At 33.9% G+C, this 461,373-nt stretch carries 402 protein-coding genes, 4 tRNA genes, 3 rRNA genes, 1 pseudogene and 1 riboswitch; of the genes and pseudogenes, 217 read left to right on the forward strand and 193 right to left on the reverse strand.

The window, feature by feature from the left end:
* Position 1: 1 nt before the first annotated feature.
* Entirely contained in the window at positions 2 to 385 is a 384-nt protein-coding gene (locus CELAL_RS05200; protein ID WP_013549864.1) for a DUF3127 domain-containing protein, read from the reverse strand.
* 6 nt (positions 386 to 391) lie between these two features.
* Positions 392 to 1,264, reverse strand: a complete 873-nt coding sequence (locus tag CELAL_RS05205) for a flavin reductase family protein (RefSeq protein ID WP_041557538.1) — start codon at positions 1,262 to 1,264, stop codon at positions 392 to 394.
* 124 nt (positions 1,265 to 1,388) lie between these two features.
* Here CELAL_RS05205 and CELAL_RS05210 point away from each other — a divergent pair, with 124 nt between their 5' ends.
* Together CELAL_RS05210 and CELAL_RS05215 are read left to right on the forward strand one after the other, a co-directional pair.
* On the forward strand, positions 1,389 to 2,537 hold the full coding sequence (locus CELAL_RS05210; RefSeq protein ID WP_013549866.1) for a sensor histidine kinase: 1,149 nt from the start codon (positions 1,389 to 1,391) through the stop codon (positions 2,535 to 2,537).
* Positions 2,538 to 2,540: 3 nt separating this feature from the next.
* Positions 2,541 to 2,897, forward strand: a complete 357-nt coding sequence (locus CELAL_RS05215; RefSeq protein ID WP_013549867.1) for a hypothetical protein — start codon at positions 2,541 to 2,543, stop codon at positions 2,895 to 2,897.
* A 38-nt stretch (positions 2,898 to 2,935) separates the two neighbouring features.
* Here CELAL_RS05215 and CELAL_RS05220 read toward each other — a convergent pair whose 3' ends face one another.
* From CELAL_RS05220 to greA, 3 genes are all read right to left on the reverse strand, one after another.
* A complete protein-coding gene (locus CELAL_RS05220) occupies positions 2,936 to 3,328 on the reverse strand; it encodes an HIT family protein (protein ID WP_013549868.1) in 393 nt (130 codons plus the stop codon).
* A gap of 13 nt (positions 3,329 to 3,341) precedes the next feature.
* Complete coding sequence (locus tag CELAL_RS05225) at positions 3,342 to 3,776, reverse strand: BLUF domain-containing protein (RefSeq protein ID WP_013549869.1); 435 nt, start codon at positions 3,774 to 3,776, stop codon at positions 3,342 to 3,344.
* 74 nt (positions 3,777 to 3,850) lie between these two features.
* Entirely contained in the window at positions 3,851 to 4,327 is a 477-nt protein-coding gene (greA, locus tag CELAL_RS05230) for a transcription elongation factor GreA (RefSeq protein ID WP_013549870.1), read from the reverse strand.
* 111 nt (positions 4,328 to 4,438) lie between these two features.
* Between greA and CELAL_RS05235 the strand changes: the two genes are divergently transcribed.
* Complete coding sequence (locus CELAL_RS05235) at positions 4,439 to 4,888, forward strand: hypothetical protein (protein ID WP_013549871.1); 450 nt, start codon at positions 4,439 to 4,441, stop codon at positions 4,886 to 4,888.
* A 12-nt stretch (positions 4,889 to 4,900) separates the two neighbouring features.
* Here CELAL_RS05235 and CELAL_RS05240 read toward each other — a convergent pair whose 3' ends face one another.
* Together CELAL_RS05240 and CELAL_RS05245 are read right to left on the reverse strand one after the other, a co-directional pair.
* On the reverse strand, positions 4,901 to 5,875 hold the full coding sequence (locus CELAL_RS05240; protein WP_013549872.1) for a Gfo/Idh/MocA family protein: 975 nt from the start codon (positions 5,873 to 5,875) through the stop codon (positions 4,901 to 4,903).
* A 101-nt stretch (positions 5,876 to 5,976) separates the two neighbouring features.
* On the reverse strand, positions 5,977 to 8,190 hold the full coding sequence (locus CELAL_RS05245) for a TonB-dependent receptor (protein ID WP_013549873.1): 2,214 nt from the start codon (positions 8,188 to 8,190) through the stop codon (positions 5,977 to 5,979).
* A gap of 371 nt (positions 8,191 to 8,561) precedes the next feature.
* On the opposite strand from CELAL_RS05245, the gene CELAL_RS05250 reads away from it, so the two are divergent.
* The 4 genes from CELAL_RS05250 (at position 8,562) to CELAL_RS05265 (ending at position 14,860) form a co-directional block, all read left to right on the forward strand.
* Positions 8,562 to 8,816, forward strand: a complete 255-nt coding sequence (locus CELAL_RS05250; RefSeq protein WP_013549874.1) for a hypothetical protein — start codon at positions 8,562 to 8,564, stop codon at positions 8,814 to 8,816.
* Positions 8,817 to 8,885: 69 nt separating this feature from the next.
* Positions 8,886 to 9,629 carry a GLPGLI family protein gene (locus CELAL_RS05255; protein WP_013549875.1) on the forward strand — a complete coding sequence of 248 codons (744 nt, stop codon included), beginning with the start codon at positions 8,886 to 8,888 and terminating at the stop codon, positions 9,627 to 9,629.
* Between the two features lie 19 nt (positions 9,630 to 9,648).
* Entirely contained in the window at positions 9,649 to 12,276 is a 2,628-nt protein-coding gene (locus tag CELAL_RS05260; protein ID WP_013549876.1) for an RNA polymerase beta'' subunit family protein, read from the forward strand.
* Positions 12,277 to 12,391: 115 nt separating this feature from the next.
* Positions 12,392 to 14,860 (forward strand): hybrid sensor histidine kinase/response regulator, encoded by a 2,469-nt coding sequence (locus tag CELAL_RS05265; protein WP_013549877.1) that lies wholly within the window; start codon positions 12,392 to 12,394, stop codon positions 14,858 to 14,860.
* Here the strand turns inward: CELAL_RS05265 and CELAL_RS05270 are convergent.
* The 12 genes from CELAL_RS05270 to CELAL_RS05325 form a co-directional block, all read right to left on the reverse strand.
* Complete coding sequence (locus CELAL_RS05270; protein ID WP_013549878.1) at positions 14,835 to 16,187, reverse strand: sigma-54-dependent transcriptional regulator; 1,353 nt, start codon at positions 16,185 to 16,187, stop codon at positions 14,835 to 14,837. The two genes, CELAL_RS05265 and CELAL_RS05270, sit on opposite strands and share 26 nt — an antisense overlap.
* A 153-nt stretch (positions 16,188 to 16,340) precedes the next feature.
* The gene (locus CELAL_RS05275; protein WP_013549879.1) at positions 16,341 to 16,643 is read right to left on the reverse strand and encodes a hypothetical protein; all 303 of its coding nucleotides are present in this window, start codon (positions 16,641 to 16,643) and stop codon (positions 16,341 to 16,343) included.
* 353 nt (positions 16,644 to 16,996) lie between these two features.
* Entirely contained in the window at positions 16,997 to 17,299 is a 303-nt protein-coding gene (locus tag CELAL_RS05280; protein ID WP_013549880.1) for a hypothetical protein, read from the reverse strand.
* Between the two features lie 329 nt (positions 17,300 to 17,628).
* Positions 17,629 to 17,931, reverse strand: coding sequence for a hypothetical protein (locus CELAL_RS05285; protein ID WP_013549881.1), 303 nt, complete (start codon positions 17,929 to 17,931; stop codon positions 17,629 to 17,631).
* Positions 17,932 to 18,255: 324 nt separating this feature from the next.
* On the reverse strand, positions 18,256 to 18,558 hold the full coding sequence (locus tag CELAL_RS05290) for a hypothetical protein (protein ID WP_013549882.1): 303 nt from the start codon (positions 18,556 to 18,558) through the stop codon (positions 18,256 to 18,258).
* A 368-nt stretch (positions 18,559 to 18,926) separates the two neighbouring features.
* Positions 18,927 to 19,232, reverse strand: a complete 306-nt coding sequence (locus CELAL_RS05295; protein ID WP_013549883.1) for a hypothetical protein — start codon at positions 19,230 to 19,232, stop codon at positions 18,927 to 18,929.
* Between the two features lie 202 nt (positions 19,233 to 19,434).
* The gene (locus CELAL_RS05300) at positions 19,435 to 20,982 is read right to left on the reverse strand and encodes a DUF4301 family protein (protein ID WP_013549884.1); all 1,548 of its coding nucleotides are present in this window, start codon (positions 20,980 to 20,982) and stop codon (positions 19,435 to 19,437) included.
* Positions 20,979 to 21,542 (reverse strand): AAA family ATPase, encoded by a 564-nt coding sequence (locus CELAL_RS05305; protein WP_013549885.1) that lies wholly within the window; start codon positions 21,540 to 21,542, stop codon positions 20,979 to 20,981. Before CELAL_RS05305 ends, CELAL_RS05300 begins: the two co-directional genes overlap by 4 nt.
* Positions 21,506 to 22,135 (reverse strand): nicotinamide riboside transporter PnuC, encoded by a 630-nt coding sequence (gene pnuC / locus CELAL_RS05310; RefSeq protein WP_013549886.1) that lies wholly within the window; start codon positions 22,133 to 22,135, stop codon positions 21,506 to 21,508. The genes CELAL_RS05305 and pnuC overlap by 37 nt, the downstream gene beginning before the upstream one ends.
* On the reverse strand, positions 22,119 to 22,379 hold the full coding sequence (locus CELAL_RS05315; RefSeq protein ID WP_013549887.1) for a thiamine-binding protein: 261 nt from the start codon (positions 22,377 to 22,379) through the stop codon (positions 22,119 to 22,121). Before CELAL_RS05315 ends, pnuC begins: the two co-directional genes overlap by 17 nt.
* An 11-nt stretch (positions 22,380 to 22,390) precedes the next feature.
* Positions 22,391 to 22,984, reverse strand: a complete 594-nt coding sequence (locus CELAL_RS05320) for a hypothetical protein (protein WP_013549888.1) — start codon at positions 22,982 to 22,984, stop codon at positions 22,391 to 22,393.
* Positions 22,985 to 22,990: 6 nt separating this feature from the next.
* Positions 22,991 to 23,623, reverse strand: coding sequence for a 4'-phosphopantetheinyl transferase family protein (locus CELAL_RS05325; protein WP_041557543.1), 633 nt, complete (start codon positions 23,621 to 23,623; stop codon positions 22,991 to 22,993).
* Between the two features lie 77 nt (positions 23,624 to 23,700).
* Between CELAL_RS05325 and ahcY the strand changes: the two genes are divergently transcribed.
* Both ahcY and CELAL_RS05335 read left to right on the forward strand, forming a co-directional pair.
* On the forward strand, positions 23,701 to 25,017 hold the full coding sequence (gene ahcY / locus CELAL_RS05330; protein WP_013549890.1) for an adenosylhomocysteinase: 1,317 nt from the start codon (positions 23,701 to 23,703) through the stop codon (positions 25,015 to 25,017).
* Between the two features lie 80 nt (positions 25,018 to 25,097).
* Positions 25,098 to 26,204, forward strand: coding sequence for an SDR family oxidoreductase (locus CELAL_RS05335; RefSeq protein WP_013549891.1), 1,107 nt, complete (start codon positions 25,098 to 25,100; stop codon positions 26,202 to 26,204).
* A gap of 53 nt (positions 26,205 to 26,257) precedes the next feature.
* On the opposite strand, the gene CELAL_RS05340 is transcribed toward CELAL_RS05335, so the two are convergent.
* The 3 genes from CELAL_RS05340 to CELAL_RS05350 all read right to left on the reverse strand — a co-directional run bounded on the left by CELAL_RS05340 (position 26,258) and on the right by CELAL_RS05350 (position 31,720).
* Positions 26,258 to 27,280 (reverse strand): phytase, encoded by a 1,023-nt coding sequence (locus tag CELAL_RS05340; protein ID WP_013549892.1) that lies wholly within the window; start codon positions 27,278 to 27,280, stop codon positions 26,258 to 26,260.
* 70 nt (positions 27,281 to 27,350) lie between these two features.
* Positions 27,351 to 30,215: a TonB-dependent receptor gene (locus tag CELAL_RS05345; protein ID WP_013549893.1), complete on the reverse strand. Its 2,865-nt coding sequence runs from the start codon at positions 30,213 to 30,215 to the stop codon at positions 27,351 to 27,353.
* 167 nt (positions 30,216 to 30,382) lie between these two features.
* Positions 30,383 to 31,720: a tetratricopeptide repeat protein gene (locus CELAL_RS05350; protein ID WP_083807781.1), complete on the reverse strand. Its 1,338-nt coding sequence runs from the start codon at positions 31,718 to 31,720 to the stop codon at positions 30,383 to 30,385.
* Between the two features lie 114 nt (positions 31,721 to 31,834).
* On the opposite strand from CELAL_RS05350, the gene CELAL_RS05355 reads away from it, so the two are divergent.
* Complete coding sequence (locus CELAL_RS05355) at positions 31,835 to 32,176, forward strand: ISAon1 family transposase N-terminal region protein (protein ID WP_013548878.1); 342 nt, start codon at positions 31,835 to 31,837, stop codon at positions 32,174 to 32,176.
* A gap of 43 nt (positions 32,177 to 32,219) precedes the next feature.
* Complete coding sequence (locus CELAL_RS05360) at positions 32,220 to 33,155, forward strand: ISAon1 family transposase (RefSeq protein ID WP_041557501.1); 936 nt, start codon at positions 32,220 to 32,222, stop codon at positions 33,153 to 33,155.
* On the opposite strand, the gene CELAL_RS05365 is transcribed toward CELAL_RS05360, so the two are convergent.
* The 4 genes from CELAL_RS05365 to CELAL_RS05380 all read right to left on the reverse strand — a co-directional run bounded on the left by CELAL_RS05365 (position 33,152) and on the right by CELAL_RS05380 (position 35,039).
* Complete coding sequence (locus CELAL_RS05365; protein ID WP_041557547.1) at positions 33,152 to 33,391, reverse strand: hypothetical protein; 240 nt, start codon at positions 33,389 to 33,391, stop codon at positions 33,152 to 33,154. The genes CELAL_RS05360 and CELAL_RS05365 overlap by 4 nt on opposite strands.
* Positions 33,392 to 33,549: 158 nt before the next feature.
* Positions 33,550 to 33,810: a 50S ribosomal protein L27 gene (gene rpmA, locus CELAL_RS05370; RefSeq protein WP_013549894.1), complete on the reverse strand. Its 261-nt coding sequence runs from the start codon at positions 33,808 to 33,810 to the stop codon at positions 33,550 to 33,552.
* Between the two features lie 26 nt (positions 33,811 to 33,836).
* A complete protein-coding gene (gene rplU, locus CELAL_RS05375; RefSeq protein WP_013549895.1) occupies positions 33,837 to 34,484 on the reverse strand; it encodes a 50S ribosomal protein L21 in 648 nt (215 codons plus the stop codon).
* Positions 34,485 to 34,595: 111 nt separating this feature from the next.
* Positions 34,596 to 35,039, reverse strand: a complete 444-nt coding sequence (locus CELAL_RS05380) for a membrane protein (RefSeq protein WP_013549896.1) — start codon at positions 35,037 to 35,039, stop codon at positions 34,596 to 34,598.
* 205 nt (positions 35,040 to 35,244) lie between these two features.
* Between CELAL_RS05380 and CELAL_RS05385 the strand changes: the two genes are divergently transcribed.
* From CELAL_RS05385 to CELAL_RS05395, 3 genes are all read left to right on the forward strand, one after another.
* The gene (locus tag CELAL_RS05385) at positions 35,245 to 36,567 is read left to right on the forward strand and encodes a M16 family metallopeptidase (RefSeq protein WP_013549897.1); all 1,323 of its coding nucleotides are present in this window, start codon (positions 35,245 to 35,247) and stop codon (positions 36,565 to 36,567) included.
* A 28-nt stretch (positions 36,568 to 36,595) separates the two neighbouring features.
* Positions 36,596 to 38,674: a M16 family metallopeptidase gene (locus tag CELAL_RS05390; RefSeq protein ID WP_013549898.1), complete on the forward strand. Its 2,079-nt coding sequence runs from the start codon at positions 36,596 to 36,598 to the stop codon at positions 38,672 to 38,674.
* Positions 38,675 to 38,824: 150 nt separating this feature from the next.
* A complete protein-coding gene (locus tag CELAL_RS05395) occupies positions 38,825 to 39,241 on the forward strand; it encodes a hypothetical protein (RefSeq protein WP_013549899.1) in 417 nt (138 codons plus the stop codon).
* Between the two features lie 10 nt (positions 39,242 to 39,251).
* On the opposite strand, the gene gldD is transcribed toward CELAL_RS05395, so the two are convergent.
* The 4 genes from gldD to mutY are packed head-to-tail and all read right to left on the reverse strand — an operon-like array spanning position 39,252 to position 42,685.
* Positions 39,252 to 39,812 carry a gliding motility lipoprotein GldD gene (gene gldD / locus CELAL_RS05400; RefSeq protein ID WP_013549900.1) on the reverse strand — a complete coding sequence of 187 codons (561 nt, stop codon included), beginning with the start codon at positions 39,810 to 39,812 and terminating at the stop codon, positions 39,252 to 39,254.
* Complete coding sequence (gene gldE, locus CELAL_RS05405) at positions 39,802 to 41,130, reverse strand: gliding motility-associated protein GldE (protein WP_013549901.1); 1,329 nt, start codon at positions 41,128 to 41,130, stop codon at positions 39,802 to 39,804. Before gldE ends, gldD begins: the two co-directional genes overlap by 11 nt.
* Before the next feature lie 22 nt (positions 41,131 to 41,152).
* Entirely contained in the window at positions 41,153 to 41,623 is a 471-nt protein-coding gene (locus CELAL_RS05410; RefSeq protein WP_013549902.1) for a single-stranded DNA-binding protein, read from the reverse strand.
* A gap of 24 nt (positions 41,624 to 41,647) precedes the next feature.
* On the reverse strand, positions 41,648 to 42,685 hold the full coding sequence (gene mutY / locus CELAL_RS05415) for an A/G-specific adenine glycosylase (RefSeq protein WP_013549903.1): 1,038 nt from the start codon (positions 42,683 to 42,685) through the stop codon (positions 41,648 to 41,650).
* Between the two features lie 126 nt (positions 42,686 to 42,811).
* Between mutY and CELAL_RS05420 the strand changes: the two genes are divergently transcribed.
* The 3 genes from CELAL_RS05420 to CELAL_RS05430 all read left to right on the forward strand — a co-directional run bounded on the left by CELAL_RS05420 (position 42,812) and on the right by CELAL_RS05430 (position 45,490).
* The gene (locus tag CELAL_RS05420) at positions 42,812 to 43,102 is read left to right on the forward strand and encodes an HU family DNA-binding protein (RefSeq protein WP_013549904.1); all 291 of its coding nucleotides are present in this window, start codon (positions 42,812 to 42,814) and stop codon (positions 43,100 to 43,102) included.
* Positions 43,103 to 43,379: 277 nt separating this feature from the next.
* Positions 43,380 to 44,930 (forward strand): Rne/Rng family ribonuclease, encoded by a 1,551-nt coding sequence (locus tag CELAL_RS05425; protein ID WP_013549905.1) that lies wholly within the window; start codon positions 43,380 to 43,382, stop codon positions 44,928 to 44,930.
* 83 nt (positions 44,931 to 45,013) lie between these two features.
* A complete protein-coding gene (locus CELAL_RS05430; RefSeq protein ID WP_013549906.1) occupies positions 45,014 to 45,490 on the forward strand; it encodes a regulatory protein RecX in 477 nt (158 codons plus the stop codon).
* A gap of 49 nt (positions 45,491 to 45,539) precedes the next feature.
* On the opposite strand, the gene CELAL_RS05435 is transcribed toward CELAL_RS05430, so the two are convergent.
* The 7 genes from CELAL_RS05435 to bioA form a co-directional block, all read right to left on the reverse strand.
* Positions 45,540 to 46,034, reverse strand: coding sequence for a DUF6646 family protein (locus CELAL_RS05435; protein ID WP_013549907.1), 495 nt, complete (start codon positions 46,032 to 46,034; stop codon positions 45,540 to 45,542).
* 50 nt (positions 46,035 to 46,084) lie between these two features.
* Positions 46,085 to 46,960, reverse strand: coding sequence for a cupin-like domain-containing protein (locus tag CELAL_RS05440; RefSeq protein WP_013549908.1), 876 nt, complete (start codon positions 46,958 to 46,960; stop codon positions 46,085 to 46,087).
* Between the two features lie 112 nt (positions 46,961 to 47,072).
* On the reverse strand, positions 47,073 to 48,164 hold the full coding sequence (gene bioB, locus CELAL_RS05445) for a biotin synthase BioB (protein ID WP_013549909.1): 1,092 nt from the start codon (positions 48,162 to 48,164) through the stop codon (positions 47,073 to 47,075).
* Positions 48,165 to 48,297: 133 nt separating this feature from the next.
* On the reverse strand, positions 48,298 to 49,740 hold the full coding sequence (locus CELAL_RS05450) for a flotillin family protein (RefSeq protein ID WP_013549910.1): 1,443 nt from the start codon (positions 49,738 to 49,740) through the stop codon (positions 48,298 to 48,300).
* A gap of 4 nt (positions 49,741 to 49,744) precedes the next feature.
* A complete protein-coding gene (locus CELAL_RS05455; RefSeq protein WP_013549911.1) occupies positions 49,745 to 50,323 on the reverse strand; it encodes a hypothetical protein in 579 nt (192 codons plus the stop codon).
* Between the two features lie 18 nt (positions 50,324 to 50,341).
* On the reverse strand, positions 50,342 to 51,544 hold the full coding sequence (locus CELAL_RS05460; RefSeq protein WP_013549912.1) for a beta-ketoacyl synthase N-terminal-like domain-containing protein: 1,203 nt from the start codon (positions 51,542 to 51,544) through the stop codon (positions 50,342 to 50,344).
* A 12-nt stretch (positions 51,545 to 51,556) separates the two neighbouring features.
* Positions 51,557 to 52,825, reverse strand: a complete 1,269-nt coding sequence (bioA, locus tag CELAL_RS05465) for an adenosylmethionine--8-amino-7-oxononanoate transaminase (RefSeq protein ID WP_013549913.1) — start codon at positions 52,823 to 52,825, stop codon at positions 51,557 to 51,559.
* Positions 52,826 to 53,150: 325 nt separating this feature from the next.
* On the opposite strand from bioA, the gene CELAL_RS22840 reads away from it, so the two are divergent.
* Complete coding sequence (locus tag CELAL_RS22840) at positions 53,151 to 53,435, forward strand: hypothetical protein (RefSeq protein WP_407636751.1); 285 nt, start codon at positions 53,151 to 53,153, stop codon at positions 53,433 to 53,435.
* Positions 53,436 to 53,512: 77 nt separating this feature from the next.
* Positions 53,513 to 54,310, forward strand: a complete 798-nt coding sequence (locus CELAL_RS05475) for a hypothetical protein (protein WP_041557552.1) — start codon at positions 53,513 to 53,515, stop codon at positions 54,308 to 54,310.
* Here CELAL_RS05475 and bioD read toward each other — a convergent pair.
* Genes bioD through CELAL_RS05490 form a run of 3 tightly spaced genes read right to left on the reverse strand, consistent with a single transcriptional unit; the run spans position 54,302 to position 56,469 of the window.
* Positions 54,302 to 54,922, reverse strand: a complete 621-nt coding sequence (gene bioD / locus CELAL_RS05480; RefSeq protein ID WP_041557554.1) for a dethiobiotin synthase — start codon at positions 54,920 to 54,922, stop codon at positions 54,302 to 54,304. The genes CELAL_RS05475 and bioD overlap by 9 nt on opposite strands.
* Before the next feature lie 2 nt (positions 54,923 to 54,924).
* Complete coding sequence (locus CELAL_RS05485; RefSeq protein WP_013549915.1) at positions 54,925 to 55,305, reverse strand: putative signal transducing protein; 381 nt, start codon at positions 55,303 to 55,305, stop codon at positions 54,925 to 54,927.
* Positions 55,306 to 55,308: 3 nt separating this feature from the next.
* Complete coding sequence (locus CELAL_RS05490) at positions 55,309 to 56,469, reverse strand: aminotransferase class I/II-fold pyridoxal phosphate-dependent enzyme (RefSeq protein ID WP_013549916.1); 1,161 nt, start codon at positions 56,467 to 56,469, stop codon at positions 55,309 to 55,311.
* A 204-nt stretch (positions 56,470 to 56,673) separates the two neighbouring features.
* Here CELAL_RS05490 and CELAL_RS05495 point away from each other — a divergent pair, with 204 nt between their 5' ends.
* From CELAL_RS05495 to CELAL_RS05560, 14 genes are all read left to right on the forward strand, one after another.
* Positions 56,674 to 59,127, forward strand: coding sequence for a TonB-dependent receptor (locus tag CELAL_RS05495; protein ID WP_148229656.1), 2,454 nt, complete (start codon positions 56,674 to 56,676; stop codon positions 59,125 to 59,127).
* A gap of 132 nt (positions 59,128 to 59,259) precedes the next feature.
* Positions 59,260 to 64,434 carry a fibronectin type III domain-containing protein gene (locus CELAL_RS05500; RefSeq protein ID WP_013549918.1) on the forward strand — a complete coding sequence of 1,725 codons (5,175 nt, stop codon included), beginning with the start codon at positions 59,260 to 59,262 and terminating at the stop codon, positions 64,432 to 64,434.
* 2 nt (positions 64,435 to 64,436) lie between these two features.
* Complete coding sequence (locus CELAL_RS05505; RefSeq protein WP_041557556.1) at positions 64,437 to 64,943, forward strand: hypothetical protein; 507 nt, start codon at positions 64,437 to 64,439, stop codon at positions 64,941 to 64,943.
* Between the two features lie 502 nt (positions 64,944 to 65,445).
* Positions 65,446 to 65,805, forward strand: a complete 360-nt coding sequence (locus CELAL_RS05510; protein ID WP_013549921.1) for a hypothetical protein — start codon at positions 65,446 to 65,448, stop codon at positions 65,803 to 65,805.
* Between the two features lie 129 nt (positions 65,806 to 65,934).
* Positions 65,935 to 66,111, forward strand: a complete 177-nt coding sequence (locus tag CELAL_RS22120; protein ID WP_407636736.1) for a hypothetical protein — start codon at positions 65,935 to 65,937, stop codon at positions 66,109 to 66,111.
* 197 nt (positions 66,112 to 66,308) lie between these two features.
* Positions 66,309 to 66,665 carry a hypothetical protein gene (locus CELAL_RS05515; RefSeq protein WP_013549922.1) on the forward strand — a complete coding sequence of 119 codons (357 nt, stop codon included), beginning with the start codon at positions 66,309 to 66,311 and terminating at the stop codon, positions 66,663 to 66,665.
* 54 nt (positions 66,666 to 66,719) lie between these two features.
* The gene (locus CELAL_RS22455; RefSeq protein WP_174260385.1) at positions 66,720 to 66,896 is read left to right on the forward strand and encodes a hypothetical protein; all 177 of its coding nucleotides are present in this window, start codon (positions 66,720 to 66,722) and stop codon (positions 66,894 to 66,896) included.
* A gap of 111 nt (positions 66,897 to 67,007) precedes the next feature.
* Positions 67,008 to 67,253 (forward strand): hypothetical protein, encoded by a 246-nt coding sequence (locus CELAL_RS05525; RefSeq protein ID WP_013549924.1) that lies wholly within the window; start codon positions 67,008 to 67,010, stop codon positions 67,251 to 67,253.
* Between the two features lie 447 nt (positions 67,254 to 67,700).
* Positions 67,701 to 68,120, forward strand: a complete 420-nt coding sequence (locus tag CELAL_RS05530; RefSeq protein ID WP_013549925.1) for a hypothetical protein — start codon at positions 67,701 to 67,703, stop codon at positions 68,118 to 68,120.
* 339 nt (positions 68,121 to 68,459) lie between these two features.
* On the forward strand, positions 68,460 to 68,840 hold the full coding sequence (locus tag CELAL_RS05535) for an endonuclease domain-containing protein (RefSeq protein WP_013549926.1): 381 nt from the start codon (positions 68,460 to 68,462) through the stop codon (positions 68,838 to 68,840).
* Positions 68,841 to 68,849: 9 nt separating this feature from the next.
* The gene (locus tag CELAL_RS05540; protein WP_013549927.1) at positions 68,850 to 73,898 is read left to right on the forward strand and encodes a hypothetical protein; all 5,049 of its coding nucleotides are present in this window, start codon (positions 68,850 to 68,852) and stop codon (positions 73,896 to 73,898) included.
* Positions 73,899 to 73,962: 64 nt separating this feature from the next.
* Complete coding sequence (locus CELAL_RS05545) at positions 73,963 to 76,023, forward strand: fibronectin type III domain-containing protein (RefSeq protein WP_013549928.1); 2,061 nt, start codon at positions 73,963 to 73,965, stop codon at positions 76,021 to 76,023.
* Positions 76,024 to 76,027: 4 nt separating this feature from the next.
* A complete protein-coding gene (locus CELAL_RS05550; RefSeq protein WP_013549929.1) occupies positions 76,028 to 80,902 on the forward strand; it encodes a T9SS type A sorting domain-containing protein in 4,875 nt (1,624 codons plus the stop codon).
* A gap of 388 nt (positions 80,903 to 81,290) precedes the next feature.
* Positions 81,291 to 83,099: a M61 family metallopeptidase gene (locus tag CELAL_RS05560; RefSeq protein ID WP_013549930.1), complete on the forward strand. Its 1,809-nt coding sequence runs from the start codon at positions 81,291 to 81,293 to the stop codon at positions 83,097 to 83,099.
* Between the two features lie 80 nt (positions 83,100 to 83,179).
* Here the strand turns inward: CELAL_RS05560 and CELAL_RS05565 are convergent, their stop codons facing one another.
* On the reverse strand, positions 83,180 to 83,485 hold the full coding sequence (locus tag CELAL_RS05565) for a hypothetical protein (RefSeq protein ID WP_013549931.1): 306 nt from the start codon (positions 83,483 to 83,485) through the stop codon (positions 83,180 to 83,182).
* A 288-nt stretch (positions 83,486 to 83,773) separates the two neighbouring features.
* On the opposite strand from CELAL_RS05565, the gene CELAL_RS05570 reads away from it, so the two are divergent.
* The 19 genes from CELAL_RS05570 to CELAL_RS05660 all read left to right on the forward strand — a co-directional run bounded on the left by CELAL_RS05570 (position 83,774) and on the right by CELAL_RS05660 (position 105,747).
* Positions 83,774 to 84,247 carry a UpxY family transcription antiterminator gene (locus CELAL_RS05570; RefSeq protein ID WP_013549932.1) on the forward strand — a complete coding sequence of 158 codons (474 nt, stop codon included), beginning with the start codon at positions 83,774 to 83,776 and terminating at the stop codon, positions 84,245 to 84,247.
* Positions 84,248 to 84,819: 572 nt separating this feature from the next.
* Positions 84,820 to 85,932: a GDP-mannose 4,6-dehydratase gene (gene gmd / locus CELAL_RS05575; protein ID WP_013549933.1), complete on the forward strand. Its 1,113-nt coding sequence runs from the start codon at positions 84,820 to 84,822 to the stop codon at positions 85,930 to 85,932.
* Between the two features lie 97 nt (positions 85,933 to 86,029).
* Positions 86,030 to 87,112 (forward strand): GDP-L-fucose synthase family protein, encoded by a 1,083-nt coding sequence (locus tag CELAL_RS05580; RefSeq protein WP_013549934.1) that lies wholly within the window; start codon positions 86,030 to 86,032, stop codon positions 87,110 to 87,112.
* 221 nt (positions 87,113 to 87,333) lie between these two features.
* Positions 87,334 to 88,683: an exopolysaccharide biosynthesis polyprenyl glycosylphosphotransferase gene (locus tag CELAL_RS05585; protein WP_013549935.1), complete on the forward strand. Its 1,350-nt coding sequence runs from the start codon at positions 87,334 to 87,336 to the stop codon at positions 88,681 to 88,683.
* Between the two features lie 56 nt (positions 88,684 to 88,739).
* Entirely contained in the window at positions 88,740 to 91,040 is a 2,301-nt protein-coding gene (locus tag CELAL_RS05590; RefSeq protein ID WP_013549936.1) for a GumC family protein, read from the forward strand.
* Positions 91,041 to 91,071: 31 nt separating this feature from the next.
* Positions 91,072 to 92,445: a lipopolysaccharide biosynthesis protein gene (locus CELAL_RS05595; RefSeq protein WP_013549937.1), complete on the forward strand. Its 1,374-nt coding sequence runs from the start codon at positions 91,072 to 91,074 to the stop codon at positions 92,443 to 92,445.
* Positions 92,446 to 92,455: 10 nt separating this feature from the next.
* On the forward strand, positions 92,456 to 93,283 hold the full coding sequence (locus CELAL_RS05600) for an LbetaH domain-containing protein (protein ID WP_013549938.1): 828 nt from the start codon (positions 92,456 to 92,458) through the stop codon (positions 93,281 to 93,283).
* Positions 93,284 to 94,309 carry a CgeB family protein gene (locus CELAL_RS05605; protein WP_013549939.1) on the forward strand — a complete coding sequence of 342 codons (1,026 nt, stop codon included), beginning with the start codon at positions 93,284 to 93,286 and terminating at the stop codon, positions 94,307 to 94,309. It begins immediately after the preceding gene.
* A 9-nt stretch (positions 94,310 to 94,318) separates the two neighbouring features.
* A complete protein-coding gene (locus CELAL_RS05610; RefSeq protein WP_013549940.1) occupies positions 94,319 to 95,683 on the forward strand; it encodes a hypothetical protein in 1,365 nt (454 codons plus the stop codon).
* Positions 95,684 to 95,695: 12 nt separating this feature from the next.
* On the forward strand, positions 95,696 to 96,805 hold the full coding sequence (locus tag CELAL_RS05615) for an acyltransferase family protein (RefSeq protein WP_013549941.1): 1,110 nt from the start codon (positions 95,696 to 95,698) through the stop codon (positions 96,803 to 96,805).
* Between the two features lie 294 nt (positions 96,806 to 97,099).
* Positions 97,100 to 98,002, forward strand: a complete 903-nt coding sequence (locus CELAL_RS05620) for a glycosyltransferase (RefSeq protein ID WP_052303977.1) — start codon at positions 97,100 to 97,102, stop codon at positions 98,000 to 98,002.
* The gene (locus tag CELAL_RS05625; protein ID WP_013549942.1) at positions 98,002 to 98,433 is read left to right on the forward strand and encodes a VanZ family protein; all 432 of its coding nucleotides are present in this window, start codon (positions 98,002 to 98,004) and stop codon (positions 98,431 to 98,433) included. The genes CELAL_RS05620 and CELAL_RS05625 overlap by 1 nt, the downstream gene beginning before the upstream one ends.
* Positions 98,434 to 98,437: 4 nt before the next feature.
* Positions 98,438 to 99,688 (forward strand): WcaI family glycosyltransferase, encoded by a 1,251-nt coding sequence (locus tag CELAL_RS05630; RefSeq protein WP_013549943.1) that lies wholly within the window; start codon positions 98,438 to 98,440, stop codon positions 99,686 to 99,688.
* A 186-nt stretch (positions 99,689 to 99,874) separates the two neighbouring features.
* Positions 99,875 to 101,203: a phenylacetate--CoA ligase family protein gene (locus CELAL_RS05635; protein WP_013549944.1), complete on the forward strand. Its 1,329-nt coding sequence runs from the start codon at positions 99,875 to 99,877 to the stop codon at positions 101,201 to 101,203.
* A 20-nt stretch (positions 101,204 to 101,223) separates the two neighbouring features.
* Positions 101,224 to 102,273, forward strand: coding sequence for a sugar-transfer associated ATP-grasp domain-containing protein (locus tag CELAL_RS05640; RefSeq protein ID WP_013549945.1), 1,050 nt, complete (start codon positions 101,224 to 101,226; stop codon positions 102,271 to 102,273).
* Between the two features lie 60 nt (positions 102,274 to 102,333).
* The gene (locus CELAL_RS05645; RefSeq protein WP_013549946.1) at positions 102,334 to 103,320 is read left to right on the forward strand and encodes a glycosyltransferase family 4 protein; all 987 of its coding nucleotides are present in this window, start codon (positions 102,334 to 102,336) and stop codon (positions 103,318 to 103,320) included.
* Complete coding sequence (locus CELAL_RS05650) at positions 103,317 to 103,985, forward strand: acyltransferase (RefSeq protein ID WP_013549947.1); 669 nt, start codon at positions 103,317 to 103,319, stop codon at positions 103,983 to 103,985. Before CELAL_RS05645 ends, CELAL_RS05650 begins: the two co-directional genes overlap by 4 nt.
* A gap of 21 nt (positions 103,986 to 104,006) precedes the next feature.
* Positions 104,007 to 105,179 carry a glycosyltransferase gene (locus tag CELAL_RS05655; RefSeq protein ID WP_013549948.1) on the forward strand — a complete coding sequence of 391 codons (1,173 nt, stop codon included), beginning with the start codon at positions 104,007 to 104,009 and terminating at the stop codon, positions 105,177 to 105,179.
* 1 nt (position 105,180) lies between these two features.
* The gene (locus tag CELAL_RS05660; RefSeq protein WP_013549949.1) at positions 105,181 to 105,747 is read left to right on the forward strand and encodes a WcaF family extracellular polysaccharide biosynthesis acetyltransferase; all 567 of its coding nucleotides are present in this window, start codon (positions 105,181 to 105,183) and stop codon (positions 105,745 to 105,747) included.
* A 21-nt stretch (positions 105,748 to 105,768) separates the two neighbouring features.
* On the opposite strand, the gene CELAL_RS05665 is transcribed toward CELAL_RS05660, so the two are convergent.
* Complete coding sequence (locus tag CELAL_RS05665; RefSeq protein ID WP_148229657.1) at positions 105,769 to 108,033, reverse strand: hypothetical protein; 2,265 nt, start codon at positions 108,031 to 108,033, stop codon at positions 105,769 to 105,771.
* Positions 108,034 to 108,306: 273 nt separating this feature from the next.
* On the opposite strand from CELAL_RS05665, the gene CELAL_RS05670 reads away from it, so the two are divergent.
* The 5 genes from CELAL_RS05670 to CELAL_RS05690 all read left to right on the forward strand — a co-directional run bounded on the left by CELAL_RS05670 (position 108,307) and on the right by CELAL_RS05690 (position 111,610).
* Complete coding sequence (locus tag CELAL_RS05670; RefSeq protein WP_013549951.1) at positions 108,307 to 108,852, forward strand: GNAT family N-acetyltransferase; 546 nt, start codon at positions 108,307 to 108,309, stop codon at positions 108,850 to 108,852.
* An 18-nt stretch (positions 108,853 to 108,870) separates the two neighbouring features.
* The gene (locus tag CELAL_RS05675) at positions 108,871 to 109,212 is read left to right on the forward strand and encodes an ISAon1 family transposase N-terminal region protein (protein ID WP_013548878.1); all 342 of its coding nucleotides are present in this window, start codon (positions 108,871 to 108,873) and stop codon (positions 109,210 to 109,212) included.
* Positions 109,213 to 109,429: 217 nt separating this feature from the next.
* A complete protein-coding gene (locus CELAL_RS05680) occupies positions 109,430 to 109,771 on the forward strand; it encodes an ISAon1 family transposase N-terminal region protein (RefSeq protein WP_013548880.1) in 342 nt (113 codons plus the stop codon).
* 43 nt (positions 109,772 to 109,814) lie between these two features.
* Positions 109,815 to 110,750, forward strand: a complete 936-nt coding sequence (locus CELAL_RS05685; RefSeq protein ID WP_041557566.1) for an ISAon1 family transposase — start codon at positions 109,815 to 109,817, stop codon at positions 110,748 to 110,750.
* A 26-nt stretch (positions 110,751 to 110,776) separates the two neighbouring features.
* Positions 110,777 to 111,610, forward strand: a complete 834-nt coding sequence (locus tag CELAL_RS05690) for an ISAon1 family transposase (RefSeq protein WP_245529679.1) — start codon at positions 110,777 to 110,779, stop codon at positions 111,608 to 111,610.
* A gap of 358 nt (positions 111,611 to 111,968) precedes the next feature.
* On the opposite strand, the gene rrf is transcribed toward CELAL_RS05690, so the two are convergent.
* The 12 genes from rrf to CELAL_RS05750 all read right to left on the reverse strand — a co-directional run bounded on the left by rrf (position 111,969) and on the right by CELAL_RS05750 (position 129,657).
* Positions 111,969 to 112,080: ribosomal RNA gene (rrf, locus tag CELAL_RS05695) — 5S ribosomal RNA — on the reverse strand.
* Between the two features lie 170 nt (positions 112,081 to 112,250).
* Positions 112,251 to 115,085 (reverse strand): 23S ribosomal RNA (locus CELAL_RS05700).
* A gap of 235 nt (positions 115,086 to 115,320) precedes the next feature.
* Positions 115,321 to 115,394, reverse strand: a tRNA-Ala gene (locus CELAL_RS05705).
* A 152-nt stretch (positions 115,395 to 115,546) separates the two neighbouring features.
* Positions 115,547 to 115,620: transfer RNA gene (locus tag CELAL_RS05710), tRNA-Ile, on the reverse strand.
* A gap of 138 nt (positions 115,621 to 115,758) precedes the next feature.
* Positions 115,759 to 117,277 (reverse strand): 16S ribosomal RNA (locus CELAL_RS05715).
* Together the 16S, 23S and 5S rRNA genes with 2 tRNA genes alongside form the textbook arrangement of a ribosomal RNA operon.
* Before the next feature lie 1,028 nt (positions 117,278 to 118,305).
* Positions 118,306 to 118,587 (reverse strand): F0F1 ATP synthase subunit epsilon, encoded by a 282-nt coding sequence (locus tag CELAL_RS05720; protein WP_013549952.1) that lies wholly within the window; start codon positions 118,585 to 118,587, stop codon positions 118,306 to 118,308.
* A gap of 63 nt (positions 118,588 to 118,650) precedes the next feature.
* A complete protein-coding gene (gene atpD, locus CELAL_RS05725) occupies positions 118,651 to 120,159 on the reverse strand; it encodes a F0F1 ATP synthase subunit beta (protein WP_013549953.1) in 1,509 nt (502 codons plus the stop codon).
* A 189-nt stretch (positions 120,160 to 120,348) separates the two neighbouring features.
* The gene (locus CELAL_RS05730; RefSeq protein WP_013549954.1) at positions 120,349 to 122,010 is read right to left on the reverse strand and encodes an SGNH/GDSL hydrolase family protein; all 1,662 of its coding nucleotides are present in this window, start codon (positions 122,008 to 122,010) and stop codon (positions 120,349 to 120,351) included.
* A gap of 17 nt (positions 122,011 to 122,027) precedes the next feature.
* Complete coding sequence (locus tag CELAL_RS05735; RefSeq protein ID WP_041557567.1) at positions 122,028 to 124,787, reverse strand: TonB-dependent receptor; 2,760 nt, start codon at positions 124,785 to 124,787, stop codon at positions 122,028 to 122,030.
* Positions 124,788 to 125,010: 223 nt separating this feature from the next.
* Entirely contained in the window at positions 125,011 to 126,858 is a 1,848-nt protein-coding gene (gene glmS, locus CELAL_RS05740) for a glutamine--fructose-6-phosphate transaminase (isomerizing) (RefSeq protein ID WP_013549956.1), read from the reverse strand.
* A gap of 121 nt (positions 126,859 to 126,979) precedes the next feature.
* Complete coding sequence (locus CELAL_RS05745) at positions 126,980 to 128,842, reverse strand: DUF4270 domain-containing protein (protein WP_013549957.1); 1,863 nt, start codon at positions 128,840 to 128,842, stop codon at positions 126,980 to 126,982.
* 5 nt (positions 128,843 to 128,847) lie between these two features.
* Positions 128,848 to 129,657 carry a glycogen/starch synthase gene (locus CELAL_RS05750; RefSeq protein WP_013549958.1) on the reverse strand — a complete coding sequence of 270 codons (810 nt, stop codon included), beginning with the start codon at positions 129,655 to 129,657 and terminating at the stop codon, positions 128,848 to 128,850.
* A 102-nt stretch (positions 129,658 to 129,759) separates the two neighbouring features.
* Between CELAL_RS05750 and panC the strand changes: the two genes are divergently transcribed.
* The 6 genes from panC to radA all read left to right on the forward strand — a co-directional run bounded on the left by panC (position 129,760) and on the right by radA (position 135,544).
* Positions 129,760 to 130,605, forward strand: coding sequence for a pantoate--beta-alanine ligase (gene panC, locus CELAL_RS05755; protein ID WP_041557968.1), 846 nt, complete (start codon positions 129,760 to 129,762; stop codon positions 130,603 to 130,605).
* A gap of 17 nt (positions 130,606 to 130,622) precedes the next feature.
* On the forward strand, positions 130,623 to 130,973 hold the full coding sequence (panD, locus tag CELAL_RS05760; protein WP_013549960.1) for an aspartate 1-decarboxylase: 351 nt from the start codon (positions 130,623 to 130,625) through the stop codon (positions 130,971 to 130,973).
* A gap of 4 nt (positions 130,974 to 130,977) precedes the next feature.
* The gene (locus tag CELAL_RS05765) at positions 130,978 to 131,943 is read left to right on the forward strand and encodes a lysylphosphatidylglycerol synthase transmembrane domain-containing protein (RefSeq protein WP_013549961.1); all 966 of its coding nucleotides are present in this window, start codon (positions 130,978 to 130,980) and stop codon (positions 131,941 to 131,943) included.
* Between the two features lie 25 nt (positions 131,944 to 131,968).
* On the forward strand, positions 131,969 to 133,111 hold the full coding sequence (locus CELAL_RS05770) for an alpha/beta hydrolase (protein ID WP_013549962.1): 1,143 nt from the start codon (positions 131,969 to 131,971) through the stop codon (positions 133,109 to 133,111).
* A gap of 65 nt (positions 133,112 to 133,176) precedes the next feature.
* Positions 133,177 to 133,671: a hypothetical protein gene (locus CELAL_RS22325; RefSeq protein WP_013549963.1), complete on the forward strand. Its 495-nt coding sequence runs from the start codon at positions 133,177 to 133,179 to the stop codon at positions 133,669 to 133,671.
* Between the two features lie 511 nt (positions 133,672 to 134,182).
* Positions 134,183 to 135,544, forward strand: a complete 1,362-nt coding sequence (gene radA / locus CELAL_RS05785) for a DNA repair protein RadA (RefSeq protein WP_013549965.1) — start codon at positions 134,183 to 134,185, stop codon at positions 135,542 to 135,544.
* Positions 135,545 to 135,547: 3 nt separating this feature from the next.
* Here radA and CELAL_RS05790 read toward each other — a convergent pair whose 3' ends face one another.
* Positions 135,548 to 136,588, reverse strand: coding sequence for an aldo/keto reductase (locus tag CELAL_RS05790; RefSeq protein ID WP_041557969.1), 1,041 nt, complete (start codon positions 136,586 to 136,588; stop codon positions 135,548 to 135,550).
* 74 nt (positions 136,589 to 136,662) lie between these two features.
* A complete protein-coding gene (locus CELAL_RS05795; RefSeq protein ID WP_013549967.1) occupies positions 136,663 to 137,424 on the reverse strand; it encodes an exodeoxyribonuclease III in 762 nt (253 codons plus the stop codon).
* Between the two features lie 360 nt (positions 137,425 to 137,784).
* Here CELAL_RS05795 and CELAL_RS05800 point away from each other — a divergent pair, with 360 nt between their 5' ends.
* From CELAL_RS05800 to CELAL_RS05815, 4 genes are all read left to right on the forward strand, one after another.
* Positions 137,785 to 138,240, forward strand: a complete 456-nt coding sequence (locus tag CELAL_RS05800) for a hypothetical protein (protein WP_052303978.1) — start codon at positions 137,785 to 137,787, stop codon at positions 138,238 to 138,240.
* Between the two features lie 41 nt (positions 138,241 to 138,281).
* Complete coding sequence (locus CELAL_RS05805) at positions 138,282 to 139,322, forward strand: OmpA family protein (protein WP_041557573.1); 1,041 nt, start codon at positions 138,282 to 138,284, stop codon at positions 139,320 to 139,322.
* A 148-nt stretch (positions 139,323 to 139,470) separates the two neighbouring features.
* Positions 139,471 to 140,394, forward strand: coding sequence for a toxin-antitoxin system YwqK family antitoxin (locus CELAL_RS21380; protein WP_013549970.1), 924 nt, complete (start codon positions 139,471 to 139,473; stop codon positions 140,392 to 140,394).
* A 176-nt stretch (positions 140,395 to 140,570) separates the two neighbouring features.
* Positions 140,571 to 142,781, forward strand: coding sequence for a toxin-antitoxin system YwqK family antitoxin (locus CELAL_RS05815; protein WP_013549971.1), 2,211 nt, complete (start codon positions 140,571 to 140,573; stop codon positions 142,779 to 142,781).
* Between the two features lie 505 nt (positions 142,782 to 143,286).
* On the opposite strand, the gene katG is transcribed toward CELAL_RS05815, so the two are convergent.
* The 3 genes from katG to CELAL_RS05835 all read right to left on the reverse strand — a co-directional run bounded on the left by katG (position 143,287) and on the right by CELAL_RS05835 (position 148,229).
* A complete protein-coding gene (gene katG, locus CELAL_RS05825) occupies positions 143,287 to 145,521 on the reverse strand; it encodes a catalase/peroxidase HPI (RefSeq protein ID WP_013549972.1) in 2,235 nt (744 codons plus the stop codon).
* A gap of 232 nt (positions 145,522 to 145,753) precedes the next feature.
* Positions 145,754 to 147,295 carry a glycine--tRNA ligase gene (locus CELAL_RS05830; RefSeq protein WP_013549973.1) on the reverse strand — a complete coding sequence of 514 codons (1,542 nt, stop codon included), beginning with the start codon at positions 147,293 to 147,295 and terminating at the stop codon, positions 145,754 to 145,756.
* A gap of 37 nt (positions 147,296 to 147,332) precedes the next feature.
* Positions 147,333 to 148,229: a hypothetical protein gene (locus CELAL_RS05835; protein ID WP_013549974.1), complete on the reverse strand. Its 897-nt coding sequence runs from the start codon at positions 148,227 to 148,229 to the stop codon at positions 147,333 to 147,335.
* A gap of 47 nt (positions 148,230 to 148,276) precedes the next feature.
* On the opposite strand from CELAL_RS05835, the gene CELAL_RS05840 reads away from it, so the two are divergent.
* A complete protein-coding gene (locus tag CELAL_RS05840) occupies positions 148,277 to 148,975 on the forward strand; it encodes a ComF family protein (RefSeq protein WP_013549975.1) in 699 nt (232 codons plus the stop codon).
* Between the two features lie 91 nt (positions 148,976 to 149,066).
* The gene (locus CELAL_RS05845; RefSeq protein ID WP_013549976.1) at positions 149,067 to 150,680 is read left to right on the forward strand and encodes an Ig-like domain-containing protein; all 1,614 of its coding nucleotides are present in this window, start codon (positions 149,067 to 149,069) and stop codon (positions 150,678 to 150,680) included.
* On the opposite strand, the gene CELAL_RS05850 is transcribed toward CELAL_RS05845, so the two are convergent.
* Complete coding sequence (locus CELAL_RS05850; protein ID WP_013549977.1) at positions 150,664 to 151,437, reverse strand: nitrilase family protein; 774 nt, start codon at positions 151,435 to 151,437, stop codon at positions 150,664 to 150,666. The genes CELAL_RS05845 and CELAL_RS05850 overlap by 17 nt on opposite strands.
* 9 nt (positions 151,438 to 151,446) lie before the next feature.
* Positions 151,447 to 151,917, reverse strand: coding sequence for an ankyrin repeat domain-containing protein (locus tag CELAL_RS05855; RefSeq protein ID WP_013549978.1), 471 nt, complete (start codon positions 151,915 to 151,917; stop codon positions 151,447 to 151,449).
* A 346-nt stretch (positions 151,918 to 152,263) separates the two neighbouring features.
* Here CELAL_RS05855 and CELAL_RS21385 point away from each other — a divergent pair, with 346 nt between their 5' ends.
* From CELAL_RS21385 to CELAL_RS05875, 4 genes are all read left to right on the forward strand, one after another.
* Positions 152,264 to 154,447 carry a PAS domain-containing sensor histidine kinase gene (locus tag CELAL_RS21385; RefSeq protein WP_013549979.1) on the forward strand — a complete coding sequence of 728 codons (2,184 nt, stop codon included), beginning with the start codon at positions 152,264 to 152,266 and terminating at the stop codon, positions 154,445 to 154,447.
* Positions 154,448 to 154,451: 4 nt separating this feature from the next.
* Complete coding sequence (locus CELAL_RS05865; RefSeq protein WP_013549980.1) at positions 154,452 to 154,859, forward strand: response regulator; 408 nt, start codon at positions 154,452 to 154,454, stop codon at positions 154,857 to 154,859.
* Positions 154,860 to 154,950: 91 nt separating this feature from the next.
* Positions 154,951 to 156,789, forward strand: a complete 1,839-nt coding sequence (locus CELAL_RS05870; protein WP_013549981.1) for a PAS domain-containing sensor histidine kinase — start codon at positions 154,951 to 154,953, stop codon at positions 156,787 to 156,789.
* Between the two features lie 2 nt (positions 156,790 to 156,791).
* On the forward strand, positions 156,792 to 157,211 hold the full coding sequence (locus CELAL_RS05875) for a response regulator (protein WP_013549982.1): 420 nt from the start codon (positions 156,792 to 156,794) through the stop codon (positions 157,209 to 157,211).
* On the opposite strand, the gene CELAL_RS05880 is transcribed toward CELAL_RS05875, so the two are convergent.
* A complete protein-coding gene (locus CELAL_RS05880) occupies positions 157,192 to 158,508 on the reverse strand; it encodes a DUF5689 domain-containing protein (protein ID WP_245529680.1) in 1,317 nt (438 codons plus the stop codon). The genes CELAL_RS05875 and CELAL_RS05880 overlap by 20 nt on opposite strands.
* Before the next feature lie 61 nt (positions 158,509 to 158,569).
* On the reverse strand, positions 158,570 to 161,299 hold the full coding sequence (locus CELAL_RS05885) for a peptidase associated domain and porin domain-containing protein (RefSeq protein WP_013549984.1): 2,730 nt from the start codon (positions 161,297 to 161,299) through the stop codon (positions 158,570 to 158,572).
* A gap of 118 nt (positions 161,300 to 161,417) precedes the next feature.
* On the opposite strand from CELAL_RS05885, the gene CELAL_RS05890 reads away from it, so the two are divergent.
* Entirely contained in the window at positions 161,418 to 162,461 is a 1,044-nt protein-coding gene (locus CELAL_RS05890) for an endonuclease/exonuclease/phosphatase family protein (protein WP_013549985.1), read from the forward strand.
* 81 nt (positions 162,462 to 162,542) lie between these two features.
* Here CELAL_RS05890 and CELAL_RS05895 read toward each other — a convergent pair whose 3' ends face one another.
* The 9 genes from CELAL_RS05895 to uvrC form a co-directional block, all read right to left on the reverse strand.
* The gene (locus tag CELAL_RS05895) at positions 162,543 to 162,983 is read right to left on the reverse strand and encodes a hypothetical protein (RefSeq protein ID WP_013549986.1); all 441 of its coding nucleotides are present in this window, start codon (positions 162,981 to 162,983) and stop codon (positions 162,543 to 162,545) included.
* A gap of 97 nt (positions 162,984 to 163,080) precedes the next feature.
* Positions 163,081 to 166,293, reverse strand: a complete 3,213-nt coding sequence (locus CELAL_RS05900) for a TonB-dependent receptor (RefSeq protein ID WP_013549987.1) — start codon at positions 166,291 to 166,293, stop codon at positions 163,081 to 163,083.
* 172 nt (positions 166,294 to 166,465) lie between these two features.
* Complete coding sequence (pgi, locus tag CELAL_RS05905; RefSeq protein ID WP_013549988.1) at positions 166,466 to 168,103, reverse strand: glucose-6-phosphate isomerase; 1,638 nt, start codon at positions 168,101 to 168,103, stop codon at positions 166,466 to 166,468.
* Between the two features lie 2 nt (positions 168,104 to 168,105).
* A complete protein-coding gene (locus CELAL_RS05910) occupies positions 168,106 to 169,392 on the reverse strand; it encodes a M23 family metallopeptidase (RefSeq protein ID WP_013549989.1) in 1,287 nt (428 codons plus the stop codon).
* A gap of 2 nt (positions 169,393 to 169,394) precedes the next feature.
* A complete protein-coding gene (locus CELAL_RS05915) occupies positions 169,395 to 170,363 on the reverse strand; it encodes a tryptophan 2,3-dioxygenase family protein (RefSeq protein ID WP_041557577.1) in 969 nt (322 codons plus the stop codon).
* A 150-nt stretch (positions 170,364 to 170,513) separates the two neighbouring features.
* The gene (locus CELAL_RS05920; RefSeq protein WP_013549991.1) at positions 170,514 to 171,293 is read right to left on the reverse strand and encodes a DUF3108 domain-containing protein; all 780 of its coding nucleotides are present in this window, start codon (positions 171,291 to 171,293) and stop codon (positions 170,514 to 170,516) included.
* Between the two features lie 382 nt (positions 171,294 to 171,675).
* A complete protein-coding gene (gene hppD, locus CELAL_RS05925; RefSeq protein ID WP_013549992.1) occupies positions 171,676 to 172,839 on the reverse strand; it encodes a 4-hydroxyphenylpyruvate dioxygenase in 1,164 nt (387 codons plus the stop codon).
* A 199-nt stretch (positions 172,840 to 173,038) separates the two neighbouring features.
* A complete protein-coding gene (locus CELAL_RS05930) occupies positions 173,039 to 175,291 on the reverse strand; it encodes a patatin-like phospholipase family protein (protein WP_013549993.1) in 2,253 nt (750 codons plus the stop codon).
* 16 nt (positions 175,292 to 175,307) lie between these two features.
* Positions 175,308 to 177,095, reverse strand: a complete 1,788-nt coding sequence (uvrC, locus tag CELAL_RS05935; RefSeq protein WP_013549994.1) for an excinuclease ABC subunit UvrC — start codon at positions 177,093 to 177,095, stop codon at positions 175,308 to 175,310.
* A gap of 517 nt (positions 177,096 to 177,612) precedes the next feature.
* Here uvrC and CELAL_RS05940 point away from each other — a divergent pair.
* Positions 177,613 to 178,173 carry a 5-formyltetrahydrofolate cyclo-ligase gene (locus CELAL_RS05940; protein ID WP_013549995.1) on the forward strand — a complete coding sequence of 187 codons (561 nt, stop codon included), beginning with the start codon at positions 177,613 to 177,615 and terminating at the stop codon, positions 178,171 to 178,173.
* A gap of 11 nt (positions 178,174 to 178,184) precedes the next feature.
* On the opposite strand, the gene CELAL_RS05945 is transcribed toward CELAL_RS05940, so the two are convergent.
* The 4 genes from CELAL_RS05945 to ileS all read right to left on the reverse strand — a co-directional run bounded on the left by CELAL_RS05945 (position 178,185) and on the right by ileS (position 183,378).
* Positions 178,185 to 178,841, reverse strand: a complete 657-nt coding sequence (locus CELAL_RS05945; RefSeq protein ID WP_013549996.1) for a lipoprotein signal peptidase — start codon at positions 178,839 to 178,841, stop codon at positions 178,185 to 178,187.
* Between the two features lie 35 nt (positions 178,842 to 178,876).
* Positions 178,877 to 179,497 carry a hypothetical protein gene (locus CELAL_RS05950; protein ID WP_013549997.1) on the reverse strand — a complete coding sequence of 207 codons (621 nt, stop codon included), beginning with the start codon at positions 179,495 to 179,497 and terminating at the stop codon, positions 178,877 to 178,879.
* Between the two features lie 90 nt (positions 179,498 to 179,587).
* Positions 179,588 to 179,968: a TraR/DksA family transcriptional regulator gene (locus CELAL_RS05955; RefSeq protein WP_013549998.1), complete on the reverse strand. Its 381-nt coding sequence runs from the start codon at positions 179,966 to 179,968 to the stop codon at positions 179,588 to 179,590.
* A 5-nt stretch (positions 179,969 to 179,973) separates the two neighbouring features.
* Positions 179,974 to 183,378, reverse strand: coding sequence for an isoleucine--tRNA ligase (ileS, locus tag CELAL_RS05960; protein ID WP_013549999.1), 3,405 nt, complete (start codon positions 183,376 to 183,378; stop codon positions 179,974 to 179,976).
* A gap of 194 nt (positions 183,379 to 183,572) precedes the next feature.
* On the opposite strand from ileS, the gene CELAL_RS05965 reads away from it, so the two are divergent.
* Positions 183,573 to 184,013: a hypothetical protein gene (locus CELAL_RS05965; RefSeq protein WP_013550000.1), complete on the forward strand. Its 441-nt coding sequence runs from the start codon at positions 183,573 to 183,575 to the stop codon at positions 184,011 to 184,013.
* A gap of 59 nt (positions 184,014 to 184,072) precedes the next feature.
* Here CELAL_RS05965 and CELAL_RS05970 read toward each other — a convergent pair whose 3' ends face one another.
* Positions 184,073 to 186,502, reverse strand: a complete 2,430-nt coding sequence (locus tag CELAL_RS05970; protein ID WP_013550001.1) for a TonB-dependent receptor — start codon at positions 186,500 to 186,502, stop codon at positions 184,073 to 184,075.
* Positions 186,486 to 187,205 carry a DNA repair protein RecO gene (recO, locus tag CELAL_RS05975; RefSeq protein WP_013550002.1) on the reverse strand — a complete coding sequence of 240 codons (720 nt, stop codon included), beginning with the start codon at positions 187,203 to 187,205 and terminating at the stop codon, positions 186,486 to 186,488. Before recO ends, CELAL_RS05970 begins: the two co-directional genes overlap by 17 nt.
* A 148-nt stretch (positions 187,206 to 187,353) precedes the next feature.
* On the opposite strand from recO, the gene CELAL_RS05980 reads away from it, so the two are divergent.
* From CELAL_RS05980 to CELAL_RS05990, 3 genes are all read left to right on the forward strand, one after another.
* Entirely contained in the window at positions 187,354 to 189,747 is a 2,394-nt protein-coding gene (locus CELAL_RS05980; RefSeq protein WP_013550003.1) for a hypothetical protein, read from the forward strand.
* A gap of 6 nt (positions 189,748 to 189,753) precedes the next feature.
* Positions 189,754 to 190,116, forward strand: coding sequence for a hypothetical protein (locus CELAL_RS05985; protein ID WP_013550004.1), 363 nt, complete (start codon positions 189,754 to 189,756; stop codon positions 190,114 to 190,116).
* A gap of 96 nt (positions 190,117 to 190,212) precedes the next feature.
* Complete coding sequence (locus CELAL_RS05990) at positions 190,213 to 191,052, forward strand: hypothetical protein (protein WP_041557578.1); 840 nt, start codon at positions 190,213 to 190,215, stop codon at positions 191,050 to 191,052.
* A gap of 80 nt (positions 191,053 to 191,132) precedes the next feature.
* Here CELAL_RS05990 and gdhA read toward each other — a convergent pair whose 3' ends face one another.
* Positions 191,133 to 192,476, reverse strand: a complete 1,344-nt coding sequence (gene gdhA / locus CELAL_RS05995; RefSeq protein WP_013550006.1) for an NADP-specific glutamate dehydrogenase — start codon at positions 192,474 to 192,476, stop codon at positions 191,133 to 191,135.
* Between the two features lie 128 nt (positions 192,477 to 192,604).
* Positions 192,605 to 193,759 (reverse strand): cystathionine gamma-synthase, encoded by a 1,155-nt coding sequence (locus tag CELAL_RS06000; protein ID WP_013550007.1) that lies wholly within the window; start codon positions 193,757 to 193,759, stop codon positions 192,605 to 192,607.
* Positions 193,760 to 193,840: 81 nt separating this feature from the next.
* Between CELAL_RS06000 and CELAL_RS06005 the strand changes: the two genes are divergently transcribed.
* Positions 193,841 to 194,587 carry a DUF3298 and DUF4163 domain-containing protein gene (locus CELAL_RS06005; protein WP_013550008.1) on the forward strand — a complete coding sequence of 249 codons (747 nt, stop codon included), beginning with the start codon at positions 193,841 to 193,843 and terminating at the stop codon, positions 194,585 to 194,587.
* Positions 194,588 to 194,589: 2 nt separating this feature from the next.
* Here CELAL_RS06005 and CELAL_RS06010 read toward each other — a convergent pair whose 3' ends face one another.
* Entirely contained in the window at positions 194,590 to 195,048 is a 459-nt protein-coding gene (locus CELAL_RS06010) for a DinB family protein (RefSeq protein WP_013550009.1), read from the reverse strand.
* A 96-nt stretch (positions 195,049 to 195,144) separates the two neighbouring features.
* Here CELAL_RS06010 and CELAL_RS06015 point away from each other — a divergent pair, with 96 nt between their 5' ends.
* Both CELAL_RS06015 and CELAL_RS06020 read left to right on the forward strand, forming a co-directional pair.
* Complete coding sequence (locus CELAL_RS06015) at positions 195,145 to 195,498, forward strand: arsenate reductase family protein (protein ID WP_013550010.1); 354 nt, start codon at positions 195,145 to 195,147, stop codon at positions 195,496 to 195,498.
* Complete coding sequence (locus CELAL_RS06020; RefSeq protein ID WP_013550011.1) at positions 195,495 to 196,388, forward strand: DMT family transporter; 894 nt, start codon at positions 195,495 to 195,497, stop codon at positions 196,386 to 196,388. The genes CELAL_RS06015 and CELAL_RS06020 overlap by 4 nt, the downstream gene beginning before the upstream one ends.
* Here CELAL_RS06020 and CELAL_RS06025 read toward each other — a convergent pair.
* Positions 196,372 to 196,848 (reverse strand): acyl-CoA thioesterase, encoded by a 477-nt coding sequence (locus tag CELAL_RS06025; protein WP_013550012.1) that lies wholly within the window; start codon positions 196,846 to 196,848, stop codon positions 196,372 to 196,374. The genes CELAL_RS06020 and CELAL_RS06025 overlap by 17 nt on opposite strands.
* A gap of 119 nt (positions 196,849 to 196,967) precedes the next feature.
* On the opposite strand from CELAL_RS06025, the gene CELAL_RS06030 reads away from it, so the two are divergent.
* The 4 genes from CELAL_RS06030 (at position 196,968) to thiD (ending at position 200,417) form a co-directional block, all read left to right on the forward strand.
* Positions 196,968 to 197,942, forward strand: a complete 975-nt coding sequence (locus CELAL_RS06030; protein WP_013550013.1) for an NAD(P)H-dependent flavin oxidoreductase — start codon at positions 196,968 to 196,970, stop codon at positions 197,940 to 197,942.
* Between the two features lie 6 nt (positions 197,943 to 197,948).
* Positions 197,949 to 198,908, forward strand: coding sequence for a YheT family hydrolase (locus CELAL_RS06035; protein ID WP_013550014.1), 960 nt, complete (start codon positions 197,949 to 197,951; stop codon positions 198,906 to 198,908).
* A 49-nt stretch (positions 198,909 to 198,957) separates the two neighbouring features.
* Complete coding sequence (locus CELAL_RS06040; protein WP_013550015.1) at positions 198,958 to 199,437, forward strand: c-type cytochrome; 480 nt, start codon at positions 198,958 to 198,960, stop codon at positions 199,435 to 199,437.
* Between the two features lie 17 nt (positions 199,438 to 199,454).
* Positions 199,455 to 199,547, forward strand: a riboswitch (TPP riboswitch).
* Between the two features lie 57 nt (positions 199,548 to 199,604).
* On the forward strand, positions 199,605 to 200,417 hold the full coding sequence (gene thiD, locus CELAL_RS06045) for a bifunctional hydroxymethylpyrimidine kinase/phosphomethylpyrimidine kinase (protein ID WP_013550016.1): 813 nt from the start codon (positions 199,605 to 199,607) through the stop codon (positions 200,415 to 200,417).
* 6 nt (positions 200,418 to 200,423) lie between these two features.
* Here the strand turns inward: thiD and CELAL_RS06050 are convergent, their stop codons facing one another.
* Positions 200,424 to 202,055, reverse strand: coding sequence for a SulP family inorganic anion transporter (locus CELAL_RS06050; protein WP_041557976.1), 1,632 nt, complete (start codon positions 202,053 to 202,055; stop codon positions 200,424 to 200,426).
* Between the two features lie 202 nt (positions 202,056 to 202,257).
* Entirely contained in the window at positions 202,258 to 203,178 is a 921-nt protein-coding gene (locus CELAL_RS06055; RefSeq protein WP_013550018.1) for a hypothetical protein, read from the reverse strand.
* 170 nt (positions 203,179 to 203,348) lie between these two features.
* Between CELAL_RS06055 and CELAL_RS06060 the strand changes: the two genes are divergently transcribed.
* Entirely contained in the window at positions 203,349 to 204,350 is a 1,002-nt protein-coding gene (locus tag CELAL_RS06060) for an NAD(P)H-dependent glycerol-3-phosphate dehydrogenase (RefSeq protein ID WP_013550019.1), read from the forward strand.
* Positions 204,351 to 204,358: 8 nt separating this feature from the next.
* On the opposite strand, the gene pbpC is transcribed toward CELAL_RS06060, so the two are convergent.
* Genes pbpC through CELAL_RS06075 form a run of 3 tightly spaced genes read right to left on the reverse strand, consistent with a single transcriptional unit; the run spans position 204,359 to position 207,377 of the window.
* On the reverse strand, positions 204,359 to 206,707 hold the full coding sequence (gene pbpC / locus CELAL_RS06065) for a penicillin-binding protein 1C (RefSeq protein WP_013550020.1): 2,349 nt from the start codon (positions 206,705 to 206,707) through the stop codon (positions 204,359 to 204,361).
* On the reverse strand, positions 206,704 to 207,015 hold the full coding sequence (locus CELAL_RS06070; protein ID WP_013550021.1) for an antibiotic biosynthesis monooxygenase family protein: 312 nt from the start codon (positions 207,013 to 207,015) through the stop codon (positions 206,704 to 206,706). Before CELAL_RS06070 ends, pbpC begins: the two co-directional genes overlap by 4 nt.
* A 5-nt stretch (positions 207,016 to 207,020) precedes the next feature.
* The gene (locus CELAL_RS06075; protein ID WP_013550022.1) at positions 207,021 to 207,377 is read right to left on the reverse strand and encodes a hypothetical protein; all 357 of its coding nucleotides are present in this window, start codon (positions 207,375 to 207,377) and stop codon (positions 207,021 to 207,023) included.
* Positions 207,378 to 207,519: 142 nt separating this feature from the next.
* Here CELAL_RS06075 and CELAL_RS06080 point away from each other — a divergent pair, with 142 nt between their 5' ends.
* Positions 207,520 to 208,017: a CvpA family protein gene (locus tag CELAL_RS06080; protein WP_013550023.1), complete on the forward strand. Its 498-nt coding sequence runs from the start codon at positions 207,520 to 207,522 to the stop codon at positions 208,015 to 208,017.
* Between the two features lie 164 nt (positions 208,018 to 208,181).
* A complete protein-coding gene (locus tag CELAL_RS06085; RefSeq protein WP_013550024.1) occupies positions 208,182 to 208,613 on the forward strand; it encodes a hypothetical protein in 432 nt (143 codons plus the stop codon).
* Positions 208,614 to 208,821: 208 nt separating this feature from the next.
* On the opposite strand, the gene CELAL_RS06090 is transcribed toward CELAL_RS06085, so the two are convergent.
* The gene (locus tag CELAL_RS06090; protein WP_013550025.1) at positions 208,822 to 214,341 is read right to left on the reverse strand and encodes an alpha-2-macroglobulin family protein; all 5,520 of its coding nucleotides are present in this window, start codon (positions 214,339 to 214,341) and stop codon (positions 208,822 to 208,824) included.
* Positions 214,342 to 214,655: 314 nt separating this feature from the next.
* On the opposite strand from CELAL_RS06090, the gene CELAL_RS06095 reads away from it, so the two are divergent.
* The 6 genes from CELAL_RS06095 to CELAL_RS06120 all read left to right on the forward strand — a co-directional run bounded on the left by CELAL_RS06095 (position 214,656) and on the right by CELAL_RS06120 (position 219,725).
* On the forward strand, positions 214,656 to 215,132 hold the full coding sequence (locus tag CELAL_RS06095; RefSeq protein ID WP_013550026.1) for a CAP domain-containing protein: 477 nt from the start codon (positions 214,656 to 214,658) through the stop codon (positions 215,130 to 215,132).
* Between the two features lie 142 nt (positions 215,133 to 215,274).
* Complete coding sequence (locus CELAL_RS06100) at positions 215,275 to 215,814, forward strand: 3-hydroxyanthranilate 3,4-dioxygenase (RefSeq protein WP_013550027.1); 540 nt, start codon at positions 215,275 to 215,277, stop codon at positions 215,812 to 215,814.
* 3 nt (positions 215,815 to 215,817) lie between these two features.
* Entirely contained in the window at positions 215,818 to 216,177 is a 360-nt protein-coding gene (locus CELAL_RS06105; protein ID WP_013550028.1) for a DUF1304 domain-containing protein, read from the forward strand.
* A gap of 86 nt (positions 216,178 to 216,263) precedes the next feature.
* Positions 216,264 to 217,817 carry an L-piperidine-6-carboxylate dehydrogenase gene (amaB, locus tag CELAL_RS06110; protein WP_013550029.1) on the forward strand — a complete coding sequence of 518 codons (1,554 nt, stop codon included), beginning with the start codon at positions 216,264 to 216,266 and terminating at the stop codon, positions 217,815 to 217,817.
* A 377-nt stretch (positions 217,818 to 218,194) separates the two neighbouring features.
* A complete protein-coding gene (locus CELAL_RS06115) occupies positions 218,195 to 219,100 on the forward strand; it encodes an OmpA family protein (RefSeq protein WP_013550030.1) in 906 nt (301 codons plus the stop codon).
* A 31-nt stretch (positions 219,101 to 219,131) separates the two neighbouring features.
* Entirely contained in the window at positions 219,132 to 219,725 is a 594-nt protein-coding gene (locus CELAL_RS06120) for a hypothetical protein (protein WP_013550031.1), read from the forward strand.
* Between the two features lie 60 nt (positions 219,726 to 219,785).
* On the opposite strand, the gene CELAL_RS06125 is transcribed toward CELAL_RS06120, so the two are convergent.
* The 7 genes from CELAL_RS06125 to CELAL_RS06155 all read right to left on the reverse strand — a co-directional run bounded on the left by CELAL_RS06125 (position 219,786) and on the right by CELAL_RS06155 (position 226,706).
* Positions 219,786 to 220,781, reverse strand: a complete 996-nt coding sequence (locus CELAL_RS06125; protein ID WP_013550032.1) for an acyl-ACP desaturase — start codon at positions 220,779 to 220,781, stop codon at positions 219,786 to 219,788.
* A gap of 68 nt (positions 220,782 to 220,849) precedes the next feature.
* Positions 220,850 to 221,575, reverse strand: coding sequence for a metallophosphoesterase family protein (locus tag CELAL_RS06130; protein WP_013550033.1), 726 nt, complete (start codon positions 221,573 to 221,575; stop codon positions 220,850 to 220,852).
* Positions 221,572 to 222,657, reverse strand: coding sequence for a hypothetical protein (locus CELAL_RS06135; protein WP_013550034.1), 1,086 nt, complete (start codon positions 222,655 to 222,657; stop codon positions 221,572 to 221,574). The genes CELAL_RS06130 and CELAL_RS06135 overlap by 4 nt, the downstream gene beginning before the upstream one ends.
* Before the next feature lie 66 nt (positions 222,658 to 222,723).
* The gene (locus CELAL_RS06140; RefSeq protein ID WP_013550035.1) at positions 222,724 to 223,854 is read right to left on the reverse strand and encodes an SPFH domain-containing protein; all 1,131 of its coding nucleotides are present in this window, start codon (positions 223,852 to 223,854) and stop codon (positions 222,724 to 222,726) included.
* 69 nt (positions 223,855 to 223,923) lie between these two features.
* Complete coding sequence (locus CELAL_RS06145) at positions 223,924 to 225,060, reverse strand: ATP-binding protein (protein ID WP_013550036.1); 1,137 nt, start codon at positions 225,058 to 225,060, stop codon at positions 223,924 to 223,926.
* Positions 225,057 to 225,812 (reverse strand): SDR family NAD(P)-dependent oxidoreductase, encoded by a 756-nt coding sequence (locus CELAL_RS06150; RefSeq protein ID WP_013550037.1) that lies wholly within the window; start codon positions 225,810 to 225,812, stop codon positions 225,057 to 225,059. Before CELAL_RS06150 ends, CELAL_RS06145 begins: the two co-directional genes overlap by 4 nt.
* 21 nt (positions 225,813 to 225,833) lie before the next feature.
* The gene (locus CELAL_RS06155) at positions 225,834 to 226,706 is read right to left on the reverse strand and encodes an aldo/keto reductase (RefSeq protein ID WP_013550038.1); all 873 of its coding nucleotides are present in this window, start codon (positions 226,704 to 226,706) and stop codon (positions 225,834 to 225,836) included.
* Positions 226,707 to 226,854: 148 nt separating this feature from the next.
* On the opposite strand from CELAL_RS06155, the gene CELAL_RS06160 reads away from it, so the two are divergent.
* The 21 genes from CELAL_RS06160 (at position 226,855) to CELAL_RS06260 (ending at position 250,814) form a co-directional block, all read left to right on the forward strand.
* Complete coding sequence (locus CELAL_RS06160; protein WP_013550039.1) at positions 226,855 to 227,856, forward strand: AAA family ATPase; 1,002 nt, start codon at positions 226,855 to 226,857, stop codon at positions 227,854 to 227,856.
* A gap of 110 nt (positions 227,857 to 227,966) precedes the next feature.
* Complete coding sequence (locus CELAL_RS06165; protein WP_013550040.1) at positions 227,967 to 228,833, forward strand: DUF58 domain-containing protein; 867 nt, start codon at positions 227,967 to 227,969, stop codon at positions 228,831 to 228,833.
* 1 nt (position 228,834) lies between these two features.
* Positions 228,835 to 230,487, forward strand: a complete 1,653-nt coding sequence (locus CELAL_RS06170) for a hypothetical protein (RefSeq protein ID WP_013550041.1) — start codon at positions 228,835 to 228,837, stop codon at positions 230,485 to 230,487.
* Between the two features lie 3 nt (positions 230,488 to 230,490).
* On the forward strand, positions 230,491 to 231,489 hold the full coding sequence (locus CELAL_RS06175) for a vWA domain-containing protein (RefSeq protein ID WP_013550042.1): 999 nt from the start codon (positions 230,491 to 230,493) through the stop codon (positions 231,487 to 231,489).
* Positions 231,490 to 231,520: 31 nt separating this feature from the next.
* Positions 231,521 to 232,567, forward strand: a complete 1,047-nt coding sequence (locus tag CELAL_RS06180; RefSeq protein ID WP_013550043.1) for a vWA domain-containing protein — start codon at positions 231,521 to 231,523, stop codon at positions 232,565 to 232,567.
* A gap of 1 nt (position 232,568) precedes the next feature.
* Entirely contained in the window at positions 232,569 to 233,423 is an 855-nt protein-coding gene (locus CELAL_RS06185) for a tetratricopeptide repeat protein (RefSeq protein WP_013550044.1), read from the forward strand.
* Positions 233,423 to 235,201 carry a BatD family protein gene (locus CELAL_RS06190; RefSeq protein ID WP_013550045.1) on the forward strand — a complete coding sequence of 593 codons (1,779 nt, stop codon included), beginning with the start codon at positions 233,423 to 233,425 and terminating at the stop codon, positions 235,199 to 235,201. Before CELAL_RS06185 ends, CELAL_RS06190 begins: the two co-directional genes overlap by 1 nt.
* 11 nt (positions 235,202 to 235,212) lie before the next feature.
* Positions 235,213 to 235,971, forward strand: a complete 759-nt coding sequence (locus tag CELAL_RS06195) for a tetratricopeptide repeat protein (RefSeq protein ID WP_013550046.1) — start codon at positions 235,213 to 235,215, stop codon at positions 235,969 to 235,971.
* 49 nt (positions 235,972 to 236,020) lie between these two features.
* Positions 236,021 to 236,338, forward strand: coding sequence for a hypothetical protein (locus CELAL_RS06200; RefSeq protein ID WP_013550047.1), 318 nt, complete (start codon positions 236,021 to 236,023; stop codon positions 236,336 to 236,338).
* 71 nt (positions 236,339 to 236,409) lie between these two features.
* Positions 236,410 to 238,002 carry a SulP family inorganic anion transporter gene (locus CELAL_RS06205; RefSeq protein ID WP_013550048.1) on the forward strand — a complete coding sequence of 531 codons (1,593 nt, stop codon included), beginning with the start codon at positions 236,410 to 236,412 and terminating at the stop codon, positions 238,000 to 238,002.
* A 6-nt stretch (positions 238,003 to 238,008) separates the two neighbouring features.
* Entirely contained in the window at positions 238,009 to 238,827 is an 819-nt protein-coding gene (locus CELAL_RS06210; protein WP_013550049.1) for a universal stress protein, read from the forward strand.
* A 37-nt stretch (positions 238,828 to 238,864) separates the two neighbouring features.
* Complete coding sequence (locus CELAL_RS06215) at positions 238,865 to 239,491, forward strand: carbonic anhydrase family protein (protein ID WP_013550050.1); 627 nt, start codon at positions 238,865 to 238,867, stop codon at positions 239,489 to 239,491.
* A 95-nt stretch (positions 239,492 to 239,586) separates the two neighbouring features.
* The gene (locus CELAL_RS06220) at positions 239,587 to 240,213 is read left to right on the forward strand and encodes a carbonic anhydrase (RefSeq protein WP_013550051.1); all 627 of its coding nucleotides are present in this window, start codon (positions 239,587 to 239,589) and stop codon (positions 240,211 to 240,213) included.
* A gap of 96 nt (positions 240,214 to 240,309) precedes the next feature.
* A complete protein-coding gene (locus CELAL_RS06225; protein WP_013550052.1) occupies positions 240,310 to 242,184 on the forward strand; it encodes a SulP family inorganic anion transporter in 1,875 nt (624 codons plus the stop codon).
* Between the two features lie 167 nt (positions 242,185 to 242,351).
* Positions 242,352 to 243,371, forward strand: coding sequence for a phenylalanine--tRNA ligase subunit alpha (gene pheS, locus CELAL_RS06230; RefSeq protein ID WP_013550053.1), 1,020 nt, complete (start codon positions 242,352 to 242,354; stop codon positions 243,369 to 243,371).
* A gap of 51 nt (positions 243,372 to 243,422) precedes the next feature.
* A complete protein-coding gene (locus CELAL_RS06235; RefSeq protein ID WP_013550054.1) occupies positions 243,423 to 243,818 on the forward strand; it encodes a hypothetical protein in 396 nt (131 codons plus the stop codon).
* Between the two features lie 135 nt (positions 243,819 to 243,953).
* Positions 243,954 to 244,469 (forward strand): GbsR/MarR family transcriptional regulator, encoded by a 516-nt coding sequence (locus CELAL_RS06240; protein WP_013550055.1) that lies wholly within the window; start codon positions 243,954 to 243,956, stop codon positions 244,467 to 244,469.
* 12 nt (positions 244,470 to 244,481) lie between these two features.
* Positions 244,482 to 245,615: an efflux RND transporter periplasmic adaptor subunit gene (locus CELAL_RS06245; RefSeq protein WP_013550056.1), complete on the forward strand. Its 1,134-nt coding sequence runs from the start codon at positions 244,482 to 244,484 to the stop codon at positions 245,613 to 245,615.
* Positions 245,616 to 245,637: 22 nt separating this feature from the next.
* Complete coding sequence (locus CELAL_RS06250) at positions 245,638 to 248,775, forward strand: efflux RND transporter permease subunit (RefSeq protein WP_013550057.1); 3,138 nt, start codon at positions 245,638 to 245,640, stop codon at positions 248,773 to 248,775.
* A gap of 5 nt (positions 248,776 to 248,780) precedes the next feature.
* Positions 248,781 to 250,196, forward strand: a complete 1,416-nt coding sequence (locus tag CELAL_RS06255) for an efflux transporter outer membrane subunit (RefSeq protein ID WP_013550058.1) — start codon at positions 248,781 to 248,783, stop codon at positions 250,194 to 250,196.
* 15 nt (positions 250,197 to 250,211) lie between these two features.
* Positions 250,212 to 250,814, forward strand: a complete 603-nt coding sequence (locus tag CELAL_RS06260) for a TetR/AcrR family transcriptional regulator (protein WP_013550059.1) — start codon at positions 250,212 to 250,214, stop codon at positions 250,812 to 250,814.
* 41 nt (positions 250,815 to 250,855) lie between these two features.
* Here CELAL_RS06260 and CELAL_RS22330 read toward each other — a convergent pair whose 3' ends face one another.
* The 10 genes from CELAL_RS22330 to CELAL_RS06300 all read right to left on the reverse strand — a co-directional run bounded on the left by CELAL_RS22330 (position 250,856) and on the right by CELAL_RS06300 (position 258,939).
* The gene (locus tag CELAL_RS22330) at positions 250,856 to 250,993 is read right to left on the reverse strand and encodes a hypothetical protein (protein ID WP_013550060.1); all 138 of its coding nucleotides are present in this window, start codon (positions 250,991 to 250,993) and stop codon (positions 250,856 to 250,858) included.
* A gap of 108 nt (positions 250,994 to 251,101) precedes the next feature.
* Positions 251,102 to 251,347, reverse strand: coding sequence for a DUF6090 family protein (locus CELAL_RS22845; protein WP_407636752.1), 246 nt, complete (start codon positions 251,345 to 251,347; stop codon positions 251,102 to 251,104).
* 109 nt (positions 251,348 to 251,456) lie between these two features.
* Positions 251,457 to 252,731 (reverse strand): hypothetical protein, encoded by a 1,275-nt coding sequence (locus CELAL_RS06265; protein ID WP_013550062.1) that lies wholly within the window; start codon positions 252,729 to 252,731, stop codon positions 251,457 to 251,459.
* 11 nt (positions 252,732 to 252,742) lie between these two features.
* Positions 252,743 to 253,189 (reverse strand): hypothetical protein, encoded by a 447-nt coding sequence (locus tag CELAL_RS06270; RefSeq protein ID WP_013550063.1) that lies wholly within the window; start codon positions 253,187 to 253,189, stop codon positions 252,743 to 252,745.
* A gap of 526 nt (positions 253,190 to 253,715) precedes the next feature.
* Positions 253,716 to 254,252, reverse strand: a complete 537-nt coding sequence (locus CELAL_RS06275) for a hypothetical protein (RefSeq protein ID WP_013550064.1) — start codon at positions 254,250 to 254,252, stop codon at positions 253,716 to 253,718.
* 139 nt (positions 254,253 to 254,391) lie between these two features.
* Positions 254,392 to 255,159 carry a hypothetical protein gene (locus tag CELAL_RS06280; protein WP_013550065.1) on the reverse strand — a complete coding sequence of 256 codons (768 nt, stop codon included), beginning with the start codon at positions 255,157 to 255,159 and terminating at the stop codon, positions 254,392 to 254,394.
* A gap of 508 nt (positions 255,160 to 255,667) precedes the next feature.
* Positions 255,668 to 256,372 carry a hypothetical protein gene (locus CELAL_RS06285; protein WP_041557977.1) on the reverse strand — a complete coding sequence of 235 codons (705 nt, stop codon included), beginning with the start codon at positions 256,370 to 256,372 and terminating at the stop codon, positions 255,668 to 255,670.
* A 416-nt stretch (positions 256,373 to 256,788) separates the two neighbouring features.
* A complete protein-coding gene (locus tag CELAL_RS06290; RefSeq protein ID WP_013550067.1) occupies positions 256,789 to 257,661 on the reverse strand; it encodes an Abi family protein in 873 nt (290 codons plus the stop codon).
* A 143-nt stretch (positions 257,662 to 257,804) separates the two neighbouring features.
* On the reverse strand, positions 257,805 to 258,272 hold the full coding sequence (locus tag CELAL_RS06295) for a CYTH domain-containing protein (protein ID WP_013550068.1): 468 nt from the start codon (positions 258,270 to 258,272) through the stop codon (positions 257,805 to 257,807).
* 1 nt (position 258,273) lies between these two features.
* Entirely contained in the window at positions 258,274 to 258,939 is a 666-nt protein-coding gene (locus CELAL_RS06300; RefSeq protein WP_013550069.1) for an NAD(P)H-binding protein, read from the reverse strand.
* A 28-nt stretch (positions 258,940 to 258,967) separates the two neighbouring features.
* Between CELAL_RS06300 and dinB the strand changes: the two genes are divergently transcribed.
* On the forward strand, positions 258,968 to 260,068 hold the full coding sequence (dinB, locus tag CELAL_RS06305) for a DNA polymerase IV (RefSeq protein WP_013550070.1): 1,101 nt from the start codon (positions 258,968 to 258,970) through the stop codon (positions 260,066 to 260,068).
* A gap of 53 nt (positions 260,069 to 260,121) precedes the next feature.
* Here the strand turns inward: dinB and CELAL_RS06310 are convergent, their stop codons facing one another.
* From CELAL_RS06310 to CELAL_RS06345, 8 genes are all read right to left on the reverse strand, one after another.
* Complete coding sequence (locus CELAL_RS06310) at positions 260,122 to 260,502, reverse strand: plastocyanin/azurin family copper-binding protein (RefSeq protein WP_013550071.1); 381 nt, start codon at positions 260,500 to 260,502, stop codon at positions 260,122 to 260,124.
* Between the two features lie 51 nt (positions 260,503 to 260,553).
* A complete protein-coding gene (locus CELAL_RS06315) occupies positions 260,554 to 261,090 on the reverse strand; it encodes a carboxymuconolactone decarboxylase family protein (RefSeq protein ID WP_013550072.1) in 537 nt (178 codons plus the stop codon).
* Positions 261,091 to 261,364: 274 nt separating this feature from the next.
* On the reverse strand, positions 261,365 to 262,213 hold the full coding sequence (locus tag CELAL_RS06320; RefSeq protein ID WP_013550074.1) for a helix-turn-helix domain-containing protein: 849 nt from the start codon (positions 262,211 to 262,213) through the stop codon (positions 261,365 to 261,367).
* Positions 262,214 to 262,372: 159 nt separating this feature from the next.
* Positions 262,373 to 263,815 carry a pyruvate kinase gene (gene pyk / locus CELAL_RS06325; protein WP_013550075.1) on the reverse strand — a complete coding sequence of 481 codons (1,443 nt, stop codon included), beginning with the start codon at positions 263,813 to 263,815 and terminating at the stop codon, positions 262,373 to 262,375.
* Between the two features lie 4 nt (positions 263,816 to 263,819).
* Entirely contained in the window at positions 263,820 to 264,266 is a 447-nt protein-coding gene (locus CELAL_RS06330) for an IPExxxVDY family protein (protein WP_245529681.1), read from the reverse strand.
* Positions 264,267 to 264,402: 136 nt separating this feature from the next.
* Complete coding sequence (gene rnc, locus CELAL_RS06335) at positions 264,403 to 265,140, reverse strand: ribonuclease III (protein WP_013550077.1); 738 nt, start codon at positions 265,138 to 265,140, stop codon at positions 264,403 to 264,405.
* A 7-nt stretch (positions 265,141 to 265,147) separates the two neighbouring features.
* A complete protein-coding gene (gene fabF, locus CELAL_RS06340) occupies positions 265,148 to 266,398 on the reverse strand; it encodes a beta-ketoacyl-ACP synthase II (RefSeq protein WP_013550078.1) in 1,251 nt (416 codons plus the stop codon).
* Between the two features lie 118 nt (positions 266,399 to 266,516).
* Complete coding sequence (locus CELAL_RS06345) at positions 266,517 to 266,750, reverse strand: acyl carrier protein (protein WP_008269813.1); 234 nt, start codon at positions 266,748 to 266,750, stop codon at positions 266,517 to 266,519.
* A gap of 159 nt (positions 266,751 to 266,909) precedes the next feature.
* On the opposite strand from CELAL_RS06345, the gene purN reads away from it, so the two are divergent.
* A complete protein-coding gene (gene purN, locus CELAL_RS06350; RefSeq protein ID WP_013550079.1) occupies positions 266,910 to 267,476 on the forward strand; it encodes a phosphoribosylglycinamide formyltransferase in 567 nt (188 codons plus the stop codon).
* Positions 267,469 to 267,936 carry a ribonuclease HI gene (gene rnhA / locus CELAL_RS06355; protein ID WP_013550080.1) on the forward strand — a complete coding sequence of 156 codons (468 nt, stop codon included), beginning with the start codon at positions 267,469 to 267,471 and terminating at the stop codon, positions 267,934 to 267,936. Before purN ends, rnhA begins: the two co-directional genes overlap by 8 nt.
* Here rnhA and CELAL_RS06360 read toward each other — a convergent pair.
* Positions 267,933 to 269,423 carry a S10 family peptidase gene (locus CELAL_RS06360; protein ID WP_013550081.1) on the reverse strand — a complete coding sequence of 497 codons (1,491 nt, stop codon included), beginning with the start codon at positions 269,421 to 269,423 and terminating at the stop codon, positions 267,933 to 267,935. The two genes, rnhA and CELAL_RS06360, sit on opposite strands and share 4 nt — an antisense overlap.
* A 217-nt stretch (positions 269,424 to 269,640) precedes the next feature.
* On the opposite strand from CELAL_RS06360, the gene CELAL_RS06365 reads away from it, so the two are divergent.
* Together CELAL_RS06365 and CELAL_RS06370 are read left to right on the forward strand one after the other, a co-directional pair.
* Positions 269,641 to 270,567, forward strand: coding sequence for a PfkB family carbohydrate kinase (locus tag CELAL_RS06365; protein WP_013550082.1), 927 nt, complete (start codon positions 269,641 to 269,643; stop codon positions 270,565 to 270,567).
* A gap of 53 nt (positions 270,568 to 270,620) precedes the next feature.
* Positions 270,621 to 272,519, forward strand: coding sequence for an amidophosphoribosyltransferase (locus CELAL_RS06370; protein WP_013550083.1), 1,899 nt, complete (start codon positions 270,621 to 270,623; stop codon positions 272,517 to 272,519).
* Between the two features lie 875 nt (positions 272,520 to 273,394).
* On the opposite strand, the gene CELAL_RS06375 is transcribed toward CELAL_RS06370, so the two are convergent.
* On the reverse strand, positions 273,395 to 274,003 hold the full coding sequence (locus CELAL_RS06375; RefSeq protein WP_013550084.1) for a superoxide dismutase: 609 nt from the start codon (positions 274,001 to 274,003) through the stop codon (positions 273,395 to 273,397).
* Positions 274,004 to 274,124: 121 nt separating this feature from the next.
* Here CELAL_RS06375 and CELAL_RS06380 point away from each other — a divergent pair, with 121 nt between their 5' ends.
* From CELAL_RS06380 to CELAL_RS06395, 4 genes are all read left to right on the forward strand, one after another.
* Positions 274,125 to 277,250 carry a UvrD-helicase domain-containing protein gene (locus CELAL_RS06380; RefSeq protein ID WP_013550085.1) on the forward strand — a complete coding sequence of 1,042 codons (3,126 nt, stop codon included), beginning with the start codon at positions 274,125 to 274,127 and terminating at the stop codon, positions 277,248 to 277,250.
* 9 nt (positions 277,251 to 277,259) lie between these two features.
* Entirely contained in the window at positions 277,260 to 278,453 is a 1,194-nt protein-coding gene (gene kbl / locus CELAL_RS06385) for a glycine C-acetyltransferase (protein ID WP_013550086.1), read from the forward strand.
* A 113-nt stretch (positions 278,454 to 278,566) separates the two neighbouring features.
* Entirely contained in the window at positions 278,567 to 279,913 is a 1,347-nt protein-coding gene (locus tag CELAL_RS06390) for an OmpA family protein (RefSeq protein WP_013550087.1), read from the forward strand.
* A 67-nt stretch (positions 279,914 to 279,980) separates the two neighbouring features.
* Positions 279,981 to 282,713 carry a PD-(D/E)XK nuclease family protein gene (locus tag CELAL_RS06395; RefSeq protein WP_245529682.1) on the forward strand — a complete coding sequence of 911 codons (2,733 nt, stop codon included), beginning with the start codon at positions 279,981 to 279,983 and terminating at the stop codon, positions 282,711 to 282,713.
* A gap of 1 nt (position 282,714) precedes the next feature.
* Here the strand turns inward: CELAL_RS06395 and CELAL_RS06400 are convergent, their stop codons facing one another.
* Both CELAL_RS06400 and CELAL_RS06405 read right to left on the reverse strand, forming a co-directional pair.
* Entirely contained in the window at positions 282,715 to 283,425 is a 711-nt protein-coding gene (locus tag CELAL_RS06400) for an SDR family oxidoreductase (protein WP_013550089.1), read from the reverse strand.
* A gap of 105 nt (positions 283,426 to 283,530) precedes the next feature.
* A complete protein-coding gene (locus CELAL_RS06405; protein ID WP_013550090.1) occupies positions 283,531 to 284,595 on the reverse strand; it encodes a phosphatidylinositol-specific phospholipase C1-like protein in 1,065 nt (354 codons plus the stop codon).
* Positions 284,596 to 284,849: 254 nt separating this feature from the next.
* Between CELAL_RS06405 and CELAL_RS06410 the strand changes: the two genes are divergently transcribed.
* Together CELAL_RS06410 and CELAL_RS06415 are read left to right on the forward strand one after the other, a co-directional pair.
* Positions 284,850 to 285,398 (forward strand): sigma-70 family RNA polymerase sigma factor, encoded by a 549-nt coding sequence (locus tag CELAL_RS06410; RefSeq protein ID WP_013550091.1) that lies wholly within the window; start codon positions 284,850 to 284,852, stop codon positions 285,396 to 285,398.
* 56 nt (positions 285,399 to 285,454) lie between these two features.
* Positions 285,455 to 286,375 carry a FecR family protein gene (locus CELAL_RS06415; protein ID WP_013550092.1) on the forward strand — a complete coding sequence of 307 codons (921 nt, stop codon included), beginning with the start codon at positions 285,455 to 285,457 and terminating at the stop codon, positions 286,373 to 286,375.
* A gap of 85 nt (positions 286,376 to 286,460) precedes the next feature.
* Here CELAL_RS06415 and CELAL_RS06420 read toward each other — a convergent pair.
* Positions 286,461 to 287,353, reverse strand: a pseudogene (locus CELAL_RS06420) (IS1595-like element ISCal1 family transposase).
* A 55-nt stretch (positions 287,354 to 287,408) separates the two neighbouring features.
* On the opposite strand from CELAL_RS06420, the gene CELAL_RS06425 reads away from it, so the two are divergent.
* Positions 287,409 to 290,684 (forward strand): TonB-dependent receptor, encoded by a 3,276-nt coding sequence (locus tag CELAL_RS06425; protein WP_013550093.1) that lies wholly within the window; start codon positions 287,409 to 287,411, stop codon positions 290,682 to 290,684.
* A gap of 6 nt (positions 290,685 to 290,690) precedes the next feature.
* Positions 290,691 to 292,460, forward strand: a complete 1,770-nt coding sequence (locus CELAL_RS06430) for a RagB/SusD family nutrient uptake outer membrane protein (protein WP_013550094.1) — start codon at positions 290,691 to 290,693, stop codon at positions 292,458 to 292,460.
* 110 nt (positions 292,461 to 292,570) lie between these two features.
* Here CELAL_RS06430 and CELAL_RS06435 read toward each other — a convergent pair whose 3' ends face one another.
* From CELAL_RS06435 to CELAL_RS06445, 3 genes are read right to left on the reverse strand one after another with little or no spacing between them, the layout of a single operon-like run.
* Positions 292,571 to 294,505: an OmpA family protein gene (locus CELAL_RS06435; RefSeq protein WP_013550095.1), complete on the reverse strand. Its 1,935-nt coding sequence runs from the start codon at positions 294,503 to 294,505 to the stop codon at positions 292,571 to 292,573.
* Positions 294,506 to 294,515: 10 nt separating this feature from the next.
* Entirely contained in the window at positions 294,516 to 295,448 is a 933-nt protein-coding gene (locus CELAL_RS06440) for a PorP/SprF family type IX secretion system membrane protein (RefSeq protein ID WP_013550096.1), read from the reverse strand.
* A gap of 36 nt (positions 295,449 to 295,484) precedes the next feature.
* Positions 295,485 to 304,358 carry a T9SS type B sorting domain-containing protein gene (locus tag CELAL_RS06445; protein ID WP_013550097.1) on the reverse strand — a complete coding sequence of 2,958 codons (8,874 nt, stop codon included), beginning with the start codon at positions 304,356 to 304,358 and terminating at the stop codon, positions 295,485 to 295,487.
* A 475-nt stretch (positions 304,359 to 304,833) separates the two neighbouring features.
* On the opposite strand from CELAL_RS06445, the gene CELAL_RS06450 reads away from it, so the two are divergent.
* Positions 304,834 to 305,178, forward strand: coding sequence for a hypothetical protein (locus CELAL_RS06450; protein WP_041557582.1), 345 nt, complete (start codon positions 304,834 to 304,836; stop codon positions 305,176 to 305,178).
* A gap of 257 nt (positions 305,179 to 305,435) precedes the next feature.
* On the opposite strand, the gene CELAL_RS06455 is transcribed toward CELAL_RS06450, so the two are convergent.
* From CELAL_RS06455 to CELAL_RS06470, 4 genes are all read right to left on the reverse strand, one after another.
* Positions 305,436 to 306,683 (reverse strand): hypothetical protein, encoded by a 1,248-nt coding sequence (locus CELAL_RS06455; RefSeq protein WP_013550099.1) that lies wholly within the window; start codon positions 306,681 to 306,683, stop codon positions 305,436 to 305,438.
* Between the two features lie 367 nt (positions 306,684 to 307,050).
* Entirely contained in the window at positions 307,051 to 308,748 is a 1,698-nt protein-coding gene (locus CELAL_RS06460) for a hypothetical protein (protein ID WP_013550100.1), read from the reverse strand.
* Between the two features lie 240 nt (positions 308,749 to 308,988).
* Positions 308,989 to 309,065 (reverse strand) — tRNA-Ala (locus CELAL_RS06465).
* 51 nt (positions 309,066 to 309,116) lie between these two features.
* On the reverse strand, positions 309,117 to 309,914 hold the full coding sequence (locus CELAL_RS06470; protein ID WP_013550101.1) for a universal stress protein: 798 nt from the start codon (positions 309,912 to 309,914) through the stop codon (positions 309,117 to 309,119).
* Between the two features lie 139 nt (positions 309,915 to 310,053).
* Between CELAL_RS06470 and CELAL_RS06475 the strand changes: the two genes are divergently transcribed.
* The 5 genes from CELAL_RS06475 (at position 310,054) to CELAL_RS06495 (ending at position 314,343) form a co-directional block, all read left to right on the forward strand.
* Positions 310,054 to 310,551 (forward strand): GNAT family N-acetyltransferase, encoded by a 498-nt coding sequence (locus tag CELAL_RS06475; protein ID WP_013550102.1) that lies wholly within the window; start codon positions 310,054 to 310,056, stop codon positions 310,549 to 310,551.
* A gap of 12 nt (positions 310,552 to 310,563) precedes the next feature.
* On the forward strand, positions 310,564 to 311,895 hold the full coding sequence (locus CELAL_RS06480; protein WP_013550103.1) for an MATE family efflux transporter: 1,332 nt from the start codon (positions 310,564 to 310,566) through the stop codon (positions 311,893 to 311,895).
* Positions 311,896 to 311,947: 52 nt separating this feature from the next.
* Positions 311,948 to 312,715, forward strand: coding sequence for an enoyl-CoA hydratase/isomerase family protein (locus tag CELAL_RS06485; RefSeq protein ID WP_013550104.1), 768 nt, complete (start codon positions 311,948 to 311,950; stop codon positions 312,713 to 312,715).
* Positions 312,716 to 313,075: 360 nt separating this feature from the next.
* Positions 313,076 to 313,531, forward strand: coding sequence for a 6-pyruvoyl trahydropterin synthase family protein (locus tag CELAL_RS06490; protein WP_013550105.1), 456 nt, complete (start codon positions 313,076 to 313,078; stop codon positions 313,529 to 313,531).
* Positions 313,532 to 313,578: 47 nt separating this feature from the next.
* Positions 313,579 to 314,343, forward strand: coding sequence for a UDP-2,3-diacylglucosamine diphosphatase (locus tag CELAL_RS06495; protein ID WP_041557981.1), 765 nt, complete (start codon positions 313,579 to 313,581; stop codon positions 314,341 to 314,343).
* Between the two features lie 242 nt (positions 314,344 to 314,585).
* Here CELAL_RS06495 and CELAL_RS06500 read toward each other — a convergent pair whose 3' ends face one another.
* From CELAL_RS06500 to CELAL_RS06520, 5 genes are all read right to left on the reverse strand, one after another.
* Entirely contained in the window at positions 314,586 to 315,845 is a 1,260-nt protein-coding gene (locus CELAL_RS06500) for an MFS transporter (protein ID WP_013550107.1), read from the reverse strand.
* An 84-nt stretch (positions 315,846 to 315,929) separates the two neighbouring features.
* A complete protein-coding gene (locus tag CELAL_RS06505; RefSeq protein ID WP_041557583.1) occupies positions 315,930 to 316,820 on the reverse strand; it encodes an immunity 49 family protein in 891 nt (296 codons plus the stop codon).
* A 41-nt stretch (positions 316,821 to 316,861) separates the two neighbouring features.
* Entirely contained in the window at positions 316,862 to 318,550 is a 1,689-nt protein-coding gene (gene recJ / locus CELAL_RS06510; protein ID WP_013550109.1) for a single-stranded-DNA-specific exonuclease RecJ, read from the reverse strand.
* Positions 318,551 to 318,593: 43 nt separating this feature from the next.
* On the reverse strand, positions 318,594 to 318,950 hold the full coding sequence (locus CELAL_RS06515) for a four helix bundle protein (protein WP_013550110.1): 357 nt from the start codon (positions 318,948 to 318,950) through the stop codon (positions 318,594 to 318,596).
* A 67-nt stretch (positions 318,951 to 319,017) separates the two neighbouring features.
* Entirely contained in the window at positions 319,018 to 319,446 is a 429-nt protein-coding gene (locus CELAL_RS06520) for an OsmC family protein (RefSeq protein ID WP_013550111.1), read from the reverse strand.
* A 69-nt stretch (positions 319,447 to 319,515) separates the two neighbouring features.
* On the opposite strand from CELAL_RS06520, the gene CELAL_RS06525 reads away from it, so the two are divergent.
* Positions 319,516 to 320,118, forward strand: coding sequence for a carboxymuconolactone decarboxylase family protein (locus CELAL_RS06525; protein WP_013550112.1), 603 nt, complete (start codon positions 319,516 to 319,518; stop codon positions 320,116 to 320,118).
* Positions 320,119 to 320,328: 210 nt separating this feature from the next.
* Here CELAL_RS06525 and CELAL_RS06530 read toward each other — a convergent pair whose 3' ends face one another.
* The 5 genes from CELAL_RS06530 to CELAL_RS06550 form a co-directional block, all read right to left on the reverse strand.
* Positions 320,329 to 320,883, reverse strand: coding sequence for a hypothetical protein (locus CELAL_RS06530; protein WP_013550113.1), 555 nt, complete (start codon positions 320,881 to 320,883; stop codon positions 320,329 to 320,331).
* Positions 320,883 to 321,227 carry a HopJ type III effector protein gene (locus tag CELAL_RS06535; protein ID WP_013550114.1) on the reverse strand — a complete coding sequence of 115 codons (345 nt, stop codon included), beginning with the start codon at positions 321,225 to 321,227 and terminating at the stop codon, positions 320,883 to 320,885. Before CELAL_RS06535 ends, CELAL_RS06530 begins: the two co-directional genes overlap by 1 nt.
* A complete protein-coding gene (rsmI, locus tag CELAL_RS06540; protein WP_013550115.1) occupies positions 321,224 to 321,904 on the reverse strand; it encodes a 16S rRNA (cytidine(1402)-2'-O)-methyltransferase in 681 nt (226 codons plus the stop codon). Before rsmI ends, CELAL_RS06535 begins: the two co-directional genes overlap by 4 nt.
* 9 nt (positions 321,905 to 321,913) lie before the next feature.
* Positions 321,914 to 322,270: a DoxX family protein gene (locus tag CELAL_RS06545; protein WP_013550116.1), complete on the reverse strand. Its 357-nt coding sequence runs from the start codon at positions 322,268 to 322,270 to the stop codon at positions 321,914 to 321,916.
* A gap of 66 nt (positions 322,271 to 322,336) precedes the next feature.
* Positions 322,337 to 323,023 carry a hypothetical protein gene (locus CELAL_RS06550; RefSeq protein WP_013550117.1) on the reverse strand — a complete coding sequence of 229 codons (687 nt, stop codon included), beginning with the start codon at positions 323,021 to 323,023 and terminating at the stop codon, positions 322,337 to 322,339.
* Between the two features lie 111 nt (positions 323,024 to 323,134).
* On the opposite strand from CELAL_RS06550, the gene CELAL_RS06555 reads away from it, so the two are divergent.
* The 3 genes from CELAL_RS06555 to mscL all read left to right on the forward strand — a co-directional run bounded on the left by CELAL_RS06555 (position 323,135) and on the right by mscL (position 325,369).
* On the forward strand, positions 323,135 to 323,776 hold the full coding sequence (locus CELAL_RS06555; RefSeq protein WP_013550118.1) for a thymidine kinase: 642 nt from the start codon (positions 323,135 to 323,137) through the stop codon (positions 323,774 to 323,776).
* Positions 323,769 to 324,896, forward strand: coding sequence for an alanine racemase (gene alr / locus CELAL_RS06560; RefSeq protein ID WP_013550119.1), 1,128 nt, complete (start codon positions 323,769 to 323,771; stop codon positions 324,894 to 324,896). The genes CELAL_RS06555 and alr overlap by 8 nt, the downstream gene beginning before the upstream one ends.
* A 68-nt stretch (positions 324,897 to 324,964) precedes the next feature.
* The gene (mscL, locus tag CELAL_RS06565) at positions 324,965 to 325,369 is read left to right on the forward strand and encodes a large conductance mechanosensitive channel protein MscL (RefSeq protein WP_013550120.1); all 405 of its coding nucleotides are present in this window, start codon (positions 324,965 to 324,967) and stop codon (positions 325,367 to 325,369) included.
* A gap of 147 nt (positions 325,370 to 325,516) precedes the next feature.
* Here the strand turns inward: mscL and CELAL_RS06570 are convergent, their stop codons facing one another.
* Positions 325,517 to 325,903: a response regulator gene (locus CELAL_RS06570; protein WP_013550121.1), complete on the reverse strand. Its 387-nt coding sequence runs from the start codon at positions 325,901 to 325,903 to the stop codon at positions 325,517 to 325,519.
* A 183-nt stretch (positions 325,904 to 326,086) separates the two neighbouring features.
* On the opposite strand from CELAL_RS06570, the gene CELAL_RS06575 reads away from it, so the two are divergent.
* The 6 genes from CELAL_RS06575 (at position 326,087) to CELAL_RS06600 (ending at position 331,863) form a co-directional block, all read left to right on the forward strand.
* Positions 326,087 to 327,076, forward strand: coding sequence for an aspartate-semialdehyde dehydrogenase (locus CELAL_RS06575; RefSeq protein ID WP_013550122.1), 990 nt, complete (start codon positions 326,087 to 326,089; stop codon positions 327,074 to 327,076).
* Between the two features lie 91 nt (positions 327,077 to 327,167).
* Positions 327,168 to 329,327 carry a prolyl oligopeptidase family serine peptidase gene (locus tag CELAL_RS06580; protein WP_013550123.1) on the forward strand — a complete coding sequence of 720 codons (2,160 nt, stop codon included), beginning with the start codon at positions 327,168 to 327,170 and terminating at the stop codon, positions 329,325 to 329,327.
* 82 nt (positions 329,328 to 329,409) lie between these two features.
* Positions 329,410 to 330,387, forward strand: coding sequence for an ABC transporter ATP-binding protein (locus CELAL_RS06585; RefSeq protein WP_013550124.1), 978 nt, complete (start codon positions 329,410 to 329,412; stop codon positions 330,385 to 330,387).
* Positions 330,388 to 330,389: 2 nt separating this feature from the next.
* Positions 330,390 to 330,791, forward strand: a complete 402-nt coding sequence (arfB, locus tag CELAL_RS06590) for an alternative ribosome rescue aminoacyl-tRNA hydrolase ArfB (RefSeq protein WP_013550125.1) — start codon at positions 330,390 to 330,392, stop codon at positions 330,789 to 330,791.
* A gap of 69 nt (positions 330,792 to 330,860) precedes the next feature.
* Positions 330,861 to 331,370, forward strand: a complete 510-nt coding sequence (locus CELAL_RS06595; protein ID WP_013550126.1) for a DUF3124 domain-containing protein — start codon at positions 330,861 to 330,863, stop codon at positions 331,368 to 331,370.
* A 37-nt stretch (positions 331,371 to 331,407) separates the two neighbouring features.
* The gene (locus CELAL_RS06600) at positions 331,408 to 331,863 is read left to right on the forward strand and encodes an FKBP-type peptidyl-prolyl cis-trans isomerase (RefSeq protein ID WP_013550127.1); all 456 of its coding nucleotides are present in this window, start codon (positions 331,408 to 331,410) and stop codon (positions 331,861 to 331,863) included.
* A 29-nt stretch (positions 331,864 to 331,892) separates the two neighbouring features.
* Here CELAL_RS06600 and CELAL_RS06605 read toward each other — a convergent pair whose 3' ends face one another.
* The 5 genes from CELAL_RS06605 to CELAL_RS06625 are packed head-to-tail and all read right to left on the reverse strand — an operon-like array spanning position 331,893 to position 337,897.
* Positions 331,893 to 332,348: a 3-oxoacyl-ACP synthase gene (locus CELAL_RS06605; RefSeq protein ID WP_013550128.1), complete on the reverse strand. Its 456-nt coding sequence runs from the start codon at positions 332,346 to 332,348 to the stop codon at positions 331,893 to 331,895.
* Between the two features lie 57 nt (positions 332,349 to 332,405).
* Positions 332,406 to 333,518 (reverse strand): NAD(P)/FAD-dependent oxidoreductase, encoded by a 1,113-nt coding sequence (locus CELAL_RS06610; RefSeq protein ID WP_013550129.1) that lies wholly within the window; start codon positions 333,516 to 333,518, stop codon positions 332,406 to 332,408.
* Between the two features lie 12 nt (positions 333,519 to 333,530).
* Positions 333,531 to 334,928, reverse strand: coding sequence for a hypothetical protein (locus CELAL_RS06615; protein ID WP_013550130.1), 1,398 nt, complete (start codon positions 334,926 to 334,928; stop codon positions 333,531 to 333,533).
* 15 nt (positions 334,929 to 334,943) lie between these two features.
* Entirely contained in the window at positions 334,944 to 337,178 is a 2,235-nt protein-coding gene (locus tag CELAL_RS21390; RefSeq protein WP_013550131.1) for a DUF1573 domain-containing protein, read from the reverse strand.
* A gap of 26 nt (positions 337,179 to 337,204) precedes the next feature.
* Complete coding sequence (locus tag CELAL_RS06625) at positions 337,205 to 337,897, reverse strand: hypothetical protein (protein WP_013550132.1); 693 nt, start codon at positions 337,895 to 337,897, stop codon at positions 337,205 to 337,207.
* Positions 337,898 to 338,360: 463 nt separating this feature from the next.
* Here CELAL_RS06625 and CELAL_RS21395 point away from each other — a divergent pair, with 463 nt between their 5' ends.
* Entirely contained in the window at positions 338,361 to 339,143 is a 783-nt protein-coding gene (locus CELAL_RS21395) for a glycoside hydrolase family 11 protein (RefSeq protein ID WP_052303981.1), read from the forward strand.
* Positions 339,144 to 339,326: 183 nt separating this feature from the next.
* Positions 339,327 to 340,031: a formylglycine-generating enzyme family protein gene (locus tag CELAL_RS06635; protein ID WP_218916573.1), complete on the forward strand. Its 705-nt coding sequence runs from the start codon at positions 339,327 to 339,329 to the stop codon at positions 340,029 to 340,031.
* A gap of 72 nt (positions 340,032 to 340,103) precedes the next feature.
* On the opposite strand, the gene accC is transcribed toward CELAL_RS06635, so the two are convergent.
* From accC to pdxA, 6 genes are all read right to left on the reverse strand, one after another.
* Positions 340,104 to 341,453, reverse strand: a complete 1,350-nt coding sequence (gene accC, locus CELAL_RS06640) for an acetyl-CoA carboxylase biotin carboxylase subunit (RefSeq protein ID WP_013550135.1) — start codon at positions 341,451 to 341,453, stop codon at positions 340,104 to 340,106.
* Positions 341,454 to 341,543: 90 nt separating this feature from the next.
* Positions 341,544 to 342,026 carry an acetyl-CoA carboxylase biotin carboxyl carrier protein gene (gene accB / locus CELAL_RS06645; protein WP_013550136.1) on the reverse strand — a complete coding sequence of 161 codons (483 nt, stop codon included), beginning with the start codon at positions 342,024 to 342,026 and terminating at the stop codon, positions 341,544 to 341,546.
* A 32-nt stretch (positions 342,027 to 342,058) separates the two neighbouring features.
* A complete protein-coding gene (locus tag CELAL_RS06650; protein ID WP_013550137.1) occupies positions 342,059 to 343,057 on the reverse strand; it encodes a beta-ketoacyl-ACP synthase III in 999 nt (332 codons plus the stop codon).
* Between the two features lie 172 nt (positions 343,058 to 343,229).
* On the reverse strand, positions 343,230 to 343,427 hold the full coding sequence (rpmF, locus tag CELAL_RS06655) for a 50S ribosomal protein L32 (RefSeq protein WP_013550138.1): 198 nt from the start codon (positions 343,425 to 343,427) through the stop codon (positions 343,230 to 343,232).
* Positions 343,428 to 343,436: 9 nt separating this feature from the next.
* A complete protein-coding gene (locus CELAL_RS06660) occupies positions 343,437 to 343,973 on the reverse strand; it encodes a YceD family protein (protein WP_013550139.1) in 537 nt (178 codons plus the stop codon).
* 158 nt (positions 343,974 to 344,131) lie between these two features.
* Entirely contained in the window at positions 344,132 to 345,187 is a 1,056-nt protein-coding gene (pdxA, locus tag CELAL_RS06665; RefSeq protein ID WP_013550140.1) for a 4-hydroxythreonine-4-phosphate dehydrogenase PdxA, read from the reverse strand.
* 58 nt (positions 345,188 to 345,245) lie between these two features.
* On the opposite strand from pdxA, the gene CELAL_RS06670 reads away from it, so the two are divergent.
* Positions 345,246 to 345,836 carry a riboflavin synthase gene (locus tag CELAL_RS06670; RefSeq protein WP_013550141.1) on the forward strand — a complete coding sequence of 197 codons (591 nt, stop codon included), beginning with the start codon at positions 345,246 to 345,248 and terminating at the stop codon, positions 345,834 to 345,836.
* On the opposite strand, the gene CELAL_RS06675 is transcribed toward CELAL_RS06670, so the two are convergent.
* Both CELAL_RS06675 and CELAL_RS06680 read right to left on the reverse strand, forming a co-directional pair.
* Positions 345,833 to 346,075 (reverse strand): putative signal transducing protein, encoded by a 243-nt coding sequence (locus CELAL_RS06675; protein WP_013550142.1) that lies wholly within the window; start codon positions 346,073 to 346,075, stop codon positions 345,833 to 345,835. The two genes, CELAL_RS06670 and CELAL_RS06675, sit on opposite strands and share 4 nt — an antisense overlap.
* A 47-nt stretch (positions 346,076 to 346,122) precedes the next feature.
* Positions 346,123 to 347,214, reverse strand: coding sequence for an acyltransferase family protein (locus CELAL_RS06680; protein WP_013550143.1), 1,092 nt, complete (start codon positions 347,212 to 347,214; stop codon positions 346,123 to 346,125).
* 78 nt (positions 347,215 to 347,292) lie between these two features.
* On the opposite strand from CELAL_RS06680, the gene CELAL_RS06685 reads away from it, so the two are divergent.
* Entirely contained in the window at positions 347,293 to 348,048 is a 756-nt protein-coding gene (locus tag CELAL_RS06685; protein ID WP_013550144.1) for a sulfite exporter TauE/SafE family protein, read from the forward strand.
* A gap of 212 nt (positions 348,049 to 348,260) precedes the next feature.
* Here CELAL_RS06685 and CELAL_RS22335 read toward each other — a convergent pair whose 3' ends face one another.
* From CELAL_RS22335 to CELAL_RS06735, 11 genes are all read right to left on the reverse strand, one after another.
* A complete protein-coding gene (locus tag CELAL_RS22335; RefSeq protein WP_169311399.1) occupies positions 348,261 to 348,425 on the reverse strand; it encodes a hypothetical protein in 165 nt (54 codons plus the stop codon).
* 416 nt (positions 348,426 to 348,841) lie between these two features.
* Entirely contained in the window at positions 348,842 to 350,380 is a 1,539-nt protein-coding gene (locus CELAL_RS06690) for a hybrid sensor histidine kinase/response regulator (RefSeq protein WP_013550146.1), read from the reverse strand.
* A gap of 1 nt (position 350,381) precedes the next feature.
* A complete protein-coding gene (locus CELAL_RS06695) occupies positions 350,382 to 350,870 on the reverse strand; it encodes a Rab family GTPase (RefSeq protein WP_013550147.1) in 489 nt (162 codons plus the stop codon).
* Positions 350,857 to 351,702 (reverse strand): hypothetical protein, encoded by an 846-nt coding sequence (locus tag CELAL_RS06700; RefSeq protein ID WP_013550148.1) that lies wholly within the window; start codon positions 351,700 to 351,702, stop codon positions 350,857 to 350,859. The genes CELAL_RS06695 and CELAL_RS06700 overlap by 14 nt, the downstream gene beginning before the upstream one ends.
* A 19-nt stretch (positions 351,703 to 351,721) precedes the next feature.
* Positions 351,722 to 352,081 (reverse strand): fructose 1,6-bisphosphatase, encoded by a 360-nt coding sequence (locus CELAL_RS06705; RefSeq protein ID WP_013550149.1) that lies wholly within the window; start codon positions 352,079 to 352,081, stop codon positions 351,722 to 351,724.
* Between the two features lie 191 nt (positions 352,082 to 352,272).
* Positions 352,273 to 353,712, reverse strand: coding sequence for a rubredoxin (locus tag CELAL_RS06710; protein ID WP_013550150.1), 1,440 nt, complete (start codon positions 353,710 to 353,712; stop codon positions 352,273 to 352,275).
* 11 nt (positions 353,713 to 353,723) lie between these two features.
* The gene (locus tag CELAL_RS06715; protein WP_041557989.1) at positions 353,724 to 357,254 is read right to left on the reverse strand and encodes a nitrate reductase; all 3,531 of its coding nucleotides are present in this window, start codon (positions 357,252 to 357,254) and stop codon (positions 353,724 to 353,726) included.
* 168 nt (positions 357,255 to 357,422) lie between these two features.
* Positions 357,423 to 358,298, reverse strand: coding sequence for a helix-turn-helix domain-containing protein (locus CELAL_RS06720; protein WP_013550152.1), 876 nt, complete (start codon positions 358,296 to 358,298; stop codon positions 357,423 to 357,425).
* Positions 358,295 to 359,341 (reverse strand): flavin monoamine oxidase family protein, encoded by a 1,047-nt coding sequence (locus CELAL_RS06725; RefSeq protein ID WP_013550153.1) that lies wholly within the window; start codon positions 359,339 to 359,341, stop codon positions 358,295 to 358,297. The genes CELAL_RS06720 and CELAL_RS06725 overlap by 4 nt, the downstream gene beginning before the upstream one ends.
* A complete protein-coding gene (locus CELAL_RS06730) occupies positions 359,341 to 359,637 on the reverse strand; it encodes a carboxymuconolactone decarboxylase family protein (RefSeq protein WP_207175809.1) in 297 nt (98 codons plus the stop codon). The genes CELAL_RS06725 and CELAL_RS06730 overlap by 1 nt, the downstream gene beginning before the upstream one ends.
* A gap of 83 nt (positions 359,638 to 359,720) precedes the next feature.
* Positions 359,721 to 360,470 carry an SDR family NAD(P)-dependent oxidoreductase gene (locus CELAL_RS06735; protein ID WP_013550155.1) on the reverse strand — a complete coding sequence of 250 codons (750 nt, stop codon included), beginning with the start codon at positions 360,468 to 360,470 and terminating at the stop codon, positions 359,721 to 359,723.
* 120 nt (positions 360,471 to 360,590) lie between these two features.
* On the opposite strand from CELAL_RS06735, the gene CELAL_RS06740 reads away from it, so the two are divergent.
* The gene (locus CELAL_RS06740) at positions 360,591 to 361,346 is read left to right on the forward strand and encodes a DUF5995 family protein (RefSeq protein ID WP_013550156.1); all 756 of its coding nucleotides are present in this window, start codon (positions 360,591 to 360,593) and stop codon (positions 361,344 to 361,346) included.
* Between the two features lie 3 nt (positions 361,347 to 361,349).
* Here the strand turns inward: CELAL_RS06740 and CELAL_RS06745 are convergent, their stop codons facing one another.
* From CELAL_RS06745 to cobA, 4 genes are all read right to left on the reverse strand, one after another.
* Entirely contained in the window at positions 361,350 to 362,021 is a 672-nt protein-coding gene (locus CELAL_RS06745) for a response regulator transcription factor (RefSeq protein WP_013550157.1), read from the reverse strand.
* Between the two features lie 156 nt (positions 362,022 to 362,177).
* Positions 362,178 to 363,461, reverse strand: a complete 1,284-nt coding sequence (locus tag CELAL_RS06750; protein ID WP_013550158.1) for an alginate export family protein — start codon at positions 363,459 to 363,461, stop codon at positions 362,178 to 362,180.
* Between the two features lie 50 nt (positions 363,462 to 363,511).
* Positions 363,512 to 364,918: an MFS transporter gene (locus CELAL_RS06755; RefSeq protein WP_013550159.1), complete on the reverse strand. Its 1,407-nt coding sequence runs from the start codon at positions 364,916 to 364,918 to the stop codon at positions 363,512 to 363,514.
* A 309-nt stretch (positions 364,919 to 365,227) separates the two neighbouring features.
* On the reverse strand, positions 365,228 to 366,001 hold the full coding sequence (cobA, locus tag CELAL_RS06760; RefSeq protein WP_013550160.1) for a uroporphyrinogen-III C-methyltransferase: 774 nt from the start codon (positions 365,999 to 366,001) through the stop codon (positions 365,228 to 365,230).
* Positions 366,002 to 366,128: 127 nt separating this feature from the next.
* On the opposite strand from cobA, the gene nirB reads away from it, so the two are divergent.
* The 7 genes from nirB to CELAL_RS06795 all read left to right on the forward strand — a co-directional run bounded on the left by nirB (position 366,129) and on the right by CELAL_RS06795 (position 375,493).
* Positions 366,129 to 368,642, forward strand: a complete 2,514-nt coding sequence (gene nirB / locus CELAL_RS06765; protein WP_013550161.1) for a nitrite reductase large subunit NirB — start codon at positions 366,129 to 366,131, stop codon at positions 368,640 to 368,642.
* Between the two features lie 43 nt (positions 368,643 to 368,685).
* Positions 368,686 to 369,066, forward strand: coding sequence for a nitrite reductase small subunit NirD (gene nirD, locus CELAL_RS06770; RefSeq protein WP_013550162.1), 381 nt, complete (start codon positions 368,686 to 368,688; stop codon positions 369,064 to 369,066).
* A gap of 24 nt (positions 369,067 to 369,090) precedes the next feature.
* The gene (locus CELAL_RS06775; RefSeq protein ID WP_013550163.1) at positions 369,091 to 369,681 is read left to right on the forward strand and encodes a DUF4202 domain-containing protein; all 591 of its coding nucleotides are present in this window, start codon (positions 369,091 to 369,093) and stop codon (positions 369,679 to 369,681) included.
* Positions 369,682 to 369,717: 36 nt separating this feature from the next.
* The gene (locus CELAL_RS06780; RefSeq protein ID WP_013550164.1) at positions 369,718 to 371,568 is read left to right on the forward strand and encodes a sensor histidine kinase; all 1,851 of its coding nucleotides are present in this window, start codon (positions 369,718 to 369,720) and stop codon (positions 371,566 to 371,568) included.
* A 10-nt stretch (positions 371,569 to 371,578) separates the two neighbouring features.
* Positions 371,579 to 371,941, forward strand: a complete 363-nt coding sequence (locus CELAL_RS06785) for a DUF7009 family protein (RefSeq protein WP_013550165.1) — start codon at positions 371,579 to 371,581, stop codon at positions 371,939 to 371,941.
* Between the two features lie 257 nt (positions 371,942 to 372,198).
* A complete protein-coding gene (locus CELAL_RS06790) occupies positions 372,199 to 374,619 on the forward strand; it encodes a TonB-dependent receptor (protein ID WP_013550166.1) in 2,421 nt (806 codons plus the stop codon).
* Positions 374,620 to 374,623: 4 nt separating this feature from the next.
* Complete coding sequence (locus tag CELAL_RS06795; RefSeq protein ID WP_013550167.1) at positions 374,624 to 375,493, forward strand: DUF4249 domain-containing protein; 870 nt, start codon at positions 374,624 to 374,626, stop codon at positions 375,491 to 375,493.
* A gap of 29 nt (positions 375,494 to 375,522) precedes the next feature.
* Here the strand turns inward: CELAL_RS06795 and CELAL_RS06800 are convergent, their stop codons facing one another.
* Both CELAL_RS06800 and CELAL_RS06805 read right to left on the reverse strand, forming a co-directional pair.
* A complete protein-coding gene (locus CELAL_RS06800; RefSeq protein WP_013550168.1) occupies positions 375,523 to 376,296 on the reverse strand; it encodes a patatin-like phospholipase family protein in 774 nt (257 codons plus the stop codon).
* Positions 376,293 to 376,997, reverse strand: coding sequence for a DUF1003 domain-containing protein (locus CELAL_RS06805; RefSeq protein WP_013550169.1), 705 nt, complete (start codon positions 376,995 to 376,997; stop codon positions 376,293 to 376,295). The genes CELAL_RS06800 and CELAL_RS06805 overlap by 4 nt, the downstream gene beginning before the upstream one ends.
* A gap of 94 nt (positions 376,998 to 377,091) precedes the next feature.
* Here CELAL_RS06805 and CELAL_RS06810 point away from each other — a divergent pair, with 94 nt between their 5' ends.
* On the forward strand, positions 377,092 to 378,006 hold the full coding sequence (locus CELAL_RS06810) for an alpha/beta hydrolase (protein WP_041557992.1): 915 nt from the start codon (positions 377,092 to 377,094) through the stop codon (positions 378,004 to 378,006).
* Between the two features lie 2 nt (positions 378,007 to 378,008).
* Here CELAL_RS06810 and CELAL_RS06815 read toward each other — a convergent pair whose 3' ends face one another.
* The 13 genes from CELAL_RS06815 to CELAL_RS06875 all read right to left on the reverse strand — a co-directional run bounded on the left by CELAL_RS06815 (position 378,009) and on the right by CELAL_RS06875 (position 390,663).
* Entirely contained in the window at positions 378,009 to 378,785 is a 777-nt protein-coding gene (locus CELAL_RS06815) for a M90 family metallopeptidase (protein ID WP_013550171.1), read from the reverse strand.
* 8 nt (positions 378,786 to 378,793) lie between these two features.
* Complete coding sequence (locus CELAL_RS06820; RefSeq protein ID WP_041557993.1) at positions 378,794 to 381,427, reverse strand: MGH1-like glycoside hydrolase domain-containing protein; 2,634 nt, start codon at positions 381,425 to 381,427, stop codon at positions 378,794 to 378,796.
* A 120-nt stretch (positions 381,428 to 381,547) separates the two neighbouring features.
* Positions 381,548 to 382,708, reverse strand: a complete 1,161-nt coding sequence (locus CELAL_RS06825; RefSeq protein WP_013550173.1) for a sodium:calcium antiporter — start codon at positions 382,706 to 382,708, stop codon at positions 381,548 to 381,550.
* Between the two features lie 10 nt (positions 382,709 to 382,718).
* Complete coding sequence (locus CELAL_RS06830; protein WP_013550174.1) at positions 382,719 to 384,239, reverse strand: helix-hairpin-helix domain-containing protein; 1,521 nt, start codon at positions 384,237 to 384,239, stop codon at positions 382,719 to 382,721.
* An 11-nt stretch (positions 384,240 to 384,250) separates the two neighbouring features.
* On the reverse strand, positions 384,251 to 385,225 hold the full coding sequence (locus CELAL_RS21400; RefSeq protein WP_083807784.1) for a PP2C family serine/threonine-protein phosphatase: 975 nt from the start codon (positions 385,223 to 385,225) through the stop codon (positions 384,251 to 384,253).
* Entirely contained in the window at positions 385,144 to 385,701 is a 558-nt protein-coding gene (locus tag CELAL_RS21405; protein WP_052303983.1) for a hypothetical protein, read from the reverse strand. Before CELAL_RS21405 ends, CELAL_RS21400 begins: the two co-directional genes overlap by 82 nt.
* A 1-nt stretch (position 385,702) precedes the next feature.
* Positions 385,703 to 386,755, reverse strand: coding sequence for a TerY-C metal binding domain-containing protein (locus CELAL_RS06840; protein ID WP_013550175.1), 1,053 nt, complete (start codon positions 386,753 to 386,755; stop codon positions 385,703 to 385,705).
* Positions 386,756 to 387,001: 246 nt separating this feature from the next.
* Complete coding sequence (locus tag CELAL_RS06850) at positions 387,002 to 387,637, reverse strand: vWA domain-containing protein (RefSeq protein ID WP_013550177.1); 636 nt, start codon at positions 387,635 to 387,637, stop codon at positions 387,002 to 387,004.
* 5 nt (positions 387,638 to 387,642) lie between these two features.
* On the reverse strand, positions 387,643 to 388,026 hold the full coding sequence (locus CELAL_RS06855) for a hypothetical protein (protein WP_013550178.1): 384 nt from the start codon (positions 388,024 to 388,026) through the stop codon (positions 387,643 to 387,645).
* A gap of 17 nt (positions 388,027 to 388,043) precedes the next feature.
* Entirely contained in the window at positions 388,044 to 388,682 is a 639-nt protein-coding gene (locus tag CELAL_RS06860) for a vWA domain-containing protein (protein ID WP_013550179.1), read from the reverse strand.
* On the reverse strand, positions 388,679 to 389,371 hold the full coding sequence (locus CELAL_RS06865) for a TerD family protein (RefSeq protein ID WP_013550180.1): 693 nt from the start codon (positions 389,369 to 389,371) through the stop codon (positions 388,679 to 388,681). The genes CELAL_RS06860 and CELAL_RS06865 overlap by 4 nt, the downstream gene beginning before the upstream one ends.
* 57 nt (positions 389,372 to 389,428) lie before the next feature.
* Positions 389,429 to 390,103, reverse strand: a complete 675-nt coding sequence (locus tag CELAL_RS06870) for a TerD family protein (protein ID WP_013550181.1) — start codon at positions 390,101 to 390,103, stop codon at positions 389,429 to 389,431.
* Positions 390,104 to 390,108: 5 nt separating this feature from the next.
* The gene (locus tag CELAL_RS06875) at positions 390,109 to 390,663 is read right to left on the reverse strand and encodes a TerD family protein (RefSeq protein WP_013550182.1); all 555 of its coding nucleotides are present in this window, start codon (positions 390,661 to 390,663) and stop codon (positions 390,109 to 390,111) included.
* A 74-nt stretch (positions 390,664 to 390,737) separates the two neighbouring features.
* Here CELAL_RS06875 and CELAL_RS06880 point away from each other — a divergent pair, with 74 nt between their 5' ends.
* A complete protein-coding gene (locus tag CELAL_RS06880; protein ID WP_013548995.1) occupies positions 390,738 to 391,631 on the forward strand; it encodes an IS1595-like element ISCal1 family transposase in 894 nt (297 codons plus the stop codon).
* A gap of 18 nt (positions 391,632 to 391,649) precedes the next feature.
* On the opposite strand, the gene CELAL_RS06885 is transcribed toward CELAL_RS06880, so the two are convergent.
* From CELAL_RS06885 to CELAL_RS06895, 3 genes are all read right to left on the reverse strand, one after another.
* Complete coding sequence (locus CELAL_RS06885) at positions 391,650 to 392,273, reverse strand: TerD family protein (protein ID WP_013550183.1); 624 nt, start codon at positions 392,271 to 392,273, stop codon at positions 391,650 to 391,652.
* Positions 392,274 to 392,694: 421 nt separating this feature from the next.
* Positions 392,695 to 394,137 carry an SLC13 family permease gene (locus CELAL_RS06890; protein ID WP_013550184.1) on the reverse strand — a complete coding sequence of 481 codons (1,443 nt, stop codon included), beginning with the start codon at positions 394,135 to 394,137 and terminating at the stop codon, positions 392,695 to 392,697.
* 2 nt (positions 394,138 to 394,139) lie between these two features.
* On the reverse strand, positions 394,140 to 394,595 hold the full coding sequence (locus CELAL_RS06895; protein ID WP_013550185.1) for a hypothetical protein: 456 nt from the start codon (positions 394,593 to 394,595) through the stop codon (positions 394,140 to 394,142).
* A gap of 234 nt (positions 394,596 to 394,829) precedes the next feature.
* On the opposite strand from CELAL_RS06895, the gene CELAL_RS06900 reads away from it, so the two are divergent.
* A complete protein-coding gene (locus CELAL_RS06900; protein WP_041557585.1) occupies positions 394,830 to 395,069 on the forward strand; it encodes a hypothetical protein in 240 nt (79 codons plus the stop codon).
* Here CELAL_RS06900 and CELAL_RS06905 read toward each other — a convergent pair.
* The 3 genes from CELAL_RS06905 to CELAL_RS06915 are packed head-to-tail and all read right to left on the reverse strand — an operon-like array spanning position 395,066 to position 396,766.
* Positions 395,066 to 395,563: a DUF7689 domain-containing protein gene (locus CELAL_RS06905; RefSeq protein WP_013550186.1), complete on the reverse strand. Its 498-nt coding sequence runs from the start codon at positions 395,561 to 395,563 to the stop codon at positions 395,066 to 395,068. The genes CELAL_RS06900 and CELAL_RS06905 overlap by 4 nt on opposite strands.
* Positions 395,564 to 395,582: 19 nt before the next feature.
* Entirely contained in the window at positions 395,583 to 396,020 is a 438-nt protein-coding gene (locus tag CELAL_RS06910; RefSeq protein ID WP_013550187.1) for a hypothetical protein, read from the reverse strand.
* Between the two features lie 2 nt (positions 396,021 to 396,022).
* Positions 396,023 to 396,766 (reverse strand): TIGR04255 family protein, encoded by a 744-nt coding sequence (locus tag CELAL_RS06915; protein WP_013550188.1) that lies wholly within the window; start codon positions 396,764 to 396,766, stop codon positions 396,023 to 396,025.
* An 84-nt stretch (positions 396,767 to 396,850) separates the two neighbouring features.
* On the opposite strand from CELAL_RS06915, the gene CELAL_RS06920 reads away from it, so the two are divergent.
* Positions 396,851 to 397,366, forward strand: coding sequence for a MerR family transcriptional regulator (locus tag CELAL_RS06920; RefSeq protein ID WP_013550189.1), 516 nt, complete (start codon positions 396,851 to 396,853; stop codon positions 397,364 to 397,366).
* Between the two features lie 82 nt (positions 397,367 to 397,448).
* Here CELAL_RS06920 and CELAL_RS06925 read toward each other — a convergent pair.
* A tRNA-Ile gene (locus CELAL_RS06925) sits at positions 397,449 to 397,522 on the reverse strand.
* Between the two features lie 112 nt (positions 397,523 to 397,634).
* Positions 397,635 to 398,045: a methylmalonyl-CoA epimerase gene (gene mce / locus CELAL_RS06930; RefSeq protein WP_013550190.1), complete on the reverse strand. Its 411-nt coding sequence runs from the start codon at positions 398,043 to 398,045 to the stop codon at positions 397,635 to 397,637.
* 60 nt (positions 398,046 to 398,105) lie between these two features.
* Between mce and rbfA the strand changes: the two genes are divergently transcribed.
* On the forward strand, positions 398,106 to 398,498 hold the full coding sequence (gene rbfA, locus CELAL_RS06935; RefSeq protein ID WP_013550191.1) for a 30S ribosome-binding factor RbfA: 393 nt from the start codon (positions 398,106 to 398,108) through the stop codon (positions 398,496 to 398,498).
* Between the two features lie 3 nt (positions 398,499 to 398,501).
* Positions 398,502 to 399,704 (forward strand): ABC transporter permease, encoded by a 1,203-nt coding sequence (locus tag CELAL_RS06940; RefSeq protein ID WP_013550192.1) that lies wholly within the window; start codon positions 398,502 to 398,504, stop codon positions 399,702 to 399,704.
* A gap of 7 nt (positions 399,705 to 399,711) precedes the next feature.
* Here CELAL_RS06940 and CELAL_RS06945 read toward each other — a convergent pair whose 3' ends face one another.
* The 3 genes from CELAL_RS06945 to CELAL_RS06955 form a co-directional block, all read right to left on the reverse strand.
* Entirely contained in the window at positions 399,712 to 400,386 is a 675-nt protein-coding gene (locus CELAL_RS06945) for a hypothetical protein (protein ID WP_013550193.1), read from the reverse strand.
* A gap of 10 nt (positions 400,387 to 400,396) precedes the next feature.
* On the reverse strand, positions 400,397 to 401,395 hold the full coding sequence (gene dusB / locus CELAL_RS06950; protein ID WP_013550194.1) for a tRNA dihydrouridine synthase DusB: 999 nt from the start codon (positions 401,393 to 401,395) through the stop codon (positions 400,397 to 400,399).
* Between the two features lie 178 nt (positions 401,396 to 401,573).
* Positions 401,574 to 404,003 (reverse strand): outer membrane beta-barrel family protein, encoded by a 2,430-nt coding sequence (locus CELAL_RS06955; protein WP_013550195.1) that lies wholly within the window; start codon positions 404,001 to 404,003, stop codon positions 401,574 to 401,576.
* A gap of 225 nt (positions 404,004 to 404,228) precedes the next feature.
* Between CELAL_RS06955 and lepA the strand changes: the two genes are divergently transcribed.
* Entirely contained in the window at positions 404,229 to 406,025 is a 1,797-nt protein-coding gene (gene lepA, locus CELAL_RS06960; RefSeq protein ID WP_013550196.1) for a translation elongation factor 4, read from the forward strand.
* A gap of 60 nt (positions 406,026 to 406,085) precedes the next feature.
* Here lepA and CELAL_RS06965 read toward each other — a convergent pair whose 3' ends face one another.
* Positions 406,086 to 406,355, reverse strand: a complete 270-nt coding sequence (locus CELAL_RS06965; protein ID WP_013550197.1) for a hypothetical protein — start codon at positions 406,353 to 406,355, stop codon at positions 406,086 to 406,088.
* A 217-nt stretch (positions 406,356 to 406,572) separates the two neighbouring features.
* On the opposite strand from CELAL_RS06965, the gene CELAL_RS06970 reads away from it, so the two are divergent.
* Complete coding sequence (locus tag CELAL_RS06970; protein ID WP_041557588.1) at positions 406,573 to 407,367, forward strand: hypothetical protein; 795 nt, start codon at positions 406,573 to 406,575, stop codon at positions 407,365 to 407,367.
* A gap of 74 nt (positions 407,368 to 407,441) precedes the next feature.
* Here CELAL_RS06970 and CELAL_RS06975 read toward each other — a convergent pair whose 3' ends face one another.
* Positions 407,442 to 409,277 carry a cation:proton antiporter gene (locus tag CELAL_RS06975; RefSeq protein ID WP_013550199.1) on the reverse strand — a complete coding sequence of 612 codons (1,836 nt, stop codon included), beginning with the start codon at positions 409,275 to 409,277 and terminating at the stop codon, positions 407,442 to 407,444.
* Positions 409,278 to 409,476: 199 nt separating this feature from the next.
* On the opposite strand from CELAL_RS06975, the gene CELAL_RS06980 reads away from it, so the two are divergent.
* The 17 genes from CELAL_RS06980 (at position 409,477) to CELAL_RS07060 (ending at position 429,672) form a co-directional block, all read left to right on the forward strand.
* Positions 409,477 to 410,340, forward strand: coding sequence for a universal stress protein (locus CELAL_RS06980; RefSeq protein WP_013550200.1), 864 nt, complete (start codon positions 409,477 to 409,479; stop codon positions 410,338 to 410,340).
* A complete protein-coding gene (locus CELAL_RS06985; RefSeq protein ID WP_013550201.1) occupies positions 410,337 to 412,544 on the forward strand; it encodes a SulP family inorganic anion transporter in 2,208 nt (735 codons plus the stop codon). Before CELAL_RS06980 ends, CELAL_RS06985 begins: the two co-directional genes overlap by 4 nt.
* Before the next feature lie 174 nt (positions 412,545 to 412,718).
* Positions 412,719 to 416,201, forward strand: a complete 3,483-nt coding sequence (locus tag CELAL_RS21410; protein WP_013550202.1) for a PAS domain S-box protein — start codon at positions 412,719 to 412,721, stop codon at positions 416,199 to 416,201.
* Positions 416,170 to 416,559 carry a response regulator gene (locus tag CELAL_RS06995; protein ID WP_013550203.1) on the forward strand — a complete coding sequence of 130 codons (390 nt, stop codon included), beginning with the start codon at positions 416,170 to 416,172 and terminating at the stop codon, positions 416,557 to 416,559. The genes CELAL_RS21410 and CELAL_RS06995 overlap by 32 nt, the downstream gene beginning before the upstream one ends.
* A gap of 60 nt (positions 416,560 to 416,619) precedes the next feature.
* On the forward strand, positions 416,620 to 416,952 hold the full coding sequence (locus tag CELAL_RS07000; protein ID WP_013550204.1) for an ArsR/SmtB family transcription factor: 333 nt from the start codon (positions 416,620 to 416,622) through the stop codon (positions 416,950 to 416,952).
* A gap of 48 nt (positions 416,953 to 417,000) precedes the next feature.
* Positions 417,001 to 417,468, forward strand: coding sequence for a DUF6428 family protein (locus CELAL_RS07005; protein ID WP_013550205.1), 468 nt, complete (start codon positions 417,001 to 417,003; stop codon positions 417,466 to 417,468).
* Between the two features lie 281 nt (positions 417,469 to 417,749).
* Complete coding sequence (locus CELAL_RS07010; protein ID WP_013550206.1) at positions 417,750 to 418,379, forward strand: arsenate-mycothiol transferase ArsC; 630 nt, start codon at positions 417,750 to 417,752, stop codon at positions 418,377 to 418,379.
* An 11-nt stretch (positions 418,380 to 418,390) separates the two neighbouring features.
* Positions 418,391 to 419,434 (forward strand): ACR3 family arsenite efflux transporter, encoded by a 1,044-nt coding sequence (arsB, locus tag CELAL_RS07015; protein WP_013550207.1) that lies wholly within the window; start codon positions 418,391 to 418,393, stop codon positions 419,432 to 419,434.
* 163 nt (positions 419,435 to 419,597) lie between these two features.
* The gene (locus tag CELAL_RS07020; RefSeq protein WP_013550208.1) at positions 419,598 to 420,461 is read left to right on the forward strand and encodes an MBL fold metallo-hydrolase; all 864 of its coding nucleotides are present in this window, start codon (positions 419,598 to 419,600) and stop codon (positions 420,459 to 420,461) included.
* Positions 420,462 to 420,518: 57 nt separating this feature from the next.
* Positions 420,519 to 422,159: a S8 family peptidase gene (locus CELAL_RS07025; protein WP_013550209.1), complete on the forward strand. Its 1,641-nt coding sequence runs from the start codon at positions 420,519 to 420,521 to the stop codon at positions 422,157 to 422,159.
* Positions 422,160 to 422,284: 125 nt separating this feature from the next.
* Positions 422,285 to 424,132 carry a M1 family metallopeptidase gene (locus tag CELAL_RS07030; protein ID WP_013550210.1) on the forward strand — a complete coding sequence of 616 codons (1,848 nt, stop codon included), beginning with the start codon at positions 422,285 to 422,287 and terminating at the stop codon, positions 424,130 to 424,132.
* A gap of 365 nt (positions 424,133 to 424,497) precedes the next feature.
* Positions 424,498 to 424,917 carry a ribonuclease P protein component gene (rnpA, locus tag CELAL_RS07035; RefSeq protein WP_013550211.1) on the forward strand — a complete coding sequence of 140 codons (420 nt, stop codon included), beginning with the start codon at positions 424,498 to 424,500 and terminating at the stop codon, positions 424,915 to 424,917.
* Between the two features lie 49 nt (positions 424,918 to 424,966).
* Positions 424,967 to 426,595: a S41 family peptidase gene (locus CELAL_RS07040; protein ID WP_013550212.1), complete on the forward strand. Its 1,629-nt coding sequence runs from the start codon at positions 424,967 to 424,969 to the stop codon at positions 426,593 to 426,595.
* Positions 426,596 to 426,746: 151 nt separating this feature from the next.
* On the forward strand, positions 426,747 to 427,622 hold the full coding sequence (locus CELAL_RS07045) for a YegJ family protein (RefSeq protein WP_013550213.1): 876 nt from the start codon (positions 426,747 to 426,749) through the stop codon (positions 427,620 to 427,622).
* A 37-nt stretch (positions 427,623 to 427,659) separates the two neighbouring features.
* Entirely contained in the window at positions 427,660 to 428,169 is a 510-nt protein-coding gene (locus tag CELAL_RS07050) for a GNAT family N-acetyltransferase (RefSeq protein ID WP_013550214.1), read from the forward strand.
* A 102-nt stretch (positions 428,170 to 428,271) separates the two neighbouring features.
* The gene (locus CELAL_RS07055) at positions 428,272 to 428,820 is read left to right on the forward strand and encodes an ASCH domain-containing protein (RefSeq protein ID WP_013550215.1); all 549 of its coding nucleotides are present in this window, start codon (positions 428,272 to 428,274) and stop codon (positions 428,818 to 428,820) included.
* A gap of 60 nt (positions 428,821 to 428,880) precedes the next feature.
* On the forward strand, positions 428,881 to 429,672 hold the full coding sequence (locus tag CELAL_RS07060) for a DUF695 domain-containing protein (protein WP_013550216.1): 792 nt from the start codon (positions 428,881 to 428,883) through the stop codon (positions 429,670 to 429,672).
* Positions 429,673 to 430,076: 404 nt separating this feature from the next.
* Here CELAL_RS07060 and CELAL_RS07065 read toward each other — a convergent pair whose 3' ends face one another.
* Positions 430,077 to 431,066 (reverse strand): hypothetical protein, encoded by a 990-nt coding sequence (locus CELAL_RS07065; protein ID WP_013550217.1) that lies wholly within the window; start codon positions 431,064 to 431,066, stop codon positions 430,077 to 430,079.
* A 520-nt stretch (positions 431,067 to 431,586) separates the two neighbouring features.
* On the opposite strand from CELAL_RS07065, the gene CELAL_RS07070 reads away from it, so the two are divergent.
* The 35 genes from CELAL_RS07070 (at position 431,587) to CELAL_RS07245 (ending at position 461,342) form a co-directional block, all read left to right on the forward strand.
* Positions 431,587 to 432,519 (forward strand): NAD-dependent epimerase/dehydratase family protein, encoded by a 933-nt coding sequence (locus CELAL_RS07070; RefSeq protein WP_013550218.1) that lies wholly within the window; start codon positions 431,587 to 431,589, stop codon positions 432,517 to 432,519.
* Positions 432,520 to 432,521: 2 nt separating this feature from the next.
* A complete protein-coding gene (locus CELAL_RS07075; RefSeq protein WP_013550219.1) occupies positions 432,522 to 432,869 on the forward strand; it encodes a hypothetical protein in 348 nt (115 codons plus the stop codon).
* 10 nt (positions 432,870 to 432,879) lie between these two features.
* The gene (locus tag CELAL_RS07080; RefSeq protein ID WP_013550220.1) at positions 432,880 to 433,443 is read left to right on the forward strand and encodes a hypothetical protein; all 564 of its coding nucleotides are present in this window, start codon (positions 432,880 to 432,882) and stop codon (positions 433,441 to 433,443) included.
* A 98-nt stretch (positions 433,444 to 433,541) separates the two neighbouring features.
* Complete coding sequence (locus CELAL_RS07085; protein ID WP_013550221.1) at positions 433,542 to 434,258, forward strand: HEAT repeat domain-containing protein; 717 nt, start codon at positions 433,542 to 433,544, stop codon at positions 434,256 to 434,258.
* Between the two features lie 248 nt (positions 434,259 to 434,506).
* A complete protein-coding gene (locus tag CELAL_RS07090; RefSeq protein WP_013550222.1) occupies positions 434,507 to 435,079 on the forward strand; it encodes a hypothetical protein in 573 nt (190 codons plus the stop codon).
* A gap of 25 nt (positions 435,080 to 435,104) precedes the next feature.
* The gene (locus CELAL_RS07095) at positions 435,105 to 435,482 is read left to right on the forward strand and encodes a hypothetical protein (RefSeq protein ID WP_013550223.1); all 378 of its coding nucleotides are present in this window, start codon (positions 435,105 to 435,107) and stop codon (positions 435,480 to 435,482) included.
* Between the two features lie 58 nt (positions 435,483 to 435,540).
* Positions 435,541 to 436,644, forward strand: coding sequence for a hypothetical protein (locus tag CELAL_RS07100; RefSeq protein WP_013550224.1), 1,104 nt, complete (start codon positions 435,541 to 435,543; stop codon positions 436,642 to 436,644).
* Between the two features lie 115 nt (positions 436,645 to 436,759).
* On the forward strand, positions 436,760 to 437,755 hold the full coding sequence (locus CELAL_RS07105; RefSeq protein ID WP_013550225.1) for a hypothetical protein: 996 nt from the start codon (positions 436,760 to 436,762) through the stop codon (positions 437,753 to 437,755).
* A 54-nt stretch (positions 437,756 to 437,809) separates the two neighbouring features.
* Positions 437,810 to 438,376: a nucleotidyltransferase family protein gene (locus CELAL_RS07110; protein ID WP_013550226.1), complete on the forward strand. Its 567-nt coding sequence runs from the start codon at positions 437,810 to 437,812 to the stop codon at positions 438,374 to 438,376.
* 486 nt (positions 438,377 to 438,862) lie between these two features.
* The gene (locus CELAL_RS07115) at positions 438,863 to 439,570 is read left to right on the forward strand and encodes a hypothetical protein (protein WP_013550227.1); all 708 of its coding nucleotides are present in this window, start codon (positions 438,863 to 438,865) and stop codon (positions 439,568 to 439,570) included.
* A gap of 98 nt (positions 439,571 to 439,668) precedes the next feature.
* The gene (locus tag CELAL_RS07120) at positions 439,669 to 440,250 is read left to right on the forward strand and encodes a DUF1287 domain-containing protein (RefSeq protein WP_013550228.1); all 582 of its coding nucleotides are present in this window, start codon (positions 439,669 to 439,671) and stop codon (positions 440,248 to 440,250) included.
* 58 nt (positions 440,251 to 440,308) lie between these two features.
* Positions 440,309 to 440,458 (forward strand): hypothetical protein, encoded by a 150-nt coding sequence (locus tag CELAL_RS22340; protein WP_169311400.1) that lies wholly within the window; start codon positions 440,309 to 440,311, stop codon positions 440,456 to 440,458.
* Between the two features lie 349 nt (positions 440,459 to 440,807).
* Complete coding sequence (locus CELAL_RS07125) at positions 440,808 to 441,803, forward strand: hypothetical protein (RefSeq protein ID WP_013550229.1); 996 nt, start codon at positions 440,808 to 440,810, stop codon at positions 441,801 to 441,803.
* A 439-nt stretch (positions 441,804 to 442,242) separates the two neighbouring features.
* Positions 442,243 to 443,040, forward strand: coding sequence for a carbohydrate-binding family 9-like protein (locus CELAL_RS07130; RefSeq protein WP_013550230.1), 798 nt, complete (start codon positions 442,243 to 442,245; stop codon positions 443,038 to 443,040).
* A gap of 221 nt (positions 443,041 to 443,261) precedes the next feature.
* Positions 443,262 to 443,618 carry a hypothetical protein gene (locus tag CELAL_RS07135; protein WP_013550231.1) on the forward strand — a complete coding sequence of 119 codons (357 nt, stop codon included), beginning with the start codon at positions 443,262 to 443,264 and terminating at the stop codon, positions 443,616 to 443,618.
* Positions 443,619 to 443,725: 107 nt separating this feature from the next.
* Positions 443,726 to 444,205, forward strand: coding sequence for a hypothetical protein (locus CELAL_RS07140; RefSeq protein WP_013550232.1), 480 nt, complete (start codon positions 443,726 to 443,728; stop codon positions 444,203 to 444,205).
* A gap of 783 nt (positions 444,206 to 444,988) precedes the next feature.
* Positions 444,989 to 445,468, forward strand: a complete 480-nt coding sequence (locus CELAL_RS07145) for a hypothetical protein (protein ID WP_013550233.1) — start codon at positions 444,989 to 444,991, stop codon at positions 445,466 to 445,468.
* A gap of 60 nt (positions 445,469 to 445,528) precedes the next feature.
* Entirely contained in the window at positions 445,529 to 446,200 is a 672-nt protein-coding gene (locus CELAL_RS07150; RefSeq protein ID WP_013550234.1) for an XAC2610-related protein, read from the forward strand.
* Between the two features lie 224 nt (positions 446,201 to 446,424).
* Complete coding sequence (locus CELAL_RS07155) at positions 446,425 to 446,739, forward strand: hypothetical protein (protein WP_013550235.1); 315 nt, start codon at positions 446,425 to 446,427, stop codon at positions 446,737 to 446,739.
* 224 nt (positions 446,740 to 446,963) lie between these two features.
* The gene (locus CELAL_RS07160; protein ID WP_052303984.1) at positions 446,964 to 447,809 is read left to right on the forward strand and encodes a toxin-antitoxin system YwqK family antitoxin; all 846 of its coding nucleotides are present in this window, start codon (positions 446,964 to 446,966) and stop codon (positions 447,807 to 447,809) included.
* A 600-nt stretch (positions 447,810 to 448,409) separates the two neighbouring features.
* Positions 448,410 to 448,652: a hypothetical protein gene (locus tag CELAL_RS07170; RefSeq protein WP_013550237.1), complete on the forward strand. Its 243-nt coding sequence runs from the start codon at positions 448,410 to 448,412 to the stop codon at positions 448,650 to 448,652.
* Between the two features lie 1,146 nt (positions 448,653 to 449,798).
* The gene (locus CELAL_RS07180; protein WP_013550238.1) at positions 449,799 to 450,098 is read left to right on the forward strand and encodes a type II toxin-antitoxin system RelE/ParE family toxin; all 300 of its coding nucleotides are present in this window, start codon (positions 449,799 to 449,801) and stop codon (positions 450,096 to 450,098) included.
* Between the two features lie 5 nt (positions 450,099 to 450,103).
* A complete protein-coding gene (locus CELAL_RS07185; protein ID WP_013550239.1) occupies positions 450,104 to 450,388 on the forward strand; it encodes an addiction module antidote protein in 285 nt (94 codons plus the stop codon).
* 108 nt (positions 450,389 to 450,496) lie between these two features.
* A complete protein-coding gene (locus CELAL_RS07190; RefSeq protein ID WP_083807785.1) occupies positions 450,497 to 451,366 on the forward strand; it encodes a YARHG domain-containing protein in 870 nt (289 codons plus the stop codon).
* 768 nt (positions 451,367 to 452,134) lie between these two features.
* Entirely contained in the window at positions 452,135 to 453,412 is a 1,278-nt protein-coding gene (locus CELAL_RS21840; RefSeq protein ID WP_013550241.1) for a DUF4236 domain-containing protein, read from the forward strand.
* 797 nt (positions 453,413 to 454,209) lie between these two features.
* A complete protein-coding gene (locus tag CELAL_RS21415; protein ID WP_013550242.1) occupies positions 454,210 to 454,719 on the forward strand; it encodes a hypothetical protein in 510 nt (169 codons plus the stop codon).
* A gap of 49 nt (positions 454,720 to 454,768) precedes the next feature.
* Complete coding sequence (locus CELAL_RS07205) at positions 454,769 to 455,662, forward strand: IS1595-like element ISCal1 family transposase (protein WP_013548995.1); 894 nt, start codon at positions 454,769 to 454,771, stop codon at positions 455,660 to 455,662.
* Positions 455,663 to 455,785: 123 nt separating this feature from the next.
* Positions 455,786 to 456,079 carry a hypothetical protein gene (locus CELAL_RS07210; RefSeq protein WP_013550243.1) on the forward strand — a complete coding sequence of 98 codons (294 nt, stop codon included), beginning with the start codon at positions 455,786 to 455,788 and terminating at the stop codon, positions 456,077 to 456,079.
* 190 nt (positions 456,080 to 456,269) lie between these two features.
* Positions 456,270 to 457,004 carry a hypothetical protein gene (locus CELAL_RS07215; RefSeq protein WP_013550244.1) on the forward strand — a complete coding sequence of 245 codons (735 nt, stop codon included), beginning with the start codon at positions 456,270 to 456,272 and terminating at the stop codon, positions 457,002 to 457,004.
* A 130-nt stretch (positions 457,005 to 457,134) separates the two neighbouring features.
* Positions 457,135 to 457,392 (forward strand): hypothetical protein, encoded by a 258-nt coding sequence (locus CELAL_RS07220; RefSeq protein ID WP_013550245.1) that lies wholly within the window; start codon positions 457,135 to 457,137, stop codon positions 457,390 to 457,392.
* A gap of 623 nt (positions 457,393 to 458,015) precedes the next feature.
* Positions 458,016 to 458,591 carry a hypothetical protein gene (locus CELAL_RS07225; protein WP_013550246.1) on the forward strand — a complete coding sequence of 192 codons (576 nt, stop codon included), beginning with the start codon at positions 458,016 to 458,018 and terminating at the stop codon, positions 458,589 to 458,591.
* Positions 458,584 to 458,922: a hypothetical protein gene (locus CELAL_RS07230; protein WP_013550247.1), complete on the forward strand. Its 339-nt coding sequence runs from the start codon at positions 458,584 to 458,586 to the stop codon at positions 458,920 to 458,922. The genes CELAL_RS07225 and CELAL_RS07230 overlap by 8 nt, the downstream gene beginning before the upstream one ends.
* 70 nt (positions 458,923 to 458,992) lie before the next feature.
* Positions 458,993 to 459,937 carry a hypothetical protein gene (locus CELAL_RS07235; RefSeq protein ID WP_013550248.1) on the forward strand — a complete coding sequence of 315 codons (945 nt, stop codon included), beginning with the start codon at positions 458,993 to 458,995 and terminating at the stop codon, positions 459,935 to 459,937.
* A gap of 239 nt (positions 459,938 to 460,176) precedes the next feature.
* The gene (locus tag CELAL_RS07240; RefSeq protein ID WP_013550249.1) at positions 460,177 to 460,824 is read left to right on the forward strand and encodes a hypothetical protein; all 648 of its coding nucleotides are present in this window, start codon (positions 460,177 to 460,179) and stop codon (positions 460,822 to 460,824) included.
* Positions 460,825 to 460,967: 143 nt separating this feature from the next.
* Positions 460,968 to 461,342, forward strand: a complete 375-nt coding sequence (locus CELAL_RS07245; protein WP_013550250.1) for a hypothetical protein — start codon at positions 460,968 to 460,970, stop codon at positions 461,340 to 461,342.
* Positions 461,343 to 461,373: the final 31 nt, after the last annotated feature.

A 461,373-nucleotide genomic window follows, 5' to 3' on the forward strand; every position in this document is an offset into this window, starting at 1 on the left:
TTTAAAAAGGTAAATCGTCGTGATCTTCTTCATTTAAATCATCTGCTGGCTGAAAAGAATCCATTGGTGGTGCTGGAGGTATTCCTGCACTTGAATTTGGTGCTGCCGCCTGAGCACTTTCTATTCTCCAACCTTGAATAGAGTTAAAATATTTAGTTTCTCCTTGTGGATTAACCCATTCTCTACCGCGTAAATTAATTCCAATTTTTATAGGCTGTCCAACACTTACGCTGTCCAATAAGTCACACTTATCTTGAACAAACTCTACCATAATATGTTGCGGATATTGCTCTTCTGTAGTAACGACAATTTCTCTTTTTCTAAATCCGTTATTTCCAAAGGTTTGAGTTTCCCCAACCATTTTCACTTTTCCTTCTACTTCCATTTTCTCTTAATTTGATAATAATACTTTCCAAGCGGAAAGTACGTCATTTTTATGTAAATATTCCTGTGCTTTACTATGAATTATTTTTTTATCATCTGCACTTATGATCACTCGTAGCTCCTCATTTGAAGCTAAAAACTCTTGAACTTCTTTTTCTGTAGGTATTTTTTCAACGTTCCCTAACCTACCTAGGTCATTCCCGGTTAACACCGTGCTAAAACGTATTTCTGCAGGTATTGCATCAACACCAATTCCTAACGAAGATAATGGTTTAGGCACTTCAAACAAACCTTCGTTTGCTCTACTATACCAATTACCACCCATTCTAGCTACTAAATCTATCTTATGCTGATCTATAGCTCCATTTTCATCTAAAATTGCTTTGTCTACATGAACTTTTACAACTTCAGAAAAAATTAAATTTCCGGCTCCGCCGTTTTCACCCAAAGCCTCAACTTTAATGACTTTGCACTCAAATTGTACAGGAGATTCTGCTACCCTAAAAGGTTTAACTACGTCAGAAACTAACATTGTTAGACCCGCTTTTTGAAATTCATTTTCTCCTGCTGGATACTCTGTACTAGAAAGTGACATTTGTTGTACCATATCAAAATTCACAACATTAATTACCACCTCTTTAGTTCGTAAACAGTTTTCTAGCGTATGCTTTGTAGTATTGTCGCGAACCCTACGTGCAGGAGAAAAAATTAAAATCGGCGGATTAGCACTAAACACATTGAAGAAACTAAAAGGAGATAAATTAGGCCTTCCATTTTCATCTATAGTACTCGCAAAAGCAATAGGCCTAGGACCTACAGCCCCTAGTAAATACCCATGTAATTTTGCTGTTGTTACCTCATCCGGCAGTATAGAAATCATTTCTCGCATCGTCCTGCAAAAATACATAAATTACTATCAAATATGAAACTAACAACTTATCAAATAGAGAGAATAACTTTTGACATTTTACGTTATATTGTACGCACTATAAGCATTTGTTTGAATGAACTTTAACCCTGAAAAGAAAACTATAACTATAATCCTACAAATAACCTCTTTTGTTATTGTAAGTCTTATACTTTGGAACACAAATAGTTTTTTCAAAAAATTCAAAGAAGAAGAACGTAACAAAGTAGAAATTTGGGCCAGTGCCTTGGTAGAATTACAATCTTTACCCGCTGATGCCGATCCTGGTAATTTACCCTTGAAAATATTTCAAAACAATACGACTACCCCAATGATTTTAATGAACAGGGATGGTGCTATTAAGGTGAGTAACATGCCTAAAGAAATCACTACCGATACCGCCCTGATTCAAAAAAAAATAATAAAATTTGGAGAGGAGAATAAGCCCATAAAAATTGAATACAAGGGGGAAGATTTAGCCACATTATATTATGGAAATTCTGATGTATTAAACAAACTAAAATATTACCCCATTGCTCTACTTTTAATTATCTTCCTTTTCGGTACTGTTATTTATTTCTTTTTCAAAACAAATAAGTCTTCGGAGCAAAATAAACTTTGGGCAGGAATGGCAAAAGAAACTGCGCACCAAATAGGAACACCATTAACCTCTCTTCTAGGTTGGAATGAACTTTTAAAAGCAGAAAATATAAATCCGAGTATTACGGAAGAGATTGAAAAAGATATTGCTAGACTAGAAACCATTACAGAACGTTTCTCTAAAATAGGCTCCTTACCTATTTTAGCAGAACATGATATTGTTGTAGAAACCAAAAACGCATTTGATTATTTAAAACTGAGAAGTTCCAAACTAATTCATTTTTCATTTAGCAGTAAAGCAGAAAATCTTCCGGTACTTTTAAACAAATCACTATTTCAATGGACCATTGAAAATTTAGTTAAAAACGGAATTGATGCTATGCGAGGAAAAGGGAGCATTAGTGTTGAAATTTTAAAAGAAGGAAATAATGCCGTAATTTTGGTCTCCGATACAGGCCACGGAATTTTAAAAAAAGATTTCAATACCATATTTAATCCTGGATTTACCTCTAAAAAAAGAGGCTGGGGCTTAGGCTTATCACTAGTAAAACGAATTGTGGAAGAATACCATAAAGGAAAAATAAAAGTTCTTACTTCGAGTAAGGACGGTACAATAATGAAAATTACTTTTAAATTAAATTCGTAAGCAATGGCAGAGATAAAATTAGAAGTTATTAAGGAAGCAGACCTAACAAATAATTGTCCGGAATGCTTTAACCAAGGTTTAAAATTATCCTTTTTTCAGAAACACTCTTACGGCAAGCTAATTCATAAAACAACGAATGAGATAACTTCTGAACTGGAATGTAAGAAGTGCGGAACCAAAATTTATCCGGTTGGGTGGACTCCAGACATAGAACGTGTTTTTGAATACTACCAGAAAATGGCGGTACCACAAAAAAAATCTATGAAATTTACCAGCCTGTTATATATTTTAATAGTAGCATTAATTACTATTGTTGCAGCGGGAATATACATTCTAATAGAAGGCGGTTTATTTAAGTAAGAAACAGCTAAAATGCTATGTTCATTAGCTACCCTTGATTAAGCTAATTCTGCTTTTATTTTTTTTGCAATAGCCTTAAACTCTTCATCAGAAAACTTAACTTTATGCTGAAAAGTAGCATCTTTCATTTCATTTAAAGGGATTAAATGAACGTGTACATGTGGCACTTCTAAGCCAATAACAGTCATCCCAACACGCTTACAAGCTATAGCACGCTCTAGCGCCTGACCAACTTTTTTAGAAAAAGCCATTAATCCCATATAGGTAGCATCATCTAAATCCATTATTTTATTTACCTCTTTCTTAGGAACACATAGCGTATGCCCTTTTGCATTTGGGTTGATATCTAAAAAAGCGAAAAACTCCTCGTTTTCAGCAATTTTATAAGAAGGAATTTCTCCACTGATAATCTTTGTAAATATACTAGCCACTGTCTTGTCTGTTTTATAAACTTGTTGGGTTAATTATTAGTTTATTAATACCCCTCCAAAACATTTTTAACGTAGTGGTTGGTTTCTCAATAAACTCTGAAAGTAAAAGAAGATTGTTTGCATAGCTCTTAACCTCAGCATCTTCTCCTAAACTTACACTTATATCCGTGAATGCCATATTCCAATCTGGAAAAAAACGCTGGTCTTTTTCTCCTTCATATAATACTTGAACATTTAAATGCCTACTGTCTTCAACTATTTTTGAAAACACTTTCTGAACAATCTCCTCATCTCCCTCTAAGATTTGGATGAATTGATTTTTGTAAAAAACTAAACAGCCTGTAATGTCATTAGTTTTATTAACACTAATAGCTGTCTCCCGAATTGCCAAGATATCTGCATTTGAAATTCCAGAAGCTGCAACCGATTTATATGTTAATTCAAACATCAAGTCTATGGTTATGTAAATTTACAATGTACTTGAAAAGCAAATGCAATTTCAATCTATTAAATAATTACCAATTAAGACCTGGTAATTTCTAGTATTTCTAATTTTAGAACACCATTAGGGATTGTAATTTCTGCAGATTCTCCTACTTTCTTACCTAACAAACCTTTTCCTATTGGTGAATTTACAGATATTTTACCCGTCTTTAAATCAGCTTCACTTTCTGCAACCAAAGTATATTTCATCTCCATTCCATTGTTCTGGTTTTTCAACTTTACAGTTGATAAAACTAAAACTTTAGAAGTATCTAATTGAGATTCATCTATTAAACGTGCATTAGAATATGTTTCCTCCAATTTTGAAATTCGAAGTTCTAACAAACCTTGTGCCTCTTTTGCAGCATCATATTCTGCGTTTTCAGATAAATCACCTTTATCTCGAGCTTCTGCTATATCCCTTGATGCCTTCGGACGTTCTATATCTTTTAGCTGATTAAGTTCGTCTCTCAACTTTTTTAATCCCTCTGGTGTATAATATGATTTGTTACTCATAACTAAGCGTTTTATAAAATAAGAAAATCCTCTTTTTTATAGAGGATTTAAGACAAATATACATTTTTTTTGTTCAACTTTGTTGCTGTGTTATTAAAATACAAGGTTGTTATGTCTAGAATTTTAGGGTTTATTTTATTGGTCGTGTGTTTTGGATGTGATACGAGCACAACAAATAGAAATCCATATTTACAGGAAATAGGATTTAGATTTGATATAAACACTAATCTACCCTTATATAGCAACTTAACCAACGAAGGAAGCGCTATATATATTGATGGCGGACAGGCAGGAACTAGAGGTATTTTTGTAATTAAAACCTTGTCTGCTTTTGCTGGCTATAGAGCATTTGAAGCCAGCTGTCCTAATCATACGCCTAATAATTGCTCTACAATGACCTTAGACACGAGCAGAAATGCAGTTACTTGCGAGTGTGATGATTATAACTACAGTTTATTTACCGGACAACTACTAACTAATCTAGGCGAAGACCAAAAATTCTACAATATGTTAGAGTATCGTGTAGCTGTGGGTAGTGGCGTAATCACCGTTACAAATTAGTACGTTAGGCCCTCATTTTAAAATTTCGCTCATAACCCAACTCGTATGCAAAGCTGTTTCTCCAGTTGACGGATGCGGAATACCATCAATTAAATCTGCTTTTAAATTCGCTACATGATAGTGTTGTACGTGTTTTGGATTTTCTATAAATAGCTCTTCGATACCCTCCACATTTTCTAAAATAATAGCTTCTTCTTTAAATATAGAAAAATGTATAGTCCCTTTTGAACCTATAATTGACACGCTATCTTCTCTTGTAAAGGAACCAAAATGCCAACTTCCAGTACCCGTAATACCATTCTCATGTATCCATGTTGCTGTAATTGCATCTTTAGCAGAATACAAACCTTGCTGATTAAGACTAATTCCAGAAACCTGTTTAAAATTTCCTAATAAATACGCAAACAAGTCTAAACCATGACTAGCCAAATCATCAAAATAACCTCCAGGAGCAATTTTAGCATCTGTGCGCCAATTGTACGTTCTATTTAAATCAATATCATTTGCAGGCTTAGAAAAACTCCAGTTGATATGCCTAACATCCCCTATTTTATTTTCTTTTAACCACGTTTCAACTTGTATAAAGCGCGGCAATGAACGCCTGTAGTACGCCACAAATAACGGAACATTTTTAGCCTTAAAGGCATCCACTAGTGCTACCCCGTCTTCATAATTGGGCGCCAAAGGCTTTTCTATACAACAAGGCTTACCTGCTTGAGCAACCATTAATCCATATAATTTATGGGTGTCTGGTGGTGTTGCAATATAAATAGCATCTATCTCTGGATTGTTAATTATTTTATCTACGTCATTATAAAAATGAGGAACACCATGTCTTTTGGCATAATCTTCTGCTTTTTGTAAATCTCTACGCATTACGGCATCTAAACTAAACCCAGAAGTTAATTGATAAGGCGGACCGCTTTTTACTTCGGTTACTGCACCACACCCTATTATTCCCCACCGTACAGACTGATTATCTTTCATATTTCTCAATTATGATGAATTTAGGTACTAAAATAAGCAATAAAAAAAGGGTTTCTAAAAAGAAACCCTCACTTTGACTCCAAGTAAGCCTTATCTAAGTTTTAAAAATTTAAAGTTGCCCCTACCAAGAAATTTGTTCCTGCTTGCGGGTAGTAACCAGCACCTTCAATTGTGGTTGTTACCCCTGGGGTAGACCATGTATCATCAAAAGTAAAAAAATAGCCATTAGACTCATATAGCTCATTAAAAATATTATTCACTAGACCAGACAGCACAATACTCTTAATAAATGAATTGGTAACAATTTCGTATTGCACATTAAAATCAAATTGAGAATAGGCCTCTAATTTAGAACTACTAGCATCTATATTGCCCATATATTGTTCTCCTACATGCTTCCCTAATAACGATAATTGCAGATTATCTGTAGGCATATACACTAATGCACCACCGACTATTACACTTGGCGAAAAAGCTATTTCTGTATCCCCAAGGTTTTGCAATGCTCCATCTCTTTGAAATACAAAATCTTTATTCCTATTTGCACTTAAGGTAATATTTGGTCTAAAGGCAAATTTAGCACCCAAGGAAACATTAGCCTCTACTTCTAATCCTAATCTATAACTATCACCTACATTTTCTCGCAATGGAGCACCTACATCATTCAATGCTCCCGTTAACACCAGTTGATCTTTATACCCCATGTAATATACATTGGTATTTAATTGCAGTGTATTAGAAATATAACGCCACCCCAACTCAAAATCATTTAATCTTTCTGGCTTTGGGTTACCGCTCTCATAATCATTTCTATTTGGTTCCCTATTCGCTACTGCATAGGAGAAATAAAAATTATTATTTGAGTTCAAATCAAAAGTAATCCCCGCTTTAGGGTTAAAGAAATTAAAAGTATCGTCTACTAAACCAGTTTCATCACCGTTAGCCTCATACCCAACTGTTCTGTATTGTAAATCTCCAAAAAGACTCCATTGATCATTTAACGTATAATTTATCTTGGAGAAAATATTAAAGTCGGTCTTTGTAGAATTATCATCATAATACCTATCTCTGATGTTGCTAGTGCTGGCATACCTTGCCCAAATAACTTCACCAAAATGATCACCTTCATATTTGTTCCATCCTCCTCCAAGAATTAAATCAACATTTTCTTTGTTATAATTTGCAGAGAAAACAGTCCCATAAAAATCATTATCTAGCCAACGTCTGCGGATCACATCTGTAGTATTCACTTCTTCTCCGTCTACGATAACCGGAATAAAACCATAGGTATCAAAATCATCATCAGCTTTAAATTGCTCAAAATAGCCACTCCCCTTCGTATAATGCAGTGCTAAGTTGGTGCTCCAATTTTCATTTAAAGTTTCGTTCCATAACAACTGCGCATGATTCTGCTTGTAATTATCTTCCTCATTTTCATAAGTGTAATAATTATACCTGCGATCAGAATTTCTAAGGTTTTCTGCTTCGCTCTCTGTAAGTCCGTTAGCAGCAATAAAATCTTCTATACCTTGTGCATTATTATTTATTCTAGCAAGTGGTGTTCCGTACCAAGCTTGATACGTAACTTCATGACCACCAAAAAGAAGTGCTTTTATCAAAGTATTCTCATCTCTATAAGCCGCTTGTAGAAAGTAAGATTCTAGGTCTGATGTAGCTCTATCAATATACCCATCTGAATTAATCTGAGATAATCTTCCTGATATTTCTATCTGATCATTTAGCAAACCTGTACTAAATTTTAAGGTATTTCTTAAGGTCTTAAAACTCCCAATAGAAGAAGATATTTGGGCGTAAGCATCTTGAGAAATAGCATCTGTCAAAACATTTAAACTTGCTCCAAAAGCTCCAGCCCCATTCGTAGAAGAACCAACACCACGCTGTAACTGTAAACTCTCTGTAGAAGATGCAAAATCTGGCATATTTACCCAAAAGGTACCATGCGATTCTGAATCGTTATAAGGAATTCCGTTTATGGTTACATTTACACGAGTAGCATCACTACCACGAACACGAATACCTGTATAACCAACACCTGCACCAGCATCTGAGGTAGTCACCACTGAAGGTAAAAAATTCATTAAAATTGGAATGTCTTGCCCTAAGTTTCTTGGCTTTATTTGCTCTTTGGTTAAATTAGAAAAGGTAACCGGAGTTGCTTTTGTTACCCTAATGGCTGATACAAAAACCTCATCTAAAACCACCTTTTTCCCTTCTAAGGAATCTGTTGCTTGTTGCTGTGCATTTGCAGTGATTGCAAAACATAAAATTGAAACTAGTGTGAAAATAATTTTCATTCGTATTAATTAAGTGACGAATAAAAGGGGCAATTACTCTTTCTGTTAATTGATATATTTGGGACTTAAGCATGCCATAAAGCGTGATTAAATTCCGTAAACAATCCTAATGGCGATTTACGCTTCCCTTGGCAGCATTACCTGCCCAGGTTCATTGGGTATAATCTCAGCTACGTTCTAAAAAATTAACTTTAGAATTTTGCACCCCTTTGAGATGCGGCAAAGATACAACCCTAAATTAAAATTTATCCAAAAACATTAAGAATATATAAATTATAAATATTATGAGCAAAAAATATTTTCTACATAAAACAGTCTATTGATTTTTTTTTCTATATTTACAATATAATCAACCTTTAAAAATTTCAATTATGAGAAAACTATTTTTAATTTGTTCGCTATTTGTAGGTTTGTCTTCATTTACGCCAAAATCAGTCGAAACTTCAAACAATTATGAAATTTCGGTTTCGGATGCATCTAACGAGTATTTTTTGTATTCTTGCACAGCTACAGTCTATTATGAAGGTAGAGCTGTTACTAGTTTCACTGCCTATGGTTCAACAGCTTCAGGAGCTTGTTCCGTTGCTGGTTCAAGAGCTCGATCGTTCATTTCTGCATTAAATTAGTAAACAAACAAGATTACTTTTCAGGTCTAATTTTAAATAAAACTAGACCTGTTTTTCTAAAAAAAAAATATGATTTATCAAAAAATTACAAGTGTTTGTATATTTACACTTCTCGCATACGTAACGACAGCCCAAAGCATTCAAGTAGAATATGATTATATACTAAAGATGCAAGAAATCCAACAAGAATACTCCGTCAAATCTAAACTTACAAGTGATGGTACTTCCTCTATTTATGAGATTGATCATACTGGAATTATGAAAAATTCCCAGGATACAAATAATCCCGATGATGAAACTGAGCTAATTATTAAATCAAAAAGAAACGAATTTGTATTTAAAGACTTTAAAGAAAAAAAAATCTTCTATAGGGATAGAATAGGATTGAAAGATTTTAAAATTAAAGATTCGTTAAGTAATACACAATGGAACTTAACAACTACTACTAAAGAAATTCTTGGTTACCTATGCCAAGAAGCTACGACAAATTACGGCACTAGAGAATACACCGCTTATTTTACAACACAGCTGAATTACCCCGATGGACCATGGCGATTTAGCGGCCTTCCCGGATTAATTCTAGAAATAAAGTCTGATGATGATTTCTTTAAATTAATTGCTACATCTATAGCCATTAAAAAAGAGCAATTAGTTTTAGAAAACCCTTATATAAAAGAGAAACTTATTTCTTGGGGAGAATTTTTGGCTCTTTATAAAAAGAAGTATGATGAAGTAAAAAGGAATGGAATGAGCGAAAATGGACCTACTACTTTACTACCTAAAAAAGGTATCGTAGAATATATAAAAGAATAAGAAATAGCAATAATTTGGTATGCAGCTAAGATTTGGTGCTATAATTCTAATTCTACTACTCCAGCAGGGTATTTATGGTCAAACAATTGAAGGAAAAATTGTTGATGAATCAGGAACACCAATAAACTTCACAGTGATTACTGCAAAAAATAGTGAAGCTAGTAGTATAGTTTTAGCATATGGGATTAGCAATGAAAATGGGCACTATAAATTAGAATTAAAAAAAGATATTGACTCTTTAGTTTTAGAATACAAAAATCCAAAATATTTCGATAAAATTATTAAAATTACCAATAGTGACAAAGGTGAAAATTTAACTAGTACTATTACATTAGTAGAAAATCTAACAAAATTAGAAGAAGTCGTTGTCTACTCTAAACCAACATCGGTAATAGTTAGCAAGGATACTACTACCTACAAAATAGACAACTTTCTAGATGGTTCCGAAAGTGTTGTAGAAGATTTAATTAAGAAGTTACCTGGAATAAGAGTAAGTGATAATGGTCAAATATCCTTTAAAGGTGTTCCTATTAAGAGTTTACTACTAGATGGTGATGATCTTTTTGGAGAAAATTATACTATCGGAAGTAAAAATATCGATATCGAAGCTATAGAGGGATTATCCGCGATAGAAAATTATCAAGAAAATTCATTATTAAAAGATATTAAAAAAAGTAATGCGGTTGCATTAAACCTTTCTTTAAAAAAGGGAGAAACAAATTTTTCTAATGGCAGTAAAATTGGCTTAGGAATAGAAAACAAATTAGACTTAAGCAGTACTACTTTAGGTATTTCAAAAAAAATAAAAACATTTTCTACAGTAAAATATAACAATATTGGAATTGACGACTCCCCATATGATTATTTCGCTACAAATAACTACAATTTAAAAAATCTGGAAAAAAATGAAAGAAATTTGGGTAATATTCTAAATGATACAGAATTAAGCACCCAACTGCCAGATGATAGAACAAGAATAAATAGTACAATCTTTTCTAGCATAAATACCATCTTAAAAATTACGGATAAAATTGATTTAAAAGCAAATTTTGATTTAAAAAAAGATAGGCTTGAAAGAAAAATATTAACTAACCTTTCATATTTTGATGAAAATCAAACAGCAATAAATCAATCTGAAGAACTAAAAATTAAACCAAAAATTTATAACACAAAGCTTAATTTTAAATATACTCTCTCAGACAAAGAGCTCATAGAAGTAAACAGCACACTAGAGAATGATTATTTACAATCGGAAGAAAATGTTAACATTAACGGAATTTTGCAGGAAAGTTCGATTAACAGGGCCGTACATAAAAATCATCAAATTTTAAATTACACTAATAGAATTAATAAAAACACCGCATTTACTAGCAGCATATTACTGAATAATGATAAAAATATTGAGAAATTAAATATATTATCAGACTTCGAAATTGATAGCGGTATAAATTTAGAACAAACAATAAATCAGCTCAAAACTTATATAAATTTTGAAAATTCTCTTCTTCTGCATTATAATAAATTTGATATTGATATAAATTTAGGGTACTCCGAAGAGAACAATAAGTTGAATTCAAATTTAAATGCAGATCAAACAGAAGAAATACTAACCAACAAAATTGAATTTAATAAAAACCTTATATTTTTAAACAACAAATTTTCATACCGAAAAGACAAATGGATATTTAACACCTCGCTAAACTTAAATTATTTAGATCAAAACCTTCAAGACATAGAGCGATTAACTGTTAAAAATAATACTACTTTTTACATCAACCCAAAACTCAGTATTTTTTATAAAGCAAATAATAAAAGTATCATCCATTTCTCCAGCCAATATGATGAAAAAGGTCTTGATTTAGAAAATATATTTGAGAATAGTATATTTAACTCTTACAGAACATCTACCAAAAATAGTTTTGAACTTGAAACCTTGAAATATTACAGTGGTCAGCTAACATATAATTATAATGACTTTTTTAATTTGTTCCAATTAAACGCTGGAATGAATTATTATCATCAAAAAAATAATTTTTTGTCAAATATCATAATAGATGATATTAATATAGTAAATGAAAATGTTCTTAAGAATGTATATTCTGATAATATATCTTTTAACCTTTTTGCTGATAAATATATAGGCATTTTTAAATCAAATTTTAAATTTAATTTTGTTCAGAGTATTAATAATTATAGTAATGTAATTAATAGTTCTAATCTTAGAAATAACAAAGTTTCTACAAAACTATTTGAAAATAAAATTAAAACTGGTTTTGTAGGTATGTTTAATTTTGAGAATAGTTTACAAGTCCGTTATTCTACATTTAAATCAATTAGTGATATTTCTAATAAATCTATTAATAATTCTTTTAAGATTTTTTTTAGACCTCAAAAAAGATTGAATATTACAACTACTATAGATTATTATTTACCCGATAATCGAAAGGATAATAGCTTTTCATTTCTTGATTTGTCCTTAAACTATTCTACAAAAAATGAAAAAATGAAATTCTCGTTAACTTCAAGGAATTTACAATTGACTGGTAGAGACTACACTCAGAGAAATATTTCTGATATTTTTGACTCAACAACAACTATCAATTTACAAAGAGAATACCTATTACTTTCAATTGATTTTAGATTATAAATACCCACTTTACAAACAACTCCTAGTAACTTTACATTTGTTAGTAATTAATTAACACCGCAACGACAAACTTTTTTTGAAAAAAGAACGTAATTACATTAGGCCCTTTACTGTGATGAAAAAAAATAAATCTAAAAAAAAATTTACATTAAGAATCGTACTCAGTTATTTAATACTAATTGGTTTAGCGGTAATTTCTGGAATCTTTATTCTTTCAGAAATTAAGAGCTACATAGCAACGGATACTTCTGGTGAAAATGACGTAAAATTTATAAAAACAGGCTCTTTACTTACACAACTTTACGAGGCCGAAAGTTTATCTAAGCTGGCATTACAAACGAAAACCAAAGAAAATTTTACAGCGTATGCCAAAAAAATTGATGTGGTTTCTGCAGAAATAGATTCACTTAAGGAAGTGGTGGCGAGTGAATACCAAGTTAAACTTCTTGATAGCGTTCAAAAACTTTTAAAACTAAAGACCTATAACAACGAAGAATTAAGGCGATTAAAATTAAAAAGTGAAGCCAATAGCTCTCTTGATATAGCTTTAGCAAAATTTAATACTATGGAGCTTTCCTTAGGAAAAATTACACCCAAAAGTATTGCACCTAATATTGACGAATTATCGCCTAAAGCAAAGAGTGTTATTGAAAAACTTACCATTATCTTAAATGACAATGTTCCCAAAGAAACACATAGTCCACAAAAAATAGATTCTATCATAAATGCTTCACGAAACTTATTAAATGAAGCCAAAGAAAAAGATGCTTTAACGCAACGTGCTTTAGCAGAAAAAGAGCAAGAAATAAACCAAAACGATTTAGATTTATCACAACAATTAAGAAGTATTGTTAGTGCCTTTGAGCAAGAAATTATTGCCACAACTCATACCGACAATTTAAAAAAACAAGAAATTTTAAAACGTAGTACTCGCTTAGCGAGTGGTGCTGCGATACTTGCTTTTCTAACTGTAGGAATTTTTACATTTCTGATTACTCGAGATTATTGGCGTGTACAAACCTACCGACAAAATTTAGAAGAAGAAAAGAAGTTCTCTGAGTCCCTTTTAAAAAGTAGAGAACAACTTATTTCTACCGTAAGCCATGACTTACGAACCCCTCTAAACACGATTACAGGATATTCAGAATTAATGGAAAACACTAGTTTAACAGGGAAACAAATTGGCTACTTAAAAAATGTAAAATCTGCAGCTACTTATGTTGATAATTTAGTAAATGATTTGTTAGATTTTTCTAAACTAGAAGCTGGCAAACTCAAAATTGAAAATATTCCATTTTTATTACCTGATTTAATTCAGGAAACAGCGCAAAACCTAGAAGAATTTTACAAGAATAAACCCATAGAGCTTCAAATCGTAATCGATAAGAAACTTCATAAGACATTGATTGGAGATCCTTTCCGAATTAGGCAAATTCTAACTAATTTAATTAGTAATGCTTACAAATTTACCCAAGATGGTTTTATAAAAGTAGTTGCTACAGTAACCATTGAAAATAATGCTGTTTACAAAACAAGAATTCAGGTTATTGATAGCGGTATTGGTATTGAAAAAGAAAAACAAGAACATATTTTCAAAGAATTTGCCCAGGCTGATGATAGCACAGAAAAAAAATATGGCGGTTATGGCTTAGGCTTAACTATTTCTAAAAAATTAACAGAGCTTCTTCAAGGAACTATAAATTTAAAAAGCGATAAAGACCAAGGAAGCACATTTACATTTACTATTCCTTTAAAGCTATCAGAAAGTCAAATTACCTCATCAGAAAAAAAAGAAATTAACTTTAAAGAAAACAGAATTACCTTATTAATAATAGACGATGATATCGCTATGCGTAAATTGCTACAAGAGGTTTGTGAAAATTCTAATATTAATACCATTTCCTATGCTGACTTTAATGCTATTGGTTTAAAAGAAAAATTGAATTATGATGCTGTTCTTACGGATATACAAATGCCTACAATTAATGGTTTTGAAGTTTTAGAAAAACTTAAAAGTGGTGTTTATCAACATTATACAAAACAACCTATTCTTGCCATGACAGGAAGGAAGGATTTAGAAACTTCGGCTTATTTAGCTGCTGGTTTTAATACTATTCTACAAAAACCCTTTGCTAAAAATCAGTTTTTAGAATGTTTAGCTGCGTTATTCCCTGAACTAGCCAAAGAAGACAACTCTAAAGGCAAGGAAGTACACCTTAGCAACTCTACTCTGTTTGATTTAAAAACAATTACTTCTTTTCTAGATGATTCTAATGAAGGTTTAAAAGATTTGATTGACACCTTTTTAAGAGACACCGTAGATAATCTTGAAATTCTAGACAACGCTGTACTAACTAAAGATAGTGCAAGCTTAAATGCAACCTCTCATAAAATGCTTGCCATGTTTAGACAGTTAGAAGCCAAAGATTCTATTGCGATCCTTGAAACTTTTGAAAAATTAAAAGATGGTGCTATAAGTGACAAGGAACTTAAAATGAAATATCAACAATTAAAAAATAATATTATAGCACTTACACTTGCTTTAAAAGCTGATAAAACTATAAATCCAGATTATACAGGTTAATTTTATTATATAAAGTTTTACGCGTCACTTTCAATAATTTCGCTGCTTTAGATTTATTGAAGTTAGTTTCTTTTAAAGCTCTTATAATTTGATCTTTCTCATAAGCATCTTTAGAGAAATTTTCACTTTCTACTTTTTTATTTCCTTCAAAAAGTTCTTTTGGCAATACATCTGTTTGAATTATATCTCCTGTAGTTAGGAGTACAGATCTTTTTATAATATTCTGTAATTCTCTTAAGTTACCTGGCCAATGGTATTGATTAAAAACAGCAGTAGTCTCATCTGAAAAACCTAATACACGTTTATCAAGTGACTTATTTGCTTTATCTAAGAAAAAATCTGCAAACAAAGGTAAATCCTCAAAACGCTCTTGTAACGAAGGTGTTTCAATAGAGAACTCATTAATTCTGTGGTACAAATCTTCTCTAAATGTTCCTTTCTCAACAGCCTCTACTAGATCTTCATTGGTTGCCGTTATTACACGAACATCAACAGACACTTCTTTTGTACTACCAACACGCTTTATTTTACGCTCTTGAAGCGCTCTTAAAAGCTGAATTTGATTCTCGTAAGATAGATTCCCTATTTCATCTAAAAATAATGTCCCGCCATTTGCAGCTTCAAAATGACCAATTTTATCTTCTATGGCACCCGTAAAACTCCCTTTAACGTGTCCGAAAAATTCGCTTGTAGCAATTTCTTTAGGGATGGCTCCACAGTCTACCGCAACAAAACTAAAATCTTTTCTTTTACTTGTATCATGAATTGATTTTGCAGTAACTTCTTTACCTGTTCCACTTTCCCCCGTGATGAGAATAGACATATCTGTAGGCGCTACCAATTTTATATATTCATGTAACTTTTTAGAAGCATCACTAATGCCTTTAATTCCATTACCAACATTAAGCGTTATTTTATCTTGAGCTTCCTTTTCATTACTTTCTGCAACCGTCTCTACTTGCTTTACTTTTTGGTTTAAAGCATTCTCTACAAGCATTACCATTTCTTCTGGAGTAAATGGCTTAGAAATATAATCAAAAGCACCTTTTTTCATTGCCGTAACAGCTGTAGAAACTTCTGCATAGCTCGTCATTACAAGAACTGGAATCTTAGAATTGATAGCCTTTATATCTGACAATAACTCTATTCCGTCATAATTTGGCAGGCGCAGGTCTGTAATGACCATATCAAAATCTCCACCTTTAAATTTTTTCTTAGCATCTTCAGCTGTAAAACTTGCTTCTACATCATATCCCTTCTTTGCTAAAAAACGTTGTAACATTTGACAAAAAGCAGCATCATCTTCAATAATTAAAATTCTAGGCATAAACTAAGTGTTGTGATCATATATACGTACGTCAAATATACCTTATTAAGACTGATGAATTTGTTTAAAATTATCATAAAAAAGAAAGGGACTGTATTAAATACAGTCCCTTTCAACCAAACTAACGTGATACAAATCAGTTACTAAATTACTTTACATCTCTATCCAATTTCCGCTCTCATCAGCATAAAGTGTACCTGTAGTACCACCTTCTAATGAAACATCTATTTTATATTGTTTTTGATCATTTACATATACCTTATCGATCGTTGCGGATGGATAGCTGGTAGACACCGCTGTTGCAACTGCTTCAGGCAATTCTGACATTTCAATCTCTGAAAAACCATCTTGTGTTGCTGAAACAATTACTGTTTCTTCTACTGCAGTTTCACTAGGTTGTGCAAATGCGGTAAAACCTACGAATGTAAATACGGATGCTAAAATTAATTTTTTCATGTTATATATTTTTAAAGCGTTATTAATAATTAAACTTATTACTTCTATTGAAAATATAATGCCGAAAGCTAAATACCACACATTTAATGAATAAGTAACTGTATTTCAGATACTTAACAAACTCTGGTTAAATTACCGATTGTGTATATCTGAGTAATACCTATGCGTATTGGGTAATTTCTACACAAGACTTTCAATGATCAGACTTATGTTTTTATTTTAGATTTTGTACTAAAATCGCAACTAAACTAAAAAGAGAAATAATAGCATACCGACTCTAAACAAAAAAAGGGACTGTATAATAATACAGTCCCTTTTTAACCAAACTAGTGTGATATAAATCGATTTATCGATTACATCTCAATCCAATTCCCGTTTTCATCAGCATAAAGAGTACCTGTAGTACCACCTTCTAATGAAACATCTATTTTATATTGTTTTTGATCATTTACATATACCTTATCGATCGTTGCGGATGGATAGCTGGTAGACACCGCTGTTGCAACTGCTTCAGGCAATTCTGACATTTCAATCTCTGAAAAACCATCTTGTGTTGCTGAAACAATTACTGTTTCTTCTACTGCAGTTTCACTAGGTTGTGCAAATGCGGTAAAACCTACGAATGTAAATACGGATGCTAATATTAATTTTTTCATGTTATATGTTTTTAAAGTGTTATTAATAATTAAACTTATTACTTCTATTGAAAATATAATGCCGAAAGCTAATAACTATACTTTTAATGAATAAATAACTGTATTTCAAATACTTAACAAACACTCATTAAATTACTGATTGTGTATAGTTGAGTAACAACCAAGCGTGTTGGGTAATTTCTACACAAAACATTGGTTTACCAAGTTCCTTTTGCCTTCTAGGTATACCATCAAAATAGTAGCTATAATGTCTAAATAAAAAAGGGACTGTATAATAATAATACAGTCCCTTTTTAACCAAACTAGTGTGGTACAAATCGATTTCTCGATTACATCTCAATCCAATTCCCATTTTCATCAGCATAAAGAGTACCTGAAGTACCGTCCTCTAATGAAACTTCTAATTTATATTGTTTTTGATCATTTACATGTGCTTTATCGATCGTTGCAGATGGATAGTTGGTAGACACCGCTGATGCAATTGCTTCTGGTAATTCTGACATTTCAATCTCTGAAAAACCATCTTGTGTTGCTGAAACAATTACTGTTTCTTCTACTGTAGTTTCACTAGGTTGTGCAAATGCGGTAAAACCTACGAATGTAAATACGGATGCTAATATTAATTTTTTCATGTTATATGTTTTTAAAGTGTTATTAATAATTAAACTTATTACTTCTATTGAAAATATAATGCCGAAAGCTAATAACTATACTTTTTACGAATAAATAACTGTTTTTCAAACACTTAACAAACACTCATTAAATTACTGATTGTGTATACCTGAGTAATACTTATGCGTATTGGGTAATTTCTACACAAAACATTGGTTTACCAAGTTCCTTTTGCCTTCTAGGTATACCATCAAAATAGTAGCTATAATGTCTAAATAAAAAAGGGACTGTATAAATACAGTCCCTTTTTAACCAAACTAGCGTGGTACAAATCGATTTCTCGATTACATCTCAATCCAATTCCCATTTTCGTCAGCATAAAGAGTACCTGAAGTACCGTCCTCTAATGAAACTTCTAATTTATATTGTTTTTGATCATTTACATGTGCTTTATCGATCGTTGCAGATGGATAGTTGGTAGACACCGCTGTTGCAATTGCTTCTGGTAATTCTGACATTTCAATTTCTGAAAAACCATCTTGTGTTGCCGAAACAATTACTGTTTCTTCTACTGCAGTTTCACTAGGTTGTGCAAATGCGGTAAAACCTACGAATGTAAATACGGATGCTAATATTAATTTTTTCATGTTATATGTTTTTAAAGTGTTATTAATAATTAAACTTATTACTTCTATTGAAAATATAATGCCGAAAGCTAATTAACACACATTATAAACACAACTAATTGTATGTCAGGCATTTAAAAAGAGCTTGTTAATTAACTGATTGTGTATAGTTGAGTAACAAACAAGCGTGTTGGGTAATTTCTACACAAGACTTTCAATAATCAGACTTATTTTTTTTTTAAAATTTTGGACTAAAATCTTCTTCTATAAAAATTAAACGTAAAAGTATCTATCCTTTTGCAGGTAATTTTTAGGCAAAAAAAAAAAAGAGCTGCCCCCGCAACTCTTTATCCAAACCAAACTAACTAAATTTATTTACTAACAAAATCTTACATATCTAACCAATTCCCTTCGGCATCGGCATATAATTCCATATTCTCCCCAGTTTCACTAGTTACAATTAATTTATATTCTGCTTCTTCGTTTACAAATGCTTTAGCAATTGTAGCTCCTGGGAAATTTTTCCCTAGGGCTGCAGTAATCTCTTCTGGTAAAGCGTCTATTTTTATTTCCGAGAAATCTTGAGCAAATATTCCTTCCATTATTCCATCATGAAAAATTGGAGTAGTTTCTGTTGCTGTTATCGTTCCTAAACTTCCTATGGCTAATGCTGTTGCAAATACTAACTGTTTCATATATCGTGTAATTAAATTCTACATCTGTTTTTTAAACTCGATTAGGATAAAGAAATAATAGTGCCAAAATTTTAAAAAAGAAAAAATCCCTGTAAATCATTGATTTACAGGGATTTTAATATTAAACAAAATAAACTACATGTATATTTGTGTATCTTTTACTTAAGAAGTGTGTAAAATAGATACACTTTTAGTGTACCCATTATTTACGAACTTGATGAGATTCTTTTAATAAGTCATTTACCGTTTTCACAGGATTAAAAGTCACTAGAGGCACCTCTACAAAAATAGTATTCCAAAAAGCCATAGCTCCATTCCATAAGCCAGGAAGTTCTAATGCTTTTAGTTCTTTTCCATCTTTTGTCTTATCAGTAATAAAACCTTGCTTAACATCTACGAAATTTATTAAGTTGAATTTCTCCCCCTTAAAATTCTTTACACCACAAACTAAATCTACAGGATTAAAATGAGTAGCATTTTTTAGAATATTCATCTGGCTTACATTAGAGGCATCTATTTGTGCAGATTCTATTATTTGAAGAGAGATATTCCCTTTAGTATCTTTTATCCAAAATGGGCCACCTCCTGGTTCGCCTTCATTTTTAACCATTCCACAAATACGAATTGGTCTATTAATTTTATCAATAAGGATTTCTATTTGCTGAGCAATGGTATAACTTTCGAAGTTATCAGAAAACCTAGCATTCAAATCTTTCTCTAAAAAAGATTTAATTTCCATCATTAAATCAAAATCTAAACTAGATTTATGCTCTAATTGTGTCGCATACTTAAAAGCCTTCTCTTGAAGCCTTACTAATAAGCCTCCTAACACTTCTTTGCTAGCAGCTACTTTATCTATATTTCTAGAAGGAACTACATTATCAATATTTTTGATAAATATAATATCTGCATCCTGTTCATTTAAATTTTCAATAAGTGCTCCGTGTCCTCCTGGTCTAAATAACAAGGTACCGTTCTCCTCACGAAAAAGTTCATTATCCATAGTCACCGCTATCGTATCTGTTTGGGCTTTTTGAAAAGAGTAACTTATATCATAAGAAGCATTAGTTTCTGTAGAAACGCGTTCCTTAATAGCATCAAACTCCGCATTAAACATTTCACCATGTTGTTCAGATATCGTAAAATGTAATTTTGCTTCGCCACCTGCAGTCGCATATAGTGCCGCTTCTTTTAAGTGTTCCTCAAATGGAGTTGCTGCATAGTCTCCATAATTGTGAAATGGCAATAAACCTTTAGGATAAAAACCGTAATTTAAACCTTGCTCACTAAGCATTTCATTTACAAAAAGAAATAACTCCTCTCCTTTGGAATTGAATTTACCATTTATTCGTTTTTGAATTATTTCATAGAATGGAAAATTTATTAATCTCTCCGAAAATTTCTCAATATCCTTATCTCCTGTTCTCTTAATGTAAGCATCTAATTCTTCTTCTTGAGGATTATATTTACCTAAGAAGCTAAAGAAAGCTTTAAACATTCTAGAAGCTGCTCCTGATGCTGGAACAAATTTTAAAAGTGAATTACTATTTTTTGCAGCCTCAAAAGCCTCAATAAGCTTATGTTCATCTTCTTCGGTGAACTTTAAAATTCCCTCGCCCACAACTGCTGCTTTATCTAATTTAACAAATGGGATGCCTTCTTTAAAAGTCTCTATTTGCTTTACAACCTTCTCGGCCGCTATTCCTTTAGAAATTAGTTGTTGTTTGTCTTGGTTTGAAAATGCTGTCATTGGTTTAGTAGTGTATTTATGTGTTCAATTGCTGTTTTTAATCTTGTTGCTTTATCCCCTCTCAGGATAATATATTTGCGATTATACCGATCAAGAGTATCTTTAAAATATTGAAACATTTTCTCTCGTTCTAGCGGTTTATCCCGCAGATCATCCTCTTCCCATGGCACATCAATATAAGTCAAAAAATATAAATCATACTTATTTTTGAGTGCATATTTATCTAAAACAGGATCACAATGTCCAATATAATACGCTTCCGAATATACTTTTGTTTCCAATAAATCTGTATCGCATATCAAAACTTTATTAGCTTTTTTGGCAAGTTTGTTTTCCAACTTCATTTGTCCCGCTGCAATAGGCAACAAATCTTTGGGCTCACAGGTTTTTTTTTCTTCGTTCCATTTATCCTGTAAATATTCTCGCGCATATTCCGGAACCCAAACCGAGTTATAGTAACGCGCCAGTTGTCCGGATAATGTAGTTTTTCCTGTAGATTCAGGTCCGAATAAAACTATTTTTATTACGTCTGAAGGTTCTTGTTTAAACTTTTCTTCCATGCAGCATATCCAAAAATTGCAATAAATGTAAATATAAGATACTGAAGGCTTGTGAACGTAAAGCCTTTGTAAAAATAAAGGGGAACTGAGATTACATCTCCGATGATCCAATATAACCAATTTTCAACTTTTCTTTTCGCCATTAACCACATTCCAACAAAAAAGATAGCTGTAGTTACAGTATCAACATATGCCGTCCAGCTTGTCCATTTATCAAAAACCTGATATACAACGAATACAAAAACGATAGTAGAAAAAAAGATTATTGCCGATATTTTATGTTCTTTTAATGTTGTTTTAGAAATAGGAGTCGTATGCTCTTTATCTACCTTACGTGTCCAAATATACCAACCATAAACACTCATGATAAAATAATAAACATTAATCATCATATCTCCTAAAAGACCCCAAATAACTAATAAGTATACAAATATTGCAGTACTTATCATCCCCGTTGGGTAGACTAAAATGTTATTTTGTTTTGAGAATACTACCGATAATAGCCCAAATAGTACTGCTATAATCTCTAAAACAATATGATGTGTTTCATAGCGCGCATATTGCTCAAAGAAAAAATTAAAAATGGGGTTCATAATCGCTTCGGTCAGATTTAACGATTTTCATAAACAACAACCCTTTATCCATTAACTCAAAAGCTTCCTTAATCTCATTTTGAAGTAAAGACATTACCTCATCATATTCTCCATATACTTGAGTACTTAATGGGTTCTCTAATACCGTTAAGCCTGATGCTCTTAATTTTTTTATAAACTGAATAATCACCGGTTCAAAAGTATCTTGTAATGGTGATAAAGTAAGCTCTACTGAAATGTTCATTTTAAATACTTTTAATTAAATACAATCTCGTTGGTTTTCTGTGTTAAAACTTCTCCTGACTCTAGTGTAATATTGATTGTAAATATCGCTTGATCAGGGATATTATCCGTACGTACTAAATCAACCAAAAAATTTACCCTCCAGTTTTCCCTGGCTTGAAAATATTCTTTAAGATCAACACCAGAATCCGCGTAATAATCAAACACCGTAAAATTAGCGGTGACATCTGTAGTAACCTGGCTATCAACATCTAAAACTAAAATTTCTATATCACGTAAGGGATCTAGGTAAATATATTCTGGCTCTTCACAACTACAAGCTAATGCGGAATTAAAGCCAAAACCACTGAGCTTGATTCCTGGTGTATTTTTAGCAATCTGATTTTCTTCTGCGACCACATATATTTCTAATCCGAAGGCATTTTTATATAAATCATTTTCTGATGTACTGTTTTGGAATCCTGAAGTGTCATACGTCGTTAAATCAACTGCAGTATAGCTAACTTCAAAAATAGAAGCGTCATCACAATTACAAGGTTCTGTACAAGCCGTAAAAATAAATTGAATACTATACAGAAGGCAAAGTGCTATTATATTCTTTTTCATTTTTAATTATAGTTTTACAGAATACACACAAGTGTAACCTTCAAATTCTAAAAAATCTACGGAATAGGAAGAATTTACACCCTCATACATAATCTCAGCAATAGATTCCCCATCCTCTAAATCAAATTCTTTTACATCAATATGCTGTAAAAAGCTCAATCCTTTTTCTGAGTAGATTTTATATAGTGCTTCTTTAGCTCCCCAAACAATGGTTAATTTTCTAATGATAGCATCAGAATTTGCAAGTGTCCTGTATTCTTCTGGTTGTGTAAACTTATGCGCAATTTTCATTATTTTATCGCGCTGCAACTCTATATCTATCCCTACCTCATCTGTTAGCGCTACAATTATTCCTGTAAAATCATGAGAATGTGTTATAGAAATATGGTTCCCATCCTTTAAATGTGGTTTACCATTTGCATCATAATATAAATCATGATCAACATAACCAGCTTGTGCTAGTAGGTGCCTAATACTCAGAAAACCCCTTCTATGCGCTTCAGACTTCATACCCACTAATCTGTTTGCACAATTATCCGTAAGTACAATTCCCTTAGCTAGTTGGTCCTCAGACTCCGTTACTTGCCAGATAAAAACTGTAATACTAGGTGTTACTGTAATTGTTTTGTAAAGAGGCATTGCTTTTAGTACCTTTGCAATCACTAAATTTTTAGTGATAAAATTGCTATTTAACGAAAGTAAAAATAAAAAAGGATATGAGCACTAAAACTGTTTCTTATATACCTAACAAGGTAAAAGATATTACACTAGCAGACTGGGGTAGAAAAGAGATTAACTTGGCTGAAGCTGAAATGCCAGGATTAATGTCATTAAGAGAAGAATATAAAGATGAGCAACCGTTAAAAGGCGCTCGTATTGCTGGTTGTTTGCATATGACTATTCAAACAGCTGTTCTAATAGAGACTTTAGTTGCCTTGGGTGCTGAAGTAACTTGGAGTTCTTGCAATATTTTCTCAACACAAGATCAAGCTGCTGCTGCTATTGCTGCTGCAGGAGTTCCTGTTTATGCTTGGAAAGGTATGAACGAAGAAGAATTTGATTGGTGTATTGAGCAAACTTTATTTTTCGGAGAAGACCGCAAGCCATTAAACATGATTTTAGATGATGGTGGCGATTTAACTAACATGGTTTTAGATAGATATCCTGAACTTGCAAAAGGCATTAAAGGTTTATCTGAAGAAACAACTACAGGTGTTCACAGATTATACGAAAGAGTTAAAAATGGTACGCTTCCAATGCCTGCTATAAATGTAAACGATTCTGTTACTAAATCTAAATTTGATAATAAATACGGGTGTCGTGAGAGTGCTGTAGATGCTATTAGAAGAGCTACAGATACAATGCTTGCTGGAAAAAGAGTTGTTGTTGCTGGTTATGGTGATGTTGGTAAAGGTACCGCTGCTTCTTTTAAAGGTGCTGGTTCTATAGTTACCGTTACAGAGATTGATCCAATTTGTGCTTTACAAGCTGCAATGGATGGTTTTGAAGTGAAAAAATTAGAAACAGTTGTAGGTAATGCTGATATTGTAATTACAACTACAGGAAATAAAGACATTATCCGTGCTGAGCATTTTCTTGCCATGAAAGACAAGGTTATTGTTTGTAACATTGGCCATTTTGACAATGAAATTGATATGGCTTGGTTAAACGGTAATTACGGTCATACAAAAGACGAAATTAAACCACAAGTTGATAAGTATACAATTGATGGTACTGATATTGTTTTATTAGCAGAAGGACGTTTGGTAAACTTAGGTTGCGCAACAGGGCATCCTAGTTTTGTAATGAGTAACTCATTCACCAACCAAACACTTGCACAAATAGAACTTTGGAACTATACAGATAAATACAAAAACGACGTATACATGCTACCTAAACATTTAGATGAAAAAGTAGCTGCATTACACCTTGCTCGTTTAGGAGTAGAACTTACTGAATTAAAACCTGACCAAGCATCTTATATTGGTGTAAAAGTTGAAGGCCCTTTTAAACCTGAGTATTACAGGTACTAAAACAATAACTACTGAAATCAAAATCCTTATTTTTCATTAAATAAGGATTTTTGATTTTTTAAGCTTACACCACCCATCTAATGAATATACTTTTAACAGGAGCAACCGGAACTTTAGGTTCTAGAGTATTATTTTCACTTATAGAACAACGCTTTGACACTATTGAGCGTATTTATCTTCCTGTTCGAAAAAGAGCCACTATATCCCCTGAAAATCGCATAAAAAATGTTATTTCAAGTGAATATGCTCCAGAATTTATCCAGAAAAATAAGGCTGAAATCTTCAATAAGATTAGCGTTATTAATGCAGATGAATTACTAAATCCAGAATCTTTTCTAGGCACTAAAAATCACATTGATTACTTTATTCATTCTGCAGGCTTTGTAAACTTATCTACAGACCCAAATGCAAAACAAGAAATATTTAAAGAAAACTTACAGTTCACAAAAGATATCTTTTATGCTTATCACAAGCACATTACCAAATTTGTTTACATCAGTACTGCTTTTGCAGCAGGCAATATAGGCGGATTACTAAACAATGATTATTCTCTTTTAGAAAGCAATAATTACCGCAACCATTATGAAGCTTCTAAACATGCTTCAGAAAAATTTTTAATAGAAGCCGGGAAAGAAAAAAATATTCCAATTCAGATATTAAGACCAAGTGTTCTAGGCGGTAATATTTTAGAAAGCCCAAATTACTTTATCTCTAAGTATATGGTTTTCTATCTCTTTGCAAAATTTTTCAACAACAACATTTCTGATGATGCTGTACGTATTACCACCACCGCAACAACAGGATTAAACATTATCCCTACAGACTATGCCGCACAAGTCATTGCTAAAGTCATCTCTACAGATATTGAACAATTAAACATTGTACACTCCAAAGAAACAAATATGATGAAAGGAATTACTAAAATACTAGAAGCGGTAGACTATACAAACTTCTCCTTTACAGAGGATCTAATCAATACATCTACTGGTTTTGCTTCAAAATTAGAGGCTTTTTATTACGAAACTATTGGCGTGCATTTACACCCCTATATGACTTCAAAACCTAATGAATGGGATACCACCCTTTTAGAAACTATTTTACCCATTCCAGAATACAACCTTGAAGATTATTTATCGGAAACGGTAACTTTTGCAAAAAATAAAAAATTTAGAAACCAGAAATGGTAACATAAAAAAGGCTAACTATTAAAAGTTAGCCTTTTCTAATTATTAGAATTTTACTACTGCTCAATACCTAGCTTTGCCAAGTCATAGAAGAAGAAATCTTTCTCGTCATTCATTGCTACAAATAATCCATTTTTAAAAGTTGAATTTAATGGTATGGTGACTACCTCACATCCATCAGTTTCTAGGGTTGATAAATTTATTGCTTTTATAAAATCGTTTGTTTTTCTAGAAAATATATTGAACTGTCCTTTCTGCTGATCAGATACAATTATATATCCTGTTCCATCAGTATACCGTGCAATGGCAATACCTTCTATATCTTCTTGAAAAAAATCACCTCCAAAGCAACTAATTTCCTTATCTCCCATTGCTGGTTCTGCATGATATTTACGGATTCCATGTTGTTCGTCTGAATAATACACAAACCCTAATTCAGAATCTACCGCAATGGCCTCAATTTCTTTTTTACCACTGAATTTACCAAATTTTCTAACTAATGTTGATGTAATTACTCCTGTAGTATCAGCATTAATTTTATACTGATATAAATAGTCATCTTCCGGACCTTCTTTGCGACTCACAATAGCATAGAGCGTACTATCTTTTGGCGAAGAATATAAGCTAATCCCCATAGGATAGGTAAATGCCACATTTGTTTCATCCTCAAACACTTTAAAACCACCATCATCTAAAGGTTTCATATCTGGAACAGAAAACATTCTAATTTGATTTTTCTCTCGCTCGGTGAACAAAATAACAGCGGTCCTTACTGAATCATTCACCTTAAATCCATATGCCAGGTCAACATTATTAGGTCTTTGAATGTTCCTTATAGTCTTATTTTCTATAATTTTCCCTTCTAAATCAAAAGCATAAATAGCACCGTTAGTTTCTTTATCCGTACCAAAAACAATACTCTTTGATGCATCATCAGGATTTACCCAGATTGCAGGGTCATCTGTATCATTCAAAGTTTTTTCTGTTTTAATATCTGGAGAAATAGCTGGTAATTTATCTGATTTACAAGAAGTTAAAAACAAGAAAGGCAATACACTGTATACTAGTAATTTTTTCATCTTAAGATTTATATAAATTAAGATCACTCAAGAATAGAGCGGTCTTTAAAATGGTGAGAGAATTAATTATTTATTTTTTAAACACATCATATTTTAAACCGACAGTAAAACGCTGTCCGTAATACTCCATCTGCTGCGTGCGTTCTTTTACGCCTTGAAAATAGCGTAAGGGCTGATTGGTAATATTATTTAAACCAGCATACAAACTAAGACTTCCATTAATCTGGTAACTCGCATTAAAATCTAAGAAAAATTGCGTATCATAATACCTATCTTCAAAATCATTCCCACCTAATTCATCAATATAAGAATCTGTGAAGTTACCTGATAACCTCGCAGAGAATTTTCTATCATTGTACGCTAATGAAGCATTGAATGTATTTGGTGTGGTGTTGGGTAAATCTACGTCTTCTCTTTCATCACCATCTTCATTTATAATTCCACTTGCTGAAGAAGTAATGAATGAATAATTTAAATACAAACTGAAATTTCTAGCAAAACCTGGTAAGAAATCTAACTGACGTTGGAAAGCAAATTCTGCACCTAATATAGTTGCTCCCTCTCCGTTTAAAGGCTGATACACTTCATAACCCGTTGTTCCTTCACCATAAACATCATCCGTAGTTTCACCTACAAAAGTGTAAATAAAGTTGTCTAAATCCTTATAAAAAACACCTCCTGAAAGCAAACCAACACTCTCAAAATAATGTTCTGCCATGATATCAAAATTCATAGAAGTTGTAGCCTCCAAACTAGGGTTACCTAATATAATTTCATCATCACCAGATACAATATCAACAGAGGGAACCAAATCTGCATAATTAGGTCTTGCCAAAGTATTTGTCCATGCAAAACGCACTATTGTAGCGTCAGAAGCAGAATATTTAAAATGTAAACCTGGCATTATGTTCGCATAAGAACTCTCTTTTGTAATTTCTCCAGCTAAAGTATCTTCATCTAAAATATCATTACCTGTGGCAGTTATATTTGTGTTTTCTAAACGCACGCCGAACAGTACATCTAACTTTTCTGATAGTTTTTGATTGGTCATCACATACCCTGCAAATACATTTTCTTTTACGTTGTAATTCTCTCTTAGATATTCATCAGGAATAGATTCACCATTTATAAGATTTAAGCTTCCTAACCATTCTTGATCAGCAAAAGAACCAATTAAATACTTACTACCTGCAAGAAAATCGCTGTCCGATAAATCTCTTGTTACCGTAGATGCTAGCGTTGGGTAGTCATCTTCAAAATCAAATTCGAAGAAATTATTATCACGAAGCTTAGTTTTTAAACGTGTTCTAGCGCCAAATTTAATAGCACCATCACCTTGACCAAAAAAATCTGAAGGCAATTCAAAATTTACAAAAATATTAAAATCTTCCTCTTTTGTAAATTGGTTCTCTTCGGTTAACTCGTCATATTCAAAATTACCTAAAGCAGCATCAGCAGCATTTTCAGCAGTCATTATAGGAAAACGAGTATCTGTATTATCATTCAATACAGAATATTCCGAAGCATAAACAATATAACGTTCATTCAATCTTTCTTCAGATGCTTTTGCAAATGAAGACATCCAATCAACCTTCAGATTACCTACTAAATGTTTACCCCCTAGACTATAATTCTGCATACGCTGATCTTCTAAGCGTCTGTTTTTGTTTCTTTTAGAATCAATTCCCCCCTTTGTTTCGCGTGTAACTTCAGCTAAAAAGCTCGTAACTTTACCATCAGTAATAGTAAAATCTCCTGACTCCATATCTTCACCATCTACCATTTCACTTTGCAATGCAAATCTATTTTCCCTATCATCCCTCCAATTATATATAGTCTTTATGAAAAGTTTATTATTCGCATCAATTTTATAATCCATATTGGCAGAAAAGCTACGTCTAATACGTTGTACCAAGTACTCTCTTTGCTCAAATACATTTGTATAAGGATCAACATCAACTTCTTCTAAAACTGGTTCTCCATCACTGTCATCAACTCCTGAATAATATTCAAATTCATCCGTCCACTCTGCTTCAACATTATCAGAACCAAAATCATTATCATTATAAGATGCAGATAACATCCAACCAAATTTTCCATCTTTACTTCTATCGCCAAGTAAAAATGATCCGTTGATAATGGGTTTATTGGTAATAACATTTATACCAGAACCCGCAGTTGCAGATAATCTAAAACCTTGAGGAGAAGTTCTTGTTACCAAATTAATAGATCCACCAAGCGCATCGGCATCCATATCGGGAGTAACAGCTTTACTCACTTCAATAGTTTGAATCATATCTGAAGGAATTAAATCCATCTGTACATTTCTATTATCACCTTCCGCAGAAGGAACACGACTACCATTTAAAGTAACTGAATTTAATTGTGGAGATAAACCACGAATAATCACATTACGAGCCTCCCCTTGATCTACTTGCATGGTAATACCTGGAATACGCTTTACTGCATCTCCAATATTAGCATCTGGAAATTTCCCAATCTGATCGGTAGAAACCACATTGGTAATATTCATATTATTTTTTTGAGTATTCAATGCCTTAGCCTGACTACTTACACCATAACTTACCACTTCTACACCTTCTAGCTCTAAACTTTTTGGCTCAATAAAAACCTCAATAGAAGTAGTTCTACCTTCCATTATTACAATATCTTGGTCTACATTAGCGTATCCTAAATAAGTAACAGACACTTTATACGCGCCTACTGGAATTTCTACAAGCGAAAAATGACCATCAAAATCTGATGTAGTTCCTTTTTTTAAAGAAGAGATTATGACTGTTGCACCTGGAACACTCAACCCATCTTCATCTGAGATTGCCCCTTCTAAATTACCATTTTGCGCTTGAATAGCAGCACTACTACAAGCAACAAATAGTAATAATAAAATTAATTTTAGAGAATAATTCGTTTTCATTTTCATTGGTTATTTAGTTCTCAAAAATATGTATATCAAGCACATAGCATGTTTATTTAATGAAAACAAAAAGGAAAGAAAATCAGAAAAACAAGGAAACAAGTAGGCAACAATAAAGGTTAATTTACATTGCGGCAACCCTTTGTAAATATTGGCTCAATAAAGCACTAAAATGAATGTAAAAAAGCACTTAATTCTTGCTTAGAATCTATGGGTAATTTTTTTCTAAGTCGATATCTAGAAACACGAACACTATCTGGTGTAAGCCGTAAAATAGATGCTATTTCTTTTGAGGAAAGGTTTAAACGCAATAAAATACTCAACCTCAATTCTGAAGGAGATAAAGAACCAGTTACCAATTTATTTATTTTCTGAATATACTCTGGATGAATTTCTTTAAACAAAATCATAAACTCATCCCACTCATCTTCTTGTGATAAATTGAAATCTATTTCTTTAATCAATCCCATAAGTTTTCTTTTCAAATCTACATTAGACCGATCCAAACAGTTCTTTAATGTGTGTGATAAATTAGAAAGCATTTTGTTTTTTTGCGATAGATGCAAACTATATCTAGAAAGTGACGTATTTTTTAAACGCACTTCTGTTTGCAGACTAAGCTCATCAGATTGAATTTTATCTAATTTTACTTTTAATAATTGCTGCTTAAGCAATGCTTCTTTCTGTGAATTTTTCCGTTTCTTCTGGAGGTAGACATACCACAAAATCATAAAAATAAGGAAGACTAAAATTAAACCCACTAATAAGGTTTTCTGTGCATTATCTACCTTGCTATTTTGTAACAAGGCTTGAATTTGCGTTTCTTTTTCTTTAGTTGCATATATAACTTGAAGTGCTCTTGCCTGATTAGAATTTTCAAGTTTTCTATTTTCTTTATCTACTTCTAAAAACCTATTTAAATTAGCATACGCTTTATCTAAATCTTCAAGTAATTGGTAATTTTCAGCAAGGTCTTTATAAGCACTTGCCTCCTCTTTTTTATTACGGATAGCTTTTGCAACAGTCAGTGATTTATTGGTATAATATAATCCCTGATCTAAAACACCCGTTTTACGGTTCACATCTCCTAAATTATTTAAGATGTTTGCTAGCCGAGCATCAAATTCTCCGGTATGATGGTGTAAAGATTTTTTAAAATAGTGCAACGCTGTAGTAAACTTTTCCAAGTCTTCATAAATACTTCCAATATTTTCATTTACTCTTGAAAGTCCTTCAGCATCTTCCAGTACGGTGTATAGTCCTAAACTTTCCTGCTGTAGCTTAAGAGCTTCTGCATAATTCTTCTTCTTTTCAAAACAGACTCCTAAATTACTTTTTAAAGATGCTAAATATGAACTAGAATTTAATTTCGTAGCTGCTACAATTCCTTTTTCAAAATAATTTTTCGCAGTGTTATAGTCCTTTAAATTTAAATGGACTTCACCTAAGTTATCTATTAAATTAAGGTATAATGTATCGTGATTTTTACCCCCTAAAAGCAACACTCCTTTATTAAATTGATTTATTGCTTCTGCATAGACCCCATTCTCTTGGCAGAATATGGGTCAAACGTAAAACTTGGGGAGAAACTTTATCTTTGACAAAAAAGTGTTTAGATTTTGGATATAGAATTAGTGCGGTATTTGTTGCCGGAAGGCGTATTGGATTACTTTGAAATTGTAAGCCATCAATCATCAGAAGGTAAGGTTCATTTTTACTTAGAAGAAAAGAACGTGCTACCCAAAGAGCACCAAACAGAATTAGCCCATTCCAAAGGCTTCTTACCGGAGATAACAGTTGAGGACTTCCCTCTAAGAGGTAAATCGGTACTGCTCCATATAAAGCGTAGGCGCTGGACTCTTATGGATACGGGAAAAATTATAAAAAGAGATTGGGGTTTAATAGCAAAAGGCACTCGGATAACCAGCGAATTTGCCTCTTTTTTAAAAGGTATCGCTTGACAATCATGCCGTAAGCGCTAAACGGTTTGGCGACTATTATAAAATTAATGGCAAAGCCCTACAGTATCACTACAAAAACCATCTTAGCGACTTCAAGGATTGGCCCCAAAAGGAACATTCACAAAAGTGGTTGCTCTTTGGAAAAAATTTAGGTTACTATTTAAGTTTAGATGAAACCTCTTTGTCCAACGGTGAACTCTACACGATTCTAACCAATAAAGGCGCTAACGGAAAGAAAGGTAGCATAGTGGCCATTGTCAAGGGAACCAAAGCGGATGACGTCATCAGTGTGCTTAATAAAATCCCTGTGGAAAGACGAAATATAGTCAAAGAAGTTACTGTCGATATGGCTGGAAATATGAATTTGATCGCTAAAAAATGTTTCCCCAGAACAGAGATCGTGACCGATAGATTCCATGTTCAAAAATTAGCCTCAGAAGCAGTCCAAGAAGAACGTATCCGATTAAGATGGGAAGTTATAGAAATAGAAAACAAAGCCATTGAAGAAGCTCGAAAAACAGAAAAAACACATAGACCAGAAATTCTCGCTAACGGAGATACCCATAGACAGTTGCTGGCCAGAAGTCGATATGTATTATTTAAACCAAAGACCAAATGGACTGCAGGACAAATAGAAAGAGCGGAAATATTGTTTCGACTTTACCCAACTATTGAAAAAGCCTATAAGTTGGCCCAAGCATTAAGCTATATCTATGAAAATAATACGAATAAGGATGTAGCAAGACTAAAATTGGCACAGTGGTATAACGAAGTAGAAAACTCAAATTTTAAGTCGTTCAACACCATTGCAAGGTCTATACAAATGCATTACAAACCAATTTTGAACTATTTTAATAACAGGAGCACCAATGCTTCCGCGGAATCCTTTAATGCTAAAATTAAAGAGTTCAGGACGATGTTTAGAGGCGTAAGAGATGTTAAGTTTTTCTTGTTTAGACTAACAAAATTATATGCCTAATTTATCTCACTCCCCAAGAATATTCCTTGATCCCAGAATATCCCCAATTCTAATCGAGCGTTTGCTATTGCGAAAGAGTTTTTAGAATGAAGTTCACTTTTAAGTTTCCCATTTAAAACAACAAAAGCTTTATCAATAGTATCTAAACTACGATAATACCCTATTTCCTCTTGTGAGAAAATAGAACTTGTATAGCCTAATGAAAAAACTAAAAAGAAAATTATATTATTAAGCACTGTTGCGAGGATAAAAGTAATCTTGAAAAGTACTCGAATAGCATATCTTAAAGCTTATGGAACTATTATGTTATCGTAAAGTTTTATGACAACGCAAAAACCCTTTATCGCTAATAAAAGCAATAAAGGGTATTTATTTTGTATAAAGAAATTATCTCTTAAGCTTCAAAAGGCTCAATTGAAACGAAAGATTTTCCTCCCGCTTTCTTTTGGAATTTCACGATACCATCTACACGAGCGTGTAAAGTATGATCTTTTCCTGCGTATACATTATCACCTGGATTGTGTCTTGTTCCACGCTGTCTAACAAGTATGTTACCAGCAATAGCAGCTTGACCACCAAAAATCTTAACACCTAAACGTTTTGATTCTGATTCTCTACCGTTTTTAGAACTACCTACACCTTTCTTATGTGCCATTTTGTTACGGTTTTATTTTGTTAAAATTATGCTGGTTTCCCACCATCTAATTCATCTTGCCATTTTTTCAACTCATCCCATTTACCTTCAGCAGCTAATTTAGCTTGTGCAGGCCATGTATCAGTTACGTGGTTTCCACGAACGTCAGCGATGATTTCACCAATTTTTGCAGCATCAGTTTTTGCTAATTCAGCAAAAGTTGATATTCCTGCAGCGATTAGTGTTTCAGCAATTTTTGGCCCAATACCTTCAACTTTTTTCAAGTCGTCAGCTTTGTCAGTAGCTTTAGCGGCTGCTTTTTTAGGAGCGGCTTTAACAGCTTCTTTTTTAGGCTCAGTTTTCTTCTCTGCTTTCTTAGCACCTGAAGAAACTATGCTTTCAATTACTAATTCAGTTAAATACTGTCTGTGACCGTTTTTAACTTTGTAACCTTTACGTCTTTTTTTCTTAAAAACGATTACTTTGTCACCTTTAAGGTGCTTAATGACTTTTGCCTCAACAGCGGCTCCGTCTATAGCTGGGGCGCCAATAGTAATGTTGCTACCGTCTTCTAATAAAAGAACGTTGTCAAAAGTAACTTTACTTCCTTCTTCGTTCTGTAAACGGTGAACATACACTTTTTGGTCTTTCGCAACTTTAAATTGCTGCCCTGCTATCTCTACAATTGCGTACATAGCTTGTGTTTGTTATTAATGAATATTTCATTACCTATTTTCAATAGGCGGGTGCAAATATACTGCTAAATACTTAACGAACAAGTGTTTTTACAGAAATTAACTGCAAATTTATTTTAAATTATTAGAAGATTTGAATAATTGCATGAATGTTAAGGTAAGTACAACAGTTGTAGCAAAGCCCATAATAGCAACAGTAAAAAATAAAAGTCCTTCTCCTGTATGATAATTCTTAAACCAGACTTCTGAAAGTTGCGGTAAAAAATTTATATTAACCTCAGTTGCATAAAAAGCAAAGAAAACTGTAAAAACTAATGTTGCCATAAACCCCGTAATAATCCCAGCAGAAAATCCTTTCCTATAATCAAAGTTTTTACCCTCTTCAATCTTCGTATACCGTATCGCTTCAAAAATTCCAAAACCAGTAATAATTCCATTAAAAAGACTAAAAAACACATTAATATGTAGGTTAAATAAAGAAAGAATCAAAAAATAAGCAATTAGCGATCCACTTGTAGCAATACCGAATCTAACAGGGAGTGTAAATTTTTTCATAGTATTTTTTTTTAGCTTGCTTAAATTAAGAAAAAAAAGTGATTCTAAAACATATTACACATTAATAATCAGCCACTTAATTATATTTATAGAAAAAAAATCCACCGATGTGTAACATTTCGTCACATTATAACACCAATAGATCAAATCGGAAGTGATAATTCTTAAACTTATCACTTTATAACTATCACATAACACTACTAAAATGAAAAGAAGATTTATTCTAGCTGCATCACTTTGCATAGCTACTCTTGGAATGCAAGCCCAAGAAGTGGCTTTCGAGGAGTATGACTTAGAAAATGGGCTACACGTTATTCTACACCAAGACAATAGCGCACCATTAGTTACAACAGCTGTAATGTACCACGTTGGCGCAAAAGACGAAGATCCAGAAAAAACAGGGTTTGCTCACTTTTTTGAGCACTTACTTTTCGAAGGGACAGAAAATATTGAACGCGGAAAATGGTTTGAAATTGTAGCTTCTAATGGAGGCCAAAACAATGCTAACACCACACAAGACAGAACTTATTATTATGAAGTTTTCCCTTCTAATAACCTAGAATTAGGATTGTGGTTAGAATCTGAACGCATGCTACACCCTATCATAAATAAAATTGGCGTAGATACACAAAAAGAAGTTGTACAAGAAGAGAAAAGAATAAGTTATGACAATGCACCTTATGGACATTGGAGAGAAGTAATGTCTAAAAACTTATTTAAAAACCACCCTTATCGCTGGCAAACAATAGGCTCCTTAGAGCATTTAGCGAGTGCTACACTAGAAGATTTTAAAAAATTTAATAAGATATATTACATTCCCAACAACGCAGCCTTAGTCATTGCTGGTGATTTTGAGATTGACGGTACAAAGAAAATGATTCAAGATTATTTTGGCGCTATACCTAAAGGTGCCCCTATAAAAAGATCATCTTTTAAAGAAGAACCCATCACAGAAACAATTAAAGCTGAATTTAGAGACCCTAACATTCAAATACCTTTAATTATGCTAGGTTATCGTACTCCAGAACAAACCAATAGAGAAGCTTATATCCTTGACATGATCTCTACCGTTTTAAGTGACGGCAAGAGTTCTAGACTATACAAGAAGATTGTAGACCAAAAGAAAATGGCTTTACAAGTATTCGCCTTTAATGGCTCTCAAGAAGATTATGGCACGTATATCGTAGGCGGACTTCCTGTAGGAGAAAATTCGCTGGAAACAATTCAAAAAGAAATTGATGAAGAAATTGTAAAAATTCAAACAGAATTAATTTCAGAAAATGAGTTCCAGAAGCTTCAGAATATTTTTGAAAATAATTTTGTAAATGCGAACTCAAGTGTTGAAGGTATTGCAAACTCATTAGTAAGAAACTATATGCTTTATGACGACACCAACCTAATCAATACGGAAATTGACATTTACAGATCAATTACCCGTGAAGAGCTTAGAGCGGTTGCAAAAAAATACCTAAACCCTAATCAAAGAGTTGTTTTAGAATATTTACCAGAAGAAAAACCTGCAAACTAAATACTATCCTAAGATAAATTCAGCACACATGAAAAATATATATATTACATTAGTTTTTGCATTATTTGCTTTTGCATCCAATGCACAAATAGATAGGAGTGTTATGCCAAAGGCAGGACCAGCTCCAGAAATTAATTTAAAAGAACCACAACGTTTTGAACTTAAAAACGGCCTTAAAGTTTTGGTGGTTGAAAACCACAAACTACCCAGAGTATCTATACAACTAAGAATAGACAACCCGCCAATCGCAGAAGGCGACAAAGCAGGCGTAAGCTCATTTGTATCTAGCCTATTAGGGAACGGATCTAAAACCATTACTAAAGATGATTTTAATGAAGAGGTTGACTTTTTAGGTGCCAGTATTAATTTTGGTTCACAAAGTGCTTTTGCTAGCTCTTTATCTAAATATTTTCCTAGAATTATAGCGCTAATGGCAGATGCCGCTATAAACCCTAATTTCACTCAAGAAGAATTTGATAAAGAAAAAGAAAAATTTCTTACAGGCATAAAGGCTGAAGAGAACAATGTAGCCGCCATAGCAAACAAAGCACAATCTGCTTTGGCTTACGGTAAAAATCATCCCTACGGAGAGTTTAGCACCCCAGAAACGATTAACAACATTACGCTTGAGGACGTAGAAAAATTCTATTCAAACTATTTCGTACCCGCCAATGCCTATTTAATTGTTATCGGAGATGTAAATGTAAAAGAAGTAGAAAAATTGGTAAAGAAAAACTTTACCGCCTGGACCAAAGCCACTCCTCCTTCATTTCAATTCTCTAAACCTTCTGATGTACAGTATACACAAATAAATTTTGTAGATGTCCCAAATGCCGTTCAGTCAGAAATTGCGGTAGAAAGTTTGGTAGAATTAAAAATGAGTGACCCTGATTATTTCCCTGCTTTAATTACAAACCAAATACTTGGCGGCGGCGGAGAAGGTCGTTTATTTTTAAACTTAAGAGAAGATAAAGGCTACACCTACGGATCTTACTCTAGCATAGGAGACGATAAATATGCTCCTTCAAGATTTAGAGCTACTGCACAGGTTAGAAATGCAGTAACAGACAGTTCTATCGTAGAAATTTTAAAAGAAATTGACAAAATTAAAACACAACCTGTTACCGAAAAAGATTTAGCAAACACAAAAGCTAAATACATAGGACGTTTTATCATGGCCTTAGAGCGCCCAGAAACTATTGCGGGCTATGCTTTAAACATAGAAACCGAAGGATTACCTAAAGATTACTACAAAACCTATTTAGAGCGCATTAACGCCGTTTCTATTTCAGATGTGCAAAATGCTGCGCAAAAATATTTTACTACTGAAAATGCTAGGATTGTAGTTGCAGGTAAAGGAAGTGAGGTACTTGAAAATCTTGAAAAAGTAAGTTTTAATGGAAAAATTATCCCTATAAAATATTACGATAAAAAGATTAACGCTACCGATAAACCAGACTATAACGCTGCATTACCAGAGGGCATTTCTGCACAAACGGTAGTAGATGACTATTTTAAGGCTATCGGAGGAAAAGATAAAGTGAACGCAATTACTTCTTTAGTTTTAATATACGAGGGTACTGCAATGGGATCATCGATAAAAACTGAAGAAAAAAGAACAGCAGATAAATATGCCATGACTATGTATATGAATGACGCTCCTATGCAAGGTATTATTGCTAAAGGCGATGAATTGTATATGAAGCAAGGCGGAAACAAAATGCCATTACCAGAAAATATGGTTGCTGATATGAAAAACGCATTAGGAATTTTCCCTGAACAAACATTCATGGCAACCGGGAAAGCTAAACTTGCAGGTATCGAAGAGATTAATGGCGCCAAAGCGTATAAGATTGATGTTCCTGGAGAAGTTGTTTCTGCGTCTTATTTCTATGCTATTGAAACTGGACTAAAAGTTAAAGAAGTTTCTGTTACAAACATGAATGGCCAGACACAAATGCAAGAAGCAGATTTATCTGATTATCAAGAAATTGATGGAATTAAATTCCCTAGTAAAAAAACAGCTTCATTGGGTCCACAAAAAATGGAAAGCAAATTAATTTCTGCTACCATTAACAAAGGAGTTACAGATGCCGATTTCGAATAACTAGCTATCGGAAATTAACATTCAAAACCTTCAGAACTACTCATTTAGTTTTGAAGGTTTTTTTATCTGATAAATAAAATATACTCAGAAATAGCCTTATAATCCTTAAAAAAAGAAAGAAATAGTATCTTTACACTATAAAAAAATATCATGAAAAATTTTATCCTCATCCTCTCAACTATAGCAATATCATTAGCAATTTCTTGCAAAGACACTGATAAAAAAGAAATTCCTTCGCAAATGGACCAGGTAATGGCCGTTCATGATGAAGTAATGCCAAAAATGAGTACCATAGGCAGGTTAATCAGTAAAATTGACGAAGAAATGCAAGCTACAGATTCTACTGAAGTACTTTTAAAGGCTCAAGCTGATTTAAAAACTGCAAATTCAGCTATGATGGCCTGGATGAAAGGTTTTGGTAATCGTTTTGAATCTGATGAAATCATGAAAGGAAAAGCACTTAGCAAAGAGAAGCAACGCTTTTTAAATGAAGAAGAAAAGAAAGTTATAGCTTTAAGAGATCAAATGAATTCTAGCATTGAAAACGCAGAAGCTCTTTTAAAATAGGCTCATGGGCCTATTTTTTCCAACGTAAGGTCTCCATAATAGCACGCATATCGCCTTGTAAATAATCTGCTGCTGGTAAAATAGAATCGTAGTTAGGTTTTGAATAAAAATAAACAGAACCTGTTATAAAATTCTGAACACTATCCGTCAAGTAAAACTGTGACTGTGAAGCCGCATCCCCAATTATTTGAAAATAAGTGCCATACACTCTATTTTCTTCATTGATAAATGTTCTTGGCTGAATATTATCTGCCTTTTTCATATGCTCCATAGATAATTTCTCTGCATCTGCTATAAGCTTCTGCAAATTCCCATCTATGTTTTTATGCGTTACAAATATAGACCCCTTCATTGACGGATAATCAATAATGATTGCACTTTGGTTTTTAATAATAGGCGTAGCGCGATCGTTATAATTAAAGGAAAAATGATCCGCGTCTAAAAGAGCCTCCTTAGCTATAGGATAATCTAATCTAAGCATCGCTTTTGGCTTAGGCATTACATTTTCTTCCTCACAGCCTACAGCTGCCAATACAATCAGGATTAAAAAAACAGATAATTTATTCTTCATTTGGTAAAATAACTTTTATTTGTTTTAACCTTTTCTTGTCTAGACTCTCAATTACAAAGGTATACCCATCAAACTCAACAACTTCTCCCCGTTCAGGAAAACTTCCTGCTATCTCTAAAATAAAACCTGCTATTGTCTCAGATTCTCCTTTACGCTCCTCAAAATTAGTTTCGTCATCAATTTTAATAACGCGGTAAAAATCTTTTAGAGCTGTTTTACCATCAAACAAGTACTTATTGTCATCTAATTTTGAAAAAATAAGATCTTCATCATCAAATTCATCACTAATATCTCCTACTATTTCTTCAATAATATCTTCCAAAGTTACAATTCCAGAAGTCCCCCCATATTCATCTACCACCACTGCTAAATGATTTTTCTTCTCTTGAAACTCAAGCAATAAATCGTCTAGTTTTTTATTTTCAGGCACAAAATAAGGATCACGGATTAAACTCATCCAGTTAAACGTTTTCCTATCTATATAAGGTAGTAAATCTTTTACGTACAAAACTCCTTTAACATTATCTACATTTTCTGCAAATACCGGCACTCTTGAATACCCTCTTTTTTTAATTTCTTCGATAACTTCTAGAAATTTCATTTCAGCATTTAATGCAAAAATATCTATCCTAGGGCGCATTACCTGCTTAGTATCCGTATTACCAAAAGAAACTATCCCTTCTAGTATTTTCTGCTCTTCTTTAGTCGTATCGCCCTCAGAAGTAAGCTCTAAAGCCTGAGATAACTGATCTATGCTTAAGCTAGATTTTTGTTTCCCTAACTTATTATGTAAATAAAGTGTTATAGACCGCATTGGAGTGCTCAATGGCGTAAAAACTACATCAAGAACCTTTAATGGATATGCCATTGTATAGGCAAAAGTTTTCTGATTCCTATTTGCATATACTTTAGGTAATATCTCTCCAAACATTAAAATTAGAAAAGTTACAACCACTACTTCTAAAAGAAAACGTACCGATAAAAATCCGAATAACACATAAGTAACCTCTTCAAACAAAGCGTCGCCAATTACACTAAACAGCAATACAATTGCAATATTAATTGCATTGTTTGCGATTAGAATTGTAGCTAAAAGCTTTTTGGGTTTTTCTAATAATTTTACAACAACACCTCCTTTAGCGGTTTTTTCTTCATCAATTGCATTTACATCTGATGCAGATAAGCCAAAGAATGCCACTTCTGCTCCTGAAATTAATGCCGAACAAATTAATAAAATAAAAAGCACTACAAATTTAAGTGCCAAGGCACTATCGAAAGCAATAAAAGACAAAAATTGCCTAAAGGGGTCTGGGTCCACAGTTTAATAATTAAGTTCTAATTTAAAAGGGTAAATCATCTTCTTGTTCTGGTGTATTATTAGCCTGGCTTGTTTCAGTTGAAATACTTACAGGCTTAGCTGCCACATTCTGAACGTTTGGAGCTGTCTGATTATTTTGTGTAGCACCAGAATTTGCTTTTGTTGTTAAAAATGTAAAATCTTGAACATGAACTTCCGTCGTATATCTTGGTTGTCCGTCTTCTCCCTGCCATTGTCTGTTTTTCAACCTACCTTCTACATAAATTTTATCACCTTTACTCAAGTATTTCTCACAAATTTCAGCAGCTTTATTTCTAATAACAATATTATGCCAATCTGTATTTGTTACTTTTTCTCCTGTTTGTTTATTGGTATAAGATTCATTCGTTGCTAAAGGAAAACGCGCGATGCAATTACCTCCTTCAAAATAGTGGATTTTTACCTCATCACCCAAATGCCCAATTAGCATAACCTTATTTAATGTACCGCTCATAACAAATATATTTTGTCAAAAATACTAAAATTTAAACGTCTTTATGAAATCTGCAACTAAAACAGGTACAGGAAATTTATCAATTTCCGTAAAGGCTACACCATTCGGAATTTCACCCTCCAAAGTCACAATCCAAAAGTGAGTTTTTAAATGTTGATGTGATAGTTTGTGCACGATTACCTCTTCATTAAACTTATAATATTCAAATTTCTGATTTAAAATGTCATATTTTTTCAATTCAGTTTCAATAGCAACCTTATTAGGAGTTATTTGAGACTCAATTAGAGGAAATTCATATAAATTCTGCCAGATACCTTTACCTATACGCTGCTTTAAAATTGATTGTTCTAATGCGTCTATTACCACTAGGTAATTAAAAAAGCGGTCTTTAACTTTTATCTTTTTTAATTTAATAGGTAAATCCTGAACGCTATTTTCTTTAAGAGCTACACAACTATCATTTAAAGGGCAGTCTGCACAATTAGGGTTGCGAGGCGTGCATTGAATCGCACCAAATTCCATAATACCCTGATTATAATCACGGATATTTTTGACATTCATTACTTCGCGAGCAATTTTTTTAAAATATTTAATACCTTCTGTACTATTAATAGGCATAGCTATCCCGTAATACCGAGCCAAAACACGGTATACATTTCCATCTACCACAGGCTCTGGTAAATTAAAGCTTATAGATGCAATTGCACTGGCCGTATAATCTCCAACTCCCTTAAGTTGTAATAGCTCTTTATAGGTGTTAGGAAACTCTCCTTTATACTCATTAGTAACCGTTTTTGCGGTAGCATGTAAGTTCCTCGCTCTTGAATAATAGCCTAAACCTTGCCAAAGTTTTAATATTTCTTCTTCTTTGGCCGCTGCTAAATCTTTTATTGTTGGAAAATTTTCAATAAACTTTAAATAATAAGGTGTACCTTGAGCAACGCGAGTCTGCTGAAGCATAATTTCAGAAAGCCATATGTTATAGGGGTTCACGGTGTTTCTCCAAGGAAGATCCCTTTTATTTACATCGTACCAATGAAGAATTTTAGCTGAAAAAGTCATTTGAAAAATACTATGGATCAAAAGTAATGGTTTATATCCTTAAAATTAAACTCTTTAAGATGGAGATTGAATTTTAATTTATATATTTGCAACCCGAAAAAAACATAGATAAAACTATTTCAAAAAATGACGAAAGCGGATATTGTAACGAGAATCTCAGAAAAACTGGGTATTGAAAAAGGAGATGTACAGGCGACTGTAGAATCTTTTATGGAAGAAGTTAAATATTCATTGGAAAATGGTGACAATGTATATTTAAGAGGTTTTGGTAGTTTTATCATCAAAACAAGAGCTGAAAAAACAGGTAGGAATATTTCAAAAAATACGACTATTAAAATTCCAGCACATAACATTCCTTCTTTTAAACCAGCAAAGGTTTTTGTAGAAAGTGTTAAAAGTAACGTAGAAGTAAAATAAAAAAAATATTAATCTAAAAAGTATAGTTTTATGCCAAGTGGTAAGAAGAGAAAAAGACATAAGGTTGCTACACACAAACGTAAAAAGCGTAGAAGAGCAAATCGTCACAAGAAAAAGTAGTTGTTTCAACTACTTTTTCATTTTAATACGTTCATTGACATAGAAATTCTTCAACGAATTTCATCAGGTTTAATAAACCTGTTACGTATATTGTTTAATCATTTATTTGTTAAGCATGCTTTTGGGCATGCCTACAAGTAGATAAAAATTGATTCAGGTGAATAGAGAATTAATCGTAAGATCTAGTTCCGATACCGTCGATTTTGCCTTATTAAAGGATGGAAAATTAACTGAACTACAAAAGGTGGAAGACAGTAATAACTTTTCTGTTGGCGATATTTTTATCGCCAAAGTTAGAAAGCCTGTTACTGGTTTAAATGCCGCTTTTGTAAACGTAGGTTATGAAAAGGATGCTTTTTTGCATTACCATGATTTAGGCCCACAGCTATCAACTATGTTGAAGTTTATAAAACAAGCTAGCTTGGGGAAATTAAAAGACTTTTCATTAAAAGACTTTCCATTTGAAGAAGATATAAATAAAGATGGTGCTATTACAGATGTAATTAAGGCCAATCAATCTTTATTAGTGCAAATTGTTAAAGAACCAATATCTACAAAAGGACCAAGAATAAGCTCAGAACTTTCTATTGCTGGGCGTTATTTGGTAATGGTTCCTTTTTCAGAACGAATTTCTGTTTCTCAAAAAATAGAAAGTAGTGAAGAAAAAGATAGGCTAAAAAGACTCGTTAAGAGTATTAAACCTAAAGGATTTGGTGTTATTATAAGGACAGTTGCCGAAGGCAAAAAAGTCGCAGAACTCGACAAAGATCTACAAAACTTACTGGCAAAATGGTCAGTAATGTGTAAAAAATTATACAAAGCTCCACACCCCTCTAAAGTTCTAGTAGAACTTAATAGAGCATCCTCTATCTTAAGAGATGTTTTTAATGATTCTTTTACAGGAATTCATGTAGATGATGAGGTACTTTACGAGCAAGTAAAAGACTATGTGGCAGAAATTGCCCCAGAAAAAGAATCTATTGTTAAATTGTATAGTGACAATACCGTGCCTATTTTCGAGAAATTTGGAATAGAACGGCAAATTAAAACCTCTTTTGGACGCACCGCTGCAATGAGCAAAGGCGCGTATTTGATTATCGAACATACTGAAGCATTACATGTTGTAGATGTTAATAGTGGTAATCGATCAAATAAAGCAAAAAACCAAGAAGAAACTGCCCTTGAAGTAAACTTACTAGCAGCTTCTGAAATTGCGCGACAATTACGACTTAGAGATATGGGCGGAATTATCGTGGTTGACTTTATTGACATGACCAAAGGAGAAAATAGGAGAAGATTGTTTGATCATCTTAGAGATGAAATGAAAGACGATCGTGCAAAACATAAGATTTTGCCACCTAGTAAATTTGGACTTATACAAATTACAAGACAAAGGGTTAGGCCCGAAATGAATATTAAAACAACGGAAGAAGACCCGAATCAAAAAGGTCAAGAAGTAGAAGCTCCTATTGTTTTAATTGATAAAATTAATGCTGACCTTGAAAAATTATTCAATGGCCCAGCTAAGGATAACGCTGTTACATTAAACATTCATCCATTTATCGCAGCCTATATCACAAAAGGTTTTCCATCTATTCGCTCTAAATGGTTTTTAGAGTACAAAAAATGGATTAAAATACAACCTAGAGATGCGTATACGTATCTAGAATACCGTTTTAAAAACAAAGACGGCAAAACCATATATTAAAAAAAGCGACCTCAACAAAGGGTCGCTTTTTTTATTTATACCAAGTACGTTTTAGTATATTTAGCACCTTAAAACAATGCATTTTGAATAATTACCAACCTTCATATACTATTGATGAAGCTAGAAAAAAACTAGAAAGTTATTGCGCATATCAAGACCGATGCCATAAAGAAGTGAATCAAAAACTTAGAGACATGGGAATGATACCAAGCGCCATAGACCAAGTTATTAACTCCTTGATTCAAGAAAACTTCCTGAACGAAGAGCGCTTTTCTAAAAGTTTTGCACGAGGTAAGTTTAGGATTAAAAAATGGGGAAAAAGGCGCATTACAAATGAACTGAAACAGCGTAACATCTCTAAATACAACATTACTTCTGCTCTTAAAGAGATTGATGAAAATGACTACCTGGAGACACTAGAGCTATTAGCACAAAAAAGATTGGATGCCATTTCTGAAAAGAACATTCAAAAAAGAAGAAAAAAATTAGCCGATTATCTTTTATATCGTGGCTGGGAAAGCCATTTGGTTTATGAGAAAATCACTGAATTAATCAAATAAAAAAAGGGCGATTGTTTACACAATCGCCCTTTTTTATTAAAATATGTTTCTATAAATTAAATGTAGCTCCGAAACTAAAAACAAATTGATTGTTTAAATCTTCTGCCTCACTTAAATTATCTGTTTTGTACTTTGCAAAAGGAACTGATGCTTCAGCAAATAAACCAAAACCATCACTAAAGAAATAACGTGTACCTAAATGACCACCAAAATTCTTTAATCCTAAATTTAAACCAGGATATACATCAATATTATCTGGCAACTGCATTACACTACCAAGGTTAGCATTAAATCTAGCCTTTAAATCAAATCTATCACCAAAATCTGCATCGATAGCATCATCAACCCCTAATACATAGCCTGCTGTAGCTCCAATAGAAAAATTTTCTCCCATTCCATAATCATAAGTTACCCCGATCCCGGTTCCATTGTCTTGGAAATTAGCTCCTATTTGAAATTTTGCATCGTCTTTACCACTATAAGCTTGAGCATTTGCAAAAGAAACCCCAAGAATCATTGTTAATGCAACTAATACTTTTTTCATTTTATATTGTTTATTTGTTAGTGTACTAATTTTTAAGCCCGCAAAGATATCTATTCTGATTTAATTGCGCTATCTATATACGTATTTGTTCGACGTATGGCCTTTTCATTTTTTTCGTCAATCCATTTTTGACCGTAAATTTTTCGCATTATATGATCATAATATCGCATAATAAGAATATTATAAGCGGCTTTCCCTAAGTTTTTTGGGTTTCGCGCCATAGCACGTAAGCTCATAGAAAACCCAGGGGTAATATATTTCATATAGTGCCAGTACCCTTCGGGCATATACAACACTTCCCCATGTTCTAAATAGGTTTTATATCCTGTAGCATTTTTTAAAGCTGGCCATTTCTCATAATCAGGATTTGAAAAATCTATACTTTCATGGGCTATTAAGGAATGTGGCACTTTATATAAGTGCTTATTTTGAGATTGATCAAAAAGTATGATTTCTTTTCGTCCTTCAAAATGAAAATGAAAAATATTTGCCAGATCTATATCATAATGCATGAAGGTATAAGAATCTTTACCTCCAAAGAACAACATAGGTAAACCTTTCAATAATTTGAGTCCAAAATCTGGAAAAGTATAATCCTTTTGGAGCTCAGGAACTTCTCTTAGAATATTCCAAAGAAAAATTCGAAATTTAGTTGGCTCTTTTTTTAGCAGATCAATATAATCTGCCATTTTCATTTTAGCGTGTGGCTCATTAAAGCCATCTTCATGGTTTACCGGACGATTATCATAAAGCGGTACTATCTTTTCTCCAGCAACCGCCTTCATATATGCTAAATTCCATTTTGTATACGCAGGCCACTCTTCAATAAACCGCTCAATAACAACAGGCTTTTGAGGTTTAAAGTAGTTTGCTACAAAATCTGCTTTAGTAATTTGACTTACCCTTGGAATATCTATTAAATTCAATGATAATCAGTTTTAAAATAACTGCAAATTTAAAAATCCTATGAATGAATCATTCATAAAATTTTTACAAAAAGCTACTCTATTGCTCTTAAAAATCTAGTTATAGTTTGTTTTAAGATAATTTAGCCTTAGCCTTAGCTGTTTCATTCCGCTCAATAGTATGACCCGGTCTTGTCCATCTTGGTTTCTCTCCCAACGTTTGAAATTCTGAATCTTGAGCTTCTACTGTTTTAGGCTGAGAAACTTTAGTAAATGGCTTTTGAGGGTTTAAACCTAAAAGTTTAAACATCTCCATATCGTCATTTACATCAGGATTTGGAGTTGTCAATAACTTATCACCTGCAAAAATTGAATTTGCTCCAGCGAAAAAGCACATTGCTTGGCCTTCTCTACTCATCTCTGTTCTTCCTGCAGATAAACGTACTTGCGTTTCTGGCATAACAATTCTTGTAGTTGCTACCATTCTAAGCATATCCCAAATTGCAATAGGCTCAATATCTTCCATAGGCGTACCTTCTACCGCTACTAATGCATTGATTGGCGTAGACTCTGGTTGTGGATTAAGTGATGCCAAAGCAACCAACATCCCTGCCCTATCCTCTAGCTTTTCTCCCATTCCGATAATACCACCACTACAAACGGTAACATTAGTTTTACGCACATTACTAATCGTATCTAAACGATCTTCAAATGCTCTTGTAGAAATAACATCTTTATAATAATCTTCTGAAGTATCTAAGTTGTGATTGTAAGCATACAAGCCAGCTTCTGCTAAACGTTTTGCCTGGTTTTCTGTAATCATACCCAAAGTACAACAAACCTCCATATCTAACTTGTTAATGGTACGTACCATTTCAAGAACTTGATCAAACTCTGGTCCGTCTTTTACATTACGCCATGCAGCGCCCATACACACTCTTGAACTTCCCGAAGCTTTTGCTCTTAATGCTTGTGCTTTTACATGAGGAACTGTCATTAAATCATTTCCTTCTAGACCTGTATGATACCGTGCTGCTTGCGGACAATAGCCACAATCTTCTGGGCAACCTCCTGTTTTTATTGAAAGTAAAGTAGAAACCTGAACCGTATTTGGATCATGGTTTTCTCTGTGTATCGTAGCAGCATCATATAACAATTCCATCATTGGTTTGTTATAGATTTCTAGTATTTCCTCTTTTGTCCAGTTGTATCTTTTCTCGCTCATGTAGCTCGTTTTATCAATTGCCAAAAATAGCCTATTTGTAATTCAAATCCCAATAAAGAAATTCATGTTTATTAAAAAAGTCCTACTGAAATTAGTTTCAGCAGGACTTTTTTATACTATTTATTTTGAACATTTATGCTTTAGAATCGTCTTTGTTAGATTTTGAACTCTTATCTAAAACTTCTTTAACTTCTTCCCCTGCAACATCTTTACCTTTTAAATATTCTGGCAATTGCATCCCAGCCATATTAAACATTTCTTGTAAAGGTGGCACCGATTTGTACATTCCAGAGATAAAATTAGCCGTAGAACCTTTACCATCTTCAGATTTTGCACCAGAATCCCAAACCGTAATTTTATCGATTTTGATATTTTTAATAGCTTCTGCTTGCGTTTTAACTAATTCTGGAAGTTTGTCTGCCACCAATAACAATACAGCATCTTTAGGGTTATTACCTGCTGCTTTCACTATCTGATCTAAACCTTGTGCTTGTTTCGTTAAAATCTCTAATAAGCCTTGCGCTTCTGCTTGTGCTTTAAATAAGATAGCATCTGCTTCCCCTTTTGCTATACGTCTTGTACGCTCAGCATCTGCTTCTGCCTCAATTTCTACCTTTTTCTTATCTATCTCTGCAGGTACTATAATATCTGCCATCTGAGAACTACGAACACGTTCTGCTCTCGCTAATTCTGCTAATTGCTCTGCTGCATAAGATTCTTCCAATGCTTTTGCTGATTGTACTTTCTCTGAAGCAATTGCCGTACGTTCTACTTCTGCTTCTCTCTGACGACGTAATGAATCTGAATTTGCTACGTTGATTTTTGCAATATTTTCTCCTTCTACGGCCTTTGCATTTGCCGCAGCAACTTGGGTACGCTCATCTTGCACTGCATTAGCCTCACCAATAGAACCATCTCTTGTTTTTTCTGCTACCGATTTACGTGCTGCATTTATGGCATGTGCAGCAGCTTCTTTACCTAAAGCCTCAATATACCCAGATTCATCAACAATATCTGTAATATTTACGTTGATCAATTTAAGTCCTACTTTCTTTAATTCAGATTCAACACTCTGAGATATATTCGTTAAAAATTTATCTCTATCCGAGTTAATTTCCTCAATATCCATTGATGCTACCACCAAACGAAGTTGACCGAAAATAATTTCTTTTGCTAAGTCTTGAACTTCTTGCATTCCTTGACCTAAAAGACGTTCTGCAGCATTCTGCATAATTCCAGGCTCTGTAGATATACCAATTGTAAATCTTGAAGGAACGTTTACACGAATATTTTGTTTACTTAAGGCATTCACTAAATTTACCTCTATAGATATAGGTGTTAAATCTAAAAACTCATAATCTTGAATTACAGGCCAAATAAAGGCTGCTCCACCATGAATACAGCGTGCAGAATTACCATTACCAACTTTACCATACACTACAAGGATACGATCTGAAGGACAACGTTTATACCTTCTAATAAAGGATATAATAATGACAAAAAAGAATAAAATTGCAAAACCAATCGTCAGCAAAGTAGCGGATCCTCCGCCTAATTGTAAGGGTAATAATAGCATTTGGTTATTTATTTAAAAGTTCAACAATTAATATTCCGTTATCAGTAACTGTTTTTACACGTACAACATTACCTTGGTGTAAATCTGAATGCTCTTCCGTGAGCGCTTCTAACTCGCGCAATGTACCTTGAACATTGATGCTAACTTTTCCAATAAAAGAACGATTTGCACCAATAGTAAGATATACTTCTCCTACTTGGTTAATGGCATTTTTAAGTTTTAAAGTCCCACTACTTTGTAATTTTGATAAGTAATAGAATAAGGAAGCCATGGCCAACATCATTAACAAACCACATATAATTGAAAGAATAACTACCATATACCTTGGCAAATCTCCGCTCAAAGCCGCAATTCCAGACCATCCAAAAATGGTAAAAAATCCCATTAAATTTTTGAAGGATAAGAACTGAAAATCTATTCCAGTATCGCCATCTATTTCTGTATCAATATCATCACCAAAACTATCAGAATCTCCTCCTACTAAGGTCAAAACTAATAAGACCAAAAATATAACTGATGAAATACCTGCTACTAACCAATATATTTTTTCAAATAAATTAAGCGCCTCAAACCATTGTTCCATCCTGTTTAATTTAGTTGATTATTCTACTCTTTTAAGTAAGATACTAACCGCATTTCCTCCAAAACCAACAGCATTCACTAATACTCTTGATATTTTCTCAGGAACGGAATCATACGTTACATAAGGAACTTTTATTGCTTTTTGATGCTGCATCATTAGCAGTGCTAATTCTAAACTCAACATGCCCGATGCTCCAAACGTATGACCTATCTTCCACTTATTAGTAGTTAAGAACGGAACTTTGTTACAAAATATTTTCTCAATTGCTTTTATTTCTGAAGAATCACCTTTAATCGTTCCTGGTGCATGAAGTACAATCACATCTACCTCATCTGGATTTAATCCTCCTAAAGCCATTTTCATAGAACGTTGAAAACAAACAGCATCTGTAGAAATAGAAATATTGTGTTCTAAGACCTCTGTTGCATAGCCAATACCTTCTATAATTGCTAAAGCATTTTCAGGAACCCCTTGTTCTAAACAAACCACAGAAGCACCCTCACCCAAAACCATAGTATTTTGTGTTTTCTCTAAGTTGAAAGCTTGACAAGGATAACCTGGGCTAGCACTGATTAAATTATCTTCATTTTGGGGTGGACTTGTCGCATCTCTAGCATAAATTTTCAATGCTCTTATTTGCGCTATAGTAAACGGTGTTAATGGCGCTTCACTACCTCCCACCATAAACTTATTAACCATACCACTTTTAATCCAGGCATACCCATTTAATAACGCATGAAGTGCTGTAGAACACGTTATAGAGTGTGATATTTCTGGACCCTGTGTTTGCAAATCATGAGCAATCCAAGAAGAAATATTCCCTAAGGTTGTTGTAGGCGACGCTAACGTAGAAGAGGTCTTATTTTTAAGATACTCTTCAAAGTATTTTTCAAAGAGTGCTGTTGCACCTCTTGATGAACCAATATTTACGCCGAAATTAGCCTCTTTTGACCATCCTGCTGTTTTCATTGCTTCCCGCGAAGCAAACAAAGCAAACAGTACACTATCGTCTAAATTTTTATACTTACTATCCGATTCTTTTAATGCTAATATTTGTTCCTTAGCTTCGTCTCCAAGCGCTCCCACCCAAGTGTCTGTACCATCAAAATTTAATTTTATCAACGCGGTATCATCATTCAGATACTGCTCCCAAACTTCTTTTTGCGAAATTCCTAATGGGGAAATCGAGGCTATTGCGGTAATAGATATTGGTGAATTCAAATTATTTTCTTTCTAAATTAATTCTAAAACTGCTTTTATACTATCGTAAATTTTTCGCAGCTGCTCATCAGTGATAACATAAGGTGCAGAAATATAAATAGTACTACCTAAGGGACGTAAAAATACCCCTTGACTCATGAAATGATTCATCAACTTATCACGCAAATCCCCATAGCGTTCCATCTCAATAGCCAAATCAAGTGCATAAATAGTTCCGGTTTGCCTTGTCCGCGCTACTTTAGGATGACTTTTTATTTCTAAATCGAAATTTTTATGTGCTGCGATTACGCGCTGAATATTCTCTTGCATTTCATTAGAAGTAAGCAATGCTATTCCCGCTAATGCTGCTGCACATGCTAATGGATTTGCAGTATATGTATGCCCATGAAATAAGCCTTTTGACATATCTGCACTATAAAAAGCATCATATACTTGCTGCGTACAACTTGTCGCTGCCATAGGAACCATACCTGCGGTTAATGCTTTAGACATACAGATTACGTCTGGTTTTACAGCTAGATGATCTGAAGCAAAATATTTTCCAGTTTTCCCAAATCCCGTCATCACCTCATCGGCAACGGTAATCACACCATACTTCTTCAATAGTGTTATTATTTTTTCCAAACCTTCTGGATCGTGCATCTGCATTGCAGCTGCCCCCTGTATTAGTGGCTCGTAGATAAACCCTGCAATATCATTTTTCTGCAGGCGCTTTTCTAATTTCTCTAAAACTTCCGAGATATTTTCTTTTGTTGGCGTTGCTACACGCTCTACAGCAATAAAAAAATCTGCAAAAGGTCCATTATATACGGACAAACCAGAAACAGACATTGCTCCAAAAGTATCTCCATGAAAAGCATTCTCAAAAGCTAATAAAACAGTTCGTTTATCACCTTTATTAAAATGATACTGCAAGGCCATTTTTATTCCAATTTCGGTAGCTGTAGAACCATTGTCTGAGAAAAATATTTTTTCTTGATTAGGAGGTAATATTTTTATGAGTTCCTCTGATAGTTTTATCGCAGGCTCATGGGTAAAACCACTAAACACCACCTGATCGAGTTGTTGCATTTGGGCATATACACGTTCTATGATAAAATCATTACAATGGCCATACGCACTGGTATACCAAGATGAAATTCCGTCTATATACTCCTTACCCTCTTCATCTGTTAAAATACATCCTTTTGCTTTTATAATAGCCAACATGGTAGGGTGTAACTTATGTTGGGTTAATGGATGCCAAATGTGTTTTTTATCTCTGTCTGAAAGTTTTCCCAATGTGAATAGATTTAAGAGACTGTTCTTTTTTATATCTTGCAAAGATGCTAATTAATAGCCAATAAACACAACCATTACATGCTTACTAAGCTCTTAAATCATTTAAGTCCTGAATATAACAATCTTAAAAATAAAAGTGTACTTTTCATTCTAATCGTACTATCTTTTTTAATCCGATTGCCATTTTTTTTCAGGGATTATATTGATCGTGATGAAAGTACCTTTATTATCATGGGATAATCGTGGGTTAATGGCCACTTACCCTATCTAGAACTTTGGAAAAAGTCTTTTTGCTATACGACTTTTTGGAGCATTAATCGTCGCCATAACATCATTCTACACCTATAAAATAGCGCTTGAATGCAGCACAAAAAAAGTAGCTATTTGGTGTGGTATTTTCTGTGTGTTTATTCAAAGCTTATTTGGCAGCATGCAAGGTGTTGTGTCTGAACATATTTCAATGTTTTTCTTTATGCCTAGTCTTTATTTGATCCTGAAGCATAAAGAATGGTACTGGGTGTTAATTTCTGGTATATTAATGGGAGCAACGGCAATGGTAAAATTAAACATGCCCTATCCTATTACACTGATTGAAAGACAAAAAATATAAAATCAGGAATTAGAAACACCATACTTTATGGAGCTGGAATACTCCTTGTTATAGGACTAACCATACTTCCTTATTTCTTGAATGGACATCTTGGCTTATGGTGGGACTCTGTTATTGAAGCCCCAATGATGTATGCCAATACTAAACGAAATTCATTGCTGACTTTTGCTCCATTACTGGTGCTAATTCTTCTCTTTTTATATATTATTAAGCGAAAAAAATTGATTGATTTTAAAAACACTTCTATTCAATTAATTGCTCTGGTGAGCCTAGCCGCGTATGTATCTTTTATAAAAGGCGGCCGCCTAAATGGTCATTATTTAATACAATTATACCCAATGCTCCTCATCTTAGTGGGCATAACAATGCATCAATCTTCATTTACCACAAATAAAACTCAGAAAAAACTATTAGCTGTATTGCTACTTTTGATTCCTTTAGAAAGCTATATAGAATACACTAAGGTTATAAAAAATAAAATTGAAAAAGGAACTTTCTATAATGGCGAAGGAATTGAAGTTGCCAATTACATAAAAGAGAATCACATCAATTTTGAAAACATTTTATTCACAGAGTATCATATTGGCTATTGGCTTTTAAACACCAACCCTCCTACCAAAGCCGCAACTCATCCTAGCAATATTTGCCGGTCAGAATTATTTCCGTATTCTCAAAACCTTAAAAGAACCACCTTGGAGGAAATTAAATACATCTTAGAAATAAAAAAACCCCAAATCATTGTAAAAAAACAAGGCAGTCAACTTTTAGACAAAAAAATTATTGATGAAAATATTTTTGTTAATGCCTATTTAGAAGAAAAGTACAGCCTCATTAAAACAATTGACAAAGCTGTACTTTACCAGCGTTTAAAGTAATTCTAAAGCCGATTTAAATTGATCTGCATATTTCTTTATCGTTGCCTTATCAAAAACAGCCTCCTCATCAATTCTTCCAATACAAGGTACTTTTGTCTTTTTTAGGATAATATCTTCCGTAGTTTTTTGTTCCTTCCCACTAAATAAAATTACCACATCATACTTTCTTTCCTGCAACCATCCTACCGTTAATAAGGTATGATTTATACTGCCTAGATAATGCCTAGAAACCACAACCACTTTATAGCTTGGCATAATAATATCCAAAATAGTATCCTCATCATTTATAGGAACCAATAAGCCACCTGCTCCTTCAATCACCAAATGATTATCCGTTTTTGGTTCTTCTATTTTCTCTCTATCAATTACAACCCCATCTATTTCTGCCGCTGCATGCGGACTCATAGCTGTTTTTAATGCATAACTATTTTTATGAATTACAGTTTTAGAATTTGATATAAGAGATGCTACCTTATGACTATCAGAATCTTCTAATTCTCCTGCTTGTATCGGTTTCCAATAATCGGCCTCCAAAGCTTCTACTAAAATAGCAGATGCTATCGTTTTTCCTACTTCCGTTGAGATACCTGTAACAAATAATTTCATTTTCATACTTAAGGGTTTGTAATCATCTTACAATTTAGACATTTGTATTTTCTTTTCTCGAAAAAAGGAAAAAGTTTGTAAAAAATACTTTTTTGTGCATAGTACGTCTCTGATTTTTGAGACTTGCAATTAGGACAGGTTACCGGCAAATCATCATCTCCTATGGCATAGCTTCTGATGCTATCATAAATTTCTATTGCCCGCTCTTTATCTTCCTGAAAAACTTGCACTTTTGCTCCTCCAATGGCATTACTAATCATAGGATCAGAATTTATAGTATACTCATCTTTTACAAAAACAGTAATCCCTTCTGATTCTAATTTGATTTTAAAAACCTGCAAATCGGAGGAATATTCAAATGTTGCTATCGTCACCCATTTATCTACCATGATTTAATGCATTAATTTTTTCAAAATCTTTAACACATCAGCTATCTCATGCTTGGTATTGTAGCTATGCAAACAAAATCGCAATCGCTCTTGCCCTTTAGCAACGGTAGGCGATAAAATAGCTTTTACACTAAAATTATTATTTTGTAAGACTGATGCCAAATTTTTAACCTTCTCATTCCCAGAAATTACACAGCATTGTATAGGAGAATTGCTCGGTATAAAAGCCTCCTTAATTTCTAAATTAGTAAGTTGTTCTTTAAAATAAGTAATATTATTTTTTAGCTCAAGGAGAGAATTTGTTTTTGCGAGTTGCTCGTAGGCCAGATAAATTGTCGCCAAAGAATGTGGAGGGAGACCTGTTGTATATATAAAACTACGAGAAAAATTAACGAGATACTCCTTTAGTTGCACACTCCCCAAAATTGCTGCGCCGTGACAGCCCAAGCCTTTTCCAAAAGTAACAATTTCTGCAAATACTAGATGCGCAATATTTAATTCAGCAACTAGACCCTGGCCTTCTTTTCCGAAGACACCTAAGGCATGTGCTTCATCTACTACAAAACGGAGTTTATGCTTTTCACAAAAATGGGCAAATGCTACAAGATCTGGCGAATCTCCATCCATAGAAAAGACAGACTCTGTCACTACATACACCTCTACTTCTGCTCCTTGATTTTTTTCTAGTGCTATAACACGATTGATAACACGCTGTAAATCTTGTAGATTATTATGCTTAAACTTATATCCTTTAGCAGTGCTCAACGCAATACCATCACGAATACTCGCATGAATATATTCATCGTAAAAAATATAATCTCCGCGTTGGGGGATGGCACTAAAAAAACCAACATTAGCATCATACCCAGAGTTAAATACTAAGGCGGTGTCTGCAGCATGAAATTCTGCTATTGCATCTTCTACTTCCGCATACAAACCATAATTCCCAGAAATTAATCGAGAGCCTGTAGCCCCATTAAACTTGAGATTCTTCTCCTTTAATAAGGCAATAACACCTTCAAAAATTGTTGTGTTTTTTGCAAAACCTAAATAATCATTAGAAGAGAAATCTATTAGAAGTTGTTGCGCAGGTAGCACCCGGAGGGAATTAGCCCCTCTGCGGTCTTCTAGTTTTTTACTCAATTTTTCTGGAAAGCTAGCCATAACACAAAGGTAGTATTTACTAAAGTAGACGTTTTAGAAAAGGTGTTATATTTTTTAATCTATTTACTACGGAAACAAGAGCAAACAATACTCTTGAATGATGAAATAATCCTATTGTGAGAATATATTTTCATACAATTCATCGAAAATATTATATAAATCTAGTATATTTAACGTAATTTTAACTAACTAACCCTATTTCTATTGCCGAAATTATTACTCCTACTCCTTATGTTCAGCACCTATTGCTTTTCTCAAAGTATTAATTTTGACCAACTTGATAAAGAAAAGTGGTTGCGATATAACGGTGGTATTTCAGCAAACGGAGTGTATTATGATGGCACGGCTAATAGACAAGATTTGACCTATTACCTAACAGGAAATCTTAATTTTAATATTGCAGGATTATATAATATCCCTGTATCATTTACGTATTCAAACCAAGAATTTAATTTCCCAAGTCCCTTCAATTTTAATCGGTTTAGTTTTCATCCGTCTTATAAATGGGTCACGGCGCATCTTGGAGATGTAACTATGACTTTTTCTCCTTACACGTTAAGCGGACATCAATTTACAGGAGCTGGAGTGGAGTTAAATCCGGAAGGAAAATTTCAAGTTAGCGCCATGTACGGTCGGTTTTTAAAAGCTACGGAGTATGATTCTGTTGCTCAAGGAGGCATTGCCGCTTATAAACGAATGGGCTTTGGTGTAAAAACGGCTTATGATTTTGAGTTCATGAAACTAGGCGTTATCCTTTTTAAAGCTACTGACACCAAAAACTCTTTAGAAAACCCCCTACCGATTGAATTAGGCTTAACGCCTAAAGACAATGCGGTACTATCTTTTGAATCTGACTTTCGGGTTTTAGACAAAGCTACTATCCATATTGAATATGCTATTTCTGGAGTTACTGAAGATTCTAGAATACGAGATGAAAGACCCAACAACGGGGTACTTTCTTTTTTATTAGATGAAAACATCAGTACTAATTATTATAACGCATTAAATGCTTCTTTTAATTACCCTGCAGGCAATGGAAGTTTAGGTTTTGGTTACGAACGCATTGACCCTGATTACAAAACACTAGGCGCCTATTATTTTAATAATGACTTAGAAAATATAACCGTAAACGCTACGCAAACTATTTTTGACAATAGATTAAATTTGAGTGTTAACGCTGGTTTGCAACAAGACAATCTAAACAAGGCAAAAACATCGGAACAACAACGCGTAGTAAGTGCCATAAATGCAAATTTCACAGCCTCTGAGCGCCTTACCTTAAATGGTTCCTATTCTAACTTTCAATCTTATACCAATATCCGTGATCAGTTTGATTATATCAATCAAGTAAATGCGTATGATAATATAGACACCCTAAATTACCGTCAAATATCACAAAATGCCAATCTTGGAATTAATTATATTTTAAAGAAAACGGAATTTAAACAACACAGTACCAATCTTAATTTAGTGTATCAAAATTCTAACAATCAGCAAGAAGGAGAAACTATTGAAGGGGGTTTGAGTACTTTTTACAATGGTACCGCAGCGTACACCCTTGGATACCCACAACAAAACCTAACATTCTCATTAGCAGGTAACACTTCTTACAATATTACTGGAGTAGACAAAAGCTTAACACTAGGGCCAACACTAGCTGTTGGAAAGCAGTTTTTTGACAAACAGCTACGCACCAATCTATCTAGTTCATACAACACCTCTTATAGCAATGGAGAAAAACAAACCAACATCTATAATTTTAGATTAGGATCTAATTATCTCTGGCTACAAAAACACAATCTGAGTCTGAATTTTTTAATGCTCTTCAGAAACACAACACTAAACTCTAATCGCGATCTTACGCTAACTTTTGGCTATAGCTATGCCTTTGATAATTTTAAACTTCAACTCCATAAAGGAGAAAGAAACATTGATCATCGCCTAGAAAAAACAACCACAGATCTCTGGAGTTTCAGATACAGAAATGTTTCCTACAGCGGGACAGCCACTGAAATTAATAATCAATTAACTACTGTTTTTGAAAGCGCTCAATTTTCTAATATTCCTCAGTTTAAAAAAGACGATCTAAGCTTACTCTTAACCATCACTAAAAAACAAGAAAAAGAGGAAGCCTACAAGGAGAGCGCCATTAACTTCTTAAAAGAATTGTATGGTTATGGCGATTTTAAAGAAACGTATGAAAAGGCATTGTTTACCGTGATTAGAAAAATACAGATAGACATGCGCAAAATAGATATTGCTCTAGAGCGCCTGTTTGTTGCTAAAAAATTAGAAGTAGACCAACACACCTTAAACAATAAGAGTAAAACAGAATATACTATTGAGGAACAAAAATTAGAAACGGAATACCAAGAACTTCTAGAAGAACAAAAAAACCGACTTGAAAAATTAGTGGGACACAGATGGATGGAAGAAAAATTCGCTGCATTTACCACCATTGATGTGGTTGTTGAACCTGTAGGGTTTTTAAAAGAATTTAAAAAAGAAAATACGCTAGAGGCTTATAAAATTTATGATACTAACGAAGATCTAGAGGTTCTTAAAACTTATTTAGAGGATGAAATCATAGATTTCTATTTTAAAAAATCATTAGGTATTGTGAATCCTGAAGGTTTTGAATTGAAATATATGAACTGATCCCGTCCCCCTAGCCCTGTCCCCCTAGCCCCCGAAGGGGGAACTAAGTTGGTTGATGGTTGATGGTTGATGGTTGATGGTTGATGGTTGATGGTTGATGGTTGATGGTTGATGGAAAATAAAAATTTGAATATGAAATTGCATTATAATCGGTATTTAAAAAACGCATTTTTTTTAGTGTTTCTAATTTTAGCTTCTTCCCTATGGGGACAGGGAGGCGCATTTCCTGTTCAAATAATTCCGCAGGTAACACCACCGCCACCTATATACCTATCTCATTATGCAGATGCGAGTACTATAAATAGTCCGCTGCGGGTGCAGATTATATTAAACGATTTAAATATTCAAAATAGAGAAGTCCGACTAAAAACCTATTTCCAAGGGGGCGGAATATCTTTTCAAAGTAATGATTTTGTCACCGGAAGCAGCTCGCTTTTTTTAGAAGGTGGTGTACCCCTCATTTTAACCAATGTGGAGCTTGCGCCCTACTTTAAGTTTGAAAATATTACCGGCATATCTCCTAATGTCTACGGAAATGCAATCCCAGAAGGTACCTATCAAATTTGTTTTGAAGTCTACGATCTTGCCACAGGCAACAGATTGTCCTCTAAAAGTTGTGCAACCACCGTCGTTTTTCAAAATGAACCTCCTTTTCTTATTTCACCCCGGAACAAAACCAATATTGCAGAAAGAAATCCGCAAAATATTGTTTTTCAATGGACGCCACGTAGTATCAATGTCACCAATGTGGAATATGAGTTAAGCCTTGTAGAAATTTGGGATACGCAAATAGATCCGCAAGCTGCTTTTTTAAGCTCCCCTCCTATTTTTCAAACCACCACCACTGCCACTACTTATGTATTTGGCCCTAGTGACCCGCTATTATTATCAGGAAAAAATTACGCTTGGCGTATACAAGCAAAAGCAAAACAAGGTACCGAAGAGATTGGCTTGTTTAAAAACCAAGGCTATAGCGAGATATTTTCTTTTAGCCATGCCAGCGCTTGTGATTTACCCTTAGGCATTAACCATGACGTAAAAGGAAGTACAAATGCGAATATATTTTGGGATGATTTTTCCACAGACGTTCCGGAATATACAGTGCGCTACCGCAAGAACTCTTCCCCATCGGGGGAGTCGGAGGGGGAATGGTTTTTTAATAAAACTACTTCGAATACAACTTCGCTTTGGGATTTAAAAGCGGGTACTACCTATGAATACCAAATTCAGAAAAAATGTGCAGTTACCAAAAGTGATTGGAGCATCACCAAACAATTTACTACCCATATTGCAGATAATGAAGAGAGCGTATATGAGTGTGGTATTACTCCAGATTTTAGCCTCAGCAATACAGATCCTTTAGAAGCATTAACAAAAGGTGAAAAATTTACAGCAGGCGATTTTCCTATCCACGTTTTAGAAGTAAGTGGCAGTAAAGGCAGGTTTACAGGAAAAGGGTATGTTACTATTCCTTATTTAAATAGCATCAGGGTAGGGGTAGAATTTACCAACATTCTAATCAATACAGACAAGCAACTAGCAGAAGGCACTGTGATCACCATGTTTGACCCTGATCTTAAAAATATCTTGGATGTAGATGATGCTATTGAAACCGTTGGGAATGTTGCCGAGGCGGTGGGCGAACCTTTTGAAGGAGATAATGACCTTGATGAAATACACGTAAACTGGGATATTGATCCTGATAAAGACATTAAAATTGAAGATGGGATTTTAATCATTACCAACCCAGCAAACAAAGCAACAGAAACAAGTCCGTTAGGAGATGATAAAGTTATCGTAGATAAATCTGGACAAACCTACCATATAGATGCAGAAGGTAAAATTACCAAAGGCGAAAAAATAGACCCAAGTGGCGGGGTAACTAATGGAAATGTTACCGGAGTTTCAAACAAGGGCGAAATAGAAGCCCTAACCGCGAAAGGCATTCAAGTAACTTTTGAATCTGACGGTATTTATGGTTATGATATAATGCCAACTATTGAGAATGAAAAGCTCAATAAAGAATACACCACTATTCCCGATGCTGAAGGAGGTAAGTATACGCTATCTCATATTGCCGTAGAAAAAGAAAAAGCTATAAATGTTACTGCCAAAGTAGCATTATCTTCTACTTCAGAATACAATTTATCTGATTTAAAATTTAAAACAAAAGTTGGTGAATTAGTACGTATAATGGCTACCAGCGAAGACAACAACACAATTACTCTTAATGTTACGGGGCATTATACCTTAGAGAGTGAAACAATATATGCTGTAGTAACTCAAAAACAAGATACTACCAAGCAATTAATTGCCGGCGCTTTTACACTAGCTCATTTTGAAGATAGGGCTATAAATATTGTACTCGTTTCTATAGACAAAGCTCCCTTGCCTGATACTGCCGAAATAGCTAGAATTTTCAAAAAAGGGGTTGCTACTTTAAATTTTGAAACAACCACTGCTTCCTTAAATGGCACAAATTTATTAGGTGATGATGACAGATTGCAGATTGCTGACAATGCTTGGCTTAATGCCTATAATGAAGAGCAAAATAGTGTTCTAAATCATATTAAATCACAGATAGAAAATTTTGATAAGAATAAATATTATGTCTTAATATTTAATAAAGATTTTAAAACTTCAAGATCTATTGCTGGTTTTATGCCACTACAACGCCAATTTGGCTTTGTATTTAACGGAGCTTTAGCCACTGGCGAAGAGTCTAAAGGCGACCTCACTGCTGTTACAGCTCATGAGCTAGGCCATGGTATTTTTGCTCTCCAACATCCATTTACAGAATACGGGACTGAAGAAAAAGCTACGGACTGGTTAATGGACTATAAAGATGGCGCCATTGACTTAAACCACATGAACTGGGCGCAAATGCATAATCCTGCCTTGAAATTTTATGTGTTTCAAGATGAGGAGGATGGGGAGTATGAACCATGGAAATATCTATCAACTAGTAATATTTTAGCTAGTATCCCGGAAAATTTAATTGATGTCACTATAACGGGTGCTAGTTTTATTTCACGTGGTGGAATAATTTTCTCACTACCTCAAAATACAAAAGATCTAACTTTTTTTGATAATGGAACATTATATGCTTTTACAATTGAAGGTATTCGCTATGTTTCATGTACAGATTCAACAACTGAAACAAAATTTAAGGGCTACAGTGAAGATTGTGGTAAAGTCGATGATTATAAAGACAGGATTACACAAAGTTTAGATTTTAGCACTACTATTAAAACGTACTATGCAAAAGGTAATAAAGGAGATTGTGCTGAAATCTCAATCTTCGAGGGAGCTTATACTGGTGCTCGTGTTAGTAGCACAAATGATGGTATCAGTGCTTCTACTAATTCCTTTAAAACTTTTGAAGATGTAGTCTCAAACATAAGTCAAAAAGAGACGATCAAGACAGGATTATTTAGCTGTTTAAAAAATAAAGATTTAAAGACTATCTATAAATATGTAGAATATAAATTTCCAGATTACAAGAATCTTGACTCACTTTTCACACGTTTAAACAAGCTTAACAACGTTTCTCTTTCTGGTTTTTTAGCAGATTCAATACCTAGTATTCAAAAACAAACTTTCAATGTCAAGTTTAATATTGCAGAAGAAAATTCGGTTATTTTCTTTAAAGAATCATTAGACAATTATTTAAAAGGAAAATCTGATAGTGAAATTTCAGATATTAATCTGAAAATAGATTTAACCATAAACGGTAGGGATTTATTTGATATTTCTACAGGAAAAGACATCTTAAATTGTGTTTTAAATTGGGATAATTCCTTTCAACCAGAAAATTCTTTTCTACCTGCTTGTATATGGTATAATGTAGAAACAGATTTTAAATATGCTACAATTGATCCGGCTTTTCAAATTGGTATTGCTGATGGTGGTATAATTACAGTCACTGACATTGCAAAATTAATTGACACAGGTATTAACATATCACAAGCATATACGTTTGGTTTATTATTGCTTCCAGAAGATGAATTAGAAAATGAGATTACTCGTTTATTAGAAGTTTTAGCTAAAATACAAGCAAATGTATCAGTACAGTCTGTAAAAGCTATTGATCCTACGGAAATCACAACCTATTTGATGAAGTTAAAGGCTAGTAAAGGTGCTTTTGATATTTATCAAAATATTCAAAGTTCTTTTGCAAAATCCAGTACTTCTTTTGCTGTGAAACAGCTTTTAGATGTTCTTAAAACAGAAAATCCTGAAAAATTTGAATCTTGGCAAGATTGGATAAAAACAAATGACATTAAAGTTGTAGCTGAGATTACCCAAAACCAACAATTACTAAGAGATAATTTCATAAAGGGTTTAGAGTTTTTAGAACTATTAACCAATCCAGCACATGATGCTGTTAGAGATCAATTATTAGTTACTATTGTTGATGAAATTGATAATTATTTCACCACTATTAGTGAAACTAATAGCGTGGCTCGTTATTATCAAGGTAAAATTGCTTTTCAAGTTATTTCAGAAGTAGCAATTGCAGTATCAACTAGTGGTGGTGGTAATATTGCAACTTTATTATCAAAAGCAGGCAATCTTTCTACAAAAACAATAAGATTATCAACAAGAATAGCACTTAAAAAATTTAAAAAAATAGGAAAATTATCCTTTAGAAAAAAAGGAGATTTATTACTTGACGATGATGTTATTGCCAAAATACTTGCTAATGAATCTTTAGAATTAAATATAGAAAAGCTACCAAATACCATAAATATAAACGAGACTCAAAAATTAGATGAAATTCTCGATACTGATTATATTTTAACAGATAAAACTGAAGGTTCTGGTAAATTAACTTTTGTCGAAAAAGATGGTGAAAAATATGTTGTAGTTGATGATGTTAGTGGATTGGCTAAAAAGGTGGGGAAATCGGTTGATGAGTTAACTGGCTCAGTTGATGAATGGGTTGGGTTACAACGTTCGATGACAACATCTAATAATCAACGCAGGCAATTTAATACAGCCACAGTAGTATATAATAAAAGTACTGGTAAATATTATTACGGAGCAAATAAAGGTATTGTTAAGTCAGGAAGTGATATTCACCCTACATTAGCAAATAAATTACCTGCGGAGTCAACTAATGGATATAAATTAGGTAATTGTGCAGAGTGTGATGGGGTTAATCAAGCATTAAATGACGGTGCTAATTGGTCAGATTTACAAATGCATACAAGGGGAATTCAATGGGACACAGGGGCTACTTTCCCAAAACCATTATGTTCAAATTGTGATATAACTTTTGATGGAATTGAAATAATACAATAATTATGATGAATTTTAATGAAATTTCGATTAGAGCTAGGGTTGGATTTTCTTTATGCTGTTTGGAAAATATGATTGATAATATTAGTTCCGATTCCATAAAGAAATGGAATATTGTATTAAGCAAGTTATGGCGTTTCTCAGAAATTGAATTCGTTGACGAATGGCTTTATGAAGTTTCTAATTCAATGCCTTTATCTATAATTGAAGACCCTTTTGAGCCAGGGGAGGAATTAACAGAAGAAGAATATAATTCTTTAAAATTACTATATAGAAATAATAATGTTTCCATTATAAATGTGATAGAACTAATATTCAAGATGGGTACAATAGAATTATATTCTCAAATTCAAAATAATTCTCCAAAAACAATAGATTTAATTAATGAAATTATTCAGTTAACATTGGATAGTAATACCCGACTTCCAAATAAAGAAGTCTTTGAAAAATATCGAATTGAAGATGCTCAGGGTTGGGGGAAAACTTTCAAAAGATCTGATGTTAAAGAATAGGTTTAATTTTCCTTATTATCATAAAGTCAGGCATATATAAAAAGCCCCAGCTAGCGCGAGCATCATGCTCGTGCCCGCAACAATAAGTAACTAAAAAGTAAAATAGAAATGAGTAGAAAAATATTAAAACAAAATATAGATTACATTCATAATAACCCAGTTGAACAAGATTTTGTTACCAACCCAGTAGATTGGAAAATATAGTAGTGCAAGAAATTATGCAGATAATGAAACTGTATTAAAAATTGACTATCAAGGAATGCATTTAGGAATGATAGAATTATGAGCTTATTAACTAAATATAGTAGCTGTAACGGCACGAGCGTGACGCTCGCGCTAGCGGAGGGATCAGCCACCTATTGCACAAATACAAAAAGAAGGATTGATGAAAGAAGGATTGTTTAAACAAACATCTGATCCAATTCCTTTTACTGGAACTGATGGGGAAATATGGTATTATATTGATTTTGTTGAACTAAGTAAACCTTTAAAATAATTAATTATGAAAATTATTAAACCTGAGGATTTTCCGATTGAAATGAGTTCTGAGAATATCGATATCTTAGCTAGTATGGCTTTAGAAGATGTTATTTCTGAAGAATGGAGAGAAATCACATTTAATATATTAACCGATGAGCAAAATACATTAATAAATAACCGAATATCTGAAATTCAAAGAGAGGACTCTAAGCAACGCTGGAGCTCATTAAGCCCAAAAGAACAAGCAGAAGAAAAGCAAAAGATTGAGGAAAGTATGAAAGATCAATCAACGTTTATTGGTAATATGGGTGAACCAGAAACTTTAGAAGAGTTTAAGAGAAGACGTGGTTACGATCCAAGAGGTTCCAAATATGATAAATAGAAAATTTATTTTAAGCTAATTTTTCTTGTAGTGAATCATTCTGCGCATCCTTAAGCATAAGGTCAACCCGCTAGCATCAAACAGTCACGCTCGTGCCCGCAACAATAAATAACCAAAAGTAAAACAGAAATGAGTGGAAAAGTATTAAAACAAAAGATAGATTACATTCATAATAACCCAGTTGAACAAAGTTTTGTTACTGACCCAGTTGATTGGAAATATAGTAGTGCAAGAAATTATGCAGATAATGAAACTGTATTAAAAATTGACAATCAAGGAATGCATTTAGGAATGATAGAATTATGAGCATATTAACTAAATATAGTAGCTGTAACGGCACGAGCGTGACGCTCGCGCTAGCATGGGGAAAAAGAATATTATACCTAATTTTAAAGTACAGAAAAATGATTTAGCTAATAAATTTTCAAACTTAAATATTGAAAATATAGCAGTACAACCATTTGGAAGTGGCTTTGATTTAAAACCATTTTTAAAATTATAAAATGAACTATTATAGATGCTTGGGTAGTCTTGAAAATGTGATTAGTAGTGAATTACATGAGAAGATAAAGATTTTATTTCCAAATATTAAAGGGCGTCCTAGATTATTTGGATATGATATTGAATTAGAGAGTGAAGAATTAGAATTTTATATTAATACTATTGATGAAAAAGAATATAAAATAGATATTAGTACTAAAAATGAAGAAAATTTACTGGCTATCTTGAATTCTTTAAAGCAAAAATTAATAGAGTTAGAAGGTGAATTCGATTTGGTATATTTCAAGGAAGATGATGATGGTAATCAAATTTCAAAAGACTTAATTTACTTTGATAATAGATCTACTCTTCCCCGCTAGCGCGAGCGTCACGCTCGTGCCCGCAACAATAAGTAACTAAAAAGTAAAATAGAAATGAGTAGAAAAGTATTAAAACAAAAGATAGATAACATTCATAATAATCCGGTTGAACAAGGATTTGTTACCGACCCAGTTGAATGGAAATATAGTAGTGCAAGAAATTATGCAGATAATGAAACTGTATTAAAAATTGACTATCAAGGAATGCATTTAGGAATGATAGAATTATGAGCATATTAACTAAATATAGTAACTGTAATGGCACGAGCGTGACGCTCGCGCTAGCGGGGGTAATACAGGACTTTAGCGATATGTTTCCAAATATAGAAATAAAATTAATCGATGGAGTTAAATAAAGAATTAAGATTTGAAATTATGGTTACTTTTCCCGAAGTGCTTGAAAAAGCTATAAAAAACCATAATGAATTTAATGGTACTGATTTTGAAATAACAGAAACCATCTATGATGAGGTACCTTTTTGTAAGTTAAAAGTAACTAAATATGAAACTTCAGATATTTTTGGTTTAGGTTACAAATTGGCAGCGTTACAATATAGAATGCGAGAAGAAGGAGAAATAGATTGGTAGCTTAAGCTAATTTTTCTTGTAGAAAATTATTCTGTGCATACTTAAGGTTAAGGTCAAGCCCCGCTCCGCAAAGTCTCACGGTTTAGTGGAACAACCCCCCGATAGCGTGAGCGTCACGCTCGTGCCCGCAACAATAAGTAACTAAAAAGTAAAACAGAAATGAGTGGGAAAGTATTAAAACAAAAGATAGATTACATATATAATAACCCAGTTGAACAAAGTTTTGTTACCGACCCAGTTGATTAGAAATATAGTAGTGCAAGAAATTATGCAGATAATGAAACTGTATTAAAAATAAACAATCAAGGAATGCATTTAGGAATGATGGAATTATGAGCATATTAACTAAATATAGTGGCTGTAACGGCACGAGCGTGACGCTCGCGCAAGCATGGGGACTTGATGATTTAGGAAATATCAGTACATCTTACATTGTAAACTAACTTTATGGAAAAAAAATCAAAGTTTAATTTATTCTTTAAAGGATTTAAAGAAAAAACTGAAAATTTTAGTTTGCTCTTTGATTTTCTTATGGATTTCAAATATAAAAATGCTTGGGATAGAGATATTTTCCCTCTATTAGAGAGTGTTAAAACTGGAAAATCATTTGGTGTAGATTGGTCTGATTTTATTTGGGGTACGATTTGTTTTAGAAATGGTTATGTTATGTTTTTAAAAGAATCGATACATCAAGTAGGTAGAAAATTCCCGCCTATTAAAGATATTAATGGCAATGCTTTAGTTGACGAAACTGGTCAATGGTTAGAAAATACTGAATATATAGAATTAAATTATTCTGAATTCTTAAAAATCCCATTGGATGAGTTCATTTCTATATGCAGAAAATGGTATAATGAAGTTTTATAAGGTAAATTAATACATGGTAGGGGTAAGCTCGAAATAAATACAATGTTTGCTATAGAATAATTATGAAAGAATACAATACCCCCGCGAGCGTCACGCTCGTGCCCACAAAATTAGGTTAATGTCATATAAAAATAAAACAGCAAAATAATAACCATGCGTAAAACACCCCTGCCTATCGGCAGGCCCCTCAAGAGGACAATTATTACGCAAACAATTCCCCCTTTGAAGGGGGATTAAGGGGGATGTAAAATGGTAAACCAAACTAGTGAGTTAAATTAAGTACAAAAAAGAAATATAACCCAAAACAGATTTATGCCTCCCTCAAAAGGACACTGAATTATGAGCAAAAAACGCAACTACATAATATCTAACCCTAAGCTAAAAGCTTATGCTAGGCAGTTGCGTAATAATAGCACTTTGGCTGAGGTGTTACTTTGGCAAAAAATAAAACGGAAAGCTTTGGGCGTTGGGTTTCATAGGCAAGTCCCTATTAACGAGTTTATAGTAGATTTTTATTGCCATGAAATCCAATTAGCCATTGAAATAGATGGCAGTAGCCACGATACCCAATACGATTACGATTATAGGCGGCAAAACATTTTAGAAACAAAAGGAGTTGAATGTATACGTTTTGAAGATATCGCAATAAAAAAAGAACTATTCAGTGTTTTACTGGCTTTAGAAAGTAAAGTAGAGCAGCTAATAAAACACGAATCATAACCAACAATTATGAATAAAAAATACCTATTTACAATAGTACTACTGTGGAGTTTTCTGCTAAACGCAAACAATGCCCTTGCTAGTGCTGAGCTGCCTCTGCTGAGCGTGGTCACTGAATATAGCCCAAGTGGAGCCAAAGTAAGTCGTGCAATAAAAGGAACGAATGTTCCCCCTCCTTCGGAGGGGGCTAGGGGGAGGACAAACCCTGGCGATTCCGTAAAAACTAAAAAAGCAAACACTAGTCAGTTAAACTATTTACAGCAATTAAATACCTTGCGTACTAAAACAACTGAACTTACATCGAATCGCCTAACGTCTGTACAAACCAAAGTAACAGAAGTCTCCCTTCCTTCGGAGGGGGCTAGAGGGAGGACCTTCCCTACCCTAGACCAAAAACTTTTAGAAAACAACATGCTGCCTGGCGGGCAGGCAGGCTTCAACATCGCGCTAGCAAACAGCAAGCCTGAGTTTACGCAAGAATATATTACAGCAAATTTCAGCTCAAATCCAAAAGTTGATGCCTTGGTTGCTCAGGCAAAAAACGCTTTTAAGGAACTTAAAAAGCTAGGCAATTTTGCTGATATTATTACAGGTAAAGAGTTATTGGAGTTACCTGTAGGTCTTAGAAAAAAAGATTCTACTTCTGGAAATACTGTAGAATTAGCTATTGTTCAAGTAAAATTTACGCCTCAATACGCAGAATTTAAAGCTTGGGCAAAACTTACTGTTCCAGAAAAAGGTGTTAATGGCGAAACAGAACGCGAACTATATTTTGGCGCAGAAGGCATCAAACTGTCCCACGATGGGGCTCTTTTGGGCGATATGAAATTAGTACTCTTGGGCAACCAAGCTATTCCTATACAAGGAGATAATTGGCTATTGACTCTAAAGGGGGGCATCAACCTAAAAACGGGTGCTTTTGGAGAAGAGTCTTATGTAGAATTTGATTGTAGTGGTTTAAAATCTATCGGTTTAGAAGGTGATATTCGTATTTCTCGTAATGTGCTACTTCCCATTACGAGCGGCGGCAACTATACCTGCGGAACTGCTCCCGACAATCAATATTTAAAAGACAAAGATGATGTTGTCAACAATAAATGCTATGTAGGCGCATCTTTTAGTGCAGAAGCAAACGGTTGGAACGATATTCTCCTAGAGGTTACCTTACCAAAATTTGAGGTCGTTGGCCTCAAAGGATGGGGATTTAATATAAAACGAGCTGTTCTTGATTTAAGTGATACAAAAAATGCTTCTGGCATTAAATTCCCAAAAGAATATAGTACACTATACAACAACTCCACCAGAAAATTATGGCGCGGATTCTACGCTAAAGAGATTAGTGTTATGCTCCCAAAAGGGATTGAAAAAACTAAGAAATCTAGTGATCGAGTAGAATTTGGCGCTAAAGATTTGATTTTAGACAGTCAAGGAGTTTCCGGAACATTCTATGGAGAAAATGTATTAAATATTGGTGAAGGTTCTGCCGGTAAATGGGCATTTACGATAGAAGATGTTAGCTTAACATTAGCCATGAACTCCGTTACTGCAGGATCAATGGCAGGAGATGTTTCTGTGCCTATATTAAAAGAAGCCATGGAATATGAAGGCTATGTTTCCTCTAATGCTTGGGGATTAGAGGTAAATAGAAAGAGTGACTTTCTAGCTCCTGTATTTTTGGGTGAAATTCTACTCGAAAAAAACTCAAAAGTTGGTATTGATGTAAAAGAGGGGTATGTATACCCTCATGCCAATCTAACAGGGCAATTATCTATCATAGGTAAAATAAACCAAAAAGAAGGTGATGAAAAAATTAGTAAAGATGAAGTGGCCGTTGACAGCAAAGGTTTCAACTTTCCAGGAATTGTATTTGAAGAACTTAAATTAGAAACCGAACCTGGTAAAAAAACAATTAGTGCCAAATCATTTGGTTTTACGGGAGAAATGAATCTAATGGGCTTCCCCGCCTCTATCTCTAAACTAGAATTAGTAACTCCTGATAATGAAGTGGGCTTATCTTTTGATTTAAAAATCAATCTTGATGCGCAAGGGTCACATGCGACGACTAGCTTAAATATTTTAGGAAAACTAGAAGATGAGGCTAGCGTCCAAGAATGGAAATTCAGTCGTGTAAAAGTAGACGGAATAGCAATTGATTACGAAAAAAGTGGCGTAGCACTTAAAGGGAGTTTAGAAATCATGGAAGACCATAGTTGGTATGGAGATGGATTTAAAGGTGATTTAACGGCCACTATAAAAGACCTAGATTTTACAGCCAAAGGAAAAGCAATATTCGGAAATAAAGATTTTAGGTATTGGAATGTAGATATTTGGACAGAAGATAATTCTACCCCTCAGAATAACAAACTACTCATCACTGCATTTGCTGGTGGTGTTTCTTATAAGATGAAAAAAACTAGGGGCAATAGCGATGGTTTTTCTCCATCTTCTGCAGTGTACATCCCTAATGAAGACTACGGCCTAGGCATTCGTGCAGGTATAAAAATAAGCACTAAAAACACGGATTCTTTTAACGGTAAAGCTTATTTGGATATGGAATTTAACCCAAGCGGAGGGCTAAACCGTATAGGCTTTGTAGGAGAAGGAGCCGTAATGTCTGGAGCATCTGGAGGAGATTCAGAAACATTAGAAGAACTTTCTTCAATAGAAACTAAAATTAATGAGTTCGCAGAGAAAAATCCGAAGATCGCAGAACAATTAACAAAATACGGCAATTATCTAAACCTATCTAAAGAAGCCATTCCGGTAAGAGATGTAGCTTCTTCAGGGAAAATAGGAATATATATTGGTATTGAAAAAGACTTTGTCAATGGCACTTTTGATGGGGATTTTGAATTGTATATGGACACCAAAGGTATTCGAGGAGGAGGAGATAGCAATCTAGCAGGATGGGCAAAAATACATACCGGACCTAATGATTGGTACTTACATATAGGTTCTCCACAAAGAAGACTTTCCCTTATTTTTGATATGGGAACGGAAGAGCTAGAAGTAGGTGGTTACTTTATGACAGGAACCCAATTACCTACTCAATTAGACCCGCATCCACGAGTTATTGAAATATTAGGAAGTGACCTTTTAGATGGTAACCGAAAAGAAAACCAACTTGCCGCAGGTAAAGGCTTTGCATTTGGCTTGAATTTCACCTACAGAAAAAATTATGAGTTTCTAGTTTTTTATGCTGCCCTAGAGGCTGGTGCTGGTTTTGATGTAATGCACGCCTATTATCCAAATGCAAAATGTGTAGGTCGTACTGGACCTGTTGGTAATGATGGCTGGTATTCTACCGGACAAGTATATGCGTACCTCTATGGTGAATTTGGAGTTAAAGTAAACCTCTTCTTTATTAAAGGAAAATTTCAAATTGCAGAAGCAGGTGTTGCTGCACTTCTTAGAGGGCAATTCCCTAATCCTGTTTACATAGAAGGCTATGTGGGTATGTACTACAATATTTTAGGTGGACTAGTAAAAGGGCGCATGCGTTTAAAAGTAGAAATGGGCGAAGAATGTGAACTAGAAAATATAAACAATGCCATTGGTGTACCAATGATTTCAGATCTTACTCCAAGAGATAAAGGTGATGATATTTCTGTCTTTGCTGCACCGCAAGCGGTATTTAATTATGCTGCAAATGAAGATTTTTCGGTGGACTTAGATGAAGGCAAAAAAACGTTTAAGCTTCGGTTGAAAAATTTCACCGTTACATCAGAAGGGAAAGAATTAGAAGGTACGCTTGAGTGGAATGATACGAATGACGCGGTAACCTTTAAACCTAAAGAAACACTACCCTCAGAGAAAGAAGTAAAAGTTACCGTAGAAGTTAGTTTCGATGAAAAAATAGGAGGTTCTTATCAAACGGTGATCCAAAATGGAGCACCAGCGGTAGAAAAATTAGAGTCCATATTTGTTACCGATAAAGCTCCAGATCACATTCCTCTAGAAAATATAGCTTATATATATCCAGTCATTAATCAAGGAAGCTTTTATCCTGAAGTGTATGATAAAGGATATGTAAAAATGATAACACCTCAAAACTATCTTTTTGATAGTGGGTATGAAATGCGTGCGGAGTTTGTAACCAAAAACACAGGTCAAGGAGTACGTACGGATGTGTCTTATGATCGCGAAAAATCGACTGTTTTTTATGACTTACCACAAATGAGTCTGAACAATAATTACAGTCTAAGCTTAATGGCGTTTCCTCCAGGTGCTGATATTCAGACTGAAATCATCATTGAAGAGACGGAGTTATTAGATGCTAGTAATGAAGGTGGAGATACGAATTGGTTTGATGTCAATAGCAATACTCAAGAAAAACAAGTCACGAATGAATCGAGTAGCGTGATTGTCTCCAATAAAAAAGCTGCAAACGTAACGATATCAAATGGTACACCTAAATCTATCTTATTGTACAACTTTAAAACGAGTCAATATGCCACATTCAAAGATAAAATCTACGATTTGAATGTTATAGACAATCTTACAAATTTCATTTATGCTGATGTTCATTCACTCTCCATAAAGGTAGATACGTATGAATATTTAACCCGCTTAGAGATACTTGGAAATCAATATACACAAGATGAGCCGTTAATTTATGCGCAAGCAAAATTAGATGACACGTATTACAAGAATCAGATTTATCCGTTGATTTATGAAAATTACCCTCTAGATGGTACTATTAAAGTAAACCGAGATGAAAACTTACTTGGTATACCCCCTATTAGAGCCTTTTATATAGGAAATGAATATTTAGCTAATATAACTAACAATCCTACTTCTGCTTGGGTTCAAAATAGGATTCCGTTTGTATACAATTTACCCTTTCAATACAAAATGGATATGCTATACCTGAGAAATGAAATTGCTAACCGATATGCCAATACAGAAGGCGACAAAGACAAGTATGAGTCCTATAAATATATCATACAAAAATCTTTTCCTCCTTTACCTCTAGGAAAGTACAAAGCAAAATTGATTTATAGAACTCCAGGAGGTTTGTATGAAAAAGGGTATCAGATTAAGTATACCAATGATTAACCAAAATGGTTCATCATTAAGAAAACACATTGAGATAAAAAGTCAAAATATAAAAAATTAAAAAGTGAAATATCTACTTATAGTATTCAGCATAGTTTCTTCTATGTTACAGGCACAAGAGACTGCTAGCGTAAAAGTAATTTCGCGAACCCAGCAAGACCGGGTGTTATTGCGATGGGCGGTAGACCAACCCCAAGCATGGAAAGAAGCTAATGCACGAGGCTTTTTAATTGAGCGAAGTACAATTTCTAGAAATGGAGAAGCTGTTGTTCCTATTGAGAGAAGCATGCTTGTTACTGAACCTTTAAAACCTAAACCTTTAGAGGCATGGGAAACACTTGCTACGAAAGACCAAAATGCTGCTATTCTTGCTCAAGCCCTCTACGGAGATAGTTTTGAGACCTCAGCGCCGGGAGAAGGCCTTGGTGTTATTTATGCCGTTAATGAAGAACTAGAACAACGTTTTACATTTGGCTTATTGGCTGCGGAACAGAATTATGAAGCTGCAAAACTAGCAGGTTGGGCTTTTGAAGATACTACTGCAAAAAAAGGAGAGAACTATATTTATACTATTACCGTAGCTATACTTGCTGAAAGCACTTTAATTATTAAAAAGGGGACAGTTTATAGTAGCTTGGATGATTTTGAAGCGCTTCCAAAACCTATAGGCTTTTTTGGCCTTTTTGAGGATAATCATGCTAATCTGAGCTGGAATTTTAACTTACTGCAAGAGTTGTATACCAATTACAGCATTGAACGATCAGAAGATAATTCTGTTTTTGAGCAACTCAATGCTGCACCAATATTTAGCGTACAAGAATCTAATGGACCAAACGGAACCTCGCTATCTTACACGGATTCTATACCAAACAATAAAACTTTTTACTACCGCATAAAAGGAAAAACTGCCTTCGGAGAAGTGAGTCCGCCTTCTGAAATAGTTTCAGGTAAAGCACAAGAAAATTTAGCTTTTTCTCCAAGGATTACCCGAAAAGAAATCCCTACAGATTCCACAGCAACACTTTATTGGGAATTTGATCAAAAAGGAAACGACTTAATTACAGGTTTTGAGGTGCACCGTGCTAACTCTGACGACGGACCTTTTGAAGTGGTAAAAAAGAATATTTCTAATACGGCTCGTACAACAACTGTTGGTGGTTTAAAAAGGATAAATTATTTTACTGTGGTTGCACTGGGGAAAAATGGCGTCAAGAGTGAATCTTTTGCTGCTATGATTCAGCCTGTAGATTCGACCCCTCCGCTACCTCCAACAGAGTTAAGTGCTGCTTTAGACACAACGGGTATTTTACGCCTTAGTTGGAAAAAGAATTCTGAAGAAGATTTAAAAGGATATCGAATATTCACGGCTAATAATCCAGATGTGGAATTCAATGAAATAACTCAAAAAACGTATGTATCAGAAATATTTGTAGACACCATTCCTATAAAAAACTTAAACAAAAAAATCTATTTTAAAGTTAAAGCCGAAGATTTCAGATACAATCAATCAAAATTTTCAGAAGTATTAATAGTTGACAAACCAGATGTAAGTCCACCTTCCCCTCCTTTTTTTAAGCGATATAGCAGTAATACTGATGGGATTGCACTACAATGGACACCAAGCAGCAGTAAAGATGTGAATTCTCAAATAATTTACAGAAGAAATAATGCCAAAACGGATCCTTTATGGGAACAAATTACGGAAATAGAATCGGCCTTAGACAGCACCTATACAGATAACTCATTACAAACAACGGGCTCTTACTCCTATACCATTATAGCTAAAGACAAGGTAGGTTTAGAAAGCTCCGTTACCGAGGCATTGACCATATTCTGGAATGGAAAAGAAATACAAGAAGAAGCTATAAAATTCTCAGGTATCGTAGATCGCGAATTACGCTTTATCAATCTTTCGTGGAAAATGAAGGATATACCTATCGTTGAGTATCGTTTATACCGTGGAACCACTAAAGACGATTTGAAATTATATAAGGTGATTGATGGTTCATCCAATGGCTATAACGATACTAGTTTAGAAATTAATACGGATTACTGGTATGGACTACAAGCTATATTGAATGGAGGAAGGACTAGTCCTATCAAAGAAATTAATTTAAAATATTAAGAAGATGAAAAAGATTTTATTCATTTTAGTTTGTTTACTTTTTTCTGTGATTGGATATTCTCAAGGAACGTTATATGTCCTTTCAGATGAGTCTGATTTCACAAACGAAGTACAATTACTGGAACAATACGGTCTTGATGTCGATGCTGGTATTGCATATTATACTTACCCTCAAGGAATATATACCATACCTGGTAATCAGGTAGAAATTAAATGGGATATTTATTTAGGTTATAATGATGATCCTACAAATAATTGCAATGGTCGATGTGGACAATTTGATTGGTATTGTGAGAGATATTCAGATAGTAATCGTTATGATTTTTATAAAATAATCACACCTTTCGAATACGCCGAAAATCTTACTGGAGGTTGTCTAGTTATTGAATATCAAGGTTTGTTTATACCAGATATGGCACCAAGTTTAGATACTGGAGTATGTAAACCAATTTTTGATGATTATAATGGTCAAACTTTTAATTTATCAGAAGCAGATGTTCATTGGGAATACTGGAATGGTTCAGATTGGGATATTTTACCTAATTACGCTAACACTTTTCCGTTAAATAAAAGTATTATTGAAATATTTGGCGATAATTACGAAAGTATAATTGGGGGAGAAGAAACACTCCAGTTACAATATTCTGTTTTTAGTGATAGTTATTTCTCCTCAACATTTCTTGTCGATTTAAAAGCCTGCTCCCCCAATCTCCAAAACACAGAATGGACAGACGAAACTTGTTTCAATAAAAAAGATGGTAGTGTAACTCTTACTTTTGATAGAAATGTTGATACAGCCAATAACTATACAATGCGATATTTCGTATACGAAGGTGATCCGACAATTTTCCCTGAAAATCGTTTTACAGATGTTAATCAACCCGTTTTAACAGGAATTCAAGTTTTAGCAGATCCTTTCATTACACTTGACACCAATTTTCAGGGGACCTATTATGGATTAGAACAGGGTTCATATTTTATTGTTTATCAAGAAGTAAAATATGAAAACGGAACAGTTACTGTAAAAAGTGGAGAAATAACACAGCAATTCACAATTGATAGTCCAAGCCAAGTAATAACAACTGGCACTTTTACTGCTGCAAGTTGTGGTAATCCTGCTGAAATTGCATTTGCTGCTTCTGGCGGTGGTACGCCTAGTGGTAATGCTCCTAGTGGCTATGCTTATGAATACAGCATAAATAATAATACAAATTGGCTAGCAGCTTCAAACCCTTTGCTTATTTCACCCACAGCCAATCAACAAACTATTTATGTAAGAGCCCTTGTCGCGGGGAGTGATCCAGAATGTGCTGGCACAGAATTATCCTATGTTATTGCTCCAAGTACACCCCAACTTTCTATTGTGAGCAATCCAACATTTGTTCCTCCTACGACGGATTCTAGTACTGACGGTTCTATTCGGATAGAAATTGAAAATGGCGCACCTAGCTATACCTATATTCTTAATAAATTGAATAGTGCCACGAATACTTTTGTACCTGTTCAAAACGTTTCGAGTTCGCTTACAACAGTAGACTTTTTAGCAATTGATGTTGGTACCTATAGCATTACCGTGACCGATGCGGATGGCTGTCCACAAACGTCAGCAAATAGTGTGGTAACCAAAGAAACTATTCCACTTATCACCAATAATCCTATTACCGAAATAACTTGTTTTAATAGCGCTGATGGTCGTGTAAGTGCTGCAATTTCAGGATTTAATACCAATTACAAATACCAATGGATTAGTAATGGCATCGCTTCAGCAATTTTAACAGATTCTGATCCAATACAATCCTTATCTAATTTAAATACTGGTGGAACGTACACACTTCGCGTCGCTTCTGGTAGACTCCCTGATGCAGCCTTTTCTGTCGCTACAAACTATAACGAAGTAAGTTTTACACTTGCTAATCCGACCCAAGTAGCTATTAATAGTGCTATTCCCAGTAACACCAACTGTAATGGCGGTACTGACGGTTCTATAACGCTAAACCTATCAGGAGGAACTAGCTATGCATACGCCTTAGGAAATACACCTACGGACTGGCTGCCTTTGAGCGGCAATACCATTACTAATTTAAGTGCCGGAAGCTATATCGTTACTGTCAGAAATGAGAATGGGTGCGAATCACAGCTCTCCGCTTCTATTTTCATTGATGAACCTAGTCTTTTAGACGTTACTGAGGTTCCAAATAGCAGACAAAATGCGACCACCAATGGAGGGAATGATGGCGCAATCTCCATTGCTATTACTGGTGGAGAAGCACCCTACACCTTTGAGTGGACTGGTCCAAATGGATATGCTTCAACAAGCCAAAATCTCAATTCGTTAAGTACGGGCGACTATTATCTAACGCTGACCGATGCCAATTTATGTACGGAAAATTTAGGTCCGATATTCATCAGCGAACCGGGTCCCTTAGCCATTACCTCCCTGGACCCTACTCATGTGCAGTGTAAAGGCGAAAATTCTGGAAGTATTACCGCCGTAGTTACTGGTCTCCCTGCTTTTGAGTATGAGTGGACTAAAGTTGGAGACCCTAGTTTTTCAGCTCCTAATCAAGCTACTATCAGTGGACTATCTATAGGAACCTATAATCTTGTTTTATCGGATGCTACCGGAGACCCTTCCGTAACTCAATCCATAACAATTACAGAACCTACTGATATTTTATCAGCAACTGTAACTACAAAAGCTGCTTCATGTTTTAATGGAGCAGATGGTGAAATAACAATTATAGCTACTGGAGGTACTGCACCATATCTATATAATTTTGATACTGGCCTAGGATTTCAAAATAGTCCAACCCTTGGAAACTTAGCTACAGGCAACTTTTCAAATAGTATCGTACAAGATGCTAATGGCTGTACATTTATCCTACCCGAAATCTTTATCGACCAAGCAACAGAATTAAATATAATTACAGATCAGCTACTCAACATTTCCGAAGCTGGAGAAACCGATGGTGCTATTTACACCACCACAAATGGAGGAACTTTGCCTTACACCTTTTCTTGGTCAGGCCCCGATAGCTTTTCCGCCACAAGTAAAGATATTACCGAATTAACCTTAGGCCTTTACACGCTAACTGTTACCGATGCCAACAATTGTACGATTGATAAATTATTCAACATCACGGAACCAGGAGAATTAACTATTGCTGTGCAGCAAACAATTTTCTTAAACTGCAATGCAGAAACTACGGGTGAAATTACGGCCGATGTGCAAGGGGGTGTACTCAATTATACCTATGAATGGCATCAAATACTAAATGGAAATGATAGTATCTTAAGTGAGACCACAAACATTTTAGGAAATTTACCAGCGGGTAGCTACTATACTATAGTAACAGATGCCAATGCTGTAACTAGAACCTCATCAACCATTACTATTACCGAACCAGAGGAATTGGTAGCTACGCTAAATAATAAAGTTGATGTACTATGTAATGCAGAGGCTACTGGTAGCATTGATGTTACTATAACTGGCGGTACGGCTCCGTATACCTTCTATTGGAATAATGCTTTAAGCACACAAAATTTAGATGCACTACCTGCGGGCGACTATTATTTTGATGTTATTGATGCCAATGGATGCTCTGACCAATTAGAAGTTACTATTGAAGCTCCTACAAATCCATTATCCATCAGCACACAAACAGTTGTAGATGCTTCTGAATATCAAGCTATAGATGGCAGCATTTCTATTGAACTATCTGGTGGTGCTCCTGCTTATACTATATTATGGACTAAAGTTTCTGACAACACCTTTATAAGTGCTGAAAATGGTATAAATAATTTAACTGCTGGTGATTATCAAGTACTCGTGACAGATACCAACGGATGTTCTTTAACAGAAGTATTCACGATCAATCAGCCAGATATCATCGAAGAAACTATCACCGCACCTATTTGTGCGGGCGGTACGGATGGAAGTATCAGTCTTATCGTAAATAAGGGTAATGGTATTTTCTCTTATAGCTGGAATAATGGAGCAACTACTTCCGATATTAATAATTTGAGTGCAGGAGAATATACGGTATTGATTACTGGTTTTGATGCACCTATTTATAGAACCTACGTGGTAGAAGATCCTTTACCTATTCAAATTAATTTGGGAGAAGATCGGGTTTTGTGTGAAGGTCAAGTTTTAACTCTTAATGCCACCGTAGAAAATCTTGATGCTACTTATATGTGGGTGGGTGACAATGGTTTTTCGAGTGACGAAGCCATCGTCACCTTATCTGAAAGAGGTAGCTATACCCTAAATATATCAACAGCTACTGGTTGTACCGTAACGGGAACTATTACTATCGATGTGAGCGATGAAGAAATAAGTGCAGAATTAGCAGTATCATCACAAGTATTCGTGGGAGAATCTCTAATCTTAGTAGATATTAGTTATCCACTTCCTGAATCTATGGAATGGATCATTCCTGACAATGCAACTATAATTACGAGTACTACTGATGAAGCAGAAATTACGTTTGATACGCCCGGGGAATATGAAATAGGAATTATTACCCAAAGGGGTCCGTGTACAGAAATTCAAACTAAAAAAGTATTGGTACTCAATACTGATCCTACAGTGAACGCTGTAGATACAGAAAACGGACAAAAACTGATAGAAGATTTTATCTTATACCCTAACCCTACCTCGGGAGTTTTCAATGCTCAAATTACGATGAGTGAAGTTGGCGCTATTAGCATTAAAGTATTCAGTTTTGCCAATAACAATCAAATAGCTATTGTCAAAGAAAAAGGAAAAGCTACGTATGATATTCCTTTTGATATTTCAATCATGCCTGCAGGTGTGTATGCTGTACTATTAGAAACACCTTATGGAACATCCCTAAGGAAAATAATTATCAAATAGCAAAGTGCACCAATATAAGAAATCTAAAAAACTGTAATAACATACTGTGCGCAGAACACTCCTGCCTATCGGTTGTCCCCAAGGGGACAATTATTGACATAAAAAATTACTAGCACGAACAATTCCCCCTTTGAAGGGGGATTAAGGGGGATGTCCTACGCTGTTTCTACAACACCAACTGATTCGGTAGAAGCTAAAAAAACAAATGATAGTCAAGCAAAACATGCACACCAATTAAATATCTTACGAACAAAAACATCCCTGCCTATCGGCTGTCCCCTCAAGGGGACAATTCTTAATAGCTACATTTCTTACGGAAATAAAAACGGTGAGCCCACTTTTTCTCTTAATTGAAAATACTATCTTAGTCCACCTAAATAGTATTTACATGAAACCACTACTCTTACTTGCTACATTCCTTTTTTCAATTAGCAGCAACGCACAAACCAACAGCTATACCATTTCTTTTGAAAATGCGGTGCATCATGAAGCGGAAATTACAGCAACATTCCCTAAGGTTACTTCAGAAATTTTTAGTGTACGTATGAGTAGAACATCTCCTGGGAGGTATGCACTACATGAATTTGCCAAAAACATCTACGCCGTAAAGGCAACCGATAGCCAAGGAAAATCGCTGACTATAAAGCGCCCAAATCCCTACCAATGGGATATTACTGGGCATGACGGTACCGTAAACATTAGCTATACATTATTCGCAGATCGTGCAGATGGTACGTATTCTCAGATTGATGAAACCCACGCACATTTAAATATCCCAGCTACCTTCATATATGCCCCTGAATTTTCCGAACGTAAGATTACAGTAGATTTCAATCCTCGAGAAGATCTAAACTGGAAAATAGCTACACAACTGCCTTTGGTTGCTAACAACACCTATAGCGCCAAGAACTTGCAGTATTTTATGGATAGCCCTACTGAATTAAGCAATTTTGGATTGCGAGAATTTGAGGTAGTAGAAGCAGATGGAAAAAAGAAAAATATCCGTTTTGTTTTACATCACAATGGAACAGAAGCCGAACTAGACACTTATTTTGAGAAAATAAAAAAAACGGTTTTGGCGGAAGAAGCAGTTTTCGGGGAGCTTGCAGATTTTGATTATGGCACCTATACCTTTCTGGCCTGTTATATTCCTAATGCTTCTGGTGATGGTATGGAGCATAGAAATTCTACCATACTAACCAGTACACGAAGTCTTGCCGATGGCGGAATGGAAAACAATATAGGAACAGTTTCTCATGAATTTTTTCATAGTTGGAATGTAGAACGTATACGACCAGAAAGCTTAGAGCCTTTTAATTTTGAAGAGGCTAATATGAGTGGCGAATTATGGTTTGCAGAAGGGTTTACCAGCTATTACACGAATCTTATATTATGTAGAACAGCGCTAATAACAAATCAGGAATATGTTGAAGGTCTAACGGGTACCTTTAATTATGTATGGAATTCTCCTGCAAGACAATTTTTTAATCCGATAGAAATGAGCTACCAAGCTCCTTTTGTAGATGCCGCTACCTCCGTAGATCCTGTAAACCGAGAAAATACGTTTATATCTTATTACTCCTACGGAAGTATTCTAGGACTAGCACTAGATTTATCCCTAAGAGAAAAAGGTTTGAATTTAGATGATTACATGAAATTGGTGTGGACTACCTACGGAAAAAATGAGATTCCTTATACTATAGAAAACCTCAACGAAAGTTTAAATACCTATGCAGGAAAGGCTTTTGGTGATGCTTTTTTCAATGCCTATATCTACAAGAGTGGCATGCCAGACTATACAGCACTATTAGCAACTGTTGGCGTAGGCTTAAAACAAGACACACAAATACCAGACTTTGGCGCTACCGTAGCTATCAATACAAAAATGCAAGGAGAGATCAAACGAAACACTACTATTGGTAGTCCTGCTTATTTAGGCGGACTAGATAAAGGTGATTTTATTACGCAAGTAAACGGACAAGCATTACCTAGTACAACCAGTTTTGAAGACTATATAAAAACCTTTGAGATTGGCACAGAATTAAAAATCGATTTTCTTAGAAATGCAGTACCACAAAAAACAATAGTAAAAATTGCTTCTAGCCAAACATATAGTATTGAACTTATGGAAAAGCAAGGCAAAAAACCATCTAAAAAGATTCTTAAAAACAGAGCTGCTTGGCTTACGCTACAATAGCATATTAGGGTTCACAAAGATTTCTCAAAAATGAGGGACCTTTGTGAACCATAATTAGTACTGAACTAGAACAGCCGTATTTATTCTAAAACAAAAACAACATTACGCTTCACTTTAGAAGCCGTAGTTTTTTTCATTTTAGACGCTATCAATTTAGAATATGCTAATTGATTCGCTGCTATTTGCTGTAAATCTTGCGATAATGGTTTAGACTTCTGTTTAGCTTCAACCGTTGCCATAATTTGCTTTTTAGGAGAACCCTTAAATAAATTAATGCCGAACTCTGCCAGAATATGGTCTAAACTGTTCGTGGTTTGCTTTTTCGAAATTTTCAATTCGCGCTTAGAAGTGCCTTTAAACTCCTTTTTAAATAAAGTAGAAAACATAAGTGGTTAATTTGGGTTCTGTAAAGCTAACGAAACATTTTAAGTAATCGTACAAAAAATAAATTAAAATTAAAGAATTTTCCTACAATTTAGCCAGGAACCATATAAATAACTCAGTAGCTGATGATTAGGTGAAAGGAGATACAATAGGAGAAAAACCTACTTTTTGATAAAATCAAAAATAAAATTGATAGCAGCAACACGCTTACAAATGCCATGATTTTAAAGCTTATATTTTGAGAATATAGGGGTTATCTATATATTACCCCTTTATTAAGAGAAATTTCTATGAATTGGTATGTAGTCTATGTACAATCTAAAAAAGAAAAGAAGGTCGCAGAAATCTTGCAAAAAATGCAGATAGAAGTGTACTGTCCTCTTATTAAAGAAGTTAAACAGTGGAGTGATCGAAAAAAAACGATTGAAAGTCCATTGTTTAAATCCTACGTTTTTGTTAGACTTCATGATAAAGAACGCTCTAACGTTTTTGATGTTCCTGGTGTTGTACGTTATTTATTTTGGTTGGGGCAACCGGCAATAGTCAGAGATGAGGAAATAGCTATTATTAAAAAATGGCTCGAAGATGATACTATCGAAGAAATTACCCTCCATAAATTACTGCCTGGTGATGAAATACTCATTAAAAATGGTCCTCTAAAAGATAAAAAAGCAATCATTCAAGAAGTAGGAAAAAAAAGAATACGATTGGCCATTCCGGGATTAAGCATCATCATCAATGCTAAAATAAAAGATATCGTATAACGCACTATATATCAATACCTAAGATACGTATCAAAACCCTCATCTTAGTTTTATTTACACTCTAAAACACCAGGGAACTATGCTAATCTTCAATACCCATAGTTTTACAAAAAGAGCACTTCATCGATGAAATTTAACGCTCATCCCTAATACACACTACCAAGCACTTCAAATCACTTATATATATCTCAAATTGTTAAGGATGTGAATCGAATATATTCACAAAGACCTCCTTTTAATTATCGACTTCATAAATCTTGACACACTTTTAAAAGAAACCTTGTGCTATTAAAATTACGTGCTTAATTTCGCAGCTTAAATTGTTTTTTTATCGTGTGGAAAACCGCAAGGTTTAATTCCCTAGCTATTTTACCTTCGCTAAATCGTAAAAACAGCTTACAACCGTGACCCAACTATGTGGTTTACGGCGCGGAGCGCTAAAAAAGACTCAACTTTATAGCTAATAAAACCCTCCCACTTTACAACTAAATTCCATTAAAATTTAACTTTCGAAGTCTGACCAATACTATATTGACGTATTTCGATGTAATCACCTTTAACATAATCAACATATGAAAGTAGCATTTATCACAGGAGTAACCGGACAAGATGGCGCTTACTTGAGTGAATTTTTATTGAAAAAAGGATACCAAGTACATGGCCTTAAAAGAAGAGCGTCAATGTTTAATACAGATAGAATAGATCATCTGTACCAAGACCCACATATAGAAAACCGTAATTTTATTTTACATTATGGGGATATGACGGATAGTACCAACCTAATTCGTCTTATCCAAGAAATTCAACCAGACGAAATCTACAACCTTGCAGCAATGAGTCACGTACAAGTGTCTTTTGAAATTCCTGAATACACAGGGAATGCAGATGGTTTAGGTACCCTTCGTATTTTAGATGCTGTTCGTTTATTAGGTTTAGAAAAGAAAACACGTATTTACCAAGCTTCTACATCAGAACTATATGGTAAAGTACAAGAAGTGCCACAATCAGAAACTACCCCTTTTTACCCACGTAGCCCATATGCTGTTGCTAAAATGTACGCGTATTGGATTACCGTAAATTATAGAGAAGCTTACGGTATGTATGCCTGTAATGGTATTTTATTCAACCATGAATCGCCTATTAGAGGAGAAACTTTTGTAACGCGTAAAATTACACGTGCTGCTTCTAGAATTGCACTTGGTTTACAAGACAAAATATACTTAGGGAATTTAGATGCTAAAAGAGATTGGGGTCATGCGAAAGATTATGTGCGTATGATGTGGATGATTTTACAAGCAGAAGAAGCTGAGGATTGGGTTATTGCTACCGGAAAAACAACCCCTGTTAGAGAATTTGTACGTATGGCTTTTGCAGAAGTTGGCGTAGAATTAGAATTCAAAGGCGAAGGTGTTGAGGAAAAAGGATATGTAAAAGCATGTACCAATCCAGAATTCCAAATTGAAATTGGGAAAGAAGTATTAGCAGTAGATCCTAAATACTTTAGACCAACAGAAGTAGATTTGTTAATTGGTGATGCTACTAAAGCGAATACTAAATTAGGTTGGATTCCTGAGTTCGATTTACAAGACTTAGTAAAAGACATGATGAAAAATGATGTTAAACTAATGCAGAAAGATCAGTTCTTAAAAGAAGGTGGTTATAACACGTTTAATTACTTCGAGTAAAGCTAAAATTTAATTCAAATACAGCACCAATACCTATAGCACAACTTGGGTATTGGTGTACATTAATAGAGGTTCAATCTCAGTTTAACGAGTACACATGGAGAAAGACGCAAAAATATACATAGCCGGCCATAGAGGATTAGTAGGAAGCGCTATTTTAAAAAATTTGGAAGCCAGAGGCTATACCAATTTTATTACTCGTACCCATAAAGAATTAGATCTTACGGATAACACTGCGGTACAAACATTTTTTGCCACAGAGAAACCGGAATATGTGTTTTTGGCAGCCGCTAAAGTTGGTGGTATTGTTGCCAATAATACGTACCGAGCAGATTTTATCTATGCTAATTTAATGATACAGAATAACGTAATACATCAAAGTTATGTGCATGATGTAAAAAAATTAATGTTTTTAGGCAGTACGTGTATCTACCCAAAAAACTGTCCGCAACCCATGAAAGAGGACTATCTCTTAACAGATACCCTAGAGTATACCAATGAACCGTATGCTATTGCAAAAATTGCAGGGATTAAAATGTGCGAGAGTTACAATCTGCAGTATGACCGAAATTTTATTTCTGTAATGCCTACCAACCTATACGGTCCTAATGACAATTTCGATTTAGAGAAATCTCATGTATTACCTGCATTAATTCGTAAAATGCATTTAGGAAAAGCTTTAGAAAATCAAGATTGGGATACCTTACGTAAAGATTTAAACAAGCTCCCTATAGAAGGTTTTAATGGTGCTGCAATGGATGAGGACATCTATTCTATTTTAGATAAATATGGCATCCAGAAAAAAGGAGATACCGTACATTTAGAAATTTGGGGTTCTGGTAAACCGATGCGCGAATTTTTATGGAGTGAAGACATGGCAGATGCGTGTGTCTTTCTAATGGAAGAGCGCGATTTTAAAGATTGTTACGATACCAAAGCCAAAGAAATTAGAAACACCCATATCAATATTGGTACAGGAGTAGATATTTCTATTAAAGAATTGGCAAAATTGATCAAAGAAACTATTGGTTTTAAAGGAAAATTATATTTCAATGCTGATAAACCAGACGGCACGATGAAAAAATTAACAGATCCTTCTAAGCTCCATGGTTTAGGGTGGAAACACAAGATAGAACTGCAAGAAGGTGTACGTAAAATGTACGATTGGTATACTAAATAGAACCATTGCACGCACTATCAACGTATATCCTAAACAAGACTAACTAATTTCCCCAGATTATATGACTGTACGTTTAAATTGCCTCATAACAATTTGCATGAATAAAGTTCTCCCAATTCATAGCCATTTTTATTCAAAAAAAAAGTCACTACATATTTTTTTTTGAATCGACAATATGAAGAATACAACCGCCAAATCATAGAATATTAGAAAAAATATCAATGAAAAAGTCATATTTCGTTATTCCATTATCGTTTATATTTCATATAATTACCATCAATGTTATCCTGTATCTATTAACCCCTGAAACCTATAGATCTGGCTTTAGCATTATATATTACAACCTTACATGGCTTATTGTTACCTATGCCATAGATTTTTACCCTACGGCAAGGAGAGAAGGATTTACTACAAATGTTCGTAATTTCTTTATGCTATTCCTTATTTACGGTCTAGTATTCTTTACTTCATTTACATTTCTAAGTGACCATCGTTACAAACCAGCTTATTTGACTTTAGTATATTTGCTGATTTGCTTAATGCTCACCCTATTTCGTTTGCTCTTTTATTGGGCAAGAAACTTATATCGTACTAAAGGTTTAAGTAAAGAAGTAAGAGCAGTTGTGATAGGACGCGACAAAAATTTAAAAAAACTACGTCGCATTTTTGATACAGGAAACTATGGTTACAAGTATATGGGGTATTTTGATAATACTAAATCAGATAGTCCAACCTATTTAGGAAAAATACAAGACTCTTATGCCTATATTTTTGAAAATAATGTAGAAGAAGTATACTGCATGGCTTCAAGACTTTCTAAAGGAGAGATTCAAGAATTAATGCGAATAGCAGATAATAGCTTAAAAAAAATAAAGATTGTTCCCGATAATAAAGAGCTATTTTCAAGAGCCATGTCTATTGAATTGTACGGCGAAGTACCTGTACTAAACTTACGCGCTTCTCCTTTAGAGTTAGAGTATGCCAATGTGGTTAAGCGTGTATTTGATATTATCTTTTCAAGTTTAGTTATTCTCTTTGTACTTTCATGGTTAACACCCTTAGTTTGGGTTTTAATGAAGCTAGATTCAAAAGGCCCTTTATTCTTCAAGCAAAGTCGTCATGGGGTAAATAGAAATACTTTTGATTGTTATAAGTTTAGATCAATGACGAAGAGTGATACTAGTGATACCAAAATGGCTTCAAAAAATGACATGCGGATTACCAAACTGGGTAGAATTTTAAGGAAAACCAGTATTGATGAGCTACCACAATTTATCAATGTTCTAAAAGGAGAAATGAGTGTTGTAGGACCTAGGCCTCATATGCAATTACATACAGAGCAGTTTGAAAAATCTGTAGACAAGTATTTAGTGCGCCATTTCTTAAAGCCAGGAATTACAGGCTTAGCACAAATAAAAGGGTATCGTGGAGAAATATTAGAGCAGTCTGATATTGTAAACAGGGTACGTTATGATATTTTTTATATGGAAAAATGGTCCATTCAATTAGACATATCTATAATTTATTATACGGTAGCTAATGCCATTCGGGGCGAGGAAAGGGCTTATTAATAGTACACAACCAAAATCAAACTACCATTTAATATAACATTTTCACTTTTAAGATAATGAAAAAAGTAAATCCAGATTTAAAATCGTTTGAGCAAAACAATATTCGTTCAATCATTGCTAAATACACCAAGTATTGGCCAATATTTGCCATAAGTTTACTTATTGGAATAACCATTATATTTTTATATATGCGTTATTATGCAGAAAATAAATATGAAGTTCGAGGAACTATTTTATTGAAAAATGTTGAAGCTGGGCAAGGTTTTGGAGATTTAACAGATTTTGCCAACATGGGTCTCGTTAAAAACACGCACAGTTTAGAAGATGAAATAGGAATTCTTAAGTCCATCGGTGTAATAGAAGAAGTAGTTTCTAGAAACAATTATAACATTACATTCTTTATTGATGGAAAAATACGTGATGTTGAAGTATATGGAGCTAATGTCCCAATTAATATAACTGTGGATGAAACTGCAGATAACCTAATTTATGACCTTCCTGTTACCATTAAATTTATTGATGCCGCAACCTATGAACTCACCACTGTTGTAAATGATAAAGAACTAAAATCCAAACATACTTTTGGAGAAGTTGTTACAACTCCTTATGGTACTTTTACAATTGCCACAAAAGGCGAACTTCCTGTATATAAAAATTCTAAAAACTTGTATTTTAAAATTGGCAACAAAGATGATTTCGTTACAAGTTTTATTAAAAGTCTAAATGTAAACCCTGCAAATAAAACAGGAAACTCTCTAAATCTAAGTTTTATTGCTAACGACAAGGTTAAAGGTGAAGAAATTTTATCTAAAATTATAGAAACTTATATTGAAAAGACCATTAAATATGAAAATGAATTAGCGGAAAATACGATCAAAATGATTGATGATCGTTTAAAACTCATCTCTGGAGAAATTGAAAATGTTGAAAAAACAGTAGTAGATTTTAAAACTGAAAACACGGTAACTAATATTGCCAGTAATGCGGATACGTATGTACAACAGTCTAACGATTACAAAAACAGAGTAGCAGAATATCAAACGCAAATTAATGTCTTAGAAGGGGTTGAATTTTCATTACAAAATGGAAATAATGAATCTACAATTGGTGGGGCAGCGATAAACGATCCTTCGGTTAATAGTTTAATCGCACAATACAACCAAGCCTTAGCGGAAAAACAAAAACTATCACAATCAGCTTCTAGCTCTAACCCCTTAGTGGAAAATCTAGATAAAAATCTAAGTAGTCTTAGACAATCCATTATACAAAACGTAAGAAGTGTAAAGAATGGCTATTCTATTGCCCGCGGTAATTTATCTGCAAATGCAAATCGGTATGATTATCAAATTGCTAAAGTTCCAGGAATGGAAAAAAAATTATTAGACATCAGCCGTGACAAAAGCACGAAAGAAGGCTTATACCTGTATTTACTTCAAAAAAGAGAAGAAGAGGTACTCTCCTTAGCCGCCCCTGTTTCTTCCACCAGAATTGTTAGCTACCCAAAAGCAGGGAAATTCCCTATTAGTCCAAATAAGAAAGTATTATACTTCTCAGGATTACTCTTAGGATTAGTCATTCCTATATCTTTAATCTATTTAAAAGATATATTGAATAATAAAGTTTCAAGCGTAGAGGAGTTAACTCAAAATTTAGCTGCACCATTTTTAGGAGAAATAGCTCATAGTAAAAATGCTAATATTGTGAATAATGAAGACCGTGATACTTCTCCCGAAGCAGAATTATTTCGATTATTATTGTTTAATCTAGATTATTTAAAGAAAACAGAGAAGAATCAAACCATCTTGGTGACTTCTACAGAAAAGGGTGAAGGAAAAACCTTTATTGCTTCTAATCTAGCTTTGACCTTTGCTTCTAATGGCGAAAAAGTAGTCGTCTTAACTTTCGATTTACGAGAGCCAAAATTAATGGACAATTTTAACCTTCCGAATTCTCCAGGAATCACAGATTTTATTGTGAAAAAAGGATTAAATGCAGATCAAATTATTCAAAAACATCCTAGCATTGATGATTTCTATTTGGTAGGCTCTGGAAGCACGATGAATCAAGTAGGACGCTTGATGGTCAGCAACCGAATTGGTGTATTAATGGATAGCTTAAAACAAGAGTACGATCGTATCATTATTGATACGGCACCTATTGGAGTTATCTCTGATGCCTTTGCATTGAATTCTTACATTGATAGTACTATTTATGTGGTTAGGAAAGATAAAACTAAGAAGCAATCTTTAAGTATTATAAATGCTATTTATGAAAACAATCGTCTTAAAAATACGATGATTGTACTTAACGACACCAAAGCAGCTGCTTCATATGGCTACGGATCTACAAAAGGATAAACTGAAATATTTAAATCATCTATAACATAGTATGTCCTTAAAAAAAAGATTAGTTAATAACGGTTTAGCCTCCATACTTCAAAAAGGAGTGCGAGTACTAGAGCAGTTATTTTTAGTTCCCTTCTTTATTTCAGCTTGGGGTGCTGCCTATTATGGAGAATGGTTAACGCTAACTATTATTCCTAGTGTTATTGCTTTTTCAGATTTAGGTTTTGGCACTGCCGCTGCCAATAGTTTTGTTTTAAATTATGCTTCAGGAAATAAACAAAAGGCTGCAGACATAAGTAAAACAGGCATGCATATCATAAGCCTCATGGTATTTGTTGCAATGGGAATTAGCGTATTAGCCATCTTTATTTTAAAATATTTTAATGTTTTTGAAAAATCTTTAATTGACAGTCAAGATGCTATCCTAGCGGTCTCTATATTGATTTTAGCGCGACTTTTAAATTTTTACACGCAATTAATAGAAGCTTATTATAGATCCGCACAAAAGGCAGCTTTAAGCATTAATCTATTAACCCTAAAAGCTGCATTAAATTTAAGTGCCGGATTATTGGTTTTACTCCTCGGTTATGGCGTAGTAGAATTCGCAATATCACAGTTGGTAGTTATCTTAATATTTAACTTCTATTATTGGATAAAAGGTGAAAAGGTCCTAGGATTATTTAAAGAATTTAATGGTAGAAAAGATCGCATAATAAGAAAAGATATAACACATAAAGGACTTAGCTATTTGATGTCACCCATATGGCAAGCCATATATTTTCAAGGCACCACTTTTGTAGTACGGATTGTACTAGGCCCTGAAGCTGTTGCTGTTTTCAATACGGTGAGAACTCTTAGTAGGTCATTAAATCAAATCTTTTTTATGGTAAAAGGAACAGTTTTTCCTGAACTACAATTTGAGATTGGCCAAGAGAATTGGAAAACAGCTCAAAAAGTATTTAGAATTGCCCTTCTCAGCGTATTTCTTATGTCTTTTCTAGGCTTTATCTTTTTAGCATTCTTTGGTCTATGGTTTTATAATATTTGGACACATAACGAATTGCAAGTACCCACAACAATGTGGTACATCTTCATCTCAGGAATGTTATTTAATGCTGTATGGTGGACCGCAGAAATGGTTTTCAGCTTAGTTAATCAACCTAAAAAAATGGCTATATATGGCGTATTAGTTTCATTAATTTCAGTACTACTAACCTATGTATTATCAAAATCAATGGGATTAACTGGAGCAGCTATTGGAGCTGTTTCTCTAGATTTAATTTTAGTATTCTGGGTAGTACCAAACTGTTGTAAACTTATGCACATGACTGTAAAAGAATTAATAGCACATGGCTTAGAAGATTTTAAAAGTATCTATTTCATTTTAAGTGATAAAATTCGTAAAATAAAAAGTTAAATAAAATAGTATGAGCTTCTTCGTTTCCATATTTGACAGAATTCTTTACAAATTAGAATATTCAAAACTGAATATTCTCAAAACATTAATTTTTAATTTTAGAACAATGCCATTTAAGGTGGCTATTAAATTACCCGTTTTTTTATATGGTAAAATAGACCTTTACTTATTAAAAAGTGAAATAGAATTTCAAGATTGTGATATAAAAAGAGGTATGATTAAAATGGGTATGAATAAAGACTATTTAGGTACCCATAAAGGAGCTTCGGTCTTTATACTAAGAGAAGAGGCTAAAATAATATTCCAGGGACAGTCTGAGTTTTATAGCAATTTTTTATTGCGAACAGGTAAAGGAGCAGAATTAACCATAGGAAAAGATACTTTATTTGGTAATAGCGTAAAGTTGGTCTGCATAAAAAAAATAGCTATTGGAGAAGGTACCAGAATTGCTTTTGAAGGCCAAGTAATAGATTCAAACTTTCATTACATCTACAACCTAGACAAAGAAGAAGTAAAACCAAGAGAGACAGATATAAACATTGGTAGTTATAATTGGATTGGGAATAGAACTACCATTTCAAAAGGTGCTCGTACAAATTCTTTTACAATAGTAGCTAGTTCTTCTGTTTTAAGTAGAGATTACACAAAAAATGAAGACAAGTTTGTGGTCCTAGCAGGTCAACCTGCAAAAATGGTTACTAAAAATATGAGAAGGGTATATAATCTTCAGCTAGAAAGCGAACTATTTGAGTATTTCAATAAAGGCAACGACAACATTTCTGAAGATTTAAAGCGAAAAATAGAAGATTCTTTAATCTCCGTAAACATCTACAATTAAATGAACATTTTATATCTAGGCCAGAGTGGCAAAGCTAGCACTTCATATCACAGAGCCAAAGCATTAGAAAGAATAGGCCATACGGTGACAATAGCCAACCCCTATGAAATTTTAGATGATTTAGGCAACTTAATATCTAAAATACATTACAAAACAGGATATCGTTTTTTACAAAAAAAAGTTCAAAAGTGGATTAACACTAGTATCCCTCAGAACGATATTGATATTGTTTGGGTTAATAGTGGAGAATTATTTGGACTAAAAAATATTCAATTACTCAAAACAAAATTTAAAAAACCCATCTTATTATATAATAATGATGATCCTACCGGAGGGCGTGACGGGAACAGGTTTAACATGTTACTAACTGCAATACCAGAATATGATATGTGTGTAGTAATGAGGGAACTTAATGTAGCTGAATATTATAAAAAAGGAGCGAAAAAAGTAATCCGAGTCTTCATGAGTTATGATGAAATTGAACATGCACCGCTGCCAGAATCATCGATTGAGGAAAAATTTAAATCAGAAGTAAGTTTTATAGGAACAAATATTCCCGGAGATAACCGTGACAAATTCTTACTTACCTTAATAGAAAAGGGAATTCCTATTTCTATTTGGGGCGCCCGATGGGAAAGATCCCAATATTGGCAACAGTTAAAACCGTTTTTTAGAGGAAATTCTTTAAAAGGCAAAGATTATATCGCTGCAATTCAAGGTTCAAAAATATGTTTAGGTCTATTATCAAAAGGAAATAGAGATTTACATACTACTCGCACATTTGAAATACCATTTGTTGGAAGTTTATTTTGTGCCGAAAGGACTAGTGAACACGCTGATTTATTCAAAGAAAATGAAGAAGCTGTATTTTGGACCAATGCCGTAGAATGTGCTGAAAAATGTCAAAATTTATTAAATAACGAAGAATTAATTAATAAAATTTCGGAAAACGGACGAACAAAAATCACACAAACCAATAGGGGAAATGAGGATGTAGTGCGTCATATATTAAAAAGTATTAATTAAACATTTAGGATGGTTCTTATTAAAATTTTGTCTCTTTTACTACTATTACCTTCCCTATATTCTATTAGAAAACTAATTGGAAAAAGAGAATTAAACTTTTTTGATTTTCTTTTACTTTTTAGCACCCTATACTTTGCAATTATACCCTTAAAATCCAATCAAGAAGTATTTGATTCTATTGGCTTAATTACACGAGACAACTCATTATTCGTATTTTATTATCTTTTATTTTATTTCCTTCTACTCGCTTTTTTAAGTACCCGAATTAAAGAAGATAACAAAACTGCAATAAACATTACACAGTTCTTGAAAAACTACCCAGACATAAATGCAAGTCTAATTTTAAAGATACTGCTAATAGTACTTCCTATATTCTCCATTACATATTACGTACCGCAAATGTCAATCATCTCTGCTTTTAGCGAAATACGCGATGCTAATTCTGATGCCAGTTATGAACAATCTTCAATGGTTAAATATTTTGGGACAATTTTTAAACTAGGATTAATAATTACATTAAAATTATTTTTTCAAAAGAAAGAAGGCAGAAAGGTAGATGTACTCGTTTTGACTTCATTACTATTATTTTTAGTGAATTTAGTGATGTTGCCACGTAGAGAATTACTTGTTTTCTGCTTATTTGGTGCTTTATTATTTTACAGCAGTAATAGGGAAGCAATTAATAAAAAATTTATATTAATCATAGCATTTTTTGGTGTGTTTCTATACACGGTATATTTTCCATTTTACAATATTATAAGATTTTCCCCGGTACAATTTGATTTAAAAAACCCAACAGAGTCCATCAGTGAAATATACAATTACGGTATATCTAGTTACGATAATTCTAAAGAAGGAGCTTCCGAACTAACTGATACAAGAGCAATAGGTTTATACCGAGCTATATATTGGTTAGCCAAATATGATACAAATGAAGATATTTCATGGGGAGGTATCACATTAGCTGCAATTGACCACGCAATACCAAAAGCAATTAACCCTGGGAAGGGCTTGGGGTCAGAAACAATATTAGAAAAAAGGATGCATGCGCCTAATGATTCTGCAGATTCCATCCTTTTATTAGCACTTGCAGATTATTCTATTTTCGGTAATCTATATACCATTTTGCTATATATTTTAATCTACTACCTATTATTGTTTATCGCTACAAAGTCAGAGAAACTATTTGGAAAAAATATAATAAGCTATTATTTAATCTTTTTTATTTTTCGTTTAACCTTTGATGTTGAGCAAAAATTAGATGCTATTCTCGCAAATATCGTTTCCTTCATATTGGTGATTGTTTTAATTGTGGCCATCCAAAAATTGAACATAATATCCTTATCAGAACACCCTGAAATAAAAACTAGTTAAATCAAATAAATTATGAAAATAAGAGAATTTGGCAGACTTAAAATTTTAGATAGCATAAGAGGCATCGCAGCGGTGATTGTCTTATTCCATCATATTTTTAAATTGAATAAAGAAACATTTAAAGCAATATTAAATGATTCGTTTTTCTATATATTAAACTTTATTTCTGGACTTAACAAAGAGGCTGTTTTATTGTTTTTTGTAATTTCTGGTTTTTCAATTGGTCTAAGTACATTTAAAAGACCCCTCGTTAATTTATCAGACTTAAACACGTATTTTTATAGAAGACTTAAACGTATCCTTCCTATTTATTGGATAGCTATTCTCCTATCTCTAGGTATTGGTATTTTAGCCAACACTACTTATTTGAAAGATTTTAGTGTCTTTAATTTAATAGGAAATCTATTATTTCTGCAAACTAGTGATTCAATACCTGAATCTTGGTTTATTCCATATGGCTTAAATGGTCCTTTATGGTCGCTTTCTTATGAAATGTTCTTTTACCTATTATTTCCATTTGTATATTTTTTTAGTAAAAAGTACTTACCCAAGTACAAACTATATGTCAAATATTTTGGCTTAATACTTCTGGTATTGGCTGGATTGGCTTTTAATAAAAAAGTGCTATTTATTCCCCAACTATTATTTTTAACAGGATTTATTGTTTGGATATTGGGCTATATATCGTCAGAATATTTTACACATTATAAAAAAAATGCTTTGTTTTTTGCCTGTAATTTAGTAGTTGGCTTTTTGCTTATTTATTTTGAAAATAAAATACCATCAGACAGCATTAACTTTATTTCAAAAGGAATGGTGATCACTACAATTTTTCACTTTAGCATAATGCTATTTGACAAAATTAAGGTTAAAAAACTTGAAGCTTTTCTCAATTTTTTATTCTTCAAAATAGGAGAAGGAAGCTACGCAATTTATGCATTACACTACCCCATTTTAGTATATTTTGAAATGAAAAATATTAGCTTGATGTATCAATTAATTTTCATGCCATTTTTCTTTGTTCTTTGCTATCATCTAGAAAAAAAATCTCTAAAATGGAAATTGAATTTCCTGCAACGCAATTATACTAAACCTATAGCTTTACTTAGACATGATAAGTAAAAGTAGCATCTAAACCTCAAATGAAAACTGTTTTATTCATTCATCAAGAAAATTCTTTAGGATATAGCATGAAACACTAGGAAGACAACCTAAATAATAGTCTTGAGAAAAGAGGTCACAAAATAAAAATAATAGGATCAAAATTATAGCTACCCAGAACAGGCAAAGCTAGTGGTTTAAATAAGTGTTTACGATATATTTACCAATATATACTATTCCCAAATTGATTTAAATACAGCATTAAAAAAATGATAAGAAAACTTTATTTGTTGTTCTTTATCAAGCTCAGGGCATGTGGACTCCATAATAAAAAACAGAAAACATATAACCCATTGCCATGATTTTATCGCATTAAAGTCAGCCTTTGGTTCCATAGAAGAAAACCCTACGAGCTGGAGTGGTAGAATATATCAAAAATTAATTCATACAGGCTTTTCTAAAGCCACTAATTTTATATCTATCTCAAAAAATACTCAAAAAGAATTAGAACAATTTCTATTAAAAAAACCTACAATTAGTACTCAAGTATATAATGCACTAGATGAAAAATTTAAACCTGGAAATATAATAAAAGCTAGATTAGTAATTAGCCAAGAAATTGATTCAGATGCCTCTAAAGGGTACGTTTTACATGTAGGAGGAAACACCTTTTATAAAAATAGAATTGGAGTCATAAAAATTTATAACGCTTGGCGTAAACTAAGCAAAACTAATCTACCCTTAGTCATGATCGGTTCTGCACCAACGGCAAACATACTAGCCCTGAAGGACAAATCATTGTATAAGAAAGACATTCATTTTTTAACAAAAGCGGCAGATCCGGTTTTAGTGAAAGCCTATCAAGGGGCGAGTATTTTTATTTTTCCTTCCCTATTAGAGAGTTTTGTCTTTCCAATAGCGGAAACTATGGCATCTGGATGTCCCGTAATTACAACAAATGAAGCTCCTATGAATGAAATAGCCGGCAAAGCTGCTTTCTACATTTCTAAATGCCCCACCGAGGACACTTTAGATTGGGAAAAAGATTCAGCAAAAGTTTTGGAACAAATACTACAACTTCATTTTGAAGATAGAAAGCTATCAATTCAAAAAGGATTAGAACAGAGTAGCAAATTTGATAAAAATATTATTCTTGATCAAATAGAGAAATCTATAAACGAATTAAATAATAGCTGTATACAAACCCCTAGTCAATAATGTCAAAACCATCATCCTCTACAAAATTTAAATATATAGGTATCAGCTTATTCTGTTTTGGAATATTTCTAGTATTTCTATTCAGTTGGAAAACTAATCCGAACGTAGGCGAATATACTTTTCTACCCGATTGGCTCATAGATTGGGCTGATCAATTTAAAAATAACCGTAAAAGGACAGCGGTACCCTTTGTTTTCCTCGGATTTTTAGCAGGACTCTACTTAATATACATTAAAAAAAAGAGCCTCCGCTTTTGGTTTCTAACAGGTATAATTTTAGTCCTCACTGTAGTCATTGCAGAACTAGGACAATATTTTATTCCTTCACGTGATCCAGACCCAAAAGATGTTCTTTGGGGAAGTATTGGAGCCGGATTAGGTCTACTCCCACTTTTTATATTTGATAAAATAATAACCTTATTTAAAAAATAACACTTTGGAAAATATTGTAAAAAAAAAACTTTTATTTATAGGATATAATTTTTCACCTGAGTTAACAGGGATTGGAAAGTATTCAGGAGAAATGATGCATTGGCTAGCTTCTCAAGGTCACCATTGTACCGTACTCACGGCGTACCCCTACTACCCCTATTGGAAAGTTCAAGAACCGTATCGAAAAAATCGTTTTTGGTATAAAAAGGAAGTGGTAGACTTTCCTTCTGGCGGTAAATTAACTGTAGTTCGTTGTCCTATGTATGTGCCGGCAAATCCGAGCGGTGCTAAACGCATGCTTTTAGACACCTCATTTTCTTCCTCAGCTTTTGCTGTAGTATTTGCAAAATTATTTCAAAAGAAATACGATTGGGTTATTTCTATAGCTCCCTCTTTTCAATTTGGACTTTTGGGCGTTTTGTATAAAAAACTAAAAGGAGCAAAACATTTACACCATATTCAAGATCTTCAAATTGAAGCTGCTCAAGATTTAGGGCTTATTAAATCTCCTACACTTTTAAAATTGTTATACGGAACCGAACGCTTTATATTTAAACATACAGATGTTGTAAGTAGTATTTCTGATGGGATGATAGAACGTATTGAAAGAAAAGCAAATAAACCTTTATTATTTTTTCCGAACTGGACGGATACCAATAGTTTTTTTCCTTTAGAGAATAAAACAGGCTTAAAAGAGCAATTCGGTTTTAAAGCTTCAGATTGGGTCGTTTTATATTCGGGTGCTATTGGTGAAAAACAAGGACTGGAAGCAATTTTACATGCAGCTGTAGCCTTAAAAACTAAACAAGACATTCAATTTGTCATCTGTGGTACAGGACCATACAAAGAAAAATTAATCACCATGACCAAAGAAATGAACTTAACTAATGTTCATTACTTACCCTTGCAACCAATGGAAGCTTTCAATTCATTTTTAAACATGGCCGATTTGCATTTGGTCATACAGAAAGAAAAAGCAAGTGACTTGGTGATGCCATCCAAACTAACGACCATATTAGCGGTCGGTGGCTTATCTTTAATCACGGCAAACCCTAGTGCTAGTCTACATAAATTGGTATCCAAATATAACATGGGGATACTTGTAGCTGCAGAAAACCAAAAAGCCTTAAATGAAGGAATTTTGAAAGCTTTTGAAGATACAAATACTCAAAAAATGACGGATGCTGCCAGGGCTTATGCACAAGAATTTTTAGCCATCGAAAATATCATGACTGCTTTTGAAAAACAACTGTGATATTCCAAATCTATAAAGATGCATTTGGTCGATGATTAGCACTATTTATCTATAATAACAAGAAATTAAATCCGATGGTAGTATCTTTATTTTAAGTAAAAATTTATACCAAATTCAACCAAATTTTCTGTTTCTGAGCAATACTTCTTGTCTTAAAACGTTGGTATTATATAAAACGAATAACATATGGGGAATAGCTTAGCTAAAGCAGTTTTTTCGTTTAAAACAAAAATTTTAAATCCAAAACTAAACCGCTTACATCAAAAAACCAAAAACACGCTAAAGGAACCAAATTTAGAGGCTTACAATTTTAAAAAGCGCCAAGAGCTTTTTAAACATGCGGTAACACATTCAGAATTTTACACAAAAAAATATGCAAAATTAAGCTTATCAAAAAATGGACTTCAGTCTAGAGAAGAATTTTTAAAAATTCCACCCTTAACCAGAGCGGAATTAGTCGAAAACTTTGAAAGTATTAAAGTAAAAGATATCGCTTCAATAAATAGTAAGAAAATGAGTACCTCAGGAAGTACGGGCCACCCTGTATCTATTCTACGAGATTTAAGACATCCCGAGACACCTATTCGATGGCGGATATTACAATGGTGGGGGATTCAACCTTGGGAAAATCAAGCATTTATCTATCGCTATAAAAGGCCTTTCTCTGAACGATTAAGAAATTCTTTACTTTGGTGGCCTACGAAGCGGATTTTTTTAGCAGCCGCAAATCCTAGCAAAGAGCACTTGGAGAAATTCGTTAATGATTTCAACCGCATAAAACCTACCTTATTGCAAGGCTATGTAGATGTTGTTTTTGAATTTGCGCTATATCTACTAGACAATAATATAAAAATAAATCCTCCAAAAATGGTTTGGGTTACTTCTGCCCCCCTGTTTGAAGAACAGCGAGAATTAATGGAGAAAGCTTTTGGCGCTCCCGTATGCGATCAATATGGAAATACAGAAATTATGTTAATTGCAGCAGAATGCCCAGCCCAAAAAGGCTTACATATTATGCAGGATACGGTTCATATAGAATTTGTTGATAAAGAAAACCAACCGGTACCCCCAAATACCACGGGAAGAATCTTATTAACAGATTTGACAAATTATGCCTTTCCTTTGATCCGTTACGATATTGGTGATGAAGGAAGATTTATAGATGAAATGTGTAGTTGTGGAAAACAACTTCCTTTAATGGAGAACGTACGGGGGAGACAAGCACATAATATCCAAACACCTTCTGGTTTGAGAATACGCGGCGAACATTTAATGGCCATGTTTAATGGGCATATGAAGAATTTTAAGGAAATACAATTACGGCAAGATGCAGATTATTCGGTTTCTATGGAATATGTTCCAAGGGGTCATCATAACCACAGTAAAGAAATTCAGGATATGGCAGAATTAATTATTCAACGTTCGCGATCAGAAATTAAAGTTTATCCCAAAGAAGTACAAAAAATACAACAAGTAGGCAGAAAAACTCCTTTAATCGTAAGTTATTTAAAGTAAAGCTACTTTTCCTTAGTATAATGAGTTTACTGAAAAAATCAATCAAAGAACGTTTAGAAAAGTACGACAGGTATCGTTACCATTACTATTCTAATAAAATTGCAACCAAATCTCTAAATAGTCTCGTTCAAGAAAAAGGCAAATTCCCTTCGGTATTAAAAAAAAGAGCAGATGAATATGCTGTAGAAATCTTGGGTTCAAAAAAATTTGCACCTTGGCTTTATGTATACAGCCATTTTACCGGAGATTTTAAAGAAGGTTGGATTCCCGATAATTTTTACGGCAAAGTGGTCATTCAGAAAATTCAAGGAGACTATGGAAAGGTTTCCTTTTTAAAACCTTTAACTAACCGACTATTTCAACATGAAATAAGTCCAGATTTAGGATATTATATTAATGGCGTGTGGTTTGATTCTAATTATAAAACAATTCAAAAAGAGAATATAGGTAAATTATTATTTTCACAAACAGATAAAATTATCTATAAACTAGATCAATCCTTTCAAGGAAAAGGCATTCATGTATTTCACAAAAAAGATTTTAACCCTACTCTAATTGCTAAATTAGGAAATGGCGTGATCCAAAGATTTATACAGCAACATGAATTTTTTAATGCATTCACCCCAGATTCAGTTGCTACCATCCGCTTGACGACAGTGATAGATAATGATGCTAAAATTAGCTTACGAGCTGCATATCTTCGTCTAGGTCGGAATAAAAATAAGTATGTCACTACAAATGAACATATTCGGATTCCAATTGACATGAAAAATGGTACACTTGATGCTTTAGGATATCTCCCTAATTGGCATCAAATTTTACACCATCCAGACACACAAGAACAATTTGAAGCGAAACAAATTCCAAATTTCAAAGCATGTAAAGATTTGGTCTTGAACTTACATCAAAATATGCCTATGGTACGAGCTATAGGCTGGGACCTCTGTGTAGATGCTCAAAATACACCAATTGTAATGGAGTGGAATGGCTATAGTAATGATATTAAATTTTCTGAGGCTAGCCAAGGTCCATGTTTTAAAGATCTAGCATGGGGCAAGCTACGTATATAAACTGTCGTTATTACAGTTTTATCCTTTTTGAGCTAACTAAAAGAAACCATAAAGACACATATGAGAATTAACTATTTTTTCAGGCATCCTAAAGTGGGTTTTTCTATTCAACGCGTTTTTCAAACGGTTAACTTAGGGGTTAAAAAAGTATTCGAAACAGAAGAGACTTTTTTACCTAACCCAAAATCAAATATTCCTGCAATTTTCAAAAACGGAATGTTCGCAAGGAAAAAACAACTAGACATTAACCATATCACTGGTGATGCTCATTACCTGCTTTATTTTTTAAATACATCCAAAACGGTAGTTACAGTACATGATATCATGTACTACTCCTATTTATCAGGGATCAAAAAAAAGCTTTGGAAAATTCTGTATATCGATTCTTTAACAAGAGCCGAAAAGGTCGTTTTTATTTCAGAATTTGCACAACAGCAGGTGCTAAATGAGATTAATTTAGCTCAAAATCAATATAGCATTATCCCAAACCCAGTATCGCCAGATTTCACATTAAAGCCAAAGAAATTTAATAAGGTAAAACCTGTGATTCTCCATATTGGTGGTAAGATGGAACGAAAGAACTTAGCGAGAACCATACAAGCGCTAGAAAATATTTCCTGTCATTTACGTATTATAGGAAAACTAAGCGAGAAAAACAGTCAATTATTACAAGAATGTAAAACCGATTTCTCCAATGCCTTTAACTTGACAAATGAAGAAATTGTAATGGAGTATGAAAATTGTGATATCGTGAATTTCCCTTCACTTTTTGAAGGTTTTGGAATGCCTATTATTGAAGGGCAAGCGGTAGGCAGAATTGTAGTTACCTCAAATATACCTCCCATGAATCAAGTAGCTGGCGGTGGTGCTGTTTTAGTTGAGCCTACAGATATAACATCGATCAAGAATGCGTATGAAGATATTATTACCAATGCTGTTTTTCGTGAAGAAATAATTCAACAAGGTATAAAAAACGTAGAAAAATACAAATTATCAACAATCACCAATCAGTACGCCACTTTGTACAATGAACTAATTGAAAAATGAAAAAAATTCTAAATATTTTAATTATTCCAATGCCTTGGAAAATTAAACGATTTCTTCTTGTTAAATTCTGGAATTACAAAATAGATCCTACTGCAAAAATAGGACTCGCCTATATCTTTCCTAAAAATTTAATTATGGAAAAAGGAAGTCGCATCAATCACTTTACTGTAGCCATCAACCTAGATACAATTTTTCTAAAAGAAAACTCATCAATAAATCGTTCTAACTGGATTACTGGATTTCCACAAAAGGTTGGATCAAAACATTTTCAACATCAGCTAGATAGAAAAAGCCAATTAATAGTAGGGAAAGAAACTTCAATTACTAAAAACCACCATATAGACTGTACCAATGTTGTAGAAATTGGTGACTTCACTACTATTGCAGGTTACAACACACAATTCTTAACCCATTCTGTAGATATCTATAAAAACATACAAGATAGTTTTCCCATTAAAATAGGAGATTATTGTTTTGTTGGCACAAACTGTGTAATCTTAGGCGGTTCTACCTTACCCTCATTTTCTGTTTTAGGTGCAAAATCTCTTTTAAACAAATCCTTTACTGATGAACATATGTTATATGCAGGAGTTTCTGCTAAACCTATAAAATCAATTGATACAACGGCCAAATATTTTCATAGAAAATCAGGGTTTATTGCCTAAAAAAAATTAAACTATTCGCTTATGAAAATACTTCGCGTAATATCCAGTATGCATCCAAAACAAGGAGGACCTTGTCAAGGAATCCGTAATTCTATTCCCGAATTAGAAAAACTCGGTGTTAAAAATGAGGTAGTTTGTTTAGATGAAACTATTTCTGATTATGGGATTAAAGACCCCTTTCCTATTCACACTTTAGGATCAAGTACCACACCTTGGAAATATCATAAAAATTTAATCCCTTGGCTTTTATCAAACTTTCAAAGGTTTGATGTGGTCATAATTCATGGTCTATGGACTTATCATAGTCATGGGACTATTAAGGCTATTCTAAAGTATAGAAAAGAAAATACCATTTCGCCCAAAGTTTACGCTATGCCACATGGTATGCTAGATCCTTATTTTCAAAAAGCAAAAGAAAGAAAGCTAAAAGCTTTGCGAAATGATGTGTATTGGAAGCTTTTTGAAAATAACGTAATCAATAAAGCAGATGGTATATTATTTACTTGTGAGGAGGAACTACTATTGGCACGAACTACCTTCCCAAATTATAAACCGCAACGTGAAATTAATGTAGGGTATGGCATTCAAGCACCACCGCATTATACAGATTCCATGAAAAAGGTATTGCTAGAAAAAGTACCAGAATGGAATACTAAACCTTTTTTAATCTTCTTAAGTAGAATTCATACTAAAAAAGGAGTTGACTTGTTAATTAAATCCTATTTGAAATTAGAAAAAGAATTAAATTCATTACCTCAGCTAATTATTGCAGGACCTGGGTTAGATGAAGCATACGGTAAAGAACTATTAAAATTAGCATCAACCTCTTCCAACATATTATTTCCAGGAATGCTTTCGGGTGATGCCAAATGGGGTGCTTTTTATGAAAGTGAAGCTTTCATTTTACCCAGTCATCAAGAAAATTTTGGTATCGCTGTCGTAGAAGCCTTAGCTTGTAGCAAACCTGTATTAATTAGCGATAAAGTAAACATATGGCGCGAAATTACTTCTGAAAACGGAGGATTTGTTCAAAATGATACCGAAGCAGACACCTATACGCTTTTAAAACAATGGTTAGCATTGGCTCCCTCAGAAAAATCTAAAATGAGCGAAAATGCCCAAAAAGTATATGCAACAAAATTTACAATAGCACAAGGGGCTAAATCGCTACTTGCCGGATTAAAGACAAATTAAAATGGACAATTTTAACTCAAAGGTACAGTTAAATGATTTTGACTCCACACTAGGTTTAAACCGTGGAGCAAGTCGGATGAAAGAACTATTTTGGTACATCATTAAAGTTTTCTTTTTCTTAAGTGCTTTACCTTACCCAAGTGCATTAAAGGTATGGTTATTAAAGCAATTTGGTGCAGAAATCGGGATCGGTGTGGTTATCAAACCTAGAGTTAATATCCATTTCCCATGGAAACTGAAGGTAGGCGATCATGTATGGATTGGAGAAGAAGCCTTTTTACTCAATTTTGAGTTATTAACCATTGGCAATCATGTTTGTATTTCACAACGCAGCTTTTTATGCGGAGGAAACCATGATTTCCGCAACCCTGCAATGCCCTATAGAAATGGCCCAATTACGTTAAAAGATGGTTCTTGGGTAGGTGCCTGTTGCTTTATTGGCCCTAATGTTACCATTGGCACAGATACGGTGATTACAGTAGGTTCTACAATTGTAAATAATCAAGAACCAAATAAAGTAGTCACACAAATACCTATCAGCCAAGAAAAAATAAGGTGGAAGTCATAAACTTAAATTACTTCTTTTATATTAATATTGCGTTCCTCGCACTAGTTCCAAGGTCACTTCAATTTTCCCTGTATTCTGAAAACCTCCATTCGCATACAAATACACAGCCCTATCTCCTGAATCAGCAATTACTTCATTTACTACTTTAGTAACCAAACCTGTTGTCTTAGACACAGCTCCCATCAAATTATCTTTAAGCAAACTACTTGTCCCTATAGTCACTTCAACTCCAGAAGCCAAACCTTCTAAAGTATTTGCACTTACATGCTGTACCGTTAAGCCTCTAGGAATATTTATTTCTAATAACTGGCTAGTTCCTGCTCCTAAATCAATTACCTCTGTACGTGTCCATTGATCTTGTTCAACACTGTTTATCTGTTCAATAATATAATTATTATCAACATCAATAACTTTTGCATAGTTCGTATTCGTGTTTTCTGAATTGGCAAATAATATTCTACAATTCTCCTCTCGATAATTATCATCTATGGAACGCCAGCCAGTTACGCTTACCTCATAATGATTGTTTGCTCCATTTGCCAAAGTCTCTTGATCATGATAGATGATACCTCTATTTAATTGTGTAGAAGAATGTTTCTCAATAGTCAAACCAGAATTAACAATAGTATTATCCGAACCAAATATTCCAAAAAAACCGCCATCATCTGTATTCAACTCCTTAACAAATACCTGAATATTATCCCAAGTAACATCATCTCCAGTTGCAAAATCCATTGGATAAATTTCGGCTATATCAGCATTATCCTTAAGTGTAATATTTTCAAAAATTGTACTCGTTAAAGGTCCAACAAAACGCAAAGAGCTAAACTTTAAAGTAGGGTCAAATATATCTGAAGTATTTTCAGCATACATATTTTTAAATACACCATTCGTTATATCACCCAAATCACCCAAACCATCTCTCCGGTAAGACGCATAATTATCAACCAATACATTTTCTACTCTACCTATTAATTTTAAGGAATGACAATAGCCACTTTCTCCTCTTGTCTCAGTAGTACCCACATATTCACCGTGATCTATTGTATTTGTAATTTGAATATTATTAGGGAAAAGATCATGAACAGAAAAATCTGTATTAAAATACATTAAATGTGGAGGCGGAAACCTATATATTTCATCACCCACATTACCCCCAAGATTACTACCATCTTCATTTTGCATATCGGAGTATCGGTAGGATTCTAGGTTATCAATAGATAAATTAGCTACATTTCCTTGAAGTCCCATTAATATCCCATCCATTGTCATATTGTTAATGACAATATCTTCTGGTATAGCCGTTATTCCATTGGCTTCTCCGCTTGTAGTTTGATTTGCTACATACTGTTCCTTAAATTTTATAACAAATTGAATGAATGTATTCGCTGTGTCTCCTTTAGCTTTAATATTCACATCTTCAAATAAGACACCACTACACGCCTCCAAAGAAAACAAACTATGGAAGGCAGATGAACCTCTAAAAATAGGATTAGTAGATTCAAAAACAATATTTTTAGTAGTTACTAAATAAGACCTTAATTGCAATTGATTAAGCGTAATATCATTATTTGAAGACCAGTCGTAAGATGCATCATAGGTATTGTCATATAAAAAAGTGACATTTTTAATCGTAATATCTTTAACCAAAGCCATGTAAAATGCAGGTGATAACATATTATTAATAATAATATTGGCATCATTCTTTCCTTCTATCCAAGTGTTATCTTCTAAGAAAATAGATTTGGTTCCCGTTTCTTCAACATCTAAGAACATATTTTTGTCTACCATTACCCGCGCAGATACGGCATGTGCTTGAGCCAAAGTTGCTACAAAAACATCACGATCATCCGTAATACCATTCATAACCGCACCAAACCAATAGGGCATTAAATACTGTTCTTCTACAAAAGTTCCTGCTAAATCTACAGTATCAAACACCTGGTATTTTGTTTTTGAAACAATAGTACTAGTACCATCACCAGTAACCGTTCCATTACTTAATGATCCCCCAGTAAAATATAAGGTAACATTTTCTGGTAAAACAATGGTTTCGCCATTAAGGTCAAAATCAAATTGAATATCCCATACCGCATCCTTATATTCATCAGGAATTGTGGTCCAATCAAAATCTACAGGGATTACGATAGCATTTTCAACATCAATAATTACTTCTTCTTCAGCAAGTAATACAGTTTCGGTAAATTCGGAATCTTTTTTACAAGAAACTCCAGAAAAAAGGAGGCACACCGCCATCAATACGGTACTCAACATACTTCGATTCATTTTAATTAATTTTGTAGGTTTTTCTTTACAGACAGACTTGGGATTTGTCTAAAAAGAAGATATTTCATCGTTATAACGCAAAGATATACGGTTAAAGTGCTCTATCAGATGTATTTTTAGCACATTTACCAACATCACATTTTATTTTTGGCTTTGAAAAGAATACCTCAAAAAACTAACAACTATCATGTTTTTATCACATTAATTTATTGAAGAATACCAGCCATTTTAAGGATATGTTATTTTTATATGATCTAAATCATAAAATTTTCCATGAAAATCACCTATACAACATCAAAAACCACCGAAGAACTAACACAAATATTAGTTTTACAGCAAGCAAACCTCTACCGTAACGTCTCAAACGAAGAAAAATTGGCAGAAGGCTTTCTTACCGTTGAACATTCTTTTGAACTTTTAAAAGAAATGAATGATGTTTGTCCACATACGATAGCCATAGATGAACAAGGAAACCTAGCGGGGTACGCCATGAGTATGCACCCCTCATTTAAGGATAAAATTGACGTTCTTAAGCCCATGTTTGACGTTATTGATCCATTGATAGCTACAGAAGAAAAATACATGCTTATGGGGCAAATTTGTGTATCTAAGAATCATAGAAAGCAAGGAGCTTTCCGGGGGCTATATACACACATGAAAAATGAATTGAAGCATGATTATGACAGTATTATAACAGAAATAGATGCTTTAAATAGCAGATCTATGGAGGCGCATAAAGCCGTAGGATTTGAAGAAATGGTCAGATACCATGCTAATGAGGGGTCAAACGTAAAACTTGGGGAGAAACTTTATCTTTGACAAAAAAGTGTTTAGATTTTGGATATAGAATTAGTGCGGTATTTGTTGCCGGAAGGCGTATTGGATTACTTTGAAATTGTAAGCCATCAATCATCAGAAGGTAAGGTTCATTTTTACTTAGAAGAAAAGAACGTGCTACCCAAAGAGCACCAAACAGAATTAGCCCATTCCAAAGGCTTCTTACCGGAGATAACAGTTGAGGACTTCCCTCTAAGAGGTAAATCGGTACTGCTCCATATAAAGCGTAGGCGCTGGACTCTTATGGATACGGGAAAAATTATAAAAAGAGATTGGGGTTTAATAGCAAAAGGCACTCGGATAACCAGCGAATTTGCCTCTTTTTTAAAAGGTATCGCTTGACAATCATGCCGTAAGCGCTAAACGGTTTGGCGACTATTATAAAATTAATGGCAAAGCCCTACAGTATCACTACAAAAACCATCTTAGCGACTTCAAGGATTGGCCCCAAAAGGAACATTCACAAAAGTGGTTGCTCTTTGGAAAAAATTTAGGTTACTATGGGTCAAACGTAAAACTTGGGGAGAAACTTTATCTTTGACAAAAAAGTGTTTAGATTTTGGATATAGAATTAGTGCGGTATTTGTTGCCGGAAGGCGTATTGGATTACTTTGAAATTGTAAGCCATCAATCATCAGAAGGTAAGGTTCATTTTTACTTAGAAGAAAAGAACGTGCTACCCAAAGAGCACCAAACAGAATTAGCCCATTCCAAAGGCTTCTTACCGGAGATAACAGTTGAGGACTTCCCTCTAAGAGGTAAATCGGTACTGCTCCATATAAAGCGTAGGCGCTGGACTCTTATGGATACGGGACAAATTATAAAAAGAGATTGGGGTTTAATAGCTAAAGGCACTCGGATAACCAGCGAATTTGCCTCTTTTTTAAAAGGTATCGCTTGACAATCATGCCGTAAGCGCTAAACGGTTTGGCGACTATTATAAAATTAATGGCAAAGCCCTACAGTATCACTACAAAAACCATCTTAGCGACTTCAAGGATTGGCCCCAAAAGGAACATTCACAAAAGTGGTTGCTCTTTGGAAAAAATTTAGGTTACTATTTAAGTTTAGATGAAACCTCTTTGTCCAACGGTGAACTCTACACGATTCTAACCAATAAAGGCGCTAACGGAAAGAAAGGTAGCATAGTGGCCATTGTCAAGGGAACCAAAGCGGATGACGTCATCAGTGTGCTTAATAAAATCCCTGTGGAAAGACGAAATATAGTCAAAGAAGTTACTGTCGATATGGCTGGAAATATGAATTTGATCGCTAAAAAATGTTTCCCCAGAACAGAGATCGTGACCGATAGATTCCATGTTCAAAAATTAGCCTCAGAAGCAGTCCAAGAAGAACGTATCCGATTAAGATGGGAAGTTATAGAAATAGAAAACAAAGCCATTGAAGAAGCTCGAAAAACAGAAAAAACACATAGACCAGAACTTCTCGAAAACGGAGATACCCATAGACAGTTGCTGGCCAGAAGTCGATATGTATTATTTAAACCAAAGACCAAATGGACTGCAGGACAAATAGAAAGAGCGGAAATAGTGTTTCGACTTTACCCAACTATTGAAAAAGCCTATAAGTTGGCCCAAGCATTAAGCTATATCTATGAAAATAATACGAATAAGGATGTAGCAAGACTAAAATTGGCACAGTGGTATAACGAAGTAGAAAACTCAAATTTTAAGTCGTTCAACACCATTGCAAGGTCTATACAAATGCATTACAAACCAATTTTGAACTATTTTAATAACAGGAGCACCAATGCTTCCGCGGAATCCTTTAATGCTAAAATTAAAGAGTTCAGGACGATGTTTAGAGGCGTAAGAGATGTTAAGTTTTTCTTGTTTAGACTAACAAAATTATATGCCTAATTTATCTCACTCCCCAAGAATATTCCTTGATCCGTTACTATTTAAGTTTAGATGAAACCTCTTTGTCCAACGGTGAACTCTACACGATTCTAACCAATAAAGGCGCTAACGGAAAGAAAGGTAGCATAGTGGCCATTATCAAGGGAACCAAAGCGGATGACGTCATCAGTGTGCTTAATAAAATCCCTGTGGAAAGACGAAATATAGTCAAAGAAGTTACTGTCGATATGGCTGGAAATATGAATTTGATCGCTAAAAAATGTTTCCCCAGAACAGAGATCGTGACCGATAGATTCCATGTTCAAAAATTAGCCTCAGAAGCAGTCCAAGAAGAACGTATCCGATTAAGATGGGAAGTTATAGAAATAGAAAACAAAGCCATTGAAGAAGCTCGAAAAACAGAAAAAACACATAGACCAGAACTTCTCGCTAACGGAGATACCCATAGACAGTTGCTGGCCAGAAGTCGATATGTATTATTTAAACCAAAGACCAAATGGACTGCAGGACAAATAGAAAGAGCGGAAATATTGTTTCGACTTTACCCAACTATTGAAAAAGCCTATAAGTTGGCCCAAGCATTAAGCTATATCTATGAAAATAATACGAATAAGGATGTAGCAAGACTAAAATTGGCACAGTGGTATAACGAAGTAGAAAACTCAAATTTTAAGTCGTTCAACACTATTGCAAGATCTATACAAATGCATTACAAACCGATTTTGAACTATTTTAATAACAGGAGCACCAATGCTTCCGCGGAATCCTTTAATGCTAAAATTAAAGAGTTCAGGACGATGATTAGAGGCGTAAGAGATGTTAAGTTTTTCTTGTTTAGACTAACAAAATTATATGCCTAATTTATGTCACTCCCCAAGAATATTCCTTGATCCCTAATGAGCAAGAATGGGTAGTAGTGCGCATGCAGCTTTAAGAAATACTTAGGTCATACTTGAGGTAAACTACAACAGGTAGGCTAAGATCAATAAGTGTTTACCTACTACAACTGCCAATTAATCATTGTTAGGCTCTTACTATGAGGCCTTAAAGAAACACTTGATATGCGCTATTCCCTAATTTTCAAGGATAGTAAAAATAAGTACCAAGGGAGTTAAGCTTACATACTATAATATCCGTATTCATCGGACGCCATAGTGTGTTAACAAACAGGTATAAACAAAAAAAGTCCTCAATATTTCTATTGAGGACTTGATTAAAAAAAGGCGACGACCTACTCTCCCACTTGGTATAGCAGTACCATCGGCGCTGATAGGCTTAACTTCCCTGTTCGGAATGGTAAGGGGTGGACCCTATCGCCATGGTCACCTTAAATCTTTGTACTAAACTAAAGTTTAGCACCTAATATCGCTAACATATTAAAGGGACAAAATGGGTGGTATAACCACTCACATAAAACACATGTATATAATTAAAGTAAGCTACGATTTACGGCTTATCTAATGTAAAAAGGAAGTCCGCCCCCTAATGAAAGGGGGCAAGTTGTGCAAGCCTATGGGCTATTAGTACTACTTGGCTACAGACATTACTGCCCTTCTACCTATAGCCTATCAACGTGGTCATCTCCCACGGCCCTTTAAAGAAATCTCATCTTGTGGCTGGTTTCGCGCTTATATGCTTTCAGCGCTTATCCAATCCCGACATAGCTACCCAGCAATGCTCCTGGCGGAACAACTGGTGCACCAGAGGTCAGTCCAACTCGGTCCTCTCGTACTAGAGTCAGATCCACGCAAATTTCTAACGCCCGCAGTAGATAGAGACCGAACTGTCTCACGACGTTCTGAACCCAGCTCGCGTGCCACTTTAATGGGCGAACAGCCCAACCCTTGGGACCTTCTCCAGCCCCAGGATGTGACGAGCCGACATCGAGGTGCCAAACCCCCCCGTCGATATGAGCTCTTGGGGGAGATCAGCCTGTTATCCCCGGCGTACCTTTTATCCTTTGAGCGATGGCCCTTCCATGCGGAACCACCGGATCACTATGCTCTTGTTTCCAACCTGTTCGGCCTGTATGCCTCTCAGTCAAGCACCCTTGTGCCATTGCACTCTACGCACGATTACCAACCGTGCTGAGGGTACCTTTAGAAGCCTCCGTTACTCTTTTGGAGGCGACCACCCCAGTCAAACTACCCACCACGCACTGTTCCCTAGTTTTAGGGTTAGGCCCTAGATAAGCAAAGGCTGGTATTTCAACAATGACTCCACAACGCCTGGCGACGCCGCTTCAAAGTCTCCCAGCTATCCTACACATTACTTACCCAGAACCAATACGAAGCTATAGTAAAGGTGCACGGGGTCTTTTCGTCCCACTGCGGGTAACCGGCATCTTCACCGATACTACAATTTCACCGAGCTCATGGCCGAGACAGTGTCCAGATCGTTGCACCATTCGTGCAGGTCGGAACTTACCCGACAAGGAATTTCGCTACCTTAGGACCGTTATAGTTACGGCCGCCGTTTACTGGGGCTTCAATTCAATGCTTCGCCGAAACTAACATCTCCTCTTAACCTTCCAGCACCGGGCAGGTGTCAGGCCCTATACTTCATCTTTCGATTTTGCAGAGCCCTGTGTTTTTGATAAACAGTCGCCTGGACCTCTTCACTGCGGCCCACCCGAAGGTGGGCGACCCTTCTCCCGAAGTTACGGGTCTATTTTGCCTAGTTCCTTAGCCATGAATCTCTCGAGCGCCTTAGAATACTCATCCCAACCACCTGTGTCGGTTTACGGTACGGGCTGCTTCACTTGTTTTTCTCGGAGGATGTTACGCTGGATTATCAACTTGGCCGAAGCCTCGTCGTACTATCGGGGTGTCACCACTCCCTTCAACGCGCTATTCCGTCAGCGCGCACCAACACCACATCCCCGTCACTTTTAGCGTGAGCAGGTAGCAGAATATTAACTGCTTGTCCATCCACTACCCCTTTCGGGTTCGCGTTAGGTCCCGACTGACCCCCAGCTGATTAGCATAGCTGGGGAAACCTTGGTCTTTCGGCGTGCGGGTTTCTCGCCCGCATTATCGTTACTTATGCCTACATTTTCGTTTCTATACGTTCCAGCAACCCTTACAGATCACCTTCAACACATATAGAATGCTCCCCTACCCCTCTGTACCGAGTACAAAAGCCATAGCTTCGGTGGTATACTTATGCCCGATTATTATCCATGCGGAATCGCTCGACCAGTGAGCTGTTACGCACTCTTTAAATGAATGGCTGCTTCCAAGCCAACATCCTGGCTGTCAATGCAATTCCACCGCGTTATATCAACTTAGTATACACTTGGGGACCTTAGCTGATGGTCCGGGTTCTTTCCCTCTCGGACATGGACCTTAGCACCCATGCCCTCACTGCTGTGAAACATTTTATAGCATTCGGAGTTTGTCAGGAATTGGTAGGCGGTGAAGCCCCCGCATCCAATCAGTAGCTCTACCTCTATAAAACTATCACAACGCTGCACCTAAATGCATTTCGGGGAGTACGAGCTATTTCCGAGTTTGATTGGCCTTTCACCCCTACCCACAGGTCATCCCAAGACTTTTCAACGTCAACGGGTTCGGTCCTCCACTTTGGGTTAACAAAGCTTCAACCTGCCCATGGGTAGATCACACGGTTTCGCGTCTACTACTACTAACTATGGCGCCCTATTCAGACTCGCTTTCGCTACGGCTCCGATCCTTAAAATCTTAACCTTGCTAGTAAAAGTAACTCGTAGGCTCATTATGCAAAAGGCACGCCGTCACCCCTAAAGGCTCCGACCGCTTGTAAGCGTATGGTTTCAGGATCTTTTTCACTCCGTTATTCACGGTTCTTTTCACCTTTCCCTCACGGTAACTGGTTCACTATCGGTCTCTCAGGAGTATTTAGCCTTACCGGATGGTCCCGGCAAATTCATACAAGGTTTCACGTGCCCCGCACTACTCAGGATACCACTATCAATAACGATCTTTACTTATACGGGACTATCACCCTCTTCGGTCTGTCTTTCCAAACAATTCTAATTCATTACGCATCAAATAGCGTGGTCCTACAACCCCAGCATTGCCGAAACAATACTGGTTTGGGCTAATCCGCGTTCGCTCGCCACTACTAACGGAATCACTTTTGTTTTCTCCTCCTCCGGCTACTTAGATGTTTCAGTTCACCGGGTTTGCTTGATCTTACGATCACGACTGGCCTTCAACCAGACAGGTTGCCCCATTCGGATATCCGCGGATCACAAGTTGTGTGCACCTCCCCGCAGCTTTTCGCAGCTTATCACGTCCTTCATCGCCTCTGAGAGCCTAGGCATCCCCCATACGCCCTTTTCTAGCTTGTCACTAGTCCTTTTTATGCTATTATATAAATTACTACTGTATAAATACAGTAGTACCTCTATCGTACTTTACTCTATTTTTAAATTTGTGTTTTCTTGTGATTACAATATCCCTGAAGATAATTGTAATTCACTTTGTCCCAATATGTCAATGAACTTTTTCCCCCTCCTACTCCCCCAAAGGGGGAGCGCACTTACTCGTGCTTATTCCTTCCCTTAGGGAAGGCTAGGATGGGATTGTGGAGAATATCGGAGTCGAACCGATGACCTCCTGCGTGCAAGGCAGGCGCTCTAGCCAGCTGAGCTAATCCCCCGTCTTTTAGTGATCAGTTAACAGTTATTAGTTAACAGTACTTATAACGGCTATACTCAACCTCTAAAATTTCCTTTCAAAGAATACTACTAATAGTACCTTCAATTTTAATGAACGTATCTTGATTAAATAAATAATCAAAATTTAAGCTTGTAGTCTCAGGCAGACTCGAACTGCCGACCTCTACATTATCAGTGTAGCGCTCTAACCAGCTGAGCTATGAGACTCTCACTTAGCGAATCCTTTAACAGACTCTATCAATATTATAATAACATAATTATAAGACAGCAATTTGAACAATTAATAACTTAAAAATACAAGGACTAGAACTCGTTCGTATTCAGTGTTGAGATGTTTTTCTCTAGAAAGGAGGTGTTCCAGCCGCACCTTCCGGTACGGCTACCTTGTTACGACTTAGCCCTAGTTACCGATCTTGCCCTAGGCCGCTCCTTACGGTGACGGACTTCAGGCACTCCCGGCTTCCATGGCTTGACGGGCGGTGTGTACAAGGCCCGGGAACGTATTCACCGGATCATGGCTGATATCCGATTACTAGCGATTCCAGCTTCACGGGGTCGAGTTGCAGACCCCGATCCGAACTGTGACCGGTTTTATAGATTCGCTCTCTGTTGCCAGATGGCTGCTCTCTGTACCGGCCATTGTAGCACGTGTGTGGCCCAGGACGTAAGGGCCGTGATGATTTGACGTCATCCCCACCTTCCTCACGGTTTGCACCGGCAGTCTCGTTAGAGTCCCCATCATTACATGCTGGCAACTAACGACAGGGGTTGCGCTCGTTATAGGACTTAACCTGACACCTCACGGCACGAGCTGACGACAACCATGCAGCACCTTGTAAATTGTCCGAAGAAAAGTCTATCTCTAAACCTGTCAATCTACATTTAAGCCCTGGTAAGGTTCCTCGCGTATCATCGAATTAAACCACATGCTCCACCGCTTGTGCGGGCCCCCGTCAATTCCTTTGAGTTTCATTCTTGCGAACGTACTCCCCAGGTGGGATACTTATCACTTTCGCTTGGCCGCTCAGTCCGAAAACCGAACAGCTAGTATCCATCGTTTACGGCGTGGACTACCAGGGTATCTAATCCTGTTCGCTACCCACGCTTTCGTCCATCAGCGTCAGTGTATAGTTAGTGACCTGCCTTCGCAATCGGTATTCTAAGTAATATCTATGCATTTCACCGCTACACTACTTATTCTAGCCACTTCACTATAACTCAAGACCGCCAGTATCAAAGGCAGTGCATACGGTTGAGCCGCAGCATTTCACCTCTGACTTAACAGCCCGCCTACGGACCCTTTAAACCCAATAATTCCGGATAACGCTCGGACCCTCCGTATTACCGCGGCTGCTGGCACGGAGTTAGCCGGTCCTTATTCTTACAGTACCGTCATCAATCTACACGTAGATCTTATTCTTCCTGTATAAAAGTAGTTTACAACCCATAGGGCAGTCTTCCTACACGCGGCATGGCTGGATCAGACTTCCGTCCATTGTCCAATATTCCTCACTGCTGCCTCCCGTAGGAGTCTGGTCCGTGTCTCAGTACCAGTGTGGGGGATCTCCCTCTCAGGACCCCTACCCATCGAAGTCTTGGTGTGCCGTTACCACACCAACTAACTAATGGGACGCATGCTCATCTCTTACCGTAACCTTTAATATATAACTGATGCCAGTCATATACCACATAAGATATTAATCCAAATTTCTCTGGGCTATCCCTTAGTAAGAGGTAGATTGCATACGCGTTGCGCACCCGTGCGCCGGTCGTCAGCGGAGCAAGCTCCCTGTTACCCCTCGACTTGCATGTGTTAGGCCTGCCGCTAGCGTTCATCCTGAGCCAGGATCAAACTCTTCATCGTTGTTTTGTAAATATTATATAACATCTTAATTCAACATCTAATTCATCCGAATCCTAGCCCTTAATATTCTTTAAGCTAATTCTTTAATTCAATTTATTTAATTACCGTTTCCAGTAATTAAACGCTGTCTTACAATATGTCAATGAACTTTTATTTCTGTATTTCTTAACGCTTAGCTACGTATCGTTGTTTCCCTAAGCGGCTGCAAATATACACCCTCTTTTGAAACCTACAAGCGTTTTTGTAAAAAAAAATTAATCTTTTTTTCATAATACCATAACACCCTAGAAACAAAGACTTAACACCAAATCAATTTCTGTAATTATAGGCAAGACATGCGGCAATCAGTATTCTTTTTTTCTTAAAAAACTACAACCACCACAACGCAAATAATCAAAAAAGATCTAGCCAAGCTTTACTCCAGCACTAACACTACATCACATTACCCCAGAGAAGAGGTAAAATAGCATTCCAATCCTTTTCAAAGACCACTAAAAATCTTAAAAAATAATAATCCACATTTTTAGGTACCACCAAAAGACACCTCACAAACAGATACACAAACAATAATTAGATAAATTAATACCTATTATATGGACAAACAGACTTCATAGATACATAACCGACACCTACGCATCAAAGAATAACCTCTATTAAAAGCTTGCAGCCATAAGATTCCCGGTTACCAAAAAAAAAAAAAAGATCAACCTTAATAAAAGAAAATGCAAAGCAGGAAAAAAGAATTATTCAGCAAAAAAAAAAAAACATATCGACTTAAAAATAAATCAAGAATAGATATAAAAGCACCATAGGGCTGCACCAAAAAAATAGCTGCTATCACATGATAGAAAACCAGATTAAACAACCTCTGCAACCATGAGCCATAATTTAGAGTACACAGCATAGCATTAGTTACACCTGCAAAAAAACTCATAAACAAAAAAAATCCAGCGAAGAGACCTTCACTGGATTTTTTATAATTCTTGCAATTACCCTCTATTATGAGAAGACAATTTATTTAATTGTGTTTAGTCTGCTAGAACGATCACTTTGTTATCTTTCATTTCAACAGTACCGCTAGAGATGGCTAATGTTATTGCTCCTGTAGCCGACTTAGAAAATTTTGTTTTATAAGCTGCTTCAATAACCACATTGTTGCCTTGAATTTTAACTACGCCATCTTGTAATAAAGAAACAATAGGGGCGTGATTCGCTAACATTTGAAACTCACCATTGATACCAGGTACCGTTACTGAAGTAACTTCTCCTGAAAATAAGGTGGCTTCTGGTGATACGATTTCTAAATACATTTTTTTAGTATTAAAAAGTTAGTAATACGTATTAAGTAAACTCAACGTATTACTTTATTTTAGTTAAGCTTCTGCTAGCATTTTCTCACCAGCTTCAATAGCTTCTTCGATAGTACCTTTAAGGTTAAATGCAGATTCTGGTAAGTGATCTAACTCACCATCCATAATCATATTAAATCCTTTGATGGTTTCTTTAATATCTACCAATACTCCTTTTAGACCAGTAAACTGCTCTGCTACGTGGAAAGGTTGAGATAAGAAACGTTGTACACGACGTGCTCTACCTACTGCTAATTTATCTTCTTCAGATAATTCTTCCATCCCTAAGATGGCAATAATATCTTGAAGCTCTTTATAACGTTGCAATAACTCTTTTACATTTTGAGCACATGCATAGTGTTCTTTTCCTAAAATGTCTGCCGTTAAAATTCTAGATGTAGAATCTAAAGGATCTACCGCTGGGTAAATACCTAGCTCTGCAATTTTACGAGAAAGTACTGTTGTTGCATCTAAATGCGCGAACGTAGTTGCTGGTGCTGGATCTGTTAAATCATCTGCAGGAACGTAAACCGCCTGTACTGAAGTAATAGAACCTCTTTTTGTTGATGTAATACGCTCTTGCATAGCTCCCATCTCTGTTGCCAAAGTTGGTTGATACCCTACTGCAGATGGCATACGACCTAAAAGTGCCGATACCTCTGATCCTGCTTGCGTAAAACGGAAAATATTATCTACGAAGAATAAAACATCTTTCCCTTGACCTTCACCTGCACCATCACGGAAATATTCTGCGATAGTTAAACCAGATAAAGCAACACGCGCACGTGCTCCAGGAGGTTCATTCATCTGACCAAAAACGAAAGTCGCTTTTGAATCTTTCATTACTTTTTTATCTACTTTAGACAAATCCCATCCACCTTCTTCCATAGAGTGCATGAAATCATCACCGTATTTTATAATCCCAGATTCTAACATCTCACGAAGTAAATCATTACCCTCACGAGTACGTTCTCCTACGCCAGCAAATACAGAAAGACCACCGTGACCTTTTGCAATGTTGTTAATAAGCTCTTGAATCAATACTGTTTTACCAACACCTGCACCACCAAATAATCCAATTTTACCACCTTTTGCATAAGGCTCAATTAAATCGATTACTTTGATACCTGTAAAAAGTACTTCAGTAGACGTTGATAGATCTTCAAATTTTGGAGCTTCTCTGTGAATTGGAAGACCATCTTTACCTGCTTTAGGTAGATCTCCAAGACCATCGATAGCATCTCCGATTACGTTGAACAAACGGCCGTATACATCATCGCCAACTGGCATTTGTATTGCACTACCGGTAGCAACAACTTCTGTCCCTCTACTTAAACCATCCGTAGAATCCATAGAAATAGTTCTAACGGAATTCTCGCCAATGTGAGATTGAACTTCTAATACTAAAAGAGAACCATCCTTTTTCTTGATCTCTAGAGAATCATAGATTTTTGGAAGTTCTGAACCTGATTGAAATTCAACATCAACAACCGGCCCAATTATTTGGGAAACTTTACCTGTAACTTTAGACATTACCTAAGTATTTATGTTTAGAATTAAAGCGTATGAGAAATACAATCCGCTATGTTATAGCTTCCTGTGTTTTTCAGGCTGCAAAGATATGTTTTTAACTTATAAATAGAAATTGTTTTTTTCTTTTTTATCCACATAAAAAAAGCACCCTAAAAAAGGTGCTTTTTAAATCTATACTTTATGCTATACCTACTGTAAACCAGCAGCATAGTTTGTTGGATAATCTGCAGGATTCAATAAAGAACCCGAAGCTTCAAAATTAGAACCATAAGTAACATCTATTGCTTTCATGAATTCATTCGCTAAAAATGAATACCCTCTAGCTGTTGGATGCACCCCATCTAAAGAAAAAGCACCACCCGTAGCTAACTTAGACGTTAGTATAAAGTCTCCTGTTGAAATTCCCGAAGAAGCCAACTCACTTAAAATACTATTTACATCTACTAAAGCTAAACCAGCCTGACTCGCATTCTCTGCAATGATACTATTAAATGCACTTACTGCTGTAGCAATCTCTTCTTGCTCACTAGGTAATAATACCCATTTATCTGCTAAAGGCAATGTGATACCTTCTAATGAAAATTGCGTAGCCAAAGCTTCTGACAAACCTTGTCCTTGCAAGAATAAAACAGAACTTGCATTAACTTTACCTATAATCGCAGAACTTGGCAATACCAATAAATCTGCCGCAGTTGCTTGCCTTGCTTGACCGTAAATATTCCCAAAAAGACTCGCAACTAAAGGAGCCGCTTGTGCCGGCAAACCAAAGGATTGTACAAATACTGGAAATGTATCACTAGCACTTAATACTGCTGTAATCTGTGCAGACAAATCCGTTAACGATTCATCTTTAACCACCACTGCACTAGCCGCGGTTTCTGAAAAAACGATCTGACGCGACGTAGCACCAGTAACTCCCTGACTCTCTAAAAAAGCAAATACTTGATTTAATTGACCGAAAACTCCATTTAATGTTGGTATCTGAGGACCAAATAATGGGTTAGCCGGACTTAAAGGACTAAATGGTACCGTAGTAAAATGCGGAATACTCGTTACATTAGGTATGTTAGCCACAACTCCTTTTGCGCCATTTGCTGTTAAAGCACCAATTAATGTAGCATATGTTGCACTAAACCCTACTCCTGCTGCTCCTTCTACAGGAGTTAACGCACTTGACCCATCACCACCAGATAACGCATAGCCAAGAACATCATTATTACCAATCCATAAGGAAAAGAAACTTGGCTGTTGTGCTAATGTTAAATCTAATACACTAGCATTTGGTGTTGTTCCTGTCATACGAACAAAATACGGATTCGCTAATTGCGGTGCCAAATTTGCGATGTTACCATAACCCGGCGCTAACAAATGAAAACTTTTTGCTCCAGGAACGCCCATATTATTAAATGGACCCGTAGGATTATTAAATGCTAAATCTGTACTTACCGTAACTGGCGTACTTGATAAATCATCTAAACTTACCGGTGTAGATGTACTAATATCAAATACCAACCGAGGTTGTAAAATTCGATTTCCTGCAATAGCAATTCCCCCAACATTGTCATTCATTAAAGGTTGCGTAAAATCTCCACCACCTATTAATGCAAATTTCTGAGATAACATATTCGGCAATGAGTTTTCTTGTGATGCAATAAATAATGCATTATCTGTAAAACCCGCTGTTAATGAATTTCCTACAGCTACAAATTTAGAAAAGTCTGCAGAACCCGCTACAAGTGCAGGAGCATCTACCATTAACTCTGCCTCTACTCTATCTACATCTTCAATATCATTACAGGCAAAAAAAGTAAGTGACACCGCAGACAACAGGATATATTTTATATTCTTCATCTTAATTTTTTAGTTTATTAGTTATTAATTGTCCAAGATAGGTAGTACATAGATCCTATAAATCCTGTACCGAAAGCCGTGAAGTACTCATCACCTAGAATATTGGTGCCTCCTAATTTAAAAGAAGATTTAATACTTGGAACTGCGTAGCTTATTTGAGCATCTAAGGTATGGAACTCAGGAACAACACCATTCCCGAAAGTAGCCTCCCAGAAATAATCATCACTAAATCTATACGCTAGGTTGAAACCAAAATTTTCAAATAAGGCATCATTCCCAAAATTAGCTTTAAACTTATGCTCAGGAGTATTGAAACTAGACATGAAATCTGGATTTGCCTCTTGATCAAAATCTTGTTTTGTAAACGTATAGCTACCTCCTAAATTATAATTACCCATCACCTTCATATTTAAACCTAATGAAGCTCCATAAGAATTAATATCTACATCTGAGTTTGTGTACGCACTATACCGTTGAAAATCATCATTTCTAATTGCATCAACAGAAGAACCACCATCACCAGCAACACCATAATAAGGTGCATCTACAACTTCTTGAGAAATAAAGTCTTTATAATTATTATAGTAGGCACTAAAATCTACTACTAACTTATTTACTTTACCTCTATAACCAACTTCAAAAGAAGTTACTTGTTCTGCTTTTACCAAATCTGCATTCGCAACTCTTAAATCATCTGCATTTCTAGTTACTTTAAAGGTTTCTACCGATTGAGAAGAATAGGTATCACCATAAGCAGCTGCACCTGTTTGTGTAACTTGTGCAGGATTACCATCTAATTGACCACTTTCACTAACGGCAAAACTTCTCGTATACCGGTCTAAGTTATCTGAAGCCGATCCTATTAAAATAGCCCTACCTGTATCTAAGCCAATAAATAAATCTTGTGTTGTTGGGTTTCTAAAACCTGTTTGTACAGAAGCCCTAATATTATGATCTCTACTTAAACTATACCCTGCAGAAATACGCGGAGAAAAGAAACCATCAAAGAACTCTGATTTGTCATACCGAATAGATCCCGTTAATTTTAAACTCTTATCATCCGAAAAATCAAATTTCTTCTGAATTTGAGTATACACACCATATTCTGAATACCCAATAGGGCCATCAAAATCTGTATAAATAGTACCTGAAGAATTTAAATCATACCTTCTAAAGGAACCTCCTAATTGAATCTCAGCAAAATCTGTTAAATGTCCAAAATTATAATTCGCATCTGCGTGGTAATATTTTGAAGCATCTTTAAACTGAGAACCTGTAGCTAAGTTTGGATCTTTGATAACCCGATCAAAAGCACTCTGAAATTCCGTAGTTCCTGGCAAATAACGACCCGTATCTGCTACCGCTCTTGCTGCAGCATGTTTTTGATCATCTGTTAACCCTGTTGGGTTACCACTAAGTTCTATTCCTGCATAGGTTTGAATATACTCTCCAAACCACTGCTCATCTGATTTCCATGATCTGTTGATGTTAATTCCCGTAAAGACCATATCATAAGAATCTCCCGCTTTATCACCAACAACATACCCTCTTACAAAGAAATTATCATTTTTAACCTCTAATTTATGTTGCTCTTGAAAAAATCCATTGATGTTATATCTATTGGTTCCTTGATATATAGTAGATCCTGTACCCACCTTACCTACATAAGACACTTCAAGATTGCTACCTTCTATAGGACGGTAATAGAGACCCCAATCTGCTTTGATGCTTTCTGCATTGTAATTGGTTAAATCACTCTCATTATACCCTGTTCTACTCACAACAACGTTTGGAACAATACCAAGACCAGAAGCCGATCTAATATTTGTGGAAACTTCATCTCCATACACATTGATACCATCATAGTTATAATTGGCTCTTGTTCTTGTAGGATCAAACTTATCTACTTCACTTGTAGCGGCCCAATCGGTTCCTTTTAAATACCCGAAATTTACTTTTGCAGCAAATTTATCTGAAAATTTATGTGCTGCACGAATACCAAAATCGGTATACGCATTATCTCCTGATGCTTCTTGAGAGGTGATTCCTCTCTTAATAGAAACGCTTATCCCTTCATGATCAAAGGCACTTTTACTTCGCATAAAAAGAATCCCATTAAAGGCATTAGCTCCGTAAAGCGCAGAAGAAGCCCCTGGTAATAATTCTACACTCTGAACATCTGTCTCTATCATACCTACCAAATTCCCGATAGGAAAATTTAATGCTGGCGTAGAATTATCCATTCCATCTACCAATTGCATAAAACGGGTATTTGCGAAGGTTGCAAAACCCCTTGTGTTTACAGATTTAAAGGTTAAACTGTTTGTATTTACGTCTACACCTTTTAAATTTTCAAGACCCCCGTAAAAATCGGCCGCCGTAGTATTTTTAATTTGTTCAATCCCAAAACGCTCTACGGTTACTGGAGATTCAAAAATTCTTTCTGGCGTTCTAGAAGCTGAAATTACAATCTCATCTAAAAGTGTTTGAGATTCATTTAAGGATGCAGATACATTTTGATTGTTTTTTGTAATACTTACTGTGCTTTCTGAATAGCCAATACTTGAAATTTTTAGTTTAAAAGGAGGCACTTCTGAAGTCTCTAGAACAAAGTTGCCATCAAAGTCTGTTACTGTTCCTACAGTTTTACCTACGATTACTACATTTGAACCAGGAATTGGTTGCCCATCTTGATCTACTACATTTCCTTTTACTGTGGTTTGAGAGAATCCCAATGTTCCCACTAAAAGGAAGAATACATACATTGTTGTTTTCATTCGAGGGAGTTAAGTTTAATTAGTTTAAAATCGAAGATACATATTTTTTCATATGATTTCTAAGAAAATAAAAAAAATTATGCATGCATAGTATTATTTTGACAATAAGACACCCAAATTATTGAATATTTTGTAAAATGAAAGAATAGGGAAGCTTAATTTAAAAACAAAAAAAAGGGGAAGATGTAAACATCCTCCCCTTTTATACCTTATTACAAGGCTATTATTCTACAGTAACCGACTTGGCTAAGTTTCTTGGCTGATCTACATTACAACCTCTCATTAATGCAATATGGTAAGATAATAACTGCAAAGGAATTGTAGTTAGTAACGGCGTAAGGCTTTCAAAAGTTTCTGGCACTTCAATCACATGATCTGCAAGCTCCTTAACGGTTTCATCACCCTCTGTTACAATCGCTATAATTTTTCCTTTTCGAGATTTAATCTCTTGGATATTACTTACTACCTTTTCATAGTGACCTCTTTTTGTTGCAATAACAAAAACTGGCATTTGCTCATCTATAAGTGCTATAGGACCATGTTTCATTTCTGCAGCAGGATAACCCTCTGCATGAATATAACTAATCTCTTTTAACTTAAGTGCACCTTCTAATGCTACTGGAAAATTATAACCTCTTCCTAAATAAAGACAATTGGTTGCATCTTTATAAACTGCAGCCACCTTCTCTATTAAGTCATTAGACAATAATGCCTTTTCTACCTTTGAAGGAATGTTCTCTAATTCGGTTAAAAATTCATGGTATTTACTTTGCGAAAAAACTCCTTTTTCTTTCGCCAACTTTAATGCAATTAAAGTTAATACGGTAATCTGAGTTGTAAATGCTTTTGTAGAAGCAACGCCTATCTCAGGACCTGCATGCGTATAAGCACCTGCATCTGTCTCTCTAGAAATAGTAGACCCTACCACATTACAAACACCAAAAACGAAAGCTCCTTTTTCTTTCGCTAATTTTATAGCTGCTAATGTATCTGCCGTTTCTCCTGATTGCGAAATAGCAATTACCACATCTTTATCTGTAATAACCGGATTTCTATATCTAAATTCCGAAGCATACTCTACCTCTACAGGAATTCTTGCTAAATCTTCAAAAATATATTCTGCCACTAGACCTGCATGCCATGAAGTACCACAGGCTACAATAATAATTCTATTGGCATTCATGAATTTTTCTAAATTATCATCAACACCAGCCATTTTAATCAAACCTTGATCTGCTAATAAGCGACCACGATACGAATCTTGAATAGCTCTTGGCTGCTCATAAATTTCTTTCAACATAAAGTGATCGTAACCACCTTTTTCAATTTCTTCAATATTTAACTGCAACTCCTTAATAATAGGATATACTACAGCATCATCTTTAATTTTACGAAGCTTAATTTCTTTACCCAAACGGATAATTGCCATTTCTTCGTCATCTAAATACATAGCGTTATTAGTAAATTCAATAAATGGCGTAGCATCAGAAGCAATAAAAAACTCATCTTCTCCGATTCCGATAGCCAAAGGACTACCTAATTTAGCCACCACTATTTCATCTGGCTTATGTTTATCAAAAACAGCAATAGCATAAGCACCAACAACTTGGTTTAATGCAATTTGAACCGCTTTTCCTAACTTAACATTCTCTTTCTTTTTTACTTCTTCAATAAGATTAATCAATACTTCTGTATCGGTATCTGAATGAAAGACGTAACCACGATTGATCAATTCTTTTTTAATAGAATCATAGTTCTCTATAATTCCATTATGAATAATCACTAAATCTCCCGAGTTTGAATAATGCGGATGAGAATTTGCATCATTAGGCACACCATGTGTTGCCCATCTCGTATGTCCTATTCCAAGCTTACCCTCTAAAGACATGGTAGCTTCTGCTTTCTTTTTTAAATCTTCAACCTTACCTTTAGTTTTACATAAGTTTATAGTTGCACCGTCATAAATAGCAACACCTGCACTATCATAGCCTCTATATTCTAATCTCTGAAGTCCTTTTATAATAATTGGATAAGCATCTCTATGCCCTATATACCCTACAATTCCACACATATTGAATAAATAATTTGGTTAATGTCTAAAAATTCTAGGCAAAACTATGAATTCTGCAAAGATTTTTAGACTAACTATAGACGTAAAACGAATAAAAACTTTAAGTGGTATAATTTTACCCTTAATTCTGGTTTACCTCGGTGTATAAAATTTCTAATTGAAGTTTTTTATCCAGGTCCGTACCGCTAACGTTACTACCATAAAGTACGGTACCAAGTGGGTTAATAGTTGACATTAACGGAATATTAACTTCTGAAGATGCTAATTTTGCTGCTGAAGTAGAAACAATTCTTATGTCTGAAGTAACCGATAAACCTAATGTAGACACAGCTTGATCACCATTTAACAATGCATTTATATAATCAGTAATTCTGATTTTATATTTAATTCCTTTTTCACTTTCTTTTTGTAAAACACCATCATAAAAAGGAAAAACATTTAATGCGGTAGGGTTTGTGACATTAAATTCTGTAAACGTATTATACAATGTCTCATTAGTCTCTGCATTATATAGATACAGACGTGATGGCTCTATAACTCCAGGAGCAGCATCTAAACTTGTTCTATCTACATAAAAGACTAAGTTAGCCTCATTTATAATCCAGTTATTAGCTTTAATCTGTGCGATAATGCTAGAACTTATCGCAGTTTCTTCACCAAACAATTTAAGCTCAGCATAAGACCCGGCACCACCTTTTAGATATATTTTTTCTGCATTTTCTGTTGAATTTATAGCCTCCAACACCTCTGGAGCATAAGCTTCATTCGTAAATGTATTTACCGCATTACCGGTAATTGCAGATGTAATCCCATCTCCGGTAACTAAATTAATAACAAATTGCTTTTCTAAAACAACATTCTCATCATCAGAAACGTCATAAGCAGTATCGTTTACATCAATTGCATCATACGTATAGGTCACAGTAATACTAGCCCCACCCAAATTTAACAACATAAATATATCATCGTCAGCATCAATAGCGATATTGATTCCGCGTAAGAAATTTTTAAAATTGGTATTGTTTAAAAGTTCCTGAGAACCTTCTTTATCCAAAATATTTTCTTGAAAAAACTGATTATTTAAAGGCACCCAAATACCAGCACCAATAGTTTGAGCTACCGTTCCTTCCTCATCAACATCTTCCGTATCTGGATCATCGTCATTATAAATTATAATTTCAGTATCACGAACGGTCTCCGTACCATCATATAAAAGATCTGTAAGGAAAGGCGTAAAATCATGATCTGAATAAAAATCTTGTGACTGTTCAAAATTTACATCAGGATCTAAATCTCTTAAAAAATAAGTAGAGCGTTGCACTTTTATATTAAAAGGAGCTGCTTTACCCGACCCATAAATACTATCTAAAACATATGTTTTAGGGTATGCGCTTACATTATTCTCTGCATCTACTGCATCCAAAACACCATCACCATCAGTATCAGTACTATACGGGTTTAATCCAGAAATTCTCTCTTGATTATCACTAACGCCATCTCCATCAGTATCGCTATTTGCATCTGCCGGGTCTACATCTAAATCATCTGGTACTCCATCTCCATCAGTATCTGTAACATTTCTTAAATAAGGAATAAATAGATAAACGCTTTTTACGGTTTCATTTTCAACAATTGTTGCAGGTATCGTATCTGTTACCGCACCATCTTCAATGGTTTTTGAGTAAGCCCCAAAGGTTGGATTTACTGTTGAAAGCTGTAACTGAGACGTAATCGTCGCCGTAGTTTTCCCGTAAAGTGGGTCATTAAAATTACCTAATTGATAAATAGGTAATCGATTAGATTTAACGGTATTTATTTTCTTATTATAAGCAAAAACATCAAAAACAGCTTTACCTGTTCCAAATGGTTCACCAGCGATTACACCTGAACCTATGGTAGCAACTTCATCTTCACAAGATGAAAACAATCCAGCTATTACTACTCCTGTAAGAACAGAAAAGCTTATTTTTTTAAGAAATGTCATGTAATTTACTTTAGAACTTCAGTGTTATAAAAATTTGCGTAAGCCTCTTCAAACTCATGGAAGGGAACATACGGAAGCACTGGTTTTTGAAGCGTAGCAATGTGTTTAGTCAAGTCCTCCGAAATTTCCTCTGAGGCTAAAATAACTGCATCTGAATAATCTACAGCTATCTTTAACAAATTATTATAGTCTGGTTTTGCCAACGGAGTAATATCATCAGCAGAAATTCCATCAAATTCTATTTTCTTAACGATATCAGGATTCAACTCTTCCTCAAAGCCTTTAGAGTATACCGAAGTAACTACTTTGCTTTCTGAAAAAAGAGGCTCATCTGCATAGTATTTTTTTAGATATAACGGCACTAAAGAAGCCATCCAACCATGAACATGGATAATATCTGGTGACCAGTTTAATTTCTTAACTGTCTCTACAATACCTTTTGCAAAAAATATGGCACGTTCATCATTATCCGGAAAAAGAGTTCCGTTTTCATCAGCGAATGTAGCTTTTCTCTTAAAATACTCTTCGTTATCAATAAAGTAAACCTGAATACGTTCTTTAGGTATAGAAGCAACTTTAATAATTAAAGGCATATCCATATCGTTGATGACTAAATTCATCCCCGACAGACGGATTACCTCATGCAGTTGATGACGTCTCTCATTGATATTACCATACCTTGGCATAAAGATCCGTATCTGACCTCCATTGCTATTCACCATTTTAGGTGTTTCGTATGACATCAGGGAAACCTCATTCTCTGGCAAGTAGGGTACTAATTCAGAAGATACAAACAATATCTTTTTACCATCCATAAAAGCTATTTTTAATTTTTTTATTGGCGTGGCTGCAAAATTACAAAAATTATGCAGATTAGCAGTAATTATATAAGTTTGCGAGTTGTTAAATACAAACTAATGCTAGTAATAGAAACTAAAAAGGAGCTAAAAGACAAATTGTCAGCGTTTTTTTCAAACAAGAAATCTCTCGGACTTGTACCAACCATGGGTGCTCTGCACTCTGGACACCTTTCTTTAATTGAAAAAGCCTCAAAAGAAAATGATCAGGTAATTGTGAGCATTTTTGTGAACCCAACGCAGTTTAATAACCAAAAAGACCTCGAAAAATACCCAAAAACGCTAGAAAATGATTTAAAAGTAATAAAAAAAGCGTCAGATAACATAATAGTTTACACCCCTTCTGTAGCAGAAATTTACCAAAGCAACGTTACCGCTGAAATTTATAATTTTGAAGGACTTGACACCGTAATGGAAGGAGAATTTAGAGCTAACCACTTTAACGGCGTAGGCACCATTGTTGAAGAATTTCTGACTAGCATTGCTCCCAATAAAGCTTATTTTGGCGAAAAAGATTTTCAGCAACTACAAATTATTAGAAAACTTGTACAACTAAAAGCTATTCCTGTAGAAATTATTGGTTGCCCAATAGTACGAGAGGAAAGCGGCCTAGCTATGAGCTCAAGAAATGAAAGACTCTCTGCCCCAATGCGTAAAGAAGCTGCATTCATTTACAAAATACTCAAAGAGGCCAAAGAAATGTTTGGCACAAAAAGTGCATTGGAGGTAGTAGAATGGGTTGAAAATGAGTTTAAAAATAACAAATATTTAGCATTAGAATATTTCAAAATTGCTGATATTGACACCCTAAAATCTGTAAACAAAAAAATAAATAACAAAAAATACAGGGCATTTGTCGCAGTTTTTGTAGACGACATTCGACTTATTGATAACATTGCCTTGTAAATTATTATCTTTGTACCATGCAAATAGAAGTTGTAAAATCTAAAATACACCGTGTAAAAGTTACCGGAGCAGACCTTAACTACATTGGAAGTATCACTATCGATGAAGACCTAATGGATGCTGCTAATATTATTAGAGGAGAGAAAGTTCAGATTGTGAACAACAATAATGGAGAACGTTTAGAAACGTATGCCATTCCCGGACCTAGAAAAAGCGGAGAAATAACCCTTAATGGTGCTGCCTCTAGAAAAGTGGCAGTAGGAGACATCCTTATTTTAATTACCTATGGCCAAATGGACATTGAAGAAGCAAAAAAATTCAATCCATCTTTAGTATTCCCTAACGAGGAAACTAACTTACTGAATTAAGCTCTTGAAGAAATCTTTAAAAAAAACACTAAAAACAGTACTCCCAATAAGCTTGGGAGTTTTTTTAGTTTGGTACTCCTATAACGCTACATCAGAAGAAGATAGAGCACAAATTATTTTTTACATAAAAGAAGCTAATATGTTTTGGGTGGGAATCTCTGTTTTAATGGGGATTCTAAGTCACATTTCTAGAGCTATTAGATGGAATTACCTTTTAGAACCCTTAGGATACAAACCAAAAATATTAAATAATATTTTTATTATTCTTACCTCCTACTTTGCCAACTTAGGGATTCCTAGATCTGGAGAAATACTTAGAGCAACAGCATTAACAACCTACGAAAAAGTACCTTTCGAAAAAGGATTCGGCACTATCGTTACAGAAAGAGTTGTGGATTTAATAATGCTTTTGACCATTATTACGATTACCTTTTTTCTTCAAACAGATATTATTTTAGCCTTTTTTGAGGACAAAGGTTTTAATCTGAATAAAATAGTAGCCATACTTGGAGCAGCTACTTTATTTGCAGGTGTAGCTTTCTATCTTTTAAATAAATCATCGAACCCATTTCTTTTAAAAATTAAAACTTTTGCCTTAGGATTACTCCAAGGAGTTACCAGTATTTTTAAAATGAAACACAAGTGGGCGTTTATTTTTCATACGCTATTCATTTGGTTTATCTACATCGCTATGTTTTGGGTCATAAAATTCACGGTTCCAGAAACAATAGATTTAACCATTAGCCAACTGCTTGTTGCCTTCGTTTTTGGCGCATTTGCAATGACCGCAACTAATGGTGGCGTAGGACTTTACCCTATCGTAGTAAGTAGTGCTTTAGCCATTTTTGGCATAAGCAGTGTGTCTGGAGATGCCTTTGGCTGGATCATGTGGATCTCACAAACTTTAATGGTTGTAGTTTTCGGTGCAATATCTTTTCTTGTATTACCGTTATTAAACAGAAATAAATAATTACAAGTCCCTAAATTTTTCTGTCATGAAACGTATACTTACCGTATTGGCTTTCTTTTTATACCTTGGAACGAACGCACAAGTTACCCAAGAAATTTTTGAATCGTTTAAACTTCAAGAAAGGAGAGACGTACAATATTATGTTCCTGAGGATTATACTCAAGAAAAAAAATATCCCTTAATTGTTGTTTTAGATGCAGAGTATTTATTTGACAATGTGGTTGCTACAGCTAAATTTTACAGTAAATTTCATGGTATGCCACAAGCTATTATAGTTGGCATAAACCAATATAAAGATAATTTAAGAGCACAAGATTGCGCCTTTGATGAAGGCTCTGGCTTGCCTTCTGACAAAGCAAAACTATTTTTTGAATTTATAGGAATGGAACTTATTCCTTATTTAGAAACTAGTTATAGTACAGCGCCATTTAAAATGATTGTAGGCTATGATGCTACTGCTAACTTTAGCAACTACTATCTTTTTAAAGAAGAATCTCTTTTTAACTCCTATGTAACTATTTCTCCAACGCTAGCACCAGAAATGGAAACAAGAATTCCTACTAGATTAGGTGCTATGAAAAAAACAATTTTCTATCATTTGATTACCGATGGTGAAAAAGCAAAGAGAGATACCCAAACACCAATTCTTAACACCGCTATTAAGGCTATTGAAAAAGAGAACTTATATTATTTCTATGATGAATATTTAGAGGCAGATCATATCTCGGTAGCGACATACGCTTTAGGAAAAGCATTTGACAATGTTTTTAGAATGTTTAAACCAATTAGCCCTACCGAATATAAAACGCAAATAATAACTTCAGATGAACCTGTCTTTGATTATTTATCGAATAAATATGATATGATTGAAAAACTATTTGGTTTTAGAAAGAGTGTGGACTTAAATGATATTATGGCTATTTATGCTGCTTCTCGTAAAAAAGAAGATTTTGAATCACTAAAACCATTAGCAGATTTGTGTAAAAAAGAATACCCAAAAACTATGCTAGGCTTCTATTTTGAAGGCGAATATTACGAGCAAATGGGAGAACCAAAAAAAGCACTACGTACATTTGAAAAAGCATTTGGAATGGATGAAATAGATTTCTTAACGAAAGATATGGCCTTAGAGAAAATTGATGCCTTAAAAGCTGATTTTGGGTATTAGAATTAGACTATATTTTATAAATATGTTTAAATTGCACACCAAAACCACTCAATTACTTTAAATAAATGGACCATCAACCAAACAAATCAAATTCTAATATTCTATCTATTGTCGGAATTGTATTTGGAATTTCGAGCTTAATCTTTTCTGTAATCCCCTGCTTAGGTGTTTTCGCTATCATCTTTGGGGCTATAGCAATCATCCTTTCAATCATAGCTGTGATTAGGGTCTTTATGTTAGAGCAAACAAAAATACTAGCCATAATAGCTTTGGTCATTTCTTTGCTAGGCATGGCCTCTCTCGGATTTCAATTTTTCGTGACTTCAAAATTAATATATGACGAAATAGAGCTACAACAAATAAATGAAACGGAAGAGCTAGATGAACTAGAAGAATCAGAAGACACAGAAGAGTTGGATGTGATACCCGAAGAGATAGAAGAGATAGAAGAGATAGAAGAAGTACAAGAAACCTCCTTTAACTCAAAAGGTTTAAAACTGGAATCGGGAATAGAATCAGACACCTTTGTTTATGGAAGCCACAGATGCTATACATCGTAGAAATCATCTTTTCTTTAACCTACTCTTTATTTTATTTTTCACCTCAGCACTACTCTACGTTTTAATCTCGAAGGATACACTAACGTGCTATTACAAGACCAATTATGGCATAGAGTGTCCCACCTGCGGATTTACACGAGATTTTAAATCCATTTTAAATTTTCAAACAGCGCATTTAATCAACACGCAGTCTTTACTGTATTTTAATATCCTAAGCACTTTTTTTATAGCTAGAATACTAATCAGTCTTATTCTCTTATTTAAATTCCGTTATAGACCCATCTTAATCGTAGACCTCATACTTATTTGCGTTTTTATTGCAGCTATCGCACTAATTTATTTTAAAATGATCTTTCAAACGGTCATCTAAAAAAAAGTAATCCGTCTGACTTTGAATAAAAAGTTAATTTCCAAAAACTAAAATACCGCTTTATACGGTTTGGAGTGCTTAAATTTTCCGATTTTAATTACCCCTTATTTAGTACCTTTATCCAAAACCTAAAAAGAGGGAATGGCTAAAACTAAAACAGCTTTTTTTTGTCAGAATTGCGGCACACAATATGCTAAATGGGTAGGACAATGTACTGCCTGTAAAGAATGGAATACCGTTGTTGAAGAAGTGGTTCAGAAAGAAGAAAAATCGAGCTGGAAAACCCCAACAAATACTGCAAAAAAAGTATCTAGACCCTTGCGTGTTAATGAAATTAGCACTGAAAAAGAGTTGCGATTAAACACCTTTGATCTTGAATTTAATCGTGTTTTAGGGGGCGGACTGGTTCCTGGTTCTTTAACGCTTTTAGGCGGTGAACCTGGTATTGGAAAAAGCACCTTGCTACTTCAAATTGCATTAAAACTACCCTATAAAACATTGTATGTTTCTGGCGAAGAGAGTCAGAAGCAAATAAAAATGCGTGCAGATCGTATACACCCAAATAGTGATACTTGTTTTATTCTAACAGAAACAAAAACTCAAAATATTTTTAAGCAAATAGAAGATACCGAGCCCGATATTGTGGTGATTGATTCTATACAGACCCTGCACACTGATTATATTGAATCTGCTGCGGGAAGTATTTCCCAAATTAGAGAATGTACAGCTGAGCTTATAAAATTTGCCAAAGAAACAAATACACCTGTAATTTTAATTGGCCATATTACTAAAGATGGTTCTATTGCCGGGCCAAAAATTTTGGAGCACATGGTAGATAGTGTACTTCAGTTTGAAGGCGATCGTAATTATGTATATCGGATTTTACGTTCTTTAAAAAATAGGTTTGGATCTACCTCAGAACTGGGAATTTATGAAATGCAAGGAAGCGGTCTTCGTGAAGTTAATAACCCATCAGAAATATTAATTTCTAAAAATGATGAAGGCTTAAGTGGTACTGCAATTGCTTCTACCGTAGAAGGTATGCGCCCGCTTATGATAGAAATTCAAGCCTTAGTAAGTACTGCCGTTTACGGTACACCACAGCGTTCTACTACAGGATACAATGCCAAACGTTTAAATATGCTTTTAGCCGTATTAGAAAAACGTGCAGGATTTAAATTAGCTGCAAAAGATGTCTTCCTAAACATTACTGGAGGAATCTCTGTAGACGATCCTGCGATAGATTTGGCCGTAATTGCTGCTATACTTTCTAGCAATGAAGATATCGCTATAGAAAAAGGAGTTTGTTTTGCTGCAGAAGTTGGTTTAGCTGGCGAAATACGCCCTGTACAACGTGTAGAGCAACGTATTTTAGAAGCCGAAAAACTAGGCTTCGACACTATTTTCGTTTCTAAAAACAACAAAATAAGCCTAAAAGACACACAAATAAAAATTCAGCTTGTCGCTAAAATTGAAGATGTAGCCAACTATTTATTTGGATAAAAATTAAGGGGCAGGATTAGGAATTTGGTTATGAATTTTCTCAATACCTTCTAATACCTCTGTACTTAATTTTACATCAATACTAGCAATATTTTCTTCTAATTGGCGCATACTAGTTGCGCCAATAATGTTACTCGTTAAAAAAGGCCTTGTATTCACAAAAGCCAGCGACATTTGCGCTAATGAAAGATCATTTGCTTGGGCCAACTCATAATATTTCTGAGTAGCTGCTACTGCCGTTTCGCCACTATACCTTTTGTAATTAGGGAATAATTTTATCCGAGAATTATCTGGCAATCTATCGCCTAAATATTTACCACTTAATACCCCAAAACCTAAAGGAGAATACGCCAAAAGACCAAGATTTTCGCGGTGTGAAATTTCAGACAAGCCTGTTTCAAACTGTCTATTTAACAAGTTGTATGCGTTTTGAATCGTAAGCATTCGAGGCAAGGTAGCGTGTACCTTACTCTCTTCTAAAAAACGCATAGCTCCCCAAGGGGTTTCATTAGAAATACCTACTTCTCTAATTTTTCCTTCTTGTTTTAAATCGCGTAATGTTTCTAGAACTTGATGAAAATTATCTTCCCAGAAATCTGCAGCATCATGCGCATACCCACGTTTTCCAAAATAATTAGTATTTCGTTCTGGCCAGTGTAGTTGATACAGATCTATATAATCTGTCTTTAAGCGCTCTAAACTACCCTCTACAGCATCTACAAGTGAAGCTCTATCAAAACCAGTAGTACGTATAAACTTTGTGAATTCTGCTCTACCAGCAATTTTTGACCCCAAGATTATTTGGTCTCTATTCTTCTTTTTCTCAAACCAAGTACCTATTACTTTTTCTGTTGCAGATTTACGATCAGGATGCGCAGGAATAGGATACAATTCTGCTGTATCAAAAAAATTAACCCCTTGCTCCACCGCATAATCCATCTGTTCATGACCTTCAGCTTCCGTATTCTGGTTTCCCCAAGTCATTGTTCCTAAACAAATTTTACTAACTTCTATATCGGTATGTGGTAATTTGGTATAAAGCATAAGAAAAAGCTTGAAATTTAAAAATTCAAAAATAAGCATATCAAACACCTATTTCCTTCCTATTGAAATAAAAATTAACTCAATTCAACTAAAATTGGACAGTGATCACTATGTTTTGCTTCTGCTAATATTACGGCTCTTTTTAATCTATCTTTCAGGGGTGTACTTACTAAAGCATAATCTAGACGCCAACCCTTATTGTTATTCCTTGCATTGGCTCTGTAACTCCACCAAGTATATTTATCTGGCTCCTCATTAAAATACCGAAAACTATCAATAAAACCATTGTCCATAAAAGCGCCAATCCACTCCCGTTCTACAGGTAAAAATCCCGAGGTGTTTTTTAAGCCTACTGGGTTATGAATATCAATAGCCTTGTGGCAAATGTTGTAATCTCCTAAAATGATTAAATTAGGGTGTTCTACCTTTAAATCGGTAACATACTCCTGAAATTCTGCCATATATTTCAACTTAAAACTCAAGCGATCTATATTGGTTCCTGATGGTAAATACATACTCATCACAGATACCCCATCATAATCTGCACGGATATTACGTCCTTCAAAATCCATATAATCAATTCCTGTCCCAAACTCTACATGGTTTGGCTTTGTTTTAGAAAGAATTGCAACCCCGCTATAGCCTTTTTTCTGAGCGCTATACCAATAATTATACGAGTATCCCGCTTCTTCAAACAAGCTTAGATCTAATTGCTCCTCCATTGCCTTAATCTCCTGCAAACAAACCACATCAGGATTTACAATTTTTAACCAATCTATAAAACCTTTATTTATTGCTGCCCTAATTCCGTTTACGTTGTACGATACAATTTTCATCTGTAACTATTTAATTTTTTTAAAGACTATGCTTGTGACTTTGCGCAGCATAAGAATGTAATTCGCCAAGCAACATTTCTATTGTACGTTATAAAAATGATAGGCTTATGCTATGAATTTTACTTGTTGCCGAAAATACGTAATGTTTGCTATTAGATGCAAGTTTAGCGTCTTCCAAAAAATCAGAGAATTCAAGGTTTTTCATTTTTAGTATACTAATTGATTTTCATACCCAACTACTATTCAAATAAAAAAAATAGTAGTTCTACTCCTTGTTTTAAGTAGCGTGGACTTGCTTCCGCACAAGCCTATAGAGCATACAACGAGAATCAGGAATTAAAATTTAATATTGGTTTGTTTTTGGCCTCAACAACCGTTGAAGGCAGTTATGAGTATTATTTAAATGAAGATACTAGCGTTGGTGGTACTTTGTATTTTGATAGCACCCCATTGAATTACAATGGAAACTTTGGAATAGGTCCAAATTTTAGAGCTTATTTTGGTTATGCCCCACGTAGTGGCTTTTTTGCAGAAGCCTTTGGATTGTATTATCCTGGAGAGATTAAAGATTCTGAAATTACAAATACCACTTTAGATCATACCTACAGCAATTGGCCTAGGTATAGGCCACAAATTTGCAACTTACAGTCAGAAGTTTACCTTAGAGTTCAATGCGGGTTTAGGCCGGAATGTGAACCCTCAAGAATACCAGAACACTTTTATGTACAAAGCAGGACTTTCTATTGGGTTCAGGTTTTAATAAGTTACGATTTCACAACGCAAACTTTTAAATTTCTTAACCTTTTCCTCACCTAAAAAGTAATTACCTTTTCATTCGCAATTCACACGAGAATACAATGAAAAAAATAATCCTGCTTACCGCCATGACTCTTAGCTTATTTTCTTGCAAAGATGATCCAAAAGTAACGCCACAATTAGAGCAAGAAACAGAAACTATACCCATTCAGGAAACAGACCGTGAAGAACCTCTAATAGTGTTTAAAGAATTTGACTGGTCTTCAATTCCTGTATCAGATACTAACATTGGAGTTTTCCCCTATTTAAAGGCCCCAGAAGGTTTTATAATTTGGGAAGACGGGCATAATGATGTTGCAAAAAATGGAATGACTAATTATTTTGATTACAATAAGCTAATTATGTATACAGGAACTTCATTCTTTAATGCCGATGGTAAAAAAGCCGAACTAGACTTTGCAATGTCTGATCGTACTATCGAATTTGAGCAGTATAAATTTGACCAAAGTATTGAACATTATTTAGAACGCATTGGCGCACAGTTAATTTTTAAAGGTCAGATTCCTCGTGAGAAAATAGAGCACCTTAATAAAGAAGATGATAAGACCGTGTTCAAATATATACAAGGAGATCCTTATAATAGCTCTCCCGTGAAGCACTATGTATTAAACCATGTAAATGGGAAAATAATTTTTCAAGTTTGGAGTAATTCCGCACGAGCTGAAATTGGTGTGGTAGCACTGGAAAGTTTTAATCAAACCATAAAAGCCCCAACTGCTAGTGAAATGAAATCTGACATTGACAAAACAGGGAAGGCCATTCTAAACATTAATTTTGATACTGATAAAGCAACTTTAAAACCTGATGGCGAAACATTGGTCGCTGAAATATTTACCTTATTAAATGAAAACGACAGTTTAAAGTTATCTATTGAAGGGCACACTGATTCTAGCGGAAACGTGGAAAGAAATAAACAACTTTCTATGGATAGGGCAAATACTGTACTATATACCCTTGCAGGTAAAGGTATCGCCATCAATCGTTTGACAGCAAAGGGTTTTGGTGCCAAAAACCCAATTTCACCTAACGATTCTGAAGAAAACAAAGCAAAAAATAGACGGGTTGAATTAGTCAAGATCTAATGGAGAAAGCTATAACAAACCGTTTGGGTTGTTTACTGTGTAACAAGACAATTAAGTACATGCTTCAGTAATTAAAAATTAACTATTTTTTATTTATAATTAAAAGCTATTCAGTACATTAGATACTAGTATAGCCTAATTAATTTTTATGAAAAAAGTTACTTCATTTTTGTTTCTAATTTTATTCATCGCAACCATTTCTCACAAAATAGCAGCGCAGGAGAACGTATTATATCCGCAAGTTTGGTTCGATGAAAAAGATGCCAGTTCTAAATTAACGGAAGGTAGTGGCACCATAACAGGTAGTGCTTTTACCTTTGAAACTAACCAAGCGGCGGCAGGAAGAGAAAAACATAAGGCAAAAGAAAAAACCAAAGTAATTCTTTTTCCAGTAACCGAATATTTAATTGAAGTATCCAAATTACAAAAAGTATTAGGCGCTGCTGGTCGCGTAATTATGACCGAAAAAGCATTCAGTTACCGACTCGAAGCGGAGACAGATCAAAACGGAAACTTTACTTTTTACAAGATGAGACCTGGTAAATACTACATTCAATGCAATTTAGAATTTGTGGGACACGCAGTAGGCCAACAAGAGGTAGGGAGAACAAATTATTACAATGGGTATGGGTATTACGCTGGGTCCTCGGCTATTTACGAAGCCTACAACTACAGCTATAATGCGAGCCATGTATTGGTGAAATTTGTAGAGATTAAAGAAGACGGAGAGGTTATTGAAGCTAAATTAAAACCAAACCGCGTATTTGAAAACTATAAAAAACTTGGTGCCCAATTATCTATGGGAGATCGTTGTGGCAGCTATGATGGAAAGCAATTTGGAAAGTGTACCGAATATTATGACAACGGCCAAACTAGAATTATTGCCAAATGGAAAGATGGTGCCCAAGATGGTACGACTCTTGAATATTATGATACAGGAGAACTAATGACAGTATCTAAATGGAAAAACGGACAACTAAATGGGGATACCACCTATTACAATAAAAACCAATCTGTAGCAGAGATCGTCACGTATAAAAATAATATCGAGGTAAAATCTAGTAAGCAATAGGGGAAATTTCATCTTTATCATTTGGGCTGTAGTGACTAAAAAAAATAAGATTATAATTTCTGAAAATAGTTTTAAACTTATTTTATTCTCTATAAAGTAGTATAGTTTATATTTGAAGTAGATAGGCCATTACTCCCTAAATCCTATAAGTAACCCACAAAACTATCAGGTAAACTATGATTCCTAAAAATAAAATCCTTTTTATACTCGTAACATTTCTATTAACAAATGGAATAGCACAAGAAAAAAGCACCACATACTACGATGCTTTTTGGAATGAAACCACCAAAGAAGAAGCCTCTTTCTACAGAAATAGACCTTTAGAAAAAAAAGAGGACTTAGTACTCGTAAAAGATTACTATATGAATGGCAATCTTCAATTTGTTGGATGGGCAGATGAATACCGTGAAGACGAGTATAGCGGAGAAGTAACTTGGTATTATGAAAATGGGAAAAAAGAAGCTGTTCGCAATTACGAGTATGGAAGTTTAAATGGAGCATCTAAAACCTACTATCCTTCAGGACAAATAAACAAAGAACTTAATTTTGAAGATGGTTACTTAAATGGGGAAGCCAAAATATATAATGAAACTGGCGAATTAGCCTACGAATACACCAACAAAAATGGACAACCCTACAATGGGTATACCGAATGCCTTACCCTTTATAAAAATGGGAATCCGTTTGATCGCAAAATCATGTATGAAAGCACAAATAAACTTGCCTACAAGAAAACATGTTTAGACGGAAAATGCACTTTTCTTGTTTACAATATAAAAGGTAAATTACTTAGTGAATTTGTTATTGAACAAAAATTTTTAGAAGGTCTTTTACCTGAATATTACTCAACATCTTGTAGTACTGCTGTATCCTTAAAAAATTTGATAAGCTATAAGGGCGGAAAAAAAGAAGGCGAGGCTTTATTTTTTGATGAGAATGAAAATGTTTTGTATACCGGGCACTACAAAAATGACGAACCGTACTCAGGGACTTTCTATTTAGAAGATCTTGGTTTTGACTATTTTACATCTTATAAAAACGGCAAAAAAGAGGGTACAGAAACTACATTTAAAGACGGAGATCTAATTACAAAAGGAGAATACAAACAGGGAAAAAGAACGAGTGGAACCTTTATTACCGAAGAAGAATTTGGAGGTTCTGACTACCTAAAATTAGTTACTGTTGCCAACGGAAAAGAAGAAGGAAAACAGTCTTACTATAATTATGCTGGCATACACGAGTATAACTTACTAGGTTATTACCATGCTAAAAACGGCATCCTAAACGGTGAAAAAGTGGTCTATTACAACTATCCTGAAATAGTATACCGCATTATATATAAAAACGGGCAACCTTATGAAGGATCAATCGTGGAACATGAAGATTCAGGAGAAGCTTTAGTTTATAAAGAAGGTAACATATTTGGCAAGCGACTTAACCAGAGGCGTCAAGGAAAAATCTACTGGGAATATTATAACGATAATGAGGAGCTATTTGCAGAAGAGCACCCTAATTTCCATATAGAAGGTGAAGAAATACTGCATGGTACGTATAAAAATGGACTACCCTATCAAGGGTATATTGTTAGACCTAAGGCCGAGCTCTATATTTTGGACTTTTATGAAGCTGGTATAAAAAAATACCAATATTCTGCGGATATGGCCCAATACGATCGTGAAGAAACCCCAGAGAACTATAATGAAGAATTAGAACCTGCCCTAAGGTCTATCTACAAAAATGATAAAATTTATACCGGTTTAGAATTTGACACCTCAGGTAACAGTTTCTCTAAAAAAACACTGAAAGAAGGAGTAACTAAAGCTTTGAGTTTATATGTATTTGCCATGCATTACGGGAACATAATCAATATTACCACCACAGAAACAGGCTACACGATTACTGAAGCAAAATATCCTAAAGCAAAGATTAGTGCCACGAATGGAACCATTTCATTCCTCTATGATGATGAAATTATTCATAGAAAAAATAAGGATGAAATGGCGAACCTGAGAGTAACCTATATAATTTCAGGCGATACCATTATCCCTACGAAAGCATGGGATCAAGATTTAATTTACGCAGATGAGTATCGCGAAAATTATAAAACTGATTTCTTGGCTGGCTTTTACACAAATATAGCGCCTTCAGAATTTGAAGCAACGGGCATTTTTTCAAAACTTGAAAATTTAAGTAATGATAACGATTCTAGCGCAGTAGCCTTTATCCAATACAACGATAAAGGATTACCCTATACTGGAATGCTTATAGAAAAATTAGGTGAAAACTACGAAGGTACCCTGTACAAAAAAGGTAAAAAAAGTAAGATCTTAAAAAATAAAAAATTGCCAACATTGAAAATGTTTTTTGAAAATAATATTATGAAATAAAACCATCCTTCAAAAACACAATGTAAACACCAAATGGTGATGGAAATTATTACTTCTTATATATAAATAAAACTAAATCATGTATACTATAAATAACAACAACTATGCAAAGTATAAAGATACATTCTGTATAATTTAGACACATAGTTTCAAATTATACGATGCAGATTTTAGTGCTATTTTAGAGTATAATGATGCTAAATGAGTTTTAAATAGGTGTAAAAAAGTACCTAAAAAATTAGCCAAAACTGCTTTAAAATAAAATTTATGAGATGCTAACTCATCACTTAAAGCATATCCAGTAGCTACAATAAAAAATACAGCTGAAGTATTAAATGATCTAGAAAGTAAATTAAGCACCGAAGAGCCATCAGAACTAAGTTATTATTAAGGAAATTAACGAAAGTCAAAATCTTGATTATTTAAGATCCACTGGACTTTGTTATGCATAAAAAAAGGGTGGTCTAAAAATAGACCACCCTTTTTTTCGTACTATTTAATCAAATTATTTCTTTAAATCATAACGATCTAAATTCATTACTTTAGTCCAAGCGGCAACAAAATCTTTTACCATTCTGTCTTGTCCATCGTTTGCACCATATACCTCTGCGATCGCTCTTAGTTCTGTGTTAGAACCAAAAATTAAATCTGCACGAGTTCCTGTAAACTTCACTTCGTTTGTTTTACGAATACGACCTTCAAAATAGTTATCATCATCAGATGTTGCTTTCCATGTATATGTAAAATCTAATATATTTTTAAAGAAATCATTCGTTAAACTTCCTCTATTTTCTGTAAACACTCCATGGTTTGAACCATCGTAATTGGTTCCTAATACTCGTAAACCACCTACCAAAACAGTCATTTCTGGAACAGATAGGGTTAGCAAATTGGCTTTATCAATTAATAAATCTTCAGCAGCAATTTTTAAACCTGGTTTTATATAATTTCTAAATCCGTCTGCTAAAGGTTGTAAATAATTAAAAGCCTCAATATCTGTTTGCTCCTGCGTTGCATCTCCTCTACCTGAACTAAACGTCACTTTTGTAGCATATCCTGCATTTTTAACAGCTTGTTCTACACCAACATTTCCTGCCAGAACAATTAAATCTGCCATAGAAATTTCACCATTAAAATCTGTTTTAATAGTTTCTAAAACGGCTAATACTTTATTTAATTCTTCAGGATTATTAACATCCCAACTTTTTTGTGGCTCTAAGCGTAAGCGAGATCCGTTTGCACCACCTCTTTTATCAGAACCTCTAAATGTAGATGCAGATGCCCAAGCTGTAGTTACTAGTTGAGAAATTGTTAATCCAGAATCTAAAATCATTACTTCTAAAGTAGCAACATCTGTTGCACTTAAGGTATAGGCTACCGTTGGTATCGGATCTTGCCATAACAATTCTTCTGCAGGTACTTCTGGGCCTAAATAACGAGATGTCGGGCCTAAGTCACGATGCGTTAATTTGTACCAAGCACGCGCAAATGCATCTTCAAAAGCCTGATGATCTGCGTGAAAACGTTTTGAAATTTCTAAATAGGCAGGATCTACTTTTAAAGCGATATCTGCAGTCGTCATCATCAAATCTTGTCTACCATTAGCATCACCTGCTTTTGGAGCTCTTTTTGCATTAGATGCTGCCGTTGGCTTCCATTGATGTGCTCCTGCCGGACTTTTAGTTAGCTCCCACTCATAGTTTAATAGGACATCAAAATAATCGGCATCCCATTGTATTGGGTTTGGTGTCCATGCACCTTCTATACCACTAGTAATGGTATCATCTAAAACACCTGATCCAAAAGAGTTTTTCCAACCCGTGCTCATTTCTTCAATTGATGCACCATGTGGCTCTTTACCAACATATGTATTTGGGTCTGCAGCACCATGTGCCTTCCCAAAAGTATGTCCTCCAGCAACAAGGGCTACCGTTTCTTCATCATCCATTGCCATTCTAGCAAAAGTTTCTCTAACATCATGAGCAGAACCCATTGGATCTGGATTTCCATTTGGTCCTTCTGGGTTAACATAGATCCACCCCATCATTACTGCAGCTAATGGATCTTCTAAATCGCCATCTTCATAACGTTCTTTATTTTCTCCCCAAACTGTTTCACTACCCCAATATATATCTTGCTCTGGTTCCCATGCGTCTTCACGACCACCTGCAAAACCAAATGTTGGAAAACCCATAGATTCTAAAGCACAATTTCCTGCAAGAATCATTAAATCTGCCCAAGAAACCTTGTTGCCATATTTTTGTTTTATAGGCCACAATAGTAAACGTGCTTTATCTAAATTACCATTATCTGGCCAACTGTTTATCGGTGCAAATCTCTGGTTACCCGCTCCTGCTCCACCACGGCCATCTCCTACTCTATAGGTACCAGCACTGTGCCAAGCCATTCTAATCATTAAACCACCATAGTGCCCATAATCTGCGGGCCACCAATCTTGCGAGTCTGTCATTAAATTTGTAACGTCTTTTTTAAGGGCTACAAAATCAACACTTGCAAACGCCTTTGCATAATCAAAATCTTCTCCCATTGGGTTAGACTTTGCTGCATTTTGACGTAAAATATTAAGCTTTAGTTCATTTGGCCACCAATCTCTATTTTTTACACCACCACCCGCAGAATGTTTACTAGTGCCACTTAAAAAAGGACATTTTGCTGCGCTTTCATTAATATCGAAGTTTTTGCCTTGAGGAGCTCCCCCTGATTTAGAATTATCTTCCATTATAAACTGTTTTTTTGATTTCTATCGTAACTGATGCTAAAGTACCATATGTCTATCTATTGAATTATTATTTTTAATAGATAAAAACTATAATATGATTGGGTTTTTATACACTCTGAATTTACAAAAAAAAAATATTAATACTATTATATGTAAGTAAATAGCTACAAAACAAAAAAGACTCGTAATTCTTATAAATCACGAGTCTTTTTTTAAAGTATAAAAAATGTTGTTATATTTTCATCAACCATTCTTTCATGGCAACAGCTTTATTTATCATTGTTTTTAAATCGCTAATAGCAACCCTTTCTTGTTCCATAGTATCTCTATGACGAATTGTTACAGTTTTGTCTTCTAGCGATTGGTGGTCTACAGTAATACAAAATGGGGTACCGTTAGCATCTTGTCTTCTATAACGTTTTCCTACGGCATCTTTTTCGTCATAGAAAACATTAAATTCCCATTTCAATTCATTTATAATTTCATGTGCTAATTCTGGAAGTCCATCTTTTTTAACTAAAGGAAAAACAGCCGCTTTAGTAGGTGCTAATACAGCAGGAAGTTTCAATACGGTTCTTGTGGTTCCATTTTCCAATTCTTCTTCTTCTAAAGAATTAGAAAAAACAGCTAAAAACATACGATCTAGACCAATAGAAGTTTCTACCACATAAGGCACATAACTCTCCTTTAAGTCATTATCAAAATATTGCAACTTTTTACCAGAAAATTTCTCGTGCTGCGATAAATCAAAATTAGTTCTAGAATGTATCCCTTCTAATTCTTTAAAACCGAATGGGAATTTGAATTCAATATCTGCAGCAGCATCTGCATAATGTGCTAATTTCTCATGGTCATGGAAACGGTAATTTTCTTGTCCTAAACCTAAAGAAAGGTGCCATTTCATTCGGTTTTCTTTCCATTTCTCATACCATTCCTGTTGTGTACCTGGTTGGATAAAAAATTGCATTTCCATTTGTTCAAACTCTCGTTGGCGAAAAATAAATTGACGCGCAACAATTTCATTACGGAATGCTTTACCTACCTGTGCAATTCCAAAAGGAATTTTCATACGTCCTGTTTTCTGAACGTTTAAGAAATTTACAAATATTCCTTGTGCCGTCTCTGGTCTAAGGTATAAATCCATAGCACTATCTGCAGAAGCTCCTAATTTGGTGCCAAACATTAGATTAAATTGCTTTACATCTGTCCAGTTTTTAGAACCAGAAATTGGACAAACGATATCTAACTCATCAATAAGGTTACGAACATCTACTAAATCTTCATTTTCTAAAGATTTTCCTAAACGTTTTAAAATCGTATTAATCTTCTCTTGATAATCAACTACACGTTGGTTGGTAGCTAGAAATTGATCTTTGTCAAAAGAATCCCCAAAACGCTTTGCTGCTTTAGCAACTTCTTTATCTATTTTAGCTTCAATTTTAGCCGTATAATCTTCTACCAAAACATCTGCACGATATCTTTTTTTAGAATCTTTATTATCTATTAATGGATCATTGAATGCATCTACGTGTCCTGATGCTTTCCATACGGTAGGGTGCATAAAAATTGCAGTATCAATGCCTACAATATTATCATTCATCTGAACCATGGCTTTCCACCAATATTCTCGAATGTTCTTTTTTAGTTCAGCACCATTTTGAGCATAGTCATAAACAGCACTTAACCCATCGTAAATTTCACTGGATTGAAAAACATACCCATACTCCTTAGCATGTGATATTACTTTTTTAAATTGATCTTCTTGATTTGCCATGTGGCAAAAATAGAATATTACCCTAAAAATGAATAATTTATTTCAACTGAAATTCAACAGAAGTAAGCAATTTTTCGTTTTCGAATACATTTAAGGTATAAGTTCCTTGTTGTAGAGATCCTTCTGGTACTATTATAGCATCGCAAATGTCTTCTTTTCTACCTTCAAAAATAAATTCGACCTTTTTACTATAAATGTTACCATTTACATTTATAGTAGAAGCATTGTGTGAAATTACTTTTTTTCGTGGGTCTAAGAATTGTAAGTAAACTACTTTTTCTTCATGTATTACATCTATATCTTGGGCAATTGACACGCAACCTCTAAGTCTTGAAATAGTAGATGCTTTATTGGTTTGGATTGGATCACCACCACGAATTCTATACCCTGTACCTTCAGGAGATTGCAAACGCAAATAACTTTTAATTTTTAGCTTAGCGCTAATAATTTTATTTTGTTTTATTAAAGAGGCTTCTGCTTCTTCTAACTTTCCTGTTTTATTTTCTAAAATTTCCATTTTAGATTTTGTCTCATTATACTTTTGAGATAAAATAGAGTTGTTATAGCGTAATGAATTATTTTTAAGCCTTAACGTATCATGCATTAACTCCATATTACGCAGTTCTTTTCGGTATTCACGAAGTTTTACAATATCAAAATTTAAACGCCCCACAGAATCTAATAATTGATCTATACGATATTGAGCATGTTCCATCTCAATCTCATTCACTTCATTAGAAGTAGAAAGTCTACTAACCTCAGCTTTCATCATGGTTAAATCCTTAACCAAAATAGCTTTTTCATCCTCTAAATAATCAATTTTATTTTGAGATTGGCTATAGCTATAGTAAAATGCAATTAAAATACCTATTACGACAGCAAATAGAGCCGCAAGGAGTATTTTATAATTGAATTTAGTATCTTGATAATTCATGTAGGGTTAAGTAGGTTTATGTAATTCGGTTTTACGCAATTAAACGTATGTATATAAGGTTTTCAAAGATACTAAATGATATTAACAGCATCCTAGTACCTAGGGGGTGTTTTGGATGTAATACACACTTAGGCAGAGGTGAACGGCTATTATGCACCGTTTGTCGAAACCAATTACCACTCACCGAGTACACCTACAACGATGAAAACCCATTTGATCGTATCTTTTATGGACGCGTTTCTGTAAAAAAATCTAATTCTTTTCTTTTTTTTACTGATAATGGCATTGTAAAAAACCTTATTCATCACTTAAAATACAAAAATCAGAAACAAATAGGAACTTTTCTTGGAGATTGGTGCGGAAGTATACTTAATAAAGAGGGAGGTATACCCATAGATCTTGTTATTCCTGTACCTCTTCATAAAAGAAAACTTAAAAAACGCGGGTACAATCAAGTAAGCCTATTTGCGCAAAAAATTGCGCATCATTTAAACTGCTCTTATCTTGAAGATGTACTTGTAAAAACTAAAAATACAAAGACGCAAACTAAAAAAGATCGTTTTTTTAGATGGCAAAGCAATCAAGATTTATTTAAGCTAAACCCTAAGCATGGTATTTCTAATAAAAATATCCTACTTGTAGATGATGTAGTTACCACCGGTGCTACTTTAGAATCTTGTGTAAAAGCTTTTGAGAAAGAAGAAGGGGTAACTATCTATATTTTGACCATGGCAATAGTCTCGTAAGCTTAACATTTTGTTTTAATTTTTACTAGCGTATCAAAATATAGTTTTAGTAAATTAGTTGTTTCTTTGTTATTTAGAATTGATTTTTATTATGATCAGACGATTACTTGCTTGCTTGCTTTTATTATTAGCTTCAATTTCTTTATACCAATGTGCTAGAAGAGGAACTCCTTCTGGTGGTATTAAAGATATTATTCCTCCGAAGTTGATTAATGCTGAGCCAGCAAATATGACGGTAAATTTTAAAGGGAATAAAATTCGCCTTTATTTTGATGAATACATAAAACTAAATGATGTTCAAAACCAACTAATTGTTTCTCCTCCTTTAAAAAACACACCGATTATAACACCTGCAGGAGCTGCTAGTAAGTATGTAGAAATACAACTAAAAGACACCCTAAAAGAAAATACCACCTACACCCTAAATTTTGGACAAAGTATTGTTGATAATAATGAAGCGAATCCGAATAGCTTTTTTACTTATGTTTTTTCTACTGGAACCTATATAGATTCTTTAAACCTTAAAGGAGTGGTAGAAGATGCCTTTGATAAGAAAGCTGAAAGCTTTGTAAGTGTAATGCTTTATGAAATAGATAGCGCATACACAGATTCTACCATTTATAAAAAACCTCCTTATTACATTACCAATACTTTAGATAGCACCATATTATTTGATCTTAAAAACTTGAAAAAAGGGACTTACGCGCTATTTGGACTTAAAGATGAAGGAAAGAACAATGTATTTGATCAAAAAGTAGATAAAATAGCCTTCATTAAAGATACCGTAGAATTACCTACAGAAGAAATTTTCTTGCTTACGTTATTTAAAGAAGAGCCTGACTACAGCATGAGTGTTCCAAAATTTGAAGCAAAAAATAAGATTATTTTCGGTTATCAAGGAAACTATAAGGACATTAAAATTAATACCTTAACTAAATTACCAGATACGGTAAGAACAATGATAACCAAGTTAAGAGATAAAGACACTTTAAATTATTGGTTTACGCCATTTGAAATGGATTCATTACAGTTTACCGTGACGAATGAAAAACAAAAAGTGATTGATACCTTTGTAGTTAAGAAAAGGAAGTTAGCATTAGATTCTCTTGTTTTGAAACCTACCATAAACGGTACCATAGGTTTTGAAGATAATTTTGCCATTGAAGCAAACACTCCTATCATTAAAATTGATACGACGAAAATAATGTTTATAAACAAAGATTCTATCCCAGTTAAATACACCACTTCCCTAGATAGTCTTAAAAATAGTCTTAAAATAGATTTTGAGAAAGAACCTGAAGAAGCCTACAGGCTTGCCATCTACCCTGGACTTATTGAAGATTTTTTTGCAAACAAAAATGATACTATCGTATTTAATTTAAAAACAAATAAATATACTGACTACGGTAATTTTGTATTAACCCTAAGTGGTAATGTTACCTACCCTGCAATAGTTCAATTAACAGACGAAAAAGGAGCTATCAAGCGGGAACTGTATGTTACAGAATCTAAGGATATTAAATTTAATAACATAAGTCCTGGTAAATATTTAGTTCGTGTTATTTCTGATAGCAATGGTAATGGAAAATGGGATACAGGAAACTATTTAAAAAAAATACAACCAGAACGTGTAAGCCATTCTCCTAAACTTATAGAAATGCGTGCCAACTGGGAAGAAAAGTTTGATTTTATTCTTCTAGATTAAATTTATCTTGATCTTCTAAAAACTTTAACTTCCTTCTAGTCGTTTTAATATGCTTTTTATCTAAGGTTACATAGCAAATTTCTGGTTTGTTTGAAAATAATACTTCTTTACCTAGCGCATCATATACAGCAGAATGTCCTGGGTACTCATGGCCAATTTTATCAATTCCAATTCTGTTTACGCCAATACAGTATGACATATTTTCAATAGCCCTTGCTTTCAATAGCACATCCCAAGCGTTTATTCTTGTTTTAGGCCAATTTGCAACGTAGATTAATAGGTCATAATGTTCTACATTTCTAGACCATACAGGAAAACGCAAATCATAACAAATTAATGGGCATATTTTAAATCCCTTAAAGTCAATTATGGTTTTTGCTTTACCCGCAGTGTACACATCACTTTCTCCTGCTAGCGTAAAGGTGTGTCGTTTATCATAAATAGAAACCTTAGATGGTTCTACAAAAAATAATCTGTTATAATACTTACCCTTTTCATTAAAAACAATACTCCCCGAAATTGCAAGTTGTTTTGCCGTTGCAAGTTCTCTCATCCAATCTAAAGTTCTTGAACCTTCAATGGCATCAATATTTTCTGGACTCATCGTAAAACCCGTAGTAAACATCTCTGGCAAAAGCAACAAATCTACCTCTGGTCTAAGTTCTTTTATAGCATTAGAAATATGGATTCTGTTTTTTTCTGGTTGTTCCCAAAACAATTCAGTTTGCAGTAAGGCAATATTTAGACTCTTAGACATCTTAGCTCTTTAATGATTTTCTAATAAAGTAATAAGAGATTGAACACCTTGCATTTTGGCATGATCTAATGCCGTTTTACCACGCACATCTTTTTTACTTACATCTGCGCCATTCTCCAAAAGTAATTTAGCAATACCTAATCTATTAAATGTAGCAGAATAAATTAATGCAGTAGCTCCCATACCATTTTGCTCATTAACATTAGCCCCCTTTTCTATTAACATTTTAGCACTATCTTCATATCCTTTAAAACAAACCCCCATCAATGCTGTATTACCAGATGCATCTTTCATATCTAACTTAGCTCCACTAGTAAGTAATAAAGCTACAATTTCTAACTGATCGTAATAGGTAGCTAATATGAGAGGTGAAGAACCGCGTTGATCCTTACTGTCTAATAAAACAGGATTCTGCTTGAGCATGGCCTTTACTTCCGTAAAATTACCGTTTCTTATTTCATTAAAAAAAAATTCATTCATAGGATAAGTCTTATTTATAAAGGTATTAAATATGTAGAATACATCATTCAATTACACCTACAAAACACATAAATGTAACCTTGCTTTTTCCCATAAAATATGAAAATTTTTAATATAAAGAAGTTAAATCTTACAAGTATATGTACTTTTACGGCTAAATTAACGTTACTAGATGTAAGCATAATCATATTTTACATATTTAATTTCTATAGTTACCACAGCGCTACTGAATAATTTGAAATACTGTTTTTAAATAATATTTTGTAATTTAATATTTTCAATATCGTTCGTTTTTTCTTACTTTATGTAGGATTTATGAATACATAACCAATAATGATATAAAATTTTGAGAATATTACCCCCCCTAAATTATCTCCAAGATTTACCTGTTGCTATAACTGCAATTGATTTAAATCTTGATATAAAAAATCATTCCAATAATTGGTTAAAAGAGTTTCCAAACACTTTTAACTCAAATAATATTTCATTCAATAACATTCCATCAATTCCTGATGAGATAAAAAATGAAGTTTTATTTATGATTGATAATCAAGATAAAATTCCTGTTAGCCTAGATGTAAAAAATCGTTTTAATTTATGGCATCGCTGGGACCTAGCTCCTGCTTTTGATGATGAGAATAAATTTTCTGGTGTATTAATCATCGCAAATAATATTACAGATGAAAAAAAAGAAATACGATTACTAAAGGAAGCAAAAAAAGTGGCACAAATAGGTGCTTGGGAGATAGACTTGGTTAATAACACCGTTTTTTGGACAGAAATAACAAGAGTCATTCACGAAGTTCCCAGCAATTATGTACCCGTACTCGAAGAAGGAATCCTTTTCTACAAAGAAGGTTATTACCGTAATATGATTGCTTCATTGGTTAGTGAAGCAATAGCTAATGGCACATCATGGGATACAGAATTAATTATTATTACCGCAAATAATACTGAAAAATGGGTTCGCGTAAAAGGGGAAGCTGAGTTTCTAAAAGGTAAATGTATTAGAGTCTATGGTACTTTTCAAGATATTCATGAGCAAAAGCTTAAAGACATAGCATATACCCGTCTTGCAGAACGCCTGAAGATAGCTACTAAAAATGCTAAAATTGGTATTTGGGAATATGACTATGAAAGCAGACATCTTTTTTGGAGTGATGAAATGTTTGACCTTTATCAAATAAAAAAAGAAGATTTTAATGGTCATAAAAGTTTTTGGAATCAAAGCTTGCATCCAGAAGACAGAGAGCTATGTTCTCTAAAAGTAGAAGAAGCTTTTGAAGAAAAAAAAGATTTAGAAATAGATTTTAGAATTATACTTCCTAACGGAAAAATAAGAAATATTAAATCTGTAGCTTATGCTGAACTAGATGGTTTTGGTGATGTAAAAAAACTAGTTGGTGCAAATTGGGATACCACAGAATTGATTTATACCCAATTGCAACTAACCAAAAGTGAGGAGTCTATGCAACAAGCATTTGAAAACTCTTCCGTAGGTATGGCTCTCATAGGCTTAGAAGGAAACTGGATAGATGTAAACACTAGTTTATGCAATAGTGTTGGTTACACTAAAGAGGAGATGATTCAGAAAAAAATCATTGAAATTACACACCCAAATGATTGGACCAAAGATTCTCATTTCTTAAAAAAAATGCATGAAGGAAAGCTTACCAATTACACCATAGACAAACGTTTTTATCATAAAGATGGTGCGGTTGTACATGCTATATTAACGGTTACTACAGTTCATAAAGTAAATGGTAATTTATCACATTTCATTGCACAAGTAATTGATGTAACACCAATGATTGCTTCGGAAAACAAAACGAAAGCATTATTAGAAATTACAAAGCACCAGAACGAAAGTCTTTTAAACTTTGCTCATATAGTTTCCCATAATTTACGATCACATTCTACCAACTTATCTATGTTGACTAATTTTTTGAAAGACGAATCAGATGCTAATGAAAAAATTCATTTAGAAAAGATGTTAAGTGATGCTTCTGAAAGTTTAAGCGAAACCGTTCATCACCTTAACGAGGTAGTACATATAACCACCAACACTCAAGAAAACCTTAGCAGGGTTAATCTATGTGATTCTATTAAACGTGTTGAAAAGAATATTATAGCATTGCTTAAAGAGAAGAATGCTAGCTGTAAAATTATTATCCCCAATGACCTTATCATTAAGGCAGTGCCCGCTTATTTAGACAGTATACTGTTAAATCTTTTTACGAATAGTGTAAAGTATTCTTCTGACGATAGAAACTTAGAAATACATATTGATCATAAAATTGACAAAGATCAAGTTATACTATATTTCTCTGATAATGGCCAAGGAATAGACCTTAAAAGACATGGCGAGAAGTTATTTGGAATGTACAAAACGTTCCATAAACATAAAGACGCCAAAGGAATTGGGCTTTTTATAACAAAAAACCAAGTTGAAGCCATGAATGGGTCAATCAATGTACATAGTACTGTAAATAAGGGAACAACTTTTATAATAACATTTGAAAAAGCATAAATCGATGATAGAATACGTAGAGAAAGCCTGTGTGATAGATGACGACCCGATTTCTGTATTTGGTTTAAAAAAGGTCTTACGAAAAACAAATTTATGTAAAGACATCATCGTGTACCAAAACGGTTTTGAAGCTATTACTAGTCTAAAAGAATTACTGGAGATAAAAAAAAATCTACCTCCAATTATCTTTCTAGATTTAAATATGCCAATTATGGATGGATGGGATTTTTTAGAAGATTTTATAAAAATACCAGAAACTGATAGAGAAAATGTGAAAATTTACATCATCAGTTCTTCTGTTGATCCTAGAGATTTATTAAAAGCAAAAAGCTATAGCGAAGTAAATAATTTCTTCGTAAAACCAATTACAACGACAGATATCCAGAAGGTTATTGATGAAATATCACAATAAAATAGAGTTATTTTAGTTATATAATTCTCAATATTTAACTTTTTATTAATTTCTTTTCTTAATTTCAATAATCACTTATTAAGTATTTTCTATGGGTTCTTTTTTTTCACAGATTAAAGTCAACGAATCTTTAATAAAAGATGCCCCAATTTCTATAGCTACTTTAGATCATAACTGCAATTTTTTGTCATTTTCTAAAAAGTTTTTAATTGAGCACAAAATCAGTACGAATACTATTACGGATGCCTATTTTTTTGATGTACTCCCAGATTTCCCTATAGCCTTTAAAGAAGTTCTTGACCGGTGTTTATTAGGTAATCCATGTCAAAATGAAGGCCACAAATACATCTTAGATAATGGTAAGAATATCTGGCTTAAATGGAAAATAAACCCCTGGACCAAAGAGGATGGAAGTGTAGGCGGTCTTGTTGTAGCTTTAGATAACATTACAGAAACTAAGAATATAGATGAGTTAATTAAAGAAGCACAAGAGGTTTCAAGAACTGGCGGTTGGCAGTTAAATCTATTGACATATAAAGCACAGTGGACCAAAATGGTAAACATTATTCACGAGATGCCCTTAGATTACGTTCCTGAAACTTTTGACGAATGCTTTGTTCATTTTAAAGAAGGCGAGGATAGAGAGTTAATTCTGAAAGCTACCCACGAAGCTATCGAAAATGGAACCCCTTGGGACGAAGAGGTTATCATGATAACGGGTACGGGTAAAGAATTATGGATAAGAACTAAAGGCCGTGCGGAATTTGTTGACGGTAAGTGCGTTCGTATCTATGGTATTTGTCAAGATATTGATACCGCAATGCGATCACAATTAGCATACAGAGCTTCCGCAGAAAAACTTAAAAGTGCAATTTCTGCATCAAATGTAGGTACCTGGGAATATGATTTAAATAACGGATATACCTTATGGGATGACACAAATTTTGAATTACACCATATAGATAAAGATAATTACACGGGAAGCCTTTACCGGAATTGGAAAAAATCTTTACACCCTGATGACATGCTCCGGGTACACCAGGAAGTTGTTGCTTATTATAATGGACAGGGTTTAGGAATTGTAGAGTATAGGGTGCTGTTACCTAATCATAAAATCCGAAACATAAAAGCAAGTGTAACCATTTTAACTGGTCCTAAAAATAATAAATATAGAGCTTTAGGAATTTGTCAGGATATTACAAATGAAAAAAATGCAGCACAAAAATTAAAAAAACTTGTAGAAATTACAGGCCAACAAAATAATAGCTTAACTAATTTTGCTCACATGGTCTCTCATGATCTACGTTCACACGCTACAAATCTCTCCGTATTAACTTCACTCATTGAGGATGAGAAAGATCCAGAAGAGCGGAAACAGATTTTAGCAATGCTAAAAAGCGCAACAAATAGTTTAAATAGCACAGTTTACAATCTTAGCGAAGTTGTACAATCTAATGATGCAAATATTCAAACAAAATTAGCCCAAATCAATATTTTAAAGGCCATAACCACTGTACAAAATAATATTGGTACTTTGTTTCAAGATAAAAAAGGGATGTGTGTTATAGACGTTAACCCCGATCATTTTGTGCATGTAGTCCCCGCTTATTTAGATAGTGTATTTCTTAATTTATTTACTAACAGTTTAAAATATTGTGCTCCTAACAGATCTCCTATTATTAAAATTTGCACCAAATTAACTAATAAAAATATTCAATTAACTTTTGAAGATAATGGCAAAGGAATTGATATGGTGAAGTTTGGCAAAAATATCTTTGGAATGAATAAAACTTTTCACAGAAATAAAGACGCAAGAGGGGTTGGTCTATATATTACTAAAAACCAAATAGAAGCTATGGGAGGTACTATTTCCGTAACAAGTGAAGTAAATATCGGGACTAAATTTACCATTAACCTAAAAACCATTTAAGTATGATTTCTTTTCTAAAAAAAATCTACTTTGTAGATGATGACCCCATTTTCACCTTCATTTCTAAAAAATTAATGAAAGAAGAACAATTTGGTGCTTCCCTAATTGGATTTGAACACGGGAAGGAAGCTATAGAAGCCCTACTAGAATGTGATGAGAAAGACAACCTACTACCTACCGTAATTTTTCTTGACATTAGTATGCCTGTTATGAATGGTTGGGAATTTCTTGATAGTTTTCAAGCCGCACCAATCAATAATAAGGAAAAAATTAAAATAGTAGTTATGAGCTCTTCTATCAACCCTTTAGAAATAGGTATGATTAAGAACTACCCAATTGTACATGATTATATTGTAAAACCAATTACTCCCGCAGACTTAAATAAAATAAAAGACTGCTTAATTAATGAACACCAGGCGTAAAATCTTCCGGAGCATTTTGAGGTATCTTGCTTGTACCTAAATTACCCGTATCATTGAAAATACTCCATTCTTCGAACGCAAATATTGGATTCCCTGCACTAATCCCAGGATTACGCAGTGCTTTACCATCTTCAAATTCGTGAGTGGTATTAGAACCATCTTCTCCTATAACTCCGAAAATATCAATTACAGTACCAAAAGGATCTACTAACACTATAGTATCGTCTCCATTAGAATCTGCAGCACTTCCTGTACTTGCACCTATATCTGGAGCAAAACCATACACTAAAGTAAACTCGTTTTCGTTTGGAGAAATAACCACAGTAGTTTTTAATCCTATCTGTATTCCTGTTAAGTCTATTGTAGCACCGACAGTTGTATTGGCATTGGTATACCTAAGCAAGCTCCAATTTTTTAAACTAATAGCTGGGCCTGAATTATAAAGTTCAATAAAACGTGCCTCTGCATTATTGTCCGGATCTCCAATTTCACTAATAAAAATAGTTTTTGACGTGTATTCATCTATAAGCTCTTTACACCGTTCTTTGTTAAAATCTAAATCACTCACATCTCTAATTACCAAAAAATAATCTTCATTTTCATGAAGAAGTAATCCTGTAATTGCCCCACTACCTTCTGGCAGTTTTTTATCCTGAAAATCTGAATATCCACTATTTCGTAATGTAATTTCAAAATCTAAACAGTCTACTAGAACCCTATCTGTCTCCTCTCCTTTTAAGGCATACGTATCTCCTAATTGTGAATCAGAAAACTCGATCTGAGGTATGCTTACTAACGTGTTTTTATAATCCTTTAGGTTGTCTTGCAAAGAGATTATACGCGGAACAATTTCTGTAACAGCATCACAAGAAGAAGCAATATGTTGATTTACAATTGACGCCGGTAACCGCCCAACGGAAGCATTCCCAAAAGAGGTAAATACCCCTCCGATTTTATAGACGTCCTTACTTTTACCCAAATACAACCCTTTTAATTTGATGAAAATTTTACTCCCTATTGGATAAAATAAATGACTGTCTCGAACATCTAGTTCTATTTGCAAAGCACCTGTAGGGTTTTGAGGTTGATCTTGAAAGTGAAGCACCCCAAAGAAATTCCCTGCTTTATCTGATGAAATCACATACCCTTCAATAATTAGATCCTCTTGTATTTGTACCGTTCCCTCTTTATACAAGCTAAAAACTTCGGAAAACGTACTATTTGCCACTAATTCTTCATTGCAATGAGACTGGAGTACATCAAAATCTTTATTTTTTACGCATGATAAAAACAGCATTATAAATAAAGCTAGTAAGAAAATTAACTTGCGAAAGATTGCTATATGTACCATAGTATAATTAAAAACTTATTGCGAAATTTAAAAAATAGGTTCTTCCGTAACCATACCAATATTTTGGAGCAAATGAAGGTGTACCGCTCAGTGCATCTTGTTTTAGTTGTCCATAATTTCCATTCCTGCTTTGTTCGTAACCTCCTGATCTAAAAGCGGTATCAAAAACATTATTTATACTAGCAAAAACACTAATATATTTACCACTTTTAAGCCAAGATTTACCACCTACTAAATTCAGTAAATAAAAATTATCTAATGGTTTTTGCTTTAGTAATTGTGCAACATTTTCATCGGTTGCATCAGGAAAATTTATTCCCGTTTCTGGATCTATATAAAAACTTTTGGTCCTGGTAATCGTAGATATATTGGCATAGTTATTTGCTAAATAATTTGCCGTTGCCCCTATCCACCAATATTTGGGGTCGCGATAATTAATACCAAGTGCAAATGCTTTTTGAGGACCTTGCGCTAATTTGTAATCTTTAATAGTGGCTACACCTAAATCCTTACTCCCTTCTAAATTTATTAACTCTTCTTCTGCATCTGCAGTATCAAAATTTATAGTGACATTGGGGTTGTTTGCAAACACATATTTTCCTATTGCGGCAACTGCCGTTACTTGTACTGAAGAAGATACCTGGTACTCTAAACCAAGCTCCGCACCCATATGCAACTTATCTACATTAGTTAATACTTCTTGCACAAAATCTGAGCCTACGCCTGCATCTACAAAAAAGAAATTTACATCAGTAGCATCCTGAAATCTCGTATAAAAACCAGTAACACGACCTACCAATTTTGGATATCGGAAAAAATAAGATCCATCAATACTGGTAATCTTTTCAGAATTTAACTTTGGGACTATTTGGTTGTTTTCTCTTGGGTTTATAAAAACGTTCTGTAATACTGGCGGTTTGTGTTGCAGCATGGCATTAGACTCCACCCAGTTACGACCATTAACTTTATAAGAAATACCACCCTTAAAACTGAAATTTGAAAAATTAACATCAGCACTTTTTCCGAATGAATCGTTTTCATAACGTTGATTTACGAACAAGCCGTTTCTAGCATATTTTATAGATTCCCATTGCGCCGCTAAAAACCCCTTCCAGCCCTTATTCTCATAAGTAAGCTGCATAAAAGTTTCTAGTTGTTCTGCATTCAATTCATACTGGTAATTAAAAATTTCACCTTCATACTTTTGCAATGAACCATTACTATCATTTGATGTATTTGAGAAAACATCTACATCTTCATGAAATTCAGCTCCCAACAAATCATTAATCTCTGCATAATTCATAGAAGACAAAGATTTATAACCAAAACCTACATCCATTTTAAATTGCTCACTAATTACAATGTTTGCTATAGAATTTACCGATAGCTGAGTATCTTTAACCACATCATCATATAAAACATACGCTGCCTTATTATTCTCATTGGCCTTATATATTTGGTTCCAATTAAGTTGTGGATTTGAGAGAAACCCTTCTTTAGCTGTATTTGCACTTAAAAAATTTGCTCCTATGGTACTATTGATATAGTAACTTGGCAAATATCTATAATAAGTAGGGTCAGGATTTGGCGCATTATAATACCCCAATCTAGATCTAGAATTAATTCCCCATTGGTAACTAACCCCCGTATTCCATTTAAAATTAGTTGTCTCAAAATTATGATTAAACATTAAAATTGGCTCTGAAATTTTACGTTCTCTTGAATTTCTGATTTCGCCATCTTGCTTACCCCAATAAGGGTTATATTGACTACCTATAAGATTAAAAACTTCTTCTGTAATGGCAGAAGACCTGCCTCTTCTATTAGAAGCCATTAACCCGGTTATTAATAAGCTATTCTTCGTATTGACCTGATATTCGATAGCGCCAAAGAAGGAATAAGCATCATAGAGTGTACCCTCAACATACCCTTGTTTAGCCCATCTTCTAGAGCCAGAAACACTATAACTAAGTCCTTTTTCAGATATTTTAGAAGTATATGTAGCCATAACTCTTGCTGCATAAGTTCTATTAGAAGCAGAGGAAGATATCCTAATACCTGGACGAAATGTTGAAGGTCTTGTAGCTATATTTGTTACACCCAGAGTGCCTCCAAAATTATAGGCAGAAGCAGACAACCCATTACTAAATTGTTGATTTCTAGTTACATCATTTAAACCTCCCCAGTTATTCCATTGTGGCCTACCATCATAAAATTTATTCATGGTTATTCCATTCAGCAATACTTTTCCATTTTGTGAATCATAGCCTCTAACTCTAAAAAATGCTTGACCAAAATCAAATGCTGCGCGTTGCAGAAAAATATCTTTTGTTGCCTGTAACAAGCCCACAGAACTTGCACTTTGTCCATCATCCTGAAGCTCTGCCTCTGTTAGCGTAATTAAATTATCTGTTAATTCTGCTCTTATATCTTTCTCTAGGTACAGAACTCCTAAATCTACATTTTTACGGGAAACGTTAATTGGTATTCTTTTTAAGATATAATCTGAATATTGTAAACTTAGAATATAATCACTCGAATCAGGGAGTATTATCGAGAAAATACCATCTTTATCTGTAAAGGAATAAGTATTCAATTTTTCGACTATAATACGAACATCTGCTAAGGCATTCTTTTGATGCTGATCTAAAACCTTAGCAGTAACGATAGTAGTATTTTGTGAAAAACACAAGCTACTAAATGCTAAAAACAAAATAAACCAAAATTTTTTTTGCATGTTAATAGATACAATTACAAGTAATTACGGAGTAATATAGGAATATTATTATTAACATTACAAAATAATTAGACTAAATTCGATGAACCAACACCTGTTTTAAATAATAATTTAAGAAATGAACAAACTGTTATTTTTATTTTTAACACTTATAAACTTCAATCTACATGCTCAGAAAAAGAACTATAAAATACGAACTATAGCTTTTTATAATGTAGAGAATTTATTCGACTTAAAAAATGATAGTCTAACCTATGATGACGACAGAACACCTGAAGGCAAAGATCATTGGACGCTAGACCGCTATGAGGAAAAACTAACTCATGTCTCTAAAGTACTTTCTGAAATAGGCCATACTATTTCCAAAAACTCACCAGATATTATTGGCTTGTGCGAAGTTGAAAATCAGCAAGTAGTTGAAGATTTAGTGTATCATAAAAATTTACAAGATAAAAATTACGGAATAGTACATTTTGATTCTCCAGACGAAAGAGGAATAGATGTAGCACTACTCTATAAGAAAAGTGCATTTATCCCTACGTCATTTAAAAGTCAACGTTTATTATTACAAAATAGTGAAGGCTTCCGAGATTATACAAGAGACCAATTGGTCGTTGGCGGTCTGCTAGATAACGAACAAATCTATTTTATCGTTAATCACTGGCCTTCTAGAAGCGGTGGAGAGGCTAGAAGTAAACCAAACAGGATAGAAGCTGCAAAGTTAAACAAACGCATCATAGACTCTATTATAAGGACTGATTCTAGCGCTAAAATTATAAGCATGGGCGATCTAAATGATGATCCAACTAGTGATAGTTTAAAAAAGATTCTTAAAACCATAGGAGATGTAAACAAACTAGAAGAAAAAGACCTCTATAATCCAATGGAAAAGTTGCACAAAAAAGGAATAGGCTCTTTAGCCTATAGGGATAAATGGAATTTATTTGACCAATTCTTTTTCACTAATAATTTAATTTCAGAAAACAAGGAAAGCTTTACATTTTGGAAAGCAGGGGTATTTGCTCCTTCTTACTTATTGGATCCATCAGGGAGATATAAAGGATACCCATTACGCACCTATGCCGGTGGTAATTATGTAGGTGGGTATAGTGATCATTTTCCCGTATATATGTATTTGATTAAGTCATCTCTTAACCCATGACTACGGAAAACAAAAAAAGCTTTGAAGTTATCTTCAAAGCTTTTTTATCCTATTTTTAAGTCGTATTAATTACTACGGTTATTAAGCAAACCATTGCCCCCAAGGAAGGCGACTTAAAATTAAAACTAATCCTATTCCGTAGAAAATTGCGATTGTTTTAAACTTACGTTTAGCCTCCATAATTTTCTTATGCTTAGACCATCCTATAGTAATAAACACTAAGGCTATAATATTAATAAATGGATGTTCTACTGCTAGTAAACGTGCCGCAGAAGTTAAGCCACCCATTCCAAATTCACTAATAGCATTAAAACCTTTAGGCGACACAAAGTATAAGATTATACCGATCAATAATTGTATATGTGCTAGAATAAGTGCAAAAAGACTAATTCTAAAATCTTTTTCTAAAGTGAACATCTTGTTACCCGTAAAACCAATTATGGCATTAATTACGGCTATTACCAACACTATCAGAACGATATAAGCAAAAAAGGAGTGTAGGTTATAAATAATTTCGTACATATTTTTAATTTTAATTAGTAGCCCTAAAAATAGTGAAATTTAAGCACAAAAAAACCCTGCTGAATAGCAGGGTTTTAAAATTGTTATAGAACAAGAATTAGAAGCTATACCTAAGTCCTAATTGCATTTGCCATCTTGATGAATTTAATCCAGAATCATCAATAATATTTTTAGTATCTGGTGCACTTTCATCATAAGTAAAAGTTGGTGTAGTACCATCTCCTTGAAAACCTTCAAAGTTTAACAATTGTACTTGATTGAAGTTTGTAAAAGTTCTAACACCCCAATCCTTATTTAATAGATTAGTAAAATTGAAGATGTCAGCAGTAAACTCTATTTTATTTAAAGTTTCTCCTGTGTAAAAACGAAATTCTTGTGCAAACTTTAAATCAACAATATGAGCCCAATCTGAACGAGCTGCATTTCTTTCAGCAAATTGTCCTCTTCTTGAACTTAAATATTCATCACCTGAAATAAATGCATCAAGAGATTCCCATTGCTGAGCAGCTGTAATTGTCGCATCTCCACTTGTATAAGGAACTAATTGCGCTTCAGCTAAAGTAGCTGGAACATATGCTAGAGCAGAGAAAGAGCCTGTATCTGACAATAACCCACTTCCATTATAAACATAACTAAAAGGAGTTCCTTCAGCCCCTTCATAAAATAATCCTATACGAGTACGTATTTTATCACTCCATTTAAACTCAATAGTTGAATTTGCAATAATTCTATTACCAGGAGAGAAATCTGAGGTAGAAAGATCTGGTCTATTAGAACCATTTACAGTCTCCAAATTTCTCCATTGTGAACTATTTTGTGAAGATGTAGCATCAAATATACCATCTGAATCACCGTAAGAATAAGTTACTTGAGAAGTTACATCAATCTTAGTTGAGTAAAAATTCTTACTTAAAGTTCCACTCACATTATAGGAGCTTCCTTCACCAGTATTTGAGCCTAAATAAATTGCATTATAAGTTCTATCCAATGCTCCGAATCCGTAGTTTGGTCTAGATCCTGCACCTGTTGTTAAAAAACTTGGCGTATTTGGTAAATTAAGGTTTTCGTATGTTACCGCTGATATATTATCGTTCCAGATAAAATCTCCTGAGAATACTACACCACCTGGCAACTTTTGATCTATAGCTATATTAATTTTAAATACCTGTGGTAATTTGAAATCTTTAGCAAAAAGATTTATATCCCCCCCTAAAGCACCTGTACCTGGTAGAGGATCAGCAAATTGATTATTAACATCCGAGTTAAAAACTGGAACATCCCCACCTGTTAGCTGAAGGGATCCAGCTGTAACACCATTATTATTATATGCACCACCCGGCCATACTAAAGGTATTCTAGAAGTAAAAACACCAAGACCACCTCTTATTTGTGTAGAACGATTTCCTTTCACATCCCAGTTAAAACCTACTCTAGGAGAAAAATGAACAGTAGCATCAATACCCTGACCAACACGAGCTCCTTGTAAATTTTTTCCATTAGACTCAAGTAGATTTACTGTTCGAGTATTAAAGTCATCATTAACTAACCCATCTTCCCAGTAAGGTACATCTATACGAGCACCCATAGTAAATTTAAAATTATCAGTAACATTTACCTGATCTTGCACATATAGGCCAAATTGAAATAAATCAAAATCAGCCGCACCTTCAGAATCATCACCTGAACCACCTAATAAAGAATAACCATATCTGTATCTATTACCGGCAGCTCCATTTAAGAAATCATCAATATTATTATACCTGTATGCCCCATAATTATTACCAAAAAAGACATTATATGCAGATGAAAACTCATTATTTGTTCCAATAGTAATCGTATGAGCTCCTGAATATATTTCAAAATTATCTGTTAAAGTAAGTACCTTTTGCTCCAATAAGTTTGCTGTAGAAAAAGGATCGGATCCAAAATATATAGAAGAACCCGCAGTATCGAAAATCTGAACACTAGGAAACGGGTTTCCTGAAACACCGCGATCATCATTAACTGTAGTGTATCCAATAATTAAATTGTTAGACATATTGTCTCCAATTTTTGAACTAAATTCTAAAGCGGTAGAATTAGTTACAGACTCAAAATTAACTGCTCCATTTAAAAAGTTTACAGCTCCTTGGTTGGACCCAGGTGCATTAAACTGAACAGCCTTAACATAACTATGCTTTAAAGATAATTTATTATTATCGTTGATATTCCAGTCTATCTTAGCGATTAATTTATCACTCTGTAAGGTTGAAGTGTTATTCTCATAACCTCCAGCATCATAACCATAATTAGTACTTAAGAAATCTGATAACTGAATTAATTGTCCCTCAGTAACACTACCTCTATATGTAGAAATATTAAATGGCTGAGGAGTCTCGTTATCCTGTCTTTCATAATTTACGAAATAAAATAACTTGTCTTTAATTATTGGACCACCAACACGCACACCATATGTTTGAGAAGAAAATTCAGCTAATTTAGTTCTTTCATCATCCCCAGCAAGACCAGTTGGTGTTTTACCTGCTAAATCTTGATTTCTATAAAATCCATAAACGGAACCTTCAATAGTATTTGTTCCGGATTTAGTAACTGCATTTATACTACCTCCTGAAAAACCAGATTGCCTAACATCAAAAGGCGCAACATTAATTTGAAATGATTCTATTGCATCTAACGAAATTGGACTAACTCCAGTTTGACCTCCGTTAGTTCCATTACCTGCAAGTCCAAAAACATCATTATTTACTGCTCCATCAATATAGATAGCATTGTAGCGATTATTTTGACCTGCAATAGAAATAATATCATCTCCGGAAACCTGAGCTTGTGGCGTTAATCTAGCAAAATCAGCAATATTCCTCGAAATTGTCGGTAAATTATTCACTTGCTTTTGAGAAATATTTGTACCTGCACCTGTTTTACCAGAATCAAAAACTCCATTAGATTGAGCTATTACTACAATTTCATCTAATTCGTTAGCAGACTCACCTAAAGTCACACTAATTCTCTTAGCATCACCTAATTGCAAAAAAACATTTGCATCATTAAAATCTACATATCCTATATAACTTATAGTTATATTGTACGGTCCACCTGTTCTCATATTGGATATTCTGTAATATCCATCAAAATCGGCGGCAGCACCATAAGTAGAACCGGAAGGAGTATGCACTGCTACAATACTTGCACCAGGTAGCGGCTCTCCTGTTTCATCTGTCACTTGTCCTCCAATTGCAGAGGTAGTAACTCCCTGTGAAAAAGCAACTGCCGAAAACAATAATGCGACAATTGTGAAATAAAATTTTCTCATTTTTCTAAGTGTTATTTAGTTTTAGTTTTGCTGCAAAAGTGAAACTTTAATTGCACTTGTATATTAACAAAACGTTAAATTAGCTTTGCCAAAATTAACATAAAAACCCATGTCTAACACCTGTAGAACAAGAACTTATCAACTTTTATTAAGAAAAAGAGAAAAAAGCTAATTATTTCTTAAAATTCTGCAAAAGATTCAATGTTGAGGAATCATGATTAGCAATTTCGGAATTCTCAATATCCTCAAGAATTGTAGTTGCTAATTGTTTTCCTAGCTCTACACCCCATTGATCATAACTAAATATATTCCAAATAACCCCTTGAACGAATATTTTATGTTCATACATTGCAATTAAAGCACCCAAACTCTTAGGAGTTAGCTTATCTATTAGCAAACTATTCGTAGGATTATTACCTTGAAAAACTTTAAAAGGAAGCAATTCCTTTAGCGCTTTCTCATCCATATCTTTTTCTAACAACTCTTTCTTTACCTCAGCAGCTTCTTTACCATTCATCAAAGCTTCTGTTTGAGCAAAGAAGTTTGCCATTAGTTTATTATGATGGTCAACATCACCATGCAGCGATTCTTTATATCCAATAAAATCTGTTGGGATTAATTTTGTTCCTTGATGTATTAATTGAAAAAACGCATGTTGAGAATTTGTACCTGGTTCCCCCCAAATAATAGTACCCGTTTGGTAACCTACTGGGTTACCACCCCTATCTATACTTTTACCATTACTCTCCATAATACCTTGTTGTAAGTATGCAGAAAAACGACTTAAATATTGTGTATAAGGGATGATGGCTTCCGTTTCAGCACCATAAAAATTATTGTACCAAACACTTATCAATGCCAGAACTACCGGAATATTCTGATCAAAATCTTCATTCTTAAAATGCTCATCCATTTCATTAGCACCTTCTAATAATGCATTAAAATTCTCAAAGCCTACTGCTAATGCAATTGATAAACCTACTGCACTCCACAATGAAAAACGACCTCCAACCCAATCCCACATTGGGAATACATTTTCAGAGGCAATACCAAATTCTGCTATTTTCTCTGTATTGGTAGAAACTGCAGCAAAATGCTTCGCAACATCTGCTTGTGTTGCATGTCTTAAAAACCATTTTTTAATCGTTGTTGCATTACTTAAGGTCTCTTGTGTTGTAAATGTTTTAGAAACCACAACAAATAATGTTGTTTCTGGATCTAAATGACGTAAAGTTTCATAAACATGATCCCCATCTACATTACTTACAAAATGCATTTTTAAATGATTACCATAAAACTTTAATCCTTCTGCAACCATTGCAGGACCAAGATCTGAACCACCAATACCTATATTAACAACATCTGTAAATTTCTTTCCTGTAAAGCCCTTTTTAGCTCCGGAAATAACAGATTCGGTAAAAGTTTTCATCTTTTCTTTAACCTCATAAATTTCTGGAATTACATTTTCACCATCAACTAAAATGCTGTCTGATTTTTTAGCTCTCAATGCCGTATGAAGAACTGCTCTACCTTCTGTTTGGTTGATGATATCACCCGCAAAATACTTTCCTATAGCCTCTTTTAAATTAACTTCTTCTGCTAAATTAAGCAGTAAATTTAAAGTTTCTTTAGAAAGTCTATTTTTTGAAAAATCTACTAAAAAATCATTCCACTCAATAGTAAATTTATCAGCACGCGTAGCATCTGATTTAAAATACTCTTTTATCTCTTGATTCTTATTTTCATTGAAATGAGCTGTTAATTGTTTCCATGCTTTTGTACTAGTAGGATTTATATTTTGTAGTGCCATTTTTATTTACGTGTTAACTGTTGCTCTTCTTTTATTACTTCCTTTACTTCTTCTATCACTTCAATGTAAGGTACGCTATCTAATTTTGCCTTAATTGGATTTATAAATTCTAAATACCTCCCTCTTAAGGAATCAACAATTGGCTCTGCCACTGGTAATTTTTCTCTTAAAGGATCTACTTGTTTTCCATTTTTCCAAAAACGATAACATACATGAGGCCCTCCTGTATTTCCTGTCATCCCAATCCAACCAATTACATCTCCTTGTTTCACATATTGACCTTTCTTAACATTTTGATTCTTCATGTGCAGGTATTGTGTGCTATAAGTGCTATTGTGTTCTATTTTAACATACTTACCATTACCCCCTCTTCTCGTTGATTCTATTACCGTACCATTGGCCGTAGCTAGAATAGGCGTCCCAATTGGAGCAGCATAATCTGTACCTTTATGCGGTCTAACTTTATATCCATAATAAGCTATTCTTCTATTTAAATTATAACGAGAAGAAATTCTACTAAACTCTACTGGTGCTTTTAAAAAAGCTCTTCGTAAATTTTTAGCCTGTTCATTATAATATTCTGATATGTTATTCACGGAATCTGTTTCATACGAAAATGCATAAAATGATTCACCATTGTGCTCAAAAAAAGCGGCTTCTATTGGTTCAGCCCCTGCGTAAATACTATCATTAATATATTTTTCTTTATACAGAACTTTAAATTTATCTCCTTTTTGAAGTCTAAAGAAATCTATTGACCATGCATAGATTTCAGATAAGTTATTTGTTACGCCATAATCTATTCCTTGTTCGTTTATAGCTGTAGATAAATTTGAACTTATAACTCCCGAGGCTACACGCTCAACATATTTTACATTTTTCTTACCGCGATATGCAATAACAGAATCGCGAAGATCTACGACAGTATAATTAATACGATCATCTTCATAGATAAAAAATTGTGCTATTTCTGAAGTATCCTTAGATTTTAAAATCGCGTATGGCTTTCCTATCTTAATTCTTCGAACATCAAAAGTATCTTTAAACTCTGTAGATATTTTAAAAATTTTCTGATAGTCTACCTTATTTTTTATCATAAGGTCGCCAAAGCTATCTCCATTGCGAACGGTATCTTTTAAGACAACAAAATCATCTAAATTAAAACCATAAGCCTCAACGATAGGTTTTTCTATAATTTCTACTTTCTCAACAGTGTCTTTTTCTTTCTTCTCATCTCCGCATGAGCTCAAAAAAAGGCAACCTAAAACAATCAAACAAAACTTCTGCATTCTCAATGTGTACTTTTTTCTGGGTTAAAGATATGGTCTACCCATTGTTTTCCCCAATCATTTAACTCCTCTTTAGAATATAATTCGGGAAAAAATATAATTTTTTGAAAACTTGGCGGCAAATATTCTTTCCAATTGGTTCCTCCTGTAGCATCAATAGGTTTTTTATCTTTAGCAAGGTAGCGGTACGCAGAACCCATATGCATTAAAGGCCAATTAACATTCGCATTAATATCAAGCTCCTTTAAAGCTTTAATAAGCAATTCGTTTTGCTTATCCTTTTCTGGTAGTTGAAGGTATTTTGAGTAGATACTACTGTTTTCTACTTGCTTGGCAATACGAATTAACCTAGGAGTATACCTGTATTCAAATTGCTTTAGGGTTAGTGTTTTCTCACCAGTATCTTTATCTGTAGCACCTTTTTTCCAGTAAATATGCTCGTATAACTCCTCTATTCCATCCGCTGAAGAAAAATCATCTCGCTCTGTATGGTGTACCAAGTTTTCCATAGAAGTAGCATAAATCTCAATCATCCTGTACTGTGCGGATTGAAACCCACTTGCAGGTAATAGAGCCATTCTGTATTGCAAGAACTGCTCCCGTTCCATTCCATTAATCATAATACTGAAAGATGAAATTAAAACTCTATAATAGCCATTAATTCTATTTGCTTTTTCAATAAAGAAAGCAACACTTTGAGTCTTGTCATCTACCAATTGCTTTTGCTCATGAAGTATGAGTTTAAAATACAATTCTGTAATTTGATGGTACATGATGAAAATTTCTTCATCAGGAAAATGTGTTCTAGGTATTTGAAGACTTAAAAGCGTATCTAAGTGTATATAATCCCAATACGTTAAATAGCGCTGATAAAGAAGACCATCTAAATAAGAACTTAAATCTTGACCTGAATTTTTATACTTTTCTTCAAGCTTCGATATTTGCATATCGATATCTTCTTTACTTTTCAAAATGGAATAAATTTAGGTTAACTGAATACTTTGCAAAAACAATGTTTTTACAAAAATAGAATAAAGAATTAAAATAGAATTCTTTATTGAAGTCTAGTTTTAATCAGCCCCCTTAATACTACTTTATTTAACAAAATAGTATTGTAAATTTTAATCCATAATAATTTTAAACTGATTATTCAACCCATTATAACCATCCAAGTCTGCCTTAATAGAACCTACTGCAATATCTGCCTTTATCCGAATTGGTATTTTATTCTGGTCATTAGACACCCAAAGAGATAAACTTTCTTCTTCCTTAAAAACACGACCAGATTGCACATAAGGTCTAAATTTTAAACATGCTACCTTACCGTATTTTGTTTTTAAGGTATCTATGCCAACATACTTTAATTTAAATTGATATACCCCATCATCATCATACAGCATATCTAATTTAATAAACTCACCTTCGGTAAGGTCATTAAAATCGTAATTCTTTCTGATATAATAAAAGGCAGAAATTAAGTCTTGGACTTTATTGGTGATAGTAAAATTTTGTTTTTTACCGTGCTTTATATCATTAAGCTCGGCTTTTTTATTTTTGTAATCAAAATTAATTTCCATGTCTTTAGTATAGCCACCCTCATCTATCTTACGAACAAACTTATAAGGCTTACCATCTTCTTTATCAAAATAACTTTCATAAACATCATCTACCTTATAAAAAACCCGTGCAGCTCCTGTTGTTTTGCCTTCACCCCGAACTTTATATACACTTTTACCGTTTACATTATCATTAGTAAGATGTAACGTAGCACTACTCGCATTAAAAATACCATAATGAATGCGAAACTTAAGCCACTCTCCTGATTTGAACGGCTCACTATCTTCCTGTGCCTGTACAGTATTGATTGCTATAGCGAATATGAGTAGTAAAAAATTTTTCATACATATAAAGATTGCCTTAAAGGATTTAAACTCTTTAAGAGGTTAGTTTAAAGCTAACACTGTAAAAATAGTAAAAAACAAATTTCACAGAACCAACTTTACACTTAGTTAAACAAAATTTATTCCAAACTATTGTATTCTCTAAATAAACAATAAAAAAAGCCCAGTGTTTCCACTGGGCTTTCCCTAAATAACCAACCAAACTTTAAATTATGAAAAACCAATACTTAAAGTCAATAAGGGAACCACCCCTTATTTGGTGACAAAGTTATAACAAACCTCTTATTCTAAAATTAGTTTTAACGTACTTTAACTATAGTCTTAACAGTAATTTATAGAAGTAAGATAAAAATTAATAATTCATTAAGAAAATTGATGTAATTTAGAGCGTTCCTCTTGCTTCCTGCTCTCTTTCTATAGCCTCAAATAGTGCTTTAAAATTACCTACTCCAAAAGATTGCGCTCCTTTTCTTTGAATAATTTCAAAAAATAAGGTAGGTCTATCTACAATCGTTTTAGTAAACAATTGCAAAAGGTACCCCTCTTCATCCCTATCAATTAAAATTCCATGTTTTTTAAGCACTTCAATATCTTCATCAATATCTCCTACACGCTCCAATAAATCATCATAATATTCTTCTGGCACATATAAAAATTCAACTCCACGATCTCTCATCGCAGATACCGTAGCAACTATATCATCTGTAGCCAGTGCCAAATGTTGTACTCCCGGCCCATTATAAAAATCTAAATATTCCTCTATTTGAGATTTCTTTTTACCTTTTGCCGGCTCATTTATCGGGAATTTTACACGGCCATTACCATTACTCATTACCTTACTCATCAATGCCGTATATTCTGTAGCAATATCATTATCTACAAAAGAAACAATTTGAGCAAAGCCCATTACTTCCCCATAAAATTTACACCACGTATTCATTTCATTCCAACCTACATTACCAACAATATGGTCTATAAATTTAATCCCGGTTGGCTCTGGATTATAATGAGATTCCCATTTTCTAAACCCTGGCAAAAAAACACCCTTGTAGTTTTTTCGCTCTACAAATAGATGAACTGTTTCTCCGTAAGTATAAACTCCAGAACGAACCACATGACCATTTTCATCTTCCTCTTTTGTAGGTTCTAAATAAGGCTTCGCCCCACGCTTTGTTGTTTCTTCAAAAGCTTTAGTAGCATCATCTACCCACAAAGCAATAATTTTTACACCATCGCCATGTTCATTTATATGTCTATTTATGTCTCCATCTTTTTCTAATGGTGTTGTTAGAACCAAACGTATCTTATCTTGCTTTAACACATAAGACACTCGGTCTTTAACTCCAGTCTCTAAACCTGCATATGCTTCTGATTGAAAGCCAAAGGCTGTTTTATAAAAATGTGCTGATTGCTTTGCATTGCCTACGTATAGCTCTACATAATCTGTTCCTAATAACGGAAGGAAATCTTCTGCCTCTTTAAAAAGTTTTTTTAGAGAATATTCGGTGTTCTTTAAGTCTTTTAAATTTTTTATTTCTGCTGCCATGATATTTTTTCTTGAAATGATTTATAAAAAATAAGGTATACACAAGTTTCTTCCTTAAGTAAAAGAAAGAATTAAAATAACATCACCACATGGCACGGAGGTGCGCCGTAATATCAACCCTGTATTGTAGCATTTTACAAATATCGCAATTAAAGTATAACTTTTATATTAAATTAACAACAAACCAATGGGGGCTGAATTAAAACCAATAGCCAACACTAAAAAACAAATTTGATTGTGATTTTTCAGGAGTCCAAGAATAGATTACCTGTAACGGACCAATAAATGACTCCCATCCATAACCAACACCATACCCTGAAAAAGTTGGCTCTTTAAACCATTCTCCTGTTCTAAAAAGATCATCATCTACATTTGCATAATTTGCAACAAACATCAAATGATTTTTAGCAGCGAATTCATAATCCAACTTCAACAGACCTTTCACAAAGCTGTTTCCAGGAAGACTTAAAAAATCATAGCCATAAAAAGAGATAAAATTATTTACTCTAGCTGCTCCAAAACCACCCAAAACAAAATCAAACGTAGACACCGATGATGTCCCTAATTTAAAACCTCCTTCTGTTTCAATATTCAATGACACCTTGTCGAATAAAGGAAATGCCGCACCCATTTTAGATTGTGCTACGGAAAATTCTTTAAAATTATTGGTAAAATCGGATGATGCTACGTAGAAATGAAAATCTCCCTCAAAAAACATACCTTTACTAGGGAAGTATTTACTATCATAAGTATCTAAGGTTAATTTCCCATAGCCACTAAAAAAATTGCTTTTTTCAAAATACAGCCTATTATCATTTAAAACCTCATCTGAATCTGATAGCTGACTAATGGTCTCTGTACTATATTTTAAAAATTTATGCTCCACTCCTAATGTAAATGCAAACTCTTCTTTAACTACGGTTTGCAAATAAAGCTGATTGGTTACATCAGACACATCTATATTTATCGTCTTAACATTAGAATCTGCTGGTACATTAAAATTAGATTCAAAACTTTGATAATCAATATCTTGACCAAATCCAACAAATCTAGAATTAAAACCAAAACTCCAATAAGAACCCTTATCTATATAATAATCTAAATTATACCTAACATTATCTCCCAATATAAAATCAAAAGAAACAACGTCATCATCAAAAAGAATATTCTTTTTCGTCAAATTTAATATTGCCGCACTATTAAATAAATCGTCATAATGCACCCCCATTTTTATAAAGGTTTTTATTTTATTTTCTCGTAAATCTAATACCAAATCTGTTTTATCATTATTAGGCTCAAGATGATACCTTATCGTTTTAAAGTTGCCAGTAGCAGATAAATTACCGATACCTTGTTGTAATTTTTCAAATGTTACATTATTATCTAACGGAAACCGTAATTTACCTTTTACAAACCCTCTAGAATAATTATCACTCCCATTAATAATTAGATTATTTAATACCAAGGTGTCTTTAACTATAACAGGAGTCTTATCATAAGGCTTCCTATTTTGCTTAATTGCTAGCTCCTTTAAAGCAATGTAATTTTCTCTTGCCGCTAACTCACCGCTATTTATAATTTCTGGTAAATAAGCAAAATCTATCACAGAATACTTTTCTATATTTGGTTTTATATAGATATCTGTTTCTTTTACTTTTTTAACCATGTCTTTTACCGTTCTGTAATTATTTATCTGCAACAAAACTTCTGTAGCGGAACCTAAATGTTCTCGACTTGAAAGTCCATGCTGCACATCTACACCAATAATAACATCTGCTCCCATTTTAAGGACACCATCTATAGGATAATTATTAATCACCCCTCCATCAATTAACACTTTGCCATCAATTTCTGTAGGCTCAAATAGCGATGGAAAGGTTCCGCTTGCTAATATCGCTTCTGGAAGGTACCCCTTATTAAGCATAATTTCATTTCCGGTTTCCACATCTGTGGCCACACAAAAGAATGGAATGGGCAGTTTACTAAAATCTTCAATATCATCTACATGGTAGAGCAATTGTACCAATTCGTTATAAATACTTTGTCCGCTAGATATGGCAGAAGGAAAGGAGATTTTAAAATTCTTAAAAGGAAGCGTTAGGGCATATCGTTCTGAATCTTCTTTCTCATAAAAAGTTTTTGAACTTCTGGGTAAATTATCTTGAATTAGTTTTGTAAAATCTGTGTTTCTAAAAATCGAATCTAATTCATTCGCTGAGTAACCTGAAGCATAAAGTGCACCAACAATGGCCCCCATACTTGTACCCCCAATATAATCTATTTGCACACCTGCCTCTTCTATAACTTTTAGTGCTCCAATATGTGCAAAACCTTTTGCACCACCGCCACTAAGTACTAAACCCACTTTTACATCTTCTTTTTTAGAATTGTCTTGCGAAACACCCGTAAAAATAGACACTAGAAAGGCCAATAAGAATAAAATTCGATTCATAATAGTTACCTTCAATTTAGTGAAAATTTTCGTATATTTTTTTAGCCCTAGCCATGCCTATTGTTTCTGCCAAATGCTCCAAAGAAGCTTCTTTAATTCTTTTTACAGATTTAAACTTTTTAAGCAGATCTTCTATTGTTTTACCACCGATACCTTCAATTGTTTCTAACTCTGAAGAAATAGCTCCAGCGCTTCTTTTATTGCGATGAAAAGTTATCCCGAAGCGGTGTGCTTCATTTCTCAAAAACTGAATAACTTTGAGACTTTCTGACTTTTTATCTAAATATAAGGGAATTGAATCTCCTGGGAAATAAATTTCTTCTAAACGTTTCGCAATTCCGATGATTGCTATTTTACCTCTTAACCCTAATAGATCTAAACTTTTTAAAGCAGATGACAACTGACCCTTCCCTCCATCAATAACAATAAGCTGCGGCAATGGATCACCTTCCTCTAAAAGCCTTTTATAACGTCTAAAAACAACTTCTTCCATAGAAGCAAAATCATCCGGACCATCTACCGTTTTAATATTGTAATGGCGATACTCTTTCTTAGATGGTTTCCCATCTTTAAAAACCACACAAGCAGCTACCGGGTTTGTACCTTGAATATTAGAGTTATCAAAACACTCTATATGCCTAGGCTCACCAGACAATCTAAGGTCTTTTTTCATTTGCGCCATTAACCTATTGGTATGACGATCTGGATCCATAATTTTAATCTGATTGAACCGCTCCTGTCTTTGAAGTTTTGCATTACGCTCTGATAGCTCTAATATTCTTTTTTTATCTCCTAGTTTAGGAATCGTAATTTTCACATCTTGTTCTACCGCAACAAGAAAAGGCACGTATATTTCTTTGGTCAAGGATTTAAATCTTTGCCTAATTTCTACTATAGCCATTGCTAACAAATCAACATCTAATTCATCTAGTTTTTTCTTGATTTCTAACGTATGAGACCTTATTATAGACCCATGTGATAGCTGTAAATAATTAACGTACGCAAAAGATTCATCTGATATTATTGAAAAAACATCTACATTATTAATTTTTGGATTAACAATCGTTGTTCTTACTTGGTAATTTTCAAGAACAGCTACTTTCTCCTTTATATCTTGCGCTTCTTCAAACCGCATTTCTTCTGCAAAAATCTTCATTTGGTTTTTAAAATACTGAAGTGATGACTTAAAGTTACCTTTCAAAATTTCCCGTATCTCCTGTATCTGCCTATGGTACTCTTCAACATCTTGATAATCCTCACAAGGTCCTTTGCAGTTTTTAAGATGGTATTCTAGGCAAACTTTATACTTACCCGATTCTATTTTTTCTTTTGACAAGTCATAATTACACGTTCGTAAAGGGTACACACTTTTGATTAAATCTAAAAGCGTCTTAACCGTTTTCATACTTGTGTATGGTCCAAAATATTCCGATCCGTCCTTTATATGTCTTCTGGTTGGGAAAATCCTGGGGAAACGTTCATTTTTTATACAAATCCAAGGATATGATTTATCATCCTTTAATAGTACATTATATCGAGGCTGATATTTCTTGATTAAATTGTTCTCTAAAAGAAGTGCATCAGATTCTGTAGGAACTACAATATGCTTAATACTTCTAATCTTTTTTACTAAAACCCTTGTCTTACCAATTTCATGGTTTTTAGTAAAATAGGAGCTTACTCTTTTCTTTAAATTTTTTGCCTTTCCAACATATAAAATTTTATCTTCAGCATCATAAAACTGATATACCCCTGGATTATTAGGCAGTGTACTTAGCTGTAATTCTAAAGAAGGTTCTTGCATTAAATTAATCTGAAAATTTGATCTACCTATTAAGAAGGTAAAATTACTTTGTTTTTAGCAAAAGCTATAGTTTTTAAAAGATTTTAACTTGAAATACGGAACATTAGAAATTATGCTAAGAGATGTATTTCTTAAATTAAGAAACTGTAAAATGACAATCTAAAAATAAAAGGCGAAAATCCTATTGGATACATTTCTTATAAATTGCATTAAAAATTTGATTATCACTAATTTATATACTATTTTTAAGAAGTAAAATTTTCCTACAATTCCTACAAAATCATAAATTTTCACAAAAAAAGTGCATTTCATCGATTTATTGGTGCACTTAGAAGAATTCTATTGTTTTTTTATTTACATTTAGGATATAGAAAATTAATATTGGTATGGACAATTACATTATAACCTTAGGAACATATTTAATTTTGATGCTTTTTTTCAAAATATATGTAGCTGTTTCAGCCAAAGAATAGGTGTCGAATTAAAATAAATTATTGCGTACTAATTAAGATTTTACATGGATAAAAAAAATCTTAGGTTATTGTACACTGCTAAACGCGAGAAACTATCTCCTGAAGAAATCATAGAGGACAGTATTTCTATTGCAAACAAGCTACTTCAACTTCCCATTTGGACTAAAAATAATTTTCACTTATACCTATCGATCTCAGAAAAGAAAGAGATAGATACTAGTTTTATACTTTCTATTTTACAAGGGAAAGATAAAAATGTCATTTTATCTAAAATGACAGCTTCAAATTCACTTCAACATTTTCTACTCACCGATAATACCTTTCTGAAGAAAAATAAATGGAATGTGCCTGAACCTGTAGGCGGCATAGAAATTGCCACAGCTACAATAGACGTGGTATTTGTGCCTTTACTCGCTTTTGACACCCTAGGAAATAGAGTAGGCTACGGAAAAGGGTATTATGATAAATTTTTAGCTGAATGCAAGCCAGACTGTATAAAAATTGGACTTTCCTTTTTTGATGTCTCTGAAAATATTACCGATATTCTACCCACCGATATTTCATTGGACTATTGCGTAACACCCGCTAAAACCTATCAGTTTTAAAGGTTTAAATTTTAAGCCTCTAAAACTTCAACATTCTCTTCTTCTTCCGTTTTAGAAAATGCCTTTTTATTAAAAACAAGCAAGATGCCCACTCCTGTACTAATTGCCATATCTGCAATATTAAATACAGGCTCAAAGAAACTAAAGGTATTACCTCCAAAATAAGGAACCCATTCTGGCCATACCGCATTCTCTATAAATGGAAAATGAAGCATATCTACTACTTTACCATGAAAAACACTCCCATAAGGATTACCAGAAAAAGCTGTGGCAAGCTCTCCGCCATAAACACTTTCACTAAAAATCATCCCATAAAAAACAGAATCTATAATATTTCCTAAAGCTCCTGCAAAAATTAAAGAAACGGCAATGGCTAAAGTATTCGATAAATTTTTCCTCACAGTATCATACAACCAGTATCCAATACCTACTACAGCAAATAATCTAAAAACAGTTAAGATTAACTTCCCAGTTTCTTCTGAAATAGGTAAAAAATCACTGATCTTGGTTCCCCAAGCAGCACCTGAGTTCTCTATAAACACAAATTTAAACCAACTAAAAACCTCAAGGGTTTCATTATAGGTGAAATGTGTTTTCACATATATTTTACTTATTTGATCTACAACTAAGATAATTAAAACTAGTACTATTGATTTCTTTAAACTCATGCTTACTTTATAAACGTGCTGCAAAAATAGTTATATTAATTGATTTTCTTGAGATGTATATTTCCTGTGACAGATTTCAAATCATATACCTTATTCCCAAGAGGAATATCTTCGGATTCTAGCTTTCCATATTTGGTAGCTGCACGTACCTTCCCTGCTTTTGCATACAATGTTATGGTACCACTTTGCGTTTTCACAGACGTATCTAAACCCGTATTGTTAAGAACACAATTTCCGTCATTCAAGGAGACCTCCAAATTGCTATAGAATCCTGAAATATTTACATTGCTAGACCCCCCAAACAATCTTACTTTTAAATGTTCTGGTAAGCTAATGTGTAATGAAATGGAAACTACTTTATGAGCGCTTAACTTATCATTAGGCGCTTCAAAATTTAAATTAAATCCCGTATCAATCAAAAGAGTAGTGCCTTCTTCGTGCATATTTAGAATAAGCTTATCGCTATATTCCCCTGCCATTTTTGCTTCAACTATTACCTTATTTGTTTTTGTAGTTTTAACAAACACAGCATAACACTTGCTAGCATCTATTTCTATAGCCGTATCTGCAGTATTAAAGATAGTTTTTTGAACTATCTTTTGAGCATTAGATTGCTGCAGCGCTATTAACAAAAAAATACAACAAAGTACTTTCATTTTAAATTTCATATAAACAAAAAAAACCTATGTCAATGTACTCTTAAAGCAACACTAGACACAGGTTTTATATTTTGATTGAAGAAAAAATTACTGCATGTTCTTAGCCTCGATACTTAAGGTAGCATGCGGAACTAATTTTAACCGCTCTTTATTAATTAATTTACCAGTAACTCTACAAACACCATATGTCTTATTCTCAATACGAAGCATAGCATTTTTTAAATCGCGAATAAACTTCTCCTGACGAATTGCTAATTGGGTATTAGCTTCTTTACTCATCGTAGCAGAACCCTCTTCAAAAGCTTTAAATGTAGGCGAAGTATCATCCGTACCATTATCGCCATCATTCATATATGAACTTTTCAAAAGCTCTAAATGGCTTTTCGCTTTTTCAATTTTTTCCGATATAAGTACTTTAAATTCTGCTAAGTCTTTATCAGAGTATCTAACTTTTAAATCTTCAACCATAGTTTTTAGTGTTTTTGGATAAACAATTTGGTGTTTACCTCATCAAAGGCAATATCTATACCGTTTTTTAATTCTTCTTCAAAACTTAGCTCAGCAGTTAATGTTTCTGTTTTAATATAATCTAAATTACATTTTACAGCTTCTTCTACCAAATCGTTTTTTAAAATTTTTACTTCTATTTTATCAGTTACTTCAAAACCAGAATCTTTTCTTAAATTCTGAATTCTATTTACCAATTCTCTAGCAATACCTTCTTTTCTTAAGTCATCATCAATAGTAACATCAAGTGCAACCGTTATAGGCCCTGAAGTTGCTACTAACCAACCTTCAATATCTTGTGAAGAAATCTCCACGTCTTGCAGCTGTAAAATACTACTTTTATTATTAATTTCAATTGAAATTTCGCCCTGTTGCTCAATTTTTTGAATATCCTCTTGCGTAAATTTAGCTACTTCACTGGCAACCAGCTTCATATCTTTGCCAAATTTTGGACCTAAAACTTTAAAATTTGGCTTTATTTGTTTCACTAATATTCCAGAAGCATCATCTAAGAGCTCAATTTCCTTTACATTTACTTCAGATTTAATTAAATCTGATACCGCCAAGATTTCATTTCTCTGTTTTTCGTCTAATACAGGAATCATAATTTTCTGTAATGGCTGTCTCACTTTTATCTTTTCTTTCTGACGAATAGAAAGTACTAAAGATGATATTGTCTGCGCCTTTGCCATTTTACTCTCCAATTCTTTATTTACGATATTTTCATCATAAACTGGGAAGTCGGCCAAATGTACACTTTCAAAATTTTCTTTGTGTGTTGTATTCGTTAAATCCTTGTAAAGTCTATCCATAAAAAATGGCGCTACCGGAGCAGATAATTTAGCTACTGTCTCTAAACAAGTATATAATGTTTGATAAGCAGAAATCTTATCTTTCTCGTATTCGCCTTTCCAGAAACGTCTTCTGCATAAACGCACATACCAGTTACTTAAATTCTCCTGTACATATTCTGATATGGCACGTGTTGCACGTGTTGGTTCATAATCTGCATACGCCTCATCTACCGTTTTTATCAATGTATGTAGCTCAGACAACACCCATTGGTCTATCTCTGGTCTTTCATTTAAAGGAATTTCCTTCTCTTTATATTGAAAATTATCAATATTTGTATACAAAGCAAAGAAAGAATACGTGTTGTATAATGTTCCAAAAAATTTACGTTTTACTTCAGCAATACCTTCAATATCAAATTTTAAATTATCCCAAGGGTTTGCATTAGATATCATGTACCAACGCGTTGCATCTGCACCATGTTCATTCATGGTCTCAAAAGGATCTGCTGCGTTACCTAAACGCTTAGACATTTTCTTCCCTTCTTTATCTAACACTAATCCGTTTGATACTACATTCTTATACGCAACGGAATCAAAAACCATTGTAGCAATTGCATGTAAAGTATAAAACCAACCACGTGTTTGATCTACTCCTTCTGCAATAAAATCTGCAGGAAAGGTTTTATTATCATCAATTAAATCCTTATTTTCAAAAGGATAATGCCATTGCGCATACGGCATAGAACCAGAATCAAACCAAACATCTATCAAATCGCTTTCGCGTTTCATAGGTTTTCCTGACGCAGAAACTAAAGTAATCTGATCTACTATATTCTTATGTAAATCTATTTTATCATAATTTTCACCAGTCATATTACCGACTTCAAAACCATCAAAAATATCTTTTTCAAGAACCCCAGCGTCTAATGCTTTTTGCATTTCTCCTTTCAGTTCTGCAACAGAACCAATCATGATTTCTTCCTTACCATCTTCTGTTCTCCAGATTGGTAATGGAATACCCCAATAACGAGAACGTGATAAATTCCAATCGTTTGCATTTGCCAACCAATTCCCGAACCTACCTTCTCCTGTAGCTTTAGGTTTCCAATTAATGGTTTGGTTTAACTCAAACATTCTCTCTTTAACCTCGGTAACTTTTATAAACCAAGAATCTAATGGATAATATAAAATAGGCTTATCTGTACGCCAACAGTTAGGATAACTGTGCACATACTTTTCTACCTTAAATGCTTTATTCTCTTCTTTTAATTTAATAGCAAGCTCAACATCTACAGAACGTTCAGGTGCTTCACCATCTTCATAATATTCGTTCTTAACATACTTACCACCAAACTCTTTTAATTCTGGACGAAATTTACCTTGTAAATCTACTAAAGGCACAGGGTTGTTATTTTCGTCTAATACTAACAATGGCGGAATTTCTGGTACCGCTTGTTTTGCAACCATAGCATCATCTGCTCCAAAAGTAGGTGCTGTATGTACGATACCTGTACCATCTTCTGTCGTCACAAAATCCCCTGCAATAATTCTAAATGCATTTTCTGCATTTTGATAGGGCAATACATAAGGTATAAGTTGCTCATATTTTACACCAACTAAGTCTTTACCTAGAATAGTAGCATCTAAAACTAAATATGGTATTTTCTTATCGCCTTCTTTATAATTAGCTAATGCTTCTTCTGTTTCTACAGCTTTAAATTTACCAGCAAATTGCTTCCCTAACAATGGCTTAGCTAAAACTACGGTAATAGGATCAAACGTATATTGATTAAATGTTTTTACTACTACATATTCAATCTTGGGACCAACAGTTAATGCGGTGTTTGACGGTAAGGTCCAAGGCGTAGTTGTCCAGGCTATAAAATGAATATCTCCTTCAATATCCTTAAAAAACGCAGGTAACGTTTCGCTAACCGCCTTAAACTGAGCCGTAACCGTAGTGTCTGTAACATCTTGGTAGGTGCCAGGCTGGTTTAATTCATGCGAACTTAACCCTGTACCTGCTTTTGGAGAATACGGCTGTATCGTGTAGCCTTTATAGATAAGACCTTTATTGTAAATTTCTTTTAGTAACCACCAAACAGTTTCCATGTACTTGGACTTATACGTAATATATGGATCTTCCATATCTACCCAATATCCAACCTGTTCCGTCATTTTATTCCAAACATCTGTATAGCGCATTACTGCTTTTTTACACGCAGCATTGTATTCTTCTACAGATATTTTTTTTCCAATATCTTCTTTAGTAATTCCTAACTCTTTCTCTACACCAAGTTCTATTGGTAAACCATGAGTATCCCACCCAGCTTTACGTTTTACTTGAAAACCTTTCATGGTTTTGTACCGAGGAAAAATATCTTTTATGGTTCTCGCCATTACATGATGAATACCAGGCATACCGTTTGCAGAAGGTGGCCCTTCAAAAAACACATAGCTCTCTTTGCCCTCGCGAGAAGCAATACTTTTTTCAAAAATATCGTTCTCTTTCCAGTATTTCAAAATCTCTTCTGCAACCCCTGGTAAATCTAATCCTTTGTATTCTGAAAACTTCATAATAACTACTTCTGGTACTACATTTTAAGCCTGCAAAATTATAAATTTAGATTGAATAAATAGGTGTTCCTTTAAAATGATATGCAGGAATAATTCAAAAGACAACATTTTGGTAATCTACCGCAAAAAGCAAAGCATAATAATTATGGTTATCTTGCTAGTCATTAACTATTATAAATACAAAAATTTAAAACATGAAAAAAGTTATTTTAAGTGCCGTAATGATGCTTGCATTAAGTACTAGTTTTATTTCTTGCAGAGAGACTGAAGACAAAACAAAAGAGGCAACAGAAGCTACTGAAGAAGCTATCGACAACGCTGGTGAAGAATTAAAAGACATGGGTGAAGACGCTGCCGATAAAGCTAAGGAAATGGGCACAGATATGAAAGATGCTGGAAATAAAGCTCTTGAGGAGACTAAAGAATTAGGAGAAGATGCTGCTACTAAAATTAAAGAAGCTGGTACTGAAGTTAAGGACGCTGGAACAAAAGCAGCAAAAGATGCTAAAGAGCTAGGAACTAAAACTGTAGATGGTGCCAAAGAACTAGGTGCTAAAGCGGTTGACGGTGCAAAAGCTGCAGGTACTGAAGTTAAGACAAGTGCCGAAGAAGCTGCTGCTAAAATTAAGCAATAAGCTTGTATTATTATAAATTAGAAAATCCCTGGCAAAATATCTGCCTGGGATTTTTTCGTTTAAAAGGTATACTCTAATGCTAAAACAAGATTTATTCCAGGAGCTACAATCCCAGAAGAATAGCTGCGATACCTTTGATTTGTAATATTCTCTAAGTTAATTGTAGTTTTTAAAGTGTTTGAAAGCGCATACTGCGATCTAAAATTTAAAGTATACCAAGATGGCGCGTATGGATTACCATTTGAATCTGCCGCATATATATATTCTTTACTACGTTCTGAAACCGCTAAATCATCAAAAGCCACTTCTCCATTAAAGTTTAAAAACAAATCTGTTTTTAATTTCTGATTTTTCCAAATGCAATGAACATCTCCAAATGTTGGCGCTACATGCCTTCCAGGAGAGTCCGTACCATCATCCTCTTCCTCTATTCCTTTGGTTAAGGTAAGATTAGAAGCTAGAGACATGCGTTCTGAAAACGTTACATCTACACCAAATTCAAAACCATATACATAAGCCTTTGCCGCATTCTGTATAGCCTGTACATTGCTTAACTCACCATTATATTCCATTTCAGTCATGCCATTAAACTCAAAATCTCTACGCACTAAAGCATCCACCATATACGTATAAAAAGTGGCTCCTTTCAACATCACTTTGTCTTTAATATTTTTCTGAATACCTAGCTCCATATTATAAGCATACTCTGGTTCTAAATCTGGATTTGGAACTACAACAGACCCGGGTTCAGAATCAAATATCTTACCCACATCGTCAATATTAGGTGCTCTAAAACCTGTAGACGTATTTGCTGTTATTTGCAAATCTGCCTTTGGAAACCAACTCAAACCCAAACTACCCGTAAGTGCTCCTGTACTTAAATCTGCATTATCAAACGGAAAACTATAATAGGTATCCTCAAATTCTGCAGCTACCCACACATGGCTGTAACGTACACCAGAGAGTAAAGACAAATTTGGTTTTGCTTTATATTCCGCACTTACATAGCCTGCCAAAGTTTGCCAAGTAGAACCATCAGGATACCGACTTGCTGTAGCGGCAGTTTCATTCGTATTAATGTCTAACTGAGTCCCAGAAGAATGTACTTTATTAAAAATATATTCCCCGCCGTAATACAAACGCAAATCTCCGATGCGTTTATTTTCAAAATCTATATTTGTAGATAGGGCATCTACTTTTTCTTCGGTACTATAGCGCATAGCATCTTGAAAACCTCTATCGTGCCTGCTTTCTTCAAAATGCTGGTAAGCAGTAGTGACCTTTAGGCCATCATAAAATTTGCCTTTTCCATTTTTGTTGAACTGCAAATTACTCATCAACCATTTTTGAGGACCATAATACCATTCTGCAGAACGTAAGCCGTCTCCCGCACTATTGGGCCTAATTAAACGATCATAACGCGAATAATCTGAGGTTTCTGAATAGTAATTACTCCAATTTATATCCCAATTTGAGTTGGGTTTGAATGCTATTTTTTGAAGCAAGTTAATTTGATTATATCCTGTGGGCACCTGTAACCTATTATCTGTGTTCGCTAGTAAAACATCTTTCCCATTAGTAGTCTGTACATAGTTTTCTCTCAAATAGGAATCCTCTCCATACTTCCCCATTTTTAAATCCCCAAAATCACTGTATGAAACACTTGTTAAAAAAGCCCATTGTTTTTTCCCTATATTAAAATCGACATGTGCCGTGTTTTCAGTGTTTGCAGTAGCATACCTGTAATTTGAAACTCCCTTAAAAAGAGTTCCGTCAGTTTCAGAAAATTCTACTTTTTTAGTTAAAAAATTCATGACCCCACCAATAGCATCACTACCATAGATTACAGATCCTGGACCAAAAATAACTTCCGTATTTTTTACAGAAAAAGGATCTATTGAGATTACATTTTGAATGTTTCCGCCTCTAAATATGGCATTATTCATACGCACACCGTCTACAGAAAGCAATAACCTATTGGTCGAAAAACCTCTAATCATAGGACTACCACCACCTAGTTGGCTTTTTTGAACAAATACTTTTCCGCTATTTTGAAGTAAATCTGCTGCAGTTTGTGGAGCAGAAAAAGCAATTGATTTTGCATCAATAGACACTATTTTCTGAGGAATATCTTTCTTTTGTTGCTCCCATTTAGAAATAGACATGACTACTTCATTGAGTTCCTGAGCTTTTGGAAAAAGATATAAGGTATTATCCTTTTTCAATACGACTGCTTTTGATGCTTTAAAAAAAGCATAGCCTAGATGCTTAAAAAAGATGCGTTCGTTTTTATCAAAGAGACTCAAATCACATTTTCCATCAAAATCTGTAATACTAGTCTTTGATTTATCGGTATTATAAACGGCAACATTTACGATTGGTTCTTTTGATTCCATATCTAAAATAGTAATTTCCTGCCCAAGTAAAGGCACAGAAATAAGGAATAATAGAATTGCAAGAGTTTTATACATGCTAACTAAAAACTTCATTTAAAATAGCAAGCGATTTAGGTTTTCTAAATCCGTGCAAATGTAATTCATAATAAAGAATTATTGATTTCAAGAGCTCTTGGCGCTTCTTTTTATTCATCTTTACCGCGTGTATTGCATCAAAATTTATGCCTAAGAACTGTTTAAAGAAATATAAATTTTCACCTAACAACATTGGATTTAGTGATATTGAATACGAGAAGGCTCCTTCTAACAAATCAAAATAAGGGGCATTACTTTCGGTGGCATCTGGATAAAAACCAAAATACTTTGTTAGAAGTATTAAGAAATAAAGATGAAAATTTGAAATTTCTTCATTAGCATCTAACCATTGTAGGGATGCTTCTAAAAATTCAAATAAATTAGCATTATCCTCTTCTTCCTGAATACTATTACTCAGCATTTCTGCCAAGAAGAAAGTTAAGGCGTTTTTAGTAATGTCCGTATGCAAACTTTGGTAATGATAACTAGGCTTTGCTTCTCTAACCGTTTCCAAAGTACCTTTGTTTTTATGATACGCGACTAACTCTAATTGCATCAATGGCTGAAAATAAGCTGTTTTTAATTTTCCTTTTTTAGACGCAAAGACCCCTTTAAGCAAATACGACTTTAGCCCGTCTGATGCTGTAAATATTTTCACAATCAGACTGGTATCTCCATATTTTAAAGCGGATAAAACTATGGCTTTGGTGGTGACTTGCATCTTGCTTTTTAGAGTACTGCAAAGATAGGGTTTTGGTTGGTTAGAATATTCAGGTAACCACAAGAGTAAAACACTACTTAAGTGAAGAGAACTACATGCATAGACTAATTATAGAATATAATTCATATATTTAATAAAAAAAACTTAAATGCGGAACAATTTTACTCTACTTAAAACATTTACACTCATTTTAATTGCTTTTAATTTCTCATGTCAAAAATATGAGGAAAACACAATTACGGAGACTACTAGCGCTGAAGAAAGCCTTATTCCTGAAAGCATCCACTATCAATATGCTGATGATGCAGAAAAAAAAGAACTAACCAATCTCTTAACAAATCAATTATCAAAATTTGGATATTCTAAAAAAGATATAAACCTAGAGATGAACCAGAACCCCATCATGGAGCGCACCGACTCTAATGGAGCAAAATCTTATAGCATGCTCTATGGTAAAATTGATTTTGAACTTCCTTATTTTTACAACGTTGTAATTAAAAAGAGGACAGATGGCACATACGAAACTCCTTTTTTAGTCCGGTACGAAAATAACCTAACCTTAAATTCTCTTCTAGGAAAGTCCATAAATAATATATCATGGGAAGCTACGGTTTTGCCATTAAAAATTACACCCAAAACAGCAAGATATCATGAAGAAGAAGAAGATCCTTGTGCTGTTCTACCTTTATCAAATTCAGGTAATAGTGGCTCCTTCAACCCAATAATTACGCTAATTAAGAACAAAGAGAGAGAAGAGCCTTCTTCACCTTCTAGCCCAATAGGTGGAAGTAAAAATACAGCTATTCTTGAAATATGCTCACCTACCATACAAACTACCACTTATGAATGTAACGGACCCAATTCAGATACTGATCATCCTGCTGGGCCTAACTCTGGTGATAGTGGAGATAATTCTTGCGGAGATAGTTCTACAAATTTTGGAGGCTCTGGAGGCGGATTCATTGTTGGCCAAGCCTGCTACCAAATAGAGGTGGAAATAGTAGGTGGAGTCTATGCTACAGTTCAGGATTATTCAAATAGCATAGAAGAATTTAAAGGAAAAAATTATTGCATGTTATCATTGGGCAGAGAAGCTATGGAAATAAGCAGAAAACAAAACAAACTATCCTCTGAAGATAAAGATTATTTAGGCAAACTAAACTTTTATTTAAATCAAACCACTCCTCCTGCTGAAGGATGTGACGATTTTAATCTTTACATTAATGATGAAGGGATACTTAAAATTAAAAGAACATTTAACATTATTGAAGATAATAACCCTTTCAACGGCCTTTCATCTAGAAATATAGTTTTTGAAGAAAAATGCCCCACTTTAGGTGGCGTAGGTATTAATATTCCCACGCAAATTAATCTACTTATTAATAAACTAAACACATTTACACTATCTTCTGACCCACTGAGCCAGGAAGGAATTATATTTTTGTTAACTCCCGAAAATTGGCAAATTGCAAAAAGTATTGATACCTATGTAAGCAATAATAACAATAGTACAAAGGCTATAGAGTTTGCTAAAGCTACGGTTGAAGTACTTACAAACGGCTCTGAGAAAGAAAAAAAAATAGCAGAATCATTTCTAAATGACGATATCCATTCTGCATTTGATATTATATTCGAGGGTGCAACTTATACAAATGGACAATGCCCTCCTGATTGTAACGATATGGTTTTTGATGCGCCTGTTGATCTGACAGCGAGCATCTTCATAGGTTTTGCAGATGGACTATTAAATCTTTACCTAACCACAAGCCTTTATGATCATAACACTGAAGAAGGAAGAAAAAATAGAGGACTATTAACAGCTAGACTTTTAAAAGAATCCGGTATTTCTATTCCAGATGATATTAACCCAAACATTTTATACGAAATGTTTAGGATTAGAAGCCGTAAGCTAACATTGGTATTAGAACCGGCTAATCAAGACTTTTTAGATACTTTAGGTGATTTAAGTATTAGCTTACTAGATGTAATGTCTCTTGTTTCCCCAGGCTCAAGTAGTAGCGCTTATTTGCTTGCGAAAACGGGTGGTAACATTACTATAAAAGCTGTTGCTGACTATTTAAAAATAATTTCCGTAACTAGTTCCAAAGTTGATGGTATAATTAACACATTAAGTAATAGTGCCAAATATTCATTAGATGGCACTGGTACTTATAGAAATGTTCTTGGTCATCATCCTCTAGCAAAAATCGCCTTCGAGTTAGATAAATTTTATAAATTTAGAGACGCATTTAGTGTCCCGGCTAGCAAATTGCAAGAAGTCTGGAAAAGTGCAAATCCAAATAAAATTGCACCTATAGTACATGATAAGATAACTGGAAATCAAATAAGTCTTTACAAAGAATTTGGAAGAACAGGAGAACGTTTATCTTTGGAAAAAATGGCAGAAATTGAGATAGAAGCTATGGTTAGGGCTGGCATTCCAAAAGATATTGCTGAAGGTTGGGTCATAAAAGCATTACAGGACTTAAAAACACAAGGTGTAAAATTGATACCTCATATACCATGGGTTGGGAAAAATTAAAAAAATATGAAAAATAATAAAGAAATTTTAAATGAATTTGGTGAAATTCTAATAACCAATGTTTTTGATCCAAGTTATGAAATCATAAATAATCCAATAGCTACTTTTCAAAATACTGATGGTTATAAAAATTTATTTAATAATTTGTCCAAAGATGGGAAAAAAGAATTTGACAATATTATCTTTGAAAGAATGCATGGTGCATTATTCAATTTTCTAAAGATTTTTGAGGAAAACGATCAATTTAAACTTGTTTATGAAGAAAATGGGGAACAGATAAATTTAGTTGAAATTAGTGAAATGCTTAAATCAGAAATTTATCATGAAAATGGTTGGATAGCACGTTTTAGCAAAGAACTCAATAAGTAATTATAACGTTCTAATCGCTATATTTAGAACAACAAATATTCAATCACTTCTATATTTGCCAGATTATTTTGTAATCTGGCTTTAGGCTCCATAATCATGAAAATAAATTTTTTACTAGTATCACTTTACTTCCTTACATGGTTTGCAAGTGGGCAAAACCAATCAATTACTCCTAAAAAAGGAAAAATGATTTTTACGGAACAATTGGTTGTTGTCAATGAACAAAAATTAGATTCTTCTTTACAATTAAAAAAACCTGTGATACTAAATTTATTTAGAGACATGACATTTGATTTACATAGACAAAAAGGTCTTGAAATAGACTCTAGTGCTATAAATCTAAGTTTAGAAACTAATTTCATTCCATACATAGATTTAGTTCTTGATCCCCGAAATAATTTTCGAGAGCCAATAAATCATATTTATGTTTTTGAAGATTCAATAATTAAATATCAAGAACAAAATTCAATTCTAGAAACATTGAATGAAATAGAAGTAATAAATAGATCCAATGGAAAATTAAGCCATTATACTTTAGAAGATTCCGTTATGACCTTAAACAGTTATAAATTTTCGATGCCTATTAAACAAAGCAATAAAAATATTCGAATTTATGAATATAGAGACATACGAAAAAATATACTTGGTTTTGATTGTTTTAAAATAATTATAATTAAAAACGAGAATTTTTTAAAAGACCTTGAAATGTTGGAAGTCGAAATTTCTTCTGAAATTAAAGCTAAGTATATAAATTTCTTAGAACCAACCTCTGAACAAATATTATATGTAACTGAGCAGATTAGCTGTAAATATCACCCAACGATTAATCTAAGTGAAGTTTTAGACAACTACTATCCTTTAGAAATTTCAAGTACAGATGGTGTTTTAGAGGGCACTGAAAAACGTGTTATTTTAAAAGAAATTAGTATCAAGTAAATTTCCCATAAAAAATAACATAAAAAAAGCGAAGCTTCCTCACAGAAACTTCGCTTTTTAACTATATAAAGGTTTTATGATTAAATAACTCCTTGTGCTAACATAGCATCGGCAACTTTAACGAAACCAGCAATGTTGGCTCCTTTTACATAGTTGCAATACCCGTTTTCATCTTTCCCGTATTCAATACAAGAATCATGAATATCACTCATAATATCTTTTAAACGACCATCTACCTCTTCTCTTGTCCAACTGATACGCAATGAATTCTGAGACATTTCTAATCCTGAAGTTGCTACCCCACCTGCGTTAGACGCTTTTCCTGGTGCGAATAATATTTTAGCTTCATGGAACTCATGAATCGCTTCTGGCGTAGAAGGCATATTTGCACCTTCTGCAACGCAAATACATCCATTTTTAATTAATATTTTTGCATCGTCACCACTCAATTCATTTTGAGTAGCACACGGAAGCGCTATATCACAACTCACCTCCCATGGTGTTTTTCCTGCATGAAAAGTTGCCGAAGCATATTTAGCTGCATATTCTGAAATACGACCTCTTTGGTTGTTCTTAAGATCCATTACATATTCCAACTTCTCTGTATCAATACCGTCTTTATCATAGATATATCCTTGAGAATCTGAAAGGGTTAGTATTTTCGCTCCTAATTGTAATGCTTTTTCTGCAGCATATTGCGCAACGTTACCAGAACCTGAAATTACTACGTTCTTACCAGTAAAATCTTTTCCTTGTGTTTGCAACATACTTTGTGCAAAGTACACCGTACCATATCCTGTTGCTTCAGGACGGATTAATGAACCACCCCAAGAACGTCCTTTACCTGTTAATACTCCGGTAAATTCATTTCTAATCTTCTTATACATTCCGAATAAGAAACCAATCTCTCTTGCACCAACACCAATATCTCCAGCAGGTACATCTGTATTTGGCCCAATATGACGGTTTAACTCCAACATAAAGGCATGGCAAAAACGCATCACTTCGTCATCAGATTTTCCTTTAGGATCAAAATCTGATCCTCCTTTACCGCCACCCATAGGTAATGTGGTTAAGCTGTTTTTAAATACTTGCTCAAAAGCTAAGAATTTAAGGATACTTGCATTTACAGATGGATGAAAACGCAGGCCACCTTTATAAGGGCCTATTGCAGAATTCATCTGAATTCTATATCCTCTGTTTACATGAATTTCTCCTTTGTCATCTACCCAGGCAACTCTAAAAGAAATTAGGCGTTCTGGTTCTACCATACGTAGCAAAATGTTCTTGCCGTTGTAAATTTTTTGATTTGCAATATACGGAATTACGGTTTCCGCTACTTCTTGTACTGCTTGAATGAACTCTGGCTCATGACCATTTCTAGTCTTTACCTCATCCATAAATAATTTAATTTTTTCGTCCATATCTTTAAATAGATTCTGTTGCTAACTTCGACTCGTTAAAGGTTAATATTATTGAATATAAAATATAACGGCAAAATTATACTATTATCATAATTAGAAGCCCTTTTTTTTAAAAATTTAATAAATATTTATCGTAAAGCGTGCTCTAAATCAGCAATTAGATCATTTACATCCTCAATACCAACACTTAATCGGATTAACGCATCGACAACACCCACCTTTTCACGGTCCTCTTTAGGAATACTTGCATGGGTCATACTTGCAGGGTGCCCTACTAAGCTCTCTACTCCTCCTAACGATTCTGCTATGGTAAATATTTTAAGCTGTTCAATAATATGTATTGCATCTTTCATATCGCCTCCTTTAGGAACAAAAGATAGCATCCCCCCAAATCCCTTCATTTGTGCTTTAGCGATACTATAATTAGGATTGTCCTTGAAACCCGGCCAATATACTTTTTCAATTTTAGGGTGCTTAGCCAAAAAACGAGCTATTGCTTCTCCGTTTTCACAATGGCGCTGCATTCTAACATGAAGTGTTTTTATTCCTCTAAGGACCAAAAAACTATCCATAGGACCACAAATGGCACCGCTGGCATTCTGAATAAAATAAAGCTCATCTGCTAATTCTTTATCCTTTACAACCAATGCACCAAGAACTACATCACTATGACCACTTAAATATTTGGTAGCAGAATGCATTACAATATCTGCACCTAAATCTAGCGGTTGTTGTAAATAAGGGCTTGCAAATGTATTGTCTACCGCTAATAGCACTTTATTTTTTTTCGCCAATATGGCAATTTTTTTAATATCTAAAATATTCATCATTGGGTTGGTTGGTGTTTCTACCCAAATCAGCTTTGTATTTTCGTTTATATATGCTTCAATTGCTTCTGGATTTTGCATTCCTATAAAATGAAATACGATTCCGTATTTTTCGAATATCTTCTTAAACAACCTATAACTACCACCATACAGATCATTCGTAGAAATAACTTCATCACCGGGGCCTAGTAATTTTAACACCGCATCAATGGCTGCTAAACCACTCCCGAATGCTATTCCGTAATTTCCATTTTCAATGCTAGCCAATGATTTCTCAAGAGCAGACCTTGTTGGATTCGCACTACGAGAATATGCAAAACCCTGATGCTCACCTGGTGTAGCCTGTGCATAGGTAGACGTTTGATAAATAGGAGGCATTACGGCCCCATAGGCTTTATCAGGCTCTTGACCCCCGTGAATTACCTTGGTATTAAATTTTATTTTATTTTCATTCATAACACATGATTGTACTTACAAATGTACTGTTATCTTTGCCGCAGCATTTACAGTACTGATTTAGAAAAAACTCTTATAAATATGAAACTAAAGTTAACCCTTTTAATCTTTTCCTTACTTGTTTTGGGATGCAAAAAAAAAGATGAACTAACGATTAGTCCTCTAAGCTACAAAAGCGAAGACTGTACTGACTGCCCTGAAGTTCTTATTGATATTTTTGATTTTAAAGACGATACTTCTTTTTCCAAGAACATAAATGCAAGCCTAAAAAAAGAGGTTATCAATGAATTATTATATGATGATGAAGTTAAAGTAGCTACAATTGAAGAAGCCATCCTATCTTTTAAAGAGGGATATTTAGATTTAAAAAAAATGTATCCTGAAGAAACATTAAGTTGGGAAGCTTCAATTAAAGGAGACATTGTTTTTGAAAATAAAGATGTGTTGACTATAAAATTAGAAACCTACATTTTTACAGGAGGAGCACATGGATATAGTGCTACAAGACTCTTAAACTTCGACAAGAAAAAAGGAGACCAATTAGAAAACTGGCAACTTATAAAAGACAAAGAACGTTTTATTCACTTGGCTGAAATAAAATTCAAAATCCAAGAAGATATTCCTCAAAACGGGTACATTAACAGTACTGGATTTATGTTTGAAAATGATATTTTCTACCTTCCTAGCAACATGGGTTTCACTAAAAAGGGCATGTTATTAGTCTACAACCAATATGAAGTGGCTTCTTATGCAGATGGTCCAATTACATTATTACTTCCTTATGATGAAATTAAAAATTACATCACCGTTAAGTTAAAAAAAGAATAGAGCTACAGCTGTACTTTTAATAATGCTAATATTGACCCCATATGTAAACCTTCGTGGTATACATTAAAAGCAATAGCATCTTCTACTTTACTTAATGTAATATTTACACTAGTTTTATATTCCACATAAGATGTAAAAACACCATTATCATAATCTTCTTGCATCCATTCTACGGTAGAAAAAAGAAAACCTTCAATGGCATCTATTTCCTCATCGGTTGCAGTTCCATCAGGAACACTTCCTTTTCTAAATTTTTCTACAAGCTCATCAGAAACACGCATTGGCAACCCACTAAATTTATAGACCAATACTTGCTGAGTAACCACCACATGGGCTATATTCCACCAGATATTATTCCTAAAACCATCAGGTATTTTCAGAAGCTGCTCTTTAGGAGTATCTTTTAAAAATTTATATAAGATCTTTCTGTTTTGAAGTGTGATATTAAAAAGCTTTTCCAAAATGTTCTGTTTAATTATGTTTTAAAAATAGAACAATTCTATAGAAATGGGTTTCTTTGTAGTAACATTAACATCAATTTAATTGTTTAGAAGGCGATGAAGAAAATATACCACTTAAGCACCTGCGATACTTGTCAAAGAATTATAAAAGAACTTCAACCTTTAGAAGGCTTTATTTTTCAAGATATCAAAACAGAAGCCATCACGCCAGAACAGCTTGAAGAAATGCATACTTTAACGCAGAGCTATGAAGCCCTGTTCAGTAAAAGAGCTCGTTTATTCCGAGAAAGAGGGTTAAATGAAAAAACATTAACTGAAACCGATTATAAAAATCTAATCTTGGAACAGTATACTTTTCTAAAACGTCCCGTAATTATTGTGGATTATAAAATTTTTGTTGGAAATAGCAAAAAAGTAGTTGCTGCTGCATTTGAAGATATACACCCTTGAGTAAAAGAACACTAGCATTATTAGCCGCAATCGGAGCTACTTTTATCTACGGTATTAACCATACGATTGCAAAAGAGGTTATGCCCACCTATGTGCAACCTTTTGGTTTTATTTTTTTAAGACTAATTGGCGCTACTGTTCTGTTTTGGTGTATGACGCCTTTTATTCCTAATGAAAAAATTGAACGAAGTGATTGGGGTCGGTTCTTTATATGCGCTGTTGCAGGAATGGGCATTAACATGCTTTCTTTCTTCAAAGGTTTAGAATTATCTACGCCTATAAATAGCGCCGTACTTATAACTGTTACGCCTATTATAGTCGTGGTATTATCTGCCCTATTTATTAAAGAGAAAATAACTTGGCAAAAGGGAGTTGGAATTTTTATTGGCTTAATTGGTGCACTTACTTTAGTGCTTTTTGGAGCTGAAAATAGAACCGACGCACCCAATATTCCTCTAGGTAATTTCTTATTTATTATAAATTCTCTTTCTTACGGAATATACCTTATCCTAGTTAAAAAACTAATTACCAAATACCACCCTTTTGGGGTATTAAGATGGTTGTTTTTAATCGGCACGATTATCAGTTTACCACTAACCCTACCCGATTTTCTAGAAATACAATGGGCATCTCTTCCTATTAATATTATTGGAGCAATTGCTTTTGTTATTTTAGGAACTACCTTTTGTACGTATTTATTTAACGCATTTGCATTAACACAACTAAAAGCAACAACAGTTGGTACATTTGCATATTTACAACCATTAATTGGAGTAATATTTGCTATTGCATCTGGCAAAGATCACTTAAATATGCTCAAACTAACCGCAATGTTATTGGTGCTTTTAGGGGTGTATTTAGTAAGTAAAAAAGCTAAGCCAAGTCTTTAGGGATTTTTACAAATTTGCGTGTATCTTCTTTCGTAAGAACCCTAAAATTATCAGGCTTTTCTGCCTTATTAAAGGCTGCTAAAAAGTCTTCAGATAGCGCTGTTAAACTTCTTGTTTTCAAATCTATCCAAGCACCCATCATTTCACAATGTGCAAAATTCCTCCCTTTATCATCATAGAAATTATGGTGGAATTCAAAAAATTTCCCATCTTCACTCATACCCACAACTTCCATAGACACTCTTACTGGTTTCCCTAAAAAAGCTTCTTTAAAATAATAAATATGCTCATAAAACACTACGGGTCCAATTTCATGGGCCGCCATTGTTTTGTGCGTAAAACCTAAACCCATCAAATACGCCATACGTGTATGACTCATAAAGTTTAAATATGCCGAGTTTGCAAGATGTCTATTCGCATCTACATCACTCCATCTAATTTCAAAATCTTTTAAATACATCCTATAAGTTTTTTTGTTATGCATGCATAATAATCGTAAAAATACCATAGTTTTGATAAATCAAGGAAAAATATACCTAAAAATTTATGGTATTTTTATAATATCAAAAACTAAATCTTATGGATCAGAAACCATCATTCATCAAAAATTTATCGCTTCCTATTGTTGCAGCTCCTATGTTTTTAATATCTGGACCACAATTAGTCATTGAATGTTGTAAAAATGGTGTAGTAGGTACATTCCCCGCACTAAACCAAAGAACTAGTGAAGGCTTTGAAGAATGGATCATAGAAATAAAGACTGCTTTAGCCGCTTTTGAAAAAGAAAGTGGAAAAAAAGCAGCTCCATTTGGAGTAAATCTTATTGTACACCCAACCAATCCAAGATTAGAAGCAGATGTTAAATTATGTGTAAAACACAAAGTTCCGCTAATCATAACTTCATTAGGAGCTGTATCTCAGGTTGTAGATGCTATCCATAGTTATGGCGGCATTGTATTCCATGATATTATTAAAAAAAGACATGCCGAAAAAGCAGCAGAAGCTGGTGTAGACGGATTAATTCTTGTTTCCGCTGGTGCTGGTGGACACGCAGGCACTATTAACCCAATGACCTTAGTTGCAGAGATAAAGAAATTTTTTCATAAAACTATTTTACTTTCCGGATGTATAAGTACAGGTAGAGATGTTGCTTCTGCTCTACAAATGGGAGCAGATTTGGCTTATATGGGTACCCGCTTTATTAATACAACAGAAAGTAAAGCTACCGATGAATATAGAAAAATGATTATTGATGCTGGAGCGAGTGATGTTGTATATACCGCATCTATTTCTGGGGTACATGCTAACTTTTTAGGCGCAAGTTTAAAAGCTGCTGGGATTACTGAAGATGATTTAAAGAAAGATGTGAAAATTGATTTTGGTAAAGAACTAGATACTGAAGCTAAAGCTTGGAAAACGATATGGTCTGCAGGGCAAGGAGTAGCCATGATTGATGATGTAGAACCTGTAGCAGAATTAGTTTCTAAACTTAAAGCTGAATTTAAATCTGCCATTGAAGAACAAATTAAAGTTTTAGAAGTTTATCCGAAATAAAAAAATATGCCCTTAGTAGCCTCCACGTACAACCCTCCTATCTTATTTAAAAATGGCCATTTATCTACGATTTATTCTGGCATTTTTAGAAAAGTAGATGGTGTAGCGCAAGAAAGAGAACGGATAACCTTATTTGATACTGATTTTCTAGATTTAGACTGGAGCTTTGCTTCCCAGAAATCTAATAAAGTTATGATCATACTTCATGGCTTAGAGGGCAGTGCACAACGCCCATATATTATGGGTAGTGCAAAAGTTTTTAATCAGAATGGTTATGATGCTTGCGCTATTAATTTAAGGAGTTGTAGCGGAGCGCCAAATCTTTTATTCAGGTCGTACCACTCTGGAGCTACGGAAGATTTAGATGCGGTAATTCAGCATATCTTAACCAACAAATCATATGATGAAATTTATATTAAAGGCTTTAGCCTTGGCGGTAATTTAGCCTTAAAATATTTAGGTGAAAAACGCGAAATCCCTAAAGCCGTTAAAGGGGCTGTAGCTGTTTCTGTTCCCTGTGATTTATACAGCTCCTTAAAGCAACTATTACTACCTAAAAATAGGCTCTATGCGGCACGATTTAAAAAACATTTGGTAGAAAAGCTGCGTGTAAAGCAAGAACTTTTCCCTAATGAAATTTCCGATAAAGATATTGCTAGCATTAAGACATTAAAAGATTTAGATGATATTTATACGAGTAGAGCACATGGTTTTACAGATGCTATAGATTACTACACCAAATCTAGTTGCCTGCCATTTTTACCAAATATTAAAATTCCAACACTTATTATAAATAGCAAGAACGATTCTTTCTTAGGACCTGAATGCTACCCTTACACCGAAGCAGAAGAAAATAAAAATCTTTTTTTAGAAACCCCAAATTTTGGAGGCCATGTGGGCTTTTACGGCGTAAAAAATACCACCTATACTGAAAAAAGATGTTTAAATTTCTTGAATGAACTCTAATAAATAGTTAGAATACTTATCTTAGTACTTTAATTAACTCTGTTTAGAAATGAAAAAAATAGTAGGCGTTTTAGCATTATCAATACTTTTAGCTAGTTGTGGCGAAAAAAAGGAAGAAAAAAAAGATGGTTTCGAAATGAACCGTGCCAAAACAGAAAAGAAAGTAGAAGCTACTAGCGCAGAAGTTCCTGTAGACATGGATAATGAAGGCATAGGTCCCTTTAAAAATATTTCATTCTCTGCAGACATTGATACTGAATTAGCTGCAAAAGGCGAAGCTAAATATGGTGGAATTTGTGTTGCATGTCATATGCCTAATCAACGCTTAATAGGCCCTGCTTTATCTGGTGTTTACGAAAGAAGAAATCCATCATGGGTAATGAATATGATCATTAACCCAACGCAAATGATCAAAGAAGACCCTATTGCAAAAGCATTGCTTAAAGAATACAACAACGCTATAATGCTTGACAGTAAACTATCTGAAGAAGATACTAGAGCTATTGCAGAGTATCTAAGAACTTTATAATAATACATGTAGCTTTACGTGTTCGTTAGGGGTGCTCTTCATGGGCTGAGAAATTACCCTTTGAACCTGATTTGTTTAATTGCAACGAAGGGAAACGAGTATTGCTTAATAACAACACATCTGTTATTTATGCAGCCGCTCCTTTTGTGACTTTAGTTTAGCGCAAAATGACTGTAAAAAAAATTAAAACCGTATTGGCTATTGCTGGTAGCGACTCTGGAGCTGGAGCAGGCATACAAGCAGATTTAAAAACAATTAGTGCTTGTGGTGCTTATGGCACCTCTGCAATTACGGCACTCACTGCACAAAACACTCTTGGTGTTTTTGATATTCACCCAATTCCCACATTACATCTAAAAAAACAAATTGAAGCTATCCTTGATGATATTGGAACGGATGCTGTTAAAATCGGGATGCTTCACAATAGTAATACAATACAAACTGTAGCACACTGTTTAAAAAAATACCACGTACAAAATATTGTTATAGACCCCGTAATGGTTGCAAGCTCTGGAGATTCTTTATTACATACTGATGCAATTACTAGTCTAAAAAAAGAGCTCTTTCCTTTAGCTCGATTAATTACCCCAAATATTCCCGAATGCGAGTTACTACTCGATAAAAAAATAACTAAAAAATCAGATTTAAAAGAATTAGCTCAAGAACTTGGCAAACGCTACCATACCTCAATTTTATTAAAAGCCGGCCATTTAAACTTAGAGATATTAACAGATGTGCTTTATAACATTGAAAATGACAGCCTAGTAGAATTAGCCTCAAAAAAAGTAGATTCTAAAAACACCCATGGCACTGGTTGCACACTTTCATCTGCGATTGCTGCTTTTTTAGCACATGGAAATTCATTAGAAGACGCCGTAAAAAAAGGTAAAAAATATTTAGAACATGCTATTATAAAAAGTGCGGGCCACACCCTTGGAAAAGGTCATGGCCCGCTACATCATTTTTATGAATTCTGGTAGTCGCTATTATTCATCATCATAATTAAAACCATCTGCAACTACTTTATATTTAGGATCTTCTAAAACATTCACATCTACAATATCATCTGCTATAGCTAACAATTTAATGCAATCCTTACTCAAATGTTTTAAGTGTAATTTCTTGCCAGCATTTTTATAACGTTCTGATAGCTTACTGATAGCTTCAATACCAGACATATCTGCAATACGACTGTCTTTAAAATCTATAACCACCTCTTCAGGGTCATTAGCTACATCAAATTTTTCGGTAAACCCAGTGGTGGATCCAAAGAACAACGGACCAAATATTTCATAGGTTTTTATACCATTATCATCTGTACTTTTTCTAGCACGAATTCGCTTTGCATTTTCCCAAGAGAAAGCAAGGGCAGATATAATAACACCAATGAATACGGCTATTGCTAAATCAAAAAATACAGTTATGGCAGATACTGCAATTAAAACAAAAGCATCTGATTTAGGAATCTTCTTCAAGATTCTAAAACTAGACCAAGCAAAAGTTTCTATAACCATCATGAACATTACTCCTATCAAAGCTGCTATTGGAACTTGTTCAATATAGGTGTCTGCAAATAAAATAAAAGAAAGTAGGGTCACTGCCATTACAATCCCAGACAATCTTCCTCTTCCATTTGCATTAATATTAATTACCGTTTGGCCTATCATACCACAGCCTCCAGTACCTCCTAATAAACCACTAGTAATGTTACCCACACCTTGTGCAACACACTCTTTATTACCTCTACCGCGACTATCTGTTAATTCATCGACCAAATTTAAGGTCATTAAACTTTCAATCAAACCAACACTGGCTGCTAAGAAAGCATAAGGCAGAATAAACATTAAGGTATCTAAATTGAAAGGCAAAAATTGCCACAGTTCTTTATTTGGGGTTGGAAACTCACCACTCAAACCTTCTCCGCCACCTTCTCTAATATAAGAACCTACTGTAGTTACATCCAAATCTAAAAGTATGGCACCAAATGTGGTTATCAATATAGCCGTTAAAGCTGCAGGAATCTTTTTAGTTAACTTGGGTAAAAAATGAATGATAGCCATCGTAAAAAGAACCAAACCAATCATTAGATATAATTCAGGACCATACATAAAAACACTCATATATTTCTCTACAGCATCAGGATCTGTATTGGGCACTTTATGACTAAACATTTTAACTTGTGCCATAAAAATTACGATAGCTAAACCGTTTACAAATCCCATCATTACAGAATGAGGAATTAAACGGACAAAGCGCCCTAATTTTAAAACGCCTGCAAATATTTGTATCAATCCCATTAAAATAACTGCAGCTAATAAATAATAGTAGCCCATGTTTTCAACAGGAATATCAAACTCTAATCCTCTTACTTGCCCTTCTTTAATTAAGTTTACAAAAATTACAGCTACCGCACCCGCAGCTCCTGAAATTAAACCAGGTCTACCACCAAATATTGCCGTAATTAAACCAATAATAAATGCCCCTGACAAAGCTACTAAAGGGTCTATGTTTGCCACAAAAGCAAAAGCAACTACTTCTGGAATCATCGCTAGAGATACAGTAACTCCTGCGAAAAAATCATTTTTAGGATTTGAAGTAAGTTTTTTGATAAAATTCATTTCTTGTACTAATTTTTTTGAAGTCGCAAAAGTACCACTTTTCAACTGCGCAATACCACGTATCACTAATTATAACATTATTAACAGATTAGCCCTTTACATTTTAGTAATTCTTGAAAAAATCTAAAAAAATTATATGAAAAAAACCGCTGCAAGGGCTTATCCTTACAGCGGTTTAAACAACCTACCAACTAAAAAATTTCTATTTTTTCTGTCTTACTACATGCATTGTAGGGTTTGAAACTTTTACCCTCTTTTTGGCATTAGCAGACTTATCGGATTTTAAATATTGAATATATCCTCGCCCTTTAAATTCATAAGAGGTTCCACTATCTGGATGGTATAATTCTATAGTACCATCATTGATCACATACAACTCAAAATAATCATCTCCAATAAAATCATAACTTAAGGTTAAAGCTTTTAAAGAGTCATCATTTGCTATATCATATACTTGGTAATCGCCTTCAAAATCCCATTGTAAATTATTAGAATTAGTACCCGGGCTATCTATCGATGATCTAAAGAAACCTCCATTATCACCTGATAAAAATTGTAAAAAATTCTCATCATCAAAATCATTTATCGCTCCAACCTGGCTTGTATATACTTTTTCCCATGCGTCATATTCTTGTAAGAAATACTGAATATTGTTGTAGAAAACCATATCATAATCAAAATTATTACGTTGGTATCCTCTTAAAAAATAAGAAGTATCTGTACCCCTATGATAAAGTTCTATGGTTGAATTATTAACGACAAATACATCTAAGTCCCAATAACCATCTAGATCATGATCTATCTCTAACACCCCACGAACACCGTTATAAACTCCAACGTCTATACCCAATCCATTTCCTGTTTTACCAATACCTACCAAATTATTATTAGCATACAATGTTCCACTAACAAAAGAAACCGTAAATGCTCTTTGTAAAAATGGCACTTCTCCATTTCCTCTTGTGGCATTAATGTCTACATACCACAAGTCTTTAGATGCAAGTACCTGGTTGACATTTAAAACTGGCTCATCAATAAAACCATCTTCAACAACTACTTCTGTGTAACATGAAGAAGCTAATAATCCTAGGAATATAAATCCGAATAGTAATTTTATTTTCATAATCTAAATTTTATGGTTGTTAAGCATAAAACAATTCTCGTGCCAAGATTTTCACAACACTGATTATCATCATGTTATATTACCCTGATTTTGACTAATTTTGCAAGAGATAGAAAGGTTTATTTTAACCTTGGAAAAATACAATACTTTAATTTTTTAAAGATTGAATTATGAATAGAGATTTAAAATTTGCCGTTTTAGGTGGTGGTAGTTGGGCAACCGCAATTGTAAAAATGCTTACAGAAAATGTAGATAGCCTTCAATGGTTTATGCGTAATACTGATGCCATTGAACATATTAAAACACACGGTCATAATCCTAATTATTTAAGTTCAGTAGCGTTTGATATAAACCAACTACAATTGACCAATGACATTAATACCGCTGTTACCAACGCTGATATTATCATCTTTGTAATTCCTTCTGCTTTTCTTGAATCAGAATTAGCAAACCTTACGGTATCATTGAAAGGAAAAACGCTATTTTCTGCAATAAAAGGTATAGTTCCTGAAACAGGATTAATTGTAGGAGAACATCTGCATGAAAAATATGCTATCCCTTATGAGAGCATTGGAGTAATTACAGGTCCTTGCCACGCGGAAGAAGTTGCGCTAGAGCGTTTATCTTATTTGACTATTGCTTGCGGCGATAAAAGTAAGGCTGAAATCGTTGCAGAACACTTGAGCAGTGACTATATAAAGACAAAAATATCGGATGATATTATCGGTACAGAATATGCTGCAATGTTGAAGAACATTTATGCTATTGCTGCTGGAATTGCGCATGGCCTAGGCTATGGTGATAATTTCCAGAGCGTACTTATGAGTAATGCTATTCGGGAAATGAAACGCTATATAAAAAGAGTCCACAGTATGAAACGGAATATTAATAACTCGGCCTATTTAGGCGATTTATTAGTAACTGGCTACTCTGTTTTTAGTCGAAACCGAATGTTCGGAAACATGATAGGAAAAGGCTATACCGTAAAAAGTGCCATGATGGAAATGAAAATGGTTGCCGAAGGGTATTACGCAACTAAAAGTGCTTATAAACTAAATAATGACCGGAAAAAGAAATCTAACACACCAATTTTAGATGCCGTCTATCAAGTGCTTTATAATGATAAGAATGCTAAGAAAGTATTTAAGGAATTAACTGATAAATTAGATTAATTACATGGCTATTGTATGGTGATTATGATACTGGCCTCATTCCCCAGCTCATCAACTACTGAAATAGTATGATCACCTTCATCTGGCAGAATAGCTGCTTCATGAAAATCTTTAGTTTCCTTAATAAAGGTACTGTCTAAATACCAGAACACTTTTGATTCTGGCTTAGTATGCGCCAATTTTAGAATTAGTTCATTCATTTTTCCTTCAAAATTCTTCGCTAAAATAATACGGCTTCTATTTTTTGGATAAATAAACTCCATTGTTGGTGTCAAAACACTAATACAATCGTCCCTAAAAGTCGGTAATGATTTATAGGATGGATGGGTTCGTTTATAATAAAACTCCATCAAAGGAGGTAAAATAAACCAAGGCTCTGTTATTGTATTAGATAAATCTTCACAAGACGAATTAATTCTAAACTGCCTGTTTTGATCTAGATGTATTATTTTATGATAGCCACAAGCGTGCACATAGTTCTGTTTTTTAGGAATATCAATTGTTATTCTAGGGCAAATCTCTGTAGCCAAATAACCACTATTTGCACACACCTCAACAGTTACAAATTCATCTAATGGTTTAGCAAACCAAATAGATTTGGGCAATACATCAAAAACATCAAATAAAATAGGTGCCGCGCTAGACACACCAGTAACATTAGGCCTACCCTCTCCATCCGCATTACCTACCCAAACCCCCACCACATAGTCTGCCGTAGTACCAATTGCCCATGCATCTTTGTTTCCAAAACTAGTTCCTGTTTTCCATGCAATTTCTTTACTAGAGTCATAAAACTCCCAAGACTCGCTCCCCTCCGGACGATTTACCTCTTTCATGGCCTCAAACGTTAAGTAGATACTCCCCGCATCAAAAACAGTTTTATCTTGGGATTTGGCTCCAAAATCTATGGTGCTTTTTTGAAGGTAGGTAGGTGCTACAAATTCCTTCTTAAAATATTCACTTGAACTTTTATTAAAATGATTTACGGTAGATGCCAAATTTGCATAGCTTTTACATAGGTCCCATAAATTACTCTCTGCGCCTCCTAAAATTAAGGTCAGACCATAATGGTTTGCAGATTTATTCAATCCGCCTAATTTAAAAACATCTAATTGATCCCTAAATTTCTCCAAGCCATAAGATTGCAATAATCGGACGGCAGGAATATTTAATGATCTAGCTAATGCTTTTTTTGCTTCAATAGCTCCACTATACGACTCATTAAAATTTTCTGGAGCATACCCAGCAATTTGTGTGGGTACATCTGGTACGAGCATATCTGGCAACAACTCTCCAGCATCAAGCATTGCAGTATAAAGCAGGGGTTTTAAAACACTCCCCGTACTTCTATTCGCCTGTACCATATCTACATCCTTTTCATGGTATTTATCAGTAGGCGCATTACCCACATACGCCAATACTTTTCTTGTTTTTACATCAAGCACCAAAACAGCTGCATTGTATACCAAATTTTGCTTCAGGCTATTGTATTGTTTTTTTACAATTGCATTTACATTTTTCTGTAACTCTTGATCGATACTACTTTTAACACGTTCCCCTTTTTTTGATTTTGCTACATACTGCACAAAATGTGAGGCATAATTAGGTAACGCGTATGGTTTTTGCGGCAAATCTTCTAATAATGCTAGCTCGTAAGTAGTATCATCAATTATGCCTTCGTCCTGCAATTTTAGAAGTAATCTGTTTCTTTTTACTAATAATTTAGATTGATTTTTTCCCGGGTAAATTAAACTTGGAGCATTGGGTAATACAGCCAAAGTAGCAGCTTCCGCCCATGATAATTGGTAAGGTAATAAGCCAAAGTAGCGCCATGATGCTACTTCTAACCCAACAACATTTCCTCCAAAAGGGGCATGGCTTGCATAAAGATTTAAAATTTCTTCTTTAGAATATCCTAACTCCAACCGCGTAGCTAAAATTAGTTCTATAAACTTTTCAGCGTAAGACCTACCCTTATTTTCTCTAGATAAGCGTATTACTTGTTGCGTAATTGTACTTCCTCCGCGTACCGTTTTTCCTGCAACAATGTTTGCGCCGATAGCCTTAAACATTGAAATGGGATTAAAACCAGGGTGCCTGTAAAAATAGGCATCTTCAAAATTTAACAAACAGGTTTCAAACTTAAAAGGAACACTATCTACTACAGGAAAACGCCATTGACCGTCATCCGCAATTTTAGCGCCTAATAATTCTCCTTGCATACTCTCAATTACAGTAGCTGTAGGCGTATTAAATAACACTTTAGGTAAACAAAAATAATAGGCAATTAAAAGCACTGCTAAGACTAACAGTTTTTTAGGGTGCTTTTTTAAAACCGTTATAACTCTTTCTTTCAAGGAGTACTGGTATTGAATTCGTATTCTCTTTCAACCAAACAAATGCGTACCTTATACCAAGAATACCATTCTTTTTGCCCCTTCTTTTGAGCAAGGTCATGATCTAAATTTTTTTTCCAAGTAGCAATAGCGGCTAAGTTTTCCCAGTAGCTTACGGTAATACCCACGTCCTCCCTTGCTGCCTCTATTCCTATAAAACCTGGTTCTTTTTTTGCAAGAGCTTCCATTTCATTCGCCATTTCTGCATATCCTTTATCCCCCTCTGTTCTTGTAGAAGTAAAAATCACTGCATAATAGGGCTTTTCCATAATCACTACTTAATATATTCTTTTTCTATAAAATAAGACACGATTGCTTCTTTCATCAAAACAGATTGCTCACCAGCTTTCAGCGGTGGTAATTCTTCTTTCATAATATAGTGCGGCCAACCTTCTTCGTCAAAATAATCAAACGTATAGAAACCATACGGTTCTAGTAAACGACAAATTGCAATATGCATTAAGTCTAGTTTTTCGTCTTTCTTATAGGTTCTATGATATTTTCCTAATTCTTGTACGCCTACCAAATAAATGATAGCATCTAACTCTAAAACATCACCATCTGCAAACTGTGCTGAAAGTTTTTCTATTAACACGTCCCAACGTTCTTTTAATTGTATATCTCTTGACATTATATTTTCGTTTATACCAATGAATAAAAATAGCACATCATTTCTCAAATATTAAAATTGTATCCCTTAATATCTAATCCGTATTTTCAATTCTTTTCAAAGGTACAAATCAAAGTTTTATATTTGCGCTAAAGCGGACAATATGAATTTTTTAGATATAGTTTTTGGTTTAATTCTTCTTTGGGGGTTTTACATAGGGTTTAAAAATGGATTGTTTGTTGAAATAGCGTCCATTATAGCACTTATTGCTGGTATTTATGGCACTATTCATTTCTCACACTTAACTGGCGCATATTTAGCCGAAAATATGAACTGGAATGAGCAGTATATGAATATAGCTTCATTTGTAATTACCTTTATTTTAATTGTTGTTTTAATACACTTATCTGCCAAATTACTAACTAAGATTGCAGATTTTGCTATGCTGGGACTTTTAAACAAAATAGCAGGAGGTATTTTTGGAGCCCTAAAAGTTGCTATCATCATAGGAGCATTAGTCCTATTTTTCGAATCGGTCAATCAGACTTCCAATCTAATCAATGAAGACACTAAAAAAGAGTCTAAATTATATGAGCCAATAAAAGAGATTGGAGCTTTAATATTTAGCAGGATACTTAAAATAGAACCCTCTGAAATTTAGATATTTAACTTACATTTGTAGGAATTTTCCTCAGAAATATAGTGCTATATGTAACAAAATGGTGATTTCAAGTAGATAAATTGGTCTTTTACCGAGACTTTTAGGTAAATAGAGGCCTTACAAAGTACCTTTGTTTTAACAATTTGATAATTTTTAAAACATCTATGTTTCAAAGTCTTAAAAATAGTCCATTTTACAAAGAAGCCTTTAATCAGCTTAGTTATTCTTTTGGCACTTTTTATTTATTCCCTGGTTTTGTTGTTGCAGAGATAAATGAAGGTGTTGTTTTTTCATGGGAAGATCACGGAAAAACAGTTACAGAGGATATTGGAAATCTATATGATGAAAACGGAGAAGGTCTAATTTATATTACGAACAGAGTACATAACTATTCTGTAAATCCAATAGGCTGGTTGCAATTTTACAAAAGTAAATACAAACTAAAGGCTTATGTTATTGTAACCTATTCTAAAAAAGGATACTCAAACACATTGTTAGAGAAATTGTTTATGTCTGCGAACATATATAGATTTACAGCCTTAGAAAAAGCTATTGAATGGGCTAAAAAAGAATGCTTAGTTTCTACTTCAAATTAAAAAAGCTCCCTTTAGAATTTTAAATACTTCCTTACTTCTGCAATAAAGACCTCAGCTAAATACCTATATCCCCAGTTATTATAAAGGTAGAGATTAGGCTAAACAAAAAACTTTTACGAATAAGTTTTTTCTCACTACACTATAAAAAAAGTGCCTATTAAAAATAATAGACACTTCTTTAGTTTTATAACACGTTAAACGTATTCTTTTATTGAACCACTTTAACCCATTGCCCTTTTGTTCTAGCAATATAATCATTATCATACATAGCTTCTACTTGTACTCCTGGCAAATAATACGTTCCTAAATAGGATGCGTTTAGTAATATTCTAAACGTTTTGGTTTCATTCTTTTTCAAATCGAAATAGAAATTAGCACGATCATCTCTTAGGTCCGTATGCGTAACATTATTCTGAGCAAAATCGCCAAAATCTGTAAAACGGGTATTGACAATTTCCCATCCACTTGGAAAAATTTCCGATAGTGCCATATTTTTAACTGCACTACTTGTGGTATTTGTTAACGTAACCTCTGCAACAAAATCTGTTCCCTGCGTAATTGAAGAAGCGTCAATTCGAGAACCATCACGTGCTTTAAAAGTGGTTTGCACCCCAAGATTTCGTTGAATTTCTTTTTCGTTACCTACAGGTAAGATTCCGTTATTTATAATACTAACATAGACCACATTACCTTCTAGATTTTTTAAACTAAGGCTATTAGTTCCTTTTTTTATCGCTAAGGTTCTACTCGCTAAAGTTTTACTTGTTGAAACACTTTCTGTTTTACCATTAACAGTTACAGATGCTTTTATTCCTTTACCACCTACCATTTCGGCAAATTTCCCCATTGCTAAAAGACTATAAGAGGTACTTTGGGTACTCATCCAACGCTGTTCTTTTAAACTTGCAGCAACAGTTTTAGCTAATTCTTGAGCTTTACCTTTGTCTTTTAATAAAATATACGTTTCTAACGCCATTGCTCTATTTCTTTCAGTAGAACCATAGCTATAATAATCATTCTTACTCGATTGAAAATCAATAGAAGCTGTTTTTAAAATTTGTTGCGCCACACTAGCCTGGCCAATTAAGCCATACGCTGCAGCCAATCTAAATTTACCTTCATCTGACACTCCGCTTGTTTCCCTTAAACGGTTCATTGAAGCAATATCTGCATTACCTGAAAGTGCTAACGTGTACAATCTATAAGCTTGTGCCAAATCTGAATAAGAACTTCCTGAGCGCCAATTTTTTGCAGTGCTTTGTTGATATTTCACCCAATTAGTTTTAAAAGAAATAGGCATAACATACCCTTTCTTTTCTGCCTCTAATAAAAAGTGACCTGCATAGGTAGTTCCCCAATCATCGGTAGAACTTAATCCTGGCCAATATGAAAATCCTCCTCCAGGACGTTGGAATCCTCCTAATCGTTTTATGGCATTTTCAACATTCTTCTGTGTTTCAGATTTTTTAGCTGAACTTAAATCAAAAATATCACTCAAATACAATTGCGGAAACGCTGCAGATGTAGTTTGTTCTACACACCCATGCGGATACCTAATTAAGTATTGCATTCTACCATTGAAGCTCATTGGTGGTAGGGTCGAAAATTCTACTTGAACAGAATTACTGCCACTAATACCAAAGGTTTCTAAATTTAATTGCTGACTTGCATTTGCATCAAGAACAATATCTTGAATTTCAGAAGTTGTTGGATTTGGATTCACTACATCTATCGGTATTTCAAAAGATGCCGTTTCTCCTCCACCAGAAGCTTCTACAATTACTTTGCCTATTCCTTTAAAATCTGCTACATCTAAATCAAAATACACCATTTTTTCATCTGGCTGACTAAACGTGAGTGATTTTGTAGCATCACCAGAAATGGTAAACGCTTTATCTTGTTTTATTTTAATCGTAACGTTTTTAACTTTAGACTCCATAGCAAATACGGTTACCGGTAAGGTTACCTTTTCCCCTGGTGTTATTTTTCTTGGCAATGAAGCCAATATCATTAATGGCTTACGAACAGGAGTTGTTTTTTCTGCCATTCCATATGCTTCGCTTTCCGCATTCCCTGCAATAACCATAGTTCGTACAGAACCAACATATTTAGGAATATCTATTTTATGAGATTTAGTTTCTCCTGCCTTTAGTGTAAAAGGCCCTAAATGAACCACCATTGGCTCAAACCGATTTGCTTTTTTATTCTTTGCTCCTGCTAGTTCATCATCACCACCAATAGCAAATACTTGATTGATTTTTCCGCCAAAGGCACCGATAACATCATCATAAATATCCCAAGTTTTTACGCCTAATGCTTCCTTCGCATAAAAGGTGCTCCATGCATCCGGAGTTTTAAAACGTGTTAAATCTAAAAGACCTTCATCTACAATGGCAATCGTATAGGTCATTGCCTTATTATTCTTTTCTCCTATTTTTACGGTAATACTTTCCTCTGGACGCAGCACTTCTGGCATCATTATCTGAGGTTCCAATTTTGTTTTTGGGTCTTCAACGCCAATACCTACCACACCATACATACGTATAGGAGCATCATTCAATGTAGATGCATGCGGTTGCAACAGTGCAATATTGATATATACATTAGGCGTATAAATTTCCTTTATTGGTAGTTTAAATTTAGTCTCTCCTTTTGTGGTCTCTACCCATAACGATTCTAAAACTTCACTTCCATTCTCGATAGTAACCAATGCTCTACCACCTTCTGAACTAGGGAATGTAATAATAGCATCATCTCCTACATTGTACTTTTCTTTGTCTGTTGAAAATAACAACATTGTTGCAGCAGACGGATCGTTTTTACGAGATTTCCCTGCCCATCCTGGCCAATCTATATAGACCGCTTTTCCTGTGGCATGTCCACCAAATTCATCTTCTACGCGAACTAAATAACGCCCCCATTCTGGATATTTTAATTCAAAATTAAATGTACCTTTTCCATTGGAAGAAGTACTTATGGTTTCTTCAAAAACTTTTTCATGATATTCGCTACTGCTATAAGACGATAAATTATCGGCTGAGTTATCCCACCACCATCTCCAGCTTATTTTATGAATTGAAACCCTAAGGTTCTTGGTTGCTTTTGGTTTTCCATTTTCATCTACGGTAACTACTTCAAACTTATGTTTTACATCTGTAAGAAGCATACCTTTTGATTTATCTCCTTTAGGCACATTTAAACCTACATAGGTTTTAAAAGGCGCATAGGTTTTTGTAAATACATCAGTACTAAAATCGCCTCCATTTTCATAAACCTTAGTAACAAAAGCCGCATTTAGCATTCCTGGCGCAGTGCCATTTAATTGTGGATTAATACTAAAACTAGCTTTCCCCTCACCATCTATTCTACCATCAAAAACCACTTGGTCTTCTGATGAAAAACTTCTCGTTGGATCGTCAAATATGTAACCTGGAAAAGATTTAAACGTAGTTGTTTTAGCATTAAATTTCGCAGTAATATCTGCCTTCAGATTTTTAGCAATGGCGCCATGCAACCATTTAACTTCCATTGCACCATAGATAGGTTTTGAACCTCCTAAAATATCACTATCAAATTCTGTTTTGATCTTTAATCGATTAGGCTTTATCGTCTCTATTTTTATAGTTTGAGTAAATGATGCCCCACCAACCGAAATTTTTACCAACCAATTACCAGTAGGTGCATTTTCATCTGTCTTTAGACCAAAGTGATAAAAATTATCTAATCCATAAGTCTTCACTTCACGGTGAACCACTTTGTTATATGGATCCATTAGTTCTAATTTTACCGGATGGTTTGCTGGTAATTTATTTGCATTATCATTTAACATAAAGGATAAGAAGATATTATCTCCTGGTCTCCAAACACCACGTTCTCCAAAAATATACCCTTTAATACCTTTCTGTAAAGAAACACCAGAAACATCAAACTTACTTACTGACAGCACATTACCATCATTAATTTTTACATACGTTTTCTGCCCATTATTTTCTGCTACCACAAAATAAGCTTGGTTGTTTTCTGCATCAAAAAATGAAGTTCCTTTTTCATTAGTAGTTACCGTCCCAACGGACTGTTGTTGATAGTTGTAAAAAGTTACTTTAGCTCCTGAAACTGGCTTGGTCGTAACAAGATCACTAACCGCTACAAAATAGCTTTTATTGAGTCCCCTTTTCACCGTTACACCTAGGTCACTAGCCAAAATATTTACACCTACTTTTTTATCATAATAATATGAAGTATGGCATGGATTCTCACGTTCACTCCAATCGTAATTATATTCATAATTGTCATAATAATCTTCTGCTCCGTCCCAAGAACTAGTTTCTGACTCTTCATCATAATTCTCCTCAACGTCTTCTTCCGTTTCAAAATTAGTATCATCACAGCTATAGGTGCTATAAGATGGTTTAAATGAAAACTCTACTCTGTAAATAGCTCCTTTTTGTGGCGTTATTAACTCTTTTAAATCCAAGGCATGGGCAGACCATTTTCCTGTGTTTACGCTTAAATTAGTGACCAACTCTAGTTTTTTAGTGGCTATTGGTCTTGCTACTTGTTTTAAAGAATTGCTTCCGTTTAAATTATTGTTCTGTAAAAATTGAAGAACATTATCTTCATAAACACGAAGTACAGATACATCAACATACTTTAAATTTACGGCTTCAAAATTAATTTTTAGGTTATTTGAAGAAGGTAAAATAGACCCATTAGAGAGTAACCTAACTTCTGGTTTTATCTGTTCAAAAGCAATCCGCTCTTCAAATTTGTTTTTAAGTTTAAAACCATCAATACTAGCAATCCCATCAAAGACCTCTAATTGAGCTGTACCAGAAATCTCATTAGACGGATATACTTTTAATGTATTCCCTGACACACTATACTTTAAATTATTATCTCCTTCTAAAACAACTAAGCCTTTAAAGTTTTGATCTTTTTTAAGTGGGTCTGAAAAGTTAATCAAGATTTGATTTTGCCACGTATCTTTTACCACCACATCAAGAACTATAAAATTGTTCTTTCCTGGTATCACTATTTTATTTTCTCCCTTATTATCTATATCATGCTTAGTGCCATCCCATGAAATTTGTAACTCACTATCTTCTTCATAACGCGCTATGCTATCAATTTTGAATTGAAAAAGTGTTCCTTCTTTTACAGAAGTATCAAACTTCACTTTTATATCTTTTCCATTTTGCTTTACTTTTATCAAGTCTTTCGCCATAGCTAAGGAAAGAATATCTGCACTCCTTAACTGTCCTTCTATATATTGCTTTTCTTTTGAATAAGACTGGATTGGATTGGTATAGACCGAAAATTGCTGCTCCAAGGTTTTTATTACGAAAGTTAATTCTTCTAAATCTTCCGGAACATCCTTGATCACATCTCCTAATTCAAATGTAAATGCATATTCGGTGTTTTGCTTAAATGCTTTTTCTGGTACAAAAGAAATAGTTCGGTTGTCTAGCACCATCACTTTTCCGTCAACTTTTGGAGAAACCGATAAAAGGTCATTTAATTCTGTACCACTTTCCCATGTGGCTACTGGCTGTTTTAGCACCAGTCTAACTTCACTCCTTGAAGAAATAATTCCGTGGGTAACCTCACTAACGTAATTCTGATATTTGTTAAGGTTATCTGATTGATTCTCTAGTGTATTTACTTTCTCTTTACATCCGGCAAGAACAAGAAAAAGTAAGCTGATAATCTGAAAATATTTTAGTTTCATAGGTTGGTTTTTACTACGTGTAAATATAAAGTGTTTATTAAAATCTTAAGTCACTGAAAACAGTGAAATTTTAGAAAATAAACCGCATTAACTATTCTTAAAACACAAGAATCCAACTTCTATTATATAAACCTTAACAATTTATAATAAAAAACAACGTATTTATCAAAAACAGTGTATTTCATCGAAAAAACAAAATATTGTACAAGGTATTCTAATTATTTTGACAATCTTAGAAGAACGGTTTACGAGAACCAATAGAACACTAGAAAACCCCCCTTTTCTACCTCTTACTACTTACAAATAAAACGTATATGAAAATGAGAATGCAGCATGCAATCTTAGTTTTATTTGTATTCCTTATTTACTCTTGTAATACAGAGTCTTTAAATAATACAGTAATAATAGAATCTAAGAATGCCATTGAGGTTGAAAATGAATTGATGGCGCTAGTGAACAACTATAGGATTAATAACGGACTAATTAATTTGGAATATAACAGTATTGCATATAAGTATGCTAATTTACATACTGATTATATGATCTCAAAAGGGACCACCAATCACGATAACTTTAGCTCCAGAGCTTCCAGTTTTACATCTGAAGTCAATGCGATTTTAGTTTCCGAAAATGTAGCAAAAAGTTATGAAGATGCACCAACAGCCTTTGATGGCTGGATGCATAGTAGTACCCATAAAAAAGCTATAGAAGGAGATTTTACACATTCTGCAGTGAGTGTAAAGACAGACGCTGATGGCGTTTTCTATTTCACACAATTGTTTTACAAATAATCTAATTTATTTCTTTTGCAGTACACATGGTCCCCTCTCTAGAATGTTTGGTTTCTTAGAATTAAGAAACCTCTAAGATTATATTTATTTTTTTCGGTCTATTATAGTATAGTTTTTTTAACTTTCGTAAAAAAAGCATACTATGGCAATTACTCCTCCATTCAATTTAAACAAATGGATTTCAGAAAATAGAGCTTCTTTAAAACCACCTGTTGGAAATAAGAATCTATACAAAGATGCCGGTGACTATATTGTAATGATCGTTGCTGGACCTAACGCGCGTAAAGATTATCATTACAATGAAACCGAAGAACTATTTTACCAACTAGAAGGCAATATAGAAGTACACGTACAGGAAGATGGTGTAAAAAAAACAATGACATTAGGACCTGGAGATATGTATTTACACCCCGCTAAAATTCCACACTCTCCCGTACGCCATGAGAATTCTATTGGTCTTGTAATTGAAAGAAAACGAAACCATATGAATGTAGATGATGGTTTATTATGGTTTTGTGATCATTGTAATCATAAACTATACGAAGCTTATTTTACGCTTAATGATATTGAAAAAGATTTTTTATCTCATTTTAAATACTTTTATAGTTCTGAAGCATTACGAACGTGTGATAATTGCGGAACGATAATGCCAGTTGATGAACGTTATATTGCAAAAGAATAATTTATGGAAATTACTATTAAGGTTTTAATAGGAGTAATTGCTTTTTTACACCTATACATTATGTATTTTGAGATGTTCGCATGGACCACTAAAGGAAGAAAAGTATTTGATAACTTTCCTAAAGATTTATTTGAACCCACTAAAGCCATGGCCGCCAATCAAGGTTTATATAATGGCTTTTTAGCCGCGGGTTTATTATGGACATTCTTTATTACAAACCTAGAGTGGAGCAACAATATTGCCCTATTTTTTCTAGCATGCGTAGCTACTGCAGGTATCTATGGCTCCATGACTGTTTCCCGAAAAATTCTATTCGTTCAGACTGTTCCTGCACTACTTACAATAGCCCTCATTCTTTTATAAACATATTTTTTTTTGGTTGTTCAGGGATACAATTATTAATCGTAACTTTGAATAAATATAACATTTAACTAATAAAAAGTTATAAAATGTCAAAAACAACAACAGACTTCGGTATTGATTCTGCTTTAAAGACTTTAGGAGTATCAGCTACTAATTTAGGTACATCAACAGGATCAAAGTTTTTTGCTTCAGGTGAAGAAATAGCTTCATATTCACCAGTAGACGGTAAATTAATTGGCAAAGTAAAAGCAACTACGCAAGAAGATTACGCTAAAGTAATGGAGACAGCAACTGCGGCATTTCAAGAATGGAGAACAAAGCCAGCTCCGTTAAGAGGCGAAATAGTAAGACAGTTTGGTGACAAACTAAGAGAAAAAAAAGAAGCCTTAGGAAAACTTGTTTCTTATGAAATGGGAAAATCTTACCAAGAAGGTTTAGGCGAGGTTCAAGAAATGATTGATATCTGTGATTTTGCAGTTGGCTTATCAAGACAACTACATGGGTTAACTATGCATTCTGAACGTCCCGGACATAGAATGTACGAGCAATACCACCCTTTAGGAGTTGTTGGTATTATTTCTGCTTTTAATTTTCCTGTAGCTGTTTGGGCTTGGAATACGGCTTTAGCCTGGATTTGTGGAGACGTATGTATCTGGAAACCGAGTGAAAAAACACCTATGTGCGGAATAGCATGTCAAAATATAGCTGCAGAAGTATTTGCAGCAAACGGCTTACCTGAAGGTATTTGCAATCTTATAAATGGCGATCATACTGTTGGAGAAATGATGACTAAAGATACTCGTGTACCTTTAATATCTGCAACAGGTTCTACTCGTATGGGTAAAATTGTAGCAAAAGAAGTTGCTGGTCGTTTAGGAAAATCTTTATTAGAATTAGGAGGTAACAATGCTATTATTGTAACTCCAGATGCAGATATTAAAATGACAGTTATTGGTGCTGTTTTTGGTGCTGTAGGTACCGCAGGACAACGTTGTACTTCTACAAGGCGTTTAATTATCCATGAATCTATTTATGATACGGTTAAAGATGCCGTTGTAAAAGCATACGGACAATTACGAATTGGGAATCCTTTAGATGAAAACAATCATGTGGGACCTATTATAGATACTGATGCTGTAAAAATGTACGAAGCAGCATTAGCAAAAGTGGTTAAAGAAGGCGGAACTATTGTGGTTGAAGGGGGTGTTCTTTCTGGTGAAGGGTACGAATCTGGATGCTACGTAAAACCTGCGATTGCAGAAGCAAATAATACATTTGAAATTGTTCAACACGAAACATTCGCTCCTATACTATACTTATTAAAATATTCAGGAGACATACATGATGCCCTAAAGCTTCAAAATGGAGTGGCTCAAGGGTTATCTTCTGCGGTTATGACAAATAATCTGCGTGAAGCAGAAGCATTCTTATCTGTACAAGGATCTGATTGTGGCATTGCAAATGTAAACATTGGAACTTCTGGCGCAGAGATAGGTGGTGCTTTTGGTGGAGAAAAAGAAACTGGTGGAGGACGTGAGTCTGGATCAGATGCTTGGAAGGTTTATATGCGTAGACAAACAAATACTATAAATTATACTACGGAGCTTCCTCTTGCTCAAGGAATCAAATTTGATCTTTAAGTTATAAAAAACCACAGAATAGCTTTTCTACCTAGTATGTGGTTTACAACTAACTAATCAAAAGAAGTTTTCATTTCTGTAAAAACTTCTTCCTTTTATAAAACCCTTATTTCAATGCCGAAACTTTGTCGGTAGAAATAAGGGTTTATTTTTTACAGGTTTAATAACTAAAATTAAGCTTAAAAACATAGTTATTTTCGTACACATAGTAGGAAAAACCGTATTGTTTGATAATTTTTAATCCCCGAATACCTCAGCCTATTTTAACATTTACAATTAGTTATCTGTTTGATAATGAATATTTAATACACAAATATTTAACATTTTAAGGTTTTTTTTAATACTTTGGTGTAGTTAACACTAAATAACCATCAACAATGACAAAAAAAACCACTTATCTTTTAGGAATAGTCATTACTATTCTTCTAGGGACTTATTTTTTTATGACCTGCTGTAGTTGTTGCGAGGCAAGCTCAGAAATTCCAGAAACTAAAATTGTAGAAGAAAGTCAGCCCGAAGCAACGGCATATCCTTTTAAATTTTCGGATGGGTCTTTTTCTTATGACTCTAATGATAATTTTAATTTCAACAGATCTTCCTCTTCCATTTTAAGGCCTTTATCAGCAAAAGTAACTGAAGGAATTGGTGGCATTAAATCTTATTTAAAAGAAAACGCAAGTAAAGTATTTGACATCACCGGTTTTTATAAAAGTGATGAAGCAAATAAATCTGCTTTTCCAAATCTAGGTATCGCTAGAGCAAATGCTATTAAAAATCATCTAGTTGCTCAAGGTATTCCTTCTTCTTCCTTAACTATTTTAGGAACACTAAAAGAAGACATGATAAGTTCTTCTGAAAATGTATTTCTAGGCCCTGTGAGCTACGCTTTTTCAAATGAACACGAAGACCTTGAAGAGGAGATGAAAGCACTCTATGATAAGATTAAAGCAGATCCATTAGTACTTTATTTTAATACTGGTGAAGCCGCCATCACCCTTACCGTTAGTGAACGTCAAAAAATTGCAGCTATTTCTAAATACCTTGATAAGATAGAAGGCGCAAATTGCAGTGTTGTTGGTCATACCGATAGCCAAGGAAATAGAATTACAAATATTGGCTTAGGACAAGAACGTGCAGACTTCGCAAAGCAATACTTAAGTGAAAATGGTATTCTAGCGTCTAAAATCATAGCTACCTCAAAAGGGCCAGACACTCCAATTGCTACTAATGATACAGACGAAGGTCGAAGTCAGAACAGAAGAACGGTTATCACCTTAAACTAAATAATCACCTAAACAATAAATACATATTAAAATGAATTTTGAAAACTTAACTATTTGGTGTTGGATTATCCCAGCTTTAGTCGGAATTATTTGTGCAATACTTGGCTATCTACTAGGAAAGTCTGGAAATACTACCATTGATAATTCTGCAGATTTAAACCTGTGTGAGGAGAAAAATATACGTTTGAAAGCAGATTTATATGCCTGCCAACAAAAATTGAATGCAAAACCAGTCGCAGTTGCTCCTGTTTCCAATTTTGCAGCACCTGAAACTCCTACCGCTGCTGCTCCTGTTACCCTAACAACTCCAGTAATACCCGTAATTGCGTTTGATGCAATTGCAGCAAAAGCAGCATTTGGCAAAACAATTAAACAGGATGACCTAAAATTGGTAGAAGGAATTGGTCCAAAAATTGAAGCGATGTTTAAAGAAAGTGGCATAAAAACATGGAAAGCACTTTCTGATGCCTCTGTTGCTGATTGTCAAAAAGTTCTTGATGGTGGTGGAAATAGATATAAAATACACGACCCTGCCTCATGGCCTATGCAAGCCAAAATGTGTTATGAGGGTAAATGGATGGAATTGACTAAATGGCAAGACGAACACAAACATGGTAAGTTGTAATACCATGCGTAAACTACATTAAATAATAAAGGCGGTATTAAAATACCGCCTTTATTATTTTTATAACCTACCGTTTGCATCAACCCATTTAAAATGATATTGATCTTCAGGAAATTTCATCCTTGTAGCTATACGCTCTAACCTATCTGGCAACTTCATTAAATAATCTCTTGCACGCTCACCATCATCATTCAATCCACGGATATTATCTAGCTCCCAATAAGAATTTAATTTTTTAAGAATATCAATGTAATCCAATGCCGTATACACACCTAATCGTTGTGCACAATTTGAAAAATTTTCAAATGCAGAACCAATTGTACCACCAGACTCACGTAAAAAATGTGCAGGCATAACAATCTTCTTCTTCATCATATCAGCGAATGCTAACATCATTTGATTTGGATCATGCTCAAAAATAGATTTTACAAACTCTCTATACGCTAAATGATGACGCATTTCATCACCCGCAATAATAGTACACATTTTACCTAATAATACATTCCCTTTCTTTTTAGCCATTTGCCCAACTCTCTTGTGCGAGATATTGGTTGCTAATTCTTGAAATGAGGTATAAATAAAGTTTTTATAGGGATCTCTATCGGTACCTATATCAAAACCATCTGCAATTAAATGCTGGGTAGTAATTTCTACTTCACGCATGTTTACTCTACCTGATAAATACAAGTATTTATTCAATACGTCTCCATGACGGTTTTCTTCTGCAGTCCAATGACGCACCCATTTAGACCAGCCATTTTTATTCTCACCGTGCTGATCAACACCTTCAACATCCATCAACCAAGATTCATACGTTGGTAATGCTTCTTCAGTAACCGTATCGGCAACCATAGTTACCCAAAAATCGTATCCTAAGTCTTTAGATTCTTCTTGTATTTGCTTTACAGCATCAAGAAACCCATCGCTTTGCGGATCTGGCAAAAAATCTGTTGGTTGCCAAATGTCTTGAATTGGAATTAAGTACTGATCAATAAAACCATTTACCTTCTCCTCAATCGCCCGCATTACTTCTATTCTAATGTTTTTTGCTGACATATTCTATTTTTTTCAAAGTTCGTAATAATACTTATAATAAGGCTATAATCCTTTTATATTTTAACTGCTCAATTTCTTCCTTTTTCATCGGGGTACAATGTATAGACGGGATCACTTTGCCACACTTGCTTGGTAGCAATATCTATAATAGAAAGTGGCCCTTTAAACGCTGCTCCTGTATCTACATTCCAGACATTAGCCGCATTCTGTGGTGTTGTTTTACCTATTCTAGTTACCGGCGTATGTCCTATATAAATCTCAGAATAATGTGTTAAACGCTGCGGATAATATTTATGCTCCGGCGTTAAATTTGGGTCTAAAGAAAGTACTAATTCCCATAACGTCCTATCCCAATAAAAAGTTTTTGAGAAATATTCAAAATCTATTCCCTTTAAGTTAGTAAATCCTGCATGAAGAAACAAGCGTTTATCCTCATCTAAATAATAATCTTCCAATTGCGTAAAAAAGTCGATGTGCAATTCTTTAGTTTGCTTATCTAGCTTTGCATATGAATTTACTGTAGCTTCACCACCATGCTCGTACCACATAGGGTTATCTTTTCGTTCCGTTAACCATGACCTACAGAACTCGTCATGATTACCCCTTATGAAAACACAATTATGTGTTTTCTGTAAATCAATTAAAAAATTTATGGTTTCCGTAGCTTGGCTCCACCCATCTACATAGTCTCCCAGAAAGATTAATTTATCTTCTGTAGTTACCTTTGCTTTGGCTAAAACTTGTTCTAATGCTTTTAATCCTGAATGGATATCTCCTATGGCTAATACTCTCATGATTGTGTAAAAATCGCAATAACTGTTATAATAATAATGATTAAAAGTACTAAAAAGAATATTTTCCAAAAAGAATATGGCCGTATTCCGCTAATTGCACCTGTTTGTCCGTTTACATAAAATTGATATTCTTTACCATTATAAACATAAGAACTTAAATAAACAGGCACTAAAATGTGTTTGAAGGTCTCTTCTGATAGTTTAATATCTGTATGATCTATTCTTTGCGTATCTCCCCCTATGTCTTTGTTTATCCAGCCATACGCAATATTCTTTGCTTCTTGAAAAGATTGATGGTGCCCCTCTTTTAAGGAAATGGTATATTTTTCAGTTACAAAACCTGACAAATACTTTGAATTAAAAACTACTAATTCTTTTAAATTCCATTGCGCTATTTTACTAGGAATATCTCGTCTTTTTTTTTCAGAAGCATTAATTAAAATATCATCAACAAAACCATTAACTGCTCCCGATGTATTTGACCAACGTGTTTTACGCACCTGTCTTGTTTGTCTTCCGTTTTTGGTTTTATAGCTTTCCGTTACGTAATAATAATCTCCTCGTTGCCCTTGATACGTAGCATATAAATTGGCATCAAAAGTCCAATGAGGCACATATAAACCATGTAAACCTTCTGCATCTAAAGCTGCTTTTTTAAGTTTATTTGGCGCAAACCAAAGACTATGCACCCAACCCTTGAAAATTATTTTTGCCTTCTTTGCGTCTATTTGAAAAGGAACAAGTGCACCCGGCAAAATCCACCCTTCTTTTACGATGTCTTCTCTAATTAATGGATCGCCACAATATACACAACCTAAAGATTTATAATTTTCTTCTACATGCTGATTAGCACCACAGTTTTTACAATGAAGTAATTCTATTGTTTCGGTATAAGCATTATCTCCAACAACTTTTAAATAGTGCTGAAGTTCTAATTCTTCAAAACTAGTTTTAGCCTGTTCAATAAATTCCTCATAGCCACAATATTCACATTTTAATTGGTTAGAGCCTGGTTTAAATTTAAGCTCCGCACCACAATTAGCACATGATTTTTTATGTTCACTTAAAAACGCTTCTTCCATGAATCACCATTAACGGTAAGTTGACACTATACGGCATCAATACTATTATTTATATAAATAAGTTTATTAGTTTGGCAATGGCGGCGGAGTATTGCCACCCAAGAAGGTTTTAAGCTCTTCTATTTCATGCAATGCTTTCCAGTTCTCCATTCCTTGTTTCCAGATAAGTGAATCTTTATTTACCGTTCTGCCCGCAAAAAGTTCTTTTAATTTATCAAAAGGTACAGGCCCCATTTGGGATCCACTTACTGCATAATGATATAGCACTTGTACCGGTATTGGTGGCGGAACAGCTGCTTGTTGTAGGTTAGGATTGGTCTGCTGCGACATTTGCGGGTTCATCATTCCTCCCATTTGCTGCGCCAGAACAAAGCCCATTCCCATTCCCATACCAGCACCTGCAGTACCACCTTCATTCTTAGCTGCTTCTTCAATAGCTTTTGCAGTTTTAAACTGTGTGAGTTTGGCCATATCTAGCTTATCTAACCTAGAATACTCGAAGATTTCTTTTTTAAGATCTTCAGGCATGGATACATTTTCAATGTAGAATTTCTCTAATAAAATTCCTACACGGCCAAATTCTGGCTGCATTACCTCTTGGCATGTTTCTGATAATTCTGTAGTATTTGCAGCATAGAGCTCAATAGGCAATTTTGCTTCTCCTACCGTATCTGTAAAACGCGTAACAATTAAACTTTTTAAATGCTCATTAACTTCGTAGTTAGTAAAATTACCATCTGTCCCTACAACATCTACTACAAATTTTCCAGCATCTTGAATGCGGAAACTATACGTTCCGAAAGCTCTAATTTCCGTTAACCCAAACCGTTCATCATTTAAAATAATTGCATTTTTTGTACCCCATTTTTCATCCGTAAACAAATGGGTATTCACAAAATACACCTCTGCTTTAAACGGACTATCAAATCCGTACTTCCACCCTTTTAAAGTGGTCAGAATTGGTAAATTCTGTGTGCTTAAGGTATAAGTGCCTGGTTTAAAAACATCTGCGAGCTTGCCCTCATTAATAAAAACAGCTACTTGACCTTCACGAACAATTAATTTCGCATTATTTTTTATTTCATTCTGGTACCGTTCAAATCTATGAACAATAGTATCGTCTGTACTATCTAGCCATTCTATAATATCTATAAATTCATGACTCAGTTTTTTCTTTATTTCGTCAAATAGTCCCATTTTGGTTTGTCTTTATTTAATTTTTATCAAGATACCTAATTCCTTAAAAAGTACCAATACTTGTAATTTTTAATTATATTTTACTTTCCTCATAATTCGTAACGATTCCTTTAGAGATCGATATACGTGACCGCTCCTATTTTTTAAAAGTACTTTAGCATTTTCCATTTGTTCTTTAGCCCCTTCAAATCCGTTTAAAAAACAAATTAAATACGTTGCAGGCAACAACTCAAGATCCTTATTTTCTAATGCAGATAAAGGTATCTTCTTTTCTATTTTTTGCAACAATACGCTGTTGGCATTAAAAATATGATGGAGAACTTTTTTGTCATATTGTGGTGCTTCAAAAACCAACTCACTCTGAATGGTATAGGTTCCGTTTTCGTGAAAAGTTATTTTTACCTTTTCTAAAGGATAATATTTTTGCTGTTCTCCTAAACCCAATTGTACATATTCTACCGTACTAAAAGAATCCTCATCATAACTAATTGTTATTTCATCTAATGCGGAATAAAAAAGTTTTACTTGCTCATTGATCAATTCAATATCTACCCGCGAGTAATAGGTTTCGTTATTTACCTTTTTTTTATTCCCCGCCCAACACACAACAAATTGCTCTTTAAACACTTTATAGTTACTGCTTAAATCTTTATGGCGGTGGTTTATAAAATCGATAACACCATCTAAAGTTAATTCTATATTATTTCTAGCATGCAACTCTATAGTGGCTACAGCTTCTGAATTGGTGTCTTTCAATTCTATATCATAACTTTTAGGCAAACTAATACTACCCTCTCTAAAAAAAACAGACCCTCCGTAATATTTCCAGATATTTTTACGGAGTGAACAAACTTTTCCTGCAGATTTAATAGTTACTAACCCCACCACTTTACCCTCTGGCAAATGTGGAAACGGAATATTTTCATAAGAAATTAAAGGCGGATTGTCTAAGTAAGCGTTAACAAGGTTTTGAATTTTGCTGTCATCAAAAAAATCTACTCCTACTATTTTGTTATCTTCATCCTCCACACCAATAACTATAAAAGAATTATTGTTAGGGTTGCTATTTGCTAGTGCACAAACGTGTTTTAGAAATTTAGCCTTCCCCTCGCGTTCTCCTATAGTTATAAAACGCTTTTTATCATAAAAACTATTCTCGTCATTATGAGCAAGAAGGTTTTTTACAAGCAAGCGCTTATTAATCATACCTTTTTATTTACAATCGTAGCACTTGCTTGAGCTGTTGGCATCACTATTAAATCTGCAATATTTACATGATAAGGCCTTGTCACTACAAAATAAATAATATCTGCAATGTCTTCTGGTTTTAAAGGTTGAAACCCTTTATAGACATTTTCTGCCTTGTGTTCATCGCCTTTGAACCGAACCTTACTAAATTCTGTTTCCACTAAACCAGGATTCACCGCTCCAACCCGTATTCCATAAGGATTCAAATCCATCAACATTCCTTTTGTTATGGCATCTACCGCATGTTTGCTTGCACAATACACATTACCTTTAGGATACACTTCTTTACCAGCCGTAGAACCTATATTAATAATATGACCCGCTTTTTTCGCAATCATTTTTGGAATAATAGCCTTAGATACATACAAAAGTCCTTTTACATTAATATCTAACATAGCATCCCAATCGTCCGTATTTCCTTGATCAATAGTATCTAAACCATGTGCATTCCCTGCATTATTAACTAAAATATCAATATCTGTGAAATCTGACGGTAATGACTCAATAGCCTCAAAAACGGCAGCCTTGTCCCTAACGTCAAAATTTAAGGTATGTACTTTTGTTTCTTTACCTAACTCCTGCTTTAATGCATTAAGCCTTTCCTGTCTTCTACCACACAACACCACATTGTAGTTATTTGCAGCGAATAAAATAGCCGTAGATTTCCCTATACCACTGGTTGCCCCTGTTATTAATACTGTTTTATTCATGCCTCTCTTTAAAATTTTTAGTTATGCTACTTCTTTTCCTTGACTTGCTTCTAACAATAAAAACCAATCTTGTAGCTCTACATCTAGTTCTATTGCCGCAACTGATTCTGATAATCGCTCAAAATTTGTTGTCCCAACCACAGGAAATATTGATGCCGGATGCTTTAGCAGCCAAGCTAATAAAATTTGACTTTCGGTGGCATTATATTTCTCTATAAGGGATACAAGTACTTTTTTTATTCTATCTGTTTGAGCATCATTTACTTTAAAATAAGTCCCCAATGGACTCCAACACATCGCAAACCTTTTATGCACCATACAATCATCCAAAGTACCATCAGTCATTGTATCATGCTGTGTCAATGACAATTCTACTTGATTTGCAGAAACAGGAATTGCTGTTTCTAATAAAGCTATTTGGTTTGCTGTGAAATTAGAAACCCCGAATTTTTTTATTTTTCCAGAGTTTTTGAGACTTAATACGGCTTCCGCTACTTCTTCTGGTTGTAAAAGCGGACTTGGTCTATGCAGCAGTAAAACATCTAAATATTCTGTATTTAGTTTTTTTAAGGATTGTTCTGTCGATGAAATAATATACTCTTTATCGTATTGATAATGCTTTACCTTATTTTCTCTCCCAGTAATCATTTGAATTCCGCATTTACTTATAAATTGAACTTTAGACCTATCAATAGTACTCGCTTTAAATGCTTTTCCAAAAGCTGTTTCTGTTCCATAATCTCCATAAATATCTGCATGATCAAACGTCGTAATCCCAAGGCTTATACATTGTTCCATTAAGGAGGCCATTTCTTGTGTAGAAAGTTGTTTTCCCCAACTTCCCCAAGTCATAGTTCCTGCAATAATTTTCGAATAATTTGTCTTATTTCCCATCAGAATGTGAAATTAAAAAATAAATACCTTAAAGCCTTCATAAAACTTAGGCCTTTTGTTAATTTTTAACCAATTGTTAACAGCGCATATCTAAATAAATTTTCAATTTGCGTATCAATTTATTAGCTTGTCCAAATATATAATACATATGGAAGAAAATACTTCAATCGATATTAGTGCTATCAACGAGAAAATTGCGCGAGAAAGTGCTTTTATAGATTTATTAATGCTAGAGATGAACAAAGTAATTGTTGGTCAAAAGTATATGGTAGAACGATTACTAATTGGGCTCTTAGGCCAAGGTCATATTCTACTTGAAGGTGTACCTGGTTTAGCAAAGACTTTAGCGATTAACACCTTAGCAAAAGCTGTAAAAGGTAGTTTTAGCAGAATACAGTTTACACCAGATTTATTACCCGCAGATGTTGTTGGTACCATGATATTTAATATGAAAGAGAATGATTTTTCTATTAAAAAAGGACCAATCTTTGCCAACTTTGTTTTAGCAGATGAAATTAACCGTGCACCTGCAAAAGTGCAATCGGCACTTTTAGAAGCAATGCAAGAAAAGCAAGTAACTATTGGCGACCAAACATTTATTCTAGACAAACCATTTTTAGTAATGGCTACGCAAAACCCAATTGAGCAAGAAGGTACATACCCTTTACCAGAGGCTCAAATTGACCGTTTTATGCTAAAAACGGTAATTGATTATCCTAAAATGAATGAGGAGCAATTAATTATGCGCCAGAATCTAAGTGGTAATTACGAGCAAGTAAATGCTGTGGTTACTACGGAACAAATACTTAGTGCACAAAAAGCGGTGAGAGAAGTATATATGGATGAAAAGATTGAAAAATATATCTTAGACATCATCTTTGCCACACGTTACCCAGAAAAATACAAGTTAGAAGATTTAAAACCACTAATTAGTTTTGGAGCTTCTCCAAGAGGAAGTATTAACTTAGCAAATGCAGCTAAATGTTATGCCTTTATTAAAAGAAGAGGTTATGTTGTTCCTGAAGATGTTAGAGCTGTAGTACATGATGTTTTAAGACATAGAATTGGTATTACCTATGAAGCAGAAGCAGAAAATGTAACCTCAGTAGATATTATCAATAAAATTGTAAACGAAATAGAAGTGCCTTAAATCTCATCCTAAATCCTTCCACAAATGAGGGAGGACTTTACAAGAGGTGCTAAAAATTAAATTTTTTAAAAGACCTTTCTCACTTAGAGAGAGGGTTGGGAGAGAGGAAAATGGATACCAAAGAGTTATTAAAAAAAGTTCGTAAAATTGAGATTAAGACGCGTCGTCTTTCTGACCATATTTTTGGAGGGGAATACCATTCCACTTTCAAAGGTAGAGGTATGACGTTTAGCGAAGTACGTCAATACCAATTTGGTGATGACGTCCGTGCTATTGATTGGAATGTAACTGCTAGATATAACGAACCTTACATTAAAGTTTTTGAAGAAGAAAGAGAACTCACCATGATGCTTGTGGTAGACGTAAGTGGCTCTGAGCTTTTTGGTTCTTCTAATCAATTCAAAAATGAAATTATTACGGAGATATCTGCAACCCTTGCTTTCTCCGCATTACAGAATAATGATAAGATTGGATTGATTTTATTTTCTGATCAAATAGAACTTTTCATTCCTCCTAAAAAGGGGAAAAGTCATGTTTTAAGAATCATCAGAGAATTAATAGAATTTACCCCAAAAAGTAATAAGACGGATTTAGCCGTAGCACTGAAGTATTTAACCCGTGTTATGAAGAAAAAAGCTATTGTTTTTGTACTATCTGATTTTATCACGGAAGACTACTTACAAACCTTACGCATCACAGGAAAAAAACATGATGTTACCGGAATTCGTGTTTATGATGAACGGGAAGAAACCATACCAAATATAGGAATGGTACAAATGGAAGATGTAGAAACCGGCCAATTACAATTAGTAAACACACAATCTAAGAAAGTACGCCTTAGCTATGGCAAATACTACCAAGAACGAGTAGACTATTTTCAGAATACGTTTTCAAAATCGGGCTGTGGGGTACTAGCATGCCGAGTAGATGAAAGCTATGTCAAAAAATTATTAGGGTATTTTAAGCGAAGAGGATAACATGATAAACTTTAATTACATACTTATTTCTTGCTTTTCGTTTTGTAAACGAAACTTACTGTTATGCCTATTACTGGCGACCACCATTGGGTGGTCACAATCTAACCCTAAAGTAGCTTCTGGTGTCGATATAAAAGACATCAAAATTGGAGAGCAAATAAATTTCACTGTCAATGTACGTATTGATAGCATAGACCAAGTAACCTTTCCTGAAGGACAATCTTTTGCTCCTCTAGAAATGGTAGAATCTTTTGCTACAGATACTATTCCGGAAAATGGCAAACTCACGCTGATAAAAAAATATGCATTAACCCAATTTGATTCTGGGACTTATACATTACCACAGCAAAAAGTAATTATTAATCAAAAAATATTCTCTACCGATTCTGTCAATATCTATGTAAATACAATTCCCGTAGATACCATAGCGCAACAACTATTTGATATCAAAGACATTATTAATGTTGAGAAGAAAAATAGCTTCCCTTGGTTTTGGACTCTTGTAATAATAGGAAGTATCTTAATACTTGCTGGATTGTTATATTTCTTTATCTGGAGAAAAAAGAAGCTTACAGAAGAGGAGAAAGTTGCATTATTACCACCGTATGATAGAGCAATGTTAGAATTAAAGAAATTAGAAAATTCTAAATACCTAATTCAAGATGAATACAAACAGTATTATTCTGAACTAACTGCAATTGTCCGTTCTTATTTAGAAGAAGATGTACATATTTCTGCTTTAGAAAGCACAACAGACCAGTTAATTGAGAAATTAGAAATGCTTAAAGATGCTGGAAATTTGAAATTAGATGGAGATACCATTCATCAATTTAAAAATATATTACAGACATCAGATTTAGTGAAATTTGCTAAATCTAAGCCAGACACTTCTGTTGCAGAACAAGACAGAAAAGCTATTGAAAATATTGTCACAAAAACAAAAGACGCAATACCGCCGCCAACAGAAGAAGAACTATTACAACGCGAGGAATATTTAGAAGAGTTAGAACGTAAAAAACATCGCAATAAAATTATTATTACCGTAGTAATTGCTGCTTCCGTTTTGATCATCTCAACAGTAACAGCAGTTAGTTATTTTGGATTTAGTTATGTAAAGGATACAATCCTAGGACACCCAACTAAAGAATTATTAGAAACAGAATGGATCTCTAGCACCTATGGCTACCCTCCTATTACGATAGAAACTCCAAAAGTTTTAATACGACAGGAATTTGAGATAACACCTGAATTAAAAGCTGATATTAAAGAGGCACAGGTTTTCATGTATAAAAGTTCTATTGGGTTATTTTCGGTAGGAGTTTCTTCTATTACACTTACGAAACCCGTAGAACCAGACACTGAATTATCTATAAACGCAGTGCTACAACAATTTGAGGCCCAAGGAGCAAAAAATATTATAACTAAGACGGAAGAATTTACTACGGTAGGTGCCGTAAAAGGAATAAAAACATACGGTACTGGTAAGTTTTCGGTATCCGAATCAAAAGATCTTGTAAATGGAGAATATGCTATTGTAACATTTGGTGGCAAAGGATTTCAACAGCAAATTATCCTTACTTGGCTGGAGGAAGACATGTACGCAAAAGAAGTAGTAGACCGTATTTTATCAACCATAGATGTAAAAACAGAATAATAAATGCTTGAGAATATAGAATTTGCTAATCCACAATTTTTTTGGTTGTTTTCACTACTTCCAGTAGCTGTGCTTTGGTATTTTTTTAAGCGTAGAAAAGAAACTGCTTCTTTAAAAATTGCAAGCATCAAAGGTTTTTCTACTGATAGTTTGCTACCCAAATTAAAGCCGTTACTTTTTATACTTCGTTTGCTTGCCCTAGCTGCAATTATTGTAGCACTTGCCAGACCACAAACAGAAGATATTTCTACAAAAACAAAAACGACCAAAGGTATAGACATTGTTATGGCTATTGATGTTTCTTCTAGTATGCTTGCTAGAGATTTAAAACCAAACCGTTTAGCCTCCTTAAAGAAAGTAGCCGCAGATTTCATTAAAAAAAGACCTAATGACCGTATTGGCTTAGTGGTCTATGCTGGTGAAAGCTATACTAAAACGCCCATTACTAGCGACAAAGGCATTGTGTTAAATGCCTTAAAAGAAATTACCTATGGCAGTTTAGAAGATGGTACAGCAATAGGTATGGGCTTAGCTACCTCTGTAAACAGGTTAAAAGAGAGCAAAGCTTTGAGCAAGGTTATTATTCTACTTACTGATGGCATAAACAACTCTGGTTTTATAGAACCACAAACAGCGGCAGAATTAGCTGTAGAATATGACATAAAAACGTATACCATAGGACTAGGTACTAACGGAAATGCCCTTTCACCAATAGCCATAAATAGCGATGGTTCTTTTAGATACGGAATGAAACCGGTAGAAATAGACGAAGGACTTTTAGAGCAAATAGCTAAAACAACTGGCGGCGCTTATTTTAGAGCAACCAACAATGAAAGTTTAGCGTCTATTTATGACGAAATAAATAAATTAGAAAAAACAGAAATAGAAGAGTTTAAATACACCAGATTTGAAGAAAGATATAGACCTTGGATTTTTCTAGCTGGTATTTTATTACTCGTAGAGTGGTTATTGAGAAACACGCTATTTAGAAGTTTTATATAAGTGTAAATTTTAGCACAACAAGAATTTTAAAATGATTCAATTAGAAGAAAAAATATATTTTTATCTACTGTTTGCCATTCCTATTTTGGTGGCAGCATTTGTGCTCTTACAATTCTGGAAGAGAAAGACGCAGAAAAAATTTGGAGACCTTGGCCTTTTAAAAAGGTTAACGCCGTCAAAATCTATCTTTAAATCTACTCTAAAATTTGTACTCTTTTTAGCAGGATTAGCGCTACTGGTAGTAGGACTCGTAAATCCAAAAATTGGTACAAAGCTAGAAACAGTTAAACGAGAAGGTGTAGATATTGTATTTGCGCTAGATGTCTCTAAAAGTATGCTGGCAGAAGACATTGCGCCTAATAGGCTAGAAAAAGGGAAGCGATTAATTTCGGAAATTATCAACCATTTAGGCAGTGATCGTATTGGCATTATTGCTTATGCAGCCCAGGCCTATCCGCAGCTTCCTATAACAACAGATTATAGTGCTGCTAAAATGTTTTTGCAAAGTATGAATACAGATATGCTTTCATCTCAAGGAACAGCAATAAATGAAGCTATAGAATTGGCCTCTACGTATTATGATGATGAAACGCAGACTAATAGAGTACTTTTTATCATCTCGGATGGAGAAGATCATGCAGAAGGAACCACAGAAGATGCTGTTGAAAAAGCCACAGAGGAAGGAATAAGAATTTTCACGATTGGCGTTGGAAAAGAAAAAGGAGCTCCCATACCTATAAAACGTAATGGAATTGTAGAGAGTCTAAAAAAGGACATGAATGGAGAAGTCGTAATTACAAAACTTAATGAGGTTATTCTAAAAGAAATTGCAGCAGAAGGTAATGGCGAATACATTAATGGAGATAATACAAGTGAGGCTGTTGAATACATTAAAGAGCAGTTGAACCAAATGGATAAAAAAGAATTTGAAGCAAAACAGTTTGCTGAATACAAAGATCAATTTCAATGGTTTGTTGCTGGTGGTTTTCTATTACTATTTTTAGATTTGTTTGTTTTAGACCGAAAAACCCAATGGTTAAGAAAACTGAATTTGTTTAATGAAAATAAAAAAAAGTAACATGAAAAATTTAGTATATCTATTACTTCTTGTTGCCACATTTTCTTTTGGACAGGAAGATAAGGAAGAGAAAGAAAAGCTACGCATAAAAGAGTTACAAGAATCGGTAAACTATACTTGGGATGCCAACAAAGCATTATCCGAAAAAGATTTTACGAATGCCGAAGTTGATTACAGAAAGGCTATTGCAAAAAGTACAGAAAACAGCGCTGCATCTTATAATTTAGGAAATGCATACTATTCTAATGAAAGCTTTAATGAAGCCTTTACACGCTATAAGCAAGCAGGTGAAACAGCTACGAGCAAAGAAGATAAACATAAGGCATACCATAATATGGGGAATGTTTTTATGAAAGAAAAACAATACGAAAAAGCTGTAGAAGCCTACAAACAAGCATTACGTAACAATCCTACAGACGAAGAAACACGTTACAATTTGGCTCTAGCACAAGAAATGCTTAAAAAGCAACAAGACGAAGACAAAAAGAACCAGGATAAGGACAAGGACGATAAAAAAGACGAAGACAAAAAAGAAGGCGATAACGAAGATAAGAACGAAGGAGACCAGAAAGACGATAAAAATAAAGACCAAGGAGACGAAGGAGATAAAGGGGACGAAAAAGAAGACAACAAAGAAGGAGACGGCGACAAAAAGGAAGAAGAAAAGAAAGATCCTAGCAAAGGCGATAAACCTGAAGATAAAAAAGGAGAACAACAAAAAAGACCAAGTCAACTATCTAAACAACAAGTACAGAATCTCTTAGAAGCAATGCAAAATGAGGAGAAAAAAGTACAAGAAAAGATGGACGCCCAAAAAGTAAAAGGTGTTAAAACAAGAAACGAAAAAGACTGGTAATGGTATTTACACTTAAGAAATATATTGCGTTACTAACACTGATGTTCTTAACTTTTTCGGTAAAAGCTCAAGAAGATGAGGTAACTTTTGAAATGGCTGTAAGCAAAGAAAAGCTTGGCTTAAATGAAAGACTACGTGTAGATTTCACCATTAATCGTGATGGTGATAATTTTAACCCTCCAAATTTCGAAGGGTTTCGTGTCGTTATGGGCCCTGCACAATCTATTCGAAATTCTTGGATAAATGGTGTGAGATCTTATTCTAAAAGCTATTCATATACGCTAATGCCTACGGAAAAAGGCACATTCACTATTGGCCAATCAAGCATTATTGTAGATGGAAAAGTATACAAATCACTTACAAAAAAAATAGAAGTAAGCGCTGCTGTTGAAGACCCAAACGCACCACCTACAGCAGAATCTATTGCAGATGACAACCTACATTTAGTAGCAGAGGTTTCTAATAATAACCCATATCTTAATGAAGCGGTTAGTGTTGTATACAAACTCTATGTAAGCAACTCAATTAGAGTAACAAACTTTAGACCGCTAGATAGTCCTAAATATAATAATTTCTGGAGTCAGGATATGCCTGTAAAGCAATATAGCGCACAAGAAGGAACTTTTCAAGGAAAACCGTATCAATATGTAATACTTAAACGTATTGTGCTCTATCCTCAGAAAACCGGAAAGTTAGATATTGAACCTCTATCTTTAGATGTATCTGTAGAAGTACCCACTAGTAGACGCGACTTTTTTGGCCGCCCACTATATACCTCGACACATAAAACAGTTTCCGCAGGTAGCAGAACATTAAATGTAAAAGAATTACCCTTAACAGGCAAACCAGAAAACTTTACTGGAGCTGTAGGTAAGTTCGATTTTTCTGTTACCACAAGTAAAAAAGCCTTAAATGCCTCAGAATCTTTACAAGCTTCTGTGAAAGTAAGCGGCTCAGGTAATTTAAAATTATTTCAATTACCTGAACCTAGCCTACCTAGTGCTTTAGAAGTTTACGAACCTGAATTTGATGAGCTTATAAAAACTACGATTACAGGAATGGAAGGAAGTGTAAAAAATAACTACACCATAGTTCCAAGTTATAAAGGCAAATACCCTATTCCTAGTATTGCGTTTAGTTATTTTGATCCAAAAGCAGAAAAATACATAAGTATTGCTTCTAAAGAAATAGTAATTAATGTGATAGAAGGCCCTACTAATGGTGGAGTTTCTGGTAGTACTACTCCTTCAAACCGTCAAGAAGTAGTGAGTACAGGCAGTCAATTTCTATTTATTAAGCTTAGTACAACACTACAACCAAAAGGTAATAATTATTTCTATGGATCAACAGCCTATTTATTATGGCTTTTACTCCCATTAATTTTAATTCCTTTAGCCATCTTATTTGGAAAAAAGAGAGAAGCCATACGTGGTGATGTTGAAGGCAACAAAGTAAAAAAGGCAAATAAACTGTCTCGAAAATATTTATCTGCTGCCAAGAAAACCTTAGGAAACAAAGAAGCCTTTTATGTAGCCTTAGAAAAAGCATTACATAATTATTTAAAAGCAAAATTAAAAATTGAAACATCGGAATTTAGCAAAGATAAAATTGCGCAATTATTTGAAGAAAAACAGGTAAACCAATCTACTACAGATGGGTTTATGGCATTATTAAAAAACTGTGAAATGGCTAGATATAGTCCTTTTTCTAACGTTCAGATGCAAGAAGATTACAACACGGCAAGTGAAGTAATCTCATCAATGGATAAGCAATTATAAAAAATAAAAAAGTGAAAAAAATACTATTCATATTCATATTATTCATTGGCTTTCTAGGGTATTCCCAGAACGCAAAATTATTTGATGCAGCAAACACAGCTTATAATGATGGTAAATATGAAGTAGCAGAAAAAACGTACCTAAAAATAGTAGATAATGGAGAAGCCTCTTCAGAACTTTATTTTAATCTAGGAAACGTTTATTACAAGGAAAACAAAATTGCTCCTAGTATTTATTATTATGAAAAAGCACTCCTCTTAAAACCCAATGATTCTGATATAAAAAATAATTTAGCTTACGCCCAAAATATGACTTTGGACGCTATAACTACTGCACCTGAAACAGGTTTCGCAAAATTATACAAGAATACAACCTCATTTTTTTCCTTTGAACAATGGGCGTATAGTAGTGTAATCTTGATGTTCCTTTTTGTTCTTGCATATCTATTATATTACTTCTTAGCTAACGCAACATTAAAAAGAATTTCTTTTATTTCCTCCTTGGTATTTTTAGTCATTGCACTAGCATCTATCGCTTTAGCTTATTTAAAGTATGGAGAATTTAAAGACGACCAACCCGCTATTGTTTTTGAAAAAGAGAGCTCTATACAAGCTGAACCTAATGGCAGAAGTACGGAGACATTTAAATTACATGAAGGTACTAAAGTAATGGTTTTAGAAACCCTAAATGACTGGAGTAAAATTAAAATTCCTGACGGGAAAACAGGCTGGATTCCTACAAGTGAAATTAAAATGTTAAAAGATATTTAAATATTTCTTAACACTTTTTAATAGTAATACTATTATATTTGCAACTGCTATGTTAAGAATTTCAAGAAATACTGTTCAGTTTATATTGCTCGTTTTTTGGCTTGTTGCCTTGACAGCGCCTACTGCTATTACATTTCTTGATGATGAATCTTCTGTACTTGTGAATAATATGAACGAAGAAGAGCAGCAAGAGCAACATCAATGTAAAAAAATCAATGAAGTAGAAAAATTTATCGCTTCAGATTTTTCTTATCGTCTTTATATTTCTGATCAAAGAAATGTTTCTGTCAATGACAGATCTACACTAAACAATTCACTACATACAGCTAAAATTATACTCCCACCTCCCGAGGTAACTTCTATTTAATCCCGAGTATTTTTTATTTTTTTTGTCAACCTGCCTTTTCCAAATCTGAATAAAGGCATAATTAATTATGTATGTTTAAAACATTAAAAAACGACTTGCCTGCAAGTGTCGTTGTATTTTTCGTTGCGTTACCTTTATGTTTAGGTATTGCACTCGCTAGTGGAGCTCCTTTATTTGCTGGAATTATTGCCGGTATTGTAGGAGGTGTAGTTGTAGGAGCATTATCCGGCTCTAAAATTGGAGTTAGTGGTCCTGCTGCCGGATTAGCAGCCATAGTATTAACAGCAATAGGTACACTTGGCGGATATCAAAACTTTTTAGTTGCCGTAGTAATTGGTGGTGTCATTCAAATTATATTCGGACTTCTTAAAGCAGGGATAATAGGTTACTATTTTCCTTCATCTGTAATTAAAGGAATGCTAACTGGTATTGGTATTATTATCATTTTAAAACAGATTCCACATTTTTTTGGCTATGATCCAGATCCAGAAGGAGATTTTGCTTTCTTTCAAGTAGATGGAGAAAATACTTTTTCTGAAATTTTCAGAGCAATTAACAATATCAGTTTAGGCGCAACAATTATTGCTATCATAGGCTTAGCAATACTAATATTATGGGATAAAGTTTTCTCTAAAAAAGGAAAGTTTTTTCAAATAATACAAGGGCCCTTAGTGGCTGTAGTCCTTGGGATTTTATATTTTGTATTTACAAAAGACAACGAGGCATTTGGTATTTCGGCTAAACATTTAGTGAGTGTACCTATTCCAGAAGATGCGGCATCATTCCTTGCACAATTCAAATTCCCTAACTTTTCAGCAATAACAAATCCTGAAGTTTGGATCACTGGGTTTACCATTGCCTTGGTTGCTAGTTTAGAAACCCTACTGTGTGTAGAAGCATCAGATAAAATAGATCCAGACAAAAATGTAACCCCAACCAACCGTGAGTTATTAGCGCAAGGAACAGGTAATATTATTTCAGGACTTATTGGTGGTTTACCAATAACCCAAGTAATTGTTCGTAGTTCTGCAAACATTCAATCTGGTGGTAAATCTAAATTATCTGCCATTATACATGGTTTATTATTACTTATTTCCGTAATCCTTATTCCAACATTATTAAACATGATACCGCTTTCTGTATTAGCATCAATTTTATTTATTGTTGGTTTTAAATTAGCAAAACCATCTTTATTTATAAAAATGTATGGAATGGGTTGGAAACAATCTGTACCATTTTTTGCAACTGTTTTTGGCATTGTTTTTACAGATTTATTAATAGGAATAAGTTTAGGCTTAGCCGTAGGAGTTGTTGTTATTCTTTTAAAAAGCTACCAGAACTCTCACTTTCTTCATATTGAAGATAATAGCAACGGAAAGCACAAAATTAAAATGACTCTTGCTGAAGAAGTTACCTTTTTCAACAAAGGGGCTATTTTAAAAGAACTAGATAGTTTGCCACGAGATACTTATTTAGAGTTAGACCTTTTAAAAACGCGTTATTTAGATAATGATATTATTGAAATTTTAGAAGACTTTTCAATTAAAGCAAAAGAAAGAGGTATTGATATAAAGCTAGTTTCTAAGCGTGGTGTTGTAGAAAACCCTACCAGCTATGTTGAATTCTTTAATGAAAGACCTAAATCAGATTTAAGTTTAAGCTAGACTATTATGAAAAATACTACCTACAAAATTTCGGTACTATTGGACTTAAAAAATTCTAGTACAGCAGCTTTAAAAAGCACTGCAAGCTTAGCAAAAATAATCAATGCAAAAATTGAATTATTTCATATTCAAAAATCGACTGAATTGGTCGATATGGAGAGCCAGCTATCTGCGAAGAGAGCTATTAACGATTCCTATAGGATTACGGAAAATAAATTAAAAAAAATAGCAGTCGAACTCTCAAAGACATATGGCAGTGCAATTGAATACTCATTTACTTCCGGAAATGTAAAGCGTGAAATAAAACAGTATTTAAAAGATACAAAGCCAGATATAGTGGTCTTAGGGAAAAAGAAAAGGAAAATTTTAAAACCCATAGGCGATAACTTTACCTCTTTCATGTTAAAACAGTACAAAGGGGCAATTTTAATAGCAGACTTTAAAAATAGTTTTGAGCCAAATAACGAGTTATCTTTAGGTTTGTTCAATTATGAACAGCTGCCAACTTCTATAAGTTTTCTTCCGGAATTAATGGCTCATATAAAAAAACCTTTAAAATCATTTAAAATGGGCAACAATCTAGAGCATTCAAAAGACCCACAAATAACTCCTATAGATACGGTTGATTTTGTTTTTGATGCGTGTGAAAATGTACCGGAAACACTTTCTAAATATGTAGCTATAAATGAGGTGAATTTATTGTGTATTGAAAGACCTAGTAAAGGCAAAAAATCTACTACCCTTCAAGCCAATTTAAAAGACATCATAAATACTATAAACGTGCCTTTACTGATTACAGGAAGTAAAGAGCTCCATTTAACTTAATCCTATTTCAACAAGCTATAAATAAAATAAAAAATATATGAAAGCACATACTAAAGAAACACAATCAACAATGTCTCCTCAAAAAGCATTGGACTTTTTAAAAGAAGGTAATCAACGGTTTCAAAATAATTTAAAAGCAAATCGTAATTTACTAGAACAAGTAAATGATACCAGTGAAGGTCAATTTCCTTTTGCAACCATATTAAGCTGTATAGATTCTCGTGTTTCTGCCGAGTTAGTTTTTGATCAAGGGCTAGGAGATGTTTTTAGCATCCGTATTGCAGGTAATTTTGCTAACGAAGATATTCTAGGAAGTATGGAGTTTGCTAGCAAGTTAGCAGGGACAAAACTTATTGTAGTTCTTGGTCATACCAGTTGCGGTGCTATTAAAGGAGCCTGTGACCATGCAAGAATGGGTAATCTAACGGCACTAATTAATAAAATAGAACCTGCAGTAGCTGCGGTTAAAGAACCACAAGACGAAAGTTTAAGAAATTCTAAAAACTTAGAATTTGTAGATGCCGTTTCTGCTGAAAACGTTTTACAAACTATTAAAAATGTTAGAGAGCGAAGTCAAATTTTAGCCGATATGGAAAAGCAAGGCGAAATAAAAATAATTGGTGCTATGTATGATCTATCAACGGGTGCGGTAGATTTTTATTAGTCTTACACACACCATAGTAATTTCAAAATGGCTTACCTTGTGGTAAGTCATTTTGTTTAATAGAGTATCTTTCCAACCAAATAAATCCTGAACAAATGAATCTTGATTTTGTATTCGAAAATAATAAAAAATGGGTTAACGACAAGTTAAGCGAAAACACCAATTATTTTGATGAAATGGGAAAAGGTCAAAACCCAGAATTATTATACATTGGCTGCTCAGACAGTAGGGTTAGCGCAGAAGAATTAATGGGTTTAGAACCCGGTGAAGTGTTTGTACATAGAAATATTGCAAATATGGTTATAGGAACAGATTTGAATGCCATGTCTGTGGTTGAATATGCTGTAATGCATTTAGGTGTAAACCATATTGTGGTATGTGGCCATTATGGATGCGGCGGAGTCAAAGCAGCTATGCAATCTAAAGATCTAGGGATTCTTAATCCATGGCTTAGAAATATCCGAGATGTATATCGCATTCATAAAAAAGAGCTAAATGCGATTAAAAATGAACAAGATAAATATGAACGCCTAGTAGAATTAAATGTTGAAGAACAATGTGTAAATCTTATTAAAACTGCAGCGGTACAAAAAGCCTATAGAGATCATGGTTTAAAGGTACATGGCTGGGTGTTTGATATTCATACAGGGAAATTAATCGATTTAAAAATTGATTTTGAAGGTATTCTCGGTAATATTATGGAGATTTACCACTTAGACTAAAACCAGCTAAGTATTTAATTTAAAAATAATTAGCTCAGGGAAAACTTCAAAATTGTTTAAAAATAAAGCCACTATAGTTTCACGAAATTTATTTCTATGAAGAATTTATTTTCTAATTTTAAAGGAGACCTTTTTGGAGGCATTACTGCAGGTATAGTTGCACTACCGCTAGCACTAGCTTTTGGTGTCAGCTCTGGTTTAGGGCCGAGTGCAGGCTTGTATGGCGCTATATTTATTAGCTTCTTTGCTGCAATATTTGGAGGAACAAATACACAAATATCTGGTCCTACTGCACCTATGACAGCCGTTAGTATGGTTATAATTGCAGGAATCATTGCAATTAATGATGGGAGTGTTGAAAAAGCGCTACCAGCCATTCTAACGGTTTTCCTTTTGGGAGGTATCATGCAGATAGGTTTAGGGGTACTAGGTCTCGGTAAATACATTCGTTATATACCCTATCCAGTAGTATCTGGTTTTATGACCGCCATAGGTCTTATCATTATCATTACGCAAACACTGCCTACCTTAGGGTATTATCCAAAAGATGACATAGAATTTGTTGATCAATATAAGCCACAAGCAGAAGAATTTATTTTAAAAAATATTTTAAAAGAAGAAGCTGGTGAAGGTATTTTAGTTTTAGAAAACTTTGAAGAAACGATCAACAGATCTAATGAAATTACACCAGAAAGTATTCAGAAAGAGGCGCAGACTTTAGCTAATTCAGAAACTAAAGGTGCATTAGGTGCTTTAAAGGTTATCCCTCGTGCATTACAAAATATTAATTGGCTAGAATTTGGTTTAGCATTAGCAACTATATTTATTATTTACGGTTTTAAGCGAATAACCACAGTAGTACCAAGTACGCTAGTGGCATTGCTCGTAGTTTCTGGTATTGCCTTTGGCTTTGATTTGAATTATAGGCCAATAGAGCAGATCCCTGCAGGATTTCCTATGCCTAATTTTAAAATTTTCACAGAATTTAGTCTAGGGAGCGTTACTCCGTATTTCTTTTCTGCATTGACCTTGGCTCTTCTTGGAGCTATTGACTCATTGTTAACCTCGGTGGTAGCAGATAACATGACCAAGACAAAACACATCCCAAATAAAGAATTGGTAGGACAAGGAATTGGAAATAGTATTGCTGCACTTTTTGGCGGGTTACCAGGTGCTGGAGCCACCATTAGAACCGTAGTAAATATTAATTCTGGAGGTAAAACAAAGCTATCTGGAATGATGGCTGGGATATTATTATTGTTTATTCTATTAGCCTTAGGGCCAGTAGCCTCAAAAATACCCGCAGCAGTTTTAGCGGGCATACTAGTGACAGTTGGAATTAGCGTTATGGATTATAAAGGATTAAAAGCAATCCCAAGTTTACCTAAAGATATTAAAATAGGACCGATAAAGTTAAGTTCAGAAGTTATTGTTATGATCGTGGTAATGCTGCTTTCTACATTCTGGAATTTAATTTATGCTGTAGGCATTGGTTTGGTAATTGCCTCATTAATGTTTATGAAAAAAATGGGCGATTTAACTGCGGAACGTTCCGACGTAAAATCATTAGAGGAAGAAAAAGCATGGTCAGATGAAATTGATTTTCCTAAAAACTTAAAAGAAGAAGTTTTTATTAAACATTTAAAGGGACCTTTATTTTTTGGATCTACAAGTGAATTTCAACAACTAGCAAATCAAATTCCAAAAACAGCATCAACCGTAATTATTAGAATGGGCCGTATGCAGTATATGGATCAATCGGGATTATATACCTTAGAAGATGTTTTAATCGATTTAAAGAAATCTAATATAACGATTCTCTTTGTGGGAGTTTTAAAACAACCAAGATACATGATGGAGCGGGTAGATGTCATTCCAGATTTAATTCCTGAAGCACACATTTTCAAAACCTTTAATGAAAGTTTACTTTGGGTAAAAGAAAATATTAAAGACACTACAGGTACTTCTTAAAAAACCGCACTATTAAAGTACTTCATTTAACCCTTACCTTTCTAAGGGTTGAATTATTTAAAATAATACACTAAAAACACACAATTTCACTGCTGATTAAAAAACTTTAAAGCAGTTCGCTATACTACTCCCATAAAAGTTTTAAATTTGTCGGCTAGTCCATTGTTATGATTGATAAAATAAAAGAACATATTGCTGAAATTGAAAAGTTTACTTCCGACTCTAAAGAGGCGGTAGAAAGCTTAAGAATTAAATACCTTGGTAAAAAAGGACTTTTAAATGATTTTTTTACGGAATTTAAAAATGTACCAAATGATCAGAAGAAAGAATTTGGGCAAACCATCAATCAGTTAAAGACAATTGCTACTGAAAAAATTAACAAGCTTAAAGAAGCTATAGAAGATAAAGTTGATGACAAAGGTGGTTATGGTGACTTAACACGCCCTGGAGAACCTGTTGAATTAGGTTCAAGACATCCAATATCTATTGTAAAAAATCAAATAATTGATATCTTCTCTAGAATAGGTTTTAATGTTTCTGAAGGTCCAGAAATTGAGGATGACTGGCATAATTTTACAGCATTAAACCTGCCAGAATATCACCCAGCACGTGATATGCAGGACACCTTCTTTATTCAAACAAATCCTGATATCTTACTACGTACACATACCTCATCGGTACAAGTACGCTATATGGAAGATAATAAACCTCCAATAAGAACTATTTCTCCGGGTAGAGTATATAGAAACGAAGCTATCTCCGCTCGTTCTCATTGTTTTTTTCATCAAATAGAAGGATTGTATATTGATAAAAATGTTTCTTTTGCAGACCTTAAACAAACATTACAGTTTTTTACTACTGAGCTTTTTGGTAAATCTAAGATTAGATTGAGACCTTCTTACTTCCCCTTTACTGAACCAAGTGCAGAACTAGATGTGTACTGGGGATTAGAGACAGAAGCAGACTACAGAATCACCAAAGGAACAGGCTGGTTAGAAATTGGAGGTTGTGGTATGGTAGATCCTAATGTATTGACCAATTGCGGCATAGATCCTAATGAATATTCTGGTTTTGCTTTTGGTGTGGGTATTGATCGTATTGCAATGCTACTACACCAAATTACAGATATCCGACTTTTAAGTGAGAATGATGTTCGCTTTTTAGAGCAATTTAAATCTGCACTATAGCATAAAGTAAAAGTATATTTTTAGTAAAAACCCTTCTAAAGGAACCTACTCTTGAAAAAAGATATTGATATCCCTGTTGTTGAAGACGTTTATGTTGCCATTGTTTATGAATGGGATGACGAAATGTTGACTAAAGTTTGGAACGCCTATTTAATTAACAATAAAGAGACTGCAATAGAAATGGCTATTATAGTTTCAAACGGTTCTAATGATACAGATAAGACAGCCACTATTAGACATGGCTTAGGAACTTTAGAAGGCAAATCATTTAAAAAATTTGAACCGTTGCAAGAAGAAATCTTTGCTCTGGACAACGTTTTTTCACTTTCCTTTTTCTCCAATAATAGGTTATTTGACAAAAAATATATTTTCAAAAAAAATACCATTAGCAGTAAAGCACTCACAACCATACCTTTGATAGGTAAAGAAGGGATAATCACTCCGTAAATCTTAAAATTTTCATAAAAATACATTTTTAAGTTCTTTTGGTTCGGTTTGTTCCGAACTAATAAATATATTTGCACAGAATTTTACTGTCCATGGATTTTTATACCCAAAAAACAGTAGGAAATAAATTTAAAAATGGCAAATAGTATATGTAAAGAAAAAATGTCTTTAGTTGAAAAACTGGGGGTGCATTTAGAAAATAGAGAACAGCTGGCACCGGTTGCCGCACGTATCCTATCCTATATTATTTTAACTGGTAAAAAAGGAGCTACGTTTGAGGACATGGTAACCATTCTTTGTGCTAGCAAAAGCACTATTTCTACACACATTAATCACTTACAGGATTTAAAAAAAATTGAGTATTTTACAAAGACGGGAGATCGTAAAAAATATTTTATTATAAACGCAGACACTATCATTCAGCATGTTGATAAAATGATAACTGATTGGAAAGAAATACGTGAATTACACCTAGAAATAAAAAACTACAAAGACAATCAAAATAATAAAAGTATTGAAAATGAAGAGGAAAAATTTGATTTAAATTTTCATAACGATTATATAAAATTTATAGATGGCGCTTCTGCTTCTATTGAAGAATTAAGAGTAAAATTAATTAAAGTTAAAAACAACAAACAAATCGATATTTAAACTAAGCACAAAATGAGACATAATAAATTATTAACGATACTAGCAATAACCCTACTTTTAGTCGTTTCAAGTTGCGGAGGCAATGGAGAACAAAAAGCTGCAGCGCCAGCGGGCCCTGCTCCTTCTTTCCCTGTAGTTGAAATGCAAACTAAAACCGTAACAGGATATCAAGAATACCCAGCAAATATAGAAGGTATTGTAAACAGTGATGTTAGAGCAAAAGTATCTGGTTATATTCAAAAAGTATTAGTAGACGAAGGACAAAAAGTACGTAAAGGTCAGGTGTTATTTAAATTAGAAACACAATCTCTAAGTCAAGATGCAGGTGCAGCAAAAGCTCGTATCAACGTAGCTCAAGTAGAAGTAAACAAGTTAATTCCTCTTGTAGAGAAAAACATTATTAGTCCTGTACAATTAGAAACCGCCAAAGCAAATTTAGCACAAGCACAAGCAAATTACAGCAGTGTATCTGCTAGTGTTGGTTATGCAACCATTAAAAGTCCTGTAGATGGCTACGTTGGTGCCATTAACTTTAGAGAAGGCGCCTTAATTAGTCCAAGTGATAGTATGCCATTAACAACAGTTAGCGAAATTAGTCAAGTGTATGCCTTTTTTAGTTTTAACGAAGCTCAGTATATAGATCTTTTACAAAGATCTGAAGGAACTACAAAAGCAGAACGTATTAAAAACTCGCCAGATTTAAGCTTAGTTTTAGCGAACGGGAAAATTTATTCTGAGACTGGACGTATTCAAACCAGTACTGGTCAGATCAATGAAAATACGGGAACTATAAAAATAAGAGCCGCTTTTAATAATCCAAATGAAATTTTAACCAATGGAAACAGTGGTACAATTAGATTTCCAATAGAATATAAAGATGCTATTGTGCTACCCCAATCATCAACATATGAACAACAAAAAGACATTGTTGCTTTTATAGTTGATAAAGACAACAAAGTACAATCTACTATTCTAAAAGTACAAGGTACAGTGGGTAATTTATATGTGGTAGAATCTGGACTTAAAGCTGGTGATAGACTTGTTGTTTCTGGAGTTGGGAAATTAAGAGATGGTATGGCCATTACTCCACAAGACACCCCATTTGATGAGGCTATTAAACCGATAGAGGTTTTATTTAAGAATTAACAAATTATAAACTTATTTAGTTATGTTAAAAACATTTATTGAAAGGCCAGTGCTTTCAACAGTAATCTCTATTATCATAGTAATACTTGGTGTCATCAGTATATCAAGCTTACCTATAGAGGAGTATCCAGATATTGCGCCACCTACCATTAAGGTAACAGCGTCTTATGCAGGAGCCAATGCAGAAACCGTTTTAGAGAGTGTAATTATCCCTATCGAAGAACAAATTAACGGTGTAGAAGGTATGAGTTATATTACCTCTACTGCATCTAACACCGGTGCTGCAGAAATTACCGTTTACTTTAATCAAGAAGTAGATGCAGATATAGCTGCGGTTAACGTTCAAAACCGTGTATCTAGAGCAAATGCATTACTACCACAAGAGGTTATACAGACCGGGGTAATCACACAAAAGCAAGAAACGAGTGCGTTAATGTTTATCTCTATGTATTCTGAAAATGAGAATTACGATGCGACATTCATTCAGAATTACTTGAAAATAAATGTGGTACCTGCAATGCAACGTATTAGTGGTGTTGGAGATGTTAGTTTATTCTCTCAACAAGATTATGCGATGCGTATTTGGTTGAAACCTGAAAAATTAGCAACATACGGTTTAATACCTTCAGATATTACTGCAGCTTTAGCCGAGCAAAACTTAGAAGCTGCAGCAGGTACTTTAGGGCAGAATAATGGGGAAGCATTCTCCTATACATTAACCTATAGCGGACGTTTTAAACATGAACAACAATATGCCGATATAGTTATTAAAGCTTTAGGTAATGGAGAGTTTCTTCGATTAAATGATGTAGCTACTATTGAGTTAGATGCACAATCTTATGCTGCTAACGCTATGAGTATGGGAAATCCTGCCGTATTTATGGGTATTTTCCAAACCAAAGGTTCTAATGCAAGAGAAATTATTGAGAATATCAAAGTTACACTAGAAGATGTAAAAAAAGACCTTCCAGAAGGTTTAGATATTTTTGTGCCTTATGATACTAGTTTGTTTTTAAATGCCTCTATAGAAAAGGTAATTAGCACCTTATTAGAAGCGTTCCTATTAGTGTTCTTAGTGGTATTCCTATTCTTACAAGATTTCAGGTCTACATTAATTCCAGCAATTGCGGTTCCGGTTTCTATTATAGGTACGTTCTTTTTCTTGAATGTTTTTGGATACTCTATTAACCTATTGACACTATTTGCGTTAGTTCTTGCCATTGGTATTGTGGTAGATGATGCTATTGTAGTGGTAGAAGCGGTGCATGCCAAATTAGATGCAGGCGAAAAGAATCCTAAAAAGGCAACCTTAGTCGCCATGAATGAAATATCTGGCGCCATTATATCTATTACTTTGGTAATGGCAGCAGTGTTTATTCCTGTAACGTTTATAACAGGACCTACAGGTGTATTCTATGAGCAATTTGGGGTTACTTTGATTATAGCTATTTTAATATCAGCCGTGAATGCATTGACTTTAAGTCCTGCATTATGTGCATTATTATTAAAAGGACATAAAGATGATGAAGAGTTAAAAAGCAAAAGCCCATTAAAACGATTTTACACCCTTTTTAACCGCGGATTTAATGCCACTATAGACCGATACGGAAAATCGCTTCAGTTTTTATATAAAAGAAAGTGGATCTCTCCGGTATTATTAGTGATTGCAGTTGCAGGTATATACTGGGCATCTCAAACAACACCAACAGGATTTGTACCTAATGAAGATAGAGGTATTATTTTTGCAAATATTGCCTTACCAGAAGGTGCTTCTTTAGATAGAACAGATGCTGTTTCTAGAGATTTGTACAGTAAAATAAATGGTATTGAAGGTATTGTTGCCGTAAACTTTATTAAGGGTAGAAGTTTAATTAATGGACAAGGGAGTAACTATGGTTTTGGAATTATAAAATTAGCAGATTGGGCAGACCGTGAAGATGCTGCAACCTCAGTACAAGCCATTACAGGTAAACTATTTGGTGTAGCGGCAGGAATAAAAGAAGCTAATATCATATTCTTCTCACCTCCTAGTATTCGTGGTTTTGGTAACTCGGCAGGTTTTGAGGTGAATTTATTAGATAAGTTTGGTGGAGAATTCAAAGATTTAGATCAAGCGAATAAAGACTTTGCCATGGCTTTAATGAAGCACCCAGAAATAAAATATGCGCAATCTTCTTTCAGTACAAATTACCCACAATACGAAATGGAAGTGAATGTGCCTTTAGCAAAAGAAAAAGGGGTACCTATTAACAGCATTTTCTCTACACTACAAGGGTATATAGGTGGTATTTATGCTTCAGATTTCTCTAGATTCGGGAAGCAATTTAGAGTGTATATTCAAGCGTTACCAGATGACAGAGCTGATGTTGATGATCTAAATAGTATGTATGTACGAACAGATTCTGGTGAGATGACTCCTATTACGCAATTTGTAAAACTAGAGCGTGTCTACGGGCCGCAATCAGTAACCCGTTTCAACCTATTTAATTCTACAGCTATAACTGGTGCTACCAATGATGGGTTTAGTACAGGTGATGCTATTAGAGTTATTGAAGAGGAAGTTAGCAACTTACCAAATAATTACACCATTGCTTATTCTGGTTTAACGCGAGAAGAAGTAAGTGCAGGAAGCCAAACAATTTTCATTTTTGGTTTAAGTATTCTCTTTGTATACTTTTTATTAAGTGCACAATATGAAAGTTACTTACTCCCATTTGCTGTAATTTTATCATTGCCATTTGGAGTATTTGGCGCCTATATAAGCACCAAATTATTAGGGTTGGAAAACAACATCTATTTCCAGATTTCTTTAATTATGCTTATAGGACTACTCGCCAAAAATGCCATACTTATTGTAGAAATTGCCTTGCAGAAACGGAAAGCTGGCGAAAGTATCGTTGAGGCAGCTATTGATGGCGCTAAATCTCGTTTGCGTCCTATTTTAATGACCTCATTTGCCTTTATTCTAGGGTTAATGCCATTAGTATTAGCTAAAGGTGTGGGATCTGAAGGAAATAGATCTATTGGAACAGGTGCCGTTGGAGGATTACTCATAGGAACCCTTTTAGGTGTCTTTGTTATTCCAATATTATTTATATTATTTCAGTGGTTACAAGAAAAAATTTCTAGTAAACCCGAAGTACAAACTATTGAAGCATAAAAATTATGAAAACTATTATAAATCGTAAAAACATAACTAAAACCATGCTCTTAGGTGTGGTTTTAGTAACCCTTCAAGGTTGCTTTGTTGCAAAAGACTACAAACGTCCAGAATTAGCAGAAACTGAAGCACTTTATCGCACCGATAATTTACCTATGGATAGTGTTTCTATGGCTGATGTTTCTTGGAAAACCATGTTCACTGATACCTATCTGAGTGAATATATAGAAGAAGGATTAGAAAACAACATGGATATCCGTATTGCTATTCAGCAAATGATAGCTGCCCAAGCATATGCAAAACAAGGAAAAGCAGGGTATTTTCCAACATTAAGCGTTGGACCTAATTACACACGACAAGAATTTTCAGAAAATAGCCAATTCGGGTCTCTATTTACTGGAGGTTTAGACACGTATGACGTTACAGCAGACTTATCTTGGGAAGCTGATATATGGGGAAAAATAAGAAGCAATAAAAGAGCATCACAAGCAGATTATTTACAAAATGTTGCAGGGCATCAAGCCGTAAAAACACAATTGATTTCTAGTATTGCAAATACCTATTATAACTTATTAGCTTTAGACGCCCAATTAAAAGTAACTAAGGAAACCATAGCAACTAGAGAAAGTGGTGTAGAAACTATTAAAGCATTAAAAGATGCTGGACAGGTAACACAAGTTGCCGTAGATCAAAACGTAGCGCAATACAATAGTGCCAGAGCATTACAAGTAGATATTGAAGCTGCTATATTTAAAACAGAAAACACTTTTAGTATTTTACTAGGTAGAACCCCTCAAGAGTTTGAAAGAAGTAGCTTAGATACGCAAAGTATTGATCAAGAAATGAAGCTGGGCGTACCAACAACATTACTGAGAAATAGACCAGATGTTATGGCTGCAGAATATGCGTTAATTAAAGATTTTGAGTTAACCAATGTAGCGAATAGTAGTTTTTATCCATCGCTTACTTTAACCGCTTCTGGTGGTCTACAAAGTTTAGAGTTAGATAAATTGTTTAATGCCAACTCATTATTTGCGACGATAGTAGGCGGATTAACACAACCACTTTTAAATCAAAGAAAATTAAAAACTCAAAAGGAAGTTGCCCTTGCTAATCAAGAAACCTCTTTATTAAATTTTAAGAAAACCTTATTGGTTGCAGGAAGTGAAGTCTCTAATGCTTTGTACTCTTATGAAGCCGAAACTAAAAAATTCGAATTTAGAAAGAATGAAGTTGAAGCGTTACGCACAGCCGAAGCAAACTCTGAAGAATTACTTAAAAACGGTTATGCGAACTATTTAGATCTATTAACCGCAAGACAAAGTTCATTAAGCGCAGAACTTAATATCATAGATAGTAAATTAAAACAATTAGTTGCTATTGTAGATTTATACGAAGCACTTGGTGGCGGATGGAAATAATTATTTATTATAAACATGATAAATAAAGATCGATTTTTAGAAATAGCCATATCCAAATTCACAAGATTTGGATGTAAGAGATTTACCTTAGATGATTTAGCTCACGAGATGGGTATTTCTAAAAAAACGATTTATGAAAATTTTGATACAAAAGAAACTATAGTTAATGATAGTTTAGATTTTCTCTTAAAGAAGATTGAACTTGAAATTATAGCAATTACAACTAAAAAAGGAGCAAACCCAATCCTGTCTATTATTGAAATCTACAGGATTGGATTTCTTTATGTAAAAAGTATTAGTCCAACTTACATTAACGGATTAAGAAAATACTACCCAAAATCTAATACGCTGTATTCCGATTTTAAACTGCGTTTTACACATACGTATATTAAAGGTTTATTAGTAAAAGCTCACAAGAGCAATCTAATAAAAGCTACCATAGACATTGATCTTACTTGTGATTTATACTTTGGTAATTTAGAAAACCTAAGTTTAATAGCATCCAATTTATATGAGAAATATACTGTTGATGAAATTCTGGAACACCTTATCATTACTTATTTAAGAGGTATTGTTACAGAAGAATATTTAAAAGAGAATGATCTTTTAATCCCTTAGCTACGCAATCAATTTTAAGTGATTCAATTCTATTATTTTTACTAAGAATCAATCTGTTGCCATGTCCTCAATTTGTTGTTTAATTCTTTTTCTGCATTAATAATATCTAATAGCATTAATCTTAATACTTGTTTTTTATCAACTCCAGTTTCTTTTGTATTTGAGTAAATGAAATTCATTAAATTTTAGAATTAGAAATAGCTTTCCAAGAATTTATTTTAATGGTAGGTAACTGAATTCCGTTGACCTTCATCACGATATCAAATACTAAATTTTATCATCTTTTTTTAAATATCAAGGAAATTAATAAAAGATTTTTGAAATACAATAGTATCAATAATGTCTTCCGTTGTTTCAGATGACTCTTTCTCAATTGAAAAAGAAATTTGTTCAAAGTACTTTCTATCTTTTCGATTCTCATTCCAATTATTAATCGACATGGCTATTAGAATTCCAACTAGTACTGGAATTATTACTTTGATAAGTGCTTTAATATTATCTTCATTTGAGCTTAGTACGGTTATTTTTTTAATATTTAGAGTGCTGCATAGTGCAGAAGCAAGAAAATTCTTAGTTGTGTACTAAACTAAAATTTACTGGTTATCAAGAAAGCAGATTTTGTATGTTTTTTATATAATACCATTACCTTATTATTTTTAACTCATTAGATCCTTTGGGCTCGTAGAGATAAAAATTAAAAGGATCATCATAATTTTCTTCTTCAAAAATTATCATTTCTTTAGTGTCCTTTGGGTGGCAATATATTAATTTACCGTTGGTACTAAAATCAATTTCAAAGTCTTTAGAAACTGTATGATTTACATATACACTTCGCTCTATTAAGTTGCCCCACAAAATTCTAGCAGTTAGAAATGTGGTATCATAATTCACTTGCTGAACTTCAAATTGACGCTGATAAAGCATGGAGTTAAGCATTTGCTCATCGTTTTCTAAAATAGCTTTCCCTAGTTTATTATATAAGGCAATTACCTTTTCTTTAAGTTTTTTTTCTTTTCTTAAGTCACTACCATTTGTCCATGCCTCAGGGTAATACGGTAATTCAGAATTAAAAGAAGTTTCAAAAACAACAGTTTTATCTCCAAGAAATCTACCTTCAATTATTTTAACATCTTCATTAATGCTTTGATCTAAAATAGCGGCAGAATAGTACACCTTTTCATTATAATCTGGCTCACGTTTAGCTATTATTTTTACAGATGTAACGTTACTAGTTATATACTTATTTAAATGAAGTCTGTCGTAGGTATAGTTTTCTTCAATTTTAATACCATTTATAAAAACATCATAAATAGAATGCTCTGTAGATGAAGAAAGCACATAATCTGGCTGCTTTTTAAATTTTTTTATTTTATGATGAATTTTTGCAAGTGGTATTTTGTAAATAGGTTTAAAGTCTATTTTTAAAACAGCAAAGTCTTTATCTCCTAATAAAGCTAGGTTTTCGCCATTCACAAATTTTACTCTTAAATTAATCGTCTCAGTTTCTTTTTCCCAATCGTAGCTTCTATCATTATAATAAACTGGTGTTAGTCCGTTTTCAGATTCTATTTTTTCTAATAATTTTTTACCAGAATAATTTAAGGTATCTGTAGTTAGCTTTATGCTATTGTTGGAAAATATAGCTTCGGCAATAGGTATACCAGCATAATGCATTCCTTTCACATAAATTTTTGAACTATATATACCACGAGAACTGGTAACTATATCGTCTACCACTTTAGCATCCTCTATAAACTCCAGTAACATACTACTACGTGTTTCTTTATGCTCATCCATTATTTTTAACAATAGCTTTTGCAAATCTGGGCTAGATTTTATTTCAGAAAAATTGTAGTTGGTTTGACTATTAATAGCGGTACTCATTAGTAAAATGAGTACTATGATAAAGTTTTTCATTCAATATGTTATTATTCATGAAGGGTTATAAAGAACCATTCAAAGGTGTTAAACTCCCCATCTATTTTGTTTATACTAAGAACTATACTGCGCTCATTAGTATCCCACCTGTAGTCGCAACTGTAGCCTCTATCATTTAATTCTGGAGCACCATACGTTTCTATTAGCTTAGACCTTATTTTGTTAAAGTCTTCAACTTTATTAAACGGAGTTATCATTATAGCCAATTCATCAACAAAATAAGCAATTTGAGCTTCGTCTATAATTACATCATAGAAGCGTAAAAACCGATCATCATAAAAAGTGTAATTAGTGCCACTATAGGGAAGGCCTTCAAAAAACTGGGGTAAATCTGTTTTAGCGGTTATTTCTTCTAGGTTTTTAACAAGTGTGTCATAATCTATTTGTGCATAGCCAACTACAGATGTTAAAAATAAGGTTAGTGCTAGTTTTTTCATTTATTTTCAGTTTCAGCTATTCATTACAATCAGTGGTTTTGTGTAAGGTTAATTGCGTGGTTGAGCAACTAATTTAAGAAATAAATAATCTCTAAAATTTTAAATTTGGCAAGGCTAGATTCTTGCTATTATGCGTGTACATTTGGCTGACTTAGAAAATAGGTAAACGTTTTAAAGTTCGCACTAAATCTCTTATCACTCATGGGTTTTCAGCGCGTGGTTATTTATATTCGATACTCTTCCATGTAACCAGAGCCCATTTTAAATCCACTTCATCATCAAAATAGAAAAATATTTGGAAAAGTTTCAATACTAAACTCTTTTATTTTTCTAATTTTTAAGAAGACACAACACTACGGCTATTAGTCTATTGATTAGAAGTACTAGATTTTTAATTTAGATCTTTTTAGTGGTTATCTAAGATCGCGTTTTTAAGGTTACTTTTTTTGCATTAAAAAACTCCACACATTTTAAATAAAATATGTGGAGTTTACTATACGTCTTTCTATTTTTAGAACCTGAAAAATTAGTTTTTATAAGTTTCCATATCAGAATCTGCTAAAAAGTCTTTAATTCTGTACATCTTATTTATAATAGTACTGTTCCCCGTAATTGATATCTCATCTTTTAATGGTTCAGTTACATTATAGTTAATATTACTATGTGGTATAACAATATCTGTATGGACTTTAAAGTTTCCCGTGTATTTATCACCTGCTATTTCTACTTCTACTGCTTCTGGGAGCGTACTTGCACTGTTTGGATTAATAGAGTACTCAATAGCACATTCAATATATGTAGCGTTTGTACAGTTTATAAATGAAACTCCATTAATCTCTATTTCTACTTCTTTACCATCAACTCCCTTAAATTTTTGTTTTCCACTAGTACCATCTGGAACCCTTTTTAATTCACCAGGAGCTATATCGTATTTTTTTCCGTCAATTTCAACTGAAATTGCCTCATCTGTTGGGTTATCTAACCAAAGAAGTTCTCCTCCCGATCCACATGATAGGAATAAAAGGCTAATAAATACTGTTAATACTAGAATCTGTTTTTTCATAATTTGTTTTATATATAACTATTAACTTTTGTTTATTAAAATTATTGTTAACTGCCTTATATAAGATCAGTAGCGCGTAACATAAGCGATAACTACTCGGATAAAACAAAAGCTAAATTTTTAAATGTTGCCAATAATTTTAATTGATTAAATAAAGAAATAGAACTAAAATTGATAATATAATTCCAAATACTATTTTTAATGGAAATTGCGCAACACCAAAAGTGAAATTCATAATTTTTTCTAATCCTGTTGTAGCAGATGAAATTGAATTTAAATAAATTCTTAGCGCATTTGAATCTCCTTCTTTTTTATTAAGTTCTTGTGATAGCTTTTCTTCATCAAACTTTACTTTATCAGAAAATAGTGTTAAAATCTTTTTTACTATCCTTTTAACAATCCCTCCAACAAATGGTACTTTATCTGATATTACTTTTGAAATCATTGGGATTGTAACAATATGAATTATGCCTTTAAAAAGTAAACCAAGCACATCTTTTCTATTTTCTTCATTAACCTGATTATTAACTTGAATCATATCCGTTATTGCAGATTTCATGATATCTAATGAATAGTTTACAACTCCCCACATATCGGATTTCATTTTCCACATCAGTAAAAGTAATCCAACTAAGATTCCAGTAATTAAAAAGAGAATTAATCCTACAGTTCCATAAATCACATATTCAATGTGAACTAAATCAAAAATAAAGAACCCAACAATGAAAATTAGAATCGAAATTAGAAGTGGTCTAATTAGGCAATTGAATATGTATTTTGGGAAAACTAATAGTTCTACAAAGTTTTCGATAACTTCTTCATTACGGTACTTTTGCACATCAATTCCCAGTTCCTCTTTTATCTTATTATCTAATTTTTCAACATCTTTTTTTGTTCTTATCTTCATTCTTCGGATTTATATTTTTAAAAACGATTACCCTTTAGCTATGAGTCCTTAGGAAGCAAACTTGCGCTCAATTTTTTTTCGTTCTAAATGTCGAATTAAACTAGTTTATCAACATAGTAAATATACGCAAATCATTTAATTAAGTACCAGACCTCCACTTTACACATAGTGTTTATTACCTCACGTTTTTTATTCTAACGTAAGACTACGTAACGCTTCCGGTTTTATCTATCGTAAAGATTAGTGATTACTATTAATTTTGAGGGTAATTTTTTTTCGCATACAAATAGGCAAAAATCCTCTTGAAGTATCGGTTTAATTACCGCAAAAATCTGCTAAAAATGGATGTTAAATTTACCGTTTAACTTAGTCCAATTATAGGCAATATTTGTTAAGGGACATGATTTACACAAGTTAAATATATAGCAAGTTGGCCAGAAAATAAGCGGTTCCTTTCAGTTAAGCCTTAAAGTTCGCATTAGGTTTAGGCTTTGCTATATTCAGTTATTTAGAGTCCAACCCCATTTTTCCAATTACTCATAGTTGTCGGATGTTCCATATTATTTGGGTAGTGGCTATTCACGAAGCTAAGTTGTTGGACTGTTAATAAAACAAAAGAACCATCATTTGCACAGTTTATTGGGTAAAACTGTTCACTAGACCCCTGAAGTTTTAATTCGACGTTAAGCATTTCTATAAAATTCACATAGGCAATTCCCCAATCAATATCAGAAAATTGTCCGTCAAATGCTGCGTATTCATTCCCGTTTATTTCGATTGTATGTTTCCAGTTTGTTTGGTCTTGTAAACTTTGCTCATTTCCATATTCCAACTGTAGTCCTAACTTTTTAAAAGTTCTTTGTACTTGTCCTAGATATTCTGTCAAGCCTCCAACTTCGAATAATTCTTCACAATCTACCCAGAAATATCTATTGTCCATAAAATCAAGAGTTTCCGCTCGCATTGGACCTTGAAAGAAATTCAAGTCCGTGTACGCTTTTTCAAAATCAGCTTTCACTTTATCAAGCTCTAAAGAATCAGTCAATATGAAATAGTTTAGTTCTTCAAGTCCATCGACAACTTCTTTTCCATTTAGTTTTTTTTGAAGCTGTACTTTTGGGTTTTCATTTTTGATTTCAGTAGTCGAATTGTTTTGCTTAGAGTTACAGGCTAAAAAAGTGACTATAAAAGCAAAAATTAAAAGTTGTTTCATTGATCTGTAAAATTGCATACAACGTTAAGTATAAGAAACGTAGGGCAGGTTCTAAGCGATATGTTTCGGATTGGCACTAAGCCAAATAGAAATATTTTGCTTTTATCATTTTTTGTAAATGCCGAATTTTATAGTTGGCGGACTTTGTAAATAACCACAGACCTTTCGATTATACCCAAAAGCACTATGTTTAATGTTTACTTATACATTGTTATCAAACGTATTTTTAATCAGTTCAGGTGCATTTGTAATAGTGCTTTTTTATTCTTGACATAAATACTTTCAACACGCAAAAGTTAAATTAAGGCAAAAAAAAAAAACCTAGAGCACAATGTCTAGGTTCTGTATAATTTTTTATAGTGCAACACTAAAGCGTAATGAATAGCTAGGCACTTTATATTGCAAATATACAAGATTTACATCTTATAACCAATTTTATCCGTAATTATTAATTTAATCGTCTCGTTATTTTCGTATTCTTTGAACAACATATTTATTTCAATATTCATATCATTATGTCTTTCCTCAGATATGTTTTTTAAAATAAAGGATATTGTTTTGATTCCAGCATCTAATGATTGATTATTGTTGTCGTTAAATTTAGTTCTAGGGATTTTGTATATACCTTGAGGGAAATTTAAATCATATAATACTCCTGCGTGAGCACAAATATTTCGAATAAATTTTATAGTATGAATAAAATTTATAAATGTATTTAGGTTGTTTAATCCATAAAGTTTTGAAATTTCTTTTTTAAGTTCCTCACTTTTTAATGCGTTAAAAACAGTAACGATTGCTCCAAATGTCAAAAACTCAAAAGTTTTCCAAGTAGGTGCATATATATCATTTCTGTATTTTATATGGTGAAGTTTTATTTGCTTATTCTCGTCTTTAAATTTATCTGTGTATAGTTTTATATCTAGATTGTTTATAAACCAATGAGCCATTATTTTAGGATTGGAATACCATATAGGGTCTTCTTTATGTTTATTAGAAGTATAATAAATAATTTTAGTTCTAAAGTTAACCTCTATACGCTTTAAATATTTAAGTAAAACATTTCTTAAATCTACGTCTAAGTAGTAAAGGTTAATTATATTCGAAAATAACGTTCCTTTTTCAAAGTTATGGTCCTTGTCTATTTCGAAAGGAAACCAATAAAATCCAAGTCTATAATAACCGATATCTAGGAGTATTTCTTCAGCTTTTTCTTCTCCGCAATCGAAAGTCATTCCTCTTTCTTTTAAAATTACTATTTGTTCTTTTGCAGTTGTTGCTTTTTTACTCATTTTAATTTATCGTGACTTATAGTCTTAATTAAGATATAAATATATCGTTTTACTCGTCGTTACTATTCTTTTTTATTTAAATAAATTACGTTTGCTAATATTCGTATGAGTGGTAATTTCTGGTAACAATTATATACTCACTTCTACCATTTCTTAAACGGATTCTTACTTAATTGAGAATTATAATATTTTGTTATTCCAGAAACTTCTTCTCCTAACCAATTTGGTTTCTCAAAAGCTTCTTCCTCTGAGCTTAACTCAACCTCAGCCACTATCAAACCTTCATTTTCACCAAAAAACTCATCAACCTCAAAAATATGCTTTCCTACTTGTACCTCATATCTGAACTTATCAATACTACCAGGTTCTGCAATTTTTAGCAAGGCTTCTGCTTCTGGGACAGCAATCTCCTTTTCCCATTCAAAGCGAGAAACTCCTGTAGTATTTCCTTTTCCTTTTACGGTTATAAAGCCTTGATCACCTTTAATCCTTATCCTTACTGTACGCTCAGGATCAGTATTTAAAAAACCTTGTACTATTCTAGTTTTAGTGTTTGCCTCTGTTTTGTAAGCATTAGACAACACTAAAAATTTTCGTTCTATTTCAACCATATTACTGCACTAAAGCCTTTATTTTATCAGATTCTATTATAGTTTGGCTATAGTCATTATTCGCCAACCAAATCATTGCAGCTGCAATAGTTTCTGGCGCAATAGTTCTATACTTCTTTAATGAGCCTATAAGAACCATATTTAGCACTTTCATTACTTTCTTAAAGATCCATTCCCCTGTTCTTTTTTCTGTCCTCTCTCCCCCAATTAAAGAAGGTTGCAAAATAAAAGTCCTAGGAAATTTCTGTGCCAAAACAGCATCTTCCATCTCTCCTTTTACTGTATTGTAAAACACCGTACTTTTTGCACTTGCTCCTAAGGCTGAAATAACTATAAAAGTATTTACTTCGTTACTTTTTGCCACTTTTGCTGCTGTAACAGGAATACCATAATCTATCTTTTTATAGGTTTCATTATCTGGAGTTTTCTTTTTGGTTGTTCCAATGCAACAGAACACCTCATCTGCCATGAAATCTTCCTTATGTTCTTCTAAGCTTAAAAGATCTATCAAGTGTTCTTCAATTTTAGGATGAGAAATTCCTACAGAAGATCTTGAGAATAATTTTATTTTTTGATAGCGATCATCCTTTAATAAGTAATCTAATAATAGTCCACCTGTGAGTCCGGTTGCACCAAGAATAATAGCAGTCTTATCTTTTGTTTTCATCAACCTAAATATAGTTTAATTTTGCAGTATGTCAATTGATTTACCCATCAGAAAAATTATTCATGTAGATATGGATGCCTTTTACGCATCTGTAGAAGAATTGGATAATCCAGATTTAAAAGGGAAACCTTTAGCTGTAGGTGGTAGCGAAATTAGAGGTGTTGTTGCTGCAGCAAATTACGAAGCTCGTAAATATGGTGTCCGTAGTGCTATGAGTAGCGTTATGGCAAAGCGCAACTGTCCGCAAATAACTTTTGTACAACCCAGATTTGAACGGTATAAAGAGATCTCTCAGAAAATAAGAAAGATATTTTATGATTATACAGATCTGGTAGAGCCCTTATCTTTAGATGAAGCCTACTTAGATGTAACGGTGAACAAAAAAGGAAATCCTTCTGCATCACTAATCGCTAAAGAAATTAGGCAACGAATTTTTGACGAATTAGGTCTCGTAGCATCTGCAGGAATTTCTATCAATAAGTTTATTGCAAAAGTTGCTAGTGATTACAACAAGCCTAACGGACAAAAAACGGTAAACCCAGAAGAGGTTATTGAATTTTTAGAAAAGCTAGAAATTAGAAAATTTTATGGCGTAGGGAAGGTTACTACTGAAAAGATGTACAAATTAGGCATCTTTACAGGGTTTGATTTAAAACAGAAGTCCGAGATTTTCTTAACTGAAAATTTTGGTAAAAGTGGAGGGTATTATTATCATGTTGTTCGTGGCGTACATAACAGTGCTGTAAAACCACATCGTATTCCTAAATCTGTAGGTGCAGAACGTACATTTAGCGAAAACCTAAGTAGTGAAATTTTTATGTTAGAGCGTTTAGAACATATTGCCACAGAATTAGAACGCCGCCTAAAAAAATCTACTATTTCTGGGAAAACAATTACGTTAAAAATAAAATATAGTGATTTTACCTTACAAACACGAAGCAAAACATTACGCTATTATATCGCTGATAAGCATTTAATTTTAGAAACTGCTAAAGAACTTTTATACCAAGAAAAATTAGAAAATTCTGTACGCTTACTAGGCATTTCATTAGCAAATTTAAATACGGATAAAAAAGAAAAAACCGAAGATAAAAAAATGGTAACCATTCAATTACAATTCGATTTTTAATACAAAAACCCCATAAATCTTAGTTTATGGGGTTAATGCAGAAACCTAAATAATTATTTTACAGTTAACGTATTATCTGTAGCAGTTGGGTTTAAAGGACAGAAATAAACATATTCTCCTTTAGCTAATTTTGTTGGCTTAGATGTTCCTTTTAAACCTGTACCCACAGCTTTTGTAACGTATGCTGTTTGTATATGGTTTTCTGGTTTAGAAATATCTTCTCCCTTTTTTACTAATACAAAACCTACATCATGACCTACTGCGTTATTCGCAATTTCAAAAGTATAGGTACCTTCATCTACCGTAATTTGTTTTTGAGTAAACTCTCCTTTGGTTTGTTCAAGAGAAATTGTTTTGCTCATTTTCATGTCTTGCGCATTTACTGAAAATAATGATCCTAATGCAACGGCTAATACTACTACTAAATTTTTCATGTTTTTGTTTTATTTAAATGATTACTTAATTGTTATTGAACTGATTTTTTATTAAAGTGCTATACGTACTTCCGGAAAATCTACAGGTACATCTGTAGTTTTGTGTAAATAATTTGAAATGGTTTTGTCTCCTACTAATACAATAGTATCTACCAAGTTTTCTTTTGTCCAACCTGCGTTAAAGAAACTTTCTACGATAGCGGCATCTGTAGCTCCTCTATTTTCAGTTATGTTTTTTGATAATGCTGCTAAAGCATTTAGTTTCGCGTCAAAAGAGGCTTTACCAGCACGCAATTCTAAAATTTGTTCGTCTGTAAAACCGTTCATTTTACCTATTGCGGTGTGTGCTGCTAAACAATAAGAACATTCATTAACTTGACTCACCGCTAAGTTGACTACTTCTTTCTCTTTTGCTTTAAGTGATGTTTTTGCGCCACTTAGTGCTAAATAATTTTGCAATGCATTTTCGCTATAGGCATAGGTTGCATATAAATTAGGAACAAAGCCTACTGCTTTTTCTAAATTGTCAAATAAGGCCTGATTGGTACTTGATACTTCTTCTCTTTTAGGTACATTAAATGTGCTCATAATGATATGTTTTTTTTTAAAAATTAGATGCTATAAAAGGTTTCTCTGCATCACAATAAAAATCATGATGATATTTTTCTGAACAATGATCTTGAGAGATGCTGTTCAATGCTAAATGTTGTTTTGGAGTACTACGGAATATTTCAATTAAATTGAAAAGTGATTTATTTTTTGTTTTCATCTTTTAGCTGTTTTTTAATTACAGTACAAAGATGCGATGAGAAACAAACTTTTTGTTATCACTAATTTCCCGACTAGTTGTAGAAATTTCCCCTTAGCTTAAAATAGACTTGTTTTCACGGTATTGTGTAGGAGAAGTACTCGTCATTTTTTTAAAAAAACTACTAAAATGGGCCGAATCGTTAAAACCAAGTTCAAAAGCTATCTCTTGATTTTGTTTATCTGTAAACTGCATTAACCGTTTTGCTTCTAATGTAATACGTTCTAATATAATTTGCTGAGGAGATTTCTGATTGTATTTGGCAAAAAGATTAGATAATGTTTTTGGACTCTTAAAAAGTAGATCCGCATATTCTGCTACTTTTCGTTTTGTTTTATAATGGGTATCTACCAAAACATTAAATTTTCTAATAACATCTACCTGATCATTATCAAAGTCTTTAAGAATCAATTGTTCTTTTGCTAAGCGCGTACAAATGATAATCAATCTTTTTAAAAGCATTTGAAGCATATCTCCTTGAATTTTATCAGGCGTAGCAAATTCGTCCTGGAAAATTTCATAAAGGGTCTCAAATTTTTTCTCCTGAGCTTCGGGAATTGTTATAATAGGTAAGTCTTGTGTTCCAAAGAATAAAATACCGTTACATGACACTTCACTATCATGATCTGCAATACAGTAAAATTCTCGGTTAAATAAGAAACTAGTTAAAGGTAATTGTGTTTTCTCAAAAGAAACATGATGTAAGTAGGTAGTCGTTACTATTTGGTTTGGCAGTAATAAGATGTCTGCATTATCTATAGTAATCTCTAAAGAAGTATTGTTTCTATTCCATAAAAAACTAATCGTAGAAGAATTTATGCGGAATGATTTTTCGTCTTTCTTAATATCATCTGTTAACCCAAATATGGAACCCAAATTAGTATCATAAAATTCGTATTTCATATAAGTTGATTTTGCAGTATGTTTTAATTAGTCAGAAATTAAAAATAACCTTACGCTTACAAATTATACTATAAAAATTGAATATTACACTATTCTAAAAATAAAAAACCTCAATCTTAAATAAATAAGATTGAGGTTTTTTATATTATAATCATCTAATTACATATGAGAAGCTTCTATCTCTGTAACTCTTAATGTATTTACCATACCCTTATCTTTCATAGGCATTGCTGCAAGACTAACAAGCATGTCTCCAATTTCTAAGTATCCTTTTTCACACGCCATTTTATTTACGTCTTCTATAGTTTCATCAGTAGTAACATACTTATCATAATAGAATGCTTTAACACCCCATAATAAGTTAAGTTGCGTTAAGATTCTTCTGTTTGATGTAAAAACCAAAATGTGTGCACTTGGTCTCCAAGCTGAAATTTGGAAAGCAGTATATCCACTATTTGTTAAGGTAGATATTGCTTTAGCTTTTATATCATTAGCCATTAATGCTGCATGGTAACAAACAGATTTTGTAATAAAACGTTTTGTTCTTACATGTGGCGCTTCATGTGGCACTTTAATTAAGCTTGAATTTTCTACTGTCTCTAAGATACTAGACATTTTTTCAATTACCTGTACTGGATAATTACCTACTGAAGTCTCTCCTGATAACATCACAGCATCTGCACCATCCATCACAGAATTTGCAACATCATTTACTTCTGCTCTTGTTGGCGTTAAACTTGTAATCATTGTCTCCATCATCTGAGTAGCAATAATTACAGGAATTCTAGCTCTTTTTGCACGTAAAACTAATTGCTTTTGAATTAATGGAACTTCTTGAGCAGGAATTTCTACACCTAAATCTCCACGAGCAACCATTAGACCATCACAATACGCAACGATAGAATCAATATTTTCAACAGCTTCTGGCTTTTCTATTTTAGCAATAATTGGAATTTTCTCATCAGTATGTTCTTTTATTAGATTCTGAAGATCTATTAAATCTTGACTAAAACGAACGAATGATAATGCAATCCAATCTACTTTTTGAGATACCGCAAAGATTGCATCTTTAATATCTTTTTCAGTAAGCGCTGGAAGCGATATATTTGTATTAGGAAGGTTTACCCCTTTTTTAGATTTAAGTGGACCACCTTGTATAACTTTAGCTAGAACTTCATTCTCTCTATTCGTAGAGATTACTTGAAACATAAGTTTCCCATCATCTAAAAGAATACGCTCTCCTGGGTTTACATCTTTAGGGAATGAATCATAATTCATATAAACGCGCTCTGCAGTACCCTCAAAAGGTTCTCCTGTAACGAAAGTAATTTCATCTCCTGGAGCAACAACAACTTCACCAGCCATTACACCTACTCTTAATTTAGGGCCTTGTAAATCTCCTAAAATAGATATGTTTAACCCTAACTCCTCATTAAGCTCACGAATCATTTTAATACGCTCCGCAACATCTTCATAATCTGCGTGAGAAAAATTAATCCTAAAGACATCTACTCCAGCATTAATCATATCTCTTAGAACTTCTTTCTTGCTTGTAGCAGGCCCTAAAGTAGCAACAATCTTAGTCTTTTTTTTAGTCAGCATTATTTTAAAATATTAAATTATTTTTTGATTTTAAGGTATCGGTGTTTATTGTATAAGCGGTGATTATTTCTGGTATGGCCAATATTGATTTTAAAATTGCGGATTCTAAATCCAAATCTTCTTGTTCTAACTTTAAGAAATAATCAACATTTTTATATTCTGGAATTAAATGTTGTTTTTTGATCGAAGGCATGTCGTTAAACAATCCTGTATTTTCATTGCTTTCTTCTGATTGGCCCGTATTTGAAATAATAGTCCAATACCTATCAGTAATGGTGTCCTTCCATTCAAAAATAGGAAGCGAAATTGTATCAGAAAACACTAAATTATCTTTTCGCCTTTTAAAACCACATTTAAGAAATTTATTTATGGTATAGACTAATTTATGATCCTCTATATTACAATGCAAAGCAATCAAAGCGAAAGAATCTTCGTAAAAATCCAGCGACATTTTATGCATTGCGACCATAGGCTATTAAAAAAAACCAAGTTGTAAATATATGATTTCTACGAGTGTAATACTAGTAGATAACATTTTTTTAAGCTATGAAAAATTGCGAAAACGTTATAGATTTAAAAAAATAACACTATTCTTTATCTATTTTATTTTGCAACGCATAATAAGCTCTTTTTGAAGCAATTTCTTCGGCCTTCTTTTTAGAAGTTGCTCTAGCCTTAGAAACTATTTTTTTATTTATATGAAGCTTTACAGCAAAATGCTTTACGGCATCATTACCAGTGTCTTCATAAATATCGTAGTAAAAAGATTTTTTTTGCTTTTGACACCATTCTATCAAAAGGCTTTTGTAGCTGATAACTTTACCTTCTAGTTGCTCTATGTCAACATAAGGAACTATTACGCTTTTATGAATAAATTTCTCGCAGTACTTGTAACCACGATCTAAATAAATAGCACCTACTAAAGCCTCATATACATTTCCATGAATATTATCGCCAAAGTGTGATTTAGGTATTCTACTTTCTACATAATGAATTAAGTTTAACTCTTTCCCTAATTCATTCAAATGCTCTCTACTCACTATTTTAGAGCGCATTTTAGTTAGATAACCTTCATCTCCTGTAGGAACTTCAGTATACAAATATTTAGAAATGATGGTCCCTAACATAGAATCGCCTAAAAATTCAAGGCGTTCATAATTCATAGGCGTACCATCTTCATCTCTAATATTAGCCGACCTGTGTAAAAAGGCCTTCTTGTAAACGGCCAGTTTTTTAGGTTTAAAACCTAAAATTCGGGTCATCCCTAAAAAAAAATCCCCATCCTCTTTAGAATGGGAATTAAATATATTTGAGGGAAAATTCATCCGTAAATTAACTTATTTTTTTAAAGATAACACAAGCATTGTGTCCACCAAAACCAAAAGTATTACTTAATGCAACTTTCACATCTCTTTTTTGAGCCTTATTTAACGTTAAGTTTAATTTGGGATCAATGTTTTCATCAAAGTGTTTGTGATTAATTGTCGGAGGAACAATTCCGTGCTCCATAGATAATATCGCTGCAATAGCTTCAATAGCTCCTGCTGCCCCTAACAAATGCCCAGTCATAGACTTTGTAGAGTTAATATTAATCTTATGAGCATGATCACCAAAAACCTTAGATATAGCTTTTAACTCTGCAACATCACCAAGTGGTGTAGATGTACCATGAGTATTAATCGCATCAACATCTTCTGGCTCAAGGCCTGCATCTTTTAAACAGTTTTGCATAACACGTACAACACCAATTCCATCTGGATGTGGAGCCGTCATATGGTAAGCATCACTTGAAAGTCCGCCACCTGCTACTTCTGCATAAATTTTTGCACCTCTTGCTTTCGCATGTTCATATTCTTCAAGAATTAATGCCCCAGCACCTTCACCAAGTACAAAACCATCTCGAGTAGCATCAAAAGGTCTTGATGCCGTTTCCATTTCATCATTTCTGGTTGATAGCGCATGCATTGCACCAAATCCTCCCATACCAGCAATTGTTACTGCTGCTTCACTACCACCAGTAACTATAACATCACAATGTCCTAGTCTAATCGTATTTAACGCATCAATAATTGCATTTGCAGAAGATGCACATGCAGAAACTGTAGTATAATTAGGTCCCATAAAACCATGTTTGATTGAAATATTACCTGGGGCAATATCTGCAATCATTTTAGGAATAAAGAAAGGATTAAACCTTGGGGTACCATCACCTGCTGCAAAATTTAGAACTTCATTTTGAAAAGTTTCTAAACCTCCTATACCTGCTCCCCAAATGACACCAACTCTAAATTTGTCAACAGTATCAAAATCAATACCACTGTCTTTAATTGCTTCATCTGAAGACACCAGTGCATATTGTGCAAATCGGTCTAATTTTCTTGCTTCTTTACGATCAAAAAAATCTTCAGCCTTGAAGTTTTTTAGCTCGCAAGCAAATTTGGTCTTAAATTTCTCACTATCATAATAGGTTATTGGGGCCGCACCGCTTTTACCATTCACCAAACCATCCCAATATTCTTCAATAGTATTACCAATTGGGGTTAATGCCCCAATTCCTGTAACAACAACTCGCTTTAACTGCATTGATTTCATTTTATTTAAGTAAACAACTTTATCAAAAGTAGGTGTAAATTAAAAAAAAATATCCATGCGGAGTAATTACCACATGGATATTTTATAATCTTAATAAGATATCATGAAATTACTTTGCTTCTTCTATATAACTTATAGCCTGACCAACAGTAGCAATATTCTCTGCTTGATCATCTGGAATTTGGATATCAAATTCTTTTTCGAATTCCATGATTAACTCAACAGTATCCAATGAATCTGCTCCTAAGTCGTTTGTGAAGCTTGCTTCAGTAACAACTTCGTTCTCATCAACTCCTAATTTATCAACGATGATAGCTTTAACTCTTGATGCAATATCTGACATAATTATTCTTGTTTTAAAAATTTAACTGGTGGCAAAAATAAAAAACTTTGGATTAATAACACTATTTGTCGTTAAAATGTATCAGATTTTAAGCAAATTAATTACAAGAGTGTTATTTTCGCCTAAGATTTCACCTCTTTAATAACCCCAAAATACCTTATGAAACGTATTGTTCTTTTTGCTTCTGGTTCTGGATCTAATGTTGAAAACATAGTACATTATTTTCAAGATAATTCCGAGGTTACGATCGCCACGGTATTTACTAACAAAAGCGATGCCAAAGTTTTAGAACGATGTAATAGACTGAAAATAAGTAGTTTATACTTCAATAAAACTTCGTTTTATGATAATGATTGTATCTTAGATATCTTGAAAGGAATAAATCCTGACTTAATTATACTAGCTGGATTCCTCTGGAAAATTCCAGAAAAATTAGTAAAAAACTTCCCAAATAAGATTGTAAATATTCACCCAGCACTGTTACCAAAATACGGAGGCAAGGGAATGTATGGAATGAACGTTCATAATGCCGTGAAAGACAATAATGAGCAAGAAACTGGTATTACAATCCATTTTGTGAACGAAAATTACGACGAAGGCGCGATTATAAGTCAGATAAAAACTAAAATTACACCAGAAGATACCCCTGAAGATATTGCGAAAAAAATTCACGAATTGGAATACGAACATTTCCCTAAAGTTATAGCTCAAATATTACATGGATAATATACAAGTACATATTTATACCGATGGTGCTGCAAGAGGCAATCCTGGTCCTGGAGGATACGGCATTGTAATGGAATGGGTGGGAAAACCCTATAAAAAAGAATTTTCTGAAGGCTTTAAGCACACTACAAATAATAGAATGGAACTTCTTGCTGTAATTGAAGCTTTAAAAAAGCTGAAAAATGAAGGAACGGCGGTTAAAGTTTTTACAGATTCTAAATATGTAGTAGATACCGTTGAGAAAAAATGGTACGTTAAATGGGAGAAAACAAATTTTAAGGATAAAAAAAATCCCGATCTCTGGAAACTCTTCCTTATAGAATACAGAAAACAAAAAGTATCCTTTCAGTGGATAAAAGGACATAACAACCACCGGCAAAATGAAAGATGCGACACGCTAGCTGTTGCCGCATCAAAAGAACGCAACCTAAAAGAAGATACTGGTTTTATAACCAATTAATATTTTGCGCTCTTACCGTTGGCCTGCGTTTTACGGATAAAAACACGAATATCATCATTTGCGCTTTTTAAATCTTCTTTACGCAAATACATCATATGTCCGCTTCGGTAGCCTTTAAATTCAAACCTATCTTTCATACGACCACTAGGGTCTACTTGCCACATGGTATATTTAGCATTAAAATAAGTTGTTGCCCCATCATAATACCCACTTTGTACTAAGACATTTAAATATGGGTTTTGCGCCATAGCTTGTCTTAGATTATCACGGGTATGATCCTCACTATTATCCCAGGGGTGTACTGGACCAAACATATTGTATTTAATATCTGTCTTAAAGTTTAACTCTTCTTGCAGGTAATAATTAATTGCAGGTGTAAAACTGTGTAACCAAGAGGTAATTTCGGCATTATAATCTGGTGTATCTCCTGACAACTGCTTATCTATTCCTAAATATCGGCTATCTAACCTTCCTATAGTATACCCACTTTTCTCCTTTAACAAATTCTTCCAGAAATAGCCTGTAGGCACAACAAGATTTTGATCCAATATTTCTTTCTTAGACAAGCCAGAATAGAACGCCATCTTTTCAGCTACCTCATTTTTTTCTACATCAGAAATAAACCCCCCTTTTGCAATTGCAGGCAATAAAGTATTTATGGTATAAGCTTCCGAAGCAGGTAGAATATCATCCAAATCTTTATATTGTAGTGCTGCTGGCAATGCTTTATGGTGCCATGCAGCGGCCGTATAATAGGGTAAGTTTAAAGCACTTGAAACAGGTCCGTCTTCCCTTAACACCTTATAATCGGCTGGTGAAACCATAATAACACCATTTAAATACATCCATTGTTGGTCTTGCAAAGCCAGAGATAAACCCATAACGCGTGTTCCTCCATAACTCTCCCCAATAATATACTTAGGAGAACGCCAACGATTATTCCTTGTCACAAAAGTGCTTAACCATTCTGCCAAGTATTTTATATCAGCATTAATTCCGAAAAACTTTTTGCGATCTACAGCATCTCCCCTTTCTGGAATAGTTCTACTGTAGCCCGTATTTACAGGGTTTACATATACAATATCAGTTACATCTAAAATAGAATATGGATTTTCATTTATTCCATAAGGTTGTATTGGATACCCTTCATCATCAATTTTTAATATTCTAGGCCCAGTATAAGCTAAGTGCATCCAAACAGAAGCAGAGCCTGGGCCTCCATTAAATGAAATAAGCAAGGGCCTAGATGCACGGTCTTTTATATTATCCCTAGTATAATAGGTATACTGCAAACTTGCAATTGGCTTTCCGTTTTCATCCCAAACAGGCTGCATTCCTGCTTGTACCGTATAATTAACCAAGGTTTCATTTATGGTTACCTTATTTTTTGTAGTAATAATGGTATCAACAGGAATTTTTCTGGCTTGACCAAAAGTAGCGTTAATAAATAAAAATGAAATAAAGAAAAGAGACCTTGGAGCTTTCATACACGTGTTTGTGAAATTTGAATTCTAAAAATAATGAATTTTACAGAAATAACGGTAGCTAAGCCTAAATAGCACCTAGAAAATGAGCCTTTAAAAGAATAGCTATTATTCCTTAATAAACAATCTAAACAACTTAGTTAAACTGTTCATACTTTTTTAAATCTCCTTTACATACCTCAAAAGTTACCCTTATATTTGCACAAAATTACAGACCATAATGGGTAAATTATTAATTGTTGGAACGGTTGCTTTTGATGCTATTGAAACACCTTTTGGAAAAACTGATAAAATATTAGGAGGGGCTGCAACCTATATTGGTTTAGCTGCATCTCAATTTAATGTAGAATCTGCAATTGTTTCTATTGTTGGCGATGATATGCCAGAGGAATATTTAACACTTTTAAAAGACAAGAACATTGACCTTTCTGGTTTAGAGATTGTAAAAGGCGGTAAGACTTTCTATTGGAAAGGAAAATATCATAATGACTTAAACTCTAGAGATACACTTGTAACAGAACTTAATGTACTCGCAGACTTTAATCCTGTTGTACCTAGTGGTTTTAAAGATGCTGATGTTGTTATGTTAGGAAATTTACACCCTAGCGTTCAATTAAGTGTAATTAATCAGATGGAAAAACGACCAAAGTTAATAGTATTGGATACTATGAATTTTTGGATGGACAATAGCTTACCTGAATTGGTAGAGGTTATTAAACATATTGATGTTATAACCATTAATGACGAAGAAGCTCGCCAATTAAGTGGAGAATACTCTTTAGTTAAAGCAGCTGCCAAGATTGAGAAAATGGGACCAAAATATGTAGTGATTAAAAAAGGAGAGCATGGCGCATTATTGTTCCATAAAAAAGAAGTCTTCTTTGCTCCTGCATTACCACTCGAAGAAGTATTTGACCCAACTGGCGCTGGCGACACTTTTGCCGGTGGATTTTCTGGGTATTTAACACAGACAGAAAATATCTCTTTTAATAATATGAAAAATGCTATTATACAAGGTTCAAATTTAGCATCGTTCTGCGTAGAGAAATTTGGCACAGAGCGCATAAAAAAATTAACAAAGGAAGAAACCACAAAGAGATTACATCAATTCAAAACGTTAAGTCAATTTGATATTGAATTACAATAAAAAAACCTACGCCCTGTCTTTTCAGGGCTTTTTTAATATATCTAGACAAGAAAATGAGTGATGCCATTAAACACGAATGCGGAATTTCTTTAATACGTTTATTAAAACCGCTAGAATATTATCAAGAGAAGTACGGTACTGCTTTTTACGGCCTAAATAAGATGTACCTTATGATGGAGAAGCAGCACAATCGTGGTCAAGACGGTGCTGGTTTTGCAAGTATTAAATTAGATATGGATGCTGGCGAACGCTATATGAGTAGAGTACGCTCCATTGCACAGCAACCTATTCAAGATATTTTTGCCCAAATAAATGACAGAGTAAATACGGCTATTAAAGAAAATCCGGAGTATGAAAACAATGTTGCACTTCAAAAAAAACATATCCCATATATTGGTGAAGTTTTATTAGGGCACGTTCGTTATGGTACTTTTGGAAAAAACAGTATTGAAAGTGTACATCCTTTTTTGAGACAAAATAACTGGATGCATCGTAATCTTATTGTTGCTGGGAATTTTAACATGACCAATGTTGACGAGCTCTTTGATAATTTGATTCAAATAGGGCAACACCCTAAAGAGATGGCAGACACGGTTACCGTTATGGAAAAAATCGGACATTTTTTGGATGATGCTGTTGCCAAACTTTACAAACAAATAAAAAAAGAAGGCTTTAATAAACAAGAAGCTTCCCCGTTAATCGCAGAACGTTTGAATGTTGCAAAAATTCTACGTAGAGCAGCTAAAAATTGGGATGGTGGTTATGCTATGGCTGGCTTATTAGGTCATGGTGATGCCTTTGTATTACGTGACCCTGCAGGGATTAGACCTGCTTATTACTACCAAGATGACGAAGTAGTCGTAGTCGCATCAGAAAGGCCGGCAATACAGACGGTATTTAATGTTCAATTTGAAGATATAAAAGAATTAGACCCTGGACATGCAATTCTTGTAAAAAAGAATGGAAAAACAATTATTAAAGAAATCTTAGCACCTACAGAACGTAAGGCATGTTCTTTTGAACGTATCTACTTCTCAAGAGGAAGCGATAAAGAAATTTATCAAGAACGTAAAGAATTAGGAAAACTTATATTCCCTCAAATACTAAAGTGTATTGATGAAGATATAAAAAACACCGTATTCTCATACATTCCCAATACTGCAGAAACCTCATTTTACGGAATGGTAAAAGAGGCTCAAAATTACATGAACAAAAAGAAAGAAGAACAAATTCTTTCCATAGGTTCAAAAATCACGAAAGAGGAACTACATGAAATTTTAGATGTTCGTCCTCGAATTGAAAAAGTAGCTATTAAAGATGCCAAACTTAGAACATTCATAGCACAAGATAGTGGCAGAGATGACTTGGTTGCTCATGTATATGATATCTCATATGGTTCTGTGAAAAAAGGAGATAACCTTGTTATTATAGATGATAGTATTGTACGTGGAACTACACTAAAGAAAAGTATCTTAAAAATATTAGACAGGCTACACCCCAAGAAAATTGTTGTAGTTTCTTCTGCTCCACAAATTAGATACCCAGACTGCTATGGTATTGATATGGCAAAACTAGAAGATTTTATTGCATTTAGAGCGGCTTTAGAATTACATAAAGATAGAAACACCATGCATATTGTTGATGATATCTATCAAAAATGCCTTTCGCAAGTAAATTCTAACGACAAAGATGTTATCAATTTTGTAAAAGAGTTTTACCTGCCTTTTACAGCTACAGAAATTTCAAATAAGATTGGAGAATTATTAAGTTCTTCTGAGATTAAGGCTGAAGTTCAAATTATATATCAGACAATATCTAATTTGCATCAAGCTTGCCCTGATAACTTAGGAGATTGGTATTTTACAGGAGAATACCCAACTCCAGGAGGTAATAGAGTTGTAAATAGAGCATATATTAATTTTTACGAAGGAAAAAACGAACGCGCATATTAACACATAAGTATCGATGAAATACACCAAATAGTGCATTTCATCGATAATATTAACCGATTAACGTAAAATTAGTCCTTTCAGCGAGTGGCAACTGTAATTTTAGATTGCCATAGCATAAGTAGGTTAAGTTTATGGTAAGATTTGGGGAAAAAGGTGGAGTCTAACTCCGCCTTTTTTATTTAAATACTTTTCCTATCCCACAACAATATATCTCGGTCATCTAAAGTGCCGCTACTCCTAATATTACCTTTCAACTTTTATAATCGAATGTTCATCTAATACTTTCGTGAACAACGGCATACTTAACATACCTTTAGAGAACCATAGCATAAGTAGGTTAAGTTCATGGTAAGATTTGGGGAAAAAAGGTGGGGTCTAACTCCACCTTTTTATTTTTACACTTTTTTTACCTCAAAAAAATGCAAGAAACACTTCTAAAAAGTTAAAAAGCGCATTTCAACTTAGATTAACGGCGTTCATCTAAAAATTTCTTTAAAATATACTATCTAAACCTACTTTTGTAGGACCATAGCATAAGTAGGTTAAGTTCATGGTAAGATTTGGGGGAAAAAGGCGGAATAATATTCCGCCTTTTTCATTTCTGATACTCAGCACTTTACCCCATAAAATAGCATTTAATCGATTCTTTTTCACAAAATTTATAGCTTCTACCCTATAAAATATCAATATATCTTTTGATATTTCTCACAATACCAGTAACTTAGCATTGCCATAGCATAAGTAGGTTAAGTTTATGGTAAGATTTGGGATGAAAAGGATGGAGACTTCTCCATCCTTTTCTGTTTTTATAAACCAAAAAACCCAGCAGAATTAACTAGTGGGCTTTGTACTAAGAAAAAAATTCTTATTTTCTACTACTTGTTTGCTGCATATAATTCAGAAACCTTATTCCAATTAATAACATTAAAAAATGCATTAATATAGTCAGGTCTTCTATTCTGATAGTTTAAATAGTAAGCATGTTCCCATACATCTAATCCTAAAACTGGAAAACCACCACAACCTACACCAGGCATTAATGGGTTATCTTGATTTGGAGTAGAACAAATTTCTACCTTACCACCTTTATGCACACATAACCAAGCCCAACCAGATCCAAATCTAGTTGCTGCCGCTTTAGAAAAAGCATCTTTAAAAGCTTCTAATGAACCATAAGCTGCATCTATAGCAGTAGCTAATTCTCCTGTTGGCTTACCACCACCATCTGGAGACATTACTTCCCAAAAAAGAGAATGATTATAAAAACCACCACCATTATTTCTTACAGCTGCATTACTCATGTCTAAAGTATCAAGAATAGTTTCAATAGATTTGCTCTCTAAATCTGTTCCTGCAATTGCATTATTTAAATTCGTTGTATATCCATTGTGATGTTTCGTATGGTGAATTTCCATAGTTCTAGCATCAATATTTGGTTCTAGTGCATCATATGCATATGGTAATTTTGGTAAATCAAAGGCCATAATATATTTGTATTTAAGTTAATAAAATGTTGTCTAACAAAGTTAAGGTTTTAAGAAACTAATTCCACTAATAATTTGTTAAGAACTGTATAAGTTTGCGTAATTTGCAAGTAAAAACTAGGTGGAAAACACATCATATAATATATATAATGCCTCAGCAGGGTCTGGAAAGACATACACCCTTACAAAATCATACCTAAAAATTATACTCTCCAGTGCAACATCTGCCAATTACAGAGAGATTCTAGCCATCACATTTACCAATAAAGCGGTAGCTGAGATGAAAGAGCGTATTATTGATAGTTTATACGATTTTGGAAAAGTTAAGACCGCAGACCATGCACCTTCAATGTTTTTAGATCTTGTAAAAGAACTACATATAGATGTTGAAACTTTACAAAAAAGAGCTAAAACAAGACTAAAAGAAATTCTTCACAACTATGCCTTTTTTGATGTTTCTACTATAGACAAATTTACCCACCGTTTGATACGGACTTTTGCCAAAGATTTAAAACTACCTCAGAACTTTGAGGTAATCCTAGATACAAACTTACTTTTAAGCGAAGCGGTAGACCGTTTAGTAAATAAAGCGGGTGTTGAGCCTGAACTTACCAAAGTATTAATTGCATTTGCATTAGAAAAAGCGAATGAAGACAAAAGCTGGGACATATCTAGAGATATTTTTGACATGGGAAGGGAACTTCTTTTTAAGGAAAAGTATGAAGATGCCCTTGAAGCAATTGAACAAAAAAATATTGGTGATTTTGATGCTCTAAAAAAACTATTAAAAACAAAAATTAAAAAAGCAGAAGACGACATACAGCTTGCAGGAAAAACCAATTTGCAACTAATGACCGATAATGGTTTAGAGCTAAAGGATTTTAAAAGTTCCTATTTTTCAAAATTCATGATAGATGTAGCTGAACTAAAACCCACCATAAATTTTAATGCCGCTTGGAAACAAGATTTTGAAAACACAGCTTTATACACCAAAACATTAGCCGAAGATAAGAAAGCAACCATTGACAACTTACACCAAACGTTTAACAAACACTTTCAGGTTATAAAAACTAGTTTCTTTGAACTTGCTTTTCTTAAAAATGCCTATAAAAATATTGTACCGCTAACCGTACTTAACGCTTTACAGAAAGAATTAAAAAACCTAGAATTAGAACGTGATGAAATTCCGTTAGCTACATTCAACAGTATTATTTCTAAAGAAATAAAAAACCAACCCGTTCCTTTTATCTATGAACGCCTAGGTGAAAAATACCGTCATTATTTTATTGATGAATTTCAGGATACCTCTGAGCTGCAATGGAGCAATCTAATTCCTTTGATTGGAAATGCCTTAGAAAGTCAGGATGAAAAAGGCAACAACGGCTCCTTATTATTGGTTGGTGATGCCAAGCAAGCCATCTATCGCTGGAGAGGCGGTAAAGCAGAACAGTTTTTAAATTTAGTACATCAAACCAAAAATCCGTTTGTGAATTTTCCTAATGTAGAAAATTTGCCTGCCAACTATAGAAGCTACCACGAGGTCATTAATTTTAACAATAGTTTCTTTTCTACGATTAGTGCCAATATCACTAACACTGTTTACAAAGAACTTTATGAAGAAGGCAATAAGCAGAAGGTAAATAATAAAGAAGGTGGCTTCATTCAGATTTCATTTATAGCAGAGGAAGATAAAAACGAAGATGAATTGTATTGTAACGAAGTGCTACAAACCATTACAACCCTCTCTGAAAAAAAATATCCCCTTAAAGATATCTGTATTTTAGTTCGTGATAAAAAACACGGAATACTACTGGCAGATTTTTTAAGCACAAATAAAATACCAATAATTTCTTCTGAAACATTACTACTTAAAAACAATCCCAAAGTTAACTTCCTAGCTAATCTTCTAAAATTTAGCGTAGATAGCGAAGATTTTGAAGCTGCCTATGCACTATTGTTCTATTTAGGAGAGCAGACGGGACAACCAAAACATGCATACATCTCAGAAAATCTCAATCAGCTAGAGCGTCATCTTTCTAATCAATATAATTTTGAAATAAATACCTTAAAACAATCTAGCGTCTATGACGGCTTTGAACAAGCGGTTAAACATTTTAATTTAGTCGATGAATCAGACGCCTATATTACCTATTTCTTAGATGAAGTTTTAGATGTAGAGTACAAACAAGGGGCTAGCGCCACCTTATTTTTAGATTATTGGGAAAAGAAGCAAGATATGCTGAGTATCAGCGCCCCATTAGAAATGGATGCGGTACAAATCATGACTGTTCACAAATCTAAAGGATTAGAATTTGAAGTGGTTTTATTCCCGTACGCCAATAGTCATATATATAAGGAGATAAAACCAAAAACTTGGTTGCCCGTAGCAGCCGAAGAATTTAATGGCTTTACAGATGTATTGATTAATAAGAATAAAGAAATTGTAAATTATAGCGAAACCGCTGAAAGTATTTACAATGAAGAACATGAAAAACTGGAGTTAGATGCTTTTAATGTATTGTATGTTGCGTTAACCAGAGCTGTAAAATGTTTATTTATTTTTACCAAAAAAGAATACGAAGGAAAAACAGAAAACCCTAAAACAGATTATTATTCTGGACTATTCATTAGTTATTTAAAACAACGTGGAGTTTGGCAAGACCTACAACTGCATTATCAATTTGGACAACTAGATGAAAACAAGATAAGCAATGAGGTACTTCATGAGCAAGAAGAAATTAAATTTCAATACTCCTTTAAAGAACGTACAAGCTTTAAAATTGTCACCACATCTGGAATGTTATGGGATACTACTGCAGAAGCTGCACTTTCAAAAGGAAATACCATTCATAAAATATTGAGTTTAATAGAAACTGTTGATGATATTACGCCATGTTTTGAAATGCTGGTTAAAAAAGGATCATTAAGCACAGAAGAAGTTCCTTTGTTAGAATTAAAAGTAAGAGCTATTATAGAACATAGAGATTTAAAAGAATTCTACACCAAAGATGCTATCGTTAAAAATGAAACTGATATAATCACAAAAAATGGCATAATTTTGCGCCCAGATCGCTTGGTAATTAAAGAAAACAAAGCCACCATAATAGATTATAAAACGGGTGCTAGAAACATTTCTTATAAAGACCAAATAGATACTTATGCTTATGCCATTGAAGAAATGGGATATCAAATTAATAAAAAAATTATCATTTATATAAATGAAGAAATAATTCCTGAATTTATTTAAAATTAAAACATGTACGGAAACATTAAAAATTACTTGACAGAAGAACTAGAAAACATTAAAGAATCTGGTTTATTTAAGAAAGAAAGAATAATTACCTCACCTCAAGATGCAGTGATCACAATAAGCACGGGAGAAGAAGTGATTAACTTTTGTGCCAACAACTATCTAGGTTTATCATCACACCCAGAAGTAGTGCAAGCCGCAAAAGACACACTAGACAGCCATGGTTTTGGAATGTCATCAGTACGTTTCATTTGTGGAACTCAAGATATACACAAAACCCTAGAACATACAATAGCAGATTTTTATGAAACTGAAGACACTATATTGTATGCCGCAGCTTTTGATGCTAATGGTGGTGTATTTGAGCCCTTACTTTCTGGCGAAGATGCTATCATTTCAGATTCATTAAATCATGCTTCTATTATAGATGGCGTTAGGTTATGTAAAGCCATGCGTTATCGTTATGCAAATAATGATATGGCAGATCTAGAGGAACAATTAAAAAAAGCAAACGACGACGGTGCGCGTTTTAAAATAATAGTTACCGATGGCGTGTTCTCTATGGATGGTGTTTTGGCGCCCCTAGATAAAATATGCGATTTAGCAGACAAATACGATGCCCTAGTCATGATAGACGAATGCCATTCTGCCGGCTATATTGGAGCTACCGGGAGAGGTACCTTAGAAGAAAAAGGTGTTTTAGGTAGAATAGATATTATTACAGGTACGCTTGGCAAAGCATTAGGTGGTGCTATGGGCGGTTATACTACAGGAAAAAAAGAGATTATTGAAATGTTACGCCAACGTTCCAGACCTTATTTGTTTTCAAACTCTCTAGCTCCGGCAATTGTAGGTGCCTCTATAAAAGTGTTTGAAATGTTAAAAAGAGATACTTCCTTAAGAGATAAGTTAGAAGAAAACACGTTGTACTTCAAAAAAGGTATGAAAGCAGCTGGTTTTGATATTATCGAAGGAGACTCTGCAATTGTGCCTGTTATGCTCTACGATGCTAAATTATCGCAGCAAATGGCAGACCTATTATTGGAGAAAGGTATCTATGTAATTGGCTTCTTTTACCCTGTTGTACCTAAAGATAAGGCCAGAATTAGGGTTCAATTGTCTGCTGCACACACAAAAAAACACCTTGATAAAGCAATTTCTGCCTTTACGGAGGTAGGGAAAACATTGAAAATCGTGTAAATGCATCATTTAATGCTTTATATGTGTTAAAAAAAATAACAAATTGATTTTGTTAATAATTCTTAACAACTTACATTTGCAGCTAATAAACCCTTAAACTTAAATATAATAAAATGAAACATCTTAGCAAATTATTGGTTGTTGCCCTACTTTTTGTAGGATTTAACAGCATTCAAGCGCAAGACGAGAATAATCCATGGCAAGTTGGTTTTGGTGTAAACGCAATTGATGTTTATCCAACTAGTGACTTCGTAGGTAGTTCTTTTGGAAATGAATATTTCAACGCTACTGATCACTGGAATATCCTTCCTTCTATCTCTTATGTATCTGTATCTAGATTCGTAGGTGATGGTTTTTCTGTTGGAGCTAGAGGTTCTTTAAACAGAATTGACAAGTTAGGTGACGTATCTGTTGATGATTTATCTCACTACGCACTTGATGGTACTATTAAATACAACATTTTAAAAAATACAGTAGTTGATCCTTTCGTTGAAATCGGTGGTGGTTATACTTGGATTGATGAAATCGGAGCTGGTACAGCTAACGGTGGTATTGGTGTTAATATCTGGTTTACTGAGAACATCGGTTTAACTTTACAAACTCAATATAAGCATTCTTTCGAAGATTACTTAGCTCCTCACATGCAGCACTTAGCTGGTCTTAGCATCAAATTTGGTGGTACTGATACAGATGGTGATGGTATTTATGACAAAGATGATGCTTGTCCAGAAGTTGCTGGTTTAGAAGCTTTCAATGGTTGTCCTGATGCTGACGGTGATGGTATCGAAGACAGCAAAGATGCTTGTCCTAACGAAGCTGGTTCTAAAGAAATGAACGGTTGTCCTGATGCTGATGGCGATGGTGTTGCTGATAAAGATGATGCTTGTCCTAACGAAGCTGGTACTGCTGCCTTAAAAGGTTGTCCAGATGCTGATGGTGATGGTGTTGCTGATAAAGATGATGAATGTCCTGCTGAAGCTGGTCCTGCATCTAACAAAGGTTGTCCTTTCTTAGATAAAGACGGTGATGGTGTATTAGACAAAGATGATATGTGTCCAGATGTTGCTGGTACTGTAGCTAACAAAGGTTGTCCTGAAGTTACTGCTGAAGTTCAGAAACAATTGAATGATTATGCTAGAACTATCTTATTTGATACTGGTAAATCTTCTATCAAAGCTGCATCTACTTCTGTTATGGTTGACATTATTACAATCTTAAAAGAATATCCTAATGCTAAATTTACAGTAGAAGGTCATACTGATAGCGTTGGTTCTGCTAAATTGAACCAAAGTTTATCTGAGTCTCGTGCTCTTTCTGTAAAAGAATTTTTAGTAGAAAAAGGTATCGAAGAATTTAGATTATCTGCAATTGGTTACGGTGAAGAGAAGCCTATCGCTTCTAACAGTACAAGAGCTGGTAGAACTCAAAATAGAAGAGTTGAAATTAACTTAGTTAAATAATAACTAAAAGTTATTTTTAAATATATTTTTAAAAGCTCCGCAATTGCGGAGCTTTTTCTATTTTTATATGATGCAAAGTTTCATAGAAGAAGTAGTTCAAGAATTAACAGAAAACGGTATAGATTTTACCGAAACCATTTTTATTCTCCCAAGTAAAAGAGCTGGTACTTTTTTAAAAAATACGATTTCTAAAAATTTACAAAAAACAATATTTGCTCCAGAAATCTATAGTATTGAAAGCTTTATTGAATTAATATCAGAACTTAATTACGCTTCAAGCACAGAGCAACTCTTTACCCTGTACAAGTCATACCTAGCAACAAGTACTGAAAAAGATAAAGACAGTTTTTTAAGCTTCTCTAAATGGGGACAGACAGTATTACAAGATTTTAATGAAATAGACCGTTACTTGGTAGATACCAAGGCTATATTCTCTCATTTGTCTGCTATACAAGAGTTAAACACCTATTTTCAAGAAGAACCTACCCAGATGATTGCAGATTATGTAAAATTCTGGAACAACCTAGAGGCGCTCTACACTAATTTTAATCAGACACTCCTGGAAAAAAACTTAGCTTCACAAGGTTATGCCTACCGTACCGCTAATACATTAATAGATGATTATATTCATAAAACATTAGACAAAAAATTTGTTTTTATTGGTTTTAACGCCTTAAATAAAGCAGAGGAAAATATCATTCAACAAATACTGGAAAAATCTAATGCCCATATTTATTGGGATATAGACACCTATTTTTTAAACGATACCTTACATGATGCTAGTCTTTTTATACGTCAACATAAAAAAAATTGGAATTATTTTAAAGAACATTCTTTGAAGGGAATCAGCGAAAACTTTGATTCTAAAAAAAACATCCAACTTATAGGAGTACCTAAAAATGTATCCCAAGCTAAATACGTTGGAAATTTATTAGAAAAAATTCACGATTCTCAACCAGCTTTATTAAAACAAACCGCAATAGTTCTCGGAGATGAAAACCTATTGAACCCAATACTAAATGCAATACCTGAAAAAATAGAACGTATCAATATTACCATGGGGTATCCTATTCATAAAACTCCATTAGCTGTTTTATTCAATTTATACTTTGAGTTGTGGCTCACAAAGGAATCTAATGGGTGGTTTTACCAGCATTTATTAAATCTTCTTGCACACCCATATATTCAAATTTACCTACAAACAGACAAAACCAACAATGCGAGTGCAATAGCAAATAAAATAAAAACTAGAAACTGGATATTTGTAAAAACAAAACAATTAGCGCAAGCAGCACCAGAACTAAAGGAGTTAACCACTATATTATTTAATGATACTGCGCTAACCCCCAAAAATTTTATTCGCAGAAGTTTAGCTATTATCGCTGTCCTAAAACAAAAATTTCAAGATTCTGGTAGTCATTTAGAATTAGAATATTTGTACCGTTTTCATACCCTCTTCAATCAATTAGAGTTAATGGTGAATGAGCATTCTTTTATTACAGATATTAAATCATTGCAATCACTCTATAAGGAATTAATAGGAACTGAAACCTTAGATTTCCAAGGAGAACCGCTACAAGGAACACAGATTATGGGAATGCTAGAAAGTAGAAATCTAGATTTTGAAACCGTAATCATTACCTCTGTAAATGAAGGAATTTTACCATCAGGAAAGTCGAATAATTCTTTTATCCCATTCGACTTAAAAAAGATCTACGGTTTACCTACTTATAAAGAAAAAGATGCTGTGTACACTTATCACTTCTATAGACTTTTGCAACGTGCCAAGAATGTATATATCGTATACAATACAGAACCTCATGTCCTTGAAGGAAATGAAAAAAGCAGGCTAATTAAGCAATTACTCACAGACGATAACCTCTCCGAAAATATAAAAGAAATTACAGGATCTGCGGCTGTTGTTTCCGCTAATATACCGCTTGAACGTATAGAAAAAAGTGCAGATCTTATTGAACAATTAAAAGTACTGTCTGAAAAAGGCTTCTCGCCTACTTCATTATCTAACTATGTACGCAACCCTATAGATTTTTACAAAAAAAGTATTCTAAGGATTAATGATATCAATGAAGTTGAAGAAAGCTTAGCGGCAAATACATTTGGGACCATCGTTCATGATACTTTAGAAGATTTATATCAACCTTTTGTTGGTGCATATTTAGTAAAAGAATCCCTTGAAAATTTACTGCCTAAGATTGAAGGAACTGTACAGCATAATTTTGCAAAAACCTATGCCGACGGAGATATAACTCGAGGGAAAAATTTAATAGCTTACACTGTAATCTTACGGTATATAGAAAACTTTATAAAATTAGAATTGAAAGAGATTCAGCAGCATAAAATAAAGATCATTTCTTTAGAACAAATGCTAAATGTAGAACTTGAAATACCAGGAATCTCACATAAAATTAGATTAAGAGGTAAATTAGATCGTGTCGATGAGATAGACGGTGCAACTAGAATTATAGATTACAAAACTGGAAAAGTGGAATCTAGAAACGTAAAAATAACCGCGTGGAATGACTTAATTGAAAATTACGATAAAAGCAAAGCTTTTCAATTGTTATGTTATGCTATTATGATTGATAAAGTAAAACCTATCGAAACTATAAAAGCTGGAATTATTTCTTTCAAGAATTTAAATAGTGGAACCTTATACTTTTCTGAAAAAAGAACAGAAGAGATAAATAAAAGCACGCTTTTAGAATTTAAAAACGTGCTTGATACTTTAATTCAGGAAATTTTTAATCCTGATATCCCTTTTATTGAAAAAGAAGTCTAGCTTACTTTAAATCAGGTCGTGTTGGGCGTACTTCAATTTTACTAGGTAATGTTCTTGGATTCATTTTTAGAACATCTAAAACAAGCTCTCCAATATCTTCTGGTTGTATTTTCCATGCATCATCTTTTGAAGGCACATGATTATTAAATTGCGAAGCTACAGATCCCGGCATTATGGTAGAAACTTTGATGCCATACTGTCTTAAATCTAACATTACTGCTTGAGTAAAACCAACAACACCAAATTTAGTAGCATTATACCCAGCCCCATTCGCAAAAAAGTTTGTTCCCGCTAAACTAGCCAAGGTTATATAATAGCCTTCAGATTTTTTAAGGGCTTCTACTGATGCTTTTAAGGTATGAAAAACACCATTTAAATTTGTATTGATCATTTGATGCCACTCTTCTTCCGTCATTTTATCTATAGGAGCAAAATTACCAACTCCTGCATTTGCTAAAACAACATCTAATTGTCCCCATTTACCAAGAATAGTAGCAATGGCTTTCTCTTCATCTATTAATTTTGTAACATCAGACTCTAATGCCAAAACATGACTCTCTTTTCCTAAGCTTTTAGCTGCATCTTCTACTGATTTTAGGGTTCTACCACTAATAGCAACTTTCATTCCGGCTGCTATTAATACTTTTGCCGTACCATAACCAATACCTTTTGAACCTCCTGTTATATAAACTACTTTATCTTTTAAATCCATATTTTTTATTTTTAGTGAAGTTAAAATACTTCTACCCTTTAATCAAAAATAGACTGTTATAATTATTTTAAAATTAAAGTAAAACTTCTCAATTTAAAAACTACCTTATTCCTCTAGACCAGTAACAGGGTTCTTCCTTTCATAAACATCATCTGCAAACTTGACTTGGTACGAAGATTTAAACATGGTGCTAGGTAAGTAATAATCTGTAGTAATAATTTGTGCTCCAGATTTTTTAGCAGCTTCAAAATTTGAATAATCATTAACTCTAGCCTGTTTAGTACCGGCATCTGCTCTGGTCCTAACGATATATCCTTTTTTAACCAACTTTGGTATTAAAATAGTATTCGGGTCGTTTATAATCATTACTCCCGCTTCAGGACTCCCTTCTACATCATTAACAAATGCTACTCTCCCTTTTAAATTTGGATGCTCATTTTTATATAGTTTCTTTTTGTTATCATTATCATCTAGAATAAAAAGAAACTTTCCTTTTCCATTTTCAATACTAGGCCAATTATGATTAAGAACTGCTTGCTCTAATGTGCTATACTCTCCTCGCACCATATCTGGAGTTATGATCTTATCTCGCCCTAAATAAGTAATTATTTCCGTATCTAAAGCTTCAAAGAGTTCCGCTGTGAATTCTTCTGCTTTTGTACCAAAAACAGACATATCCTTATCTTTTGGCTCTAAGGTGATAAATACAGTGGTATGTTTTGGATGCTCATTGGACCACTTACGTAGTGCCAACATGCAATCTTTTAGCGTATAAACTGAGGTTCTAAAATCAATATCAATGATATGAAAAACTTTAAAACCAGCAGTATTCATTTTACCATCCTTATCATAGACCTCCGAATCAGAAGCTACAGAAAGACCTTTGGGGTTTGTGTAACTACCGCCTTTTGAATCGGCATGAACATCAATCTCTAAATTACGAAGTCCTAAATCTAACTGTTTAGGGATACTAACATGCGTGTACTGCAAACCTGATAAAGAGCCTGTAGTATCTCTATTTTCTAAAAACTTATACAGCTTAGGTTGTATAGCTTGCTTATAGCTATTATGTGAACCTATAACCTGAACTTGGTTAATTTTTTTACATGAAGGTTGAGCAGTAACGCTAGCCGTAGCTATAAAAAATAAAAATAAGTAGATAAATCTCATAACTTAAGGACGCTTATATTCCGATAGGATCGGTATTAATTACAGTAAAAATATCTGTACAATAAAAGAATTTATAGGCATAAATTATCAAAAAAACCATAATCGTTTCTTTAAGTTTATGTAAAATACACTACCGTAAATTGGACATAAGCGGGTATTATAAATTTGATTTAATTATAAGATAACCTTCACATAAAATAGATTGAGGTTCAATTTTCTTCTTTTGCAATACCAACGAAATTTTATACTCTCACATGAAAACGACCCAAGAATTTGAAAAAATATATTCTAATTACTGGGAAAAGCTTTACGCTTTCGCTTTCAAAATGACTGGCGACAGTAACTTATCAAAAAATATTATTCAAGACGTTTTTACAAATTTGTGGGAACGAAAAAGTGAAATTGAAATTATTTCCATTGAAAGCTTTTTATTTAGAGCCGTAAAAAATCATATTCTAAAATCATACCGCGAGCAGAAATTTAACACTTCTGAAATTGATGATACTATAGAAAAGCTTATTGAAGATACTCCAGATTATTCTGACATAGACTTTATAGCGTATCTAAATCCTTTATTAGACAAACTCCCTGAAAAAAGAAGAGAAATTCTTCTAATGAATAAGCTACAAGAGATGAACATTGAGCAAATTGCAGAAGAACTTCAATTGTCTAAACAGACGGTGAAAAATCAATTATCTTCTGCTCTAAGTCAAATTCGTTTAGAACTAACCCAATTATCTTGGCTATTATCAGCGTTAATTACCACTTCTTTTTTACTTAATGTTTGCTTAAAGATTTCGTAACATTTCCCGATAGTACTTTTTTTGTTTTCTGGTACTTACTAATAGAAAACAAGTTTATGCTGTCTGAATCAAAATCTATTCTCAAAAAGTTACTTGCCAAAAGTATTCGTAACAATACGAGTGCCTCTGAAGATAAGTTACTTCAAAACCTCCTTAAAAAAGTCTACCATAAAACTAGTTGGGATGAAAAAACCATGGGAGATAAGCACAAAATAAAAAATGAGATAAGATCTAAAATAGATTTAAAACCTGTAAAAGTTTTAAACTTAAGCGTTATAAAATATGCAGCTGCAATAATCAGTATAGTTACGTTAGTTTTTCTTTTTCACCATAGAAATTCTACTCCGAAAATGTTAGTTACGACAACAGAGCGTGTTCTAGACTCCGTTTTATTACAAGATGGTTCATTAGTGTATTTAGCACCAAACTCAAGTTTGGAATATCCTGAAACATTTAAAGGCAAAGAACGGAATGTAAAGCTTCTTAAAGGAAATGCATTTTTTGAGGTTACTAAAGATCCTAAACATCCTTTCATTATACATTCTGGCCAAGTAAAAACTAAGGTACTAGGAACTTCATTTCATATACGCTTAGCCGAAAAAAGCTGTCGCGTATCTGTTGTTACAGGAAAAGTAGAGGTGAATTATAAAAATAGTACAGAAAATTTAATTCCAGGAGAGGAAGCTCATACCAATGGAAAGCTCCTAAAGAAAGAAACCACTCCTACTATTATGGCCTATAACTGGTACACCCAAGATGTAAGCCTAAAAGAAGTAAAACTCAGAGAGGTATTGCATTTAATGCATCTAAAATATGGAGTTACAAATACGATAAATAGCAGCAAAATAAATGACTTAAAACTCACGCTATTTATTGGCAAAAAAGCAGCAGTTGAAGAAATTTTAAATCAAATAAATTATATAACCAATTTAAACCTGAGCTATGAAAATGAAATAATTACACAGGATTCAAAATAAAAAAAACCGCAATTGCTACGAACAATTGCGGCCTATGTTCAAGCATTATTCACTAACACTTAAATAAATGTATAGAGGTCAGTAGTTAATTACTTATTAATTCAGCTTGATTGATTTTATCATTATTGACCATTTTAACAATAAGATTATTGAATATTGTAGCTTTACTTTGAGATCTGTTTATTCTAAAACAAAATTCATTGAAATATCTATTTAAATTATTGTCACTAACCCAAGAATAAGTTGTTCTTATCCAAGATTTAACCTGATGTATCATTGTATGAAGCGCTTTAAAATTTAACCCTCCATTACTTTCTATTTGTGTGATGTCGTAAGCCTTTGCAATAGGACTATAGCCTCTCCATTTATCTGTAGTAATCTTTGCGTTTCGGCTGATATGGTTGACAAAAATATATTGTAAGGATTGTGCTGAAAAATCATCTATTTTCATAGCATACATTCTTTTTACCTTTCCATCTTCTGTAAGCTGAACAGCTGTAACCGCCTTCTTTTTCTTAGCATTGTAGCTTCTGCCAACTTTTGTTTCTTCTCTGCCCCCTAAAACAAATTCATCTACATGAACAACTCCGTCCATAGGATTATTCCCACTCGAAGACATAGCTTCTCTGACCTTAAGCATAAAAAGTCTAGCTGTTTTTCTGTTACTCCGTAACGTACTCCCATATAACTTGCAGATAAGCTTTTCGTGCTTGTAGCCATCTCAAAACAAATAAAAAATGCTTTGCGAACACCAAACTTTACCTTGTGAAATAAAGTATCTGCTGTTGCGGATTCTGTATGTCTACAAATATTACATTGCCTAGAGAAATCAGCACGTGTTTGACAGGCTATATGATTGCATCTAGAACATTTAAAAGGGGTTTTAGACTTAATATTTGTTAAATATTCTTTGCAATCATTGTCCGTTTTGAAGCAATCAGAGAACTCTAGAAGATTTTGACCCTTGAAAATATCCATAATTTAATATATTTACTGAGTATCAAGATACGAAGTTAGCTACTGACCTCTATAAATGTATTTTAAAAATATTCCTTTTAAATTAAAAACGATACTTTTTTTAGTATTAAGTTCATTTTTTGTTCAAGTAGGACACGCTAATGAAATCTTTAATAACCAGAATACAATTACCGTTAATTACACAAATACGGACTTAATTACACTCTTAAATGAAGTAAGCTCTCAATCTTCCTACAACTTTAGTTATGGTGAAGATATCATAGAAGATTCTAAAAAATACACTGTTGCTTACCACAATACTTCTTTAGAAGATGCGCTAAAAGATTTAGCCACAAAGGCTAGTTTTTCTTATCATATTGCAAACAATGTAATTCTTATAAAAAAGAATACTCCAAAAGTGTCTCCTGTTGTTTTACAACAAACGATAACGGGTCTTGTTTTAGATGAACACAACGCTCCGTTACCTGGTGCAAGTGTTCAGGTAAAAGGTACATCTAATGGTGTTGTTACCAATTTCGATGGAGAATTCAGTATAACAACAGCGCTTAAAAGCATTTTAAAAATATCTTATATCGGGTATAAAACAAAAGAAGTAACTGTTTCTAGTACATACATTAAAGCACAATTAGCTCCAGATGCAGCAGAACTTAATGAGGTTGTTGTTGTTGGTTATGGTAGCCAAACTAAAGCAGATGTTACGGGTGCTGTAACCCAATTAAAAGAATCTAGCTTCAGGCAAGGAATAAATACTTCTCCTGATGGTCTATTACAAGGTAAAGTTGCAGGAGTACGTGTTGTTAATACAAGCGGAGAACCTGGTGCCGGTGTTAATGTGAGTATTCGTGGCGTTGGATCTATCCGTAGTGGCAGCAGTCCTTTATTTGTTATAGACGGTGTACCATTAACTAATGATGACGTGAGTCCGTCTGGCTCTAATGTAGGATTTGGATCATCTAGTGCAAAAAACCCTTTAAACTTCCTAAATACAAGCGATATAGAATCTATCAATGTTTTAAAAGATGCATCGGCTTCAGCTATTTATGGGGCTAGAGGTTCAAATGGAGTTGTGATCATTACCACAAAAAAAGGAAAAACAGGAAAGGCATCATTGACACTTGACACTTATTTAGGAATGTCTACAGTAGCCAATAAAATGGATCTTTTAAATGCAGACGAATATAGAGGCGCTATAACAGATCCTGCTTTTGATCATGGCGGCACTACAGATTGGCAGGATGAAATTTATAGAACGGCCATTACAAAAAGTAATGTACTGTCTTATTCCAAAGCAAATGAGAGTGGAAACTACTATGTATCCTTAGGAAATATGGAACAAGAAGGTATTGTTACTAATAGTGAGTTTAGTAGAACTTCTGGGAGAATAAATGTAGCGGAAAGTTTCTTAGACGATAAGCGATTAAAAGTAAAAGTAAACCTTACTGCTAGTGAAACTGTAGACAATGGAGTACCCACTAGTGATGATGGTGGTTCTAACGGACAGTTAATCATTCATACCTTGATGGCAAACCCTACCCGATCTGTATTTGATGAAAATGGAGCGTACACCAATTTTAATATGAATGCTCATTACAATCCTGCATACCTATTAAGCATTTATGAAGACGAAACACGAACACTACGTATTCTTGGAAATATAGAGGCTTCATTAAGGCTTTTCAAAGGTTTAGAATATAAATTAAATTACGGAGTAGACCGGACAATTGCAGAACGCAACACCACAATCTATCCTAACCTTACAGATTTAAACCCTCTAGGCCTCTATGTTCAAGACAATTTAGAATCCAAAAGCACTTTACTAGAACACTATTTAACCTACAACTTACTGGCAGGAGAAAAACATAAATTAGAGGTATTAGGCGGATTTTCATATCAGAAATTTGAACGTTCAGGAACCAGTTTTAATTTAGATAACATTCCAGAGAAGGATAATGGCGTAAAACCGGTGTACAGTCCAACATCTAACAATTCTCAAATTAATACTGCTGGTTTTGCTCAAGAGAATGAATTGCAGTCTTACTTCGGGAGATTCAATTACTCTTATGATGGAAAATACCTATTAACAGCTTCTATGCGTGCCGATGGTTCTACACGATTTGGTGACAACAGCAAATACGGATACTTCCCCTCTTTTGCTTTAGGATGGAATATTTCTGAAGAAGATTTCTTATTAGATAGTCCTGTAGAGAGTTTAAAATTAAGAGCGAGTTGGGGTCAAACGGGAAACCAAGAAGTGCAGAATAAAATTACACAAGCTAGTTATGCATTGTCTGGAGCAGACGGATATTATTTATACGGAAATGATGCCCTTGTTAATGGCATCTCTGTATTAAGAACACCTAACCCTGATCTTAAGTGGGAAGTAGTTGAACAGTACAATATTGGTTTAGATTTTAGCGTATGGAATAGAAAATTATATGGTTCCCTAGATTATTTTCAAAAAACCACAACCGATGCTATCCTAAACATCCCTTCACAAGTATTGAGTCCAACAGATAATATTTGGGTAAACATAGACGGAGAGATTGTAAATTCTGGTTTAGAATTCATGGTGGGTTCTAACCTTATCTCTACCTCAAATTTTAGTTGGGATGTAGATGTTAATGGAGCCACGCTAAAAAATGAAATTAAAAACTTACCCGTATCAGAAATCCTATCTGGTTCTATTTCTGGACCTGGTCAATCGGGGGTTTTAGCCAATATTTACAAGAGTGGTTATGCAGCAGGTTCTTTCTATTTATTAGAGCATATTGGTTTTGATGAAGACGGATTTGATATTTTTAACGATACGAATAATGATGGAAATATTACTGCCGATGATCGTATTATTATTGAAGGAGCTTTACCAAAATTTACCTACGGATTTAATAGTCAGATGAAATATAAGAACTTCGATTTTTCTTTTTCTCTAATTGGACAATCAGGAGGATATTTGGTAAACAACACTGGTTTAAACGCGTTAAACATTAACAACTTGGCGTCAGACAGAAATATTTCAACAGCCTATTACGAAACTGGAGCAAACCCAGCAAACTCTCCTCAATTATCAACATTCTACTTAGAAAAATCTGATTTCATTAGGCTGAATACTGCTCGTTTAGGCTACAACTTACAATTGAATAATGTGAATTGGTTAGAAGGTATTAACCTATATGTTACAGGTCAGAATCTATTAACCATATCAAACTATTCAGGGTATGACCCACTAATTAATAGTCCAAAATCTAGTGGTGGAAATCAATCTTTAGGCATTGATTACTCCAGTTACCCGGGTTCTCGAACATTTATTTTAGGTGCAATTTTTAAATTATAATAGACTATGAAAACGCAGAAAAAATTAAATATATACAGCATTACTTTCGTTGTGCTAAGCTTATTATTCACTAGTTGTACTGACCTTGAAGAAGTTGTATTAGATGAAGAGTTAGGGGAACAAACCGCAGACCCAGAAGGTGTATTAGCTTCTGCTTATGACCGTTTAGGTGACAAAACATTTGTAGACCATGGAGGCGTTTTTGCTCTTCAAGAATACACAACAGACATTGCCATGCTACCTACTCGCGGTAGTGACTGGGGTGATGGCGGTAAATGGAGGTCCATGCACGAGTTTACTTGGGCACCAGATAATAGTATTGTTACCGGAAATTGGAACTATTTAACCAATGGAATAACCCGTTCATTAACAGCTGTTGAAAGCATTTATAATTCTGAAGCCAGTACTAAAGAATTGTTTTTAGCTGAAGCTAGAGGCTTATTAGCTTTTTACACCTATACAACCTTAGATCTTTTTGGACAAGCACCCTACAGAGATCCTTATGGAGACGACCAAACCATACAAATTTTACTAGCCGCAGATGCTATTGACGATTTAATTATTGAAGTAGAAACTATTATTCCAGACTTGGCAGTATTAGGTGAGCAATCTACCTATAACGGTCGTTTTACCAAAGAAGCTGCTTATGGTCTATTAGCAACTATGTATTTAAACAGGGCTGTATTTAAAGACCGTTATAATTCTGGTTCTTCTTTTAATTTTACCGAAGAATCTTTAACCTCTGGCAGTAATGACATGGAGCAAGTAATTAAATATACTTCGCTATTAATCAATTCAGGTAAATTCTCTTTGGAGGATAACTACTTCTCTAATTTTTCAATCAATAACGGATCAAGTTCTGAGATGATTTTTGCTGTTATTCAAGAAATTGAAGCAGTACGCTCAGGAGATAATGATTTTGGATATGTATCTGTTGCAAGAAACCAACGCCCCTCTCCTGCAAATAGAGGAACAAATGCTGCATGTACCACACCTGAGTTTTATGCGAGCTGGAATGGTAATGAAAGTGACCCGCGTTTTTCTAGAAAATATCAATACCGTGATGGAACTTGGTTTATGAATGATGGTTCTGACGTAAGTATGCCTACAGAAGATTATGTTCCAAATTCGGAAAGTAACCCATGGTTTCATTTTAATAGTGGCTTTCTAGCAGGACCACAATACGGACCTATTTTAGATGGGAATGGTGGTTTTATTATGACTACAGATGGTAGAATTGAAGTATCTCCTTTAGTGATGGAAAAAAGCAGTACTACTCCAATGGATTTTACCCCTGAACTTAATTTTGATACTCCTGCTCAAGCAGTTTTTGCTCAGGGACAAATTAATAGAGGAGTTCGTATTTTTAAATTTGAATACGATCCAGAAAATGGTAATGGAAGTAGTAAGGTAGATATTCCACTATACCGCTTAGGAGGTATGTATGCGATGCGAGCAGAAGCTTATTTTAGAAACGCCCAAACAGGAGAAGCTCTTACAGATTTAAATATGCTAAGAACAAGCAGAACTAGAGAAGCACTTTTTAGCAATGCTCCGGGAGAAGTATTAACCACTTTAGATGAAACGCAACTATACAAAGAAATAGGGTTTGAATTGTATTGGGAGCTACAAAGAAGACCTCAAATGGTTCGTTTTGGCACTTTTGATGCAGCATATACCGCTAAACCAGCAACAGAACCCTATAGAAGAATTTTTCCAATCCCTCAGGAAACTATGGATGTCACCAAAGAATTTATACAAAATAGTGGGTACTAAGTTTAGTTAGTTTTACTAGTTTTTTTTACACCAAAAGCTCCATAATTTATTTATGGAGCTTTTACATTTATTTAATTCTAACCCTACAAAAGTAGCATTCTTAACCATTTCTATTCTACAACAATAAATTCTGATCTACGGTTTAATTGATGTTTTTCAGAAGAACAGTTGGTGTTATTATCACACGCATTGGTAAGTTGTGTTTCTCCAAAACCTTTGAAGGTTAATCTAGAGGCATCAATACCTTTCTTTACTAAATAATCATAAGTAGCATTAGCACGTCTTTCTGATAAGCTTAAATTATAATTATCATTGGCTCTAGCATCTGTATGCGAACCAATTCTAATTTTAGTATTTGGATATTGGTTTAAATAAGCAACTACTTTCTCCATAATAGCTTGTGCATCTTTTCTAATGTAAGATTGATCAAAATCAAAATAGATTTTCTCTAAGTTTAATTTTTCAGCAAGGTCTGCTCCTAAATCTGCTGGTGTAAAATTAGTTGTCATAAGTATTTCAAGATCGTTGATATCTGTTGTACTTGTAATTTTAAATGAAGTGCTTCCTACGTCATAATTTTCTTTTGAAGCCACAATTGCATAGGTTCCTTCATCACAAGTACTATCTAGATCAAAATTTCCAGTAGAATCAGAAATCCCTTTTCCTATAATTTCACCGTTTGCATTGGTGATATTTAATACAGCATCAGCTATTATTTCTTTTGTTTTTTCATCTTTTACGATGCCTTTTAAATTTGAATAACAGTTAAAGTCTAAAGGTTTGCTCTCTAAAAAGCCATAGATATCATCGCTACCCATTCCGTCCTCACGATTGGACGCAAAATACCCCTTTTTAGTTGTTTCGTTAATGATGTATGAAAAATCATCCTGTTCACTATTTAAAGGTTCTCCTAAGTTTTTAGCTTTGGTACGTTCTAATTCTGCTAGATCAATACCAAATACATCTAAACCACCCAAACCAGGATGCCCATCTGATGCAAAGTATAAAATATCATTTTCGGAGATGTAAGGAAATGTTTCTCTAGATTCTGTATTTACACTAGCGCCTAAATTTATAGGTGTACCGTAAGAACCATCAGCATTAATAGTCACATAAAAAATATCAGAAGCACCTAAAGTTCCAGACCTATCTGAAGCAAAATATAATTTAGATTCATCTGCATTTAAAGCAGGGTGTGCTGTAGAATAGTCATCTCCATTAAAAGGTAATTCAATGATATCCTTCCACTCCCCTTCTTTTAAAATTGCTTTGTACAATTTTAAACGACTTACTCCTTTTTCATCTCTAGCGAAGGTTCCATTATCTGAATTGTTTCTAGTAAAATACATCGTCTGTCCGTCTTTTGTAAAAACAGTAGAGGATTCATGTGTTTTTTTATTTAATTTTTTTGAGAGTGGAACAACGTGATCTAAGTTACCCTCTGCTGTAATTTCAGCGCTATATAAATTTAAAAAAGGCTCACTATTCCATTTATGAATTTTTTTGGTAATAAATCCAGTATCTCTAGCTGTAGAGAAAATTAGCTTTGCTCCATTGAACGAAGGCGCAAAATCTGATCCTTTAGAATTTATACTTTCATTTTTAATGCTGTAACGTCCAGAGTTTTTATTAATTTCTGTTAAATAATCCGGACTGTTTGTAAATAGTGCACTTCTATTATCTGTTGCTTTACGATCTTCAAACTTTTGCATCCATGCATCAGACGCATCGTACTTTTTTAATGATTTAAGAGTTTGTGCATACTTGTACAAGTACTCTGCGTCTATCGTTGTATTTTCTAATGTAAATAATTTACCATACCACGTGGCAGCTTCCTCGTAGTTCGCATTAAAGTAATTAGCATTCCCTAAGTTTTTATAGATCTCCTCAGAGCTATGTCCTTTTTTTATTAAATTTTCATAAGAATCAATAGCTTCTGTATAAGCATAGTTATCAAAATTAGTGCTAGCCTTTTTTTCTTGCCCTTGTAAATTAAGACCTATAAATACAGTACAGAGAGCGATATGTTTTAACTTTAATTTCATATGTTGTGTTTTAGAAGAATCTAGGCGTTATTACTTTTTTGTATCGTGTTAAGAATTCATACCGTAGAAAAACCTCAAATGAACCGTCATTAAATCGGGTAGCCCCTAAATCGGTTGTTTCTTTATCGTAGGCTAAACCTAACATTAGTTGTTCAGAGATTTGAAAACCAGCCAATAAACTTACAGCGGCATCCCAACGGTAAGCAGCTCCTACAGAGAATTTATCATTGATTAAAAAGTTAGCAGAAATATCTACTTGTAATGGTGCTCCTTTTACAGCTTTTAATAGACCCGCAGGCTTAAACTTTAAATTCGGATTTAGATCAAATACATAGCCTGTTATAAAGTAAATATTCAAACGCTCTTCTGCTAAAAAAGAGGAGCTGTTAGTTCCTGCACTATCAAAGTGTTCTGTCTGTAAAAAATTAGGAACAGATAATCCTGTATAGAAATTATCCGTATGGTAATAGACTCCTGCTCCAAAATTAGGAGAGAATTTATTATCTACATTAGGCAAGTTACTTTCTGCCCCATAATTTCTAAGTTTAGAGAAATCTATGTTTAAAAAATGTCCTCCTGCTTTCAATCCAAAGGAAAGCTTTCCTTCTTCAGAGGTAGGGATGGTATAGGAAAATGCGGCATCAAAATAAGTATCTTGATTGGTTCCGTTTCCAATTTCATCATTTACGATAGAGAGCCCTAAACCTATTCTTCTAGAAACAGGAGCATGTATATTTAGGGTTTGCGTAGTTGGCGCTCCATCAAGGCCCACCCATTGTGAGCGGTGTAAAGCAGCAATGCTCAGTACCCCTCGTGATCCTGCATAGGCAGGATTCACCGAGATGGTATTGTACATGTATTGGGTGTATTGTGCATCTTGCTGTGCAGAGAGTGTGGTGGTCCCTGCAAAAACAAAGAGTGCTATGATTAAATATTTTTTCATGATGTTTCTTTTTGTATAATTTTGGTTAGGTGTTGCTTATCTATTAATGTATAAATATCCTGCTTTACTTAGGTTTTCTCCATCATTTACGTATTTAATTACGTAGAAGTAAACCCCTACTGGTAATTCAGAATTTGTACTTATGGTAACTCTACCATTAGACGTTCCTCTAAATACATTGGCACTATTATCATAGCCAGCCATTTCATAGACTACTACTCCCCAACGGTTGTAAACCTGTACCGTATTACTAGGGAAAGATTCGATGTTTTCAATTCTAAAGAAATCATTTACACCATCATTATCAGGGGTTATAATTTCATTAGAAACTGCTATTCCTGAGCTTACGACTTCTTCATCACAACCAGCTGCTAGGGTAGGGATACCACCAATAGAATCACAAGGGTTTAAAGGATCAGTACTATCCGTTATTTCTTGACCATCTAGGATTGTATCACCATCGGTATCTGCATTATTAGGGTCAGAACCAATGGCATCTTCTTGTGCAGTCGTTAATCCATCTGCATCACAGTCAGATTCAGGTAATGCTTTACCACCGATATGATCACAATCATCTAACGGATTGGTATTGTCTACAACTTCTTGACCATCTATGATACCATCTCCATCAGAATCAGGATTTAATGGATCTGTCCCTAAAGCCATTTCTTCACCGTCTAATAATCCATCATTGTCAGAATCAGGATTGTTAGGATCTGTTCCTAAAGATACTTCTTGATCTGTTGTTAATCCGTCATTATCACAATCGCTTGCTCCAAGTGGACTTCCGCCAACAGAACTACAATCATCTAATGGATCTGTAGTATCAACATTTACTTCTTGTCCGTCATTAATTCCGTCACCATCCGTATCCGGATTACTAGGATCCGTACCTATTGCTACCTCTTCGTTATCATTGATGCCGTCATTATCCGTATCAACCGAAACGGTTACTGCCCCTGTACCTGAATTTCCAGAAGGATCTGTAGCGGTAATATTAATTACATCTTGATCCACTAGAGTTGGGAAGCTACCTGAATCTGGAGTTGCCGTTTCCGTATCTAAACTCCAATCGCCACTGGCATCGGTAGTCACGGTATAGGTTACATCAGGAATGTTATCTCCATCCGTATCCAACTCAATAACTAAAGTTTCATTAGCATTTCCTTGACCTGTTAGGATAGGAGTACTATCTATGGTATTGAAGCTATCTACTGTAGGAGCTGAATTATCTAATATAATCGGGTCATTATCTGTAGCAGGGTTAAGCGCAACATCAGTAACATCTGCAGTAACAGTAATTGGTCCGTTAGCTAATCCAGAAATATCGGCATCTGTAGCTGTCCAAGTATCACCACTAACTGTAGCAGTAGTAGTTACCGTATTTGTACCATCACTAAAAGTAACCGTTACAGTTTGTCCGTCTTCTACACCAGTAGTTGTACCTGAAATAGTAACATCACCATCTTCTGCTGCATTTACCACATTATCACCTTCAATAGGAGTTGTAATATCTATTGTAGGTAGAGAATTGTCTAAAGTAATTGGGTCATTATCTGTAGCAGGGTTTCCTCCGAAATCGGTTACATCCGCAGTAACAGTAATTGGTCCGTTAGTTAAGCCAGAAATATCTGCATCTGTAGCTGTCCAAGTATCACCACTAACTGTAGCGGTTGTTATCACAGTATTTGTACCATCACTAAAAGTTACCGTTACAGTTTGTCCGTCTTCAACATCAGTTGTAGAACCAGAAATAGTAACATCACCATCTTCTGCTGCGTTTACCACATTATCACCTTCAATAGGAGTTGTAATATCTATTGTAGGTAGAGAATTGTCTAAAGTAATTGGGTCATTATCTGTAGCTGGGTTAAGCGCTACATCAGTAACATCTGCAGTAACAGTAATTGGTCCGTTAGCTAATCCAGAAATATCTGCATCTGTAGCTGTCCAAGTATCACCACTAACTGTAGCAGTAGTAGTTACCGTATTTGTACCATCACTAAAAGTAACCGTTACAGTTTGTCCGTCTTCAACATCAGTTGTAGTACCAGAAATAGTAACATCACCATCTTCTGCTGCGTTTACCACATTATCACCTTCAATAGGAGTTGTAATATCTATTGTTGGTACTGAATTGTCTAAAGTAATTGGGTCATTATCTGTAGCAGGGTTCAATGCTACATCAGTAACATCCGCAGTAACAGTAATTGGTCCGTTAGCTAATCCAGAAATATCTGCATCTGTAGCTGTCCAAGTATCACCACTAACTGTAGCGGTTGTTATCACAGTATTTGTACCATCACTAAAAGTTACCGTTACAATTTGATTGTCTTCTACACCAGTAGTTGTACCTGAAATAGTAACATCACCATCTTCTGCTGCGTTTACCACATTATCACCTTCAATAGGAGTTGTAATATCTACTGTAGGAGCTGAATTATCTAATATAATAGGGTCATTATCTGTAGCTGGGTTAAGCGCTACATCAGTAACATCTGCAGTAACAGTAATTGGTCCGTTAGTTAACCCAGAAATATCTGCATCTGTAGCTGTCCAAGTATTACCACTAACTGTAGCAGTAGTAGTTACCGTATTTGTACCATCACTAAAAGTAACCGTTACAGTTTGTCCGTCTTCTACACCAGTAGTTGTACCAGAAATAGTAACATCACCATCTTCAGCTGCGTTTACCACATTATCACCCTCAATAGGAGTTGTAATATCTACTGTAGGAGCTGAATTATCTAATATAATAGGGTCATTATCTGTAGCTGGGTTAAGCGCTACATCAGTAACATCTGCAGTAACAGTAATTGGTCCGTTAGTTAACCCAGAAATATCTGCATCTGTAGCTGTCCAAGTATTACCACTAACTGTAGCGGTTGTTATCACAGTATTTGTACCATCACTAAAAGTAACCGTTACAGTTTGTCCGTCTTCTACACCAGTAGTTGTACCAGAAATAGTTACATCACCATCTTCTGCTGCGTTTACCACATTATCACCTTCAATAGGAGTTGTGATGTCTATTGTTGGTATTGTATTGTCTAAAGTAATTGGGTCATTATCAGTAGCAGGGTTTCCTCCGAAATCGGTTACATCTGCAGTAACGGTAATCGTTCCATTATCTAATCCAGAAATATCTGCATCTGTAGCTGTCCAAGTATCACCACTAACTGTAGCAGTAGTAGTTACCGTATTTGTACCATCACTAAAAGTTACCGTTACAGTTTGTCCGACTTCTACACCAGTAGTTGTACCAGAAATAGTAACATCACCATCTTCTGCTGCGTTTACCACATTATCACCTTCAATAGGAGTTGTGATGTCAATGACAGGTGCTGTATTTGCTAAGGTAATCGGGTCATTATCTGTAGCAGGATTCAATGCTACATCGGTTACATCTGCAGTAACAGTAATTGGTCCGTTAGCTAATCCAGAAATATCTGCATCTGTAGCTGTCCAAGTATCACCACTAACTGTAGCAGTAGTAGTTACCGTATTTGTACCATCACTAAAAGTTACCGTTACAGTTTGTCCGTCTTCTACACCAGTAGTTGTACCTGAAATAGTTACATCACCATCTTCTGCTGCGTTTACCACATTATCACCTTCAATAGGAGTTGTGATGTCTATTGTTGGTAATGAATTGTCTAAAGTAATTGGGTCATTATCTGTTGCCGGATTCAATGCTACATCAGTAACATCTGCAGTAACAGTAATTGGTCCGTTAGTTAACCCAGAAATATCTGCATCTGTAGCTGTCCAAGTATCACCACTAACTGTAGCAGTAGTAGTTACCGTATTTGTACCATCACTAAAAGTAACCGTTACAGTTTGTCCGTCTTCTACACCAGTAGTTATACCTGAAATAGTAACATCACCATCTTCAGCTGCGTTTACCACATTATCACCCTCAATAGGAGTTGTAATATCTATTGTAGGTAGAGAATTGTCTAAAGTAATAGGGTCATTATCTGTTGCCGGATTTAATGCTACATCAGTTACATCTGCAGTAACAGTAATTGGTCCGTTAGTTAATCCAGAAATATCTGCATCTGTAGCTGTCCAAGTATTACCACTAACTGTAGCAGTAGTAGTTACCGTATTTGTACCATCACTAAAAGTTACCGTTACAATTTGATTGTCTTCTACACCAGTAGTTGTACCTGAAATAGTAACATCACCATCTTCTGCTGCGTTTACCACATTATCACCCTCAATAGGAGTTGTGATGTCTATTGTTGGTAGAGAATTGTCTAAAGTAATAGGGTCATTATCAGTTGCTGGATTTAATGCTACATCGGTTACATCCGCAGTAACAGTAATTGGTCCGTTAGTTAACCCAGAAATATCGGCATCTGTAGCTGTCCAAGTATTACCACTAACTGTAGCAGTAGTAGTTACCGTATTTGTACCATCACTAAAAGTAACCGTTACAGTTTGTCCGTCTTCTACACCAGTAGTTGTACCAGAAATAGTAACATCACCATCTTCAGCTGCGTTTACCACATTATCACCTTCAATAGGAGTTGTGATATCAATAACAGGTGCTGTATTTGCTAAGGTAATCGGGTCATTATCTGTAGCAGGATTCAATGCTACATCGGTTACATCTGCAGTAACAGTAATTGGTCCGTTAGTTAACCCAGAAATATCGGCATCTGCAGCTGTCCAAGTATCACCACTAACTGTAGCGGTTGTTATCACCGTATTTGTACCATCACTAAAAGTTACCGTTACAGTTTGTCCGTCTTCAACACCAGTAGTTGTACCAGAAATAGTTACATCACCATCTTCTGCTGCGTTTACCACATTATCACCTTCAATAGGAGTTGTGATATCAATAACAGGTGCTGTATTTGCTAAGGTAATCGGGTCATTATCTGTAGCCGGGTTAAGGGCAACATCAGTAACATCTGCAGTAACAGTAATTGTTCCGTTAGTTAACCCAGAAATATCTGCATCTGCAGCTGTCCAAGTATCACCACTAACTGTAGCGGTTGTTATCACCGTATTTGTACCATCACTAAAAGTTACCGTTACAGTTTGTCCGTCTTCAACACCAGTAGTTGTACCAGAAATAGTAACATCACCATCTTCTGCTGCGTTTACCACATTATCACCTTCAATAGGAGTTGTAATATCTATTGTTGGTAATGAATTGTCTAAAGTAATTGGGTCATTATCTGTAGCAGGATTTAATGCTACATCAGTAACATCTGCAGTAACAGTAATTGGTCCGTTAGTTAACCCAGAAATATCTGCATCTGTAACTGTCCAAGTATCACCACTAACTGTAGCGGTTGTTATCACAGTATTTGTACCATCACTAAAAGTAACCGTTACAGTTTGTCCGTCTTCTACACCAGTAGTTGTACCTGAAATAGTAACATCACCATCTTCTGCTGCGTTTACCACATTATCACCTTCAATAGGAGTTGTAATATCTACTGTAGGAGCTGAATTATCTAATATAATAGGGTCATTATCTGTAGCTGGGTTAAGCGCTACATCAGTAACATCTGCAGTAACAGTAATTGGTCCGTTAGTTAACCCAGAAATATCTGCATCTGTAGCTGTCCAAGTATTACCACTAACTGTAGCGGTTGTTATCACAGTATCTGTACCATCACTAAAAGTAACCGTTACAGTTTGTCCGTCTTCTACACCAGTAGTTGTACCTGAAATAGTAACATCATCATCTTCTGCTGCGTTTACCACATTATCACCTTCAATAGGAGTTGTGATGTCTATTGTTGGTAATGAATTGTCTAAAGTAATTGGGTCATTATCTGTTGCCGGATTCAATGCTACATCAGTAACATCTGCAGTAACAGTAATTGGTCCGTTAGTTAACCCAGAAATATCTGCATCTGTAGCTGTCCAAGTATTACCACTAACTGTAGCGGTTGTTATCACAGTATTTGTACCATCACTAAAAGTAACCGTTACAGTTTGTCCGTCTTCAACACCAGTAGTTGTACCAGAGATAGTAACATCACCATCTTCTGCTGCGTTTACCACATTATCACCTTCAATAGGAGTTGTAATATCTATTGTTGGTAGAGAATTGTCTAAAGTAATTGGGTCATTATCTGTAGCAGGGTTAAGGGCAACATCTGTAACATCTGCAGTAACAGTAATTGGTCCGTTAGTTAACCCAGAAATATCTGCATCTGTAGCTGTCCAAGTATTACCACTAACTGTAGCGGTTGTTATCACAGTATTTGTACCATCAGAAAAAGTTACCGTTACAATTTGATTGTCTTCTACACCAGTAGTTGTACCAGAAATAGTAACATCACCATCCTCTGCTGCGTTTACCACATTATCACCTTCAATAGGAGTTGTGATGTCTATTGTAGGCAGAGAATTGTCTAGTGTAATTGGGTCATTATCTGTTGCCGGATTCAATGCTACATCAGTAACATCTGCAGTAACAGTAATTGGTCCGTTAGCTAATCCAGAAATATCTGCATCTGTAGCTGTCCAAGTATCACCACTAACTGTAGCAGTAGTAGTTACCGTATTTGTACCATCACTAAAAGTAACCGTTACAATTTGATTGTCTTCTACACCAGTAGTTGTACCTGAAATAGTAACATCACCATCTTCTGCTGCGTTTACCACATTATCACCCTCAATAGGAGTTGTAATATTAATAACAGGTGCTGTATTTGCTAAGGTAATCGGGTCATTATCAGTTGCTGGATTTCCTCCGAAATCGGTTACATCTGCAGTAACGGTAATCGTTCCATTATCTAATCCAGAAATATCAGCATCCGTTGCCGTCCAAGATCCATCAGAATTTACAGTGGCTGTCGTAGTAACAACAGGATTAGTACCATCATCAAAAGTTACGGTTACTGTTTGTCCTGCTTCCACATCCGTAGTAGTTCCAGAAATAGTTACATCCCCGTCTTCTGCTGCATTTACAATATTATCTATTTCAATAGGAGTTGTAATATCAATAGTAGGTGCTGTTTTATATCCTTTTAAAGTTATAATTAAATCTGCTGTATCGGAACTTGTACCATCTGATAGTCTATATAAAAAAGTATCCGTTAGCGTATCTCCTGTAAGTAATCCTGCAACTGCTGGGTTACTTGTATTTGGAGTATAGGTATAACTACCATCACTATTTACAACAATAGACCCGTATGTGCCAGTATATGTAACACCTACATTAGCAGCATTACCTTCAATTTCTGATATTACTATATTACCTGTGCCACCTTGCCAATAAATATCAGAAACACCTGCAATTTGGCCTCCTGGGTCGGCGTCTGTTACATCTGGACCATAACTGTAGCTTAGTTTTAATTCATTTATAGGTTGTTCAAAAAACACGTTGATATTTCCCGTGGCATCACTAGGAATAGCACTTCCTATACCATAAAATGTATTGTTTCCGGCATCAACCACACCGCCAGTTGTCACAAATTTAAAATTAGAAGCAGTACCGTTTAAGGAGCCATTTATTTGTATTTGATCTTGCCAGCTTGTCCCTTGGGAAAAATCTATATCTACTAATAAGAAACCCAAGTTATATACTGGTTGATCAAATGTAATCGTCAACTCTGTAAAATCAGAATTATTGGTTGAGGCATCTATAGCATATCCTAAATAACCCGTGTGGCCACCATTGGTGTTTGTTTGGTTTACTACTTGATTTTGGTTTGCGATTCCTATTCCTCCGGAATCTGTAGAGCTAAAATTAAGTAGTACGCCATCAATAGTCCTTGATGTTCCGTTTATTGGTGCAGAATAATCTACAAAGAAGCCCCCTGGATCGCTAAATTCTGTTTCCCATACTAAGGTTGATAAACCTCTATCTACGGAGTCAGCGCCATCTACTCCGACATCTGTAATAATATTTCCAGAAACATTGGTTTCTGTGACAACTATAATTTCATCGGTATTATCTAAAGCTACCGGGGCTTCATCAACACCATTAATAGTAATAGATAAAGTTCCATAATCAATTATTCCTGAGTTATCTCTAGCGGTGTAAGAAACAATATCAATCAACGATTCCCCGTTTTTAAGGCCTGTAATAGATGAACTTGTCTCATCTACATTATAGGTATAATTACCATTTGATTGCATAATTATGGAACCATACAAAGTAGTATATGAATTAGAAACTTGAGTAGGGTATACATCTACTTCTGAAACTGTTAGTATATTTCCTGTATCATTTGTTAATACATTTCCAGTGACTGTACCTGTGGTGTTTGCCGCTATGCTATTAGAATCATCTACAGCATTTGGGGGAGTGGTATAGACTCTTATAATACTTTGCGCAGAAGCACTTGCTAAATTTGCATCTGTAATGGTTACTGTTGCAATTCTGTTACCATCAGTAGGTGTATTTGTTAGATTTCCGTAGGTTATTGTATTAAAAAAAGTAATAAAGTCAGCATTTGGGATAGGGTTTCCTGATGCTTCAGTAATAGTAAAACTGTTTAGGTTCTGTACTAGTCTGATTGTAGAGCTGCCCACGTTATAATCTTTAGAGGCTGTAAGAGCGGTAAAATAATAAAAATCTCCTAGACTTGTTATATACATCAATTCAGTACCATCAACAGTTCCTGAGAAGTCTATGGTGGCACTCAATATTGTATTGGTGTCAGAAGAAAGTGTAGGATTTTTGAATATAGCAGTGATTGAACCTGTAGTGGGTTTAAACTGCAAATCATTATCTAAACCATCTGTAGTACTATTTAAATCTAAAATAGGATCCGCAAAAAGCATATTTAAATGAGGCAGCGAAGAATTCGCGATACTATCTTTATCTGTACTTGGATTTGCTTCTGATGAAAATCCTATAAAAAAAGATAATATAAATACAAAAAGAACTTTCAATTCTTTATTATATACTGATTGTAATGGTTTATTCATGGTAGTGTTTTTATGGAAGCTAATTTTATTTTTATGATTGAAATTACCGAAATCTTTAAATTTGAAAGTACCTACACTTATCAAAAAACATTTATATATAGTCCAAAGGACATTATTTATAGATAATTTGTTAATATGTACGAATTTTCTTTATTGATGGTTTTTTTTTTAAAGAATCTACATTTAGTGTGTAATAAAATTAGTCAAAGCAGCTCTTTCTGTTTACTATTTGTTGTGATTAGTATTAATTAAGTTGTGAGATATATTCTTCTTGTGGTGTGATTTTATATTTATTATAAGTAAGTAATAGATTACGTTAAATTAAAGAATTAATTTTATTTCAGGAAGCAAATGCAGTACTTAATCGAAAAAAATAGTTTTATGTCGGTTATATGATACCGTTCAGCGGTTTAGTATTTTTTTGGGTATTCAATACTTCTGGCGAATAAATAAGGAATAAAAGGCTATAATTAATGTGGATTTGTCTGCTTGTGAGAAACTAATTCTTATTCGGGAAGGAGCTGCAGTACCACTTCCTTATGGGTTACTAAAAAAGAAGTTATCGACAGCATTAGAGTATCCTTACTTAATTTCTCTATTTGTAAATGAATGGACAAACCTCAGCGAACCAAGTTTATCTATTTTCAAGAATAGAAGAATTGCATATGTAAAGCAAATTCAAGAATTAGTAGCTTTAGGTATGCTCCAAGGACAATTGAGGTCTGCAGATAGCAAAATAACCACTTGTCTAATTTTGTCATCTATGAAGTGGCTCTATAACTTAGCTGTAGAAGATGAAAAAATTAACACTATAGCGTAGAAAAACAACTTAATGACTTTATTTTTTTTTGGGATTAGCATAACCTAATAATCCACATTATATAAAATGTATTCCTAAAGCATTGAAAAAAATCCCTTCAAAAAATCATTAAAATAAGCCAACTATTAGTAGCTAATAAATAATGCCTGATTAGAGCTCAAAGTTTACATCGTTTTAGACCATCGATGCAAATAATAAATGACAAAGAAGAAAGTCTATTCGTTTAAAAATAAAAACAGCTTAAAAGCAGGACTTTATTAGAACAAATCTAAGCCAACGTATGCTGTTTTTATACTTGATATTTTAGCTTCATGAGCAGTCCATGCAAAATACATTTTATCGCCCACCCTTTCCATTTGTGGAAACCCAGTATCTCGGGAGTCTCCCATTACACTAATAGAAATTGGCGTAGATTTTACCCCACCTTTGGTTACTTTCATGGCCTTTAAATAGGTTTTTTTTGCTATCGTTTCCATCCAACTTACAATAGCAGTATCAGCGTTTAGCATTTCAACATCTACCCTACCCAAAGTTTCCTTAGTACTAATTAGCATAGGCGCTAAAAAATCCTCACCTCCATTTTCAGAAAAGATTAATTGCACCTTTGGTTCTTTGTTTACCGCCGTAAACCAAGCAACTACAATGCTATTTTCAATAGCATCTACTTTAGGGCCGTTGACAGGGCAACCATTTATTTCCCATCCATCATTATAAATAAATTTAGGGGTCGTCCATTTTCCATCTACACGTCTGGTGATGGCAATATCTCTAATTTCATCATCGGTACGGTCTCGGTACAACACTATAGGGCCATTGTCCGTAATTGCCGCAGTAGTTTGGCAACAGCTACAGGTTTTAGAATCCAAAAGCACCTCTTCGCTGACGATACCTTCAGAAGAAACCTCTGCTGCTCTAATAGCCATAGTACCTCCGTGACCCGCATGTGCATCGGCTGCATCAGACCCAGTATTTCTACCATCTAGCCAAGTGATAAAAAATGAATCGTCTTGATAAGGTAAAGCCGTTACAAAACCATGTTCTGTTTTTGTACCATCGGTGTGTAATACCTTCTGTGTTTGCCATTTTGATGCTTCCTTCGGTAAAACATTTAATTTAACATCATATGCAAAAGTTTCCTTAGAAGATTTTTCAAGGTAATGCGCCAGTAGGTTGCCATTATTTTCCGTAATGGTTGGGTAATCTGCCCAATTTACAAACCAATCTTTACCTGTTATAATTTCTATGGGCTGCTCCCAATTCCCGTCTTTTAAATACGAGTAATTTAGTTGCGCTACAGAATCATTGATGCTTTTCACCCAAGAGACTATGGCTTGGTTATTATTTGAAAATAAATGCGGTAATGATGTGTCTGATCCTCCAGGAAATACCAAAGGGTGTACTTCCACCGTATTTTCTTCTGAGGATTTTTGCTCTTTCTTTTTAGACGTACACGAAAGAAGTAAGAATATTGCTAGAGTTGATGTTAGGAAGTTCCTTAATTTCATTTGGTTGTAATTCTTTAGTTTTAAAAATTAGTTAAAGAAATAGGAGTTCCTTTTAAATTGCTCTGTAAGCCCGCAATCGAAAGAGTGATAATTACCTTAATTTCACTTGCCCTATGAACAGGTTTTTTTCCTATTAGATTGCATCAAACTGAGCAAACTAAAAGCAAAATTATAGTCCTTAAAAGTCTTCTCATATGTTCGTAATGCCTCCCCTAACAAAAATAATAAATTAAACTCACGGAGCATCCGGATAAAGAAGAAGTGCTACAAAATAAAAAACCATCACTTTTAGTGATGGTTTGTGGAGAATACTTATTTTTAAATAAATAATTCTATAAAATAATAAGTTATAACCTTTGGTTTTAAATTATTTCCAACAACCTTCTTGAATTTCTTCTTCTGTATTACACCCAATTGCATTATTTCCTACAGAATGTGGTTTATCACTATTGATATAATCACAGATATTTAAAGCATTGCAGATTGCCAAATTCGGATTGTTTTCTATGACAATTTTTAAGATTGTCTCATTATCTATATTTTGAAGTCCTGACAAGGTTTCAAGACTAGAATTGTTTTTTATCGTTAACAAGCCATCCATATAATTTAAAGATTCAAGACCCATGAAATTCTTTAAACTATTATTTTTTTGAATAATAAGACTTGAAATTTTTTTTAAACCTATCAAAGCAGTTATATCAGTCAAAGAGTTATTATTTTCAAGTTCAAACCTTTGGGCTGTTTTGAGAGAGGAAATACCATTTAAGCTCTTAAGCTTTGTATTCCCATCTATTTTAAAAATTATTCCTGAATTTTCTATACCGTTTAAACCACTTAAATTGGATAAAGAAAAATTATCCCAAATAATCAATTGTCGTTCGACTTGTGTTATTTTTTCCAATCCAACCAAACTAGTTAACCTAGGATTTCGCTGAATTATTAAATATTTCAGTTCACCTTCTACATTTTTTAAAGAAATTATATCATTAATGTTTTCATTATCTCCAATTTGTATTTGATCATTAACTAATTTTAAAGATTCCAAACCATTAAGGTTTTGAAGACTCTCATTTCTATTTATATGTAGTTCTAGACCAACATTGTCTAATGAATTTAGACCTTCAAAATTTTGGAGAGAACTGTTCCCATTAACAAATAACATCTCCCCGACAGTTTTTACTTTCGAAAGACCTGAGAAATCTTCTAATTGAGCATTGTTAATAATCGATGCTGATCTTTCGATTATCATTAATTTTTCCAACCCCATAAAATTTTTGAGTTCAGCACAATATAACACTTCTAGAGAGCCTAGTTTAGATAAATTATTGAGGCCATCAAAATTTTTTATTGCTGTACTTTGTAAAGAAAAGTTAGTTATTTCAGTAAGCAATTCAAAACCTGATAATTTTTGGAGCGATGTCAATTCTTTAAGGCTTATGGCTGAATTAAAGTTTTGTAGGGAGATGAAACCTAATAGATCAGTTAGTTTAGGTAAATTTTCTAAAGTAATATTTCCGCTTATAGTTTCTAAATTCTTAATACCGGATATATTTTTTAATTCAGGATTAAAACGTATTTGAAATGGACCGTGAACAACTGATAGATTCTCAAGGCCATCTAGGTTTTCTAAGACATAATTAGATCCAATGTAAATGGAAAAAAATGATATTGACGAATCTTTTTTTCCTTTCATACCCACTTCACTTAGGTTCTCCAATCCTAATAGAGTTTTCAAAGATTTGTTTCCGTCTATTTGAAGCTTGCCATGGATAGTAGTAAGGTTATCCAATCCTGTGAGATCTATCAAAGAGGTTGTCAATTTATTAGATAATGAACCTATTTTCAGATTACCAGATATGGAAGTCAGCTGGTTTAAACCCTTTAAATTGGTAACACTAAGACCTTTAATATCAATATCTTGCAACACCTCTGAGCAATTTGGGTAATTAATCGAAAAATTATCAATAGACTGTTGGCTATCTAATACAATATCAACAGTAGGGCACTGAGACAGTGAAAGAAAAAAAGAAAAGTATGTAATTGTAAAAAGTAATAATCTTTTCATAAAGTTTTGGACCTTTATTCCATCATTTATAAAATGGTTAATTCACTATAAACGAAAATATTAAAGCTTTATTTTATCCAACTTTATGAATAACCCTCGAAATTTGACCAAATCGATTAAAATCAAATGTCAGGTGATTTTTATTACCAAAGTCATCATCTAGACTTTAATAAAAACAATTACTAATTATAATAACAAAAAAAACTTCAAAAGTAAGAAACTCTTGAAGCCTTGAAAACATGGTGGAGAATACCGGAGTCGAACCGGTGACCTCTTGCCTGCCAGGCAAGCGCTCTAGCCAGCTGAGCTAATCCCCCGAATAGATCATTCAAAGAACGTCTATTTTATTTGTGAATCAAAGTGAAAAATTAATCTTTCTTAACACTTAATACTAAAACGGGAACTGGAGAGTAAAACTCTTCTTTTGATATGGTATTCTTTTCCCATAAAGTCTTAAAAAAACCTCTCTTACGTCTAAATACACATAATAAATCTGGGTGTTGTGCTTGGAAATTTTCTAATACGCCTAAATAAGTTGTCGCATTTTCTGTTAACGTAAGTTGTGAACATAAATCCATCAATGCCGTATTTATTTTTAAATCGGCATCTGTATATCCTGGTGTTTTCACCAATAAAAGGTTTACCACAGAACCAAATTTCTTTTTAATTTGAATTAATGGCACTAAAATTCTATTACGCTTTAACACACCTGATTTAAATGCAGTCAGTATAGTTTTATATGGTGTAAATACACTTCCTTTAGGGACAATAAGACTAGGTATATTTGTTTGCTTTACAATTTTACCAGAAGTATTTCCTAAAAATAAGCCTTCTTTAATGTCATTACTTTTAGGAGAAATAATAATTAAATCTATTCCTAATTCCTTATCAATATCTTTTACCCCACTAACAATACCTCCGTTGTATGTTGCTATCTTTATGACAATATCCTTAGCATCGACTTTCTCTATAATCTCTTTTAAACGTTCAATACTATTTTCTGTAATTTTTCCAGAAACGTTACTTAAGGTACCTGCATTAGCAGACACACTAAATACTTCCATCACATAAATTTCAGAAGAAAACTGAGTAGCAAAATCTACTGCGTATTGTAGCGTTTCATGAGATTCTGGTGAGGTACCAATCGGAACTAGGATATTTTTCATGTGTCGAAATTATTTGGTTTAGTTGTCTGTAATTTTTTATTTTTAAAAAAGGCTAATGCTGTACATTGATTTTAAAAATGCACTGCGCTTTTATTTTATATCATTTAAATTTACAAATAATAAAGAAATATACTAAAAAATGCGCCTTGCAAAGATATTAGAAATTCCCGATATTCTTAAAATTACTAAAGCCTGTGCTTTAAAAATGTCTGAAAATGGAATTCATCAATGGAATGAACATTACCCATCAAAAGATGCTTTTGAAAACGACATAAAGCGAAATGAATTGTATGTCCTAGAAGAAAATTTTAAAATTGTAGGCACTATTGTTATTTCTACCCTTATGGATCAAGAATATCAGCCCATAAAATGGCTCACAGAAAATAAAAAAAACATTTATATACATAGACTTTCTGTACACCCAGAACATCAAGGAAAGGGATACGCCCAAAGAATGATGAACTTCGCTGAAAATTACGCCAAGCAAAAAAAATATAGCAGTGTTAGATTAGATACCTTTGGCCAAAATAAAAGAAATCAAAAATTTTACGAAGCTAGAGGCTATGAAAAATTAGGGGATATCTACTTCCCTAAACAGAGTATTCATCCTTTTCATTGTTATGAGCTTGTACTATAAATTACTTTTTACTTGAAGAACACCATCACTTTTAAAGCTATAAATAAACTGGCAATCCCTGCTACTATCGCAGGTATTGCAGAACCCTTACTTTCTATTACAGATACTGCTATTGTTGGTAATATTGACGTAGATGGCATAGAATCTTTGGCTGCTGCAGGTATTGTAGGTTCTTTTTTATCTATGCTGATCTGGATTTTAGGGCAAACGCGGAGTGCCATTTCTGCCATAATTTCACAGTATGTAGGGGCCGGAAAAAAAGAAGAAATAAAATCATTACCTGCACAAGCCATTTATTTAAATATTGGACTTAGTATTCTAATTTTACTATCAACTATCTTTATTGTAGACGATATTTTTAGATTCTTAAATGCTACTGGGAAAATTTTAGAGTACTGTATTTCTTACTATTCCATTAGAGTTTGGGGCTTTCCTCTAACCCTTTTTACCTTTGCAGTAATGGGTATTTTCAGAGGATTACAAAATACATTTTACCCCATGCTCATTGCAATTGTTGGTGCAGTTCTAAATGTATTTCTTGACTATATTTTTGTCTACGGAATTACAGACGTTTTGGAGCCTATGTATTTAGAAGGTGCCGCTTGGGCAAGTTTAATTGCACAAGGTGTTATGGCAGTACTGGCATTTATATTACTACTAACGAAGACAAATATTAGCTTGAAACCACAGCTCCCCTTTCATCCTGAGTTAGGCCGACTCATCATCATGAGTTTAAACTTATTTGTAAGAGCCTTAGCACTTAACATTGCACTAATATTAGCTGTTAGAGAGGCAACAGCACTTGGCGATAACTATATTGGTGCGCATACTATTGCTATAAATCTATGGCTTTTCTCTGCTTTTTTTATTGATGGCTATGCTGCTGCAGGTAATATTATGGGAGGAAAATTACTGGGGAGGAAAGACTATGACGGACTCTTTTTACTGGCAAAAAAAATTATGATATATGGCGTACTTGTCAGTCTATTTTTGATGACCTTAGGTTTTATTTTTTATACGTCCATAGGTACCTTTTTCTCTAATGACATTCCGGTACTAAACGCTTTTTATGGCATCTTTTTTATTGTAATTCTAGGGCAGCCTATAAATAGCATCGCATTTATATTTGATGGACTATTTAAAGGCTTAGGTGAAATGAAATATTTAAGAAATACCTTATTAGCTGCCACCTTTTTAGGTTTTATACCCGCTTTATTTATCGGGAAGTATTTTGGTTTAGAACTTCAGGGTATTTGGATTGCATTTACCATCTGGATGTTCATACGCGGTGGTGCCTTGGTTATCGAGTTTAAAAGAAAATTTATGCCACTTAGAACTAGGTGATAAGCCATAAGCTCTCTTATTTTTTAAGTACTTTTGATACAAATTATAATTTATGGCTACTTCAAGACCTAACGGAAGTCTTTTTACGAAAATAGAAAACAAGGTGGCTACCCTAGAATTTGGTCACCCTGCAAGCAACTCCTTTGTGAGTGAGTTATTAGATCGTTTGGCTAAAGAGTTTACTAAACTTTCTGGCGATGAGAATGTCAATGTCATCATTCTAAAATCGGAAGGCGATCGTGCATTTTGTGCGGGTGCTTCTTTTGATGAGTTGGTTGCTGTATCTAGTTTAGAAGAGGGCACCATTTTTTTTAATGGCTTTGCAAACGTTATTAATGCCATGCGTACGTGCAGCAAAGTCATTGTTGGGCGTGTACAAGGTAAAACCGTAGGTGGTGGCGTTGGTTTAGCTGCTGCCTGTGATATGGTTTATGCTACAGAAAGTGCTTCTATTCGTTTATCTGAACTTACCATCGGTATTGCTCCCTTTGTTATTGCTCCTGCTGTAGAACGGAAGATAGGTACCGCTGCTTTGTCTGAGCTTTCATTGAACCCCACAGAATGGAAAACTGCCTATTGGGCTAAAGAGAAAGGACTATTCGCTAAGGTTTATGAATCTATTTCTGAGTTAGACAAGGAGTTAGATTTTTATACAAATAGTCTATCGCAATACAATCCGCAAGCCTTGGAAGATTGGAAAAAAGTACTGTGGAAAAATACAGACCATTGGGATGTACTATTGCCTGAAAGAGCTGCAATTACAGGAAAATTAGCCTTGTCTGAATTCACAAAAAATACGTTAGAAAAATTTAAAAAGTAATAAGTCTAAAATTTTATCGTTTTACTTTTTTATTATAATAATTATCATGGAAATACTTAAGTTTTTAACGGGCAGCACTTTTTTTGCTCTATTATTATTGATCGTTGGTGCTATCTATTTTTTCAACAAATACAGAAACAATAAAAAATATAAAAGGAAATAAACATGCTATAGGGTAGCTGCTAGCTAAAACCTACATTCGTCTACAGTCTTTAAAGAATACCTCAAAAATATCTACCGTTAATTTTGAGCCCAATAGCTTTTAGCTAAGATTCGTGATTTTAAAGGGGATTTTAAAAATTACTCCATATAAATCGATACTTTTGCAGCTTATTTAAACATTTTGTTTAAGCTATTTTTATGAGTAATATCAGAATCACCAAGCAATTTAATTTTGAAACCGGTCACGCCCTTTATGGTTATGATGGTAAATGTAGAAACGTACACGGCCATAGTTATAAACTTTCTGTTACGGTAATTGGTAGGCCTATTACGGATACTACGCATGTAAAATTAGGTATGGTGATAGACTTTAGTGATCTTAAAAAGATTGTCAAAGAAGAAATCGTAGACCAGTTTGACCATGCAACTGTATTTAATAAAAATACACCTCACGTAGAATTAGCCAAAGAGCTTACGGACCGTGGTCACATGGTAATTTTAGCAGATTACCAACCTACTAGTGAGAATATGGTGATAGATTTTTCTGCACGGATCAAATCAAGACTACCAGAAAACATCCAATTACATTCGTTAAGACTACAAGAAACAGATACCTCTTTTGCGGAGTGGTATGCTAGTGATAATCCCCTCTAACTCCCCAAAGGGAAGGATTAATTTAATAGACTCCAAGAATGCAATTTATAGAAGTTCCAGAAGGTAAGAAAGTATACTTCGCTAGTGATAATCACCTGGGTGCTCCTACTATGGAACACAGTTATCCAAGAGAGAAAAAATTTGTGGCTTGGTTGGATGAAATTAAAACAGATGCAGCGGCTATCTTTTTATTAGGCGATATGTTTGATTTTTGGATGGAATATAAAACCGTAGTTCCAAAAGGCTTCACTAGAACATTAGGAAAATTAGCAGAAATTGCGGACTCTGGAATTCCAATCTATTACTTTGTAGGAAATCATGATCTTTGGATGAATGGTTATTTTGAAGAAGAACTAGGTATTCCTGTTTTTCATTCACCCCAACAATTTACATTTAATGATACATCATTCTTTATAGGCCATGGTGATGGTTTAGGTCCTGGTGATAAAGGATACAAACGAATGAAAAAAGTATTTACGAATCCGTTTTCTAAATGGCTTTTTAGATGGTTGCATCCTGATTTAGGCGTTCGGTTAGCACAATACCTTTCCGTAAAAAATAAGCTAATCTCTGGTGATGACGATGCTCAATTTTTAGGCGAAGATAACGAGTGGCTCGTACAATATGCAAAACGCAAGCTAGAGAAAGACCATTATGATTACTTTGTTTTTGGCCACAGACACTTGCCTTTAGATATCACCTTAAGTGAAAAATCTAAATATATTAATACTGGAGATTGGATTAGTTATTATACCTACGGCGTTTTTGATGGTGAAAAAATGAACCTAAAAGAGTATACTATTTTAAAATAAATCACTTTATTTCCTTCTAAACACGTTGTAAGTCTTTTCTTACAACTGTTTTAAGACACTTCACAACATAAATTATAAAAAAGGGAACTACCCTCCTATCTTTACAGTGTAATTAATCTTTAGTTATTGACTAAAAATAAAAAATCAACCTACTAATAAATAAGTGTCCCCCCGAATCTTAAATTACCTACAGACAAAAAGGCCCTTCATTGGGCTTTTTTTGTATTCAAAAATTAAAGTAATTAATCTTCTGCCTCATGCTCTTCAACATCTTTCTGAAGGTCTAGCTTTCTGAATTTAGGAAAAACTAAAGATGTAATCCCTACCGTAGTTATCGTCATAATACCTCCAAAAATTACTGCTGTAGCCGTACCCATTAATTTTGCGGTTACTCCGCTTTCAAAAGCACCTAATTCATTAGAAGAACCCACAAAAATAGAATTTACAGAGGCTACACGGCCTCGCATATGATCTGGTGTTTTTAATTGTAAGATAGTCTGGCGTACCACCATAGAGATTCCGTCTAGCGCCCCACTTAAAAATAACGCAGCCACAGATACCCAAAAATAGGTAGACCATCCAAAAACAATCATACACAATCCAAATCCGAATACCGCCAAGAGTAATTTTTTACCTGCATTTTTATGAATAGGAAATCGGGTAGAGCCCAACATGGTAATTGCTGCACCCACTGCAGGAGCCGCTCTTAAAATTCCGAAACCCTCTGCTCCTACGTGCAAAATGTCTTGCGCAAAGACTGACAATAGTGCCACAGCACCCCCAAATAAAACGGCAATCATATCTAGCGTAAGTGCTCCTAAAATGGCCTTGTTACTAAACACAAATTTTAAGCCTTCTCCTAAGCTTTCAAATATAGGCTCCCCTATTTTCGGATTTAAAATAGGCTTGCGCTCTATTTTAAAAAGTGCAATTAATGCAAGTATAGAAAAAGCAAAGATTAAGCACATGGACCAATGCACACCAATATAACTTATAGAGAATCCTGCCAAAGCCGGACCTAAAACAGCACCCATTTGCCACGTAGAACTGCTCCATGTTGCAGCGTTAGGGTATATTTTTTTAGGAACAATTAAGGCGATTAATGAAAAAATAGTGGGGCCAATAAAAGAACGGACAATTCCGCCTAAAAAAACTAAAGCATATATGGTATATAAAATAGTTCTAGTCGCTAAGTCTGAAACAACAGAAGGAATACTGATGATAAACAGCCCAAAACTAATCACAGAAAACCCAAGAATACACCACATCAAAAGGTTTCGTTTTTCTTTCTGGTCTACAATATGTCCTGCAAAAAGTGCCATAGAAACCGCCGGAATAACTTCCATTAAACCTATAATCCCTAAGGATAACGGATCTTTAGTTAAGGTATACACCTGCCATTCTATTACAATAAATTGCATAGACCAGGCAAAAACCATAGCAAAACGCACCATCAAAAATATATTGAACTCTTTATAGCGTAAAGCAGCATACGGATCCATAAGGAAGCATTAAAAAAAGTAAGCTGCAAAGGTAAGAAAGAGATTTTTCTCTTGAACAGCTATATTTTAAAAAGTGCATTCTTTTTAGCTTACCATATATTTCGGAAGCGTAGCAGTATCAAACTCTCCTTTATACAGCCACTCTGGTATATAATCACTTTTTACATTAATTTTTATACCCTTATCGTATGCTAAAGCTGCAGCACCTAATAGACGCCAACTTATCCAACCATTTGAGTCGTTACAGCGCTTATTTTTTTGTGTGTCGTAATAGGTTTTGTGTCTGGTAAGTGCTTCTATTAATTGTGCATTAAAATCTTCTTCATTATTTCGTAAAAGCGCTTCATATACAAACAGTAAAGGCTCGTATAAATAGGTTACAAATTCTATAGCAAAACCTTCTTGTAAATAATCTCCAGAATCTGGGTGGGTAGATTTAATAGCATCTATTAACAACTTCTCCCTTGTTTTGGGGTTAGTATGTAAACTAGAAAGAAAATGAAGCATGTTTTTATCTAAAGTATCCCAACTTGTTTCTGCCCTATCCATAGCACTATCTGTAATACCCTCCAATACATTTAAACCTGCTTGGTCCCGTAGTACTCTAAATATACTATAGGTGTTCAACCAATCAGCAAAGCCCATATTGCTTTTGTAGGCAACACCTATATGCTGCACAGGTTTGTCTCTAAATTGTACGGTTACCTCTGCACCTACAGAATATGCTAAATGATAAAAGGCTTTTGCTAAAATTTTGAAATAATGCAATGCTTTCGTCTGCAAGGCTCTGTCTTGGTTTGGGCATGTGGTGTACTTGGATAATTCACGAATTAAGGAAAATGCATATCCATTCAATGATTTTTTGGTAACATCATTTTCAAAAACTTCAAATGTGGTATTTTCTAAGGCATTAATATATTTATTTAAATATCGATCAGACTCCTCCATGGGAGTAATAGTTTTGTTAATTTCCATAAATATCAAATTGTCAGGAGTGCAGGACACCTTAAATTAAGCTACTTTATATCCCTCAATTTCAATTGCAAGCTCACATTGCCTTGCCATTCATTCTCATCAATAGAAAAAACAGCACTAAAGGGTTTCCTACCTGTTAGCAATGGTAATTTATCCCCTAAACTAAAACCAATTCCCCCAATAGGGCCATAGCCATTTTGGGTAACTGCAAATTTCAAATGTTTCCCTTCTTCACCTACGCCCTTTGCATACCCAGAGTCTTGAATATTTTCTGCCATAAACACAGGCGTCATATTCTCAGGACCAAAAGGTTCAAACTGGTTTATAATACGCATTAGTTTAGGCGTAATATCTTTAATTTCAATACGTAAGTCAACAGCAATTTCAGGAATTAATAAATTAGGGTCTATGGTTTCTGAAACTACTTTTTCAAATTGATGTTTAAAATTTTGGTATTGTTCTTCCAATAAAGTCAGTCCCGCCGCATATTTGTGCCCCCCAAACTGTTCTATATAATCCGCACAGCCCTCTAAAGCATTATACACATCAAAACCTTTTACGGAACGTGCGGAAGCCGCTAATTTATCGCCACTCTTCGTAAATACTAAGGTTGGCCGGTAATAGGTTTCCGTAAGTCTAGAGGCTACAATACCTATAACGCCTTTGTGCCATGTTTCTTTATACACTACCGAGGTAAAGCCCTCTTCCTCCTCATTCTCAATAATCTGAGTGAGTGCTTCTTTGGTTATTTCTTGATCTAAACCTCTACGATCACTGTTATATTTTTCTATCTCGCCTGCAAACTTTTCAGCCTGTGCTTGATTAGTTTCCGTTAATAAATTTACGGCATGCTGGCCATGTACCATTCTGCCTGCCGCATTAATACGTGGGGCAATGACAAAAACAACATCGGTAATGGTTAAGATCGTTTTTTTTATCTGATTGATGATGGCCTTGAAACCAGCTCTAGGGTCTGAGTTGATTACTTTTAAGCCATAATAGGCCAATACTCTATTCTCTCCCGTAATAGGCACAATATCTGCGCCAATAGCCGTAGCGACTAAGTCTAAATACGGAATTAAATCTTCAATAGTTTCTCCTTGTCTGGAGCCTAAAGCTTGTATCAGTTTAAAACCTACACCACAACCACAAAGTTCATCATACGGATAGGTACAATCGCTTCTTTTAGGGTCTAAAATAGCTATGGCATCTGGTAAGGTAGCACCAGGTCTATGGTGATCGCAAATAATAAAATCTACACCTTTTTCTTTGGCATAGGCAACTTTATCTACTGCTTTTACTCCGCAATCTAAAGCTATAATTAAAGAGAAGTTATTATCCTCGGCAAAATCAATTCCTTTATAAGACACGCCATAACCTTCTGCATATCTATCTGGAATATAGGTGGCCACATTGGGATAGAAAGACAATAAATAGGACGACATTAAAGCTACTGCCGTAGTGCCATCTACATCATAATCGCCAAAAACCAAAATATTCTCGCCTTCATTAATTGCAGTTTCTATACGTGCTACCGCAATATCCATATCCTTCATCAAAAAAGGATCATGTAGGTCTGATAACTGAGGTCTGAAAAACAGTTTTGCTTCTTCAAAAGTAGAAATACCTCGCTGAAGTAATAATTGCGCTACTAGATCTTCTACATTTAAAGCACTGGCAAGTTCCTTTATCTTTTCTTCTTCGGGTTTGGCTTTTATCGTCCAGCGCATATATCAAGTTCAAGTATCAAGTTCAAGTTCAAAAAACTTAAAGTCACTGATTTTTCTTATTTTTAATAATTGTTGCAATAATTTTTATTAGTTGTTCTACTTCTTCTAATAGATTCAAACGTATACTTTCATCACCATAAAAAGCCTTATTCAAAATCTTTAGGTTCACTCTAGACTCTTTCAATTCTTTTAAACAAATACTTGCCTTATGAATATAATCTTTAACCGAACTAGCTCCCTGAGCTTCTCCAAAATTAAGAGCAGAACTACCTGCAGACCTCAGTAATTGATTCCCATAATACTCTCCAGTCATATCATTTGGCAAGTCTTTGCAGAATAAAATAATATCTCCCGCAAAAGCCACCAGTCTATCCTCTAAATCATATTTTTTATTTTCCATATCCTTTAAAAAACAAATTTAAGCTTTAGTCTTCAGCCTTGATATTGAACTTGATACTTGAATACCCTTATTTATTATGAAAAAACGTGTTGATTTCTACCTCAGCAAACTGACGAAACATTTCCATAACACCACAGTATTTTTCTACGGATAAATCTACCGCTCTTTGCAGCTTATCTTCTTTAAGATTAGCGCCGTGAAAGTGATATTCTACCACAACTTTATCATAAAATTTTGGGTGCTCATCCGTCAAATTAGCGATGGTTTCAATATGAAATTCTTCTACGTCTAATTTCATTTTTTTTATCAATGCGGCTACATCCAATCCTGAGCATCCTGCAAGAGAAGAAAGCATCAACGCCTTAGGTCTGTACCCATTACCATCACCACCATCTTCTTTAGCAATATCTATTTTTAAACTATTTCCTGAAGGATTATTACTTTCAAAGGTCATGTTGCCCAACCATTTGGTTGATATATGATTTGTTGTGCTCATAATTTTTCGTTTCTTGTAAGGGATTTGATTACTCAAAAATACGATAAAAGAATATAAACAAAGAACGATATGGCCTTAGTACAACCTTTAGATCCGAATCACGATAAAGAAACCAAAGAATTAGCAGAATTCTTTAATGAAACCTTGGGTTTCTGTCCAAACTCTGTATTAACTATGCAGCATAGACCTGCAATTTCTAAAGCATTTATCAATTTAAACAAAGCCGTTATGGCTAATGAAGGTAGCGTTACTTCTGCCTTAAAACGTATGATTGCTTGGGTAAGTAGTAATGCTACAGGATGCCGTTACTGCCAAGCGCATGCCATCAGAGCCGCAGAACGCTACGGAGCAGAACAGGAGCAATTAGATAATATTTGGGAATACAGAACGCATGCTGCTTTTTCCGAAGCTGAACGTGCTGCACTAGATTTTTCATTACAAGCATCACAAGTACCAAATGGTGTTGACGCTGAGATTAAAGAACGTTTATACCAATATTGGAATGAGGGTGAAATTGTAGAAATGTTAGGCGTTATTTCTCTTTTTGGCTATTTAAATAGATGGAATGATTCTATGGGAACTACGATAGAAAATGGCGCTGTTGAAAGTGCAGATCAATATCTAGGAAAAACAGGTTGGGAAAAAGGCAAACATGATGGATCTAAATATTAGTTGATGGTTGATGGTAATTTTAAAAATTTGAGTTCCAGTAATTTTTGTGTGGCTCAGTTCAAAAGATAATATCAACATGCCCCAGGAACACGAATACTTCTAGATACTAATTTAAAGCAAAAAGAGCTTAAAATTCACTCGAAGTGACAACAGTATGGAAATTAAAAATCGAGCCCTGCCAATTGGTGGGGTTTTATTCCTAAGCTTAAACTATTCAACAGCATCAATGCTTAATTCATTGTCGTTTGGTATGGCTTGTTCAGAACAAAGTGCTTTGTTTCTAGCATATTCTTCCGCTGTAACATCTACCCAGTACGCATCTCCAAATAATTTAAATAAATACCGTTCATCGATGTATTTCTGGTATTGATTTTCAATTTTTATGACCTGTACCTTTTCAATAGTATCGTTGATCGTATCTCTAGCTTCTTCTGTATAACTGTTTTCGTTTAAGTAATGAATATAGACCCCTTTGTCACAAAAAAGAAAGTGTTTAGGCTCCCCAACTCCAAAATCCCACTCTATACTTCCTTGATCTACAGCAATGCGGTATTTAAACCTGTGGGAAGTTCCATAATTATGATTGGTGAATATCCCAAAGGAAGTTTTTTCAATAGCTGTTTTTTCAACCATTAAGTGCATGCCATTAGGCAACATCTCACTTTTTTTAGTCACGGTTTCTTTTACGGTATCCTTACATGCAGCTACTAAAACGATTACCGTAATTCCAAGAAATATTTTATAGAAAGCCCGACTTATAACCATTATTTATCTGTTACTGCAACCCCATCAAAATGCAAACCTTCAAAACCTGTTACCATAAAATTTCTTATGTTTTGGTGTCCGTTTCCTGCTGGATCATTTAATACATCATCAAAATAATAGGCACCAAAACATGCTAAAGCCTGTTCCTTGGTTAATTCTTGATCTACCGCAAAAGCAAATAATTTACAAGATCCTGAATTTTCGCCGGCCGCATTTTTCAATACTCCGTTCGTGAATGCTGTTGGAGAAAAATTATAATGCTCCTCTATAACAGCCATCGTTTCAGAAAATTCAATTTCTTTAGGGGTATGTTCTAATCTATTTTTAAAATCTGCTATTTTCATTTCTCTTTTGTTTTTCCGGCAACGACGATCACAATTTCTCCTTTTGGAGGTTTGTCTGTATAGTGTTTTAAGACTTCTTCTGCCGTTCCACGTATTGTTTCTTCATACAGTTTAGTTAATTCTCGAGAAACAGAAACTTGCCGGTCTGCTCCAAAATATTCTACAAAACTACCTAGTGTTTTTAATAATTTATGAGGCGATTCATAAAAAATTATAGTTCTTGGCTCTTCTGCGAGTAATATTAATCTAGTTTGCCTTCCTTTTTTAACGGGTAGAAAACCTTCAAAAACAAACTTATCATTAGGCAATCCGCTATTTACTAAAGCAGGAACAAAAGCCGTAGCTCCGGGAAGACAATCGACCTCTATATGATGTTCTACACAAGCTCTTGTTAGTAAAAACCCAGGATCAGAAATGGCAGGCGTACCAGCATCAGAGATTAGGGCAATGGTATCGCCCGCTAGAATTCGCTTAACAATATTGTCTACCGTCTTATGCTCATTATGCATATGATGACTTTGCATGTGCGTTGAAATTTCAAGATGATGCAATAGCTTGCCACTCGTGCGTGTATCTTCCGCTAGAATTAAATCTGCTTCTTTTAATACACGTATGGCTCTTAGTGTAATATCTTCTAAATTTCCTATTGGTGTTGGTACAATATAGAGTTTTCCCATTGGGTAAAATTACGGCCTTGCCTTTTTACCCGCAAAATAAGAAATTATTAACCCGATAAAGGCTAATAAGGCAAATAAATATTGTCCGTCATTTGCTGCTATATGTGCAAAAAAGGCTAAACTAATATCAAAGAAAAAACCTGCGTACGCCCATTCCTTCAAAGATCTATTAAAATTACCAAATATGGCAATTAGCCCTAAAATTTTAGCAAAAGCTAAGGGATACACCAAATAAGTAGGATATCCTAATGTTGTAAATGCACCTTCTATTGCCTCTGTATTTAACAAGTACATCTGAATAGAAAACAGCATAATTGCAGTTAATAATGCGGTTCCAATCCAATAAAGTATTTTAATAGTTTTCATAAAAAAGGCTGATTTATAGTTTTACTATAAGTCAGCCTTTATACGTGATACTTACAAATTTATTTTTTAAGAAAACTTGCGCGAAATGAGTTCTACGAATCTAGTTTCGTACTCTTCTTTTCCTTGCCAACTATTGTAATCTGGTTTTACCATATTTACAATAAATGCAATAGAACGTTCTTCTGTAGTAATTGTATTTAGTTGTGAGATTACACGGTTGTAATCTTCCATATTATTATTAAAAAGATGTTTAACAAAAGCTAAACGATCATTAAGTCCTACTTTTATCTCTTTCTGAAAAGTATCGTTAACAGACTTTTTTACCTCTTCACTAACCTTTTTCTCTGTTTCTACCGGCATAAAAAGGTCTTTATCATTCTTCATTAGCGCGGGTGTTGCCATGAAATCTGCAAAGACATCTTCGGCTTCAGCACTCATAGGCATTTCAGAAACCATATCTTTTATAGTATCCATACCAGGAATCATAATATCTTCTTGATGTGGATTGCTTTCTGGTACCTGTTTATTTTCATTCATTACCGCATTTGCTAATTCTTCAAACTTAGCAGCAATTGCATTTTTAGAAACATCTATCTCTATATCATTTAGCTCCTCTTCAATAAATTTAAGCACCGCTAATTTTTCATACAACTCTTTTGATGCAGCATACATTCCTGTAATATCATTAATGTCATCAGCAGTAATAATATTTGTAGCAATTTTAACTAATTTTTTTTTCAGCTGTTTTTTCATCTGTCAAAATTTTTTATTCTAATCTATTATAAAAGACCGTGTTTGTTTAGTAATTTTATGGCTTCGTTTTAATAAAACGGTTAACGTATAACTTTCGTCTAAAATTACAAAATGTTTCTTGAAAATACTGTAAACCCTAAAGAACAATTTGGCTGGATCGAAGTTATCTGCGGTTCTATGTTCTCTGGTAAGACAGAGGAACTTATCCGACGACTAAAGAGAGCCCAATTCGCTAAGCAAAAGGTTGAAATTTTTAAACCTCAGGTAGACACACGCTATCATGAAGAAATGGTGGTATCACATGATGCCAACCAAATACGCTCTACTCCGGTGCCCGCTGCCGCAAATATTCGCTTGTTAGCTGATGGATGCGATGTAGTAGGAATTGATGAAGCTCAGTTTTTTGATGATGAAATTGTTGCCGTTTGTAATGATTTGGCAAATAGAGGAATTCGTGTTTTAGTTGCAGGTCTTGATATGGATTTTAAAGGAAACCCTTTTGGTCCCATGCCCGCATTGATGGCTACAGCAGAATATGTTACCAAAGTGCATGCTATTTGTACACGCACTGGAAATTTAGCCAATTATAGCTTTAGAAAATCTACCAATGACAAATTAGTATTATTGGGCGAAACAGAAGCTTATGAACCTTTAAGCAGAGCTGCATATTACAAAGCTATGCTCCGAGAAAAAATTAAAGATATTGATATTGAAGCGGAGCAAGTAAAAAACAATACAAACACCAATGGCTAAGGCTCAAGAAACAGTTCTAGAAATAAACTTAACAGCTTTAGAACATAATTACCGGTACTTAAAAACAAAAATTTCTTCAAAAACTAAATTTCTAGGCGTAGTTAAAGCATTTGCTTACGGGAGCGATGCCGTTTCTATTGCTCAGAAATTAGTGGCATTAGGTGCAGATTATCTTGCAGTTGCCTATACCGAAGAAGGTGTTTCACTTAGGAATGCAGGAATTAAAATTCCCATATTAGTTTTACACCCACAAATTGTAAGTTTTGATACTATTATTGAACGTTGCTTAGAACCTAATCTCTATTCAGAAAGAATATTAACTGCTTTTATAACTGCTGCTGAACGTCACCAACAAAAAATCTATCCGATACATTTAAAGTTTAATACAGGATTAAATAGGTTAGGCTTTAATGCTAAAGATATTCCTTCAATCGTTAAAAAACTCTCAGAAACTACGGCTGTAAAAGTGTTGTCTATTTTTTCACATTTGGCGGCTTCTGAAGATTTAGAGGAGAAAGATTTTACCTTAAATCAAATTAAAAATTTCAATATAATCAGCACTCAAATAGATGCAGCTTTACCTTATATTCCCTTTAAACATTTAGCCAATACCTCCGGAATTATCAATTACCCAGAAGCACATTTTGATATGGTACGCAGCGGAATTGGCTTATACGGTTTTGGAAATGATATCGATGAAGATAAAAATTTTATTCCCGTAGCTACGCTCAAAACAAATATCTCCCAGATTCATTATCTAGAACCTAATGAAAGTGTTGGGTACAACCGTGCTTTTACTTCAAACAAAAAAATAAAAACAGCAACATTACCATTAGGTCATGCCGATGGTATTGGTCGAGAATATGGGAATGGTAAAGGTGTTGTTTGTGTACACGGATATTACGCTCCCATCATAGGAAATACCTGCATGGACATGATTATGGTTGATGTTACAGACATTGATTGTTCTGAAGGCGATGAAGTAATCGTTTTTGGAAATAAACCAACTGCAACCGAATTTGCAGCAGGCGCTAATACTATTTCATATGAAGTACTTACCGGTATTTCTCAAAGAGTAAAGAGAGTTATCGTTGAACAACAAAACTCTATTAACATTTAATTAAGATTTAATTTTTTAGTACCTTGCGGTACATTAAACTATTAACTAATAATTAAAAACACTAAATCATGTTAAAAGAATTTAAAAATTTCATTATGACAGGTAACGTCATTGAATTTGCAGTTGCAGTAATTATGGCTGGCGCATTAGGTGCTGTAATTAATGGATTTGTTAAAGATATCGCTATGCCATTTATTGGTTATTTCGCTGGCGGAATGAACTTTGAAGATATGCATATTGCAATGGACGGACAAGATTACACCACTTTAGCTGCCGCAAAAGAAGCAGGTGGAGCTGTAATCGCTTATGGTTCTTGGATTAACACTATTGTAAACTTATTAATCGTTGGATTAGTAATGTTCATTATTGTAAGAGCTTACAACAAAACAAAAACACCTCCTGCTCCTGCAGCTCCTGCTGGACCTTCTCAAGAAGATCTTCTTGCTGAAATTAGAGATTTATTGAAGAAATAAATAATATTCATTATCCAATGTTTGGATAATACCGCTGCACTGCAGTATTAATCTAAAGCCGTCAAGTACATTACGCTAATGTATTTGGCGGTTTTTCTTTTGCCTTACTCAATCCTTTTTTATTAAAATAAAAAATATCTAAAAGGATTATTCTAAGGTTTTAAATATGGAATCTACATTAATTTTAGATATCGGTTTATCAAAATAGCCATATACTAAAGGATGTTCTTTTGCTAAAATGCGGTCTTTAGAATTTGTGAAAGCAGACAATATGTATATCCGGAGACTATTCTTGTTCTTTCCCGTTTTTTCTAATGCTTCTAAAAACTGCCAACCATCCATTTCTGGCATTACAAGATCTAGTAGTAATATATCCGGCAAATCAGTTCCTGAAAAGGCTTCATCCTGTATAAGGACTAAAACCTCTGCTGCACTTTCAAAAATATCAATAGCACACAAAGTAGAAGATTGTCGTACTCCATATTGTGTAGCAAATCGTGATACTAAGTCGTCATCAATTATCCAAACCTTCATATTTTCTCTAAAACTTCTTATTTTGGCAAATTTATGGTTTTTAGACCTCCTAGCTTTAATATCATGAAAGATAATGAAATTTTGTTATAAATGTAACTTTTTGTTAAATTATAATTATTCATCTTTAATTTCTTTGTCCAATTAATCGTATTGAAGTACATTTGTTGCTCAAAATTTATAACAATGAAAGTAGCAGTTGTAGGTGCAACAGGTATGGTAGGAGAAGTAATGCTAAAAGTTTTAGCAGAACGTAATTTTCCTATCACAGAATTATTATTAGTAGCTTCTGAACGTTCAGTAGGCAAGAAAATGACCTATCAAAACAAAGAATATACCGTAATAGGTTTAGCTGATGCTTTGGCTGCAAAACCACAGATTGCCATTTTTTCTGCTGGCGGAGAGACCTCAACAGAATGGGCTCCTAAATTTGCAGCAGTAGGTACCACCGTGATTGATAATTCATCTGCATGGAGAATGGATCCTACTAAAAAATTAGTAGTCCCAGAAATCAATGCAGACCAATTAACAAAGGAAGATAAAATTATTGCGAATCCTAATTGCTCTACGATTCAATTAGTGATGTGTCTTGCGCCTCTTCATAAAAAATATAAAATGAAAAGAGTGGTAATTTCTACCTACCAATCTGTTTCTGGAACTGGTGTTAAAGCTGTTCAACAATTAGAAAATGAAATTGCAGGTATACAAGGAGAAATGGCTTACCCTTATCCTATAGGAAGAAATGCATTACCACATTGTGATGTTTTTTTAGAAAATGGATATACTAAAGAAGAAATGAAATTAGCGCGTGAACCTCAAAAAATATTTGATGATCGTAGCTTTTCTATAACAGCTACAGCAGTACGTATCCCTACTGCAGGAGGACATTCTGAATCTGTAAATGTTGAGTTTGAAAACGATTTTGATCTCACTGATGTACGTAAACTATTAAGCGAATCATCAGGAGTTATTGTACAAGACAATCCTGATACCAACACGTACCCAATGCCTATTTATGCACATGATAAAGATGATGTTTTTGTGGGACGTATTCGTAGAGATGAGACCCAAAGAAACACGTTAAACATGTGGATTGTTGCTGATAACCTTAGAAAAGGAGCCGCAACCAATGCGGTACAAATTGGAGAATATTTAGTAGCACACAACTTAGTGTAACTCCTAAACCCTAAAGAATGTTAAAACCTTTGCACAAGCCTGTTGCAAAGGTTTTTTTGTGTTATTTTTAGAGGGACTAATTAAACGACCTATGAAAAAAATTGCCAGCATAGCACTTACTACCATACTATTAGTAAGTTGCGAAACAACACCTAAAAAAGAAAAAATAACTGTGAATTATCCTACAACACATAAAGCAGATAGTATAGACACCTATTTTGGCACTGAAATAAAAGACCCATACCGGTGGTTAGAAGATGATAAAAGCTCAGAAACGGAAGCCTGGGTAAAAGCTCAGAACAAAGTTACATATGGCTATTTAGAACACATTCCTTTTCGTTCAGATTTAAAGAAGCGCTTAGAGAAACTATGGAATTATGAAAAATTAGGATCCCCCTTTACGGAGGGCGACTATCATTATTTCTATAAAAATGACGGACTTCAAAACCAATATGTAGTCTATAGAAAAAAAGGAGAAGATACAGAAGCAGAAGTTTTTTTAGATCCTAATACCTTTTCTAAAGATGGCACAACCTCTCTAGCAGGTCTAGACTTTTCTAAAGATGGAAGCAAAGCTGCTTATTCTATCTCCGAAGGTGGTAGTGATTGGCGCAAAGTAATCATCTTAGATGCTACCAAAAACGAGGTTATTGAAGACACCTTAGTCGATATTAAATTCAGTGGCGTCTCTTGGAAAGAAAATGACGGGTTCTACTACTCCAGCTATGACAAGCCAAAAGGAAGTGAATTATCTGCCAAAACAGATCAGCACAAATTATACTATCATAAATTGGGAACACCTCAAAAAGAAGATATTTTAATTTACGGGGGAACTCCTGATCAAAAACACCGCTATATAAGCGGTAGCGTTACTGAAGATGGCCACTACTTATTTGTTTACCCAAAAACATCAACCTCAGGAAGTAAGCTTTTAATGAAAGACCTTACAAAACCAGAGGCTAAGTTTGTAACGATTCTTGACCATACTGATACCGATAGCTATGTCATTGAAAACGAAGGTTCTAAATTGTATATTATGACCAATATGGGCGCTCCAAACCAGAAAGTAGTTACCGTTGATGCGGCAAATCCTAGCTCAGAAAATTGGGTAGATTTTATTCCTGAAACTGAAAATGTTTTGTCACCAAGTACGGGCGGAGGCTATTTTTTTGCAGAATATATGGTTGATGCTATTTCTAAAGTATATCAATATGATTACGATGGGAAACTAATTCGTGAAGTGAAATTACCTGGCGTTGGTTCCGCAGGAGGTTTTGGCGGTAAAAAGGAGGAAAAAGAATTCTACTTTTCATTTACCAACTACAGTACCCCTGGATCTTTATACAAGTATAGCGTAGAAACAGGCGACTACACACAGTATTGGAAACCAAGTATAGATTTCAATCCATCGGACTATGAATCTAAGCAAGTATTCTTCACCTCAAAAGATGGCACAAAAGTTCCAATGATTATTACCCACAAAAAAGGTATAGAACTCAATGGCAAAAATCCGACTATATTATATGGTTATGGTGGTTTTAATATCAGCCTAACTCCTTCTTTTAGCATTGCAAATGCTGTTTGGATGGAACAAGGTGGTATCTATGCTGTTCCTAACCTAAGAGGTGGCGGTGAATATGGTAAAAAATGGCACGATGCTGGAACAAAATTACAGAAGCAAAATGTGTTTGATGATTTTATTGCTGCCGCAGAATACCTAATTAAGAAAAAATATACTTCTAAAGAATACTTAGCCATTAAAGGAGGTTCTAATGGTGGGTTATTGGTAGGCGCAGTTATGACACAAAGACCAGATTTAATGAAAGTTGCCATGCCAGCCGTAGGTGTTTTAGACATGCTACGTTACCATACCTTTACCTCCGGTGCAGGCTGGGCTTATGATTACGGAACTTCTGAAGATAATAAAGAGATGTTTGAGTACTTAAAGGGATATTCTCCTGTACACAATGTAAAAAAAGGAACCGCATATCCCGCAACTATAGTTACCACCGGTGATCATGATGACCGTGTAGTGCCTGCACATAGTTTTAAATTTGCCGCAGCCCTACAAGAAGCACAAGCGGGAGACAACCCTACTTTAATACGTATTGATGTAAATGCTGGACATGGCGCAGGTAAATCTACCGAAGCTATTATTAATGAGCAAGTAGACCTACAGGCTTTTACGCTATTTAACATGGGGTTTGATAAACTACCGAACCAAGCCGTTTTAAAAGAGTTTAAAGAATAATATTTCAAATAATTAAGAATAAAATCCGTTTCCTCTGGGAACGGATTTTTTATTTCTAATTTTGTCCGTAATAGAACATCCTATGTTACACGTAAACAAACTTTCTTTTTCATACTCATCCAATCAAATCATTTCTGATATTAGCTTTACTGCTGAAAAAGGAGCACATATTTCTATTATTGGAGAAAGTGGCTGCGGAAAAAGTACCCTATTGAAACTTCTCTATGGTATTTTACAACCTAATACTGGGACTATACTTTGGGATGATAAACCTGTTTTTGGACCTGATTTTAAATTGGTTCCAGGAGAGACCTTCATGAAATACCTTTCTCAAGATTTTGATTTGATGCCCTATTTATCAGTAGAAGATAATGTAAGTCAGTTTTTATCTGTTTTTTATCCAAAAGAACTAAAAGAGCGTACAGATGAGCTTCTAGAAATGATTGAGATGACTGCATTTGCCAAGACCAAAGTAAAACTATTAAGCGGTGGTCAACAGCAAAGAGTAGCTTTAGCAAGAGTTCTTGCTCAGAAACCTGAGATTCTTTTACTAGATGAACCTTTTAGCCATATTGATAATTCCAGAAAGAATACGTTAAGGAGAAATCTTTTTAATTACCTGAAGTCTGAAAAAATAACCTGCATAGTAGCTTCACATGATACCCATGATATACTCTCATTTGCAGATGAGATATTAGTGCTAAAAGACCAAGGCATAGCTGCAAAAGCAAAACCAGAAGAGTTATACAATCATCCTCAAAAGAAACATATTGCTTTACTTTTTGGTGATGTAAACCTAATTGCCATTTCCTTATTAAAGCCCTATGCAACTATTGAAAAATCTATTTTAGTATACCCATCAGAACTTATAATTTCAGAAAATAGCGGCTTAAAAGTGTGGGTCAAAAATTCTTATTTTAAAGGCTCTCATTACTTAATTGAAAGTAAACTTAATGAGACCGATACTATATTATTCAACGCTCCTCATGCTTTAGAAGCAGAAAAAGAAGTATACCTAAACGTAGCCCTAGAAACTATAAATACAAGAATAAAAGACTGATTTTGAACAAGGAACTTATCGTGAACGAATTACAATTTAAGGCCGTTAGGAGTAGCGGAGCTGGTGGTCAACATGTAAATAAAGTGTCTACCAAAATTGAGTTGTTTTTTGATGTAGTAAATTCTACTAGTTTAAACATTCTTGAAAAAGAAAAGATTTATTTAAAATTAAAGAACAAGCTAAATAAAGAACATGTTTTGCAACTACAATGTGACGAAAGTAGAAGTCAGCATAAAAACAAAACACTTGCTATAAAAAGGTTCCTAGGACTTTTAGAAAATGCGCTAAAAGAACCTAAGAAACGTAAACGAACGAAACCGAGTAGATCTTCAATAGAAAAGCGCTTACACAGTAAAAAGAAAGCGGCAGAAAAAAAAGCAAATCGCACCAAAAACAATTGGTAATTACCAAACAATTAAAGGCACAAATAACTACTAAACTTTGCGTATTTTTATAGTTCTAAAGTTGAACAGATGAAAACCGTATTAAGCTTATGCTGCCTGTTATTTATTTTTGCATCTTGTGAAGATAAAGAACCCAAATCATCAGACACTAATCTGAATTGGAAACAAAGAATGCATACCACCACTTTACCTGACTCTTTAGAAAGTGGCAGCAGCTACCTATCTGTCTATTCACAGATTTATAGCGTTACAGAACATGTTACACATGATTTAACGGCTACGGTAAGCATCCGAAACACGAGTAGAAAAGATACTTTATACATTACTAAAGGAGAATATTTTGATTCTCAAGGAAAACATCTTAACACGTATATTGATAAAACAATTTATCTGAATCCGCTTGAAACTTTAGCCATTGTTATTGCTGAAAAAGATAAAGAAGGAGGTCCAGGTGCTAATTTTATTTTTGATTGGCAAGTAAAGCCAAGCACATCAGAACCTTTATTTGAAAGTGTAATGATTTCTACTTCGGGCTCTCAAGGCTTGTCTTTTACTACGCAAGGAAAAAAAATAGATTAGAATTAAATTAGGCTACATATATTTGTAAAAAAAACAAATGAAAAATATCTTTTTGTCTTTATGCATTATCCTATTTTTAGGCTGTAGTGGTGATAAAGAAAACATTGATTATGTTACCCAAAATGAAGCTGATATAGCTGCGTATATCGCTGCAAATAACATTGAAGCCATTAGAAGTGAAACAGGTCTGTACTATAGTATTGATGAACAAGGCGATGGCGAAAAGCCAATGGCTAGTTCTAGCGTTACGGTTGCTTATAAAGGCTACTTTTTAGATGGAGCTGTCTTTGACGAAAGCGATGCTAGTGGAATTACTTTTAACCTAAATGGCGTAATTCAAGGGTGGACAGAAGGTATCACCTATTTTAATGAAGGTGGTTCTGGAAAACTTTTTGTGCCGGCACATTTAGGGTACGGATCAAACGACAATAGATCCATACCTGGTGGTTCTGTTTTAATTTTTGATATCAACTTATTGAAAATAAACAATTAAAAAATAAAATGAAATTCTCTAAAACAGATTTAGAGAATTTCATTAATTGTAATTTCATTGGTATTAAAAGTAACTACATCCTGTTTTTCTTTACCAAAAAGTAGCTTGCCCATAGGGGTTTCTGAAGAAATACAATACACAGAAATGCCATCTCCCTTAAATTCTCCTGCCGAAATTCCTAGAAAATAATTGGCTTTATTAGTTTTCACTAAATTACCCAAACCAACAAAATCTGTCTTTGTTTTAATATTTACCATATCTAAAACCTTTGCCATTTTCTCAGCTTCAGCTAACTGAACCCCAGATTTTTCTAGCTCTAATTGAATCATAGCTCTACCTGTTTCATGTTTATCACCAGCACTACTCTTAGTTTCACTGTTCAAGGATTCTTTAAAATCTGCTATATCTTTACGAATACGAGATACCCGATTATCTGCAAAATTTTTACAGAAGTCATATAACTGTTTTTTTAAATTTTGTTCCATCACTATTAGATTTTAAATTAAAGCAAAAAATGGTATTATTTTTTTACGCGGGCAAATCTAGACTAAATCTGCCAATTCTTTACCAATAATACTACCAATTGCAATTCCCATTCCTCCCATTCTTATTCCACAATACACATGGTTAGAAACTTGCTTAACAATGGGTCTTTTTTGTGGCCCTACTCCCATAATACCACTCCACCTTTGATCAATTTCTATAGCGTATTCTGGAGCTATAACTTCTTTTAGTAATGTTTCTAATTTATTTTGAACTACTGCTGTTTCTCCAAAAGAAGTAGTTTCTTCTGTATTAAAATCTAGATTACGACCACCGCCTAATAAAATACGATCATCAATATTTCTAAAATAATAATACCCTTCATCTAAATGAAATGCACCCTTAATTTTTAGATTCTGTATAGGCTTAGTAATTAATACCTGAGCACGTGCTGGTTTAATCTCTTCTCCTAATAATTCTGCACCAAAACCATTAGTAGCTATAATCAATTTTTTGGTTGTAAACTCAAACTCGTTTGTTTTTACTGCAACACCTTCCGCTAAATCTACAAAACTTTCTACGTGTAAAGAATTTAATAGCATTACGCCACTTGATTGAACACGCCGTAGTAATTGAGCCATCATCTTCCCTGTATCAATCTGAGATTCAAAAACGTTTGTGATGTACTTATTTTGGATTTTTTTAAAATTAAAAGTATTTGCATGCACCTTAAATGCATGCCCTTTAAAAATTGGATTTAAAAAAGAATTCGTAATTTCTATTTTAGCTAAGCATGCTTCATAAAGAGCTTCTTGTTGATCGGTAAATATTTCATGCCCTCCCAAGTTTTTAAAACCTATTTCTTTATCCCCTAAGTTTTTTCGTAAAAGATGTATTCCTTCCCATCGCTTTTGTACAAGCTGATAAACCTCATCTTCTGTATGTGTTTTTAAATCAGATAAAATTTCAGAAATACTACCAAAACAGGCAAACCCTGCATTTTTAGTACTTGCGCCTTGAGGTAAAATACCCCGCTCTAAAATTAAAATTTTTGCTTTTGGATATTTAGTTTGCAGTTGTAATGCACAATTTAAGCCCACAATACCACTACCAATAATTGTAAAGTCTATAGTAGACAACCAGGTTTTATACTCCCAATAACTTAATTTCATAGTACGACTAAGTTAAGGAATAGAATCTAACTCTTGAAGTCCAAAATACAACTGTGAAATAATATTAATCTCGTTATTTTCTGCTGTTAGATTCCCTTCAAGGACTATTTTATTCCCTTCTAATTGCTGGGCATTAATTCTAATTGTTTTTAATAATGCTGCGAGCTTGTCTGCTTTCGGAATTTTTAAATCTTCTTGCAAGCTCTTAAAATTGGCAGAGAGACTAAAAAAGTAACTCCCCGTTTTTAAAGGATTAATTACAGCACCCTTTTGCGTAGCAAATGACATTAAAGAAGTCGTGTCATTTTCATAAAAAGAATACATAGGTAACGCCTTTAAAATACCATTCTCTATAGCTCCTTGTTCTTTAAAATAATTTTTAAGTGTCGTATCAGATGCCATACTTAAATAAAGTAATGGCGCTTCTTTCTCCTGTACCGCAACAGTTGCTACTTTATTAAAATTATCATCATATTCATACGTAACAATACTATCTGTTTGCATCGTAGTCCCTTTTACAGCAAGACTTAACACGCCCGTAGTTTTTTTAACCAAAGTCTCCATATCAATATTATTTTTTTCAAAAAATGAAAAATCACTTAAAAACTCAGCTGTACTTGCCTTATTCTCTGTACTAGAAAAATTCGCATCTAAATATAGTTGTAGAGAAGCATCTGGAATATCTGAATATTGAATTGAGGTGTTAAATTTATCAGGGGTATCTGTATACATAATTCCTGTTACATAAGCCTTCCCCGCATAGAAATTTAAGCTTACCTGACTTTTACCTTTCAAATACGTAATGTGGTCATCAGCCTCTTTTAAAATTTGGATATAAGGGTGGTCTGTTTCTGAGAGTAGCTTTTTATTTAGTAGAACATCATCAAAAACTGTCTTACATAATTCAAAAGCTTTTTTCGGAGCATAGGCTATGGACAGGTTTGTATCATTCCAAGCATAAATAAGCTTTGTTTTCTCATCTAGTGCGTACTTGTACTCTTTTTCTATAATAGTACAATTTCTATCTGCTAGGTATTTTTCAGCATATACATTAAATGCTTCAACATCATTAATGGGTAGTGTTGTAAACAGTGTATTTTTTACATTCTTCATGGTATAAAAAACCAATGAATATGGCTTTAAATTTATACCCTTTTTAATACGCTGTTTATCATTTTTGTCTTTTGGAGTACTTGAGAAATCTATGTGATCCCAATAAAACATTGGCGCAGAAAAAGCATCAATCAAAATAGTCTTTTGAAGGTCGTGCAAGCCTATCTTTATTACGCTTTCTGCATCTTCATGAATCCGGTATTTAAGAGAAGCAGATTTCTGGTATTGTACATAAACAAAATACCCCGCCACTGCTAAAACTAGCAATGAAAGGGTTATTTTTAAAAACTTTTTCATAAATCAATATATTATTTAATCTACTAAAGCATCAATCATATTTAAGAAATAAGCCAAACTATTTTTATGTCCTTTCCCTTCAGGTGTATTTAAAATCATTTCTCCCTCTAGAACATTTCCTTTCATTTTGCCTATTCTGAATTCTACATCTTCTACATTATTTGAAATGTAATTTAATTTTTCTCTGTAAGAATCCGGAACCATATCCTCTGGAATATCGCTAGCAATATTTTTTCCATTAATATAAATACTTCCTGCATTTTTAGAAATAAGTTTTTTATGCCTTCCCGAAACCTTAGCATTATAAGTACCATTACTCATCGCTGTGATATGTGCCTTAGAGTTACTAATTAATAAGGTATTATCTTTAAACAACATGTTTACTGTAAATGGTGCATCCGGAATTTCAACTTGGTAGAATCCGTTTTCTGCTGTTACTGCACCCTCTTTTATTCCTATGCGCATTAAGCGATTAAAAATTTCTTTTTCTTCTGATGTAATCATCAAAATAAAATTTGGTACCGCTTCTGTTTTAGTTTTAGTAACTTCTACACTCTCGTAATTTTCATCATAATCATATGTAGTGTAAGTTACTTCAACATTTTCTACGCCATTCATAACTAATAGCATATCTCCACGAACCACTTTAGCAATAGCCTCTTCATCCAATAAAATTGAAATTAATCGTGTTGCAATAGGAACAAAATCTTCTAAATGTTCTTTCTCTACCCCGTCAAACATTGCTTCAACCAATTTCGGATATGCTTTTAAAGTACCCTCTGTACTCGTATTTATTGAAAAATAACCACTCATGCTATCTTCATTAAAATACTTATAGAAGTTGCTATTCATTTTACCGTTGTATATGGCTCTTTGGTATTCTGCCATTTCTTCATTCATGGTATATATTGTTTTGATCGATGCATTTGTATCGTCAAAATTTAATTTAGAAGTCAATGACATTCCTCCATATAGTCTATCATAATTAAATATGTCATATGGGTTATCGCCATAATAACTATTTCCAAAATAAGACGGTATTGCCTCTTTATACAAAGTTGTAAAATCGTTGACCCAAACAGTAGCTTCATCTTTTCCGGCACCTACACTTTTTATATAAGAACTATTCATTAAAATACTTCCTTCTGCATAATTACCTTTAAGAGTCGCTTTTGCTTTTTCTATCACAGATACCATAGCATCTTTTCTTTTTTCTACTCTCTTTGCTTCTCTTATCTCACGCTTTCTATCTTGCTCCGCGTAGTAATCATCACTGTAAAAACTAGAATCGTAATCTTCTGTAGATTCTATTACCGTTTCTTCTATCTCATAAGCTTCTTCTACAATTTCTACAACACTTTCAACTTCGGCAACACCATCTTCCGTAATCTTCCCTTTAATATAAAGTTGTTCTGTACCATTTTCAGTATTAGCGGTAATAGTCACTGTTTTACTTTGACCACCACTCTTATTAGAACTATTAAATTTTACATCGATACTCCCTGATTCTCCAGGTGCTATCTCATCTGTAGAATAACTAGGAACAGTACAGCCACAACTAGCCTTTGCGTCTGAGATTACTAAAGAGGAACCCCCTGTATTTGTAAAATTAAATGTATGCGCTACAATATCACCTTCTTTAATGGTTCCAAAATTATACGTAGTTTCATCAAAACTCAATACAGGATAGGTAGCTTCTGCTGCATCTGCTGCTGCTTCTGCAGCTTCAGCTGCATCTTCCGCATAGTCATAATCATCATATCCGTAAACATCATCGTAATCATTCTCTTCTTGAGAAACCGTAATTAATAAGGTATCGTCATTCCACATGGTTACCATATGATCATAGTCATCTACCATATAAGCAAAATCACCATCATACTGTACTTCTTCTTTTTGATGTTCTGACAACAAGCTAAAAAAACCTCTTTTATCATTTAATGGAACTAAGAAATTATGGGTAAAGATACCCTCCTGCGTTTCCATAAAATAATAGAAGTTTTCAGATAGGTTTATTCCTAAGGTTTCTAAATTAGCTACAGCACCGTCTGTTTTTCTAGATAGTTGCTTTATAAACATTTTTCCTATTTTAGAATTTTCAAATTCTGAAATAGAAACTAAGTCGGTAATATTTCTTCCTTTAAGGGCTATTACAACACTTGCATTTTTAGGCACCTTAGTGATTAAATCTTGTGCCGAAGCTACTAAAGTAGCAAAGCAAAGGGATGTAAAAAGTAATACTTTTTTCATTGGAAATTGTATTTGATATGGTTGAATTATTTTGATAATTGTATGGTATTAGCGACACTTTTTTCTCCCAAAATAAGAGACATGGCCTCTATCTTTAAGAATACCGCTTTTTTATTTGGAGCTATTTTTGCGTGTGTATTAGAAATACTTTTAACCGCATCTTTAAAACGATAAATACTTGTATACGTAGCATCATTAAAAACTTTTCTATCTTCTCCTTTTAACTTGTAAAAGATTTTTTTGATTTTAGTATCATACGAAAAGTAACGTTTAAAATTATGAGTAGCGCTATTGTAGGCAAAATTAGTCGTATTGAAATTTGTTTTCTCTTTTTTGTTTTGTTGACGAATTAAATCCTGAAAGACAGCATCTAAATTTGCCACCTTATCAAAATTACAAGAAAGCGTAAAAATATAATTTTCGTAATCTGCTGTCTTTTTAATATTACTAATACCGCTGATGGTTTTTAAATGATTTTCGGCATCTTTTAATGCCAAGTTAATATCATCTTTAGAAGGTACTTTATAACCGTTTACACTATCTAGCAACATCACGGAGGCAATTTTACTTTTACTTCTACTCAAATTAAAAGTAACTAACATAGAACCACTTCCATCAGAATTTAGATTTATCTCTTCCAACACTTCAAAGCAACTCGTAAAAAGTGTCATTGAAAAAAATAGAATACTATAGAATGTAAATTTTTTGGTCATATGCATATGTAGTACTATTTAAGTATGTAAACTTCTAATTATGTTACAAATTGTATGAACTATTTTTTAATTTTTAGATTACAGTACAAAGAAATAACATAAAACCAGGTAAAAATACCCTGAATACCGTGAATCTTGAAATCTATAAATAACTCATTTGCAATTTACCAATAGCTAGAATAAAGCAATCCTTACCAAATAGTATAGAAACTATTTGCTCCAATAAGTCTGTAATTTACTAAAATCAAGAGCAATAATCATCGTCTACTACAAATTAATCCCCCACTCCTAACCTCTTATGTTGCATATTTTCTCACGCTCTATTTAATGCTTCAAGATTTGCAGATAATGACTCAATACTTACAGAGCAAGGCTAAACCAAGCAGTAAGTTTGAGTATAATTATTTGAAAGTCAACGCCTAGAGTTTCAAATAATTCTATTAAAATAACAATAAACCTAAATTATTACATGATGAAAAAACTAAAAATGTTTACTTTTTTATTAGGAGGAATCCTCCTTGTAAACTGTTCTACGGAAGATGCCGACACCGGCAGTACCCTTGAGGAACTAGACGTATTAAAATTTTCTGCAACCCAAGCCTTTTTTGTTGGCGATAATCGTACAGATGCCCCAACACTTAATGGTGGTTACTGGTGGACCATCTATAAAGAAGGCGGCTGGGGTAAATTAAATTTCTCTGGTGCACAAACCTATCCTGGTAATTTTGAATTAGAATATAAGGACAACCAGGATATTGTTGGTGGTAAAGGCTGGGAAAATGGTCAATGGAATAGAGTCATTAATTACAACATTGGCACCCTAGAAGGTTCCTACAAATTTGTTGGGGCGTATGGTTGGGCAAAAACTACTTCTGGCGAATTAATTGAATACTATATTGTGGATAAGAAAAAAGGAAGCGGAATTCCTGGAGTAAATAAAAATCAAGACTTTACAGTAAACAACAAAAATTACAGGTTCTTAATTCAAGATAGAGAGGGACCTTCTGTAGAAGGAGATAAAAAGTTCAAGCAATTTATTTCTGAAAACAAAAATCCAAATGGCATTGCTTTAAATGTAGATCAGCGAATTAGCTTTCAACAACATGCAGAACATTGGGGTACTTACGGTAATGAAGGTAGTTTGAATAACTGGGGATGGTACCAAGTTTTTGGTATTGAAAGCTTTAATTACACCGCAAGTCAAAATGACGGTAATGGAAACTGGGGTAAAATAAACGCTACCATCTGGTAAACTACATCGCTACAAGTACTCGCAACAATTTTAGTTAGCTCAAACTCAATCCTGCTTTTTTAAATGAAAAAATCTACAGTATACTTCTTATTTGTTCTAACCCTTCTCTTACATAGCTCCTGCGTAGAAAAGAAGGCAGAACCTCTTACTTCTGCTAATTTTATTTTTGTAAAAGGAGGAATAATGAAAAATAAGAATTCACAATTGTATGGAATTAAAGGTAAAGTTCTTGACTTTTATATGGGTAAGTTTGAAGTTACGCAAAAGGAATGGAACGAAATTATGCCCATTAACCCTTCTAACACTATAGGTGACAATTTACCTGTTGAAATGGTTACTTGGTATGAATGTATCACCTATTGCAATAAACGAAGTAACAAAGAAGGCTTGCTTCCTTATTATGCTATTGATACTACCAAAGATACTTTAGATGGAGATATTCGTATCAATAAAAAAGCAAATGGGTACAGATTGCCAACAGAGGTAGAATGGGAATATGCTGCTGGAGGTGGGCAGCTAAGCAAAAGTTTTACATTTAGCGGTAGTAATGAGATTAACAGTGTTGCGTGGACTTGGAAAGATACAGGTGATACTATTCTTTCTGGAAACTGGAACTACCGAAGCATGCAACGCAATCACTGCTCCACGAAACCTGTGGGTTTAAAAAAACCTAATGAACTGGGTTTTTATGATATGACTGGCAACGTTATGGAATGGTGTGAAGAGTGGCATGTAACAGAACATATTTCTAAGGGAACATACCGAACTCAAAGAGGTGGCGGATGGATCAACATAGATGATTATGCTAAAGTAGCTCACAGAGGGTATAATGAAGCCAAAAGAAGAGCTATGGATCAAGGTTTTAGAATCTGTAGAAATAAAGAATAAAATTATCGCTTGAACTTTTAAAATACCTACAAAACAAAAACTCCGGCTATATGCCGGAGTTTTTTATACTATTTATTCCTTAGGAGGATCCATTTTAAAATCTTCCATAAATTTGGTGGTATAATTTCCTGCCAAATAATCTGGATGATCCATCAATTGTCTATGAAAAGGGATTGTTGTTTTTACACCTTCTATTACAAATTCATCTAAAGCACGCTTCATTTTATTAATAGCCTCTTCTCTTGTTTGAGCTGTGGTTATTAATTTAGCGATCATAGAATCATAATTTGAAGGTATAGTATAGCCACTATATACATGCGTATCTAAACGAATACCGTGACCTCCAGGAGTATGTAAGGTTGTTATTTTTCCTGGTGAAGGGCGAAAATCATGATAAGGATCTTCTGCATTAATTCTACATTCAATAGAATGTAACTTAGGTAAATAGTTTTTACCAGAGATTGGAACACCAGCAGCTACAAGAATTTGCTCACGAATAAGATCGTAATCTATTACTTGTTCTGTTATAGGGTGCTCTACTTGAATACGTGTATTCATCTCCATAAAATAGAAGTTACGGTGTTTATCTACCAAAAATTCTATCGTACCTGCACCTTCATATTTTATAAACTCAGCTGCTTTTACTGCAGCTGCACCCATTTCATCTCGTAACTTATCGGTCATGAAAGGAGAAGGAGTTTCTTCGGTAAGCTTTTGATGACGTCTTTGAATAGAGCAATCTCTTTCTGACAAGTGACATGCTTTACCGTATTGATCCCCAACAATTTGAATTTCAATATGTCGTGGCTCTTCAATAAGCTTTTCCATGTACATACCGCCATTACCAAATGCCGCTTTAGCTTCTTGAACAGCACTATTGTAAAGATCTTCTAATTTATCTTCACTCCAAACAGCACGCATTCCTTTTCCACCACCACCAGCAGTTGCTTTTATCATAACGGGATATCCCATTTTTTTAGCAATCTTTTTGGCATCTGCAACATCTTTTAACAACCCATCAGAACCAGGCACACAAGGTACGCCAGCTTCTTTCATTGTTATTTTTGCAGTAGCTTTATCACCCATTTTATCTATTTGGTCCCCAGAGGCACCAATAAACTTAATATCGTGTTCTGCACAAATTCTTGAAAATTTAGAATTTTCAGATAAAAACCCGTATCCTGGGTGAATAGCATCAGCATTTGTAATTTCTGCTGCTGCTATAATATTTGGTATTTTTAAATAAGACTCACTACTAGGAGCTGGACCAATACATACTGCTTCATCTGCAAAACGTACATGCAGACTTTCTTCATCGGCCTTAGAATAAACTGCAACAGTTTTAATTCCCATCTCACGGCAGGTCCTGATAATACGCAGTGCAATTTCTCCTCTATTTGCAATTAATATTTTTTTAAACATCTTTTGAAATTTTAAATGTTGAATCCTAAATTTTAAATGGATTTTAAATGGTTGAAGACAACCATTTAAAATTTAAGTATCTAAAATTTCTTATGATGGATCTACCAAAAATAATGGTTGATCAAATTCCACTGGTGAAGAATCGTCTACTAAAACTTTAACAATCTTACCCGAAACCTCAGATTCAATATCATTGAATAATTTCATTGCTTCAATAACACAAAGTACATCTCCTTTGTTTATAGTACTACCGACTTCAACAAAAACAGGTTTTTCTGGTGAAGCTTTTCTATAGAATGTACCAATAATTGGCGACTTTATAGTGATGTATTTATCATCCTCATTAGCTTCTGCTTTTGCTGCAATTTCTACTGAAGGAGCTTCCTCATGTGCAGGTGCTGCAGCCATCATTTGATTGTGTGCCATTGGTATTTGCTGAACATATGAAGTTGGCTCATGACCAGCTGCACCTGTGCGAATTGTTATTTTGATGTCTTCCATCTCTAATTTAACTTCGCTAGCACCTGATTTGGCTACAAATTTAATCAAGCTTTGAATTTCTTTAATATCCATCGAATTCTAGTTTAATATAATAGTTGATATTGTTATTTTGAGTTATATGCCCATTTTAAATAGATAGATCCCCAAGTGAATCCTCCTCCGAAAGCAGCAAAAACCAAGTTATCCCCTTTTTTTAATTGCTTTTCGTAATCATTTAATAAAAGCGGTAAAGTTGCAGATGTTGTATTCCCATACTTCTGAATATTCATCATTACTCTATCATGATCTAAGCCCATTCTATTAGCTGTAGCATCAATAATACGTTTATTGGCTTGGTGTGGCACCAACCAATCAACATCATCATGTGTTAATGAATTACGTTCCATGATTTGAGCTGCTGCTTCTGCCATATTAGACACCGCAAATTTAAATACTGTTTTACCTTCTTGAAAAATATAATGTTGTCTGTTCTTTACAGATTCTTCTGTGGCTGGCATTACAGAACCTCCTCCATTCATACTTAAATAAGACCTACCATTTCCATCAGAACGCAAATATTCATCTTGCATTCCTAAACCTTCTTCATTAGGTTCAAAAAGTGCAGCTCCTGCACCATCTCCAAAAATAATACAAGTAGTCCTATCTTCATAATCTATGATAGAAGACATTTTATCTGCCCCTATCAAAAGTACTTTTTTATACTTTCCTGATTCTATAAAACCTGCTGCAGTAGACATCCCAAATAAGAAGCTAGAACATGCCGCTAGCAAATCAAATGCAAAAGCGTTCGTTGCTCCTATTTCTGAAGCAACAAATGCAGCTGTTGAAGCCACTAAAGTATCTGGAGTAGCTGTACCCACTAATACTAAATCTATTTCTTTAGGGTCAATACCCCTTTTCTTTATTAATTCTTCTGCAGCCTTAATCGCCATATATGACGTACCGGCTCCTTCTTCTTTAAGTATTCTTCTCTCTTTAATACCTGTTCTAGTAGTGATCCATTCATCATTAGTATCTACTAGGTCCTCCAACATTTTATTCGTCATTACGAACTCAGGAACATAAGCCCCTACTGCCGTGATGGCCGCTGATATTTTAGTCATTTAGAAACATTTTTGTGCTTAAATCTTCAAAAAAGCAGCAAATTTGGTGAAAATTAGTGATTTTTTGCGACTTTTTATATTAAAAACTCTTGTTTTTAAATTTTTGAATTGCTCACATAAAAAAACTCCCACTTTTACAAGTGGGAGTCCATATACTTTCTTCAGAAGTTAATTAAGCAACTGCTTCTTCTGTATTATCAATTAAAACTTGGCCTCTGTAATATAATTTACCTTCATGCCAGTGTGCTCTATGATACAAATGCATTTCTCCAGTTGTTGGATCTTTTGCAAGAGTAGGGGCTACAGCCTTATAATGCGTTCTTCTCTTATCTCTTCTTGTTCTGGAAATCTTCCGTTTTGGATGCGCCATTTTTAAAACTTATTTATCCGTTAATAACTTTTTTAATGAATCCCAACGAGGATCCGTTTCTTTATTTTTGTTTTCCTTTACTTCTTTTGGATGCAATTTTTCTAATTTTTCCAATGCTGCTGATTTTAAAGTACCATCCTCTATTCCTGGATGCACCTTTTTTAACGGCACTGCTAAAACGATCATTTCATAAACATATTGCGAAATATCTACCTCAAAATCCCCATGTGGGATAATTAAAATTTCATCATTGTCATCATTAAACTCATCACCAAACTTAACTAGAAGCTCTAAATCTGCTTCTACTGGTTGGTCATAAGGTTCATTCGTAACATCACAATAAACGTTTACCGTACCTGTCGCGTTTATCTCTAACGCTAACATTGTACTCGATCTATTTAATACCACTGCTAAATTAATAGCTGCATTATTAAACTCATCATATTCAAAAGATTCAAAGAACGTATTATCTATCTCAAAATTAAATTCGTGTCTTCCTTGCTTCAATCCTGAAAAAGGAATAACAAACTCTTTATGCTTCTTCATGTTTGACACTTATTATTAGTGCTCCTGCCACGCAAAGGCGGGTGCAAAGATACTATTATTTTACTAAAACCCAACTTTTTAGCTTATTTTGTAAAATAGCGTTTAAGCACTGTATTTACTAATGAAATTAGCTAAAAATTATTTCTCGTCTGACTTATTTATCTAAATTCTCGTTTTAATCTCGACTTTTTAAGAGGATTTGCAGTCAGCTCACTGTATTCTGCTCTCTTCCTAAATATTTCTATTGCTTGAAAAACAGCTTCTTTAAAAGAACTATGATCTGCCTTTCCTTTTCCTGCAATTTCATAAGCTGTTCCATGATCTGGAGACGTACGCACTTTATTTAATCCAGCCGTATAATTTACACCATTCCCAAATGACAAAGTTTTAAAAGGAATTAAGCCCTGATCGTGATATGCTGCTAAAATAGCATCAAAATTCTTATACCCATCAGAACCAAAAAAACTATCTGCAGCATACGGTCCAAAAACCAAATGGCCTTCTTCTGACAGTTCTTTTATGGTTGGTTTTAAGGTATCATCATCCTCTTTACCTATAATACCATTGTCTCCACTATGCGGATTAATGCCTAATACTGCAATTTTAGGTTTAGATATACCAAAATCTACTTTTAAAGAATTTTCTATGGTAGCTACTTTACTTTTAATAAGCTCTGGTGTTATTGCAGCTGCCACATCCTTCACGGCAATATGATCCGTAAGCAAACCAACCTTTAAACCGTCAGTAATCATAAACATTAAACTTTCACCCTCCAATTCTTGTGCAAGAAAATCTGTATGTCCAGGAAAATTAAAATCATCCGCCTGAATATTACTTTTATTTATCGGAGCGGTTACTAAAACATCTATGTCGCCATCTTTTAATGCTTTTACCGCTGCCTTTAATGATTGAATAGCAAAATCTCCTGCTTCTTTAGTTGCTTCCCCAAATTTAATATTTGGAATTTCACGCCATACATTAACTACATTGATTTTTCCCGCTAAGGCCTTAGATGCTTCCTGAACACCATGATAGTTAATCTCTAAATTAAGTTCTGACTTTTGAAATGAAATTGTTTTATTAGATGCAAAAATCACTGGAGTACAGAAGTCTAACATTCGATTATCTTCAAAAGTTTTCAGCACTACCTCACAACCTATTCCGTTTAAATCGCCAATAGAAACCCCTACTTTTATTTTTTGTCTTTCCTCCATGATATCTTATGGGTTTATAGTAATTTTACAGCACAAAACTAGTTAATTAAAACGACACATGTTTACAGGAATAATTGAAACTTTAGGAGAAGTAAAGACATTAGAGAAAGAAGACACTAATTTACACATTACTGTAAGGTCTACAATTACTCCTGAACTCAAAATAGATCAAAGCGTCTCTCATAATGGCGTTTGTCTCACCGTTGTAGCCGTAAAAGGCGATTCTTATACCGTTACCGCTATTGATGAAACTTTACAAAAAACAAATTTGGCTCAATTAACCGTTGGCGATCAAGTAAATTTAGAACGTGCAATGATTCTTGGTTCTCGCTTAGACGGTCATATTGTTCAAGGACATGTAGATCAAATTGGGACCTGTACCAAGGTTGAAGAAAAAGACGGAAGCTGGCTATTCTCTTTTGAATATGATGCTACACTACATAACCCCACTATTGAAAAAGGATCTATAACCATTGATGGTACCAGTTTGACGGTAATCAACTCTGGCACCAATACGTTTAGTGTTGCCATTATACCTTATACTTATAAACATACACGCTTTAACACCTATAAAAAAGGAACCGTTGTGAACCTTGAGTTTGATGTTATTGGAAAATATGTGGCAAAATTAACAGCGAATAGACTTTAGTTTTTAGCTATTCCATTCTCATATTCAGCAACAATACCCTTTGCTTTATCCAAATCTCTACCTAAAACAGATAGCGCTATTGTAGATTCTGTACCCCCAACAAAACCTGCTATTACACCAGAATTTTGTTCATTTTTTTCAATATATGGTATATATGCCTCTTCCAATAAGCCTTTTAATAAAATAACAGTGACTTGAGTACCACTATAAATTTTTGTATATTTTTCACTATCGATCATAATATTTCTTGTTTAAATTAAAACTACAATAATCTTATGGATAGCCACTAAACTTTAATAAAAATTTGTCTTTTATAAAGTACAAGAGCTACTAATAAATAGCAACTCATTACGGTAATAGCATAAAGTAAAGACGAAAGCTGTATGGGTAAAAAATCATGAACATACAAGGTATTGAAGAGCCAAGAATGTATTGAAACACGATCCTCACCTACTTTAATTAAACCAAATAACTTACCTATAAAACTAGATAAGAAAAAAACGGTAATAGCATTTGCCCCTGCATATTTGAAAATAGTTCCAAATTGCACCTTTCTCACATCTGTACTATAATAAATTAAGGCTAAAATTAAATTAGCCCAACCAGCGGTTACCAATACAAAACTACTAGACCACAACGCTTTATTTATTGGAAAAATAAAATGCCATGCATGACCAACAATCAGCAATATCAAACCTAAACCCAATACTATTGTCGTTTTGTTTTGTTGCTTTGAAAGTAAAATTTTTCCTGTAAAAACACCTAAAAGACAACTAGCAATTGCAGGTATAGTACTCAACAAGCCTTCTGGGTCATAATCATCTTTCCACATATGGCTACCTAAAATATTTAAATCAACATAGTTTGCTAAATTATTTGGAGCCCTATCAAAGGTTGAAGCTATTCCGTTTACAGGAATAAAACCCATAGCTAACCAATACCCAATAAGTATAAACACGGTAACTCCTATTAATTGTTTCCAATTAAAATTTAAGAATAAGATAGAGGTGATAAAAAAAACCACTCCAATTCTTTGTAAGACCCCTGGAAAACGAATTTCTGAAAAATCTTTTACGAATGGGAACACCAAGGTAAAAGCCCCTAATAGCAATCCCAACCCGATTAACTTAAGGCTTCTGCTCACAATTTTTTTATAGGTATCAGCCGTAGGTTTTTTAGTACTATATGCAAAGACGATTGACGTACCCACAATAAATAAGAAAAACGGAAACACCAAATCTGTTGGCGTGTACCCATGCCAATCTGCATGTAAGAAAGGAGCATAAACTGCGGCCCAAGTTCCTGGATTATTTACTAAAATCATTAGTACAATAGTCATCCCCCTAAATATATCTACAGCAACAATTCTTTCTTTCATCTATTCTTGAGTTTATTAGTCTGACTTTAAAGTTAATTAATTTACAATACTTTTGCACCCCATTCAGCAACACAGTTCATGTATTTAACCCTTTCATCAAATATTTCGCAATCTTCTTGGATATTAGCATTTTTAGCAGCCATTATTTTAGGAATTTCAAAGTCGGGAATTAAAGGAATTGCAATTATCATTGTCACCCTAATGGCTATTGCCTTTGTCGCTAAAGAGTCTACAGGTCTTATTGTACCCTTACTTATTGCTGGTGATATTTTTGCCGTAATTTATTACAATAGACACACGCAGTGGAGCTATATCTTACGCTTTTTACCCTGGATGATATCTGGTGTACTTATAGGCGTTGTTATTGGAAAAGAGCTAGACGAAGAAACTTTTAAATTTGGAATGTCTTTTATTATTCTTGGTAGCGTTGTAATGATGTATTGGTGGGATCGCAGAAAAAGCAAATCTGTACCTACCCATTGGGCCTTTGCTGGATCTATAGGTATCATGGCAGGGATTACAACAATGATTGGCAATTTAGCTGGTGCTTTTTCTAATATTTTCTTCTTAGCTATGCGCTTGCCAAAAAACGAATTTATTGGTACTGCGGCTTGGTTATTTTTTATTGTCAATGTTTTTAAATTGCCCTTTCACATCTTTGTATGGGAAACAATTACGCCAGATACCTTATGGATTAATTTAAAATTAGCTCCCGGCATTCTAATAGGTCTTTTCATAGGCGTGCGTTTGGTTAAAATAATTAAAGATGAATTTTACCGAAAAATGATTCTGATATTAACGGCAATAGGTGCATTATTGATACTAATTAGATAACTCCGAAGGCATTAATACTTTGGACTCCCATACAATAGCGGATAAAAAGAAAGTATGTAAAAGCTAAAATTAAAATATATAAATTTAAATTTTGCCTTTTAAAAATGAAAAAAGGGCACTTGAAATTGCTTCCAAATACCCTTTTAGGGGAACATAACAAACACTTTACTATTCAACCATTGTAAAATGGACTTGTTATCGTTTTTGCACTGTTAAAACATGGTTAGTGTTTGTGCTCTACTCGCTTTATTGTTATTTTCTAAAACTGACTTCTCTTTTTCAATTTCTTTTTTACTTGTTTTTAATGCCGGCGCCGCTAATATCCATGTGGTTACACACAGCACTCCCATTATTATTGATATTGTTAATTGCTTCATTTATCGGGCTATCTTTTTTTTTAAAAAAATCATTCACCCTTTTTTTTACTGAGAATATGTTCAATACTAAAAAAAAAGAGTATAGAAAACAAATTGTACTTGATACAAACAAAATAATCACCAAATATGAACTATTCATACGCTATATATTAATTTAAAAAAAAAGCTGGTCATGTGTTTTCTAGATCTTAAGACTATTTTAATCTCTAAATCTGATGTAAAAATATAGTACTATTTCCATATTTAAGAATCGTATTCGAGCAAATTTAATTCTTCGTTTAAAGTCACGAATTACCCGTTTAAATGCATTTTAACACATATTTTCCTACATTTTAATATAAATATAGCACACTTCACACGAATTAAGTGAATGGTTTTTAAAAAAATATTGGATGTAATTTAGGATAGAAGTTTGCCTACTTTAAGTATTTAGACATCGTTTTTAAAAGTTCATCATGGTCAAACGGTTTTGATAATACGGCATTCATCCCTGACTTTTTAAAAGCTTTAAAATCATCCTCATAGGAGTATGCAGTGATGCCTATAATCGGTATGTTTTTAATATTTTTAAAAGGAAAATCTCTAATTAACCGAGCAACCTGATCTCCCGTAACATTAGGTAAATTTACATCTGTTAACAAAAGATCGTAGTCATCATTTATCAATTTCTCCATAATCATAGCCCCATCACTTACAAGGTCTATATAAAAGAAATTTGTATCCAATAACGATTTAAATAAAACGGTTTGTACGTTTATATCGTCTTCTGCTAATAAGATTCTAAATTTTCTATCTGACTTAAATTTAACCTTTTTCTCTTTCTTTTTTCGCGGTGCTAAAATATTAGTCTTTGTAATATTTGGCAATGGTTGTTTTAGCGTTAAATCAAAATAAAACGTAGATCCATTAGCAACACTAGACACTACTTTAATTTCTGAATCCATTAACTTCAACAACCCTTTTACAATAGATAAACCTAAGCCTGTACCTTTGGGTAAATCTGAACTTTGATCACCATTAAGCTGAGAAAAGCTCTCAAAAATAGTAATTTGGTTTTCTAATGAAACACCAACACCCGTATCTATAACCTCAAAACGCAAGTTTAACCTATTTGCTCTTTTCTGATTTAATTGGATGTCTAGGGTAATTTTGCCACTTTGAGTATATTTAAAAGCATTATCTAATAAATTAGTAAGTACTTGAAACAAACGTAAACGGTCTCCTTCAACTAGGTCTGTAATTTTCTTATCAACTTTAACTTCAAAATCAATATCCCTTTCACTTGCCTTAGTTTTGTATGTAAATTGCAACAAATCAAAAAGTTGCGATAAACTAAAGATGTTTTCTCGCAGTTTTAGCCTTCCAGAAGAAATCATGCTAATACTCAAAATATCATCTAAAAGTTGTTTTAGATTTGAATTTGATTGTTGTAGAAAGGTTACCATATCTTGTTGTTGATTGGTAAGTTCTGTTCCTGATAGTATCTTAGTAATCGAAATTATACTTGTTAGGGGATTTCGCAATTCATGACTAAAATTACGAATAAAAGAGTTTTTGAATTTTTCTCTTTCCTCTAATTCCGCATTTTTTATAGCAACAAGTTCCCCGTTAATAATAGATTCATTACGGGTTTGGGCAATGGCTTGGTATTCTGTATAATGACTGGTATAGTCTGATATGATAATTAAATACCCATCCTTCTTTCTAGCAAATTTTATATCTGTAACATAATCTCTATTTCTGTAATTAATATGTACACAATTATATAATAGCTCTTTATCTAAAGCATCTTTTATAGATTCAAAAGTGTAAAAAAAAGGATGAACATCAAAAATTGTAGTTTGTATGTCTAACTTTAAAAACGCCTGATCTGTTTCTAAAATTAGGCCACTCTCGTCAATTAAAATAAATTGAACATTTTTTGTGGCATACTCTTTTTGATACTGATCTAACATTCTAGTGTAATAATTTAGCTAAATGCAGAAATAAATCATTTACGGTGTCACCAGTTTTGGCGCTCGTTAAAAAATTTGTTTCTATATTATTGTTCTTAAACAGCTTTTCTAAATCTTCTTTCAATACCAAATCTACTTTATTACCCACCACCAAAAGTGGTATGCTTGCTATTTTAGTTTTTACGATATCTAAATCAGAATTTAAAGCTTGAAACGTAGAAGGTCTGGTTACATCAAATACAAATACGACACCATGTGTTCCTAAGAGATAAGCATCTCTAATGGTAGTTAAATCATCTGTACCTTCCAAATCCCAAAGTATAAGTGATACTTTCTCTTCCGGAGTAATCTCTACTACTTTTTTTGTGATATGTACGCCAATAGAAACCTTATAGTTGTCTGAAAAACTATCTTCTACAAAACGCCTAATCAATGAAGTTTTACCTACTCCAAAATGTCCTAAGACTACAATTTTTTTAGATACTTGCATTTTCAAATTTTACGAGTAGCTCTTTTTCAAGTGTTTCTCTGTCCATTATTTTTTTATCTGATTCTTTATCTGATGCAAAAAGTGCATCTAAATTCTTCCCCATAAAATCATCGTAAAAATCAAAAATTAGATCTTGAACCTTACCCTTTGAACTTATAGAATAATTACCAGAAATAACTACTGCAACATAATATGAGACAAAACTCTGCAGGTGAATATTGTACAATTCATATTCAATTAATTCTAAATTCTGATTTTTCTGTCCGAAAGCATCTTCTACGAAACCCTTTATCGCTGTTAGCATACCAGAAATCATATCTTCATCTATCGTTTCAGACTTAGTATAGCTGGCCGCTAAAATACCAGAACCTCTTTCTATTAAAAGTACCTGCTCTATATTAGCAGATTCTAATTCACTAAGGATAATTTCTTCTTCTTTAACGCCACTAAACCAAGATTTAAACTTCGTTTTCCAACGTGATGCCGATAATTTTTTATTAATTTTCTCTGATAAAATTTTCATCTCTTGTGAGATGTACTTTTTAATCATTTTACCCAAAATAGGATACAGTGCATCTACAATGTCATCTTTATTTTTTCGAATTTCTTCCTTTAATGTTTCGGTTATTGTAGGGCCCAATGTTTTGGGAATATCCGTTATAAATTCGTTAAGTTTTATTGCTATTATTGGGTTAACCTTTTCTGAGAGTTGTTCTCTTTCGTTAACGGTTTCTTCAATAATTTTTATACGATTCGCTATTTTTTCAGCAAAAACACGGTCTTCAGTAAACAAAATGTCTCTAAGAAGCTCTACTTTGTCTTTTTCAACCATGATAATTTTATTTAAAAAATTATTTTTTGCTTACTTTTTCTCCTAATTCTATTAAAAGACTACCTAAGGTTTTCTTATCAAGCTTTACGGCATCTAAGGTTTCTATCTTGTCTTCTAATTTTTCTTCTAGCTCCGTTACTCTAATATTTACATCAGTAGCTACAGAATCTAAAGCACTATTAATTTCTGTTCGAACTTCTTCTACAAGTTCTTCTAAAACTCTCTTCTTCTCTAAAATATCTTTCTTAAGTGCTTCAAATTCAGAATCATACGCCTGAATGTTATCACCAAAAATAATATTTTTAATTAGATCAATTTTTGAGCTTGTTTGCTCGTCTTTGTTATTTAAATCGATTACTGGCTTACCATTTGTTGACATATGCAGAGAAATTGGTTGAATATTGTTTGTTATGTTCCCGCTTTTTCATCTATAAAGTAGCCGTTTTATTGAATTAAACAGCTTAGTTTACAAATAAATAAGTAGGTAAAATTACTAAATTTAGCCGAGAACGCAAGGAAAGCAACAATTAACCAGCAGACACGGTCTCCTGGTTCAAGTATAATTATATATTAAGAATTTAATTGAAGCGCTATTTTACTAAAGTTTACTTTAGAAGCATCACAGACTTGACACGAATAATCTTCTGGAAGATCTACAAATAATGTCCCTGGACTAACCCCTGCTTTTTCATCGCCATATTCTTTATCATATACCGTAAAACAAGAGGCACATTGGTATACTTCTCTTACTAATTGCTCTGAGGATTTTTTTGTTTCTTCTTTTTTAATTTCTACCTGTCCTAACTGCTTAAAGTATTTCTTACTTAGCTCCATTAACAGACCAGGTAATTCTATCTTATCTACATCTTGAGCATACACCTCATAAACTTGCGTGTTAGGATCAAAGTTTTTAAAATGTAGCACATTATACGTTGGCCGTATTGCAAAATCTTTTACAATGGTTGGCGCTTCATTTTTTTCAATTACAACCGATGAAAAGTGCGTACGTTTCCCTGATTCATTGCTTAAACCAAATGTTAGTCCATACGTACTTATATCATTTTGGTCAAAACTTAAGACCAAAAACTTTTTCAATTCTAATGCTTCTGCGTCATCTACCGGTAAATGCCAGTTCATCTCTAATTGCGAATGGCGAATATTAATACCCCACTGTCCTAGAAAACGCTCTAAATCTGGCCTACTTTGACTTTTAATTCCTTTTACGATAAATGATTTCCATGGAGTAATACATATTTTACCAACACCATTGTCTAAGCAAAAGCCACAGAATTCCTTTAAAAAATTTAGATCATATCGATTGTTTCTCCAATACAAACCCAACCAATATTGGTCTAAGCCCATCCGGTTCATGCCCTCATAATAAGGAAAAGTAAGGTAAGGTACTTCAAGCTCTTTTTCTATCGTTTTATTATTGGTATCAAGGTTTTTGTTGAGTACAAAGAACAACTCATCTACATCTTGAATATCTTCATAAATAGCTTCTATTGCTTTAGATATCGTATTAATATCCCAACTATAGACTAAAACAGGATAGTAAGCGCCCGTGTCCCAGTGCGGTAATTTGATGTTTAAATACCAATAATCTTCACTCTCAGAAGCAATAAAATTTAGATTGCCACTAAATATTGGAACAAGGCGTTGTTTAGCATCTGTAATATTTATTTTAAGTTTTGGCGCGTAATCAAACCCTTCAAGAATATACAAATAGGTAGACCCTTTTAACCAATAGGTCATGTCAAAAATATCTGCACATACATAAGAGGAAACAATATTTTGATAGAATCGTTCTCCTATAATTGTAGTATTGTATTTAGAGATGCTTTCTAACTGCTGCTCATCTGCATCATTCAGCGGAAAAAGTAAGTCTTGTCTAGAACCAAAATGGACTTCTTTTAGCCCAGCTGCCTCCAACATGGTTATTACATCTTTTAATTCTCCTGGAGAAGTAACTCCTCCTTTTAATAATATTCTATGTAAATCATCATTCATAATCGTACGCATTAATGGCTTAATTGAAGCTGATTTTTTAATAGTTCTTTTAGTTCTGGCTTACAACTTCCGCACCCGAGGCCTGCTCCTGTTTCTGAGCACAATTTAGTAAAGTCAGCACATCCTCCTTGAATGGCGTCTATAACGTTACCTTCCCCCACTTGGCTACAAGAACACACCAATTTCCCTTTCATAGGTGCTGTATTTGAGGCTCCACGGAGTAATTCATTTCGTTTTTCTGAAAGTTCTATTTCTTCTTCTATCAATCGTTTAAATTCTGCAAACTCATTCTTATCTCCCATTAGGATTGCTCCTTTTAGGGTATCATCTTTTACGATACATTTTTTATAAAAACGTTTGTTTACATCCATCAAAATAATCTCTTCATAACTACTATCTCCCGCAGGCGAATTCACCATTCCGATACTACATAAATCAAGATTCTCGAACTTTAGAATATTCATTAAAACAGAGCCATTATAGATGCTACTAAAATCTCCTAAGATATAATTAGCAGCAATATCTGCTTGTTGTTCAGCTGCAGAAGTAATGCCAAACAACTGATTATTAAATTCTGCAATCTCTCCTAATGCATAGATAGAAGGATTGCTTGTTTGCAAATAAGAATTAACTACAACCCCTCTACGAGTTTTTAATTTTGTTTGCTTGGCTAATTCTATGTTTGGTCGTGTACCTATAGCATAAACGACAGCATTACACTTAATGGTTTTTCCTGTTTTTAAGTTCACTAACAAAGTATATTCACTAGACTTTTCTTTAAAAACAGTACTTACTTCATTATCAAAATAAAGATTTATACCGCGTTCTGCCACATCTTGTGCTAATAACCTACTTGCCACATCATCTAGTTGGCGCTCCATTAAGCGCGGTGCCCTTTGAATGATACTTATATTTACTTTTATTTTCTTTAACGCTGCAGCAAGCTCTAAACCTAGCAAGCCACCACCAATTATTACCACATGCTGCTCTTCATTTTGCAATCCTGTTTCTCGCAAATAGGTCTTTAACCGATCGGCATCACCACGTTCTCGCATGGTAAACCTGCCTGGTAATTTTATTTGAACATCACTTGGAATAAAAGCCCTACTGCCCGTTGCCATTATCAGCAAATCAAACTCATGCGCAATACCATTATCATCTACCACATACTTTTGTTCCTCATCAATTTGCGAAACTCCAACACCTGAATGTAGCACTACATCTAATTTTTTAAGCTCTCCTTTTTTAAGCTTTTCTAAAGCTCCCCAAGACAGCTCATCGCTTACATATTCTGGCAACAAAACCCGATTGTAAAACGGATCTTTTTCTTTTGAAAAAACGTGTAATTCATCCGTGTCATTCTTTTCTCTATACGATTGTATAAAACGGTATGCTGCAGCACCTGCACCAATAATAACTACTTTCTGTTTTGGCTTTACATATTTGACAACCTGTACCGCACAGTATTTAAAATCTGGTTCTTTAGAAACTGGATCTACAAGATCATTCGTCAAGTTATTCGCACGACCAAAATCATTATTTAATATTTTACCCCAATGCATTGGCATAAAAACCACTTGCTCTCGAATATCATAATTGATGGTAACTTTTACTTGAACTTCACCCCGTCTACTTTTTATAACAGCAATATCTCCTTCTTTAAGTCGCCTTAAAAAAGCATCTACCTTATTCATTTCTAAATAGGGATGAGGAATATGGGTAAGTAATCTATTTACTTTTCCAGTTTTTGTACGCGTATGCCATTGATCACGGACTCTACCTGTATTTAAAATTAATGGATATTCTATATTTGTTTCTTCGGAAGTATTGTAGATCTCTGTTGGTGCATTAAAATGTGCTTTTTTATCAGGAGTACTAAAAACCAAATCCGTAAATAATCTTGGTGTTCCTGGATGTGTATGATGTGGAACTGGCCATTGAAAGCTACCTTCATTTTTAAGTCGTGAATACGATAATCCAGAGATATCTATAGGTGTCCCTTTTGTTAGCAAACAATGCTCATCATAAACCTCACTAACTCCTGTATAATTAAAACCTTTAAAATCCATTGCTTGCGCAAAGCGCCATAAAATTTCAGCATCTGGCAAGGCCTCTCCCGGAGCATCTATAACTTTAGGCAAATAGCTAATTCTTCTTTCAGAATTGGTCATCGTACCTTCCTTCTCCAACCAACCTGCAGCGGGTAGTAATAAATCTGCAAATTGGGTAGTTTCTGAAGTATGAGAGATTTCTTGAACCACAACAAAGCTCGCTTTCTTTAAGGCACGTTCTATTTTATTTGCATTGGGCATACTTACCACAGGATTGGTACAGATAATCCAAATTGCTTTTAGCTTTCCTTCATCAAGTGCATCAAACATTTCTGTTGCAGTATAGCCTGGCTTTTCCTGAATAGGTTTCCCTCCCCAAAAATTGGCCACTTCTTTTCTATGCTCTGGATTGCTTAAATCTTTATGTGCTGCCAATAGGTTTGCCATTCCACCAACCTCACGACCTCCCATAGCATTGGGTTGCCCTGTTAATGAAAAAGGACCAGATCCAGGCTTTCCTATTTGCCCTGTTAACAAGGATAAATTAAGTAACGATACGTTTTTTGAAACCCCAATAGCACTCTGATTAAGACCCATAGTCCACATGCTAATAAAGCCTTTTGCATTTCCTATGTATTGTGCTGCTTTTTTAATTTCATCTGCAGGAATTCCGCATTTATCTGCTGCCTGACGGATGGTTAACGAAAAAGCACTTGCTTTACAAGCTTCAAAATTTTCAGTATGCTTTTTTATAAAATTCTTATCTATTTTCTTTTTCTCAATTAGTAGTCGTGCAATAGCATTAAATAAGATTACGTCTGTACCTGGAAGAATTTGTAAATGTAAATCTGCCGACGCGCAGGTCTGCGTTTTACGAGGGTCTACCACTATAATTTTTACATTAGGGTTTTCCTCTTTATGTTTTTCTAGACGTCTAAATAATATAGGATGACACCAAGCGGGGTTAGCTCCTGCTATTAAAAAACAATCTGCTAATTCTATATCTGCATATGCAATAGGAACAGCATCATCTCCTACCGTTTTTTTGTAGCCAACTACTGCAGAACTCATGCACAAACGAGAGTTGGTATCTATATTATTACTCCCAATAAACCCTTTTATAATTTTGTTTGCTAAGTAGTATTCTTCGGTTAAACATTGTCCAGACACATAAAAACCAACGCTATCTGGACCATGCTTAGCTATAATACTTTTAAAAACTGCTGTTGCCCGATCAAAAGCAGTATCCCAAGAGACACGTTGCAAAGGATGGTTTCTGCTCCAACGCATTTCTGGATACAAAATGCGATCTGTTGTATCTTGTGCTACGTAGTTTAAGTTTTTACCCTTAGAACATAACATACCTGTATTTACAGGATATTCTTCATCTCCTTCTACACTCAAGATTCCTTTTGCATCTTTCTCTACTACTATACCACAGCCTACTCCGCAATAGGAACAAATAGTTTTATGTGTTGTATTCTTTTGCATGATTTTAAATCTAGATGCGAATGCATCGTAATTAGCCATGACAAGGTACAAAAAATACGTATATATACGTAGTGTTGATTTGATAATAATCAGCCTAAGGTTTTGATATATCAATAATTAACTAGGAACAAAATAGTCGCAACAAGATAAAATTCCTACGTAATTAGGCTAAGAAATAGTAGTTCTATACGCCTTAGGAGACATCCCTATAGCGCGTTTAAAATATTTTACAAAATAGGAGTCGTCCTCAAAACCTAAACGAAATGCTACTTCATTTATAGGTAAATTCGTAAATTTCAATAATCGTTTAGCTTCCAATACTATACGTTCTTTAATCAACGCTGATGGTGCTTTATCGACCACACTTTTAGTAATGGTGGTCAAGGTTTTAGCCGAAGTATTTAGCAAATTGGCATAGTCGCTTATTGCTAATCCGTTTTTATAATGGACTTCAATTAGGTCTTTAAATTTAAAAAACTGCCGCTCATAATGGTTATTTATCTGCAGCTTTCTACTTTGATCCGCATAATGAATACGCTCCATGGTTATTAGTAGGGATTTCAGTAAAAAACGAATCATATCTTCATGACCAAAACTTAGTTTATTGGGCAATTCTTTTTCTATTAATTCGATATGATGTGTTGCAATTTTCACCGTATTGCTATCCAATAAATAGCAAGGGTTTTGCTCGATATTGAAAATGTTATATTTCAAAAAAATATCAACATCTGAATGCATAAAAAAACTTTCATTAAAATGAATTAACCAACCTTCTACATCTAGGTTATCATCAAAAAAATGAATCTGATCTTTATTCGTGAAAAGCACCATGTTCTCTTTAATCTCATACGAATTGAAATCTACGGTATGCGTACCTCCTGCATTGAAAAACCATAATAATTGATAGTAACTATGTGAATGGGGTATGGCTGCTTTTTCTGGATTTTTTTTTCGATAACTTTTTAAATCATGCAACTGAAACTGCAACTTATTGGGGTGCGCTTTATGTAGGTGGTATTGCTCTATTTTTTGAGATTCTTTCACTTATGTTTTAATTTTTCGGCTGCTAATTTTCCACTATAAATAGCACCATCCATATAACCTCCATGCAAGGGCGATGTTTCTGCGCCAGAAAATAAGAGTTTTCCGTTCATGTAAGAGTCGGCAAAAACAGGGTTTCCATACGCGGGACTCATATAAATAGATTTAATGGTATCACAAGAAGTATTTTTATCTTGAGACCAATCTTTTTCCTCATAAGAGGTGTAATCCATAATTTCTTCACCTAAATATTTAGTAAGGTACGCAAGAATTTTTGCTTGTCGTTCTTCAGGAGTTAAATCTCTCAGTGCTTCATTTACAAAGCCCATTAAACCAAATTCCGTTTCCCCATAATTGGTATGATCATACAATTCTGTCACAGCACCCACTTGCCCTATGACCGTTCCTGACAAATTTCTAGCTTTCCAAAAGGGTTGCTTAAATTTTAGCCCAACCTTTATAGCATTACTCATCCAGGTATGTGTTTTTTTCATCACCTCAGTAACATTATTAGGTAATTCTGGCAAAAAATCAATTCGTGCTGCAATACGTGGTGGAATGGTACTAACTACTTTTTCTGCGCTATACGCGGCTTTATTGGTCACTACTTTTATACTATCTCCGAGATCTTCTATAGCGAGAACTGTGGTATCTGTATGTATTTGATTTAAAAAAGGTGTTGCTAATTTTTTAATTAGAGCAGTAGACCCTCCTGCAATTCTGTGTGCCGATGGCGCATTAGGATCATTTTGAAAATAATGCTCTGGAGCCATAGTACTATACACTAAAACACTCTGCCCTTTAGCATATTGAGGAAATTTTTCAATCTTCAACTCCCTCAATAGACCAGCCACATGGGTGTGATGATTTTGAAACCAAGTAGCGCCAAAATCGATCTGATTAGTGGTCAAAATTCTACCTCCAATGGTTGCTCTAGCATCTAAAACAATAATAGCTGTTTCTCCCGCTTTATACAACTCATATGCTGTTGTTAATCCTGAAAGGCCTGCGCCTATTATTAAGTATTTAGAGGTAGTTTTTATCATTATTTATTCATTAAATGAGTTCCATGAACCACGGCCGCTCCTGCTCTTAAGGCAGCTGCGACAAAGGTTACTTCTGCTAATTCTTCTTGTGTAGCTCCCGCTTTAATGGCTTGCTCTTTATGTATTTCTAAACAATAAGGGCACTGTGTTGTTAACGCTACAGCTATCGCAATTAATTCTTTGTATTTTTTAGGAATTACGCCATCACTCAAAGCTTCTTTATCAAAAGCTTGAAATGCTTTCATAGCCGGACTCGCATTTTTTTCCAAAGCACCTAAGTGCTTTAAGTTATCCATTGTATACATCTAATTTAAATTTTATAAAGATTAAAAAAATAAGATAAGACACCCCTCTTACCCGCTATTAAAAACTTGAATTTTTAATTTCTACCAGACATTACACCACCATCAGTATCCCAAATGGCTCCTGTTACCCATGATGCTTTATCTGACAACAAAAAGTGTATGGTTTCCGCTACATCTTCTGGCTGACCTATTCTTCCAATGGGATGAAACGCATTAAACCCTTTTAAAGCTTCATGTGCCTTATCATTATCACCAAAAACACTATCGTAAACAGGTGTTTCTACAACAGCAGGAGAAACCGCATTCACGCGAATTTTATGATCAGCAAGTTCCATGGCTAAGTGCTGCGTAAGCGAGTGCAAACCTGCTTTTTGCATAGAATAGGCCGAAGACGGAGTTGCCTTTACCGCTTGTTTCGCCCACATAGAACCAACATTTACAATTGCCCCACCACCTGTTGCTGCCATTTTTTTTGCTGCATTTTGAGTGATAAAAAAGAACCCACGGTTTAAATTCTGATACGAATCATAATCTTCAATAGTATGCTCTAAAAAAGGTTTAGGTCCAAAAATTCCAGATGCATTTACTAAATAATCTAAATTTTCCCAACGATCAATTACACTATTTAATTCGCTTACCGCTGCTATATTTGTAATATCAACCTTATGACAATGTAAACCTTCTGAAACTTCATTTTTAAAAGCATTTAATTTATGCTCATTGGTTCCCACAATATGCACTTCTACACCTTCTTTCAAAAGTCTTTTTGCTGTTGCTTTCCCTATTCCGCTACTTCCACCTATAATTAATGCTGTCTTTTTCATTTGTTTATTTTTTTATTTATAAAACTTAAGCGCAAAATTATTGGTTACTTATAGTTTGTTATGGTAGGTACTAGAGAGAAAATGGTACTTTTAGGAAGTAAAACTTTTTTTTAAATTAAAATGAGCAAACCAACAACGATTAAAGAAGTTCTTATGGAACTTGATCTTATTATTGAATCTTGCATTACAAAAAATAGTCGTTTGGGTCTTTTTGCGTATTTATATCGGCGAACAACTGCAGAAATTTTGAAAGAAGTTGAGCGTGGTGGTTTTGAAAATAATAAACAATTAGAACAGATGGATGTAGCTTTTGCAAATCTTTATATAAATGCGTATAAGGATTACAATTCCGGAAAAAAAGTGAGTGCTTCTTGGCTATTTTCTTTTGAAAACGCAGGAGAAGAGCTAACCATTCTACAACACATTATGTTAGGAGTAAATGCGCATATAAATCTAGATTTAGGGATTGCTACTGCAGCAACTATGTACGGAAAAGAACTTACGCTTATTGAAAATGATTTTAATAAAGTGAATGATATTCTTTTTACGATCACCAATGAAATGCAGGACCGCTTAAGTCGTGTTTCCCCATTACTTTTTCTTTTAGATTTACTGGGAAAAAATACGGATGAAAAAGTAATAGATTTTAGTATGCGGAAAGCCAGAGAACAATCCTGGAACAGTGCTAATCTTCTATGGGCTCTTGACGAAACTCAAAAGCCAGAAGCCATTGCTAAAATAGAACTATTGGTGGTCGCATTAGCCAAATTTATAAAAGATCCAAAATCTAAACTAATTGCTTACGTACTGAAAGGAATTAGGTCCTTTGAAGAAAAGAATGTAGGGCTAGTAATTTCTAAACTACAGAAAGACTAAACTTTAAACTAAATTAAATTCTTGGGCTTTTTTAGATAGATCAATAAGGTTCTTAACATCCATCTTACGCATTAAATTAAACCGATGCGTTTCTACGGTACGTTTACTATTCGCTAATTTTTCAGAAATTTGTTTATTCGTCAATCCCGATAAAATAAGTTCTAATATCTGAAGTTCTTTGCTGGTCAAATCAAACGGATTATCATTTGATTTCGTAGGTTTTAATTTTTCAGAAATAGGCTTACTTCCACTTAAAAGGTTGTTGACCAAAACATTTGAAATATCACCACTAAAATACTTACCGCCATGCTGTACCGTACGTATGGCTTTTATAAATTCAGTTTTACCCGTATCTTTAAGTAAATACCCATTGGCCCCAGCATTAACAGATTTCAAGATATATTCCTCAGAATCATGCATGGACAAAATAATGGTTTTTGTGGTAGTCCCTTGCCTGTTCAAGATTTCTACAGCATCAATACCATTCATTATAGGCATTCGAATATCAATAATCAGCAAATCCGGCTTTTTTTCATTCACCATGTCTATAGCTTCTTTACCGTTTGATACCTCTGCAACAACCACTAAATCTTCTTCTTCCTCAAGCAAAGCACGGATACCATCTCTAACTAAAGAATGATCATCTGCTAAAACTATTCGTATCGTCTGGTCCATATTTTAATTGCTATTTTTTACAAATATAAATTAAAAAATACGTAGTTGAATACTTAGTACATAGCCCCCTAAAAAGTTCTATCTGTTTTAGTGTATTAAAAACTACCACAATGAAAATACGCATTGTGGTAGTGTATAAAAACCCTAATCTATTTATTATTTAACGGCTATATTTAAAAACTTTGGTTTGATGGTTAACATTACCCATGCCCAGTTTTGACCACCTGCTGCTGCATCTTCTGTAATCCCTTTTAGTTCATACATACCATCACTAGCAAACATCTGAGAATACCCAATTGCAAGTCCATATCCTTTAAATTTCTTTGCATAAACAAGGTCTATTTCTGTTCCTAATGATTTTTCTCCACTAGCTAATTCCTGTTCTCCACTAAAATTCAAAGCTTTCACCATTAGACTAGAAGTTTCATTTAGTTGAAATTTTGCACTCACATGCACCTCTAATAACCCAATTGAATTTGCGTGGTTCCCTACGTAGAAATAATCCATAAATCCATTAAATTTATGATTGGTTCCATACAGTGGAAAAAAAGCTCCTGTTTCACCAGCATCGGCATCATTACCACTAATGATTTCTACCCCAGCACCCAATGTTATTTTCTCAGACGCTTTTAAGCTAAGGTCTAAACTAGCCAAATAGGCCCCTTTTACATCTACCTCTCCTTGTCTTTGCCCAGTTTGAACAAAAAAGTTACCGTCTAATCCTAATTTTCCTTTTTTATAGCCTAAATGTGTCCCTATAGTTACTAAACTACTAGTACCATCTGCTGTTATTTCATCATCTTCATATTCCTGAAAACCATTATTCAAAACTAATAAACTACCCGAAAAAGTATCCCAGCTTTGTTTCAAATACAAATATTGCATTGCTTTATATGAAAAGAAACCTGTTGTGCTATATGCTGTGCCTACAGATGAAAAACCAGACAAGTCTGCTTTATCCTGATTAAATGCCAAACCAACATCGAGTAGGAATTTATTTTTTTTATACTTTAAAAGTACCGCATCATGGTTACGAGCTTGTTGCGCCCAATCTAACCCACCCATAATACGCTGATCATCATAAGAAATAGATTGTCTCCCAATTTTTGTAGAAAAACCCTCGCCTAAAGTTAATTCTCCCCAAGCTTCAAAAACGGCAAAAGAATTATTTGCATCTGCCGGTAAAAGTTGTCTATTTTCTCCCCAAGTCATTACATCTTGTAAGCTTAAATATACCTTATACGATTCGTCTACATACCCAAAATTTAAACGTGCTCTAGTAGAAATTCCAAACCCAGCATCAGCATCTTCTGCTATTGGATTGCCATATCCGTGGCGGTATTCCGTTCGTGGCCTAAACTCACCATCTATCGTAAATTGTGCACTGATAAATTGCGTGATTAGGCATAGCAATCCTATTGAAAAATATTGCTTGTTCATTTTTCTTATTTTTTTATTGATTTATTTAATTCTAAATAGTGTTACTTCCTTTATTTATCGGCCATTTGAAGTTTGCCTGACTCTCCTCGTACAGTTTCCTCTGAAGTTGCAAATTTTATAGTGAGTGATAATAGAGCAGCGACTAAAATACAAGCTCCGATTACAAAATAACCTCCCGAAACTGCAGAAGCAGATGCTACGGTTTGCGCTGCTTCTATAGCCTCTTGTCCTAGACCTTTGCTGGAAGTAATAGCAGCACTCTCTGCAACAGCAGATTTAGACTTTAGTAATATTGCTGCCAAAAAAGCGCCAACATTACCACCTGCACCTACGATACCCGAAATAGAACCAATTGCTTTTTTATTTATAAATGGAACCACTGAAAACGTAGCTCCTTCTGCCATTTGTACTGTTAAACTAAAGGCTATTAAAAAAATCATACCTACTACTAAACTCGTCGTCATAGAAAAGAAAGAAAGCATAATACCTTCCGCAGCTAAAATAACTGCTAAGAAAATTACACGACCACGTAAGCCTTTACTATTCCCAAACTTATCTCCGAAATAACCTCCAAGCGTACGAGCAAAAATATTCATTAAAGCAAAAGATAAGACTAGGTTTCCCGCAAAGGTTCTATCTAGTCCAAATCTATTTTGAAGATAATCATCCATAGTTCCATACACCGTTAATTCAATTCCGAAACAAGCGGCATAGACTAAAAATAATATCCAAACTCTGTAATCTTTTAATACGCTACCAAATGATGCTTCGTCTTTTTTAAAGACTGGCATTTCGCCTTTTTCTTTTAATTCAGCAAAATTTCCTTCTGGAGTATCTTTTGTAAAAAAGTAATATACTAAGCCCATTAAAAGACATAAAACTCCTGCAATAACCATAGAGTAACGCCAAGCTATTTCATCTGCCACACCAAAAGCTACAACAGCTGCAGCTATTAAGGGCATACCTAAACGGTTCGCTCCACCTCCTAAATTTCCCCATCCAGCAGATGTTGCATTTGCTGTACCTACAATATTTGCAGCAAACATTATAGAAGTATGAAATTGTGTAATGACAAAAGATGCTCCAATGAAGCCTATAAAGAACCTACATATTAAAAATTGCATAGGTGTTTGCACAAAACCAAGCAACATTACCGGAATTGCTCCCAATACTAATAAATAAGTATAACATAACCTTGGGCCGTATTTATCACATAATTTCCCAATAGCCAAACGAGCAAATACTGTACCTGAGACTGCTAATATAATTGAATTCCATTTTTGAGAAGGCGTCAATCCTAAATCCTTAACTACGTCTGGCATAAAAGGTACTATTCCAAACCAAGCGAAAAAGCAAAGAAAGAATGCTAATGATGTAATCCAAAAAGTTTTCATTTGAATACTCTTAAAATCACGTAAGTTTAATTTCGTGGCCTTGTTTGATGTCTTATTTATCATATTTTCTATTTTAGAAGGTTAAACACTGATCTGCTTACGATTCAAAAATAAGTATAAATACGTATTTATACGTATCTATATGATCATTATAAGTATACAAGTACGTATTTTTATCAAACTGGTAGAATTTATGCAGAAATTCTAGTAAAAAGAAAAAAAAGAGAAGTATGCATTGAAAAATTCATATTTATTAGCCCTTATGAATTTAACTAAGTCACTAAAAATGAAGTGATTCACCGATATAATAATCAGCAAATGGATCAAGGCAGAACCAAAATACTGATTATATCGGCTATTAAACTAAGTGAACTATAAACTAGAGTGTAAAACGCGCTGAAGTTCTTCTTCAAAAAATGAAGGATGTTCTGCCACAACATCGCCAACAACAATAATACCTGGTAATGAAGTATTTATCTGATGCAACCGCTCCTCTCTAGTACATAAGGTACCTGTAATACAAACCTCTTTATCTAAGGTGCCATTCTGTATAATTGCAAAAGGAGTGATGCCTTTTCTATATTTTGCTATTTCCGCAGCGATTTCATTAAACTTACGTACTCCCATTAATATAACAAGGGTTGCAGATGATTGTGCTGCCAATTTAAGATCCTGAGAAAAAGAACCCTCTTTTTTAGTTGCTGTCATTACCCAAAAACTACTGCTAATTCCCCTTCGAGTTACAGGAATACCTTGACTAGCGGGGACCGAAATAGCACTACTGATACCTGGAATAACGGTTACTGGTATTCCAAAAGATGCTACATACTCTATTTCTTCACTTGCTCTACCAAACACAAAAGGATCTCCTCCTTTTAAACGAACCACATGCCCGTAGGTATAGGCGTTTTCTACAATTAACCTATTAATGTCCTCTTGCGTAAAAGAATGCTTCCCACAACGTTTACCTACGTATATTTTTGGAATATGCTCATCAATTTCATCAAGTAATTCTTGACTTATTAAAGCATCATATAGAATTACTGATGCCTCCTGCAAAACCTTAAAACCTCTTCGTGTGATAAGGTCACTACTACCAGGACCTGCACCTACTAAACTAACTCTTGGATTATTGCTAGACATCATAATTTCTAATTTTAAAGGTGAAGAATTATTAATATGACAACAAACCTACGTATTTATTTTTATAAAATTACTTAAAATATACGTAATTATACGTACTTTTGCTTCATAACATGATAAAGACGTACGTATGAAAACCGTAATCGTAGTAGGAAATGGAATGGTAGGTTATAAATTTTGTGAAAAATTTGTAGCCAAAGAAACAAGTAAAGATTATAAGCTTATTGTTTTTGGTGATGAACCAAGACCCGCCTATGACCGTGTTCATTTAAGTGAATTTTTTGAAAACCAAGATGCGAAAGCTTTAGAAATGGCTCCTGCAGCATGGTATGCAGAAAATGGCATAGCACTCATGGTAAACGAACGGGTTTCTGACATTAATAGAACAGATAAAACCATTACTACTGCAAAAAACAGGGAATTTACCTATGACTATCTTGTATTAGCTACAGGTTCATCTGCTTTTGTACCGCCCATTAAAGGCGTAGAAAAAGAAGGTGTTTTTGTATATCGAACTATAGAAGATCTAGAAGGTATGTTATCGTATGCTGCTAAATTAAAAGCTAAAAATCCTAACGCTAAAGCTGCTGTTTTAGGGGGCGGACTTCTAGGTTTAGAAGCAGGAAAGGCAGTAATGGATATGGGTTTAGAACCACATATCGTTGAATTTGCTCCTAAACTAATGCCGAGACAATTAGATTCTAGAAGTAGTCAAGTACTACAACTAAAGCTAGAGTCTATAGGTTTACATATTCATTTAAGTAAAGCAACCAATCAAATACTAGGAGATGAAGCCATTACAGGAATGGAATTTGGTGAAGATGATGTTTTAGACGTAGAAATGCTTGTTATTTCTGCAGGTATACGTCCTCGAGACGAATTAGGGAAGTCTAGCGGACTAAAAATGGGAGTGCGTGGCGGTATTACCGTTAATAATAAAATGCAAACCTCGGACGAAAATATATATGCTATCGGTGAAATTGCACTATACAATCAAATGATTTATGGTTTAGTAGCTCCAGGTTATGAAATGGCTGCTGTAGCGGTTGATCAGATTATAGGCAAAACAGATAATCTAATGGCGGCTGAAATTGATATGTCTACCAAACTAAAATTAATTGGGGTTGATGTTGCTAGTTTTGGCGAGCCTTTTATGCCCGCTGCAAAAGGACATTCCGTAATATTTGAAAACAAAACGCAATACCTATATAAGAGAATCAATGTAAGTCTTGATGGTAAAAAACTCTTAGGAGGAATATTAGTAGGTGATGCTACGGATTATAGTATGTTACATCAAATATATTTGAATGACATGCCTATTCCTTCAGATCCATCAAAATTAATACTTCCTGCAGGCGATGGCGCCGCATCCTTTGGTAGCGTTATGGATTTACCAGATACTGCCGTAGTATGTTCTTGTGAAGCGGTGACTAAAGGACAAGTTTGTTGTTCCGTAAAAGATGATGGGAATGAAACCGTTAAGGAGGTTGCTAAGGCCACCAAAGCAACTACAGGTTGCGGAGGCTGTAAACCTATGGTGACCGACTTAGTAAACGAAACCTTGAAATCTTTAGGTAAAGTAGTTAAAGAACGTATTTGTGAACACTTTGATTATTCGCGACAAGAATTATATGATATCGTAAAAATGAAGAAGATTCAAGATTACGATGAATTACTAGATACTCACGGAAAAGGAAATGGATGTGAAGTTTGCAAACCTTTAGCAGCCTCCCTGTTTGCAAGTATTTTTAACGAAACAGCTAATGCACAAGATACGATACAAGATACTAACGATAGGTATTTGGCTAACATACAGCGTAATGGAACCTATTCTGTAGTACCGCGTGTTGCTGGTGGAGAAATTTCTCCTATACAAATGATTGCTATGGGCAGAATTGCTCAGAAATATGATTTATATACCAAAATTACGGGCGGGCAACGAATAGATATGTTCGGCGCCAAACTGCATGAATTACCATTAATATGGGAAGAATTAATCGCCGAAGGTTTTGAGACTGGACAAGCCTATGGAAAATCATTACGTACGGTAAAAAGTTGCGTAGGTTCTACATGGTGTAGGTATGGTATGGATGAAAGCATCAGCTTTGCTATAGAAATAGAAAACAGGTATAAAGGGATCCGCTCTCCACATAAATTTAAAGGTGGTGTTTCTGGATGTATCCGCGAATGTGCGGAAGCCCGTGGCAAAGATTTTGGCTTTATCGCCGTAGAAGGTGGTTGGAATATTTATATCGGCGGAAATGGCGGTGCAACTCCTAAACACGCACTGTTATTGGCTGAAAAAGTAGACAAAGAGACCGCCATAAAATATGTAGATCGTTTTTTAATGTATTACATACAAACGGCACAACCACTAATGCGTACTGCAGCGTGGTTAGACAAACTAGAAGGTGGTATTGACTATGTAAAAGATGTAGTAATTAATGATTGTCTAGGTATCGTTGATCAACTAGATATAGAAATGCAACATTTGGTAGACACCTACAAATGTGAGTGGAAAGAGGCTGTTGAAAACCCAGAAATCAGAGCTAAATACACGCACTTCGTGAATTCTACGGAAGCAGATGAGAATATTGAATTTGTATCCTTAAGGGAACAGAAAATGCCAGCTCCTTGGGCGTAACCAAAAAGAGTTACCTAATGTTTAACCCTAAAAATATTAAAAAATGATAGATTCCATTTTAAAAGAATACAATACAACCTCACTTGAAAATGTAACGGTATGGTTTAGAGCTGCTGCAGTTACAAAATTTCCCAAAAATGGAGGTGCTTGTGTAAAGTACAATGACAAACAAATAGCTGTTTTTAATTTTACGCGAGAAGGCAAATGGTACGCGTGCCAAAACTTATGCCCTCATAAAATGGAAATGGTATTATCTCGCGGTATGATTGGCGAAGATATGGGCACACCAAAAGTAGCTTGTCCATTGCATAAAAACACCTTCTCGTTAGAAACTGGAGAAAATTTAAACGGTACATTATCTGCCATTTCAACTTATCCTGTAAAAATAGAAGATGGTTTTGTGTATATTGGTTTTTCTGAATAGCTTTGGAGCAAACCTAAGAACACTATGGCATCATCGGATAAATTAGAAAAAGCTTTTATACTTTTTGACAAAGCGAACGAGCAAGATCCTAATAAAGAAATTTTTGAAGGAAAAGAATATGCTAAAGAAGTGCTTTATGCGATCCGGATGACTGAAAAGTTAACTTCTTTTGCTCCTAATGCATCAGAAGTATTACAACTTACTGCCAGATGCCAGCATATTTGTAGATGGGAGATTGCCCGTGATTCTTATGAAATGAACAGAACTGGCTACCTCACATGGCGCCAAGATCTAAAGAAGTTTCATGCTAAGAAAGCTGGCGAACTATTAGAAAGCATTGGTTATGATCAAGAAACCATTGACAATGTTGCTTTTCTATTAGAAAAAAAGCAACTTAAAAAGAATGAAGAAACCCAAATCTTAGAAGATGTGATCTGTTTGGTATTTCTTGAATATTACTTTGAACCATTTGCCCAGAAATATTCAGAAGAAAAGCTGATTGATATTTTACAAAAAACATGGCGTAAAATGTCTAAAGAAGGTCAAGAGGCGGCATTAAAACTTCCCTTATCTGCAAACTCTTTAACCTTAGTGGGCAAAGCCCTACAAGGCTAGACCTTTCTATATTGCACTTAAACAAGTAGCAAAAACATGAGTAAAACAAAATTTGAGCAACCGCTAGACGCTTCTACCTTTTTGAGAATTCGGAAATGGTATTTGCTTGCGCTAGCCGCAATTGCCCTGACAATTATTGTAGCTCAAATTTTAATACAAGTCCATTTAAATGCACAACTAGATGATTCTAGAGTGATAAATGTGGCGGGTAGGCAGCGTGCTTATAGTCAAAAACTAGTGAAAGAAGCATTGTTGTTAAACCAACCAGGCTCTGATAAAAGAAAAATTTTAACAGAATTAAAAAAGACAATTGCTACTTGGCAAATATCTCATGAAGCCTTACAGTTTGGGAATGATTCTATGGGAATCCAAAAAGAAACTCACCAAGATATTCTAGCCTTATTTAAAAAAATAACGCCGCATCATAGTGGTATGATTACGGCTGCACAACAAGTTATCGCAGCGGAAGAAAAACTAGCGCTAAGCCCTTCTGCAACTACGCAAAAAAACATTCAAACACTTCTTGATAACGAACGTACTTTTTTAAGGTTGATGGATGTTATTGTTAATGAATATGATAATAGAAGTAAAACACAACTAGAAAATTTAAAATTCAAAGAATACCTTCTGCTTATCTTTTCGTTACTTATATTATTTCTAGAAATCCTCTTTATTTTTAAACCACTATCACTTCAAATAAAAAATACGATTTCTAGGTTGATGAAAAACCAGTTGGAATCTGATGCTACTACCGATAAAATTCAGCAACTGTATCAGGAGAATGAAAAATCACTTAAAGAATTACAAGAACTTAATTTTGTTATAGACAATGCCGCCTTATTTGCAAGCGCAAAAAATGATGGAAGCGTGGTATTTATCAGTAAAAAATTCCAAGAACTTCTAGGGTGTAGTGATGAGGATTTATCTAAGCCATTATCTGAACTTCTTACCACGAATGAAGGCCAACAGCAATACTTAAAAGAAGTTCTAAAAAGTAACCGAAAGACCATTAGATCTGAAGAAATTAATGTAGAAACCAGAAAGGGAGAAAGTATCTGGTTAGACATGTCTATCATACCACTACATCAATCTAGTAAAAAACAAAACGTCCTTATTCTTTGTTCTGACATTACGGAGCGCAAGCAAAACCAAGAAAAAGTTGAGCAGCTTATCAAACAAAATTTTGAAGATAAAATACTTCAAAAAAAGGTACAAGCGAGTCAGATTGTTGAAGGGCAAGAAGAAGAACGGAAACGAATTGCTAAAGACATCCACGATGGAATTGGCCAGATGTTAACTGCGCTAAAATTCAATATAGAATCTATTAACCTAGATAATAAAGATAAGACAGCAGAAAAAATCGCCTATTTAAAAACTCTATGTTCAGATTTAATAAAAGGGGTTAGAACAGCCACTTTTAATTTGACCCCACCCGAATTAAAAGATCATGGTATCATTCCTGCTTTACATAAAATGACTTCTGAATTAGCTAAATTAACGGGTAAAAACATTCTATTTGATAATCAAACAGAAAAATTTATACGTTTTGATTCGCTTGCAGAAACCAACATCTATCGCGTAGCGCAGGAGGCTGTAAATAATGCCATAAAATATGCCGAAGCCAATTACATCTTATTAAGTATAAAATACACAGACAATATTCTGAGTATTGTTATAGATGATGACGGTAAAGGCTTTGATGAAACCATCCTGGATAAAATGCCTAAAAACAACAGTGAGGGGGGTATGGGGCTTTTTTACATGAGAGAGCGGATTAGCTATATCAATGGCCGTTTATTTATTAATTCAATTCCAGGAGAAGGTACGCGAGTTACTCTTAATTACAAAACTATTGCACCAGAAAAAGACGTACATTTAGTCTCATAAATTACCACAAATGAAAATTAGAATTAAAGGAAATACCATAAGATATAGACTTACAAAGAGTGATGTAGAAACCTTTTGTTCTACAGGTTTTTTAAGTGAGAAAATAGCGTTTGCATCCACTCCATTTTCGTATGAATTAGTAGCTAAAGAAGGAATCTCACAACTAGAGGCAGATTACACCAATAATATCATCACCTTATATTTTCCTAAAGTAGACACTACAGATTGGGCTACCAATGATACTGTAGGTTTTGAAAATGTACACACCACCTCAGCAGGCGATGCTATCAGTATCCTTATTGAAAAAGACTTTATTTGCATGGATCAATCCTTGGAAGATCAAGCTAACCACTACCCAAATCCTAAGCTTTAAAAGCCAGTAGTTATTATTTTGAGCCATCAGCCATGACAGGCTAATCATAATAGTAAATAAATTTATTTCTACAAAAAACAGGCTAAACATTAAATCAAAGTTAAATTATGGCCTAAAAAAGAGTATTTGTGTTCTGTTTAACAAGAAAACTTAGAAAATAAACCTTAATTGCTGACGCATAGCTCTTAGCGTTTATTAAAAACGATAAGTTTTGTAAAACTAACCACATCCAAGTAATTGGATACAACTAGCGCTACTTGAAAACAAAACTACTCTACTCCGTATTCGTTATTCTAATTATTTCGAACAGCGTAACCGCTAAAGAAAAACGAAATTTCAATCACAAAAAATCTACTGCTAATCAGGCAGAAAAATATACGGTAAGTGGTTATATAAAAGAACAGGGCAGTGGTGAAAATTTATTTGGAGTCTCTGTTTATATTCCAGAATTAAAAGTGGGTACCATCACAAATGAATATGGTTTCTTTTCATTTACGGTCCCTAAAGGAAAACATAGTGTAGTCTTCTCTTACATAGGCTTTACCTCACAGGTTAAAGAAATTGATCTGAATGCTGACTTAGAAGTATTCGTAAATTTAATAGCATCGTCTGAAGCCTTATCTGAAGTTGTGGTTATAGCAGACCAGAATGTTAAAGAAAGTAAAGTAACTCAAATGAGCGCTGTTCGTCTTAACCCTATGGATGTGCAAGATCTTCCAGCATTACTCGGTGAAAAAGACGTTTTAAAGACCTTACAACTCTTACCCGGTATTCAAGGAGGGTCAGAAGGTAGTTCCGGATTTCATGTACGCGGAGGTACACCAGATCAAAACTTAATAATTCTTGATGATGCTGTTGTGTATAATTCTAATCACTTGTTTGGTTTCTTTTCCGTTTTTAACGGAGATGCTGTAAAGTCTGTTGAAGCTTTTAAGGGTGGTTTTCCTGCCCGTTATGGCGGCAGATTATCTTCTGTCATCAATATAGGCATGAAAGATGGCAATAAAGAAAAACTCTCTGGAAATATAAATATTGGATTAGTTTCATCATCCGTGGTACTTGAAGGGCCAATTAATAAAGGGAAGACATCCTTTATCATGAGCGGAAGACGTACTTATGCAGATTTAATTGTACAACCTTTTCTTGATAAAGATGAAAATGGCGGTTATTTTTTTACAGATTTAAACTTTAAAATACATCATATCTTTAGTTCAAAAGATAAACTGTATTGGAGTAATTACTACGGAAAAGATAAATTTTACAGCAGATATCTTGATGCAACAGCTAAAGAAAAAACAAACCTTGCTTGGGGGAATATTACCTCAACATTACGCTGGAATCATCAATTTAGCAATAAACTATTTGCGAATACTTCCCTTATTTTTAGTAACTACGAATTCAAAATTAATATTGACAATAAAGATTTAAAAATTGATGAGTATGATGACAACTACTTATTTAATACAAGCTCTGGTATTGATGATTATTCTATAAAAACAGATTTTGATTACTACCCAAATAACAAACACAGTGTAAAATTTGGAGCTATTGCAACAAGACATAATTTTACTCCTCAAAGAGTTGTAATTAAAGATCCCTACAGTGGTTCTATTAACAAAACACAAGAGCTCAATTCTTTTGAAGGTGCAGTATATCTAGAAGATGATTGGAAGGTTACCGATAAGCTTAATTTTTCTCCTGGTTTCAGGGCCAGTTACTTTAACTATAAAGCAGAGAATTATTTAAATTTTGAACCTCGCATTGCCTTGTCGTATAATTTAAGACCAGATTTAGCCTTCAAAGCATCTTATTCTAAAATGAATCAATATATTCATTTGTTATCAAGTTCCGGCATCGGTTTACCAACAGATTTATGGGTTTCTTCTACCGATAATGTGAAGCCTCAAAGCTCAGAACAATATGCTATTGGAATAGCAAAAGATTTTCAAGAAAAAGAGTATTCATTCTCTGCTGAAGCCTACTATAAAAAATTAGATAATGTAATTTCTTATAAAGAAGGGGCTTCATTTTTAGCCCTCGACAATTTAGAAAGTGGGAAAAATATAAATTGGGAAGAAAATATAACCACAGGTCAAGGGTGGGCCTATGGTACAGAACTTCTTTTTAGAAAACAATCAGGACCTTTAACGGGTTGGTTGGGCTATACACTTTCCTGGTCTGAAAGACAATTTGATGAACTAAACTTAGGAAAGAAATTCTTTGATCGCTATGATCGCAGACATGATATATCATTAGTAGGTATTTATAAGCCTAGCGAAAAAATAACATTATCTGGAACTTGGGTATTATCTACAGGTAATAACTATACACTTCCTAATTTACAACGTTTGAACAATCTAGGGAATTTCCCCATCAATACGAATTACAACTACTATAATGGAAATGAAGAATTTAGTTCAGGAAGAAATAATTTTAGAGGAGAAACTACCCACAGATTAGATTTAGGAATTCAATTTCATAAAAAGAAAAAGAACAACAAAGTGCGTACTTGGGGAATCTCATTATACAATGCCTACTCTAGACAAAATCCGTTTATCTACACTCTCGATGATAAATATTACGATTACAATGACAAGAATGCCACATTAGAAAAAGAGTTAACTAGAACCTCTGTACTTATGCTCATACCTTCTATAAATTACAACCTAAAATTCTAAGTTCATGAAAACATTAACCACCATACTGTTTCTTATTTTAATCGTATTCTCGGGATGTCAAAAAGTTGTAGATGCTGATAAGTTATTAGATGCAGAAGAAAAAGTGTATATTTTAAGTTATATATCTCCTACAGATACTCTTTTAACCGTAAGCGTTTCTAAAGCACTACCGGCTATAGGCACACCATTAAGCTATGATGACACGGAAAACTACAGCTCTTTTATTATTGAAGACGCTATAGTAAGCATAGCTGATGTTGAAGGAAACGCTGTACAGCTTCTATATTCTAATGAAAATTCTACGTATTCTACCAATGCAGAAAATCTTAAAATAACAGAGGGAAGTCAATATTTTTTGGAAGTAATTACACAAGGAGAAACCTATACCTCAAGTTGTAAAATTCCTAAAAAAGTAGCTACTATTCTAGAAAACCTGGTTGTAGATCGTGATGAATACGGCGTCTACACCGATATAGATATAAGCTTTAAAGATATAGTGGGTACTACTAATTTTTATATTGTTGGTGCCAAATACGAAGAGACATTTGAAGAAGAAACGTATCAAGGCTCACTACAATTTGAAACTGGCGGCTTTCTTACTGATGCTATCGGAGATGGCGCCACTTTAAATGATAAGACGTCTGCGTATACAGGGTCTTTAGAAGAAGGAACTTCTGTTAAACTAACCTTACAGGTAGCAAATGTTGAAGAAGTAATTTATCAAAACTTAAGAGCTTCCTATTTAAATGACGACTCGGACGGTAATCCTTTTATTGAATACAGTATTGCTCCAGATAATATAGATGGTAAAAATGGAGTTGGTGTTTTTGGAGGATATCAATTAACTGAAAAAATCATAGAAGTTCAATATTGATTAAAAAATAAATATCTAAAAATTTAAAATTAACACTTTGCCGCTAATTTTAATTTAATAGCCTCCATTTCATTTACAGTAGCGGTATACCCAATATCAAAAAGCTCTTGGGTTTTCTGAATATCAAAAACACCAAAATGGAAGGCATCTTCTATCTCTATGGCATGGTCACACATTTTAAGTCTAGGGGCTACATTTGTACTGATAGCTAATTGAAGACAACGGTGTGCAATTTCTAATCGGCTATTTATCTTCTTTCCTTTTTCTAAGCCACTAACGTTAGAACCAAGAACAAATGCACTCTTTTCTCTAAGAACATCTACCGGCAGGTTATTCAAAACACCACCATCAACATATGTATTGCCATTAAAAACAACTGGTTTAAAGACTAATGGGATAGCACAAGAAGCCATGATTGCAGGTATTAATTTTCCTCCACACATAATTTCATTTAATCCAGAATCTAAATTAGTAGCCGATAAAAACAGCGGTATGGGTAATTCATTAAAATCATGCTTTATATGATAATAAAGAAATTCTTTTAAGCGAGACATATCTCGAATAGACTTAAACCCTAATCCTAATTTAAAAATGTGCAGAAAAGAAGCTGTTTTGGTTAAATCTAAAATTTCTAATGGAGCATAACCCGAACAATACAATGCACCAATAACAGATCCACCACTCGCACCCGAAATGTGTGTTGGGAAAATTCCGTTTTCATTCAATGCCTGCAACACACCAATATGAGCCGCTGCTCTTGCACCGCCTCCAGAAAGCGCTATTCCTATCGTAGTTTCTTTCATTTTGACTTTAAATTTAACTGTTTCATGATGTCTTCCAACATTTCTACTTGCACTTGCTGAATAGTTAAAAGTTCTTGCTGTTGGTGTATAATTAAATGATCTATTTTCTCATGCAATGTCCTAATCTCTAACTCTGCTTTTAAATTAATCATATAATCTTGTTGGCTCCTTTCGCGGTCTTTTTCTTCTTGCCTATTTTGGCTCATCATAATTACCGGCGCTTGCAATGCAGCTAGACATGAAAGTATTAAATTTAGTAAAATAAAAGGATAAGGATCAAAACCCTTATTAAGAAGAAAAACAATATTAGACGTAATCCATATTGCAATAAATAAACCAAAAATAATTATGAATTTCCAACTACCACCAAATGCCGCAACACGGTCTGCCAAACGCTGACCTACTGAATAATCTGCACTATCCTCAGCAGTACTTTTGGTAGTAATCATCTCATTATTAGCAATAGTTTCCAAAACATCATTTTCTAAACTAGAGAGCTCCCCTACCTCTTTGATTAAATAATTTGATAAATACTTTTGTCTATAAATATTAAGTTCAGATAATGCTAAAAAACTTTCCTTTGTAAATGAAGGATAATCCTTTATAATAATATCAAAAATTGATTTCCTAATTGTTCCGCCAACAAATTTTTCGTTAATCGGGAATTCTTTTTGAGAGATATTACTAACAAAGGTTTTCATAATCATGCGTTTATCGTTCTTAAAAATAACCTTTTCTTTTAATCTTATTGTCAAGCTTCCTGTAATAGTATTTATCTTTGCCTCTTTTATAAAAATGAAGACATACTTTACTGCTTTACTTATTTTTCTATTTGGCTTTAGTCTCAGTTTTAGCCAGACAAGGTATAAAGACGATATATTTTCTGACGTTAGATCACGAACGCTTGTGTATGCAGATACATTAAAGTTAGATTTTTATGATGTTAAAAAAGACCGTGAGCAATTAAAACCGCTTGTTATTCTAGTACATGGTGGTGGGTTTGTTGCAGGCCAAAGAAATGGTGGTGATGAAAAAGGTTTGAGTAAGGCCCTAGCAAAAAAAGGATATGCTGTGGCATCTATTGACTACCGCCTATCTTTAAGAAAAAAATCTTTTGGATGTGATTGCCGCACTTCTCTAAAAATGAAAACCTATTTAGAAACTGTTGCAGACCTAAATAAATCTATCTGGTATTTAACCAATTATTCTAAAAGCTTTAATATAGACCCAAATAATGTAATTCTTATTGGGAGTAGTGCAGGTGCAGAAATGGTTTTAAATGCTGTTATTATGAGAAATCATTATTTATTTAAAACTATTTATTATAGCGATGCAAAGATTAAAGGTATTGTGAGTTTTGCTGGTGCCACTTTAAACAATGACTATTTGACCAAAGAAAATGCAGTTCCTATGTTATTTTTTCATGGCAAATTAGACACCAGAGTCCCTTATGCTCTAGCTGCCCATCATGACTGTGAAGTACGTTCTGATGGTTATGTATTGCTTGATGGCCCTAAAATCATTACTCAAAAGCTAAAAGATCTCAACCAATCCTTTTCACTCCATGTAGATTTAGATGGCGGCCATAATTGGGCACAATGGGGTTACAATTACGAAGATATTATCACTAAATTTTTGTACGAAAACATTTTGAACGGGGCAAAAATTCAAACTATAGAAACCATTGCCACTCCTATTTCTAAAAAATAAGACTACGCACTATCTTGTGCAAATATTTTGGCTAACAAGCCATATAATTCAGGATGCTTTTCTTTGAATTTTTCAGGTTGATTAAAGAAGTACTCACTTACTACACTCAAAAATTCTATCTGACTGGTAGCACCATAAGGGTTTATATCAGAGTCATTTTCTTTAATTTTTTCAATTTCTTGATGCATTAGATTCAACCATGGGAGCACATACTGTTGGCTCATAATGCTTTCTGGAATACCGTCTACGGCACCATCTGCCTTATCAATCAGGTGAACAAACTCATGGATTCCCACATTATTTTTACTGTCCTTAATAGCAAAACCTGCACGCAATGCCGGCAAAGAAAGAATCATTAACCGGTTCATATCACCAGAACCAACTTTGCCTAAAATGTTGCGTTTCTCTCCCTCAGTTTGGTGGTCTTCATTAAAAGAGTCTTTATATAATAGCACTTCATTAATATTCCTATACCGCAATTCTGGAAAACCAAAAAGCGGAATAACAGCACTAGAAGCAACCAACAAACGATCACTTTCTTCAATTTTAATTTTCACCCCTGTTATAGTCACCGTATTTAAAAAATAAAGTACATCGGCTTCAAATTTTAACTTGTTAGCGGGGTCTAATTCGCTATAAAATTGAACTTTTTCATTCAATATTTTTTTCCATACATCAGGAAAAATTTTGAGTTTAAAATTCTTTTTCTTTATCCAAATCCTCCAAATCATATACCCAAAAAAAAGCATAGGGAGTAACCAAGCAATTGAATATGGCATTGATGTTATTATTTCTGATTTATTTCATCTATTAAATTAGCCACTAAAGAGGTCCAGCCCGTTTGATGCGATGCACCTACGCCTCTACCATTATCACCATCAAAATATTCATAAAAAAGAATTAAATCTTTAAAGTCTTCTCTGGCATAAAACTCTTTATGCAGTGCATGAACAATACGGTTATCATCTTTATCTTTCTCAAAAATTGAAATTAATCTTTTACTTATTTCAATACTTATCTCCTTTAAAGTCATCTGGTTTTTACTCCCAGCAGGGTATTCAAATTTTAAGCATTCCCCTCCATAATTGTGATACTCTTTTAATGCTTGAATAAATAAATAATTCATTGGAAACCAAACAGGACCTCTCCAGTTAGAATTACCACCAAATAGCGATGTGGTAGACTCATTTGGCTCGTAGTTAATGCTGTAATTAACACCGTTAATATCTACATTATAAGGAGTTTCGTGTATTTTAGATAAGGATCTAATCCCGTGAGGACTCAAAAATTCTTTCTCATCTAACAATACGTTTACCAAGCGTTTTAGACGATCTTTTGGCACTAATGAAAGTAACAAATCATCACCATCTGCATATTCTTGAACCACAGGATACTTTAGCGTTTTCATCCGGTGATTTTTAAACCACTGCACCGCATGATTAAATTTAGGAAGTTTTTCTAAGGTTTCTTTTCGGATGCAAAGCACTGCTGCAATAGATAACATCCCTGCAATAGAACGTATTTTTATAGAAGCAGATTTACCATTAGGGAAAATTAACTTATCATAGAAAAAGCCTTCTTCTTCATCCCAAATACCTTCTTTTTCAAGGCTCAATTTATTTAATGCTTCTGCGATAAAAACAAAATGACCAAAATATTTAATCGCCATATCATCATAAGAATCGTCATGTAATGCCAACTCTAAACTTATCTCTAACATATTTAAACAGTAGAGTGCCATCCATGAGGTACCATCTACTTGTTCTAATGTACCACCACCAGGCACACCATGACTACGATCAAAAACCCCAATATTATCGAGCCCTAAGAACCCGCCTTCAAAAACGTTATTCTGACTGCCATCTATCTGGTTTACCCACCAGGTAAAATTCAAAGCCAGTTTATTAAACATTTTCTTTAAAAAACGTAGATCGCCTTTGCCTGTTTTCTCTTTATCCGTTTTATATACATTTAAAGTTGCCCATGCTTGTACCGGCGGATTAACATCACTAAAATTCCATTCATATGCAGGAATCTGACCGTTAGGAGCCATATACCATTCTTTGGTAAATAACAGCAACTGCTCTTTAGCAAAATTACTATCTACAAGTGCCATGGTTACACAATGAAAAGCAGAATCCCAAGCTGCATACCAGGGGTATTCCCAAGCATCTGGCATGAGCATAATATCATGGTTACGTAATGTTTTCCAAGAATTGTTTCTACCAGACAATCTTTCTATTGCAGGAACAGAGGCCTTAGAATCTCCCAACAACCATTGCTCTACATCATAATTATAATAGTTTTTAGACCACAACATCCCCGCTAAGGCTTGCTTTTGAATTTCTTTATGTTTTACCTCACCGATAGTGGCGGTGTAAAAATCTTCGCACTCTGCTACTCTTGCATCAAAAAGAGTATCAAAATCTGCATTAAAAGGGTTTTCAAGTGCCTCTTTTGTAAAGCGAAGTTTGATAACTTTAGATTCTCCTCCTTTTAAATTTAGCTTATATAAGGGTGAAAACTTAGTGCCTTCAGTACGCTTTGTAGCTACTTTATAATCATTTGAAGTAACTGCTTTATGGAATAAATCTTTTTTATAAGGATGGTCGTTTTTTGCTAAATAAACGCTTTCCATGTTGGTTTCATTCTCTGTAAAAAGTAATTCTGCAGCTTCTTCAAAATACAAATTATAATTACCCACATAACAATGCTCTACCTTTACGAAAGGAGCACCATTCTGTGTTTGTTTTTCAATTTTTGGTTTTTTAGGCATTTCCTTAAAATCCCAATAATTACGAATCCATAAGGTGGGTAACAAGTGTAAAGGAGCAGCTTTCTTACTCTTATTATTTACGGTAATTTTTATTAATATATCTTCATTATCTGCCTTGGCATACTCTGTAAAAACATCAAAATATTCATTGTTATCAAAGACACCTGTATCTAATAGTTGATACTCTAATTGGGTTCTATTCCTTTTTGCATTTTCTTCCACCAATTTTGCATACGGAAATTCATTCTGAGGATATTTGTACAGTTGCTTCATGTACGAATGCGTAGGTGTATTTTCAAGGTAATAATACAGTTCCTTTACATCTTCCCCATGGTTTCCTTGTGGGCCTGTTAAACCAAATAGCCGCTCTTTTATAATAGCATCTTTCCCGTTCCACATGCTTACCCCAAAACAGATATTACAATAGCGATCTGAAATACCCGCAATACCATCTTCTCCCCACCTGTACACTCTACTTCTAGCGTGTTCATGAGGAAAATAGTTCCAAGCATCTCCATTTGTACTATAGTCTTCTCTAACGGTACCCCATTGACGTTCACTCACATAAGAACCCCATTGCATCCAATCTTTTTCTTCCGAATAGTTTGCTTCGAGACGTTTATGTTCTTCTGTATTATTATTCATGTACTGATGTATCAAATTATATGCTACTGCACGATAAAGAACGTTAAATTGTTCTTTATCATATGTAGACATCACATAAATATACTAATGTTTAAAGATTGTATTTATTTCATCTGTATTTTAAGTCCAGAATCTAAACTGATTAACAAATTCATTAATAGATTGTAACCACAGGCTAATTTCTGTAGCTATATCAGAATCTAGGGATCTTCCTAAGATATATAACGTAAATAATAAGTAAATACTCAATAGAAGTACTGCACTTAAAACACCCATTTTTCTTTTTGCTATATAAATTATAAAAGCAATAAAAGTTAAAATAAATAATAAAATACGCAACTCAGATATATTTACTACTGTTTCTGCACTCATTTGAATAGGGCCATATATGAGTGTAAATAAAAACAAAGGCAATCCTAAAGCAAAACAAACATCAAATATATTACTTCCTAATGCATTGGATACAGCATCATCATAATTACCTTTTTTTGCATCCTTCATAGATAAAATTGTATCTGGAACACTAGTTGCTGCACTTGCTAAAATTACGGCTATGAAATAGATTGGTATATTCAATTCATCTCCTAACCACTCACATGCTTTTACTAATAACATACAAGCTGAACCAATAATTAACATTGCAAATACTAATAAAGACCAAGCACTTTTACTTGTTATAGCTCCTTTTATAAAGATAGGTTCTAGATCTAAAGTGAAGAAATTCTTTAAGAATCCAGACTCTTTATTTTCTTCCTCTTCTTCATCCTCTTCTTCTTCCTCTTCCTCATCTGCACCCACAGCTACATTTTTCATAGATGTTAACATGTAAATGGAGTAAATAGCATACATCCCCATTAAAACTAAACCATGTGTCCAATTTAAGGTCTCTCCTCCAACAACGAAGATCAAGATAAATTCACATATCAATAATGAGATACCATCTCTTAGTAATACTTTCTTAGAAACTTCTACATGTGAAGTAATACCCTTTAAAACAACGACTAAAATCACAACAGCAGGAATTATCATTCCGTTAAAAATTGCACTACCAGCAGTGGTACCAATACCCCCAGCAAAACCATCTTTATCCTTTAATACAAATAGAAAAAATAATGTTGTAAACAATTCAGGCATTGATGAACCTATGGCATTTATAGTAGCTCCTCGAACACCCTCGCTCAAGTTTCTACCTAGATATTCTGAGGCGGCTTCAAAACCATCACTAGCGCGCCATATTATTACACAACAGAGTGCGATTAATAAAATTGAAATTAAAATCATAGTAAATTGGTTATAAATTAGTTATTGTTATGGTTGCTACTCTACTTCCTTCGTCGGATGATAGTAAAAGTTTATTCCCTTCTTTTAGCGCTACGAATTGACCTGTAGGAATAACCTTATCATTCGTTAAATCTTTAAGAGAAGGCATTGCTTCGTTTATTAATATCCATTGATTGTTATGGAAAGCAAAATAACCCAATCTTTTTTTATTTTGAGCAGTAAGCTTTTCGTTACGGATTACATTTCTATTTACATGCCATTGATGTAAGGTAGTATTATTATAAACTACCAAACGCTGATTTTCTGGCTTCCACACATCTGGTTTAAATTGATAAAATAAATCTAAAACAGGTATAGAGGCTTCATACTTTGTATTACAAAAAGGACATTTTGTAACTTTAGAATTATCAAAAATAAACCATTGCTGATCACAACTTGAATTGCTGCATTTAAGCTTTAAATCATCCGTTTTAATTAAAGCTTGTTCCCAACTTTCTGCCAAAGGCCTTTCTCTAGGTTCCGTTAGTCCTTTTATAAATGCTTGCTCAAATAACGCCTTTAGGCAAGGACCTGCAATTGTATAAGGCGTAGCATTTAAATCTGTCCAAGGGAGAAAATTTTTGACATTATCGCCATATTCTCTTTTTAAGTTCCTGTTGCTATCATCAGAAGGATGTTCTATAAATAGTGCCTTACTACCCATTAATAGGTCTTCTTCTTCATCTGCCTCAATTGGTCCAAAATATTTACCTCCCCTTAAAGGGTGTCTGTAAAACAAGTACATATAAATAAGAACTGCTAAAGCATGCAAATCTGTTAATCTATTGGGTAAATTCCTATTTGGATCTTTTACACTTAAATGTTTTGTGGCTACGACTTCTGGGGCTATAAAATCTGCGGTACCAATAACATCTGGCGGAAATAATCCTGGAACTACTAACCCATCAATATCAATTATCGCTGCTGTTTTAGTAACAGGGTCAATTAAAACATTTTTATAGGACAAATCTGAATGCGCTAAACCAGCAGAGTGAAGTCTCTTAACTCCTCTAGCTATATTTACACCCACTTGAAAATAACTTAACCAGTTGCCCAATTCAGATTTATCTATTTTTAATTTAGAGGTTTTAGATCTAAATTTTGCACTCGCAAACCATTTCCCTTCTTTCTCTTTTCCTTTTAATAAATCTATATTTTCATATCCTTTTGAAAAGAAAAAATTTTTAGAATAACAGGGTACAATAATACCTGTTCTACCATTTTCAGAAATAACATCTGTTGGCCATGAATACAATTCTTTATAATAATCCCCACCTTCTCGATTAAAAAAATTATCGAAATATGTTGTTACAATTTTCTTTAGTCTTTCTATAGAATTATAGTCCTGTTTATCTCTATAAATAGCTACAACATATAATTTATTTGGACTAAAATAAACATCTTTCATCCCCCCTCTCATGGGGTCTCCATTATCTACGTATTGATACTTTTTATTAGCATCTATAATGGATGTTACTGATTTAGTCGTCATAGATTTTAGCTTTAATAAATAATTGCAAGTGTTCTGTCATCGTGATTACCTTTACTCCAAAAGTCCATCCAAAGATTAAGATTTTTTTCTAATACTTCTGGATCTGAATTAAAATCAAGAAAAACATCATCCTCGTTATCTCCTTCTAAATCATTTATAAAATTAAGCCACTTTTCTGTTTTTTCTAAGTTTGCTTCTACTTCAAATTTAGGATCATAAATACCATCTGTCATTAAAAATAGGAATGAGAAATCTTCTTGAATGTGAATATTAAACCTAGTAGCCATTGGTCTTTCTTTTGAATGAAAAATCTCTGGTTGCGTTATAAAACGTGTTCCTCCTCCGAATTCTCCTACATCTAACCAGTTTAACAGCTTTGCTTCTGTTTTATCTTTGTTTACGATTCCAATAGGGCAATCTCCCACACCAAAAGTCAAAATTAAAAAACCAATTTCAGTTTTCTTAAAAGCGGTAAAAATTAATGTAGAATGAAAAAATTCTGCATTATAATTTGTTTTTTTCTGTTCAAAAACTTCAGGATGTTCTTCAAGCGTTTTTGCAGCAAATTTGTTAATACACGTATGAACGTGTAGTGATGCTTTATATAAAGTTTTTTTTACGTCATTTTTGGCTTCTTCGAGTAAAATCTCATCCTTTGTTTCTGAAAATATACTGATTGCATTTTCAATACTTTTCAATTCATCATTAGGTAAAATAACTTCTTCAAAATATGTAATAACTTCATTACATGCTAGTTCAGATCCTTTTCTAGAAAGTGGAGCACTACCTGCTCCGTCACTAACGACTACAACTCCCCAACCTGATTCCTGAAAATTTTTAAATGCATAATCATCATCTCTAAAACTCCCTACATTTTTATGAGACCTTCCTCTTTTTGAGGATACTACAATTTTTCTTTCCCCCAGTATTCCAACAGAAGATTTATTTTCTTCTTTCCAATAAAGAGCATCTTTATCTGATGGAATATCTTTCCATAATAATTTGGATCTGGATTAACAACTAAATTTATTTGCTTTAGGTGCAACTTGTCAATATCACTTTCTCCAATAACTTTAAATTTAAGATCAATCTTAAAATTTCCATTATTTTTTGGAACCCCTTCAACTGTCAAAGTCTCTTCATTATAGTATAAGCCTAGTTCTTCAAGACCGTCTATAAGATAATCTTGGATTTCATTATTCTCAAAAAAATTTGAATTAAATGAAAACAAATAGGTAGTATTCTGCGTAGCATTAGGAAAAATTATAGCTTTATTCTCAAAGTCAATAATTTTTGTTCTTATCTCCCATTTTTCCATAATATTTTTTTGCAGTTTTAATATTTGTGAAATAGCATCAATAATAGATTCCTCTTTCGTAAATTTTGCTATTGATTTTTCATCCCAATTTTTGCCTTTTGATGATAAAAGCTTTTCAAGATAGAAATTTGTAACATCGCTCATTTTAACCCTGAGTTCTATTCACATCAAAACCTCCAGACCCTGCTCCATATTGTCCTGTGTTACCACAGTTTGGGCATGTGCTCACTTTTTCTTCTCCTATACAATGTATTTGGTTGCATTGACATACAGCAAAGGCAATTTGGTTTCCGCAACATGGACACGTTGGAGCTCCTATTAATTCTTCGGTATTAACCGTTAATTGCCTAGAATTACCATCTGATAATTCTTCATAGGTACTGTCTACCTGAAAAGCACCATTTAATCGATAAGATTTTGTACCTAAATCTATACCTCCAAAATTAGATTGATTTATACTTTTCTTATATTTCATAAGATAAGTTTTTTTTGTGTTTTGGCACATTGCCGAAAGAACAACAAAGTTATCATCTAGTTTTTCTGGTACCACTTCATTTTTTGTGATATCTATTGTTGATAAATTATCAGAATCTATCTCTGCTAACTCAAAGCCAGTTTTATTAGATTCTACACTTTCGCTACTTGTTTTTATAGAATCTGTAACCCATTTAAAAAACTCTTTATAGCCAGAAGTTGTGGTGTTTTCTAATTTAAGAATCTTATCTGTTAATTTCCCTAATAAAGAAAGATCAGCACCATCACCTAAAGAAATCGCTATTAAATTTGCTGTTTTACTCCAACTATTATTCCATTCGTTAATTGCTGAAGTTGCATCATCGGTAGGCACACCATCTGTAAATAAAAATACTATAGGTTTCCAATCTCCCTTTTTATACTCTGTAGTTTTTACTAAATTTTTCCTTAAGTCATACATCAAGTGCCCCAATCCTTTACTCAGAGAAGTACCACTACCAATTGGAAATTTTGGTGGGTAGAAACTAATAATATCTTGTAATGGCACTAATGTCTTAGCCTCTCCTGCAAATACTATAATTGAAATCCACACCGTTTCTAATGCTTGAGGATCTGTTTTTAATTCTTGAATTATTGTAGCAATACCGTCTTGAACTTGACTAATTGGATCGCCAACCATTGATTCAGAAACGTCTATTAAAAAATATATTGGTAATCTTCTCATATTAAATACTTATAATTAGCAGTAGTAGAATAAATAAAATAAATTGACTCGAATCAACCGAGAGGTTAGTTCCGATTTTCATGGGTTTAAAAAAGGTGTTCATGAATTTTAAAACTGGCTCTAAAACTCCCTTTATATGTTTAAATAATTTTTTATATTGGGGAAACAACATATTTTCATGTGTACGAATCTTACTATAAATAAAAAGACTGAAAAGCAACAGTAAGGCTAATACTTTTATAATTATCATATAACGATAATATCTTCTGATGGGGGTGGAGGTAGGGATACAGCATCTGTAGTTCCCATACTTTTATTTCCTTGCTCAATGGTATCCGAAACCCATGTAAAAAACTGTTTTAAGGTATTACTATCAACAGTTTGTAAATGAACAACGGTATCTGTTAGCTCTTTAAGCTTATCATCATCTGCTAAATGACCTGCAGCACAAGCAACTATAGCTCCAAAATTTAAGGCCTTTATTTTAGGAATGACTTCTTTATATTGTTGTACATCTGAAGGCTTTCCGTCTGTAAATAAAAAAAGTAATGGTTTCCAATCTCCTTTTTGTTCTGGCGTACCTTTTCTTAAATCTTTTGTCACTTTTTCATGCAAATAATCAAGAGCCTTACCTGTAAATGTTGGTCCGCTTTGTGGGCAGGTAATTTCTGGTAATTGAAAGGATTGTAAATCTGTAAGTGGCATTATTTCTTTAACTTCTCTGTCAAAAGTTACAATACTAATCCATAACGTCTCAGATGCCTGAGCATCTGAGCGCAATGTATTAATCATTCCACTTAAAGCATTATTAAGTGCTTCAATTGGTTCGCCAACCATAGATCCAGAAGTATCTAGTAAAAAATAAACTGGTAGTCTCCGCATTGATTTTATTTAATAAGATTATTTAAAGATTCAGGTAAACTACTACCTAAAGTACTTTTTAAATGAACAAGCAATGCTTTCTCTACAGCGTCTATTTGACCATCACCCTCTATTTGACTAACTAAGTATTTTGCTTCTTCAGCATCTATTTCTCCATTAGAACCATCATCATCCAAAACAAAACTTGAAATAGCTTTTACAAATAGCTCTTTCCATGATGAATGATTATCATTCCCAGACACTGCATCATTCAAATCAAAAAGAAAATCTGCCTCTTCTTTATCGATAGTCCCGTCTGCATAAATTACTTGCTCTATTTCTTTTACTTCACTAGCATCAATAATTCCGTCTGCTACTATTTCTTTTTTTAATTGCTCTAAAGATTTCATATATTTTATTTTAATAATTATACTACGATATTCAATTCTGAAGGTGGTGGAGGTAACTCATTAAGACCTGTTGCATCTTTCCCAGATTCTTCTACTTTCGTAGAGGTTACACCAATAGAAGCTGTTACCCATGCGAAAAACTTAGATATACTTTGGCTATCTGCCGTATCTAAACTAACAACATTTTCTGTTATTTGCTTTAATAAGGTTGAATCTGCACCGTTTCCTGCAGCACATGCTACAATATAAGCCGTACGTCTTTTTTTAAGTTCACTAAGGCCCTTTTGCATATCATCTGTAGGTATCCCATCTGTCATTATAAAAACTAATGGCTTCCAGTCTCCTTTACTTTCTGATGTTGTTGATGCAACTTCATTATCAATACATGTACTAACTAATTCAAGAGCTTCTCCTAAAGATGTAGTCCCTGTTGCTTGAATGTCTGGCATCTGAAAAGAGGCTAAATCTGTTAGAGGTACTATTTGCCTAGCAGAACTATCAAAAGTTATAATACTTAGAAATGCAGATTCTATTGCTTGGGGATTTTGCCTTAAAGAACTTATCATTACTTGAACGCCATTTTTCACAGCTTCAATAGGCTCTCCCATCATAGAGCCTGAGGTATCTAATAAAATGTATACAGGTAGTCTTCTCATTTTGCGTGTGTATCAAGAATTTTACTAATTGTTTGTAAAAACATTTTATCATCAGTAGGCTCGCCTATTGCGTCAAACTTCCAATCACCATTTCGTTTGTAAAGTTTCCCCATAATTAATGCACCCTTACCTTTGTACGTTTGATCCGTAACAATATCATAACTAGAGTTTACATTGATTACTTTAGATGGTGTGCCTTCATACATTCTGATTTTTGCGAATGGAATATCTGAGAAATCAAAATTTTGTCCTTTGTTAAGGTAAATATTTAAAAAGAAAAATATTTTATCAACATTAGGATCTACTTTATTAGGATCTACTTTATTTAAATCTACACTTATAATTTCATTATCAAGACCATCATCACCACCTACATCTCCTTGTCTATCATCTCCACTATGTTTTAATGCACCTTCTTTAGAATTTAATTTCCCTAATGGAAAATTTTGCTGTTGTAAAAAGGCATTATACTCAGGAGAATAAATCCAATCATATAATTCTCCATTTGAATCTGTCATTATGCAACTTAAATCCAAATCAACATCCTCAATCACTTTTTTGCTTCCGAAAAAACCTTTTTTGATAGTCTCAATTGCTCCCCAATTTACTCCTACACAAAAGTTTGTAAGTTGCTCACCTGATGATTTTCTTAAGTCAATTTTTTGACCTTTCGTTAAATTAATTGCCATGTTTTTTTTCTTTAAATTGAATTTGGTTTAAAAGCTAAATCATATATTTTATACTAATTATATGTGTTTTAGCATTATAGTTTTAATCGTTTCTTGTAGATCAAGTGCAGGTGTAGGTTCTCCTATTGCATCAAATTTCCACTCTCCATTAGTTTTATATAATGTTCCCATTATCATAGAAACAAAACCTTTAAAAGTTGGATCTGCAGAAACATCATAAGTTGCAAATACATTAGATACTACTTCTGGTGTTCCTTCATAAAGTCTAATTGAAGCAAATGGTACTGTCGCAAAATCTTGTTTCTTATAACTATTAAGAAAAAAAACAATCTTATCCACAGACGAATTTATTTTTGTAAGATCTACAGAAATAATTTCATTATCTAAACCATCATCACCATCAACATCTCCTTCTCTATCATCACCGCTATGAATAATAGCCCCGTCTTTAGAAGTTAATTGTTTAAAAGAAACAACATCTACTAATTCTTTATTGGCGTTAAATAACACACAACTAGCATCTAAATCTACAGCCTCTTTAAAATGTTTAGTAACATATTCTGATTTTCCTCCAAAGCCTAAAAAACCACCCTTGGTTTCTTGTATGCTATAGCTTCTGTCAATAACTCCCCAATTTACTCCAATACAAAATTTTTGTAATTTAGAAACTGAACCTGAAGCCGTTTTTTTTATTAAATCAATTTTCTGTCCTTTCTGTAAATTAATAGCCATAAATATTAATTGTATTTATTTAGAAAATCTTGAAGACCACCTTTCATACCTGTCCCAATAGCTTCAAATTTCCATTCGTTATTTTTCTTATAAATTCTACCAAATTCAACAGCAGTCTCTATAGAAAAATCCTCATCTAATTCAAATTTCATTACTTCAGAATTATTAGAATTATCAACAATACGTACAAATGAATTTCTAACTTGTCCAAAATTCTGTTTACGCGCCTCACAGTCATCTATAGTTACAACGATACATATTTCTGTGGCATTAGTATCTATCTTCGTTAAATCTATAATTATAGACTCATCATCACCATCTCCTTCTCCTGTTCTATTATCTCCTGTATGTTCTACTGAACCATCTGGACTCTTTAAATTATTGTAAAAAATAAAATGACTTTCTGAAAGTAGTTTTTTATTTTCTCCTAAAATAAAAATTGAGGCATCTAGATCAAAATCAACACCTGTTGCTGTTTCATTGGTATCCCATCCTAAACCTACTGTAAAATTTCCTGTACTTAAAGACTCTCTTTGTCCTTTTTGTAAATTAATTGCCATGTACTTATTTATTTAAACGTTATAGAGGTCAGTAGCTAACTTCGTATCTTGATACTCAGTAAATATATTAAATTATGGATATTTTCAAGGGTCAAAATCTTCTAGAGTTCTCTGATTGCTTCAAAACGGACAATGATTGCAAAGAATATTTAGCAAATATTAAGTCTAAAACCCCTTTTAAATGTTCTAGATGCAATCATATAGCCTGTCAAACACGTGCTGATTTCTCTAGGCAATGTAATATTTGTAGACATACAGAATCCGCAACAGCAGATACTTTATTTCACAAGGTAAAGTTTGGTGTTCGCAAAGCATTTTTTATTTGTTTTGAGATGGCTACAAGCACGAAAAGCTTATCTGCAAGTTATATGGGAGTACGTTACGGAGTAACAGAAAAAACAGCTAGACTTTTTATGCTTAAGGTCAGAGAAGCTATGTCTTCGAGTGGGAATAATCCTATGGACGGAGTTGTTCATGTAGATGAATTTGTTTTAGGGGGCAGAGAAGAAACAAAAGTTGGCAGAAGCTACAATGCTAAGAAAAAGAAGGCGGTTACAGCTGTTCAGCTTACAGAAGATGGAAAGGTAAAAAGAATGTATGCTATGAAAATAGATGATTTTTCAGCACAATCCTTACAATATATTTTTGTCAACCATATCAGCCGAAACGCAAAGATTACTACAGATAAATGGAGAGGCTATAGTCCTATTGCAAAGGCTTACGACATCACACAAATAGAAAGTAATGGAGGGTTAAATTTTAAAGCGCTTCATACAATGATACATCAGGTTAAATCTTGGATAAGAACAACTTATTCTTGGGTTAGTGACAATAATTTAAATAGATATTTCAATGAATTTTGTTTTAGAATAAACAGATCTCAAAGTAAAGCTACAATATTCAATAATCTTATTGTTAAAATGGTCAATAATGATAAAATCAATCAAGCTGAATTAATAAGTAATTAACTACTGACCTCTAAAACGTTATTTAATAACTTCTCCTGAATAATGTCTGTTAACAAAAAAACCTAAATCTTCTTTGTATCCTATTCCTGATGCTTCAAACTTCCATTGTCCATTTCTTTTATATAACCTACCAAATTCTACGGCAGTTTCTATAGAAAAGTCTTCATCTAACTCGTATTTAGCAACTACTTCATTTGTGGTATTATCAACTATTCTAATATAAGAATTTCTGACCTGCCCAAAATTTTGTTTCCTAGCAACAAAGTCTTCAATTGTAACTACAAATAGTATCTCTTCAATATCATCCTTCAGTATATTTAAATCGACCATTATAGCCTCATCATCATCACCATCACTAGAATTACCATCGGGATCATCTCCCGTGTGTCTAACACCAAATTCACCTATAGTACAACCATTTTTTTCACAAGGATTGCTTTCATTATGACCAAGGCCACATAAATTGTTGTAAAAAATAAAATGAGATTCTTTTGAAAGTTTTCTTTCTGAATTGAGAAGAAATGCAGAGGCGTCTAAGTCAAAATCAAAACCTGTTCCCTCATTAGGATCCCAGCCTAAACCAATGGTTAACTTAGAAAGTCCAATTTCTATTTTTTGACCTTTTTGTAAATTAATTGCCATAAAATTCTATTAAATTATTTAAGATATATCTCTAACGCAGAATAATTTGTTATCATATAAATGAGATAGAATTATTTAAATTAGAAGTAATCTCCTAAAGATATAAGAATTTATTTTAAATAATAGTCGAATTAGGACGTAAATAGGAAAATAGATAGAAAATAATCAGTTTATAAAAAAAATTATTTACTGTAAAAATGGGGCATGATAAGGTGAAAATATATATAAAAAATACAATGAATTTTTAAAGAAGAAATTTATAATTTTCCCAAACAGTTTACACGTAGTTCTCAACAAAATCTACCCGTAAACTGAATTAAAAAAATAGGGCTATACGTTTAGAATTTACTCTGGGTAAAATGTTAATACACCCTCAGCTTGCTATATACTCAAAATAAAAAACAACAATTACATTATACATCTAGCTTAAATCCCAAACCAACGGGAGGACAAAATATACAAATAAAGTTAGAATGAGAATGGATATTATATTCATCCAAATACCCTTTTTTACCATATCCTCTATTTTTAGATATCCAGAGCCAAACACTACGGCATTTGGTGGCGTAGCCACTGGAAGCATAAATGCACATGAAGCCGCTACGGTTGCACTTATCATCAAATAATAAGGGTGCACCCCAAGTGTTGGAGCTAAAGAGATGAGCACGGGCAACAACATGGCCGTTGTTGCTATATTTGAGGTTATTTCTGTTAGGAAATTTACCGCAAAAATTAATATGAGTATTAAAAAAATAAAGGGTACGGATTCTAAGGCAATTAGTTTATTCCCTATCCACAAGGCCAACCCACTGGTTTCAAAACCTAAGGCCAAAGCCATACCACCACCAAATAATAACACCACACCCCAAGGAAGTTTTACGGCATCTTCCCAAGAAATTAAGCCTTCTTTTTTCTTACTAGAGGGTAGAACAAATAACGCTATTGCGAAAAATACACTAATAATGGTATCATCTATTTGTGGTATAAGTTTCTGAAGTAAAAAAGATCTTGTAATCCATGCAAAAGCGGTACATAAAAATACCACTAAAACCATCTTTTCATCATAAGACATTTTACCTAATGCCTTTAATTGTGTATTTATTTCTTCTCTACCTCCAGGGAATTCTTTTTGTTCAAATTTAAATGCAAATTTTGTCAAATATTTCCAACATAAAAACAATAAAATAAGGGCTATAGGAAAACCGAATATAAACCATTGGTAAAATGTTATCTCTACTCCAAAAGTGGTCTGTACCACGCCCGCAAGTACTAAGTTTGTTGGCGTACCTATTAAGGTGGCAATCCCCCCAATGGATGCACTGTATGCAATTGCTAACATTAAAGCCTTACCAAAAAGCAAGTTTTCATTCTTTATCGTATTTGGGTTATCACGCAATTGCGATACAATGGCCATTCCCATAGGTAGGATCATTACGGTTGCTGCTGTGTTTGATATCCACATCGATAAAAGTGCAGTCGCAATCATAAAACCGAGGATAATATTGGTAATATTCGTGCCAACAATTTTTATGATAGAGAGTGCAATTCTCTTATGAAGGTTACATTTTTCAATAGCAATAGCTAAAATAAAGCCCCCTACATATAGGAAGATATATTTATGACCGTAAGAGGCGGTAGTTTGCATTAAATCTAAGCCACCAGATAAAGGAAAAAGAACAATAGGTAATAATGCTGTTACTGCAATAGATATGGCTTCTGTAATCCACCAAATTGCAATCCAAGCAACTGAGGCTAGTATTGCTTTTGCAGAATAGTCTAAACCTTCTGCATTAAAAAAGAACAGAATATAGAAAAAAACAAGTGGCCCTAAGATTAATCCAATACGTTCTTTTGAAATTTGCATAGTTAGTTTTTTAAAATATAATCTACTCCTGCTTTTGAATGAATCTCCGTTGTATTAAACGCAGGTACCTCTAAATCTTCTTTTCTAGAAACTTCAATAAATTGCTCAAATTCACTATTATTAAATTTAGAATCATCATAGAATGCATAAAAATCAGAATCATCAGAATCTTTTTTCAGTAGCAAGATATCATTGTAAATAAAATTTTGATTTAAAAGTATTTTATTCTTGTCAAGTTCAACTATCAGACTACCCTCGCTTAACTGCTCATAACGACCATCAACTATATTACCATTTATAGAGATTAATAGTTTCCCATTCTCTTTAAAGAACCATTTTTCATTTAGGTTTTTATCATTGATTCTAACCCAAAATTTATTTTGCAACAGTGCAATTACAGTTAACTTGTCATCAATTGACTTTAGTTTTACTATCAAAAATTTCAAATATTCGTACATATAAGTTTTTTACACATTCATTTTAAATATCCAAGTCTTCGTATAAATTAATTGGTAAAATATTAATAAAAATACAAAACCTAGCTACTTGAATGACTCGGCTACTATTAATAATATAATTTTCAAAATAAGGAAACTACTTTTAAGACGTTACTTGCAACGTAAATGAAAACGGATCAATCTCAAAAGTTGTTTGTGAATTTTAAATAGAATAAGATCTTTGCAGAAAAACAATTGCATTGGAATTGCTCAAGGCGTGTTTCAGAGCTTTACACAGACTTTTACACCACTACGGAGTTTACAGACCAGTTTAAACGCTTAGGAGCTGTATTAGAAGAATTTGAAGTAAAAGACCACGGTAAGAGACCTTTTTTAAATATTAAAATGATAAACCTCAATAGACAGACATTGCCGCTTTATAGAAGGCTTAATGATAAAAACAAAGCTCTTCAAAATTTAAAGAAGTCTATTTAATTCATATTTTTCTTCATAAATTTAACAGGAATTCCGTATGCATCAGATTCTATATCATATGGTGTTCCGTGGTGTATCAAAAAAGAAGCCCCTAACTTACTTGACCATATGCCCTTTGCTTCTATAGCAGTTAATTGTCTTGCCGCATGTGTTGCCCTACCATCTTTCACATAAAATGCAACTTTTTTAAACCCTTCCTCATAATCATAATTTTCACACTCAACATATTTCAAAAAAGTAAATATTTCTGTCAATGTTTTTATTGAAAACTCATCATCTACTTCAAAAGGCCAGTCGTATTTCACTCCATCCAGTCCATGCGTGGGCCTTTCCCCTAAAGGTAAACTAGACCACCAACAATCTGTAACATTGGCAGCCCAAGCAATACAGTTATAGTTAGGTGTAATATTACCAATAATTTTAAAAGATTTATCATCTAATAATTTTGGGAATACCTTAATAATCTTGTTTCTATTTGAATCTGAGTTAATCAATTATATTAACGCTTATTGATTAGACATTTTGAATTCTTCCCGTTCGAAATGCATTCACCCATTTTTTACAAATCTGCTCAATTGTTTCTCTTCCACCTGAACTCATGGACTTACCTGTAATAATATTCAAAGCCCAAACTAACACACTTGGCTCGTATTCAATCTTATCAATAATTAGAGGCACAGCCTTTTTTCCTAAATTAATTATTTTTTTAAAATTATCTTCTTGAATGATGTTTGAAATTGAGGATTCAAAAGCAGTATTTTGTTCCCATAATTCAACCAAAGATTTAAACTTATCGTTTAAATAAATATTTTCATACAAATCTTTTTCAAATACAATGGAACGATCATCAATTGTAGGAATATTATTTTCACTACCTTCAATAGAAATCATTTCAGTTTTAACGCTCTCAACGTGAGTATTTGATGGTGGTAAATCAATTATAAATGGCATATTTAGCTTATTAGTTTTTTGGTCTCATCAGTGATTCCATCATTAAATAATTTATTCTTTTTATCTCTTATTTTCTCAAACAAAGCTAAAAGTAAATCATTTTTATTTTCTATCCTTACATCACTCAATACATCAATATCGAAAATATATGGGACATATTCATCTAAAGGAGCATCTAATAAATGGCTAATGTTAAATCTAAATTTATTTTCTTTATCAAAGGAAGAAAATTTCAATTGAAAATTAGCAATAGAAAAAGTATTGTTATCATCCTTTATATAAGTAGTAAAATACTTATCAATACGTTTCAAATCAAGTGGCAAATTAATTCTATTCACATACCTCAAAGAAACTCCGCTTAGCTCTTTAATGTTGAAAGAATTATTAAATAAGTGCCAAAATTGAAATGCTTTATCTCTAAAATTATCCCACCCCGTATATTTCTCATGCGACTGAAATGTAAATTTAGTATCTGTAATAGTAAAAAATTCTTGTCTATTTTTAGACATAACTTGCACCCCATCAACTTGTTGATCTTCAATAGAAACGCTCGTTTTACTATTTTTATCATTATTAACGACAATATTATGAACAAACCTTTGATTAACAACCGGAAATGTTGTCTCAACCTTTTTAGCCATTTTTTTTATAACATCGACATCAAAACCATCAATTTTATCATATCTAAATTGAATCATTGATAAAATAATCGGTGAGTTTTCATAATAATCCTCTTTAACTTCCATGTTTGTAAGTCATTTTTGATTTTAAACAAATTTATTAGTATTTTTATTATTTATTATACGTTTACGTATAGTTTTAACAATTTTATGGATAAAAAATTAGTAGCGTTGAGCAAAAAATTATTAAACGCACAGTTAAAAAAAAATGATTTGTCAGTGTCTTATAGAACTTTGAATCATTATGACAGCATGAATATTCTAATAAGTAATCGAGAAGATTCTAAAAAATGGAGAAGATTTAATGCTATAGAATTCGTATGGATTGAATTAGTAATGATATTAAGAGAAATTGGAATGCCAATTTCAAAAATACTTCATCTTAAAAATAGACTTTTCGATGAAGGAAAAGAAGGGAGTATAGATAAAGCCAATTTCATAAATAAATCTTTTGAGGAAGAAATATTTTTATCAATAATTAATAAATACGAATTATATATACTAGTTTTTAATGATAGTAGCTATACATTTCATGATAGTGATTCCTTACAGCAATGGCATAATGGTATTTATAAAAATGAACCTCACATAAATATCCCTTTAACAAATATTATTAATGAAGCTATAAGCAAGATAGATAATTTATCACCTATTATCCCAAGCTAATCATTCGCCTCCCAGATTCGACCCCTTAAATAAAAAAAGCCTTGCAAATCATTGATTTACAAGGCTTAACAAACTGTAAAAGTGGTCCCACCTGGGCTCGAACCAGGGACCACCTGATTATGAGTCAGGTGCTCTAACCAACTGAGCTATAGGACCGGCAATTTGCGGATGCAATATTACCATTTATTTTTAAACGTTGCAAGCATTCTCTTTTACAAAAATGAAAGAAACCGCTATTTTATTTCCAATAGTACTGATAAACAAAAAATTAGGTCTCTTCTGGAGCCTCTTGACAAAGCTCTATTAATACCCCATTTGTAGTTTTTGGATGAACAAATGCCACTAATTTATTGTCTGCTCCTCTTTTTGGCACTTCATTTATGATTGTAAAGCCTTCTTCTTTTAAACGTGCTAATTCTGCTACTATATCATCAACCGCAAAAGCAATATGATGTACCCCTTCTCCTTTTTTTGCTAAAAATTTAGCGATAGGTCCGTCTATATGAGTAGCTTCTAAGAGCTCTATTTTATTAGGGCCTGTCATAAAAAATGATGTTTTCACCCCTTCAGATAGCACTTCTTCTTCCTTATAGGGCGCCACACCTAAAAGCTTCTCAAACAAGTTATTAGAAGCTTTTAAATCATTAACAGCAATACCAATATGCTCAATTTTCTTCATTTTTTCTACTATATAGTACTAATGCACTAAAATACGCAATAATCTGCGTATTTTTGTCCCATGGAAACACAGAGACAAAAAAAAATAGGTGGCGTCATACAGAAAGATATCGCTGATGTCTTACAAAGAGCCGCAACGGATGGTGGACTTAGAGGGACTTTAATTTCCGTTTCAAAAGTGATTGTTACTACTGATTTATCTATTGCAAAAGTATACGTAAGTATATTTCCAACAAAAGATGCTCAGGAGTTATTAAAGGGCATGAAGTCTAATCAGCCATTAATTAAACATGAATTAGCGCAGCGTACAAAAAATCAATTACGTCGTATGCCGGAACTTATGTTCTTTTTAGATGATTCGTTAGAATATATAGACGGGATAGAAAAATCTTTAAAAGGAAAAGATAACCCTATTGACAATCCTGATTTATTAGAAAAAAGAAAAAAAGCATAGTCATTGAATTTTCCGCTGTACATCGCCAAGCGTTACGTAAGGTCAAAAAGTAAGCAAAGTGCCGTTAATATCATCAACTTGGTTACTTTTTGCGTTATTGTAATTGGCTCTGCAGCATTATTTATTGTCCTTTCTGGATTTTCTGGATTAAAAACATTTAGCCTTTCCTACACCAATTCATTTGATCCTGATTTAAAAGCTTCACCTGCCACAGGTAAATTTTTTAAAATTACAGATCGCCAAGAAGATCAATTGGCTGCTCTTGAAGGAATAACAGCATATGCTAAAGAGCTAGAAGATAGAGTCTATCTTTCCCATAAACAAAAAGATCATATTGCATACATTAAAGGGGTTGATGCTAATTACACTCAAGTTACAGGCATAGACAGCACCTTATATATTGGTACTTGGTTTAATGAACAACAAGTAGTAACCGGCATTGGTATTGCTAATCTATTAAGTTTATCTATTAACAGCTACCGGAGTCCATTAGAGATTTTGGTACCTAAAGCGGGAACACAATCCTTAACACAACAAGGTCCAAATGCCAAATTTTTCAACACAATACCTGTAGTTGTTAGTGGTGTTTATGCCGTTGAGGCAGATTTAGATACTAAATATGTTTTTGCAGATTTACCGCTAGTGCAAGCTTTGCTAGAAAAAGATAGTACTCAAATATCAGGCATAAATTTTAAATATGCGAATACTGATAATGCGCAATCTACAAGAAAAGAGATACAAGCTATTTTAGGAAAAGATATCATTCTAAAAAATAGAAAAGAACTCAACAGTACACTATATCGCATGTTGAATACCGAAAATGTAGCGACTTATTTAATCTTTACCCTCGTACTAATTATTGCTTTATTTAATGTGGTTGGGGCTTTTATAATGATGATTTTAGACCAACAAGGCAACTCTAAAACACTCTATAGTTTAGGAACAAGTATTCGTGAATTAAGAAGAATTTACTTTATTCAAGGGGTTATTGTCACCTTTTTAGGCGGACTTATAGGCGTTCTCTTAGGTTCTATCTTAATTTGGTCACAATTACTGTTTGAATGGCTAAAAATTAGTGCAGATTTAGCCTATCCTGTAGAATACCAATGGACCAATGTATTTGTAGTACTAGCAACTATTACAGTTTTGGGGATTATTGCTTCAAAAATTGCGAGTAGTAGAATTAATAAATCGCTATTAACTTAAAGATACTTTAATTGATCTCCATGGAAGGTGGTGGAATGTTTATAATTGGAGCATATTCTACGATTAAAATAATAGCGTAAAACTTAGCATTCAAACTTTCTAATTCTTTTTTACTAAGAGACCTTAATGGCTTCCCTAATAGTTCCATGGATTTGTATTCTAACACTAAATCGATTCCTTTTAAAACCTCAACTAAATTTTTTTTATTTGCTACTTCACCCAAGCCTACACCCCAGTTGAAGTTATAAAAAAGTCCATTATAATTCTTTGAATCGAGCCTTTCTTTAGTGTGTCTGAAAATTTCATTCTTGAGATTTTCATTTGAATTGACTAATTCGCTATCTACAAGTGTTTGATTGCTCTCATTACTTATAATATCAATGATATTATGAATTAGCACCCCGTCATTACAGTCTTTATTAATAATTAGAGGAAATACATATATGGAATTCTCTAACTCAAATTTTCCCAGTTTATAGGTGTCCTCGCAAAGATTTATTCGATATTTATTTTCAAGGGAATGAATAAAATCAATGTTATTCAATGAAAAATCTACATTAATAGTATCTGCTTTTCTATCAAAATGATGAAAGCTCAAGATTTCCATATCTTGTTTACAGTTAGTAGTAATACAGGTAATGATGAGTAGTAGTAAAAAGTTAGTTTTCTTAACTTTAACCATAATATACTAATTAGATGGAGCCAAACTCATAATCTCCAAAAATCTTTAGCACCTCTTCAAAAGCTTTAAAAACATCCTCGGAATGGTCACTAGTAACCATTTTCATTCTATGTTCTTTAAAATTCGGGATTCCTTTAAAATAATTGGTATAATGTCTTCTTGTTTCAAAAACACCTAATTGTTCTCCTTTCCAATCGATCGCCATTTGTAAGTGACGCTGCGCGGCTTCTACACGCTCTTGAATGGTAGGCGGTGCTAAATGTTCTCCTGTTTTAAAAAAGTGTTTTACTTCATTAAAAAACCAAGGATATCCAATACTAGCTCTACCAATCATAGCGCCATCTAATCCGTATTCATCACGCATTTTCATTGCTGCTTCCGGTGTATTGACATCGCCATTGCCAAAAACAGGAATATGCATTCTTTGGTTATTCTTTACGTCTGCTATCGGTGCCCAATTGGCATCGCCTTTATACATTTGTGCTCGGGTTCTGCCGTGAATAGCAATAGCCTTGCAGCCAACATCTTGCAAACGTTCTGCAACCTCAACAATTCTAATAGAATCATCATCCCAACCTAAACGAGTTTTTACCGTAATAGGCAAATTAGTATGCTTAACCATAGCTTCTGTTAGGGAAACCATAAGATCTATATCTTTTAAGATACCTGCTCCAGCACCTTTACTTACCACCTTTTTAACAGGACAACCAAAATTAATATCTATAATATCTGGATTAGACTTCTCTACAATCGCTACGGATTGTAACATCGATTCTAGATTGGCTCCAAAAATTTGAATCCCCACTGGCCTTTCTTTCTCATAGATATCTAATTTCATAACACTTTTAGCAGCATCACGAATCAAACCTTCAGATGAAATAAACTCCGTGTAGACCACATCTGCGCCTTGCTCTTTACATAGCGCACGAAAAGGTGGATCGCTCACGTCTTCCATTGGCGCAAGTAATAATGGGAATTCTGGCAGTTGTATGTCTCCTATTTTTGGCAAAACTTTCTAATTTAATATAGCGCAAAATTACGTATTTTTTAGGAAGTTATTCTTAGATCCTTGCACAAGGTTTAAAGCCAATCACTTTCTATTTTTATATACAGCGCATTAAGCATTTACAGAAGTATAATAAGTGCGGTATACTCTAGTTTGCTATAGTTTAGAGCTAAAGGAATACTTAATCCTTATTCAATAGCCTTTCTTGTTCTTCTACTGCTTCTGCTTTACTATTTTTTAATTTGAAATTACCAAACTTATATACTGCTTTACCTGTAAACATTCTTGTCTCTGGTCTTGAATAATAACTATAATTCTGATCTAAATAGTTTGATGTAACAGGAATATTAGTAGCATTTAACAAGTCATCTACACCCAAACTAACAATTAAGCTTTTATCTAAAAAATGCTTCTGTACACTAATAGAAACATCTGCAACAGCTTTATCATGATAAAAAGAGCCTGAAATAAATGTTGGCATATAACTGGCAGTGATCACCGCATTCAAAGATTTATCTTCTAAAAAACTTATGTAATTCTGCGCCAATATGTAGCAACTTTTTACATCTAAATCTAGAACTTGATTATTGTTCGCTCTTGCATAAAACTGATTTTTTAAATAAAAGAACGAGCTATAAGCATATAAATACCAGTTATCTGTGATATAATCTTGATAGGTAACATCAATACTTACTTGGTCTCCGTTTATTAGATTATCTGTAATGGTACTTATAGTTTGTTGCTCATTATTTTGAAAAGGCATTCTATAAATATCATTTTTTATTCGCTCTACATAAAAATCAAAAGTAAGCTTGTTCTTTAGCGTATAACTTGCCGTGATTCTATTGGTTATACTCGGCTGTATTTTAGGATTTCCTTGAACAACATTATTCTCATTTATAAAAGTTATAAAAGGATTAAGAAGCTGAAAAGGTGGTCTTGAAATTCTTCTATTAAAATTTAATCCAAAAAGATGATTCTCATTGTGCTGATATTGCAGAAAAAGAGTTGGAAATAGATTAAAATAAGAATTAGAATTTATTTGAGCCAATACCAGAGAATTCCCTTTAGAATTTGTGTATTCACCACGAAGCCCCCCTTTTACTGTAAACGCATCCCATTCTTTTGAAGTACTAATATAGCCTGCAAAAATATTTTCATCATAATCAAAATTATCAGCAACAATCCCATTAAATGATTCATTAGTTGTATTTGATGAAGAATTCTCAAATTCTTGTTCACTAGTAGAGTTTATTCCAGAATATTTTAAGCCTGTTTCAAAAACAATATGTTCTGTAGGATAGATAAGATCTGACTGTAGCGTATAAATTTTTGTCTTTTGATGGGCTAAAGTGACAATTCTATTTTCATTTAGAATGGTATTATCAGGTAAGCGGTACTTTGTATCTAAATTTTGCTCTTGGTTTTTATCAAAAACAATATAATTACCCTGAGTCGTTAGCTCTGTTCCTTTTTCTCCTAGTTTAGATATATGCTGCACTGTAAATAGATGCGTGTTTTCGTAGTCATTAGTAGTACTGCTAGTATCATAAAGAGAATCTACCATCATATTTGCATCAAACATAGTGGTTAGCTCATTCCGATCTGAATCTATTTTAGGACTTAGTACCGAAGAAACACTTAAGTTTATGGTATTCTTGTCATTTAAATAAAATTCAAATAAGCTATTAATGGTATGGGTGTTGGTATGGGTGGCTCTTTTAAACCTCGATTCCCAAATAGAGTTTGTCATTCCGTTTTCTGCAGCAAACAATAGGTCAGTAGCACCATTTCTAACCTCCTCTTTGGTATTCAAAGAATATGAAACATAACTATTTAACCAATCATTTTTATAATAATGATTGGTGCCAAAAGTATATTTAGGTTTTATTGCAATGGCGTAATCCGTATGTATAGCCCCTTTGTACCCTATAGATAGATTTTTAGTGGTTGTGATGTTCAGTATAGAATTACCTGCTGCATCATATTTTGAAGGTGGGTTGGTAATGACTTCTACAGCCTCTATATTTCCTCCGTCTAAGCCTTGTAGTAATTGCTGTAATTCATCAGCAGTTAAATAAACTTTACGGTCATTAATATATACGTCTGCAGCTCTATTCTTTAACTTTATTTCTCCTTGCATGATAATCACACCAGGTGTACGCTTTAAGATATCCCATGAACTTCCTTGAGCTAAAGCTGAATTTGCTACGTTAAAAATTATCCTATCTGCTTTACGTTCAATTATTGGTTTTTTATTGGTTACGACAACTTCGCTTAAGGCTTCAATATGTTCTGCTAGTACTAGTTCACCAACGTTTGTGTTTTTGGTTACCACTACAGCTATCAACTTTGATGTTTGCCCTAAATAATTTGCGCGCAATAAATAATTATCTGGTGCAACATCTTTAATTTCAAAGGTACCATCCTCTTCTGTAGATCCCCCATATACTAGCGTGGTATCTGCTGCTTTCAATAAATATACATTTGCAAATGGTATTGCTTCTCTTAAGTCGTCTTTGACATTCCCTTCTACCTTAAATGTTTGCGCAATTAGTGATGAGCTACAAATAAGAAAAACGTAGAGGAATACATTATTATATAATTTCAAATTCTTAATGATTTAGGGAATCAGCAGATAAAATTAACATTTTTTTAATACAAAAAGCTTAAATAACCTATCTTTATGCTAATTATTTTCTATTATTTAATATTTCGTTGGTATTTCTATTCTTGTCATATTTAATGCTCAACAAATCACTTATATTTGCAATTGGTTTTTACCTCTTTTTTTGGGTAAACCAAAACCTTAGTCAACTGAACTTATTCAGCTTACATGAAAAACATTAGAAACTTCTGTATTATTGCGCATATTGATCATGGTAAAAGTACCTTGGCAGATAGATTGTTAGATTTTACTGGTTCTGTTACCGAACGAGAGAAAAAAGAACAGTTGCTCGATACTATGGATTTAGAGCGTGAACGTGGTATTACCATTAAGAGTCACGCGATACAAATGGAATACACCTATAAAGGGGAAGAATATATACTAAACCTTATTGATACTCCTGGCCACGTAGATTTCTCTTATGAAGTTTCTAGGTCTATTGCCGCTTGTGAAGGTGCGCTATTAATTGTTGATGCTGCACAAAGTATTCAAGCACAAACCATAAGTAACTTATACCTAGCGCTAGAAAATGATTTAAAGATTATTCCTGTTTTAAATAAAATAGATTTACCAAGTGCTAATCCTGAAGAGGTAACAGATGATATTGTAGACTTATTAGGCTGCGATCCTAGCGAGGTAATTCCTGCCAGTGCAAAAACAGGTATTGGTATTGAAGAAATTTTAGCTGCTGTTATAGAACGTATCCCTGCTCCAAAAGGAAATCCTGATGAATCTTTACAAGCTTTAGTGTTTGATTCTGTTTACAACCCTTTTAGAGGTGTAGAAACGTATTTTAGAGTGATAAACGGTGAAATTAAAAAAGGTCAAAAAATAAAATTCGTCGCTACAGATAGTGATTATTATGCTGATGAAGTAGGTACATTAAAATTAACACAACACCCAAAACAAAGTGTAAAAACGGGTGATGTTGGTTACTTAATTACTGGGATAAAAGATGCTCGTGAAGTAAAAGTAGGTGATACTATTACAGATGCTGCAAGCCCTACAAAAAATGCTATTGAAGGTTTTGAAGATGTAAAACCAATGGTATTTGCTGGTATTTACCCTGTAGATACAGATGAGTTTGAAGAACTAAGAGCTTCTATGGAAAAGTTACAACTTAATGATGCATCTTTAGTTTTTGCACCAGAAAGTAGTGCTGCTCTAGGTTTTGGTTTCCGTTGTGGTTTCTTAGGAATGCTTCATATGGAGATTATTCAAGAGCGTTTAGAGCGTGAGTTTAACATGACCGTAATTACCACGGTACCTAACGTTAGCTACAATGCTTACACGCGTAAAAACCCTACAGAAGCCCTAATAGTAAACAACCCTACAGATTTACCAGACCCGTCTAGTATAGATCGTGTTGAAGAACCGTATATAAAAGCAACAATTATTACAAAGGCAGATTATGTAGGTAATGTAATGTCTCTTTGTATTGAAAAAAGAGGACTAATTACCAATCAAACTTATTTAACAACAGAACGTGTTGAGCTTAATTTTGATATGCCACTAGCAGAAATTGTTTTCGATTTTTATGATCGATTAAAAACTGTTTCTAAGGGCTATGCTTCTTTTGATTATACCCCAATTGGAATGCGTGTTTCTAAACTTGTACGTGTAGATATTTTATTAAACGCACAACCAGTTGATGCACTTTCTGCACTTATTCACGCAGATAACGCAGTGAATATAGGTAAAAGAATGTGTGAGAAGCTAAAAGAACTAATCCCACGTCAGCAATTTGATATTCCTATACAGGCTGCTATTGGCTCTAAAGTTATTTCTAGAGAAACAACAAAAGCATTACGTAAAGATGTTACCGCTAAATGTTACGGTGGTGATATTTCTAGAAAACGTAAGCTTCTAGAAAAACAGAAAAAAGGTAAAAAACGTATGCGTCAGGTGGGTAACGTAGAAGTTCCACAAGAAGCATTTATGGCTGTTTTAAAGCTAAACGATTAATAAAAAAGGCTACATTAAAATGTAGCCTTTTTTTATATTGTATTGGATAAGCATAGCTAATTAATTAGCTTCCCCAAAATCAAGATCACCTGCAGAGCAGATTCCTTTTACATAGTCCTCTGGGCTTAAGCCTCCCAATTCTTCTTCAGAAATAGTTTCAGAATTTCCTCCAGAGGAAATAGATACTGTACCATCACCATTATCACAAGCTGTTATAGGGACTCCTATAAGCTCGCAACTTTCGCAGATGCCTTTATCATCATTATCTTTAGAGCAAGAAAAAAATAAAACACTCCCAAGTAATGCGGCAAATAAAATCGATTTTTTCATAAAATTAATAGTTTTTGGTTTCGGTTATTTAATTCATAACAGGTTATTTTCGCTGTTATTGCAGGATTCACCCAAAAAATTGATTTTTTTATCATTTTGTTTCAAATCAAATTCTACTTAAAAAGAAGCTAATCGATCTTTTTTTAGAAAATTTTAAGATTTGGTATACTATTTGACTCTTTTTTACGTTAGAAAATAGAACCTGATGTGGATTTTCATGAAAAAGCTAAACTTATTTAAACGTTCCGTTTTTGCACTTATTGCAGTTTTTGGGCTGGCCTTAAATAGTTGCTCTACAGATAGTAACAGTTCTGAAGACATAGAAATTTCTGAATTTGAAGTTCAAAAAGTACTCGCCATAGATGATTATACAGATATCATCGATAATGCCATTACAGAAGCTTTTATTAGTAAAGAGAACACCGGAAAAAGATTTTTAACTCAAAAAGATAGTGACTGTTATAGTACAACCTATGCAGATTCTGGCTTTACAATGACATTTAATAATTGCACCTTTAACGAAACCGATAAGGTAAATGGTCTCTTGGCTGTAACCTACGCTGTAAATGAAACCAGTAGTACGTTTACGGCAACCTATAGTGATTTTTACGTAGGAACCATACGATTAGACGGCACAAGAACATTTACCATAAGCACTACAGCCGAAGAAAACGAAATAAACTTTACAGTAACTTCAGATATGGTAATTACACTAGAAGATGGTGAACTGATTACAGAAGCTGGTACTAAAACAGAAAGCATAATTTTTGCGGATGAAAACATCGTAGTTGCAGTTACTGGCACTTGGGCGTTAGTAGAAAATGGAGATACGTATATGGTAACCGTTACTGAAAAATTAACCAAATTATTAGATTGTGAGTATTTCTCTGATGGATTATTTACATTATCTAAAAATGGTATTGACGTTATTGTAGCTATGGGTGATGGCACATGTGATAACAAAGCCAACATCATTTACCCGAACGGAACTACTGAAGAAGTTACGCTATAATAATAGTACTATACCCATTAAAAAGCCCTTTGTATATAACATACAAAGGGCTTTTTAATTGACACTACATTTCGTTATGCTTCTTCGGCATCTTCAAAAATTTTTCCTACATACACTAATTTAAATTTTTCCGTAATATCTTCAAACTGCTCGCTAAAAGATGATATAATTTTTAAATCTCCATCTGGTGTTTTCAAAAATACAGGAATGATATTAGGGTCTGCTTTTGTAATTTCGATTAAACTATTATAATGCTCCGTAGATTTCAACGCAATTTCATGAATAGCAGGGTATTGTCTAATGGCCTCTGTTAGCTTAATAAAATCATCCGTATGTGAAAATAGCCCTTCTTTAGGGTTATTGTCAGGGTTCCCCATTTCATCATCAGTAACCAATCTAAACGCACCGTTCTCACCAAAATGCTTTGTAAACTTATTTATGGAATACTTGTTAATATCTGAATTTCCTGTTAGTGCCATTAAATACCCTATATCATTTAACTCAATATTATCGCTTAAGGTATCTGAATAAATATTAGCGGCGATAGCTTCAAGTCCCATTTTTTTAGCCTTATCTACATTTGTTTGGTTGTTATCAATAAGGACGACATGTCTATCATTCTTTTGTAAATAACTCCCAATAATTCTTGATACTTTTGATGCTCCGATAATTAGAATACCATTAGATTTTTTCAAAAAGACCCCTACCAATTTAGCAAATAACCTGGCGGTTGTTGCATTTAAAATTACGGTTCCTAAAACAATCATAAAGACCAAAGGGGTGATGTATTCTGCACCCGCTTCTCCTTTAGCCAATAATTTAGACCCAAATAAAGAGGCAATTCCTGCTGCCACAATCCCTCTAGGGCCTACCCAGCTAATAAAAAGTTTTTCATTGAGCTTAAGTGTAGAGCCTTGTGTACTTAAAAAGACCCCCAAAGGCCTTATAACAAATACAATTACAGCAAAAAGCATTGCTGTTTTCCAATTATAAATAAGTGCTAAATCGCTAATATTAATATTTGCGGCAAGTAATATAAATAAAATAGAAATTAATAAAACACTTAGAGATTCTTTAAAGTACAGCAACTCTTTAAGATTTGGTAAGTTTATATTGCCCAAAACCATCCCCATAACAACAACCGCTAAAAGTCCTGACTCATGTGCAAAAACATCAGACATTACAAAAACCATCAAGACCAAGGAAAGAGAGACTACATTGAGTAGGTAATGTGGAATAAAATTTTTCTTTATAGCAAAAGTAAGCGCATGAGCAAATGTAAACCCAAAGGTTGTTCCAAAAAGTAGAATTTTACCAAACTCAATTAATGCGGTTTGTGTATATGCTTGCCCTTCTCCTACACTTATAAACTCAAACACCAAAACCGCCGCTAAGGCTCCTATTGGATCAATTAAAATACCTTCCCACTTTAATACGGTAGAAACATCTTTTTTCAATGGAATATTACGTAAAATAGGCGTAATTACTGTTGGCCCTGTCACAATGATTAACGCGGAAAACAAAAATGATATTTGCCAATTTAAACCAAAAATATAATGTGCTGCTAATCCCGCTCCAAAAAAGGTAACGATACTCCCCAGCGTAATTAGTTTCGTAATTACAGGGCCTACGTTCTTAATTTCATTTCTTTTTAAAGTTAAGCCTCCTTCAAAAAGAATGATACTAATGGCTAAGGAAACAAAATAGTATAAACTATCTCCTGGAAACAATCCTTTCTCACCATTCCATATAGGTTCTATTAATTTTTGCCCATTTTCTGTGTATAAAGTAGCTATTGGTCCTACTAATAACCCTATTAAAATCAAGGGTAATATAGCGGGGAGTTTTAGCCTCCAAGCAACCCACTGTGCTAAAATCCCTAGAACAATAATTCCTGCAAGTTCTACCATTCTTATTTTTATGGGAAAAATACTGCTTTTATTCGTAAACTTTTAATTGAACATTAATAATTAATACCCTTAAAAAAGAAATAAATGATTCTAAAACACCTAATATTAATTATAAAATTTAATTTTTATCGGCTACAAATTGTTATCCTAAATAACATATCAGTATTATTGTAATGAATTATAAGGCCTACTGTAAGTTATGAAAGAAAAAATCCATCCATTTAAGACTATATTATTTGGATTTGCTTTTTCACCAAAACTTAGAATAAATATTATTGAAACAACGCGTATAGCAACGTTTTTTAAATCGAAATTAATTTTGCTTCACGTTGGTGAAAAAACAGAAGAAAAATTAGCAACTATCACCGCTATCTTAGAAGAGGTAAACTTTAATCAATTAGCAATTGAAGTGCAATGGATTCCAGGAGATCCTATTAAAGTTATTTTAGATTCTTGTAAGACTTCAAAAATAGACCTTCTTATTTTAGGGGCATTACAGCATGAAAATGCCTATCAGTTTTATGTAGGCTCTATTGCTCGTAAACTAACCCGTAAAGTTTGTTGCTCTGTTTTATTATTGATAAAACCTTCGGAAGAAAGAGTAAGCTGTAAAAATATTGTAGTTAATGGGTTAGATGCACCTGATACTCCTCTAGCAATTGAAGATTCATTCTACGTGGCTAACGCTCTTGGTGCACAACAAATTACGATTGTAGAAGAGATTTTACAACGAGAAATCCATGTAAAAGTAGAAGATGATAAGTCGCTTAAAAAAGCGAATATTATGAAGGAAAGATTAAAGCACAGAGAAGATTCTAGAGTGCGTAAAATTATAAGTGAACAGTGTGCTATTTATACTAAAAACATTAAAATTAAAACACAAGATATCTTCGGAGAACGAGGTTATTCTATAGGACATTATGCAGAAGTAGTAAGAGCCGATTTATTGGTGATGAATGCTCCCAAAAAAACGCGTTTTATAGACCGTTTATTTACACATGATATTGAATATATTTTATCTGACCTTCCCACAGATTTATTAATAATCCGTAGACCAAATTGAAACCAAAACAAAAGAAATCTGCTTTATTTATAAAAGACCTACCTAAAAATATCTTTGCTGGGTTTGTGGTGTCTTTGATAGCCCTTCCTTTAGGTTTAGGTTTAGCTATTGCAAGTGAAGCACCTCCTATTTCTGGTATTATAGCCGCAGTAGTTGGTGGAATTGTCGTTTCTATTTTAGGCGGTTCAAACGTAACCATTACAGGTCCAGGAAACGGTTTAGTTATCGTTGTCTTAGGCGCTATCACAACATTAGGCGGAGGAGATATGTATCAAGGGTATTTATATACTTTGGCTGCTATAGTTATTTCTGGAGGGCTCCTTATGCTCTTAGGGTTTTTAAAAATGGGCAGATTAGCAGATTTTTTTCCTGCTTCTGCAATAGAAGGGATGCTTGCAGCCATAGGACTGGGTATCTTATCAAAACAATTTCATATTATGATTGGTCATAATAATGAAAGTGGGAGTATTATTTCTTTATTATTACAAATTCCTGAAGGTCTAATTCGCCTTTTTACAGAAGGCACGGAGAGCCAGTTATTCGCTGCAGCCATAGGAATTATTAGTCTTTGTATCATGATTTTCTATTCGAAAATTAGAAACAAATATTTTCAATTAATCCCTGCTCCCATGTGGATTTTGATCCTAACCATTGGCTTAAGCTATGTATACAAAGGGGTAGATATAGCCTACCCTATGGATGCTGAATTTTTAGTCACTATTCCTGATAATGTTTTTAGCTCACTAGCTTTTCCAGACTTTTCGTTGGTGTATACCCAAAAATTTATTGTGGTAGTTTTTGCACTTACTTTTATTTCTAGTATTGAGTCTTTATTAAGTATAAAAGCAGTTGATAAATTAGACCCAGAAGCAAGACGATCAAATGTAAATAAAGATTTAAAAGCCTTAGGTTTAGCAACTACAATTAGTGGTTTTTTAGGCGGCCTTAATGTTGTCACCGTGATTGCACGAAGTTCTGTAAACGTAAACAATAACGCCTCTAACCGTTCGGCAAACTTTTTCCATGCCTTATTTCTAATACTATTTATTGTTTTGTTTCAAGAACAATTACGTAGCATTCCTTTGGCAGCACTAGCTGCTATACTTGTATTTACCGGTTATAAACTAGCTACTCCAAAAAATTTCAAAAAAATTGCTAAGATTGGTAAGGAGCAAATCTTAATTTTCTTGGCCACTTTACTTACCACGTTGTTTACAAATTTAATGACTGGAATTAGTGTTGGTATTCTAATTACGTTAATTATACATATAATTATAAATCGAAGTTTTAGCTTATTTTTTAAACATCTATTTAAACCAAACATTCTTATGTTTAAGGAGTTAGATGGTGGCACTTATTATGTTAGCATCAAATATTTCTGCAGTTTTATAAATTTTTATAAATTAAAAAACAAGCTCGATGTTATTCCTGAAAATGAGCATGTAATCTTAGATTTTTCCATGTGTAGTTTTGTAGACCACACATCTTTTGAAGGCGTAGAAAACTATGTACAAACCTTCTCTAAAAAGGGAGGTAGCATAGAATTAATTGGGTTGGACAAGCATGAGGCCGATTCTAAACACCCCTTTGCTATTCGAAAAATATTACCCCTAAAAGCGCTTAAACCAATTGAAAATTATTTCACTAAAAGACAAAAAAATATAGAGATAACTGCAGATAAATTAGGCTGGGAATACATTCCTAAAAAAAGTAAAGAAGTAGATTTCTTATCAGATTTTATATTTTTTAAAACTAAGGAAATTAATTTTTTATACAACAAGCTGTCTGAAAAAGTAAAAGGGGAGAGTGTCTTTGATGTAGAGTTTACCGAAGGAGCTTTTATAGCAAAAGAAATTGTCAAAACCACTATTCTTCACATAGCGTTAGATCAACCTGTGCCTATTTTTACATTAGACAAGGAAGGTTTGCTAGAGTTGCTCTACAAATTAGCAGGCTTAAAAGACATAAATATTGACAACAGACCAGATTTTAACAAACGTTTTTATCTTAAAGGTGAAAATGAAGTTGAGATAAAAAAAATCTTCACAAACGATTTAATCTTATTCTTTGAAAGCAACCCTTACTACCATGTAGAATCTAATGGTAATGCTTTATTAATATTTAAAAAAGAACGCCTATTAAGCGTTCAAGAAGTTAAAGCAATGATCTATTTTGGGGAACAATTGCATTCTTTTTTGAAATAATTGCCCCAATACTCAGATATTACAGAGAATCTAGTTAAATAAATACGGTTTTTTTTGTAGGAATTATCCTTTTTTGTATTTTACAGTTATCTCCCCGATAGAAATTGCTATTACCCAACCGTAAAGCTATGCAGAGGAGCCAAACCTAGTACCCAATTAAATGCCGACCATGTAATGAAACTAAAAGCTATTTTTCGGTTTTTTAAGAGCCCTATTTCATTTGGTCTAACCGTATTTGCTATCACATTGCTCTTAACGCAATACCTTAGCTACCAACGTTATTTATTATTAGAAACAAATAGTCAAAAAAAATTAGTTACTCAAGCTAATTGGGTTGAACATGAATTTCACAAAACACTAGATCAAGGCTATTCCACAACACAGACGCTTGCCTTTATATTGGAGCATTATGGCATACCAAAGAATTTTGATTCGATTTCTAAATTGTTATTAGAAACTAATACTGAAGTTAGTGCGTTAGAAATTGTAAACAAGGAAGGTATTATTACTCATGCATTTCCTTTAGAAGGCAATGAAGTTCTAGGATTTAATATTTTAAAAGATTCGATAGGTAAAATTGGTGCTCTTAAAACAATTAAAAAAAAGGATCATTTTGTAAGCGGTCCTATTCGTCTAAAACAAGGAGGTATTGGTTTTATTAGTAGAACACCCATTTTTAATGGTGATAGTTTTGAAGGATTTACTTCAGCTATCATTTTACTTGAAGATGTTTTAAATACAGCGAAACTTAATAGCCAAGAAAGCCAATTTTTATACAGACTCACCAAATTAAATTCTAATCAAACAGAAGAAGTCTACTTTTCTTCTTACGATGATATTTCAACAAACTCATTTTCATCAACAGTAAAAATGCCTGATGGAGAATGGAAACTGTATGTGTATGCTAAAGAAGATACTTCTATAATTGGTATCCTCTTATTTGCGTTTATAGGCTTATTTATTTCTGTTTTATCTGGGAGCATCGCATGGTATTTATTAAAACAACCCAAAAGATTAGATAGACTTGTTCGTGAAAAAAACTCACAACTCGTTGAAAGTGAAGAAAAGTATAGAAGTCTTGTAGAACAGGCTTCAGATGGGATCGTACTTTCTGATCAAACTGGAAAAATACTAGATGTAAATCTAAAAGCTTGCGAATTATTTAGATATACTAAGGCAGAATTATTGAAGTCTAACCTTACAGATTTGACAAGCAAAGATCAAGCCTCAGATATACCTTTTAGGATTAATAAATTGCTCGAGGAACAAACGTTACTATCTCAACGAAAATTATTGCGAAAAGATGGTTCTGATTTTTATGGAGAAATTAGTGCCAAAATTCTCTCAAATGGACTTATTCAGGGTATTGTACGAGATGTTTCTGCACGTATAGCTTTAGAACTTAAGTCTAAAGAGAATGCCGAGAAAGTAAAAGAGAGTGAAGAAAAATATAGGACAGCAATAGAAGAAGCATCTGATGGTATTTTTGTATTAGATGAGCATTTTAATTTTATAGACATCAACATTCAATTTTGTAAATTTTTTAGAAGTCCCAAAGAAACATTTATCAGTAAAAATATTATCCACATTATAGCGCCTGATGAGTTAGCTAAAAAACCCTTAAAATTCAAAGAAGTAAGCAACGGAGAAGTTATACGTACACTAAGAAAAATGATCCGAGAAGATGGCTCAACTTTTGTGGCGCAAGTTAGTGTAAAACAAATGCCTAATAACCATTATCAAGGTATACTTCAGGATGTTACCGCACGAGAAGAAATAGCAGAAACACTGCGAGAGAGCACTCTTAAATACAGAGAGCTTACAGAACGTATTTCTGATGGATTTGTGGCATTAGATAAAAATTGGAATTTTAATTATGTCAATGCAAAAGCATGCCAAGTAATTGGTAAGTCCTATTCAAAATTAATAGGAACTAGCGCTTGGGCCGCTCTGCCTTTTTTTAGAAAAACAAATGCCTATAAAGTACTTTTAGAGGCCATGGAAACTCAAGAATATAAGTACATTAAACAATATAGAGAAGATTTTGATAAGTGGTACGAATACAGAATGTTCCCTTCTGCAGAAGGAATTTCAGTATACTTTAAAGACATTACTGAAATAAAAAAAGCAGAAGAAGAACTATTGCACACCAAAGCTAAAATGGAGTCTGCCATACGTATAGGAAAAATTGGTTATTGGTCTTGGGACTACAAAAAAGAAATTATTGATTGGTCTGAACTGATGTACAATATTTTTGATATAGATCCAAATACCCCATTAACTTATGAAACGATACAATCAAGAATACACCCTGATGATTTAAAAAAACAAGACGACTTAATTAATATCTTTATTTCTAACAGCGAAAACAACCTTCGGTATACCCATAGAATTATACACAGAGATAAATCTGTGCATACTTTATTAGTAGAAACAGAAATTGAAAAAAACGACAAAAATGAAATTCTAAAATTACGGGGAACCATTTTAGATATAACAGAAACTATAAAAGTCAAAGAAGAACTAAAAGAAAGTCAGGAAAAATTTTATAAATCATTCCATTCCAACTTAATTGGTAAAGTCATTGTAGACGAAAATAGAAAAATTCTTGAGGCAAATAGAACTATTGCTGTATTACTAGAAACTACACGTAAAAATTTAATTGGTAAAACTCTTATTGAAGCAGATGTTCTCGAATTTAAAAGCAACGAACTATCCGCAGACCGTCAACAATTATGGGCAAAATTATTAAATGAGGGCATACTCCGAGACGAAGAAATTATATATACCCTAAAAAGCGGGAAAAAAATCCCTGCACTACTTTCTATAGAGCCTTTAAAATTAAAAAATAAAAGAAATTATTTGGTCAGTGCCATTGACAACACCAAAAGAAAAGAAGCAGAACATTTACTAGAAAGACAAAACATAGAACTCTCTAAAACTAACGCAGAATTAGATCGGTTTGTATATAGTGCCTCTCATGAGTTAAGAGCTCCTTTAGCGTCTGTAATGGGGTTAATTGACATTATTTTACACGAAGATCACGATGAAGATTTAGTTTTTAAGTTAAATATGATGCAACAATCTGTAAAAAGATTAGACGATTTTATTAAGGATATTGTACAGTACTCCCAAAACAAACATTTAGAAATAGCCATGGAGTCTATAAACTTCAAAGAATTAATTAATGAGTCTCTAGAAGGGCTCTGGTTTTTAGAAAATAGAAAACACATTAATTTTCAGCTAGATATTAACGAAACGCAAAGCTTCTTTTCTGATAAAAAACGTATTTCCATCATTTTTAATAACCTTATTTCTAATGCCATTAAATACCATAATATTACTACTGAAAATCCAACGATAACTATAACTGTAACTACTAAAGAAGATGCGGTATCTATAGAAATAGCTGACAATGGAATTGGTATTCCTAAAGCTCATTTAGATAAAATTTTCCAAATGTTTTACAGAGTATCTTCAAAAATCATGGGTACGGGAATAGGATTGTTTGTAATAAAAGAGGTTATCACAAAATTAAACGGTAGAATAAACGTTCTATCAGAACCAAATATGGGTACTAAATTTGTAATTTTACTCCCAAATCAAACTAAAAACGCGGTAAAACATGAGGTTCAAACAAATTTTGTTAATCGATGATTCTGATATTGACAATTTTATAAATAAATCTGTTTTAACTAAAGCGAAAATTTCTGAAAGTATTATTTCTGAAACTTCACCAGTAGCTGCATTGAACTACTTACGCGAGCTTGCCAAAGAGCCAGATAAAATTCCAGAAATTATTTTTTTAGATATTAGAATGCCAGAAATGAATGGTTTTGAGTTTCTAGAGCAATGTGACTTTTTACCAGATGATATTAAAGAAAGATGCGCTGTTTACATTCTTAGTTCTTCTATAGACCCAGAAGATGCAGAAAGAGCTAAACAATTCTCTATTGTTAAAAAGCACATTACTAAGCCCTTAACTCTAGAACAGGTCGATTTAATTTTAAAATAAAATACAAATTTCTTTGATACTTAATTGCTTAATCGTAATATTGCAATATAACAATTAAGTATGGGCTTAGCTAAATCAGAAATATTTTCAGCAGAACAAAACGAAATAGCAAATTTTGCTAAAGCTTTTGGGCACCCTGCAAGAGTTGCTATTCTACAACATCTATTTAAAATAAATGCTTGTATTTGTGGTGATCTTGTCCATGAAATTGGTCTGGCACAACCTACAATTTCACAGCATTTAAAAGAGCTAAAAAATTTAGGTTTAATAAAAGGCACTATTGATGGCACTAGTGTTTGCTACTGTATTGACACCGAAAATTGGGAAAAAATGAAATCAAAAATGGGACTTCTATTACATCTAAATCTTCCCCATCAAAACGATTGTTGTTAAAAAAATTTGAATCTATTCATCGTAATATCACAATAAAACAATTGAATTATGAAACTATCAGAAATAAAATCGCACTTAAAAAATTTAAAAACTATTGCTTTTGAATTGCCAGACGGCACATTAGTACCAAGTCACTTTCATGTAACAGAAGTGGGTAAAGTAACTAAAAACTTTATTGATTGCGGTGGTACTGTTCGTAACGAAGAAGTAGTTAATTTTCAACTCTGGAATGCAGCCGATTATGACCACAGACTGCATCCTGAAAAATTAGCACACATTATAGAATTATCTGAGAAAACATTGGCTATTCCAGATTTAGAAATAGAAGTAGAATACCAAGGAACAACCATTGGTAAGTTTGGTTTAGATTTTAATGGCACTAATTTTTTACTAACCACCAAACAAACAGATTGCTTAGCAAAAGATAATTGTGGCATTCCAGAAGCAAAACCAAAACTAAAAATGGCTACGCTAGAAAGCGGAAATTCTTGTACTCCTAATTCTGGATGTTGTTAAAAATAAACATCGTACCCATTACGGTACTAATTAACCGCTTGTTGCTAAGATTTATCAAGGAGGAATTAGTACCGGTATGGCTACTTATGAAACTAACGTCCCCTATTGGGACTACTAGGAAAAAGCCTATTTAAATATTGGTAGAAATGCTATTATGGATGCCAAAAAAATGCCAGAAGCAATGGTATTGGAAAAAATTGGCAAACTAAAAGATACTTGACTAGACAATACCCTATCAGAAAGAAGAAGTACAATTACTTTACTATAAAACAACCTATAAAATGACACTAACAACACCTTTATTTGCAGCTATTGAAAGCGTACTTGCTTCCTTGCAACCGAATACCGTATCTGAAGAAAGAAAACAAACACTTCAACCTTTAGTCGCTTACATTCAAAATAAAATAGAAACAGACCAAGCTGTTCGCTTAAACTTTATATGTACCCATAACTCTCGAAGAAGCCACCTATCACAGGTTTGGGCACAAGCAATCGCGAATCATTTAAAATTTAAAAACGTGTATACCTATTCTGGAGGTACAGAAGCTACCGCACTCTTCCCTATGGCTGCAGCGACCTTAAAAAGTTCTGGATTTCAAATTAAAACAATTTCTGAAGGTACTAACCCAGTGTATAGTATTAAGTATGCTCCAAATGAAGCTCCAATCATTGGTTTCTCTAAAAAGTATGATGATAGTTTTAACCCTGAATCTGAATTTGCAGCTATCATGACGTGTTCTCAAGCCGATGGCGCTTGTCCTTTTATTGCCGGAGCAGAAAAGCGTATTCCTATCACTTTTGAAGATCCTAAAGCTTTTGATAATACGCCACAACAAGCAGAGAAATATAAAGAGCGTAGCTTACAAATAGCAACAGAGCTTTTATATGTATTTGCAAGTATTAAAGCCTAACTCAAGAGACTATGAAAAAGCTGAGTTTTTTAGATAATTATTTAACCGTTTGGATCTTTATCGCCATGATTATTGGTGTACTCATAGGAAACTTTTTTCCTTCTTTTCCAGATATTGTAAATAGCGCCAGTAGTGGTTCTACTAATATTCCTATAGCTATCGGGTTAATTTTAATGATGTATCCTCCTTTAGCTAAAGTAAATTATGCGTTACTGCCTAAAGTTTTTAAAAACGTAAAAATTCTATCTATCTCCCTACTTTTAAACTGGATTATAGGTCCTATTTTAATGTTTGTTTTAGCTATTATTTTCTTGCAAGAATATCCTGAATATATGGTGGGCTTAATACTAATAGGTTTAGCTCGTTGTATTGCTATGGTTTTAGTTTGGAATGATTTGGCCGAAGGAAGTAGCGAATACGGAGCAGGTTTAGTCGCACTAAATAGTATTTTTCAAGTATTTGCTTATAGCTTTTATGCTTGGTTATTTATAACAGTACTGCCTCCCTATTTTGGTTTTGAGGGAGCTATCGTAGCTATTTCTGTTACCACCATTGCAGAAAGTGTGGCTATTTACTTAGGAGTTCCATTTTTATTGGGTATTCTAAGTCGCATTATTTTAGTAAAAATTAAAGGAGAAGAATGGTACATGCAAAAATTTATCCCTACGATCTCACCCATTACTCTAATAGCTTTACTTTTTACCATTGTCATCATGTTTTCATTAAAAGGAGAATTAATTGTAACCATCCCTGGAGATGTTTTATTAATTGCCATTCCACTACTCATCTATTTCACGTTGATGTTTATCATAGGATTCTTTGTCACCAAAGCAACGGGAGCAACCTATGATAAAACAGCCGCTGTAGCATTTACAGCTGCAGGAAATAATTTTGAACTGGCCATTGCAGTAGCGATTGCCGTATTCGGCCTCAATTCTGGGGAGGCTTTTACAGGCGTAATTGGACCACTAGTAGAAGTTCCTGCTTTAATAATTTTGGTACGTGTTTCCTTTTGGTTGCGAAAGAAATACTTCAGCAAAGAGGTGAATTCCTAGTCGTTATTAGGAGAATACCGATTTAGGAGCGTTAAAAAGTCTTAATTAGTGATTCTATTTTTAACGATTTTCTTAAATTTCACGATTAATTGGCTGAAACAAGAAAAATATCACAATTCTAATTTCTAATTTCAGCCTAATTCATCGCATTTTTAACACGTATATGAAATTATACCCAATAGAAACTGGTAATTTTAAGCTAGATGGTGGCGCTATGTTTGGCGTAGTTCCTAAAACATTATGGACAAGAACCAACCCTGCAGATGCCTCAAATAGAATAGATCTTGCTGCCCGTAGTTTATTAATTGAAGAAGGCAACCGCTTACTTCTTATTGATACAGGAATGGGAAATAAACAATCTGATAAATTCTTTGGGTATTATGACATGTGGGGAGATCATACGCTTGAAAAATCGCTTAAAGCGCACGGTTTTCATAAAGATGACATTACGGATGTTTTTATGACCCATTTGCATTTTGACCATTGTGGAGGAAGCATTCAATGGAATAAAGACAGAACTGGTTATGAACCCGCTTTTAAAAATGCCAAGTTCTGGACTAATAAAGACCATTGGCAATGGGCTACCGAACCTAATAATCGTGAAAAAGCCTCTTTTTTAAAAGAAAATTTACTTCCCATGGAAGAAAGTGGGCAACTTCATTTTATAGAGCGTACCAATACCTCAGATTTTCAATTAAGTTCTGAACTTAATTTTGATATTTTATATGTAGATGGGCATACCGATAAGCAAATGATTCCACATTTAAAATATAAAGGAAAAACACTGGTCTTTATGGCAGATTTGCTCCCAACTGTTGGACATATTCCATTGCCTTTTGTCATGGGATATGATACCCGCCCTCTATTAACATTAGCAGAGAAAGAAAAGTTTCTAAATAAAGCTGCTGCTAATGACTTCTATCTTTACCTAGAGCATGATGCACACAATGAAATTTGTACGGTACAAGAAACAGAAAAAGGAATCCGATTAAAAGGTATTCACACTTTTAAAGATCTTTTCGAATAAGCTTATTCACATTTTTTTTTATAACTCAAAACAACATAGTTTTTAAACTACTTAAGTATGACTACTCATTTTTCTAAATTAATTTTAGGGCTAACTATTAGCTCTTTACTTTTATCAAGCTGTGGTTCTACAGCACCAGTTCTGGTAAGTACTCCTATAGAAAATATCGATGCAATTCCGCTAAAAATAGCAGATTTATCAGATACTCAAAAGAAAACCTGGGGTCACCTAGACCTTACCGCAGATACGATTCCTGGAATGGCTGTTGAAAAAGCTTATACCGACATTGTAAAAGGGAAAAAAGGGAAAAAAATTATTGTTGCTGTTTTAGATTCAGGAATGGATTTAGAACATGAAGATTTAGTGCATGTATTATGGACCAATACAAAAGAGATTGCTGGCAATAATAAAGATGATGATAATAATGGCTACGTAGATGATATTCATGGCTATAACTTTTTAGGAACATCTTATAATGAACAATTAGAAGCTGCTAGAATCTTACGCCTTAATTTAGGTGATGCTGAAATGCAAACAAGAGCAAAAAAAATTATTGATGCTGATGCTCAAAAATATTTAGCGTATAAAAATCAATTGGATCAAATGCTTCCTGCTATTAAAAATTCGGATGTAGCGATTACAGCGCATTTAGGTAAAAAGAATTATACTAAAAAAGAAGTTGCTGCAATTTCAACAGAAGATGCTACTTTATTACAGAGTAAATCTATCGTAACTCAAATGTTTGCTTATGGCGATTCTATGGCAGAAGTGATAACACAATTAGAAGGTGATATCGATGGCTTAATAGAACGTTTAAACTATAACTTAAATGTAGATTTCGATGGTAGAACGGAAGTTGGTGATAATCCTTACGATATTAAAGATCTAGGCTACGGAAACGGAAACCCTCAAAATAGTATAGATACTGAAAGTCACGGTACGCACGTTGCTGGTATCATTGGCGCACAACGCGGAAATGGAAAAGGGGTAGATGGTGTTGCAAATAATGTAGCAATAATGAGCATTAGAGCGGTACCCAATGGAGATGAATATGATAAAGATATTGCTTTAGGTATTCGTTACGCCGTAGATAATGGTGCTAAAATTATCAACGGTAGTTTTGGTAAAGCCTTCTCACCAAATGCAGAATGGGTTTATGAAGCCATCAAATATGCTGCCTCTAAAGATGTATTATTTGTACATGCTGCGGGTAATGACGGTAATGATTTAGATGATACAAGTAATGCTAATTTCCCTAATGACCAAGTAAACAATGGTGCAGAAATTGCAGATAACGTTATCACTGTTGGTTCATTAACAGCTAAGTACGGATCAGGATTGGTTTCTACTTTTTCTAACTACGGTACTATTAATGTAGATGTATTTGCTCCTGGTAGTGCTATTTATTCCACGATGCCTAATAGTACTTATGATTATAACAGTGGTACTTCTATGGCGGCACCAGGTGTTGCGGGTGTTGCCGCTCTTGTGTGGTCTCAGTACCCAACATTAAAAGCAAACCAAGTAAAGAAAATTATTTTACAATCTGGTTTAACCACTAAAACGCAAGTAACTGTTCCAGGAGAAGATGCTGGTGCAAAAGAATTTTCTGTGCTATCAAAATCAGGAAAAATGGTAAACGCCTATAACGCGTTGCTGCTTGCTGAGCAAGTCGCTTCAGGAAAAGTAAAATTATAAGAATTTCGCTAAAAAGACCTAACAGAACTAAAAAGGTCATAGAAATTTTAAGTTAAGCTTTTAATTTCTATGATCTTTTTATCTTTAGGGCAATTGACTAATTATACTCCAATAAACAAATGACAATGAAAAAAACAATTCTCAGCCTTTTGGTTTTGGTTACGAGCCTTAGTGGTTTCGCACAAAACACCTCGTATTGGCAGCAGCATGTAGCGTACACTATGGATGTAGACATGGATGTAAAAACAAACCAATACACAGGAACTCAAAATTTAGTGTACACCAACAATTCTCCTGATGCAATAAATAAAGTGTACTACCACTTATACTTTAATGCCTTTCAGCCAGGCAGTGAAATGGATATGCGTTTACAAAGCATAGAAGACCCTGATGGCAGAATGATGGAAGATGGAAAAAGTAGAATTTCTATTTTAAAACCAGAAGAAATGGGATATTTACATGCTACCTCTCTAACCCAAAATGGGAAGCCTGTAACCTTTTCAGAAGAAGGCACTGTACTTGTCGTTACATTAGCAGAAGCTATACAACCTGGAGGAACAGCAACTTTTGATATGGCTTTCAAAGGACAGATTCCTATTCAAATTCGTCGTTCTGGTCGCGATAGCGCAGAAGGTGTTGCACTTTCTATGAGTCAATGGTATCCAAAACTAGCAGAATATGATTTTGAAGGCTGGCATGCTGATCCATATATCGCACGTGAATTTCATGGTGTTTGGGGAGATTTTGATGTTAAATTAACCATCGATAAAAAATACACGGTTGGTGGAACAGGATATTTACAGAATCCACAAGAAATTGGTCATGGCTATGAAGCGCCAGGAACCAAAGTAAAAAAACAAAAAGGGAAAACTCTTACTTGGCATTTTAAAGCACCAATGGTGCATGATTTTATGTGGGCTGCAGACCCGGAATATGTTCACGATACTTTACAAGTTGAAAACGGACCAATGCTTCACTTTTTCTATAAAGACAAAGCAGAACTTAAAGAAAACTGGAAAAACTTACAACCAAAAGCTGCCGAAATGATGCAGTTTTTCAGTAAAAATGTAGGTCAATATCCATACGATCAATACTCAATTATTCAAGGGGGCGATGGTGGAATGGAATATGCTATGGCTACTTTAATTACAGGAGAGCGTAAATTTGGAAGTCTTGTGGGCGTAACAGCACATGAAATGGCACACTCATGGTTCCAACATATTTTAGCTTCTAATGAGGCTAAACATGAGTGGATGGATGAAGGGTTTACCAGTTTTATTTCAGACTTATATATGAATGAATATATGGGAGAGAAAAAAACAAATCCGTTTGAAGGGTCCTACAAAGGGTACAATTACTTGGTAAAATCGGGTAAAGAACAACCGCAAACAACGCATGCGGATCGCTATGCAGAAAACATGCCGTATAGTATTGCTGCATATAGTAAAGGAGAAATATTCTTAGCACAATTAGGGTACATCATCGGACAGGATAAATTGATGGAAACTTTACAGAAATATTTCACAGATTTCAAATTCAAACACCCTACACCTAATGACATTAAAAGAACTGCAGAAAAGGTTTCGGGAATGGAATTAGACTGGTATTTGATGGATTGGACGCAAACGACCAACACTATTGATTATGGCATTAAAGCTGTTGTTGCAGACGGGGAGCAAACAAAAGTAACTTTAGAGCGTATTGGTTTAATGCCGATGCCTGTAGATATATTGGTTGTTTATGCTGATGATACTCAGGAAACCTTCTATGCTCCGCTTAGAATGATGCGTGGCGAAAAAGAAAACCCATACCCGAACTTAACACGTACGGTAGTAGAAGATTGGCCTTGGGCTTTTCCAACGTATGATTTTATGATTGCTAAACCTCTAGCATCTATTAAAGCAATTGTTATTGATCCTTCACAATTAATGGCTGATGTAAATGCCGAAAATGGTGTATGGGAAAATAACTAATCTCAAAACAAGAAATAGCATAACAAGGCGTTGCGAAAGCAGCGCCTTTTTTTGTTTACATCCGATCCGCTTTCATGAATATCTTATGTAATATATATATATATATTTGCGAACACCGAGAGCGCTTAGAAATGCAATACAATTTTGTTACAAATGCTTCTCGATACTAATTATTCTTCCATTAGCACTATAACCTGATGTACTCGAATTTACGGTACGATTTTTCTATAATCTACTAGCTAATATAAAATGCTAATTGTCCGTTCGTGTGTATAAGGAAGGTTAAAAACTTCTTCTACAAATGCTTCTCGATAATAACTATATCATCCGAAACAGTATCTTTGTAGCATACAGCAATAAAAACCGTGGAAGACAAGCCTAATTTTAGCTATTCAAGAGCCGAAAAATTAAAAAGCAAAAAGCTTTTTGAAATCATGTTTACAGAAGGGAAAAGTGTAGCTAATTTTCCGCTACGTGTTATTTATGTAAAAACGGACTTCAAAGATAATGTGCCCATAAAAGCTGGTGTTACCGTTTCTAAACGTAATTTTAAAAGTGCTGTAAAACGGAATAGGATTAAGCGCATTTTACGAGAAGCATACCGACTTAATAAATCCATTGTTATTAACAATAGTACAGACAAGTATGCGTTGTTAATCTTATACCTAGGAAAAGAAATGCCCGAAAGTCACGTAATACACCAGAAAATGGAAGTACTACTTGAAAAATTCGTTAAAAAAATAAGCCAAGAGCCCATAAAACAAATTCCGAAAGAAGTCAGTTAACTCCACCACTTATGGTTGTTTTACTGAGCTATTCTAAATAAAAGTATCCATGAAAAAGCTGATTAAAAAACGTGTTATTATCCCTGTTTTTGCTCTCGTATTTATTATCGTTGGGAGTAGTTTTAAAAGTGATTTTTTCGAAATCGCAAAGCAGATAGAGATTTTCACTACTTTATTTAAGGAACTCAACATGAATTATGTTGATGAAACTAACCCAGCTGAGTTGATGGATACTGCCATTAAAAGCATGTTGGAAGGCCTTGATCCTTATACCCGTTTTCTAAATGAACAAGATGTAGAAGCCTATAAAATTAGCAATGCTGGAGAATACTCTGGTATTGGCGCCATTGTACGGGCCTATGAGGATAAACTTGTCATTGTAGAGCCATATAAGAATAATCCAGCAGATAAAGCAGGTCTTAAGGCCGGTGATGAAATTATAAAAATTGGAGATATCGGTGTTAAAGATTTTAAAGATAATGCTACCGAACTTTTAAAAGGAGCAAATAACACCAGTGTTACGGTGACTTATAACAGACAAGGCGAGACAAAAACAACTACCATTACCAGAGAAGCTATTGAAGTAGATGCGGTACCGTATTATAAGATGATAAATGAGCAAACAGGATACATAGTCCTTGCTAAATTTAACCAAAAAGCATCCGAACAAACCAAAGCAGCTTTAATCGATTTAAAAAATAAAGGGGCTCAAAAAATTATTTTAGATTTAAGAGGTAATCCCGGAGGGTTACTTTCGGAAGCCATTAATGTTACCAATCTATTTGTACCTAAAGGAGAACTGATTGTAACCACAAAATCTAAGGTTAAAAAATTCAACTCAGAATACAAAACAAGAAATGCTCCTGTAGACACAGAAATTCCTTTAGTGGTTTTAGTAAATGGGAGTAGTGCTTCTGCCAGTGAGATTGTTTCTGGAGGCTTGCAAGATTTAGATAGAGCCGTAGTTATTGGAGCCCGTAGTTTTGGAAAAGGATTGGTACAGCGTCCCTTAAAACTAACCTATGGCACGCAGCTTAAAGTAACCATCTCTCGCTATTATACGCCTTCTGGTAGATGTATTCAATCATTAGATTATTGGAATAGAGATGCTGCTGGTCATGCGGTAAAAACAACAGATATTCATGACTTTAAAACCCGTAATGGTCGTAAAGTACAAGATGGCGGTGGGGTTTTACCTGATGTTGAAATTACGGCTTTAAAAACCAATACCCTTACAACTGCCTTACTTCGTGAAAATGCTATTTTTGATTATGCAACGGACTTCTATTACAAAAATACCATTGCAGATGTGGCTTCTTTTGAATTTTCTGATGCTCATTTTGAGGCCTTTAAAAACTATATAAAATCTTCCGGGTTTACCTTTGAAACGGCTACGGAGAAAGCTTTGAATAGAGCCATGACCTTGAACGATACTGATTTATTAGATACACAAGTTCAAGAGAAATATCGCGAATTATTAGCTGAGATAAATACGAAGAAAATTACAGGCTTAGATAAGTCCAAGAAAGAGATTAAAAAGCAATTAGAAGATGAGATTATTACACGTTACTTCTACAGCCAAGGCCTTTATGACTATTACCTAACACACGATGATGCTATTTTAACCGCTACAGAGCTTTTAAATGATGCGGCTAAATATAAAAGTATTTTAAAGTAATACATTTACTTGCTATATACCAAAAGGCTATCCCAACAGATAGCCTTTTCTTTTACCTATAAACTGCAGTTCTTCTAAATGTATAAACAAGCATGGCTTTTTTTCTCTACTTTAGAGGTATCGCTACATACAAACATCAATAAAAAGCATTATGGGATTACTAAATAGGTTATTTGGCAAGAAAGAAACGGTACGGAAACGTGAAGGAAATCCTGATGTTTATAACGCCGCTAATGATAATGACCGGATGAATTGGGGGATGGAAAAAGCAAAGCTCACCCTACATTATTTTGAAGCCTGTATTGCTAATCCAAAAAAAGATCAACATTATTTTTCGATCAAAGCAAGAATAGAAGATACGGGAAAAATAGAACATATCTGGTTGATGGAACCTAGTTTTGATACGGACGGAAATATTTTTGGTGTGGTAGGTAATGAACCCATTGATGTTAAGAATGTTCGGATTAATGAAAAAATAGGAATTACAGCGAATGAGGTTTCTGATTGGATGATTATAGAAAACGGAAGGCTTATTGGTGGTTATACCATTCGTGCAATCCGTGATGGTATTCGTGGAAATGAACTAGCAAATTTTGACAAGAGCCTTGGGGGTATGTTAGTAGATGAGGGCGAAGACTATTTCCTTCCTAATTTAGACACCCCAGAAGGGGCTATCTTAGCCCTAGAAAATGCCTATGATGAAGATAACTTAGAAAAGGCTATCAGCTGTAAAGATTTCCATAAAGAGGCTGAGTTTATGCTTAAAAAAGCAGTTAAAATGGAAATTGATGAGGAACTAATTGCATCTACATCAGAATTGCTACGGTTGTCCTTCATTAAAAACATGCAAGAACATGGCATGCCCAAATTTAACGGTATTAAAAGAGCTTTTAAAAGACAGAACGTGTCCGAAGAAAACTATATTATTACCGAAATTTGTCATTATCCTGACGGAGGGAAATCGGAACAAAAATTTAACACCTATAAAATAGACAACCAATGGAAAGTTCTTGGTTTAGAAGATTAAAAATTTAACTATATATCACAAAGTCCTCATCTAACTTATGCTCCAAACAGACCGACTTCAATTTAAACCTTACCTCCCTGAGTATAGACTTGCATTAGAAAAACTATGCTGTGAAAATGAGCTGGTCATGAAATCTACTTTGAAAGGTCGGGTGTTTACGAAAGCCGAATTTGAGACCTTACTCCAAGAGGAATTTATTAAAAGTACCCATGAAGTATTTGGGTTTTGGTGTGTTGTTTCTAAAGCCAATGATAGCCTTGTTGGTATTTCTGGCATACACCCTTGCCATTATGTAGATTGCGATTCGCACGAATTTGGCTTTATTCTCCATAACGACTATTGGGGTAAAGGGCTCGCTACTGAGTTAGGGAACTTCTGGTTGCAGCATGCTAAAACTAAACTAAAATTGCCAGAATTAGTTGCCACTGTAAGTCCTACGAATAACGCTTCTAAAAAAGTTTTAGAAAAACTAGCGCTAGATTTTGTAACGAAATTTACAGCCCGAGACCGAGGAGACAGACTCCTATATAAAATATCTTTTTCTTAAAAATAACACGTAATTCCCTGTTTTTTCTTCTATTTTTATAACTCGAATAAATGTATTACCATTCAAATTACAGTTGAGTTAGGACTACGACCAAAAGAAACTATGAGACATTTCACTATCCTTTTATTTTTGATGCTTATAAGCTGTAAAAGCGAAACAAAAACGGAAACGGAAAACGAAATTGATACAACGGTTTATGAAATGTGGAACAGCTACACCAAATCAAATCCAGAATCCCAAACAAATGAGCTACCAGAATCTTGGTATTTTCATATGAATAAAGAGGACGCCAATAGGCTAGCTCAATTAACTTTAAACGGGAAAAAGCAAGCTTCCTCTGGTTTATATTCTTGGTATGAAGAAGCTAATGCCGATCTACCAAAGGTGGGAACAAAACATATTATTACAGATTTTGACGGAAAAGCACAAGCGATCATAGCTATTATAAAAGTAGATACCATTCCGTTTAATGAAATCTCCGAAGCGTATGCGGAATTAGATATGGGAACGAAAAATGAAGCACTCAAAAAATGGAGAAAAGCGCATTGGGACTTTTTTGCAAGCGCCATGGAAGAAAGAGGAGAAAAACCTACCGAAAAAATGCTAATCGTTTGTGAAAGATTTAAAACCATTTGGACGAAAAAGGAATAATATCAATTAAAATTTAAGTGAAAAAATAGTAGCTTACCGTATCAAAAACCAACCAAAATTATGTTTAAAAAATTCTTTAATAAGAAAAAAGAAGAACAACCTCTAGAAATTAAACACGATTGGGCCTCCTATTTTTGCCGTGTTGAAGATAAACCCGCAAGCATTCGATTAAACTTAGCACTTCATGATTGTGCCCCTATACAAAACTACAAGCATAGAATTTGGTTTTCAATCAAGCTATTAAATCCTGATGAAAACGGATTTACCACAAGAGAAGAGTTTCCTGTTATTTGTACCATTGAAGATGCTATTGCTGAAGCCTTAGAAAAAATAGGAGCCATTTTTGTCGGAGCCTTAAAAACAAACGGAACTTTTGACATGTACTCCTATTCTAAAAATGTTGAAAACTTAGATGAGGTTATTCATGGCGTAATGAAAAATTACTCCGATTATAATTATGCAACAGATACTAAAGAGGACACCCAATGGGATACTTATTTTAATTTCTTGTATCCTGGTGCTTATGAATATCAAACAATCTTAAACCAAAAAGTCCTTATCAATCTTCACAAACAAGGAGATAACCCTGAAATTGAAAGAGAAATTGACCATTGGTTGTATTTTGAAACAGAAAAAGATCGAGATACTTTTATTTTAAAATCGGAGACCTTAGGCTATAAGATGCTTTCAAAGCAAACGATGAAAGAAGGCGATCATTTATACCAACTAAATATCTCAAAAGTAAGTGATGCAAATAGTGCCACAATTAACGCTAATGTCTGGGAACTAATTTCTTTAGCTAAGGAGAATAATGGCTCTTATGATGGCTGGGGATGTCCAATAGCAGGCTAACCTATAAGAAAATACTTCTCCATAGTATTGATGGTATTTCAGGAATTGACCTTAGTTTTTTACCAGGAAATCTATGCACATGAACTTGGTTTTATTCTTCATAACGCCTATTGGGGTTAAGGATTGGCTACCAAAATTGGGAACTTCTGGTCGCAACATGCTAAAGCCAAACTGAAGTTACCGGAATTAGTTGCCACTGTAAGTCTTACGAATATCGCTTCTAAAAAAGTCTAAGAAAGGTTAGGGTTAAACCTCATCACCATCATTACAGTTCCTGAGCGTGATGAACGTTGCTTATACCAATTGTTGTTGTACATTTTAAATCTAGCCATAGAATATTCCTAAACGAAAAGAGGATGCCCAAAATGAGCATCCTCTTAGTAGATTCATCCTAGTTAAAGTCCTTAGACTTTCTTATAAATAAATTCTATTCCCTTTGCTTCGCCATTCATATCAGAATAGCTAATGACAAGTTTTAATGTAGCATCATCTACCAACAAGATCTTAGCTTTTGATGACTTTTTTAATACTATCGTCTCTTCGTCAATAACGGTATATTCTAATTCACTTTTTTTCACAAACTGACAATCGGCTTGCGTATCAAAAGTTACGGTTTCATTACCTTTAGTAACGCTTCCTGAGAAAATTGAAGGCATAGGATAACTAACACTTAAATTATAGGCTAATAAGTTTGTTCTATTAAATGTTGTTTTATGTTGAATAATTTCAAAAGTCTCCGCGGCAAAGGTGATGGTATTCTTCATTAAACACGCATCTGTTTCTCCGCTAATTTCCCATTCTCCCAATAATTTAGCAATAACTGCTGTCCCATCATAGGTGTTATTTGTAGCTGCCGAATTGTCTTGTTCTTCTTCCGCTACTTCTTCTTCCTCTGCTTCTTTTTCTTTTAATTCTTCGCTGTCACTTCTAACAAAAACATCAACTTGTAGTTGCACTACCCCATCACTGCTAGTAGAGGTCGTCGTAATTTGAAGTTGATCTGCTATATATTCAATTTCAGAGGATGAATTAAAAAAAGAAACTTGATTTAACCCAGCTACGGAATAAGTCCCTTCCTGTGTATTCGTTGAGGTTGTAGAACCTGAAGCACTTTCACTTCTCGATTTATAAACAAGGCTATAAGTATTATTATCATAAAAATTAGCTCTTGTTTCTTTTAAGATTTCAAAGTCTGCTGTTGGTATATTTTCCCTATTGATTGTACTATTAATCAATACCCATTCTCCCACTAAATTCGCTTTTGTTTCCGCAATATACGCAGGAGCCTCTTCTTCCGTAACTCGAGAATCATCACTACTACAGCTCGTCATACATAAAGAGAGTATAATAAGTGTGAGCGCTGAGGATTTTAATATCATAGTTGGTATTTTCATCGTTTAAGATTGTTTATTAGATTAATTCTGAACCGAACAATGTTAAAAATTAGGCTACTTCATCTTTATTATTATTTTTTTTATCTAACCTAACAAGTAACCCAAGTCCATAATTTTTAAAGCCAATGACCGCAAGCGATAGCAGAAATTTTTATTAGCGCATTTCATTGATTAAAAAGTGATATAGCTTAGTATATATTTTTTATAAAAAATTGAATATAGCCTTGATCAAAAAAAAGTGCATACCGAGAACAAATTTACACACGAATTTGGTTTTATTTTTTATTATAATTATTAGGATCAAATCTCATCACTATGGTTACCGCTCCTGAGTGAAGAGAACGTTTTTTAGGTATCAAAATTATTGTTTGGATGACAAGGAAGGCTCTGGTACTATTTTAAAATCATGAAAAGAGAACATCTCAACCCTAAGTTTTCCTTACATTTATAATGGGTTTAAAAAGTACTATTCACGAGTATCTTTGTCGTGTTGAATACGATTCTAAATACAAAAAAGAACATGCAGGTAATTTTAGGAGCAAACGGAATTATAGGAGAAGAATTAGCAAAAGAATTGCGCGTCAAGTATACAGACAATATCAGGTTAGTGGGCCGAAACCCTAAAAAGGTACACCCAGAAGATCACTTATTTAAAGGCGATTTATTACATCCTGAAGATGTTCATAAAGCTTTAGAAAATGCTGAAATTGCATATATGACTGTCGGACTTCCATACAAATCAGCTGTATGGCTAAGCGATTGGCCAAAGATTATGAAAAACGTTATTGCTGCTTGCAAAGCAAATAATTGCAAGCTTGTTTACTTTGATAATACCTATGCCTACGCTCAGGATAGTAAAATTCAGAAAGAAAACACCCCTTTTAAATCAGCAGGGAAAAAAGGTGTCGCAAAAAAAATAGCGGCAGAACTTCTTTTAAAAGCAATCCAAGAAAAAGAAATTGAAGCGGTAATTTGTAGAGCCCCTGAATTCTATGGCCCTGGAAAAACAAAAGGACTTACCAATTCGCTGATTTTTGAGCGATTAAAAATAGGAAAGAAACCAAAAGTATTTCTAAAAGATAATGTTTTAAGGACGCTAATCTACACGCCTGATGCCAGTAAAGCCATGGCATTGCTAGGCAACACACCAGATACCTACGGGCAGACTTGGCACCTGCCTTGTGATGATGATAGATTAACCTACAAAGAAATATTAGCAGAAATTTCAAAACAATTAGAACGTACCATTACCTATGATATCCTCAGTGCTTTTGTATTAAAACTCAGCTCTTTTTTTAATGAAAACATGAGAGAAACACAAGAACTGCTTCCTAGGTATACCATTGATAACATCTTTGATTCTTCAAAATTTAAGCAACGATTTCCTAATTTCAAGGTCACTTCCTATCCTGAAGGGATTAAGGAAATTATTAAAAATTTCGGAATAAAATAGAAATGAACCAGAGAAAAGCTACACCTATACTCCCTCCTAAAGAATTTGCTAAACGGGTAATAAAATATGCTGTTTTTGCTACCATTCTTTTAGCTTTCTCCCTGGGCATTGGGGTTTTGGGGTATCATTATATTGGCACTTTAAATTGGATAGACAGTATATACAATGCCTCGATGATTTTAACGGGTATGGGGCCCGTAGATGAGATGAAGACCGATGCTGCAAAACTATTTGCTTCTAGCTATGCCATTTTTAGTGGGGTTATTTTTTTAAGTACAGTAGCCATATTTTTTGCTCCTTTTGCCCATAGGCTGATGCATCTTTTAAGAATTGAGGATATAGATAACTAAAAAAAGAATAATGCCTTCAAATAAAATGATGCTATACGGGTATATTTTAATACTGATTAGTTCCTGCGCCACCTTAAAAAAAAATGAAATGGCGGAGCATCAGATCGAGTTGACGAATGAAAATCTACACTTAATCAATGGAACTTATGAAAATAATGAGCATATGAGACCGCCCTATTTAGATTATTTCTGGGGTTCGTATCTTAAGGCTAAAGAATTTAAAATCCTTTCTAAAGAAGTAACCGAAGAAAAAAATCCGTACCTCATTACGCTTAAAGTAGTCAATAAAAAGAAAATAAATGCCACGGTTAAAATCAAGGACCGTATTTTAAAAACGTATACGATTAGAGGTAGGATCAAGAATGGGTATTTTGAACAAAACAGAAAAATGTATATTTTACCCGCACTTCTAATTAACGAATATCATTCCTCTAAATTTAGAATAGGGCTTCTTGAAAATGATAAAGTGATCACTGATTATAGAAAGATTGAGTTTGGTACCGTCTATTTTTTTCAGCCTTATACTAACACTGCATCAGATTACAACCAAACACATAATAGCACAGAGCACTAGTACTGAAATTAACAAGGGCTAGCAAATAAAGACGGATGATGCTATGAATAAGAACTATATCCTATTTTTAATTTTAGACATCGCACCAAGTACAAAAAATGACGTATAAACAAATACAACTTCAGAATCGTGGATATCTCCCAGAAGGGATTGAACCTAATTATGAACATACATTCTTTGACGAAAAAGTTATGTTGCTTAAAAGTAAAATCGCTACGGAACGGACGTTAGGTGCCCGATTATTAAAAAATAATAAATCAGAAATTACTGTTGAACATCTGATCAATGCTTTAAAAAAAGAAAAAAAATTATATACTAAAATCGAGATTTGTAATACCTTAATCGAATTGGATAAAATGGCCATTCTGCCGCTAATAATGTGTTTAGGTCAGATTGGAAACAACCAACATAAAACAGTACCAGAGAAAGAGTTTTTAAAAGATAGCTATCCTTTACCAAGAGATATTGCAAGCCGAACGTTAATTCGCATAGGAAAAAAAGCAATCCCTGAATTAATAAAAAAAGTAAAAACTACAGACAGGGCTGTTTTAAGTGAATTAATTGATACTATTGGGCACATTAACTTTAATTTTAAGGCAGAAAATATTTACCAACCGCTCATGTCTTGTTTCCATAGAAATAAAACAGATGATTTAATCAAATGGAAAATTATCCGGGCTTTTAGCGGGCTCCCTGAAAGTATAGCTTTTCTAACGGAACTAAACGCTGAAATTAGAAACAAAAGACTACAAAAAGAAATAGAACGAAGTATACGATTAATTAAAAAGAATAATAGCCAAATAGTATTTTCATAGAAGTAGCGTGCTCTTTAAGCATCGTTTACTGGTGCTTTTAAACCACAACCCCTATTTATTTTTTCTTATTTTAGTGAAGAAAATTTTAGTACGACACCCCCATACCATGTGATTGTTAATTTTTGTTATTTAAAAATAGTTAAGAATCCTGTGTTGTATCCAACTGAATGTTACGGTTAGATAAAAGGTAACTATGGTCCAAAATTGTAAAGAGAAAACAGCTAAATTATTGTAAACCCAGCCATGACATGAAAACACTATTTCTAGTATCAATCAGCTCTCTATTCGCTTTTGCACAACCGCAAAACAATATCCCGGACGCATCTGTATTACGCACAAAACTACCTCAAAGCATCGTGATTAATGATTCTATTGGCGTTGATCAAATAAAAGATATTAAGCAAATTCCCTATATTGAAAACTGTAGTGACACCATTTTTTGGAGCCTTGTACAACAAAAAGGTAATGTTCTAGAATTAATAGAGAAACTCACCGATGAAACCATTTTAAAAGAGGTCTATGTTCCTAATTTTGGAGGGGAATATACGGTTGCAGATGTGGCTCTAGTAATTCTAAAGGAAAAGATAGAAGGTATTCCTGTTTTAAATTTGATAGGACAGGAATTCATTTCCAGCTGTGGATACTGTTCATATTGGAGCTTTGTAAGAGAGCACAAAGAAAATAGAGTGCAATTACAGAAAAATCTTAAGAAGTGGTACTTAGAGCATAAGAATACTCTGGTTTGGATAGCTTCCGAATCTGCATTGACAGGTGATTGTAATTCGCCTGCAGGAGGGCATTACAAAATCTCAAAAGAGTAAATTCGGAACCTTAAAAACAAACATAATGAGTTACGATTTGGTTTTATGGAAACGTTCATCAAGGACTAAAACAGCAATGCTAAAAGAATGCTTTGAATCTATTATGGAAGAAAAAGACCATACTGCCATGGAGTTTTTTGATGAAAAGACATTCTTTACCGATATGGAAACTGAATTTGGCACGCAACAAGCTCAGTATTTTGGTGAAGAAATAGATAATTGTCCTTTTCTTTACGAAACTGGAAAAGGCGACTATGGAAATTGGATTCTATTTAACCTAGTCTGGTCTGATTATCAAGACACTACCAGTAATATTGTAGCAATTGCGGTAAAGAACGGAATAATGGTGTATGATCCTCAGAGAGAATCCGTATATGGTAATAGGAGACCAAAAAAGGACTAACGAAGCACTACCAGCAGCTATATATTAGCGTTAACCCATCAGATTATAAAAGAATAGTATGACCCAAGCAAATAACAGTCCAATACCTTGTCCTGAATGTAGTAGAATAAAATATTTTGAAGGTCTTTGCTATTGGTGTAAAAATAAAAAGAAGCGCGAAACTTATCAATCAATGTCTACAACAGCGATTGAAAATACCATTACGACTATTATAAATAATATCAGTGAAATTGAAAATTATAACGATGAGTTTGATGATTTTATTAGCTTATTAGCTTACCACGATATCAATACAGAACACATCGCAAAAGCTGCTTTTGAAAAGCATATTTTTTATCCACCAACGCTCTACCGCAATGCTTCAAAAGAGGTTATTAATGGGTTAATCAACATACTATTAAATCCAGACTGTACCCATGCAAACCACATATTGTGTTGCTTGGCAACAAATGGGAATGATGACGTTAAAAACGTATTTATGGCACTAGAAAATAAACCGCTAGCTTGGAGAAAGAAACTTCATGTAGACCCTTCTGTTTATGCAGAATTAGGGGGGTGGTCTTTTGATAATAAAGGAAGTAAGACACTCTTAGTACATCAAGATTGTTTTCCATTACATAAAGAGGACCGAAAAGATGACGCTGTCATTGTTGGAAAAACAAGAGCGGATACATGCCCTATTTGTAGTTGTAAGCTTATTGACATTCTAACTATTGACGGCAGTGATTCTCGTTTATCTTTTTTAGGAATTAAAGGAAAAATAAAACTACCTATTTGCCCTAATTGTGCTAGTTTGTCTGAGAAAACAATAATTCGCTATACGCTTAATGGAGATAGCACAATGGAAATAATGGATTCTTTTGAAAATGAAAACTATGTTTCCGAAACGGATTTAAACAAAATAGCCTCAAATAATTTAACATTATCGCGTACCAAAGAACCCTTATATTATGCTTGTGGAAATGATGATGTGTGTACTATTGGCGGACAAGCAGATTGGGTTCAAGACTTTCAATATGAAAAATGTCCTGATTGTAACCGTAAAATGAAGTTATTAGCGGCTTTATCATGGGATCAATTTTATGAAGATTTAGAAGGAACACTATATATAGAAATATGTACAGACTGTTCTATTGCAGCCGCATTTCATCAACAAACATAACAATAATACTATTTACTTGGCTTCAGAAAGTCTATTCCTTATTCTTGTCCTTGTATATGGTTGCATACCTTGTTGGCAACAAAAATTACATTGGCTATAATTTAAATAACCTACGATGAAAAAAAGCGTCCTATTACTTCTGCTAACCTTTACAATTATCTGTTGTAAGGATAAAAAAACAAGTACCTCAACTACAGAAACCACGACTCCAGAAAACATGGAAAGTAGCACTTATACTGGAACGGGTAGCATCACTAAAGGGGTTGCAGAAACAACGATAGAAAGTCTGCTTACCTGTGATCAAAAAGGAGGTAGAATTGCTGCCGTAGGCGAAATAAAAGATGCTTCTGGTACCATTTGGACGGTTCCAGGAACCAATCATTTTAATGAAGCGACTAAGGCTTGTGATTTATACAATGAATGCAACGGAGTAACGCCAAGCAATTTATCTGAGGTAGACCTGGATATAGTTCCTGTAACAGAGGTAGATGCTGACGGTGAAATTATTACAGGCTATATTTTTGCCGATAATTATTTTGAGCTCTACATTAACGGAAAACTAATCTCCGTAGATCCTGTACCCTTTACCCCTTTTAATTCTAATGTGGTAAAATTTAAGGTGAACAAACCGTATACGATTGCTATAAAACTAATTGACTGGGAAGAAAATCTGGGTGTAGGTTCAGAAAACAATAGAGGAAAAGCGTATCATCCTGGAGACGGTGGTTTTATTGCTAGCTTTAGTGATGGGACCATTACCAATGACCAATGGAAAGCACAAACGTTTTATACCGCTCCTATCGCAGATTTAAGTTGTGTTACAGAAGATGGCGAAAAAAGACTTTCTACAACGTGCAGTATAGATGGTGTAGATGACGGAACCGAATTTTATGGTATTCATTGGAACATTCCAACGCAAAGTTTTGAGGCTGATTTCAATGACAGTTCATGGCCAAATGCGACGACTTATACAGAAGATGAAATTGGGGTGAACAATAAAAAAGCATACATGAATTTTATAGAAAAATTTAGTGGTGCAGGCGCAGAATTTATCTGGTCTACAAATGTAGTTCTAGATAACGAAGTAATTATTCGCTACACGGTAGAATAACGTAAACCCCGAATATTTCGGAAAACTTTTTAGAAAGAATGATGGTTTAAAAATATGAATCAATCCTTAGAAAACCAGCTCGTAACCCTCATTGAAGCCGATGTTTGGATGCTTAGCATTTTAGACATTGTACGCGATTTATCGCTTGCCGATTGTTGGATTGGTGCTGGTTTTGTTCGGAATAAGGTTTGGGACGTACTCCACAATATAAACCGAACGCCTTTAAATGATATTGATATTATTTATTTTGATAGGTCTAAAGCTACCAAAGAACAAGACCTAGAGATTGAAACACAGTTAAAATCCCTTTACCCCAGCCTAAATTGGTCTGTTAAAAACCAAGCTAGAATGCATCTTAGAAATGGGCATACAGCTTATGCTACTTGTAAAGAAGCCATATCTTACTGGCCAGAAACCGCTACTGCCATTGCGGTACAGCGCAGTGCAACACATGACATTAAATGTCTTGCCCCTTATGGTTTAGAAGATTTATTTGCCCTTTTGGTACAACCCACACCAGATTTTGATATCGCCCAATACCAAGAGCGAATTTGTACTAAAGCATGGAATATTACTTGGAATCTATTGGCTATAAAAACAGGAGATCATAAGAATCCTTAATCGTATTGTAAAATTCCAGCGCAAAGTTCTAAGGCTAACTCCAATGACAGTTCATGGTCAGCATAGTGGTATAGACATAACATTTATTTGAACTACGAATTTGCTAGCTAACGCTATAATTATACGGTTCACCGCTAGGAAAAAGCTGACCATACTCTAAACTACACCCTAAAAACATTCTTTTAATATCTTGTGAATAGTTCCCTTTTTGTTTAGTTTACTGGGTGAATTGCGCACAGTAACGCACTTAATTTTCTATGGAAAACGACAATGTGTTACCCTTATTTTCTGCCATTTTTAATGGCTGCAAAATTGATAATTCTCTCCCTCTAGACAAAAAAAGCTCTTTTCTTTATGAAATAGACACACCCTAGCCTCTAAAGGAATAATTAACGAGCTATAATATTCTTACCTTGCTATTTTTCTTCTTTTTGTTAAACGCTAAAAAATAACAGCATACTAGCTTAAGAACCCTAAAACCATCAAATGAAAACCAGTCTACTTACATTTTTTATACTTTTTTTGATAGGGTGTAAAGACCCGCAAAAAAGTATACAAGAAAAAAATAAAACTCGTATAGATACTTTGACTGAAAACAAAATAGGCAGTAAAACAGCTCCAATAATTTTAGAGAACGAAAAAGAAATTGTGAATTATGATACCGACTTTTCTGATTGGAAAATTGATGAAATAGATCTAACTCCATATAGCTTTTTAAATAGAAAAAATGATACGCTAGTATTAACTGCCAGAGATACTATCATTTTATTAGTGAATGAGTATTATGATGAGTTTAAAGAAAATTACGGGGCTTCAAGTTTTTCTGTTGCGCATGTTTACCCCCACTATAATATTGTTGAACTACAAGCTACAGCATACGAATACTCCTATCATATTTTAGCCGACTTACATACAGGAGACACCATTTTTTCATACGGACAACCAATGTTTTCTAATAATGGCAAGTACATCTTTACCTCAAATGTTGACCTAGAAATTGGTTATGATGACAACGGGTATCAATTAATAACAGTAGATTCATTGGGTTTTAATACTCTAAAAACGGTAACGCTAGAAGGTTGGGGTATTCAAAAAGCTTCTTGGATTAGTGCAGATAGTATTGCCTTTTCAAAGGTTACTTTAAATGAAAATGATGAACTGAATTCAGAAAACAAAAAGATGAAGTTAAAATAGAGGCACTAAAACTAAAAACTTTTTACTAAATTTAAAAGTCTATGTACTTCTATGATAACACTACTGCTACTAGATTTAGCTGAAACCTTAGCAACTCTATGAAAAAAATATTTCTAGCCCTATTATTTTTTAGTTTCAATCTTTGTTTATCTCAAGCATTAATTAAGAAAATTGTGCTATCTGAGGCTGCTATTGAATTAACAAAACAAGAGGTAACGTATGACCCAAGTTACTTCTCTATTGACTATCCCAATGGAGATGTACCCAGTGATAAAGGAGTTTGTACCGATGTAATTATTCGTGCGTATAGAAAAGTTGGGATAGATTTGCAGAAAGAAGTTCATGTAGATATGAAATCTAATTTTAGCGCTTATCCAAAACTATGGGGATTAAAAACCACCGATAGAAATATTGACCACCGTAGAGTTCCTAATTTAATGACCTACTTTAAAAGAATAGGTGCCGAAAAGCCAATTTCGGACAAAGCAGAGGACTATGTAACGGGTGATATTGTTTGTTGGAATCTAAATGGTGCACTAACTCATATCGGAATTGTAGTAGACAAAAAATCAAAAGACGGAAAGCGTAATTTAATCGTTCATAATATTGGCAGAGGACAAGTGTTACAAGATTATCTTTTTGATTATAAAATTATTGGTCATTATCGCTATGAAAAGTAAAGCTTAGTTATTAGGTATTCATTTCCCTTTAAAAGAGATCGTTCTTAAACCTTAAAACATGGAAATTTTCAGGAAATCTAAGGCTACTACAAAAAGTAGGGTTACAAAAATTGATGTAATACCTATCCATAAATCTAAATTGAACACAAGCCTTCTAGAAATTACTTATTTTGCCTTACCCTTGGCTATCATGGGATTCTTCTTATAATATGTGTTCCAATTAAATGATCGTATTTTATTGCCTTCAGCTATTATATTCTTGCTGTTTGTAGTACTAACAATTTGTTCACTAGTAATACGCCAAACTAATTTGCGCGAAGTGTCTGTACGATTATAACAACTGTCCTTAAAAATTAAACAACCGTTCATAAAAACACCAAGCGCATTAATCGAGAATTACACCTATACTAACAGCTCTAACAACAACAAACACATGTATACAATATTCCTTACATTGCATACCTGAAACATATATAAAAGTATTTCTAAGCTTAGCTATAAACGTACTTTTTATATCCCATAGCCCAAAAGAAAACTTTTAGAACACTCTTTTTTTTATGAGAAAATATAGCTTAATCCCTATCCTACTCCTCTTATGTCTAGTGCAATCCTGTGCGGAACGAAAAGATATAGACCTTACTGAGTTTAGCTTATCACATTTTAGAACTATTGAAAAGCAGTATACTGGCGGAGAAATTATAGACCCTAGTGTCTATGCGCTTTCAGAGGATTATGATATCATCTCTTTTATCCGAAAAGACAATACTGTTCCCGGTTTAGATCTAATTGTACGCTATGTGTATGCAAAAAAAGACTCGGTGGTTGCAGAAATTAAGTATGAATTAGATACTGATGATACGCATCAAAAGAAAAGCATAGCCTTCCGGAAAGCGCTTGCAGCTCATTTTATAAACGTAGCGGAAATAACGAGTAGCACCAATACGAAGAAAACAGAGCAGGGCAATTTTAATGCTCAAACCCTTATTAATGATACCGATGATTATTATAACATAAGTACCTGGACAGCACCGCGTGTACACACTACCCTACTCTTGCAAATGTCCAATACCTTACAGCCAGCAACACATACCTACCCCAACCATAAGGTTCATATTACCTACCAAATACTATCAGGAAACAACATCACGCCAAAGAGCAGCCTTATTGGCCGTAAGGAAGTGAAAGAACAGGATTCGAAAACACCAAAATTTAGCAACGCCACTAAGGTAGTTTTACTACCCGAATGTATAAACACGCCCACAGAAGAGTGCTTTTTTACTACCATTAATACTAAAGTGTTGGCACTCGCTAAACAAAAAGGGGTAGCCTTAGTAGCAGACACTCTTATTATTGGTGTTCGGGTAAACCAAGAGGGTACTTCATCGCTATTCAGGACCAAAAGTACCAACCCTAAACTACCCGAAATATGCAAAACGGTTATCAATTCGCTTACAAACGTTGAACCCTCTTATAGTACTGAAAGCGAAGCTTATGTGACCTCCTCATATTCTTGGTATATAATTTTTAAAGACGGTGAAATCATACTACAATAAAGCTATTAAACGACACTACATTTTACGAGACCCTTGCTATTCATTGAAAAAAACTCGGAAATAAATAAAACGATCCAAAACATAAATTTCAACATAAATACTGGATTAATAATCTCGACTATTTTATTTTTTTTAGCACTAATTACGCTCCGCTATAATTTGTTTGGAACAGGTACCATTTCAGCCGTTTTTATTACTTCGACCTTTAAATTAATTGCGCACTAATTTTTAAAGTGTTCAAAGACAAAAAAAATACGTCTTAATAAAATTACATACTCGTAAAGAAATAAGATTTTGAACTGAAATTTAAGCAAACATTAATTCGCAACTATTTTCTAAATGTAGTATCTTTTTACCCGCTAAGTGCTCAAATACTGAGCACGTCGTAAACTATGCGCAGTATGAAGAAAAAGTGTACTGCCGTTCAAGATTTAAAAAAATGAGCATCTTTAAACTTTATTCCGTTACCGCCCTTATTTTGCTATCCTTCTCATGTAACAACACCCCGGCTAAAGGAGTTGAAAATAGTTCTGAGAAAAAGTTAGTATTAGGAGAACAATCTATTTTTAAAGTATCAAAATGCATTGATTCTATTAGTATAGATGGTAAAATGGATGAAGCCAGTTGGGCCAAAACAGAAAGTAGCACCTTTGAGTATAGTTATTCTATAGAAAAGCCTACAGACAAACAAACAACAAGGTTTAGAATGTTATGGGATGAAACCAGCCTATACCTTTTTTATCACTTTGAAGATAAATTTTTAACTGCTAGAGAAACCAAAAGAGACGGAGCTCCATACCTAGATGATTGCGCAGAAATTTTTATTATTCCTGTGCCCGATAGTTTAGATACCCATTTTGGCTTTGAAATAAATATGTATAAAGCCACCAATGATATCCTATATTTCAACAATTATTATAAAGGAAAAAACGTTGGTTTAAAAACCTTTAATCCAACCATAAGGAGCGAAGTAAGCATTAACGGTACTATCAATGATAATTCTGACATAGACCAAGGGTGGACTATGGAAATTGAAATACCCATTGCTGTATTTGGCTTTTTAAGCGATTTTGAGCCTGTACAAAAAGGCAACCAATGGGCTTTTTTGGCCGTTCGTCAAGACCGGAATGAGCTTGAAGGTGACCGGCGGGTAACCTCAACCCTTTTCCCTATTTATGATATTGAAAAAGATGTGCATCAACCCCAGCGTTTCGGACTTATGGAATTTGTAGATTAAAGCGCTTAAAATTACACCAGAACTCCCACCCCAAAAAAAATAGAAACAAACTATTGGTGTCTTTCAGAAAAGTAAACCCCAGTTATTAATTATATGCATCTCCCTGTAAAAGGGGTAGTACTTGAATATTAAAAGGTAGAAATTTGTAGGTAACCTAGGCTATGGCTACTACATAAAATAAACATAGAAAAAGTGGTTTAATCCTTATAAACAGATCTAAAATGAACACAAGCCTTCTAGAAATTACTTATTTTGCCTTACCCTTAGTAATTATGGGGTTTTTCTTAAAGTACATATTCAAATTAGATGTTACTATTTTATTGCCTTCTGCTATAATGTTCTTGCTGTTTACAGTATTAACAGTTTGTTCACCACTTACTCCAAAGAAATTTGAATCGCAATTATTCACCCTATTTTGTATTCTAGAAGTAGTGGCTTTAGTTGTCGGTATTGTTTTATTAGCTAAAACACAAATAGTATGGAAGCACTTCTTTATTTCTTTGTCTTTTCAACTCTTTTATTGGATCTTACTTTTCTATTATGGAGGCATACGCTTTACCCATAAGTTTGGCGCCTAAGTAACATGCTTCTTAGGCTATATTTTTGCTTAAGTTGAATAGTTTATCTTTAATATGTAGCAACAAAACCATGCTAAGCATTTATACGAGCTACATTAAACCGCTATATGACCGCAAAAAAACTATTCTTTTTAATGCTAGGCGTTATGGTAATTATGATGATCATAATAAACCTAATGATAAATACCTCAAATTCGAATGCGGATAGCATAACGGAAGACTATTTTACAAATTTAGAGTTAGAAGTAAGCGGAACTATTTGCGCTGTGGAAAAACAAACGGATACTTACAAATACCTTATTACCCTAAAAGATATTAAATCAAATACTACGGACTATACCAAACCGAGTCCTTTAGGCGTAAACTTTTGTGTCATAAAAGGCGCTGTAGCCATTTTTGCAGACCACTATGATGGGTATAAAATTGGAGACACTATACGCATAGGAGAAAATAAAACAGACCTCATAAAATGCATTTCAACAGACGGGACGACTAGGTTTATAAGAAAACGAAGTAATGTGATGCTGTATACCGTGGCATCACCTAATAAACGAATGAAACAATTGATAACACTCGGGTGTCCCTAGAACTTACGTACAATACCTATAAGCCCTACATTAGGTTACCGCTACAGGAACAACGCACCATGAAAGATACAAACGCTCTCAGGAATTAATTTAGCCTCTCTTAGCCTTAATAGCCTATAAATTGAGAATTTTAAACTTACGGGTATCTAACATAGTAATGGGTTGTAAAAAATGAGTAGAGAAAAATTAATAGAAATCGCTAAAAAAATAATTAAAGCTGTTTGTTCAGAGTAAAAGCTTAACGAATTAGAGGATCTTTTCAATAAAAACATTTCCTACCCAAATGGCTTAAATCTATTTTATTAGCCTGAAAATGATAATTTCAGAAAGGATGGTATTAAAAATTATAAGTATAGAAGAGGTTGTTGATAAGTGCTTGTCCTATAAATCTATTATTTTTTTAAATATGGAGGTCTTAAAACTAAAAAATCGATGGATTTACTATCCTTAGCTGATAAATAATGACTTAGATCATCGTATACATCCTGATGACTTAACAGGTATAACAAATAATTAATTAGGAGTAGTACATTATATAGATGAGGAGGATAATTATATTAAGATTTGAGCTACCAATATTGAAATCAGAGTAAAAAAGAAGGAATCTTAAATTATTACCTAAACCATCATTTAAATAAAATAATCAAATTGAACTTTTAAAAAATGTAAAACACCTTGTACTTATTTCGAAAGTCAACAACTTTCTTCACTATACAGACGTTTACATGTAACGTTACCGGTAATTTCAATTAAAAAATACAGCAAAATAATCTCAAAAATATAATGAACGAATACATTTCATCTCTTGCTCCAGAAAAATTATTCATTGTTTTAACTAGTGAAAGATATAAATATGAAGAAGAAGCCATCAAACAAGCAGAAATTAAATTTGAGAAATTTGGAAATGATTACATGGGATTACAAAAGTCCTCTAACCAAACCGAAGTAGAATTTAAAAAAGAAATTAAAAACAGACTGCAGGCAAACGAGAATATAGAAGCAATAAAAAACCAACTCAAATTAAGAGGGATTGATGAAAAAACCAAAATTGTAGACAAAGTTTTCAATGAAATTTATGCTCTTGAAAAAATTGATTTAGCCAAGAAAAAAGTAGTATCAATAATAATAATTATTGTTCTTTTAGTTCTGGGAATTTTAAATCTAATTCCGTTCAGTGGCCTTCGATCCATTATTGGACTTATTTTTTTGGGCTTAGCTATGTATAGGTTGAATCTTCTCTTCAAAAAGGTTACCAATGAATAAACCCAAAGGCCTGTACGCATCCACAAGGTTTCTTGTAATAAGAAAACACTATAAGAAATTATGAAAAATAGATTCGTTTTAATACTTGCCCTATCTCTAGCATTGCTCTCTTGCCATAGTGCTAGAGAAGCTAAAAACGCACAAAAAGATGATGCCCTAAAAGAAATACAACAGCGGGCTACAGCTCCTAATTTTGCGGTTACAGAACTCATTTGTGATACCATCTATGAAAATAAAAAATACAAAATTATAGTCTCTACCTTTACTGATGCCATAAGTTATGATCAAGACGTTTACAATGCTGTTTTTAAATGCTACACCTGGAACAATGAACGTTATCAAGAAATCTATAGTGATTCTATTCAACAACATTTTAGTGGCATAGAATTCCTAGATTTTAATAATGATGGGGTCAAAGATATTCTACTTCAAAACACTTCCGATGCACGAAGCAATCTTACGTATTACTTATATCTCGTAGCTACTAAAACTGACCAACTACAGAAAATAAAAAAATTTGAAACCATTAAAAATCCGCATTATCTACCAGAACATGATATCATAGACAATTTAGTGCTGTCTGGTCGCAATTGGACCAATTTTTATAAAATAGAAGGCGATAGTATTATAGCTCTTGACACAGTAATTTATGAAGGAACAGATGAAAATGGTGCAGATACTTATGATAAAGACTTCCAAACAGCACTTAAAAAGCTAACGCAGAAAAATTGAGTGAAAAACTATAAAAGCAATAGGCATTCTAAAATTTTAGATGCTGTACTTATTTAAAGTAAAACCAATTTGGCCTCTGATAATGCCATTGACGAGCAAATTGATAACTTTAACCCCTAAGATACACCTGCGGTGAAATTATTATAAACATCTAAATTAATTGCCCTATTATTGATTCTAGATTGTACTCAACTGAAGCATTAGACCATGTAATCGACTCTCGGTTGAATGAAGAGTTTAAAAGCCTAAAAAGATATATTTTTGAGGGTGCTAATTATAATATTTCAAACTTCAATAGAGCGCTTGTTTTTTATGATGATCAAATATTTAAAAAAGCATCGTTAGAAATCAATCCGTTAGATACATGGATTAACGCTTATTATTGGTACTCGATTTACATTAACGAGTTGAAAAAACAAAATATATCGATTGGTAGTCATAAACAATCGAAACTTAAATTAATCGAGCAAATAGATTATTTTACTGCCTCTGATTTTGATTGGTCAATTATTGAACAGATTGATAATGAATTGCACTAGAATAAAAAAAGTTTTACAACACTATATAAAGCAAATAGAGCGTTAAGTGTTTAATCAAAAGGTCATTGTCTATTTACAAGGTCTGCCAAATCTTTTGATTTGACTCTTAGCTCAAAAATATAAATGCAAAATATTTATATTTTGCTGAGTTCTAATCTAAAACAAAAGTGCTTATCTACTGCCCTACTATTCTTATACAAAAACCGTTAGCAACTATTAAAATAATGAAGAAAAATACATTAGCACTACTCATACTGTTCTCAATTAATTTTTTGAATGCTCAAGAACACAAAGAATACTTTGATAATGGTCAATTAAAAGAGATTGGAAAATATGAAGGAGACAACAAAACAGGTGAATGGAAATATTATTATGAGAATGGCCAACTTGAAGAGATTGAAAACTTTAGTAACGGAAAGAAAATAGGGGAAAAGAAATATTATTACGAGAATGGTCAATTATGCGATGATGGAAAATATGAAGAAGGCAAAAAAACAGGGGAATGGAACTATTATCACAGAAATGGTCAACTTCAACATTTTAGCAAATATAGCACCGGAAAGAAAACAGGTGAATGGAAATATTATTATGAGAATGGACAACTTGAAGAGATTAAAAAATATAGTAACGGAGAGAAAATAGGGGAATGGAAAGCGTATCACGAAAATGGTAAACTAGGTCTTATTGCAACCTATGTAAACGGAAAAATAAGGGGTGAAATGAGACGATATTATGAAAATGGCCAATTAAAATCGATTGTAAATTTTGATAAAAACGAAAAACAAACAGGCGATTGGAAAAACTATTATGACGATGGTCAACTAAGTGCTATTGGAACACTACTTGGTGAAATCAGCGAATATTATAATAATGGTCAATTAAAATTGACTGGAAAACTTAATAAGAACGGAATACAAACAGGGGAATGGAAACAATACTATAGTAATGGTCAATTAAGTGCTATTGAGAAATATGAAGATGGAGCATCAGTAGGCACATGGAAAATTTATGATGAAAATGGAGTTGAAAAAAATACGATTGTATTTAAAGACGGGATTCAACAAGAATAATAAGCTGCCCGGTAAATTGCAAAGTCAGAAGGTTGGCCTAGATCCCTAGCAGGATTATTAGTTCCACCGAAAAGAGCGTTAAAAATCAAACGCTGTTTGAGCGATAGCGAGTTCATTTGATTTAGCGCATAAGGATGTGAACTATATCCGAAGGGTCAAGCCTTGATTTTCCCGCCTGCAGGCAGGCAGGTTTGGTTCGTTTTTTTATCAAGAAAAAAATGAATAGGTAGCCAAAACTTATAAAAATAAACTCCAGTTACTGCACGCTCACCGCTCAACCCTAAGCTTAGCTCCAATAGGTTCTTACCTATTACGTCAACATTCTTACCATTATCTCTTAGAACCGTTTTAGTATTGAAAATACCCACTTATTTAGTCCTGCAGCGTGTATTTCAATGACTAAATAACGAATTATACATTATATGTACTGCTTTTACAAAAACAGTTGCAAAGCCAATTCTTTTTATTTTACTTTAGTAACTGCAAGAGATTACAGCTTCCCCTCAAAAAAATTAAAATCACATAATTTCGTATAGCCGTACGTTGTAAACATTATGCACTCTCGTCAATTTTTAAGATTTTTACATAAAGCGAACAAATATGGCAACTGTAGACAAAATAAGGAATGGATTGATAGATAAAATCCTAACCATACGAAATAAGGAATTTTTGGAGGCTCTTGACAAGATTATTTCTTCAAGCTCTTTAGAAACCGAAATAGTTGAATTATCTGATGAGCAAAAACAAATGTTGCAAATGGGTGAGAACGATATAGCAAATGGACGATTGATTTCGCAGAATGAAATGGACAAACGAAATCTTAAATGGCTGAACACAATGTAATCTGGACAAAACAGCGGATATTCAATTTGTTGGTATTCTTGAATATTGGGTTAAAAGAAATAAATCAACCAGATATTCAAAATAATTGGTTCGTTTGGTTTCTGAGCGCACTAAACAAATTGCAAAATCACCACTAATTTATAAATCAACCGATTTTAAGGATGTTAGAGTAGCTTCTCTAGGTATTTTTAGTATCTATTTTAAAATTACAGATGGGGCAATTTTAATTACTGCTTTTTGGGACAATCGACAGAATCCTAAAAGCTTGTTGGAAATTCTGAAGGGCGAAAAATAACGTTTTACAACACAACCTATCAACAATACTGACATGCAGCTTTACCGAATACTTTGTGAGTTTCTATGTCCCAAAATCTTTGAGATTTCGCTCTGACATAAAAAAGAAAAACAAAACCAAAAGGTTTCGCTATGTGCTTGGCGGAAAGCAAACGCTAATTTGCTCCCTTACTGTTCATTGCTAAAACGTTCCCACACATAACTTACAATAGGTTTAAGCTGCTCGGTAAATTGCAAAATCAGTAGGTTGGCCTAGATCCCTGGCAGGATTATTAGTTCCACCGAAAAGAGCGTTAAGAATCAAATGCTGTTTGAGCGATAGCGAGTTCATTTGATTTAGCGCATAAGGATGTGAACTATATCCGAAGGGTCAAGCCTTGATTTTACCGCCTGCCGGCAGGCAGGTTTGGTTCGTTTTTGTATCAAGAAAAAAATGAACAGGTACCCAAAACTTATAAAAATAAACTCCAAGCCCTACACTCGTAGCGCTCAACTCTAGGCTTAGATCCTATAGGTTGTTACCTATTATCCACATACGTATCATTATCTCTTAAAACCGTTTTAGTATTGAAAATACCCGCTTATTTAGTCCTGCAGCGTATATTTTAATGACTAAACAACGAATTATTCATTATATGTACCGCTTCTTCGAAAAACAGTTGCATAGCCAATTCTTTTTATTTTACTTTAGTAGCTAAAAGCGATTGCAACGCTTTTCCCCACAATTATGAACTGAAAACTTGCGTATATCCATACGTTGTGGTGCATTATCTCACTCGAACGAAAAATTCCAAAAATTCACATCAAATTAAAATTAATATCTTAAATTTGTATCCAAGTAGATACAGTTTTATGTTCTTTATTGAGAAAACAATCGAATTTGATAAGTGGCTTAGAAAGTTAAAAGACTTGAAAGGCAAGGCAAAGATTCTGTTTAGGATTCAGAAACTTGAGAGCGACGAACATTTTGGAGATTGTAAATCTGTTGGAGACGGAATTAGGGAATTAAGAGTAAATTTTGCCAAAGGTTACAGAGTTTACTTCAAAGAAAAAGATGGAAAAATAATTGTTCTACTAATTGGTGGAGATAAGTCGACCCAACAACAAGACATAAAAAAAGCGAAAGAAATCTGGAACAAATTAAATAAATAGAAAAAATGGGAACTTCAAAATTTGACATAGCGGATTATTTGGACAGCAAAGAAATGATTGCAGAGTACCTCAATACTGTTTTAGAAGAAGGAGATAATGCAGATGTGATCAATGCAATTGGACACATTGCAAAAGCGATTGGAATGACCAAGATATCTGAAGAAACTGGATTAAGTAGACCGAGTTTGTACAAAGCGTTATCAGATGGTTCTAAACCTCAATTCGCTACGATTATGAAAGTTTTGAAAGCGATTGGAGGACAAATTCAGGTCAATCCAATGTCTGCCTAAAAAAATAACGACACCACAACAACACCTATAAGTAATGCGGGTTTTGGTTTTGAAACCAATGGTTTGTGTATATTTATGTGTCCGCAAAATCTTTAGGATTTTGCTCTGATGAAAAAAAAATATCACAAAACAAAAAGCTTTTGCTTCGTGCTCAGACGGAAACGAAAAGGTTTCCTTGCCTCCGCACTACGCTTAGCCCAGCCGTTACAAGTTATTATGACAAAAAAAATACCAATCCTATTCATATTATTCTTATCCATCGTTTCTAACGCTCAAAAATTAGAAAATTGTTCTGAGTGTTCTTCAGTCAAATACTCTGAATTGGATATAATAAATAATGAATTATTTGAGCTTCAATTATTGAGAAATGAAATTTTTGCAAAACATAATTATTCTTTCAAAAATCAAAGGCTAGAAGATTATTTCTCTGATTATAATTGGTATAAGCCAAATTATAAAAATCCAATAAAGGAAATAAAATTAAACCTCACAGAACAACACAATGTTGACATCTTCAAAACGAAAGAAGAAACAATTAAAAAAAATAGAACATTATTAATTTCTGAATTAGAAAAATTAAAAACCGCAATAAATGAGAACGATGTTTCTTTCATAAACACGTTTCTAAATGGAGTTGTAGAAAATGATGACAAGTCTTTTGGTACAGCCTTATTAAATGCTATAGAAACTGTTCTTAATTCTATTGATACAAGCAATATAAATTGGCATAAAGGACAGGCAAAGTTTGAAATATTGATTGATAATGGTTTTTCAATTTCTTCACAAGGAATATATATCAAAGGTAATTCTGTGACAATAATGGTAACAGAACCTATGAAACATTCTGATTTGATGAAAAATGATGACGCATTTGAATATCCTAGTGAGTATTATTCTGAATCTGAAAATACAAGTGGAGCAGAACTTGAATTTAAAAATGGTAAGTTGATTTTAATAAATCCCATTTTTATTGGATAAAACATTACTAATTAAGTGCTAAACCGAAAGGTTTGTATTTTATTTGCTGAGACCACCAAGTTATTAATTAAGCTTTTAAACTGAGAAGTTAAATCAAAATATAAAAAATTGACTCTGCGATAAACCCAAAATGTAGTATCTTTTTACACGCTACGCTTCCACACATTGCTTACAATAGGTTTAAGCTGCACAGTAAATTGCAAAATCAGTAGGTTGGCCTAGATCCCTGGCAGGATTATTAGTTCCACCGAAAAGAGCGTTAAAAATCAAATGCTGTTTGAGCGATAGCGAGTTCATTTGATTTAGCGAATAAGGATGTGAACTATATCCGAAGGGTCAAGCCTTGATTTTCCCGCCTGCCGGCAGGCAGGTTTGGTTCGTTTTTTTATCAAGAAAAAAATGAATAGGTACCCAAAACTTATAAAAATAAACTCCAAGCCCTACACTCGTAGCGCTCAACTCTAGGCTTAGATCCTAAAGATTATTACCTAATTATCCACATACATATCATTAGCTCTTATAACCGTTCTAGTTTTGAAAATACCCGATTACGTAGTGCTAATATGTGTATTTCAACGATTAAACAACCTATTATAAAGAAAATACACCGCTTCTGTGGAAAACCGCAGAATAGCAATTTGTTTTTAATCTACTTTAGTGGCTGTAAGAAATTACAACTCTCCCCCCAACAGATAAATTTTAAATACATACTTGCGTATATCCGCATGTTAGCAAACATTATAAAGAAACCAAGAACCAGACAGTAAAATGCGATATAGAAATAGGATTAAACTAGCACCGGGATTAAACATAAATCTTTCGAAATCTGGAATTAGTACAACTTTTGGACCAAAAGGTGCAAGTGTAAATATTGGAAAAAGCGGTGCGTATCTAAATACAGGAATACCAGGAACAGGACTTTATAACAGAACAAAAATATCAAGTTCTGGAAAAAACTTGAATACCAAAAATTATGTATCAAAAACTCAAGTCGGTGTTAAATTAGATTTAAATGAAAATTATGAACCTGAAGTTCAAATCTATGACAACAATGGTAAAAACATCACTTCACAAGAGTACATTACCAAATTAAAAAGGACCGTCGAATACAAAGAAAACTTAAAGAAAATATATCTTAAATATCACGATTTAATTATTGAAGAAACCGCTGAATTTACAGATTTGTTTAAACACATAATAAAACCAATAACAAAAAAAAACGTTCAATCTAAACTTAATAAATTAAATCTTAGAAGATATGACAAGCAAAAATTCGAGATTCTAAAGCCGTCAGAATCTTCCATTGAACAAAAGCTAATTAGCGAAGCTAAAATCAAATTTAATTCTGTTCTTTTTTGGAAAAATAAGAGTAGCAGAAACGAATTTGTTAAAAACAATTTAGACTTAAGATTAAGAAAAAGCATTAAGGATTGGGAAATAAAAAAAGTAAATTTTGAAAAATCTGAACAAGCTAAAGAAATAGATAATAACGCAAATTACCTGAAAGCATTTGAACAAGAAAAGGAAAATCTACAAGCAAATTTAGATGCAACAGAAAACTTTGTTTTAGCCAACTTTGAAACAATCCTAAAAGAAATTGACATAAAACCAGAGTTTTTTATTGATTACGATTATGATTTTAAAACCAAAACTTTTTTAGTCGATTTGGATTTGCCAGAGATTGAGCATTTACCAAAAGAAACAGCTTCAATTTTACAATCAGGTAAATTGTCTGTAAAAAACAAAACTGAAAAGCAACAAAGGGAAGAGTATGCAAAATGTGTAACTGGACTTGGCTTATTAGTATCTGGAATTTCATTTATGGCTTCAGCAGGTATTGAGTTCATCAAAATATCAGCATACACTCAAAGAGTAGACAAAAAAGACGGGAATACTAAAGATGATTATATATACTCCATTGAATTGGATAGAGAAAAATTCTCGAATTTAAAATATGATAAAATTGACCCAATAAGAGCTTTCGAAAATTTTACGCACAAAATGGAATTGTCAAAAACATCTATATTCAAAACCATAGTAGTGTAAAATAACGTTTGCTAACACAACCTATACGTAATGCGGACTTTAGGGTTTAAAAGGAATGGTCTGCGTATATTTATGAAGCCGCTAAATCTTATGGATTTAGCTTTGGAACAAAAAAAGAAAAAACAAAACAATAAGCTTTAGCTACGTCGGCAGACGGAAACGAAAAGTTTCCTTGCCTCCGCACTACGCTTAGCTCCACCGTTCCCACACATTCCCTACAATAGGTTTAAGCTGCACGGTAAATTGCAAAGTCAGTAGGCCTGGCAGGATTATTAGTTCCACCGAAAAGAGCGTTAAGAATCAAATGCTGTTTGAGCGATAGCGAGTTCATTTGATTTAGCGAATAAGGAGGTGAACTATATCCGAAGGGTCAAGCCTTGATTTTCCCGCCTGCCGGCAGGCAGGTTTGGTTCGTTTTTTTATCAAGAAAAAAATGAACAGGTACCCAAAACTTATAAAAATACCAGGCATTACACTCGCAGCGCTCAACCCCAAGCTTAGCTCCTATAGCTTATTACCTAATAATCCTCATACGTATCATTAGCTCTTAAAACTGTTCTAGTATTGAAAATACCCGATTACGTAGTGCTAATATGTGTATTTCAACGATTAAATAAACTATTATAAAGAAAATAACCCGTTTCTGTGGAAAACCGCAGAATAGCTATTTGTATTTAAAATACTTTAGTACTTGTAAGAAATTAAAACTCTCCCCCTAGATAAATTTTAAATACAAACTTGCGCATATTCGTAAGTTAGCAAACTTTAAAAAAAACACTAACCAAAACAAACCAAATATGAACGCTTTTTTTGGCTTTTCAGCTTTCGCACTTTTCATTGCTTTAATCGTAGGACTTATTAAACCTTCCATAATTTTAAGATGGTCAAAAAAACCGACAAGACTTAAGGTGTTGGGATTTTACATTATCGGATTTATTGGCATGGTAATTATTTCAATCGTGACAACAGATAAAGATGAAATGGCTAAATCCAATATCGAATCTGCAAATAAATATATTGAGAAGGGGCAATATGAAAATGCAATGACGGATCTTAAAAAGATAAAAGAAGACAATTCTATGTATCAAGAAGCTCAACAAATTCTTAAAAAAACGGACAGTTTAATCAAACTAACAGAAGAAAAAAAATTGTTGAACAAAAATGCGGAAATAGCAAAAACAAAGGAGGAAGAAAAAATAAAGCAAAAAGAGCAACTTAACCGTGAATTAAAATCTATTTCGGATGGTATTGACTTTTCAAGCTACAGAGAAAATATCGAATCTCTTCAAATAGAATTAATATTATAGAGGTCAGTAGCTAACTTCGTATCTTGATACTCAGTAAATATATTAAATTATGGATATTTTCAAGGGTCAAAATCTTCTAGAGTTCTCTGATTGCTTCAAAACGGACAATGATTGCAAAGAATATTTAGCAAATATTAAGTCTAAAACCCCTTTTAAATGTTCTAGATGCAATCATATAGCCTGTCAAACACGTGCTGATTTCTCTAGGCAATGTAATATTTGTAGACATACAGAATCCGCAACAGCAGATACATTATTTCACAAGGTAAAGTTTGGTGTTCGCAAAGCATTTTTTATTTGTTTTGAGATGGCTACAAGCACGAAAAGCTTATCTGCAAGTTATATGGGAGTACGTTACGGAGTAACAGAAAAAACAGCTAGACTTTTTATGCTTAAGGTCAGAGAAGCTATGTCTTCGAGTGGGAATAATCCTATGGACGGAGTTGTTCATGTAGATGAATTTGTTTTAGGGGGCAGAGAAGAAACAAAAGTTGGCAGAAGCTACAATGCTAAGAAAAAGAAGGCGGTTACAGCTGTTCAGCTTACAGAAGATGGAAAGGTAAAAAGAATGTATGCTATGAAAATAGATGATTTTTCAGCACAATCCTTACAATATATTTTTGTCAACCATATCAGCCGAAACGCAAAGATTACTACAGATAAATGGAGAGGCTATAGTCCTATTGCAAAGGCTTACGACATCACACAAATAGAAAGTAATGGAGGGTTAAATTTTAAAGCGCTTCATACAATGATACATCAGGTTAAATCTTGGATAAGAACAACTTATTCTTGGGTTAGTGACAATAATTTAAATAGATATTTCAATGAATTTTGTTTTAGAATAAACAGATCTCAAAGTAAAGCTACAATATTCAATAATCTTATTGTTAAAATGGTCAATAATGATAAAATCAATCAAGCTGAATTAATAAGTAATTAACTACTGACCTCTATAATATTATTTACTTCTTGGGCAAAAACAATCGCAGAAGGAGAAAATTCAGATGACACAGGAATTAAGAATCTTGCCACCCAATTAAAATCTAAAGTTGTAAAATTACAAGTGAGAGAATTTCCAATCTTAAGAAAAGAATATGCAAAAATAATTGCCAAAAAAATATGGGAAAATGATATTGACGTAACTTCAAGCAGCAGAGGGAATCGATATATAAATTTTTCGGGAGGAGTTTTCGCAGCTAACAAAAATAAACAGGAATTTCAAGAACAGGTAAATGAAGTTTTAAAAATGTTTAGATTTAACCAATCGCGCTACAGGTGGTATAAAGGAGCTGATGAATATACGTATTATACGATATACGAGGGTAAAGACTCCGATTTAATGTCATTTGACAAATAAAGAGGAATAAATAAATGTGCTTAACCATGTATAAAAAAAAAGGTGATTTAGTGCTAAAATATAAGCCATTAATTAGTATTAACCTTTGTATTCAATGAAATGTTCGGTGCTTCTAAATCTCTTACTTATCAAATACTTACCATTAGCAGCAATTTGAAAATATCAGAAAACACATTATAAAAAGTAAATTATGAATAAAACCCTTTGGATTTTACCTGTTCTAATTTTATTAAGTTGTAAAGAAGGTAAAGAACCAATTACAAAAAATGAAACTGAGATTGTAACGGATAAAATACTAGAAAAACCTATGAAAGCTAAACCGAAGTACAAAATAGATTTCGACGCTACAAAAATAGCAAACTTCACGGTTGAGAATACTGAATTTTCAAACCTAAAAGCTTTGACAGAAAAATTATCTGACTATTCTACTCAAGAACTAGAAGTCTTACCAAACTTCATCGGATTGACAATGTCTATTGTCGTGCCATTCGATATTTCAAAAGAGAATCTTGAAAATACTCTTAAATCCATCGTTCATGAGGAAACAGAAAAAAATACTGACATTGATGAAATTCTAATATTTGCTTATGATGATAAAAAGGATATTGGAACTGGTTATACATTTGGGAAATTACTATGGGCGCCCGATGCAAAAATAGGTAATGTAACACCTGAAATAGCTCTAAAAAATGTTCGAACGAATTATCGATTTGATATAATCATCAAAGAAAAAGTTGGCAATATTAAAAAAGAGGATTTGCCCACAAAAAGAGAATTAGAAATTTACAACGAAATGATGGATGAAAAGTATATTGGAATGGACGATGATGCAATCCGAGATATTGTAATGAAAAAATTTAAAATTAAAACTGAGAAAGAATACGAAAATATTTATTTAAAAGTTGGTGCTTATAAAAATTTTTAAAAAATTATAGGTTTTAAAATTAAATAGGGATTATTGCTTGTTATATTGTATCTGAATTTCCTTATTGGTATTCCTTGCACATAAACACCTAACTTTCTATACACGTATACGTTGCAAAACAAATAAAATCATGGTGATATCTTCCGAGGAATTAAGAAAGCATGCTAAATTATTTTTTCTAGAGTTTAAAGACCCTAGATTTAATTTATCAACAATAGAGTCCAAAGCTCTTTTATATGTAAAAAAGAATGACGACTTCAAATACAAAGACGTCGTTAATTCAAGTATACTTATTGACTTATTGAGCAATGATTATGGATACATAGAAAAAGATAAAAATAATGTGCATTACATATTAACTCAAAAAGGGCTTGATTATCTAAAATAATGAATTAAGATACCTTTAAAAATAGTACTCTAGAACTGATCTTGATTTAATTTCTAATTATCTATTTTTTAAGTGGATTATAAAGTCGTTAATATCCATCTTTAAAGTAAAAAAATCACCTTCAAGAATTAATTGCAATGATAAATGAAGGAATGACACAATCCTCAAACTGGGTGCATGAATAAGCAATGGGTTTAAATCCACCAATTCCAAACTCTACAAAAGCAAAGAATGATTTTAACTTACTTTTTTCTTTTGCAGAGAAATGTAAAGTGAATTGATAAATTATGTGGAAGGAAATAAAACAACGAACGCCTAACAAAGAACTGAGGTAAAAAAAAACAAATTCTTCTATAATCTGGGACACTATTATTCTAGGCTCATAGACTCAAAAATTAGGATTATATAGCTTTTATAATGTGTTTCTAACCTTTTAGTTATCAAAACTAGAAACTATTTTCTATTCAATTTATAAATGTTAACTTCGTCACTTAACTACTACATGATAAATTGAATGCCTAAAATTTCTGTTCTTTTAATCACCTTTACATTTTTTGGTATAGAACTGCTTTCTGCTAAAAATTATTACAAAGAAATAAACTTAAAAAGCTAAAACCAAGCACATGAAACGCTACCCATTAAGCTTTATATTAATATTTCTAATAAGCGGCTGCTGTAAAGACGTTATTGAAAACACCTATACCTTAAACAACTATGACAAGGCCATAATACCCTATACAACCAGCCAAGAGCAACTTTTTACAGATAACAATGGTGTAGAAGTACTAGCGCTCAGTACTCCCAGAATAAGCATTATAGACGCTAGAAGAGATGGGCCAGATAGTTGCCGCATTACAGAAATAGAAGAAGTAAGTAGCACACTAACTTTTTCTGCTATAGATCTTACCCTAGACATTAGCGTAACAGCAGATATAGATAGGGCATTTGGTATAAATACACTAACGTCTATGGATACCTATTATCAAAGCAGTTTTCAGTTATCATGCAAAGCTGTAGTTGATATGCCATTAGAAGCGCAAGTTACCACCTATTCCAAACATGATTTTGATTTTGAAAATGTATACGTATTTCAAGACTGCAGGGAAAATAGCAGTATTGAAAACATCGTATTCTCCGTCACTAGAGGTGTTCAGTTTATTACTTTTACGGATGGTCGTTATTTAAAATTAAATGACTAAGAACCTCAACGATTTCTTTGACCATTTGGAAGCGCACAACTTTCAGAACGAAACGGATCAACAAATTGTAAAGAAACTACTAGAAGCAGAAGAAAATTGGCCTGTATCCATAGACACGGTGTCTCAGTTTTTAGAACTCTTAGAAAAAGAAATTGGTGGTGTTATTAATGAAAGAAGTTTAGAAGAACTGTTGAAAAAATACAACCAAAATTTGACAAAATATGCTTGGAACGCTGAGAGTATTCCTTATGTATTAGACATTTTTAAACTCACGGAAGAGGCGACACTAAACGAAATATGTTCTAGGCTTTTCAATAAAAAAGACAACTAAATGAGTATTGGTTAGGTACTAATTTTTAAATTGCAGCTAATCCATAGTTAGCACCAACATTCAAAAAAAAATGACCAAACAACTCCTCCTCTCTTTTTTAGCCTTATCCATTGGTATTTCTCAAACAGTTATTGCGCAAGAAATAGATTCCACCGCTTTAAAGCAACTAGAGTTTATTAAAAAAGTAACCTATGGTATGGGGCATGATCTCTTTAAAACAAGAGCGCTTCCCTATAAAATAAAAGAGGATTACATGGCCCCTTGGGAAAAATTATCCAATAGCAATATGGAAAATTTGGCTACGGGTTTAGATACTATAATTTCTAATGGGTCTATTGCTGTAGAGAAAGGTCATTTTGAGGAAATTAATGTGGTCTTTAGCTCTAAAGTAGAAGGTATTGAAAATCTTGATGACATCTTTACTATAGAATTAGTGGCCTATACCTTATTTGATGTAAATAAAAACCCCATACGTCTAAAAGAAAACGCACGAACTAATTTTGGTTCTATATCTAATTCAGGAATCAAAAATGGTCAAGCGTTTTCATACAACTACAGAACCATTAAAAGCGCTTTCGAGATTGAATCTAAAAAAGATACTCTTGGTATTTCTGGGACGGTAAAATTACAGGCAAGCTTTCCTTCTGGGTATGACAAAGTAGTAATCACCCCAAAAGATATAGGCAAAAAATTTACTATAGGTCTTAAAAAATATGAGGTTCTGAATGTGTTTAATAATATTATAATCTTAAAACCTGATTCGAAAAATGAAAATCTTGATCGCGATTTTGACATTGTAAACCTCAATGCTAAAGGTGATGAAATTGCACAAATAGCCTATTTTGATTTGCTGAAAATGAATGAAGGAAAAGAAAAGCCTATTGAAATGATAGGCTTAGGGACACAAACCATTTCAGAAAAAATATATAAGATCTTTACTGAGAACCCAACTATTTCAAAAGAGGAATTTGATGTTATCATTGACCCCATTGCAAAAAAAATAGTTAATGCATAAGATATAAGAGCCGAAAGAGAAAAGCAATTTGGCCAAACCTATATTGCGATAACCAATGCAGGACCTGTTGAAAATTGTTATCTCTATCTTGAAAAAAGGGAATTAAAAAGAGCGTTCGAAAAAGAATTCTAAAGCACATGGTCTTTAGCTAATACGGACTTAAAGGCTTAAAAAGTATGGTCTGCATATACCCAAATGTGTACAAGTAGATTTATAAAAGGGCTTTAGAGAAGAAAACTATGAATCTTACCTCAACTGACTTTGCCTCTCGCAAACATCTTAAACAGATCCTATTTGTAGGAAAATTGTTCCTGCTTATCAGTTGTGCAAACCAACCAACAGAGAAACGGTATTACTCACCTCACGCACTTCAAGAAGAAGAGGCCACGAAGCTTCTAGATTTAGACCATTCTACGATGAATTTTAAAGCCATTACAGATTGGCTTAGTAAAAATCAGACTACAGGAATAACAACTATAGTTAGCTTTAAAGATAGCGCATTGGTAAAAAAAATAATGCCGTCTGTTCGTGATTACGGACTCTATCCATCAAAAAACATATTAAGTATCACTTCAGATTCTATACTTGTAGACAAGGGATATCCTATAAGCGAATTGAAATGGATCTTAAAAAGACACTATACCAATAATGGAAAAGCGTATCAGTATGCAGATTCTCCAGAACGAGCCGCCATTGAAATTACGCTTGATACAAACAAGACGGCAAAGGAATTAAAGCATTCTTTAATACTGCTCACCAGAGTATTTGATGAGGTGAATAGCGAAGAAAAAGAAAGTTTACTACTAAAAGTCATATTTGATTATAACAGGCAACTTCCGCCACCTCCACCGCCAATACCTATAGAAATAGTCCCCATCGTAGAATAAAACACAGAAGTAGACCTATCTGTTTACAAGCACCAGAAACCAGCAACTATTCTTAGGCAGCAGTTTTTAGAGAGGCAACCATTTTTTTTATTAGAACTTGTAGCTACTAAACAATTACAAGCAGAAGACTCCGTTTTAAAATCATGGAACCCCATAAAATAGCCCTTTTAGATAACTACCAGCTCTACCAATTGCTACAAAACCCGGCTATTGATACCCGTACGCTGGCAGCACTCAAAAAAGAATATGCCTCGCGTAAATTATCAGGGTATGAACAAGAGCGATTGGCACAAAAATATGCCGCTGCTCATACAGATGTTAACACTGCTTTAGAACAAAAACCATGGAGCCCTATTTTAACAGGCTTTGCCTATAACAAGCATTTTAGGTACATCGCATTCTTAAAAGTGCATGGACGTAAAGAAGAAGCTAAGCAACACCTTTTAGAACTCTATCTAGGCCTTGCGCTTTACTTTTTAGGGTTTATTGCTTTCTTGTTGCTCTTCCGTTTTAAGTAAAAGCAGAAAACTGTATCTTATGATGCGCTAA

Origin of the sequence: Cellulophaga algicola DSM 14237 (assembly GCF_000186265.1) — a bacterium.
GTDB lineage: Bacteria > Bacteroidota > Bacteroidia > Flavobacteriales > Flavobacteriaceae > Cellulophaga > Cellulophaga algicola.

Coding starts and splice junctions, on each gene's coding strand:
- CELAL_RS06170 (WP_013550041.1), top strand. CDS start 228,835: ATGATAAACTTTAATTACATACTTATTTCTTGCTTTTCGTTTTGTAAA.
- CELAL_RS06460 (WP_013550100.1), bottom strand. CDS start 308,748: ATGAAAAGATTATTACTTTTTACAATTACATACTTTTCTTTTTTTCTT.
- CELAL_RS05235 (WP_013549871.1), top strand. CDS start 4,439: ATGTCTAGAATTTTAGGGTTTATTTTATTGGTCGTGTGTTTTGGATGT.
- CELAL_RS06580 (WP_013550123.1), top strand. CDS start 327,168: ATGAAAAAAATTGCCAGCATAGCACTTACTACCATACTATTAGTAAGT.
- CELAL_RS05605 (WP_013549939.1), top strand. CDS start 93,284: ATGAACATTTTATATCTAGGCCAGAGTGGCAAAGCTAGCACTTCATAT.
- CELAL_RS06775 (WP_013550163.1), top strand. CDS start 369,091: ATGGCATCATCGGATAAATTAGAAAAAGCTTTTATACTTTTTGACAAA.
- mce (WP_013550190.1), bottom strand. CDS start 398,045: ATGAAGAAAATTGAGCATATTGGTATTGCTGTTAATGATTTAAAAGCT.
- CELAL_RS07000 (WP_013550204.1), top strand. CDS start 416,620: ATGGGCTTAGCTAAATCAGAAATATTTTCAGCAGAACAAAACGAAATA.
- rplU (WP_013549895.1), bottom strand. CDS start 34,484: ATGTACGCAATTGTAGAGATAGCAGGGCAGCAATTTAAAGTTGCGAAA.
- CELAL_RS05385 (WP_013549897.1), top strand. CDS start 35,245: ATGAAAAGAAGATTTATTCTAGCTGCATCACTTTGCATAGCTACTCTT.
- CELAL_RS05265 (WP_013549877.1), top strand. CDS start 12,392: ATGAAAAAAAATAAATCTAAAAAAAAATTTACATTAAGAATCGTACTC.
- CELAL_RS07140 (WP_013550232.1), top strand. CDS start 443,726: ATGACCGCAAAAAAACTATTCTTTTTAATGCTAGGCGTTATGGTAATT.
- CELAL_RS05450 (WP_013549910.1), bottom strand. CDS start 49,740: ATGCTATTATTACCCTTACAATTAGGCGGAGGATCCGCTACTTTGCTG.
- CELAL_RS07040 (WP_013550212.1), top strand. CDS start 424,967: ATGAAAAAGCTGATTAAAAAACGTGTTATTATCCCTGTTTTTGCTCTC.
- CELAL_RS05625 (WP_013549942.1), top strand. CDS start 98,002: ATGTCAAAACCATCATCCTCTACAAAATTTAAATATATAGGTATCAGC.
- CELAL_RS06865 (WP_013550180.1), bottom strand. CDS start 389,371: ATGGCAATTAATTTAACGAAAGGTCAAAAAATTGACTTAAGAAAATCA.
- gmd (WP_013549933.1), top strand. CDS start 84,820: ATGAAAGTAGCATTTATCACAGGAGTAACCGGACAAGATGGCGCTTAC.
- CELAL_RS06040 (WP_013550015.1), top strand. CDS start 198,958: ATGAAAAAAATAGTAGGCGTTTTAGCATTATCAATACTTTTAGCTAGT.
- CELAL_RS06700 (WP_013550148.1), bottom strand. CDS start 351,702: ATGGTTGAAAAAGACAAAGTAGAGCTTCTTAGAGACATTTTGTTTACT.
- CELAL_RS06520 (WP_013550111.1), bottom strand. CDS start 319,446: ATGAGCACAACAAATCATATATCAACCAAATGGTTGGGCAACATGACC.
- CELAL_RS06825 (WP_013550173.1), bottom strand. CDS start 382,708: ATGATTTTAATTTCAATTTTATTAATCGCACTCTGTTGTGTAATAATA.
- CELAL_RS05570 (WP_013549932.1), top strand. CDS start 83,774: ATGAATTGGTATGTAGTCTATGTACAATCTAAAAAAGAAAAGAAGGTC.
- CELAL_RS05420 (WP_013549904.1), top strand. CDS start 42,812: ATGACGAAAGCGGATATTGTAACGAGAATCTCAGAAAAACTGGGTATT.
- CELAL_RS06860 (WP_013550179.1), bottom strand. CDS start 388,682: ATGAGAAGACTACCTGTATACATTTTATTAGATACCTCAGGCTCTATG.
- CELAL_RS07020 (WP_013550208.1), top strand. CDS start 419,598: ATGAAATTATACCCAATAGAAACTGGTAATTTTAAGCTAGATGGTGGC.
- rnc (WP_013550077.1), bottom strand. CDS start 265,140: ATGAATTTTCCCTCAAATATATTTAATTCCCATTCTAAAGAGGATGGG.
- CELAL_RS07095 (WP_013550223.1), top strand. CDS start 435,105: ATGAGTTACGATTTGGTTTTATGGAAACGTTCATCAAGGACTAAAACA.
- uvrC (WP_013549994.1), bottom strand. CDS start 177,095: ATGCAAGAACCTTCTTTAGAATTACAGCTAAGTACACTGCCTAATAAT.
- CELAL_RS05290 (WP_013549882.1), bottom strand. CDS start 18,558: ATGAAAAAATTAATATTAGCATCCGTATTTACATTCGTAGGTTTTACC.
- CELAL_RS06855 (WP_013550178.1), bottom strand. CDS start 388,026: ATGAAATCTTTAGAGCAATTAAAAAAAGAAATAGTAGCAGACGGAATT.
- CELAL_RS05980 (WP_013550003.1), top strand. CDS start 187,354: ATGCGGAACAATTTTACTCTACTTAAAACATTTACACTCATTTTAATT.
- arsB (WP_013550207.1), top strand. CDS start 418,391: ATGAAAAAGCTGAGTTTTTTAGATAATTATTTAACCGTTTGGATCTTT.
- CELAL_RS06105 (WP_013550028.1), top strand. CDS start 215,818: ATGGAAATTACTATTAAGGTTTTAATAGGAGTAATTGCTTTTTTACAC.
- CELAL_RS05390 (WP_013549898.1), top strand. CDS start 36,596: ATGAAAAATATATATATTACATTAGTTTTTGCATTATTTGCTTTTGCA.
- CELAL_RS06180 (WP_013550043.1), top strand. CDS start 231,521: ATGATTCAATTAGAAGAAAAAATATATTTTTATCTACTGTTTGCCATT.
- CELAL_RS06130 (WP_013550033.1), bottom strand. CDS start 221,575: ATGAGAGTATTAGCCATAGGAGATATCCATTCAGGATTAAAAGCATTA.
- CELAL_RS05940 (WP_013549995.1), top strand. CDS start 177,613: ATGGATAAAAAAAATCTTAGGTTATTGTACACTGCTAAACGCGAGAAA.
- CELAL_RS06415 (WP_013550092.1), top strand. CDS start 285,455: ATGCTGTCTGAATCAAAATCTATTCTCAAAAAGTTACTTGCCAAAAGT.
- CELAL_RS07130 (WP_013550230.1), top strand. CDS start 442,243: ATGAGCATCTTTAAACTTTATTCCGTTACCGCCCTTATTTTGCTATCC.
- CELAL_RS07050 (WP_013550214.1), top strand. CDS start 427,660: ATGCTCCAAACAGACCGACTTCAATTTAAACCTTACCTCCCTGAGTAT.
- mutY (WP_013549903.1), bottom strand. CDS start 42,685: ATGACTTTTTCAGCTAAAATTCTTCATTGGTACGATGTAAATAAAAGG.
- CELAL_RS06980 (WP_013550200.1), top strand. CDS start 409,477: ATGAAAGAAAAAATCCATCCATTTAAGACTATATTATTTGGATTTGCT.
- CELAL_RS05485 (WP_013549915.1), bottom strand. CDS start 55,305: ATGGTAGATAAATGGGTGACGATAGCAACATTTGAATATTCCTCCGAT.
- CELAL_RS05610 (WP_013549940.1), top strand. CDS start 94,319: ATGGTTCTTATTAAAATTTTGTCTCTTTTACTACTATTACCTTCCCTA.
- CELAL_RS05655 (WP_013549948.1), top strand. CDS start 104,007: ATGAAAATACTTCGCGTAATATCCAGTATGCATCCAAAACAAGGAGGA.
- CELAL_RS06470 (WP_013550101.1), bottom strand. CDS start 309,914: ATGAAAAATATCCTAGTTCCGATTGGTACCTCACCAGAATCTCATGAA.
- CELAL_RS05225 (WP_013549869.1), bottom strand. CDS start 3,776: ATGTTTGAATTAACATATAAATCGGTTGCAGCTTCTGGAATTTCAAAT.
- CELAL_RS05530 (WP_013549925.1), top strand. CDS start 67,701: ATGGAAAAAAAATCAAAGTTTAATTTATTCTTTAAAGGATTTAAAGAA.
- CELAL_RS06160 (WP_013550039.1), top strand. CDS start 226,855: ATGGAAGAAAATACTTCAATCGATATTAGTGCTATCAACGAGAAAATT.
- CELAL_RS22340 (WP_169311400.1), top strand. CDS start 440,309: ATGGAAATTTTCAGGAAATCTAAGGCTACTACAAAAAGTAGGGTTACA.
- CELAL_RS06890 (WP_013550184.1), bottom strand. CDS start 394,137: ATGCAAATTTCAAAAGAACGTATTGGATTAATCTTAGGGCCACTTGTT.
- CELAL_RS07235 (WP_013550248.1), top strand. CDS start 458,993: ATGACCAAACAACTCCTCCTCTCTTTTTTAGCCTTATCCATTGGTATT.
- CELAL_RS06035 (WP_013550014.1), top strand. CDS start 197,949: ATGCCCTTAGTAGCCTCCACGTACAACCCTCCTATCTTATTTAAAAAT.
- CELAL_RS06390 (WP_013550087.1), top strand. CDS start 278,567: ATGAAACATCTTAGCAAATTATTGGTTGTTGCCCTACTTTTTGTAGGA.
- CELAL_RS06135 (WP_013550034.1), bottom strand. CDS start 222,657: ATGGAAGAAGCGTTTTTAAGTGAACATAAAAAATCATGTGCTAATTGT.
- CELAL_RS06285 (WP_041557977.1), bottom strand. CDS start 256,372: ATGAAACAACTTTTAATTTTTGCTTTTATAGTCACTTTTTTAGCCTGT.
- CELAL_RS06830 (WP_013550174.1), bottom strand. CDS start 384,239: ATGACGACTAAATCAGTAACATCCATTATAGATGCTAATAAAAAGTAT.
- CELAL_RS07045 (WP_013550213.1), top strand. CDS start 426,747: ATGGGATTACTAAATAGGTTATTTGGCAAGAAAGAAACGGTACGGAAA.
- pnuC (WP_013549886.1), bottom strand. CDS start 22,135: ATGAACCCCATTTTTAATTTTTTCTTTGAGCAATATGCGCGCTATGAA.
- gldD (WP_013549900.1), bottom strand. CDS start 39,812: ATGAAGAATAAATTATCTGTTTTTTTAATCCTGATTGTATTGGCAGCT.
- CELAL_RS06675 (WP_013550142.1), bottom strand. CDS start 346,075: ATGATCGATAGTGAAAAATATACAAAAATTTATAGTGGTACTCAAGTC.
- CELAL_RS06570 (WP_013550121.1), bottom strand. CDS start 325,903: ATGAAGGTTTGGATAATTGATGACGACTTAGTATCACGATTTGCTACA.
- CELAL_RS06965 (WP_013550197.1), bottom strand. CDS start 406,355: ATGAAAAAATCGATTTTATTTGCCGCATTACTTGGGAGTGTTTTATTT.
- CELAL_RS07170 (WP_013550237.1), top strand. CDS start 448,410: ATGGCAACTGTAGACAAAATAAGGAATGGATTGATAGATAAAATCCTA.
- CELAL_RS05670 (WP_013549951.1), top strand. CDS start 108,307: ATGAAAATCACCTATACAACATCAAAAACCACCGAAGAACTAACACAA.
- CELAL_RS06060 (WP_013550019.1), top strand. CDS start 203,349: ATGAATAGAGATTTAAAATTTGCCGTTTTAGGTGGTGGTAGTTGGGCA.
- CELAL_RS05300 (WP_013549884.1), bottom strand. CDS start 20,982: ATGACAGCATTTTCAAACCAAGACAAACAACAACTAATTTCTAAAGGA.
- CELAL_RS06445 (WP_013550097.1), bottom strand. CDS start 304,358: ATGAATAAACCATTACAATCAGTATATAATAAAGAATTGAAAGTTCTT.
- CELAL_RS05650 (WP_013549947.1), top strand. CDS start 103,317: ATGAAAAAAATTCTAAATATTTTAATTATTCCAATGCCTTGGAAAATT.
- CELAL_RS06685 (WP_013550144.1), top strand. CDS start 347,293: ATGTATTTAACCCTTTCATCAAATATTTCGCAATCTTCTTGGATATTA.
- CELAL_RS05900 (WP_013549987.1), bottom strand. CDS start 166,293: ATGAGAAAATTTTATTTCACAATTGTCGCATTATTGTTTTCGGCAGTT.
- CELAL_RS06150 (WP_013550037.1), bottom strand. CDS start 225,812: ATGAATAAAACAGTATTAATAACAGGGGCAACCAGTGGTATAGGGAAA.
- CELAL_RS05560 (WP_013549930.1), top strand. CDS start 81,291: ATGAAACCACTACTCTTACTTGCTACATTCCTTTTTTCAATTAGCAGC.
- CELAL_RS06095 (WP_013550026.1), top strand. CDS start 214,656: ATGAAAATGAGAATGCAGCATGCAATCTTAGTTTTATTTGTATTCCTT.
- CELAL_RS05930 (WP_013549993.1), bottom strand. CDS start 175,291: ATGAATCGAATTTTATTCTTATTGGCCTTTCTAGTGTCTATTTTTACG.
- gdhA (WP_013550006.1), bottom strand. CDS start 192,476: ATGGACGAAAAAATTAAATTATTTATGGATGAGGTAAAGACTAGAAAT.
- CELAL_RS07100 (WP_013550224.1), top strand. CDS start 435,541: ATGACCCAAGCAAATAACAGTCCAATACCTTGTCCTGAATGTAGTAGA.
- rsmI (WP_013550115.1), bottom strand. CDS start 321,904: ATGGGAAAACTCTATATTGTACCAACACCAATAGGAAATTTAGAAGAT.
- CELAL_RS06440 (WP_013550096.1), bottom strand. CDS start 295,448: ATGAAAAAATATTTAATCATAGCACTCTTTGTTTTTGCAGGGACCACC.
- CELAL_RS06815 (WP_013550171.1), bottom strand. CDS start 378,785: ATGCCATATTCAATTGCTTGGTTACTCCCTATGCTTTTTTTTGGGTAT.
- CELAL_RS06430 (WP_013550094.1), top strand. CDS start 290,691: ATGAAAACGCAGAAAAAATTAAATATATACAGCATTACTTTCGTTGTG.
- CELAL_RS06635 (WP_218916573.1), top strand. CDS start 339,327: ATGAAAAATAAGAATTCACAATTGTATGGAATTAAAGGTAAAGTTCTT.
- CELAL_RS05590 (WP_013549936.1), top strand. CDS start 88,740: ATGAAAAAAGTAAATCCAGATTTAAAATCGTTTGAGCAAAACAATATT.
- CELAL_RS06585 (WP_013550124.1), top strand. CDS start 329,410: ATGTTACACGTAAACAAACTTTCTTTTTCATACTCATCCAATCAAATC.
- CELAL_RS05500 (WP_013549918.1), top strand. CDS start 59,260: ATGAAATTGCATTATAATCGGTATTTAAAAAACGCATTTTTTTTAGTG.
- CELAL_RS06740 (WP_013550156.1), top strand. CDS start 360,591: ATGAGCAAACCAACAACGATTAAAGAAGTTCTTATGGAACTTGATCTT.
- bioD (WP_041557554.1), bottom strand. CDS start 54,922: ATGAAAATGAAATTATTTGTTACAGGTATCTCAACGGAAGTAGGAAAA.
- CELAL_RS06365 (WP_013550082.1), top strand. CDS start 269,641: ATGGGTAAATTATTAATTGTTGGAACGGTTGCTTTTGATGCTATTGAA.
- CELAL_RS06505 (WP_041557583.1), bottom strand. CDS start 316,820: ATGGAAATTAACAAAACTATTACTCCCATGGAGGAGTCTGATCGATAT.
- CELAL_RS06145 (WP_013550036.1), bottom strand. CDS start 225,060: ATGATTAATAAGCGCTTGCTTGTAAAAAACCTTCTTGCTCATAATGAC.
- CELAL_RS05970 (WP_013550001.1), bottom strand. CDS start 186,502: ATGAAGTTTTTAGTTAGCATGTATAAAACTCTTGCAATTCTATTATTC.
- CELAL_RS05345 (WP_013549893.1), bottom strand. CDS start 30,215: ATGAAAACGAATTATTCTCTAAAATTAATTTTATTATTACTATTTGTT.
- CELAL_RS06015 (WP_013550010.1), top strand. CDS start 195,145: ATGAAGAAAATATACCACTTAAGCACCTGCGATACTTGTCAAAGAATT.
- CELAL_RS06155 (WP_013550038.1), bottom strand. CDS start 226,706: ATGGGAAATAAGACAAATTATTCGAAAATTATTGCAGGAACTATGACT.
- CELAL_RS07125 (WP_013550229.1), top strand. CDS start 440,808: ATGAGAAAATATAGCTTAATCCCTATCCTACTCCTCTTATGTCTAGTG.
- CELAL_RS05615 (WP_013549941.1), top strand. CDS start 95,696: ATGAAAATAAGAGAATTTGGCAGACTTAAAATTTTAGATAGCATAAGA.
- CELAL_RS05865 (WP_013549980.1), top strand. CDS start 154,452: ATGATAGAATACGTAGAGAAAGCCTGTGTGATAGATGACGACCCGATT.
- CELAL_RS05340 (WP_013549892.1), bottom strand. CDS start 27,280: ATGAAAAAATTACTAGTATACAGTGTATTGCCTTTCTTGTTTTTAACT.
- CELAL_RS06345 (WP_008269813.1), bottom strand. CDS start 266,750: ATGTCAGATATTGCATCAAGAGTTAAAGCTATCATCGTTGATAAATTA.
- CELAL_RS05880 (WP_245529680.1), bottom strand. CDS start 158,508: ATGCTGTTTTTATCATGCGTAAAAAATAAAGATTTTGATGTACTCCAG.
- cobA (WP_013550160.1), bottom strand. CDS start 366,001: ATGATGTCTAGCAATAATCCAAGAGTTAGTTTAGTAGGTGCAGGTCCT.
- CELAL_RS05850 (WP_013549977.1), bottom strand. CDS start 151,437: ATGTCTAAGAGTCTAAATATTGCCTTACTGCAAACTGAATTGTTTTGG.
- CELAL_RS05435 (WP_013549907.1), bottom strand. CDS start 46,034: ATGAAAAAAGTATTAGTTGCATTAACAATGATTCTTGGGGTTTCTTTT.
- CELAL_RS06595 (WP_013550126.1), top strand. CDS start 330,861: ATGAAAACCGTATTAAGCTTATGCTGCCTGTTATTTATTTTTGCATCT.
- CELAL_RS05840 (WP_013549975.1), top strand. CDS start 148,277: ATGTATATAAGGTTTTCAAAGATACTAAATGATATTAACAGCATCCTA.
- CELAL_RS05920 (WP_013549991.1), bottom strand. CDS start 171,293: ATGAAAAATTTTTTACTACTCATATTCGCTATAGCAATCAATACTGTA.
- CELAL_RS07115 (WP_013550227.1), top strand. CDS start 438,863: ATGAAAACCAGTCTACTTACATTTTTTATACTTTTTTTGATAGGGTGT.
- CELAL_RS22455 (WP_174260385.1), top strand. CDS start 66,720: ATGAGTAGAAAAGTATTAAAACAAAAGATAGATAACATTCATAATAAT.
- CELAL_RS05270 (WP_013549878.1), bottom strand. CDS start 16,187: ATGCCTAGAATTTTAATTATTGAAGATGATGCTGCTTTTTGTCAAATG.
- CELAL_RS06210 (WP_013550049.1), top strand. CDS start 238,009: ATGAAAAATACTACCTACAAAATTTCGGTACTATTGGACTTAAAAAAT.
- CELAL_RS07085 (WP_013550221.1), top strand. CDS start 433,542: ATGACGTATAAACAAATACAACTTCAGAATCGTGGATATCTCCCAGAA.
- CELAL_RS06875 (WP_013550182.1), bottom strand. CDS start 390,663: ATGGCAATTAATTTACAAAAAGGACAAAGAGAGTCTTTAAGTACAGGA.
- panD (WP_013549960.1), top strand. CDS start 130,623: ATGCAAATAGAAGTTGTAAAATCTAAAATACACCGTGTAAAAGTTACC.
- CELAL_RS07105 (WP_013550225.1), top strand. CDS start 436,760: ATGAAAAAAAGCGTCCTATTACTTCTGCTAACCTTTACAATTATCTGT.
- rpmF (WP_013550138.1), bottom strand. CDS start 343,427: ATGGCGCATCCAAAACGGAAGATTTCCAGAACAAGAAGAGATAAGAGA.
- CELAL_RS07220 (WP_013550245.1), top strand. CDS start 457,135: ATGGTGATATCTTCCGAGGAATTAAGAAAGCATGCTAAATTATTTTTT.
- CELAL_RS06320 (WP_013550074.1), bottom strand. CDS start 262,213: ATGAAATACGAATTTTATGATACTAATTTGGGTTCCATATTTGGGTTA.
- CELAL_RS07245 (WP_013550250.1), top strand. CDS start 460,968: ATGGAACCCCATAAAATAGCCCTTTTAGATAACTACCAGCTCTACCAA.
- CELAL_RS05525 (WP_013549924.1), top strand. CDS start 67,008: ATGGAGTTAAATAAAGAATTAAGATTTGAAATTATGGTTACTTTTCCC.
- CELAL_RS06735 (WP_013550155.1), bottom strand. CDS start 360,470: ATGAAAAAGACAGCATTAATTATAGGTGGAAGTAGCGGAATAGGGAAA.
- CELAL_RS06785 (WP_013550165.1), top strand. CDS start 371,579: ATGAAAATTAGAATTAAAGGAAATACCATAAGATATAGACTTACAAAG.
- CELAL_RS06310 (WP_013550071.1), bottom strand. CDS start 260,502: ATGAAAAATTTAGTAGTAGTATTAGCCGTTGCATTAGGATCATTATTT.
- CELAL_RS05565 (WP_013549931.1), bottom strand. CDS start 83,485: ATGTTTTCTACTTTATTTAAAAAGGAGTTTAAAGGCACTTCTAAGCGC.
- pgi (WP_013549988.1), bottom strand. CDS start 168,103: ATGGCACTACAAAATATAAATCCTACTAGTACAAAAGCATGGAAACAA.
- CELAL_RS06850 (WP_013550177.1), bottom strand. CDS start 387,637: ATGCGGAGACTACCAGTTTATTTTTTACTAGATACTTCTGGATCTATG.
- CELAL_RS06165 (WP_013550040.1), top strand. CDS start 227,967: ATGGATACCAAAGAGTTATTAAAAAAAGTTCGTAAAATTGAGATTAAG.
- CELAL_RS06115 (WP_013550030.1), top strand. CDS start 218,195: ATGACAAAAAAAACCACTTATCTTTTAGGAATAGTCATTACTATTCTT.
- fabF (WP_013550078.1), bottom strand. CDS start 266,398: ATGCAGTTAAAGCGAGTTGTTGTTACAGGAATTGGGGCATTAACCCCA.
- CELAL_RS05750 (WP_013549958.1), bottom strand. CDS start 129,657: ATGGATGGTAAAAAGATATTGTTTGTATCTTCTGAATTAGTACCCTAC.
- CELAL_RS07120 (WP_013550228.1), top strand. CDS start 439,669: ATGAAAAAAATATTTCTAGCCCTATTATTTTTTAGTTTCAATCTTTGT.
- CELAL_RS05535 (WP_013549926.1), top strand. CDS start 68,460: ATGAGCAAAAAACGCAACTACATAATATCTAACCCTAAGCTAAAAGCT.
- panC (WP_041557968.1), top strand. CDS start 129,760: ATGCTAGTAATAGAAACTAAAAAGGAGCTAAAAGACAAATTGTCAGCG.
- CELAL_RS05380 (WP_013549896.1), bottom strand. CDS start 35,039: ATGAAAAAATTTACACTCCCTGTTAGATTCGGTATTGCTACAAGTGGA.
- rnhA (WP_013550080.1), top strand. CDS start 267,469: ATGGATAATATACAAGTACATATTTATACCGATGGTGCTGCAAGAGGC.
- accB (WP_013550136.1), bottom strand. CDS start 342,026: ATGGATATTAAAGAAATTCAAAGCTTGATTAAATTTGTAGCCAAATCA.
- CELAL_RS06220 (WP_013550051.1), top strand. CDS start 239,587: ATGAATCTTGATTTTGTATTCGAAAATAATAAAAAATGGGTTAACGAC.
- CELAL_RS06840 (WP_013550175.1), bottom strand. CDS start 386,755: ATGAGAAGATTACCAATATATTTTTTAATAGACGTTTCTGAATCAATG.
- CELAL_RS05640 (WP_013549945.1), top strand. CDS start 101,224: ATGAGTTTACTGAAAAAATCAATCAAAGAACGTTTAGAAAAGTACGAC.
- alr (WP_013550119.1), top strand. CDS start 323,769: ATGGCTAAGGCTCAAGAAACAGTTCTAGAAATAAACTTAACAGCTTTA.
- CELAL_RS05305 (WP_013549885.1), bottom strand. CDS start 21,542: ATGGAAGAAAAGTTTAAACAAGAACCTTCAGACGTAATAAAAATAGTT.
- CELAL_RS06575 (WP_013550122.1), top strand. CDS start 326,087: ATGAAAGTAGCAGTTGTAGGTGCAACAGGTATGGTAGGAGAAGTAATG.
- CELAL_RS07070 (WP_013550218.1), top strand. CDS start 431,587: ATGCAGGTAATTTTAGGAGCAAACGGAATTATAGGAGAAGAATTAGCA.
- CELAL_RS05720 (WP_013549952.1), bottom strand. CDS start 118,587: ATGTATTTAGAAATCGTATCACCAGAAGCCACCTTATTTTCAGGAGAA.
- CELAL_RS06255 (WP_013550058.1), top strand. CDS start 248,781: ATGAAAACTATTATAAATCGTAAAAACATAACTAAAACCATGCTCTTA.
- CELAL_RS06600 (WP_013550127.1), top strand. CDS start 331,408: ATGAAAAATATCTTTTTGTCTTTATGCATTATCCTATTTTTAGGCTGT.
- CELAL_RS07150 (WP_013550234.1), top strand. CDS start 445,529: ATGAAAAATAGATTCGTTTTAATACTTGCCCTATCTCTAGCATTGCTC.
- recJ (WP_013550109.1), bottom strand. CDS start 318,550: ATGCGCTGGACGATAAAAGCCAAACCCGAAGAAGAAAAGATAAAGGAA.
- CELAL_RS07190 (WP_083807785.1), top strand. CDS start 450,497: ATGAAAAAAAAATATCACAAAACAAAAAGCTTTTGCTTCGTGCTCAGA.
- CELAL_RS05730 (WP_013549954.1), bottom strand. CDS start 122,010: ATGAAGAATATAAAATATATCCTGTTGTCTGCGGTGTCACTTACTTTT.
- CELAL_RS06375 (WP_013550084.1), bottom strand. CDS start 274,003: ATGGCCTTTGATTTACCAAAATTACCATATGCATATGATGCACTAGAA.
- CELAL_RS06755 (WP_013550159.1), bottom strand. CDS start 364,918: ATGATAAATAAGACATCAAACAAGGCCACGAAATTAAACTTACGTGAT.
- CELAL_RS05580 (WP_013549934.1), top strand. CDS start 86,030: ATGGAGAAAGACGCAAAAATATACATAGCCGGCCATAGAGGATTAGTA.
- CELAL_RS06050 (WP_041557976.1), bottom strand. CDS start 202,055: ATGAATTTTATCAAAAAACTTACTTCAAATCCTAAAAATGATTTTTTC.
- CELAL_RS06745 (WP_013550157.1), bottom strand. CDS start 362,021: ATGGACCAGACGATACGAATAGTTTTAGCAGATGATCATTCTTTAGTT.
- radA (WP_013549965.1), top strand. CDS start 134,183: ATGGCTAAAACTAAAACAGCTTTTTTTTGTCAGAATTGCGGCACACAA.
- CELAL_RS06625 (WP_013550132.1), bottom strand. CDS start 337,897: ATGCATATGACCAAAAAATTTACATTCTATAGTATTCTATTTTTTTCA.
- ahcY (WP_013549890.1), top strand. CDS start 23,701: ATGAGCACTAAAACTGTTTCTTATATACCTAACAAGGTAAAAGATATT.
- CELAL_RS06805 (WP_013550169.1), bottom strand. CDS start 376,997: ATGAAAACCTTTGTTAGTAATATCTCTCAAAAAGAATTCCCGATTAAC.
- CELAL_RS05985 (WP_013550004.1), top strand. CDS start 189,754: ATGAAAAATAATAAAGAAATTTTAAATGAATTTGGTGAAATTCTAATA.
- CELAL_RS06530 (WP_013550113.1), bottom strand. CDS start 320,883: ATGGTTATAAGTCGGGCTTTCTATAAAATATTTCTTGGAATTACGGTA.
- CELAL_RS07185 (WP_013550239.1), top strand. CDS start 450,104: ATGGGAACTTCAAAATTTGACATAGCGGATTATTTGGACAGCAAAGAA.
- atpD (WP_013549953.1), bottom strand. CDS start 120,159: ATGTCTAAAGTTACAGGTAAAGTTTCCCAAATAATTGGGCCGGTTGTT.
- CELAL_RS06025 (WP_013550012.1), bottom strand. CDS start 196,848: ATGTATTTAAAAGATTTTGAAATTAGATGGAGTGATGTAGATGCGAAT.
- CELAL_RS06500 (WP_013550107.1), bottom strand. CDS start 315,845: ATGGATCCGTATGCTGCTTTACGCTATAAAGAGTTCAATATATTTTTG.
- CELAL_RS05645 (WP_013549946.1), top strand. CDS start 102,334: ATGAGAATTAACTATTTTTTCAGGCATCCTAAAGTGGGTTTTTCTATT.
- CELAL_RS06300 (WP_013550069.1), bottom strand. CDS start 258,939: ATGAAAACAAAAGATAAGACTGCTATTATTCTTGGTGCAACCGGACTC.
- CELAL_RS06275 (WP_013550064.1), bottom strand. CDS start 254,252: ATGAAAAAACAGATTCTAGTATTAACAGTATTTATTAGCCTTTTATTC.
- CELAL_RS06970 (WP_041557588.1), top strand. CDS start 406,573: ATGAAAAAGCTAAACTTATTTAAACGTTCCGTTTTTGCACTTATTGCA.
- CELAL_RS05855 (WP_013549978.1), bottom strand. CDS start 151,917: ATGAATGAATTTTTTTTTAATGAAATAAGAAACGGTAATTTTACGGAA.
- CELAL_RS05505 (WP_041557556.1), top strand. CDS start 64,437: ATGATGAATTTTAATGAAATTTCGATTAGAGCTAGGGTTGGATTTTCT.
- CELAL_RS22325 (WP_013549963.1), top strand. CDS start 133,177: ATGGACCATCAACCAAACAAATCAAATTCTAATATTCTATCTATTGTC.
- CELAL_RS07205 (WP_013548995.1), top strand. CDS start 454,769: ATGGATATTTTCAAGGGTCAAAATCTTCTAGAGTTCTCTGATTGCTTC.
- CELAL_RS05240 (WP_013549872.1), bottom strand. CDS start 5,875: ATGAAAGATAATCAGTCTGTACGGTGGGGAATAATAGGGTGTGGTGCA.
- pheS (WP_013550053.1), top strand. CDS start 242,352: ATGATTGATAAAATAAAAGAACATATTGCTGAAATTGAAAAGTTTACT.
- CELAL_RS06205 (WP_013550048.1), top strand. CDS start 236,410: ATGTTTAAAACATTAAAAAACGACTTGCCTGCAAGTGTCGTTGTATTT.
- CELAL_RS05790 (WP_041557969.1), bottom strand. CDS start 136,588: ATGCTTTATACCAAATTACCACATACCGATATAGAAGTTAGTAAAATT.
- CELAL_RS05895 (WP_013549986.1), bottom strand. CDS start 162,983: ATGTACGAAATTATTTATAACCTACACTCCTTTTTTGCTTATATCGTT.
- lepA (WP_013550196.1), top strand. CDS start 404,229: ATGAAAAACATTAGAAACTTCTGTATTATTGCGCATATTGATCATGGT.
- CELAL_RS07055 (WP_013550215.1), top strand. CDS start 428,272: ATGAGACATTTCACTATCCTTTTATTTTTGATGCTTATAAGCTGTAAA.
- CELAL_RS07225 (WP_013550246.1), top strand. CDS start 458,016: ATGAAACGCTACCCATTAAGCTTTATATTAATATTTCTAATAAGCGGC.
- CELAL_RS06660 (WP_013550139.1), bottom strand. CDS start 343,973: ATGAAGAAGCATAAAGAGTTTGTTATTCCTTTTTCAGGATTGAAGCAA.
- CELAL_RS07080 (WP_013550220.1), top strand. CDS start 432,880: ATGCCTTCAAATAAAATGATGCTATACGGGTATATTTTAATACTGATT.
- CELAL_RS05585 (WP_013549935.1), top strand. CDS start 87,334: ATGAAAAAGTCATATTTCGTTATTCCATTATCGTTTATATTTCATATA.
- CELAL_RS05735 (WP_041557567.1), bottom strand. CDS start 124,787: ATGAAAACAACAATGTATGTATTCTTCCTTTTAGTGGGAACATTGGGA.
- CELAL_RS07075 (WP_013550219.1), top strand. CDS start 432,522: ATGAACCAGAGAAAAGCTACACCTATACTCCCTCCTAAAGAATTTGCT.
- CELAL_RS06140 (WP_013550035.1), bottom strand. CDS start 223,854: ATGGGACTATTTGACGAAATAAAGAAAAAACTGAGTCATGAATTTATA.
- CELAL_RS21405 (WP_052303983.1), bottom strand. CDS start 385,701: ATGAGCGATGTTACAAATTTCTATCTTGAAAAGCTTTTATCATCAAAA.
- CELAL_RS06490 (WP_013550105.1), top strand. CDS start 313,076: ATGAGTAATATCAGAATCACCAAGCAATTTAATTTTGAAACCGGTCAC.
- CELAL_RS05395 (WP_013549899.1), top strand. CDS start 38,825: ATGAAAAATTTTATCCTCATCCTCTCAACTATAGCAATATCATTAGCA.
- CELAL_RS06810 (WP_041557992.1), top strand. CDS start 377,092: ATGAAGACATACTTTACTGCTTTACTTATTTTTCTATTTGGCTTTAGT.
- CELAL_RS06750 (WP_013550158.1), bottom strand. CDS start 363,461: ATGAACAAGCAATATTTTTCAATAGGATTGCTATGCCTAATCACGCAA.
- thiD (WP_013550016.1), top strand. CDS start 199,605: ATGACTGTAAAAAAAATTAAAACCGTATTGGCTATTGCTGGTAGCGAC.
- glmS (WP_013549956.1), bottom strand. CDS start 126,858: ATGTGTGGAATTGTAGGGTATATAGGGCATAGAGATGCTTATCCAATT.
- CELAL_RS22330 (WP_013550060.1), bottom strand. CDS start 250,993: ATGAATTTCATTTACTCAAATACAAAAGAAACTGGAGTTGATAAAAAA.
- CELAL_RS06265 (WP_013550062.1), bottom strand. CDS start 252,731: ATGAAAAACTTTATCATAGTACTCATTTTACTAATGAGTACCGCTATT.
- CELAL_RS06055 (WP_013550018.1), bottom strand. CDS start 203,178: ATGAAAATAAAATTACTATTCGGATTTATATTCCTAGGATTATTAGCT.
- CELAL_RS06290 (WP_013550067.1), bottom strand. CDS start 257,661: ATGAGTAAAAAAGCAACAACTGCAAAAGAACAAATAGTAATTTTAAAA.
- CELAL_RS06455 (WP_013550099.1), bottom strand. CDS start 306,683: ATGAAATTAAGGAACTTCCTAACATCAACTCTAGCAATATTCTTACTT.
- rbfA (WP_013550191.1), top strand. CDS start 398,106: ATGGAAACACAGAGACAAAAAAAAATAGGTGGCGTCATACAGAAAGAT.
- CELAL_RS06670 (WP_013550141.1), top strand. CDS start 345,246: ATGTTTACAGGAATAATTGAAACTTTAGGAGAAGTAAAGACATTAGAG.
- CELAL_RS06215 (WP_013550050.1), top strand. CDS start 238,865: ATGAAAGCACATACTAAAGAAACACAATCAACAATGTCTCCTCAAAAA.
- CELAL_RS06030 (WP_013550013.1), top strand. CDS start 196,968: ATGGATCAGAAACCATCATTCATCAAAAATTTATCGCTTCCTATTGTT.
- CELAL_RS06100 (WP_013550027.1), top strand. CDS start 215,275: ATGGCAATTACTCCTCCATTCAATTTAAACAAATGGATTTCAGAAAAT.
- CELAL_RS05665 (WP_148229657.1), bottom strand. CDS start 108,033: ATGAATCGAAGTATGTTGAGTACCGTATTGATGGCGGTGTGCCTCCTT.
- CELAL_RS06895 (WP_013550185.1), bottom strand. CDS start 394,595: ATGTACGAATATTTGAAATTTTTGATAGTAAAACTAAAGTCAATTGAT.
- CELAL_RS06080 (WP_013550023.1), top strand. CDS start 207,520: ATGAATTTTTTAGATATAGTTTTTGGTTTAATTCTTCTTTGGGGGTTT.
- accC (WP_013550135.1), bottom strand. CDS start 341,453: ATGTTTAAAAAAATATTAATTGCAAATAGAGGAGAAATTGCACTGCGT.
- CELAL_RS06005 (WP_013550008.1), top strand. CDS start 193,841: ATGAAACTAAAGTTAACCCTTTTAATCTTTTCCTTACTTGTTTTGGGA.
- CELAL_RS05770 (WP_013549962.1), top strand. CDS start 131,969: ATGAAACGTATACTTACCGTATTGGCTTTCTTTTTATACCTTGGAACG.
- CELAL_RS06915 (WP_013550188.1), bottom strand. CDS start 396,766: ATGGAAGTTAAAGAGGATTATTATGAAAACTCACCGATTATTTTATCA.
- CELAL_RS06715 (WP_041557989.1), bottom strand. CDS start 357,254: ATGCAAAAGAATACAACACATAAAACTATTTGTTCCTATTGCGGAGTA.
- CELAL_RS06410 (WP_013550091.1), top strand. CDS start 284,850: ATGAAAACGACCCAAGAATTTGAAAAAATATATTCTAATTACTGGGAA.
- CELAL_RS06070 (WP_013550021.1), bottom strand. CDS start 207,015: ATGGAAAAGCCCTATTATGCAGTGATTTTTACTTCTACAAGAACAGAG.
- CELAL_RS05885 (WP_013549984.1), bottom strand. CDS start 161,299: ATGCAAAAAAAATTTTGGTTTATTTTGTTTTTAGCATTTAGTAGCTTG.
- CELAL_RS05510 (WP_013549921.1), top strand. CDS start 65,446: ATGAAAATTATTAAACCTGAGGATTTTCCGATTGAAATGAGTTCTGAG.
- CELAL_RS05830 (WP_013549973.1), bottom strand. CDS start 147,295: ATGGCAAATCAAGAAGATCAATTTAAAAAAGTAATATCACATGCTAAG.
- CELAL_RS06780 (WP_013550164.1), top strand. CDS start 369,718: ATGAGTAAAACAAAATTTGAGCAACCGCTAGACGCTTCTACCTTTTTG.
- CELAL_RS05875 (WP_013549982.1), top strand. CDS start 156,792: ATGATTTCTTTTCTAAAAAAAATCTACTTTGTAGATGATGACCCCATT.
- CELAL_RS06120 (WP_013550031.1), top strand. CDS start 219,132: ATGAATTTTGAAAACTTAACTATTTGGTGTTGGATTATCCCAGCTTTA.
- CELAL_RS06680 (WP_013550143.1), bottom strand. CDS start 347,214: ATGAAAGAAAGAATTGTTGCTGTAGATATATTTAGGGGGATGACTATT.
- CELAL_RS21840 (WP_013550241.1), top strand. CDS start 452,135: ATGCGATATAGAAATAGGATTAAACTAGCACCGGGATTAAACATAAAT.
- CELAL_RS06910 (WP_013550187.1), bottom strand. CDS start 396,020: ATGCCATTTATAATTGATTTACCACCATCAAATACTCACGTTGAGAGC.
- CELAL_RS05600 (WP_013549938.1), top strand. CDS start 92,456: ATGAGCTTCTTCGTTTCCATATTTGACAGAATTCTTTACAAATTAGAA.
- CELAL_RS21395 (WP_052303981.1), top strand. CDS start 338,361: ATGATGAAAAAACTAAAAATGTTTACTTTTTTATTAGGAGGAATCCTC.
- CELAL_RS07005 (WP_013550205.1), top strand. CDS start 417,001: ATGAAACTATCAGAAATAAAATCGCACTTAAAAAATTTAAAAACTATT.
- CELAL_RS05950 (WP_013549997.1), bottom strand. CDS start 179,497: ATGAAAGTACTTTGTTGTATTTTTTTGTTAATAGCGCTGCAGCAATCT.
- purN (WP_013550079.1), top strand. CDS start 266,910: ATGAAACGTATTGTTCTTTTTGCTTCTGGTTCTGGATCTAATGTTGAA.
- CELAL_RS06820 (WP_041557993.1), bottom strand. CDS start 381,427: ATGAATAATAATACAGAAGAACATAAACGTCTCGAAGCAAACTATTCG.
- CELAL_RS06125 (WP_013550032.1), bottom strand. CDS start 220,781: ATGTCAGCAAAAAACATTAGAATAGAAGTAATGCGGGCGATTGAGGAG.
- CELAL_RS06280 (WP_013550065.1), bottom strand. CDS start 255,159: ATGAAGATAAGAACAAAAAAAGATGTTGAAAAATTAGATAATAAGATA.
- CELAL_RS06225 (WP_013550052.1), top strand. CDS start 240,310: ATGAAGAATTTATTTTCTAATTTTAAAGGAGACCTTTTTGGAGGCATT.
- mscL (WP_013550120.1), top strand. CDS start 324,965: ATGTTAAAAGAATTTAAAAATTTCATTATGACAGGTAACGTCATTGAA.
- CELAL_RS05955 (WP_013549998.1), bottom strand. CDS start 179,968: ATGGTTGAAGATTTAAAAGTTAGATACTCTGATAAAGACTTAGCAGAA.
- CELAL_RS06315 (WP_013550072.1), bottom strand. CDS start 261,090: ATGAGCACATTTAATGTACCTAAAAGAGAAGAAGTATCAAGTACCAAT.
- CELAL_RS06615 (WP_013550130.1), bottom strand. CDS start 334,928: ATGAAAAAGTTTTTAAAAATAACCCTTTCATTGCTAGTTTTAGCAGTG.
- CELAL_RS05455 (WP_013549911.1), bottom strand. CDS start 50,323: ATGGAACAATGGTTTGAGGCGCTTAATTTATTTGAAAAAATATATTGG.
- CELAL_RS05320 (WP_013549888.1), bottom strand. CDS start 22,984: ATGAAAAAGAATATAATAGCACTTTGCCTTCTGTATAGTATTCAATTT.
- CELAL_RS22335 (WP_169311399.1), bottom strand. CDS start 348,425: ATGAAGCAATTAACAATATCAATAATAATGGGAGTGCTGTGTGTAACC.
- CELAL_RS06610 (WP_013550129.1), bottom strand. CDS start 333,518: ATGAAATTAAGTTATTGGGAGTATAAAACCTGGTTGTCTACTATAGAC.
- CELAL_RS07110 (WP_013550226.1), top strand. CDS start 437,810: ATGAATCAATCCTTAGAAAACCAGCTCGTAACCCTCATTGAAGCCGAT.
- CELAL_RS05890 (WP_013549985.1), top strand. CDS start 161,418: ATGAACAAACTGTTATTTTTATTTTTAACACTTATAAACTTCAATCTA.
- CELAL_RS06555 (WP_013550118.1), top strand. CDS start 323,135: ATGTTTCTTGAAAATACTGTAAACCCTAAAGAACAATTTGGCTGGATC.
- CELAL_RS05490 (WP_013549916.1), bottom strand. CDS start 56,469: ATGGCTAGCTTTCCAGAAAAATTGAGTAAAAAACTAGAAGACCGCAGA.
- nirB (WP_013550161.1), top strand. CDS start 366,129: ATGAAAACCGTAATCGTAGTAGGAAATGGAATGGTAGGTTATAAATTT.
- amaB (WP_013550029.1), top strand. CDS start 216,264: ATGTCAAAAACAACAACAGACTTCGGTATTGATTCTGCTTTAAAGACT.
- rpmA (WP_013549894.1), bottom strand. CDS start 33,810: ATGGCACATAAGAAAGGTGTAGGTAGTTCTAAAAACGGTAGAGAATCA.
- pdxA (WP_013550140.1), bottom strand. CDS start 345,187: ATGGAGGAAAGACAAAAAATAAAAGTAGGGGTTTCTATTGGCGATTTA.
- dinB (WP_013550070.1), top strand. CDS start 258,968: ATGTCAATTGATTTACCCATCAGAAAAATTATTCATGTAGATATGGAT.
- CELAL_RS05845 (WP_013549976.1), top strand. CDS start 149,067: ATGATCAGACGATTACTTGCTTGCTTGCTTTTATTATTAGCTTCAATT.
- CELAL_RS05635 (WP_013549944.1), top strand. CDS start 99,875: ATGGGGAATAGCTTAGCTAAAGCAGTTTTTTCGTTTAAAACAAAAATT.
- CELAL_RS06880 (WP_013548995.1), top strand. CDS start 390,738: ATGGATATTTTCAAGGGTCAAAATCTTCTAGAGTTCTCTGATTGCTTC.
- CELAL_RS06185 (WP_013550044.1), top strand. CDS start 232,569: ATGAAAAATTTAGTATATCTATTACTTCTTGTTGCCACATTTTCTTTT.
- CELAL_RS07145 (WP_013550233.1), top strand. CDS start 444,989: ATGAACGAATACATTTCATCTCTTGCTCCAGAAAAATTATTCATTGTT.
- CELAL_RS06605 (WP_013550128.1), bottom strand. CDS start 332,348: ATGGAACAAAATTTAAAAAAACAGTTATATGACTTCTGTAAAAATTTT.
- CELAL_RS07135 (WP_013550231.1), top strand. CDS start 443,262: ATGAACACAAGCCTTCTAGAAATTACTTATTTTGCCTTACCCTTAGTA.
- CELAL_RS21380 (WP_013549970.1), top strand. CDS start 139,471: ATGAAAAAAGTTACTTCATTTTTGTTTCTAATTTTATTCATCGCAACC.
- CELAL_RS05835 (WP_013549974.1), bottom strand. CDS start 148,229: ATGAATTATCAAGATACTAAATTCAATTATAAAATACTCCTTGCGGCT.
- CELAL_RS06370 (WP_013550083.1), top strand. CDS start 270,621: ATGAGTGATGCCATTAAACACGAATGCGGAATTTCTTTAATACGTTTA.
- hppD (WP_013549992.1), bottom strand. CDS start 172,839: ATGGCAGCAGAAATAAAAAATTTAAAAGACTTAAAGAACACCGAATAT.
- CELAL_RS06405 (WP_013550090.1), bottom strand. CDS start 284,595: ATGAGATTTATCTACTTATTTTTATTTTTTATAGCTACGGCTAGCGTT.
- CELAL_RS07230 (WP_013550247.1), top strand. CDS start 458,584: ATGACTAAGAACCTCAACGATTTCTTTGACCATTTGGAAGCGCACAAC.
- CELAL_RS06240 (WP_013550055.1), top strand. CDS start 243,954: ATGGCAAATAGTATATGTAAAGAAAAAATGTCTTTAGTTGAAAAACTG.
- CELAL_RS06995 (WP_013550203.1), top strand. CDS start 416,170: ATGAGGTTCAAACAAATTTTGTTAATCGATGATTCTGATATTGACAAT.
- CELAL_RS05965 (WP_013550000.1), top strand. CDS start 183,573: ATGAAAAAAGTTATTTTAAGTGCCGTAATGATGCTTGCATTAAGTACT.
- CELAL_RS06975 (WP_013550199.1), bottom strand. CDS start 409,277: ATGGTAGAACTTGCAGGAATTATTGTTCTAGGGATTTTAGCACAGTGG.
- CELAL_RS07160 (WP_052303984.1), top strand. CDS start 446,964: ATGAAGAAAAATACATTAGCACTACTCATACTGTTCTCAATTAATTTT.
- CELAL_RS06525 (WP_013550112.1), top strand. CDS start 319,516: ATGGCCTTAGTACAACCTTTAGATCCGAATCACGATAAAGAAACCAAA.
- CELAL_RS07010 (WP_013550206.1), top strand. CDS start 417,750: ATGACACTAACAACACCTTTATTTGCAGCTATTGAAAGCGTACTTGCT.
- CELAL_RS06945 (WP_013550193.1), bottom strand. CDS start 400,386: ATGGTTAAAGTTAAGAAAACTAACTTTTTACTACTACTCATCATTACC.
- CELAL_RS07090 (WP_013550222.1), top strand. CDS start 434,507: ATGAAAACACTATTTCTAGTATCAATCAGCTCTCTATTCGCTTTTGCA.
- CELAL_RS05205 (WP_041557538.1), bottom strand. CDS start 1,264: ATGATTTCTATACTGCCGGATGAGGTAACAACAGCAAAATTACATGGG.
- greA (WP_013549870.1), bottom strand. CDS start 4,327: ATGAGTAACAAATCATATTATACACCAGAGGGATTAAAAAAGTTGAGA.
- CELAL_RS07180 (WP_013550238.1), top strand. CDS start 449,799: ATGTTCTTTATTGAGAAAACAATCGAATTTGATAAGTGGCTTAGAAAG.
- CELAL_RS05410 (WP_013549902.1), bottom strand. CDS start 41,623: ATGAGCGGTACATTAAATAAGGTTATGCTAATTGGGCATTTGGGTGAT.
- CELAL_RS07240 (WP_013550249.1), top strand. CDS start 460,177: ATGAATCTTACCTCAACTGACTTTGCCTCTCGCAAACATCTTAAACAG.
- CELAL_RS05660 (WP_013549949.1), top strand. CDS start 105,181: ATGGACAATTTTAACTCAAAGGTACAGTTAAATGATTTTGACTCCACA.
- CELAL_RS06545 (WP_013550116.1), bottom strand. CDS start 322,270: ATGAAAACTATTAAAATACTTTATTGGATTGGAACCGCATTATTAACT.
- CELAL_RS06800 (WP_013550168.1), bottom strand. CDS start 376,296: ATGAAAGAAACTACGATAGGAATAGCGCTTTCTGGAGGCGGTGCAAGA.
- CELAL_RS07215 (WP_013550244.1), top strand. CDS start 456,270: ATGAATAAAACCCTTTGGATTTTACCTGTTCTAATTTTATTAAGTTGT.
- CELAL_RS05990 (WP_041557578.1), top strand. CDS start 190,213: ATGAAAATAAATTTTTTACTAGTATCACTTTACTTCCTTACATGGTTT.
- CELAL_RS06395 (WP_245529682.1), top strand. CDS start 279,981: ATGATGCAAAGTTTCATAGAAGAAGTAGTTCAAGAATTAACAGAAAAC.
- nirD (WP_013550162.1), top strand. CDS start 368,686: ATGATAGATTCCATTTTAAAAGAATACAATACAACCTCACTTGAAAAT.
- CELAL_RS06260 (WP_013550059.1), top strand. CDS start 250,212: ATGATAAATAAAGATCGATTTTTAGAAATAGCCATATCCAAATTCACA.
- CELAL_RS06435 (WP_013550095.1), bottom strand. CDS start 294,505: ATGAAATTAAAGTTAAAACATATCGCTCTCTGTACTGTATTTATAGGT.
- CELAL_RS06475 (WP_013550102.1), top strand. CDS start 310,054: ATGCGCCTTGCAAAGATATTAGAAATTCCCGATATTCTTAAAATTACT.
- CELAL_RS06085 (WP_013550024.1), top strand. CDS start 208,182: ATGTTTCAAAGTCTTAAAAATAGTCCATTTTACAAAGAAGCCTTTAAT.
- CELAL_RS05250 (WP_013549874.1), top strand. CDS start 8,562: ATGAGAAAACTATTTTTAATTTGTTCGCTATTTGTAGGTTTGTCTTCA.
- CELAL_RS07030 (WP_013550210.1), top strand. CDS start 422,285: ATGAAAAAAACAATTCTCAGCCTTTTGGTTTTGGTTACGAGCCTTAGT.
- CELAL_RS05550 (WP_013549929.1), top strand. CDS start 76,028: ATGAAAAAGATTTTATTCATTTTAGTTTGTTTACTTTTTTCTGTGATT.
- katG (WP_013549972.1), bottom strand. CDS start 145,521: ATGGAAGATAATTCTAAATCAGGGGGAGCTCCTCAAGGCAAAAACTTC.
- CELAL_RS21415 (WP_013550242.1), top strand. CDS start 454,210: ATGAACGCTTTTTTTGGCTTTTCAGCTTTCGCACTTTTCATTGCTTTA.
- CELAL_RS05210 (WP_013549866.1), top strand. CDS start 1,389: ATGAACTTTAACCCTGAAAAGAAAACTATAACTATAATCCTACAAATA.
- CELAL_RS06000 (WP_013550007.1), bottom strand. CDS start 193,759: ATGAATGAAAATAAAATAAAATTTAATACCAAGGTAATTCACGGGGGT.
- CELAL_RS05745 (WP_013549957.1), bottom strand. CDS start 128,842: ATGACATTTCTTAAAAAAATAAGCTTTTCTGTTCTTACAGGAGTAGTA.
- CELAL_RS07025 (WP_013550209.1), top strand. CDS start 420,519: ATGACTACTCATTTTTCTAAATTAATTTTAGGGCTAACTATTAGCTCT.
- CELAL_RS22120 (WP_407636736.1), top strand. CDS start 65,935: ATGAGTGGAAAAGTATTAAAACAAAAGATAGATTACATTCATAATAAC.
- CELAL_RS06270 (WP_013550063.1), bottom strand. CDS start 253,189: ATGAAAAAACTAGCACTAACCTTATTTTTAACATCTGTAGTTGGCTAT.
- CELAL_RS05200 (WP_013549864.1), bottom strand. CDS start 385: ATGGAAGTAGAAGGAAAAGTGAAAATGGTTGGGGAAACTCAAACCTTT.
- CELAL_RS06425 (WP_013550093.1), top strand. CDS start 287,409: ATGTATTTTAAAAATATTCCTTTTAAATTAAAAACGATACTTTTTTTA.
- CELAL_RS06090 (WP_013550025.1), bottom strand. CDS start 214,341: ATGAAACTAAAATATTTTCAGATTATCAGCTTACTTTTTCTTGTTCTT.
- CELAL_RS06870 (WP_013550181.1), bottom strand. CDS start 390,103: ATGGCTATTAATTTACAGAAAGGACAGAAAATTGATTTAATAAAAAAA.
- CELAL_RS05315 (WP_013549887.1), bottom strand. CDS start 22,379: ATGAACATTTCAGTAGAGCTTACTTTATCACCATTACAAGATACTTTT.
- CELAL_RS07065 (WP_013550217.1), bottom strand. CDS start 431,066: ATGAAAATACCAACTATGATATTAAAATCCTCAGCGCTCACACTTATT.
- CELAL_RS06725 (WP_013550153.1), bottom strand. CDS start 359,341: ATGATAAAAACTACCTCTAAATACTTAATAATAGGCGCAGGCCTTTCA.
- CELAL_RS06535 (WP_013550114.1), bottom strand. CDS start 321,227: ATGAAAATAGCAGATTTTAAAAATAGATTAGAACATACCCCTAAAGAA.
- CELAL_RS05275 (WP_013549879.1), bottom strand. CDS start 16,643: ATGAAAAAATTAATTTTAGCATCCGTATTTACATTCGTAGGTTTTACC.
- CELAL_RS06690 (WP_013550146.1), bottom strand. CDS start 350,380: ATGTTAGATCAGTATCAAAAAGAGTATGCCACAAAAAATGTTCAATTT.
- CELAL_RS06360 (WP_013550081.1), bottom strand. CDS start 269,423: ATGAAAGCTCCAAGGTCTCTTTTCTTTATTTCATTTTTATTTATTAAC.
- CELAL_RS06705 (WP_013550149.1), bottom strand. CDS start 352,081: ATGTCAACAAATGGTAAGCCAGTAATCGATTTAAATAACAAAGACGAG.
- CELAL_RS05870 (WP_013549981.1), top strand. CDS start 154,951: ATGGGTTCTTTTTTTTCACAGATTAAAGTCAACGAATCTTTAATAAAA.
- CELAL_RS06330 (WP_245529681.1), bottom strand. CDS start 264,266: ATGTCGCTGGATTTTTACGAAGATTCTTTCGCTTTGATTGCTTTGCAT.
- CELAL_RS06920 (WP_013550189.1), top strand. CDS start 396,851: ATGGATAAAAAATTAGTAGCGTTGAGCAAAAAATTATTAAACGCACAG.
- CELAL_RS05910 (WP_013549989.1), bottom strand. CDS start 169,392: ATGCAGAAGTTTTGTTTGATTGTTTTAGGTTGCCTTTTTTTGAGCTCA.
- CELAL_RS06730 (WP_207175809.1), bottom strand. CDS start 359,637: ATGGATAACTTAAAGCACTTAGGTGCTTTGGAAAAAAATGCGAGTCCG.
- CELAL_RS06885 (WP_013550183.1), bottom strand. CDS start 392,273: ATGGCAATTAATTTACAAAAAGGTCAAAAAATAGAAATTGGACTTTCT.
- CELAL_RS05805 (WP_041557573.1), top strand. CDS start 138,282: ATGAAAAAAATAATCCTGCTTACCGCCATGACTCTTAGCTTATTTTCT.
- CELAL_RS05515 (WP_013549922.1), top strand. CDS start 66,309: ATGAACTATTATAGATGCTTGGGTAGTCTTGAAAATGTGATTAGTAGT.
- CELAL_RS06245 (WP_013550056.1), top strand. CDS start 244,482: ATGAGACATAATAAATTATTAACGATACTAGCAATAACCCTACTTTTA.
- CELAL_RS06400 (WP_013550089.1), bottom strand. CDS start 283,425: ATGGATTTAAAAGATAAAGTAGTTTATATAACAGGAGGTTCAAAAGGT.
- CELAL_RS21410 (WP_013550202.1), top strand. CDS start 412,719: ATGAAACTAAAAGCTATTTTTCGGTTTTTTAAGAGCCCTATTTCATTT.
- CELAL_RS06550 (WP_013550117.1), bottom strand. CDS start 323,023: ATGAAAAAACAGCTGAAAAAAAAATTAGTTAAAATTGCTACAAATATT.
- CELAL_RS05945 (WP_013549996.1), bottom strand. CDS start 178,841: ATGAGTTTAAAGAAATCAATAGTACTAGTTTTAATTATCTTAGTTGTA.
- pyk (WP_013550075.1), bottom strand. CDS start 263,815: ATGCTGACTAAAAAAAAGACTAAGATTGTTGCTACTTTAGGGCCTGCT.
- CELAL_RS05325 (WP_041557543.1), bottom strand. CDS start 23,623: ATGCCTCTTTACAAAACAATTACAGTAACACCTAGTATTACAGTTTTT.
- CELAL_RS06795 (WP_013550167.1), top strand. CDS start 374,624: ATGAAAACATTAACCACCATACTGTTTCTTATTTTAATCGTATTCTCG.
- CELAL_RS06190 (WP_013550045.1), top strand. CDS start 233,423: ATGGTATTTACACTTAAGAAATATATTGCGTTACTAACACTGATGTTC.
- CELAL_RS06200 (WP_013550047.1), top strand. CDS start 236,021: ATGTTAAGAATTTCAAGAAATACTGTTCAGTTTATATTGCTCGTTTTT.
- CELAL_RS06075 (WP_013550022.1), bottom strand. CDS start 207,377: ATGTCAAGAGATATACAATTAAAAGAACGTTGGGACGTGTTAATAGAA.
- CELAL_RS05595 (WP_013549937.1), top strand. CDS start 91,072: ATGTCCTTAAAAAAAAGATTAGTTAATAACGGTTTAGCCTCCATACTT.
- CELAL_RS05335 (WP_013549891.1), top strand. CDS start 25,098: ATGAATATACTTTTAACAGGAGCAACCGGAACTTTAGGTTCTAGAGTA.
- ileS (WP_013549999.1), bottom strand. CDS start 183,378: ATGAAGTTTTCAGAATACAAAGGATTAGATTTACCAGGGGTTGCAGAA.
- CELAL_RS07060 (WP_013550216.1), top strand. CDS start 428,881: ATGTTTAAAAAATTCTTTAATAAGAAAAAAGAAGAACAACCTCTAGAA.
- CELAL_RS05255 (WP_013549875.1), top strand. CDS start 8,886: ATGATTTATCAAAAAATTACAAGTGTTTGTATATTTACACTTCTCGCA.
- CELAL_RS05260 (WP_013549876.1), top strand. CDS start 9,649: ATGCAGCTAAGATTTGGTGCTATAATTCTAATTCTACTACTCCAGCAG.
- kbl (WP_013550086.1), top strand. CDS start 277,260: ATGTACGGAAACATTAAAAATTACTTGACAGAAGAACTAGAAAACATT.
- CELAL_RS05540 (WP_013549927.1), top strand. CDS start 68,850: ATGAATAAAAAATACCTATTTACAATAGTACTACTGTGGAGTTTTCTG.
- CELAL_RS06485 (WP_013550104.1), top strand. CDS start 311,948: ATGGCTACTTCAAGACCTAACGGAAGTCTTTTTACGAAAATAGAAAAC.
- CELAL_RS06650 (WP_013550137.1), bottom strand. CDS start 343,057: ATGACTAAAATATCAGCGGCCATCACGGCAGTAGGGGCTTATGTTCCT.
- CELAL_RS06175 (WP_013550042.1), top strand. CDS start 230,491: ATGCTTGAGAATATAGAATTTGCTAATCCACAATTTTTTTGGTTGTTT.
- CELAL_RS05280 (WP_013549880.1), bottom strand. CDS start 17,299: ATGAAAAAATTAATATTAGCATCCGTATTTACATTCGTAGGTTTTACC.
- CELAL_RS05815 (WP_013549971.1), top strand. CDS start 140,571: ATGATTCCTAAAAATAAAATCCTTTTTATACTCGTAACATTTCTATTA.
- CELAL_RS05245 (WP_013549873.1), bottom strand. CDS start 8,190: ATGAAAATTATTTTCACACTAGTTTCAATTTTATGTTTTGCAATCACT.
- CELAL_RS05795 (WP_013549967.1), bottom strand. CDS start 137,424: ATGAAAATTGTATCGTACAACGTAAACGGAATTAGGGCAGCAATAAAT.
- recO (WP_013550002.1), bottom strand. CDS start 187,205: ATGCAAGTCACCACCAAAGCCATAGTTTTATCCGCTTTAAAATATGGA.
- CELAL_RS06250 (WP_013550057.1), top strand. CDS start 245,638: ATGTTAAAAACATTTATTGAAAGGCCAGTGCTTTCAACAGTAATCTCT.
- CELAL_RS06710 (WP_013550150.1), bottom strand. CDS start 353,712: ATGAATGATGATTTACATAGAATATTATTAAAAGGAGGAGTTACTTCT.
- CELAL_RS05285 (WP_013549881.1), bottom strand. CDS start 17,931: ATGAAAAAATTAATATTAGCATCCGTATTTACATTCGTAGGTTTTACC.
- CELAL_RS06695 (WP_013550147.1), bottom strand. CDS start 350,870: ATGCAAGTATCTAAAAAAATTGTAGTCTTAGGACATTTTGGAGTAGGT.
- CELAL_RS06295 (WP_013550068.1), bottom strand. CDS start 258,272: ATGGTTGAAATAGAACGAAAATTTTTAGTGTTGTCTAATGCTTACAAA.
- CELAL_RS05295 (WP_013549883.1), bottom strand. CDS start 19,232: ATGAAACAGTTAGTATTTGCAACAGCATTAGCCATAGGAAGTTTAGGA.
- CELAL_RS05215 (WP_013549867.1), top strand. CDS start 2,541: ATGGCAGAGATAAAATTAGAAGTTATTAAGGAAGCAGACCTAACAAAT.
- CELAL_RS06515 (WP_013550110.1), bottom strand. CDS start 318,950: ATGGAAAATAAAAAATATGATTTAGAGGATAGACTGGTGGCTTTTGCG.
- bioB (WP_013549909.1), bottom strand. CDS start 48,164: ATGAGCGAGAAAAGATACAACTGGACAAAAGAGGAAATACTAGAAATC.
- CELAL_RS21390 (WP_013550131.1), bottom strand. CDS start 337,178: ATGAAAAAAGTATTACTTTTTACATCCCTTTGCTTTGCTACTTTAGTA.